Source organism: Longimonas haloalkaliphila, from assembly GCF_055379825.1.
In genome coordinates this window covers 600,001-1,061,373 of sequence record NZ_AP043948.1, presented here as the reverse complement: position 1 = coordinate 1,061,373, position 461,373 = coordinate 600,001, and the positions used below count along the sequence as shown (strand labels likewise).

Genomic DNA, 461,373 nt, shown 5'->3' with positions numbered 1-461,373 from the left:
CAGGCGGCCTACGGGCGCTACTACCAGTTCCTGACGCTCGAAACGAGCGAGCTCTTTACTGGCTTCGACTCGTGGCTCATGACCGACGACGGCGTGCCCCCTGCATTCGGCGACCAGTGGGCCGTGGGCGTACAGACGCAGTGGAATAGCGGCTGGGAGGTCGAATCGGAAGCCTACATCCGCACCATGCGCGACCTGTTCGAGCAAGATCCGTTTCTTCCAGACCTGTCAGGCCTCCCCTACAACGAAACCTTCCGGTTTGGGCGCGGCATCGCCTACGGCAACGAATGGATCATCCGCCGCAACGAAGGCCCCGTTACGGGCTTCGTCGCCTACACGCTGAGCCGCACCGAGCGGCAGTTCCCCGACGTAAACGTGAACCCGCAAGGACAACCGAACTTCTACGTACCGAAGTTCGACCGCACGCACGACCTGGATGTGGTGCTCAACTACAACCTGTCGGACCGCTGGCGCGCCACGGCAACCTTTAACTACGCCACCGGACAGCCCTATACCAACCCCCAGTTTCGATACAGCCTGCAAGACGACCCGCTGCAGTCCGACGTCTCGACACGCGACGTACTGGTTAGCCCCTTCAATAACGACCGGCTGCCCGCGTATCACCGCCTCGACCTCGGCGTACAGCGCACCGGACGCTTTTTTGGGGTGGCTGATATGGAGCTGCAGTTCCAGCTCATCAACGCCTATGGACGCGAGAACATCTGGTTTTATCTGTTTGAGTTCGAAGACGACGGATCTGTCACCCGCAACACTATCCCACAGATCCCCGTGCCGCTGCCTAACGTTGCTCTCACCCTCACGTTTTAACCCTCATGCGTACCGCTCCGATTCACTGGCTGGCTATTGCGTGCATCCACCTCTTGCTCGGTATTGGGCTGGGGGGATGCGATACGGTAGCAACCGACCCTGAGTCTGAGGTCGTCGTGGAGGCCTATCTAATCGCTGAAGAGCCCCTTCCACCCGTGCGGCTCACACAGTCCGTTGCCGCCACCGACCGCTTCGACCCGGAAGAGGCCGCCGTTCGCGGCGCTGACGTCGTGATTCAGCGACTCGCTTCCGATGGCACCACCGCCGCCACGTATCCCTATGAAGAAACTACCCCGGGCCTCTACCGCCCCGTCGACGATCCGCCGCCCGTAGTACCCCGGGCGCGCTACCGGCTCGACGTAACGACAACAGGTGGCCAGCAGGTACGTGCCGAGACTACCGTTCCGGACACGATCGAGGTGATTCGCATCGAAAACACTGACGTCGTGTACCAGGGCCCCGAGCAGCCGCAGTTTACGATTCGTCCTACCCAGGCCACAGAGCGGCAGAACGTCTACGCATTCTCTATAACGTCGCTGCTGGACTTCGATCAACGCAGTGATGACGAGCTCGCACAGGAGCTTACACCGTTCTATACCGACGTGTACGACCCTGACGAAGATAACATTGCCGAGTTCAGGCGTGGTGCTTCTCCGCTCATCAACGAGCGCACGTTTACCCGCAACAACGACGGCACCATTACACTCGATGTACCGTGGATCGGGTTTGCCTTCTACGGCGAGAACGATGTCGCCATCAACGCCCCTGATGAAAATTACTACGACCTGGTGCGCACGCAAGACGCGCAGCAGGGCGGCCTGTCGCCTGGAGAAATTCCGAATGTGATTGACCGCATCGAGGGCGGTACAGGTATCTTTGGCAGTCTGTCGCGAACGTCCGCAACAATCACGGTAGAACGTCCTCCCGGGCTATAGCTGCTGCCACACCCTGCATCCGCCTGCACAAAGCCATCCGCTGGTGCTGCCAGCTACCCGTTGTGGGCACCTACTCGGCAGCAGGGCCCGGCTGGTCGAGCCAGAACGTGACGGGCCCATCGTTAACGAGATGGACGTCCATCATAGCGCCAAATACCCCAGTAGGAACCGGGCGCTCCAGGGTAGCCGCAAGCTGATCTACAAACCGCTTGTAGAGCGCCCTGGCACGGTCGGGCGGGGCTGCATCCGTGAACGACGGGCGGTGCCCCTGGCTCGTGTCGCCGCAGAGCGTAAACTGCGGGACAACAAGCGCCTCGCTTCCCATATCCAGGAGCGAATGGTTCATGCGCCCTTCCGTGTCTGGAAAAATACGCAGGTGGGCGCACTGGTGGGCAAGCGCATCAGCCTGCGTCTCTGTGTCGTTCTGGTGCACGCCCAGCAGGATGAGTAGTCCAGAATCGATGGCGCCAACCGTGTCGCCCTCTACCGTGACCGACGATTCAGAAACGCGTTGTACAAGTGCAATCATAAACGTGAGAAACTGGGCTATGGATGAACGTAAATAGTCGATGCAAGGGCTGCTGCGCAACTCCACACAACTCTGCCTCTCGTCAGGCAAAGAGCGTGTCAAACTGGCGGTCGAGCACCAACCGTAGCGCATCAAGTGCACGCCGCCGGTGGCTGACTGCATTTTTTTCTTCGGCCGTCATCTCAGCGAAGGTCTTTGTATGCCCTTCGGGAATAAACACCGGGTCATACCCAAACCCTGCCTGCCCACGCGGTTCGTGAGCAATGGCACCCCGGCAGATACCCTCAACGGATTTCGTCGCCGCCGGTGTTACGATGGAAATGACAGTCCGAAACTGAGCGCTCCGCGTTGTTGCACCTGCGAGGTCGTCGAGCAGATGAGCGATGTTATCCGCATCGGTGGCATCCGGCCCTGCATAACGAGCCGTGTGCACACCCGGACGCCCGTCAAGCGCGTCTACTTCAAGTCCGGTATCATCGGCCATGGCGGGCTGCCTGGTATAGGCATGTATCGATTTTGCTTTCTTGCGTGCATTCCCTTTCAGGGTGGGAGCGTCTTCATCAACATGCGGCGCGCTGGGCCACTCGTCGAGCGTATGCAATGTAAGCGGTAGATCGCCAATCAGCGTGCGAAACTCCGCGACCTTGCCTGGATTTCGTGTAGCCAAAACCAGCGAGGGGGAAGAAGCCATGATGAATGCAGAGATAGGAAAAGAGGACAGAACGTAAATGCAGAAACACCGATATACAACTCTCGTAACGAATGAATGCCCGGGCTAAACAGGTCCGCGCACCCAATCAAGCGTCGCATAATGAAACAGATTACAATAACGAGGGATCTACTTTGGCTGTAGGTGTAAAAGTTCGGAATAACGAGTCGATTGATCGTGCACTTAAGCGGTTTCGCCGCCAGGTAAACCGGAGCCGTGTGCTTCGGGAGTATCGGCAGAATATGTCGTACCTGAAACCGTCTGAAGAGAAGCGGTTGAAGGAGAAGAAGGCGCGTCGCCGTCGACACCGCAACCGTGGCAATCGCAGAAAACGATTGTAAATGTTGTAACAGTAGGGTCTGGCAGGTAGCCGGGTTGGCAAGCATCTATAGAAAGGGGCTTCGCTGCTGCGTATCGGCATACGGATGCGCCTCCGTACGACTACATACCGAAATGTAGTATTCGAAAGCGCGCAGCCTGCCCAAAGATTTCAGGCGCTACTGTATAGCACACTTCTCCGTTAGCCTGTTGAAGGCTGACGAAACCAGTAGGGCAGTCCTCACTATGTGGAGGCTGCCCTTTCCGTGCGTATGGGTGGTACGTTTTCGTCTTGTGCAAATTGAGCAGCGGCTTCCACTCGACGCGCACCTGCACGCTCGCTTTCAGACACTACCTAAAAAGACTGGCTGCACGCCTACACCGGCATTCTTTCGGACACCTGCTTCTGTTACTATTTTTCTGTGGCTATTTTAGAGACCAGATATAAAAAAGCCCGGTCCCCCACCAGAGACCGGGCTTTGAGAGAAGTGATTGCATTTCCTGAACTGCATCTAAAGGACACGCGCTAAGCGCCAGCGTAACGCCGTCTCGGACATCGTTACAGGGTACCGGCTCAGCGCCATTAAACGTCTATTTGGGGGAGTATACCCGTACAATCAGGTGCGCCTGATGGCTTCAAAAGCTGTTTTCGCAAAATGTGGCAATAACTATACTCAACGGCAAGATAGCCCCGGGCCTCCCTTTTGTTAAATGAACGTTAACACCAGATCTGTGTTGTATCGACATCGCTAGCATCTGCTGGCATCTGTCTACTCTATGTCTTATCGACCGGCCGCACCGACTCGAAGTGCCCCCTTTCGTTCCCGACCCATCCGGTTCGCCTGATGCACCAGCATCCTCTTTCGAGGCGCTGTTTCGCACGCACTACAGCGACTTGCGTAACTATGGGATGCGTCTGGTTCATCAGCATCAATGGGTTGAGGATGCCATCCAAGACGTCTTCCTATCGCTTTGGCGGAGCGACACACAGCTGTCTGAGATCAATCATCCGCGCAGCTATCTCCTTTCGGCACTCCGGCGGCGTCTTCTAAAACGCATGCAGTCTGAGCGCGAACGCCATTCTCAGCGCGAGTCGCTTGCGCTTCACTTCGATACCTTTATCCTTTCTAAGGAGGAGTTGATCACAGCCCACGAGCACAGAACCGAGCAGCAGGCCAACGTGCAAGAGGCGATACAAACCCTCTCAGAACGGCGACGGGAAGCCCTTTACCTCCGATTTAACCACGGACTTACGCATCCCGAAATTGCTGATGTTATGGCGGTTGCCCATCAAACAGCTCGAAACTACGTATCAGAAGCACTTTCACATATTCGTAAATATATCAAGACCGTCGACGCGTCATGATTGAGGCCCTGGCCGTGTCTTGTGTGGTGCGTGTTCCGTCCTGACATGTGATGCATATGGTAAGCAGACACGGAACAATAGAGGACAATTCTTTACGGCATCCACCCTGTTACATTTTCGTTTCAATTCAGAAGCGTACACCTGCTCTTTTAGCGTCTCTTACACAGTGAACAGAGCACACACATAGCAGGGATGCTTCTGTGTTTCCCGTATTAGCTATCATCCTCCTTTATATGAACGACCGCCACGAGGCACTTGTCGAACATCTGCTCGGTGAGCCGTCGTTTCAGCGATGGGCGCATCCCGAGATGTTGCACAATGCCGAGGATGACGCTCGATGGCGCGCCTGGGCGCAGCAGAGCGACGCGCACGCTCGTGCCGTTCGCGAAGCGAAGCGCTCGGTGCAGTCCGTAGAGTTTAGCGACGTAATGCAAGACCCCGAGGTCGTCGACGCCGCCTGGGAACGACTTGAACAGGTACGCACGGCCACTTCGGTAGCAGACGCCGATACGGCGCCCGCGCGTGCCCCCAACCGTCGCCCCCGACGCATGCAGCGATCATCATCGCGGCAATATGCTTGGACATGGGGCGCCACAGCCCTGGTCGTCCTTTTCGCTGTCGGCATTGTGCTGGTCCAGCAGCCAAGTTCCATATGGCCTCCCTTTCAGGAGGCAGAACGGACGGTGCAGACCGCGTATGGCGAACGCGCAACAGTCAGTGTGAGCAACGGGATCGTCGCTACGCTTAGCGGCAACTCCACGCTCACCTATCAAGATGACCAACCGCACCGGCTTACGCTACGTGGGGAGGCTCGTTTTGAGGTTGTCCCCCGCAGCGAGTCTCGCCCCCCCGTGGAAGTGCATACGCCCGATGGCACCGTCCGTGTTACAGGCACCACGTTTACCGTGACTCACTGGGATGCCCACACGGATGTCGTGCTTGCTACCGGAGCCGTTTCCGTCGAACCGAATACCGAAGCGAGTGCTTCGCACACGCTCGTCCCCGGCGACTGGGTTACGTTCAACCGCACCAGGGGCATCCAACAGACGCAAAAAACGAATCCGCAGGCTTATCAGTCATGGACGACCGACACGATCGTCTTTGACGATACGCCAGTGAGCGCCATCGCAGCGCGCATTGAGCGCACCTACGGATATTCTGTTGCGATAACCGAATCTTCAGTGCGCAATATGAAGATATCAGGCGCGATTGAGAACGACCTCGACGTGCTTGTTGAGGGCCTTCGTGGCATTCTCGACCGCCCCATAGAGCGCGATGCGCAGGGCATCACCATCCGGTAGTTTGTCCGACCCGATAGCTACTCAAGCCTCACATGCATCCCGTAGTGGTCTGTTCACCAACGTGTTCACTCACTTTGTTTCTCGCAAACGCCTACGAGGTGCTATCATGAGGCCATCCACTACGATACCCTTTCAATCTCTTATCGCCTTCACCGTTCTGTTGATGCTGGGATGGAGCACGCCGCTCGCCAGCGCGCAGTCGCCCACCGTACTCGCCGACCAGTCGGCTGTTGCTGCGGATGAAGACCCTGTCTTTATCTCGCTTGAGGAAGCGCTTTCACGCGTGGCAGAAGAACACAACGTGACCTTTCTCTATCAACGTGAGGCACTGGACGATTTTCGCGTACGCAGCCGAAAAGCGCTTACGGCCCGGCTCACCGGACAGCTTGATCGCCTGCTCCACCCGCATGAACTATCGTACCAGCAAGTAGGCGAACGCTCGTACGCCATCGTCCCTCAGTCGGAACGCCCGGCTCCGGTGCAGTCTCCTGCCCCGCAACAGCAGACAGGCGCGATTGAAGGTACCGTGACGGAGACCGACGGCTCGCCCCTGCCCGGCGTGCAGGTCGTGCTTCGTGGCACCCCGCGCGGCACAACTACCGATGTCGATGGCGCCTACCGCATTGAGGGCATCGATCCGGGCACGTACACCGTACGGGCCACATTTGTCGGGTTTGCGCCGGCACAGGCCGAGGTGACTGTTGCTGCCGACGAGACCATTGAGCAAAACTTCGAGCTCCGCGAGGATGTGATGCAGATGGAGGGTGCCGTCGTAACCGGTACCCGACAGGAACGCACCCAGCGCGAAACAACCAGCTCGATCTCCGTCATTCAGGGCGATGACATTCAACGCATTGAGCCGAACAGTCAGGCCGATATTCTTCGCTCTGTACCCGGCGTACATACCGAGGGCGGCGGCGGTGAGGTTGCGGCCAACGTGTTTGTTCGCGGATTACCTGCGCCAGGGCAGTTCAAGTACAACCCGATCCAGGAAGACGGCATGCCCGTCATCTCTGAAACGCGTACCACAACCAGCTCGCAGGATATCTACTTCCGCAACGACTTGAACGTGCAGCAGCTTGAATTTGTGCGTGGTGGAAGCGCCGCTCTCTTCGGCGTGGGTTCACCCGCTGGCTTGATCAACTACATCAGCAAAACGGGCGGCAGCTCACAGGAAACCACGCTTCGCACACAGGTCGGCCAGGACAATCTCTATCGCCTCGACTTCAACACAAACGGCCCGCTGGGTGAAAACCTGCGTTATAACATTGGCGGCTTCTACCGCTACGACGAAGGCCCCGTCGTTTCGGGACTGCCTACGCAAGGCCTTCAGTTGAAAGGCAATCTCACCTACCTGCAAGACAACGGCTACATCCGCATCTACGCGAAGTACATCGACGACAGTAGCCAGTTCTTCCTCCCTTTCCCGCACGACCGTGATACAGGCGAAGCTGCAGCGGGCAACGACGGGCGCGAGATCACCACAGTGAATGCGCGCGGCGCTGCCGACTTCAGCTTCCGCTCACCCGATGGCGTCTTTCAGTCCCAGATGGACCGTGGCATCGTTACAAACGGTGCATCAGTAACGTTTGAATTCGTTCAAGAGCTGGGCGACGGATACGACCTGGAAAGCCGCGTGCGGTGGACAGACATGCAGCACCAGTTCAATATCTTCATTCCGTTTCCAGCCTTCCAAAATCCGTTTGAGTATGCCGATCAGTTTATTACTGCTCCCACGCAGCAAGCGGTCTGGCGCTACGCGAACAGCACCGAGTCGTTTAACCCCGGTACGCCTGGGAACCCGAACTTTGTGATCGACCAGGGCGCCTGGAACTGGGAGCGTCCGTACACCGACTTCTCGACCGATGTGCAGCTCTCGCGTACGTTCAGCTCAGGCAACACAACCCAGAACATAACCGTGGGTGGATTCCTCTCGCGTACCGAGGTTACCCAGCGGGATACGCACAGCAGCGTGCTGAACGAGTTTGCGGATCAGCCCCGCCTGATCGACCTCTTTATTGAGGATACGGCGACTGGCGAGGAAACGCGTGTCACCCAGAACGGCCTCAGCAACGCGGCCAGCGTGTACGTAAACAACGAGTTCGCCAGCAACAAAGCCGCTGTCTATGCCGGTAACGAAATTACCGTTGGCGACGACCTGCGCATCGACATCGGCGCACGGTACGAGCTGCGTCAGGCAGAGATCGTTTCCGAGGGAAGCGAAGCGGTTGGCAACGATGGTGCGTTCGGCGATGCGCTCGCCGTGCAGGGCTTCCAGTGGGGCAACAGCCAGTTCACCCGCCGGTCTGTTCGCTCAACTGACGCGGCCTTTTCGCTCGGACTCAACTATGCCCTGAGCGATGTCTTCAACCTGTACGGCGTAGGCTCGCGCGGATACTTTTTCCCCGAGCTTGCCTCGCTGGCCCCACTCGTCGCCCCAGATGCCGAGATTGGCGATCTGGATAACGAGGAGTTCTGGCAAGGAGAGTTCGGCGTAAAAGCGGGCTCTCCGAATGTATCAGGAACGCTGGCCCTCTACTACACCGAGCTGAACAATCGTTTCTCAGCTGATCCACGCCTCAACCCCAACACCGGCGTCGTTGAGATCGTCCCGGAACAGATTGGCGGAAGCCGTACGCTCGGCGTTGAGCTTACAGGCGCTATCGTTCCCTCAGACGGCTTCCAGATTAACGGCATGGTGACCGTGCAAGACCACGAGTTCACCGATTTCGATGATAACACCGGCAACTGGATCCAGCGTCAGCCCAAGTTCATGACGCAGGGCGAACTCGTCTATGACCGTGCAGGCTTCGACGCGAGCGTGAGCGCCAAGTACACAGGCAAGCGCTTCGCCGATGAAGGCAACTTCCAGGAGCTCGATGGCTACACGATCGTCAATGCCGGTCTTGGCTACACGGTTGGCTTTGCCGACTCGCAGTCGCTTCGTATTGGCTTACGTGCCTTCAACGCGCTCAACAGCCGGGGACTCACTGAGGGCGACCCCCGCCTGCCCGCTGGCGTCGACCCAAGCGAGTCGCCGTTCTTCAACGCGCGGCCTATCCTGCCGCGTCGCATTACGGCTTCGCTCACCTACCGGCTGTAGCGGATACGGCCCCGCGTAGCGCGCTTCCTTACCCGAAGGCGGTGCGTTCTCTGTCAGCATGCCTTCGAGCGCGCATAAAAAGGCCCGGCCGCCTGTAAGGCCGGGCCTTTTTAACGGGCTTAATAGAGGGAGGCGATGTTCTCTGCCTCTCCACGCCCGCTGCAGCAGATGACCGGGCTTGACCACTACCCTTCTGTTCGGTAGACTGCAACGCTGCTTCTTGTGCGTTCCTGGCTTTCGCGCCAGGGTAGCGCCCACAATCCATCATACCGGTGCGAACCAACCTTATCTCGCATGACTGATTTCCCGATTAGCACCCTCGACCTGTTTATCATCGGGGGCTACTTTATTATCGTGTTCGGAATCGGCTACTACATCGCCAAGCGCATCGATACCGGCGAAGACCTTTTTCTCGCTGGGCGCTCGCTCATGTGGGGCACCATCGGACTCTCGCTCTTTGCCTCCAACATCTCCAGTACGACGCTGATCGGACTGGCAGGGGATGCCTACAGCACCGGCATCGCCGTCTCAAACTACGAGTGGATGGCCGGGCTCGTGCTCGTATTCATGGCGTTCTTCTTCATCCCGTTCTTTATCCGGTCGCGCCTCACTACCATTCCAGAGTACCTGGAAAAGCGCTTCGACGTGCGCTCGCGAAAGTACTTCTCCGGACTCACCGTTGTTACCAGCATCCTGATCGATGCTGCCGGGGGCATCTATGCCGGCACGCTGGTGCTTCAGATGTTCTTTCCTGAACTGCCGTTCCTATGGACAGCCTTCGGGCTCGCGCTCGTAGCCGGACTCTACACCGCAGCAGGCGGACTTGCTGCGGTCGTGTACACCGACGTAATCCAGGCTGTCATTCTTTTTGTGGGGTCTTGCATTATCGCCGTACTCACGTTTGCGCAGTTCGACTTCTCGTGGGCCCAGGCTACGGCGGCCCTTCCTGATGGTCACCTTTCCATGATCCATCCGGTCGATGACCCCGAAGGCCGATTGCCCTGGCTGGGCACGCTGATTGGCGTACCAGTTCTCGGATTCTACTACTGGGGACTGAATCAGTATATCGTGCAGCGCGTCCTGGGCGCGAAAGATCTCAAACAGGCCCGCTGGGGTGCCCTCCTGGGCGGACTCCTCAAGCTGGCACCGCTCTTCATTATGGTACTGCCTGGCGCCTGGGCGCTCACGCTCTACCCCGATCTCCCCGAAGCTGACCTCGTCTTCCCCACGCTCGTTACCGAGTTGCTTCCCGTTGGCGTTGTCGGACTCGTGCTGGCTGGCCTCATCGCAGCCATTATGTCAACGATCGACTCGACCCTGAACGCCGCCTCCACACTGATCACCGTTGACTTCATAAAACCCAGCAAGCCCGATCTGACTGCCGAGCAAGTCGGCACGCTCGGACGCTGGATCACGATTGTCCTGATGATTGCAGCTGCGCTCTGGGCGCCGATGATTCTGAACTTCGAGGGCCTCTGGAACTACATCCAGCAGATGCTCTCTTTCCTCGTTCCGCCCGTTGTTGCTGTCTTCCTGCTCGGCGTGTTCTGGGATCGCATGGGGGGGCACAGTGCCTTCATCACACTGGTGGGCGGCCATGCCCTCTCCCTCGCGATCTTTCTTTTCTGGGTCAACGACATTATCAATATCCACTTTACGATCATCGCAGGTATCCTTACCGTGCTTTGCCTGCTGCTTGCCACAGGAGTAGCCATCGCATTCGACGAGCAGCCCGAGGCCAAAAAGGTGGACGGCCTCACTTGGTCGAACCGTAGCCTTGAGCCCGAAGAGCCCATGCCGTGGTACAAGGACTATCGCTGGCAGTCGGTTGCGATCGTTGCGGTTACCGTCGTCATGGTTATTGCCTTCTGGTAGGCCCCACCGCTGCACGCTGCAACAGCAACACGCTGCAACAGAAAAGGGCCAGAGGGATGCGTAGCGTATGCATCCCCCTGGCCCTTCTTTGCTGAACCGTGCGCCGCTCTGTTGCAGATAGCGGTCTGTGTCAGCTAAGCACACAAGCTAAGCACACAAGCTAAGCACACAAGCTAAGTACACAGCTTAACCAACGCACATCACGATACCGGTTCGAGGCGAAACAGCCCCCCGTTCGACTCATCGGTCAGCAGGTAGACAAACCCGTCAGGCCCAACGCGCACATCGCGGATGCGGCCCAGCTCGTCGCGAAGCAGCTCCTCCTGGTGTACCACCTCATCGCCATCGAGCACAACGCGGCGCACATGCTGATGCGCCAGCGCTCCGACAAAGATGTTGTTCTCCCAGCCTGCGAATGCATCACCGGTGTAAAACGCCATGCCCGAAGGCGCAATGGAAGGCGTCCAGTGGATGACGGGGTGTACAAATTCGTCGGTCTCATCCGGATCGATGCCAATGGGCGAGTTGTCGCGGTACTCGTTGCCATATGTGGCTTCGGGCCAGCCGTAATTCTCGCCAGCCTGTACGATATTCAGCTCATCGCCGCCCCGGGGCCCGTGCTCGTGCGACCACGGCACGCGTGTCTCCGGATGCAGGTCGATGCCCTGCTGATTGCGGTGGCCATACGAGAAGTGGGAGTCGCGCACGCTGTCGTCTCCCACAAACGGATTGTCAGCGGGGATACTTCCGTCGTCATTCAAGCGAAGCGTACCCCCCGCGTCGTCCTGCGTATCCTGTGCCGGATCGCGCAGTCCGCGGTCGCCAATCGTCACGAGCATGGTCCCATCGTCCACAAAGAGGATGCGCGATCCGTAGTGGCGCCCGGGCTCGTGCGCAGGCTCTTGCGTGTACAGCACCTCGAAGTTCGCAAGCGCATCATCCTCAACCTGAGCGCGTGCTACCGTAGTCGACGTCACGTCGTCGCCCTGCGGCGATGAGTAAGTGAAATAGACCCATCCGTTCTCTTCGTATTCCGGATGCAGCACCACATCAAGCAGCCCGCCCTGATTTACCGAACGGATTTCAGGGAGCCCGGTAATCGGCGTAACCGTACCATCCGGCGATACCCGGTTCAGGCGCCCCGGGCGCTCTGTAACCAGCATATCGCCCTCTGGCAAGAACGCAACAGCCCACGGATGCTCCAGATTGTCGGCCAGTTGCACGACCTGAAACGTTTCCTCTTCGCTCTCCACACGGTCCATCACGACCTCGCCCACGACATCCCCTTCAGACGCCGCATCATTTTCAGGATTAACCTCAGAGGAGGCGTTTCCGCATCCCACCAGGGCCAGCCCGAGGAGAGCGACGACGCTATACGATAAAAGTCGGTGCATATCTTTAAAGTCAGCTATGATAAAAAACACGGTGCATTGCAATTAGTAGGTACGACACGCACAGGCTACCTGCCCGTTTCTTGTACGCTATACAATGTTACGGTTTGTACTCCGATTCTCATGATTGGCTCTGTGTATCCTTATAGGGTACTTGTGCCGTTCACCTTCTGCTGTCTTCCCCAATACGCGTCTGCTCCCTGTGCTCTCGCCTCCATACGCTCCTCTCGTCCACATCGGACCGGCTTATCCCTATCGTGGGGGCATTGCTCACTTTACCGAATGCACTGCTCGATCCTTGAAAGAGATCGGGTACCCTCCCGTACTGTGTACCTTCCAGCGTCAGTATCCTGAATGGCTCTTTCCCGGTCGCACACAGACCGTTACCGATACACCGCCCCCCCCCGACCTTCCCATCCCCCACCGGCGCATCGACACGCTGAATCCACTTACGTGGCACCGCACCGCCCGGTGGATGCGAAACGGACCCTTCGGAGGCGCCGTCATCCAGTACTGGATGCCGTTCATGGCGCCCCCATTTGGCTGGTTGGCCTGGCGGATGCGTAGCGCCGGGCGCCCTGTCGTCGCTGTGGTGCATAATGCCCTGCCGCATGAGCGCCATATGGGCGACCAGTGGCTCACCAAAGGATTCCTTCACCAGATAGACGGAGCCGTTGCGCTCTCGGACACGGTAGCTCGCGACGTACGTGCACTTGCGAGCGACCTTCCCGTCCTTCAAGTTGACCACCCTACCTATACCCGATTTGGACCTGCACCTGACCGCGCTGCTTCCCGTGCTCAGCTTAACTTACCCGCTGAAGGTCCCGTTGTCCTTTTCTTCGGGTTCGTGCGCCAATACAAGGGACTCGACCTCTTGCTCGACGCCTGGCCTAACGTACAGGCTGTTCACCCCGAGGCCTGGCTCTGTATAGCGGGCGAAGCGTATGATGCCCCTGCCCCGTATCAGGCTCAGATCGACGCGCTCCCACAGCCGGACCAGGTGCGGTGGGATGACCGCTACATTCCAGAGCGCGAGGTCGCCCGCTACTTTGCTGCAGCCGACCTCGTCGTGCAGCCGTACCGCCACGCCACCCAGAGCGGCGTTGTGCGCGTGGCCGCCCACTTCGACCGGCCCGTTGTCGTTACCGATGTCGGCAACCTGCCAAATGCTATCGACGAGGGGCGCACCGGCTTCGTCGTTCCGCCCGAATCTCCAGGTCAGTTAGGGGCTACCGTGGCACGCGCATTGCAGCCTGAAACGCTGATCACGCTTTCGGGGCCAGATACCGACGAGGGGGCATCCGGCGCGCTTGCACGTGCTCTGCACGAACTGCTACGTAACGCCCGTCTGTGAACTGCATACCGGCCGGTTCGTACCGGTTCGTGGCGTAAGGGCATTCTGGACTTACGCTTCGCTTCTTGCCTTTGGGCATGTCCACCATCTGTACTTTCGACGCTTTCCCGTTTCCAAACATGAGCAGTACCCGCATCTCGCACAACGACGTGGCCGGACTGAAGTCCGGGCGCTGGCCGATCGGGCTCAACACAAGCAGCGTATGTTACCGCATTGGACATACGTTGATCGACACCGGCCCACCCAATCAGTGGAAGGCCGTGCGCCGCTTCGTGGAAGACGAGCACGAAGCGCATGGCATTGAGCGTGTCGTCTGCACGCACCACCATGAAGACCATGCCGGAAATGCGGCGCGTATCCAGGAGCTTCTGGATGTACCGGTGTATGCTCCCAAAGCCAGCCTAGCACGACTACAAGAAGGCTTTCCGATCGAATGGTACCGCCGTGTAGTGTGGGGCACGCCCCCTCTACTTGATGCAGAAGCCCTTCCCGAGCAGCTTCCCCTGTCGATTGGGGCTACGCTACACGCCCACCCGGCGCCCGGCCACTCCGATGACATGGTGTGTCTGCACGTGCCCGAACACCGCTGGCTCTTCACCGCTGACCTCTTCTTGTCGCCTCGCGTCGCGTATTTGCGCTTCGACGAAGATGTGTACGCCCTCGCCCAATCGCTGCACGCCATGGCGCAGCTCCCCGCTGATGTCCTCTTCTGCGGACATCGCGGCGTGGTGGATGAAGGCGCTACAGCCCTCAAGCAGAAAGCACGCTACCTCGAAGCACTCTGCGGACAAGTGAAACGCCGGTATCACCGCGAGGGGCAATCACTGGATGCCATCCAGCGCGAATTGCTTGGGCGCGAGGGCATCCTGCGCTGGTTCACCGGAGGCGACTTCTCAAAGTCGAATCTCATTGCTGCCTGTATCCGCTCCAAAAACGACAATGCCGACGGCCTGCCCGATATGATCAGTACGCCGACGCCAATGCGGTAGCACAGCAGTAGGGTGGTTGGGGCTTGAGGAGGGGGCAAGTTTCGTGCGATTGCTTCCCCATTAGAAAGACACGGCTCTATCTCTTCCCCCGAACGCCCTCTTTTCAAACGCATAAACGCATCGCTGTAGTGAACGAGGCGAGAGCCTCCTCGGTTGGTAGACAGACACTGAGCGGAACAGATGGGGCCGCTAACGTCTGCTACCGTTATCGTTAACCGAGCACGACCGCTCCTTACTACAGCCCCTTCACCGCCTCCGTTGTCTCACTAACGGCCTCTTTGGCATCCGCAAAGAGCATGCGGGTATTATCCTGATAGAACAGGCTGTTGGGCACGCCCGAGTAGCCGGGACTCAAACTGCGTTTGATGACGACGACCGTCTCGGCCTCATCCACGTTCAAGATAGGCATTCCGGCAATGGGACTGCCCGAGGCTTCGCGCGCAGCCGGGTTCACCACGTCGTTGGCGCCGATGACCAGCGCCACATCGGTTGAGGAGAACGAACTGTTGATCTCGTCCATCTCGTAGAGCTGTTCGTACGGCACATCAGCTTCAGCCAGCAGCACATTCATGTGGCCCGGCATGCGCCCGGCTACCGGGTGAATCGCGTAGCGCACGTCTACGCCCTTCGACTGGAGCCGGTCGGCCAGTTCGCGTACGGCATGCTGTGCCTGCGCTACAGCGAGTCCGTAGCCCGGCACGATGATGACGCGCTCGGCATAGGTAGCAAGAATCGCCAGGTCTTGCGGACTCGTCTCTTGCACGCTCTTGCCTTCGGGAATGTCGAGCTCGCTGCTCGTGGCGCCGTCGCCTCCGAATCCACCCAGCATAACGTTAGCCAGCGAACGGTTCATCGCATCGCACATCTGCATGGTAAGCATGAATCCGGCAGCGCCCACCAGCGTGCCGCTTACAATGAGCGCGGTGTTATCGAGAACGAACCCGGTAGCAGCGGCTGCGAGTCCGGAGTATGAGTTGAGCAGCGCCACCACCACGGGCATGTCAGCCCCTCCGATCGGAAAGACGAGGAAGAGCCCCATGAGAGCCGCTGCTACAGCGATTCCGATGCCTGCATACAGCGTGATATCGGGGTCGGTGGCAAGTTCGGGCGCTCCGATGAGCAAGAAGGCAACGCCCGCTATGCCGCCCAGGAGCAGCAATCCGGTTACGACCTGTACCCCCGGGAAGGTGATGGGATTGCCCGACAGAATGCCCTGCAGCTTCCCAAACGCAACCAGACTGCCGGTAAACGTGACCATACCGATGAGCAGGCTAAGCCCGATGACCAGCGCCAACGTAGGCGAGTAGGCGCTCGTATCCACCAGACGGCTCCCCTGCAGGTACTGCGCAAGCTCAGCGCCCGCCACAAATGCAGACGCCGCCCCTCCGAATCCGTTAAACACCGCCACCAGCTCAGGCATCGAGGTCATGGGCGTGCGGAACGCAAGGAGCGCTCCGATAGCGCCCCCGATCACGACACCGGCCAGCAGAAGCGGCCACGACAGAACATCGTGAATGAAGAGCGTGGCCACCACCGCGGTGAACATGCCCAGTGCAGCCAGCGCGTTTCCGCTGCGGGCCGTGGGCGGCGTCTGCATGCGCTTCAGTCCAAGCACAAACAGCACAGCCGAAAGCAAGTACGCAAGTTCAAGAATAGGCATTTTCAGGTGGGGACGTTATGAAGATGTGGAGGCATCGGCGGAAGAGGGAGGCGTTTTCTTGCGGCCAAACATGCGCAGCATGCGGTCGGTAACGAGAAAGCCTCCGACCACGTTAATCGTAGCTACAACCAGCGCGCCGAAGCCGAGAGCGGTAGCCCACCAGGCATCGCTCATTCCAGCAGCAATGATGGCCCCTACAATGGTAATGCCGCTGATCGCGTTGGCGCCCGACATAAGCGGCGTGTGAAGGGTCTGCGGCACCTTAGTCAGTACCTCAGTGCCAAGCAGAGCGGCCAGCACGAAGATGATCAGGTTTTCTATCATAGCGGATATGGGGGTTAGCAGAGCATCAGCAGCGCGTTAACAGCGCGTTAGCAGGATGTCAGCAGTATATCAAGCATCAGGCGAGTCGGAGAGCATGGTACGCACGCGCTCGTTTCGGATCGTACCCTGGTATACGGCACACATTGCATCGGTCACTTCGTCGTCGAAGTCGAGCGCAAGGCCGCCTTCTTCGTTGAGCAGGTAGTCGAGCAGCGCTCGCACGGTGTTTGCGAACAGGTCGCTGGCATGCACGGGCATCGTAGCAGGTAGATTGGTTGGACCCATGATGTGCACGCTATGCTTGGTGACCGTGGTGCCGGGCTCGGTGAGCGCGCAGTTGCCCCCGTTGGGCGCGGCCAGGTCCACAATGACGGATCCGGGCGCCATGTCTTCTACAGCCGCTTCGTTGATCACGAGCGGCGCGGGGCGTCCCGGAATGAGTGCGGTCGTAATCACAACGTCCGATTTGGCGATGTGTGGACGTAATAGTTCAGGCTGGCGTTCTTGTTTGGCCTGTTCAAGCTCCTTCGCGTAGCCGTCGTCTCCTTCAGAGAGCGACGTGTCGAGCTCCAGCTCCACGAACGAGGCGCCAAGGCTTTCGATTTCCTCACGCGTGGCGTCGCGAATGTCATAGCCCCGCACTTTCGCACCCAGGCGCTTTGCCGTAGCGATAGCCTGCAGTCCGGCCACCCCGGCCCCAACTACCAGCACGCTAGCTGGACGAATGGTACCAGCTGCAGTACTCATGAGGGGGAAGAACTTGGGAAGGCGCAGCGCAGCCTCCAGCGTGGAACGGTAGCCCGCCAGCGAGCTCATTGCAGAGAGCACATCCATCGACTGGGCCCGCGAGATGCGAGGCACCAGTTCCATGGGCAGTGCGGTAGCGCCCTGGTCGGCGATATCACCGAGTGCGTCGGGGCTATCGAGGGGCTGTAGCAGACCAAGAATGGTCTGGTCGCTGCCGATACGGCGGCGGCGTTCAGGAAGGGGTGGAGACAGCACCAACACGAGATCAGCAGCAAACGCCTTGTCGTCGTCGCCAACCGTGGCACCAGCCGATGCATATGCATCATCGGAATAGTGCGCATGCGAGCCCAGTCCCGATGCCACAATTACCTCTACCCCGTGCGCATCTACCAGCTGCTCCACAACCTGCGGAGTGAGAGCCGCACGGGTTTCATCGTCGGCAAATGGGCGCGGAACGCCTATTGTGCATGACATAAGCGAGCAATGTTGGTGGGTAGAGGCTATACATAAGTCGCTATGAGTGGACGTACAGCGCAGTTGATCGTTTACGACCCACCAACATCGTTACGGGTATGCTACTCGTTTTTAAGTGCTTGAATCGCTTCGCGGGCCGCACGCTGCTCGGCTTCTTTCTTGGCCGGTGCGGTGCCCCGCCCGAGGGCCTCTCCTTCAACAAGGGCCTCGACAACAAACGTGTAATCGTGATCGGGCCCGGTGCGGTCAACAACCGTGTACGTAGGCAGCGGGCGCCCTTCGCCCTGCAGATGCTCTTGCAGCAGACTCTTATAGTTGCGATTCCTGTGTACAAGCGAATCGAGATCGACCACATCCAACAAGTAGCAACGGGCAAACCAGGCCGCAGCCTCGTGGCCCCGGTCCAGGTAGAGCGCGCCCGTGATTGCTTCAAAGGCATCGGCCAGAATGCTCGGGTTAGATCGTCCGTTGTTGCGCTCGGCGTTGCGGCTAAGTAGCAAGTAGCGTCCCAGATCGCAGCGGCGCGCGGCTTCTGCAAGCGACCGGCCGCTCACCAGCCGCGCACGCATCTGCGACAGGAAGCCCTCGTCCTGGTCCGGAAAGTGCGTATAGAGTGCTACGCCAACTAACAGATCGAGGAAGGCATCGCCCACGTACTCCAACCGCTCGTTCGATACCTCAAACGGGTTGTCTGCCTCGCGCAGACACGACCGGTGCGTGAGCGCGCGGTGATACAGCGAAAGATTGTCAATATCAGTCCCGAGAAGCGAAGCCAGATCGGACGCTGAGGGACCGTGCGAGGCTGTGTTCATGAGCACGCGTGCTGTGTGTAGAGGGATGCAGACGGATCATCACCCATTCAATGCCGCCACCCAACACAGCGATCCACAGCCCGTCGCCCCGCCTCCCTCCTGGACTTACACCTACAGATACAACGTAGGCTGCGACCTTATTCGCAGGGTTTCTTGCAACACAGGAATCCTACAAAGCTGTCTTTAGAAACCGCCCGGTATGGCTGGTGGGATGCGCGGCTACATCTTCGGGCGTGCCGGTTACGACAACTTCGCCCCCGCCCGTGCCCCCGTCAGGACCCAGGTCGATGATGTGATCGGCGTACTTGATGACATCCAGGTTGTGCTCGACGATGACCACCGAGTGCCCGTGCTCGACCAGCTGATCGAAGGCGTTCAGCAGCTTACGAATGTCGTCGAAGTGGAGTCCGGTCGTGGGCTCGTCGAAGATGTAGAGCATGCGATCGGTGTGGCGCCCGCTCAGGTGCGAGGCCAGCTTGATGCGCTGCGCCTCGCCGCCGGAGAGCGTGGTAGAGGGCTGCCCGAGCGACAGATAGCCGAGCCCAATGTCTTGCAGCACCTCCAGCTTGTTCGTCACTGCGCGCTCTCCTTCAAAAAAGTCGGCGGCCTCGTCAACGGTCATCTCCAGCACCTCGGCGATGTTCTTGCCGTTGTACGTCACGTTCAGCACCTCCTGCTTGTAGCGCCGCCCGTTACACGCCTCACACTCCAGGTAGATATCGGCCAGAAACTGCATCTCCACTTTAACGACGCCCTCGCCCTTGCATGCCTCACAGCGCCCACCCGCTACGTTAAAGCTAAAGAAGCCCGGCTCATAGCCGTGGATCTGCGACTGCCGCGTTTCGGAAAACAGCTTGCGGATGCCATCGAACGCTTTCGTGTACGTGGCCGGATTCGACCGCGGGGTACGCCCGATAGGCTGTTGGTCGACCATCTCAACACCATCGACAAACGTATGGCCACGAATGTCGTCGTGCGCGCCGACCGTACCATCGCCACTCCCTCCTTTGAGGCGGTGCAGTCCCTCGTAGAGCGTCTGCTGTATAAGCGTCGACTTGCCCGAGCCCGACACGCCCGTTACGCACACGATACTGTCGAGCGGGATCTCAACATCGATGTGGTTCAGGTTGTGCTGCCGCGCGTTCGTCACAACCAGCTTTCGGTCGGATGCGGGGGTGCGCCGCGCTTCAGGCACCGGGATAGCGGTGCGCCCGCTTAGGTACTTGCCAGTAAGCGAGTCCTCATCGTCGAGCACCTCATCGTACGTCCCCTGAAACACCACCTCCCCGCCAAACTGTCCGGAGGCGGGGCCCATATCGATGAGATGATCGGCCGCCTCCATCGTAACCGGATCGTGTTCGACCACCAGTACGGTGTTGCCAAGGTCGCGCAGGCGCTGCAAGATGCCCACAAGCCGGTCGTTATCACGCGGATGCAACCCGATCGTCGGTTCGTCGAGCACGTAGAGCGAGCCCACAAGCGAGGACCCGAGCGAGGTGGATAGGTTGATGCGCTGGCTTTCGCCCCCGCTGAGCGTTTGGGCCAGCCGGTCGAACGTGAGGTAGTCGAGTCCTACATCGACCAGGTACTCTGTACGGGTACGCAACTCTTCAAGCACGCGCCCGGCTACCTCCTCTTGATAGCCAGAAAGCTCGATATCTTGAAAGAAGTCGAGCGCCTCGCGGGTCGTCATGGCACATACCTCTCCGATGTGCCGGTCGTTGATCTTGACGTAGTACGCATCCTTGCGCAGGCGGTAGCCGTTGCACTCGGGGCATGTGGAGTAACCCCGAAAGCGCGCCCGAAAGATGCGGTAGTGCGTCTTGTACGAGCGCTCATCCAGGAACTCAAAGAAGCCGTTCAGCCCGATGTACTGGTCTTTACCCCCCCAGATAATGTCGAGCTCCCAGTCGTCAAGCTCGCGGTACGGGCAGTCGATGTCGAGCCCTGTTTCCGCGGCTACCCGAATGAGCTTACGGAAGTGCTTGCTCCACTTATCGGTGCGAAACGGCGCCAGCGCGCCTTCGCGAATCGAGAGTCCTTTGTTGGGGACGATCAGATCCGGGTCGAGTCCGGGCACGCGTCCGAAGCCTTGACACTCCGGGCACGCCCCGACCGGACTGTTAAAGCTGAACATGAGCGGCGTGGGCTCTTCGAACTCCATCCCATCGCGCTCAAAGCGGGCGCTGAAATGAAGTTGCGGGGCCGGGCCGCTGGCGTCATCGCCACGGCGGCGGGCCACCTGTACGACGCAGCGACCCTCGCCTACAGTGAAGGCCTGCTCGACGGATTCGGCCACCCGGGTGCGGGTAGCGGCATCGCCCCGCTTCACTTTAAGCCGGTCAATGAGCACCAGCAGCCGCTTGCTGCCGTAGTTGTTGACTTTGCTCGGGGGCGTGTCGTTCAAGTCGAGCACATCGGGGCGCTCGCCACGCTCGGCCTGTTTTTCGGTAGGCAGCAGCAAAATGCGGAAGAACCCACGCTCACGCAGGCTCTTGAGCTCGTCGCGCAGCGCACGGTTGCGGTCGGGCACCGGACAGCACAGGTAGTAGCGCGCGCCGTCGTCCAGCTCCTCTTCGATTGAGAGCGCCACGCTCCGCGGCGTATCTTTGGTGACGGGCCGGCCGCTCACCGGTGAAATGGTCGTGCCGATGCGCGCGTACAGCAGCCGGAGGTGATCATATACCTCGGTCTGGGTAGCAACGGTGGAGCGGGGGTTATTCGCCGTGGTCTTCTGCTCAATCGCAATGGCCGGCGCGAGTCCTGTGATCAGGTCGGCATCCGGCTTATCCATGCGCTCCAGGAACTGCCGGGCGTAGGCGCTGAGGCTCTCTACGTAACGCCGCTGGCCCTCGGCATAGATCGTATCGAAGGCGAGGCTCGACTTTCCGGATCCCGACGGCCCCGTAATTACCGTAAGGGTTTCGCGCGGCACATCCAAATCGATATCCTTCAGGTTATGCTGCCGCGCGCCGCGTACTACGATGTGGGTGCGTGCTTTCTCGCGGGCCTCGGGCGAAGCATTGGCGATGACAGGATCTTGCGGGGGCGCCGTATCGAGCGTTTTGGTCATAAGAGACGCGCAGGCGTCAGAGGAACGAAACAAACGAACATCACAAAAACGAGGACCGCTCCATTATGATGCTCCCAATACCCTGTTAAGAGTTGACAGTGTGGTAATGAGTCGCCTCCAAAACGCCTTTAGCACGTTGCAGTGCTAATTTACGCGCCGGCAAGAGCGGCGTGCGTAACTTTCACAGGTAGCCCTTTGTGGGTAATGCTATGTGGGCAGTTATTCAGTGTCACGCGCTCGACTCAAGTATCACGCGCTCGACTCGTCGGGGTCTGAGGATTCCGGGGAGTCACTGTCTGGCTCAATGGCTGGTTCTGGATGGGGCATATCAGCGTCCATGTACCCATCAGACATCGGCGAAAAACTGCTCTCGTAGCCTTCTCGGGTAGGCGACGGCGTAGCCGCTTCACGGTCTCCGGCGGATTTGCTACCGTCAGGGCGTGCAGTCTCATGCTCGTTCGCATCGGAGGATTTTGTGCCGGGGGCTTCCGTGTCATCGACACCGGCTTTTCCATTGTCATCTGTTGGGCCAGATGCTCCGTCTCTGTTGCCTTCCTCCCGCATTGCAGGCTCAGGCTTGGGCGCCTCTGCCTCTGTAGGCAGCGCACCAGCCAGACGCTCTGAGAGCTGTGTGATTGCCTGAATCAGCGCCTCTTCGTTCTGTGCGTGCACTTCTCGCTCGCGTGCGTGAGCTTGCTCTTGCTGTTCAAGTTCGCGCTCGCGCGCTGCAAGTGCCGACCGGAGATCGTTTAGCTCTTCGGCCATTGCAAGAGCGGTAATGACCGACGTTGTAAACTCGGCCTGCTCCGGGTGCTCCTTCTGGAACGCCTTCATACGGGCGTTCACCTGAGAAGCCAAGTTACGTGTCGTTTCTTCTTCGCCCTCTCGCACGCGCAGGGCATACTCTCGGCCCAGGATGTGCACGCGAATCGGTTTCATATCGTTGGTAGCCATAACCAGAGGGGGCTATGCAAGAGACGTGTCGCCGACATCTGAATCGGGCGGAGGCGGAAGATCGTCCAGCAGCGTGTCTATCGTCTGAATGTAGCGTTCCAGCTCCTGCTTGAGTGCATCCGCATCCGCATCTTCCAGCGCAAGCACAAGGCTGTTGGCAGGCACGTCAGGCTGTTTGGCAATTTTATCTTCAAGCGCCTGTACCCGAGTGCGGAGCTGTTCGTTTTCGGATTCAAGGGCCGCTATATGCTCAGTAGCCGCATCTATCTGCGCAACAAGCATCTCTATTGAGGGGCGCACCGCATCCGACAGCTCATTCAGCATCGCCGTAGAATCGGCAGGCCACGCTTTATTCTGTTCAGATGAGTCAGCGTCGGCAGCCATAAAGATAGGATGCACTTAGCAAAGAGGTACGCTATATTATTTTCTTATCTTTCTACCATAGCAAATGATCGCCGCATGTGCAAGTAACGTTTACATGCGCGGACCTATTGCCTCGTGCGACATAATTGGGTAATAACACGAACCACAAAGGGTACGCCCGGCGCTCGTGGATGTGCCGACGCTTTTATTGCTCTCGTAACGTAGCACCATGTTCGTTGCTTAGCATCTCCCGAATGCGGCGCATGCACGTGTCAATTTCGGCGTCGGTGAGCGTCCGATCCGATGCCAACTGCATCGACAGGGCCACACTCTGCTTGTCGTCCGGAATCCCCTCTCCCTGGTACAGGTCGAACAGGTCGACGTGCTTCACGAGCGGTGCACCCGCTTCACGGGCCGTATCGAGGAGAGGCCCAACGGAAGCGTCGGCATCCACCAGCACGGCGAGATCGCGCTCTACCACGGGTACACGGGGCATTGGCGTGTAGCCTGTGCGCTCGGCAAGCGCACTCACGACCGCAGGCCACTGCAGTTCAGCCACAAGCACCGCGTCGGTCAGGTCGTAGTGGTCGGCGGTGTCGGGGTGGATGCAGGCGAGCGTGCCCAGCGGAGCGCCGTCAGCAACAATGTCGAGCGCGTAAGCCACGTAGCTTGGCGTGTCTGTAGCCGGCGCGAACTGCACAGCCGGAACGTTGAGCGCGTCGAGCAGATCGGCTACGGTTCCTTTCAGGTCGTACACATCGGTGTTGCGCGTGGCGCGATCCCAGTGCAGCGGAGCTTGCGCTCCGGTCGCGGCAATCAGGAGCGACTCGTGTTCGCGCACGCCAGGCACCATCGGGGTTTCATCGGCTGTAACGCGACGCATCACACGGCCAAACTCAAACAGGCGTATGGCGTCTTGCCCGTGGTTACGGTTGTGCTGAAGCACGCTGAGCGCGCCGGGAAGCAGCCGCGGACGCAGCGCAGCCATCTCTCGCGAGATGGGATTGCGTGTCTCTACGACGGGCGTGTCGTTGGGGTTGAACTGCTCAGCCACATCAAGCGGGAGCATGCTGTTGGTGTAGATCTCGCGGAACCCGTATCCGCGCAGCAGGCGGCGGACCTCTACGCGACGGGTTCGCTCGGCGCTGTCTTCTGCAACCGTGGCAGGTATCTGGATGTGTTCGGGGCGCGGGATGCGGTCGTAGCCATGCAGGCGCGCAATCTCTTCGATCAGGTCTTCCTCTATCGCAAGATCCGGGCGCCACGTGGGAAGTGTGCACCGGAGCGCATCGCCCTTCGCATCTACCGAAATACCGATTGATTCGAGATGACGACGCATGTCACCACGCGTAAGGGCCGTGCCCAGCAGCGCGTTGGCCCGCTCCGGACGCAATGCAGCCGTACGCGGCTCGGGCAGACGCGGATGCGCGTCGATCATGCCGCTAACGCGCGTACCGCCGGCAAGCCGCACCATGAGCTCTGCAGCACGAGCCGCCGCCCATACCTGTCCGTCGCGGTCTACGCCACGCTCGAAGCGATATGACGAGTCGGTCTGCAGCGCCAGCGCTTTGGCCGTGCGCCGGATCTGCGAGGGATCGAAGTACGCGCTCTCAATAAGCACCGTGGTCGTCTCCTCGGTCACTTCGGTGTCAGCCCCGCCCATAACGCCTGCGATAGCTACCGGACGCTCCGCATCCCGAATAAAGAGCGTTCCTGCCGGACAGGTGCGCTCCTGGTCGTCGAGCGTGGTGAATGTAGTTTCGGCATCAGCGGTATCTACACGGATGGTCTTACCGCGCAGCGTGTCAGCATCGAACGCATGGAGCGGCTGGCCGCACTCGTGCAGCACGAAGTTCGTGATGTCTACGATCACGTTGCGCGGGCGAAGCCCGATGCGCTCCAGGCGCTGCTGTAGCCAGAGCGGCGAGGGACCTACCGTAACGTCCTCTACGCACAGCGCTACGTAGCGCGGGCATGCTTCGGCGTCGTCTATCGACACACTGAACCGCTCGGAAACGGTACCGCCCTCTTCGGGCGCTTCCACAGCCGGCCGATGCAGCGGCGCACCTGTCAGCGCCGACAGATCGCGGGCAATGCCCAGATGACTGGCCGCGTCGGACCGGTTCGGAGTCAGGTCAATGTCGAGCACCATGTCGGTAGGGGTTGCCTTGTGCGCACGCAGGTAATCCACGAACGGCATCCCAACAGGCGCATCGTCATCCAGCACCATGATACCGGCTGCATCGCTGGTCAGCCCCAGCTCGTGCGCGGAGCAGATCATGCCGTTAGACTGCTGGCCGCGAATTTTTCGGGCGTCGAGCGTAATGGGCTGGCGCTCGTCGCTTCCTTTTCCAGCAGGCAGCTCCAGGGTAGTACCAGCGGGTGCGACCGGCACGCGCTGACCGGTTTCCACGTTGGGCGCACCACAGACGATCTGCACCGGCTCCTCAGCGCCCATGTTCACGTCACAGAGCACGAGCCGGTCGGCATTCGGATGCGAGCGCACCGCCTCAATGAGGCCAACCACGACCCCGTCGAGCGGCTGTCCGTGATGCGTGATGCCATCTACCTCGAGCCCGGCCATGGTGAGCAGGTCGGCAATGGCATTAGCGTCGGCTTGTGGAGCGGCATACGAGCGCAGCCACTGAATGGAGCAATCCATGAAGCGAGAAAGCGTTGTGCGGAAAAAGAGTCAGGGGGGCGAGGCGCAGACTGCTGGCGTGCTAAAACTGCTGCAGGAAGCGCAGATCGTTCTCATAGAACACCCGGATGTCGTCGATCCCATGCTTAAGCATCGTCATGCGTTCTACGCCCATACCGACGGCATAGCCGCTATACTGCTCGGGATCGACGTCAACTGCACGCAGCACATTGGGGTGCACCATGCCACAGCCAAGGATCTCAAGCCAGCGCCCGCCATCCTCATGGCTGGGGTCGGCCCACCAGATATCGACCTCGGCGCTGGGCTCGGTAAACGGGAAGTAGCTTGGGCGGAAGCGCAGGCGTACATCGTCGCCGAAGAGCGCCTGGGCCAACTGGTAGAGCACCTGCTTCAGGTCGGCCATTGAGACGCCCGTATCCACATAAAGCAGCTCAACCTGATGGAACAGGCAGAACGACTTGTACGAAATCGCCTCGTTGCGGTAGACGCGGCCCGGCACCATAACGCGCACCGGTGGCTCGGTAGCCTGCAGCACACGAATCTGCCCGGGCGAGGTATGCGTCCGCAGCAGCGTCGGGGTGTCGACCGGCGCATCCTTCACGAAGAAGGTGTCTTGCATGTCGCGCGCTGGGTGATCAGGCGGAAAGTTAAGCGCGGCGAAGTTATGCCAGTCGGTTTCGACCTCGGGCCCCTCATAGGTGGCAAAGCCCATCCGCTCCAGGATATGGAGGATCTCTTCGAGCGTCTGTGTAAGCGGATGCAGCGAGCCCTGATGCTGACGGCGACCGGGCAGTGTAAGATCAAGGTCGGTGCCGGTGTCGCCCGAAGCTTCTTGAGCCAGGCGTTCATGCGCCGCATCGAGCTTCGCCTGCGCATCCGTCTTAAGCGCGTTGAGGCGTCGCCCAAAGTCGGGGCGCTCCTCAGGAGGCTGCTCGCCAATCTGACCGAACAGGTCGGGGATACGCCCCTGGTTGCGCCCTAAGTACTTGATGCGAAAGGCTTCGGCTTCCTCCTCGCTGGTAATGGTTTCAGCTTCAAGCTCAGCGCGGAGGGCGGCGATCGGGTCAGCCATAAGAAACGGAGCGGCAAGAGTAGGTCTACGCGGATGCTACCTGCAGGAGCAGCATTAAGGAGAGTACGCCGTGCAGCTTTGTTTGAAGATCCCAGAAGAGACAAGCACGGCAACATAGAAAATCCCGCCGGGCCTGCTGAGAGCAGCAGCGGCGGGATTTTCGTCATGTCATGGAGCACAGGGGCTGCGGGCAGTGCCCCTTCAGCAGTTATGCCTGCTCCATCACATGATCAACGACCTGCGAAAAGGCCTCGGGATCGTGCACGGCCAGGTCGGCAAGCACCTTACGGTTCATATCGAGATCGGCCTTGCGGTAGGCCCCCATGAACCGCGAGTAGCTCACGCCTTGCTTACGGGCAGCGGCATTGATGCGCGTGATCCAGAGCTTGCGGAAGTTGCGCTTGCGCTGCCGACGATCGCGATAGGCATACTGCAGTGCCTTTTCTACCGAGTGCTTGGCGGAGCTATACGTTTTGCTCCGGCGGCCCCAGTAGCCTTTGGCCATGTTCAAAATTTTCTTGCGACGGCGCCGGGTCTGCGGCTTGTTTGTTGCGCGTGGCATGGTGGAAGGTCGTTAGCGGATAGAAGGTAGAAACAACGACAGGACCTGCGCCTCACGGAGTCCACGAGGCATACCTGACTGAAAACGCTCATCAGGTAGAGCGTCTGTTGTGGAGAGCAACTGCGGGATGCAGTGTGCTGCGGTTACGAGTTAATCATCTGCTTGATGCGCTTCTCTTGCGTTTCGTCGACAATCGTGTCTTTACGCAGCTGACGCTTGGTCTTCGGCGACTTTTTCGTCAGGATGTGACGGCGGCCTGCTTTCTTGCGCTTTACTTTGCCGCTGCCAGTTTTCTTGAAGCGCTTGCGTGCGCCACTGTGCGATTTCATCTTAGGCATAATATCAAAAACTATCGATTCTAAAGAGGGCGTATCGTGTAGATCACCGCGTGGCGGAGATACGAGCCCCGCACAGAACGGACATGCATCAATGGAGACACCCCGACGTGCGTTCCACGCCAGGGTGCTCATTTGGGTTGGGCTTCCGCAAAAATGATGGAGTCTCCACATCCAGCGCATGCACCGCGTCAACTTATGCGAACTATGCAGCAGTATTGCGGTGCGATCCGCGGCGCTACGGCGTGGGGCGTGTGTACAGCGGAGCTGTGCGTGAGCCCCGTGTGGGGAGACCGATTACTTTTTCTTCTTGTGGGGAGCGAGAATCGTGGTCATGCGCCGCCCTTCCATTTGGGGCGCCTGATCGATCCGTGCCAGGTCTTGCACATCTTCAATGAGACGGCGAAGCAGATCCATTCCCTGATCTTTGTAGATAATGTCTCGGCCTCGGAACTGCACGTAGGCCTTCACCTTGTTACCATCGTTCAGGAAATCACGGGCATGGTTTTTCTTGAACTCATAGTCGTGATCGTCGGTGCGTGGTCGGAACCGAAGCTCCTTCATCTGCATCGACTTCGACCGCTTTCGCTGCCGCTTTTCTTGCTTCTGCTGCTTGTAGCGATACTTACCGTAGTCAATGATTTTGCATACGGGTGGCTCGGCATCCGGAGCAATTTCGACGAGATCAAGGTCATGGTCGCGGGCGCGATCCAGGGCGTCTTCGAGATCCATGATCTCGTGGTCGCCTTCTGGTTCAACGACGCGTACAGTGCCGGCGCGGATCTCTCCGTTTACGCGAACTTTATCAGCTTTAGCGATAGTAAATCGGGAGGTTTGTTGAGGAATATAAGTACGATTCGTTGATATATCTGCACGCACCGTAGCGACGGTGGGTTCCGTCGCAGCTTCCATGTATCGGTTTTTACCAGGTGTGCTTTCCGACCCAGCTTCATGATCATTTTATGACCATGCCGCCCGCATTTCAGCGTCCATCTGCTCGATGAACGCATCTACAGAGATAACCTCTTGCTGCCCGTCGCCATGAGCACGCACGGCGACCGTTCCTGCTTCTTCTTCGCGCCCTCCTACGACGAGCATATATGGAATTTTCTGCGTTTCGGCTTCGCGGATTTTGTACCCAACGGTATCGTCGCTGTCGTCAACATCGACGCGCAGATCCGCTTCTCGAAGCTGTGTCGCTACCTGGTCGGCATAGTCGTTGAAGTCAGCTCCAACGGGGATGACGACGGCTTGCACCGGTGCAAGCCACGCAGGGAAGTTACCACCGCAGTGTTCGATTAACACGCCGATGAAGCGCTCCAGTGATCCAAACGGAGCGCGGTGAATCATGACCGGGCGTTTACGCTCATCGTTGGCATCAACGTAGGTAAGGTCGAACCGCTCTGGCAGGTTGTAGTCGACCTGGATCGTACCCAGCTGCCATTCACGCCCGAGGGCGTCTTCTACCATGAAGTCAAGCTTGGGGCCGTAGAACGCGGCCTCCCCGGTTTTTTCGATCGTGTCGAGGTTCATTTCTTCGGCTGCTTCACGGATGGCCTGTTCGGCTTGCGACCAGAGCGCATCGTCGCCCACATACTTGTCGGTATTCTCGGGGTCACGCAATGAGATCTGCGCGGTAAACTCGGTAAAGTCGAGCGCGCCGAGCACCTTGAGCGTAAGGTCGATCACATCTTTGAACTCAGCCTTTACCTGCTCGGGCGTACAGAAGATGTGCGCATCGTCCTGCGTGAATCCGCGCACGCGCGTAAGTCCTCCAAGCTCGCCGCTCTGTTCGTTGCGGTACACCGTGCCAAACTCCGCAAATCGCACCGGCAGGTCGCGGTACGAGTGCATGTCGTGCTTGTACATCATAACATGATGCGGACAGTTCATCGGCTTAAGCAGGTAGCCATCTTCTTCGTCGCCCTCTTCGTTGAAGATCATCGGCGGAAACTGGCTCTCTTTGTAGTACGGGTAGTGCCCGCTCGTACGGTAGAGCTTCAGTCGCCCGATGTGTGGCGACACAACTGGCTCATACCCGCGATCCAGCTGTTCTTCCTTCAACAGATTGGAGAGCGTCTCACGAAGCGTGGCTCCCTTAGGCAGCCACATGGGCAGCCCGGGGCCGACCACATCCGCATTGAAGGTGAACAGTCCCAGTTCTTTGCCAAGCTTACGATGGTCGCGTTCTTTGGCCAGACGGCGCTGCTCCAGAAACTCATCGAGCATCTTTTTCTTCGGGAAGCTGATGCCGTAGATGCGCGTAAGCTGTGGGTTCGACTCGTCGCCCCGCCAGTACGCCCCGGCCACGGAAAGCAGCTTCGGGTACTTAATCCGCTCTGTAGAAGGAATGTGCGGCCCGCGGCACAGATCGGTGAAGTTGCCCTGCTCGTAAAACGTGATCTCGCCATCATTGAGCTCTTCAATGAGCTCTACCTTATACTCGTTGCCCTGCTCCTTGTAGTAACTGAGCGCTTCCTCCTTAGACACTTCGCGGCGCTCATACATGGCATCGCGCTTGGCAAGCTCTCTCATCTTCGCCTCGACCGCCTCCAGATCGTCAGCCGACAGGGTTTCGTCGCCCAGGTCCACGTCGTAGTAAAAGCCTCGCTCAATGGGCGGCCCAATCGTAAACTTTACGCCCGGGTACAGCTCCTGAAGTGCCTCGGCCATGAGGTGCGCCGACGAATGCCAGAACGTTTCTTTGCCCTGCTCGTCGTCCCAGGTCAGGATAGCAATCTCGGCAGACTCCGTAATGGGCCGGTCTAAGTCTCGCACCTCGCCGTTTACCGTAATGGCCAGTGCCGCACGGGCAAGCCCCGCCCCTATGCTTTCCGCAATCTCACGCCCGGTGACACCTGAATCGTACGTACGTGTCGACCCGTCGGGCAGTGTGATGGTGATGGTGTCTCGGTCGGTAGAGATGTCAGCCATAAGAGCGAACAGATTCAGGGGGTATACAAGAAAAGCGCTCCGCCGATAAGGGACAAAGCGCTTGAAAGACAACGAGCACATTCGATATATGCCAGTGTCCCTTCATGGTACAAGGGCACACGTTTCTACCAGATGGCTCGTGGTGTACAGATGGGAGACGGTGGGTCTAAGTGGATTCGAACCACTGACCTCTACGATGTCAACGTAGCGCTCTAACCAACTGAGCTATAGACCCGACTACTTTTGTGACGTACAGCATACGTCTGCTCGGCACCTAAAGTCAATGCCCGAAAGCCAAAAGGGATTCCCGCACCATCCAATTCACGGAAAGTTTCGGCGCTGCAGAAGGGCACCTCATCAGCTATCACCGACTGGCTATGCCTCATGGCACAACCGGAACGGGTCGCCACTATGCCGCGACTTCGGTAGTCAGCCGCTTGTGCAGATCCATGACTTGATCCTTAAGGGCTTTTCGGTCCGCATCGTTTTGAATTACAAAGTCGGCACGTTCGCACAGCTCATCTTGCGGGAGCTGGTGCTGCATGCGATCGCGAACGGCCTGCTCAGTGGTCTCGTCGCGGTTGACGACGCGCGCGATACGCAGTTCACTGGGCGCGGCAACCACGACCGTGTGGTCTACATGAGCATCGGCACCGGCTTCGAAAAGAAGCGCAGCTTCGTGCACAAGCAGCTCTACATCGTCGGCACGCGCCTGTTCTTTGGCCTCCTTAAAGGCGTCAAATACCAGCGGGTGCACGATAGCATTTAGCTTCTCCAGCTTATCGGGGTCGCTGAACACCTGTGCAGCCAGATACGAACGGTTTAGCTGCCCCTTTTCATCGTAGCTGGTGCTGCCAAACGTATCTCGAATTAGTGCTCGGGCATCGGCGTCTTCTCGCATGATGGACTTCGCCACCTCATCTGCATAAAAGACGCGGGCGCCAAGGTCGTCAAGCATTTTGCAGACGGTGGTCTTTCCACTGCCGATGCCACCGGTTACTCCTAAGGTGATCACGGATACTTGGGTATCTTGGTTGAGAGAAATCCCGTCGCACCCTCTGCTGAAAAGCCCTCTTGGGCCCGCAGCATCAAGACACAACGCTCACGGTTTGCTTACAGTGCAAATTGTTTGCAGTGTAAAGCGTGACGTGAGTCACACGCCTCACACAGAGGGAATCATCGAATCATCCGGGAGGCCACTGGAGCTCGCGCCCCCCAAGCACATGTACGTGCAGGTGGTAGACGGTCTGCTGGCCGTCGTCGCCGCAGTTGATGACAGTGCGATATCCATTATCAAGGCCCTGGTCGTGCGCCACCTTGCTCGCCACGCGGAACAGATGCCCAATAAGCGCCTCATCGTCTGGCTCAATATCATCAACGGTAGGTATGGGCTTGCGCGGAATCACAAGAATGTGCGTCGGCGCCTGCGGATTGACATCGTGGAAGGCGATGCATTGCTCATCCTCATAAACGATGTCTGCAGGTACCTCGCCCTCTATGATTTTCTGGAAGATGGTTGGCTCGTCGCTCATACGATGACTCTCTGAATTAAAGGCTATTGGATGCAAGGCGCACCGTCCTTAGGCGGTTGTGACCGCATGGAGCCTGCACATTTGGTCATCAGCACGCCGCATAATTTGTCGTACAGAATGTTTGTTTTACACGTTACAACATAGCCCGCCGACACGCACGTGTCAAAAATAACGGATCTGTGATAATGTCTACTTTATCTCTTGCGCACCAGCCAACAAGCACACCGCCATGAAGAACTGTAACGCTTCGGTGGTCTAATGAACATGCTCTTTCCTATCCGGTCTGATTGGATCCTTAATGCTCTTTGTGAGAGCAAAACTTGGTCGGCTTCCCAACTCATAACGCATCCATGCGTCTGATCAATACGCGGATTGCTTCCTTTTGCTTTTTCCGGACTTCTGTCTCACTATAGTTCACTGGGGTTTATGCCTACAGTCTATGTAACGCGAAAAACACACTTTAATGCTGCCCATCGCCTCCATAATCCCGATAAGTCGGAGGCCTGGAATGAGGAGATGTATGGCCCGTGCAACCACCCTAACTGGCATGGTCACAACTACGAAATGGAAGTGACGGTTGCGGGCGAACCGGACCCGGAGACAGGATACCTGATTGATCTCGGCGTGCTGAAGTCCATCATTCACAAACGGGTGGTCGATAAGGTAGACCACAAAAACCTTAACCTCGATGTCGACTTTATGGACGGTGTCATTCCGTCGACCGAAAACTTCGTAATTGCTATCTGGAATGAGCTTGCCGACGCTCTGCCGAGCGGACGGCTGCACTGCGTGCGTCTGTATGAAACGCCGCGCAACTATGCTGAATATCGGGGGGAATAGGCTTCCTGCCGTCGCTTTTTTTGTCCGTTTTGCTGTCTACCCATGGCTGAAAAGAAGATACTTTCCGACACCTTTGCTGAGAACGGGTCCCCTGATTCCGATTACCCCACCCATTATGAGCGCCGCGATCTGTACGACGCGCAAACCACGCAGTCCGTTGCCGGTCATATAGAGAATATCATCGAGCAGCTGGGAGAGGACGCAGACCGTGAGGGGCTTGTCAAGACCCCCGAGCGGGTCGCCAAGGCGTATCAGTTCCTGATGCAAGGCTACGCGCAGGATCCAAAGGCGATCTTACGCCAGGCAATGTTTGAGGAGTCGTACAACGAAATCATCCTCGTAAAAGACATTGAGCTCTATTCGCTCTGCGAGCACCACATGCTTCCTTTCTTTGGGAAGGCTCACGTCGCATACATCCCGGATGGGCACATCGTTGGGCTCAGCAAGATTCCGCGCACGGTGGAGGTCTTTGCGCGACGCTTGCAGGTGCAGGAACGCCTTACACTGCAGATTCGTGACGCCATTGATGAGGTCCTCCAGCCGAAGGGTACCGCCGTGGTCATTGAAGCGCAACACCTGTGCATGATGATGCGGGGCGTGGAGAAGCAGAACTCTTCAACCAAGACCAGCGCCGTAAGCGGTGCCTTCCGCAACCACAGCACGCGCGACGAACTCATGCGGCTCATACGCGACTAACACAGTAACGCAACGTTCTTCCCAGAACATCGATACCCGTTGATTAAGGCAGCGTGGGCTCTCAGTACGCTGCCCCACACGAATTATCTTTCGTAGCTTCCCTTCTACCTGCATGACTGTCGTTATTACAGGAGCCAGCCAGGGCATCGGGCGTGCTATTGCACTTGCTTTTTCGGATGCATACGACAATGCTAAGGTCGTACTGGTTGCGCGTACAGTCGACAAGCTTGAAGCCGTAGCCGATGCCTGCCAAGAGCGCGGCGCATCCACAATGGTCTGTCCTGCCGACGTGACCGACGACGACGCCGTCTCTATAACGGCTGAGCGCGTAGTCGACATGTGGGGAACTCCCGACGTGCTTATCAACAACGCAGGGGCTTTCACCCACGCTCCACTCGACGAACTGACGGCGGACGGCTTTCGTGCGCAGATCGACGTGAACCTGACGTCTTCTTTTGTGGTCACAAAGGCATTCCTCCCACTCATGCGCGACGCAGGTGCCGGACATGTCTTCTATACTGCGTCTGTCGCATCTATCCAGGCCTATCCGGGCAATGCCGGCTACTGCGCAGGAAAGCACGGACTCCGTGGGCTGGCGCGTGTAGTCCGCGAAGAGACCAAAGACGAAGGGATTCGCGTTACAACGGTCATTCCCGGTGCTACGCTCACTCCTACCTGGGATGGTGCTGACATCGAGGCGGAGCGTCTGATGCCTGCTTCTGACATTGCTGACACGGTCGTGCAGGCATACAAACTCTCTGATCGCACCGTCATGGAAGAGGTGCTGCTTCGTCCGCAAAAAGGAGATGTATAACATGGTTCACTACCGCACAGCCTAACGGGCCAGGTTGCTGCGTTCACTACCGCACAGCCTAACGGGCCAGGTTGCTGCAGCGTGGTTCCTGTGCTGAAGTATAGCTCCTTACACGGAATGCACCACTGTTTTCGGCGTGTATGCATTCGGTCTTGTTACAAGTTAGACTGATGCTACAACATCTCATTTCTTTCTTCGTGCAAAGAACGCGTGATCAACTAAGGCGTATGGATGTTCTGTTGCAACTATATATCTGGATATTGTATCACGCAAGTTAACGACCCCCGTACCACATTATGTCGCGTACCTCTATGACTGAACAGGCGCTGGAGCACCTGGAGCAGCTCATTGTGCAGGAGATGCCAATTACGGAGCACCTGCATTTCTCTCTCAAGCCCGAAGAAGACGGGCGACTGTGCGCGTCGGCCCCGCTTAAGCCGAATGCCAACCACATGGGCACAGCTTTCGGCGGAAGCCTAAGCATGCTAGCCACTCTGACCGGCTGGGCCATGATGCACCAGCTCGTCGATAACATGAAGCAACAGGTTGAGGTGATCATTCAGGAGAGCGACATCGAGTACCTGAAACCAGTCTGTGAGAACATCTCGGTCGTCTGTGAACGCCCAGACGAAGATGCCCTCGATCGCTTTCAGAACATGCTCGATCGCTGGGGACGTGCTCGCCTCGACCTGAAGTGCAAGATCGAAGCGGCCGGCGAATGCGCGTTCACGTTCATGGGCCGGTACGTGGCCCTGGCAAATGACGAGTCTCAGCCTGTACCGGATGAGCATTCCACATCTCCTTTAGAGGTTTCGTCTGAGGCGGCCAGACAGGCATAAGCACAGTGATGAGCGCAGCGAAGTCTTTGTGGGAAAGGGTACTTCATCTCGGACACCCCTCTTCAAATAGAATCTCAAACAGGGTTCTTTTTTTGAGAGCCTGTCTGGGGCCTGGTTTGCACCAGGGGCATGACCTTCGGCCCCAGTCCAGCGCCGCCACTCGGAGCCCAAATTAAGAAATCAAAACAGGTTCTTAGGCCCCAGTCCAACAGAGCAGCGCAGAACCCAGATCAAGAAGTCAAAACAGGCTTTAGTGCAAGGTCAACCAGTCTATTTAGGTGCCGTCTATAGGCTTCACGCCTCCTCGTGGTGTGGAGCCGTGCGTGAGGCCCGTTCAGCCTCGAAGAAGTGGACTGCCTCCCGCGTTCACCCTGTACATCACACCCCCACCTCGTACATATCGTATGCAGTGGGATGCATCCCCAGATGCCTGTAGGTCTGTTGGGCACCCGTGTTCTCCTTTTCGACATAGAGCCGCAGCCCGCATACGCCAGCATCTTGCTTGGCTGCCGTGTACACGTTCCGGTATAGCGCTGTAAATACGCCCTGCCGCCGGTGTCTTGGGCGTACATACACGCTTTGGATCCACCAGAACATACCGCATCGCCAGTCGCTCCACTCTGTAGTACACATAAGTGCACCGGCTACCTCGTTGTTGCGCATCGCAACCCAGTAGCGTCCCTTCTGCCCATCATGCAATGCCCTCCGCACCCCCCGTCGCAGTGTATCTTCATCGAGTGGTTTGTCTTCGGTCTCGCGCGCCATCGCTACGTTGAAGCTGACAATTGTGTCGAGATCGGCAAGAGTGGCACGGCGCACGACGATATCGGGCATAACAGGTTTGGTCGAATGAGGAAGACGTACGAGGTGGATGGACGTCCGTTTACGCAGCGACCGGCTCGGCGGCCTTCTCCCGCTCCAGCTTCTGCTCCCACTGCTCCTGGTTTTCTTTTGCGTTCTGCACAAACGGCGACTTGCTGATCAAGTTAATGATCGACCGGTTGATGCGGTCGAGCGGCGGGTCGAGCGGACGCACCACATCCAGAAAAAGGACGACACGCTCGCCGTCGGTGTCATTCCACACCTCATGGTCGTGCGTGTCGTCGAAGAGCATTACCTCCCCCTCTTCCCAGTGGCGGTAGTCGTTGCCCACGCGGATCCGGCACTGCTCTTTCGGACCGGGCACTTTCAGGCCCAGATGGGCGCGGATTACCCCTTTGTATGGACCGCGGTGTGCGGGGATATGTTTGCCGGGCGACAGAATCGAGAAGAAGGCCGTTTTCATTCCTGGGATCTGCTCGATGATCTCCGTGGTCTTCGGGCAACGGGCCGCGTTCTTCTCTGCTTTGTGCCCAAACCCATACAGGAAGAAGGTCTTCCAATCATCGTCGTTGGTAATCGCGGTCTGATCTTCTGAGATCTCCTGAAAGTTCGGAAGCTGCTCGCGGTTTTTCAGGACAACCGCGTCCAGTTCCTCGCGGATGGTTTCCCAGTTCTCCGAAAGCGTCTCGGTCCAGCCAAAATCTTCGTTATCAAAGAACGTAGGATTACCATGAGGCGAGTACCGAACTACAATACGCTCAATAAGCTGCAGAATCGAAAACCCTACTTTCTTAATGACAAGGTCTGCCGTCTTTTTAATTGAGTTGGCCATAGTATTGGTTTTTGAGGCGTATGTGGATAAACGAATACGGCGCTACATATTACCGAAATACAGTATACCTGTTCAGCTCGTCACCAGATAGCAACGTTCAAGACCATCACGTAAAGACTTATCTGCCCATGGCGTAATTCATAAGTGGATCCACAAAAGAACCTTTGATTACGTCATTGCGAGGAGCGCCAGCGACGTGGCAATCTTGTGCCTTCCAAGTAGGGTAAACCGCTCTAACTAGCGCATGAACTAGCGCGTGAGATCGCCGCGTCGGTCGCAAGCTCCCTCCTCGCGATGACAAGGTGTAAATGTATTTTTGCTGACCTACTTATGCACTCAGGCTGTACGCTGCGCCGCACCCACGTTTGTCTTTATACGTGCTGCTTCACGCTATATGTTACAGCGTGTTAGACTTGCTCGGTTGTGGCCCGGTCAACACCGAAGCAAGCAGACGACCCGCCACGCTGTGCTCTACGTTGTGCTCCACGCGGGGGCAAATGCCGGGTCTATGCGTCGTTCTCCGCGCCCCAGGTTGTGTATCGCTGTCATCTCGTCGTTGGAAAGCGCAAAGTCAAACACGCCGAGATTCGCAATTCGATGCGATGCGCTTCCTGCTTTGGGGATAGCCGAAACCTGGGGCTGCTGAAGCAGCCACCGAAGCGTAACCTGAGCCGCCGTCTTCCCGTGGCGGTCTCCGATGGATTGCAGCGTATCGTTGCGTAGCGCGTCTCCCTGCGCGAGCGGACTGTATGCCGTAAACAGGTAGTCGTGCTCGCGTGCATGGCGCAGCACCGCTTCTTGCGACAGAAACGGATGGTACTCTGCCTGATGGGCAAACAGCGGCGCCTGCGCAGGCAAATGATCAAGGGTCTGATTAAGCAACCGAATCGAAAAGTTGCTCACCCCGATGTGGCGCGCATGCCCCGCCTCGTGTAGCGCTACAAACGCATCCAGGGTGCTTCGCAACGCATCATGATCGCCGTCAAGATGCGCTGGCCAATGAATCAGTAGCAGATCCACGTAATCGGTGTCGAGCCGCTGGAGACTCTCTTCGGTCGAGCGGCGCACATCCTCGGGCGACAGGTTTGTGTGCCACACCTTTGTCGTCAGGAAGACATCCTCGCGTGCAACGGGGGCGTCTGCAATACCTGCCCCGACGTCGGCTTCGTTCTTGTACATCTGCGCTGTGTCGATGTGACGGTATCCCATCATGAGCGCGTGTGCTACCCCCTCGCGACAGGCTGGCCCGGTCAGCTTGTACGTGCCCAGTCCGAGCATTGGCACGGCGCGTCCACGGATGTTTTGAATCGTATCAGTCATTGTTGGCAGCTGTTGTGTGTCGTATCAGAAGTATCTGTTCAGGGGATGCGGAGCGTTCGCCTCCCGCTGAAAAAATCAGTAGTGCCACGGGAAATCGCTGTAATCCTGCTCGCGCTTTTCCAGAAAGGCATCGCGCCCCTCCTGGGCCTCGTCGGTGCCGTATGCAAGGCGCGTGGCCTCGCCGGCGAAGAGCTGCTGGCCTACCATGCCATCGTCGATCGAGTTGAATGCATATTTCAGCATTCGGATAGCTGTCGGACTTTTGGTATTGATCTCCTCGGCCCATTCCAGCGCGGTCGCCTCCAGTTCGCCATGCGAAATAGCGGCGTTGGCCATTCCCATCTCTACAGCCTCTTCAGCCGAGTAATTGCGGCCTAAAAAGAAGATCTCACGGGCCCGCTTCTGCCCGACCTGCCGTGCCAGGTAGGCCGACCCGAACCCTCCGTCGAAGCTGGCAACGTCGGCATCCGTCTGCTTGAAGATCGCGTGCTCGGTGCTGGCCAGCGTGAGGTCGCACACCACGTGCAAACTGTGCCCCCCACCCACGGCCCATCCCGGCACAACCGCAATAACGACTTTTGGCATGAAGCGAATAAGCCGCTGCACCTCCAGAATGTGTAGCCGCCCCAGCCGCGCCGGGTCGGCCTCGCCTTCATCGTCAGCGTACTGGTAGCCGTCTTTCCCCCGAATCCGCTGGTCGCCGCCCGAAGAGAACGCCCACTTGCCGTGCTTTTTCGAGGGTCCGTTGCCCGTGATCAGGACGGTACCGACGTCTGATGTCTGACGGGCGTGGTCGAGCGTGCGGTAGAGTTCGTCGACCGTTTTCGGGCGAAATGCGTTGAGCGATTCGGGACGGTCAAATGCGATGCGTACCGTTCCCTGATTGCGAGCACGATGGTACGTTACGTCGGTCAAGTCGAACCCTTCAACGGGCTTCCAGGCGCTGGCATCAAATAGTTCAGAAACCATGAGACACGGGTAAAAGAGTGAGTAGAAACAGAGGGATGCGGGTGCTGGCTCCTACGGTGCGTCGCGCAGATGCGATTCGAGGGCTTCGGCAGCTGCAAATAGCGCGGCCTCGCTGCCCGGTGCCGCAATGAGTTGAACCCCCGGCACCAGCCCCGTACGCGGATCTTGATGCGTCCATGCCGGCACGGTAATCGCGGGCAAGTTGAGCACGTTCGGATAGATGGTCGGCGTAAAGAGTCCGCGTATGCCCGGGCGCGACATGTACGTTGCTGCATCGCCGGGTTTCATAGCAAGCGTACCGTTGGTCGGAAGTAGCACAATTCCGTTGTCGCCCAGCTGATCGCGGATGGTGCGCCGGGCCTGCTGAATCTCGGCCTCTGCCGCCCAGCCGGCTTGCGCATCCGGGCGCAGCGCATGCATAGCTGCAAGCAGCCGAAACAGGTACCAGTGCACGGTAGGCCGGTTGCGTAGCTGCCGCCACGACTCACGGGCCCACGACAGGGCCTTCCCGTCGCGCGTTGTGAGCGAGTCATATAGAAAAGTAGCGTAGTCGCGCACCACCACGGTGAGGTACGCCTGGTAGAGCGCACCGGCGTCGGGCAGTCGCATCGGAGCGCTGCGCAGGCCTACCTGCTCTAACTGCCGGCGGCTATAGTCAACCGCCGCCGGGATGAGGCGCTCGCGGGCGGTCATCGTGAAGTCGGCCGGTTTTACCAGACGCAACGTATCGAGCGGAGGCGCTTCGGGTAGCGATTCTCCGCGTGCCCACTCGTAGGCCTGCCTGGCATCGCGCACCGATCGCGTTAGCGGCCCGAGCGCAAGCATGCTATCGGCGAGGAGGGGCTCGGGGGGCTCTTCATCAAGAAGTGGCCAGGTGCCCGTATCGTCAATATCACCCGAGGCGGGCTTGAATCCCACGATGCCGCAACAGTGCGCCGGATGCCGCACCGACCCGCCAAGATCCGATCCGAACCCGACTGCCACGGCCCCCGAAGCCACCAGCGCAGCATCGCCCCCGCTCGACCCGCCCGGACTCCGGTCTGGGTTCAGCGGGTTGTGTGTTCGTCCGTAAAGCAGATTTTCGGTTTCGTGCGTCATCGCAAGCTCCGGAATGTTACCGCGCGCACAGACCACCCCCCCTACGCCGGTAATCTGCTTCACGAGCGCAGCGTCTTCGTCTGGATGCAGCGTGGGCGCTCGTTTCGACCCGGCTGTGAGCGGCTCTCCCTTGAGCCCGTAGGTCTCTTTCACGCTTACCGGGACTCCGGCCCACGGGCCTTCGGGAGGCGTTTCAATGGCCCGCTGGATGCGATCCGTTAAGCAGTCGGTGGCTGCGTTCAGCGCAGGCTGCACCGCCTTCAGGCGCTCTACATGAGTCTGTAATAGTTCAGGCACGGTGGTTCTACCTGTCTGAACGCGTTCAGCAAGCTCAGTAGCGTCGGGAAACATGCGCGGATCTGCAAGCGGGGAAGCCATACGGCAACAGAGTAATCGGTGGGGAGGAGTCGGAGAGAACGTGCAGCAGGAGAACGTGGGGTAGGTTCTGCTGACTACGAAGCCGCTTCGTCGCGAACCGTTTCAGACGCCTCAGCGGCGAGGCCGCAGGCACGCCTGGCCTGGCGCAGGTGACGGCGCCCGTGGTTGAGCGTGGCCTCAAACCAGGCTCCGATACTCAGATACAGGACGGGCAATGCCGGCGACGCTACACGGGCACGCTCCCAATCGACCCCTTGGCTGCGTGCCACGCATACAGACAGCCGCTGCTGATAGTCGCAGAACGTATCCAGCACCTTTTCTGGATCGGGCTCGGGCGGTGGGTAGAACACAGGAGGTGCTGGAATAGGAATGCGCCCTACAGGAGCTACCGAAGCAATAAAGAGACGCTCATACCAACGGTAGTGAAACGGCGGGTCGCCGTATGGCCCGTAGCGCTGCGCCTTGAAGACGCGTGCCTCCAGCGCAGGGACAAGCGGACGTGCAGCTGCGTTCAGGTGCGCCAGGCACTGTGCGGCCGACCATGCTCCCGGCTCAGGCGACGTAAGCAACACGCCCGGTGCTACCAATGCCCACAGCGTACGAGCATCGCTGCAGAGAGACACAAAGCCAGCACGGTACGATTCGTAAGGGGCAGGGAGCGGTTGCATAGCACGGCCAGTCATGTATTTGACAGAAACAGATCAGGCATCACCAAGCTCTTCGTCCAGCTCAAGCACACCCTCGTTCACCAGCTGTACAAGCAGCTTCTGGACCGGTGCCCGGTCCAAGAGGTCCACCAGGTCTCCTGCTGGGATGCGGGCCCGCCCGGCGATGCGTGGCGCAACAGGCGCTGTCGCTTCCGCCAGTTCGCGTGCGCTGCCATTCACGTAAAGCGTGGCTGTACGATCGTCATTCGGCACATACGCAAGGTGCGCAACCGGTCCGCGACGTAGTCCCGTACCGTTGTTTAGCGCAGCGCGCAGCGCCTCTGGCGAAAGAGACTCCGAGCGGGGCGGGGCATCGCGTCCGGGCGCAGGCGTCGTGATGGTGCGGGCAAACCAGTCGTCGAGTGCTGCGTCATCGGACAGAAGCGACCGCACGCGCGTCCGAATGATCTTCCGGGCTCGTTCGCGATCATAGACCGGCAGCTCTCCAGGAGCCTCTGGGAGGGGGCGGTCGGGATCGCTGTAGCGCGCCTTCTCTGGGATCTGCTGGATCGCATCTTGCACGAAGCTATGCACCAGCGACCGGTGGCTGGGCGCGCGAAACCCAACCGATATGGTGAGGCAGTCGTCACTCTGCGAGATGCCATGATGGGCTACACGCGGCGGCAGATACAGTAGATCGCCGGGGCGGGCAGTGAGCGTTTCGTCGGGGGTGAAGTCGGCCAGCATGCGCACATCGAGGTCGGGCACGATCTGCTCGTCTTGTATTGGCGCGTGCCCGATTCCCCACTCTCGCACGCCCGCAGCCTGCAGCAGAAAAACGTCGTAGTTGTCGATGTGAGCTCCCACGTTGCCTCCTTTCGGGGCATAGCTGACCATGATGTCGTCGAGCCGCCACGACGGTACGAAGTCAAAGTGGTCGAGCAGCGCGGCGGCGCCAGGAAGCAGGCGATCCACCTCCTGCACGAGGAGCGTCCAGTGCGTCTCCGGAAGCGTCTGAAACACTGAGGGATCGAACGGTCCATGGCGCAACTCCCACGGGTGCGTGCCCCCCTCCTCAATGATGATACGGCTCTCCACGTCCGGCTCGCAGGCGAGTCCGGCCAGCTCGTTGGCATCGACCGGAGACACAAAATCGGGAAAGGCATCTCGGATGAAGAGCGGCTTCGACTGCCAGTACGTGTCGAGGAAATCGCGGGGCGCGAGCGTGCCAAGTGGAGAGTCAGGCATATAGATGAGCGGGGATAGCAGTAAAAAGTAAGCGTATGGAGGGCTCGGCGTGACAGTCGTATCCACAATGTTGTATCCATTGTACCCACAATAGAGCAACAGACATTCGGCGGCAGCTCCCACAGCGCACTTACAGCTACGACTTACAGCACTGCCTGCATCATATTGCTTAAAACACACTGCCTAAAAGCGCACTGCCTAAAACGTAGACAGCGCGAACAGAATCATCAGTGCCAGGAAGAGCAGGGCCGCCCAGATAGTTGACTTCTTGCGCTGCGGAAACTCATACCCGCAGTACGGACACACCTCTACGTCGCCGGTGTCTTCGTATTCCAACGCGCACGACGGGCATTCGCGGGGTTCAGACATATGTGGAGCGAAGCGAGTAAACGATCAAGACGTGCATCTACAGACCCAGCTGCGAGGCCAGCTCGCGCATGAGCAGCTCGACATCTTCCTCCGGCATGGCATCCGGATCCATACCTGAAAACGGATCGTCGAGCTCAGGAGATGGTGTGTTTTCGAGGTCGAGCTGGCGCAAAACCAGCGCCGCCACTCCTGTTGCAGCAGCAGAAATAAGAAGGGCTTTCAAAACACGCGACATAGGTAGAACCGGGAATCAGTCAACAGAAGTAAAGGCTTGAGGACCAGAGGCATCCACTCATAACATGAGGCATGCTTCTATGGTTCGGCACATGCGCCCGTGCCCAACGTATAGCGTATTGATTTTTCACTCGACTTAGCCTCATTCGGTTGTGCATCCGCACGCTCACGCTATGAAACGCTCGTTTTGTGCCGGCTTCCATACAGCGTGGGGGCGCATTCTTGGAATGCTGAGCGTCTGCCTCCTCGTTGTGCCCGCATTTGTTGTGCCCGCGTTTGCTGCGCCGACGGCGCCACCCGACGCGAGCGATTCCGCAGATCGTAACGCAGCAGACCGTGACGCAACGGTGGCGGAGCGTGCCGACGATCCGCATGTGACCATTGCAGCTGTGAAATACGGAGGCGGTGGCGACTGGTACCAGGCCCAGACGCCCCTGCCCACGTTTCTGTCATTTGTGCGTGAGCACACGGCTATCGATGTCGCCCCCGAGGGCGAGGTGGTAGAACTCGGCACCGACCGGCTGTACGCCTACCCGTTTCTGGTGCTGAGCGGACATGGAAATGTTGACTTCACCGAGCAAGAAGCGGAGCGCCTGCGGCACTACCTCGAAGAAGGCGGGTTTCTTTTCATTGACGACGATTACGGCCTCGACCCGTACATTCGTCCGGAAATGGAAAAAGTTTTCCCTGAACAGGAGTTTGTGGAACTGCCGTACAGCCATCCGATCTATCATCATCCGTACGACTTCTCGGACGGCCCGCCAAAGATTCACGAGCATGACGGAAGGCCGCCCCAGGGCTTCGGGCTCTTTCACGAAGGCCGCCTGGTCGCCTACTACCTCTACGAGTCCAACATTACGGATGGCTGGGAACCGCCTTCCGTGCACGACACTCCTCCAGAGCTGCGGCGTACAGCCATGCAGATGGGCGTGAACATCCTGACGTATGCGCTGACACACTGACGTTCCGCTCCCTTCCTGTTTTCTCACCTTTACCTGGACCATGCGCATTATCACGTTCATCCTGCTGGCTCTCATCGTGGCGCTCGCGCTCACCAATCCCGATATGTCGGCGTTCGAGAAGCACGTAGAGGATGAGGCCGCGCAGCTCATCCGTAACGAGATCGGCGACGAATCGTGGCTGGGCAATGCCGTCGGCAGCCTTGCCGGAAGCGCGCTTGCTTCGCAGGCCCCCGAGTTCACGACACGCACCAACTACGTTGTAGCCAGCACGTACGCAATCGATATCGACGAAAACGGCGAGCCCGACCTGAAGTGGATTGGCCTCGGCAACCGCTTCTTTCAGCTCGACACCAGCGACTGATACGGGGTTAGGGCGTTCTGCGCCTCCTTCCTTTTACACCCTCCCTCCAACACGTACCGCTTGATATGTCTACCCTCCCCTCGCACTCCCTTTCGACGCAAGACCCCGATGTATACGCGGCCATCCAAGACGAGGTGGCGCGCCAGAACGACGGGCTCGAGATGATTGCCTCTGAGAACTTCGTGTCGCGTGCTGTGCTCGAAGCCATGGGCACGCCCCTCACCAACAAATACGCCGAGGGGCTTCCCGGCAAGCGCTATTATGGCGGATGCGAACATGTTGATGTCGTAGAAAACCTGGCGCGCGACCGCGCCAAAAGGCTCTTCAATGCCGACTGGGCTAACGTGCAGCCGCACTCTGGTGCACAGGCCAACGCTGCGCTCTACCTCAAAGCACTGCAACCGGGCGATACGCTACTCGGCCTCGACCTGGCCCACGGCGGCCACCTCACCCACGGCAGTCCGGTTAACTTCTCGGGCATCCTCTACGAGGCAGCGTTTTATGGCGTTGAAGAGGATACGGGACGCATCGACATGAACAAGGTGCGCGACCGGGCGCTGGAGGTGCAACCCAAAATGCTCTCGATTGGAGCGAGCGCCTATCCGCGCGACTTCGACTACGAGGCGTTTCGCGACATCGCCGATGAGGTAGGGGCGCTGCTGTGGATGGATATGGCGCACACCGCCGGCCTCATCGCCGCCGGTGTGGTGAACGACCCGATGCCTCATGCCCATGTCGTAACCACGACTACCCACAAAACCCTGCGCGGACCGCGAGGCGGTATGATGCTCGTTGGCAACGACATTGAGAATCCGTTCGGCATTACCGCCCGCAAGAGTGGACGCACCAAAATGCTCGGCGAAGTGCTCGACTCGGGCGTCTTTCCCGGCACCCAGGGCGGCCCCCTCATGCACGTGATCGCCGCAAAAGCTGTTGCGTTCGGCGAAGCGCTCCAAGACGACTTTGCTACCTATGCGCAGCAGATCATTGACAACGCCCAGGCGCTGGCTGAAGGGCTCATCGAACGCGGCTACGATCTCGTATCCGGCGGTACCGACAACCACCTGGTGCTGATTGACCTACGCAATAAGGACCTCACCGGCAAGGATGCAGAGCATGCGCTTGAGGATGCGGGCATTACGGCCAACAAGAATATGGTCCCCTACGACGCCAAAAGCCCGTTTGTAACAAGCGGAATCCGCCTCGGCACGCCAGCACTTACGACACGCGGCTTTGAGCCCGAGGATCTGCGCTACGTCGCCGAACTGATTGACCAGGTGCTTTCTGCTCCTGCAGATGAAAGCATCCGGCAGACGGTTCGTCGAGAGGTGCGCGCGCTGTGCGACGCCCACCCGCTGTACGACTTCGCGACTGTATAATTTTCGTGGCCGCACCGCCGTGTGGCTGTCCCTACGTGCCTGTTTGGCACTGCATGTGCCGAAGAAAATCGTCTCCGACTCGATCCCATGCGATAGCCGTGGTATCCCTCCGCAGCCGGGTGCAAACCCGTATCTGCGGGGGGAACGCACGGGCGCGTCGAGCGGTTGACATCACACGATAGCGTACGCTGCCTGCCCCGCCCTACCTGCCCGTCTGCTTTACATGCCTTCGATGGAACACAACGCGCTCTCTCCAACTGCCTACGATGAGCTGGTGGATCTTGGGCGTCGCCTGTACGACAAAGCGCTTATCCGACGCGAGGACGAGTTGATCACCGACCCGCGCGGACAGCCCATCGGATGGCTGTTGGATACGCGTGTGCCCATGCTCGAAGGCACGCTGTTTCGCGAAGTAGGAACTGTTCTTGCCAAGCGATTGCAGGCAAAAGGCATCCGGCAGGTGGTTGGATATGGCTTTGGGGCTCATCCCCTCGTATGTGCTGTGGTCGGAGCTTCTGGCAACACCGTCTTTCGAGGCGGCCTGATTCGTGATGAACGGAAACCACACGGGCGACGTCGCATCGTTGAAGGCCCCGTAGACCCTTCCGAACCGGTGGTCTTGCTCGATGACATTATCAACAGCGGCCGTAGCGCAGCCGATGCACTGGAGCGCCTGCACGCAGCCAACTACACCGTAGATGGTTTGCTTACGCTCTTCAACTTCACCTGGAGCCGCGGACGTTCTCGCATCGAAAAGGAGGGCCTCTGGGTCGACTCATTGCTCGACCTGAACCTACGCGACAAGGCAACCGGCAGCTCTGATTCGGCTTAACGCTCTGTACTTATGTCTACCCGCCCTTCGCCTTCTTCCTCAACTGAAGCCTCCTCGTCTTTTCAGGGCGACGGAGCCCCCGGTGCTTCCTCCTCGTCCGATGACCAAGAGGTCATGCCGTTCCTTGACCACCTGGAAGAGCTGCGCTGGTCGCTTCTCAAAGGAGGGATTGGGGTTCTTATCACGACAATCCTGACTGCCATCTACAGCCGGTGGATTGTCGATCAGGTACTGATCGGCCCCACGCGGCCTGACTTCTTCATGTACGGCGTACTCGGCTACGATGCACGCGAACTGGAACTGCTGAACCGTACCATCACCGGGCAATTTTTTGCCGACATCGGTACTATTCTCATCGTAGGTATGGTCGCAGGGTCGCCAATCATTGTTTACTACATGTGGAAGTTCATTGAACCGGCGCTCTATCCGGAAGAGCGTCAGGGTATGAAATTTGCGTCTTGGGCTGCTACGTTCTTTTTCTTAACGGGTATTGCCTTCGGCTATCTGATACTGACGCCAATTGCGCTGCAGTTTTTTGCGGGATACGAGATCTCGCCTCAGATTACCAACCAGTTCGACATCATCACATACTTCAGCATGATCTCGTTCTGGGCACTCGGAACGGGACTGCTGTTTGAGCTTCCCGTAGTCGTCTATTTCCTGTCGAAGGTTGGCCTCCTTACTCCCGACCTGATGCGTACATATCGGAAGTACGCGCTTCTGGTGGTGCTCGTACTCGGGGCGTTGCTGACGCCCCCTGACCCGTTCACCCAGATCCTGCTTGCCGTGCCGCTGCTTCTGCTGTATGAGCTCTCGATCCTTGTATCTGTGTATGTAAACAAGCGCCGGAGGCGAGCCGCATCGGTCTAAAGTATGTGAGCGGTCGATACTCTGTAAAGGGGTAAAGGGGGCCACACGCAATGCAGAAGCGCGTTGTCCATGCCCTTTTTGCCCTCTACCTACCTGTTGCGTGCAGGGCTCAGGCTTCTTCGGTTGCCGAAGCCTGAGCCCCGTATCCCTATTCTGGTTCTCTTTCTTCCGTATGTTGAACACTCCTACCCGACTCCGACATGCCGCGATCGGATGGACGATCGCTGCCCTAATTGGGCTGGTCGTTGGGTTCAGCATGGCACGCTCCGAGACCGATGCCGAAGTCCGCAAAAGCATTCAGATCTGGTCGGCTGCCTTTGAGGAGGTCGTGAACACCTACGTCGACTCTGTATCGCCAAGCGACCTCATGGAAACAGGCATGCAGGCAATGCTGAGCGATCTGGATCCGTACACCACATACATCAGCCCGGACGATCGCGCTACTGTAGACGTGCTCACACGCGGTCGCTATATCGGCATCGGCATTCAGGTTGACCGCCGAGGCCAGTATGTGGCGGTTACCTCTGTGGTAGAGGGGAGCAGCGCCGACCATCGTGCAATTTCCATTGGCGATATCATTACACATATTGATGGCGAAGAGATTGCTTCATGGTCGTTAAACCAGGTACGGGCAGCGCTGCGTGGGACACAAGGATCAACAGTTGAGCTTTCGCTCTTGCGACTGGGCGAAACCCCTGCAACGCTCACCCTGCGCCGTGAACCGGTCGAACTGGCCACGGTGCCCTACTCCGGATTCATCGGCGGGTCGCGGCATGGAATGGGATACGTGCGCGTGGAGCGATTCACTCATCAGGCCGGACTCGAAGTGAAGCAAGCCATCGGCGACTTGCAGCGCCGCGCCTCCCTTAACGGGCTTGTGCTCGACCTCCGCGATAACCCGGGCGGCCTCCTCAACGCTGCCGTTGACGTGAGCTCTCTTTTCCTGGATCGCGGACGGGTCGTCGTATCAACCAAAGGACGCGACGGCCTTGATCGCTCGTATCGCAATACCAACCGGCCCCTCTATGGAGATGTCCCGCTGGTGCTACTCGTCAATGGACGAAGCGCATCGGCCACCGAAATTGTAGCGGGCGCCATCCAGGATCATGACCGCGGTATCGTACTCGGGCAAACAACATTTGGAAAGGGGCTTGTACAGGTTATCCGCTCCCTTCCTCACGGCGGATCGCTGAAGATGACGACCGCACGCTACTACACGCCAAGCGGACGCAGCATTCAGTCGGCACCGGATGTAGCAGATGCACGCCCTCCTGCCTCTCGTCAGATCTTTGAAACCACAACCGGACGCCCCGTGCAAGAAAGCCAGGGCATCCGGCCCGACGTTCCAATCGACGACACGTTTTCCAGCCCGCTGGAGCGTGCGCTCCTCCAGGAAGGGGCCTTCTTTCGCTTCGCCAGCCACGTTGCACGCACGTACGAGCGTCCGCCACGCAACGGGTGGGAGCGCGACTCTCTCATAGCCTCATTTCGCGATTGGATTGAGGCCGAAGGCATATCATATCAGACGCAGACGCAAGATGCTGCAAGTCGCATCGACTCGCTCGTAACGACCGACCACCCCGACGCTTCGGATGCGCTGAGCAATCTGCAAAGCACCCTCCAACGCTCCGTCGACCGGCAGTTCGAGGCGCATTCCGATATCCTGATGGCCCGTCTTCTTTCTGAGATCCGGACCCGCTATCTCACGGAACGGGGCTATTACGCCTCATCGCTGGCAGAGGACGAAATGGTGCGCGAGGCTGTAAGCCTTCTAAATGACGAGCGTCGCTATGTCACCGTGCTCAATCCGTAGCGTCCCTGTAGCGTCCCTGTAGCATCCCCCACAAGCTGCGCGCCGTACTCCCTGCGCCCCCTTTTCTTATGTCGCTCTCTTCATATCTCTTTGCGCGCGGTTTGCACTCAATTGATACCGCGCAGCACCGCGTGTACGCCGATCGCAAAACGCGCCTGCTGGGCGGCCTGCATGGCACCGTCGTTGAAATAGGCCCAGGCACCGGGCTCAACCTGGCATACCTGAACCGCGACATAACCTACATCGGACTGGAGCCCAATCCGCACCTGCATACGGCGATCCGCACTCAGATGCGCACCCAGGGGATCTCTGGGCACGTATTGGAGCGTCCGGTGGAGGCCAACGCGCTGCCCCCTCGCAGTGCCGATGTCGTGATTAGTACACTCGTACTGTGCTCGGTGCCCGACGTGCACGCTGCGCTCGCATCCATTCGGCGCCTCCTACGTCCGGGCGGACAGTTCGTATTTATTGAGCATATCGCTGACACCCCCGGCAGCTGCCACCATGCAATGCAGGAAGGGATTACGCCGTTCTGGAAACGATGCTTTGATGGCTGCCATCCAAACCGGCGTACCGACCATGCTATCTCACAGGCCGGGTTCAAACGTGTGGCGAAGGATTACTTTACCGTTGGCGTTCCGATCGTCCGCCCGCACTGCGCGGGGTATGCTGTTGGATAGGATTCCGCTGAGGATATTCGCCAGGCTCTCCCGTCGGAAGGCTTTCTTCTCTGCCAGCTCTGCTTGCCTACGCAGACCCTCCTTACGCAGCATCCTCAATCAGCAGGGCGAGCACGCTCATCCGAACAGGCACTCCATTGGCCACCTGATCCAGGATCATTGTCCGCTCGTGGTCAACGACCGCCGCTTCAAGCTCTATCCCCCGATTCACCGGACCCGGGTGCATAATGCGCAGATCCGGGTGCGCATGCAGGTGTGCAGTGGTGATCCCGAATTGCGCATGATACTCCTGCAGACTCGGAAAAAGCCCGGCTCGCTGACGCTCCAGTTGTAGCCGTAGCGTCATAGCCACATCGCAGGCTTCAAGGGCTGCTTCAAGGCGGTGTGTAACGTGCACGCCCATCTCTGCTAGCCCAGCCGGAAGCAGGGTAGGCGGGCCGCATACTGTAACCTCAGCGCCCAGCGTACGGAGCAGGCGAATATTTGAGCGCGCCACGCGACTGTGCGTGATGTCGCCAATGATCGCAACGTGGAGCCCGCTCACGTCAGCATAATGGTCGGCGAGCGTGCACGCGTCCAGAAGGGCCTGCGTGGGATGCGCACGGGCTCCGTCGCCCGCGTTTACCACCACGCCGCCGGTGTGCCGTGCTACAAAGTGAGCCGCGCCGGCTGATGCATGGCGGATCACAAACACGTCGGCCTCCAGCGCCTCTATCGTCTGTGCTGTATCTTTCAGCGACTCCCCCTTTACCACCGACGACCCCGAAGTCCCCACGCTTATCGTGCGTGCAGCGAGCCGCTGTGCCGCCTGCTGAAACGACGTCTTGGTTCGCGTTGAGGGCTCAAAGAAAAGCGTCGCTACCGTCGTATCTGGATATGCCGGGATGGCGCCGCCTTTGCGGTAGTCCTGTGCTGTTGCGATGATAAGTCGCAGCTCCGCGTCCGTATAGCCTGATACGTCCAGCAGATGCCGATGCGCGAGCGACGTTGATTCAGCAGACAACGGGGTAGACATATGTAGAAGTAGGCTGGCGTTGAATAGGGATAGGCGAAGGGCGCCGCTTTATGTGCCGGCATTGCGCTATATGCTGAACCTGGTTTTCAACATTGTAGGCAGCACCTGGCAATTTTTCCAGTTTCTCTCTCGTTTCTTACAGAGGTGCTGTTCGTAAGCAACTTCTTCTGCAAACCGCAACACAGCATGTGCTCAGCGTGCTATGCGCGCGAAAAATGTGCTAACTTGTGCAGCTGTTTTCCGGTATAGTTCGCGTTTCATGGTGATGAGTTGTATTTCTGATATAGGATTACCTACCCTCTTTGATGTTTTCAGTAGACGCCTCTCTACGTTACGTACGGCCAATCTCCGTGCCCCCTGGCATACTCTTCGCTCTGCTACTCTCACGAGCTAATGCACCGTACCTCCGAGCACGTCTCCCCATTTCGTAGAGAAGCCGTCTTCGTTATATGAGCGGGTGCCTCATCCTCCTATTTGGTTCAACTTAGCCACCATGACACGTACTTCCTTCTTCCTGGCTCTTGCGCTGCTGCTCATCATGGCAGCTGTGCCCGAAATGTCGACCGCACAAGACGTACCTCCTGAGGTCCAACGCGAACTTGACCAGCGTGGTATGTCGGAAGCCGATGCACGGCGCCAGGCTCGTGAACTGGGCATCGACCTCTCGAATCCCGACCAGGCCACACGTCGCGCGCGCGAACTGGGGATTCCCGAGTCGCGCATCAATGCGCTCCTACAAGCCGTCGACGATGACCGGCGTGGCGAACGCCGTACCGATCGCGAGGCCATGACCACGCCCCCCTACCCCGTGCTCAACGGGCGCGTACAGGTCGACCCCGAACGCATTTTTGTAGGCGACCTACCCGCCGACGTAGCTATCGAGATTCCCTTGCGTAGCGAGCAGCCGATTCGCGAGGTCGATCCGTTCTTTATCACGGCAAACGGAGATACCGCCCGTGTAGAAGACGTCCGGCGCATCTCCGGATCGGTACTGGAGGGCCGCTGGGAAGGGGCGCTTACCGTCCCCGAAGACAGTGCAGCAGGTACCTGGTCGTTCTTCACACGCGCGGCCACCGAGGATACCACCGTGGTAATCTCGACCGGGCGCCGCCTTCAGCTCACCGACGAGCCCATCGAAGATGAACCCGATGTCGAAGACCCCGACCCGGAACCGCTTGAACACTTCGGATACGACCTGTTTGACTCTATCCCCGAAGCGTTTCAGCCCCAGGCTGTAGGTCCCGTTGACGACAGCTACATCGTAAGCCCCAACGACGAGCTTCGTCTGACAGTGTGGGGCGCTGCCGACTTCCAGTACGACCTCACGGTAGACCGAGAGGGACGTGTTAATATTCCGGAGGTCGGTCAGATCACCGTTGCTGGTAAACGCCTCTCCGAACTTCGCGAAGACATGAAGCAACAGCTCTCGCGAAGCTATGCCCAGTTGACGACCGATCCGCCAAGTGCGTACATGGACCTTACTGTGACGCGCTTGCGCCCTGTACAGGTCTTTGTGCTCGGCGAGGTACCCCAGCCCGGCGGGTACACCATGAGCAGCTTCTCCACTGCGTTCAACGCGCTCTACAGCGTTGGCGGCCCGCTTACCCGGGGAAGCCTGCGTAACGTGCAGGTGATTCGAAATGGAGAGGTCATCTCGACAGTCGACTTCTACCAGTATCTGCTGCGCGGTTTTGCCGATGACCCCGTTCGCCTCCAGAATAACGATATCGTATTTGTGCCCCCGCGCGGAATCACCGTTTCGCTGGAGGGCGCTGTGAAACGCCCCGCCATCTATGAGCTCCGTGAAGATGAGGAGCTCGCTGACCTGATTGAGTACGCGGGCGGACTCGAAGCTGAGGCGTACACCGATCGCTTCACAATCAACCGTATTCTGCCTTTTGAGGACCGCGACGACCCTTCCGTAGCACGCGAAGTGCTTACAATGAACCTTAATGAGGCACGCTCAGGAAACGTGCAGGTGCGCATGAACGATGGCGACTTTGTGCGCGTGCGCTCCATCCGCGACATTGATGACCGCGCCATTGCGACGCGTGTTAACAGGGTCGAGGTCACCGGAGCCGTATTCCAACCCGGCGAGTACCAGTTGGGAGATGGAATCCGCACGGTCAGCGACCTGATTGAGGCAGCCGACGGGCTCACCGGCGATGCCTTTATGCCCCGCGCCGAGCTCTCGCGAGTCGATGACGACCTGGAATCGGTTGTACGCAGCCTTAACCTTGACGCTGTGCAGGCCGATGATCCTACCCAGAATGTCGTGCTCCGCGCTGGCGACAGCCTGCACGTTGCGCTGCGCGATTCCGTACGTGAAGAGCGCACCGTTCGCATCTCGGGCCAGGTGCGCAGCCCCGACGTATACCGCTTTCAGCGCGACATGACCGTCCGCGACCTGCTTTCTCGGGGCGGAGGGCTGTTCGACGAGGAGTACCGCAAGCAAGTGTTTATGGGACGTGCCGATCTCTTCCGGGAATCGCCCGACGGCAGCCGCACCGAGGTCATTCCTTTTCATCTGGGCGACGCCATTCGGGGCAATGGGGATGCGAATATGGCTCTGCAACCCGGTGATGAGATTCGCATCTACCAGGCCACGGTCGAGCGCTTGGAAGAACGGTTCGTGGAGGTGCGCGGCCGCGTGAAAGATGGAGGACGGCTGGTCTACCGCGACAACATGACGCTCGAAGATGCCCTGCTGCAGGCAGGTGGCTTTGATGAAGGCGCCTCGCTCAGACAGGTCGAAGTAACGCGGCTTCGTCCCGACCAGGATGGCACGGCCCGCGCCACGCCCATTACGATTCCACTGGGCGGCACCCTCTACACCGATCCGGTTAGCTTTGCCGCGGATGACTCGCTACGCGTGCTTCAGGCTGCGCGCCAGTTTGACCTTCAACACCGCGATCGTGTTTTCGTACGCCAAGATCCGGCGTTCCGCCCCCAGGAGTCTATCACTGTGGAAGGCGAGGTTCGTTTTCCAGGTGAGTACACGATCCTTGAAGACAATGAGCGCCTGAGCGATATCCTGGAGCGTGCTGGCGGCATTGCTCCCACGGGCTATGCCCAGGGCGGACGCCTGATACGCGACGAAGAGCAGGTGATCAGCGACATCCGGCGCGCCCTCGAAGGCCGAAGCGCCAGCGACGTTATCGTACAGCCGGGCGATCGCATCGTTATTCCTACACGCCCGAATACGGTTGCCGTGCGCGGTAACGTAGCGAATGAGGGGCTCATCAAGCACGAACCCGGTAAGCGCGTAGAGTATTACCTCGACCGTGCCGGGGGCGTCCGCGAAAACACCGAATCGATTCTGCTTACACAGGCATCGGGGGCTACCTTCCTCGTACGCACAGGTTGGTTTCGGCGCACGCCACGCGTTCAAGATGGCGCGACCATTCGGGTGACAGAGGAGCCTGAAAGAGAGCGTGAGGAAGAACGCTTTGACCTTGCCGGTACGCTCACCGAAGTTACAGGCATCCTGTCAAGCGCGCTCACGATTATCGTGCTCGCAGGGCGCGCGTTTGACTGACGTTTGGCTGATTCGACCACGGTGAAACGGGCCTGGCCCTCCCTGGCCGGCACGTTCGACGTTTCTCTGCGCAGCATTCCTTCTACGGTTCTCGTTTATGCCCGACCAGCCTTCTAATTCGACATCGCACGAGCGCTCAGCCCATCCGGAGCGCCCATATGCCGAGGAGGAGATCTCGCTCCTCGATATACTGGTCGTTCTGGCACGTAGCCGCCGATTTATCATCGGGTGCGTCATTGCGTTTGCGCTCTTCGGCGTGGTGTATGCCCTCGCAGCTTCCGAAGAATACACCTCCACCGCCGAGGTCGTCCGCGAGGTTGACGGCGCCGCATCAGGAGGCGTGCCCGGAGGACTCTCCGCACTGCGCGGGCTGGGTATCAGCGTTGGGGGCGGCGCAAGTGGCCTTACCCCCGAGGCCTACCCGCGTATTCTCACCAGCCGTGAGGTTCGGCTGGCGGTAGCCCGCGACACGTTCTACTTTGCCGACATCGATGCCGAAATAACCTATGTCGCGTATTTTGAGCAAGAAGAAGATGGAGGAATTGGCGATGCTATAAAGCGTTACACGATTGGCCTGCCCGCCCAGATCATGCGTGCGTTCCGTTCTGAACCCTCAGGGCGGCCGGTAGAGGTAGACCCTGAAAGCGGCCGCACGATCTACCCGAGCGAAGCCGAGGAAGAGGCCATGAAAGCCGTTGGCGATATGGTTTCGTCTTCTGTCGATGTGGAGAGCGGGGTCATGACACTTTCGGTAACGGATGGCGACCCGGTGCGTGCCGCGGAGATCGCCGAGAGCTTTCTGACGCACCTTTCTGATCGCGTGCGTGCTATTCGGACCGAGAAATCGCGGCGTAACCTCGAGTTTATCGAAGACCGATTTGCCAGCGCCCGCGAAGACCTCCAGGAAGCCGAGGAACGCCTCGCAGCGTTTAACGACCGGAACCGCGAGATCCGTTCGGCGCGCCTACGTACCGAGCAAGATCGTCTGCAACGGCAAGTCCGGTTCGCATCCGACCTTTATAGTGAGCTGCAAGCCCAGCTTACACAGGCCGAGATTGAGCTGCAGCGCAGCGAGCCTGTTCTCACTGTTATCGAAGCCCCCGCCCCTCCCACACAGCGCAGCGCGCCACGGCGCACACTCATCGTGCTGCTCAGCCTTATTTTAGGCGGCATGGTCGGCGTAGGTGGGGCCTTCGTCAGAACGTTTCTTGGCGAGCAGGAAGACGAGGAAGAGCGCGAGAAGCTCGAAGAGATCAAGCAAGCGTTCCGCAATCCCCTCGGCGGCAACGGACGTCGCTCAGCCTCCTCCGCATCAGAGTCTGCTTCCTCTCGGCCATAAAGCTTTCGCCGCGTCTGTGACCCGTCCGCACGCTGCGCTCTCCCTCTTAGAGCCTCTCTCTACTTACATACTGCTTCCAAACTCTCGTTGCGCTATGATGCACACCTCCAACCTTCGATCGTTTGTCCTTGTCTTTCTTATTGGGTGCGGGGCGCTGAGCCTTGTTGTACCCCCCACCGCTGAAGCACAGTCAACGCCGACATTGGATGAGGAGCCTGAGCGCGTACAGGCCTATCAGGCGCTTATCGACCCCGAGCAGCTGGCTGCACAGCTCTACTTTTTTGCGTCCGATCGCTTTATGGGACGCGAAACGGGTATGCCCGGTCAGCGACTCGCTGCTGAATACCTCGCCGCACAGTACCGCCAGATGGGGCTCGCCCCCAAAGGTACACAGGAAACCGATGACCCACGCGCGCTCGAACGCTACTTCCAGCCGTTCCCTCTGTACGGCACGCGTACTACGCAGGCGACCCTCACAGCAGCCCGTAACGATGCTACGATTGCAACGGGCACCTACAACACAGAGCACCCGGTGGACAGCAATACTTTTCTTGCATTTGGCAACGTCCCCAACCGAGAGGGCGGACTGGTCTTCGGTGGGCACGGCATTGCACACCACAGCTATGACGACTACGCGGCTCTTGACGGAGCCGGCCTCGACGTGACGGGCAACTGGCTTCTCATGCTGCGTAGCGACCCGGTCGACGAAGCAGGCACGCACCTCCTCACCGGCTCCAGCGAACCCTCGGAGTGGACCGACAGCATCGGCCAGAAGCTACAGCGCGCTTTCAGTGCCGGTACGCCCGCAGGCGTGCTCATTGTTGCTGATATTGGTCCTATGGCGATCGATGTCTCTGAACGGGCGCGCATCCTGGCCGAGTTTAACGGTCCAGGGAGCATGTCGCTCACCGACGACCGGGGCTCCCAACAGATTCCACCGGTGTACATGATCTCAACTGATTTCGCTAACCAGCTGATGGCGGACGCCGACCGCAGCGTGGCGTCGGTGCAGCGCGAGATTTCCGAAACGGAAGCACCCGTTGTGTTCGACGTACCTGACGTAACGCTTACCAGTGGACTCGATCAGGAGCCCTACACGAAGACGTCAGAGAATGTGCTTGCGTACATTGAGGGTACAGATCCGAACCTGCGCGATGAAGTCATCGTCATCACGTCGCACTACGACCACATCGGACTGGAGCCGACAAGTCCGCAAGGCAACTACATCAACAACGGGGCCGACGACAACGGATCCGGTACGGTAGCCACCCTGGCGCTGGCTCAGGCGTTCAAGCAAGCTAAGTCCGATGGATATGGACCGCGCCGTTCGATCCTGTTTCTGAACGTAACCGCCGAGGAGAAGGGCCTGCTGGGATCGGCCTACTACGCAGATGAGGAGCCGGTCTTTCCGCTGGAACAGACCGTTGCAAATCTGAACCTGGATATGATCGGACGTGTGGATCCGTCGTATCCCGAGCTGCCCGATAGCAACTACGTCTACATCATCGGTGGCGATCTGATCTCGGATGATCTGGACGCGATCAACCGCCGCGCGAACGAGCGTACGGGAATCAACTACACGCTGCACGAACGCTACAACGATCCGAACGACCCCCAGGCGCTCTACCGCCGCTCCGATCAGTGGAACTTTGGGAAGCACAACATCCCGTTTATCTTCTATTTCTCGGGACTGCACGACGACTATCACGATGTGGGCGACGAAGCCCACAAGGTTGACTATCAGCGGCTCGCTGAGCGTACGCGCCTGGTCTTTGCCACCACCTGGCAGCTCGCTAACCAGGACGCCCGCCCCGCAGTATCAGGTGAAGGCTTTAACTGATACCAAATTCGGCTGCAGCATGGCGGCATCCCAGCGTGGCAGTATCGCCTCTTTATGAGGCCCCGGACTTCAGGGGGGGCGCATGAAGAGATGCGAGGAGGAGCGTTGTACTCGTTTGGACGTGCCTACCTCACACGTCCATCTTTCTCCTCCAACAAACCCTTCAACGCGCCCTCAAAGCATGCGGCGTTGGCATCATGGGAAGCGACGGACCACTGTAGTACGCAGCAGAGCGTGTACCAGCACAAGAAGCAGTGCTGGAATAGCAAACCGAGCAAACCGCTCACTCACGTCGGTGTACGTATGTGTCTCGATCTCGCCTTGCTCCAATGCGCTGATGTCATCGTAGATAGACTGAAGCGCCGCCGCATCGGAGGCTCGAAAGTACCGTCCGCCCGTGGCCTCGGCCATCGTTGTTAGCACGTCCTCGTCAACCTCATCGTTTCCTTCCTCTTCCAGCTCAAACGGTGCATCCCCAAATGCCCCTACGCCAATTGTGTAGACCCGTACGTTCATGACACGAGCAATTTCGGCGGCGGTGAGCGGATCGATCTCGCCCCGGTTATTCTGCCCATCGGTCAGTAAGATAACCACCTGACTCGGCGACGCCCCGCTACGCAGACGACTGGTTGAGGCTGTGAGCGCCGACCCAATCGCTGTGCCGGGCTCAAACTGCCCGAGACGCAGCTGCTCAATCGCATCCACCAGAAAGTCTTGGTCGGTGGTAAGGGGCGCCTGCGTAAATGCGCGCCCTGCAAACACGACCAGTCCGATGCGGTCGTTAGGGCGCTCCTCCACAAAATCGATTGCCACCGAGCGCGCAGCCTCGAACCGGCTGGGAGGAAAGTCGGTCGCACGCATTGAAGTGGAAACGTCGAGGGCAAGCACAATATCGATGCCCTCCGTCGTTTCGACCTGCACCACGTCGTGCTGCTGCGGGCGGGCCAGCGCTACAATGAGCAGCCCCATAGCGCTCAGGCGGAGCACCGGCAGGGCACGGCGCATCCACACGCGCCACGACACACGAAGGGGCACATCGGCCACGCGCGGAAAGCCCACCCCTTCGGCATGGTAACGCGCACGCCACCACATCCATCCTCCCAGCAGGGGCACCGCCGTGAGCATCCACAAGACGCCAGGATACGCAAAGGTCATGATGCCGATTGGGCTTGCATGCGTTCGGCAACGGCCTCCATGAGCCGAGGAAGCGCCTCACCAGCCGGCGCTTGCAGATGCTCGTGTGCCTTGCCCGAAACGGCACTGGTATCCGGGTTCACATCGGCCACGTAGGCACCATGGTCAAGCGCGATGACCGGAAGGTCGGCGGCCGGAAAAACGACGGCACTGGTGCCAACCGCCAGAAACACGTCGGCGGCCCGGGCCCAGTCCTGCGCCGCTTCGATAGCATCACGCGGTAGCATCTCCCCAAACCAGACAACATCCGGGCGGATGAGCCCGCCACATTCGTCACAGCGAACCGGCTCATCGGCATCAGCCACGTCCGCATCGATCTTATGCGACGCGCTGCACTCAATGCAGTAGCTACGAATGATGTTGCCGTGCAGCTCAATGACTCGCTTGGTGCCGGCCTCCTGGTGCAGGTTGTCTACGTTCTGCGTGATGCATGCAAACTCCGGCACGAGCGCTTCAAGACGAGCCAGGGCCCGGTGTCCGGCATTGGGCTCAGCCTCTTCAATGGCTTCTTGGCGGTAGCGGTACCATCCCTGCACCAACGTGGGATTGTCCAGAAACGCCTCGACGTTGGCCAGCTCTTGCGGACTGAACTGCTCCCACAGTCCATCGGGGTCACGAAACGTAGCGATGCCGCTTTCGGCGCTTGCGCCTGCACCCGTCAGCACCGCTACGGTGCTCGCCTGTGCCAGCGCGTCGACGAGCGCGTCGGAAAAAAGACTCATGGTACTGCTGTGTTGGTTGGCGTAGTTTCGTTTGGTATAATGTCGTTTGGCGTATTCAGGGGGATGCGAACGACTCGGCTTCGGGTGGACCGTTCTCGCCAGCCTCGGCCGTGTTTGTCTCGTCTGCGACCGCAGTTTCGTCGAGCGACTGTTCGATCTCTTCAAGCGCTTGTTTTGTTTCGCGCAGGGCCGTTCGGTTAGCGGCTGCATCGGGGCGTGTATCGGCGAACTTGGCCAGGTCGGCCAGCTCCAACACCGCCTGAATGCGCCCGGCAGCCTGTTGAGGGACGCGGGGGTGCTGCTTCAGCGCACGCACCACTTCCGCCGAGGTGCGCTCATGCGCTGGCATGTGCAGCCGGTTGCGCAGGTACGTGCGCACCGCATCCGTCAGGTCGATGTAGAACGCTTTAGAGGGTTCGCCGTCGGCAGGCGCCGCAAGTGCATCGAGCGCGGCCTGCGCATGGCTGTATGGCGTTGTATGGGCGTCAGCGTCTGTGGATGCGCCGGAGGGCACCCACCTGTCGCGGCGTTTGTATCCCCACAGCCCCAGTGCCAGCAGCAGCGCCACAAGAGCGCTGGCAGCTGCCCACATGCGCCAGCCATACGGGAAGTCAACCGGCGGCATCAGCGGCTGCATGGCCGTTGTCGTGTCGGAGGGCAGCACGCTGGGCACCGGCACCGCGAACGCACGCGAGCCGGCTATCGTGGTGTCCTCCCCCGTAACGACCCATGCCGGCAGCGGCGGCACCCGGGCCTCGTCGAGCACGAATGTGGTAACGGCATACCCCACGCTGTCGACCCGCCCGCCCGGACGCGCCGTTCCCGCGTAGCGGTGTCCGGACGCGGCCTGCCCGAGCACTTCCAGATCTCCAAACAGCGTAGGCCCGGCATCGGGCGGTGGAAACGATACCTGCGACTGAAACGAGTGCTCGACCACCATCCACAGCGTAGCGCGCTCTCCAACGCGAAGGCTGTCCGCATCCAGATAGGCCTCTACCTGAACCGGCTGTGCCCAAACCGCCGCCGGCATGCCTACGAGCAGGGCACCAAGCAAGACAGCGGAAAACAGCAGTCCGGTGCGCAAACAGATTCGCAAGCAGAAACGAAGCATACAGTGATAGAATTCGTGGACTCAGTCGTTGGCGGCCCGGCGGCGGAAAAACTGGATGAGTGTCTCGGCCACGTCGCCCGTGGTAGGTAGCGAGAGGTAGTCGGCCTGTGCGCTGCGGAGCGTCTGTGCAACCTGTGTTTGCCGGATCGCAGCTTTTTCCTCGAAGGCCTGCCGGGTTGCAGGATCGCTTGCGTCTACCGTACGCGTAGCGCCTGTTTCTGGATCGGTAAGCGTGACCAGCCCGTGTGGCGGCAGCGTCTGCTCGCCGGGATCATAGATGTGCGCCCCAATCAAGTCATGCCGCCGGGCCGCTGCACGCAGCATAGAGGCATACCCGTCGTCGATGAAGTCGCTGATGAGCAAAACCGTTGCCCGGCGGTTGAGTCCGTTTAGCAGGTAGCGCAGGGCAACGCACAGGTCGGTGCCACGCGAGCGCGGCTCATAGCTTAGCAGCGCGCGCAGGCTGTGCAAAACGTGGCGCCGCGTATTGCGTGGCGGGCGCAGCATCTCGATCTCGTCGCTGAACAGCAGCAGCCCCACAGCATCTTGGTGATGCAGCGCGCTGAACGCCAAGAGCGCCGCAGTCTCAGCGGCTACGCTGCGCTTGGTGCCCTGCGCAGTGCCAAAAGCATGCGAGGCCGACACGTCGACGGCCAGCATCACCGTTTGCTCGCGCTCCTCCTCGAACACCTTCACGTACGTCTCCCCCGTTCGTGCCGACACGTTCCAATCGATCGCCCGCACGTCGTCGCCCCGCTGGTACGGACGCACCTCAGCGAACTCAAGCCCTCGGCCCTTAAACGCCGATCGGTAAGCTCCCCCAAAAAGCGCCTCCACCTTGTCGCGCGACCGAATCTCAAGGCGCTGTACCGCCTGCATCAGCGCGTCGTCAACACCATTCATAATACAGCATTTGGTAGTGGATAGACGCTAAACAACAAGGCGGTTGGCCACCACGGCCCTGTCTTTTCGAATTCCCTCTCTCTTATCCCGCTTCGCTCCATCAGTCGCCCTACGGGCTCGTGTCGGGTTTCTTCCCCTTTTCCAAGGGGGAGATGTCGGCAGACAAAGGGGGTTTGAGCGGATTGCGATGATGTAAACCACATGTCACTCACTTAATATTGAACCGCTACCCAGCATTTTACTGAGGCACAGTTGAGTCACGTACTACATCGGTTGAATCCGGCACAACAGGCGCTGTTCTGCAGAAGACGTCAACGTACAGTGGCTCTGCGGCCCGAATTGGCGTGGCGGATGCGGCGCCCTCTGCTCTTTTCGTAGGATGTGCACGGATCAGAACTAACCTGCCTTGCGCCTGATTGGCACAGTGGCTACACTACACGATGGCAGCGCCTGCTGTTTACTGGATTGCTCATGAACTCCCTGCATTAATGGCTACCACTCCCGCTACAGATGCGATCGTTGTTACCGGGCTGGGTGCAATTACACCCATCGGAAATTCGGTGGATGCGTTCTGGTCGAACCTTCTTGCTGGAACGAGCGGCGCCGGACGCATCACCAAGTTCGATCCCTCCGACTTCCGTACCAAGATTGCGTGCGAGGTCGATGACTTCGATCCGGCCGCTTACGGAATCGATCCCAAATCCGCACGGCGCCAGGACGTGTTTAGCCAGTTCGCGCTGGCAGTAGCACACCAGGCGCTTCACGATGCCGGACTTGTGACAAAGGAGCTGGCCGAGGCAGAGCGGAATCGCTTTGGCGTTGTGTTTGGCACAGGAATCGGCGGAGGCACCATGTTCATGAACCAGGCCGAGGTCAACTACGAGCGCGGTCCGCGCCGCATCTCGCCCTTCTTTGTGCCCATGATGATCAGCAACATGGCAGCCGGACTCATCGCGATGGAGCATGGGCTGGGCGGGCCCAATCACTGCACGGTGTCGGCATGTGCCAGCGGCAACGATGCCATTGCCGACGGCCTCATGCTCATGCAGCAGGGCCAGGCCGATCGCATGCTCGTAGGCGGCACCGAGGCGTCGCTCAACGAACTGTGCCTGGGCGGATTTGGCGCGATGCGGGCCCTATCTACCCGTAACGAGGATCCCCAGACCGCAAGCCGCCCGTTCGACAAAGACCGCGACGGATTCGTGGCTGGCGAGGGCGCCGGGGCGCTTGTGCTGGAGCGCCGCGACGCTGCCGAAGCACGAGGGGCTCGCATCTACGCTGAGCTTTGTGGCTTCGGGAAGTCGAACGATGCCCATCACTTCGCTGCTCCCGATCCCGAAGGCAACGGCGCAATGCGCGCCATGGAGCAGGCCTTGCAATCCTCCAACCTGGACCTGGAGTCAGTCGATCATATCAACATGCACGCCACGTCTACACCGGCGGGCGACCCGGTCGAGTCGAACGCGATCAAGAAGCTCTTCGGCGATCATGCATACGACATTAGCTGCTCAGCTACCAAGAGCATGACCGGTCATCTGCTTGGCGCAGCAGGGGCCATCGAAGCGGTCGCCACCGTGCTCGCTGTCGTTGATGACCAGGTGCCTCCCACCATCAACACGCAGAACCTCGACGAAGGCTGCGACCTTGACTACACGCTCCACGAGTCTGCTTCACGGCCGGTGAATGTAGCGCTGGCCAATGCCTTTGGGTTTGGAGGCCACAACACCACCCTGGCATTCCGCAAAGCGTAATCTTCTATCATCCCACGCAGCGTTCAGCAGCACGCACCTCTTCCCGTACAAAGGGGCCAACGAGGCGCTGCACCAAACACGCTGCCCCCGTTCGCAAACACGTGAGCGGGGGCAGTCTCCTAGCATATAGCTTTACGCAGCCGTCTCATAAGGGGCAGCCTACGAGGACCAACCCTGCAGTCACCAACTCTGCAGTCATGATGGAGACGTTACGCGGCTTGACGCGAGGGCGACGTGGATCGCGTGCCCCGCTTGCCCGGACGCTCTGGATCGGTAGGAGCAGCCGTATTTCGTTCAGCCTCTGACCGAACTGCTTCCTGAGATGCTTCCTGAGGTACATCCGGTGTTTCCATTGGGTTTTTTCCGCACTCCAGGCAGGAGTAATGCCCGCTCGCGCTACGTGTCATCCACGGCGTCTGCGTTTCGCAGTGCGGGCAGTACGACCACACCTTCATGTAGTGGGCCGTCGCTTCGACCGAGGCGTTCAGGTAGCGAGAGATTTTCAACCACGTCATAGCAGGACGTCTTTTGGCAGGGAGTCCAGTGAAATGAGGGCGTGCAGCCACTCATCAGGGCGTCTCTACCTGCAGACGGACCGTCCGTTCAGCGCAAACACCCCTGAAAGGGCTTTCCGTTGCACCCTTTTAACACCGAAAGCCCTTTCACTGTCAACACGCAGATAAACTCCACAATCTGGAAGCGCTCTCAGAAAATCCGATGCCGGAGTTGTTGTGCTCATCGTTTCTGAGTATGCTACCACGGCTTTAATCCGATCGCTGCCCGCATCTTGTCGAGCGTGTCCAGCACCGCTACCGTATCGGCAAGCGGAAGAACCGGACTCTCGCCACGCCCCTCGTGCAGGCATTCGTGCACGTGCCGGGCCTCAAAGTGATAGCCATGCCCGGCAAAGGAATGGTCGTACGTCTCCGTGTCTACGCTTCGCCCGGTAAGCGACAGCGCTTGCCCGTGCCACCAGGGCGCATGCAGACGAAGCGTGCCGTCGGTGCCTGTAGCGTGGGCCAGTTGCGTACCCTGCTCCCGGAACGAAGTCGTCAGCACGGCCTCACGCCCCTCGCTGTACGAGAGCGTCGCGGTTACGTCTTCCTCAACCCCTGTAGCACCGCATGTCGCATCTACCGTACACGACGCCGGCGTACCCAGCAAGCGATGCGCCCACCACACCGCGTACACCCCCAGGTCGAGCAGCACGCCGCCCCCCAGATCCGGATCGTACAGCCGGTGCGAGGCGTCAAACGGGCGCCGCACGCTCAGATCCGCACGCACCGTCTGCAACGCCCCCAGCGTCTGCTGCTCAACCAGCACAAGCGCGCGCTGCACCGCCGGAATGAACGCTGTCCACATGGCCTCCATAGCAAACACCCCGGCGCGTTGGGCAGCACGGCGCACCTTTTCGGCCTCGGCAGCGCTCATCGCGAAAGGCTTCTCGACCAGCACCGGCTTACCCGCTTCTATGCACTGAAGGGCCTGCGTCGCATGAAAGGGATGCGGCGTGCCAATGTAGACAACATCGACAGCGTCCGATGCAATAAGCGCATCGTACGACGCAAATGCATGTTCGATGCGATGCGCCTCAGCGAACGCCTCAGCGCGCTCGGACGACCGCGAAGCCACCGCCGCACAGGTGCCCTCATCGCAGTGCGCAAGATCCTCGGCAAAAAGCGAGGCTATCGTACCGGTCCCCAGAAGTCCCCAGCGCAGCGGTCTTGACATATCAGCAGTAGGTTAGTAGTGTCTGAAAAGTAAGCGTGCAGGCGAGCGTCGAGCCGGGCGCGCTGGCGCACTGCAAGCCATCGTATACTTGCTATAAGGAAAGGTTATGCAGGGAGATGCGCACGCTGTGCCCTTACGACAGATCGTGTGCGGCCTTGAGCGCAGCCTCTGTTTCGGATGCCCGGTCTTCCAGCGCCTGTGATACGTCAACCGGATAGGCGTCGGCTTTGTCGAGAGTATGCAGCGCCTCAGGGAGCGTGGCGAGGGCGTCGTGCGCATGGGTCCGGCTCTGCGCAAGCGACGGCGCTGCTCCGGTGCGCTCCCCGTTGCGCATCACGCACTGCAGCAGCGGCTCACCGCCGTGCGACGCGTCGGCTGTCGTGATGATGTCTCCCGTTGCTGTACCGTCATCATCAAACGAACGATACACCTGCTTGCGCCCCGGCAGGTTCTTCTTGTTGGGCGCCAGCTTCATACGCGGCGTACCATCGTATCCGACCAGCTTGTACGCGCTGTCCAGGTAGGGCTGATCTTCCATCGTCCCAAGCTTGGTCCCCACGCCGAAGCCGTCAATGGGAGCCCCGTTCTGCACAAGCTCTGCAATGCGATGCTCGTCGAGCCCACCACTGGCCAGGATGTTCACATCTTCGAGTCCAGCCTCGTCGAGGATAGCGCGGGATCTGCGGGCCAGCTCGCCGAGGTCGCCCGAATCCAGCCGAATGCCGCGCACCTGAAAGTCATCGCCACGGACCTCAGCCATCTTCACGACGCGGCGCACGCCGTCGAGCGTGTCGTACGTATCCACCAGAAGCACGGTGCGGGGATAGAGATCAGCAAACGCGTCAAACGCCTCCTGCTCATGCGCGTGCGCCTCGATGTAGCTATGTGCCATGGTACCCGTCACTGGCAGGCCGTAGGTCTGCCCGGCTGCTACGTTCGAGGTCGCGTCGATCCCGGCGATATAGCCGGCGCGTGCCGCTTTGAGCGTCGCATCGACGCCGTGCATGCGCCGCATCCCGAAATCGGCGACGGTTCGGTCGGTGCCGTCTATGGTGGCAGCCTGCTTCACGCGCGCCGCCTTCGACGCATATCCCGTCTGGTACGTGATCTGATTCAGCAGAAACGTCTCTACCAGCTGCGCCTCCCCGATGGGAGCAACCACTTCGAGGAGAGGCTCGTTCGCAAAGACCGGCGTACCCTCGGGCACCGCGTAGACGTTGCCGGTAAAGCGGAAGTCGGCCAGACGATCCACAAAATCGTCGTCGAAGTCGTCGAGCGAGCGCAGGTAGTCGCGATCTGACGCCGTGAACTGAAGCCCTTCCAGATACGAGAGCACCGTATCGAGCCCGCATGCGAGCAGGTAGTTACGCTGCTTCAGGCGACGCACAAACAGCGAGAAAACGGCTGCCGCGTCCATGTTCTCGCGCTGATAGGCCTGCAGCATAGTAAGCTGGTAGAGATCCGTATGCAGGGCAGGCGAAGCGTTCGAATCAAACGAAAGAGCCATAGCAACGTGAGGATGGTGAGTAAACTGGGCAATGTGTCGTACCGCGTTGCCTTGTATGGAGTTTACAGGTTCACTCGTTTGTTGCGAAGGTGCCCGAATGCGACGCCTGCGTCGGAACGCAATTGGTGGCATTCGTTCAACATAATCTGTCTCTTTTATTCTATGCTGTCTGTTCTTCGCTGTCGCTATGCTTGTTGCTATTGTCGGGCGCCCCAACGTAGGCAAATCGACCCTCTTCAATCGCCTTACCGGACGCAAACGCGCGATCGTTGATGACCAGCCCGGTGTAACACGCGACCGCGTTTACGGTGAGGTCGACTGGGGCGGGCGCACCATTCCCATTGTGGATACGGGGGGCTACGTGCCGCACTCGGCTGAGCGCTTCGAAACCGCCATTCGCGAGCAGGTCGACATCGCGCTCTCGGATGCAGATGTCGTGCTGTTTGTAACGGATGTGACGACGGGCATCACCGATATTGACCAGGAGATGGCGCAGCGCTTTCGCCGGTCCGACACGCCGGTGCTGCTTGTCGCCAACAAAGCCGACAACGACGAACGTCGCTGGGCCGCCAACGAAATGTATGGCCTGGGTTTCGACGAGATCTACCCGGTGAGCGCATCCAACGGGATCGGCACCGGCGAGCTGCTCGATGCACTTCTGGAGGCGCTCCCCGAGAGCGACGAGGATACGCCCAGCGAGCGCACCGGCATTGCCGTGATCGGGCGGCCCAACGTAGGCAAGTCCTCGTTCATCAACGCCCTGCTCGGATTCGACCGCTCCATCGTAACCGAGGTTAGCGGCACCACCCGCGACGCCGTGCACTCGCAGGTGGAGTACGAGGGCCGCGAGCTCACCCTCATCGACACCGCCGGACTGCGAAAAAAAGCCAAAGTTAAGGAAAATATCGAGTTCTACAGCGCGCTGCGTAGCGAGCGCGCGGTGCGTGAAGCGGATGTATGCATCCTTATGGTGGATGCGACCGTAGGACTTGAAAATCAGGATGTACGTGTCTTTCGCGAGGCCGAGAAACACAAGAAGGGCATGGTGCTGGCCGTGAATAAGTGGGACCTGGTCGAGAAAGATACCAATACAGCCAAACGATACGAGGAATACTTCCACCGCATTCTGGACCGGCAGTCGCACGTACCCATTGTATTTACCTCAGCGGTTACGCGAAAGCGCGTGTACAAGGTGCTCGACACCGCGCTCCAGGTTGCCGACGAACGCGCCAAACGCATTCAGACGAGCACGCTCAACGACATGGTGCAGGCAGCGGTTGAAGCGCACCACCCGCCGACCTATCGCGGCAACTACGTGAAGATCAAGTATGCCACCCAGGTGCGTTCGAATCCGCCGGTGTTTGCGTTCTTTTGCAACCATCCCGATGGAATCAAAGAATCATATCGCCGTTACCTCGAAGGCAAGTTGCGTGAGGCTTTCGGATTCGACGGAATTCCGTTGACCCTGGTATTCAAACAAAAGTAGCGCCTTTTTCCTGACTGTGCCTGCCTCAGACGGACAGTACCTATGGCCACCGAATCATCGCCTCCACTTGTTGCCCGTCGCCTGCGCGCCTACGGCGTGCATGTGCTTACGGCCAGTGGGGTCGTGCTGGCGCTGCTTAGCCTGGGTGAACTGTTCAGCACAGAGCCTGACCTGCGCTGGGTGTTTGGCTACCTGGGCGCGGCCATCGTCATTGATGCGGTCGATGGCTCGTTGGCCCGTGAATGGGACGTGCTTACCTACGCCGCCAACACCGAAGGCCATACCCTTGACGATCTGGTCGATTATCTTACGTTTGTGTTCATCCCACTCGTGGTGGTGTGGCAGATGGACTGGCTCGTGGGTCCTGCCACGCTCTGGGTAGCTGCTGCGCTCGTGGCGAGTCTGTTCGGGTTCTCGCATGCCGAAGCCAAGCAGACCGAAACGGGCTTCTTCCGCGGCTTCCCATCCTACTGGAACTTGGTGGCGTACTATATCGGACTCATTGTGGTGGCCTACCCGGTCGTGGGGCCGTGGCTCATGACAGGGCTGGTGATCGTGCTCACCATTCTCACGCTGGTGCCCATTCAGGTAATCTATCCTACCCGTGCCCCTCAGCCATGGCGCATGCCCGTGCTCATCGGCGCGGTGGCCTGGGCCGGTCTGCTTCTGGCTATGCTCCCCACCTATCCCAATCTTCCCGCATGGGGGGATCCGTGGCTCTTCTACCTCTCGCTCATTTACCCGCTCTTCTACGGTGTTCTCTCGTACGTGGTAGCGTATCAGTGAGAAACGGTCAGTCGCCACGGTATGCTACCCCTCCACATGACCTCTTCACATAATACATATCCCCGTGTAGCAACGATGCGCATCATTGACAATTTATCGGGGTGGCGTACATAATATCAATATGTATTAACACACATAATAACACACATGGTCGTGTCCGGGTATTGGCGTACGATGCTGATTGTCTTGGGGGCAGCCGTTTTCACGAGTGCTCTCATACAGCCGGGGAGCGCATGGGGGATGCAAGCGTCCAGCTCATCTGCAATGACACATACGGCATCCGAATATACGGCATCTGACAAACCCGAGCGCATCACGCTCAACGAGGCGTTGCATCAGTTTCAGCAGCATAGCCTGGGACTTCAGCGCAGCCGGGCCGAAGCGGCTGAGCAGTCGGCCCGAGGTGCTCAGGATCTTGCATACCCTAATCCTGAGCTGGAGGTATCGCATGAGCCGCTATTTCGCGGCAGCGACCGTGCGTGGGAGGCGTACGCTGTGATCCATCAGCCGATCGAGTGGCCGGGGCATCGAAGCACCGAGCGCGAGATGGCGGCCCACACGCGAGAGGCTGCCCAGGCCGGGGCGCAGGTTGATAGCTTGCGGCTCGTGCATGAAGCGGCTCAAGCTTACATTGCCGCGGCCGCTGCCGAAGCGAAGCTGGCCTCGATCGAAGCAACCCTTCGCCTCTTCGAGCAGGCAGACTCAACCTATCAGCGGCGGTACGCAGAAGGCGATGTGTCGGGCTATGCCATCGAGCGTTTTCGGGTGGCGCACGCACGCATCATCAACCGTCAGGCGGATGCCGAACTGGAGGTAGGCGACACTCGCCGCACGCTGAACCGCCTCATCCAGGCCGACACCAACGGGGCCGCGTTGGCTCCCGCCGAGCTGCCTGATCTCGACGCTGAGCTTCCCGCCGTCCAGGAAGCCCAGACGCGGGCGGAGCAGCAGCGTCCAGCGCTCAGGCGCATCGAAGCGGAGCGCGCCACGGCAGAGGCGGCGCAGCGCGTAGCGAAACAGGATCGCATCCCCAGCCCTACCCTCATGGCCGGGTACAAACGACAATCCGACGGATTTGAGGGGGTGTTTTTTGGAGCGGAGATTCCCATCCCGGCGTTTGACCGCAACGCGCCACAGATACGCGCCGAGCAGGCGCGGCTAGAGGGCGCCGAAACCACGCGCCGCCTCCTGCAACGCCAAATCGAGGACGAGGTCCGCACCGCCCACGCAGCCTACACATCGGTGACCGAACGCCGCGCCCGGCTCAACACCGCAGGCGCCTCGCCCAACGCGCTTCTTGCCCGAGCCGAATCGCGCTATGCCGAAGGCGAGATGGAACTCTCCGATCTGCTTGATGCGGCGGAGACGTACGCCGAAGCCCGGTCGATCGCCATCGACCTGAAGACCGACCAGTGGATGCGCTATCTCGACCTGCTTCGCGCCATGGGGGAGACCCCGTAACCTCTCTTTTCTTTGCAACCACTCTGCTGCCAAACTCGGCCTGCCATGTTTGCTACACGCACGTTTTTCGTCTGCCTTCTCGGTCTGCTCCTCGTTGGGGGCTGCGGATCCGATCATACCCATGACCACGACCCCCCCGGCCACGACGACACGCATGCCCACAATGGCCAGGAGCACACGCATGACGATCATGCAGATGAGGAGCACACGCACGCCCATGACGAGCCACACCATGGGGATGATGACCATGCGCACGACGAACACGAGGATCATTCGCACGGAGACCATACTCACGACCATGACGACGAGTATGTAGATCACGAACATGAGGAGCATGCCCATGATGACGAACATGCGTCGGGCATTCACCTTCCGGTAGCGGACCAGCAAGCCATTGGCCTTGCCGTTGATACAGCACGCACGGGCGAGGTCTCGGCGACCGTATCCGCAAGCGGCACCATTGAGCCGGTCGCCGGACAGCACGCCGTGGTGGCGGCGCCCGCGACGGGGCTGATCCGGGCCGATCGTAATCTGGAGGCGCCGGTGCCAGGCGACCGGGTGCGCGCAGGCGACGTGCTTGCGGTGCTTGCCCCCACCGATGATGGATCATATGCGGCCCTCAAGGCGCGGGTAGAGCGGCTGCAGCGAGAAGTGGAACGGGCCGAACGGCTGTACGCCGATGATGCCATCCCTGAGCGCCGTCTCGTTGAAGCGCGCCATGACCTGGAGGTGGCCGCGGCATCGCTCGAATCCATCGGCGGCTCCACCGAGGACGAGGGCTACAATATGACGCTACGTGCGCCGCTTGACGGATGGGTGCAGCAACGCATGCTCACGCCGGGCACCCACGTGGCCACCGGCGACCGGCTCTTCACGGTCGCCAACACCGAACGCGTGTGGCTCCGTGTTCATGTACCGGCTGCCTCCGCTGCACAGATCCGCAATGAGGGGCAGCAGGCCACCTTCACCGTTGAGGGACATGCGGAATCCTTTGCAACGGACCAAATCGTTTCTGTGGGCTCGGCTATCGACCCAGACGAGCGCACGTTGCCGGTGGTGTTTCGGGTAGATAACAGCGATGAACGCTTCAAGATCGGCATGCTCGCTGAAGCACGCCTACCCGTCGCCAGGGCCACGCGTGGCGTAACCATCCCGTCTACGGCAATCCGTGCGGAAGACGGCATCCCCGTCGCCTACGTCCAGACCCACGCGGACACGTTCGAGCGTCGCATCCTTCAGACCGGCCCGAGCGACGGGGTGCATACGATTGTTGAGGCCGGTATCGAGTCCGGAGAGGTGGTGGTGACGCAGGGGGCGTACCAAGTCTACCTTGCCTCAGTGGATACCGAGACCGGCGGTCATCATCACCATCATTGATCGAGACGTGCCCCGTCTACCTGATCTCGTCTGACGACATCGTCCTTTTTCACGATTCTGCCTTCTTATGCTACGCGCCATCGTTCGCTGGTGCCTGAGCAACCGCGTGGTCTCGCTCCTTACGGCGGGCCTTCTGCTCATTGCGGGCATCTACGCTGCTGTAACCATGCCCGTGGATGTTTTTCCGGACCTCTCAGCGCCCACCGTAACGGTACTCACCGAAACGCGCGACATGGCAACCGAAGAGGTCGAAACGCTCGTCACCCGCCCGATTGAAACGAGCGTACACGGCGCCACCGATGTCCGCCGCATTCGCTCAAATTCAATGCAGGGTATCTCGGTCGTGTACGTCGAGTTTGACTGGGGGACCGACGTGTTTGGGGCGCGTCAGATTGTGAATGAGCGCCTGCAGCAGGTGCAGGGCGACCTCCCCGACGGTATCGATGCGCCCGCACTTGCCCCGGTGGCCTCCATCATGGGCGAGATTCTGATCGTGGGGCTTACGAGCAGGGAGCACGAGGAGACCGATCTGCGCTCCGTAGCGGACTGGGACATCCGTCCGCGGCTGCTTGCACTGGAGGGCGTCGCTCAGGTCGTGACGCACGGCGGGGCCGTCAAAGAATACCAGGTGCAGCCTGACCTCAACGCCATGCAGGCCGCGGGGGTTACGCTTAGCGATGTGCTTGCGGCTACCGCTGGAGCCAACCGCAACACCTCGGGGGGCATCTATCAGGAAGATGGTGAGGAGGTGCAGATTCGCGGGCTCGGGCGTGCTTACGACCTGGAATCCATCGGCGAAACCGTGGTGAACAGTCGAAGCGAAGCAGCGCCCACCCGCCTGCGCGACATTGCTGCGGTCGAGATTGGAGCCAAACCGCGGCTCGGCACCGGATCGGTCAACGCCGAGTCGGCCGTTATCTTCTCCATTCAAAAACAGCCCGGGGTAAATACGCTCGCGCTCACCGACGCTGTCGATGCCGAACTCGACCGTATCCAGGCCGACCTGCCAGGCAGCATGACCGTTGAGCGCGACCTGTTTCGGCAGTCCGACTTCATCACGCTCGCGGTGGACAACGTCATTACGGCGCTTCAGTACGGAGCGCTGCTGGTGGTGCTTATCCTGTTTCTGTTCCTGTGGAACGTACGCACCACGGGCATCTCGCTCGTGGCGCTTCCTCTGGCGCTTGCGTTCACCTTCCTGGCGATGTACAGCTTCGGCATCACCATCAACACCATGACCCTGGGCGGCCTGGCTATTGCTATCGGGGCGCTGGTGGATGATGCGATTATCGATGTCGAGAACGCCTTTCAGCGGCTGAAGGAGAACGCCGCACGGCCACCGGACGAGCAGGCCTCTATCTGGAATGTCGTCTTCGAGTCGTCGATGGAGGTGCGGCGTCCGATCGTGATTACCACGGTGGCTATCGTCGTCATCTTCGTGCCGCTGTTCTTTCTTACCGGCATCGAAGGGCGTCTGCTGCGCCCGCTTGGGTTTGCCTACATCGTGGCGATCATTGCGTCGCTGCTCGTGGCAATTACGGTTACGCCCGTGCTCTGCTACTACCTGCTGCCCAACGCCCCCACCGTACAGCAAGCTGAAGATCCATGGCTGATCCGACGGTTGAAGGCCGGATATGAGCCCCTGTTGGACGCATCACTCCGGCATCGCCGTGCGGTAGCGATTGGGGCCGGCGTGTTGGTGGTGGCTACGCTGGTCGCGATGCCCTTTCTGGGGCGCGGCTTCCTGCCCGATTTTCAGGAGGAAACGCTTGTCGTAACGGTCGCGGCCCCTCCCGGAACGGGATTGGATGTGTCGGATGAGATCGGGCAGCGCGTGGAATCCGAAATGCTCACGCATCCAGCCGTTACCTCCACGTCGCGGCGCACCGGACGCGCAGCGATGGATGAGCATATCCAGGGCGCACATTCCAGCGAGATCGATGTGCAGCTTGACCTGTCTACCCACACAGTCAGCGAGGTCATGACAGACGTGCGGGCCACCCTCAGCGAGTTATCGGTTGGGGCGAATACATCGCTTGGGCAGCCCATTGGGCACCGCATTGACCACATGTTGGCGGGAACCGAGGCCGCCATTGCAATCAAGGTCTTCGGCCCTGACCTGATTCAGCTTCGCACGCTGGGCGAATCGATAGAGGCAGCGATCACCGATGTTGAAGGAGCGGTGGATGTGAACGTGGCCCAGCAAACACATGTGCCGCAGCTGCACATCGACGCCAATCGAAGCGCCATGGCACGCTACGGCGTAACACCCGGCCACCTGGCCGACTACATCGACGTTGGCCTACGGGGGACAGCGGTGTCGGAGGTGCTGGAGGGCGAGGCGCGCTACGACCTAACGGTGCGCCTGCCCGAAGACCAGCGCGGCACGGAGGCGGCCATCCGGTCGGTTCGGATGGATACGCCAAACGGGCCCCGCGTGGCCCTGAACGACCTGGCCGACGTACGCCGCGAAGCCGGTCCAAACGCTGTAAGTCGCGAAAATGCCCGTCGTGTGCTTACCGTATCCGCCAACGCAGCCGGTCGTGACGTGGGGAGCGTGGTGCAAGACATCCAGCAGCAGGTGGATGCGGCGATCGACCTGCCGGATGGCTATTTCGTGCAGATTGGCGGGCAGTACGCCCAGGCGCAACAGGCCGCACAGACCATCACCGCCCTCACGATTCTCGCCCTGCTCGTTGTGCTGATGGTACTGATTCAGGCGCTGGGAAGCACGCGCGGCGCTGTCCTTATTCTCGCAAACCTGCCGCTGGCCCTCACCGGCGGCGTGGCCATCCTGTGGCTGCTTGGAGAGCCCCTCACAATTGCCGCACTTGTCGGATTCATCACGCTCTTTGGCATCGCCATCCGCAATGGCATCCTGCTGGTTGATCGCTACCTCGACAACCTGCAAGCCGGGCAGTCTTTGCGCACAGCCATTGTAGAAGGCTCCATGCGCCGGCTGAGCCCAATTCTGATGACCGCACTGACCGCGGGACTCGCTCTCATCCCCCTGGCGCTTAGCGGCGGACAGCCCGGCAATGAGATCCAGGCGCCCCTGGCCATGGTCGTGCTGGGTGGCCTCCTTACCGCTACTGCGCTAAACATGATTGTTCTCCCCGCCCTGTTTCTGCTCTTCGGGCGACGCAGTTGATCGGTAGAGCTGCCCTATCTCGTGCTTTGAAAGGGCTTCTTCGTTTAGTGGGAATAGTTTGTAGCAGAGTACCCCGGCTCAATCCCGGTAATCCTCGTAGTAGAGTTTGAACTCACCATCGGTGACATGTACCGTGTCGGGGAGTCGATACAGGTGTTCAAACTCATCGCGTTCGTAGTCGCGCCGGGCAAAACTCCCCTGCCAGGTGCCCTCAACGACTTTACGCGCGTCGTCGTACCGGGTGATGGTAACCGTATTGGTAGAGTCGGGAATAGGATCATGGAAAGAAATCTGTACATCATAGTCCAGACCAGTAATTCGGCCACCGTAGTTGCGGAGGAACCCCTTAACGTCCTCACGTTGATGTGTGTCAAGAGAGTAGGTGCCCTCACCATCAAAGGGTATTGTGAGACCAAACTGTTGAATATAGTAGATTTCTGCAAGCTCTTCCTGGCGAAACAGGATGTCGAGGTGGTTTTCAAAGGGAAACCCACCTCGTATCATTTTCTCTGCCTCGGCAGACACCGCAGGCCATTCCTCGCCGTTGACTTTGAAGGAGTACTCGTTTTCAGGTTCGTCCTCTTCGGGTTCATCGTCATCGCTTAATCCAAGCACATTGCACCCGGCTAACAATATGAGGCATAAAGGCAGGATTAGTGCAACGATTCGTTTGCTTGATCGCTCATTACGTCGCATCATGATCATTGGTCACTTTAGAGGGGGAGACTGAATATCAAAAATAAAGGGAAGGCGGTTACTGCAGCGGTTATTGCATGAGTAGTCCGCCTTCCCTCTTGGCGTTGCGATTATTTGACCACGGTTATCGTTGTGGTCTCTTGTTGCCCTTCAGCATCAAGATGGACGATATAGGTTCCGCTTGATAAAGACGTAGCATCCAGCATCACGCTATGCTGCCCGGGTTGATACCGACCCTCAGCAATTGTCGTGATACGACGACCCGTTATATCAAACAGGGTTAGTGTAGCATCTGTCTGTTGAGGCACAGAAAAACCAATGGTGGTTGAAGTCCCAAACGGGTTTGGATAATTACCATCCAGCGTATATGCCATAATAGTTGAGGCATAACGTCTGAAAGGTAACCATGATGTTGGTCGATATGAGAACCGATGACCGAATGCATAGCTGTAGGCTCCAACACCTGTTGGGTCATTCGGATGGTGCTATCCTGCCTGTAAATGGCCTACCTCATGAGCGAATGTGTAAGACCCTCCAGTTGCTGCATCGGCCTGGACAATAGCATATGCACGATTGGATTCAAGCGTAATCGTACCGGCAATACCAAGTATTCCACCATACGGGCCGTCAGTCATCAGAACAACGACGTCAGCATCGTGAGTATCTCGGAGTTGCTGAACGTTAAAGTTGGATATAAGTCTCTCAAGATCACCTTGCGCATCAAAAGGGGTTTCTGCGAAGTCAAACTCTTGCATATGGGCAATCGAGAGATCGATGTTGTTCACCAGGCTGCTTGTATACGCCTGATTCGTCTCTGACACAGCAAGCGTGATAATGTCTTCAATATCACGTCCTTGAGCAGCGCTTGGTGTATACAGAGCCAGAACACTTGCATCTTGTACAGAACACGATTTCTGTGCTGAAGCATCTTGCTGGTTCAGGTTTATAGAAGGATCTGTTGCCGCATCTGCGTCTACAGCAATACCCTCTTCATTCTGTTGCGGTGTTTCTTCTCCAGTTCTACTACTGGCGTGAAAGAGGGGGGTACTCTGCTTCTTCATCTACCTGAAAGGAAATTCCCAGCACAGGATGATTGTGAAGAGCCGGGTTAGTAGAAACCAGATCCACCTCTGCAGAATGGGGAGACTCTTCTATCGCACTGAGACGCTCTGTCGACGATGAAGATAACTGTTGTTCAATGTCCTCTTCCAAACTAAATAACTGATGCACCGAAGTCTGGGCCTGCAGACATACAGGAACCAATAGAAAAGCAATAATAGCACAAAAGATACTATATGTTTGTTAGATAGGAGGGAGTAGCAAACGCATAACGAATTTGATTTGATAAGTTTGGTAGCGGCTCAATGGTAAGTGATTGCCATGTTAGGTTACTTCATCACGGTTCGCTGAAACCCCCTCTGTCTTCGAGCTTCGCCGCAGGCGTGATCCTGTGGACATCTCCCCCTTGGATAAGGGGGAGAAACCCGTAGGGAGAGGGGGTTCGACTGATAGGCGACTCCGGTGGCCAATTGCTTGATCACTTAGCGTCTATCCACTGCCATAAGTTTTAAGTGATAATGCAAAACTGAAAAGAGAGTGAATATTGACTTACGCAACAAATTAATGTGTAATTGGGGTTAATCAATTGATTTTAGCCCCAAGATTCTGGGCTTCAAGCCACATTCTAACCTGGGGCGCCCCTTGGCTGCTTTATCCGCTCTTCTACGCCGTGCTGTCGTACGTAGCGGCGTATCGATAGGAAGCGGACGTTCGTGCGTAGTTGCTCACGTTTTACCGGTTACCCGCACCTCTCTCTGAGCGGCCTCAAACACAGATATCTATGCGCACGTACGCAGTTGCAGTTGACATCCGTCACCTCGTCGCGAAGCTCTGCCTCGTGACGTAGCTGTTCAGGGGCACTACAAGCATGCCCCTCCAGATGCCTCTGCCCCGTTCTATACATAGGAGATAGCGAACGCGTGGATCAAATGGGTAACTCCGATTTGCATGAAACCTGCTCCGCGAAACTGTCACGATATCGCAGACTGCCATGAACACCCGCGCGCTGTCGATTGCCTTTCTCGTTTTCGTATTCCTTGCGGGATGCAACGCCCCCGGCTCTGCTATGGAGGACGACCCGTCCTCCGACGATCCTACGCCCGATGACGACCGCTACGAATTGGCCGCGTCGTACTCTGCCGAGAAAGCGGGCGATGCAATTGTCATCTACGAGGCCGGCGACGTCAACCGCGCTGAGGGACAGAATGGCTTCGACCTTGATGCCCCGCACTTTCTCGCCAGCGGCACCAAATCGTTTGCCGGCGTAATAGCTTGGGCCGCCGCTGAAGATGGGCTGCTGAACATAGACGCGCCCGTATCCGATGTCGTCCCCGAATGGAACAACGACGAGGCGAAAGCCTCCATCACCCTATACCAGCTGCTCACTCTGACGTCTGGACTGGACGCCGGCTCTCCAGGTCAGGCTCCGAATTTTGAAGAAGCGCTGGCGGCTGATCTCGTCCATGCACCGGGCGAGGGCTTTCGGTACGGGCCAGGTGCCTTTCAAGCGTTTGGAGGTGTCCTGACGCAGGTCCTCGACGGCGAAGGACCGACCGACTACCTGCAGCGCCGCATTCTCGACCCGATCGGAGCCTCGTTCGACCACTGGAACCGCGTAGACGGCGATCCGCAGTTGGCCGGGGGCGCTCACATGACAGCCGATGACTGGCTCCGCTTTGGCCAACTGATTCTGCAGGATGGCTCCTGGAACGGCACGCAGGTTGTACCATCTGGTCTACAGGATGCGCTACTTCAAGCACCTGAAGCAGCCCCCGCCTATGGCCTGTCGTTCTGGCTGAACGCTCCGGTGTCAGAAAACGCCTCCTTTCTCGATGAAACGCCAATCCGTGCAGATCGCGACGGTGCGGATGGCTTTATCTACGCCGACGGTCCCAACGATGTCTTGATGGCTGCCGGACTGTTCAACCAGCGGCTGTACGTCATTCCCTCTCGCGAGATGGTTATCGTGCGTTTTGGTCGGGCCGATCCGTCCTGGAACGACGCCGAGTTCCTGGCCCGGGTATTGGACGGTGAGGCAATTGAGCGTCCATCGGTCCGCACCGGCAACCAACGAACTGAGAATCCAGATCTAATCGCCCGTCTGCGGTTGGCGCAGCTGACGAACGAACTTGACCTGACGCCCGATCAACGGGCCACCCTGCGACCTGTTATCGAGGATCACATAGACGCGATGAGCGAACTCCTTGGCCCCTTTCGCTCAGATGAACGCCTGCGCTCCGGGCAGCGAATTCGGCTGCTGCGGCAGATCCGAACCCAGCAAGAAGCCACTGACGAGGCCATCGAAGCTGTCCTGACAGAGGGACAGGTGGAGCGCTACCGCATGCTCCGCAACGAGGAGCGCGAGACGTGGTGGGAGCAGCGGTAAGCGTCTCAGGCGCTTTCTACCTTTATCTGAAATGGCTACTCATACCGCAGTACCTGTACCGGGTCGCGGGTGGCGATGCGGTAGCTATGCAGCCCAACCGTGAGCAGCAGCACGAGCAGGATAGCCGCCAGGCCAACCAAGAACACACCCACGCCCATATCGATGCGGTACGCGAGAAAGCCGAGCCACCACCGGTTCAGCAGCCATGCCAACGGTATGGCAAGTCCTACCGAGGCCCCGGCAACCCACGCAAACTCCTTGGAGAGCACGCCCGTGAGCTGTGGCACCGACGCCCCCATGACTTTACGAATGCCAATTTCTTTCGTCCGGGCCTGCGTGGCATAGGCGGCCATCCCAAAAAGCCCGAGTCCGGCAATCAGTAGCGCAAACAGCGCGGTTAGGCCGATGAGTGTGAGTGGGTCCTCGACCGCAAGCACCTGGTCCAGCGCTGCGTTGTAGGGCGAAGCCTCCAGTTCATTCACCGGGTCGAGGGAGGGCCAGAGCCCTTCGATACGTGAGAGAATAGCGTCATGAGCGTCAGGGTTAGCACGGATGAGTGCGTAGTCGATGCGATCTGCATCAGAGGTAAGCACGGCCGGTTCGATGGCTGAATGAAACACGTCGTGGTGAAAATCGCGCATCACGCCGACGACCTCGTAGGAGGTATCCTCTCCACGAGTTACCTGCGCACCCACTGCGTCAGCCGGATCGCTAAAGCCCAGCGCCCGTGCGCCGGTTTCGTTGACGACCGCCTCGCCCGAACCCCCTGTACGTGTCAGCGAGCGTCCGGCAACGAGATCAACTCCCAGGGTGGCGAGCACGTCCGCATCCCCGGAAAGCCGGTAGAAGGTTGGATACTCTTCCTGGCCAGTCAGGCGAAAGGTTTGAAAGTAGCGTGCCCCTACAACCGGTAGCGTTGAGATTCCCGATATGCGCTCCACACCGGGATGCTGCTCCATTTCCTGTCGCAGTACGTCCAACGAGGCATCCTGGAGCTCGACCTGCACGAGATGATCGCGGTCGAAGCCGTAGTCGGCCTCCATCATGAAGGTGGCCTGCCGGTAGAGGAGCAGCGTCGACACGATGAGCACGAACGAGATCACAAGTTGTATGCCCAGCAGCGTGCGTCGCAGGCGCGAACGGCCCACGGGAGCGGATCGCTGGCTCGTAGCGTTTCCCGTCAGAACGCTCAACGGTGAGGGCCTCGAGAGCGTCCACGCCGGGTATGCTCCGGCGATGATTCCGAGTATCAGAGCGGTGAGCACCATCGGAAGGAGCACAACCGGGTCCTGCAGCGGCGCGAAGGTCAGGCGTAGTCCAACGAGTTCAGTAAAGAACAGGCTGTTGAAGAACGACACCAGGGCAGGCAATAGCAGGAGCGCAAGGCCCAGCGCGAGGAAGCTCAGCACAACGGCTTCCACCACAAACTGAGCCGCCACCTGCCAGCGCTGCGCCCCAATGGTTTTACGTACGCCCACCTCACGCGTCCGCTCGGAGGCCCGGGCGAGCGACAAATTGGTGAACGTGAAGGCGGCGGCAATCAAAATAAGCAAGGCCAATCCACCGAGAAAATAGGCCACCACGGCGGGCACGGCACCGCGTGCAACTTCGTTATTCAGGTAGGGCCCAAGCGCGATGTTTGTTACAGCCTGCAGCCGAAAGCTATAACGCGTGTCGCCTTGTTCAGCGGCTTCTGGGAAGTGTTCAGCTCGAATGGAGGCCAGTGCATTGTCAAACTGATTTGGCGTTATGCCTGGCGCCAGCAGCAGATAATTGTGGTATGACCAGAAGGTACGTTGCCAATCGTCAAGGTAGGTGGCGCGTTCGGCTTCTTGCGTGGCGAAGGAGAGCAGCAGATCGAACGAAAGATGCGACCGCCCGGGCGTCTCGCCCACGATTCCGGCAACGGTGAACGTTCCGATGCCGTCCAGTTCAAGCACTTCGCCCATCGGATCCGTATCACCGAAGGCCCGCTCGGCCCACGCCGCAGACACCAGCGCCTGGCCCGGCTCATCAAGCGCCTCTGTCCGGCCTCGCAACAGCGGCCAATCGAACAGATCAAAGAAATTGGACTCGGCATAGAAGCCCTCAAACGACACGCTGCCCACCTCAAACACGGCGTACCCGGATGTGTAATCGAGCCGGGTCATCGCCTCCACGCCCGGATACTGGTCCTGTAGGGTGGGGCCAAGGCGCGCGGGCGAGGAGGCAAACTCGGCAGAGCCGGAGTGGGACACCACGCGGTAGAGCCGGTCGGCGTGCTCGTGGTGCCGGTCGTGCTGCCACTGATCGAACAGGAAGAGCACCAGCAGCAGGCAGACGGCCAGGCTCACCGTAAGGCTCAGCACGTTAATCAGCGAAAACTGCCGGTGCCGCCAGATATTCCGCCAGGCAATCTTCAGGTAATTACGAAGCATGGGGCGTCAGTGGGGTATGTTCAATTAGGAATGAGGAATAGCGGGCTCAGGCGTCCTGTTTGGCGCTCTTGACGATGGTGTAGGGCAGCTTGAGCAGCTCCTCGCCATCATCGTGGATCGAGGCAAACGCGAAGGATTTCTCCTGCACCGCATTCCGTCGTTTCGGCGCTCCCGTCTTGTTCACAGAATCACTCATTGTCCATTACTCATTGCCATTTGAACCGAGTAATCGGCATTGATCCACCCATCGGACAACTCCACGATGCGGTCGCCGTATTGCGCTTGCTTTTCGGAGTGTGTGACCTGCACGATGGTGACGCCGTCCTCGCGGTTCAGGCGCTGCAGTGTCTCCATGATGGCCTCGCTCTGCTGCGACTGCAGATTGCCCGTCGGTTCGTCGGCCAGAATCGCGCGGGGCTTGATAATGAGCGCCCGCGCTACGCCCACAAGCTGCTGCTGTCCGCCTGAAAGCTGATGCGGAAAGAGATCCTTCTTGGCCACGATGCCAAAGCGGTCGAGCATGTCGGCGACCCGGCTTTTCCGCTCCGACCGCGACAGCCCCTGATAGAGCAGCGGTGTTTCCAGATTCTCGTAGACCGTCAGATCATCGATCAGATGGTAGGCTTGAAAGACAAAGCCGATCTGGGTGCGATGAAGCTCCGTCTTCTGATCTGCACGCATCGCATCCACAGGCGTCCCCGCAAAGCGATAGCTGCCCTTCGACGGCTCCTCAAGCAGCCCCATAATGTGGAGCAGCGTTGACTTCCCGGCGCCCGAGGGCCCCATGACGGTCACAAACGCGCCTTCGTCAATCGTCAGGTCAATCTGACGCAGGACAAAGGCCCGCGAACGCCCGTTGCGGTACCACTTTGTGATAGACTCCAGTTCAATCATCGCGATGGGCAGGTTTGGTTGGTGAGTTGGTAATCAGGCATGGAGCGGCCCGTCTTAGCAGAGTGCGTCTCTGGCAAGACGGGCTGCATCGAGTTGGGAACGTCAGCGACAAGGCTCAGCGTCCACGGCAGTCCAGGCAGGTGGATGCGAAGGCCCACACGGTCATCGTAGCGGTCGATCGCAATCACCTCTGTATGGCTCATCTGTGCGGTATGGGGCACAGGGGATGCGGAGGAATCGTCCCACTGCAGAGCTACTCCCATCGTAGACGCACCAAAAAGCCAGAGCAGCATCAGTCCCGTCATCGAGTCGGCATTCATGGTGGATACGGAACACAGGAGCACAACAGCGGACGGTAGCAAATTTGAATGGGTGATCTGAGATATTATGGGACAAGGCATGTGCCAATGGTGCGCGAGGCCGTTTAACGCCCGTAGATAAATGATGGACGGCCTCGAGTGTGCGAAATCGCACAGCCCGGTGTGCGTCTTCGCGCATCGCGATCGCGCTACGTCCCTGGCTTGCAGGCATCCGACACTGCCCACAGATCGCACACGTAGCCGTTGGATGTGATCAGCCTTGGTTGATGCGATGCGTAACAGAACCTGTCAGCTTCACTCATAGCAAATCATCGAACCATGATTCATGGCGACTCGTGGCCTCCATTTGTGCAGTCGCTCTTCTGGGGGTATGACCATGCCGACCTGTGTTGGGAGGACGACCGCGACCTGATCATCCGACGCGTCTTGACGGAGGGGAATCACCACGCGATCCGGTGGCTGCGAAAACATGTATTCGACATTCAGCTTCGTGCGTGGCTCCTGCAACGATCGGGGGATCAACTGTCCCCAAAGCAACTCCGATTCTGGGAACTCATCCTGGATCTCCCCTCAGACCAGGTTGATGCATGGGCTGACACGCGGCGACATGGTATCTGGCATTCACGCCGCGCTGAGAGTCAGTAGGAAGCAGATGCTCCAACAGCAAGAAGAACTTTGGTACAGAAGTGCGAGTTACTTTTGTACATTCCTGTGAACGGACCTCCTTGAACTCATGGATTTAAGTAGGCCCACAAAAGAATCTTCGAATATGTCATTGCGAGGAGCGCCAGCGACGCGGCAATCTTGTGCCTTCTAAGCAGAATAAACCGCTCTAACGGGCGCCTGAGATCGCCGCGTCGGTCGCACGCTCCCTCCTCGCGATGACAAGGTGTAAATGTATTTTTGCTGACTTACTTAATTATTTCGGAGGAGACTCTCCGCTCCGCACACACGACGGCTGAGGAGTTGAAAAAAGAGATCGCGATATTGCTTTTTCAACAGAATCGCCTCACGCTTTCGCAGGCAGCCCAGATGGCCGAGATGAGCCCTTTTACGATGCAACACCTTCTGGCGAGCCGGGAAATTGGACCGCACTATGATGTTGAAGAGTTCGAGGAAGACTTAGAGGTAATTCGGAATCGAACAGGCAAATGATGGTTGTCAGTAACACATCCCCGATCATCAATCTTGCCTCCATCGGTCGATTAAGCCTTCTTCAAGCACTCTACGACAACGTCTATATTCCAAGGGCGGTCTATGTGGAAATAACCCGATTTCCGAACCAACCGGGTGCCAAGGAGGTGGCGGCATACGACTGGATCACCGTGCAATCGTGTCTCCATTCAGAAGTAGCGGTTGCGCTGCAGGGTGAACTCGACGCAGGAGAAGCAGAAGCCATCGCACTTGCTCCCGAGAGGGAAGCTCTTTTGCTTATTGACGAGAGGCTCGGGCGTCGAGCCGCATCACGGCTCGGAGTTCGCAAGATGGGACTTCTCGGTGTACTGGTTGAGGCCAAACAGAAAGGACAAGTACAAACAGTTCGGCCTTTGCTGCAGGAATTACGCCAAGATGCAGGGTTTTGGGTTAGCAATGCCCTGTATAATCGTATCCTGAAACATGTGAATGAAGACTAAGCCATGTGCTTTTGTCAATGCTCACTCATCTCGCAGCGCCACGGCCGGGTCCGTCCAGGCGGCGCGGAGGGCGTGGTAGCTTACGGTGGCGGCGGCGATGAGCGTCACGAGCACGGCGGTCAGCAGGAACGGCACCACGCCGATGTCAATGCGGTAGGCGAAGTCCTGCAGCCAGCGATGCATGGCGAGATACGCCACAGGGACGGCGATCGCGAAGCCAAGCAGCACCAGCGTCAGGAAGTCCTTTGATAGGAGCGCCACCACCGACTGTGCCGTGGCCCCCAGGACCTTGCGGATGCCGATTTCTTTGGTGCGGCGCTGGACGGCGTAGGCGGCAAGCGCGAATAAGCCCAGGCAGCCAATAAGTATGGCCAGCAGTGCAAAGATGGCAAAGAGTTGGGCGGTCCGCTCATCGCTTCGATACTGTGCTTCGATGCGATCATCCAGGAAGCGATACGTAAAGGGCCGTTCGGGGAGCACCGTGCTCCAGGCGGATTCCAGCGCTGCCAGCCCCTCTGATGTACGTCCGAGGGATAGGCGGGCCATCCCTGTCCAATTATTGCCAGGCCGGAGCATAATGGCCACCGGCTCAATTTCGGAACGAAACGACGCGTTGTGAAAGTCCTCTACCACCCCAATAACACGATGTGTTTCATCGGCCAAGGGGACAGTTTCTCCTGTCGGATCCGAAGGCAGATCAAGCAACGCAACAGCCGACTCCGTGAGAAGCACCTCATTCTCGGTCCCCCGGTCCTGTGAAAATGACTGCCCGGCACGAACCGAAAGGCCTATGGTTTCAGGGTAGTCGTAATCTGCAAACAGGATGTTGAGCCGGTTGGTGTCCCCTGATTCAGGGTCTTCTATAGTAGTGGTCATATTTCTGCGTGAGAGACCAGGAGGTGGCCCGGAGGTTACTGCCTGCACCCGCGTGTCATCATCCAATTGCGTTTTGAATGCAGTGTAGTTGGCCTCCATCGGCCCGGTAGAAAACGTAACGACCTGCTCGTGGTCGAAGCCCAGATGCTGATCGGTCACATACTGCATCTGCTGGTACAACAGGATCGTGCTGACCATCAGCACGATGGACGCCGCAAACTGAAAGACCACCAGTCCCTGCCGCAATCGGAGTCCCTTAACGGACGAACCGCTGGATCCTCCAAGCGCATGGATCGGGTTCGCACGCGAGAACGACCATGCCGGATACATACCAGCGAGCATGCCCACACACAGCACGCTGGCTGTTAGAATCAATCCGCCCGTGGGCGTCCACGCCGGCTCCAGCGTAAGCGTCTCGCCCGTAAGGTGTTCAATGAGAGGGAGTGCGCCTTGTGCGACGAGCACCGTAAGCGGCAGAGCACACGCAGCCATCAGCACCGCCTCAACCAGAACCTGCCCGCCGATCTGCGTGCGATGCGCACCCATGCTTTTTCGCACGCCTACCTCGCGGGTCCGACGGGTCGAGCGGGCAGTAGACAGATTCACGTAGTTAACGATAGCAATCAGCAACAGAAAGAGCCCGATAGCTCCAAAGAGATAGATCCGCTGTGTGCTGGCCGTGGGTGCGATTTCGTTTCCAAGATTTGAACGGAGGCGCAGGTCCGCGAGGGCATGAAGAGCCAGATGCTGCCCTTCCCCTGCATTGCCAATATCGGTCAGGGTGCGCTGCACCGTGGATGGATCAACGTTGTCCGCGAGTTGCACAAAGACGTAGCCTCCCCCAATAAAGAAGTCCCAGTCAATCGTTGAACGGAGCCGCTGATCGCGCTGCGAGGGGGAGAGCGATAACACGGCCCGCGGTTGGATGGACGAGTTGGATGGCGCATCTTCCATCACGCCCGATACCGTGTAGTTGGTGCGCATATCCTGCCGTTCAGAAACATAGGTCAGCGTCTTTCCGACGGGCTCTGCATCCCCAAACAACTGCCCGGCAAGCGATTCTGTCAGGACGATTTGTCCGGGACTGGCCAGGACAGTTTCGGGGTCGCCCTTCAGCAGATCAAAGGAGAACACCTGGAAAAAGGTGCTATCTGCTTGATAGATGTTGCTCAAGAGATGTGACGCATCGTCCATGACAAAAAGTTCATCACTACTACGCCTAAACACATTGGTGACCTGTGCAATGCCTGGTACATGCTGATCCACAGCATGCGCTACACCTGGAGGCAGGCTGGCTACCCCTTCCACAGCAGAATCGACGGCTGGCCCCGGCGCGTCGGACGCGCGCACCACGCGGTAGAGGTCGTCCGCGTTATCATGGAAGCGATCGTAGGACCACTCATGGTGGATAAACAGCCCGATCAGCAGGCATGCGGCAAGGCCAACCGCCAGCCCAATGAGGTTGATGGCTGCATATCCCTTTTCACGGCGCAGGGTGCGCCAGGCGATCGTGAGGTAGTTGCGAAGCATGGGGGGCAGTGTCTAATTAGCAATTAGGAATGAGGAATAGGGCTCACTCATCCCGCAGCGCCACGGCCGGGTCGGTCCAGGCAGCGCGAAGGGCGTGGTAGCTGACGGTAGCGGCGGCGATGAGCGTCACGAGCAGGGCCGTCACCACGAAAGGCAGCACGCCAATGTCGATGCGGTAGGCGAAGTCCTGCAGCCAGCGTTGCATGAGGAGATACGCCACGGGGACGGCAATCACGAAGCCGATCAGCACAAGCCTCAGGAAATCCTTCGACAGCAGCGCCACTACCGACTGCGCCGTGGCGCCCAGCACCTTGCGGATGCCGATCTCTTTGGTGCGCCGCTGGGCAGCGTAGGCGGCCAGGGCAAAGAGGCCCATGCAGGCGATGAGCATCGCAAGCAGGGCAAACAACGAGAAGGCGCGGCTGAGGCGCTCTTCGGTTGCATACATAGCCGCAAAGTCGTCATCAAGGAAAGATATCTCCACCGGCTCGTCCGAGAACTGGGCCCACTGTGCTTCAATATGAGCGCGGGCTGGTTCTATTTGGTCGGGCCCAACGCGTATCACTAATCGTTCGGAAGCACTGATCGGTGTAGGGTATAGTGAAAGTGCGATCGGGGCTATTTCCTCTCGGAAGGATCCGGTGTGGAAGTCACGCACGATGCCAATGACTTCTCCTTCCTTGTTCTCATCCCGATGAAGCGAGAATGACTTTCCAACAGCTTCCTCCGACGTCCAGCCCATTTCGCGGGCGGTGGTTTCGTTGATGATGACCGCCTCACGTGCGTCGGAGGGAAACTCGCGCGAGAAGTCACGCCCTGTTACCAACTCCAGGCCCAGCGTCTCCAGATAGGCGTGGTCAACGGTTGCAGGCCAGAGTGTGACCGTGGCGTCCTCCTCCACCACAGCTTCTGCTGAAAAATCGGTCGCCTCCAGACTAACACGCCCACGGAAAGCACCGGGTAGCGTCTGGGTAATCGATGACCCGACGATACTGCTATGCCCATCCACGGCCTCCTGATAGGCTTGCCCGCTACCTGAAGGAACAGCGGTATACATCACCTGCTCATCTTCAAACCCGAGATCGGCGGTCAGCGCAAAGTTGAGTTGCTGGTACACGATGGCCGTGCAGATCATAAGAACAATAGCCAGCCCAAACTGAAACGAGACCAGTCCCTTGCGAAAGAGCCCACGCGAGCGCCCCGACTCATGCCCCCCACGCAGCGCCGTCGAGGGATTGAGCGCCGACAGGTAGAACGCCGGATAGCTCCCCGAAAGGATTCCCGTCAGAATGGCGGCGACTGCAAGCCCCCGATTACAGGTACGGCAGCAGAAGCAAGGACGATTTCTGTGTCGAACAGGCGGTTGAATCCAGGAAGGCTAAGCTGCGTGAGTCCGAGCGCCACCCCGAACGCGACTGCAGCCAGTAGTGCAGACTCAAAAAGGAATTGCCCGGCTACCTGTGTGCGTGCGGCGCCGATGGTTCGGCGAACCCCCACCTCTTTCGATCGCCCTGCTGCCCGAGCGGTCATCAGGTTGGTGTAGTTGACACAGGCCAGCAGCAGAATGATGAGCGCCACCGTCCCAAAGATATAGATATACCGCCACTCGCCCCGAAAGCCATCGACGTTTACCATGTCGGACAGGTACAGCTCTGCGATGGGCATAGCGAAGTATTCCATTTCGGTATCATCGCCATAATATCGCTGCACAAGATCGGGCATCGACTGATGCACATCGGCCGGGGTGGCCCCTTCCTGAAGCAGTGCAAACGTCTGAAACATGCGTCCGCCCCACAAATCACCATGACTTTCGGCATAGCTCGTTGAGGCAAGCGACAAGAGGAGGTTGAAGTCGAGGTAGGAATTGTGCTGGCTTTCGGCGATCCCCGTAATCTCATATTCGCGCTCGCCGTAGCGGCGCGCGTAGATCGTCTTCCCGATGGGGTCCACATCGCCAAAGTACTGCTCGGCGAATTCCCGCGAGATCACCGCCGTATTCGGACGTTCAAGAGCAGTTTCTGGATCGCCCCGTAGCATCGGGAAGTCAAACAGCTCAAAGAACGCGGCCCCGACGTGGAATACACCCTCCACCTCACGAAACGCGCGGCCGTCGTCGCTGACATCCCCACTTCCGGGCCAGAGGACGCGCACCGTTTTTTCCACAAAAGGAAGGTCAGATACGAGGGCATCTCCCAGCGGGTACGATGTGGGCATGTTCATTTGCGATGCACTTGCTGCACTTCCGGACGCCATGAGCACGATCCGCTCTCCTTTCTCGTGGAAAGTATCGTATGAAAGTTCGTCTTGAACGTAGAGCGCAATCAAGATGCAACACAGAAATCCGATAGCCAACCCGCTCAAATTGATGACCGTGTAGGTGGCATCGCGCGTCAGATTCCGCCAGGCAATTTTCAGGTAGTTACGAAGCATGGGGCGTCAGTGGGGAATGTTCAATTAGGAATGGGGCTTCACTGGTTGCGTATGGCGCTTTTGATGATGGTGTAGTGGCATGGCAATCCTGAATGGCCGGGTTTAGACGAGCGTTTTCCCCTCCATCCTACCCTTCCTCCCCAGGGAGGAAGGCACCAGAGCGCCGCTCTTATGAAGTCCCCCTCGGAGGAGGGGGATTTAGGGGGAGGGATTCCATACCTACTGTACTGTCAGGCGTGAATCTGTGATCTCTGTTTAGTATATTGTTGAGAGTCGCTCTTTGAACGCTTGTCGCCCAATGCCATGCCCACCAAGAAATACCGAGTCGAACTCACTGAAGAGCAGCGGTCCCATCTCCTCGAACGCCTCGGGCGCGGGGAGCGTCCAGCAGCTGAGCAGGCGCGCGTTCGTGTTTTACTGAAGGTGGACGAAGGTCCAGACGGGCCGGCTTGGACAGACGATCGCACGGCCGAAGCGCTGGAAGTGGCCTCCAGCACGGTTGCGGGGATCCGGCAACGCTTCAGCGAGCGCGGCCTTACCGGCTGCGTTGAGCGAAAGTCCCCAGACCGCGAATACGACCGCAAGCTCGACGGGGAGCAGGAAGCAGAGCTGATCCGTCTGGCCTGTTCTGAAGCCCCCGACGGCCGCAGCCAGTGGAGCCTGCGCCTTCTGGCAGACCGGATGGTTGAACTGAACGTCGTGGAAGACCTGTCCCACGAAACGGTCCGACAAACGCTAAAAAAAACCAGCTCAAGCCTCACCAGAACCAGCAATGGGTGATCCCACCGGAGCAAAACGCAAACTTCGTGGCGAAGATGGAAGACGTGCTTTCCGTCTACAAGCGCCCCTACGACCCGGAAAGGCCGGTGGTCTGCATGGACGAGATGCCGCGCCAGTTGATCAAAGAGGTCCGGAAGCCGCTCCCGATGGAATCCGGCAAGCCGAAGCGCCACGACTACCACTACGAGCGAAATGGAGTGGTGAACCTGTTTATGTTCTTTGAACCGCTGGCAGGGTGGCGCACGGTGATGATTCGAGAACGGCGGACCAAAATAGACTGGGCCCACTGCATGAAACGCCTCCTCGAACAGCACTACCCCGATGTCGACCGAGTTGTCTTGGTCATGGACAATTTGAACACGCATGGCTTATCGAGCTTCTATGAGGCGTTTCCTCCAGAAGAGGCTCGCTCGTTAGCCCAGCAACTCGAACTTCACTACACGCCGGAGCACGGAAGTTGGCTGAACATGGCGGAGATCGAAAACAGCGCAATGGCCCGACAGTGCCTCTCGCGCCGCATTCCGGAAAAGAAAGCCATGAAGGAAGAAGCATTGGCTTGGTCAAAGCGACGCAACGAAAACGGCACGGTGGCAAACTGGCACTTCCGGACCGAAGATGCACGCATCAAACTACGACGACTTTACCCACACATTGACGGCTGACACTACACTACACAAATCTCGAAAAATTATCCTTGACACAGCAGTAGCGCAGCTTGAGCAATTCTGCGCATCCATCCTGTTCATCGAATTACTCATTGCTAATTGCTCGGAATCGCCGCGTACGCCTGCTCGATGAAGTGCTCGGAGACAACTTTGCCATCGAACAGGTGGATGGTGCGGTTGCTGTATTCGGCATCGGCGGGGGAGTGGGTGACCATCACGATGGTCGTGCCCGCCTCGTGGAGTTCGGCCAGCAGGTCCATGATCTGCGCGCCGTTCGTGGAGTCGAGGTTGCCAGTGGGCTCATCCGCCAGAATGAGGCGGGGGCGCGCCACCACAGCGCGGGCCACAGCCACGCGCTGCTGCTGTCCGCCCGAGAGTTGTTGCGGAAAGTGGTCGCGCCGGTGCGCAATCTGCACGCGGTCGAGCGCCTGCTCCACCAGGTTGTGCCGCTCGCCCGACGGGGTATTCAGGTAGAGCAGCGGCAGCTCCACGTTTTCGTAGACCGTGAGCTCGTCAATCAGATTGAAGCTCTGAAAAACAAAGCCAATGGCCCCTTTCCGGCGCTTGGCGCGCTTCCGTTCGGAGAGATCGCTGACATCCTCGCCATCGAACTGATAGCTGCCGTCGGTCGGGGTGTCGAGCAGGCCCAGCAGGTTGAGCAGTGTAGACTTGCCACATCCGGAGGGCCCCATTACGGATACAAACTCGCCGTTCTCGATCGACAGGTCGACGCCCGCGAGGGCGATGGTTTCGACTTCGTCGGTGCGGTAGGCTTTCTGGAGGTTTTCGGTTTGGATCATGGGTTCGAAGCGTGTGTGAGGATTAAGTAAGTCGGCTAAAATACATTTACACCTTGTCATCGCGAGGAGGGAGCCTGCGACCGACGCGGCGATCTCATGCGTCATTTGGAGCGGTTTATCCTGGATATAAGGCACAAGATTGCACCCTAAAGGCACTTCCTCGCCACGCTCACAGCGCCGCATCGCTGGGGCTCCTCGCAATGACATACGCAAAGATTCTTTTGTCGGCTATTTAATAAGTAATCAGAGAAGAGCGCTACTCCTGTCGGATCGCCTGCGTTGGGTCCATCCAGGCAGCGCGTAGTGTGTGATACGAGGCTGTGGCGAAAGCGACAAGAAGCGCGACGCCCCCGGCAGCCACGAACATCCACCAGGCCGGCTCGATGCGGTAAGCGAAATGCTCTAACCAGCGATTCATGGCCATGTAGGCCAGCGGCACGGCCAGCAATGCACCGAGCGCAACAAGTTGCACGAGGTCTTTTGAGAGATGCGCCACAAGCGAAGTCGCCGATGCTCCGAGCACCTTGCGAATGCCAATTTCACTCCGGCGACGCGCCACTTCCAAGGCTGCAATGCCGAAGACGCCAAAGCAGGCAATCACAAGCGCAAGCAGGGCCGCGTATCCAACCAGCGCCCGCCATCGGGCCTCCTCTTCATACTGCTCTGCGATGCGGTCTTGAAGGAAGGTGTAGTCAAACGGCTGATCGGGAAAGACCTCTGCCCATACCGCATTCAGAGCAGCAAGCCCTCCCTGCGTGTCGTCGGAATACAACTGGGCGGTGTAGTTCTGAAGGCCAAACGGAATCGCTTCGTGCGGTACGAGGATCAATGGCGGAATCGCTTCATCCAGTCCTGTAACATGAAAATCGGCCAGCACCCCGAGGATCGGCATTTCGCCAAGGGGGGCGGTCATCGGATTGGCGTCGTGCACCGTCAGGGTTTCTCCAACGGGGGTATCGAGGCCCAACGCACGAACGAGTTGTTCATTCACCAGCAGGCCCCGCGAGGTGCCGTTCTCGTCGAACAACCGCCCCTCAACCACATCGAGCCCCAGTACGGTGGCATAGTTCGGCGTCACCTGGTTGTAGTGACCAGTGACGACATCTCCGGTGCGTCGCTCAAGCTCCACCCGATTGCCCGGCACACCAAACGTAACCCACGATCCCGCTACAGAATGAATCGCCGGATGGCGCGTGGCTTCGCTCTGGAAGGCGTCGAAACGCGTGTCGCCAAGGTCGGCATCTACCTGGGCTGTAACGAGTGGCGCATCCGCATAGCCAAGATCGGAGTCCATCATGTGCTGCAACTGCTGCGACATAATGAAGGCACAGGCCACGAATCCGACCGACACGGCAAACTGCACAACGATGAGCCCGCGCGACCAGAGGCCGCGGGTTCGGACGCGATGCTTGCCGCGCAGCACCTCGGCAGCTTCCATGCGAGCGAGGATCCACGCGGGGTAGCCGCCCGCCAGCAGCCCCACACCCAGTACAAGCGCCAGGGCGCTGATCCAGAAGATGGGGTAGTCGACAATGCCAAACTGAATGGGGATGTCTATTAGATTGGCTACGGCGGGACGGAACAGGTGGGCCGCCCCGAGTCCAACCAGAAGCGCCAGCACACAGACCAGCACGGCCTCCCACCAGAATTGCTGACCCAGTTGTAGTTGCGTAGCACCGAGTGATTTACGCACCCCGACTTCCCGCCCTCGTCGCGCCGATTGGCCCACGGTGAGCGTTACAAAGTTGATCGCTGCAATCAGTAAGATGAGGACGGCCATTCCACCCAGGATGTACATGATCTGGGGATTGTTTGTGGGGGCCAGGTTTCCTGAGATGTGTGGGGAGTGGCGCACCTCCGTGAGCGGCTGGGCCCACAGCGTGCGCGATTCTGTCTCCTCAACGTGATCCTCCGCAATTCGATGAAGCGGTTCGGCTAACGACTCGGCCTTGTAGCCTGCTTCCAGCCGGGCAAATGTATGTGTCATACCTATTCGCCACGACTCCATGAGTTGGTCTGCAAAGCCTTCAGGCATAGTGAGGCGGGCTTGCTCTATGGAGGCGAGCATGGTAAACGGCACACTCGTCGTGGCGGGTAGGTCTTCCACGACCGCGCCGACCATCCTCTCGCGGGTGCCCTGATCGAAGGTCATCGTGAGGGTCTGCCCCAATGCTTCCGAATTGCCAAACAGCCGCCTGGCTTCGGATTCCGTAAGAACCAGACGGTCGGGCACTCGAAGGGCCGCCACAGGGTCGCCAGCTATTGTGGGTGCGGTAAACACGTCGAAGAACGTGGAGTCGGCAAAAAGCACGCGCTGCTCTTCGGTGCGGGTTTCGTGCGTGATCTCTACCGAGCTCCGCATCAACCGGACCACAGAAGCCACTTCCGGCACGGTGGCTTCAACGACGGGACCGAGCGGCGGCGGCACCAGCGCGCTCTGCTCGACCGAGCCATCGCCCCGCATGGTTTCCTGATTGATGCGCACGATCTGGCTGACGTCCTCGTGGAAGCGGTCGTACGACCACTCGTGCTGCACTACGAGCAGCAGCCACAGGCAACACGCCATGCCGACGGCGAGTCCCGTTACGTTAATGATGGTAGCCGTTTTCTGGCGCCGCAATGTGCGCCAGGCGACTTTCAGATAGTTGAAAAGCATTTATGGACACAGGGAGCAGTGATTAGCAGAAAAACTGAAGCATGGGTGGTTAGGATATCCGTCGAGCGAAACAAGGCAACCAGAAACAGTCCAGATTCGTAGCCATGACGATAGGATTGGTCATTGCATATCACATTGCATTTTTCAGACATGGCACTCAGTATCAAGAACAAAGAGGCCGATAAGCTGGCGCGGGAGCTGGCTTCGCTCACGGGGGAGACCGTGACAGAGGCCGTCGTGCAGTCGTTGCGCGAAAGACTGCAGCGCGAGCAAAAACAAATGCGTGGAGCAGACCTGTTCGAGAACGTGCGGCATATTCAGAAGCGTGTCGCGCGTCTCCCGGTGCAGGATACACGCGCGCCGGACGAAATCATCGGCTACGACGATCACGGCCTGCCCCGATGATCTATAGATGTTGCGGAGTATTGCTGATGAGCACATGACATTATCCCTGCGCACTGATTCGTGGTGATTGTCTGTCGTTCGTTGTGGATTGTTAGTTGTTAAACTGCTCTTGTATTTTGGACCTTGCCGATGGGTATCTTCCAATCCAATTGCTGTCGAGGCCATGGCGCGAACGAATTTCGAGAAACTGGAGGTGTATCAACTTTCGGAAACCATTGCAGATGAGGTGTGGGACCTCGTGCACCAATGGCCGCGCTTTGCCCGGTCAACGATTGGACAACAGCTTGTGCGCTCGGCAGACAGTATCGGGGCCAATATCGCCGAAGGCGTAGGACGCGGGACAACCGGTGACAATAAGCGATTTGTGCGGATCGCCCGTGGATCTCTGTACGAAACCAAACACGGGCTCCGTCGCGCCTGCCGCCGCGATCTGATTTCACAGGAACAGGTCGATTCTCTCCGCCCCCTCGTTGCAGAACTCGCTCCTCGCTTAAATGCATATCTCAATTCTATTGGTCGGTTTGAGTAACTGACGGCCGTTTACAATCGACCACAAACAACGAACTACGAACAACCAACAACGCCCTACCGCAGCACCAGCCGGTCCGCCTCCCCAAATGTGCCGTACCCGGAGGTGATGACCCGGTCACCAGGGGCGAGGCCGTCGAGCACTTCAAAGTGGTTCGGGTTCTGGCGGCCAAGCTGGATGGGCTGCCGCACAGCGGTATCGTCGTCGGTAAGGACGTACGCCCAGCGCCCGCCTGTATCCTGGTAGAAGCCGCCCCGGGCCAGCAGGATCGCAGATTCGGATTGGCCCAGCTCCAGTTGCACACGCACCGACTGTCCGCGACGCAACTGCTCGGACGGATCGCCGGCAAACGCCAGGTCAATCTCAAAGCGCCCATCACGCACCTCGGGATACACGCGGGCCACCTCCAGCTCATGCGATCCTCCCGCAAGTCCCTGGGCCGTCGCCGCCTGCCCGAGCACCACCCGGGCGATGTAAAACTCGTCGATCTGCGCCCGTAGCCGGAAGCCATCCGTGGCATCCACCTGTCCGAAGCGCGTCCCGGCGGACTGGATGGCGCCGACATCCGCATCCAGCGCCGTCAGTTGCCCGCTGATAGGCGCGCGAATCGTGAGGTTCGAAAGCGCCTCTTGCAAGACCTGGAAGTTCTGCCGGATACTGGCGACCGACTGCTCCATCTGCTCGATGCGTGTGCGTTGTGCCAGTGAATCCTGCACAAACGCATCCCGCGTTAGCTCGCGGCGACGCTCCTGATAAGCCAGTTCCTCCTTCGTATCCATAAACTCCTGCCGGGCAATCAGATCGCGCTCATGCAGGCGTTCATTTCGGGCGTGCTCGCGTTCAAGGCGGCCAATCTCAAAGTCCATTTGGGCAATCTGCTGGCGGAGGCTAAGGCGGTTTTGCTCCATCTGAAAGCGGAGCTCCTCCATCCGGCTCTGCTGCTCACCCAGCTGGGCCTCACTGTTTAGCAGCCGCAAGCGCAAGTCGTTGTTCGACAGGCGAAGCAACGGATCGCCCTCCTCCACCTCAGCCCCCTCCTCTACATAAATCTCTTCCACGCGTCCGCCCTCCATCGCATCGATATACACCGTACGCTCCGGCACCACATTCGCGGTGATGCTGATAAACTCCTGAAACGGCCCCTGCTCGACCGCAGCAATCGTGAGCCGGTCGCGATCCACAGTCAGCGTCTGCCCGTCGGTCCAGGCCGTCCACGCCGCGTATCCGACCAACCCAACCAGCGCCAGCAGCCCGAGCGCCCACGCCACGCGGCGCGGCGTGATCCAGCGCTTTTCGATCTTGCGATCTACCCCCTCGCCCCGACTCTGCGGCGCAAACGGCGACGGCGCATCGGATCCGTTTGTCGTTGTAGAGGAAGGCGACGAATTAGGTGGCATAAAGGAGCGCAGGGGAAGGTACAGGGGGATGCAAAAGCACGCGGTAAACAACGTCAGCGTACAACACTGCAATGGATGTACCATAGCCCGCCATCCCCCTTCTGCCGTGCAAAACCCCGGTTTCCCCCATGCACCGTGCGGTTCCGCACAGTCTGATGTGCGAAAGCGCGCAGCCCCGGTGCATGCATCGCTTCGTACGCTCGCGAGGTGCATCTTGGAAGATGCGGAATGCTTTTGGTGCGTATGATTTGTACCCTGACACCATGCGCCCGCATCCTTCTGCAACCACCTGTTTTCCTGCCCCGTGACCGACAGCACCATCCTCGCCGTCGACGACAAGCGCGATGTGCTTACGGCGCTGCGCCTCCTGCTGAAAGACCACGTCGGCACCGTGCACACCGCCTGCGACCCGTCGGCGCTGCCGGCGTTGCTGCGCGACAACACGTACGACGTGGTGCTGCTCGACATGAACTTCCGCCAGGACGCCTCCAGCGGACGCGAGGGCTTTGCGTGGCTCGACCGCATCCAACAGATCGACCCCCGGGCGGCCGTCATCATGATCACGGCCTATGGCGATGTCGAAAAGGCGGTCCGCTCCATGAAAATGGGCGCGGCGGACTTCATCGTGAAGCCGTGGAACGACGCCGACCTGGTGGCCTCGGTGCGCGCGGCGATCAAGCTACGGCGGTACCCGGGCGGATGCGAACGCCTCGGATACGGATGACAATCCTGTTCCCAACTCCGGAACGGCTCCGTCCGAACAGGGCTTTGACGACATCATCGGAACGAGCCCGCCGATGCAGCAGGTCTTTCGCACCATCGAAAAGGTCGCGGCCACCGACGCCAGCGTGCTCATCCGCGGTGAGAACGGCACGGGCAAAGAACTGGTGGCGCGCGCCTTGCACCGCCGATCCAACCGGTCTGACACGCCCTTCGTAACTGCCGACCTGGGCGCACTCAGTGAATCTCTTTTTGAAAGCGAGCTCTTCGGACACGTAAAAGGGGCCTTCACCGGGGCCGAGGCCGACCGGGCCGGGCGCTTTGAGGCGGCGCATGGCGGCACACTCTTCCTCGACGAGATCGGCAACATCCCGCCGCCCCTGCAGGCCAAGCTCCTGACCGTGCTACAACGGCGGGAGGTGACGCGCGTCGGCGACACCACACCACGACCTGTCGACATTCGTCTGCTATCCGCTACGAATCAGCCGGTGTACGAGATGGTGGATGCGGGCGACTTCCGACAAGATCTGCTCTACCGCATCAACACGGTCGAGATCGAATGCCCGCCGCTGCGTGAGCGCGGTGAGGATATCCTGATACTCGCGGAGCACTTTCGGGCGACCTTCGCGGCAAAGTACACAACCAACGCAACCGCCATCCCCCCCAATGCGGAACAGAAACTACGCGCTTACCACTGGCCCGGCAACGTGCGCGAGCTGCGCCATACCCTCGAGCGCGCAGTGATTATGAGCGAGGGCGATCTCCTGACTCCCGACGACCTGACGTTCTCTGCTCCCATGGAAGCACCCAACGATGATCTCACCACGGATACCTTGAACCTCGACCTTATCGAACAGGCCGCCGTGCGCAAAGCGCTAAGCAAACACGGTGGCAACATCAGCCGGGCCGCCCAGGAGCTGGGCATCTCCCGCAAAGCACTCTACCGCCGCATCGAAAAATACGGGTTGTAAGCGCCTTCGCTACCATCTTTCCATGGATGATGAAAGGTTACTTACTCCACGCGATACGGTGTGACCTCTTCACGGACCCGTTCGAGCCGGTCTTCGGCCCGGTCGGTCTCATACCGGGCCTGCATGTTCAACCAGAATCCGACAGACGTCTCGAAAAATGTGGCAAGGCGCGCAGCGGTGTCTGCTGTAATGGACCGACGCCCGTGTACAATTTCATGCACACGACGCTTGTCAACACCGAGTCCACGGGCCAGCGCACTTTGCGAAATATCCAACGGATCCATAAACTCCTCTTTCAAGAGCGTACCCGGATGCGTGGGTGGGATTTTTTTACGGTCGGCCATATCCATAGCGTGCACGTGGGTTACGTCCAAGGTTTCGGCGGCATCGATCAAAATCAGCTTCTTTCGTGCTCTCTCCTGAATATCGTCTGGTATTTTCTTCGTGTACGTTCGTTGCCAGATCCTTTGCGTCGTTTTTGAACCAAAGCTTTTGATCATTGGGAAACCCCTTTAGAAGAGCACGCACGTAAATTATAAGAGGCGTTGTGTTTAGGACAACGAACGTCAAAGTTCCCCGTTCCGGGTGCCCCCAACCCTCCAAACCTCTCCCCTTCCATACCTAAAAACCCATGCACAGACGCTACCGCATCCAGATTGCTTTTCGCGTTGCAGCGCTTGTTGCAACCGCCCTGGGCGGCGTGTATCTGGTGCTCGGACCCGGATGGATCGGCATTGCGGTCGTGCTCGGACTGGCGCTCGTCGTGCAGGGTGTGTGGTTGGTGCAGTACCACGAGAAGATCACGCGCGACCTCACACGCTTCCTCGAGTCCGTACGCTACGCCGACTTCTCGCAAGGCTACATCAGCGAAGGCCGGGGGCCGCTTTTCGATGAACTGCGCGACGCGTTTACGGAGGTCACTGATGCGTTTCGGAGCATCCGCGCTGAGAAAGAGAAGCAGGTGCAGTACCTGGAGCGCGTGGTGCGCCATGTGGACGTCGCGCTTATCGCCTATCGCGCCGATGGAGGCATCGACCTTATCAACCGCGCTGCCCGGCGACTGTTGGAGACCGGCCTGGTGCGCAACGTCGATACGCTCCGCAACATAAGCACCGACCTGGTCGATGCGCTATACACGCTCGGCTCCGGCGAAACGAAAATGATCGAGATTGCCTTATCCAATCAGCCTCCCTTGCAGGTAGCGGTGTCGGTGAGCCGCTTCCAGTTGCAGGGCACGGCGCATGCCATCGCCTCCCTTCACGACCTGCGTAACGAATTGGAGGAGAAGGAGATGGAGGCGTGGCAGCAGCTCACCCGCGTGCTTACCCACAAAATCATGAACTCCGTGGCTCCGATTGCATCGCTGGCGGGCACCGTACAACGGCGGATGGAGGCGAACGAAGCCTCGCTCTCCGAGAACGACGAAGCCGCTGCCGATGTGCGGGAGGCCGCCCAAACCATTGAGCGTCGCAGCCGCGGGCTGATCCATTTTGTGGATGCCTATCGCAGCTTCACCGACATCCGCTCGCCCGCGCTGGAGCTACTCTCAGTGCGCGATCTGTTAGCCTCCGTGAAGCGCCTGCTCCGCACCGCCATCGACGAGCGCGGACTCGATCTGACGATTGATGTGCACCCCGACACGCTATCCGTCACCGCCGACCCCGAACTGATCGAGCAGGTGCTCATCAACCTAATCCTGAATGCAATCCAGGCCGTGGAGGAGCAGCCCACCCCGCGCATCCACCTGAGTGCTTACATCGACCGCCGCAGCCGCCCGGTGCTGCAGGTCTCCGACAACGGACCCGGCATGCCTCCCGATGTGCAGGAGAAGATCTTTGTGCCGTTCTTTACAACGAAAGAGAACGGCTCGGGCATCGGGCTCAGCCTGGCGCGCCAGATTATGCGTGTGCATGGCGGCACCGTCAGCGTGCAGTCTAAGCCCGGCGAAACGACGGTTACGCTGCGGTTCTGAGGGCTTGGTATGTTTATTATAAGCTGTTATCCTATTTCCACTGCCAGCCTTCGCTCTGGAATCCCTCTCTCTATCCAGATTCTCCCTTACGCCTTGCTCTCTCCTCCTGCAAAAAGGTCGGAGGAGGCGTATCGACAATCGTGGCAAGTCCTTGTATTAAAAACGACGCGTGGATCTCCTTCACGGCAATGGGTGAGGTCCCCAAAGCGGCAGCAATTTCGCGGTATCGCACCTCTGGACGTCCGCCAGGCATTGCGTGGCATTTTAGAAGTACGGCTGCCTGCTTCTTGACCGCCTCTGGCATCGAATCATGATTGGCTACTTGATACAGCGCATCCCGCTCGTCGGCACGGAGCGGAAGAAAAGACGTGTCTTTCATAATATTGAACGGCATCGCAATCATAGATAAGTGGTTCATGTAGGCTGACATCCTACTCAACCGAATGCAATCGCAATGCCAGGGCAGACTCGACCGAGCATGTCCGATAGAAATGCCCGCTCAGCGCGCGCTATGCCGTTCTCAACTTATGTGTGACTTAACTATCCATGTTGCTTTTTTTGCGATACACCACGTTTGGCACAGCTTGGCGTCTCGGCTGTGTATCGTAGCTGTTTCAGGTGAGACACAGGTGCTCTCAGGGCCCACCAATGCAGCCGCCTATCCACTTATTCTATACTGTACTCATCAAGACGCCGGTATAAAGTGGCTCGGCTCATTCCCAACAGTTTCGCGGCTTCTTTGCGATTATTGTTGGTGTGCTCAAGAGCAGCTCGGATGCGGCCCTCTTCGTCGTCTGGAAAGGCGTCCAGGGGGGCCTCTTGTTGTTCTACTTGTTGAACCTCGGGTGGTAGATCATCAACACGAATAACGGCGTGCCGTGCTCGAATGATGGCATAGTCGATTGCATTTCTCAACTCGCGCACGTTACCCGGCCAGTTGTATGTAATTAGGTAGCGCATAGCCTCTGAGTGTACCCCCTCTATGTCTTTACCCATTCGAGCACGCGCATCCTGTAAAAAAGAGCGAATCAGTAATGGAATATCAGAACGGCGCTTCCGCAGCGGTGGCAGTTCCACGCGGGCTACCCGGATACGGTAGAGCATGTCTTCTCGAAAGCGGCCCGCGTCAACCTCAGCGCGAAGGTCGCGGTGTGTGGCTGCCAGGATGCGGACATCGACAGGGCGCTCTTTCGTTTCACCGATGCGCGTGATCTTTCCTTCTTCCAGCACACGCAGAAGCTGCCGTTGCACATCAGAAGGAATATCGCCGATCTCATCCAAGAAGAGAGTCCCACCGTCTGCTTCCTCGAAAAATCCTGCTCGGTCTTCTGTTGCCCCTGTGAAGGCTCCCTTTGTGTGGCCGAAAAGCTGACTTCCTGCGAGTTCTTTGTTTAGGGCCGCGCAGTTAACGGGCACGAAGGGACCATCGGCACGATCGCTTGACGTGTGGATAGCACGGGCAGCCAGCTCTTTTCCAGTACCTGTTTCCCCATGAATCAGGACTGTGGCATGCACCTGAGCCACCTGCTCGATCTGTTGAAATGCCGTTTGCATTGCCTCGCTGGTTCCAATCATGTCATGATAGGACGCCTTCTGATCGAGCATGCGCCGCAGGTCGTGGACTTCCGTAACGTCGTACATCACAAAGATGTAGCGCTCGGAAGTACGCGGGTCATCTTGCACCTCAATTTCCATCCGGTACGATGTATCTCCAGTGTTGTCTAACGCTACCGGTACGGTCTCACGGTCTTCTGGAGGGTGCTTCATCATGTCTCGGAGTGCGTCGCAGGTAGCATCAGGAAACGGAAACACCGTATCCCAAAGCTGTCCTTGAGCCTTTTCTGGGCGGGTCCCGATGAGCCGGCTGGCTGATTGGCTGAGAAACGTGATACGACCCTTTGTATCTGTCATCGCTGTGCCTTGCCGCAGCCCGTCAAGAATTTGATGGAGGTCGTCATGCTGTTGGCGTAGCTCTTTTCGCAGTTCGTGCGTATTCAGGGCGACCTCTATTGCGGCATGCAGGTCGCGCTCTTCGAATGGTTTCACGATGTAGCCGTATGGCGCTGCCCCTTTAGCACGTTCAAGCGTCTTGTCGTCGCTGTAAGCTGTCAGAAAGACGATGGGGAGATCGTTGGTCGTTCGAACGTGTTCTGCCGTTTCAATCCCATCCAGGTCGCCGTTCAGCATGATGTCCATGAGAATAAGATCCGGTGCGATCTCTTCGATCTGGTCGAGCACCGCCTCGCCTCTTGCAAGGGTACCGGCCACGCTATATCCCAGTGCTTCGAGACGGTCCTGGATTTCCATGGCAACGATGGCCTCATCTTCCACGATGAGGATACGAGGAGACGTATGCATTATGCTTCCGGGAACGTGATGATGAAACGAAGACCTGTGGTGCTCTCCGTATTGAGCGTGCCATTAAGTTGTTGCACGAGACCGCGCACGAGCCGGAGGCCCAGTGAATCGGTGTTAGAGGCTGCAAATCCTTCAGGAAGTCCTACCCCATTGTCTTCAACGACAAGCTGAACGTTCTCTTCTACTGTTTTGAGCGCAAGACGCACCGTTCCGCCCTGTTTGTCTGGGAATGCATGTTCAAGAGCATTCGAGACAAGTTCATTCACGATAAGCCCACACGGAATCGCCTGGTCAATGGTCAGCGTGGTTGAATCTACATCGATATCGCGCTGAATGACGGCATTGTTCACGCCGTACGTACGGAAAAGGTGCTGGGTCAGCTCGTCGAAATAGGACGCCATATCCATCTGTGTGAACGTCTCAGACTGGTAAAGCCGCTCGTGCAAAAGGGCCATTGATCGAATGCGCCTTTGGCTATCTTTAAAAAGATCGCGCACCGCTTCATTCTCCACGTTCGATCCTTGCAGGTGTAGTAGACTGGAAATAACCTGCAAGTTGTTTTTCACGCGGTGATGGACCTCTTGCAACAGCACCGTTTTTTCTTCCAGCGAGGCACGCAAGCGCTCCTCAACCTGTTTCTGTTTCGCAATGTCCTGTGCGACGCATACAAATCTGTTCTGCGAATCCCGCATCTCGTCATGCACCATTGAGCGTGAAAAGAGCACCGGAACGGTTCCCCCCTCTTTCGTCTGCACGATACGTTCCTGAAGACCGCTGAACGCTTCAGGAGAATCGTCAGGAGCATTAGTCCGCTCCTCGTCGTCCTCAAAAAGAGCATTGATATTCATGGACTTCAGCTCCTGACTGGTATATCCCAAGCGTTGCTTGGCTGCACGATTCACCCGACGAATGTCGCCCTTTTCATCTACCACGAAGAGCATCTCGGCCATAGAATCCAAGATGTTGTTGAGATACGATCGGGAGACTGTGCGCTGGCTCACGGTGTCCGTCATCCGGTTTAATGAACGTGCAAGCCCCTCAACCTCAGTTGGCCCCGATATGTCGATGCGTTTGTCAAGAGGTCCAGTACGAAAGCCCTCTACTGCTTCTGTCAATCGGTCTAACGGACGCGCAACGAGGCGGACGGCGTAGCTCCCCAGCCCGATCACAGCCCCGATACCTATAACCGTTGCGATACCAATAATCTTGTTTGCTCGTCCCAACACAGAGCGTACAGGTTCTGACGCACTTCCTACCTCTATCAGAACACGACGGAGTTCATACTGCGTTAAGAGCGCCATTCCACCGACGAAGAGCATGGCTAAAGCCAACGCTCCATAGCTTGCATATAGAAGATATCGAATACGCATCGTACCGACTTCGCTGTGATTGGAATAGGGGAGCTCAGTATGTACCTTGAGAACTTATTTTGACTTTTAGCAGAGCCGATTAAGAGCTGTTTTCATTTCTGGCAGTCGGTAGATCCTAAGGGATCGCTTTCCTGGTAAAGCCTTCTCCTGGAGCAAACGGTCCCTCGTTCTCCCTCGGCGGTCCTTCCGTCACGCTTGCATCCTCGCTTTAAACTGAGCCGCTATTTGGTTTCTTGATTCGGGCACTTGAGCGCACCTTGGCCCCTCTTTTTTATGTCTCAAGTGAGACACTTCTGGAACACTGCTGACACATGCACGCTGCTATCACAGACCATTTCTCGACCTTGCCAGATCGTTTATGTTTTATTTAAATTGCTGTTTGAAAGTAACTTAAGCAAGAAGCAAAAAGCCTGGCATGAATGTTGGCTTTGTATATCATGCATCGAGCCGCATGATGCGGATCTCGACTATCAAGGTACCCTCATAAGCATTCGGTAAACACTTACTATGCGCTACATGATTTTACGATCAACAGCATCGATAGCGTCAATCTGTATCGGCGTTCTCCTCCTCTTTGCTGCTTGTGACAGCAGTAGCATTACGTCGGATGACGGTGCTGAAAACGAGACCCCACTTACGCTGGCCTTTACGACGACTATGACGGGGTCAAGTACAGCTGCCACAATGTCGCGTTCTGGGACTGCGTCGATTTCAGATAGAACCGGAAATGTGCTCACGATAGAGCGCGCCGAAATTGCCATCAGTAAAATCGAGTTCGAAAGCGATAGTGGTAGCCGCGAGGATGTAGAACAAGGGCCCATTCTCGTCGATCTCCCGCTTGGTGGGGGCGTGCCAGAAACCATTACGGAAGCTTCACTTCCCGAAGGAGTATGGGAAGAAGTAGAGTTTGAAGTCGACAAGCTCGAACGCGACGACCCCGACGCTGCTGAACTGCTCGACCAAACTGGTTTCCCGGAAGGGTTTAGCATACGTGTTCAAGGCGTGTGGACCCCAGATGGAGGTCCTGAACGGGACTTCACGTTCCTGAGCGATATTGACGAAGAACAGGAGCTTGAATTCAAGCCCTCGCTTGTCGTATCAGTGGATCAGCCGAAAACGGTTAACTTCCGTGTTGACTTGGACTCGTGGTTTCGCACCGAAGACGGCACCCTTGTGAATCCAGAAGAAGGAAACAGCGGGGGGCGTTTTGAAGATCTCATTGAAGAGAATATCGAGAGATCTATCGAAGCAGAAGATGCTGACGCTGAAGAAATAGAGGTCGAAGGGCGCATTGAGTCGCTGAGTGACAACCAGATTACCGTACGCGGAACGACGTTCCGGGTTAATAGCCAGACAGAAATCGAGGGCGATAAAGGTATTCGCTTGGCGTTTTCTGACCTCCGCCCCGGTGATAAAGTTGAAGTTGAAGGATACCGTGATCGAAGCGACAACTTGATTGCTAAAGAGATCGAATGGGAGGCCGACGACATTGAGGTTGAAGGTCAGATTGACTCGATCTCACAGAGTAGCCTCACGGTCAATGGCATTACCTTCCAGATTACATCTCGCACTGAGTTTGAGGACGACCTTCGTTTCAGTGACCTTGAAGAAGGCGACACAGTCGAGGTTGACGGATTTCGCAACCGGTCGGGTGAGCTGGTCGCAGATGAAATCGAACGGGAAGATGATGAGGAAGGTGAAAACGAAGTAGAAGTGGAAGGCGTCATCGAAGCCCTCACAGGTGATAGCATTACGGTGAATGGCTTTACGTTCCTTGTAACCTCCAACACCGAAATTGAAGATGACGATCGCACACTTTCGCTTTCTGACCTGCAGGAAGGCGATGGCGTTGAAGTAGAGGGATACCGAAACGCCAGCGGCGACCTGGTTGCAGAAGAAATTGAACTCGAGTAGCCTGGTCATGCAGGAAGGGGATTTGCTTCCCTTCGTGCATACCCGATAAAGCACCAACGTGCAACGGAAGAGGAGGTCCTCACAACAGGGGATCTCCTCTTCTTTTTGTACCGTGTCAATTGTCGATGCACCGGTTGGATATCCTGATCTACCGCACACGTGTCATTCGTCCGGTGTGCACTGTTGTCCCGGCTTCCAGCCGATAGAAATATGTGCCACTTGACAGAGCACTTCCTCCTTCATCCGCATCCCAAACAACGGTGTGATACCCTTTTTGTAGTGTATTGCCTGAAAGTAGCGTCGCGACACGGCGCCCCAGGATGTCGTATACGTGAATCGAAACAGGCATAGGTGCAGGTAGCCCGAAACGGATCGTTGTCGCTGTGCGAAATGGATTTGGAAAGTTTGGACCGAGTTCGACCTCACCCGGACGATCACCAAGCTCGTCTGTTGCCTCCTCAAGATCTGCAGGCGTTCCTACCAAAAGATGAAACCGCTTGGAGAGGTCTGGACCCGGAGCTGTAAATCGATATTCAGGATGCGTGCGTACGTTTTGCTCAACGCCGAGCGTCTCGTCTACCAGTAAGATGTCATAGGCAGCCGGGACGGTATCCATACCTGAGAATGTAAGCGTTACCTTGTCGCGGATGGGCGTTTGCACATCGAAGTCCCATCTGAACGGATCCTGCCCTACCGGCCGCACATCACGGCGATACCGCTCCTGATCCTTACCCGCCCTGTTCCTGTCATGCGTGAAGTAAAGAGTCACGTACTCGCCGATCGGCGGCGGATTGAAGCGGTCCAGCATGTCATACCCTTGACGCGCCTCCGGAGCAGTGCCCGCCACATTGTACGCGTCACGTGCGTCTTGAACTTGCGCGTCTATATTGATCTCCCACGCGAGCGATTCTGGACCTGACTTCTGGGCACGAGCTTCTTCAGACGATGAACGATCGGGGTCAATCACCAGTGTCCCTGTTCCGCCATCAGACAAGCGAACCAGATACCCCTGAAAGGACCGAATCAGGTCACCGCTTTCTACAGGCACAAACTCACCAGAGTACGCGAGCACATCGTTGAGCGTAGCCGACGTATTGGTTACTGATAGATTTGCACGGGGCAATGCGAATGCATATGGCATCCCAACAAGATTCCATCCTTCTTGCAACGGAACCTCAAGGACCTCATCGGTCCGTACAGAAACACCCTCACCGGTCCCGATCGTAGCTGAAGATCGGCTGATAAGCCAGAAAGCATCGGTAGGTGCGAAGGGGTACGCCGGGTCTTCTATCTCTTGATAGTCGCCGCTCGCGTCAAGCTGCGTATTTCCTACCGTAAAGAGCCGCCACTCGCTCGAATCGAAAGGGCCGATATTGTCTCGGAATACACTGCCTACGTTGTTCTCTTCCAGATTTAGCGGAGGGCTAATTATTCGAAAGGCCGTCTGTGATGTCCCTCCGCCCTGCGTTGTTGAGAGGCCGGTTGTTGCAACGGGCACGGAGATATAGCCGGCTCGGGGGACGCGGGCCGATACACCTGCTGTGTCAACAGCCGTGATGAAGTACTCAATGCCCCGTGCGCTCACGCGGTCTGGGGCAATTGGTCCTTCGAAGATTCCGTTTGCGCGTGCCATGGAGCTTCGGATAAAATCGGCCTCGCCGCCCTGACGGTGATGCAGTGTGGTCGCCCCAAGCTCTAAGTCATCTGTGATGTCCGCTTCAATAGTCAGCATTTCCTGCTCTGGGATCGGGTCGGGCCGAAGTGTAGGGGTGGGCGCCTCAATGATTATTGCAGGAGGCGATGAGGGCGTAGCGAAGTCAATGCCACTTTCTCCTCCCGAAAGATCAAACTCCTCGGCCGGGTCTCCGTCTTCGCTGATGAGGGCCGAGACACGGTAGAAGTAAGTGATCCCATTAGACACACTGTTGTCGGTGTATAGCCGGTTGGTCACCGGACTTGAGTTGATTCGCTCTGCATCGACTCTGTCTGGGGCATCGCTTTCAAAGTATCTTGTGTTGCGGTATATATTGTACCCTTCAATCTCTTCATCGGCATCCAAGTTGGGGGCTTCCCATGTAACAGATACAGCATTATCGCCAGGCGATGCAGATATATCCGTGGGTCGTTCCTGTGCGGAAAGGGGAGTTGCAGCCCAAAATCCAATAAAGAGGCTGAAAAAGAGCCCTATGATTCCCTGTTGCAACATAAGTACGTGTCGTAGCAAAAAGTACGGATGTCTGATGCATGAGCTCTCTTCACTCATGGGCCCGATCGGTGCCTGCTATTACGAGCGTTGGGGCGAGGACTTACAAACCAGTCCTCCTACCTCAATTTTTGTGCTCACAGCGTTTAGCTTCCTTCTCAGAAAGATGACTCAGTTATTCGGAACGGGAGGAGCAGGGAGCGGCTGCGAAGTGCCATTCCCGTCCCCACCGTTGCCTCCCCCCGTGAGAACCGCAACGGCAATACCAGCAACTGCCGTTGCAGCACCTCCTGCTACCCATCGCCACCATCTACGGCCGTCGTCTTCCTCAACTGCACGCGAGTCTTTTACTTCTTGCACCAACTCGATGAAATCCGGACGGTCTTCGGCAGGCGACGGAGCATACGTTTCATCGGCGTCGAGGAGGCTTTCCACCACTAAACGGGCTTCTCTACGATCCGCCTGTGCCAGATACGCAAATGCAAGAAGTCGGTGGAATTGGACGCGCGTGTCAGTTTCAAGATCAACCTCTTCAAGACAGGTCTCAAGGAGGCGGATTGCTTTGTCGAAGTCTGCCGAGAAGTAGGCATCTTCAGCCTGTCTGTACTCTGTATCACACGATTTCACCTCCGGATCTACCTGTGCTGCTGCATCAGTCGGATACACCGCACCGAGGACAGACAATACCATGCTACACCAGAGAAGCATTCGCATAAAGGATCGGAAGGCTATGGGAGCGTGCTTTAAGGGGGATGAGCAGACGTAAAGAGAGAGACAAGTGACCGGGCTACTCCACACGATCCAGTTGAATCGTCAGTGGTGTATCGAGTGCAGGATCAACAAGGATTTCCTGTTCTACCGTTTGATACCCCTCTTTTTGTACAGCAATGGTGTAGCGTCCCGTTCGCAATGAGAGGCGCTGTGGCGTATATCCTACTGCTTTGCCATCCACGAGCACCTCTGCGTTGGCCAGGCGCTCTCCGCGAGCGGTTTCGGTTGTAATCGCAACATCAAACTGGCGGGTGAAATCAACGCTGTGCTCCCAGCTCTCACCTGCCGTAAGCGTGACGGTCTGCTCCCACTCGCGATCGCGGTACGTAGCCGCTATGGTGTAGGTGCCCGGAGAGCGTGTATCCACAAATGAGCCGTTATTAGCCACAGACTGAACCACGCCGTTGACACGCACCTCTCCCGACGGAATTATCTGTAGAGAGAGGGTGGCAGGCGTTGTTTCGGATTCAACACCTGATTCCGCACCCGGTTCAGCATCTGGTTCAGCATCCGACTCCGAAAACGATGGTGAGGATTGCGACCCTTCATCTGTAAAATCGGTGCCTGCTTCTGAAGGCTGGAGCGGCTCCTGGCGTTCTGCTGTTACTTGAGGATCAACACGCTCGTCTGTGGTGGAACGTCGGTCGAGCGTGAGTTCTACAGTCTGGCTGGAGGTGAGGCTCAGGGTTGTATCTAACTGCTCGTATCCCTCTTGAACGACGCGGAGCGATGCAGGACCGGGGGAAACATTCAGTTCCTGAAGAGGCGATCGTCCTACGTTTTCCCCATTAACGAATATGGCGGCACTGTCAGGCGTTGTTGCTATTGAGAGCGAAACCGGAGTACTGGATTCTTGAAACGCCTCTTCCTGCAATGGCGCTTCTGAAGACGGGGAGAGAACGGTGCGCACGACCAAGAAACCAGTGATTGCCAGGAAAATGCCGATTGCCACAATGACACTGCTTATCCCCGCCAGCGACCACTTATTTGATGAGTCGGGCTCTGCAAAAGAAAGCGTTCCAGTAATAGCAGAGGGCTCTTCAAGTGCCTGTAGGGCTTCAAGCACGAGAGTAGCACTCTGAGGCCGCTCTGACGGATTTTTTGTAATGAGCCGTTGTACAAAACGGTCTAAACCTGGCGAGATCTCATTCCGAAAGTCAGATGGGGGTGGGAAGGATTCCTCGACGATCGCTCGCTGGATCGTGTAGTTGCCGGACGTACGATCGAAGGGCAATCGTCCGGTAAGCATCTCGTAGAGCACCAGACCCAGCGAAAACAAGTCGCTCTGCTCGTTCACGTTGCGTAGCCCCTCCACCTGTTCTGGAGACATGTAGCAGAGCGTTCCTGCTGTTTCATGGGTTGAGGTCAAGTTCACGTCCTCATCCCGAATTTTGGCGAGACCAAAGTCAGTTATTTTTACTGTGCCTTCATCACTGACGAGAATGTTGCTGGGCTTGAGGTCACGATGCAGCACATCCGCTGCATGGGCATGCTCTATAGCCCTGACCATCTGTGTAAACAGGGCGAGTGTTTCATCTACGGGTAACGGGGCATGGGCTTCTAAAACGGAGCTTAGCGTTTGCCCTTCTACATACTCCATCACCAGGAAGGTGCCATGGTCGGTATCGCGAAGCGCATGCACTCGAACGATGTTCTTCGCATCCAACTTGGCCAGCGCACGCGCCTCTGAGCGGAACCGCTTTGAGAACGTAGGGTCTTCGAGCAGACTCGGCAGCATTACTTTAAGCGCCACTGTCTTGTTTAGCGCCTCATCGACTGCCTTGTACACCGTGCCCATGCCCCCCTGACCGATCTTCTCAACAACACGGTAGCCCGCTATCGTCTCGCCAACCATAGACTTGAGTATGAGGTAAGTGCATGTTGCAAAGAGCCGTTCGTGCGTTTTACCCCGACATGCACATGTATTTTGATAATTAGGTTAGAGGTTAGGCTTTTATCTGTTGAGTGCAGATGGGGATCCTTTACACGTAACTCCTCTGAGGCTCTAAGCCTTGCTCACATATCAGGCCTGCTCACATATCCACAATGGCCTGTACCTCTCACGTTTCACCGGTTTGGGTGACCTCCAGACTGTGATAGGTGACAGGCTTGATTCCGGTGTAAAGAGCGTGGCAATCTTGTTCGCAGGGTTTGCCACGTACGGTCGTTCTGGGCGCAGTAGGCGTAAGGTGGGATATCTCAAACGACGAGAATAACACCTGCTACGCTTTCACACGTTCACGAGTCGCACAGAATCTGCACACCGCCCACCCTGACTGATACGGACTGATGTTCGAACGACTTCCGATTGACGCCGACGGGACTCCAGCCAGCCACGACGTATATTGCTGTACGTCGTGCGGCTTGCCGCTTTTTCGTGCGGATGTGAAGTTTGAATCAGGGACTGGTTATCCCAGCTTCTGTAGCGCTATTCAGGCGCATGTGGAAGAGCGCTTCTTGACGACACATGGGCGTGAGCGCACGCAGGTTGTTTGCGGTTCATGTGGCGCGCATCTCGGGCACGTGTTTGCCGATGAACGGACGCCCACCGGCGTTCGATATTGCATTCGCCATGACGCGATTCTCCGGTAGCTGTTTGCGATTAGCTACAGGCTCTCAGGCTTCTCATATTTGAATAGCACAGGCTCCTCATCCATCGTGAACAGGTACACATGCGAATCGGTCACCACCAGGTCGCGGGCTGGATGGGGCAAGTCGACACTGCGCAAGTATGTGCCAGTTTCTTTGTCGTAGAGATCAACCTGCTCGGCCTCCTCAATGCGCTTCAAGTCATCGCGCGTCTCCACAACGACACCCGAGTGCAGGGCATACACGTAATTAACATCGGTAGTAAGCCCAAGTGCCATTGTTGGGTACTGGTTTACAGGCGGTGCCATCATATCAACACCTTCATGCGCTCCGAGAAAGTCAGGCGGATTCACATTGTGGGGTTCAGCTGTTACAAACAGCACCTCACCGGTCTCTACCGACAATCCAACCAGGTGACCGGCATTTAGGAAACCAATGTAGGCAATGTCACCATCAACGATGACTGGACCTTGTTTCAGAAGCGAGTTGGTACGTAGCGGCGCAAAGTCCTCTCCAACTTCATCGAGCGCAACCTCCCAACGCACGTCGCCAAGCGCAACACGCCCCTCGGCGGTAGTCGTCACTTCATAGGCACGTGCAAATACGTTGCGGTCATCCATGCTGGAAGGCTTGTGAACCATGACATCTTCGCCAAACCCAACAGCAAAGGTGAGTTGCTCCTCCAATTGATACTCGAAGGAGCCTTCATCAGTATCAAATAAAGAAATAGCCTGGCTGCGCGGGTCCTGAACAGTGAGGTGTTCGTCATTCACTATATCAATTGCTCCAACAATTCGAATCTCCCCAGGCCCCTCACCCAGCGCACCAATGTAGTCTTGTACAGAGCCATCATGGGCATCAAACACCCAGACCGGTCGCTCCCCGTTAGAATCAGTTACGAATAGCTGATCATTGTGCAAGATCATACGCTGTGGATCAGTGAACAGGTACTCGGCATCGGTCGGCGAGGAGCGCCACATCTCAGTCCAATCAGGGTTGGAAGGTGTACGCGGGTGATCGTTAAAAGACAGGGCATCTGGTTGAGCGAGAGCATTTCCGCACAGAAGAATCCCCGCGGTAGCAAGTGTTAAAGCACGGACGAAGTGGGTGTAAAAAGTCATAATGAAAGGATTGGATAGCACGAGAAGTGAAGAAAAATCTGTCTATACCACAAACAGGTTGATCTGTACTACACGTGAATCATACCCCCCCTACGAAAAAAACAAGTCACATCAGCGCCCGTTACATTTTTGTTATACTTGAGCGAAATGAGTCATCGCTGTTTCCACTACCCGCTCTTCTGCGCCGTGCTGTCGTACGTGGCGGCGTATCGGTAGCCGTCAGCTTGTGTGCCGGATGCGGAAGATTCCGATGTAGAAGATGGGCTATGCATCCCCCAAACGAAACGCCCCGTCCTCACATCACGTGGGAACGGGGCTTTTTTGATAGCGGCACGAGGTCGTTCTGCTCTATCTGGTAATGGTGCCTGGTAATGCTACTCATGCCAAATCCGGTTGCACCGTTGTAGGATCGCTTCTCTGCACGATGCCAGATGTGCGTCGTAATTCGGCCTTCGGTCTCGTTTGGGGATGGACGATGTACTCCTCGAACCGTCCAACCTTCCATACATCAACGACGCGTGCGGAGTTGGTGTCACTCGTCTGGGTTACGCGATGCAAGCGTGCGCAGCGTATGATCGCGCACCCCGTCTGGCAGCTCGGTGTCCAGTCGCTGAGCCAGGCGCCGCATGTGGGCATCGGTGCCAATGGCGTCAATGGCACGCAGCGCAAGGAGCCGTCATCAGTACGTGACAGCTTCGTTTACACTCATAAAATAAATCCGATACGTCAGGTCGCCGTCTTCTTGCTCGGTCTCAAGAACAATGAATCCGCTGTCAGTATATCCGATAATGGGATCATCGCCCGTGCGTTCAAAATCGAGTTCGATCTGCTCACATCCTTTAGCCTGCCCCTCTTCGTCTACATGATGGATATTTAGCGTACGGTCGAAGTCCGACAGTCCGTCATCGCCGTAGGTGATGTTACCGTGTTGGAGCACAGCTAAAAATGATTGGTCGGGCAGCACACTCAGCTTGTAAAAGCGGCTGTTCTCTGTCACATAGTCTATGATGGATTCCCGATCGGTAAGGTTTTGGGCAAACTCATTGACCGAGAAGTCGCCATCTTCTATATGGTACGTCTGGGTCTGTCCCAACTCTCGGTCGTATGCATAAATGGATGCGCGTGCTGGGGAGGCATAATAGACATGCTCTTGCGAAGCCCGAAGGGTTCCTGAACCATCCAGAAATGAAAGCACAACATGCTCATCGGTCGCCTCTCCCGTCGCAAATATCTCTTCCCCATCTTCTATCGTTTGTCCAGTAACGGACGCTCCCGAACGTATCCCACTCCGATACCCAAGTAGGGTCTCATCCTCCACATCAAAGTCAGCAAGGGCTTGTGAGAAGTGTGTCCATTCGTCTATTTCACGCCCTTCTTCGTCAAACGCGAGGAGTCGCAGTTGCTCGCTATCCCACACATATATTGTGCTTCCGTCTGTGCGAACGATCGACGGATTCTGGTACTCGAATGGGCCCGATCCCTGGTCGCCAATTTGCTGGACGTACCGCCCCCTATCGTCAAACAAATGCACAGCACCCGGACTTGACGTAGCAACTGCCATGTGGCCATTTGCAAGAACCGCCGCGCTTTCAGGATTTCCGAGTGGCGCATCAGGTTCGTCCAGTGTTATCGTCCGAAAGGAAAGGAACGCATCTGTGCACTGTGCCTCTGCAATATTGGGGATTGTGGCAAAAAAGCTTAGCGCAACCATCAATATAAAGCAAGAAACGATTTTATACTTTGTCATTTGTTTTTCTATCTACGAGAGAAAGAACTACAAAAGCCCCCTTTCCTCAAGCATTATTGAGAAAAGGAGGCCTTGCCCAATTTTACAACGACTAACACGCTTCACATTGGAAATCTCCTCCAGTTGTGCAAGTAACAGAAGGCATAAAGCCTATTTCGACGGACACAGACCAGTAGGAGCAACATTTATTGGGGAGACCACCTGTCTCGCAATCGCCACTTACAACTTCAGCAAAATCGCTGTTCACTTGCACAGTGTAATTGCAAATCCGTTCGGCAGCTCTATCATTCTGGACCTCAGTTTCCGGTACAGTAAATCCAAGAAGAGTGAAAAGAAGTATTGCAGTTCCTACGCTCTTAATGAGAGTCATTGAGAGAATAAATTATCAAGGCAAAACACCCCACTCACTAGCCATTCATAAAAGTTAAACAAAGACGGGTCACAAATAAAAGGCCCCCTCTTCCGAGAGCGCCCCTTGGGTGAACTCAATGGCATTGAATGATATTCACTCCACTACTTTTCTCTCTTCCTCTAAGCTGCACCCAGCGCTTCACAAGCACGAATTTCGGCGACTACTAGGTTACTCGGGCATCGGCGCTACGGTGGGGGAATGAAGGCGCAGGGTGTGGGCGGTGTCCACAGACGCATCGTTGATCTGGATGTGCAGGCGCTCGGCTTCGGCGTCATGGTAGACGCCCCCATCCGCCTTCCAATCAGACATCGATGTCTGCATAGCCAGTTCGGCGCCGTTGTGCGTTACGGATGCGGGAGCTTCGGCGATGTGATGCACAGTCGCCTCAATCGTGCGGGCCTCGGGCTGTTCGGCATAGGTGCCGGCTGCCGCTCCCACAGTCAGATCAAACACGTGCTCTTCCCCAATCATGTGCTGTTTCTGATGGAGCGACGTGACAGCGTAGGCCCCGGTTTCGTAGTTTCGGGTCTGCCCATCGTCTTCGTAGAGGGTCGCGCTGTGGCAGTTGCTATCGGAGGCCGGGTATACGTCAAGCTGCAGCACATCCTGCGGCTGCTCTTCTACGTTAGAGGCCACCGGACGCATGGGGATGATGCTGCCTGCTCGCACAAAAAGCGGCATCTCGCTAAGCGGCGCATCAACCGTGACTGACTGTCCGCCCGCGTAGGCATCGCCGCTCCAGTAGTCGATCCAGGTGCTGCCCTCCGGCAAGGGCACAGTCCGCTCGCGCTGCCCTTGCTCCCAGACCGGGGCAACCAGAAACGCATCCCCAAAGAGGTACGTCTCGTCTTCGTTGTAGAGCGACTCGTCTTCAAACATCAGTGGACGCACGAGCGGCATGCCGGTGCTGTAGTTTTCGTACGCCAGCGTGTAGATGTACGGCATAATCCGGTAGCGCAGCTCCACATACTCGCGCAATGTCTGCTCTTTAGACGTACCGAAGTCGGTCGGCTCGGTCGGCTGGGTGTCGTTGCCATGCGGGCGCATGGTGGGGGTGAAGGTGCCATGCTGGAACCAGCGCGTGTACAGCTCATCGGGCAGTTCGCCTGTGAAGCCGCCCAGATCAGAGCTGTAGTAGGCGAGGCCGGACAGGCTCATGTTGAGCAGCATGGGGGGCTGCGCCTGATATCCGGTGAAGGAGCGGGATACGTCGCCCGACCAGAGAATCGGACTGTAGCGCTGAATCCCGGCGGATCCGGCGCGCGTCAGGTTTACAAAGCGGTCATTCGGACGCCACTCGCGGTAGCCTTCCGCAAGGGTCTGTGCCCAGAGCAGGCTGTATACGTTGTGCACCTCGCGGGCGGTGCCCCAGCGATGGCGCATTCTCTCGGGGTGGTTCTCCGGCTCGCCCAGGTCGGTCCACAGTGCAGCCATCTCATCTCCCATAAAGACCGGATGCTGCCCCCACCACCAGTCGCGCGCGGCTGGGTTCGTAAAGTCAATCAGCGCAGCCCGGCAGCCTTCCTCGCTCTCTGTGATCTCGTCATCGCACGACCACCAATCGTCGATCAGATAGGTGTCGCCTTCGTCGTCGGTAGCCAAATAGCCGCCCTGGTCGGCGTTGTCGAAGAGGCGTGCGTTGGTGACCATATACGGCTCGGTGATCGCAAGCGTCTTCACGCCCTCATCGCGGAAGTCACGCATCATCTGAAACGGATCGGGGAAGGCCTCGCGGTCCCAGTCCATATCGCCCATGTGCTCGAACCAGTCGAGGTCAAGAATAATGGCATCGAGCGGAAAGTCACGATCGAGCAGGGTATCGACGACTTCACGAGTTTCGGCTTCGGTGCGGTAGCCAAAGCGCGACTGGATATAGCCCATGGCCCACTTCGGCGGCATCGGCTGGCGTCCGGTGAGGCCGGTGTAGTGCTCAAGCTGCGTGGGGATGTCCTCGCCCTGAATCACGTAGTATGTGATCTCGCCGCCCTCCGCCTCGATGTCGAACAGTGCTTCATCGGTGGCGCCAATATCGAACGTCGCGGGGCTAATGGTATCCACAAAGAGGGCGTACGCGCTGTTGGTAACCACCAGCGGTACGTTGATCTTCATGGTGGAGGGCGCCTCGTCGTAGCCATAGTGCTGCGTGTTGTACAGGTCAAACGCCTGTCCGCGCAGGTTGAAGGTCGGCGCGCGCTCGCCTGTGCCGTAGACGTTCGTGGCCTCGTCGAGGTGCATTTGCAGCATCCGATCATTGTCTTCATATCCGAAGCCCGTGTCTTGCTCGCGGGTGAGCTCGTTGCCGTTCGCATCTACAAACTGAAGGTGCATCGGGGCTTTGTGCACCTTTACATCGATGCCCGGACCGCGCACCCAGAGCGCGGTGCCGTGCTCGTTTACGGAGGGCACGTCGGCTTCCGGCTCTTGCACCACGGCAAACGAGGAGTCGGGACGCGGCGTGCCGGGGGGCGTCCAGTCAACGCGGACGATGCTGTCGCTGTAGAATGTGATGTGCGCGGTTGCACGGTCGGCGTCGACTTCGACAGTCGATCCGCGCACATCGTAGTCCACATATGTGCCTGGCGATGTCTGTGCCCAGGTAGGCACGGGCGTAACCATCAGTGCGGCACCAACAAAAAGGCCGATCCAACGGGAGAGCGTACGAGGCAAAGCAATCAGGTATAGAATGAGTGGGGGTGCGTTGCAAACCTGACCGGTCTCGAAAAGACGTGTCAGGTTTTCAGGGTAGCGTTACTCTGTTCCAAGAATCACCGTGCTGGCGGGCGGCAGGGTGGTGCCGTCATCGGCCAGCTCGATGCTATCGTCCGACGCGTAGGCGAGGGTGGTGTACGTATCGCGCAGGTCGTCGGGGAGCAACAGGGTGTGCGCATCCGTGTCCAGGTTGTGGGCTACCAGCAGCGTCTGGGTATCGCTGGTGCGCTCGTAGACCACGAGTCCGGTCGCATCCGCAACAGATACGGCTGCGATCTCACCGCGCGCAAGGGCCTCATGCTCGCTGCGCAGTGCGATTAGATCACGGTAGAGGTTGAGCAGCGAGCCTTCATCGTCGAGCTGCTCGGAGACGGGTGTTACGGTTTCATCGGTCGAGAACTCGGGCTCCATCCACGTGGTGCGCAGGTCGTCTTCGTCTTCAGGCGCCCACAGCATCGGTTCGCGGATGTTCGGATCGGGCTTTTCGCCATACATGCCGATCTCCTCGCCGTAGTAGACGTAGGGCGCGCCGGGCAGCGTAAAGAGCAGGTGCGCGGCGGTGCGCATATCGTCCATGTCATCGAGCTCGCTCATGATGCGCGGCTGGTCGTGATTGGTGAGGAACGTGGCATCCACAAAATCGGGATTCACGTCGGTGTACATGGCGCGCATATCCACAAGCCGCTCTGCGATGGCCGCGCCTTCACGGGTCTCAAACGCGTCGAAGATCTCCTCGGAGAGGTGAAAGTTAAACAGGCTGTGGAGCCCGCTAAAGAACGGAGCAATAACTTCGGGGCCGTCCCATACCTCGCCAACGAGCAGGACATCTTCGCGAACGGTCTCCATCTCGGCGCGAAACTCCTGCCACCAGGCGTGGGCATCGTCGGCACGCTCATCAGGATAGATGTGCTTGGCGGCATCGAGGCGGAAGCCGTCTACGCCTTTCTCAAGCCAGTACTCGCCAATGGCAATGACCGAGTCGCGCACGGCCGGGTTATCGAAGTTGAGATCGGGCATGCCGCCCCAGAAGTAGCCAAAGTAGCGCTTATCGAGTCCGTCTTGTATCTCATCAACATCTTGCACCTCATGCCAGAAGTCAATATTGTCGGTATCGGGCCCGGCTTCTTCGTCGGCAAACGAGGCGACGGTTTCCTCATCCTCCCAGATGTAGAAGTCGAAGAAGTCGCTGGTTGTATCGGCTACAGCTTGCTGAAACCAGGGGTGATCGCGGGCGGTGTGGTTGATCACGAGGTCAAGTACCACACGAATATCGCGGTCGTGCGCCTCATCCAACAGGCGCTCAAAGTCGTCCATCGTGCCGTAGTCGGGGTGCACCTCCCAGTAGTTGGTCACGTCGTACTTGTGGTAGGAGGGCGACGGGTGAATAGGAAGCAGCCAGATGGATTCGAACCCCATGTCATCGATGTAGTCGAGCTTCTGGATCAGCCCGTCAAAGTCGCCAATGCCGTCGCCTGATCCATCCGCAAACGGATGCACAAACACTTGGTAGGTAACGCCATGGTGCCAGTCGGGCGCCTCTGACGTGTCGGGCTCGGGCGCAGGATCGTCGCACCCGCTCCACACAAGTACGGCACCAAGCAACAGCGGGAGCACCATCCGCGAGATACGAGACAAGTCAACCATGGTCGTTTTCATAGGGCTGTCGGGAAGTTATCGGTGGGATGCGTCGGTGTGGTGTAGCACGAGTCCGGCATGGGCGTCGACCTCAAGGTGCAGCGCCTCGGCATCTTGCTGCAGGCGGTCCGTTTCCGAGGAGGTCCATGCAACGTCATAGATCCCGCGCAGCAGTTCAGGCAGGGGGATGCGGGCGCTGTGCGCTTCGTTGCTCCGGTTCAGCACAACCACGATGGATTCGCGATCGTGCGTGCGGCTAGGGCCGGTCAGAGGGCGGGGGGGAGAAGGGAGTTACGTCAACTTGGTTCGACCCGTTGCTTTCCAGCTCGTTGGCGGTGGCCGTTACGCGGTAGTAGTAAAGCGTTCCGTTCTCCACGCTTGTGTCGGTGAAGTCGGCAGCGCTCAGCCCGCTTTCGACGGCAGTAGCGTTGGACACGTCGCGAGAGATGGGCTCGGTGGCGCGGTACACCGTGTACGCGTCTACGTCGCTCACGCTGCTCCAGCTAAGCGCAACCTGCGAATCTCCCGAGGCGGCCTCCAACCCCGAAGGGGCCACAGGCGGGCGTGGGTCAGGGTCGTCTCCGGGATCGGTCGAGGAGTCGCATCCTACTGCGACCACGCAGAGCAAAAGAACAAACATGCTCATACTGAGGCGATGCAGGAAGCGAGGCTGTGTGGTAGGCGTTATTGTATGCATTGACATGTAAGGGGGAGCGTCTTGGAGTCCATTAACGAATCGCAGCAGGCGCGGGCATTGAGGCCTGCGCCCTGCTACCTGCTTTATCGCACCACGGTGATTTTCTGCGTGAGCGTTTCGCCTCCCACATGCAGGCGGCCAAAGTAGACCCCGCTGGCCAGCCCATCGGCGCTGAACTGCGCCTCGTGAGTCCCTGCCTGCTGCGCCCGATCTTCGATCACCTTAACGCGGCGCCCGAGCATATCGAAAAGCTCAACGCGCACATCATCGGCCTCGGTCAGGGTATAGGCAATGGTCGCCTGGTCGCGTACCGGATTCGGGTAGGCGCGCAAGCTCACCTCGGTGGGAAGCGCCTCGTGGGCTTGCTCCTCAATGTACGCCTGCGTTCCAATGGCTACGCGCAACGGCGTCGCGTCGGCGCCCGCATCGACCGTCACCGGCTCGCCCGGACGCATGTCATGAACGGTTCCTTTGGCCGCGTCAATCAGGGCAACCTGGTAACCTCCCACAGCCTCCCACTGACCGGCTGTCAGCGAAACCACCATCGACTCTGCAGCGGAGAGCGTGAGCGCAAACGACTCGCCCTCGCCGTTCATTGCACGGTATTCGCGCGTTGACAAGCGGGCGCGCTCCGAAGCAGCTTCTTCGGTTTCAGGTTGGATGCGCAGGCTAAGCGCTTCGAACGATTGGGGCGGCGCTATTACGCTTGCCTGCTCGCCATCTACGCCCAGATAGACGGCCGAAGCGGTACGCTGGTCGTCTTCAGCGTGTGCCGGTCGCGCGGTGAGAGATAGCGCAGCCGGACGTTCACTCGTCGCGGCGGATGATGTTGTCGCAGCGCTCGACGAGGACAGCGGGATGTTCAGCGCGTCGCGGCCTGAGTCGTCATTGAAGAAGTAGTACGCCACGCCTTCCGTAGCCGACGTGAACGTGGATGACTCGCTGAACGCCCCGTCGAAGCCATGGATGGGCTGTAGTTCACCCGCGTTGGCCGCATCAACGGCCTCCCAGTCTACGGACTGCCCGAGCGGATTCGAGATGATATTCCACCCCTCCTGCAGATCGATTGTCACCGTCCCGGTTTCAGAATCGACGGGTACCTGCTCGACTGTATCGCTGAAGGTCCAGTTTGCCCGGCTTGTAAGCCAGAAACCATTTCCAGGACGCAGGTCAAACGCATCGGAGCCGTCGAACGCGATGAGGAAGTCCTCGTCGGACCCATCGTCGAGGTAGGCCTGCCAGTCGCGCTCTGCACGGCCCGACACTGCCTGTGCAAGCGACAGATTTACGTCGCCAGGCAGGGCCACAAGGCGATAATTCGCCGCGTCAACGGGGGTGCCTCCAAAGCCCCGGTCGATGGCTACTTCGAGCGTCTGAGACTGTAGCAGCCCGTAGCCGAGCCAGTCTTCTTCGGGAAAGGCGACCGGCTCGTTGACCAACACATGAAACTGACTCGGCTGCATGGTGACCGGGTCATTGCGATTTTCGTCGTCGACCTCAAACGCTTCGCCGGGGAAGAAGTCGTACCAGGTGCCGTTTTCAAGAAAGCTGAGATCCGTTTCCGCTTCCGCCAGCCCGAAGTTTCCAACGATATGCACCTGCTGACTGCCTTCAGTCAGCGTGATGTGACGGATGGGATCGTTGCCCGGTCCCACATCAAGACGCTCTACACTGGCGAGCGAGCGCATCGGCTCAAATTCCTGGCGCAGGTTTAGCAGTGCGCCCCAGGTTTCATAGACGGCCCGACGGTCGGGATCGTTGAAGTACTCTTCGGTGCGCACCGGCTTCGGATCGGTACGTCCCGGATCGTTAGCTGCGCAGTCGCCATCGTCGCCAAACCCGCCCGGCTTCAGGCATTCGTTGTCCCCCCATCCGTAGCCCAGTTCGCCGAGCTGCCAGAGCATACGCGGGCCAGGAACCGTCAGGAAGAAGCCACCCATCAGCTTCTGGCGTTCCAGGGCCACCTCCAGATCGGTGGTATCGTACGAACCATCGTCGCTGGCATTGCCGAACTGTTGCATACGGCGCATGAGCCACTGCTCATCGTGGCTCTCCATGTACGTGATTGCGTTGCCCACCTCGATATCCAGTCCGATGTTAGGATGATAGGTCGCAGCAAGGTTCGAGGTGTTATTGAGGAAGCCCATGGCGGCTTCCGAGTAATTTCCGTTCATGCCTTGCCAGAACATCATGCCCTGGCGGCCTTCGCCACGCTGGTAATCGGCCATCTGCAGCTCCTCGTCGCGCTGGAAGTGCTCCAGAATGATGTAGGACGAGTTATCCACATCCCACATGGCATCGGCCATACGCTGCAAGTTATCGATGCGCCGCTGATCGAACGTGTTCGGATTGAATCCGCCCACCTCAAAATCATTGTCGGGCTCTTTTGTGACAAACCCTTTCGTGAGGTCGAAGCGGTAGCCGTCTACGTTATATTTCTCCAGCCAGTGCGCATTGGCGCGATCCACCCAGTACTGGATGTACTTGTGGTCGTGGTTCAGGTGATTGAAGACGTTGAAGTCGTGCCCGGGCCCCACGAAGCGGCTCTGTCCGGGGTCGTTTCCTTCAAGTTGGATGAGCGGCGACGGGTCGGTAGCGTGGTTATACACCACATCCAGAATCACCGCTATGCCGCGCTGATGGGCCTCTTCTACAAACTGCTTGAAGTCCTCAGCCGGACCGTACGACTTCTCAAGGGCAAGGTGGAAGTTCGGATTGTACCCCCAGCTGATGTTACCGTCGAAGTTCGATACCGGCATCAGTTCGATCGCGTTGATGCCGAGTCCCTCCAGGTAGTCAAGCTCATCGATGATGGAGGCGTACGTTTTTTCGTCGTTGAAATCGCGAATCAGATACTCATAGATAACGAGCTCGTCGGCGGGCGGACGCTCAAAGTCGGAGAAGTTAAACGCGCTCTGTCCGGTCTGCAGAACTGAGACAAACCCCTCTGTCTCGTCTTCCGGATATGGGATCAGGTTCGGGTATGTGCTTTCGTCAATGAACCGGTCTTGTGGTGTGAGCACCTTCTCAGAGAACAGATCGCCCATGCGGATTTCCCCATCGACCAGGTACTGGAAGCGGTACTCTTCGCCTGGGGTGAGTCCGTCGATCGTAGTCCACCAGTGTGCGCCGTCGTTATCGCCAAATGCATTGGTTGACTCGCGATACATGAAGTAGTCGTTGTCGACCTCCCAGTTGCTGAAGTCGCCAATCGCATAAGCAAAGTCCTTACCCGGACCGTAGAACGAGAGGGTGACCGATCCGTCGCTGTTGTACGTAATGCCGTCTTCGACACCTGCCGGACGGGCCCGTTCTTCAACCGGGGGCGACACCAGAATCGTAAGCCTGTCGCTCACTTCACTCCCCTGGTCGCCAGTCGCGGTAACCTCAACCTCGCGATTCCCGGTGTCTGTGAAGGTGGTGGACACGGAAAGCGTCGTCTCGGTTGTAGACGCTTCTTGCTGGCCATCGATGGTGAGCACCATTTCCTCGAGATTCTCGCCAGACTCGATGGCCTCGGCTTCGATCTCTATCGTTTCGCCATCCTCGATAATGAATGGATTGATACCCGATACCGATGGCTGCGTGATGGTGACGAAAAGCGGCGCATCCGAATCGCCGAGTGCGACAAACTTATCGTCAGTCTGGGTGTCACCGTCCGTATCCCGAAAAACGAAGTTCATCGTCTGGATGACCTCACTCTGCCCGAGCGTGCACCCGGTTTCATTGTCGCTGTAGTACGCGCGGATGTCGCTGATTTCGAGCTCATATAGATCTGTGTCTACCTGTGTAAGACGCGTGTCAGCGCGCTCGCCGGAGAACTCATTTTGCGTAGGCCAGAAATTTTTGACGCAGGTCCACTCCGGGTCGCTCTGGTCAGTGGTTACGCCCGTGTGAGCATACACGTCTTCACCGAGCCCTTCCAGCGGCGTACCCGACGCATCGAAGGTGATCGTAACCGGCTGATTGACCGTCGGCACCGTTGGGTTGGTGCTGATGGCGTCGTCTTGCGATTGGGCCTGCACGTTAAGCGCGCCTGTTAAAGCAAGCACGAACGCCAGGACGAAGGAAGTAGCACGATGCATCATGACCTTGGTGGCTCTTGGGAGCAGGTGGAGGGGAGAGATCATCCAGAGACAGGTCGAGCTCACAAGAGCCCACCTTGAACGCAGATCGGCTCTCCTAAAACACAGCGCACGTAGACGCTGCTTCTTAGAACCTGTTTTGATTTCTTAATTTGGGCTCCGAGCGGCGGCGCTGGACTGCAAATTGCCCCCAATGTCGGCCCGTAGCCCCGGCTACGAACCTCCATCGTGGCCCAATTTTCGCCTCAGCGGCGCTCGCTCTCGCCTGCAAACCAAAACCCAAACAGGCTCTTAGGAGAAACGATCGAGCGCGTACACGAAGGCAGCGTACCTACACAGGCAGGGGCCGCATAATTTCCTTTTTAAATTTCCCCATCGTAGAGGAGGCCCGCACAGGGGACCTCCTCCGTAGGGGGAATATGCCGTCCGGTTCGCGAGAGCAAACCGCGGCCAACGGGTTGGTTAGTTACCGTGATTAGTTACCGGTAGCATCCAGACGGAGGTCGTCAATAAGAAAGCTGCTGGATCCAGACACGAAATTGAATCCAACGTTGCTGATTCCACTTGCGAGTGCTGATGGGTTTTCAGCTAACTCGCTGATCGGCACCGAGATGTCTTGCCATTCACTGCCGGCTTCGATCGTGATATTGGTAGCTGTTCCACCTCCCTCATTCAGTTCAAGGAAGACTTCCAGTTCTGTGTCTTCTGCAACAGCACCGATCCGAAACTTCAGTTCACCGTTTGCAGCATCCTGAATGCGAATGCCTCCCTGGTTATACCCGAAGAAGCTTACGTCTTGGAGGTCGCGAGCACGCGTGCCAAACGCACTTTCTGCAACCTGGTCCGTGAACCCAAAGGAGGCCCCACTGAAGGTAATGTACGCATTCGTAGTGGCTTCGAAGTCATTGATCTCAGCAATGGATCCTTGTTCGGTACCCAGCATGAGCTCATCCACCTGGAAGGTAACGTCTGCATCTGCTGAGAGGCGCACGCTTTTCAACGGACCGTTTCCGCCTGCTCGAACAGCCACCGGGTTGAAGTCAACGTCAATCTGGGAGAAGCCAATACCGTACTGACGCCAGCCGGCGCCTTCGGTGATAGGTACGACGATCTCATGCTCCACCTCTGCCCCGTTCGCCTCTTCGACGAAGGTCAGTGTCAGGTCAAACGCAGCATCCGGAGAGCGAACGAGGAACGTAAAGAGATTGGCTCCTGGCGCACTTACCGTGCTTTCAAAGGCAACGGGATCTCCTGCAGCGGCATTGATTTCGAGCGCGTTGGGCCCGTTGCTGTTTGGCGAAGACGCTTCCGACTGGATGGCCGCCGTGGTTGCTCCAGTCGTCGTTATGGGGCGCTGGTCCGCCGGGTTGTCGGCTCCCTGATTGTCTGGAAAGTCAGTTTCAAAGTCTTCAACCACAATGAAGCGGCTGGCAAAGTCGGTTGAGATCACGAACGGGCTGACTGTTACGTTGATTTCCCGCTCTATCGACTCTCCCTCGCTTGATGTTTGAATGGTGATGGTTTCTTCCTGAACGCCGCTCACAGTGCCGTCGTATCCGACGCTCCACTGCTGCGATCCGCCTTGCGCGGCGCTGCCCGACTCGCTGACGGGTTCTACGACCAGATTGCCAGATCCCGACACGTTAGGCGCCTGGTCGAGTCCCTGGTAGGTGGTGCTAAACTCGGTACGGCTTTCCGCGTCGAGGAGTGCAAGGCTTAGACTACTCGGAAGGTCGATACTGGGTTGAATGTCGAGATCTTCGACACTGCTGATGTCGTCGTCACACCCAACGAGCGCCAAGCTCCAGAAGAGCAGCAGCACAACGCCAAGTGTTCGTGTGGCTATTCGATACATATTTGGCAGTAGATAACATGGAAGCAAATTCGAAAAGGGGGTGGCAGCATCCTGCCGTGCTATAACGTCAGCCTCCGTACCGGGCGCGGCATGCATTATATGCGCCACGCCCGGATCGGCGAAGGACTGTGGTTACCCTTAGTAGCCCGGGTTCTGCTGGAGCGTAGGATTAGCGTTCAGTTCCGTGAAGGGGAACGGATACAGATCGCGGAATCCTTCTGTGGTTCGCCCCTCTGCAACGCCCCCTTTCCACGGCCATACGCCCTGGTCGGTAAACTGCTCAAAGCGAATCAGGTCGGTGCGGCGATGGCCTTCCCAGAGGAGCTCGCGGCTCCGCTCGTCGAGAATGAAGTCGAGGTCGAGTTCGGCCTGCGTGATGTTGCCGCTGCTTCCGCCAAAGGCGCGCTCGCGGAGATCATTCACGAGATCGAGCGCGCGGGCTTCACTTCCGCCGCCGCCACGCAGCACAGCCTCAGCATACATCAAGTGCACGTCAGCCAACCGGAACATGGGGTAGTCCACATCTGAGTGTATATTGTTTACCCCGGGCTCCCCCGCAGACGTCACGTTCTGGTACTTCGGCACAAGAAAACCGCCTCCGTTCGCGAAATCAGTTATGCTCGTAATCTCTTTCGAGCGGCCTTCCTGAATGAACTGGTCGCCGGCTGTATTTGGAAATACCGGGCGCTGGTCGTTTCCGTCGTAGCGATCAACTACAGCGCTGGTCGTGCGCAGCCCAAACCATCCCTGCAGACCAAACTGGTCGGCCTGTCCGCCGAGCGACGCGTTGCCCAGGAACGTCGTGCCCCCAAAGTGACGCGTGTTATCGCCGTCGTGCGGAATCGCAAAGATGAACTCGGGCGACATGGCATTGTCGGCCAGGAACTGGTTGTGGTAGGTGTCTTCAAGACGATACGCACCTGAATCGAGAATGCGTTCCGTGTACTGTACAACATCGCTGGAGCGATCCTGACCGGTGTACGTCGGTGCATTCTGGTAGAGCTTGGCGAGTAGCATGTAGGCGGCACCCTGGTCGGCCCGTCCGTATTCGGCGTCGCCGATAGGCGGCAGGATCTCCTCGCCATTGCCGCTCTCTCCAGTAATGGCGAGCAGCTCAGACTCGATGAAGCTGAAGATCTCTTCTTGCGTGCTCTGTGGCGGCGCTTCCGCTCCACGCACAAAATCCTCCGTTACGAGCGGCGTAGGACCGAAGATGTCAAGCCCGTGCCAGTAGCTGAGCGCACGCAGGAAACGCGCCTCAGCGCGGAACTGAGGGATGCGCTCACGAATCTGCTGACCATTGCCCCGGTCTTCCAGAAGATCTTCAGTCGACTGGCGGAGAAACTCGTTTGACTGCGAGACCTGGAAAAACACGCGGTCGTACATCCCGCGTGTGAACTGGTTATCCGGTCCCCAGCTATGATCGCTGAGCTCTTCAATGCCTTCATCTTCCCAGGCAATGATCGCCTCGTCGGTTGGCAGTTGCTGCATGCTCCAGTACAGGCGTATGTACTGCGAGAAGCCTTCGTCGATGCCGCCGATGTCACCGTCGCCTGCTTCCCCTTCCTGGCCGGTTACGTTCAAGCCCGCGTAGAGCTTAGCAAGAAACTGCTCGTAGGAGTCGTCCTCCGTAAAGACGCGCTCCTCCGTCGCCGTCCCAATCGGGTCGACCGACACGTCGCAGGCTGTCAGGTACGCGATGCCTGTGATGAGCATTACTGTGAGAAGTAATCGTCGCGTTAATGTAGGTATAGCGTGGTTCATCGCAATATGGGGTTGGTTTGCAAGGGGTCGTGTGATGCAAACGGAACGCCGTATGTACAGGCCCGAAGCATCCTCCTCCAGACCTGCACGGGACGCTACCAGCATTCGTTAGAACTGGATGTTTACACCTGCAGTGAAGGTTTGGGAGCGTGGGTAGAGGTTGTTGTCGATGCCGAACGGCACCTCAGGATCCGGGCCGCTGTATCCGGTGATCGTGAAGAGATTCCGGGCCGTTCCGTATACGCGAAGCTGACTCACCCCCGGAAGCGTTCGTACCGTGTACCCGGCCGACACGTTGTCGAGGCGCAGGAATGATGCATCCTCAAGGTAGATGTCAGAGAAGTAGCGCGGCTGGTCGAATCCGGTCTCGAAGTAGGAGGTGTGCAGGTTCGACGGCACAACATCCGTGAGACGCTGCAGGTGACCAAAGTTCGAGGCGTTGTTGTTATACACCTTGTTGCCAACGTGTGCCCGCAGCGTGAAGCTGAGGTCAATGTTCTGGTAGGCAAACTGCGAGGTGTGCCCGAAAATCCAGTCCGGATCAGGGGTGCCCGCAATGCGACGCTCCGTCAGTGGATTCCCGTCTTCATCTTCGAAGATGGGGTTGCCATCTGCATCGAACTGCTGCTCGAAGAGGAAGAACGAGTTTAGCGATTCGCCTTCACGCAGGAGTTGAACAGTATTTCCTGTACCTCCTTCGATACCGCCCACCTCAATGTCAGTGCCTTCTGCGACGCCGCCACCGATGCTGAGAATCTCATTCCGGTTTGTCGACGCATTGAACTGGGCATCCCACGTGAAGTCACCTTCACGGAAGATCGCGCCGCTCAGGCTAATCTCAAGCCCTTCGTTGCGCAGCTCACCCACGTTGGTCAGCACCTGATTGCTCAGATTGGCTCCGGCAGCGACAGGCACCACGCGAAGCAGGTTGTCTACGTCTTCACGGTACACCTCAACGGCTCCTGTAACGCGTTCGTCGAAGAGTCCGAAGTTGACTCCGATGTTGTAGTTGGTGGTCTCTTCCCACTGCAGCGCTTCATCGGCCGCGTTCGGACGCAGCGTTGACACGAAGCGATTGCCGAAACGGGCACGTGCTTGCGGCCCGCCCGGTACATAGACAGGCAGGTAGAGGAAGTCTCCGATCTCCTGGTTACCAACGACACCCGCTGACACCCGCAAGCGCAGGCTGGAAACCACGTCAACGTCGTCCATGAAGGGTTCTTCGTTAACGCGCCACCCAAGAGCAACCGAGGGGAAGGTCCCGAACTGGTTCTCGGGGCCAAAGCGTGAAGAGCCATCACGGCGCACTGTAGTGGTGAGCAGGTAGCGGTCCGCAAAGGTGTAGTTGACACGCGCGAAGCCTGAGATCAGGCGGTTCGGGACTTCTGTAACGCTCGCTTCAAACTCGCTGGCAGGCGATACCGTGCCCGACCCGAAGATATTGCTGTCGAGGCCCAGCCCTACCAGTTCGGGAAACTCGCCCTTGAAATCCTGGAAGGAGTATCCAGCCGTAACGTCGAAGCGGCTGTCGATCGACTCAAACTCGTTGTCGTACGACATGTATGCATCGAGCGTCCGGTTGATGCGCGTGAAGTTAGCGCGCGCTACAACGCCCGGGTCCGATGCATCAGCCTGGGCTTTCAGGTTGGTAGGCGCAAAGAAGACTTCTTCGCCGCTCTGCACATCGTATCCCAGATTCAGGCGCGTCGAGAGTCCTTCAACAAATGGGACGCGGTACTCAGCCTCTACGTTACCAAGGCTACGCAGAGCACGTCCGCTCGACTCCTGAAGAAGCAGCTCAGCCAGTGGATTCTTCTCAGCAAGCGCTTCGCCCCACTCGGTGAATCCGCCAAACGGACTGTTCACGTCGCGGACTGGGAGCGTCGGGTTAAAGCTCGCAGCGTTTCCGACCATGCCTCCGGGCTCAAACTGCTCTTGTGTCTGCGAACCGCGTAGGTTGGCCCGAATGGTGAGGTCGTCGTCGAGCAGCTGCTGGTTATAGTTGAACGAGAGACCGAGCCGCTCAAAGGAAGAGCCGCGCAGCGTTCCTTCCTCGTCGAGATAGTTCAGCGAGAGGCGAAAGTCGGCATCTTCGTAGCCGCGTGCGAAGCTTATTGAGTGCTCCTGGCGGAACGACTGGCGCTCAACGAGGTCCTGCCAGTCTGTATTCGCAATGCCCAACTGGCCTGCTGCTGAGCCGAAGCGATCCGGATTGTCAGCAGCCAGGTCTTGGACCACACCGCGGTACTGGTCCGAGCTCATCATCGAGACGCGCTCGTTGATAACGGAGGTTGACACCGACCCGTCGTAGGTGATGCGTCCTTCGTCGCCATCAGCGCGGCGCGTTTCAATCAGAATCACGCCATTGGCGCCACGCGACCCGTAGATCGCCGTTGCGGAGGCGTCTTTCAGCACTGTCATGCTCTCGATGTCGCTGGAGCTAAGAAAGCTGAGCGGGTTGCGCTGCGCATTGTTGCCCGAATTATCAATCGGTACACCATCAATCACGTAGAGCGGATCGTTGCCTGCGCTAAACGAGTTGTCGCCTCGGATGCGCACGAGGTTGCCGCCTCCTGGAGAGCCGTCGCCTGCGCTAATCTGCACACCAGCCACCTTCCCTGAAATCAACTGCTCCGGGCTCGATACCGGTGCGCGGTTGAAGTCTTCGGAGCGCACGCTCGACACCGACCCGGTCACGTCGCGCTCTTCTTGCACGCCGTACCCGATCACGACAAGCTCCTGGAGCTCAGCGTCGGCGGGTACGAGCGCTACGTCGAGGGTTGACTGCCCTTCGTACGGGATTTCTTGCGCGTCATATCCCAGGAATGAGAAGCGAAGTGCTTCCGCATCAACAGGGACTTGCAGCGAGTATTCGCCGTCTACGTTGGTGGAGGTACCGATGGGTTCGTCAACAACCGTGATGTTGGCGCCCGGCAGGGGCTCGCCTGTTTCGGCGTCGGTTACGGTACCCGACACCTCTTGCCGATCTTGGCCGAAAGCGGTTCCAACCCAGAGCATCAGGCAGGCGACCACAAGCACGGGCCGCAGGTAGTTGTATCGTCTACTTTGCATGAGACCGTCTGTGTTATGGGACATATATAAACGTGAAAGTTCGTGGGTATCTGCTTCGCAGCGCTACTGCGAGCTGTCCTGCTGTTCTGTGGATATTCCGTTCTGCAGAGCCCCCCTGGGGACTGCGTCGGCCAGCCTGCCCGCTTCGTTGGGGCCTTGCTGACGAGCGCCGCAGGTGTCGCGTACGATGAGCTGCGGGGCCAGCACCGTGCTCGACACAGGCGGATTAGCCCCCTGAATGTGCCGCAAGAGCGCTTCAGCCCCTCGGCGCCCCATTGCTTCCGCCGGCTGGCGTAGCGTAGTGAGACCCGCGAAGCGACTGATGTCTGTATCGTCAAACCCGACAATAGCCAGGTCGCCCGGCACCGAGAGGCCAGCTTCGCGCGCTGCTTCAAGTGCCCCTACGGCCTGCATATCAGACGCAGCAAATACTGCGTCGGGGCGCTGACGCTGGTCCAGCAGCTGTTTCATGGCGCGGTATCCCCCCTCTTCCGAAAAGGCAAAGGGGAGCGCCTCTGAGGCAGCAATGAGCCGGCCGTCAACTTCGCGCCCGGCTTTTTTCAGGGCTCGTTCGTAGCCGACCCGGCGCTGCACGGCCGGCGGTGGCTCGGGCGTGGCCGTAATGTGGGCGATGCGCTCGTATCCCAGATCAATAAGGTGTTTCGTGGCCTTGTATCCGCCCCGTTCGTTGTCCACCGCTATAGACTCGATGTCGGGGTGGTGCGCATCCAGCAGAATAATGGGGCGCCCTACTTCGATGATGCGTTGTGCCCAGGATTCGTTGGGCGGCGTCGACAGGAGCAGGATGCCGTCGCTTCGGCCGGGCTGCGTGGCGCGTTGTAAGCGCTTTTCAATGTCTTCTGGATGCGAAGGTACGTGAATCATCAGGTCGTACTCGCGGTCGGCGAGCACCTCTTGGATGCCGCGCATCACGTGCATGTAGAAGTAGTTGGCTACAACCGGAGCGACCACAGCAATATAGTTGGTGCGCTGCCGCGCCAGGTTCTGGGCCGAGGCGTGCGGCTGGTAGTTCAACTCCTGCGCTGCATCCAGCACGCGCTGGCGGGTCGTCTCACTCACCTCGGCGGGCTTGTTCAACACGCGAGATACCGTCGCTGTGGAGACGTCGGCTCGTTCCGCAATGTCATAGATCGTAGTAGCCACGAGACGAGGGAGGCCCGGTTCGTAATAGTTCAATCATGTAAGCGGTTACATGGTAGGAAGCGCTTACAACGATGTCAAGTCCAATCAGACTCTCAGGGTCTCTTTCTATCTTTTCCAGACTTGCACCGGCACCCGCATAGGTTGCACTTCAATCTGACAGCCTGCCACGCCGCTGACCTTCTGCTTTTTCGTATACCTTAAATACACCCTCAGTGCGCACAAACGCACTTTTGAGCACAAAAAGGCTATATATGTGCATTTCATAACGGCTTATCCAGGGGCATATACCCCTTCGCTTTTTGTCGCCACCTGCACGTCTCCCCCACATTGCAGCATCGTGCACAACGCAGTGCAATCACACAATTTTCATGTAATCGCTTACAAACAAACGAGAGATATGTGTCTGGGGGAGAGGCCGTTGGTTTCATTGGTTACATGCCGATGGCAGCTACGTAGCCTCCACTCGGCCGACGCGTGCAGGCTAAGCAGGCCCGCGAAAACACGCGTACGTTTTTGTCATCATGCGGAAGAGAAGCGAATGACGTGGCGATCTGTGCCTCTGGCGGAGGCAGTCTGCTTCAGAGTCCGTTTTGATTTCTTATTTTGGCCCTGAGTACTTTCTTCCTGCGGTCGGGGCGCTGCGAGCGGCTTCAATGGGCTGCAAACCAAAACCCAAACAGGCTCTCAGGCAGGACCAGACGGGATGACCGCATCGCTGGCACCGCTTGCAATGTCGTATGCTAAAACGCTTTTGTGGCCGTTCTTAGCACTCCGTTACGTTCACGGGGATCTGCGCGGCGAGGCCGCCCTCAGAAGTTTCTTTGTACTTGCTGTTCATGTCACGCGCAGTCTCCCACATCGACTGGATTACGGTGTCGAGCGAGATCTTTGCATGCGCCGGGTCGCTCTCCTGAGCGATGTTGCTGGCGGTGATAGCCTTTATTGCTCCCATGGAGTTGCGCTCAATGCAAGGCACCTGCACGAGTCCCCCGACCGGGTCGCAGGTCATGCCCAGGTGGTGCTCCATCGCGATCTCCGCTGCCATGAGAGTCTGCTCCACATCGCCACCGAGGCACTCGGTAAGCGCCGCGCTGGCCATTGCCGACGATACGCCGATCTCGGCCTGGCACCCCCCCATCGCAGCGGAGATGGTAGCCCGCTGCTTGAATAGACTCCCGATCTGCGCTGCGGTCAGCAGAAAGCGGGGCACATCGTCTTCCGTGCCTCCACTGAAGCAGAGGTAGTACATAAGCACTGCCGGAATAACACCGGCCGCTCCGTTAGTGGGAGCCGTCACCACGCGCCCAAATGAGGCGTTCTCTTCATTGACCGCAATCGCAAAGGCGCTGACCCACTTCAAGATTGTCTGGAAGCGATCGTCGGCGGTACGAATGGAGGCCATCCAGCTACTGGGATCGCTGTACTCGGGCAGGTTGTGCGTACCCATTAGCGCCTTGTGCATGCGCTCAGCACGTCGCGTCACCTGCAGTCCCCCAGGCAGCTCGCCGCCGGTATGACAGCCCCGGTACATGCATCGTTTCATAACGCCCCAGATCTGCATGAGGCGCGCGTCGATTGACTCGTTTGTTCGCCAGACGCGCTCGTTGCGGCGCACCAGCTCCGATACGCTGCCCCCGGTCTGCGCGCAGTGCCGGAGCAAGTCGTCGCCCGTGCCGCACGGATAGGGCAGCGTCACATCGTCGTTCATGCCGTGGGCCTCGTCGGTCTCCGACTCATGCACGACGAAGCCCCCTCCGACCGAATAGTAGGTGTCATCGGTAGTTGAGTCGTCGGCAAACGTGGTATGGATGGTGAGCGCGTTGGCATGGTACGGCTTGGTCTCATCGCGCCGAAAGACAAGATCGTCGTTCGGCTGAAAGGGAACCGTGTGGGTGCCGTTCAGCGTGATGCATCCCAACTCCTTAATCGCATCGACCCGCTCTTGCACCTGGTTTACGGGGATCTGCTCGGGATCGTCGCCGCGCAGTCCCAGCAGCAGCGCTTTATCGGTGCCGTGGCCTTTGCCGGTCTTTGCCAGCGATCCGTACAGCGTTACGGAGACGGTTTCAACCTGCTCCAGCCGCCCCGACTCTGCCAACTTCCGTACATGCGTAGCGCACGCCACCCAGGGGCCCATTGTATGTGAACTGGAGGGGCCAATGCCAATTTTGAAGATGTCGAACGCGCTAATCGGCTCGGCGCGCTGTTCATCGATTGGCGAGGCTGCCGATGATTCCGGAGTAAGTGTAGTGCCCTTCATGATAGTACAGATGGTTGATGCAAGAGACTCACGCCAGAAAAGACAGCGCGCTTCACGTAATCATCGAAAGCGCTTCCATTCGTGGTAGGGTATCAACGCACGGACGGCCCCGGGTTCCGGTTTCGTTGCGTTTGTGCGGGCTGTAGCCACATGCGTTTCAGGCGTAGCAGATGGGGCACAGACGGGATCAGTAACGCAGGCTCTGAAACGGGAGTCCCCAGCGCACAGCCAGGTACGGATGCACGTAGCGATCGCGGGGGCGCTCGGCATCGGTGATCTGCTCGGCACGCACCGCAGCTTCAACGATGAGCTGCGGAAGCACCTCGACCCCGACGTGGCCCTCGAGCATGAGAATACTCTGGCGCACCCCCTGCAGCATAGTAACTCCACGGTCGCGCTCACGGGTCTGATTCGTGCGTGTGGCATCGCTCCCGAAGTTCTGCGTTTCGGTGTTGCGCCCCCGCTGCGTGTAGGCCACGTTGAGCCCGGCCTGCCATGCCCCCGCCGGCTGGTACTCGGCTCGCAGGGCCATGTCGATGCTGTTAGGCCCCGTAGGATAGCCGAGTCCGTCATCCCAGTGCGCATAGGAGTTGGGTACGTAGGTATGGGCGTAGATGTGCGGACGCAGCCGTGCAAACTCGGCGCGAAGCGACAGGTCGGGCTGCGCCGGAAGCACGACGTGTGCACCGAGCGTCCAGGCCCACTTGTTCCCCCACCACTGCTGACCGATCTCGTTGGCTACAAACTCGTCGAGCACGAACTGTCCGTACAGGCGCAGGCCGGGCGTTGCGGTCCAGGCGCCGTCGATGCCCACGAGCGCGCGGTCGGGGCTGCCCAGCTCGCGCTCCACGGCGCGCAGGAAGATGATCGGGTTCAAGAACGCGACGTCGTACCCACGGCGGTTGACGGTAGAGTCGCGTTCCGGCGCAAACACGATCGTCTCGAACAGTCCGATTTCGACGTTCTCGGTCAGGTCGATGGCGAGTCGGTGCGAGGCGCCGTAGCTGCGGGGCCGGCGCGTAACGTCGGGCGTTTCGTCGGGTGCAGACGGACCCGCAGGTGCGGCGTAGCGGGTGTACAGATTGGTGTACTGCACGCGCCACACGGTGGTGCGCAGCTGCAGCTGGTTGTAGGCCGGGCCGAAGTTAGAGAGCATAACCGAGCCCGCACCGGGTCCCCAGCGGTTCTGGTCGCGTCCGGCCCGCACCTCAAAGAAGCGGGTACGCAGCCCCACCGTACCACGCACCGACGTGTACCCGTAGGTATCGCCACGCAGCGTTACCTTACCGAGGCGCGGCGCGGTAGAGCGGCCCTCGTCTGGCACCTGCACGCGAGGCGGACGCGCGCGGCTTGCGTCGGCTTGCACGTTGAAGAAGACGTAGCGGCCCAGGCGCCCCTGCACGCGCGCCCCGATTGAGCTGCGCCAGGCGGCTGTCGTGCTGCTTCGCGATGGGATGTCGGTTTCGTGCACCGACCCGGCCGTACCGTATAGCACCGGATTGGCCTGCACCGCATACCCTGCCCCCGACGCACTCAGCAAGTCGTGTCCGTTTGCAAAGCCCCCGTGCCGCTGCCCCCACGCGGCCCCGGGGCGGCCTGTGCGGCGCTGGTACCGATCGAGCATTGCTTGCTCGGCCTCAGAGAGTTGGCTGCGACGGACCTGCAGGCTGTCGAGGTGACGGTGCGCCTCGCCTACAGATAGCGGCTGGTGGGTGAGCACCGCACGAGGCAGGCGCCCGAGCGTCTGCTGGCGCTCCAGAAAGCGATGCAGCGGGTCGTTGATGCGCAGCACGCCGTCGTGGTCGACCGTGCGCGGTGGCGATTCAGCGACCGTCGTATCAGGAAGAGCGGTCCCCGCGACGTCGTGTACGGCTTTTGGTGAAGCAGCATACGATGCGCCTGCAAGACCGTGTCCGCCAACGAGGCTGACCACCAGACCGGCGCAGAGCATCATCCAGAAAGGCTGACGCCATCGCTTTCTCCAGAAACGAAGAGAGGTACGGCGGCAGGAGAGAGCAGGGCAGACGGACACAGCAGAACGTATACGTGAGGGGGGCAGCTATTGACACTGTAATGAATGGATTTTGCCGGTCAGATACAACCCGGATCGCCCGGAATGCGACCATACACGAACAGCGAGCGTGCTGCACGCAACAAGCTGCACATAACAAAAGGCACATAACAAAAGGATTGTCTGTGCCACGAAGCAAAACAGACTGCTGTACGTAGACCCGGTCCATTGCTTACACGAGTTTGATCTTTTTTGCCTATGCCCAACGGAACGCGCGGCTTGTTCTGCAACCGCACCCTGAACCTGCGCGGGATTCGCGCTATCGGCTACGACATGGACTACACGCTGGTGCACTACCACATGCGCGCGTGGGAGGAGCGGGCCTATTCGTATCTGAAGCAGGGGCTAAGCGCCCGTGGATGGCCGGTCGACGACCTCACGTTTCAGCCCGACATGGTGATTCGCGGCCTCATTCTGGACACGAAGCGCGGCAACGTGGTGAAGGCCAATCGCTTTGGCTACGTAAAGCGTGCGTTCCACGGCACCGACCCGCTCGACTACGACACGCAGAAGCAGACCTACCAGCGCATCCTGGTCGACCTGGCCGACGACCGCTGGCAGTTTCTGAACACGCTGTTCTCCATTTCGGCGGCCTGCATGTACATGCAGCTGGTAGACCTGATGGACGAAGGGAAGCTGTCGGGGTCGATGAGCTATCATACGCTCTACGAAGAGGTGCAGTCGACCCTCGACACCGCGCACATGGAGGGGCGCTTGAAGAAGGAGATTATCGCCTCGCCCGAGCAGTTTGTAGACGTGGATGAAGAGATGCCGCTTGCGCTGCTTGACCAGAAGGCTGCAGGGCGCAAGTTGCTTTTGATTACAAACTCGGAGTGGTCGTACGCCCAGCCGATGCTCGACTACGTCTTCAACCCCTACCTGCCGGGCGAGATGACGTGGAGCGACCTGTTTGATATCTCGATCGTAGGTGCGCGCAAGCCCGACTTCTTTTCGGTACGGATGCCGGCGTTCCGCGTCGTCTCGGAAGACGGGATGCTGCGCGAGCATGCGGGCGGTCCGCTCGCTGAAGACGCGGTCTATGTAGGCGCAAACGCATCGCTGGTTGAGGAGACACTCGGTCTTTCGGGCGAGGAGATTCTCTACGTGGGCGACCACCTGTTTGTGGACGTAAACATCACGAAGAAGGTGCTGCGCTGGCGCACGGCGCTGGTCGTGCGCGAGTTGGAGGAGGAGATCCTGGCCTTCCAGATGTTTCATGAGAAGCAGCGCGAACTCACCCAGCTGATGCAGAAAAAGAACAAGCTAGAGGAGAAGTACTCTCGGATGCGCCTGGAAGTGCAGCGCCTTCGCAAGGGCTATGGTCCAACCGATCACGACGGACCCAAGCAGCTGGAGCGCGAGATGGTAAACTTGCGCGAGGATCTTGTCGCTATTGATAAGAAGATTGCGCCACTGGCACGGGCCGCAGGGCAACTGGGCAACGACAACTGGGGGCCTATCATGCGCACAGGCAAAGACAAGAGCCTCTTTGCACGGCAGGTGGAGCGCTATGCCGACGTGTACACCGGGCGCGTATCCAATTTCCTGCACCACACGCCATTCGTGTACCTGCGCTCCTACCGGGGCAACCTGCCGCACGACGCGGTGTCGCTGCCCGAAACAGAGCTCATCGCGCCATAATGTCGCGCCCTGCAGTGTCGCGCCCTGCAATGTCGCGCCCTGCCGGAGCCCGGTTGCATCGGTACAGAGTCGCTTCTCTGCGAGACACCGGGCTCAGGAGCGGGGGGAGGGATAGACGTTCTGCTCGTTCAGCTGTCCATGCTCTATCTTCCACCCACCCGCCGAACATGCATTTAAACATGCGTGGGTATGTTACGCCCGTTCGGCCATGAGAATGAGGCGGGGACTCTCGTCGGAGTGGGGGCGTCCGTCGTAGTGCCCAAAGGCCTGCGTGGGCACAAGCCCGACGGATTCGTACATCGCCTCCAGGTCGTTTCGGGTAAAGAGGCGCACCGACTCCCGGTGCGTTTCGGTGTGTTCGTCGGTTTCGAGGGTAATGGTTTTGTGGATGCGCCCGTCCTCGATCCACCGCTGCTGATGAATGTGGACCCCGTTGCGCACCTGCTCATCCTCAGGCACCAGGGTGGCACGCACCTGTGGAGCGTTCAGGAAGTCCTGCACGAACCAGCCGCCGGGATGCAGGGCGGTGCGCATGGCGCGGAGAGCGGCCTCGTTTTCGGCATCTTCGGCAAAGTAGCCGAACGTAGTAAACAGGTTGACCACGCCCTCAAAGCAGCCGTCGCAGACCGCATCGCGCATATCGCGCACCTTGAACACAGCCGGCAGGTTACGCTCGGCGCCGCGCCTGCGCGCCTCCTGGATTGCCGCTTCCGACAGATCGATGCCGGTAACGCGATAGCCCCGCTCCGCCAGATTCAGCGCATGGCGTCCGCGCCCGCACCCTACGTCCAGGATGCGCGCGTTGGCCTCGGGCGCGTGCACCGACTCGATCAGGTCGAGACACTGCCGGGCCTCGTCGGCGTCGCGGTGTGCGTAAACAAGCGTGTAGGCATCGCTGTCGAACCAGCTGTCGTACCAGGGCATGCGGCGGTAAAGGAATTAGGAGAGGAATGCACGCGCCTCAGCCGAACGCAAGGTCGGGCCCTGGGTTCGTGGGGCCTCTTGAGCGTGTTCTACATCGACAGAGAGGCGGCACAGTTCACGACAGCAGCTCTTTTTGCGGACCGTCTGGATGCAGCCGGTCTATCGTCCATTGTATCGGGTTGTCGCGAATGTACCGGCGGATGGTGCGCAATTTGCATTTGTGCATACGGATGCAATCATGATACCGGGATTGCTATGCGAAGTTGGCGCACATGTCTCGCCGGATGCGTTTGATGCAGACAGATTTTATCCGTCCAGTGATCGCGCCTAACGAATGGGCACGCACGGGCGCTTTCCCCTCTGCCCCGTGTGTCGTATATTGGGCCGTATGTTACACACCCACGCCTCTTTCTCGCACGTACCGCCCCCCCTATGCGCACGCTATCGATATGCATTTTCACGCTGGCTCTGCTCGTGGCGCCGGCGCTGGCTGATGACCTGCCTACCATCGCGGAGAAAACGGACGGATTTGAGCAGATGGACGGCTTTGTGCCGCTCTACTGGGATGAGGCCACCGGGTCGCTCTGGATGGAGATTCCGGCGTTCGATACAGACCTGCTCTACGTGAACTACCTCACGGGCGGGCTCGGATCGAACGATGTAGGGCTCGATCGCGGACAGCTGGGCGATACGCGGGTGGTGCGCTTTGAGCGCGTGGGGCCGAAGGTGCTGCTCATGCAGCCGAACCAGACCTACCGCGCCCATACCGACAATCCGGCGGAGCAGCAGGCCGTGGCCGATGCGTTTGCCGATGGGGTGCTTTGGGGATTCGAGGCCGCCGCACAGACCGGCAACCGGGTGCTGGTCGAGGCCACCGACTTCGTCGTGCGCGATGTGCATGGGGCCACGCAGCGCCTGCAGCAGCGCGGGCAGGGCAGCTTCCGCCTGGAGCCAGGCCGCAGCATGCCCGACATGGAGCGCACCGGGGCGTTTCCACAAAACACCGAAATCGAGGCGCGCCTTACGTTTGTGACCGACGGCTCGCCGGGCGCTGAGGTGCGTACCACCGCCGAGGAGCCCACTTCGTTCGGACTCCGCGTGCGGCATTCGCTGGTGGCGTTGCCAGACCCCGACGGCTTTGAACAGCGGGCCCATCATCCGCGCTCGGGCTACTACAGCTTTAGCTACGAGGACTACGCCGCGCCCATCACCGAGGATATGACGCAGCGCTATATCCCGCGGCAGCGCTTGGCGTGCGCCGACGAGCCCGGCGATGACGGTCTCTGTACCCCCGAAGAGCCGATCGTCTATTACCTCGATCCGGGCACGCCCGAGCCGGTGCGCACGGCCTTGCTCGACGGCGCCCGCTGGTGGAACGAGGCCTTTGAGGCGGCTGGCTACCGCGATGCCTTCCAGGTCGAGATGCTGCCCGACGGGGCCGACCCGATGGACATCCGCTATAACGTGATTCAGTGGGTGCACCGCTCCACCCGCGGGTGGAGCTACGGCCCCTCGGTCACCGATCCGCGCACCGGCGAGATCCTGAAAGGTCACATCGTGCTGGGCTCGCTGCGCGTGCGGCAGGATCTGCGCTTAGCCAAAGGGCTCACTGCTCCCTATACGGAGGACCACGCCACCGGACTGCCGGCTGATGACAACCCGCTGCTCGACATGGCGCTCGACCGCATCCGGCAGCTCTCGGCCCACGAAATCGGCCACACACTCGGACTCCGGCACAACTTTGCGGCCTCCACCCACGACCGCGCTTCGGTGATGGACTACCCCGCCCCGTATGCAAAATTAGACGACAATGGCGCGGTTACGCTCGACGATGCGTACGCCACCGGCATGGGCGCGTGGGATAACACAGCGATCCGCTACGGCTATGCGTATCCGCAAGACGGCGAAACCGAAGACGAGCTGCTTACGCGCATCATGCAGGAGTTTGATGAGCAGGAACTCACCTACATCAGCGACAACGATGCGCGTCCAGCAGGCGGCGCGCACCCAACCGCGCACCTGTGGGATAACGGTGACGACATGGTCGAAGCGCTCCAACACGAAATGGCAGTGCGTGAGGCGGCACTGGACACCTTTGGCGAGGCCGTGATCCGCACCGGCGAGCCCTACGCACTCATGGAGGAGGTGCTCGTGCCGCTCTATCTGCGCCACCGGTACCAGGTCGAGGCTACATCGAAGCTCGTAGGCGGCGTGTCGTACAGTTATTCGGTTCGGGGGGATGCGCACGCCCCGCCGGCTCCGGTATCGGCTACCGAACAGGAGGCTGCGCTCGATGCCCTGCTTGCAACCCTTGCGCCCGAGGCTCTGCGCCTACCGGAAGCGGCTCGCGCGCAGATCGCCCCACGTCCGCCGGGCTACCCCGCCAACCGCGAACTCTTCTCCGGCCACACTGGGCTCACCTTCGACGATCATGCCCCCGCCGCAGTGGTTGCCACGATGGTGTTCGACCAGCTCCTGCATCCAGAGCGGGCCGCGCGCCTGGTGCAGCAGCCCACTCACAGCAGCGACCTGCCCGCGCTCCATGACGTGCTCGAACGCGTGACCGAGGCGGTGTGGTATGCTGACATCCCAAGCGATGCCTACAACGCCGCGCTGCAACGCATCGTGCAGCAGGGCTGGACCGACGCGCTGCTTGAGCACGCCACCCACCCCAACGCCGCCCCCATGGTACGCGCCCACCTGACCCATCACCTGCGCACGCTCCACAGCTGGCTCAACGAAAACGCGACGGGCAATCCTGACACCGAGGCGCACCGGGCTCATCTGCACGAACAGATCGAGCGCTTCCTGAACCGGACGCACGACGCCTCCACGCCCGCCCCGGATATGCGCATCCCCCCAGGCTCGCCGATCGGACAGGCGGCCCCAGCGTATCACCACCTTCAGCAGCAGCGCCGTGCGTGGCTGGAGGCTGCTCTGCCCGAACGGGCTGCGTGCCACACCCCGTGGTAGGTGGATGGTTGATGCATCGGTATGCCGGGGATGCAAGCGATCCGCGGCTATGGGCATTCACCAACACCACACCTTCTCCTTAGCACAGGATCAGAAGCAAAGCGGATATCCCGGGCGGACTGACTACCGACTGCTACTCAACCGCCCGGCTTCGTCAGGCATGGCGAGGTGGCGACCCAGGCGCTCCAGTTCGGCATCCGTCCAGCCCGACGGCTCGCTGAGCGCGTGCCAGGCCTCGATGTAATCGACAGTTGCGTATTCGTGTCCGTAGCCACGGGGCGCACTCGTGCCCGCCAGCATATCCACGGCAACCTGCAGCATCGTGACTACCGGATACCACTGCAGGTCGTCGGAGACGTCAGGTCCACGGGGCGGCTGCATCCAGTCCGGCTCCTGCCTGAGCATGCGCGGCTCAAAGAAGGTTATCGGATCGCTGGCATACTGTAGAAAGGCGATGCGAAAGTCGCCCCACGGAGCGCGGCCATCATGCAGTCCACCCTCCTGGTTCATGAAGCGCACCACCGCCCCATCGCGGAAGCGGGGGCGCCAGGCCGGCGATCCGGGCTCGCGCTGATCGGTTACGGTGCGCCAGGTGCTCTGCCGAAACGGCGGCCCCACCCACAGCGCTCCGTCAAACGGGTCGTTGATGATATCATAGAAATCGAACGACCGGTCGGAGTTGAGCGCGCCCAGACTGAGTCCGTTCAAGTAAAGTTCTGGACGCTCATCAGCCGGCAGCGTAGTCCAGTGTCCGTACACCGCCCGAAAAAGCGCCTGTGCCATCTCGGCGCCGTAGGTTTCTTTTGTTATGAGCACAAGTGGGCTTGGAAGGTACGAGTACTGCACGGCCACCGAGGCCACGTCGCCGCGATGCAGATATTCGAGCGTTTCAATAGACGGCGGATCCACCCATCCGGTACCCGTGGGCGTGATAAGCACCAGCACCGAGCGGTCGAATGCGTTCACCCGGCGTAGTTCGTCAAGGGCAAGGCGCGCCCGGGTTTCCACATCTTCGGCAGCATGCATGCCTACATAGACACGTCGGGGTTGCGTGGCAGGCTCGCCAACAACCGTCGCTATAGCGTCGGCCTGCGGCTCCCCCGCCAGAAAGCGGCGCCCTTCTCGGCCCATGTCTTCCCATTCAAGTAGCGAGGCCGGGCTGCCTGCTCGCATGTTGTCTGTAGGCTGTGGGGTGTCGTCTTCAATGAGCGCATCAACCTGCTCGTACGAGGTGTCGGCGGAGCGCATCAAGCCGGAAACGAGCACTCCGTCGACAACCAGCCAGAACAGATAGAACGATAGGAGCAGCCCCAGTACAACCGACACCCGGTGCGGTACGTACTTCTCCAGTCTGTCAGAGAGCCGGCTCCGAAGCGCTTTGAACTTCCAGCCCAGTGTCCAGCACACGAGAAAGATAGCCAGCGTAAGCATCCCGACGGTCAGCGGCTGGAACCCATCGGCGGGTGGCATCTCCACGAGTGCCCGCACCGAGGTCTGCCAAGTGCTCCACTGCCACATGAAAAAGAGCGTGACGAGCAGCCCAATAAGGATCGCACCCCCCTTGATCCGGAGCCGCACGGTACGGCCAGGCGCAGGCAACTGCAGATACCGCCATAACGCCTGGCCCAACACGCCCAGTCCATACCCTGCAGCCAGCGCGCCGCCCGACACGATGCCCTGCAGCACAGCGGTTCGCGGAACGAGTGTGGGGGTCAGCGACACAGCCAGGAAGAAGGTCCCGACCATTAGGCCTGCGGCTGAGAAGTAAGACAGGAGCTTCATCCGCTCAGCGCGTTAAGAGCAATTCTGCGAATTTCGGTTCTTTCAGGACGGTCCTACAGGCGCTGCGTCTCGGTGCTCTGCCGCCGCACGCTGCCCCCAACGACCAATCCGGCACTGATCAACACCAGGTTCTTGATGATGTACTGCCCTTCGATCGTGAGCCCAAACGGAATGCTGGTAAAGCAGACATCCGGCAGCAACACGAGTGGGAGCATCGTGCCCGGCATCTGCAGGAAGAGAAGCAAGATCGCTACGCGGTTCAGGGGGCGCCACAGAAGCGTTACCCCGATAAGCACCTCCCACCACGCCAGAATCGGGTAGAACAGGTCGGCAGGCAGAAAGTAGATCGTGCTCTTCACCAGCTCCTCGGCCGGACTCATCCCGACTACTTTGAGCCCACCAAACCAGATGAAGACGATCGCGATGGAGATACGAAGCAGCCAGCGTCCGTAGCGATCCATCCAGGCGGCGATGCGGCGGTCGGTTTCTTCAAGGCCGAGCCGACGAATCAGTGCATCTATCTGCTGTTGCATAGCTATGGTTCGGGTTTGTGAAAGGGTATCTCGCCATGCATATGCGTGCGTATCCACACAAGATGGCGTGGACGTACCAAAAAAACACGATTCCCGCGTACAATGTCCCCCGCCGCGGAAAGTCTCGTCAAAGAACGAGCTGGTGTTACGGGTTATGCACAAGCGCTGCCGCATCCCACCGGCGCCACTCGGCCCAGCAGGCAGCGAGCCCCACCACCACTGCGAGCGGGGCACTCGCCCACAACACTGGCGTGAATGACGACAGAAAGTCGGGACCCAGCGCCAGTAGTACGGGGCCGAGCGCGGTGCCCGCTACAAAGATCGTCGCGGCGAACCCGCGCACGCTGCCGTGGTGTGCGCGGCCAAAGTAATACGCAAACGCACTGCCCAGAAGTGCATTCTGCGTTCCCTGAGCCACCCCGAACAGAAATCCATAGGCCCATACGAGCGTCGGGGTTGATGCAAACGGGGCACCTCCCATAAGCATAGCGTAGGCGGCCATAAGCACCCCGAGCAGGTAACGCGGCGAGGTGCGGTCGATGAGCGCCCCCATGAGCAGCGTAAAGACGGCCGTGAGTATGCCATACGGCACAAAGAACTGCGCCGCAAGCGCCCGGTCGGTCCCCGCTTCAGCGAGAATGGCAAAGTGATGAAAGAGCAGCCCGGTGCCGAGTCCACCACTGCATACGCCCCCAGCGATGAACAGCCAGAACGTACGCGTGCGCCGCGCCTCGGGCAGCGTAAGTCCGCGCACAGTAGACGCTTCGTTTGAGGCGGATGCACCGCCGGTCTTGGTGTGGGCGTCTGCGTCGGGAGTCAGTCCGAAGCGCTCGGGCTCGGGGCGATAGATGGCCACGAGGAGCGGCAGCACCAGCACAGCAAGCAGTGCCCCGATGATGAGATACGACGTGGCCCAGCCGTACGCCTGCAGGAGCTGCTCGATGAGCGGCGGAAAGACCGCGGTGGCCCCTGCCATGCCCAGCCCGAGCACGCCCACTGCAAATCCGCGCCGCTTCTCAAACCAGAGGTTCACCACATGGTTGTTGATCAACCCGAGCGCCCCCTGCCCGAGTCCACGTAGCATCAGAAACCCGAGGAAGAGCGTAATCCAGCCGCGTACCTGGCTCATGGCCATGCAGGCAAGCGCAAAGCCTCCGCCGACCAGCAGTACCATCCGGCGCGGCCCGATGTAATCCATCTTCCGCCCGATCCACGGAAGGGCGAGCGATCCCGTAACGGTAGCCACCGTATAGAGCCACGACACCACCGTTCGAGAGAGCGAGAGGTCGTCCACAAACGCATCGATGAAGAGCGACACCCCGGCGGTCTGTCCGGGTAGCGTAGCCGCCATGCCGAGCGTAGCCGCCGCCAGAACGGTCCACCCGTAGAAGCCGGGCATGCGTTGCATCAGCGGGGTAGGAGACGGTGTAGAGTCAGGCATAGGGTAGGCACATGGGATAGAAAAGCACATCCACATAGCGCCCGGCCTCCGGTAGGTTTCGGCAGTGCCATCCCCTCTCGATCTCTTCGCCGACGCCTCACGACCATCGCACTACGCCGTACCCGGCGCGCCGCATCATGCCCTATATCGCATCGTGCATTGTACCCGGCATTATTTTGCGGCGTACTATGGTAACCGGCACTGTCGCGATCATATCCGCTGCGTAATCTGCGGCAGAATGGCGTCTTTCCACGCCATGAACCGATTCTCCAGGATGGCCTTCCGCGCCTCCCGCATCAGCCAGCAGTAGAACGCCAGGTTCTGCTGCGAGGCGATCTGCAAGCCCAGAATCTCGTTCGACTTCTGCAGGTGACGCAGGTACGCCTTCGTGAACGTCTGCGACACGTACGCCTCCAGCCCCGGATCGATCGGCGTGTGGTCGTTGGTGAACTGCGCGTTTTTGATGTTCATGCGCCCCTGCGTCGTAAAGAGCGTGCCGTTGCGACCGTTGCGCGTCGGCATTACGCAGTCAAACATGTCCACGCCACGTGCGATGTTTTCGAGCAGATTCTCGGGCGTGCCCACGCCCATCAGGTAGCGCGGTTTGCGCTCCGGCAACAGCGGAGCCACGACCTCTACCATCTCGTACATGTCTTTGTGCGATTCGCCCACCGAGAGGCCGCCAATCGCATAGCCCGGAAAGTCCAGGTCCACCAGCGCATGGGCCGATTCGCGGCGCACCTCCGGATACGTCACGCCCTGCACAATGCCAAAGAGCGCCTGCTCGTGGCCATGGGGCGAGGTCGTGTTCTCGTAGTGAGTGCGCGCCCGCTCGGCCCAGCGCAGCGTCAGCTCGTTCGACTCCCGCGCATACGCCTTTGACACATCCGCCGCCGGACACTCATCCAGCACCATCATAATATCCGAACCCAGCGCGCGCTGCGTATCCACCACCGATTCGGGCGTAAACATGTGCTTCGAGCCGTCAATGTGGCTCCGGAACTCCGCGCCTTCTTCGCTGAGGGTGCACCGGTCGGCCAGCGAAAAGACCTGGTATCCCCCCGAATCGGTCAAGATTGGACCGTTCCACTGTGAAAACCGCTGCAACCCGCCGGCCGCCTCGACCACGTCGGTGCCCGGACGCAGGTACAGGTGGTAGGTGTTGCCCAGAATAATCTCCGCTTTCACATCCTCATGCAGCGCCCGTGGCGGCACGCCCTTCACGCTCCCCAGCGTGCCCACAGGCATAAACACAGGCGTCTGCACTGTGCCATGTGCGGTTTCAAACGAACCCGCACGGGCATCGCTTTTCGGGTCGGCGTGAACAAGCGTAAACTCCATAACAGAATGAGGATAGCAGTACAAAGGTGCAGTACGAAGGGGGATGCGAAACGCCGGGCAGTTTCCTGGCAGGCCCGGCGCGGCTACGCAGGGCAAATCGCTCTCTGTAGGCTCTTTATCTCGCGCAGGCGCAGCCTCTCGCCTTGGAGTGCCGGTACGGATGCGCACCCGGAGCGCTCTTTCCGTATCTGCGCTGCGTTCGTAGAGACAGATATGGGGCAGAGGGCCCGCGTTATTCTTTTGGCGTAAGCGTAGCCACCGGCAGGATCATCTCTTCGAGCGAAGCACCGCCATGCTGAAACGTATCGCGGTAAAGCCTCTCGTAGTGGTGGAAGTTCGTCGGGTACACGAAGTAGAAGTCCTCTTTTGCGAGGATGTAATTCGTGTTCATCGCCGGTGCGGGCAGACCGTAGGTCTCCGGGTCGCGCACATAGATCGCTTCCTCCTCGTTGCATTGCAGGTTGCGCCCATGCTTGTACCGCAGCGCCGTCGACGTCTCCCGGTCGCCGATCACCTTTGAAGAACGCAGGCTAAGCACCGCGCCATGGTCGCTGGTAAGCACCACCGTGCAGTCGCGCTCAGACAGCGTTTTCAGCGCATCCAGGAGCCACGAGTGCTCGAACCAGGTGCGCGTGAGCGAGCGATAGGCCGCCACGTCGGGCGCCAGTTCCTTGAGCACATCCGAATCAGAGCGGCTATGCGCAAGGATGTCCACAAAGTTGACGACAACGGCGCTCAGGTCGTGCTGCGTCAGGTTCTGCGCCTGGTCAGCAAAGCTGCGCCCGTCCTCGGTAGCGATGAGCTTGTCGTAGCGCATGCGCATGTCGTCGACGCCTCGCCGCTCCATAAAGTCATGCAGCAGCGCCTCCTCGTACTGGTTGCGGCTGTGCTCCTCCTCTTCGGCTTTGGACTGAAGGTTCGGAAAGCGCTCGTCGAGGTCGAGTGGAAGCATCCCGCTAAAGATGGCGTTGCGCGAATAGGGTGTTGCCGTTGGTAGAATGCTGTAGTGGAAGTCGGTTTCCACCTGAAAGTGCGGGCGCAACAGGTCTTCAAATGCAAGCCACTGGTCGTAGCGCATGCAGTCAATCACAAAGAACACAACTGGGCGCTCTCCGAGCCGAGGAAAGACGTGCTTGGGTAGCACTTCGTGCGAAAGCAGCGGGCGCCCGGTGTGCTCGGGGGCACGGCCTGCGTTCGCGATCCATTCGGGGTACTGTTCCTCCACAAAGCTGCCGAAGCGCCGATTGGCTTTCTTGAACTGGTCGTCGAAGATCTGCCGGGCGCCCTCGTCGCCCGTGAGCGACAGGTCGTAGTTTACCAGGCGCTGATACAGCGTGCGCCACTCCTCAGCCGTCGTCGTTTCGCTGATGGTACGATCGATTTTCCCAAACGACTGCAGATACTGCTCCGACTGCGACTCCTGCTGCAGCCGCGTGCGCTCCAGCACACGCTTGCACGTCAACAGAATCTGGCTGGGGTTAACCGGCTTGGTAAGATAGTCGCTGATCTGACGGCCCAGCGCCTTTTCCATCAGATCCTCCTCCTCGCTTTTCGTGACCATAACGACGGGTACCTCAGGACGCACCTCTTTCAGCTCGACCAGCGTGTCGAGCCCGCCCATCCCCGGCATCTGCTCATCCAGGAAGATGAGCGAAAACGGCTTTTCCCGGACCAGACTCACTGCATCGGCTCCGTTCGAAACGGTCTCGACCGTGTAGCCTTTGTCTTCCAAAAACATAACGTGAGGGCGGAGCAGGTCGACTTCGTCGTCGACCCAGAGCAAGCGCGGTGCATCAGCCATAAAGCGGGAACGTCGGTACATGCCAGGAAACGTGGACGGGCGCTCCTACCTTGAGGGCCGGGGTTTTGATTCGGAATGGTCGCTACGGAGACACGAAGCGCTGTCGTACGTATCGGAGAGTGAATTGCCTGCCTACATCGATCACATACCGAATCTCCTTATGTCAAACCAGTCGATTGGACTTACCGATGCGTTGCACGACTACCTGCTGGACGCATCGCTGCGCGAGACCGAGGTTCAGCGTCAGCTACGCGCCGAAACGATGAACGATCCGGAGCACGACATGCAGATTGCCCCCGAGCAGGGGCAGTTCATGCAGCTGATAACCCGGCTCATGGGCGCGACGAAGGCCCTTGAGGTTGGCGTCTTCACCGGCTACAGCGCACTTTCTGTTGCGTACGCGCTCCCCGACGACGGTACGCTGGTCGCGTGCGACGTCAGCCGCGAGTACACGGCTGTTGCGGAGCGCTACTGGGCCGAAGCCGACGTGGCCGATCGCATCGACCTGCGCATCGCTCCGGCGCTCGATACGCTGCAGGCCCTTCGCGACGACGGCGCCGAAGGCACGTTCGACCTCGCATTTATCGATGCCGACAAGACCGAATACGACGCCTACTACGAGCACGCGCTGGCGCTGCTGCGCTCCGGCGGCCTGATTCTGCTCGATAACATGCTACAGGAGGGCCGGGTGACCGACCCAAACGCCACCGATGCGAACACGCAGGCGATTCAGCAGCTCAATGCCAAGATGCATAACGACGAACGCATCCACCTGAGCCTGCTACCTGTGGCCGACGGACTCACGCTGGCGCTAAAACGATAGCTGCGTTCCGATTGGGCAGAAGACACTTGCCTCACCTATTCTTCTGTACGTTCTGCGCGCAGGGTGCGCAGGTATTCGGGCGCGTGGAGCAGGCGCGGCCCATACCAAGAAAAAAGCTGTCCGTCAACGACCTGTACGGTGGCCTTAGGGCACGCATCGCGGATCTCGCTGATGAACCGGTCTTTCTGTCCGAATGGAAACGGCTCGGTGCTGCACAGGATTGCGTCGAGGTCGGCGGCGACAAGGGCATCGAGCGAGACCTCGGGGTAGCGAGTGGCATCTTCCCACGGCGAGGCAAATCCGCCATAGCGCATCACGTCGTAAATAAAAGTGTCGCCGCCCACCGTCATGTACGGGTCGCGCCAGATGAGATAGGCGGCGCGCCGGGGCGGCCATTCGGGAAGTGCCGCAAAGCGCTCGGGGATGCGGAGCGCCATCTGCTGGGCAGCAAGCGCGCGGTCGACCAGCGCGCCTACGCGACGTATCATCTGGGTCGCCTCGTTGACTGTGGCCACATCGGTGACATACACCGGGGCCTGGGTGCTCAGGGCCTCGACATCGGACTGCGTGTTCTCTTCCTGATTTGCAAGGATAAGATCAGGCTCCAGTGCTGCTATGCGTTCCGCATCCACCTGCTTGGTGCCGCCTACAATCGACTTTTCGTTGCGCCAGCCCGCGGGCCGCTCGCAGAAGCGGGTAAGGCCCACGACTTCGTCGTTGAGGCCGAGCCCGTGAAGCAGGTCGGTGAGGCTGGGCACCAGCGAGACGATACGCTTCGGCGGCGCGCTGAGGCGGACGGGACGGCCGAGGGCGTCGGTTGTGTCGGCAAACGGAGCAGGCATAGGCAGGCATGCACATCCAGCAGAAACAAAGTGGGCGGCGTTTGCTGGGCAGGCGCCTACTGGAAGAAGGTAGCGCCGAAGAGCACGATACCTGTAAGCGCACACACAATCGCCGCGGTGTTAAGAATGGGGACCGGGCGCTGCAAGGAGTGCTGCACGGGATTACGCATGCCCATGAGCACGCCCGCAATGCCGAGCAACAAGTCGGCCCCGGCGCCGAGCGTATCGCCTTCTGCGTAGCTGCCAACCGCCATATACATTAGGAAAAGTCCAAAGCCAATCAGCAGGATGTCGATGAGCGAGATTGCAGATTCGGTGTCTTTTTGTGACTTCTTGGATTCAGCCATAGGTAGGTGGGGATAGAAAAACTCAGTCGGTATGGGCGAGTGCCTCCAGCAAGCGAGCCGGCAGGTATCCGAACGAGCCGTTGCTCATCGTCACGACAACGTCGCCCGGCGTGAGGAGGCGTTTCAAGCACTGCAGTGCGTCGTCGGGGTCGTCGGCGACGGTGGCCGGCACCCCGCGCTCTCGCAGTGTGGTAGCCACGGCCGCTATATCGAGCCGGTCGCCCGGATCGTCGTTGTGGCGAAAGGGTGGGGTGCTGAGAACGACCTGGTCGGCGGCGTCGAAGGCGGTGGCGTAGTCGTGCGTAAAGCGAGCACGGCGGCTGGTATTCGAGCGGGGCTCGAACGCTGCAACCAGACGGCGCTCGGGATAGGCGGTGCGCAGTCCCTTCAGGGTCGTCTCTACAGCGGTAGGATGATGGGCAAAGTCGTCGATCACCGTGATGTCGCGAACCACGCCCCGAATCTCTTGGCGGCGGGCAACGCCTTCGAACGACTCGAACCCGCGAGCTACCTGTCGGCTATTGCAGCCCTCGCTGAATGCGATGAGGGCTACGGCAAGCGCGTTCTGCAGGTTGTGGGTACCGTGCAACGGAAGCCGGTAAGTCCCCCGCTCCAGCCCTCCCATCGTGATCGTGAAGCGCTGTCCGTCGGGGCCCGCTTCGTGGTCGGTTACCGTTACGTCGTTGCTCGGGTCGATGCCATAGGTGCGCACACGCCCGTCCGTATGGGCCGCCAGACGCGCCACCGCCGGATCATCACCGCAGAGCACAAGCAGTCCGTCACGGGCCCCCAGCGTACCCACAAACGCCTCGAAGGCCTCGCGGTAGACTGCTTCGTCCTCAAACACATCGGCGTGGTCGAACTCAAGCGACGTTACGATTGCCTTGTCGGGCCGGTAGTGCATGAACTTAGGACGCGCATCAAAATAGGCGCTGTCGTACTCGTCGCCCTCGACAACAAACGGCTGGTCGGTGCCCAGGTGGGCGCTCTTTCCGGTATTAGCAAGCACGCCCCCGATCAGGTACCCGGGGTCGGCCTCGGCTGCACGCAGCGTGTGCACGAGCAGCGCAGTGGTGGTGGTCTTTCCGTGTGTACCGGCTACAACGATAGAGCGACGATCGTCGGTCAAAAACGTGTGCCCAAGCGCCTCCGGAAAGGACTGCTGTACGAGGTTGTTCTCGCGGGCGTGTGTAGCTTCGGGGTGGGTGGGCGTACAGGCATTGCCGACCACGGTGAGATCGGGCGCCGGACTGAGGTGCGCCGGGTCGTATCCCTCAAGCACCTCGATACCGCGAGTTTCAAGCTGCGTACTCATTGGCGGATATGCCGCCTCGTCGCTTCCCCGCACCGTGTATCCGGCCTCGTCGAAGAGCTGCGCGAGCGAGCCCATACCCGTACCGCATATGCCAATCAGATAGATATCCTCAATGTCTTCCGGGGCAGGGACCGGCGGGCGCTCGAACGTACGCAGCGAGTCGGTATCAGACATAGTGCAGCGATCAGACGGAGAAAGCAGAGGGATGCGGAAAACATAGGCCGTACAGGGGCCCCACAATAGGTACCCCGACCGACCCGGCCATTCCCATTAAACAGAACCGGCTACTCAGACGAAGGGGTAGATACATCCGGCGCGTTTGACGAGCCATCGGCTGGGGGCGACACGGCTGGCGCCACGATGTCAGCCTCGGTAGCTGCATCGTCAGACACCATCCCCAGCTTCTGAGCCCGCCGAAACCACTGCTGGCGCGCCAGGTCTTGCATGTCTTCGACCGAGTCGGCCTCGTCGACAATCTCCATACCAAGCAGCGTCTCAACCACATCTTCCATCGTGACGATGCCTGCAACGCCGCCATACTCGTCGACGACCAGCGCAATATGCTCCAGGCGGTCGAGCATGCGTTCGAGCAAGTCAGGCAGGGGCAGCGTTTCCTGGACCACGATCATCTCGCGAGCCAGACTGGAGAGCGGAGCGTCGAGATCTTCCTGCGCGGCGCGCAGCAAGATCTCATCCTTGAGCACGTACCCGGCTACGTCGTCACGGTTTTTGCCATAGACCGGGATGCGGGAGAACTGAAACTCGTCATACTTCGTCACCACATCGCCGATGGTCTCTGTCTTGGGCAAGTCGAACACCACGGTGCGGGGCGTCATGACATCCTTCACGCGCAGCGAATTAAATCGAAACAGGTTGCGCAGGATGTGCGACTCTTTCTCCTCGAAGACGCCCTCTTCCTCGCCCAGCTCGGCGAGTGCAGTGAACTCCTCGCGGCTGAACGACACCTGCTCTTCGCCGCTGGCCAGCAAGTACGACAGGCCTTTCGACAGCTTTACGAAGGGCCACATCAGTACAATGGTCGGCCCCAGCACGCGCACGACAAACGGCGCCAGCGACCGCCAGTAGACCGCACCAAGCGTTTTGGGAATGATCTCTGAGAAGACCAGAATGAGCAAGGTCAGCACCGCCGATATAACGCCGATGTACGCCTCCCCAAATACGATCGTAGCCTGCGCCCCCGCCCCAGCAGCACCCACCGTGTGGGCAATGGTGTTGAAGCTCAGTATCGCCGCCAACGGCTGATCGATGTCTTCCTTGTACTGCTGTAGACGCTCGCCAACAGGGTTGTCGTCTCGTTCCAGCGCAGCCACGTATGACGGGGTCGTGCTGAGCAGCACCGCTTCCATGATCGAACATAGAAACGATACCCCGATCGCCAGCGCAACGTATAAAAGTAATAGACCCATGCAGCGAGTACAGCACCCTGGAAGTCACGCGCCATAAGGCACGATTACACCGACGGGCTGCGACACACAGTTATGACAGAGTAAACGACAGTGGATACCAAGAATGCATAGCCTCCGGTGCAGTTTCTATACGGCCCCGTCAAGCAGGAGATCTTTGAGGGGTTGACAGCAATGGCGTCAGACACGTTATTGGAGCTACCCGCTGTTTTCTGCTCGTCTCCCCCACCCTATGCGCTCGTTTTCGCTCCATATCGCCTTGCTGAGCACCGTATGTACGCTGTGTGCTCTGCTACTCCGCCCCCTGCCCGCCTCAGCCCAGACGGGTCCTCCATCTAACCTGCCAATCGTGGAGACCGGGCATCCTGATGCCAGGCATGTGGTGCTGCGTGGCGGACAGATGATCGATGTGTCGGAAGGCATAGCCGTTGCGCATCAGGCCACCCTCATTGCAAACGGACGCCTGCTGCGCGTCAACGACGACCTCGGCGACGCTATTCCAGCGGATGCGTATGTTGTCGATCTCGACGACGATCAGTATCTGCTACCCGGCCTGGTTGATCTGCACGCGCACTACAACATGGACCTGCTGGGCGAGGGGCGCGTCGATGAAGCGGTGTATAACCCGCTTGTCTACCTGGCAAACGGCGTTACGACCACGTTTACCGGAGGCGAATACGACCCGTCCGTCATGGAAGCAGCCCGCGACCGCATCAACCGGGGCGAGCAGGTCGGGCCCCGCATCCTGACTGCAGGCCCTTACATCGGAGGCTCCAACCCGGACTGGAACCCCGACTACACAGCCGATGATATACGCGCGCTGGTTGATGAATGGGCCGCGCGGGGCGTGGCTGGATTCAAGGCTAAGGGCGCTTCGCCCGAGCATCTCGAACCTGCTATCGAACGCGCGCATCAGCACGGACTCACCGTAACCGGCCACCTCGATTCCGGATGGCGCGGAAGTACCAACTCGCAAGATGCTATTCGCATGGGCATCGACCGCGTAGAGCACATTCTGGGCGGACACGTGCTCGACCGTGAGCGGCCTGCATATCCCGTCTGGAATGAAGTCGACACGACCTCAACAGCGTTCCGAGCCATCGTTCAGACCTTCCTGGACCACCGCGTGCACTTCAGCTCGACGATGACGGCCCCGGTCTATTTTGCGGGTACTGAGGGGTTCGAGGGCTTCGACTACTGGGTTGACGAGCAGCGTTTCTTTACGCCCTACGTACAGCAGGTATGGGCCGAACGCGCCGAGAAGGTTACAGGCAGCGAACTGATGGAGGGGCTCTACGCCGCCATGCAGCGCTCGACGAAGGCTTTTTACGATGCCGGCGGGGGCGACCTTATCGTACTGGGCACCGATAAGCCGGCCTGGGGCGACTACCTGCCGGGCTTCGCCGCTCATCGCGAAATGCATGCGATGGTAATGGCCGGCATCCCGGAAGCTGCAGTGCTACGCATCGCTACAACAAACGGCGCTGAGGCGATCGGCAAGGGGGGCCTGTTGGGCACGCTCGCCCCCGGAGCCCTGGCTGACCTGTTCGTAGTTGAAGGCAACCCGCTCAGCGACATCACAAAAACCCGCAATGTGCAGCTCGTCATGAAAGGCGGACGCCTCTACGATCCGGCCCTGCTTCTGGAGCCGGCCTATGAGCAGATCGGCCCTGCCGGCCCCGACGACCACGACGGCTGGACCCGCTGACGATGCACCTTTTTGCGTTTGCTCTCTCCCTACATCTGTTGCAGATTCGCATGCTACTTGCTGTTGACTTAGGGCTCCGTGCCGGGTTTGCACTGTACGACTCCGACGGGCGTCTGCAGTCGTATCGCTCTACCAACTTCGGGTCGAACGCACGCCTGAAGCAGGGCGCCTACCGGATGATGCAGGAGCACGACGCCCTTGCGTGGGTCGTGCTTGAGGGCGACCGGGGCCTCGCCGAGCCCTGGATGCGGCAGGCCAAGAAGCAGAATGCCTCTACCGCATGCATCTCGGCTGAACGGTGGCGCAAGAAGCTGCTGAATCCGAGTCAGCGCCGTACCGGAAGCGACGCCAAGGAGGCCGCTGACACCCTCGCCCGATCGGTCATCGAGTGGTCGGGGGCGCCGCGTCCCACTTCACTCCGCCACGACGCCGCCGAGGCGATCTGCATCGGGCTGTGGAGCGTGCTCAACCTGGGCTGGCTGAAGCATATGCCGCCTGAGCTGTGAGGCCGGACGAGCCGCCTACTTAACGTTTTCCATTATCCTTTTGGGCGCATATCCCCCTTTGTGGCTACGCGACATTTCCCCCTTCGCGAAGGGGGAAATCCCGAACAGCGTGAGGGAATGGGGGATGTGAGAACCGCGCATTCTGCGACAAGGCGGCGATCAACAAAGGAGGAAGGAAACCTGCACATGCCGTTACTTATGCAGGGCGCGGTATTTGTGTACGATGCTGAAGGCGATCTCAAGCGACTGCTCGTAGTTGAGGCGCGGGTCGACGAGCGACTTGTAGGCACGCTCCAAGTCGTTTGCCTTGAGGCCACGTGCGCCGCCAATGCATTCCGTCACGTTCTCGCCGGTCAGCTCAAAGTGTACGCCTCCAAGCCGCGACCCTTCGGCGGCATGGATTTCAAAGGCCTGCTCCAGCTCGCCCAGAATATTTTTAAAGCGCCGGGTCTTGATGCCTCCGTTGGTACGCTCCGTGTTTCCATGCATCGGGTCGCAGCACCAGAGCACCGAGTGCCCCATGCCCTGCACCATGTTAATCAGCGGCGGCAGCCGATCTGCGATCTTGTTAGCCCCGAAGCGTGTGATGAGCGTCAGGCGTCCGGGTTCGTCGTCAGGGTCGAGATGATTGATAAGCGTGCGCAGCTTCGAGGGCGTCATATCAGGCCCCACCTTCAGTCCAACCGGGTTGGCAATGCCCCGCATGTACTCCATGTGCGCCTCGTCGGGAGCATTGGTGCGCTTGCCGATCCACGGCAGGTGCGTACCCAGGTTGTATATGCCCTCTTTGTGCGGCACCGAACGCGTCAGGGCCTCCTCGTATGGAAGCAGAAGCGCCTCATGGCTTGTGTAGAACGTAACCCGCTCCATGGCATTGAGCGCATGCTCGGCCACCGTATCGATAAACTGCATCGCCGTACCGATGTCGTCAACCAGCCGCTGGTACTCATTAGCGAGTGGCGAGTGCGCCATGAAGTCCACGTTCCAGTACTCGGGGTGGCGCAGATCAGCAAACCCACCTTCTGAGAGCGCGCGCACCAGGTTTAGCGTGAGTCCGGAGTGCGTGTATGCCTTCAAGAGGCGATCGGGATCAGGCGTACGTGCCGCCTCGGTGAACTCCGGACTGTTGATGATCTCACCGCGGTAGCTGGGCAGCGTGGTATCGCCCTGCGTTTCGGTATCCGAGGAACGTGGTTTTGCGTACTGCCCCGCAAAGCGCCCAACGCGTACAATTTTCGTGTTAAGCCCGTAGGTGAGCACCAGACTCATCTGCAGAAGAATCTTGAGGCGGCTGGTGACCACGTCGGCGGTGCAGTCGCCAAACGATTCGGCACAGTCGCCCCCTTGTAGCAGAAACCGATTGCCCGCCTCCGCCTGAGCCAGATCTTCCTTCAGGTTGTCCACCTCCCACGACGTAACCAGCGGCGGCAGATGGTCGATCTGCGACAGCGTCGCCTGCAAGGCATCGGGATCTGGGTACGTAGGCTGCTGACGGACAGGGCGTTCGCGCCACGAAGAGGGACTCCAGCGGTCGACGGTATTGGTGGGCATAGAAACAGGAGGAAGCGTATGTAATGAACTAAGGAGGGCGTAACGAGACGCGGCGTGCAGCGTTTCCCGGCGCTGGTATGATGCACAGATTCTACAAGCCCACAGCGTCGGAGAACCCGGCCGCCATGAATCTTACAGCACGCGCTGGGCCTGCAGATCGGGGTAGATGGCGCTGTACTTTTTCTGGATGTAGTCGAGCCAGGGCTCAGCGTCGAGCGACTGTCCGGTAGCCTGTTTCAAGAGCTCAGGGGCGTCGAGGCGGCGTCCGTACCGGTGGATGCGCTCGCGTAGCCACTTGAGCAACGCATCAAACTGCCCCGATGCCATCTGCGCGTCAAGACCGGGCAGGTCTTCGCGCAGCGCGTCATCGATCTGGGCGGACATGAGGGTGCCGAGCGCGTAGGTGGGGAAGTACCCGATTGCGCCAAACGACCAGTGCACGTCTTGCAGCGCCCCGTTGGCATCTGAGTCCGGCGTAACGCCAAGGTACGATGCCATCCGGTCGTTCCAGGCGGCAGGTAGATCATCCACTGCCAGGTCTTCCTGCACCAGCGCGCGTTCCAGTTCAAAACGCAGCATAATATGCAGGTTGTACGTCACCTCATCGGCCTCTACCCGAATGAGCGACGGCTCTACCCGATTGATGGCACGGTAGAAGTCGGCGCGTGGCACCCCGGCAAGCGCCTCCGGGAAGACTTCTTGCAGGTCGCCGTAATAGCACTGCCAGAAGGGGCGACTGCGCCCGACCATGTTTTCGTAGAGGCGCGACTGCGATTCGTGGATGCCGAGCGAAGCGCCTTCGGACAGCGGCGTGCGAGCCAGTTCGGGGGCAATGCCTTGTTCGTAGAGACCATGGCCCGCCTCATGCAGCGTCGAGAAGAGCCCAGACGGCAAGAACGCCTCATCGAAGCGCGTGGTCAAGCGCACGTCGCGCATCCCGAATGACGTAGTGAACGGATGCGCAGAGAGGTCCTGGCGTCCGCAGTCGAAGTCGTAGCCAAAATCGGCGATGACCTGCTCGCCGAAAGCGCGCTGTGCATCTGCCGGAAAGGGGCCGTGCAGCATGGCATCGTTCGGAGCGGGCTGGTCGGCAATGGCCTCCACGATAGGCACAAGCTCCTCACGGAGATCCGCAAAGGTGTCGACCACGGTGGAGGTAGGCATGCCGGGCTCGTATTCATCGAGCAGCACATCGTAGCGCTCCGTGTCGTATCCGAGCGCCTCTGCCTTCTGGATTGTCAGATCGACGAGTTCTTCGAGATGCGGAGCGAAATGGTCGAAATCGTCGTTCGCTCGCGCCTGCTTCCACGCCGTCTGTCCGCGCGAGGCCGCCTGCGAGAGCGCGCTCACCAGCGATGCAGGAAGCTTGCGGGCCCGGTCGTACTCGCGCCGGGTTAGGCGCACGAGGTCGGCCTCTACAGCAGGGGCATTACCGGCCTCAACCATGGTTTCTGCCCTGTCGAGCAGCGCGCCAACCTCGTCGGTTACAAACCGCTCGTGTGCCATCGTTTTGAGTGTCGCAATCTGCCGGGCCCGTGCCTTAGCGCCGCCCTCAGGCATGTAGGTCTCCTGGTCCCAAGACAGCACTGCTGCTGCTGACTTCAGGTCTTCGATGGGGGCAAGCGCGTCTTTTAGATCGCCGAGGGGGGTGGGCATGAGAGGTCGTGGTTGGTTACCGTAGCATGGCTCTGTTTGTGGTCGATGTGCTGTTACCATCACGCTGCTACGAACGATCCGGCGTGATACCGTCTGGTATGAGGTCGTGACGGATTGCACCGCGAGCAGAGCCTCGCATCCGTATGCACAAACCGTTTACCCTGCGTTTAAGGGCGTTTGACAGAGCGTTTGAAAAGGACATTTGACAGGACGCGCCGCTTTCACAGAAAGTAGAACACGGCACGCAACACAGACGGGCCGTATCGCATTGTACACGCGTTATGACTCGATGTTAATACTCGCATTCATCCAGAAGGGCGTAGGGATCAGGCCCTATGACGCCCTGGCAACCGCCACCGGCCTTTGAGCAGGATCTCTGCTGAAGCCCCGTGGAGCGGTGCCCCGTCCTGCCTTGTGGTCGATCGTATCTTGTACACGGCTGTGAGGACTGATGAGTGACGCGTGCTGTCTGTTATGCATATTGTTATGCATAGGCCGCGCTTCGCTTTTCTGCACGGCCTGCACGTGCGCTTCTGGATCTCAGCGCATTCTGTCTTCAGTGCATTCTTTCTTATGTTCACCCTGTTGCTTCAACGACAGCTGCACGTGTACAGCGGTCGATGTTCAGGAATACGCGCCATCTACGTTTCTACTCCCTGAGTCGACCTTTAGCTGATACTCCTGTATGTCTGACACAAATCCATCCCCTACCGCCCCTGCGTCGCAGCCCGAATCGGCCACGGCGCCGTCGTTCCTTGCCCTTACCCCTCTGTTTCTGTTTCTTGCGCTGTTTTTTGGCGTAGGGCTCTATTACAGCGCGATCGGTGTGGAACGCCCGTTCTACCAGATTCACCCCTCTGTGGCCACGCTTCCAGCACTCGTGCTGGCCGTCGTGCTGGGCGCAGAAACCATCAAGAAGAACCTGCGCACACTGCTGCGCGGCATCGGCGACGAAACGATCATGACGATGTGCGTGGTGTTTCTACTTGCCGGTGCGTTTGCTGGTGTCATGGAGGCAATCGGTGGCGTGGAAGCAACCGTCGACCTGGGGCTGGCGCTGCTGCCCGATCAGTTTATCTTGCCGGGCCTCTTTCTCATCTCCGCGTTTATCTCGCTATCGATGGGTACCTCTATGGGCACGCTCGCGGCGGTTGCTCCGATTGCTGTAGGCGTAAGCGGCTCGACCGACCTGGCTGTAACCACCACACTGGGAGCTGTTGTTGGAGGCGCTATGTTTGGCGATAACCTGTCGATTATTTCGGATACGACTATTGCCGCAACCCGCACGCAGGGCTGCAGCATGACTGATAAGTTTCGGGCCAATCTATGGATTGCCGTGCCGGCCGCTCTCGTCACGACCGTGGCGCTCTTTTTCATGAGCGCAGGCGCGCCAGATGCCGCCGAAGGTACCGTTAACATCTGGCTGGTGCTTCCCTACCTGATTGTGCTCGGCCTGGCAGTGGCCGGACTCGATGTGTTTGTGGTGCTTGGCGCCGGGATTGTACTGGCAGGCGCTACGGGCATTGCGGCCAGCGACTATGGCATGGCGCCTTTCGCCGGCGACATCTATGAGGGCTTTGAGAGCATGTTCGGCATTATGCTGCTGGCCATGTTCATTGGCGGACTCGGCGAGCTGATTCGTCGGCAGGGCGGGCTGGCATGGCTGGCGATGGCGATTCGGCGCACAACGGCCTTCCTGCGCCTGAAAGGGCGCCGCGCTGGGGAGTCGGGTATCGCGGCAATGGCTGCGCTGAGCGACGTGCTCATTGCGAACAACACGGTCGCGATCTTGCTCTCGGGCACTGTAGCGCGCGATCTCGCCACGCAGTACGACATCGACGCCCCTCGTAGCGCCAGCCTGCTTGACATCTTTGCGTGCATCGTGCAGGGGGTGCTGCCGTATGGCGGACAGATTCTGCTGGCCGCGTCGCTTGCCGGGCTTTCACCGACCGCCCTGGTTGGAGCAATCCACTACTGCTGGGCGCTGCTCGTCATGGCCGTCATTAGCATTACGTTCCAGATCGGACGCGGGCCAGGCGTTACGACCAAAACAGCCTCTGTGAATCCGTACCAGGCAGCCGAATCGCCCTCAACAGCGTAGCGTATGCGCAGCGCATGGAGAGCCGCGCGCAGAAGCAGTTGACGCTGCCAAACTACGCGCGGCCCCCGGTGCTCTCTTCTGCGCGGACCCCTGCGCTCCCCCTTTCGTCGGCATCCGTGTTATCGGAGCCGTTATCGGTATCTGCTTCGTTGCGCACCTCAATCGTGGACGCTTCGCTGCTGGAGTCACTGTCAGACGCCTCGCTCTCAGACGCCTCGCTCTCAGGTATTTCGAAGAAGCCTGCCTGTCGCTTACGCTCGTAGCTGTATACGATACCGGCGCCCGTGAGGGCGGCTATGGCGGCGGTTACCGCTGCGGGGAGGGTGGGCGTGCCCTGCAGCAAGAGCGCTGCCCCCTGGATTACGACGAAGCCCAATGCAAAGAAAAGGGCTGCCTGGGCAAGGGGGTGGGCATCCGAATCGTGATCGGTATTGGACATGGCGTGGGCGGTGCGCAGATGAATACGGGCGGTTGCTGTGGGCGCGCTCGTGCTATGCCGCAGCCCGGCGTCTGTTCAACGCGCTGCCGTGCGCATCCCTCTGTGCCCCTTCCTGAATGACATGCCACCTGCTGGCATGATGCTGCAGGCTGTGGAGCGAAGGTTACGGAGCGGGGCGCCATACCGTACGGAAGCCCAGCGCGGCTTCGCGCTCGATGCCAAGGAGCGCGGCGGTTGCCGCCGATATTTCGGGACCGTCTACGCTGCGATCTATGATGCGCACAAAGACGTGGTTGACGTCGGCGTCGGCATTGCTTTCAAGGGAATGCGAGAGCAGCACGACCGACCCAAACGGCAGTTCGGGATGACTGGCTACCAGCTCATCGGGGTCGTATGTGGCTCCGCTGGCGGTAAGGCGCCCCGCAAAAGCCGCTGGAAACGTCGTTGCGCGGATGGTGTCGGGCGCTGCCCAGGTATCAGCGATTTCAGGCTGACGGCCGGGAATGCGCAGGCGTTGGTCGATGCGCAGTTCGGTGCTCTCAAGGTCGTTCGTCGCCTGCAAGGCACGCACGCTCACGCCATAGGTCCCGGCGATGCTGTAGAGGGTCTCCCCCTCGTCAACGACGTGGGTTTGCTGAGACGCCGCTGCGCCAGGAATGCGCACGCGGTCGGGCAGCGCCTCGGGGCGGTCGTTGAGGCGCCACAGCGAATCGGCTGTAACGCCGGTACGCAGCGCCAGCTCCATCCAGGTAGCATGCTCGGGGCGGTCAACGAGCTGGGCATCCGGTGTGTCTTGCGTGGCGGGCTCTGGGTCGGTTGGAATCGTGTCGGACGATATGGTATCGGGCGCCTCTTCATCGGAAGCAGGGTCGACTGGGGGCAGCTCATCGGCCAGGGTGCGTCCGGGCGTGCCGTCTTCAGCATGAGCGTTCTCTTCAGGAGTGTCTTCCGGAGACGCCTGGACTGCGGAGCGGCGTGGGGGGCGGATGCGCAGCGTATCGCCAATAGCGATGGTAGCATCTTCGAGGTCGTTCCACGTCTGCAGCGCTCGAATAGACACCCCGGCTTCCTGGGCAATGCGGAAGAGGGTGTCGCCTTCCTGTACCGCGTAGGTGGTATCAGAAACGGCCTGTGCATGCGCGGGGGAGAGGCCCGGAAGCAGTAACGCTGTGGCAATCGTAGCCGCTGCTCCAAGATGTTTAATGGCCGGCATCATAGCTGATAACGAGGCGTAAAGTGGCTGATAGAATGCATTCGAACCGTGCTGGCCGTATCTGGAAGGGGAGCGCCTGCCCGGTGACAGCCGCTTACAGCCCGACTTCAAAAACCCAGCCGCACGCTAAAATCCGATTCCTTTCGCTTTCATAAGAGCATCTTGCAGCTCCGACAGGTTTTTCTGATCGTGCTGCGTACGGGCTATCTCGATCCCCTGCTCATAGGTGTCGATGGCTGTATCGGTCTGGCCCAGGCGCTCATACAGCTTCCCGAGGTGATAATAGGTGCCTACGTAATCGGGATGCTCTTCGACAAGCCCCTCAAAGTACTGCTGTGCCACATCGATATCATCTTGTTTCAGGTGCTCCTGCGCAAGCGCAAATTGCGTAAAGGGATCATCAGGGTCTTCTTCAAGAAAGGACTCAAGTTGGGCAATGCGGTCCATAAAGTGCGAGGGTAGAGAAGGTATTAAGAGAGCGTAGTGCGTCTGTCCGTGAGGGCTGTACGGCAACCGGTACCGGATGTGCCTTGCTCAGGTGCCTTGCTCAGGCGCCTTGCTGCGCCGACTCCGAGGCCCCTTCGTGCGAAACGACGAGATGGACGTCCGTTTTTCGGATTGAGCTTATATACGACGGGTTGTCAATGCCCAGAATGGCAGGATGCGGATAGGACTCAACACGCTGCAAGAAGTACTCGACTGTCGATGGGATGGCGTCGTCAGGTAGATCATCCATATCGTTCGCGTGCTTCCACGTGAAGAGCGGATCGAGCGGGTCAATGAAGAGCAGCGCATGTTCTTCGGTTGCGCTATCAAATGCCTTGCGGAGACTGTTTTGCGTATGCTCGCGCCGTTCTCCAAGCAACGATTGCGCACGGAACTGGAGCGCATTCTGGCTTGAAGCGTCTAAAATACGGGCGAAGGTAGCCTGCCGGGCACCTCGCGTTCCTCCGGCGAGCACAATACAGGGCCGGGGTTTGTTCAGTGCAGTACGCAGATGCGTATCAACCTGAGCCCCGGTGTGCGCCACCTGTGGGATAGGCGCGATGTCAGATTCTGAACTGGAGGTTGCCATGGAACCACATGCACCTTTTATGCAAGAATTGTGAACATGTTACTAAGTCAAAAACGGAAGGGGGTTCCTCCCGTTCCGTATGTAGCGCGGCACATCGTGACGCGCTAACCCGCTGCTTCTATCGGGTACCGGCCTGCTGCCTTACCGGTTTAGCATCTTACCTCTTCCTCGATACACACCCTGCTTTTTCTTATGCACGACGCCCCGGTGTATGCCACAGTACGCACCGACCGCATACGCCACAACGTGTCGGTGCTGCGAAGCAAGGCCCAGCCTGCCAAACTCATGGCGGTGCTGAAGGCGGATGCGTATGGGCATGGCCTGCACAAAGTTGCTTCGCTGCTTCAAGACCTGGATGTACAGGCTTTCGCTGTGGCACGTGTACACGAAGCCGTGGCTCTACGTAAAGCAGGAGTTCACGGGCTGATTCTGGTGCTTGCCCCCCCCACGGCAGACCAGCTCCACACGTATGTTCGCTACGACTTGCACATTTCGGTAACCAGTACGGCCGTTGCGCAGCTCATCTGTGCCGCTTCAGAGGCCCCGGTACGTGCACACATGAAAGTAGACACGGGTATGCACCGGCTCGGCATATCGTGGACGGAGGCTCCTTCATGGTGGAGGCGCCTGCACAACGCGCCTCATGTAGATACAGAGGGGATCTATACCCACCTCGCAACAGCGAACGACCCGGACCACCCGCTCAACAGCAGCCAACTGGACCGCTTCGCGTCGGTTGTTGGGAAGCTCGATCCCGCTCCTTCTGTAGTGCATGTAGCCAACACCGATGCATTGTTTCAGCTTACAGATACGCTGCCTCATACAGCCCGGTATGCCCGTACCGGGCTGGGCCTGTACGGGCTCACGTCAACACCCGCACCTGATGCACGTAACGTATCTCCCAAATATTCAAAATCTTTCGATACACTGGCACCTGCTCTGTCGCTTGAAGCGCGGGTTGTGCACATGCACACCGTTCCGAAAGGAGAGACCGTATCGTATGGGGCACGCTGGACCGCCCCCGCTGATACATGCGTTGCCACAATCGGGGTTGGATACGGTGATGGCTACCCACGCGCAGCTTCTGGACAGGCCTATGTGCGCATTCATGGCCAGAAACGGCCCATTGTGGGCACTGTGTGCATGGATCTATCCATGGTAGACCTCGGTTCACCTGGTAACACCCTTGCGCAGGATACCCAGGTGGGAGACCCTGTCGTCTTATTTGATGCGCACGGTCCCACACTTCACGATGTGGCTCGTTGGAGTGGCACGATTCCGTACGAAGTAGCGTGCCAACTTGCTACACGCGTTCCACGCCACTATCGCGTTGCGCCGTCTCTCACAGCCAATAATGGAACAATATAGAGAGACTATCATCCGTAATTCTACTGCATTGATACTGAAAAATCTATGCCGTGCGCTCTGCTGTACTGCACGGCTTCCTTTTGACTGAGATAGCGTACATCTGTAGATTTTTCTATGTAGCAGTTTGCTTAAATATCTTTTGACCCTGTAGCATCCCACCTGCCTTGCAGACTGCTACTACATATACACTTTTGCCCTTTTAACTTTTAGTGAGACCTATGCCAATTACCGTAAATCCCAGCGACGTTAACATTCTTGTCGTTGACGACGAGCGTAGCATTGTCGAGATCGTGAGTGACTTTCTCAGCAACGAAGGTTACAACGTCAACCAAGCCTACAATGGTGAGGAGGCCCTTGAAAAGGTAAACCCTGATACCGACCTCATCATTCTGGATGTAATGATGCCAGAGATGGATGGCTTTGAGACCTGTAAGAAGCTGCGCTCCCGCGTCGAAACGGAGATGATCCCGATCATCTTCCTGAGCGCGAAGTCCGAAGTAGAAGACCAAATCGAAGGTCTTACGATCGGTGCTGATGACTACCTTACCAAGGAATCGGGCTGGAAAGATCTGCTTGTTGCCCGTGTGAAGGCGGTGCTGCGTCGTGCCGGACTGGAAGAGAGCAGCGTCATTGAAGAAGGAGATCTTACTATCTACGAGGATGAGTACAAAGCACACCTTCGTGGCGAAGATCTGGAGCTGACGCTCACCGAGTTTGAGCTGCTCCGCTACCTTGTGCGCCATCCCAAGAAGGCGTTCACGCGTCAGCAGCTGCTCGAAACGATCTGGCGCGACCACATGATGGTGACCGAGCGCACGGTAGACGCTCACATCAAGAACCTGCGTGAGAAGCTGGGAGACTTTGCTGAGCACATTCAAACGGTACGTGGCGTAGGCTACCGCTTCGTAAAGGAAGCGTCGGCTGAAGCGTAACAGCTACGCAGCATGCCAGATACGCAACAAAGGGGTGGTGCGTTTGCATCCTCCCGCTTCAGGGCCTGGATGTACAGTATTGTACCTCCAGGCCTTTTTTTGCGTACCTTGTATCTCCGTTGCCCTGCATAGGCTATGCGTCTATTTATAGATCCACCATCTATCTCCTATACGTACTATCTCCTATGCGTAGCATCCGCGACGCGCCTTCGTTCACGATGGGGCTGTGGGCTCTTCCCTTGAACAACCAGACCAGACAGACCGGGGCCCCACGTGTGCCTGTGCATTCGTTTTCTGTATAACCATAGTTTACTACATCGCCTTGTTTGAATCGCTCTGGAGTCGCTTAATCCCGGAACGCAAGGAGACCCAGTTCTGGATGGTCTCTACTTTTACTCTATTTGTGGGTACAGCGGTTGTACTCGTTGCCCTTTACGTTTTCCTTGTTTTCAAGAGCGACGTAGACAACGCGATGGAGCGCACCCTGCAGAACCAGGCCGAGCGCGTGGCTATGCAGATGGAAGCCACGGGCACCCTGGTTGAACGCGAAGCCGCCCTTACGCACCTACAGGGCATGACGGAGTGGTCGGTGACTGTGGCAACGCCTGACACCATGATCGGCAGCGCGCCCTTCGACCCGGCTCCCGTGCGAGATGCTGAGCGTTTTTTTGATCCCGGTGCCCTCAACCAGATGAGTGCACCTACCATCCGCTACCAGAATCGGATGAACACGAGCGAGCCCCGTGTCTTTTACGCGACGCTCTACCAGCCCGATGCAAACCTCGTTATCCAGGTTGGCCAACCTTCTTCGCCGCTCTACAGCCTTCTGGAACGAAGCCAGATCATCATCCTGTCGGGGATGATCCTGGCCTTGATTCTCACCGTGATCGGCAGTTGGATCGCTGCCTCGAAGATTACCACACCGCTTAAGCGGATCCGCAATACCGCGCAGCGGGTCAGCCGGGGCGAAACAACCAGTCGCATTCGCATCGACAGCCGTGCGGCCGAGTTTCAAGATCTCGCCGAGAGCCTCAACCGCGCATCCGATAGCTTTCGCGAGAAGATCAATGACCTGGAGCGGATGGCTCGGCTGCAGAGTGAGTTTATTGGCAACGTATCGCATGAAGTACGTAATCCCATCTTTGCCATAAGCGGCTATCTGGAGGCCCTGGGCACCTCGCGCCTTTCTAAAGAGCAACGTACTCGCTACTCCGAAAAGGCGCTGAACAACCTGCAACGCCTTCAAAACCTGTTCAATGACCTTATTGAGATCGCACGACTCGAATACCGCGAAGATCTTATTGATCGCCGCGTCTTTAACCTGAAAGATCTGGTCGATGAGGTCGTGGAGATGCTTCGCCCGAAAGCAGCCAAGAAGGGACTGGAGTTGGAGGTCGATATCCCCAGTTTCGAGGTTAATGCCGACCGTTCGCGCATCCGACAGGTCCTGCTCAATCTGATTGAGAATGCCATCGCGTATACCGACGAAGGGACCGTGCGATGCCGCATATCGCGGCGCCTGAACAAGGTGCGCATTGAGGTGGTCGATACTGGAAAAGGGATTCCTGAAGACCACTTAGAGCGCATCTTTGAACGTTTCTACCGGGTCGATCCCGATCGCTCGCGCGAGAGCGGCGGCACGGGCCTCGGGCTCAGCATCGTAAAGCAGATCCTGCAGGCCCACGGCGAGCCCATTCAGGTCGAGAGCACCGAGGGACGCGGAACGCGTTTCCAGTTTGAGCTTCCACATGCGGAGTCTGCAAACGGGTCAGCGTAAGCTGGGAGTGTAGGTCACAGGTTCGGGGATGAGAAACATTTATATGGTACGAGGCCCTATACTCATGCAGGCTTACATGCTCTCCATCCTGCTACACAAGCCTTACTTCCACGATGCGCTCTCTCACATACAACGCTGTGGCTCTGCTGCTCCTGGTGCTCTTCTGGAGCGGCACGGCCTGTGACTTCCTTGGTGGTAGCAACGACACTGAAGAGGTCATCGGATTTGTCACGGAAGATATCACGGCGACATCTCCCCTTGTAGCGCCTGATACTGTACAGGCAGGCAATCCGTTTGAGATCACCGTTACTACGTTTGGGCCCAACCTGTGCTGGCAGGCGGCTCGCGAGGCGATCATGCGCGAGCCGATGCGCGTCACCATTACCCCCTACGATCGGGCACCCGCTGGCAACACCGCCTGTGCCGATGCAATCGCGGAGATGGAGCGCACGCTCTCGGCGCAGTTTGATGCTCCCGGCGAGGCGACCGTAGCCGTAAACGGACGTACTGGATGGGTGAACGATCCGGAGCCTGCAACGCTCACGCACACCGTAGTTGTAGAATGATAAATGATACCAACCCTTCATGCGTCGTTGGTATGTGGCAGTAGACCGTGGGAAGGTCATCGTGGGTCGGTAGACCGTGATCACGCCGCTGCCACGTTCTTTAGGCGCGGGATGACCTCATGCCCGATGCGCTCCACCTCTTCGAGCATCGGACTACATTGCACCAGTACCAGGTCAAGACCGACATCGGCATAGGCGTTCAGGCGCTCTACAATCTGGTCTGGGGTTCCCACCAGATTGGGACGCAGCCCCCGATTTGACACGGAGTAATCTTTCAGGTCGACCTCGGAGTCCAGCTCGGAGTTTTCCACAAAGTCGTCGTAGCTATCGAAGCCCTCCGCTTCGTAGTTGATCGTGGTGATGCGCTCCAGCTCTTCCTGGGCTTCCGCTTCTGTGTCACGGCAGATCATGTAGGCCGCCATACCGAACTGCATATCGTCGGGGTTGTGCCCTGCCTGAGCACGGCGCTCACGCAGGTCTGCGATGTTGCCAGCGATCTTATCGACCGAGCCGCCATGCATCAGGTAGTGATCGCACTGCTCAGCGATGAACGTACGCCCTGCCTCCGAACCGCCGCCCGCATACAGGGGGATGCCGCCGTCTTGCACGGGTTTGGGTGCAAGCACGGTATTCTGAATCGTGTAAAAGTCGCCATCGTACGAGAAGCGATCTTCGGTCCAGACGCCGCGCATGATGTCCACAAACTCGCGGGAGCGTTCGTATCGAGAGTCGTGCTCAATCCATTCGCCCGCGTACATCTTCATCTCCTCCTCCCACCAGCCCGAAACCAGGTTGATCTCGAATCGACCGTCTGACATGTGGTCGATGTTAGCTGCCATCTTGGCTGCTACCGCCGGCGTGCGAAAGCCCGGACGCAGCGCCGCCATGAGGCGTATGTTCTCGGTAACGGACGCCAGCCCGGCCGTCGTCGTCCAACATTCCAGGCTCGGCGCCTCAATGCCCTTTATGTCGTTCAGGTTCAGTTCCGCAATCAGAATAGTCGAGAACCCAGCCTGGTCGGCCGCTTGAGCCACCTGCTTGTTGTATTCAAACGTGGGCGGCATGCCCTCATCTTCGACATTGCGGAGCCATCCGCCAAAAATGGGAAGCCAGATGCCAAGATCGATCATGAGTACAGAGGGATTCAGAGGGTAAGTCAAATAAAAAAAGAGCGCACCGACGCAACGCCGATGCGCTCCATGAAACGGTCACTTCCGTATATGGTAAGTTAATCTACCGTTGGAATAATTCCGCGTGCTTCAAGCACATCGACAATCTGATCCACGCAGGATTGCACATCGTGTTCGTCGGTGCGAACGACAATTTCAGGATCTTCCGGTTCTTCGTAGGGTGCGGAGACGCCGGTGAAGTTCGATATCTCCCCCTTCTCGGCTTTCTCGTAGAGCCCTTTCGGATCTCGCTCTTTGCAGACCTCAAGCGAGCAGTCTACATGCACTTCCAAGAAGCGCCCTTCAGGAAGCAACTCGCGCACACGGGTACGGTCTTCGCGGTACGGGGAGACAAACGTGCAAAGCGTGAGCGTGCCCTGCTCAAAGAAGAGACGCGATACCTCGCCTACACGGCGCACATTTTCCTCACGATCGTTGGCTGAGAAGCCCAGGTCGCCCGAGAGTCCATGGCGCACATTGTCGCCATCAAGATGCATTGTCTGCACGTTCCGGTCGAAGAGGCGCTCTTCGACCGCTTTGGCAACCGTCGACTTGCCTGCCCCCGACAGCCCGGTGAACCACATCACTGCAGCCTTGTGGCCGTTGCGCTCTTCGCGCTTCTCGCGTGGAATGGCCAGGCCTTCCCACGTTACGTTCGGACTTGTTTGCTGCTCTTTGCGCGTGATGCTTTCTTCGCCAACAGGGGCCACGTCTTGCCCCACTCCACGGATCATACCCGCAGCTACCGTGGCGTTGGTGTCAGGATCGATCAGAATGAAGCGCCCGGTGTGGCGATTCACACGATACGCGTCGATAAACAGCGGATCTGCTGTTTCGAGTTCAACGCGGCCGATCTCGTTGAGCGTGAGCGTGTCGGCCTCCTCACGGTGAAGCGTCTTTACGTTAATGCGATAGACCAGGTTGGATACGTACGCCTGGGTCTCCCGAGTTGTATGCTGTACGATATACGGACGGTCAGTTCGCAGCTTCTCTTCGTCCATCCAGCATAGGTCCGCATCCACCTGACGTGTAACTTCGGGGCGGTTGCGGCTGCGAACGATCATGGATCCGCGGCTTACGTCGATCTCGTCAGCGAGTGAGATTACGACCGACTCGCCCGGACTCGCTTTGTCTTGCTCGCCATCGAGCGTTACGACGCTTTCCACCTCGGTGGTCAGATTTGAGGGAAGCACGACGACCTCCTCGCCGGGACGTACGCTTCCTGAAGCAACCTGCCCGGCGAATCCCCGAAAGTCCTGGTGCGGGCGGATCACGTTTTGTACAGGGAAGCGAAAGTCAACCTGGTTACGATCGGTCTGCGTTTTGACCGTTTCGAGGCGATGCAGGAGCGTACTGCCCTGGTACCAGGGCATATTGTCGCCCTTCATGACGACGTTATCACCCTTCAGAGCCGAGATCGGAATGAAGGTCACGTCGTTGATGTCAAGCTTATCGGCGAAGTCGCGAAACTCGTCTACAATCTCGCGAAAACGGTCCTCGTCGTAATCGATGAGGTCCATCTTATTTACCGCAACGATCATATGCGGGATCTGAAGCAGCGAGGAGATGAACCCGTGCCGATGCGACTGTTCGAGCACGCCCTTACGCGCATCGAGAAGCACAACGGCAAGCTCGGCGGTCGACGCGCCGGTGACCATGTTGCGGGTGTACTGCTCATGGCCGGGCGTATCCGCAATGATGAACTTGCGCTTCGGCGTAGCAAAGTAGCGATAGGCGACATCGATCGTGATGCCCTGCTCGCGCTCGGCGCGCAGGCCGTCCGTCAGGAGTGCCAGCTCCAGGTCGTCGTCGTCGCGCTGCGTATTGCGCTTGATTTCAGACATCTTCTCTTCGAAGATCGTCTGCGTGTCATAGAAGAGCCGTCCGATGAGCGTGCTTTTACCGTCGTCAACGCTTCCGGCAGTGGTAAATCGAAGTAGATCCATAGGGGGGTTAGGGTAAGCCAGAAAAAGAAAGAGATGGTGGCTTTCTATTAAAAGTAGCCTTTGCGCTTACGGTCTTCCATCGCAGCCTCTGAGCGCTGATCATCGGTACGTCCGCCGCGTTCGGAGTGCGTGGCAGTTGCTACTTCCTCGATCACCTCGGGTATAGTCGTAGCCGTTGATTCGAAGGCACCGGTACAGGTCATATCTCCGATGGTGCGGAAGCGGACCATCTTCTCGGCGTAGTGCTCGCCGTCGCGCAGCGTGATGTAATCGGACTTGGCCAGAAGCGAACCGTCGCGTTCAACGACATCACGCTTATGCGCCAGATAGAGGTTCGGGATCTCGAGATCTTCGCGCTCGATGTACTGCCACACGTCGAGCTCGGTCCAGTTGCTGAGCGGGAAGACGCGGAAGTGTTCGTTCGGATTCCGTCGCCCGTTGTACTGATTCCAGAGCTCGGGACGCTGCTTCTTGGGGTCCCACTGCCCAAAGCGGTCGCGGTGCGAGAAAAAGCGTTCTTTAGCACGCGCTTTCTCTTCATCGCGGCGCGCACCGCCAAGCGCTGCATCTACGTCGAGCTCGTCCAGCGCGTCGAGGAGCGTTACAATCTGCAGCTTGTTACGGCTTGCGTTGGGCCCTTGCTCTTCTTTGACGCGCCCCTTGTCGATCGACTCTTGCACCGTGCGCACAATCAGGTTGGCGCCGATGCGCTCCATGAGGTCGTCACGGAAGCGGAGGGTTTCCGGGAAGTTATGTCCGGTATCCACATGCAAAAGTGGAAACGGGATCGTTGCTGGGTAGAAGGCTTTCCGCGCCAGGTGCGTCATAACCAGCGAGTCTTTGCCCCCTGAAAACATGAGCACGGGGCGCTCAAACTGGGCTTCGGTTTCGCGAATTACGTGTATCGCCTCGGACTCCAGGGTATCGAGGTGCCGGGCGGTATCTGAAGATACGCTCATATAGGTGTTTGGCGTTACGAAAACGCTATCGAGTTCGGTAATGGGGGAGTGGTAAAAGCAGGATGCTTACGCATCAGCCGGGGCCGATGCATCGATGGCCTCGCGGAAGTAAGCAAGCGTTTTGCGAAGCCCATCACGTCGGTCAATGGTTGGGCTCCACCCCAGTGTTTCACGGGCCTTCGTGATGTCGGGCTCGCGCACCTGCGGGTCGTCTTTCGGAAGCTCCTCGTACGTGATGGTGCTCTCCGAATCCGTCAGATCGATAATCTCTTCGGCAAATTCCTTAATTGTAATCTCCTGCGTGTTGCCAATGTTGACCGGCTCATTTTCATCGCTTAGCAGCAGGCGATAGATGCCTTCGACAAGGTCATCGACGTAGCAGAAGGAGCGGGTCTGGCTGCCGTCGCCGTACACAGTGAGCGGCTCGCCCCGCAGTGCCTGACTCATAAACGTAGGCAGAGCGCGGCCGTCGTCGATGCGCATGCGCGGCCCGTACGTATTGAAGATGCGCACGATGCGCGTTTCAACGCCGTGATAGCGCTGATACGCCATCGTGATCGCTTCGGCAAACCGTTTGGCCTCGTCGTAGACGCCCCGCATCCCAATGGGGTTAACGTTGCCCCAGTAGTCTTCGGGCTGCGGATGCACAAGTGGGTCGCCGTAGACCTCGCTGGTCGAGGCGAGTAGCAGGCGAGCGCCCTTTGCTTTGGCCAGGCCGAGCGCCTTGTGCGTACCCAGTGCACCTACTTTGAGCGTCTGGATCGGCAGGCGCAGGTAATCGGCTGGCGAGGCCGGGCTTGCAAAGTGGAGCACGTAGTCAAGATCGCCACTCACGTGGATGAAGTTCGTCACGTCGTGCTGGATGAACTTGAACCGTTCGTCGTCGCGCTCGAACAGATGAGCGACATTGTCGGTCGATCCGGTGATGAGATTATCCATGCAGAGGACCTCGTGGCCCTCTGCAATAAGACGATCGCACAGGTGCGATCCAAGAAATCCGGCACCACCGGTAATGAGTGTACGGGGCATGGGAGGGCGGGGCGTCGTGAGACAAAGGGGGCGAGTCGCAATGCCCGCCCCCAGAAACGTGTAGTAGGGACTTGGCCTGATTAGGCAGGCTGCCCGTTTTCGGCGAGGGCTTCCTCGATGGCGTCTTCATCGCTCTCTGGCGGCAGGCTTGGCCGCCCAATGCTGGAGTAGATAAAGCCCATCTCGGCCATGTGCTTCGGATAGAAGACATTGCGTCCGTCGAAGATAACCGGCTGGGCGAGACGGTCGCGCACATCGGCCAGGTTGGGACGACGGAAGGCATTCCACTCGGTGCACACAACGAGCGTGTCGGCGTCGTTGAGCGCGCTGTACATGTCGGCGGCATAGTCAATCGCATCGCCAAAGACCTCGCGGGTGGTTTCGATAGCCTCGGGGTCGTAGCCCACGATCTCGGCACCGGCTTCCAGCAGCGTGCGAATAATGACGTGCGACGGCGCTTCGCGGATGTCGTCGGTGTTGGGCTTGAACGAGAGTCCCCAGATGGCAATTTTCTTGTCGGAGACGTCGCCATCGAAGTATTCGATGACCCGTTCGGCAAGCACCTGACGCTGCCGGTCGTTCACCTCCAGCACCGAATCCAGAATCTTGAAGTCGTAGCCGTGCTTGCGTCCGGTGCGATGCAGGGCCTGTACGTCTTTCGGGAAGCAGCTGCCGCCAAACCCGATGCCTGCATACAGGAAGTGCCGCCCAATGCGGTGGTCTTTGCTAATCCCGAGCCGCACCTTGTCGACGTTCGCTCCTACTTTTTCGCAGAGGTTAGCAATCTCGTTCATAAACGAGATGCGTGTGGCGAGAATGGAGTTCGCTGCGTACTTGATCATCTCAGCAGAGCGCTCGTCGACCACGACAATCGGGTTGCCCTGGCGCACGAACGGCTCGTACAGCCGCGTCATCATATCGGCTGCTTTGTCGCTGGAGGTGCCAATCACAACGCGATCGGGCTTCAGGAAGTCGTCAACAGCCACGCCCTCACGGAGAAACTCAGGGTTTGACACCACGTCGAACTGCTCGCCTGCTTGCAGACCGGCATTTTCAAGCACGCCCCGCACCTGGTCGGCGGTGCCAACGGGAACGGTACTCTTGTTGATGATGAGACGATAGCGCTCTTCGTCTTCGCTGTTGATGAACTCGGCGATGTCGCCGGTGGCTTGAAGCACGTAAGAGAGGTCAGCTGACCCATCTTCGCCGGGAGGGGTGGGCAGCGCAAGAAAGATCAAGTCAGCGTGAGAGACACCGTCGGCCAGATCGGTGCTAAAAGTGAGGCGTCCTTCGCTGGTGTTGCGGTTAAAGTAGTGCTCCAGATCGGGCTCGTAGATCGGAAGCTGCCCGTTACGCAGCTGGTCGATCTTGTTTTCATCGATGTCGATGCATACGACACGATTGCCCATCTCGGCAAAGCATGTTCCAGACACCAGGCCAACATAGCCAGTGCCTATAATTGCGATGTTCATAAGTCGGGGTGTGTAAATAAGGTGGAAGAGGCCAGGTCGTACGGGGCCCCGCCCAAGTGATTTCGGTTATGCCTGCAGTGTAAGAAGGGCATACGCTCAAATCATGCGTTCTCAGGAGACACGCACAGGGGAGCATTGGTGCATGAGCATGCCGACATACGGCGCATCATGCAAAGATGTAGATCACTTGAGGAGGAGACGCTGCCCATGGGGCTGTATCGGACCTGCTTCAGAGGGTTTAGCTGGGCAACAGCATTAAACAAATTGCTTGTATATTTTTCATATGCGTAATCTGCACAATACAAAGCACGGATGCAACGAGAAAGCCTGCGGAAGGTGCAGCGTCCGGTCTTCTTTTTGACAAAACACACACCTCTTCCGCGAATATTCTCAAACCGCGCAACGACGTCGTTAAAAACCACCCTTTCTCTCGGGGTGCTGTTGGTTCTTTTAGGACAGTACTTGTATGTTGCATGTATTACGTGCCAAACGTTCTCCCACCTACTGTTTATCCCTTGTGTCCATCCCACTGGCCCGGCCCAGCATAACAGATCATGAGCGCGCGGCCGTTGCATCGGTCATGCAGTCGACCCGCCTCTCGATGGGTCCTGCCCTTGAGCGCTTTGAAGCGCAGATGGCGGCGCGCTGTAAGACCGCGCATGCAGTAGCCGTGAGTAGCGGGACAGCCGCGCTTCACTGCATCGTTCGGGCACTCGACCTGCCTGAAGGTGAAACGGTTGTCACTACGCCATACAGCTTCGTGGCCTCCTCAAACGTGCTACTCTTCGAGAACCTCGTGCCTCGCCTGGTCGACGTCGACCCTCAAACGTACAATATCGACCCCGCAGAAGCCGAGGCAGCGATCACCTCGGATACCTGCGCCATTCTTGCCGTAGATGTGTTTGGATGCCCCGCCGACTGGACGCGCCTTCGCGCTATCGCGGACGCCCACAGCCTGGCTCTTATTGCCGACTCGTGCGAGGCACTCGGCGCTTCGATCGGTGGGCAGCCGGTTGGAGCATGGGGCGATGCCGCCGCGTTCGGGTTCTATCCGAACAAGCAGATTACCACCGGCGAGGGTGGGTGCATCACGACGGATGACGACGCGCTCGCATCCACCTGCCGGTCGCTGCGTAATCAGGGGCGTGCATCGCGCGAGCAGATGCGCCATGTACGCCTCGGCTACAATTACCGGTTGAGCGAGCTTAACGCCGCGCTCGGCGCAGCCCAGCTGGACCGGCTGGACGACATATTAGCAGCCCGGCGCTCGGTCGCAGCGCAGTACCATGCGGCCCTTGCTCCGCTGACAGACCACCTGAAACGTCCCCAGCCGGCCGCCCAAGGCACGCGCAGCTGGTTTGTATACGTAATAGAGCTGCGCAAACGCTACCAGCGCGCCGATCGCGACGCGCTGTGCAAGGCGCTCCGGCATGCGGGCATCGGATGCGCACCGTACTTCCCAGCGATTCACCTACAGCCCTATTACCGCGACCGGTTTGGCTTCGAGCGAGGCGACTTTCCACGTTGTGAGTATGCCTCCGATCGTACGCTGGCACTGCCGTTTTTTGACGGACTCACCGAGGCAGAGATGTACCAGGTCGTGGAGACATTACGTGCGCATCTCTCTAAACCTATCTCGATCTCAGTTCCCTCATGAGCTACTCGCACTGGAAGGGCTTATTAGACTGTATAGGGGCAGCAGTACTACTTCTGCTGCTCAGTCCGATCTTGCTCGCCGTTGCCGCAGCAATCTTGCTGATTGACGGGCGCCCCATTTTTTTTACGCAGCAGCGCGCGGGAAAGCAGGGAGAGCCGTTTCGCATCTACAAATTTCGGACGCTCCGCCTCGGCCCCAAAGACCCGCTGCGTCCCGGCGCACACTGCACCCGAACCGGTGCTTTCTTGCGACGCTGGGCACTCGACGAGCTGCCGCAGCTGTGGAATATTGTGATGGGCGAGATGAGCGTTGTGGGCCCACGCCCAACTCTGCTCGATCAGGCCTACCGCTACAATGCTTTTGAGAAGCAGCGCTTGCGCGTGCGCCCTGGACTGACTGGTTGGGCGCAGGTCAACGGGCGCAATGCGCTCTCGTGGCCTGAGCGCATTGAACTCGATGTGTGGTATGTGGAGAAGCGGTCGTTTTGGCTTGACCTGGGCATTATGTTGCGTACTCCGTTTGTACTCATGCGGGGCAAAGGTGTGTATGGCCCTATGGGCCGCAACGACACGGTATCCCGCCCCCCTGTACCAGACTCCTTATCGTAATGACGCCGCTCGTTATCATCGGAGCAGGCGACCTGGGACGTGAAACGGTTGCTCTTGTTGAACGCATCAATGCCCATCGTGCCCGCTGGCGGTTACGAGGACTGCTGGACAGCGACTCCAGCCGGCATGGCACCTCAGTGCTGGGACACCCTGTGCTGGGACCGCCCTCCTGGCTTAGCCGTCACCCGCGCGTCGCCTACGTCGTTGCTATTGGTGACGGTAGTGCCCGAAAACGGGTGGCTGACCAGCTTGTCTCTCATCCTGCCGCTGCGGCTACCCTGATAGACCCAAGCGTTTCCGTGCACGAAAGCATCCGATTTGGAGCGGGATGTATTGTGTATGCCGGCGTTGTATGTATGGTCGCCGTTACTGCGCACCGTCATGTGATTGTCGATGCGCACTGCACGCTCGGCCACGATGCTGTGCTACATTCATTTGCAACGTTGCACCCGGGGGTCCGCGTGTCCGGACATGTTACGATAGGAGACAGAGCCCGACTGGGTGCCGGGGCGGTTGTACTTCCCGACCGATGTGTTAACGAAGGAGCAACCGTCGGTGCCGGGGCGGTTGTGACGCGTGATGTACCTGCTCACACTACTGTTGTGGGCGTACCTGCACGCGCCGCCCATCTTTGATCGCTCTAAGCACCCCGTACCCGTGCACATCGCTGTCTTCCTTCAGCACTACCACACGCCCGACTGCCCTACCGCAGGGCGTCCGTATGCGCTGGTCTGTGCACTTGCCGCGCATCATGACGTCACGCTGATAACAGCGAATATGGGGCGCAAACGCCGGATCACCAATGACTACAGCTGGGTGCCGCCTGGTGTGGCACTTCATGAAGTATCCGTATCGTACCAAAACGAAATGAACGCAGCTCGACGGCTGCTTTCATTTGGGCGCTACGCGGCTCAGGCTGCCTTAAAGGGACTGGCGGCCGGCGCGCCTGATATCGTATTAGCTTCTTCAACCCCGCTCACCGTTCCAATGGTTGGCGCGCTTGTGGCACGCTGGTATGGAGTACCCTGGTTGTTTGAGGTGCGCGACCTCTGGCCCGACTTTCCCATTCAGATGGGGGCGGTGCCCGCGGCAGGGGCGCAGCGGGCGCTTTACGCACTGGAGCGGTATCTCTACTGCAACGCCCGTCACGTCGTAGCGCTCTCGCCCGATATGGCGCGCCATGTGCGCCGCCGTTCGGGACATAATCGGGTCAGCATGAATCCATACGGCACCGACCTATCGCTGCTGCGTCATGCGCCGATCCGCGAGGCCGAAGCGCTCTGTCCGCTGAAGGACGAGCAGCGCCTCGTCCTGTATGCCGGGTCGTTTGGCCGCGCCAATGCCCTTCCTACGCTCCTCGATGCAGCGCACCGCCTGCGCCACCGCTCCGATATCGTGTGGGCATTCGTAGGCAGCGGGTACCATCAGCCGGACATAGAGGCTGCGGCGCGGCGCCTCTCCAACGTGCGCCTGCTGCCTCCGCAGCCGTACCCTCGTACCCTCGCGCTTTTCAAGCATGCGACGCTCTCAGTTACCTCGTTTATTGACCGCCCTGTGCTGAGGGCCAATGCTCCTTCCAAGTTAATGGACAGCCTGGCAGCCGGTACCCCCGTGATCGTCACCAATCCGGGCTGGACCAAAGAGCTCGTTGCGTCAGGGCGATGCGGGTGGTACGTTCCCCCTCAAACCCCTGAGAACCTGGCAGCGTGTGTCTGCCAGTATATGGAGCAGCCTTCTCATATTCGAGCACGCTGGTCGCGCAACGCTATCCATCTGGCGCATACCCGGTTTGATCGGGCCGGCCACATGCAAGCGTACCGACAGCTCATTGAGAACCTCGTTTAGGCTGCGCCTGCGGCCTGTAAGCAGATCAAACAGGATCAGATACAACCAGAAACACAACCAGACGTGTATCTCTCCAAAGGGTTCTCTGAGCACTGCCTTGAAGCACTACGTCGTACTATTACTCCTCTCGTATGCGCAACATAATCGTAAAGTGGTATTTTCGCACGTATTGCGTATACTATGTTATGCTGACCTTATTGACCTACGCTCTGGCTGCGTCGTAACAGGCTATAGCTGACCCTGACCTACGAACAGTCCGTATCTCCCACCCACCCTGCTAAACTTACGCCAGTTCGTGCAAGCGATCCGCTCCCATATTTTCCCTCTTGCCAATGGACCCCGTTGGGTTTACCGTAGCGCGTGGATGTGCCTCGACCTTGCCATCGTATACCTTGGCCTGTGGGCTGCAGCTTACCTGTTTTACGCCTCCGCTTCTGACGCAGCTGCACTGGCTGCTTCCCCTACGGCCCTCGTCATCACCGCTGCGTTTGCCGCCGCCCTTTTCGGAGCAGGCGCCTACCAACATGAGGCCTCACCGATTCGGCTGTCTGTGCTGATGCGTATGGGCATTGCCATCGCAGGGGCAGGTCTTGCTGCTCCTGCTATCCTTTACCTGTGGGACCCGGGTCTCCTACTCCCGCGAGGAGTTGTCGCCCTGCATGTGCTTATCGTTGGGATGGGCGTTCTCGGCAGCCGGGCGCTTGTCCCCCTTGCGCCCCCAAAAGACACGCCCCCCGACCCGCCGGCTCATGCCCCCAGTCCGCTCACACTCTACGACCTGGTCGAGCGCCCGCGCCCCACAATCAACGCCGATCGCCTTCGCAACGCACTTACCGATCGCACCGTTCTGGTTACCGGTGCAGGGGGATCGATCGGAAGCGAACTGATGCAGCAACTGGCTGCCCTCGCGCCCTTTCAGCTGGTAGGCGTTGACATGAGCGAGTATAACCTCTACCGGCTTCAACACGTCCTCCGCGATGCATCGCTCATCCAGAACGTTGACCTCCGGCTGGCAGATGTACGTAACACCCGCTCCATACACCGGCTTTTTCAGACGGTTTGCCCTGACATCGTCATCCACACAGCGGCCTACAAGCACGTTCCGATTATGGAGGAGCAGCCGGCTGAGGCCTTCCAGAACAATACGAAGGCAACGATGCAGCTCCTTCAGCTGAGCGAAGAATACCAGGCGGAGCAGTTTATCTTTGTATCAACCGATAAGGCCGTACAGCCTACCAGCGTGCTCGGCGCTACCAAACGCCTGGCGGAGTGGTACGTGCGCGCATCTACCTCTACGGTAGAGCACAAAATCGTGCGTTTCGGCAATGTGTTTGGAAGCCGCGGCAGCGTCGTGCCCCGCTTTGAGCGCCGGCTCGCGCAGGGGCGCCCGATCCCGGTCACGCATCCTGATATGGAGCGCTACTTCATGAGCGCAGAGGAGGCGTGCAGTCTCATCATGCATACGCTGCTTCTCGACAGCCACCCGGTATACCTCTTTCGCATGGGCGAGCCGCTACGAATCATCGACCTGGCGCGGCAGCTGGCCACGCGCTGGTATCCCCATTGCGACCCCCAAGAGCTCATTGAACAGATCGGGCGCCGCCCCGGCGAAAAGATGACGGAGTCGCTCGCGATGCCGGATGAAACCACCGAAGCTACCACCCATCCAGCTATTATCGGGGTGCGCGGAAGCCTTCCGTACAGCCGGGCCGAACTCGACGTGCACATTCAGCATCTCGAATCGCACTGCCGCCGAACCGATATCTCTCCCGCACACATGCGCCGCCTCATCATAGCCGCCCCCTCTGCTTCGCTGCGCAGTGCTCCCTGAATCTCTTATCATGTTGCGTAGTGGGTAGACGCTAAGTGATAAAGCTATTAGACACTGTAGGTTTGTCTTGTTCGAACCCGCTCTCCCTTATTCCGCTTCGCTCCATCAGTCGCCCTACGGGCTCGTGTCGGGTTTCTCCCCTTATCCAAGGGGGAGATGTCGGTAGACAGAGGGGGTTGAGCCGCCCCCGATGGTGTTGCTACATGACAATCACTTACCATTGAACCGCTTCCCCATGTTGTAGGATGCACGTTCTCGTTCTGCCCTCCTGGTTTCCAACCGACCTCAGCGCTGCAGGAACGTACTTCTATGACCAGCTCAACGCGCTCCAACACGCCGGGTGCACCGTCGGCGTTATCTACCCTGAGCACCATAGCCTGCGCCGCCTCACCACCGCGGCCCTTGCAACCCATCGCTTTCAAACCCGGTGGCACGTCGAGCACGGCGTCCCTGTACTGCGCCGCCACAGCTGGAACGTCCGCTCTCGCCTCAACGGTACCTTCGCTACGCGCATTCGTGATGCCGAGCAGCTTGCACAGCGGTATGCAGCGGCCTACGGCGTGCCTAATATCGTGCATGCTATGAGCGCGCAATGGGCCGGCGCCGCCGCTGCCCGCATCGCCTCTACCTGGAACCGCCCCATGGCGCTCACCGAGCACTTCAGCGGTTTCATGCGCAACACCCTGCTCCCCGAGCAGCACGCGCTTCTCCCCGAAGCATTTAGCCACGCCCATGCGGTGGCCGCCGTCAGCCCCGCCCTGCGCGACACGCTAATCCGCCAGGGGTGGGGCACGTCTCCCATCCGCCTGATTCCCAACCCGGTCGATTGCTCGTTCTTTACGCGGCCCAACACGCGCCCCGCCGCGCCTCCGCTTCGCATCGCAACCATAGGGCGCCTGGTCCCAGAAAAGGGCATCGATCTCCTGCTACATGCTTTCCAACAGGTGGTACTGGCGGATGCGAACGTCGCACTTCATATCGCCGGTACGGGCCCCGAGCACAAAACGCTTCGCCTCCTCGCATCGGACCTCGGTATCGATCAGTACGTGACGTTTCACGGACATCTGTCGCGTGCTGCGGTACGTGATCTTCTGCACCGGTCTCATCTGTTTGTGTTGCCGAGCCGCTACGAGACGTTTGGAATTGCTGTCGCGGAGGCGCTCGCCACCGGATGTCCGGTGCTCGCCACGCGGTGCGGGGGACCCGAGCACATCCTCACGCCATCGACAGGCTACCTCGTGGCATCCCATTCTGTGTCGGCTCTTGCTGCCGGGTTACGTGCCGTAATGCCAGCGCTGCACCAATACGATGCCGCTGCCCTGCGCGCCTCAGCATGCAACCGTTTTGGCGTTGTTACATTTACAGAGCGTACGTTGGCGCTCTATCGTGAAGCGCTTGCGTCGTTTTCGTGATCTCAATATCATAACCTCACTCAGCGGCGCATAGCTTCCTGCGCATGGCTTCGCGCACACAGCTTCGCACGCTTCGTTGTACCCACTCTCTGCCCCCGCGATTCCCCCGCACGGCCCCTATGTCTCGTCCGTATCGCCTGATCATTGCAGCACTCTGGCTCTGGATCTTCATTCCTGTGGATGCCAGTGCCCAGCATGGCGGACTCGACTACGAGGCATCGTGGTACGCCGAAGATGCACCGTACATCAAGATCAATGTTGTCCAAGATGGCATCTACCGCGTGAGCGGAAGCGATATTGCGACCGCTCTTCCTGCAGGTACCACGCTTTCCGATATCGACCCGGTAACGCTACAGCTATTTGAACGGGGCACAGAAGTCCCTATCGATCTGGATACTACCGGCTCGCTCCAGTCTGGCGATGAGATGATCTTTGTCGGCCTGCGCAACCGGGGGGATGATGAAACCTGGGCCTACAACGATGACGCCTCGCTGCAGAGCAGCGCCCACCGCAGCCTCTACACCGACACCACCACCTACTGGCTCACCTGGGGGCAGACCAACGAGGGGCTGCGCTACGCATCCTCCGATGCTACAGCAACCCTGCCAACAACTGCACTCCGCGATACTGCCTGGGCCGAGCGCGACACGCGTTACTACTTTGGGCGTCCCACTCAGAGCAACACGCCCCTCTACAGCGAGTCGGAGGGGTACTACTGGCACCGGTTCACCCACAACAACACCGCGCCACGCACCTTTTCGTATACGCTCTCGGTAGACCGGCGCAACGCCACAGCGAGCACACCGATGGATCTGCGCATCCGCTTCGACGCCGAAACCAACTCGTGCCATCGGGTCGAGGTGGAGGCGCAGCTTACGTCGAGTGGAGGAACCGCATATGAATCGCTCGGCACCACCTCGTGGCAGGGAACGGCCCGCCGCACCTTCGAAGCCAGCGTAGACGCCGATCGCATTCCCGACGACGGACTGCCCCTACGCATCACCTCGTACAACGACGGTTTCGACAGCGGATGCCCGTCGCCGGCCAGCACTCCCAACTATGTGCTGCTCGACTGGATCGCTGCCGAGTACGACCGGACCCTGCAGGCGCGTGCCGACGACTGGCAGCGCATTGTCTTGCCCAACGCTCAGACGTACACGCTCGACCTGAGCGGCCATACGGGCACGCCGGTCGCCTACAGCCCCGAAACAGCGCTCATGGCTACCGCTGAGGGAGGCGCATTGTTTTCGGTGGACAATCCCTCAGCCGGCGCTGCCTACTGGGCCGTCGGCTCCAGCGGCTACAAGACCCCTGCCACGATGCAGGCTCACACAGGTACCAACTGGGCCAACCCCGACGCGCACGCTGCCGACTACCTGCTCATCGCGCCCCCTGCACTTGAAGAGAGCGCGCAGTCCATGGCCGACTATCGACGCGTACAGGGGGGCTACGATGTTGCCATGGTACCACTACAGGCCATCTTCGATGCGTTCGACTACGGGCGCCCCAGCCCCATTGCAATTCGGCGCTTTGTGCATCAGTCGCAGCAGTGGAGCACAGCCCCACGCTTCCTCGCTATATGGGGAGATGCCCAGCATCCTATCTACACGAATGGCGTCGACGACCGCACCCCCCCCTGGAGCGTACCCTCGTTTGGGTACTCGCCTTCGGATGGCTGGTATGGCATGCAGCAGAACGGCCCCACCGACTGGAGCGAGCTGCTTGCCATCGGACGCATTCCGGTGCGCAACAATGCACAGGGCGAGCTCTTCCTCGACAAGCTCTCAACGTATGAGTCGGCCCCGCTCGACCTGTGGCAGCAGCGCATGACGATGCTCGCAGGCGGAACGACATCCTCTGAGCAACAATCCCTGCAGTTCTACTCTAATCGCTGGGCCGAATGGGCTACAGGCACCGAAGATACCCTCTACACCGCCGGAATGGACGTAACCCGGTACTACAAACGGGCCGACGATGCCCTCGACTCGTCGTTTCGCGATGCGCTTTCCGACGACCTCGCACGCGGCGCCGGATGGGTCAACTACTTCGGACACTCCGCTGCGCAGACGTGGGAGATTGTGACCGATCCGCCCGAGGAGTTCGGTAACGCCGGGCGGCTCCCTATCGTCGTTTCGCTTGGGTGCCGTACCGGCTCGTTTGCCGGCGGACGCTTCGAGGTGCTCAGTGCTCCTTCTCTCGGCGAGCAGCTGGTCGTTGGTAGCCTGCGCAGCGACGGCACCCCCACACCCGGCTCTGAGAACGGGGGCATCGCCCACTGGGGCACGTCGGCCCTCGGCAATCGCATCCCCTCTGCCCGGCTCAACGACGGACTCATCAGCCAGGTCTTCCGGGATACGGTGCGGGTGCTTGGCACAGCTACACAGCATGCGAAAGCAGAGGTGGCCGACCGGTTTGGAAGCAGCCTCACCTACCGCGACCACCTGATGCAGTACGGACTGCTGGGCGACCCGGCGACTGAAATTGCTATCGCCGGCAAACCCGACTTCCACATCACGCGCGATGCCATCCGGATCCGTCCCAATACGCCCACGCCGGCAGACGATCTTACCGTAGAGCTGCGTCTTCGGAACCGCGGGCTCGTCGCTCACGACAGCGTCACCGTCGTACTGGAGTGGACACGCCCCAATGGCGCGTCGGATGTGCGCGAGCGCCGCGTGCCTCGGTTCGCCGTTGAACGCGTTGAAACGTTCACCTTCCCCCTCGACCCCTCGGCTATTGGCACCAACCAGTTCCGTGCCTCGATCGACCCCGAGAATGCCTACGACGAGGTCGTAACTACCAATAACACCGCAACGCGCGAGCAGACTGTCTTTGACACGGGCATTGCACTCATTTCTCCGATTGATCAGCACACGGTCGATACCCTCACTCCCGAGCTACGCCTCAACCTCGTTCGTCAGGGTAACTTCGCCGAGTCGCTTCCCGTCGAGATCGAAGTGGATACGACCGAGGCATTTAACTCGCCTGTCCTTCAACGCCACACGCAAACCGTTGACGGCGCCCTCATCGCGTGGACGCCTACGCAGGCGCTCACCGATAACACAGTGTACTCCTGGCGTGCCCGGCTGGCAAACGATGCCTCGACAGACTGGTCAGAAGGGCGATTCGTTGTCGACCGGTCCACTGCACCGGCCCACTGGCAGCAGCGGAGCACGCTCTTCGGCACGAATGCAACCGAGCAGGTCGCATATAACCGTGCCACCGACCAGTGGCAGTTCGACACGTTTACCAACAACGTGAGCATCTACTCCGAGCGAGGACGTGGCGAGAATGTCCACGGGTTCGTGGTTAACGGCGCTTCCAATTACGTGTATCTTGCCTTCGGATTTGGCGTGCTGGTCATGGACGGCACCACCGGCGAGGTGCGCGATGCACAATCATTCCCAACCTACGACCTGAGCGATCAGTTTGTAGGCGACAACGGGGATCAGGAGGAGGCTATTGAGGCGCTTGGCAATTTTCTGGATACGACCGTGGAAGACGGCGACTACGTCTTTGTGCGTACACGCCACCTGGCCCGTCAAAGCGGCGCGACGATTCCGGATACAGTCAAAGAGCTGTTCCGTAACATGGGAACGTCCCGTTCTGGAACGCCCTACTCGGCGACCATAGACACGCTCGACTACCGCCACGTATGGGCGCTCAAAACGCAGAAGGGCAGCCCAGAAGCCACTGAAGAGCTCGTTACCGATCCAAGCGCTCCCCCAGAAGAGCGTAACATCAATGGCTATGATCACGATGTCGCTTTTTTTCGCCCCGAAGGCACTGTGCGCACGCCCTCTATCGGTCCGGCCTCGACCTGGAACAAGCTGACCTGGCAGGCGGATAGCGAGCATGAACACCCTGAGATGGCAATCGCTGTTCGCTCGGCGCAAGACTCTACCGTGCTCATCAGCGACCTGACCGGACTCGATGGCGCCGCTTCGCTACAGTCCATCGATGCCGACGCGCATCCCACTCTATTTCTGGAGGCTACGCTGCGCAACGATACCGAGCGCGTTCCCCCACAGCTGCGCTCGTGGACGGTCGACTACACCGGCGTCCCCGAACTTATCCTGGATCCAACTCTCTTGAGTCAGGCCTCCGATACCCTGCAAGAGGGCGCCCCGCTTTCTGTTGCAACACGTGTCGTGAACTGGGGCGCAATCCCTGCGCCGGAAACGCGTGTCGTCTATGACATCAATGATGCCGACAACATATCAACGACGGCGGCGGTCGATACGGTGGGCGCGTTGGCGCCAGACGCTTCATATGAAAGCAGCGTAGAGCTGTCTACGATCGGGCGCCTTGGCGCCAACCTACTGAGCGTGCAGACTCGCCAAGACGGGGCTCCGGAGCGGATTAGCGTAAATAACACGGCATCATGGCCATTTGCCGTAACGCGCGACGCGTCGATTCCTTCTGTGCGCGTGCTCGTTGAAGGACGTGAGCTACCCCCGAACCCCGATCCGCTCGTAAACCTAACCGACCCGGCTCTGCCGTACGTATCCACCCAGCCCCGCTTTGAGATTCTGGTCGAAGACGAAAATGCCCTGCGCCCCATTGCCGACACCACGCTCGTGGACGTCTACTTAGACGACGAGCGCATCCAGCACGCCGATCCGGCACTGACGTTCGAGCCGGCGACCGGCGATCGCGATGCGCGGGTGCTGTACGAGCCCGACCTGTCGGGGCGCGACAGCACGTACACGCTCCGTGTAGAAGCCGAAGACGCCAGCGGCAACGAGCTCAGCGAACCGTACCAGGTGCACGTGCGGGTTGAAACCGACCAGCGGATTATGGCGATGTATCCGTACCCCAACCCAATGGTCGATCATACCAACTTTGCGTTTCGCGTGCGGGGCGGCGCAGCCGGGCCCGGTAGCGTACGCATACGCATCTACACCGTATCGGGGCGGCTGGTGCGCGAGCTGCATCACACGGAAGGAACGCTCGACTGGAATACCATTCGCTGGGATGGCCGCGATGCCGATGGCGACCGCGTAGCCACTGGCGTCTACCTGTACCACGTACGCATGAATCAGCGCGTAGACGGGGAAACGAAAACGCACGATGGCAATGTAGGGCGGGTCGTCGTGATTCGGTAGCTTTGCGGCGCTGATGGCCGTCGTTTGCCGTTACATGGACTCACATGGGGCCACATGTAAAGCTGTGATCTCAGACGCAAATTTATCTGTGCCTTACCAGATCAAAGCTGCATCTCTTCGTCTTCTTTCCTACATTGATGTTCCTGTGCAGCTTACTTGGTAACGTCTTCGTTAGTGACAGATAGATAACAGATAGATGGTTAGCCGGTAGATCCTTCGCAACCTATTTGTCACCTGGCTCTCGTATCAAAGATGCTAGACTGCATGACTCGTTGCTAACACGCCGCCTGCCCAACCCGACACCTGCCCTGTACCAGTCGTCTGGTGCACTCGCAGTGGTATCATTCCGCCCGTTACCCTTTGTCTTTTTTATATTGACTGGCTTCTACTCCGTTTATGACCTACGCTGTGATCATGGCCGGTGGCATCGGCAGCCGCTTCTGGCCTGAAAGTCGCCAAGCACGCCCCAAGCAATTTCTCAATGTGTTTGGGGATGCTACACTTATTCAAAATACGGTAGCGCGTCTCAACGGTATTATCCCCCCTGAGCGCTGCCTCGTGGTTACCCACGAGCGATACGTGTCTCAGGTAAAGCAGCAGCTTCCCGCTGTGCCGACCGAGAACATCCTGGCTGAGCCTATGAGCCGCAATACGGCTCCGTGCATCACCTACGCGGCCCACGTCGTCAAGGCGAGAGATCCAGATGCAACGATGGTCGTGCTGCCCGCCGACCATATCATTCGTGACGTGCGCGGCTTCCACACGGTCCTCAGAACGGCAATTGATGACGCGCAGCAGCCCGGCACGCTCGTTACGATCGGCATTCAACCTACGCATCCTGAAACGGGGTACGGCTACATTCAATACGACGGCCCGACCGACCTTCCTGCCGTGAGCGAAGAGAATCCGCCCGAGGCCTACCCGGTACGCACGTTTGCGGAGAAGCCCGACCTGTCGACAGCGGAGCGCTTTCTGGATTCAGGCGACTTTCTCTGGAACAGCGGCATGTTCATCTGGCGCGCCGATACCATCCTCAACGAAATCGCTACCCACCTCCCTGATCTCCACGACGCGTTCACCCCGGTTGAGGAAGCACTCGCCACTAAGAGCAATGCCACGCCGCTTGAAGACGCATTTCAGGACTCCCCGAGCGTATCCATCGACTATGGCGTGATGGAGCAGGCCGAGACGGTAAAGGTCGTGCCGGGCTCGTTCGGGTGGAGCGACGTAGGCGACTGGCGCGCCGTGTACGAGCTTAGCGAGAAAGATGAACACGGCAATGCCCTGCAGGGCGAAGTCATCATGCATGACTCCAGCCGCTGCTACGTGCAGGCCGACGACCGCCTCGTTGTACTGGTTGGGATTCACGATGCTGTCGTGGTAGACAGCGGCGACGCCGTGCTCGTGAGCCATCGCGAAAGCACGCAGCAAGTCAAGAACGTGGTGCAGTACCTGCACGCACATCAGCTGGATGAGTATGTATAAGTCTTCGTAGCCCGTCTACACCGGTCGGTGTCCGCCTACATACACAGGCGGCATCGGTCCGGGCTGCGTAGCTTACAGCGCGAGCGTAAGTCCCGCCTTAAACGCGCGCCCCATGCCCGGCTCGAAGTAGTTGTCGTTGGCATTGATCGAGACGGAGCCGTTATAGGTGGTGTCGAATACGTTGCTGACTTCCAGATACGGACGCAGCGTGCTCCCGGCGATGCCAACACCCGTATGTCCGAGGCGCGTGTCGAGGAGGGCGTAGCCGTCGGAGACCGCCGTGTTCTGGTTGTCGGCAAAGTAGTCGTCGATTGCGTCGTACGAGAGGCGTAGCCACACGTTGTGTGCCTGTGCCGTCGCGGTCGCCGAGAATCGCTGATCGGGCACACCCGGAACGCGGTTGCCCTGCAGCGCATCGTCTTCGAAGACAATGCGGTTGGCGGTGTACGACGTTTCGAGCGTGAGCCAGGACTGCGCATCCCACTGTACCGCCAGTTCTACCCCCCGGTGCGTGTTCTCACCAACATTCTGGAAGAACGCGCGTCCGCCGCTGTCGGGAATCTCAAACTGCACGAGCCGCTCATCCACCCAGAGCTGATAGACCGCCAGGTCAAAGCGCAGGCTGGCCTCTGGCCATACCCCGCGCGTGCCCAGTTCCATGCCCTGCGTGCGCTGCGGATTAAGCTCGGGGTTGAAGCCCCCAGGATTGCCGGGCCGGTTGACTAACTCGGTCGTGGTTGGGGTTTCGAAGGCTGTGCTGTAATTGGCAAACAGAAGGGCAGGCCCCGTGTCGTAGGCCAGTCCGGCGCCTGGACTGAACGCCGAGAAGGTGCGCTCGCCCGATTCGTCGATGCCGTCGACCTGAAGACGATCGTCCAGCTCAAAGTCAACCACGTCGAGGCGACCGCCCAGCGTAAGGCGCAGGCGGTCGGTAAGCGGGATCCGCGTGTAGCCGAAGGCCGAGCGGCTCACCACCGTTTCGAGCTGGTCGAGCACCACCTCATCGGTAAACGCACGCCCGGGGATGTTCGTGTCAAAGTTGATGCGATCGTCGCGCTGGATGTTCGCGTCAGCGCCTACGTTCCACTCCACCCCACTCAGCGTACCACTCAAAGCAGTGCGCACACCGCCGTAGAGACGGTCGAACTCGACCAGGTTAAACGGGAGCGGGTTTGCCAGATCCCGGAATCCGCCGTACACGGTCGCATCCAGCTGCATCTCGCCTTCAGCGTGGGTCAGGCGGGCGCCAAGGTGCCCCTGTGTGCTCTGCTTGCCCGCATCGAATCCATCAAAGAGCCCATTGGCCTGCGTGCGATCTTCAGCCACCTGCTCGGCAGTAAGCGAGCCCGGGTTACGCGCATCCTGATCGACAAACGCGCCGACCAGATTAAGCTGCGTGCTCGACGCAAGCCCGATGCGTCCGGTGAGCAGGGCGCGGGTGAAGCGGCCATCGCTGTTATCCCGAAAGCCGTCGCGCCGCATATCCGACACCGCCACGCGCCACAGATCTCCGTTCGGACGCACCACGGCCTCGGCGGCAAACTGCTGCAGGCCATGACTCCCCGCCCCCGCACGAAACTGTGCTGTTGGCGCATCGGGGCCGGGGGTGGAGTCGAGGAAGAGCGTGCCCCCGCTTCCGTTGCCCCAGAAGAGCGACGACGGCCCGCGCACCGCTTCAGTGCGACGCACAAACATCGGATCCACAATGTCCAGGAAGGCCTGTCCGTCGGGCATCGTAAGCGGCACGCCGTCGAGGAGCGCCTGCACGCCCCGCACGCCAAAAGGAGAGCGCCAGCCCATGCCGCGCACCACGAGGCGTTCGCCCAGCGCAAAGTGCCCGCGGTCGTTCAGCCACACGCCGGGAATGCCGCGCAGCGCCTCGCCCAGAAAGACCGGCGCCTCCAGCGTCTGCGCCTCCAGCGTGCGCTCGGTTACCGACACCGTAAAGGGCGCACTGCCCTCCGTTTCAAGGGAGCGGGTCGCCTCAACCGTTACCTCTGGGAGCTCCACGACGGTTGTATCTGCCTGCCCGAAGAGGGGCAGCACCAGACCAAATGCAAGAAAACAAGCGATAACAGCAGAGCGATACATACAGTCGGAAGAAAAATGGACAGCAAAACACGTGTAACGCAACGCCTTCCTTCAGTGACCGATTCGCGCCGCTCGCTACGATTCCGCAATAGTGCATAACCCGTATAGGTTTGGGGGATGCGGAGCGCGGTGCACTACACCTATCCTGATGCGACTACGCAGACTCGCTCCATTCGGGCGGACGAAGGCGGCGCAGGCGGAACGAGTTCGCTGTAACGAGGGCACTGCTGCCGGCCATAATAATAACTGCTGCGATAGGGTGAAGCAGTCCCGCCAGGGCCATGCCTACTCCTACACCATTGTATGCGAACGTCCACACCAGATTCTGTTTCACGATGCGCGTAGTCTGCGCCGACAGGTCGGCCAGCCACGGCAACATGCGCAGGTCGTCGCGATAGAGTGTAATGTCGGCGGCCTGCAGTGTGACCGGCGCCCCTTGCACCACAGCGATGCCCACATCGGCCTCGGCCAGCGCAGCAGCGTCGTTGATGCCGTCGCCCACCATGGCAACCGGTCCGTCGGCCTCACGCCAGCGCGCCAGGGCTTCGATCTTTGCTTCGGGAGTCTGCCCCGCTGTTACAGGCAGATTGAGCGCGTCGCCCAGCCGCTGCGCCGCCTCGGGCTGGTCGCCGGTAAGCAACTGCAGCGCATAGCCGTGGTTGCGGAGCGCGTCGAGTGCGGGTGCGGCGTCAGCGCGAGGCTGCTCCGTCAGCAGAAGTACCCCGGCCACCACGTTATCGTACGTCACAAACAGGCGAATGCGCCCTGCCGCTGATGGCACGGCTCCGGGAGGCGGCGCCTCAATTCCGAGGCGGTCAAGCAGCGCAGGGCTCCCCACCCCGATGCGCCGGGGTCCGGTGGGTGTATCCACCCGTCCTACAACACCTGCTCCGGGCACGGTGCGCACATTGCGAGCGGCAGGCGGTTGATCTGCTTCAAGGGCCTGCTGAGCCGCCGCTTGAATGGCTCGCCCCAGCACGTGGTGCGTGTTGGCCTCAACGGCCGCAGCATATTGGAGAAGCGCTTCTGGGTCTGGAACGGATTCTTGAGCGGATGCGAGGGCCACCGCCTCAACCTGCACCTCGGCTGCTTCAAGGCGGCTGAGCGTTCCTGTCTTGTCGAACGCGATGGTGCGTACGCGATGCAGGTCGAGCAGCGTCTGCCCGTCGCGGATGAGCACGCCATGCTTCGACGCCCGTCCGTGTGCCAGCACCCGTGCAAGGGGCACCGCAAGTCCGAGCGCACACGGGCACGTGATGAGCACCACGCTCAGGGCCACGTAGAGCGCTTTTTCAGCGCCGGCGGCCACCCACCAGCCTGCGAAGGCCCCCAGCGCGAGCACGATCACGCCCGGAATTAGCACACGCATGATCTGCTCGCTGCGCCGCGCCAGGCGGCTGGGCCGCGCCAGCGCCTCCTGCATGGCCGATTCTATGTGCTCCAGCCGCCGGTCTGCGCCGGTAGCTGTAATCCGTAGCGTGAGCGTACCGTCTACGACGTGCGTACCCGCAAAGCAGCGGCTCCCTTCCGAGACGGCTTCAGGCGTTGACTCACCGGTGAGCTGCCGCGCATCCACAAAACTCTGCCCGGCTTCTACGACGCCATCGGCCGGCACCACGTCGCCAGCATGCAGGCGGATGCGGTCGTCGGGCTGCAACGCATCGGGAGGCACGGTGTCGTTCGTGGGGGCTACGCGCTCGTAGGTCGTATCGGGCACCGAGAGCAATGCACCCAGCACGCGGCGCGCCCGGTGCTTGCTGCGTGCCGTGAGATAGCGCCCCAGCGTGTAGAGCGCCAGCAGCATGACAGCCGTTTCGAGGTAGACCGGTCCGGTGCCCCGTAGATACGACAGTACGCTTACAGCAACGGCTGCAGAGGTACCCAGCGCAAACAGGAGATGCAGCGACAGTTGGCCCTGACGAAGCGTGTGCCAGGCGGCTCGAAGCACGGGCACACCCAGCAGGATGAGGGCCGGTAGCGCCGCCAGCACCAGCACGAGGTGAGCAGTACCTACGGCGTGCTCCAGATTACGAAGCGCCTCGAGCCCGTATTCTGAGCTGATAGCCAGGCTCAGCACCATCGTGAACCCGGCAAGCAGCAGCCCGATGATCGTGCGACGTAGCAGGGGGGCGAGCGTCGCGTCACTCTCGTCAACGGCTTCGCTGCCGACCGTCTCATCGAGCATCTGGCAGCCGTAGCAGCAGTATCGACCGTCTCCGTCAGCACCCGAGATGGGCGCATCGATCAGTGGAAGATCGCAATGGTCGCAGCGCTGCATAGAGGTATGGGTGTACAGTGAGCCTCTGTTGGGCCGCTGCTTGCGCGATCCAGAGTAAATTACTCCTCAGCAGCAGCTACTTCTTCTGGCTCGTCGCCTTCTGGGAAGCCCTGATTATCGGGTTCGTTGAGCTCGTCGGCCGTCCAGGCGGCCGTTCGATCGGATTCGTACTCGCGCAGGATGTTCACCTGCTCAGCGGTGATCTCGGAGGCGTCGTTGCCCCATTCGCCCCGGATGTGCGTGAGCACGGCTGCGATCTCCGCATCGTCGAGCTGGCGCTGCCAGCCCGGCATCACGCCATTGTACTCTTCGCCCAAGACCTCCATCGGCCCTTCCATGCCATGCAGCAGGATGCGAATGAGGCGCCCTTCATCGCCAATGACCCAGTCGGTTTCGACGAGCGGCGGAAACTGCCCAGCCACCCCCATGCCGTCGGACTGGTGGCAGGTCTGGCAGCGGTTGTTGTAGATGCGTGACCCGTCGACGACCCGCTCGACGGCTTCGTCTTCAACTGTTGCCACCACGTCACGCCCTTGGAGCCAGGGGTCGGCGCTAAAGTCACCAACGTAGCTTCCCAGGTAATACACGTTGAACAAGATAACGCCGAAGATAATCATCCATAGCCACATGGGCGGCGCTTCGCCGCCTTCTGGGCGGAGCGGCTCCTCGCGGAACAGCGGCGCGAGCATGTCGATCGGCTCGGGCGTCTCATCAGGGTTGTTCGACGATGTAGGTTGACGCTCGCGCGCATCGCCCCCGTTAGCAGAGGAGGTATCGTCAGAGCTTGATGCGTCGGGGCGGTTCGAGTCGTCGGGCATAGCAGGTCGGGCGTTCGTGCAAGCAGCGGGTAGGCAAGCAGCAGACGGGCAGGTAACTTATTCCTCCTGTTCGCGAAGCTCCAGCGTCATGAGGTACTCGTAAAGCCAGAGGGCTTCCTCGGTTGCCACAACAACCTGGCCTTCAGGCGGGGCATACTCACCGCCAATAGGAACGGTTACTTCCGAGGCCAGCACCTCATCCTCGCTCTTGACTTCGAACAGGTACGGATAGGCGGGCATCACCGAGCCCGGGCTTACGGAGCGCGGCTGGTACAGGTGAGCCAGCTGCCAGTCGCGGCTGGGCTGACGCGTAGCAATGTCGTGCAGGTCGGGTCCGGTACGCATTGTGCCCAGCTGATGCGTATCGTCGTACACGTAATCGCCGGGAAGCGAGCCGCGAGGACCCCATCCGCGATCCATGTCGCTTCCAAATCCATCGGGGCGCACTTGCTGTGTATGGCAGTACATGCACCCGTCGCGCATGTAAATCTGTTTGCCCATGTGCTCTTCGAACGTATAGTTGCGCGTTCCTTCGGTTGGCTCGATGGCTGCAAGCTGCAGGCTGGGTACCAGCGCCAGCGCTGTGAAGCTCATAAGGATCGCAGCGAAGGCCCCCATGAAGATGAGCAGTGCTCGTGTCATAACAGGTTAGCAGTTGTGGTGAACAGAACGGAGCATAGCGCCTCTTAGAGGCCGGGGCGCTCTTCAAGGGAGGCCTTCACATCCGTGGCGCGTGACCCAAACATGCCGTCGGGTGCCGGACGGAAGTACGTAGGCCCGGTCTGCGCAACGCCGCTGCGGCGGATAATCCGGTACAGTAGATAGGCAAACACGAAGTGGCCAATGACCATGAGCGTGCCGCCTACCGAACGGGCCCAGAACCACGGCTTCAGATCCTCAACAATCTGCAGAAAGGCGATATCCGCATCCAGCAACTGGAATCCCTGGATAACACCACCAATGAACAGGGCGGTCACGTACATACCGATGCCCAGCCCGACGGTCCAAAAGTGCGTGCTAATGAGACGTGGACTCTCCCATTCCCAATCCATAATACGAGGCATGATATAGTAGACTGCCCCGAATAAAATCATAGTCGCGAAGGCATATACGCCGAGATGCGCATGGGCAATAGTGTAATGCGTAAAGTGCGTAACCTCTTGCCAAAAGCGGAGCGACTGAAACGACCCCTGGAGGCTGACAGCCGTGTAGCTCATGGCGCCAAACACCACAAAGCGCAGCGTAGGGCTGTAGATAAGCTTTTTGAAGTGCCCGACCACCGTGAGGTGATGGTTTACCGCCACCACCACAACGGGGATGATCATCATCATGCTGAAGACAATAGAGACGGTTTCGCTCCACTGTGGTACAGGCCCTCCCACCAGGTGGTGAACCCCTGCCCAGTTGTAGAAGAGCGCGAGCGTCCAGAAGCCCAGGTATGACAGGTGATAGCTGTACACCGGGCGCCCAAGTACTTTGGGGATGAGGTAGTACGCAGCGGCAATCCCAATAGGCGTAATCCAGAGCCCGAGGATATTATGCGCAAACCACCAGTTGGCCATAGACTCAGGCACTCCGCTGTATATAGGCAGTAGAAACGCGATGACGAGGAACGGTCCCCAGATCATAGCCGCACCGGTGTACCACACCGAAATAAACAAGTGGTGGACACGGCGGTGCTGAAGTGTGATCAGGAAGGCTGCCGTGACCATCGCCATGGCCGGCACGATAAAAGCGAACGCAGCGAGCGGCATCTCAACCCACTCAATGGAGCGCGAGTACCCGGCTAAGATACCGATTGTGCCGATGACCATCCCGATATTCCAGAGCACGACGCTGCCCATCAGCAGCCACCGGCCGCGAAGCTCTGTTTTCAGGAGACGCGCCCATAGCCAGGTTGCCACTCCCACACCAGTCATGGAAATCCACCCATAGATCACGGTGTTCAAGTGCGCCGGACGCACCCGCCCAAATGTGAGCCAGCCCTGCTGTACAAGCCAGTCGGGCATGTTGAACTTGAGGCTGGCAATGATTGCAAACACCGACCCAACGAGCAACCAGAATGTGCCGCTGGCGATGAAGGCAACGACAGGCCACTTGGTGGAACGGTCGACTTTGCGGCGCCAGTTGGCCTCAAGCACCTCGGTCTCGGAAGCTTGGGACTCGGGCATCGATATCGACCCCGACGAAGAGGAATCAGCCATGGTAGAGGGGGAAAACCCGGATTGTAAAAAGCGGCGTGCAGCGTCAGCTACGATGCAGAAGAGGACGATCCGTTGACAGACAGGTCGGCCGACAGATCATTTTCAGGGGGGCGGTCGGGGGATGCATGGTCAGAGGATGCGTCGTCGGCATCCGAGTCTTGCCAGAACAACTGGTCCTGAGGGACACCAACGGGCTCATCCTCGTCGAAGATAACATACGCTCCCGATTCAAGATTCGAGAACTGCCCGTCCTGTATAGACCGGAAGAGCACTGTCAATGTGATGGCAGCTCCCGTAATGAGTATCACGAAGATCGTAAGAAGCGGTACGTACGTCATGAGTACAAAGAGGAGATAGACGAGAAGGACTGAGTCTGTTTATCTGCTACAAGCTCTGGAGGGCTTTCGATATGCAGCATACCCGACTGACCATCGGTGTTCGACGCATCGTCGGGCGTTTCCATATTCTGGAGCACCATCCAGACGATCACAACGAGAAAAATAGCAGCCCCGATGTAGAGCGAGAGTACCAACCCACCAGTTGCCCGTTCAATGTTGAACTGGGAATTGTCGTACGATGAATCACTCATAGCAGAGACTCAGCCAAGGACTACTTGTAGTTACAACTACAGATAAAAACACAATTGCAACTGGAAAGTTGCATATTGAGTGTGTAAACAAGGTGAGCACTGCTCTGGTGAGCGTCAAGCGTTCTGCACGCTCAAATGAAACGAATTGCACACGAGAGCATCTTCTTTACAAATAGCTGTCTTAGCTCACGCGGCTATCAAACTGCCATGTTCTGAAAGACAATACCTCGCCTTGCGCTGTGCACGTCCGCGTTTAGTAGACAATATGGTAGTGGATTGCAGTAGTGGATCGCAATGCTGTAAGCTCGCGTGAGTAACCCACGTGGCAATCACTTGCTATTGAACACTTGCTATTGAAACGCTACCAGACAATCTGCATCAGCGTAGGGCGCAAATTAAACGATTCCGCGACCGGTGTCGAAGACACACAAACTTATGAAGAGCGTGTGGGCACATGCTCGATCATGGGGCTTGTTTGGTTCACGCGTCAGACCTTAACCGTTCCTCGTACAACTTTGCTGCATCGCTTCACGTATGTGTTCTATCATAGACAGACACATGCCAGACAGGCTACGTACATGAGTTAACCGTGGGTACTCACTGTGCAGCTTTCTCCTTGTTTAAGCATCATATGTACACTATGGCAAATGAACTCATTCCAAGCGATCATCTGGAACAGGCGGCAAATCGCTTCAAGATTTTGAGCGAGACCGTTCGCCTCGAACTGCTCAACCAGCTCCAGTTGGAGGGCGAAATGACAGTGAGCGAACTGGTCGAAGCCACCGGGCACCGCCAGGCTAACGTGAGCAAACATCTGGGCATGATGGCGCGTGAAGGGCTGCTTTCGCGTCGTAAAGAAGGACTCTACGTCTATTACGAAATTAACGACCCCACGCTCTCAGCGCTCTGTATGCTGGTATGCGGACGTATCCGCGAAGAGGAGATGTCGTAGCTGTCTTTTCAAGTCATGTAGCATCACTTCTTGCCAGAGAACTGCGTAGCCCTTATATTTTATTGCCCCGCGTATTTCTTGCTAAGTAAAGTCAACACGCCTGATGCGATGGCTTGGGTATTGGAGCGCAGTGCTGGTTGTATTTATTGGTGGATGCGCCGCTGATCGGACGGAGAGCGACCCGTTTTCCAACCTCCCGCAGGTGGAGATAACCCCAACGGTCGAGATCACTGACGACCCAGCGCACGACCTGTATTTTAAGTCCAACTCTTTTCGCGATGTAGCGGTTGGTTCTGGTGGCGCGGTGTTCGCAAGTAATTTCATGCAGGCGTCCATCTTTCGGTTTGACGCTGAGGGCACCTATCAAGAAACAATCGGAGGGGGAGGCGCAGGTCCGGGTGAATTCGAGATGTCTCCCGTCTTTACGCTCTCGACGAATAACGACACGCTTTATGCACTCGGACGCTTCAACGAGCACGCCATGAGTGTCTTTGCACGTCTCGAAGGCGAGTTTGAATATGTGCGCACCGTGCTGCTGCCCGAGAACAAGCGGCATCGCCCTCATGCACTTCACGCGATGAGTGAAGACAAGCTTGCTGTAGAGTACCGCCCGCGCATCCAACGAAATCGTAGCGATTCAGGATTCGTTTCAATCGTAACGCCAGCGGGTGTCGTTGAGAACGATACGCTCCGGACATTCCCCTCAGATGCGATGTGGCAGTCTGATCCAGAAGAGGGCGCAGGCTCAATGGCACGGGTTCCGATTCCGTATGGCGGTACGTCTATAGTTCGGTCCCATCCCAACGGATCGATCTATCATCTGTGGACGCGCAACGGAGAAATCACGGTACTTGATGCATCTGATGGTGCAGTACAGCAACGCATTTCTCATCCTCAAGGGCCTATGCCACTTAGTGACACAGATGTTGACTCGATCCTGACGGAGCAGGTCAACGTAGCCATCGACGAGCGCGGCCCTGAATATGTTCGGGAACGAGTTCGTGCCGTTATGCCTGAGGCAGCACCGCCATTGCTCAATATGTGGGTTGATCCTGATACAGGTAGTATTCTGGTTCAGCGTCCGCACCACAGCCATACTAATCTATTGCTGTTGGACGATGCCGGAATCCCGCAGTACACAGGTAGGCTTCCTGCGACGCTAAGCGTTGTTGCTTTTCGGAGAGGGCGGATATATGCGATACATACCGATGAATCCATGCCACCAGCTATTCACGTCTTGGAGACCGATGCCAACTAAGAGCTTGGTTGAGCTTTGGTTTGCCTACGAGAGCGAGCGCTGCTGACGCGAAAACTGTGCACCTCGATGAGGGTTCGTAACACCAGAAGCAGGACCAAAAGCCCCCCGGGCTACAGGCCAATATCGGGGACAATTTGCCCCAGAGGCATGACCTTCGCCCCCAGCCCCGTGGAGACGCTCGGAGCCCAAATTAAGAAATCAAAACAGGTTCTCAGTACTATAGTCCCACAGGCGTTCTGGGATCGCTTCACTACGCTAAAGAGTCGCTTTCCACTTGAAGCGCCTTCCGCCTCGAAGAAGTGAGCCGTCCGGACGTAGCCCGCCGAGATCGTCTGCATCCAGGCAAAAATGAACATTTCCGTTGCATGACGAGCCTGCGAAACGAGTCCTCGTAAAGACAGAAGCTCGCAAGCCCCGTAGCAGAGGGGGCTAAAACCAGCCGGTATTCCCAACACAAAAGCGTTGCTGGACGTACTTACTGCTGTGTCAATTCTCATTTTGATAATCGTCCTGTAATCATCCTCCCACGAAGCCTGTTATGGTGAGCAGAGGCTGATGAAGGAGGCCAGCGGCGCGCCCCGACCGCAGGAAGGACGTATCCATGCGAAACCTGCGCCCTGCCACGTTACTTACTTCCGTAGCAAGGCGGCTATGGGTACACAGTTAGGGGTTGCTCCCTCATTCCGTTGTTTGCTCTCTTGCCTCCACTTGCCATGTACCGCATCTGCTCTTCCCTTCTGGCGCTTGGTTTCTTTCTCAGCGTTGCGTGGTCGCCCGGGGTTTCCGCTCAGACCCTTGACGACGTACTCCGCTACAGCGAGCGTTCTCCGGCTACCGGTGCACACGATCTCGGATGGGTCGGTGCCAACGCGACCGCCGGCACCGCTACATACACGGCGCTCTCCAGCAATCCGGCCGGACTGGGATGGGCAACCACTTCCTCTGTCGCCGGCGGGCTTGCTGCTGATTTCACGACGAACGAAGGGGACTTCCTTTCCCCTGATGGCACGTTCTCGGGTCCTTTCGAACGTACGCAGACGGAGTATCGCATCGGAAATATTGCCTTCACGTATCGCGTTCCTACAGACCAGGGCGCTTTAACCGTTGGTGGTGCCATCAATCGCACGCGGAGCTTCGACCGCACCCTCGTTGCCTCAGGGCTGAACGCCCAGAGCTCGATCACCGATACGTTCTTGCCTCCGGCCAATGCCGCAGATCTTACACGTATCGAGCAACTGGCCTTCGATGCCGGCGCCATTGAGCTCATCGACGGCGAATACATACAAGCCGTTGCGCCCGGTCCGATCTTCGATACGAACGTTGAGCAGCGCGAAGACCTTATCGAGACCGGTGGACTCTACGATGCCAGTTTTGGAGGCGCTGTTGAGGTAGCTCCCAATGTCATGCTCGGCGGCTCGCTAATCATTACGTTTGGGTCATACACGTTCGATCGCATCTACGAAGAGGTCGACGTCAACAACACGCACACAAACGATCTATACGATGTGCTGCTCGACGATGGCACGCTGCTTCAGGGATTCGATGCGCTCACCTTTGAACAGGCGATTGATGCCGACCTTGCTGGCGTTGGCGGACGCTTCGGGGCGTCTGTCGCTCCAGTCTCCAACCTGAAACTCGGCGTCTCTTTCGCCACGCCCGTGTACTACACGATTACCGAGACCTTTGGCACGCGCATCGAAACCTTCTTCAACGAGGGCAGCCCCCTTTCGGCCGGACGCCTCGATGATTTTGAATTTGAGTACGAGGTCCGTACGCCCTGGCGCGTGTCGTTAGGAGGCGAGCTGTCTACGGGTCCGCTCACGCTGGCTGGCGACCTCGAAGTTGTTGACTGGTCGACACTCGACATCCGTGCAAGCGGAGAGCGGTTCACCACCCTTAACCGGGCCATTCGCGATCTTGACGTCACGGTCAATTCTCGCTTCGGCGCTGCCTTCGACGTCAACGACCTTACGCTACGTGCTGGCCTCGCCTACCAGCCCGAGCCAGACCCCAACGGCACACGCGGCGATCGCACCTTCTTGTCTGGTGGGCTCAGCTATCAGTTTGGGCCGCAGCTTATGCTGGACTTTGGATGGATGCAGGAGCGCTTCAACGATGCCTTTCGCCCTTACGGCGATGTCGAAGTATCCGATGAGCGCAATATTGCACAGGCCCCGCAGATCAGCGAAGACGTGATACGCAACGTGTTCAAGCTGGGCATGCGCTATCGGTTTTAGAACCTGTTTTTATTTCTCAATTTGGGCTCCGAGCGGCGGCGCTGGACTGCAAACCAAAGCCCAAACAGGCTCTTAGCGCCGGTCAACGTTTTACGTGGCTGCGCGCTGCCAGATAGTGCACAGCTCAGCGGCTTTGCTGTGCGCGGCGCTCACGCATGATGCGGTAGTATTCTTGAGCAGCCCGGTTGTGCTCCCGTAGCGTACGGCTGAACGTGTGTCCGCCCGTACCATCAGCTACGAAGTAGAGGTAGCTGTGTGACTCAGGATAGGCGACCGCGCGCAGCGATGCAGGCGAGGGGTTGGTGAGCGGACCCGGAGGCAGACCGCGAAACTGGTATGTGTTGTAAGCGTGTTCGATCTCGTAGTCTGCAAAAAAGAGGCGGCGCTTCGATCCTTCCTGTTCGAGCACGGCATACTGCACCGTGGGGTCGGCCTGTAACGGCATGCCCCGGTCTACACGATTAAGGTAGACCCCAGCCACGCGGGGCTTTTCATCTTCGATTCCCGTTTCCCATTCAACAATTGAAGCGAGAATAGCAGCCTCTCGTGTTGTAAGACCCTGCTCGTGGAGTCCCTCACTCAACTCGCGCTCCGCGAACGAATCAAACGATTCTTTGACACGCCGCACGACCGTTTCAACGGGCGTCTGCCAGTAAAAGTGATAAGTCTCTGGTAGCATGTACCCGAATAGGTCTTCCGGGGCAACTCCCAGCTCAGCAGCAAGCGTCGTATCACGCAGTGCAGCCTCAAAGGCCGCTGCCTCAAAGTCCATGTGCCGGGCCGCGACCCGAGCCACCACTTCAGGACGCATGCCCGGTGGGATGGTAACGCGCACCGGCTCTTGCAGTCCCTTTCGGATGCGATCCAGAATCTCCCAGTTTGATGCGCCCGACTCAAACGCGTAATGACCGGCTTTTACCTGGTTGCGCCATCCAGTTGCAGTGCCGAACCATTTGAATGTCGTGGTAGACCGGATGACCCCAGCCTGCTCCAGGCTATCGACAGCTGCATCGAACGTCGTTCCGCTGGGCAGCTTTACGGTCCGCTCGCCCTCAAATACGGGTGTGTTGCCCGAAAAAGAGACGACTCCAACCAGCGCAGCCGCGGCTACGGCTATGCACAGGACGCCACCAAGCGCCCACGGCATCCATCTACTCATACTTCTGTGTATCTCGTGTTACGACAGTAGGCAGGCGTATCAGTCCGTCTTTCCTTCGTATGTCCGCTGCTCAAGCGCACGCGTCTCTTCGACGATTTTCTCAAAGATCCGGCGGATGGCGTTATCAGTGAAAGGGCCGGTGTTGACTTCAATCACGTTCTCCATGACCTCGGCTTCGCGTGTGGGCACATAGGCGCGCATCCCGATTTCGTTCTTGATCGCTCCGATAACGTGAGCATACGCGGTTCGCTCGTTCAATAACCGGACCAGCTGGCTGTCGATTGCGTCAATGCGGTCGCGCCATGGAGCCAGGTCGCTGGCTCCCAGCTCGTCAGGAAGGGGGGGAAGGGCATCAGAGAACTGTGCAGCGTGCTCCAGGCTTTCGCTGAGCGACGGTTTATCGTTTTGGGAAGTCATTGGTGGTACAAAAGAAAATTAGGATAACGAAAGACGAGGATCGATGTCGAGGTTCGGCTCCGAAGGCGTGCTTCCCCAACTGGCACGGGCTGCAGCTGCGATCATGGCCGCATTGTCCATGCAGAAGCGACGCTCTGGCAGGTGGATACGTACGTTTGCATCCTCCTGAAACCGGTTGAGCGCGGCCCGCAGCCCACTATTGGCTGACACGCCCCCCACGACTATAGCGTGGCGCACGCCCGTCTGTGCAACGGCCTGGCGTACCGCATCCACCAACACATCGACAACGGCCTGCTGGAATGAGGCACAGATGTCGGCCCGATGCCGTTCTATGAATGCTGCTCTCTCGTCTTTGGGGATGTCGCGCAGAAAGTAGAGAACCGATGTTTTGAGCCCGCTAAACGAGAACGACAGGTCGTCAAACCTGGAGCGGGGGAATGCATGGAAAGCGGGGTCGCCTTGTTGTGCCAGGCGGTCTACCTCGGGGCCACCCGGGTACCCCAGATCGAGGAGTTGTGCCACCTTATCGAAGGCTTCCCCAGCAGCATCGTCTCGGGTTTGTCCCAGCACCGTGTATGTGTGGTCGGGCTCCACATGAACGAGCTGCGTGTGCCCCCCAGACACAATGAGGCTCACAAAGGGTGCTTCAGGACCCGACGCTGTGACATGGGTTGAGTATAGGTGTCCTTTAAGATGGTTGACACCAACGACGGGGCACGCGCAAGCACTCGCGAAGGCCTTGGCAAAGCTAAGTCCGACAAGCAATGCCCCTGGTAGTCCGGGCCCTCGTGTCACAGCAACTCCATCTATGTCGACCGGTGAAGCCCCCGCATCTTCCAGTGCCTGCCGGACTACGGGTCCGATGTAGCGTTCGTGGTTACGTGAAGCCAGCTCCGGCACGATGCCTCCATACTGGGCGTGCACGTCGTGCTGAGACGACACCACGTTTGAGTGCAGGTTGTGCCCTTGCAGCACGGCAGCGGCGGTATCATCGCACGAGGTTTCAATCCCTAACAAAAGGGGCGGGGCGGTCATAGGAGCGTAATGGGAAGCACGAGGTAGTACATGCCTGCGCACAAATGCACGGTGTACGTGCGGGTTTCCGCTCACGTGATGCGTGCAGCAGAGTCACAGCGACAGGCCTTCTGGATATGAACGGCGAACGCCCCATCTGCGCATTACAGATGGGGCGCTGTGCCAAGATGCTACGTGAAAGAAGGAGAACTTCGTTATATCCGATGTCTCCGTTACGCGGTGACTGCCGAGCGGCGCTTTAGGGCAGAGAGCCAGCGTGTAATGTCGATATCTTTCGGGCAGGCTTCGTTGCAGTTAAAGATGGTGTAGCATTTCCAGAGCCCGTTTTCCGAGTCAACGACATCAAGGCGCTCACCGGTACCATCGTCACGTGTATCGAACGTGTACCGATAGGCTTTGAGCATGGCAGCGGGACCAAGGTAATCTGGGCTGGCCCAGGTGCTCGGACAGGCGTGTGTACACGCACCGCACATGATGCACTTGGTTGCCTCCTCAATGATTTCGTGTTCGGCGGGCGACTGCTTACGTTCACGCTCGGGCGCCGGGTTATCATTGATAAGCCAGGGCTTGACCTCCCGATACTTCTCAAAGAAGCGGCTCTGGTCAATCACAAGGTCTTTGATGACCGGCGCTGCAGGAAGCGGGGCAAAGCGCACTGTCTCGCCATCGCTGCTCACGAGGTCTTGCACGAGCACCGAGCATGCCAGCTTGTTTTCACCGTTGATCTGCATCGCATCAGAGCCGCAGATACCGTGTGCACAGCTTTTTCGGAGCGAGAGCGTGCCATCGATGTGCCACTTCACATGGAGTAGCAGCGACAACGCACTGTCAAGCGGATCGGCCGGAACCTCATACGATTCCCAGTGCGGTGCATCATCGACCTCAGGGTTGTAGCGTTTTATCTCTACGTTGAGCGTCATATCAGAACCGCCCGTACTGGTGCCCTTATCGTCAGAGGCTTTTGCTGCAGTGTCCCGGCTTTTTGCTTTGGTGGTCGCCATAAATAGGTCTGGATGTGTTGTAGGGAACAGAGAGACCGGCCTGGGGCCCGTCTCGCTTGTGCTTCTTCCCGGTGAATGGGTTTAATACTTACGCTCTTTGGGCTCGAACCGAGTGATAACCACATCTTTGTCGGCAAACTCGTACTCGCCGTTGCAGTCGCTGTAGAACAGCGTATGCTCAAGCCAGTCGTCGTCGTTTCGGTTCTGGAAGTCCTCACGCGAGTGGGCCCCCCGGCTTTCAGTGCGATGGTGTGCACTGGCTGCAATGGCCTCGGCATAGTCAACCATGAACGCAATCTCGACAGCATCCATCAGGTCAGTGTTGAACTTCTTGCCCTTATCCTCTACGACCACGTTTTGGGCACGTTTACGTAGCTGCTCCAAGTCGCCGAGGGCTTCTGAGAGCGTTTCGTCAGTGCGAAAGACGCTGACGTTTGCCATCATGGTCTCCTGTAGGTCTGTACGCACGTTAACCGTTGGCTCACCGTCGCTTGTCGTATTTGCAAGCAGGCTATCCAACAGGTCGCGCGTCTCTTTCTCCGGGTTGTCGGGCAGCGCGGCGAAGGATTTACCACCACGCACCTCTTCGGCCATCTGCATGCCTGCACGACGACCGAAGACGACGAGTTCAAGCAGTGAGTTGGTTCCGAGGCGGTTGGCCCCGTGTACGCTTACGCAAGCGCATTCGCCCACTGCATACAATCCGGGTACGGAAGAGCCTCGCTCTTTCGTTTCAACGCGCCCTTCCGCATCTGTTGGAATGCCCCCCATCGCATAGTGGCACGTTGGGGCAACCGGGATTGGTTGTTGTTTGGGATTTACCCCCATGTAGGTACGCGAGAACTCAGAGATCTCGGGCAGTTTCTTGTCGAGCACCTCATCGGCTACGTGCGTGAGGTCGAGATTGACGTAGTCTTTTCCATTTACGCCACGGCCCTCGCGAATCTCTTTATAGATACACTGCGACACCATGTCGCGCGGCGCCAGGTCTTTCACGGTTGGCGCATAACGCTCCATGAACCGCTCGCCTTCTGAATTCCGCAAGATACCGCCTTCGCCGCGTGCCCCCTCGGTAATCAGAATGCCGAGCCGGTAGAGCCCAGTTGGATGGAACTGCACGAACTCCATATCTTCAAGCGGAACACCGGCGCGCAGCATCATGGACATGCCGTCGCCTGTGCCAGCGTGCGCATTCGACGTGGTTTTGAAGGCACGTCCGTATCCACCTGTGGCGAAGCAGACGACTTTAGCGTGGAACGTGTGTACTTCACCGGTCAGAATTTCATAAGCAACAACACCTGAGCATTCCCCATCGGGGTTCATGATCAGGTCGAGCACTTGAAACTCATCATAGAACCGCACGCCCTGCTTTGTGCACTGATCGTAGAGCGTATGCAGAATGGTGTGGCCTGTACGATCAGCCGCGTGGCAGGCCCGGCGTACGGGCGACTCGCCGAAATTGCGCGTGTGTCCGCCAAAGCGACGCTGCGAGATGGTACCTTCTGAGTTACGGCTAAAGGGTACGCCGTAGTGCTCAAGTTCAACAATCGTGCGGGGCGCATCTTTGCAGAGCGCTTCGATTGCGTCTTGGTCGCCCAGGTAATCGCTCCCTTTCACCGTGTCGAAGGCGTGCCACAACCAGTGGTCTTCCTCTTCGTTACCGAGCGAAGCGCTGATGCCACCTTGGGCAGCACCTGTGTGCGAGCGAAGGGGATGGAGCTTTGAGACAACGGCGACGTCGGCACCGCCTTCTTTAGCGTAGAGCGCGGCCATGAGGCCCGCTCCGCCGGCACCAACAATAACGACATCGTGGGTAAATGTCATGGTTTACAAGGGACAAATGAGCGGAAACAGTCAAAGAAATAGGAGGCCCAGGCAGCGGCGTATACTACCACCCAGCGGTGATCACAGAGTACATGCCAATGACCAGTAGAACAAGTGCTAATGACCACGAAAGCACCTTAGCTGTCTTACGAGCCATCGGGTTTCGTATGTAGTCGGCCATCACGTTATTGAGTCCGTAAAAGCCGTGATGCAAGGCAACAATTAGAAACAGAATGTTGAATGCCTTCCAGAGCACCGCGTATACCGGATCGGCCAGGCGCAGCATCACGACATCGTACGGTGTTACTTCAGCGTCTTCGCCAAAGCGTTCCTTTACAGCCAGAGCAGCAGCTTCCTCATATTCGGGGAGGTCACCTTGTTCAATTTGCTCCGTCGTAAGCACACTGTGCGATATACTGGCTGTCTGCTGATCGTAGTGCTGCACCCAGAAGTGCGTGATCAGCATGAAGATCAGGAAGGTACCAGTAATGCGATGCAGAAACCAGTTTTGAGCGTTTGATTTTGAAGCAGCACGTGCCATAACAGATCGTCGAGTCGGAAGAAGGGGCTGAGAGAGTGCAGGGCAGGTATCGAGGTATTCCCGACACCGATCATCCCGCCAGGAAGAAAAAGTCAAGCAGCGAGTAGATCGTAGGATAGCCACCTACGCCAATGAGGACGACGGCGACGGCGCCCAGCGACCAGAAGAGTTTTTTCTGGTTGGGGCTCCACCCCAGGAAGTCAATGAGCACAATGCGGAGGCCGTTTAACGCATGGTACACCACAGCCGCGAGCAGCAGAAACTCCCCGATCTTGAAGATCGGAGCGTGATAGCCCGCAATGAGCTCGTTAAAGGCAGCCCGGTCGGTGAGCGCACGCAGTCCCCAGACGTGTACCACAAGGTACACAACCAGAGCGACGCCGCTTAGCCGGTGCGCCATCCAGGCAAACATGCCTGTGCGAATGCGGTAGCGTTGAAAGCGACTGTCTTGAGAGACGGCTTGGGCGGATGCGGAGTCCGCCGCTTTTTCTAAGGTGTCAACAGCCATAAGGCAAGAGAGAGAACGATGCTAAGGGTAATGGTGCAGCGTGTCTTGAACTTCTTCTTCGATTGGGACGCATGCGACGCGCTGTATCTGAACAAGCATGCTGTACAGGATGCGGCGACGTGAACGTGCCAAGAGAAACGTGCCGAACGCAGTCAGCGGGCCCTGTAATGTACATCACACTAATACATATGAAGTCGCAACTGTAAAGGTTTCGTGACCGAAGCACTGCATGTAAAGATTATAACCACTACCAGATGCTCTGCAGAATAGACCTACAGAGCACCTGATGTGAACAGCTTGGTTGTGCATGTTCGCTTACGAGCTTGTTCGTGTACGAACATCGGCACTTATCGCCTATGCGCGCTCACCGATTGGCGTTACCGTACGCCCCATCTTTCCGACGTAGGCAGCACGCGGACGAATAAGCCGGTTGTCTGTCCACTGTTCAAGCAGGTGGGCTGTCCACCCGGCGGAGCGACTTAGTGCAAAAATCGGAGTGAAGAGATCGGGATCTAATCCCATCATATAGTATGTCGAAGCGCTGAAGAAGTCGACATTGGGGTCCAATCCTTTTTCGGATTTCACTGTATTCAGGATGGCCATGCTGTAGTCGTACCACTTCGTAGCACCACGCTCTTCGCTGAGTGCCTTCACCCGATCACGCAAGATCGCGGCACGGGGGTCCATCGTGCGATATACGCGATGCCCGAAGCCCATCACACGTTCTTTGTTCTTGAGCTTATCCTTTACGTAATCGACCGGGTCAGCACCTTTCTCATCGATATCGAGTAGCATCCGCATCACTTCGCGGTTTGCCCCGCCATGAAGCGGTCCTTTCAGAGCGCCAATAGCTCCTGAGACGGCCGAGTACATGTCTGAAAGCGTTGACCCAATCACCCGGCTGGTGAAGGTCGATGCGTTCAAGCCGTGATCGGCATGCAGCACGAGACAGGTATCGAAGGTGTCCTCTGCTGCTGTTCCCGGCTCCTCCCCATTGAGCATGTAGAGGAAGTTAAACGCCATCGACGCTTCGTTGAGCGGCGCCACAGGCTCTTTCCCGTCGCGCAGGCGAGCATACGCAGCGATAATTGCCGGCGTGCGAGCCATCAGACGCGTTGCCTTACGGCGGTTCGCCTCAGGCGTGTCGGCGTCGGCTTCATCGTCGTATAGTCCAAGCGCCGATACTGCGGTACGGAGCACCGCCATGGGATGGGCGGCATCTGGCACCTTGCGCAGAATATCGATAACCGGCTCGGGAAGCTCACGCGCTGCGCGAAGGTCGCGCTTCAGGGAGTCGAGTTCGCCTTGACTCGGAAGATCACCGTTCCATAGCAGATAGACGACCTCTTCAAATGAGGCGTTTTCTGCCAGGTCATAAATGTCGTATCCCCGGTAAACCAGCTTACCTTTTTCGCCATCAATCGACGAGAGCTCCGAGGATAGCGCAATGACGCCCTCTAATCCACGGACTTTTTCGGATCCATTTTTGTTAGCCATATGTGCAATGCTGTTATCGTTAGAAGGAATTGGCGATGCGCAGCGTGTTCAGCAACGCATGCGGGGCGCCATCCGGGGCGTCCCTTCAACGTGGACACAGAATCCAGAATGACGTTTTCGTTGCTGCATCCATCAGTTTGCGTCTATCAGTTTGTAGTCATCGCGCACCATGCTGTGCGTATCGGTCACGTCGTGTTACGCGCACCGTGACCGAACTACAAGCGCTTCCAAGCCACATAAACGCTGCGTTCGTACATTTTGCTGTGAAAGAACTTACTCGCTGCGCAAGTCGCGGACATATGTGCTGCTCTACAGAAGACCGCTCTACAAGAGGCTGTCACGCTACGTCCGTTGCTTTGCTGCGCCCGGAGCAGTAATCTTGGAAACGAAGACACCGCGCTTGTGCCCTGGCGGTACCGTCGTCATAATCGTTGTTGTGCAGGCGCATCGCTTTTTAGAATCCTCCGTATCGTTTGCGCAGAAACTGCAGAAACTACAGACACACATTGACTTTGCAGCTACGCCGTATACGACGACTTTCGCACTGTGCCGTTGTGTGCTACACTAATGCATATGCATACTATGGAAGAAAGAACTGCTATGTGAAAGAATTTCTATTTAAAGACAATACATAGCGTCCAATTCGCACCTCAAACGCAGCACTTTGCGACATACTGGTGCTCGGAAACCGCGAAGGGATCATTTTGCGGGGGAGATCGATACGCAATCACGTCGTAATTTATCATTACCAACCGTTACGGCGCCCATATACTGCACTGATATGTACTGACTGCTGTACTGCACGCGTCTGTACTGCACGCATCGTACATATCTCAGATAACTTCCGGCCGGTGCCTGCCCGCAGCCGTGGATTGCGTTGCGGACCGCTCTTTAGCAAAAGGCCTGCCGAGGTTCTCTTAGAAATACAGCGGCACATGCTTTGTGCCACGCCCTTACAAGCTGCGATGCAGCTTCCCCATACTTCGTTATCCCTCGCTCATTAGCTGTCCGTGTACACGCGCACTGCGCGCTCAATCGGATGGTCACGGATTCTTTCTGTCTATACAACTTGAACATGGAGCGTCTTTCTGTCTTTCCGTTCACGCGGCGTGCCACGGGCACCCGCCTACCCGGTCGATAGCTTAGCACTGCACGATTAACTTGCATGAGATCCCTCTTACACGCTCCATGTTTTTCCCGTTGCCTATACCTCACACGGTTTCCCACTCCCTGACCCCGAGAGCGCATAGCGCGGCGCGGCCCACACCGCCCTATGTCCAAAGAAATAGTAGTCAATGTATCCGATAATCGAACCCGCATTGCGATTGTAGAAAGCGGCAAACTCGCCGAACTCTACATTGAAAATGCCGAACACAAGCGCACGATCGGCAATCTCTACCTGGGGATTGTCCGCCGCGTTATGCCCAGTATACGCGCTGCGTTCGTCGATATCGGGCAAGAACAGGATGCGTTCCTCCACTTCTCAGATCTGTCGGAGAATCTACCGCAGTTGAAAAACTTTCTCAACCAGAACACCCCCAAGGTCGAGACGGTCAGCCTGCCCGACAACCTGCACGACCAGAACCCTGACCCAACTAAACACCTGAGCCGCAATCAGCGACTGCTGGTGCAGGTTAAGAAGGAACCAATCTCGAACAAAGGCAGCCGCATCTCAACCGACCTGTCAATGGCCGGTCGCTTTCTGGTGCTGGTGCCGCTCTCGAAGGTGGTCGCTGTATCTCGCAAAATCGAGAAGGAAAAGGAACGCAATCGCCTGAAAGCGCTTGCCGGAAGCCTCGTGCCTGATGGGTTTGGGGTGATCGTACGCACCGTCGCAGAAGGACGCGATGCGAAGTCGCTCGACAAAGACCTGCGCCTGCTCTTGGAACGCTGGCGCCGCGTTGAAAATCGTCTCGCACAGGCGTCAAACGCCCCCACCCTCATCCATGAGGATGTGGACATGGCATCTTCCATCATACGTGACCAGTTTTCGGACGACTACGACCGCATTCTCATTGACCACAAAGCGCTTTTCCACAGCGTACGAAGCTACGTTCGCGCCGTAGCCCCGTCTATGGTGTCGCGCGTTGAGTACCATAGTGGCAACAACCCGGTGTTCGAAGCCGCTGGCATCCAACAGGGAGCCGACCGCGCCTTCAAAGATCGCGTTGAACTGCCTTCAGGGGGCTACCTCTTCATTGAAAAGACCGAAGCCATGCACGTGGTCGACGTCAACTCAGGGCGCTCTGGACGGGGGAAGTCGCAGGCGGAAAACTCGCTTGCCGTTAACCTTGAGGCAGCGCGCGTCATCGCCCGGCAGGTGCGCCTACGCGACATCGGGGGCATCATCGTCGTTGACTTCATTGACCTGCGGGATGAGGGGGCCCGAAAAAAGGTCTACGATGAACTAAAAAACCGCTTCGACGACGACCGCGCAGTCACGAAAGTCTTGCCCATGAGCGACTTCGGACTGGTCGAGATTACACGTCAGCGCTTGCGGCCCAGCCTTACATCGTCTTTCGCTTCTTCAAGCGGAGCCGCGTTGAGCGACGACTCCGATGTCAGCAAGTACCGCCAGCAGCTGCGCGAAGCCGATTCGCGCATGCAGCGGCTCGAAAACCGGCTCCAGAAAACCCGGGAGCGGCTCGAAGAGCGCGAATCTAAACTGGAAACGCTCAAAGAAGACGCCGATACCTCTTCATCGCGCTCTGAGGCTCGCACGGATAAGCAGGCTCAGGAGCAGATTGCTTCGCTGCAAGAAGAGCTTGCTGAAATTCGAAAAACGCTCAATGTGGAGCGGTCGGCGCATGAGCAGGCCAGGCAAGCGCGCGATAAGGCGAAGCGCGAAGCCGAGTCGGCTCGTGAGGCGGCGCGTTCAGCCCAGGACGAACGCGACAAGCAAGCCGAAGAAGCCAAACGGCTCCGCCGCAAGGTCGAACAGGCCGAACGTGAGCGCGTACAGCACGGCGCTGAGGCAACACGCCCGGCCGATGAGGTTGTCGATGCCCTCGGTACCTGGGTGGCCGAACACGCAGCCCAGCATCGCGCCGTTACGCTTCGGGTGCATCCGTTTCTCGCAGCCTACCTGAATCGCGCCATCCCCAGCTATCCAACACGCTGGTTCATGGAGCATTTCGTGCGTGTGCATCTCGAATCAGATGATGCCGTATCACCGCTCTCGTTCGCCATCGAAGAGGCCGATACCGGCACCACCCTCGTAGAGGCCTGATGCGTTCGCATCCCGCTGTACCCGCATGATTCACACTCCCGCATGCATACCATGCCTCCTCAAAACGGCAGCACTGCGGGAGTCTGTATCGCTGCCGGAGCATCAGGTCTACCCGTGCATTAGGTCTACAGTCTCTCATGAAAACGGCGACCATCATCAATGAACTTATCGACGCCGCCGAGCAAATGGGGATGGAGGTGCGCGTAGAGAAGGGCAATTTCAAGGGCGGACGCTGCCAGGTGGGTAACCAAACTGTCATTATGCTGAACAAACGCCACCCCGAGGAAGTGCGCCTGGCCGTACTGGCCCGTAGCCTCCGCGACGCGCCCCTCGACACCATCTACCTGAAGCCCGCCGTACGCGACGCCCTGCACGATGCCTGGCGCGATGCCGCCCCCGACAGTCCCTTGCCTGCCTCCACCGAACTGCCCGATGCCGATGCCTCCTGACGCGTCTCTGCCTGACCTTCGTATCACGCTACTGGGCACAGGCACGTCAACAGGTGTTCCGGTTCTCGGGTGCGACTGCGACGTGTGTACCTCAACCGACCCGCGCGACGACCGGCTGCGCTGCGCCTGCTACATCGAGGCGGGTCCGCTGGGCATTCTTGTGGATGCGGGCCCGGACTTCCGCCAGCAGGCGCGCCAGCACAATATCGACCGTATCGATGCGGTGTGTTTCACCCACCACCACTTTGACCATACCGCCGGCATTGATGACCTGCGGCCGTACTTCTACCGTAACCGGCGCCCCATGCCGTGCTACTGCAATGCCAATACAGCGCGCTCCCTGCAACGCAAGTACGACTACATCTTTGGCGATGACCCGTACCCCGGTGCAGCCCGTGTAGACCTGCATTCGGTAGATGCCTCGTTCACCATAAGTAGCCGGGACAGCGACGCATGCGCCGTGCCTGTGCAGCCCGTTCCCATGAAGCACGGCTCCACCCCTACTACCGGCTGGCGCATCGGCTCCTTTGCCTACCTGACCGATGCAAACTCCATCCCCGAATCCAGCCTGGCCCTCCTCGACGGCGTTGAAACTGTGGTACTGGATGCGCTGCGTCCGCGTCCCCATCCTACGCACTTCTCGTTTGAGGAAGGCATTGCCATGGCGGAACGGATTGACGCACGCGATACGTACTTCATCCACATGACGCACGACGTGCTTCACGCGGAGCAGAATAACCAGCTTCCTGACGGTATTCATCTGGGCTACGATGGACTCACGCTCTGCGTGCCGGCCCCCTCGTGAACAGCCTCACGGCCCCGCCTTCCCTGGGCCTGCTATCTTGCTGTACGCTTCCCCATTCTACTGATTACTTGCTACTGATTACCTGCCACTGGCTGTATGATTCTTGTCTTGAATGGCCCGAACCTGAACCTGTTGGGCACCCGCAACCCCGAACATTACGGCACCGAAACGCTCAATTCGCTTGAGCAGAAGATCTCAGCGACCTTCCCGGATATCGCGTTTCAGTGGACGCAGAGCAATCACGAGGGGGTGCTCATCGATACCCTGCATCAGGCCCATGCAGAAGATTTTTCCGGAGTCATCTTTAATCCCGGCGGCTATACCCATACGTCGGTTGCACTGCACGATGCGGTCGAGGCGATTGTCCCCCCGGTAGTGGAGGTGCATCTCTCGAACATTCATGCCCGCGAAGACTTTCGCCGCACGTCGCGCATCGCACCGGCGTGCATGGGACAGATCAGTGGCCTCGGTCCGGCAGGCTATCTGCTGGCCGTGCAGTACCTGCAGATGCACGGCGCCGTCGCAGAGCATGCAGACGCGTCGAGCAGTTCCTAAGCCTGTTTCCGCTTGTGCGGAACGCCGCGTGCCCGGCAGAACGTTCGCCTGAGTGCTGGTTTTGTTTATGCAGTAGCCTCCCCATTCCTATGCCTGGATACAAAGGCCACATTACAGGCGCGCTGGTCGCATTTGCTGTCTATGCGGCTGTCCTTGCCTATGTCGTGCTGGTCGAGCTCATTCCTGTTCCCCTCGACCCAGCGGGCGCTCCCGTCCGCACCCTGATGTACAGCATCGCTTTGCTCGTACTGGCTGTGCTCTTCGGACTCTGGCCCGACGTAGACATCGACTCGAAGGGACGACGTATCTTCTACGGGCTGTTTCTGATCGTAGACGTCTACCTGATTATCACCGGACGCTTCGAGGCGGCTGCCTATCTTGGGCTCTTCGCGATTCTACCTGCTGTAGGCAAACACCGGGGCTGGACGCACACCTGGTGGGCTATGCTGCTGGTGCCTTCTCCCCTTCTCATCGTCCCCTACCTGAATCTGCCCGAAACGCCCTGGATTGGTCTCCCCTTCTACCTGGCGGCGGTCGTGGGCTACTTCAGCCACCTGCTGCTTGATGGCGAACTCGCGCCCAAGAAGCTGTTCGCCTGGAAGTAAATCGCTTAAACGTAATGCGCCTGCACACACCCGGCCCGCTTCTGCTCGCTCTAAACACCCTGTTTCATGTCTGCTGACGAGGCCCCACCGTCTGCCCCTGATGGGTCTCCAGGGGAGGCTCCCGATGCCGACGACCAGTCCAGCGACGCGTCGCCATCGTCCAGCGCAGCGGGGGTAGTCGCGCTGGGCATCTTCGTGAGCAAGATCCTGGGCCTGCTGCGTGAGCGCGCCGTAGCATTCTACTTTGGCGTGGGTGCCCATGCCGATGTGTGGCAGGTGGCCTTTCGCGCGCCCAACCTGCTGCAGAACCTGCTGGGCGAGGGCACCATCTCGGCGGCGTTTATTCCTGTCTACAGCCGCCTGATCGACGAAGACCGCCCCGAAGCCGCCGCCCGCTTTGCCGGGGCCATCTTCGGACTCCTCTGTGTGGTGGTCGGGCTCGTTGTGCTGGCAGGCATTGCATTGGCTGAACCAGTCGTGGCCGTGCTCGCTCCTGGCTATCTGGGGGATGCGGAGCGCGTGGCAGCAGGCACCCTCAGCATCAACCGGTTCGAGTTGGCCGTGCAGGCCGTGCGCATCATCTTCCCGATGGCGGGCATTCTGGTGCTCTCGGCGTGGGCCCTTGGCATCCTCAACAGCCACCGCCAGTTCTTCGTGCCGTACGTGGCCCCAGCGCTCTGGAACGTCGCCATCATCGGTGCGCTCATCGGCGGTGCCTACGCCCTCAGTGGCATGCCCGGCGCCCCCGACGGACTCACCAGCGACGCGCTCTCGCAGCTTTTGCTTATCGCCTGCTTCGGGGCCATAGGAGGCGGACTCCTCCAGTTTGGCATCCAGCTGCCGTTTGTATGGCAGCACCTCGACCGGCTCTACCTCTCGATCTCGACCCGCGTTGAGGGCGTACGCGAGGCCATCCGGGCGTTTGGGCCGGTCGTGGCCGGACGTGGCGTAGCGCAGATCTCGGGCTACATCGATCTGTTTCTGGCCTCGCTCCTCGCTGTGGGCGCGCAGAGCGCCGTGCGATACGCCCAGATCTTCTACCTGCTGCCCGTCAGCCTCTTCGGCATCTCCGTAGCCGCCTCTGAGCTGCCCGAGCTCTCACGCCTCACCGTCGAGCGCGCCAAGACCTTCGGCACGCGCATGCGCCGCTCGATCCACCAGATCGCTTTTCTCACCATCCCCACCGTCGTGGGCTATCTCTGCTTCGGGTTTCTGGTAGTGGGCCTGCTCCTGCGCACCGGTCAGTTCGATGCGCAGAGCAACTGGCTTGTTTACATCGTGCTGGGGGGATACGCACTGGGCATTCTGGCGACCACCGTGTCGCGCCTCTTGCAAAACGCCTTCTACGCCCTGGGCGATGCCACAACCCCCGCCCGGCTGGCGGTGGTGCGCGTGGTGATCTCAACCGCGATCGCGGTGCCGCTTATGCTCTGGCTGGATACAACCGCCGTGCCCGACCTGATACCCGTCGCGACCGACAACCCGCTCTTTCTGGGCGCGCTTGGACTCAGCGTGGGGGCCAGCGTGGGCGCCTGGGTTGAGTTTATCCTGCTTCGCCGCACGCTTCGCGCTCACCTGCCCGCCCTTTCGCTCGTGGACGGGCGCACTATGGCGACGCTCACCGGACTCGCGATCGCGTCGGCACTTCCGGCACTTGGCGTATGGGGACTCCTCGCCGGCGCGTCCATCTGGGCCGTGGCTCCCCTCGTAGGAGGCACGTACATCGTGGTGTACCTGGGCAGCGCATGGCTCCTGGGCCGCCCGGAACTGATGGCATGGGTCGACCGGTTTGTGGGGTGATGTGCGAAGGGCTGTTTGGGAGACGCAGCGGTGGAGACGCAGCGGCACTGCGTCTCCACGTCAACAAATACGCTAACCTTTGAATCTGATTTGCATTTTTATGTCTGATGCGTTGCTTGTAACAGGCGGATGCGGGTTTATCGGGTCGGCGCTGGTGCGCCACCTGCTGGATGCCACCGACCATTCCCTCGTTACGGTGGATGCCCTCACATACGCGGGCGACCCGCGCAACCTGGGCCCCGCCCGTTCGCATCCCCGACATACGCTCGTCGAGGCCGACATCGCCGACACCGAAGCGATGCAGGCGGTGTTCGAAACGCACCAGCCTGCAGGGGTGCTCCACCTGGCCGCCGAATCGCACGTCGACCGCTCCATCGACGGACCCGCTCCGTTCGTAACAACCAACGTGCAAGGCACAGTAAGCCTGCTCGAAGCCGCTCTCGCACACTACGAGTCGCTCGACGCCGAGGCGCAATCGCGCTTCCGGTTTGTGCATATCTCCACCGATGAGGTGTTCGGACAGTTGGGCGATGCAGGACGCTTCCAACCAGACTCGCCCTACGCACCGCGCTCGCCCTATGCCGCCAGCAAGGCCGCCTCCGACCACTTCGTGCGCGCCTGGCACCACACCTACGGACTCCCCACCCTCATCACTAACGGTTCTAACACCTACGGCCCCCGCCAGTACCCCGAAAAGCTGATTCCGGTGGTGCTGCGCAGCGCGCTGAACGGCGACCCCATTCCCGTCTATGGCGACGGCACCAACGTGCGCGACTGGATCTACGTGGACGACCATGCGCGGGCTCTGCATCACGCCTATGCCCATGGCACGCCCGGCGAAACGTACCTGGTAGGCGGCGGACGCGAACTGCGCAACATCGAACTGGTGCACATGCTCTGCGGCCTGTTGGATGCGAAACACCCGCGCTCCGGCGATGGCTCCTACGCCGACCTCATCACGTTCGTCGACGACCGGGCGGGACACGACTACCGCTACGCGCTCGACGCCTCGGCCACCCGCGAGGGGCTCGACTGGCAACCCACTACCGATTTCCACACCGGACTTACGCAGACGGTGCAGTGGTATCTGGACCACCCCGAACGGTTGGAGCCCGAGGTACATCCCGCATAGTAAGCAAAAACAGCTGTAGACAGTCTAACAGAGCGCCCTGACCGCAGGGAAAAAGTGCTTTTAGAGTGCACGCGACGGGCATAGCCTGGAGCACGCCGAACCATCTCCTCGGCGCTCAGCAGCTACAGTCGAGTGGGCAGCCTCCTTTATCTCGCTGTCATCCCGACGTCCCCGGCGGAGGGATCGCAACGCCTGCCGCCAGCCCATCTGACACCGCGCACAAGAACCCCCCCCCGCTCTCCTTCAAAGAGAACACGCGGAAACAGAAGGACGCGGAGCATCGCGACGAGGACGCAAGGAAGGGGTGCGTTCAGTATGGAAGGCCTCGTACCGTCACAGCGTACCGTCACAGCGTGCTGTGGCAAACCAGCACCACTACGGCAGGTAAATATTTAGCCGGATGTACGTATCGTACTGGGTGCGGCGCTGCACGGCCCCCACCTGCTGCCAGCGCTCCTGGCGCAGGCGCAGTCGCACGTCGAACCGAAAGTTTTCGTGGAAGCGCCAGTAGTAGCGAGCCTCCGTCATCCAGTCGTTCGGGCGGAAGTCGGTCGAGATGAGCCAGTGCGGACTGTTCAGGCCGCCTTGCACTGCAAACGAGTGGGCCCCGCCTACGTCGAGCAGATTGAGCGAGGCCTGCAGTCCGATCGGGTCCAGCGTAGCATTCGGATCCAGACCGAGCACCTCATTCGAAAGCGGCGTCGGCACCCACCCCACCTCGGCCGCTACGGCGACACGCGCCTCGTCTCCGATGGCCCGCTCGGCCATGCTGTGAAGCGACACCGCCACGTACGTCTTCTCGCGATCCGGCCCCGTGGGCGCGGCCGCCGGAAGCACGCTCACATGCAGTCCGTGATGCACGAGCGGACCGACCGGGCGCGTGCTCTCGACCAGCCCAAACCCCCCGATGCTGCTCCCTGACGCGGTGAACCGTAGCGGACTTCGGAAGGCCGTGGTGGGCGGACTTGGCGTGTGAAAGGCTGCCACGTGTGCGGTTTCGTGCGATGTGAAGCGGTGCTGCACATGCACGCCGTCGGTCCACTGCACAGCAATGTTCGACCCGTCGTTGCGATGCAGTGCGCGCCCCATCAGATCGGGCAGGCCCAGCCCCAGGCGCAGGCGCCCCGCATCCACCTGCCACTGCTTGTTAGGCTGCCAGCGCGCAAACAGCCCGTCGATCCCAATGTCGCCCGCCGTATAGCCCCCGCTTCCCGGATAGTAGCCGGGTCCACGCACGATCCACCCGGACTGCGTGGAGGCAAAGCGGATGGCCCCCGAGCCGTGTAGGCTCCCCCATGGTACCGGCTGCCAGGACGTGCGCACACGGAACCGTCCCGACAGCGAATGATCGTCGATGTCCGCGCCGTCGCGCGCCTCTCCCCAGGTGCCGTAATAGCCGGTGCGCAGATGCGAACTTACGCTCCAATCGCTCTGTGCCCACACGGCTTGCGTCCCACTGCTTGCAAGCAGAGCCCCGACACACACAATGAGAACGATGAAGTAGCGCCAGAAGAGACGATAGGGTGCAGCGACTGTCATGTGCTACCAATTATTTGTCAACATGGAGAGCTACATGGCAGTGTGCAGAAATAGCGCATGAAAGAAAAGTCGCATCCCACAAAGCCTTTATGTATTTTCGAGAGGTGTATTTTTGAGCACATGCTCTTCTCGTGACCCTCTTGCTACCATGGTGCCCACGCTCGTATTCGACGTCAACGAAACGCTGCTCGACCTTAGTGCCCTCGACGCGCCGTTCGACGCTGCCTTTGACACGCCCAACGTACGCACCGAATGGTTTGCTCAGGTACTGCAGTCTGCGCTGGTTACAACCGTGCTGGATACGTATGCCGACTTCAGTCAGATTGGCAATGCCGCACTCACAATGGTAGCCGCCCGCCACGACAGAGCGCTCTCGGAGGCGGAGCGTCGTGCCATTCTCGACACCGTGCGCCGGCTCCCTCCGCACCCAGATGTCCCCGACGCCCTGGAACGCCTGGCCGCTGCCGACCTGCGGCTGGCGGCCCTCAGCAACGGAGCCCCCGATGTACTTCACGTTCAGCTCGACCACGCCAGACTCACCCCGTTCTTCGACGAGATCCTCTCTGCACATGCCGTCCGCCGCCTGAAGCCCGCCCCCGACCCATACCACATGGCCATGGATGTGCTGGGGGTGTCCGCCTGCGACATGGGGTTTGTGGCCGCCCACACGTGGGATGTGGCCGGCGCTATGCGCGCAGGCTGCCCGGCTACGCTCCTCCTTCGCAGCGGCGTCGTCCCCGACCCGCTCTCCGCCCCCCCCGACTACACTGCAACCGACCTGCACGACCTGGCCGATCGGCTGCTTGCAGTATAGCAGCTACCGGTCTGTTGTAGAACAGGTGGATGCGATCCGGCTTCCTTTTCACACCAATCATAGCCAGATCCGGCAACTTATATGCAGGCATAGGAATAGAATACTTGTAACTACAAGCATTCTTCCTCAGCTTATCCTGCCCCCCATGCGATATTTTGCTTTCTGCGCAACTCTTGTTGCCGGTCTCTTCCTCGGATCGATGACCACAGCCCAGGCCAACGACCCCGACGAGCTGTTCGTGGTTGTCACCTCCGACGACGCCCAGACCCAGATGATGGCGATGGTGCTCGCCAACCAATCCCTCAACCAGGGTGCCTCGGTGCGCGTGCTTCTCTGCGGCGACGGCGGACGCCTCGCCCTGGCTAACGAGGAGTTCCCGGTCTTTCAGCCTGCCGACCGCACCCCACAGCAGCTCTTGCAGCGCCTGCTCAACGAGGGCAGCACCGTTGAGGTCTGCGCGATCTACCTGCCTAACACCGATGCCGACGCGTCGGACCTGATCGAAGGCATCGGCACCGCCCAGCCGCCCGCCATCGCTGAGCACATGATGAAGCCCTCCGTACGGTACTTCACGTTTTAGCAAACCGCTTTGATAGAAGCGGATTACTGGGATCTGTCTCTGTATCTCAGCTACCAATTCCGTGCCGATGTGTAGCATGCCTGCACATCGGCACGTTTGGTTGTAGGCGTGCAATAGTTCGGAGAGGAGGCGAAACGTGTGTGGCCCCCGCGAATCCTTTGCGGCGTCCGGCCGGTTTTTGTAGCAACGGCGACGATCTGTTAGACAGTGCAACACACGCATTATGGCTACGCACAGAGCACCATCAATCACGTCTGTTTCGTGGGGCAGCGTTACCGTTGAGGGCTTCCCCGAACCGTTCAAAGATGCAAAGCTGTATCCGGGCGGCGCGCGGGGGTGGGACTGGAACGAGACGGGCACTTCGCATTCGCCCGGCATTCAGCCCGCCGATGTGCGCGAACTCCTCGACCACGGCGCCGAAGCGGTCGTTCTCGCGCAGGGCTTCCACGAGCGTCTGCAAGTGAAAGACGAGACGCTCGCTTTTCTTGAAGAAGAAGGCATCAATGTGCACGTTTTAGACACCGAACTGGCCGTGCAGCGCTACAACGAACTGTGCACCGAACAGCCCACCGGCGCGCTGATTCATTCGACGTGTTGAAGGGGGGCTTCTTGGCATGCAGGATGTTTATCTACTGATATGTTCTAACGCGTTACCCTGGAGCAAAACCAGCACGCTGGAAACTACTAACCATGACATGAGTGGATTTGACCTGACCCTACAGGGCATCTTTTAACGATGGCTTACTCCGAACTGGACGGACATCATGCGTCTTGACACACTCCGCGTTCGAAACTTTCGCTGTTTTGCCGATCATGAATTTGATATCAGTCCGTACTTCAATGTGCTGATTGGTGAAAATGGAACCGGGAAAAGTGCGTTGCTCAAAGCCGCACGTATTGCGATCGCGAGTTGGTTTTTGGGGATCAAGGATCGTCATGCCGTTGGAATCCGAAACGACGACGTACGTATGGTGGGGCGCGCCTTCGATGCCGGAGAGTTTACTTTCGAAGAGCAGTGGCCAGTTACTGTTGAAGCACGCGGAACGGTTTCCACTGACGGATCGAATGGAACCGAATACCCACTTGTATGGAGCCGCTCGCTAAATGGCCCCCATGGAAAAACAACGCGGAAAGATGCAGCGCCTATTCGGGAATGCGCTGAAGAAGCGGACCGACGCGTGCGGGAAGGAGATAACGTAACACTTCCTGTATTAGCCTACTATAGCACATCCCGGTTGTACCTTGAGCCGCGTCGTACGCAACGCCGCAAGACAACGCCTGACAAAAAGCATCTGTCGCGCTTTGTAGGATACCGCGATTGTATCGATAAGCGGCTCGATACAAAAGCATTGGAGGCTTGGATGAAACGCCAAAGCCTCATCGCGTGGGAAGAGGGCAGTTCCTCTACCTTATATCGCCTTGTGCGCGCAGCAATCACTCAAATGGTGGAGGATGCAACCGACCTCCGCTATTCTCCCCAGCGCGAAGAAGTGGTAGTCGTATTTGGCGGAACCGAGGTCTATCCGCTGGACTACTTGAGTGATGGACAACGCACGACTCTTACTCTCGTTGGCGACCTGGCTACGCGGATGGCGCGCTTAAACCCTCATCTGGGAGAGAAGGCGCTTTCTGAAACGCCCGGCGTTGTGCTCATCGACGAGCTCGATCTGCACTTGCATCCAACGTGGCAGCGCCATATCGTTCGAGACTTCCGGCGCACATTTCCGCAAGTCCAGTTCATTACGACAACGCACTCCCCCCAAATCATCAGTGAAGTGGATCCCTCTGCACTTACCCATCTGAAGCGGACGTCACAGGGAATTGAGGTGCATCGCCCCGAGCAGGCATATGGACTGGATAGTAACTGGATTCTGGAGTCGCTCATGGATACGACAGAGCGCCCTGCCGATGCAAAAGATCAAATAAAGCGCGTTGAAAATGCACTTCATGTAGGCGATCTTGAGACTGCGCGTCAGCAGTTGAAAAAACTCCGCACCCTACTCCACGGCGACGATCCCGACGTCGTACGTCTTGAATCGAGCATTATGAACCTCCGTTCTCTGGCCGATGAAGCAGATCCAGAAAGCCCCTGAGCCGACTGACCTTACTGAATGGCGCAATCAGTACAGCAACGACCCCAACTTCGGATACGATCTCATTGACTCGGGGCTTCGCGCTACAATACAGCAGGCACTTCTCGATGAACAAGGCCGCATTGATGCATACACCGAACAGCGCATCTGGGAAGATTCTAGCCACATCGAGCACCTGAAAGCGCAAACGCATTGCACGCCTGATGAAGAGGTCAGTTACACCAATATGGTGGCGTGCTATCCGGAACCCAACACGAAATCAGAAACACTTTATGGGGCGGTCTACAAAGAGACATGGCCTCCTCCCAGAGACAAAGCTCTGTTTGTATCTCCGCTTTCAAACCATTGTGAACAGCGGCTTTGCTATAATGAAGACGGATCCGTTGAGGCTACATCTGACGACGACATAGCGGCTCAAACAACGATTCGACAACTCAACCTAAATCACAAAACTCTTTGCTCATACCGGCGCAGCGCTGTGCGAGGCACTCTCGGACCAAACTACTCGCTCTCGTATCGCAAAGCTAAGATTCGGCTTCGACGCTTGAAACGGGAAAGCGGTTCTGAAATCACACCGTTCTATTCAGCGATCAAACAAGCTCTTGAGGATCACATTCAGAGATTAGAGTACATTCGACAGCAAAATAGCTGATATGCTCTTGCGTATTTCTTAAACGGAGATGCGCAATCGAGCCCCCCTCCCCAACAGATAAGCCTGCAGCCGTCCGGGAGTAATTCCCCGATGGCTGCAGGCCCTGCTGCCGAAATGCGATCTCTCGACCCGAAGGCGGGAGCCGTGCGCATCCCCTAAACTATGTCCCAATCAGATCGCCTACTACTCCGCCAGCCAGTGGTCGAACCAGCTGCGCAGGCGCTCCATGCGGTCGACTAAGAGCCATGGTTCGCCGGTGCGCGAGAGGCCATGCGAGGAGCGCGGGTAGCGCACAAACTCCACCGGCACCTCTTGCTTGATGAGCGACATAAACCACTGTTCGCCCTCGGGCATCGGTGTGCGGTAGTCCTCTTCGCTATGGATGATCAGCGTGGGCGCTTCGACGTTCTCGACGTAGCTGAGCGGCGAGATCTCGCGGTACAGGTCGCGCTCTTCCCACGGGTAGCCGAAGAACTCCCACTCCATCAGGCCCTGCGCGTCGGAGGTGCCGTACATGCTCTCCCAGTTAGAGATCGAGCGGCTCGTAACGGCTGCGGCAAAGCGGTCGGGGAAGCGGGCGGTGAGCCAGTTGGTCATGTAGCCGCCGTAGCTGCCGCCGGATACGCCAATGCGCTCCGGATCGATGGCGTCGTACTCGTCAAGCACCGCATCGATGCCCGTCATGAAATCCTCCTCATCCATCAGGCCCCATTCGCCCTGGGTCGCGTACATGAAGTCATGTCCGTAGGCCGAGGAGCCGCGCGGGTTTGGGTAGAAGACGAACATGCCGGAGCCCGACAGCGCGTGGAACGTCTGGAACCAGGTGTTGCCGTACGCCGCGTGCGGACCGCCGTGGATCTTGAGCACCATCGGGTATGATTCATCGGGATCGTAGTTGGCAGGTTTGATGACCCAGCCCTCGATTTCGGTACCGTCTTCGACGGTCCATGTGATCGGTTCGGCGGGCTGTACGGTGCGATCGGCCATCCACTCTTCGTTGAAGGCGGTAAGCTGCGTTTCATCGGAGCCGTCGGGACGGGCGATGAACACTTCGGCAGGCGTCACCGCATCGGTAGCGGTGTAGGCCATCCAGTTGTCTGCATCGTCGGGGGAGATGCTACCGAGGCGGCGCGCCCCGTCGGTAACCTGCTCTACCGATCCGCCGGTGGCGTTTACAGCAAAGAGATGCGCGTCGCCCCGGGTCTGCGCGGAAAAGCGCACCTGCGTGCCGTCAGCACTCCAGTGCGGGCTGCCGGGGCGCAGGTCCCACGCGGGTGTCAGGTTCTGCGGTTCGCTGCTGGCAGTCCCGTTGCCGTTTAGCGCCACGCGGTGGATGTTCGTTGGGGCGCCGCGCTCCGCCGTGTGCTGAAACGCCAGGTGCGCGCCGTCGGGAGCAACGGCGGGACTGCTCTGTCCGCCTTCCATCTCCAGCAGCAGTTCGGGCGTGTCGCTGTCGGCGTGCAGCACGTAGAGGTTGGCGGTCGGCTCCATGCTAAACGGGTCGTCTTCATCCGGGTCGCCCACGAAGTAGATGGTTTCGCCGTCGGGGTGCCACGTTACGTTGCGCACGTGGTAGGGCAGGTCGGTGCGCACGACCGGGTCGCCGCCCTCGGCATCCACCACATGCAGCTGTCGCTTGTCGCGGTGCTCGGGGTGGGGAAGCCAGTCGGAGGTGCCGTCGCGCTTGTAGTTCATGTAGGTGATGACGTGTCCGTCGAAGCGCGTGGTGTCGAGGGTGGATGTGATAGCATCCGGCGCGATGTGTTCGGCCTCGTCGCCATTCAGGCCATTCTCTTCCTCAGCCTCCAGATCATCGTCGGGGGCACGCACGAACGCGATCTGGCTGCCGTCGGGGCTCCACACGGGCGGACGATCGACGCCTTCAATCTGAAAGGCCTCGCCCCCGGGGGCGGTTACCCGCAGAAAGCGAATGGTGTTGGGGTCGTCGCCCCGCTGCGACTGAATCGCCAGCACGTCGCCATCGGGCGACCAGCGCGGATTAAAGGACTGCACGCTCGCATCCGTAAACCGAAATGGTTCACCATCGGGCGTGCCGTCTACGAGTTCCTGCATCCAGACGGTGCGGTGGCGGGTGTTATCGGCCTCCTTGCGATCGGTGCGGGTGAAGGCGAGCAGCGAGCCATCGGGCGAGAGCGCCACCTGGCTAACGCCAACGGTGTGGTAGTAGTCGGCGGGCTGAATACCGTCTTGGGCCCACGCGTGCGGCGCGAGGAGCACCCAGGCACCCAGTATAGCGGCGAGGGCACAGTAGCGAAGTAAGGACATACGTGGCGTCGAAGGCTTATTAGCGAAGGACAAGCAAGTATATGTAAATAAACGAAGCCTCGTGGCAAACTGCGAACCCGTGTTACGAAGCCAGGCTGCGCTGTTATCGGTGAACGGGCTTTATTTACTGGCTGGAGCCGGCCGTATCGTCGACCTGGGTGGCATCACTATCGTCAGCCTTTACATCGGAGGGCAGTTCCTCGGCCATGCGTATCCCCTCGTCCTCATCGACGCGGAGCAGCAGCGTGCCCCCCACGATGAAGAAGAATAGCACCGTGGTGATGCCGATCCGCTGACTCGCAAAGACCGAGGTAAACCACCCCAGCAAGAGCGGGCCCATAAACGCGGTCAACTTGCCCGAGAAGGCGAAGAACCCGAAGAACTCGTTCTCTTTCGTAGGCGGCGTAAAGCGTGCCATCAGCGAACGGCTTGAGGCCTGATTGGGACCTACGAGCAGCCCGAGCAGGATGCCTGCCACCCAGAACCACGTCTCGGTCGGAGCCAGGGCCGCCAGGATCACCGCCCCTGAAATCCCCACAATGCTGATGAGGATTGTCGGCTTGGCCCCGATCCAGTCGTCGATGTAGCCAAACGCAAACGCGCCCAGTCCCGCTGCCACATTGAGCGCAATGCCAAAGATAATGATCTCCTCGGTGGTGAATCCGAAGGTGCCAGCGGCGTAGATGCCGCCAAACGCGAAGATCGTCACGATCCCGTCGTTATAGAAGAAGCGCGCCGCCAGCAGCCAGAACGTATTCTTGTAGCGCCGAATCGACTGAAAGGTAGACTTCAGCTGTCTGTTGGTAGCACGGATCAGTCCATCGTTGTCGTCACCGTCGAACAGGCCTCGCTTCGGCTCGGGCACGACCAGAAAGAGTGGAATTGCAAACACGGCATACCACACCGCCACCAGCAGATTCGTAGCGCGGATGTGCTGTCCGGTGTCGGGGTTCATCCCGAAGAGCGGCGGCTCTGGAAACACAAACACAAACAGCGCCACGATCAATCCGAGTAGCCCGCCGATGTAGCCCACAAACCAGCCGATCCCCGATACGCGCCCCATATTTTTCGACGAGGCGATCTCCGGCAGAAAGGCGTTGTAGAAGACATACGAGATCTCAAACGCCACGTTGGCCACCACGAACACCGAAAGCGCAAAGAGCACCTCGCCCTCGGTCGGAAAGTAGAGCGCCACCGATCCGGCGATGCAGACCACGGTCGCCACAAACAGAAACCGCTTGCGATAGCCCCCGCGATCGGCCATAGCCCCGAGATAGGGCGACAGTCCGGCCACCAGGATCGCCGAAATGGCCACCGCCCACGACCATTGCGTGGTGCCTGTTACCGAGTCGGTCGCAATCACCTCGGTGAAGAACGTGGCATAGACGAACGTAACAACCAGTGTGGTAAAGGTCTGGTTCGCAAAGTCATAGAGCGACCAGGCCCCCACCACGCGGCGATCTAACGAGGAATCGGACACAGGCAGATAATGCGCTTAAACAGGTAGCGTACGGGATGCGGAGCGGCGTGCCTGTATGATAGGGCACACGCGGCCCCCGAACAACCCACTTCTCAGCCACCAAGGCCGTGTAGGCGCGCCGCAGGCGCCCCAGGCAGAACCTGGATGCTATCTCGCCCGCGAAATCGCATCCAGGTGTTGATGCGAAGACGAGAGGCTGCACCTGCGCGAGTTCTAAGAGCCTGATACGGACAGATCGCTCCCGTAGGCGCCCCTATACCCTACAGCACTGGCTTTTGCGCCCCGCATCCCCCTGACTCTTGCTCATTCCTCCATCAGATCGGCCAGCACCTCGCGTGCCTCGTCTTCAAACCCGGCAGGCACCTGCACTTTCACGCCGCCGGCTTTCCGCGAAAAGAACATCGTGAGGCCGGTCATGTCTTCGTGGATGATGCGGCACGGGATGTCTGCGTCTTCGAGCTGCATCCGGGCAAAGTGGGCGTTGTGCGGGGCGTTGAACTGCGCGATGGTAACGAGGTCGGCCATGGACGGCGGGACGGCAAATTGCGTGGCAGGCGGCGCTGCGCTATACTTGGCAGCGTCTTGATGCTTGCATACGTCCGATCTGCAATGCCCGTTCGCTGCATGCTGCTGTCAACCCAGAAACCATTCAGCCAGAAACTATTCAGGGGGAGGCGCAGCCCTCTCCTTTGCCTCGTGCTCGGCCTCGTACTTGGCGGCTGCGCGCTTTCGGAGCCCACCAGCGAGCAGCTCATGATGCGCACCGCGCCCGTCAACCCGGAGGAGCGTCGCGCGCAGCGCCGTCTGCTGCACCCTTCGGCGGACCACGGGTGGGGCATGAGCCTGGGCACCTACTGGCAGCGGCTGCGGCTGCAGCTCGGCGAGTATGTAGGCGATGCCGACGCCGCATCGTTTCGGCAGCGCACCGCAGGCGGACGCCTCTTCGTGCGTACGCCCGCTCTCAGCCGGGGGGAGAACAGTCAGCTGCACGTTACGCTCATCAGCCGGGTGGGCGTTGAAACGGAGTTTAACACAATGGTTGTTGGCATCGGCGCCCGGCTCACCGTGCATGTGCCGTAGGGGACAAAGCCCCCACAGGCCGACTCATGCTCCAAATACAAAATGCGGTTGTTTAGACCGGTGTTCTGGCGCCCTACTGGTTACTACGGGGGGCACGTACAGGCGGGGCCGGCTCTTCGATGATCGGATCGTCTTCTGGCAGAAGCATCATGGCTTCCTCAATCGCCCGATCGAGCTGCGGGTCGCCGCCCTCGATGACCTCACGCGGGGTCTGCACCACCGGGATGTCAGGCGCAACGCCCTCGTTCTCGACGGCCCAGTTGCCATCCAGATCCAGAAAGCCGCCGCGTGGCACGGTAAAGAACCCGCCATCGATGAGGGGCGGCGTATCCCAGATGCCTACGAGTCCGCCCCAGGTGCGACGCCCTACGATGGGCCCGACCTCCATGCGCCGAAACATGTAGGGCAGCAGGTCGCCACCCGAGCCTGCGGCTTCGTTAGCGATCATCACCTTCGGCCCCCACACGCCAGCGCCCGGCGTGGTGAAGGGCGTGCGGTCGCCAATGGGATTGTTAAAGAAGCCATGCAGCTCACGGGCCATGATGTCGACCATGTAGTCGGCAGCCGATCCCCCTCCGTTGAAGCGCTCGTCAATCACCATGCCGCTACGATCTTGCTGCGCAAAGTAGTAGCGGTTGAACGACTCGTAACCAGCCTGAGCGGTGTTGGGCACATACACGTAGCCAAGCGCTCCGTCGGACTGCTCTTCGACGTAGCGGCGGTTGTCTTCCACCCAGGCACGGGTGCGCAATCCGGCTTCGCTTGCCACGGGCTCTACGGTGATTTCGCGGGCGCCCTCTGTAGTGGGCTCGTCATTGATAAGCAGCGCAATAGGGCGGCCTACGGTGCCCTCAAAGGGTGCGTACGGATTCATGTCGGTGGTCAGCGCTCGGCCTTCCACAGCAAGGATGTAGTCGCCCGCCCCCACGTCTATTCCAGGGGTGCGCAGCGGCGCATTCAGTCCCGGATTCCACTGCTCGCCGTCGTAGATGCGTTCGATGCGGTAGCGGTCGCCATCGGCCACGAGGTCAGCGCCCAGCAGTCCGGTGCCAGGGCCATCGCCGTCGGGAATGTCGCCGCCGCCGACGTAGGTGTGGCCGAGTGAGAGCTCACCGATCATGAGCGCCAGCACGTAGTTGAGGTCGGCGCGGTGGTGCACGTGGTCGAGCCACGGCTCGTACAAGGCGCGCACCTCGTCCCAGTCGGCGCCGTGATAGTTATCCACGTAGAGATAGTCGCGGTTGAAGCGCCAGGCATCGTCGAAGAGCTGCTGCCACTCAGCCCGCGGGTTGACCTGCATCTGCAGGCCCGACAGGTCGATCGCCCCGTCGCCCGGCGAAGGCGGCTGTGCAGTGGGCACAATGCCCCACTGTCCCATGGCCTGGTAGAGCACCTGCTCGCCCGAGTGCGACACGTCAAACTGCGTTACCCCTTCCAGGAAGGGCTGCGCCTCGCGCGCATCCAACTGGTACTGGTGGATGCGCAGGCCAGGCTGGTTCGGCACCGCCTCGCCAATGAAGAGCGTCCCGGCCGATCCTGCAGCAAGGCTCATATACGGACGCTCGGGCAGGTCGAGCGCAAGGGTCCGCTGGCCGAGCCCCTCTGGGTCGATGCGGACGTCGACTTCGTCGTCGTTTCCTGCCTCGGCATCGGCGGCGGCTTCTTCGTCGCTGCGGGGCTGAAGCGGCGAGGGTTCATCGCGTGCAAGCACGGTCACGTACACGCCCCGGTCGAGCGGGTCGTCGTAGGCGCTCATGTCGAGCCAGCCGGTGCTGAGTCCGTAGTTGGTGCTGGCCATGAAGTAGAGATACTTGCCGCTCGCATCCCACACCGGATGTACCGCATCGGCCATGCCGTCGCTCATCGCGATGCGCTCATCGTCGTTCAGCGAGTAGGCGTATACGGTGCGGAACTGGCTATCGAGGCGCTTCGCGTAGGCGATCCATTCGCCATCGGGCGACCACGACGGGTTGAGCGAGCGTTCGGGATGCGCGTAGAGGTCGTTATCGACACGCGTCAGGTCTTCGGATTCGACGTTGAGAAGCCAGAGGGTACGGTCGGCATCGGTGAAGAGCAGGTGCTCGCTGTTGGGTGACCACTGCGGATGGTAGTAGAACGACGCCTCAGGCAGGTCGATGGTGCGCAGATCCCCGCGTCCGTCTTGCGGAGCAATCTTGAGCGCGTACTCGCCATTGCGATCCGAGAACCACGCGATCTGGCTGCCGTCGGGCGACCAGGCGGGGTAGCGGTCGGCTGCGCCCGAGGCGTTCGAGATGTTGCGCCACGAGCCGTGCTCGGCCGGCACCGTAAAGATTTCGCCGCGTGCCTCAAACACCGCCCGTACGCCGTTGGGCGAAATGCCTGCGTTCATCACGTTTGCCTGCACGCCCGTCCAGTGCGGCTGTGTCCACGGCAGGTCGCCGCGTACCGTCACCGTAAGCGGCGTATGCGCGTCGCGCTCCAGGTCGTAGCGATGCAGGTAGCCGCCCTGCTCGTAGACGAGCGTGGTGCCGTCTACATCAAGCGCTTTCACGTCGAAGTCGCTGTGCGTGGTGAGCTGCGTGAGGGTTTCGGTGTTCAGGTCATATGCATACACGTTCATGACCATGTCGTCGGCCCGGTCTGAAAGGAAGTAGACCGTGTCGCCTGCCCAGACCGGGGCGGTGTCGACCGTTTCCTCATACGGCAGCTCGGTATGCTCATAGGTATCCATATCCAGAATCCAGATCGGATGCACCTGCCCGCCCCGGTAGCCGCGCCAGTGGTCTTGCCAGCGCGAGATGGGCTGATAGACAAAGCGTTCGCCGTCGGGACTGAACCCGCCCACGTCGCCCCGCGGAATGGGGAGCGGTTCGGGAGTAGCTTCTTCGGTATCGATCGTCCAGAAGCGCTGGTACGACGATGGCGCGGCGTCGCGTCCCGAGGCAAACACGACGCGGGTGCCGTCGGGCGCCCAGCCCTGCACGGCGTCGGTGCCCGGGTGGTAGGTCAGGCGCTCGGGTGTACCTCCGGCGAGCGGCACCACGTAGACATCCGTCTGGCCATTATAGCGCCCTGAGAACGCGACATGCTCGCCATCGGGTGACAGGTGCGGGTGAGACGCCACGCCCTGGAAGCTGGTGATGCGCTCTGCGTCGCCGCCATTCGTGGTGGTGCGCCAGATCTCACCGGCATGGGCAAAGACAACGGTCTCGCCATGCACGCTGGGCGCCTGCAGCAGGCGGGTGCCGCGGTCGTCGGGCGACTGGGCCGTGGCGACCCATGGCAGGACAAGCAGGAGGAGCGCGCCGACAAGCAGGCCGCGGGGCGCGGTCCAGGTCGGAGATCCGGTCGAAGATGAGGCGGTTCGCATAGAGGGATACAGCGGTTAGTTGGTCGACGATGAGGAGTGAGCAACGTGGAAAGCTGGGTGGCGGCTTGGGTGGCAGGGCTCGGGTGGCGGGGGCCAAATGGCAGAGACCGGTCGAAAGAGCAGAGGACGTTGCTCCATACCGTGCGTATACCATACACACTACAGCGCACTTTTTCAACTGTTGGGATGCGGCGACCCGGCTCTTACGCGAGCATACGCTTTTCTCTGAGGCAAGGATTTCCTATTTGCAACATCCACGTGTCATTCATAGCAGCGCGTGTGCATCCGCCTGCCTATTTTATATATTGTATAGCTACCGATTCTTTTGTTACAGCCTCACAGACCTGCTCGCCTTATGCCTGCTGCTTCCCGTTTTATTTCCATGGTAGCGCTTCTCGCGCTGCTGATGGCCGGATGTGCGCCACGTGGCGTGACGACCAACGACACGCCCGACGCCCCCTCCGAGCCCACCTCCGACATTGACGAAGCCGTGGAAGCGGCGGAGGAGTTGGAGGGCCTCTTCACGCTCTATCGCGACACGACCGATGGCTCGCTGCAGATGCTGATCCGCGAAGATCAGCTCGACCAGGAGTATATCTACTTCACGTTCACGCAAGACGGAGCCCCCGTAGCGGGGCACTTTCGCGGTCAGTTTCGCGACAACGAAGTGTTCGCTATCAAGCGGTACTACGACCGTATCGAGTTTGAGAAGGTAAACACCTCGTTCTTCTTCGATCCGGATAATGCGCTGAGCCGTGCCTCCGAGGCGAACATCACGCCGGCGCGCCTGGCCTCGCAGGAGATCGTGGCTCAAGACACGACCGGTGGCGGACGCTATCTCATCAGCGCAGATGAGCTTTTCTTGAGCGAGGCGCTGCATCAGGTAAAGCCAACGCCCTCGCCGCTGCAGCGTCCGGGTAGCTTTTCGCTGGGCAGTCTGAACGGCAGCAAAACGCGCTACCAGAGCGTCAAGAACTTCCCCGAGAATACCGACCTTACGGTAGAGTACGTGTACGACAACCCGCTCCCGCAGTCCGGTGGCGGAAGCGCCGTGACCGACGCCCGGTCGGTCGGCATTATCGTGCAGCACAGCCTCATCGAGATGCCCGACAACGACTACACGCCGCGCTTCGACGATCCGCGGGTGGGCTACTTCATGCAGCAGGTCGATGACCAGACCTCGACAAGCGCTACGCCCTACCGTGACATGATCAACCGATGGCACCTGGTGAAGGAAGATCCGGAGGCGGAGCGCTCGGCGCCGGTTGAGCCTATCGTGTGGTGGATTGAAAACACCACGCCCGAGGAGATCCGCCCGATCATTCGAGACGCAACCCTCGCCTGGAACCAGGCTTTCGAAGCCGCCGGGTTTGAGAACGCGATCGAGGTGAAGGTGCAGCCTGATAGCGCGGACTGGGAAGCGGGCGACATTCGCTACAACGTGCTGCGGTGGACGTCTTCGCCCACGCCGCCCTTTGGCGGCTACGGCCCGAGCTTTGTGAACCCCCGCACCGGGCAGATCATCGGCTCCGACGTCATGCTTGAGTTCGTCTACCTCACCAACCGGATCCGTCAGCAGGATCTCTTCGACGCGGCTGCCCTGCCCGACTGGGCGCAGCAGTCGCTCACCGAGCTTCACGCGCACGATGCCGAAGCGGGCCACACGCCGCACGACGGCTGCACGCTGGGCACCACCATGCAGCAGAATCTGCTTACCGGACTGCAGGTGCTGCACGCGCAGGATGCGTCGGAGCTGCAGATCACCGATTACTTTGAGCAAGCGCTCTACTACCTGATTCTCCACGAAGTGGGCCACACGCTTGGCCTTAACCACAACATGCAGGCGCACAACCTGCTCTCGCCCGAGGAGCTGAAAGACCCGCAGGCGATCGCCGAGAACGGCCTCATCGGGTCGGTAATGGACTACCCTGCCGTGCACCTGACCGATAACATCGATGCGCAAGAGACCTACTACATCGACCATCCGGGTCCGTACGACACGTGGGCTATTCAGTTTGGATACGACCCGTCGCTCGATGACGACGACCGGATGACCGCACACCTGAACCGCTCCACCGAGCCGGAGCTGGCCTTCGGCAACGACGCCGACGACATGCGCAGTCCGGGCAAGGCGATCGACCCGCGCGTTATGATCAATACCATATCGAGCGACCCGGTCGCGTATGCCGAGGAGCGCTTCGGAATTCTGTCGGAGACGATGGCCTCGCTGCTCGACAAGTACGACGAGCCCGGCGGCTCGTACGAGCCGCTCCGCAACGCCTACCTGATCCTGACGGGTGAGATGGGCAGCGCCGTGAACGCGGCCTCGCGCTTCATCGGCGGCGTCTATCGCGAACGCGCCATGATCGGACAGCCCGGCGCTACGCAGCCGTTTACGCCGGTGCCACGCGCCGAGCAAGAGGCGGCGCTCGACCTGCTGCGCACGCACCTGTTTGCTCCCGATGCGTTCGATATTCCGAACGAGATCTATAATCATCTGCAGCAGCAGCGGCGCGGGTTCAACTTCTTTGGTAGCTCCGAAGACCCGAAGATCCACGCCCGCGCGCTCAGCATGCAGCGCATGGTCCTCGCGCACATTCTGCACCCCGATGTGCTCACTCGCATGACGGATGCTCGCCTCTACGGCAATACCTATCCGCTGGCCGAGTATATGGATGATCTTACGATGGCGATCTTCGAAGACGACGCCCCAGGGAACGTGAACACGTTCCGCCAGAACCTGCAGGTAGAGTACGTGCGCGGCCTCTCGGCGGTGCTCGACGAAGACACCAACACGTCGTACGACTATGTAGCCCGCTCTGCGGCGCTACGTAGCCTGCAGCAGGTCGACGACCTCATTGCAGGCAAGTCGGACGTGAACGCAGAAACGCAGGCCCACACCGCCCACCTGCGTCATCTGATCGAGAAGGCGCTTGACTAAGAACCTGTTTGGGTTTTGGTTTGCAGGCGAGAGCGAACGCCGCTGCAGCGAAAATTGGACCTCGATGGAGGTTCGTAGTGAGACTACGGGCCAACATCGGGGCCCAATTTGCACCAGGGGCATGACCTTCGGCCCCAGCCCAGCGGAGCCGATCGCAGCGCCCCGACCACAGGGAGGAAGTACTCCTGGGGTGCCCAAATTAAGAAATCAAAACAGGTTCTAAGCCTGACGCTGCTTTTAGGCAGCCCACGCCGTTACAGCTCATGCTGCTTAAGCATCCGCCCGCTTCCTCACTGAGAGGGGGCGGGCGTTTTTTTGTGGTGTGTCTTTTCGGAGAGAGGCAGCTCCCAGCCCTGTACGCTTCGTTGACGGGTGGGGAGATAGACGGGTGGGCGATTTAACGAGCATAGTACCCCTCTCGCCTGCCCCCGAACTCGGGGTCTGTCGAATGCACAGGCTACAGCGCCTCTACCGTTTCCGGCTCCACCCATTGCGCGGATCGCCACCCACGCACGGCATTGCAGCAGTAGATCGCGTCGGCCCTGCGCAGATCTTCGACGGTAAGCGGTTGGATCCGCACGTCGGTACGGGTGTCGATCACGTGGGCCCGGTAGACGCCCCCCAGCAGCCCGCTCGACCGCGGGGGCGTGTAAAGCGTGCCCTCGCGTTCGATGAAGACGTTGCTGCGCACGCCCTCGGTGATGTATCCTTCGGTGGACTGTAGCAGCGCTTCATCGCAGTTGTGGGCCCGTGCGAAGGCAGCAGCCTCGTCGTATGGCGTGCGGGCCGTCGTTTTGTGATGCAGCCGTATGTCGCCGGGAGCAACCCGAACAGGACTCAGCGTAAGCCGCCACGGACGATCGGGCGCCGGGTCGAGCGGGCGGGTGGTGCTCTGCCATGTGCCCTGGGGGCCGAGGGTGCCACGTACCATGTGAGGCGCGTCGGGCAGCGCCGCGCAGGTAGCGGCAATCGCTTCGCGCACCGCATCAAGGTCGACGGGAATCTCGAAGTAGCGCGACGACGCCGCAAGCCGGTGCAAATGGCGGTCGAGCAGCGAGATGTCTGCTCCGTCGTAGCGCATCGTTTCGATGAGCGTGGGGCGCGTCAGCGGGGCAGGGTCGCCCGCATCCACCAGAAACCGGGCCTTGAGCTTGCACTCTGCGTACTCGGCGTCGGCATCGGAATCCCACACGAGCCCGCCCCCGGTGCCCATACGGGCGCCCTGCGGACCGATCTCGACGGTTCGGATGGCAACGCTAAATGCTGCATTCTCGTTGGGTCCGGCCCACCCGATGGCGCCGCAGTACACCCCGCGCGGAGCCGGCTCCAGCGTGCGGATGATGCGCATGGCACGCAGCTTCGGCGCGCCCACGACCGACCCGCACGGAAAGAGCGCCCCAAACAGATCGGGAAGCGCGATGCCGGCCTGCAAGCGCCCCTCGATCGTAGAGGTCATCTGCAACACCGTCGGATGCCGCTCTACCGCAAACAGCTCGGGCACGCGCACCGACCCCGGCGTACAGCATACCGACAGGTCGTTACGGAGCAGATCCACAATCATCAGGTTTTCGGCCTGCGTTTTAGCATCGGCCTTCAGTGCCGAGATGGCTTGCTCGTCGGCCTCGGCGGTGGGCGGGCGCGCGGCGGTCCCTTTCATAGGGCGCGTTATCACACGCTCGCCCGTGCGGCGAATAAAGAGTTCGGGGGAGGCGGAGAGCACGGTTCGCGTGCCGGTTTCGATGTATGCCGCGTACGGCACGGGCTGCTGGCGGCGCATGTGTGCGTAGAGCGCCACCGGATCGTCTGGCACGTCGAGATCGACCGGTCCGGTAAGGTTGATCTGGTAGACATCGCCCGCGTGGATGTGCTGCTTGACCGCCTGGAACGCCTCGCGGTAGTCTGCCTCCGGCCAGCCAAACCGGGCATGCTGGGGCGAACGCGGTGCTACGTCGTCCCACGCCGTATGCGCCGCCGCTGCGGGCCACACCTGGGGCGCATCGTATACCCCCAGCCACACCAGCGGCCCATCGTCTTCATCGTGCGGGGGCGCAGCCGCCCGGATCGACGGGTCGAGCGCGTAGCCTGCTTCGTACGCCACGTATCCGGCCACGTACTGCCCCTGGTCGAGCGCCTCTTGCGCACAACGTAGCGCCTGTGGCACTTCAGCATATGTCGATGCGTTACACACCGTCACCGGGTCGGTGAAGAGCCAGGTGTGCTCGTTTTCAGAATCGGAGCGGGCCGTGTCGAGCAGCACCGTACCCGGACGGCGCAGCACTGCCGGATCGAAGGGGGCCGTGTTTGGCATGTGATGGTAAGGGGGGTAACAGGACCTCTACGCGTTTTCTCTGTGTACCTGTGCCCACGCCGTGTGCTCCCTCTGGCTCTGGCGCTATGTGTAACTTGCTCCTCTGTTCTGGTGGATACGCACCTTATGTCTACTGCTGAACCGGCTTCCTCGTCTTCGCCCGAACCATCCCCCTCCGAATCGGAGTCTACCGATGACGGCGCGTCGTCTGGCACCTGGTTAAGTAATACCCGCACGCACGAGATCATCTTGCTGATTGGCGGGCTTGCACTCTTGCTCGTCATGCTCTACGAGATGGAGTTTCCGCGGCCCGGCTCATTCTTGAGCCCGCCACTGGTTGCACTGGCCGGTGCGCTTCTGCTGTGGCCCGTACGTCACAAGTCATCGGCCCGTGCGCTGCTGTTGTCCGGCGGCGTGCTGCTGCTGATCTGGGCGATCCTGCGTGCAAGCACCATCCTCATTCCGTTTGTAGCGGTCTACCTGTTGGCCTACCTGCTGCACCCCATCGTCACACGCATCGACCGTCGCTACCGGATTCCGCGCTGGGTCTCATCGATGGCGGTGACCACACTGGTCGTAGGGCTCTTCATCACCAGCATCGTGCTCATCGTACCCAACATTGTAGACCAGGTCGACCGGCTGTCGCGTCAGTCGCTGGGGGCGCTGGAGGCCCTGCGAACGTGGCTGGCGACCTCGCCGGTTGTGGGCGAACTGGAAGGCGCCGGAGTGATTGATCGGGAGGTTATCATCCGCGAGGTAACCGACTTTGTGCAGCGGCAGGCACGCCGCCTCCCCAGCGCGCTCGAAGAGGTGCTGGCTTCGCTCGGATCTGTGCTGGGGCTGGTTACAATACTGGCGCTGGTACCAGTTATCTTGTTTTACACGCTCAAGGACTACCCCTTCATCCGCGACGGACTGGTCAGCCTCTTTCCGACCGCTAACGGACGCCGCGACTATATTGTGGAGGCCGGTGGCATTGTCGGTACCTACCTGCGTGGACAGCTGATTATCAGCCTCATTGCAGCGGTTAACGTGTCGATTGCGCTGGTGCTTTTGGGCGTGCCGTTCTGGCTGTTGATTGGCTTGCTGACGGGCGTGCTCAATTTCATTCCCCGACTTGGCGCTATCGTGAGCATGGTGATTGGCGGACTCGTAGCGCTGACCTTCGGCGGGGTCATGGATATGGTAATCGTGCTGGTCGCCATCCTTCTGCAGCAACTGCTGGAGCAGTCGTTCCTGACGCCAAAAATCTTAAGCTACCAGATGGGCTTGCATCCAGTGCTCATCGTGTTTGCCCTGCTGGTGTTCGGTACGTTCATGGGGATATTCGGGCTGCTGATCGCCGTGCCGGCCACCGCTATCCTCGTCACCATCTACCGCGCCTGGCGCGAAGAGCTCACGCTTGAGCTGCGTGAGTATGGCAGCATGCGTGATGCGTCGTAAGCAGGGTGTGTCGTGGCACGATGCATCGTAGCGCGTTTTCTCTACTCGGAGTCTGAGAACGCACGGAGCACGTAGTCGATGTCGCCCTCGTTCATCCGCTGCTCAAGGTACAGGAAGCCCTGGGGCGTTGGCCCCACGATGGGAGCATCGGTCTGGGTTGCTTCCGGATCAATGTCGATGCGTTCGCATGCCTCCGCCTCGCCCGCATCTTCGAAACGATGCACATGCAGGTAGCGGTCAAAGGTATCCAGTTCGGCATTGGGATTCGGACGACCGTCCTGGACAAGGGGCGGGTCGTACGTGACACGCCCATGCTTGAGAATAGCAAGGATGGTGTTGTCGGTTGCAACGGTTCGATAGCTGCTACTACTTTCCATCCCAAACGCCAGCGCCGCGAACGGATCGGCATTTAGCCCGTCCTGACCATCCACATTGAGCGCGCCAAGTCGAAACGCTGGGTCGTCTATCGCAAGCCTGTCAGCCGTTTCTGAGGCAAGGTCGTATCGCTGCAGGGCAGACACGCTCGGATCCATGAACAGCAGGTGGTCGCCAGAGTGCGCAAGCGTTCCGCTTCCCGATTGCATATGCAGCGCCACACGCTCTATCGTCGCCGCCTCATTCATTCCCAGGTCAACCTCTTCGCGCAGCTCGGTATCCCAGGCGCGCACAAACGGCTTTCGCGCCCCGCTCTGATACGTATACACCACGCTATCACTGATCACGAAGTCCGACACCGACCATGTAATGCCGCTAAACTCGTCAACCGGCGCTCCATCGGTGCGATACACAATGATCTTCATACCACCAGCGCCTCCGCTGGCAACATCGCCGCCTCGCACCTGAACGGACTGCCCCCCGTCCCACACTGCAATGTTTTCCCCGTGGGCACGAACGATCGACGGGTTTCCGTACTCAAAGGGCCCCTGCCCCGGGTCTCCCAGCTGACGGATAAACGTACCGTCCTCCTCAAAAAGAAACACACCCGGATCTCCTGTCACAACGGCGAGCTGTCTGTTCGGCAACATCGTTGCGCTCTGGATTGGGCCGAGGAGCTGCTCCGATTGGTCGAGCACGATGTCTCGCGTATCCAGGAAGTGATCGGTGCACTGGGCGGATGCGACGAGCGGGCTCCCTGTCAATAATATTGCGATGAGCACGCCTTGTATGACAAGGGCATGGACGTACGACGTATATGATATGGACATGGAAGACTGTGTGCAGCGGAGAAATAGATAGAATAGCCTGTATCACACAAAGTATACACGGTCGCTCTCGCATGTGCAAGCAGGACTTCATGTGCAAGCAGTACTGATAGACATGACATACAAATCTAACGTTGCTACAGGACGCGGTTGGGCAGGAAGGCTTGCGCAATGCAGGAAACCCCTTTGTGGGCTACGCGGCCTGGCCTTGACATGCATGAGCACGAATGAACTTCTCATTGCCGCTATCCGTGTGCCGTTTCGCGACCTCATCGATCTCTCCTGAATCTACTTCGCCATGCCCGCCTCCAATAATTCCCCCCGTCTCATCCGAGCCATTGGCGTTCCCGGCGCCGTGCTCCTTGGACTTGGGTCCATGGTCGGCACCGGCGTGTTTGTCAGCATCGGCATTGCCGCGGGGATTACCGGGCCGGCGGTGATGCTGGCCATTGCGCTGGCGGCGTGTGTGGCCTCTTGCAACGCGTTTAGCAGCGCGCAGCTGGCCGCCAACCATCCGGTAAGTGGCGGCACGTACGAGTACGGATACAAATACCTTTCAGCCCCTTTCGGATTTACCGCAGGCTGGATGTACCTCGCGGCAAAGAGCGCCTCGGCAGCCACCGCGGCCCTCGGGTTTGCGGGGTACCTGCTCGGCGCGCTGGGGGGACCTACCGGGTGGCTGGTGCCGGTTGCCCTGGCGGCGATCGTCGTTCTTACTGGCGTGGTGCTCAGTGGCATCCGGCGCTCTAACTGGACGAACATGGCGATCGTATCGGTCACGCTGGCTACGCTTGCCTATTTCGTGATTGGCGGCACCACAACAACCGTTTCTACCGAGGGCACCGCGCAATTCTTCGATCCGTTTTTCGATCCGGCCGAAGACGAGGGCATGCTCGCCTCGCTGTTCCATGCAACAGCCCTGATGTTTGTGGCTTTTACGGGATACGGGCGCATTGCCACCCTGGGCGAGGAGGTACAGAATCCCCGCCGTACCATTCCCCGTGCTATTGTGATTACGATGGTGGTGGTCACGCTGCTGTACGTCGGCGTGGCCGCTACAGGCGTGGCTGCAATTGGAGCCAGTGGGCTCGGTGCTGCGACCGATGCCGCGTCTCCACTCGAAGCAGCCGTGCAGGCGCTGGCGCTGCCGGGCGGCACCGCAATTATCACCATTGGGGCTTGCACCGCCATGCTCGGCGTGCTCCTGAACCTGCTGCTGGGCCTCTCGCGCGTGCTCCTGGCGATGGGACGCCGTGGCGATATGCCCGAAGCCACTACCCGCCTCAACGCATCCCACACCACGCCTACCGTAGCCACACTCGCTATCGGAGCGCTCATCTTCGGACTGGCGCTGATTGGTGATGTGCGCACCACCTGGACGTTCAGCGCGTTCACTGTCCTTATCTACTACGCACTCACTAACCTGTCGGCGCTTCAACTCTCAGCGACAGACCGGCTCTACCCGCCGGTGGTGGCGTGGGGCGGCCTGCTTGGCTGTCTGGGACTGGCCTTCTGGGTCGAGCCTATCATCTGGGGGAGCGGCCTCGCACTGATCGCTGTAGGACTTGTATGGCATTACGTGGCGCAGCGGTGATCGGCAGCGGAAAGTCAGCGCAGATGGATAAGATAGCAATCTTCTGAGCGCAACGACTCCTCGTTGCACTTCGCTGGTTGCTCCGCCACCAGGAGTCCCTTGTCTCCTGACCGGTACGCGCGTGGTCAGGTCGTGTGGTACAGCATATCTTGACATATGTGACAACCTCCTGCGTTGACGGTGTTTTTGCACGCATGTAGGCACATGTAGAATGGATTTCAATTTTACTCTTGGATGTGATTCATTTTTCCATAGGATAACGCGCTGTCCCCTGCTCACTATCCGTCTTTGTGTCTATGTCTGCCCATCAGGTTGCTCCCACACAAGCACCATCCCGCATCCCCCGTAAATCGCCACAGGACCAACAGGTTAAGACGCAGCGTCAGGCAGCCAGCACGCTCCTCTGGGTGTCTCGTGGTTTGCTGATTGCTCTTGCTCTCACTTTTGCCGGGCTCAACCTGGCGGGAGTTCACTTCTCAATCGAAACGCAGAGCATTGTCTACCTGATCGGTATGGTAGCCATGAACTTGCCTCATGGCGGGTTTGAGCATGCCAATAACCTGTGGAACCGCCCGCTCTCGTTTGCAGCCCGGTATGTGGTACTCTTTACTGTGGCGATTGCGCTGTTCGTTGGGCTTCTCTTCTGGAATCCGGTTCTTGGGCTTGGGCTTGCCCTTACCGTAGCGATGGTTAAAGGTGGACAGGGAGGTGTTCATGTGTTGGATGCCACAACAGGCAGCACCCATCTTCGCCACTCCTTGCAACGGGCCCTGGCAGCAACGGTACGGGGCGGTGCGGTAATGATCGTACCCATGATCGCCTGGCCCGAGACGTTTCTCCTTTTCAGTCAGTACATGGTAAACATTTTTGAGCCTGGTGCTCTGGCCTCTGCAGGTGCTAACGTAGAAACAGTACGCACCACGCTGGCTCTCGGGTATGGCAGTGCCGTTCTCCTGCATCTCGGACTGGGCTATACCTACGCAAGCGACCTTTTTTCATGGGGCATCGATGCAGCAGAAACAGCACTTCTTGTCGCTTACTTCACCTTCGTCCCCGTCCTCATCGCCGTCGGGCTTTATTTTCCGTTCTGGTACTCTCTTCGCCAGGTTGCACGTGCTGTAGCGACAGGAGATGACGCATATGGGTCGGCAGACCGCGGTGAGCCTGCTCTCATGGCACGCTTTAAGTCGGGGGGAACTTTCATGATTGGAAGCCTGGGTACGTTTGGCCTGATGGCAGGGCTCTACGTGCTGTTTCCGTCTCCGCTCGGCGGCGCTCCGTTCTGGGCCGGACTGGTTGCGTTCTACAGCATCTTTGTCAGCATTATCGCGCTTCCCCACATTATTGTCGGCGCGTGGCTCGACCGCGAGCACGGAATCTGGTACGTTCCGTAAGCACCGCGCCCTGCAAGATGCATATGCGCGTTATCAAACCCAGCGAGACGTTCTCCTTGAGAAGGAGAACGTCTCGCTGAACGACTGGGTGCGGATATCGGGAAGAGGAGGCTGCCCTCTGAGCTGCCCAAGCAGCTCTGGCATTACACGGTTACGCTGGCCCGGTTGCGCGGCACCAACTCGCCCGGATCAGGCACTACGGTATCCAGCACGCGAGCCGATGAGATCACGCCTGGTAGCCCTGCGCCTGGATGCGTGCCGGCTCCTACAAAGTAGAGTCCTTCAACATCCTCGCTTTCGTTGTGCGGACGAAACCAGGCACTCTGCATCAGACGCGGCTCTACGGAGAAGGCCGCCCCCTTCAAGCTCTTATAGTCTGCCTTGAACTCGCGCGGCGTCATCATTCGGCTGGTCACCAGGTGCTCACCCAGATCGGGTAGCATTGTATCAGTCAAGTAGTCTTCAATTTTCTGCCGGTAGACCTCAGCTTCGTCTCTCCAGTCTGTCTTGCTATCCAGATGAGGCACCGGCGAGAGCACGTAGAACGCGTCATGCCCATCGGGAGCCATCGAGGCGTCCGTCTTCGTCGGGCGGTGGAGGTAGAGGCTGAAGTCGTCTGCCAGATCTTTCCGGTCAAAGATGTCTCTGAGGAGCTCCCGGTAGCGCGGCCCCATCAGAATGGTGTGATGCTCGATATCGTCATAGACCCGGTCGGTGCCGAAGTACCAGACAAACAGGCTCATCGAATAATCCATAGTCTCGACGCGCCGATTCGTCCAGGTCGAACGATCAGCCTCGTCGATCAAGTGGCGATACGTCCACCCAACATCAGCATTGGACACGACCAGATCGGCTTCGATTGTTTCACCGGAGGTTAGCTCAACGCCTTCCGTTCGCCCAGATCCGTCTACCAAAATCTGGTTGACCTCTGCGCCGTAGCGCTGCGTTCCTCCCAAATCATCGATGAGGCTGGAGAGTCCATGAACGATCGTGTTCGTGCCCCCCATCGCATACCACACGCCCCAGTGGCGCTCAAGGTAGGCGATCATAGCGTAGATAGCCGAGGTGGCAAAGGGGTTGCCGCCGACCAATAGGGTGTGAAAAGAGAGCACCTGCCGCAGCTTTTCATGCTCGACAAATTTCGATACAAAGCCATACACGGATCGGTAGCTCTCCAGCTTAGTCATTGCCGGAATAAGCTTCAGCATATCCGAAAGCCTCCCAAACGGAACGTGTCCCAGCTTCTCGAAGCCGATCTCGAAAATCTCTTTTGCTCGATCCAGGAGCTGCTCATAGCCTTCGACATCTGGCGGATGCAGGTCCCGAATCTGCTCAATCATCCGCTCTTTGTCTCCGGTGTAGTCGAAAAGGTATCCATCGTCAAAGCGGATCTGGTAGAACGGGTCGATCGGAGCAAGCGTGACATCGTCTTCAAAGGTGCGTCCAGCAAGATCCCATAGCTCTTTTAGAAGAAACGGCGCCGTCACAACGGTGGGACCAGCATCGAAGGTGAATCCGTCTTGCTCAAAGACGCGGGCACGGCCACCGGGCTGGTTGAGACGTTCAACGAGCGTTACGCGGTAGCCGCGTGCTCCCAGCCGAACGGCTGCTGCGAGCCCCCCAAAACCTGCTCCAATAACAATGGCGTGGGGACTATCGGGGCCCCGGTCAACGGGATAGTCCGATGGATCGAGAAGACGGGCATCGGGGCGATCTGCAAGGCGGTGAGTCCAATTCATAGCTTTAAGGGGATCTGTGATACAACCAGTGTGCATGTCAGACACCGAAGATGCCTTCTTGGCATCTGATTGCGCGAACAATTTGGCTGAAAGACAGATCCGCTTTCTGCTTCTTCAAAAGAGACGGCGCATCCCAAATTTACCACTCATGTAGACCTCTCAATGGCGTTCAGACGCGTATACAGCGTACAGGTGGGGGCGCCCCTTACACGGTGAGAGGGTACTTCTGACTTAGCATCAGTGAGATGTGCTTACGCGGTTTTAGCAGCCTGCATGATGAAGCCGTTCGGACCGTACGTGCGCCGCATTCCCACACGTACAACACATTGCACATGGGCCATTACAGTCGCATGATGCAGGGGGCCCTGTGCCGCACTTTTGCTGCATGTTGATATTACGTGCTGACGCAGGACCGCCAACGACAGGGTGAAGAGTTGGTTGGGGCGGGCGCCTCCTCAAACAAAACAACCCGAGCTCAACGGGGGACCGTTGAGCCCGTGGTCGTGGAGCGAGCAGTTTTCCGTTCGCGGTGTCTGTGCCTGCCTTACGCCTTGTCGTCTGGCACCACCGTGTCGATGTGCAGCGCGTCGAGCTGCTCGTCGTCGACGGTGTCGGGGGAGTCGACCATAGGCTCTTTGGCGCTCTGTGTCTTCGGGAAGGCAATGACTTCGCGTAGCGACGAGGCGCCGGCGATGAGCATGATCAGACGGTCAAGTCCCAGCGCGATGCCGCCGTGGGGCGGGGCGCCGTAGCGGAACGCATCCAGCAGGAACCCAAATCGCTGCTCCGCCTCTTCCGCATCGATGCCGAGCACGTCGAACATGCGCGCCTGCATTTCGCGGTTGTGGATACGAATGGAGCCGCCGCCGATCTCATGACCGTTCAGCACGAGGTCGTAGGCACGGGCTTCCACCGCGCCGGGATCGTCGTCGAGGCGGTCGAGATGCTCGTCTTTGGGCGCGGTAAACGGGTGATGCATTGGTGCATAGCGCTGTCCCTCTTCATCCCACTCAAGCAGCGGGAAGTCGGTGACCCACAGAAAGCGATCCGGGCCTTCGCCGGGTTCCGGTCGCAGCCCGAGGTCGTCGGCCATGTAGAGGCGCAGGGCGCCGGCCTGCTCGTACACCGTGGGTGTGGGGCCGGCCATAAGCAGCACGAGGTCGCCCGCTGCGGCGCCTGCAGCGGTGAAGGCCGCTTCCACGTTCTCTTGCGGGATGGCATTGGTGCTTACGTTGCACGAAGGCGCCTCCTCATCTTCGCCCTGCTGAATATAGATGAGCCCGGCTGCACCAATCGTACCCGTCACGTAGTCCGTGAGGCGGTCCATTGCTCCGCGTCCACGATCCCCCTCGCCGGGCACGGGAAGTGCCATGATGCGTCCATCGTCGTCGAGGATCGACTCGAATACGCGGAATCCACACCCTGCAAACGAGTCGCTCACGTCCTGCAGCTTCAGGTCGAATCGCACGTCGGGCTTGTCGGAGCCGTAGGTGCGCATCGCTTCGTCGTACGTCATGCGCGGGAACGGCGTGTCGATCTCCGTGTCCTTCAGGTCGGCCCAGAGGTCGGTCATGAGGCCCTCCATCAGGTCGTACACCTGCTCCTCAGTGGCAAAGGTCATCTCCACATCCACCTGCGTAAACTCGGGCTGGCGGTCGGCGCGCAGGTCTTCATCGCGGAAGCACTTCACGATCTGCACGTAGCGATCAAAGCCCGAGACCATCAGGACCTGCTTGTACGTCTGCGGACTCTGCGGCAGCGCGTAGAAGTGGCCGGGGTGCAGGCGGCTCGGCACGAGAAAGTCGCGCGCGCCCTCGGGGGTCGACTTCATGAGGACGGGCGTTTCAACCTCCAGAAAGTCGTGCTGGTCGAAGAAGCGCCGGGTGGTCTGATAGAAGCGGTGGCGCAGCTCCAGGTTGCGCTGTAGATGGGGACGGCGCAAGTCGAGGTAGCGGTACTTCAGGCGCAGGTCTTCGTTGGCGTCGACCCGGGTTTCGTCCTGGGTAGATACAACAAAGGGCGGTGTATCGCTCACATTGAGCACATCGAGCGCATCCCCCTGTACCTCAATGTGACCGGTGGCCATGTTGGGATTTATCGACCGCTCGTCGCGCACCGATACGGTTCCGCGTACGGAGATGACGTCTTCGCTGCGAAGCTCTTGCGCGGTTTCGTAGGCCGCTTCGTTGACCTGCGGATTGAAGATGATCTGTGTGATGCCGTAACGGTCGCGCAGATCGATAAATACAAGGCCGCCCAGGTCGCGGCGGGTGTCGACCCAGCCTTTTAAGACAACGGTGTTGCCTTCGTGGTTCGGGCGGAGATCTCCGCAGGTATGGGTGCGGGCCCCATGGGTATCAGCAGTGATAAGGGCAGAACGATCGGCATCAGCCATAAGCTCGCAGAAGGTACAGTGAGACGGTAGCACAACATGTTAACATAGGAAGACACGACGAAAGTTGGTACGATCTTCGTGTGAAGGCATTTCTATGTGGGATGCGAAGCGCTTCCTTTTGTTGGATTTTGCGTTTACCGCACCCAGATGTGATTCTTCAGCCCGGTATGACATTGATTGCCACCGGATGTTGCACTCTGCCTGTGCCGAAATATCTCGCGCTGGCCCTGTTCCTCATCCAAAGGCGCACCCCTAAGTAGCCAAAGTGGATTCATCCGGTTAAAGATCGCCGCGTAGATTAGTTGTTATTCTTTTACATACATATTGTAAAGATACCCGGCCCGCTATAGCACTGCTCTTAGCGATGGCCTTCCCCACCACAAACGGACACTGCTATGCTTTTTTCTTCCCCCCCTCGATCACTCTTTATTCAACTTGGAACTGTGGGGGCGCTGCTCCTGCTGTCTACGGCCACGCTGCATGCGCAAGATATGCCTAACTGGATGGGCGTTCCCATGTACGGGACGGTCACGTTAAACGCCGGGTTTTCACCGGACCCGTCTACGCACCCCGTGCGGGCTGGTGGTCCGTTTCGCGTATCTCAGAGTGGTTGCAATGGGTATGTATCTCCTGACGCTCCCGACCTGGACCTGAACTATACCAGCGGGTCGCTGCCGCTGTACATCGAGGCCGTCTCTGATTCTGACGTAACGCTTCTCGTTTATACGCCCAATGGAGAGTGGGTATGCGACGACGATGGCGGCGCGGGTACCAATGCCCGGCTGACGTTTGACAATCCTCAGAATGGAAACTACAATATCTGGGTCGGCACCTACAGCAGCAGTGCCGGCACACCGGAAGCTACCATCTCGATAACCGAGCTCAGTTCGCGGCTGGTAACCGATGCCAGACAGGGCGCCACCACGCAGAACAACCCGGTTTCGACATCTCGCAATACAGCATCTTCGTCTCCGCTCAACTGGCAGACCAGCCCGACGTATGAGGCGGTCTCGCTTGATGCAGGGTTCTGGCCCGATCCATACAGCGTTGGTATCGTGATGGGTGGAAACACCAGCAATCCGGTGTCGGGCACCGCATGTCGCGGATACGTCGCCTCGCAGGGTCCTGACGTAACGCTGACCTACCGTGCCGGCTCGTCCTCGCTATACCTGTACACCGATGAGGATATTGATACCACGATGGTGGTGCGCACACCGGGTGGATCCTGGGTCTGTGATGATGACGGTGGACGCGGAACCAACGCGCTCGTTTCGTTTCCCTCGCCCGAAAGCGGAACGTACGCTGTATGGGTGGGCACTTACAGCGAAAACGACAACTACAGCTCCGGACAGCTACGTATCTCTGAAATCAATCCACAATGATACCGCAAGAGCCTGTTTGGGTTTTGGTTTGCAGGCGAGAGCGAGCGCCGCTGCGGCGAAAATTGGACTACGATGGCGGTTCGTAGCGGCATTGATGGAAATGAAGGATGACTGTGCGTTATTTTTATCTTCACACGCCCATCTCCCAGTCTTATTGCAGAAGGTGTCTCCCCGTTTACGGTGTCAAGCGGCCCCGTACTTCAGCGTCAGGTGCGCCTGCCCGGCATGGTAGGCCGTGTGCGTGATGATGCGGGCGAGCGCCTCCTGCAGGGGCAGCGTGCCAAACTGCTTTCAGCTTCATGCGTTCAGGTTTATCGTCTGCCTCAGGCATGCAAGTGTATAGTCTGCGAGATGTATAGTCAGTTAGATCCCTGCTGCTCTTCTTTATCCCACATGCCAGCATGATATGTCGCTAAGGCAGCGCCATATCCTATCAAGACCCCGACGACACCTGAGACGCCTTCAGTAGGACCGGGAAGAAACGCATAGGTCCCAACTGCTACGGGTATTGCAGTGAACGTAAACATGAGGAAGACAAAGATACCCCTGAGAAACGGGTTGTTGATTTTGTTAATCGTTGTTTTCAGAATAGCCATGGCTAATCGTATGTTTTTTCAATCCGATTGTAGAGAACGTCACAACGGTTATCAACATTATCAGAGACTCCAGTGTACAGATAAGGGCTCTCTGCTTTCAACCTGAGCTGGTCTTTTGTTTTGTCAGGGAGCCCTTATCCATCACACTTTTCTTACCTCAGAATTGAAAGGATAGATCACCAGATCATATCCAGAACTTGCATCGCCGCACTCGTGGCTGAGCCGCCAGCACCAACCGCAACACAGCCTGTTGCTGCTCCTGCCCCTCCACCGACTATTCCTCCTCCAACAGCACCCCCAACGCAGCCTGCAACATCAGACTTCCCAACGTCGCTGGTACTAAATCCGTCTCCCTCATCTTTAGATATGATTGCAGAGTTCTCTGCTGTATTATTTTCACTAAAGGCTTCTATCCCACAGTACATGACAAAACTCAGACGAGCTTTCACAAAGAGAACGGGCCTATTCTCCAGCAGTACAGATCGTGAGATCAACCGCGATCTATGCTGAAGAATAAACCCGCCTTATGCCTTACGTGCAGTCGATCACCGACGTTCTCACAACCTACTTGGGTTGGCACCGCGCCCGGCTGAAGTTCATTGCTCGTTTTCAAGCGGCCTTGCTCATGCGACAGACCACCAACCTTGCAAAGCTTGCCGCATCCTTGAAAGGAGGCGTGCAGATTGCATCGAATTACCGCCGGATTCAGCGGTTTCTTTCGGGCTACGATATCGATTTTACGGCGCTGGGCCGCCTTTTAGTACATCTTTTGCCGCAAAACGGGCCGTATGTGGCCGTGCTTGACCGGACCGAGTGGTACTTCGGGAGCAAGCCCGTCAACATTCTTATGATCGGGATCGCGCACAAAGGCGTGGCCTTTCCCGTCGCCTGGAAGGTATTGCCGAATGTATTGCCGAATGGAGGAGGCTCAGGCTCAGATGCCCACATTGATGTGTTGGAGCGCTTTTTGAGGATTGTCGATCCGAAGTTGATCAAAGCGGTGGTGGCCGATCGCGAGTTTATCTCGGCCGACTGGCTGGCCCATCTTCAACAGCGGGGCCTTCCGTTTGCGATTCGCCTGCGCTCGAATCGGGGCCTCGGGGAAGCAGAAGAAGGGCCCGCACTGCCCGTTCGGATGTTCGCCCGGACCGTTGCCCTCGGCACCGAAGAGGTCCTGGAAGATCGCTATCTTTTGGGGGCGGATGGAACGAGAGTCAAGACCAACGTGGTCGTCCGGCGAATTGCTTCCGACGAGGCGGAAGATCCGTTTCTTATTTTAGCCACCTGGAATCTTGATCCAACGCGTGCTTCTGCGCTCTACCGAACGCGATGGGAGGTTGAAACGCTGTTTGCAGCGCTTAAATCCCGGGGCTACGATCTTGAGGCGACCCACTTGACCAAGCCCGACCGCGTGCAGCGGCTGATTGGCCTGTTGGCCCTGACGTTTGCCTGGACTCATCTCGTTGGAGAACAACGAGCCGGGCGCGAAGGGCCTCCGCCAACAAAGTGCCATGGACGCCGGGAGCAGAGCCTCTTTCGGTACGGGTTGGATTGGCTTCAAAGCGTGCTGACCACCCCTGAAGGACAGGCCGCAGCCTTCTTCCGCTGTCTGAGCGCACTTCGAAGTCCCACGGCTCATTTAGCCTACGCGTAGAACGTGAAGACACACTCAGCTTTTGTCGTGTACCATGCTTCTATCCAGTCATCTTTGTTTTCTATCCAGTATTCCTTTGAGTGTAGAGCAGTAGAAGACGCCATGAGTACAACATCAGCGTCACTTTCATCTAATTCACGCGTTGCTGATTCTTCCACGTGAGATAGACGACTACCTAACTCCTCAACCGAGTCGGTTTCATCCAATGCTGTCATGACCTGACTAATTAGATCAACTTGCTTTTCTGACAGCTTTTCAGATAAAGAGTCGGGCAACGCACTGACCCAACTACCTGCAGACTTCGGGGATGTATTCATCCTCTCCCCTGAGAGACTAATATCAACTCCAATTCTCACACTTGGAGAAGGGGCTGATCCAATCTGTCCCGAAAATTCCTGGGCGCTTTCTTCTATGATTTGATATACCTCACTGCGGCTTTTATCTCTAATTCGCTCATATCTTTTTACATCCGACAGTATTTTTTCTAATCCTTCGTTGTGCTCGATTCCTACGTCTTCAAACTGATTTTCGAATCCTGGATTTTCGGATTCAATGTTGTCACATCCGCTAAAAACCGCTAAGGATAGTATCAGCGATACAGTAACAATTGTTGCTAAGTGATAGTATGGCTTGCTAAGTAGTTTGTTAAACACTATTGCGTTGATCAAACAGAAATACTTTATTAGTATCTAATGACAATTTCAAGTTACGTAACCATATCTTCAAAACCTATCGAATCAGTAGCCTGATCGCAGTGCCAGTAGTCGAGTTATTGGAAAGAAAATGAGACGTTGAATCGTCAGCAACATCCACCACCAGGCGTGCAGCGCGGCGCGCCATCGCCGGAGGACCCGCTGGAGATCATGACGGATCCGATGCGGCGCTGCACCTCGTCTGAGCCGCACTTCGGGCATGTGGCATCAAGGCCCTCGTCGTATTCGGCGATCGTGGCTTTCAGTGCAAAGTCGTGCTCGCAGTTCGTGCAGCGGTACTGGTAGTTAGGCATAGTGTGTGCTATGTGTCAGAAGATTCGAATGGTGCGTTTCAACAAAACCTGGTGCCGAGAGATACCCGAACACGTAGGGACGCAGTGCGCCGTGTCCCTACGTGATTCGTATGCTGCGGCGATTTGATCAGGTTAGGCATGGGCCCGCTCTACGCCGATGCGTCCGGCGGCCAGGTCGCGCAGGCGCTCAGGTCCAGTGGGCTCTTTCGGCATCCACGGCGCCAGTGCAATGCGTTCGGCGTAGTTGTTCTGCACCACCTCAATCTGCGGCATCTCCGAATGCGCCCGCTCCACGAGGAGCGGATCTGTCGGACCGGCAGCGGCCATGCTCTGGTTTACCACCCACGCGTAGGGCGTAATACCGGCGCGCTCCAGGTCGTCTTGCAGCTGCTTCGCTTCGAGCACCGGCGTCGTCTCCGGCAGCGTTACGAGCAGCATCTTCGTGTAGTCCGGGTCTTGCAAGCGCATCAGCGGCGTGGTGATCTGACTCTCGTCCACGCTTGAGGTGCGCAGCACTTCGCGGTGATAGGAGCCGGTCGTATCCAGCAGGAGCAGCGTGTGGCCGGTCGGGGCCGTATCCACCACGACAAACTGCCGCTTGGCCTTGCTCACCACCCGCGAGAAGGCGCGGAAGACCGCCACTTCTTGCGTGCAGGGCGAGCGCAGATCTTCTTCCAGCAACTCGCGCTCTTCGTCGTCAAGGTTCTTGCCCTTCGTTTCGAGCACGCGCTGACGGTACTGCTCCGTCGCTTCTTTCGGATCGATCGCTTCGACCGTTAGAGTCGGCAGGCTGTCGCCAATCGCGTCGTGGATATGGGCGGCCGGGTCGGTCGTGGTCAGCAGCACCTCTTCGCCACGCCGGGCCAGCTCCGTCGCTACGGCAGCAGCAATCGTGGTCTTGCCCACGCCCCCCTTGCCCATCGTCATGATGAGTCCGTGACCATCGTCGGCAAACCCGTCCACAAGATCGCTCACCGTCGGCAGGTCAACCTGCGGGGCATGGTCAGGACCTTCAGTGGTAGCAGCCGGAGCGGTGTCTTCATCAAGCAAGGTACGTAGCGCGTTGAGTCCGACCAGGTTGTGGCCCTTCAGCGGCACGATGTCGCGGGGCAGGTCGGCGAGCACATCAGGGATCTGCGCGAACGCCTCATCGGCACGCTTCTGCATGGCAGCCGCCAGCGGATCGCTGGGGTCCTGCGCCTGAAAGACGCCGTTCACCACCAGCTGCTGGTTCGCAATGCCCAGGTCGCGCAGCTCGCTACTGGAGCGGGCCGCCTCCTTCAGCGCGGCATGCTCGGGGCGGCTCACCATCACGAGCGTAGTGCGGTCGCCGTCGTTGAGCGCATCCACCGCTTCGGTGTAGCGATCTTGCTGCGCCTCCAGCCCGGACACCGGACCCAGGCACGACGCCCCCTCGGGGTTGTCCTCGATGAAGTCGCTCCACGCCGCCGGGAGTTCCAACAGGCGCAGCGTGTGGCCCGTGGGCGCGGTGTCGAACACGATATGATCGTACGGAGCCGTGGCCTCCGAATCCGCCAGAAACTGCGTAAACTTGTCGAACGCCGCAATCTCGGTAGTGCAGGCGCCGGAGAGCTGCTCCTCGACCTGCGCGACCGTTTCGTCGGGCAGCACGCCCATCATCGGTTCGATGACGCGCTCGCGGTAGGCCTTGGCAGCTGCTTCCGGATCGATGTTGATGGCCGACAGATTCGGCACGGTATCTACAGACCCCACGTCGCTTCCGACCGGTGCTTCAAGCACCTGTTCGAGGTTTGACGCCGGGTCGGTACTAATGAGGAGCACGTTATGGCCTTCATCGGCCAGCTTCACGGCCGAGGCGCACGCCAGCGACGTTTTGCCCACGCCGCCTTTGCCGGTAAAGAAGAGATGGCGCGTGGGAGCGTTCAGGTAGGATAGCATAGCTATGGAATATAAATGTTTAGGAGGATGCGGAGCGATGTGGCAGGCAGCATCAAGTATACCGCGCTACGCGGGTTCGAGGCCCACGAGTTGGGTCAGTTCGTCGCGTGAAGGGTAATCGCCCTTATGGACAATCGTCCCATCTATGAGTATCAGCGGCAGCACATCTTGTCCCTCATTCATGAGCGCCTTGTAGACAACCTCCGTATCCATAAACGCTTCGGGCTTTGTGCTCGGGTTATAACGAGTGACCTCTGCGCCGTGGCGGCGAAGCCAGCGCAGCGCACCCGAAAAGTTGACGAGCGTGTCGTCAGCCTCGGGACCGCAGACGCCGGTGGAGCAGCACATCGGGGGATCAAAAACCTGAATCGTAGGCATGGGCACAAGCGGGTTGAAGGTTATAAACTTGTTTATCGTCGATATACGATACAATGGATGTAGACAACTGTTCGACGTCAATGCATATCTCCATCATTCTTTCATCGTGCTTGAGCGATAAAGAGGTGTAGACAATGGGGCGACGGGTGGAAGGGTGGATGTGTGGAGGGCCTCGTGCATCCGTTACCCTCTGCTGAGCGCCGGGACGAGCCTGGATTTACACTCCGCTTTGGCTGTCCCGGACTCAATTCAGGATCTGGATGACTTCATCGAAGGATACACATGGTGTGATCTTACTGACCTTTGCAGAACTGCTGTCCAGACTATTCAAAGCAGACCAACAAAAGTATCTTTAAGTAGACCCATAGAAGTTCCCTAACGGAGATGTCATTGCGAGGAGCGATAGCGACGACGCAATCTCATGCCGTTTGGTAGGGCAGAACCGCTCAAACAGCAGCGTGAGATCGCCGCGTCGGTCGCAGGCTCCCTCCTCGCGATGACAAGGTGCACGCGTATTTTTGATGAGCCCCACACATACCCACACCGGATTATGTGCCGAATGAGACTACACTGCCCACAAAGACAACAACACACAGTAGACAGCCTATGGCGCGGATTGCGGTATGCATACAACGCCACTCACTTCCAGATCAATCTCGCTCCCCACGCACGGTAATACTCCACAGACGCGCGCCGCCCATTACCGCGTTTGCCAGTGTGTCTACGCCTGCAGGCAGCACCGCTTCAGGGATCTCGATTTCGCGACGGGTCCGGACCTCAACCTCTGTAAAGCCCGCCGCCTCAATCTGATGCAGATAGTCCGTCTCTTCCAGCGCTCCTGCCACGCATCCCGCATACAGTTCTGCCGAACGCTGAATGGGATCCGGGAGCCTGCCCTCCGACACGATATCAGACACCGTGAAGTGGCCGCCGGGACGCAGAATGCGGTGCATTTCGGAGAAGGCGCGCGCCTTGTCGGGGACCAGGTTCAGCACGCAGTTGGAGAGCACCACATCGGCGGTGTTGGCCTCCAACGGGATGTCCTCGATGTCGCCTTCGATGAACGAGACGTTGTCGAACCCAAGCTGCTCAGCGTTTGCCGTGGCTTTGGCAACCATCTCGGGCGCAAAGTCAACGCCAATCACGCGTCCCGTATCGCCGAGGATGCGGCGCGCCACAAACGCATCGAGTCCGGCCCCCGAGCCCAGATCCACGACGGTTTGCCCGGTCTCCAGTCCCGCGTGTTCGGTCGGCACGCCGCAGCCGAGTTGGAGGTCGGCCTCGGCTACATAGCCCTCGACGGTGTCGTAGGCATTGCCAATCATGTCGGTTATGTCGCTATCGGAATCGCAGCACGAGGTGCAGCATCCGCTGCTGGTCCCCTCGGCAAGCGACCCGTATTTAGCGCGCACGGCTTCACGGATCTCGTCGTTGGAGGTATTCATGGCTTGAGCGCATTAAATTTCGTTAATCGACGATATGCGATATTATAAAATTAGGAAGTTGGTTTCCCGAAGCAGATACATTCGTGGGCGATTCATCGTTTTTGTACGATAAAGGACTTAAATAGGGCCACAAAAGAACCTTGAGTATGTCATTGCGAGGAGCGCCAGCGACGTGGCGCTGTGAGCGCAGCGAGGAAGTGCTCTTGGAGTGCAATCTTGTGCCTTATAAGCAGTATAAACCGCTTCAACTGACGCATGCGATCGCCGCGTCGGTCGCAGGCTCCCTCCTCGCGATGACAAGGTGTAAACGTATTTTCGCCGACTTACTTAATATCCTGAGCGGAGTCAAAACACGAGCGCAGCGACTGACGAACGAAGTGAGTAAATCTCCTACGGCGCTCAGCAGGATGCTGTCGACCGAAAAGCTTCCCGCTGCAATCCGCAGGAGATGCTTCGACGCCCTCCGGGCAGAGCCCGTCGCTTGCTCAGCATGACATTATGGTGTGAGGGAGCATCGTGCGTGTAGGGTTTCGTTGATCATGACGCGCTTCCACCACTTGTCATCCTGACGCCGATAGGCGGAAGGATCTCAACGCCAGCCGCTCATGCCCAGCATCGCCCCTCTGCGTCATGGCGTTCCCCGTGAGTCTGTAACGCGGGGCCCCTCCGTAGCCTCGTGTTGAGATGCTTCACTGCGTTCAGCATGACAACCGAGAAAAACGCGGGGAAGACAGCCTTTGGGTAGGGATGATCTCACACGGAGCCCCATCGTAATCGTTTGCGCGCAAGGGAGCAAAGCACCGAATGGTGTGGCAGTACGGGTTTGAGACCTTGCCCAATTGCTATCCACTGAAGATCGAGTCGTGGGTTGAGCACACCGGTCAACGCCCATGGATGAACACTCGTGGCATAGGGTAGGGCTGCTGTATCCCAATCCACAGATCATCGGTATAGTAGGCAAACTCACGATCGCCAACTCCGAGGCGCGTTTTGCTCCCTGTTTCGATATCAACGCGGTAACTGATTACACCTTCTCGTTCCTCGGTGGGCCCCCCACTGTCATAGGCCCGGAGCTGCACCAGATAGGTATCGCCCTCGATATGCGTAACCTGGTGGATTCGGTACGTGTCTTTCATATCCCAGCTGTACCATTGCTGCCCGTCCATCATCCGCGTATTGACAGTGGGCGCAGGGTACTCGTCAAACGAAATAGTTTGCACCGTTTCGCCCGTACGCGAGAACACCGACAGTATGTTGTGATTCGCCTCGTACGTAGCGGCAATTCGTTCATTATCGAGACAGTAGACTGATCCTGCATCTTTTGGATACAAGTCAGTCTCTTCATAGTACGATGGTGGCAGCGAACCGATGGATTTTTTGTACGCGAACGATGCGTCAAACAGGTGGATAAACCCCTCACGCTCCGTGAAACGGCCATCAAACGCCGCCATCGTGTTTCGGGCATCACCTACGAAACAGGCGTCAGCAATGCGGAGATCAGCGATTCGATATGAAGTAGCAAACTCAACTTCGTCGCAGGAACCGTCTTCAGGAACATCAAAGACGGAAATTCTACCCAACGATTCCACAACAACAAGCATTCCTTCACGAAACAGTACCTGTAGAGGGCTGCGAAAGTCACCTGGACCCGGACCAAAGGAACCAAAATCGCATGTGGTCTCCGTCTCAAGATTATGGATCAGAACACGCACGTCTTGGTCGAAGCGGTTAAGAATGTATACTGACTTTCTTTCTTCATCAACCGAGATACTAAGTGCCCGAGATAGCAACGGCCCGTCCATCTCTTCGTCTCCAACTACAGTACGCATATCGTCATGAAGCATGTCGAACCATGCTTCGGATCCGGTTTGAGCCTGAATTTCATTCGAAGTAGTTCCTATTGTGCAGAATGCAACGAGCAAAAGAATCTGCTTAATCCCGGTCAGATAACGCATTCTCGATTTCAGATACACCAACGTAGCGAGCATATAGTTCTGGATTGCCATAATGACGAGCCTCGTTTATTATAACGTTTCTCCTTAAAACAAGGACCTGAGGGGTATTAGGAGCAGCAAGCTCGTTGCTCCAAATGTACTGTATAGCAAACTCATTCCCCCAATTTCTACCAGCGGATATCTCATCAAAATCTAAAATTTTATTAAGATGGTCTACACCTTTTTCAACACTCCAATCCAATGATATTCCTTTAGTCCAAAACTGAGTATTATTTCTTGTTTCTATATGATTTTCATAATGACGGGCCAAGTTTTGTATATGCTGTATAGTCTCGTCATTATCAGAAATTGTTACTATTAGCAAAGAATTGTTTCAATAGTACCCCCCCCCCCCAAAAAACGGAAAATCAACTCATTCATGTCATTAAATCGTAACGACATGAATGACACTCGGCGTTCTCCCTTAAAAACTCGAGGGGTAAAGAATGTGCCTTTCCAAATACTATAAAGGGAACTCCCGACTATTTTGCTCACTAACGCCCCACACCGCCCATGCACTCCGACGAGAAGCTCTCCAAGAAACGATACAAGAAGGAACTCAAGCGTCTTCGGATTGAGTTGCGACGGCTGCAGAAGTGGGTCAAGATGCAGGGGATGCGCGTCGTGCTCGTGTTCGAGGGGCGCGATGCGGCGGGCAAAGGCGGCGCGATCAAGCGGCTCATCAAACCGCTCAACCCGCGTTTCTGCCGCGTGGTGGCGCTCGACAAGCCGACGGAGCGCGAGCAGACGCAGTGGTACTTTCAACGCTACGTGGAGCACCTGCCATCAGCCGGCGAGATTGTCATTTTCGACCGGAGCTGGTACAATCGGGCGGGCGTGGAGCGCGTGATGGGGTTCTGCACGGATGAAGAGTATCAGCGCTTCTTGCGAGACGCCCCCAAGTTTGAACACCTGCTCATTTCCTCGGGCATCCTGCTGATCAAGTACTGGTTCTCCGTCAGCGCTGAAGAGCAGAAGAAGCGATTTAAGAAGCGCATCAACAGCGATACCAAACGGTGGAAGCTCAGCGCGATTGACCTGGAGTCGCGCGCTCGCTGGCAGGAGTACTCGCGCGCCAAAGACACGATGTTCAAGCACACCGACACCGAGGAGGCGCCCTGGTACGTGGTGCCGTCGAATATCAAGCGCAAGGCCCGACTCAACTGCATCCACCACTTCTTAAGTATGGTGGACTATGAGGAGGTGGAGTTTGTGATGCCCACAGAGATCACGCTGCCGCCCAAACAGGACGAACTCGACTACAAACGCCCGCCGATCGATTCGCAGCGAATTGTGCCGCAGGTGTATTAGGGCGTGCGTTGAGGAGAGCGTCGTGTTGAGCGGATGCCATAGCATTCAGCCCAGAGATCGCCGGGGACGCAAGCGGTACCGACAGTGGTCGGCACAGGTTACCCGGCTATGGGTTGCCTTAGCCCGGGATCAGGAGCGGAGCGCTGGGAGCACCGCGACCGAGTACTCCTGGGGTGCGGATATCCCGGGCGTTCATTGAAACCCGCCAAACACGTACGCGAAGGGGAGACACGAACGCCAACGACTGACGAAGCGAAGCGGAGTACATGTCGCGCAGCGACAAAGGGGGATGCCCGCCCCGAAAGAACAATGGGTAGTAGTCAGATGCTAAGTGATACGATGCATACGGAAGGAGCCTATGTTGCCGCTATCTGTCATGCTGAACGCAGTGAAGCATCTCAGGTCACGCGGACAGAGCACCTGCTTCGGGGGGCACGGTGCTCCGGTGCGGGGCACGATTTCAATCGTGCGAGGTCGGCGTTGGGATCCTTCCCCCGACGGCAGTCGGGGGGCAGGATGACCTGCGGATGAGGTCTGCAGCGATCACTAACCTTCTATCCACTACCGAACAATGGAAAAACTTGCACAACGCGTCATTTATGATCCTTTAATCGCTTTTGTGCAATGAAGGGGTACAGGCTGTTCGACGTGGGGCTTACAGGTTGCCGGTCAGGTACATAATCAGAATGACGACGATCACCAGCCCAATGAGGCCGCCTCCTCCGGCAATGCCACCGCTTCCTCGCCGGTAGCCAATACCGCCTCCAATTACTACGAGAACCAGAAAAACGACGAGAATCAACACGAGCGGACTCATAGCCGTCTGCGTTTAGTGAAAGGGGATGTGAACGAGAACCGCTCCCCCGGTTGCAAGGCCGGGGGAGCCTTTCGTCAGGCACGGGGCCATCTGTTACAAGGTGTAGTCCGCCTTCTCGGCAAGCTCGTCCAGCTGTTTCTGGATTGCTTCTCGCTTCTCTCCTGTTTGCTTTTGGAGGTACCCTTCGAGGCGTTCGCGTTTGCCCTCGAACTGATCCATCTCATCCCCGGTCAGGTCCCCCCATTTTTCCTGGACGCGTCCCTTGAACTGTTTCCAGTTCCCTTTTGCCTGCTGCATCTGGGGGCTGTCTTTTCCTTTTGAGTGAGCCATGATATAATTCGTTGGTTGGTGCGTGGACTGTGTAGTGCAATCAGAGGCAAGAATCCGCCTAAGCGGCCCTTCTCTTCTTCGATTCCTCCGACAGGGCGTGTTGAATCTGAATAGCTGTCGTTCGGATGCAACCACGTGTCGGCTCTTTTAATGTGCATCAGACAGCACGTAGATGCCTCCCATGTATAGTGCGTCTGGTGGTAAGGGATTGGTGGGATGTGGGGTACGCAATGGAGGAGACGTGCTCAGTTCGGGACGGTCTCTCCCCGCAAATAGGGCGACAGATGGGACAGCCTCCTCTCATCCCACAAACGCGCCATCATCGGTTGGGGTGAGGTGCCCCAGGGTGGCGAGAGTGTCGAGCAGGTCGCGGACCTTGGCGCGCGGGGCGCGGTGGAAGTGCCGGGCCACTTGCTCGGGCGTGAGCGGGTCGCCGGTCTGCTCGACGACCTGACGCACCAGCTGCGCCCGCTCGGCCAGCGTGCCGGGCCACGGGAGCGGCTCTACGGGCGCGCCGTCGCCGCTGAGGTCGATCTCCAGATCCAGCGCGGCCTGGGTGCTGGCGTCGGGGTCCTGGTAGGCGGGGCGCAGGTAGCGGATGTGCCCTTGCTCTTCTTCAGCACGCCGCTCGGCGTTTAGGTCCACCAGGCGCTGCAGGATCGCGTCATCCGGCAGGTCGGCAGGCCAGCCGTACGCAGCGGCCACGGCGGCGTCGAGGTCGTCGTGCAGTTCCTTGAGCAGGCCCACCAGCCCTTGTTCGTGGATCTGCCGCTCGTCGTCGGTCAGCGATTCGCCGGCGCGCTCTTTGTCGAGCACGTTGTAGAGCCCGGTCATGGTGAGGCCGTCGTGCGCCGCCAGCCGCTCTTTGCGATGCCGATCCAGTTGATCGCCCAACTCGCGGATGCGCGCTTTCTGCGCCTCGCTCGCTGCCGGAAAGGGGAAGGGGTCGAAGCATTGCGAATTGTTGTAGACCAAATCGTTTCCGACTCCGTGTCGGCTACCTGCAGCTGAAGCCCAGATCTCATGGATACGACTCGATAGAATGCCGATACCGTATCCATCATCGATCGCGACGTTAACCAGCTTATCGTCTGGCATGATCTCGTTGCTCAGAAAAACGAAGACACGGTGCTTTGAGACGTAAGGTGTAGCAATGAACCGTTTTAATCCTTGCAGAGCTTCTCGCAAGTTAGTTCCAGGACGCCCGAAAAGCCACCAGTTTTCTCTTCTGTACCTCTCCTTATTCTGATCTCGTTCAGGTTTGACATGTTCTCGTACGTGCTGGTACACAGCGGGAAACTGCTGCCGTACTTCCTCTGCACTCATGCCATCCAGATCGATTACCATTAAATCGCGTGAGTGCTGCATAATATCACGACCATTGAGATAAGGGTTTATGTGTTCTCTGAGGCCCTCCACCTTTCCCAATCCAAGTTCTTTCGCCTTCTGTGGATCTATGACAAAACCTCTTCCAACGGGATTAAAGCCCCGGTAACAGAGTTCGGAATTCGCCTCCAACGCCTCCGCCCCGGCAACATCCGCCCCAATTGTCAAGTCCGGCAGGATGTTGCCGATGCGTTCGTCCAGCTCCACATCCCAATGAATGCCGGTGGACTGCTCCTCGCGCGTTACGGTCTGCAGCGTGCCTTTCTGGTCGGTGACCGCGCCCACGGTCATCGCAATGCGCACGTCCGAGCCATCGGCAGAGGCGACCCACGGATGATCGGGAATCGCGAAGGTCAGGCTCACCGGCGGGCTTGTTTTGATCTGCTTCTCCATCACCCTCCGATTAAAGGTCTGCCGGATGCTGTTGGTCGTAATCAGCCCAAAGCGCTCCGCATGGGCATCCCACCCATCCAGTTTGCCGCGCACGGCTTTGGCGGCTTTGTACCACCAGAACATCACGAAGTCCGCGCTCTTGGGCACTTTGTAGAGATACGCATCGCGCAGCGCCTCCGTGTAGCCCTCGCCGAGTGCATCGCGCATCCGCTTGTTACCGACGAACGGTGGGTTGCCCACGATGAAATCGGCTTCGGGCCATTCGGCGGGATGCGGGTTGGTGTAGTCGTAGACCGGCTCCTGCGCGTCGGGATCGGGCACCATCTCGCCGGTGGTGGGGTCTTCCTTGTAGGTGCGGCGGTCCCACCGCGTCACGGGCGTGCCGTCGTCGGCGGTGCGGGGCTCCTTTTCGTCGTAGGCGAGCACCGCATCCTGGTGCCGGATGTTGTTGTAGCTTTTCAGGATGGGCGCGTCGAGGCGCTCGGCATCGCCGTAGGTGCGAAAGTGCCACTGCAGATAGCCAATCCAGAGCACCACATCGGCAATGGCGGCAGCGCGGGGATTCACCTCCAGCCCCAAGAGCTGCTCGGGCGAGACGCGGTAGCCGCCCGTCATATCGAGCGACTGCTGTCCGGCGTAGTCGTGCAGGGCATCGAGCACCTCGGCTTCGAGGCGTTTCAGGTGCTCCAGCGTCACGTACAAGAAGTTGCCCGATCCGCACGCGGGGTCCAGGATGCGCACCGAGCAGAGGCGGCGGTGAAACTGCACGATCTGTTCGCGGGCTTTGGCCTCGTTGCCGTTGGCCTCCAGCGCCACGGCGGCGGCCTGCGCAGCCTCGAACTCCGATCGCAGCGGGGCGATGACGGTGGGCACCACCAGGCGCTCCACGTAGGCGCGCGGCGTGAAGTGCGCGCCCAGCTTGTGGCGCTCACGCGGATCGAGGGCGCGTTCGAGGAGGGTGCCAAAGATAGCGGGCTCGACCTCGGACCAGTCGGCGAGGGCAGCGTCAATCAGGAGCTCGAGCTGGGCTTCGGAGACGGGCAGCGCCTCCGCCTCCGCAAACAGCTGGCCGTTAAAGCGCCGGATGGTGGCCTGGAAGCTGGGTTCGAATCCGCCCTCGTCCATGGTCGTCCACAGATGCTCCAGCGCCTGCGGGAAGGTGTCGAGGTGGCCGCGGTACTGGTTCAGCATGTCGTAGAAGCGGCGCTCGGGCAAGAGCCCCACGTCTTCAGCGAACATGGTAAAGAGGCAGCGCATCAGGAAGCCGGAGACGCGGTCGGCGGCGTAGCCATCGGCTTCGAGCGAGGCGGCGACTTTGGCCAGGTTCTGCGCCAGGTTGACGGTGACTTCGGTGGCGCGGCGCGTGGGATCGAGCGTGAGCGGCTCGGTAAAGATGCGCCGCAGCCGCTCCTGAATGTCGGGATCGGCCAGATCTTGCAGGTGGATGCGGTAGCGCTGCTGATCTGGAAACGGGACGTAGTTCTTGCCCTGGCGGGCGAAGTCGGAATAGACATCGATGCAGTGGCCCACGTCTACCGCCAGCAGAAACGGCGGCCAGCCGTCGCGGTCGGGCAGGGCACGGGCGTAGCGGGAGGCCTGGTTTTTGGCGCGGGTCATGGCCTGCTCCCAGTGGCGGGTGCCGCGGCGGGCGGTGCCCAGCTTGCGGATGGGCTCGCGCACGCCCAGCTGCTCGGCCTCGGTGGGCGCGGGGGCGTCGCTCCCCTGCTTGGCTTCGCACACAAAGCAGCCGCGCTTGTACAGATCGATGAAGCCGTGCGAGCGGCTGGTGTCGTAGGCGTACTGCACGCGCCGCTCAAAGACGTAGTCGTTGGTGCGCGTGGTGTCGGAGGCGGGGTCGGGGCGCGGCACCTCCAGCACATCGCACAGCTCGCTCAGGAACAGCTGGTAGTTGGCGCGCTCAGAGCCGCCAGAGGATGACCAGCGCTCGATGAATTGGGAAATGGTCATACAGAAAAGAGGCGACAGACAACAACGGAGTGGATAGTTCTCCTATTCGATCAGGAAGCAGGAGTTCGCCTGTGGACCTCCGCACGCCCACATTCCTCACGCCGCAGGCTTCGCATCCGGCGCAAACGTATCCACAATCCAATCGTCGATCTCATCGCGCACGCGGCGGAAGACCGCCAGTTGCTCGTCGTCAGAGCCCGTGGCCGCCGAGGGGTCATCAAACGACTTAGAATCTGTTTTGATATGCCGTTAGAGGCGGCTGAGGGCCAATCGTAGCGACGCGAGCCGGACCATGGCGGCACTCGTCTCGGCCAGGCGCTCGTACTCCTTCGCAAGTCGCCGCCAGCCCCCCAACCAGCCGAGTGTTCGTTCGACAATCCAGCGCTTCGGCTCGACGGAGAAGCCCGGCTCTTCGGAGTCGGATTCGGTGATCTCAAGCCGAAGCCCAAGCGCTTCCTCAAGGTCGTCTTCGAGATCGCCGCGGTAGGCCTTGTCAGCGAAGACCGCTTCAAGACGTTCGCTTCGCTGTTCAGCCCGTTCAATGAGCTTGAAGGCGTGCTGGCTTTCGTGCTCATTGGCGGCGTGAATGCCGACGGCCCACGTCCAGCCCTGCGTGTCCGTGAGTATGTGCCGTTTGCGCCCTTTGACTTTTTTATTGCCGTCAAAGCCGCACAGACCGCCTGAGCGGGTGATCGAAACCGATTGGCAGTCAATAATTACCACGCTGGGCTCGGGTTCGCGCCCGGCTTCTCGCCGTGCGCCTCGCCGGGCTATGCTGAGCAGACGTGCGATTACGCCGCGCTGTTTCCACGTTCGGAAGTAGTAGTACACCGTCTGCCACGGCGCAAATCCACCAGGCAACATTCGCCACTGACATCCCGTTTTGACCACGTAGAAAATCGCATCCAGAATGTCGCGGCGCAGGTCATGTTGGCGGTGGCGCGAGGTATTGAGAACCGCTTTAATGTTGTGCCATTGGGAGTCCGTCAAATCGGAGCTATAGTCTTTGCGCATAGCTTCGGTGTCGCTTTCGGTGAAACGTCTGTTCACCACCGAAAACGAGGCGGACTCCCGTTCGTTTTCACTCGCGACGTGTGAAATCAAAACAGGTTCTGATGCATGTTCTGTTTGGTGGCAGGCAGGTACGGACAGTTCTCGCGCGCCGAGTTGCACACGGTTACCACATGGTCGAACGTACGGCCCTCCGCTACGTCGTCGATTGTCTTCGAGGTGTGCCCCGAGATGTCGATGCCAAGGTCGTTCATGGCTTTAATCGCAAGCGGACGCACATGCGTTTTTTCGGTCCCGGCGCTGTAGACGTCGTACGTGTCGCCATAGCGATCGCGCAGCAGCCCTTCGGCCATCTGGGAGCGCGCCGAGTTGTGAGTACAGATGAAGAGCACGGAGGGCTTTGACATAATAGGTGCAGGTTAGGTTAGCAGGGGTACGTGAGGTTAGCACGCGGTATTAGACGATTCGTCGATCAGGTTACCCAGAAACCCATCAAACCGGTCGTGTAACAGGCGCAGGGCCATCGTATCCAGACAGTAGCACACGCTGGGGCCATCGACAGTGCCCTGAATGAGACCGGCTTCTTTTAGCACCTTCAGGTGCTGCGACACGGTGGACTGCGCCAGCGGCACGTCGTCCACAATCTCGCCGCAGATGCAGCTTTCCTTCTCAGCAATCACCTGCAGGATCTGTAAGCGGGCCGGATGCGAAAGCGCCTTGGCCTGCGTAGCCAGCTCGTTCAGGTCCGTAGCGAATTGGTCGGCTTTGGTAAGCATAAGGAAGCACGTATTAGCATTATGTATCGCATTAATACGATCAAAAAGCCCCATGTGCGGTTCCATGTTCTGCGGTTTCATATGCAGCCTGAGGCTGTGCCGGTAGCATCATTGGATCTGCCGTACGATTGCTTTTTCGGCTTCCACTGCCAGGAAGACTGCAAGGCCGATCCCGACGATGAAGGCCCAGTCGACCAGCGCAATCGGGCCGGTGCCAAACGCTACCTGCATAAAGGGGAGGTACGTGAGCCCGAGCTGCAGCAGCACCAGCACGCCCACCACGCCCCAGGCAACCGGGTTGCCCAGCAGGCGACGCACCGAGAGCGACGACTGCCAGATGAAGCGGGTGTTGAAGAGGTACGCAATCTGCCCCATCACAAGCGTGTTTACGGCGATCGTCTGCGCCACTTCGAGGGATACGCCGTGCTCAATCTCGTAAAAGAAAAGCCAGAGCGCGCCCGCAGCAATAAGCACCGACACGTAGCCGATGCGCCAGAGCAGATAGCCCGATAGGATCGGAGCGTCGGGGTCGCGTGGGGAACGCTTCATGATCCCTGGCTCACTCGGTTCAAACGCCAGCGCCAGCGCCAGCGTCACCGCCGTCACCATGTTCACCCACAGAATCTGCAGCGGTGTAATGGGAATGTGCTGGAACGCGAAAAGCATGGTCGCAATGAGCATAAGCGACTCCGCCCCGTTCGTTGGCAGGATGAACAGAATCGCCTTCTTCAGGTTGTCGTAGATAGTACGCCCCTCACGCACAGCGGCTACGATCGTGGCGAAGTTATCGTCGGCCAGCACCATGTCAGCAGCCTGCTTGGTCGCCTCCGCACCTTTCTGTCCCATCGCGATGCCCACGTCGGCCCGTTTCAGCGCAGGCGCATCGTTCACGCCGTCGCCCGTCATCGCCACAATGCGTCCGTGCGACTGCAGCGCTTCCATGATGCGCAGCTTGTGCTCGGGGCTCGTACGCGCAAAGACCGAGCGCGTCGGCACCAGCTCAGCAAGCTGCTCGCTATCCATCGATTCAAGGTCAGCGCCGGTCACCGCCCCGACGTCTGCATCCCCAATACCCAGCTGCTCCCCGATGCTCTGCGCCGTCTGGGCATGGTCGCCCGTAATCATCTTCACCTGAATGCCGGCCTCCTCGCATTCGCGCACCGCTTCAATCGCCTCGTCGCGCGGCGGATCCATCAGTCCCACAATGCCAAGCAGCGTAAAGCCGCCCTCGTTCACATCGTCCTCGCTAAGGGTTTCGGTGGATGCGGAGCGCTCCGCAACGGCCAGCAGCCGATGCCCGGACCCCGCAAATGCATCCATAACCCGGTCCCAGTGGTCGCCGTCGACAGCAGCGGTGTCGCCCGCCTGCGTGCGCTGATGCGCGCAGAGGGATAGCACGCGCTCGGGAGCGCCTTTCAAGTAGATGCGCATCCCTGCGCCGGTGTCGTGGAGCGTGGCCATCCACTGCCGGTCGGATTCAAACGGCACCTCGTCGCGCCGCGGCTCCTCGTTGACCAGCGTCTTGCGCGTGTAGCCCAGTTTGGCCGCCAGCACGACCAGTCCACCCTCTGTCGGATCGCCTTCAATCCTCCACTGGTCATCGTCTTGCTTAAGAGTGGCGTCGCTGCAGAGCGCAGCGGCGCGCGCCAGCGCCGTAACGGATGCCTCTGAACCGGCGTCGACGGCCTCGCCATCGCGCTCCAGAGTGCCTTCGGGGATGTAGCCCGACCCGGTCACGTCGTACCGCGCATCCGCCGTGGCGATGCGGCGAACGGTCATTTCGTTACGGGTCAGCGTACCAGTTTTGTCGGAACAGATAACCGATACGGAGCCCAGCGTCTCAACAGCGGGCAGCTTACGCAAGATGGCATTCCGCCCCGCCATGCGCTGCACGCCCAGCGCAAGCGTAATGGTGAGAATCGCGGGCAGCCCCTCCGGGATGGCCGCCACCGCAATGCCAACCACGAACATGAAGAGCTCCTCGACGGTGTACGGACGAAAGGCGTATCCGAACGCAAACGTCGCTGCACAGAGCAGCAAGATAAGCAGCGACAGGACTTTCCCGAACTGGTTGATCTGCTGGATGAGCGGCGTGGTAAGCTGCTCGACCTGCGTCATCATCTTGCCGATCTGTCCTACCTCGGTGGCCATACCGGTAGCCACAACGACGCCGCGTCCACGTCCGCGCCGCACCACCGTGCCCGAGAAGCCCATGCTCGCCCGGTCGCCGATCGCCGCGTCATCAGCGACCGCCGCAGCCCGTTTGTCAACCGGCACCGACTCGCCGGTCAGGATCGCCTCTTCAACGCTCAAATTGTTCGCATCCAGCCAGCGCACATCGGCAGGAATCTGATCTCCGGATTCTACGAGCACGATATCGCCCGGCACCACTGCTTTCGCATCCACCTCTACCCGTTCGCCGCCGCGCTCTACCAGGGCGCTTGGCGAGAGCATGTCACGAATGGATTCGAGCGCCTCCTCGGCTTTGCCCTCCTGCACAAACCCGATGATGGCGTTAACGAGCACGACCCCGGCAATGACCGCCGTGTCGATCCACTCGCCGAGTCCGGCCGTAACGACCGCTGCCACGATGAGGGCGTAGATCAGCACGTCGTTAAACTGGCGCAGGAAGCGCCACAGCGCCGACTCTTTCTCTTCGACCTCAAGCTCGTTGGCCCCGTATCGCTCAAGCCGCGCGTGGACCTCGTCCGGCGAAAGGCCATCGGCAGGGGTGTCGAGGCGCTGCCGCACATCGTCGGGGGCCTGCGCGTGCCAGTTTGGGGCTTTGTCGGATGCGATCAGTTCAGTTTGATCGGCTGGCAGAACGGCGTCAGGCATACGTAACAAGACATTGATCGCAGGAGTGAGATGTCATAATGTACATTTCTCCACACAACCAGTCTACAGTACGGGTTTCTTGATTTTCGGAGACGGGGTGTCGCTGATTGCAACGTTTTCCTGTACCGCATGGCGCATAGCGCCTCTGGTGCAGGGTCCAACGCGGTATCTTGGGCCGATGCGCTGCTTTCATACGAAGTACGGACTGCCCCGTGTATTTCCCTGTGTTAAGTAAGCCGGCAGAAATACGTTTACACCTTGTCATCGCGAGGAGGGAGCCTGCGACCGACGTAGCGATCTCATGCCTTTCGATTGGGCAGTGCCGCCCATTTTTAAGGCACAAGATCGCCCTCTAAAGGCACTCCCTCGCTGCGCTCACAGCGCCGCCGCGGCCCCTCCTCGCAATGACGTGCTTCAAGATTCTTTTGTGGGCCCACGTAACAGGCCACGAAACGAAGTTCGGTCATGCACGATACGACAGATATTACTTGCTATCTTTTTTCCCTGCGCTGTCTCCTTTGCTGCTTATGTCCTCCTCTCGATCGCTCTGCCTGCTTCTATTCGCTGCACTTCTGTTTACGGGGGTGTTTACGGGGGTGTTTACGGGATGCAGCACAGGCCCTGCCTCCGACGACACACCTGCCCCAGCTCCCAGCTACCCCGCCGCCATTCAGGTTGACGGAGCCGACCCGGACTGGAGCGAGGTGCCTGTACGCCACACCGATCCTACCGGCGACGGCGACGCGCTTGACTTTGAGCGCCTCTGGATGGCTCACGACAGCGAGCGGCTGTACCTGCGGCTGGAGGTCGGCGCCGAGATCAACCTGCAAGAGGGCAACGACCTGACGCTTTACCTCGACGCCGACTATGACGCCACCACCGGCACCGACGTCGACGATATGGGGGCCGACCTGGTGTGGACCTTCGGCGAGCGGGACGGACGCGTGTATGCGAATGGGGACGACGTTCAGATACGGCATGCCGACATCGGGCTCGCTACGCTTCCCACCGCAACCTCGTCGGTGTTCGAGATATCGATCGACCGCAGCGCTGCCCCGGCCGATACGCCACTTTTTCGAGCAGATTCGCTTCGCCTCGTCCTTTCGGGCGGAGGCGACCGCATTCCCAACAGCGGGAGCCTGTCTTACGCGTTCTCTGAGACCGACCTGCCCAACTGGCCCCCCCCCAACTGGAGCGCCTCACCGACGACGGCGTGCGTGTGCTTTCGTACAATGCCGAACGCGACGGTTTCTTTGAGAGCGGCCGGGCCGCCAGCTACACGCAGATCTTGAACGCCGTACAGCCCGACATTATCGGGTTCAATGAGCTGTACGAAAACGACGCCGACGCCACCCGCGAGCGGGTCGAATCCCTCTACGGCACACCCGATACCGGGCAGTGGCACGCAGACAAGCAAGGCATCGACCTGATCATGGTAAGCAAGTACCCCATCCTCGACACCCACGCCATCACGGGCTACCGCAACTACACCAGCGGCGCTTACTTGCTGGATGCCGAAGCGGACTTTGGCTCCCCGCTGCTCGTGATTCTGACGCATCTTCCCTGCTGCAACTACGAAGATGCAACCCCCTCGCGCGATGTGCGCCGCCAGCTTGGCGTCGACTCTATCGTCGCGTTTCTCCGAGACGCACAAGACGGCAACGCCCCGATCGATGTGCCTCCCAACACGCCTGTACTCGTTACCGGCGACATGAACTTCGTGGGGGACTCGCAGCAGCCCAACACCCTGGAGACCGGCACGATCGTGAACACAGACGAGTTCGGTCCGTCGAGCGCTCCCGACTGGGACGGCACCGGTCTGTTCGACATCAACCCGCGCCAGACCGGCACCTCGCTGCATAGCACCTGGATGGGCATGGGCAGTTCATATCCACCCGGACGCCTCGACTATGCGTACATTACCGACAGCGTACTCGACGTTCCTAACGCCTATACGCTCTACACGCCCGGCCTGCCCGACAGCGTGCGTCAGGCGTACAACCTCGACGCCGATGCCACCACCATGGCCTCCGACCACCTGCCCCTCGTGATCGACCTCGTGCAGCGGTAGGTACCCACAGCCGGTTGCAACCAGCACCGGGCGGACCGATGCCTCGCAACGCTTTCTCATTCAGCATCCCGGATCTCGCATGACCCGCTTTTCGCTCGACACCCTCCGCACTTTTTCGGAAGCGGTTTTTCGGCACTACGGCGTGCCCGAGGCCGATGCCGCCCAGGCAGCCGACGTGCTTGCTGCCGCCGATCGGCGCGGTATTGACTCGCACGGGGTAGCACGGCTCATCACCTATGCCGACATGCTGGACGCGGGGCGCATCAACCCGACGCCCGATATTCAGGTGGTGCGCGAAACGCAGAGCACCGCGACCGTAGATGGCGACAACGGACTCGGGCTGGTCGTTGGGCCGGCTGCCAACCGGATTGCTCTCGACAAGGCGGAAGCGGTGGGCACCGGCGCGGTGAGCGTACGCAACACCAATCACTTTGGCATCGCCGGGTACTACGTGCTGGAGGCGCTTGAACGCGACTGCATTGGCATGGCAATGACCAACTCAACCAAGCTGGTGGCACCGCTCTGGGGGGCTGAGCGGATGCTGGGCACCAATCCCATCGCGATGGCCTTTCCCGGACAGGATGAACCGCCCGTTGTGATCGATATGGCCACCAGCACGGTAGCCTACGGCAAGGTGGAGATTGCAAAGCGCGAAGGCACGCCGATGCCGCACGGGTGGGCAATCGATGCGGAGGGCCAACCGACTACCGATCCAGACGCAATGATGGATGGCGGTGCGCAGCTTCCGCTTGGCTCTACGTACGAGCAGGGCGGACACAAGGGCTACTGCCTGGCTACCATGGTAGATGTGCTGACGAGCGTGATGAGCGGGGCCAACTGGGGCCCTTTTGCGCCGCCGTTTGCGCTGCAGCAGGCACAGCCTGAGCGTCAGGTGGGCAAGGGCATCGGCCACTTTTTCAATGCGTGGCGCATCGACGGCTTCATGGAGCCAGACCGCTTCAAGGCACGCATCGACGACTGGGTGCACACGTTTCGCAATACCGACCCGGCCCCCGGTACGGATGGCCCGCTCATTCCGGGCGACCCGGAACGCGAGGCTGCTCGCATCCGCGCCGAGCAAGGGGCGCCGTTGCTTGCTCCCGTGGTAGCAGACCTGCGCACCATCAGCGAGCGTACGGGCGTATCGCTTACGTAGCAGCGGCGATGCGCTATACGCTGCCTGCAGTGGCTGCCTGCAGTGCTACCCGACCCGAAGAAAGCCCATGGAACGGTCGGCGTAGTAGCGCTCGAAGTACGATGCGAGCTCGGCATGGGCCTCTTCGCTGAGCGTAGGGTCGCGGTTGATAACGGCCGTGGCGGCGTTACGCGCCGTTTCGAGAATGTCGGTGTCTTCGGTGATGTCGGCCAGCTTTAGCTCGGGCATGCCACTCTGGCGCGTGCCGAAGAAATCGCCCGCCCCGCGAATTCTCAGGTCTTCCTCGCTGATCTCAAATCCATCGGTGGTGCGGGTCATGGCCGCCAGGCGCTGCTTGGCCTCGGCCGACTGCTTGTATCCCGCCATCAGGATGCAGTAGCTCTGCGTGTCGCTTCGTCCCACACGCCCGCGCAGCTGGTGCAGCTGGCTGAGCCCGAACCGTTCAGCATGCTCGATCAGCATGACCGTCGCGCCCGGCACGTCGACCCCCACCTCGATGACAGTTGTCGACACGAGCACGTCGATGTCGCCTGCCTTAAAGGCACGCATGGTCTCATCTTTGGTATTGGCGTTCATCCGGCCATGTACGAGCCCGACCGTTGCCTCCGGGAAGGTGGCCTGCAGGGTTTCGTAGCCGCTCTCGGCATCTTTAAGGTCGAGCTTCTCGCTCTGCTCAACCAGCGGATACACCACGTACGCCTGCTCGCCCTGCGCAATGCGCTCCCGGATGAACGCGTACACGTCGGCACGCTGCTTTTCGTGGCGCTGCACCGTCGTAACCGGCTTGCGCCCTGCCGGCATCTCGTCGATCTTCGACACGTCGAGGTCGCCGTAGAGCGTAAGCGCCAGCGAACGCGGGATAGGCGTAGCCGTCATGAGCAGCATGTGTGGACGCTCGCCCTTGGCGAACATTTCAGCGCGCTGCATGACCCCGAAGCGGTGCTGCTCGTCGACAACAGCCAGGCCCAGCCGGTCGAATGTCACGGTCTCCTGAATAAGCGCGTGGGTGCCTACGGCAATGGGGGATGCGCCACGGGCTACGGCGTCGAGGGCCGCCTCGCGCTCGGTAGCCGACTGGCTTCCGGTAAGCAGCGTCGGGTGCAAATCGAGCGGCTCAAGGTACTCGGCGAGGCTGGCCGCGTGCTGCTCGGCCAGGATCTCGGTGGGCGCCATAAACGCGCTCTGATAGCCGCTGTCGTAGGCCTGCAGCATCGCCAGCACCGCCACGACCGTTTTGCCGCTTCCCACATCGCCCTGCACCAGCCGGTTCATCTGGATGCCCGTCTGGGTGTCGCGCACGATGTGGCGCGTGGCACGGCGCTGCGCATCCGTAAGTTCGAACGGAAGCACCTCGTCGACGAAGCGGCGCGTGTGCGTGCCCGGCGCGTCGAAGGCCGGACCGGCCACGTCTTGCCGTTCATGGCGCGTGGTGGCCAGGAGGAGTTGGATGTAGAACAGCTCTTCAAACTTGAGGCGGCGGGTGGCCTGCTCGAGTTCGTCGTGGCTTTTGGGGAAGTGGATCGCCCGCAGCGCTACGCGGCCCTCCATCAGGTCGTGCTGCGCAATGAGCCAGCCGGGCAGCTGCTCGCGTAGCTCCAGGCCATGCTCCTTAAAGAACCGGTAGATGATGCGCCGCACCGACCGCGAAGTAAGCCCCACCGCCTCCATCGCCTGTCCGCCCGGGTAGAGCGCCACAATGCGCCCGGTATCGAGCGCGGCGGCATCGTCGTTGAGGCGGTCGAAGTCAGGATGCGTGATCGAGAACCAGCGTCCGTATTTCTGCACCGTACCGTGAAGCGCCACCCGCTCGCCAACGCTAAAGGCCTTCCGGATCCACCAGAGCCCTTGAAACCAGGTGCCCTTCATGGTCTGCCCGGTGTCGTCCTCCAGAATCAGCTCGAAGCGTTTACTCCGCTTGCCCGGAACCACATCGTAGGTGCGCACGGTGCCCATTACGGTGACGGTGTCGCCCTCTTGCAGGTCGCGCACGCGGGTCGTGGTGGAGCGGTCGAGGTATCGGCGGGGGTAGAAGCGCAGCATGTCGCGTACGGTGCGCACGCCGTGGCTCTCGGTCCAGGCGTCGGCGCGCTTTTCACCTACGCCGCTCAGGTAGCGGACCGAGCGCTCCAGAATGTCGTCGGTGCTCATGGCAGATACGAATGGTGAGGCAGACTGGGAAGCGCCCAAACTGAGAGCTCCGGCCTCAGGTTCGGCAGAGGGCGCCTCGGCCCGTGTAGCGAGCTGCGCGAAGGCCCTTCCGTGTACCTTCCACTGGTCATCCCAACCAGTAGATAACGATTTCCTTTTCTCGTTTTGCTGTGCTATAAAACTGCCGGAGAGCAGGCAGCAGTTTCACGGCCACTGTTTCGCGCATCCAGTTCTGGGTCTATTCACTGGCGTAGCGGTCTGACTCCGTCTTCAGGACCTGTTCAATGCGATCTCGTAATTGTTCTTGGGTCATGGAAGCCAACTGTTCGTTGATGGCTGCAATGTCTTCCGGGAGGCTATAGCGCAAAGGAAACACATAGCCATATGAAAGCGCAGGTTCCTCCATAACGTCGTTCCACCCAACCAGGCGTGCACCGTACACCATCCAGAAACACGGATTCTTAGGCTCCTCGTCTACAAAAAACGCACGGGCAAACCGGTCGTGTACTTTTCCTGTTAGTGCGTCTAATGCCCGTACATATCGTCTGTCAAAGTACAAATGGTATGGATCCTGTTCGGGCTGTTCTTCCATCCAGAGTTCGTATGAACGGCTCCTTCCATTGATGCGCTCGGTGTTGACAGCAGAGGCAGGACGGCAATCATCCCCAGTATGGTTCGCAGGTCTACTGTCATCCTGAATAGCCTTTGATGAAGTTCAAGTCGCTGTCCAAAATGTAGATAAACGAGAGGCCTACAACAACCTCATTAACACGGTGTGCGAGTTTTCCATTATCCTTGTGGACGCCCATCCCCCTTTGTCGCTACGCGACATTTCCCCCTTCGCGAAGGGGGAAACCCCAAACAGCGTAAGAGAATGGGGGATGTTATGACGGCGTATTCTGCCACAAGGCCATCAGCAACGGAAAAAAGAAACCTGCACATGCCGTTACTTAAAACATGACCATGCTCACTACATCCATATTATCGTTAAATGTTATAATCCCTGGACGTACACCTGGAATGCCTCTTTCTGGCCATTCCTCTCGCGGCCGAAAATATGACACATTGAAATAGTAATTTCCAGCTTTATAAAGGGCATGCTGAAGATAGGTCGTTTCTTCAAAGCGTGGTCCAAGCACCACACACACATCTATGTCGTTTTCCTCAGTCAATGGGTGTACATCCTGCGGGGATGCTTGTATGTCGTGTTTGGCACGATCCTGACCCCAGCGATCTTCGGTAAGGTATGAAATCACCATATCTTTGGCCTCTTTATCAGAAGGAGGGCAACCGTTCTCAGGCTGCGCAATGCTCAAATCAGGAACTGCAACAAAAAGCACCAGAATCAAAAATGGTGACATAATATTTTTCATATCGACAAATGGATTTAAATTCAAAAAAGTTAATTTACTGATAAAGATCAGTAACCGCATCTATTGTATAGCTTCTCATAAGTTTTGATAATTTCGTCCTCTCCAGCTTCATTTTCCCTTACTGATGCCCCGAAAGCCATAATGCGCTCTCCATCAAAGAAGTAACTACGCATTTGTAGACTGGCCGCCGATGCCCAGTCTCGTGGGCTGGCTTCTGAATTGTAATCTAATGCTTCATTTGAGGCTATACCTTCAATGTCGAAATCGTCTAAATCACCACCCCGGTCTGAGATATAAGCTCGAATGGCGTAGCGTCTCATAGTCGTTGTGCATGGGTGCTCGTAAAGTACGTAGAGGCCTTAACGTAGAGGCCTTAACGTAGAGGCCTTAAAAAGTCATCAAGTATCCGACACTACACCGAGATTGTCAATACGACCTAACACTTGCCTCGAAGTAGCTGCTTTTATCGACGGGAAGTGACTGTCCTTGGCGCTCTTGTTCTATCAACTCTTCAACCTCGTCTTTCGACGCGGGATCATCTGCCGTGTCACACCCCTCATTCATCAACGCATGCTGAACGGAATCGTAGGGCGCGGCAACCAATCCGCTGCTCGTAACTACCTGCCATGTAGATCCTCCCATGAAGGCCGGTGGTGTCATCGGGTCGTCACCGTCGTCCGGCGGGTCCCAGCAGTCGAGGTCGCAGGGCTCATCGCCGCCTTCCGGGGGCACATGTGCAACACGTGCTACAAACACGGAGGCGTGGCCGTGCCACCATACTTCATGCAGTTATCCTTTGTCATGGCCCCTTACGGGCGCTCCTACTTCTACCGTGGTAATGGACGGAAGACCGTCCACGTGTGTGCGCCGACGCAGAGCATCGGCGGGAGAACCCTTACAGCAGTGTTCGCTCGACGACAGTAAACAGCAATTGCAGCAGAAACTTAGTCACGACGATGTACCAGGTCACTCTTACCCAGTACATTGTGGCGTCAGATAGCGTGTTTGGCCACCAATAGCCGTAGACAACAAAAAGTGCTCCGGCGACCACTAACGAAAATATACTCGCGGGCATAAATGAATACACCCAGTAAAGAACTGGTGCATATGTTCCAAGGCCGAATAAGTATGAATGGCCCATTAATACCACGTCGAAGGTAGACACGGCAAAAACTGTGACTACTAATCCTGCCGCAAGATAATCGCTCATATTCCCGAGCATTGATCTAATTCTGAAATGTCCATGTCGCCATTTAGAACATCTTGAATATCACTATAGCGCGGTCTCCACGTAACAGGGGCTTTTATTTCAGCACTATCACCAAGGAAATTTCTAACGTTATCCTGAAAGCTCTCCCATACACTGTCGGCCTGATTGAAGCCATAACCACCAGTATTCGCGATAGAGTACAGAGCTATCGACGTACGATCTACGCCACGTGAAAAGAATTTTATCTCCTGACCGTCTTGATGAAACCCGAATCGACGGTTTCCGCTCACGGGATGGTACCCATCGTTAGAGGTATACACCGTTGAAAAGGTCCAGCTTGTCTGGGAGTAGTCAGTAGCCACAACGGAGCCGTTTGCAGGAATCCACTGATCTGGAGCAAGGTTTATCGTGAATACTGTTCCAAGAGGATCAGTCATCCATTTTACGTCCTCATCTACAGTTCCAGGATAAAATTGGAAGTCGGCCCCTTCGGCATAATCGTTAAAATTCAGTCTAATCTGATCAAGTGCCGCCTCCGGTGATAATCCTGTCGGAAGATCGGATTCATCTATAGCGACTTCGAATAGGTCGAGGTTCACCTTTCTGCCCCGGGCCTCTTGAATTGCTTGTATTTCACCGGGACCGAAAAGCTTTTCGTTTTCCAGGCGATCGGTGACAGAGACGGGCACGTCCAAGTTTATGACATCCTGCCAGAATGAAATCTGGTCGCACGGAATGTCAAGTAAGGCGAAGGGATTCTCTTCGAGAAGATCTTCGAGCTGCTCTTCAAGGGAAGGTTCTTCTACAGGCAGGTCGCCTCCTGTGGGCGGACATAGCTCCCCCTCGGAGCCACCTGGCATGGTTTCTGCTTCCTCAAGGCATTCGGTTGGCGTGTACACGTCTTCATCTTCGCCTGGCCAATAGCCCCCGTTTTCTCCTCCTGATCCGCCACTTCCCGGGTCCGGCTCGTCGGCTGACACTGCCAGAACAGGAAGCGAAAGCATTCCCATGCTGTTAATGCATGTCGTCATGTCGATGGTTTGCCAGTTGAATCCCGGAGGACACACATAACCGCTTTCGTTTTCAAGATAGCCCGGAAGTTAACCGTTTGCCCGCACGGGTGGAGGCGCAGGTGACGAGACACTTGGGAGCGCTCCTAAGCGAGGTTCGAAATCAGATTCTGACTTGATCTCTTCGATTTTCAACTGCTCAGCTAGCAATTCCCGCGCTGCTTTGGTCTGTGGAATGCGGCAGACGGCTTTTCGCATGATGGGCGGGGTGTCGCCGAATCCGCTCAGCGCTTCTGGATTCGCTGCGTAGGTCACATACGAAACAGTGGCATCGTGGCCCGCCGATGCAGCAACCATCGCGGCAGGAAAGTCCAGGCCTACAAATGTGTGGCGGTATCCATCTTCGATATCTGGGCCAGCGTGGTAGCGGGCCAGGTAGCAACCATGTTGGGGAACGGGGCCAAGATTCGCCTTGCGCTCAGGGTGGATGGCCGACGGGTCTCGCACGCGCCATTCCAAAGCTTTGGCGTCTCGCAACCCGGTCAGAGCCATCCCACCTGGAAGGGGGTGCACAGCAAGCTGGTCTGAGTCAAGATTGGTTGACGGCGTCGCATCGCCCAGGTCATCGCCTGGCACATCTACCGCCGCATCACATCCGGTCAAGATCAACGTGCCAGCAAGGACCAGAAAAACAATTGCTGTGATACGCCCGTCCCACCATGCTGCCCGGGAATAAACCCTGGGTTTATCCGATGTATGGGGAGACGTAGACGAGCGAGACGAGGACGATGTAGAATAGCGTAGCACAAGCACAGAAGCGTCGATCTAGCGGATAGGCGAGAGGGGCGTCTGGCGAACATGCCACCGATGCGGCAGGCGTGTCGTACCTCTGTGCTACGCGATCTCGTACAGGCCACCTCGTACAGACGACAACGCAGAAATGAACAGATGTAGAAGGGGTATGTCCAAACGCACTCTGATAATACCCCCCCCCCCGCAGACGCGCAAGCTACAACCGTAACGAAAATGTAAATCGGGCCCGTAGATATGCAGTGGAGTAGCCAGATAGCAACGCTTCCCAAACAGAAAAACGCCGAGCCATGCCCGCAGGCATCGCTCGGCGCTTCCAGGGTACCGAATGGGCGTCACGGGCTTACACATCAACCACGTCCGCGATGAAGTTTTCCTGTTCGCGCCTGTGGACCTTGGCCGAGCCCGTAGCCGGGCTCGCGCTGGCTGGGCGCCCGATATAGCGGATGCGCTCTTCGCAGGTGCCGTGCAGCGCCTCCAGAAGCTCGTTGAAGCGTGGCTGCAAGAACGACCACGCACCCATGTTGGCGGGCTCTTCCTGAAGCCACACTACGTCTTGCGCCGACTGGTAGCGCTTGAGCTCGTCGCGCACTTCTTCTTTCGGGAACGGGTAGAACTGCTCCACGCGCGAGATTGCGATCTGATCGCGCAGCGCGTCGTTCCCCTCCAGCTCGCGCACAAGGTCGTAGTAAACCTTGCCGCTGCAGAAGACGTGGCGCTTCACGCCGAGCGGATCCGCCGTGGCGGGAATGACTTCCTGCACGCTTCCGCTCATAAGCTCATCGGGGGTAGACACGCAGAGCGGGTGCCGCAGCAGGCTCTTCGGTGTCATCACAATGAGCGGCTTCCGCGCGTCGCGCTTGATCTGTCGGCGCAGCGCATGGAAGTAGTTTGCGGGCGTCGAAAAGTTGGCCACGATCATGTTCTGCTCGGCACACATCTGCAGGAACCGTTCCAGGCGGGCCGACGAGTGCTCGGGCCCCTGCCCTTCGTAGCCATGCGGCAGCAGCGCCACGAGTCCGGAGGTCTGCCCCCACTTCTGTTCCGCAGAAGAGACAAACTGGTCCCACACGACCTGCGCGCCGTTCGCGAAGTCGCCAAACTGCGCCTCCCATACCACGAGTGCGTCAGGCGCCTCAACCGAGTAGCCGTACTCGAAGCCGCCTACAGCATACTCAGAGAGCAGGCTGTCATAGATGAGCAGGTTGGCCTGATCGTCGGAGAGGTTGTTGAGCGGCGTGTACTCGCTTCCGTCTTCCTGGTCGATCAGCACAGCGTGGCGCTGGCTGAAGGTAGCGCGGCGCGTATCCTGTCCGCTCATGCGAACCGGCGTGCCTTCCTGCAGAAGCGACCCCAGAGCAAGCGACTCCGAGAACGCCCAGTCGATGCGTTCCTTCTCATGGAAGAACTCCGATCGCTTGCCGAACTGACGGCGCAGCTTGCGGTGTACGTTGAAGTCGTCGGGCAGGTCGGTGAGCGCCTCAACGACCCGCTCCAGGTGAGCACGGTCGGCGCCTGTTTCCACGCGCGGAAGGAGATCGTCGCCTTTGCGCTGCGTGCGCTGCTCGATAATCTTCTCGGCGTCTTTCTCTTCAAGATCTTTGGTGCGCTCGAAGGCTTCCTGCAGGCGACCGCGATAGTCATCGAGGAGCTGCTCGGCCTCGTCGGGTTCGACCTCACCGCGGCGCAGCAGCTGTTCGGTGTGGATCTTACGCGGCGAGCGCTTCTCTTCGATCTTCTCGTAGAGCAGCGGCTGCGTAAAGGTCGGCTCGTCGCCTTCGTTGTGGCCGTGCACGCGGTAGCACATCATGTCGATGACCACATCTTTGTTGAAGCGCTGGCGGTACTGTAGCGCCAGGCGGGCGATGCGCACGCAGGCTTCGGGGTCGTCGCCATTTACGTGAAAGATAGGCGCTTCAATGGCCCGGGCAATATCGGTCGCGTAGGTCGAGCTGCGCGCATCCTCAGGCACGGTCGTGAAACCAATTTGGTTGTTGATAACCAGATGCACGGTGCCGCCCGTCTTGTATCCGGGCAGCTGACTCAGGTTGAGCGTCTCAGCCACCACGCCCTGCCCGGCGAAGGCGGCATCGCCATGCACGAGAAGCGGAAATGCTGCGTTGAGCACGTCCCGCTCTGCGTCGGCCTCCTGGTTGCGCAGGTGGTCCTGCTTGGCGCGTATCATGCCCTGCACGACCGGGTTCACCGCCTCCAGGTGGCTCGGGTTGGAAGCCAGCGTCACGTGAATCTCGTCGCCCGACGTGTTCTTGAACACGCTTTCCGACCCCAGGTGGTACTTCACGTCGCCCGAGCCCTGCGTGGTGCTCGGATCGATGTTGCCCTCAAACTCGGAGAAGATCTGCTCATAGGGCTTATCGAGGATGTTCGCCAGCACGTTTAGACGCCCGCGGTGGGCCATCCCGATAACGGCTTCTTCCATGCCCGCTTCTGCGGCGTCGGAGAGCAGCGTGTCGATGATCGGAATCATCGTTTCGCTGCCTTCGAGCGAGAAGCGCTTGTGGCCGATGTACTTCGTATGCAGGAAGCGCTCAAACGCCTCAGCCGCGTTCAGCTTCTTCATGATGTGCCGGCGCTCTTCGTTCGAGAGCGGGTCGGCGTTGCGCATCGGCTCAACGCGATTCTGGATCCAGTCTTTCTCCTCCGGATCCGAGATGTGCATAAACGAGGACCCGACCTTTCGGGTGTAGGCTTCGCGCAGAATCTTCAGGATGTCGCGCAGCGGAAGCACGTCCTCGCCACCAAGCCCGCCCGTAATGAACTCGCGGTCGAGATCCCACACCGTAAGTCCGTAGGTCGCCGGGTCGAGCTCCGGGTGGTAGCGCCACTGATAGCCCAGCGGGTTCACGTCGGCCTGCAGGTGCCCCCGCACGCGGTACGCGCGAATCAGCTGCAGCACCGCGGCCTGCTTCTCCGTCATGTCGAGATCGTCGCCCGAACGCCGTGCCAGCTGGGGCGTGGTGTCGGCCGACATTTCGAACGGCTGGTACGGTACGCTCAGGTCAGAGAAGAGGGTACGGTAGAATTCGTCTTCGCCTGCAAGCAGCTGCTCGATGTGGTTCAGGAACTTGCCGCTTGTGGCACCCTGAATGACGCGGTGGTCATAGGTCGACGTGAGCGTCATAACGGGAGATACGCCCGCCTTGCTCACCACGTCGCCCGGATAGCCGCGGTACTCGGGCGGGTAGCCAATGGCCCCGGCGCCCACAATCACGCCCTGTCCCGGCATCAGGCGCGCCACGCTCATCGAGGTCCCAATCATACCCGGGTTCGTTAGCGTGGCTGTCGTATTCTGGAAGTCCGACAGCTGCAGATTGCCGTTGCGAGCACGGTCGATCAGGTCGTTGTACGTGCCCAGAAACTCGGCAAACGTCATGTTACCGGCGTCTTTCACGTTGGGCACCAGCAGCGTACGCTTTCCGCGCCGCTCAATGTCGATCGCGAGCCCCAGGTTAATCTGCCCAGGCACGATGTGCTGCGGCGTGCCCTCCTCATCGCGCTGGAAGGTGCTGTACATGTCGGGGTATTTCTTCATCGACCGCACCAGCGCATACGCAATGATATGCGTAAACGACACCTTCTCGCCCCCTACGCGCCGCTGGTAGTCGTTCAGGAGCTTCCGGTTTTCGAGGAGCAGCTTCACCGGCATGGTGCGCGCCGACGTGGCAGTAGGCACCCCCAGGCTGTTCTCCATGTTCTCCACGATCTTTGCCGAGGCGCCTCGCATGGCGTGCACCTCTACGTCGTCGGCCACCGTCGGGGCCGATGCCGGACGAACGGGCTGCACCGCCCCATCGCCCGCAGGCGCAGGCTTCTTCTTGGGTACGTCTACGTCGGGGGCTTTCGGAGCGGGCGCCTCAGAGGCAGGCGCTTCCGCTGGTGCGCCGTCGGAAGCAGAAGCATCAACCGTTTCGGAGGGCGGCGGGGAAGCGGTTACAAACGAAGCGTCTGGCTCGTAATCCGCGAAGAAGTCGCGCCAGCTCTCGCTCACGCTCTGCGGATCGTCCAGATACTGCTTATAGATTTCTTCGATGTAGCCCGTATTAAAACCAAGAGAGCTCACAGGCGGCCCGGTAGATTTGTGGTGAAGATGGTGCACTCAGATCGTATTGCTCCCCTACGATATTGAGCCTCACAGGGTTCACGATATCGTTGCTTCTATGCCATGTTCACCGGGTGTTGAAGACCCAGTGCATTTCCTTGCATATGGCCCCTATCATTCGGCTAAGTAGCAGCAAACGACCGGAGAACCCTGCCGACACGGCCGTACGGTGGATTCTGTGCACGGACTTTTGTTTTATGGAGTACGCCCCGCATCCCCAAACCAGATTGCTTTATATGCTCCGTTCGCTCTCGGCCGCTCGCCTTGCCCTCCTGCTCGTGGTGCCGCTTCTCGCACTCACTGCGTGCGACACCAACGCCCCCGCGCCCGCATCTGAAATCGAAGACGCAGCCGCGCACTGGATCGATGGCGAACACATGCTCTGGGTGGATGCGCCCGATGCTGCTCGCTATGAAATCCGCTACAGCTCCGATGCCTCGGTCGCTATAAACAACGGCACGGCTGCCGCAGGCGAACCCATCGCGCTCGAATCGAATGTCCGTCTCGACCTCGATGCGCCCTTCCGTCACATCGCCGATGCGCCGGCCTTCACGCTCGACATTACCCCTGCAACCGCTGCCGAAGCGCTTCAGGGGCAGCTCGTAGCGCTTGCCTACGACGAAAACGACACGGTCGTCGATGCCACACTCGTGCAGCGGCACGGCGCCATCGACCACTACTTCACCTACGACGGGCCCCTTGGTCCGCAGTATGCCAGCGACGGCTCGGTGGCGGTGCACCTGTGGGCGCCTACCGCACAGTCGGTTGAGCTGGACCTGTTCGACGCCGACAAAAACACCGTTGCCACCATCGCGCCCGTCGACACCGCTCCGGATGACGGCGTCTGGCACTTCCGCGGCGATACCGACTGGGATCGCGCGTTCTATCGCTTTCACGTCGAGGTGTACCATCCCGCAACCAACGCGATGCACACCTTCGAAGTCACCGACCCGTATTCGGTGAGCCTTGCTACCGACAGCGAGTACAGCCAGTTTGTCGACCTGAAAAATGACGATGCCCTCAAACCCGACGGTTGGGATACGATCCAGAAAGAGCAGCCGCATCCCACCAGCATCACCGCGTACGAAGGACACATGCGCGACTTTAGCATGCACGACGATACGGTACCTGCCTCCCACCGGGGCACCTATCGCGCCTTCACCCACGGCGGCTCCGATGGCATGCAGCACCTGCAGCGGCTGAGCGAGGCGGGGCTTACGCACTTCCACCTGCTCCCCTTTAACGATATTGCGACCGTCAACGAGGCCGCCGACAACCGGGTCGATATCACCGATCCGTATGAGCGCATCTGCGAGCTAATCGACTACGACGGACTCAGCGATGCCTGCGAGACGCACGGCGATCGCATCATCGAAAATGTGTTTGCCGACCTCGCAGCCGACGATCCGGCCACCGAAGCGATTCAATCGCCGTACAGTGCGCCCGGTCGCATGAGCGGCATGGCCACCCACGACGGATTCAACTGGGGGTACGACCCGTTCCACTTCAACGCGCCCCAGGGCAGCTATGCCACCGACCCGGATGGCGCCCAGCGCGTGCTGGAACTGCGCGAGATGGTCAGCGCGCTTAACGACATCGGCCTGCATGTGGTGCAGGATGTCGTGTACAACCACACCTTTGCCTCTGCCGACAACCGCGAGTCGGTCCTCGACAAGGTCGTGCCGGGCTACTACCATCGCTATCATCCGGTAACCGGCACGATCGAAACCTCGACCTGCTGCGACAACACCGCAGCCGAGTTTGCGATGATGGAGCGTCTCATCATCGACTCGGTGGTGCTGTGGGCCACCCACTACAAAATCGACGCGTTCCGCTTCGACCTGATGGGGCACCATCCCCGCTCTACCATGGAAAACGTGACCGATGCGCTGGCCGAGCTTACGCTCAACGAGGACGGCGTAGACGGCGAAAACATCTACATCTACGGCGAAGGGTGGAACTTCGGTGAGGTGGCCGACGACCGCATTTTCGACCAGGCTACCCAGTTTAACATGGGCACCACCGGCATCGGCAATTTCAACGACCGGATCCGAGATGCCATCCGCGGAGGCAACTTCACAGACACTGGGCGCCAGCAGGGCTTCGCGAACGGACTCCACCTCTTCCCCAACGAAGCGGCCGACGAAGCGGGCCGTGAGAATTCGCTCGACGCGCTGTTTGATGCAGCCGACCGCATTCGCGTGGGCATGACCGGCAACCTGGCCACGTACACGTACGAAAACCGGGAAGGGCAGACCGTGCAGGGCAGCTACGAGATGATTGGCTATGCTGAAGAGCCGCAAGAATCGGTAAACTACGTCGACAAGCACGACAACGAAACGCTGTGGGACAATACGCAGCCCAAGCTTCCCCGCGATTTCTCGATGGATGACCGCGTGCGCGTGCACATGCTCAGCAATGCGTTCATCAACTACGGACAGGGCGTGCCCTTCTACCAGATGGGCAGCGACATCCTCCGCTCGAAATCGCTCGACCGCAACAGCTTCGACTCGGGCGACTGGTTCAATCTCGTTGACTTCAGCCTCGCCGAGCATGGGTGGGCGCGCGGCCTGCCGCCGGCCTGGGACAACGAGGACCGCTGGGATGACATGCGCGACCTCTTGCGTGATGAGCGTCTCATTGTAGAGACCGAGCATATGCAGACGGCCCACGAGCTCTTTCTTGAGCAGCTGCAGATGCGCTACAGCAGCCCGCTCTTCCGGCTCCCCACTGCGAGCGACGTGCAGCGGCGGGTTGCCTTTCACAACACCGGCCCCGACCAGGTGCCCGGTATCATTGCCATGACAATCTCGGATGGCACCTGCGCCGGCCCCGCTCTCGACGACGACTGGGACGGCCTCGCCGTGGTGTTCAATGCCGCCAACGAAACGCAAACCCTCAGCCTCGACGCACTGCCTGCCGTAACGGTCCACCCGCTGCATGCCAACAGCACGGACGAAACGGTGCGCACTGCCTCGGTTGAGGAACGCACGCTAACGGTACCTGCTCTCAGCGCCGTGGTGTTCAGCGCACCTGCTGAGGACGAGCAAGGCACTTTTCCCTGCAACACCCTGAGCGAGCTATAGCGTCCATTCATGCTCGACTTTATCTTTTACATGTACATGCAAAAATAGCCAGGGGGATACGGAGCACTCGCATCCCCCTGGCTGTTTTGTTCCGTCGTGTGTAGCCCGCGAAGAGCTTTCAGGGGCTGATTAGAGCCGCAAGCCGATGCCCGTTGTAAGCACGTTGTTCTCTGCGAGGGCATAGTCGACGTTGATCTCCAGAAACGCAAGCCGTATAGCCAGTCCTGCAAGTGCACGCGTGCGGTTCGATGCCGACTGGTCGAGGCTAAGGCGAAGCGGATCGACTGATGTGCCGACCGGGTTGAAGACGTAATTGTAATTCACGCTGAAGGTCTCGTACTGTAGCCCGCCGTAGAGCGTAACAGGCAGGAGCGGGATGCCGCGGCTGGCCTGCACGTTGAAAGCCCATCCCGATGCGCTGATGACTTCGTCCCGCTCAATACGGTTGTCTTGAGACACGTCGTTTTCAAGTGAGAACTGATTGTAGCTCCCCTGAACGGCCAGCTTAAGCGGCAGCGGTGCCGGAATCCAGCGGTTTACATCCTGGCGAAGCGCGATCCCAAATAGCCCGACCCGGCCGTAGCTGCCCCCACCTGCCGAGAGCGTCGACGTCGGCAGATAGCGAACCTGGGCATCGGTACCGAACAGCGTACCGAGCCCCACCTGCGGTATTGCAAGCGGAGCAATGGGCGTGTCGAGCAGTCCGGGTGGCGCAGCGATTGTCTCTTCGGTGCCATCAGGCGATCGGACCGTCAGGGTTGCGTCGTCGGGCGTGTTCGTCGACCCAAACGCTGTTGGAACGGCATCGCCATCAAATGTAATGACCGTGCCGTCTGAGAGCGTCTCCTCGGCCGGGGGCGTGAACGTCTTATCCAACGATCCGGTGGGCACCCCCGACACGGTGAGGCCTACGTAGACCTTGATCGGCACAAACGGCAAGAACCCGGCATCGACATCGGCATTTCGGAAGAGGCCCGCGTTCATGTTGGCCCCGAAGGCATCGGTCACCGGCTGCACGTATCCATCGGCGTACCCCGATCCCATAACGTCAAGCACCCGGCGCAAGTCGCTTAAGTCCGATACGTCTTCGTACTGCGCCTGAGAGGTGTGGGGCACGGTGGCAATGCATAAGACGGCAAAGAGGAGGGCGAAGCAGTAGACACGCATTATCGGAGTAAGCTGGGAGGATTCAGGAAATCGAAGGAGGGTTCTACGAGCGCACATCCGATGAACCGCGCCTCATATGCTGCAAAACAGCGATGAGATCGATGTCTTTTCGCCAGCCCCCGCCCAAAGAAGCGGGCCCGACGCTTGCTTCATCGACCGGCAATCGGGGTCCAGTGCGTTTCGGCACGGGCGAGGGTAGTGTCGGCATCTGCGTCGGCAAGGTGATGCACCACACGCACCCTGTCTGTGTCGGGCACAGCGCAGCAGGTTGCAGTCGCCGCTACCTGCATATTGGCAGTCGTCTCCGACTTGAAGTCGAGTGTGATCCCCTCTGCCCTGTACGCCTGCAGCCAGTCGAGCGGGAGCGTTTCAAGCGCCCACGCTACATAGCGTGCATTGTTGACATGCGCGTTCAGATCCAGGTCGTGGAAGCGTACACGGAAGCGCCGCCGGTGATCGGCCCGGTCTGGTACGGTTATCTCTTCCTCGCGTGGCGCAAGCGCAACGGGCCGGTCAGGCAGGGTAAGATCCTGCAGGATGCGAGGCGGTCGGGCCGGGCGCCGCCGCTTCTGGTCAAACACAACCCAGGTACTGGTTGCCCGCCCTATGAGCGCATCGTCGACGTGGAGCAGAAACTCGCGCTGCGCAAAAGGCCCTTGCAGTCCAGATGGCCACGTTTCTATGCCAAGCGTGTCGGTCCACCGAGGCAGACGGGTCGCCTCCACCTGAAACTGCACCAGCACCCAGGATTGATGCCGGTCGAGCAGGTCGGTCTGCGCTACCCCCAACTCCGCAGCGTGGCCACCGGCGGCATCTTGAAGATAGGCACAGAGTGCCGGAAGCGATATCGTGCCATGCAGCGTTGCGTCGCGAGGCTGCAGCGCGGCCTGTGTTGTGTATGCAGCGACAGGAGTGCCCATACCAGGTGGAAGCGTAAAGGACAGAACGGACTACGGCCGTACCGTCATGTTCAACATGTGTAGCATGTTTAGCCGGCCGGTGCCTGGTGGATGGGCCGCTATACCAGTGGATCTTCGTTCAGATCCGAGAGCATGTCTTCGAAGATGGTATAGGTTTCTTCGTTGAACAGTACGAAGCGTATGTGTTCTACATGCGTGAGCATGGGTTCGTTGATAAGTACGGTCCCGAGTGCAGCGTGCGCAGCAGGCCGCACGGGGTATCCAAATGCGCCCGTCGAGATTGCCGGAAAGGCCACCGACGCTATCTCGTGCTCCTCGGCCAGGTCGAGCGCGTTTTCGTAGGCCGACCGCAGGAGCGCAGCCGCAGGCTCGTCGCGCCCGTACACCGGCCCCAGCACATGAATAACGTAGTCGTTGGGCAGGTTGAACGCCTCCGTACAGACCGCTTCACCGGGCTGGATGGGTGCATGAGGGCGACAGGCTTCGGCTAACTCAGGCCCTGCAGCCCGATGCAGCGCACCGGCCACTCCGCCACCGGTTTGCAGTTGCGCGTTAGCAGCATTCACGACCGCCCCCATATCGGGCTGGTTGGCAATGTCGCCTTGAGCAAGCTCAATCCGCGTCGTATCCCGTGTAACTTCCATAAGCAGCATGGCATGGATTCGACAATCACGTACAGAGGCGAATAAAGCCTATGGGCGTTGGTTCCTTGCATTGCCCAGAAGGGCGCGATTCGGCTGTCTTAATGTTGCTTCTGTTGAACTTTGACGGTACCCTCCGATTGGCACAAAGCGCCAGGCCTTTCGTAGAGCCTCTGCCTTAGAGCCTTCGAAATTATTTTCTACGTGCGCTCCGTATCGTATGCATTACGACCCGATTAAAGATCGCCTTGGCCAGTGGATGAGCCGCCATCCCTGGCTACAGCGGGCCTTCTACGGCCTGCTGAACCTGCTTTTCTTGCGCGCATGGTACGTGCGCCGTACAGTGCGGCGCCTGCTGGCCTCCTTCCCCGACACCCGTCCGGTACGTGTGCTGGATGCAGGTACCGGATTCGGACAGTACGCCTATTTCATGGCGCGCACGTTCCGCAACGTGCACGTCGACGCTATCGACGTAAAGCGCGACTACCTGCGCCGCGCCCAGCACTTCGCCGACCAGACCCGTGTAGGCCCGCAGATCAGCTGGATCGAAGACGACCTCACGCAGCTCCAGGCGGAAGGCCCCTACGACCTGATTCTATCGGTCGATGTCATGGAGCATATTAAAGACGACGAGCGCGTATTTCAGCATTTCGAGCGGGTGCTCCGTCCAGGCGGGTACGTTGTCATCAACACCCCGTCGGATCAGGGCGGGTCTGACGTTGGTGGGGAGACGGACGAAGGGTTCATCGGTGAACACGTGCGCGACGGATACAACATGGATGCGCTTGCGGAAAAGCTCCGGCGAGCCGGACTCGTTCCCGTAGAACAGACGTACACCTATGGGCCCTACGGATCGGCCGCATGGTCATGGCTCATCAAGCGTCCCATGCAGATGCTCGGCACGACGTGGGCGGCACTGCTCATCCTTCCGCTTTACTACCTCATGGTGCTGCCTGTAGGTCTTTTTCTAAATGCAAAGGATGTTGCGCATCCCAATGAAACCGGGACGGGTCTGCTCATGGTGGCCCAGAAACCTTCTGTGTAGCCCCGCGAACCTGTGAGCACTGCGCTGCGAGAGCTATGCGGCAAGGCCTATGTGGGGAAAACGCGCACACGCATCCCCACTATACCCTGAGGACGGGTTCATGCAAATGACTGGACAGCCTATGTTGTGCTGTGTATGTTTACGAACGGACAGCACGCCGTCGTGGCGTGCCTTCGTGGATCCGCTCACCGACACGGCCCTTTCTTATGATCAACGACATCCTCGTAGCACGCGACTTCTCAACGTCTTCTGACCGCGCGCTGCAGAGCGCACTGCAGTGGGCCGAGTTGCTTGACGCCACCGTTCACCTTCTGGCTGTGCAAGTGACGAACGACAATCCTTTTGCTCCCGCCGAGCAGCGTTCAGGACCGCTTGAGCGCCTGCGTACCCGTCTTAAGAGCCGTACGCAGAGCGACATGGCCGAGTCGGGCTATGACCCAGGCAGCGTTGCCGTTAAGCACGAGGTGCAGCGCGGCGAAGCAGCCGGGCCAGCGATCGTACGGTATGCAAAACGGGCTGGCATCGACCTGATTATGATGGGCACAACCGGGCGCCGCGGCATGACCCGCGCCTTCATGGGAAGCGTTGCCGAAGAGGTTGTGCGCACCGCTCCGTGTCCGGTGTGCACCGTGCGCGCCGGGAACGACATGCCTGCCCCAGAGCGCCCGCGCCGCCTGGTCATTCCAGTCGACTTTTCGGAGCCCTCCCGTATGGCACTGGCATACGGCGTTCGCCTGGCCAAGCGCTTCAACACATCCATCGCGCTCCTGCATGCCATTGAGAACCCGTCGGTTCCGCTTGTCTACGGCAGCAGCACCCCGGTCGACCCGCCCGCGGGCCTTGGCGAACGCGTCGAAGCCGGGCTCCTGAACTGGTTTCAGGAAGTCACCCCCGAGGGCATCGAGACACCGGCTCACGAAGTGCTTATACGAACCTCAGCACCAGGGAAAGCCATCCGGCAAGAGGCCTCGCGCAAAGGCGATGTCGTGCTCATGGCCACGGAAGGGCGTACCGGCATGGAGCGCATGGTGCTGGGCAGCGTTGCCGAATCGGTGTTGCGGCGCACCGAAGGGCCGGTGGTCACCGCGCGGTCGTTCGAGGCCGCCCTCCTCCCGAAGTAGCCTGCAGGGGGCTCAACGCCGACCTTCCCCTGGCGCGCCGGGAGCTCGTACGGCATAGATTGCTGCACAAATGTGCTTTTCAATGCCAACTGTACCCGTCATAACCATAACGAATCTATGCCTTCTGAGACGCTCAACCGGAACCTTCGCCTGTACAGGCAGCTTTCGCGTCTGCCTCGCCCTTCGTCGTATACCGGCAAAATTTTTCTCGTCGCGTTTCTCGGCACCCATGTTCCACTGCTGGGGTCAGTTGGGTACGTCACCCTATCGCACCTCCCAATGACCCAGGCGCTGCCGGTGCTCAAGGCGGTGCTCGCAGCTACGCTTATCGGTACGGCAGGCACGCTGTGGGCGCTTTACCGGCTGCTCGCCCCAATTCGGTGTACGGCAGACGCGCTCCAGGAATACGTCGACAGCAGCACCGCCCCCCACCTCCCAACTACGTTTTCCGATCGGGCCGGACAGCTGATGCGCAACACGCAACGCACCATCACCAAACTCGACACCCTGCTCCGGTTCAAAAACCGTATGCTTGGCGTGGTGTCGCACGATGCACGCGGCCCAGCTTCAGCGGTGCTCATGGCCGTAGACGCTATTGAGAAGCAGTTGGATGCGCCCGCCCCCAATATGGACTACGTGCGCTCTCTGACCCAGCAGATGGAGCATACCGTCGAATACCAGCTTGACGTCTTCCATTCGATGCTCACCGTAGCACGCTATGGCGAAGGCCAGGTAACCCTGAACCCCGATACCAGCACCGCGCAGGCCGTTTTTGAGCGCGTGCGAGGGAATCTGAAGATTCTGGCCGATAAGCGCAACCATGACCTGCAGCTTGACCTGGATGCTCCTGAACTGATGCTACACACCGATATCGGTAAGCTGGAACAGGTGCTCAATAACCTGGGCAGCAATGCGCTTAAGTACACCCCTGAAGGAGGTACCGTTACGCTCGGCATGACCACCTCGTCCGAAGAAGATACCGTCTCGTTCTGGGTTGAAGACACTGGGCCTGGCATCCCTGAATCGGTACGTGGTGAGCTGTTTGAAGCCTACAACGCTGACGCCGACCCCGACACTGATTCAGTGGGGCTGGGTCTGTGGATATGCAAAACGTTTACTGAGGTGCTTGGCGGCACTATTGCGCTCGCGAGCACTGATGACGGATCCACCTTCACGATACGATTCGACCGAACTGCCATCGAGGCAGCCCCCGAATCCGTATAGCACGCCTCTGCACAGCATGGAGCTCTCGCCTGCCCGAAGACGAAGAAGTTGTTCTCGTTGCCAGCTTCTCATTGGCGACTGTACTCCCGCACTAAAGTATAGGGAGTACCCGAGTACGGGGAGTACCCGCTCGCATTTAGCAACCGATTCGTCATAGTGTAGCATTGAAGCTCATTCCGGTCTCGTTCTGCCCCGCGTACCGACCCTGCACCGCTGCCATGCCTGAAACGCCTTCTGACGCTCCTTCCGAGACGGGTTCCTCTGAACCGGCTGCGCCCGGCTCAAACCGTCATAGCGATGACAGCGACAACCGCTCCCACCCGATTGGGGACTTTGCAGCTGACACGGTAGACTCTATCAAGGAGGTCGTAGCAGATCCGGCCGCTGAGCTACTGCGGCGCACCGACCGGCGACTTCGCCATCTGTGGAGCCGCTCCTCTCTCAAAGCCGAGATTGCACGCGACCGTGCAGTCCGCGTCATCCTCTCGATACGCCGTCCGCTACAATCACGCAACGTCGTGATCGGGATTCTGGCGCTGCTGGCTGCCCTGCTCGTCGTCTACCTCACCGCCGACACCCTGCCCCGCGAAACGGCACTGATGGCCGGTATCTTTGTGGCTGCAGCGCTCCTGTGGGCGACCGAGGCCCTGCCTCTTTTTGCAACCGCTCTGCTCATCATTGGACTCGAGATCATCCTGCTGGCCAATCCGGGCAACTGGCCCGGTCTCGGGTTTTCCGAGGGCCCGACGCCCTCTTATGAAACCTTCTTGGCCCCCATCGCCGACCCCATTATCATTCTTTTTCTCGGGGGGTTTATTATTGCACGGGCCGCTGTTAAAGAAGGCGTAGACCGCACATTGGCAAAGCTCGTCTTGCGTGGCTTCGGCACCCGTCCCGGCAACGTCATGCTTGGCCTCATGGTGATCACTGCAGTGTTCTCAATGTGGATGAGCAACACCGCAGCCACCGCCATGATGATCACCCTCGTTACGCCCATGATTGCCGGGATCGACAAAGCCGATCCGCTACGGGTAGGACTCGTGCTCTCCGTTCCCTTCGCTGCAAATATCGGCGGTATGGGTACGCCGATCTCTTCGCCCCCCAATGCGGTTGCAGTCGGCTTCTTGAATAGCGCTGGCTATCCCGTTTCGTTCTTAGAATGGATGGTTGTTGCCGTACCGCTGGCTACCGGACTGCTGCTGCTTTCGTGGGTCGTGCTGCGGTGGATGTATCCACCCGAGCGTAGCTCTGTAACGATGAACGCCAACGACTCCTCGCTTGATGCCCGCAGCATCTTTGTACTCACCGTCATGGTAGTCACCATTGTGCTGTGGTGCACCGACCGCTGGCACGGGCTGCCTACCGCGGTTGTAGCTCTCTTGCCCGTGGTCGCATTCACCGCTACCGGACTCCTCACTCAGGCCGACTTCGACAGCCTGGAATGGAATATCCTGATTCTCATTGCAGGCGGTATTGCTCTTGGCACCGGCATGCAGAGCACCGGACTCGACGAGGTGATCGTCGGCTTTGTACCGGCCGGGGGACCGTTTGTCATTCTTGCGCTGGCGGCAACCACCGTGGTGGTAAGTACGCTCATGTCGAACACCGCCGCGGCTAACCTGCTGGTTCCTATTGGCGTAGCGCTCGCTATGGGAGCAGCGAGCAGTCTCGATCCGGTACACGTAGCCATCAGCATCGCACTCGCCGCCTCGGTATCAATGGCCCTGCCGGTAAGCACGCCCCCGAACGCAATCGCCTATGCCAGCGGCGTGTGCAGTACCAACGACTTCGTGCGCGCTGGCTCTCTTATCGGACTTGTAGCGCTGGTGCTCATTGTTACCCTTGGGGGGCCTATCATCGCCTTTTGGATTCCGATGTAGATTCTGGCGTAAAAGCGTACGATCTGTGCGTTTTACGCCCTCCTCCTATTGCAGCACTCGCCATCAGACAATAGCTTTAGACAATAGCTTTCGTATAGTTCAACCGTATACGTTTTCGTCCCGAAGGCCATGCTGGCCGCATGGCTTTTCGCATCCTCCTAATTTTTAAACGCCGCCGTTTATGGATACCGTAGAAGCAATTATGACCCGCGATGTCGTGAGTGTATTGCCCGAAACGCCCCTCCTCGAAGTGCAGAAGCTTCTCAAGCAGCACGGATTTCGCCATCTCGTGGTGGTCAAAGATGGGATGCTCAAGGGCGTGCTCTCTAACCGAGACGTACTTCAGGCGCTGAGTCCGTTCCTGAACACCAACGCAGAAACACAGCGCGACGTGCGCACACTGGCCTACCCGACCCGTAAACTGATGAACAAGAATCCCAAGACAATAACACCCGATACCTCTCCCGAAAAAGCAGCCCACCTGCTCCTCACGGAGGCTATCTCAGCCCTCCCGGTCGTAAAGGACAAAAAGCTGGTTGGTATCATTACGACCAAAGACCTGCTGCGCCACTACACAGCCGCATAGCCTCTCTGATGCCGCTCGTTCGCATGGTCTATTGTCCGTCCTGTGTTTCTCTCCCCTGCTCAACCGCATGAATCCTTCTTCAGCACCAGCAGCTTCCAACCGGTGGATCCGCTGGTCTCATTACCTGGAGCGGAATCGTTACTATCGCTGGACGCGCCGCCTGTATACGCGTTATGCCGACATCGCACCGGCGGTGTTCTTCGGAGGTGGGGTGCTGTGGGATGTGCTTACGCTGCGCCAGATTGACCATGCCGTCGATAATCTTATCCTGGCGGCCTACATCGTGCTGTTGGGGGGATGCATTGTGCTGGCGGCCCTGCGGGTGGTACACCGCTTACCCGCCCGCCCCTTCCTAACAACGATTGAGCCGTTCTCCAATGCCGGCGTTCAGTTTTTCATGGGCGGGCTTTTCAGCGCATACGTGGTCTACTTTACCCGTAGCGCCTCCCTGACCGCATCCGCCGTTTTCCTGGTGGTGCTCGTTGCCGTCCTCGTTGCTAACGAGTTTCTCTGGCGCGACTCCATCAACCTGTACTTGATGCTCGGGCTCTATTTCCTGGCGCTCTTCTGCTTCTTCACCTTCTTCCTGCCCATTCTGGTAGGCAGCATGGGCTATGGGCTGTTTGTGGCAGGTGGACTGCTCAGTATGGCCCTCGTGGGCGGGTTGGCCCTGCTTCTCGAACGGTGGAACGTGTTCGAATCGATGCAGCAAGTAGGGGGCGTAGCCGCCGTAATGCTGGCCCTGTTTATCGGTATGAATATCGCCTACACCAAGAACTGGATTCCACCGGTTCCGCTCTCTATGCAGGCAGGCAACATCTACCATGAGGTAAAGGTGACCTCTGAAGGGTATGCACTTACCTACGAAACGCCGCCCTGGACGCGCTTCTGGCGACGCAGCAGTACGCCCTTCACATATGCAGAAGGCGACCGCGTCTACTTCTTTGCCGCTATCTTTGCCCCAACCACGTTACAAACAGGCGTCGTGCATCGCTGGCAGCAGCGTCGCGAAACCGATGAGGGCATCGTGTGGCAGACGACCGATCGCATCCCCTATACCGTGCGCGGCGGGCGCATCGAAGGGTTTCGTGGCTACACGTTCAAAAGCAATATTCAACCGGGCACTTGGCGCGTCGATGTTGAAACTGAGGACGGGCGCACGCTCGGGCGTGTAAAGTTCGATGTGCTTGATGCGCCCGATGGTGCCGAGCGATCGTTCCGTACACGCATCTACGAATAACCATCTACCCTCACCGGGCGCCGGGGCATGTCAGGGGGATGCCGTGCGCGCATGCTCTTACGCCGGTGTCCCTCCGCCAGTGTCCGTTGCGCCGATGTCCGTTGCGCACCGGTTAGCACATATGGCTTAGCTTGTTGATTCTTCTACCGCCTGGTTCTGTGCGTCAGCGTCGGCAAGGCGTGCCTGCTTCACTTCCTCCCACCGCTTTGAAAAGTCCTGGTAGAACGACTCCATAAGCTGGTAGAAGGCGTGCATGTGCTCCAAATTCTTGACAGTCTCGCTGTTGGTCACCTTGCTGCTTCGTATGCGGTTTAAGTATCGCTCGGCCAGCGACCGGTTGCGGCGCACCGTGGCCATATTAAACTTGAAGTTGTTATAGAAGATGTCGGGATGCGCCACGTAGTAGTTGCGCCGGTTCACCGGGCCGTCGACCTTGCGCACTACGCCTATATCAGCCAGACGGCGTACCGATATAGAGATCGGTCCTTTCGAATGCCCGAGCAGGTCAACCATATCGTCGAGCGACGCAGGATCGCGCTGCGTAAGCAGCAGGCCAACGATCAATCCCTGAAGCCGCTTTAGTCCGTGCGACTCATAGATGTTGCCAAATTCCTGAATGAGTTCCTCCTCTACCGGAGATGGGGCGTGGGCCATAAATCAGAGTGGTACGAGACAGGTACAATGCTTGCTCCTTCCTTTAGTACAGTCTTCGATGCTCTCCCTATTCGACATTACCCTGGTTCAGGGCACCGTCGTAATTCAGAACATCGTTAGAGCAGGAGCGGTCTGGATCTATTCCGGGCAAGACTGAACAAGCCAGTCGAGATTTAGGTTCGCCGGCGGATGCTGCCAGCATGCACCTGGATCACACCGCCCGGCCATGCGTCTTACGTTCCCCCTGTGGTGACGCAGTGCGTTATGCATTGGTTGTACGATCTGGGAGACCCTACCATCTTCATGCAGCGTGCCGGCTCGGGTCGTACAGCCCGTTGCGCCAACACGCAACGCAGCCACGTGCATGCGTGCACCTTAAGAGCCTGTTTGGGTTTTGGTTTGTAGGCGAGAGCGAGCGCCGCTGAGGCGAAAATTGGACCCCGATGGAGGTTCGTAGCCGGGGCTACGGGCCGACATCGGGGGCAATTTGCAGTCCAGCGCCGCCGCTCGGAGCCCAAATTAAGAAATCAAAACAGGTTCTAAAGCTCCTTCTGCATGTACGTAGGGCCAAAAAGTGCGCGCCCTCCGCAAGCTGCACTGCAACAACGAAGCAATAGCACAACGCAGCACGCCACAACTGAACAGGTCACCGCACAATCACAATTGTTTAGTCATTTGTCTTTAGTTGCTCTCTTATGGCTCGCTTGATCAAACGCTATGAGAATCGCAAGCTCTATGACACAGAGGCCAGCGCATATGTGTCGCTGAGCGACATCGCCGAGCTGGTGCGGGCGGGCGAAACGGTTGAGGTCGTTGATCAGTCGACCGGGCAAGACCTCACGGCGCAGACCCTCACCCAGATCATTCTGGCAGAGGGCAAGCAGGGCCATCAGCCTATACCCGCCGAGGTGCTGCATAAGCTGCTCCGCCAGAGCGGCGCCGCACTTGACGCAGGGTTCGACCAGATTCGGGTTCGCGTAGACGACCTCGTTGAGCACTCTCTCGACCGCCTCGGTCGGCTGCTGCATGGCCCACGCGCCGACGAGCTCGATACGCTACGCAATCAGCTGCACGAAGCCGAACAGAAGCTCGCTACTCTGTTGGATGCGATCGACCGTCCCTCTCCCCAGAACGGGGCGGTCTCTGAAGAAAGCAACTCTTCGGCATCCGAGAGCACACCTCCTTCACCATAGCCTGCCACCACACAGGCACATCCTTCCAGCCCCCTTCCTGGCTTCCCCCACAAGGTGCACCATGGGAGACACGTAACAAGCGCGATAAATACACCTTGTCCAATCCACCATAGCGCTTGTCCGCTGGAACCGCTTTCACAATAGATCCATAGGCTCATTGTCTATTTACTATCCTGGGGTTTCCATGACTACTGCTGCTACGTCTTCGGTTGGACTCGCCTGTGCAGGTGGGGTAGTCGAAGGAGCCATCTACGAAGTTGGGGCGCTGTGCGCGCTCGACGAGGCCATCGACGGACTCTCACTGCACGAGTTGGATACCTACGTGGGGGTCAGTTCGGGGGCTCTGATTAGTTCGTTGCTCGCTAACGGCGTACCTGCTCGCACCTTAAGCCGCGCCATTGTATCGGAAGTGGACGAAGATCCGCGGCTGAATGTGAACCCCGAGGTGATGTTCAGCCCGGCACTGCGCGAGTATGCCCAACGCCTCTTGCGCTTCCCGGGTGCCCTCTGGCGCACGCTGCGCTACTTCGTCACGCACCCAACCGACCTCTCAGTTGTCGGACTACTCTCAACGTTTGGCTCGGTGGTCCCCACGGGACTCTTTGAGAACGAGCCGCTGCATCACTTCTTAGCGCAGGCCTTTACACCTCCTGAACGCACCAACGACTTCCGCGAGCTGCGCACGAAGCTCCGCATCGTGACCATGCATCTCGATTCGTCGGAGATTGCCGTGTTCGGGGAGCCCGGGCGCGACCATGTGCCGATATCGAAGGCCGTACAGGCCAGCACTGCACTGCCCGGACTCTACTGCCCGGTGGAAATCGATGGGGGGTATTACATTGACGGGGTAGCACGTCGCACCGTGCATGCCAGCGTGGCCCTCGATGAGGGGGCCGACCTGCTGTTCTGCATCAACCCGATCGTGCCTGTTAACATTCAGCTGAAAGAGCATGCCAACCGCCTGCTCAACGAGCACGGGCTGGTCGACCACGGGCTGCCGGCTGTGCTCTCACAGACCTTTCGCGCTATTGTCGACTCGCGCAAAACAACCGGATTCAAAAAGTACGCGCACACGCATCCCGATGCCGACCTGGTGCTCATCGAGCCAGAGTACGACGACACGCGCATGTTCTTCTCGAACATCTTCAGCTTTCGCAACCGCCACGAGGTGTGTGAGCACGCCTACCAGGCCACACGGCGCTACCTGCGCAACCAGGCGCCTGCCCTTCAAAAGAAACTCCAGCGCCACGGACTCCGCCTGCGACTTGACGTGCTTACGGATACGCGGCGCACGCTCTTCAGCGAATTCGTGCCGCGCTCTACCGCACAGTCGGTCATGCATGAAACCAATCAGGTGCTCGACCGGCTCGACCTGGTGCTCGAACAGCTACGTATGCAGCAGCCGGCTTCGTAACTGCAGAATCAACGCATCGTAGCGCGGCATGGCAGCGCAAAAAGACCAGCGTTTCGCGCGTCTGGCCATCTCTACACGTTCACGTTCATGCCTTCACGCACCAACGAGCCGTATGAGAGTGGCATTATGCCTCTATCATACCTCTGTCACGCCTCTGTCGAATCATTGCGGTCCGCCCCGTCGTCGGGCGCCGGGTGCTCTTTCGGGGTTATCCCCATAGCCGGGCGCGGCGGAAGCGAACGATCTTCGAGTGACCACCGGTACGATCCCTGGCGGCGGCGCTTCTCTTTTTTGCTGAGCCCGCGATAGCCATAGGGTGGCTTACGGAGCTTACGGATGAGCGCAATCAGGAACCACCCAAACGGCATATACCACGCTGCAATGTCGAGGTCACGCAGGATCTTATGCAGCCAGCTCCGTGCTGCCGGACGCTCCCGGTCGCGCTCGTGTGTAACAAAGGAGATTGGCCAGCCGAGTGGGGTTGTGCGCAGACGGCGCCCCTTCACTTTATTCATCTCGCGCCTGAGTCCCTCCCAGTCGTACGGCTTATCACCGTACGTATCAACCGCTTCGTCGAGGTGTTGCTGCGAGCGCTCTTGGATCCGCCTGGCTACACGGAGCACCGTGTCACGACTTGGCGCCGTTACGTCTTCGCATCCCTCTTCGCGCAGCATCTGCCGCACGTTGACTGGCTTCTGTACGACGAACGTCATCTGGCACGGGAACGCCAGGTAGAATATGAACGGGAAAAGCAGGGCCAGCGGGGCAATGGGGAGGGGCAGAAAGGGGATACCGAGCACTTTCTGAACGATGCGGTCGAGCGTCTCAAACGTAACACTGGTCGGGTTTACCCACTCCGCATTCACAACGCTAACCGGATAGACCGGGGCATCGTGCTTTGCAGCGAGTACGACGAAGCTGGAGTGGAAGTGCTGCAGCTGATAGCGTCGCGTAAACCCCTTTCCGATGCCGGGAACTCCTTCCGGATAATAGATCACCCGGTCGCCACGCGCCAGAAGCTTGTCGTAATTAGTAAACGTCATGTCTACTCCCCCACCCCGCCGCCACCAGTCGTCGAGGTCGTAAGGGCGCATCCACCAGGTTGCAGCAAGCTGTGGTGTATACACGCTGCGAAACTTACCGGCCTTGGTGTAGCCAGATGCGCGCCACAGAGCGGCATCGAGCACAATTGCATCGTGCGGGAACGCATTACCGCTGTGGTTGGGCGCCAGGATGAGCGGGCCTTCGTCAGGAATCTTATCGTGTCCAACGAGCTTCGCCCGAAAGTAGCGGTCGATCACGTCGCCCATGAACCCGTCAATCAGGCTGTAGAGATATCCCCAGTCGGTTGGATCGTGGGGCACGTCGGTCCGCTCCAGATCGGGCGCCGGCCCGGAGGGCATGTGCGCCTCGTGCCGCCACGGATCGAACGGCTCAAACAGCTCCTCCAGGTCCTTGGGGTCGAGCGTAATGTCGATCGTAAAGTCAGAATCATTAGCCATGCAGCAACCGGTAGACCGAGCGTTGAATGAACAGGGGGCGAAAGCGAGGCATCACGTCTTAAACAGTGCAAGCGCAAATCCAATAATGAAGAGCGAGAGCCACAGCCAGACAGGGCCGCCTTGCACCACACCCAGTGCCCCTCCGATAATACAGGCGCCCCCAAGAATGCTACCACGCAAGCCCGGGAACGGATCGGACGTAGGCGTGCGGTCGTCGAGGCGCTCCTCTACATACGCCACGCTCGACGTCATCAGACGGGGCATCTGTACGATTGCGTCAATCAGTTCAGGGGCGTTGCTGAAGAACTCGCGTCCCAGCGTGCGCGGATCGAACCGTTCGCGGAAGATAGAACGCACATGGCGCTGCGACACCGCCACCACGTCGAGGTCGGGCTTCATGGTGCGCCCTACGCCCTCAAACGTAACGAGCGCTTTCACCATGAGCGTCATCTCTACCGGAAAGAAGACGCGGTAGCGTCCCCCCAGACTGAGCGACTCCAGGATGAGCTGGGCGATGCTGATGTTGCCTGTCTGCCCCTGGCTCGCGAAGTAGCGCGAGAGGTCAGATACCGCCCGCCGAAACCCCTGCGGGTCGCCGCCCTCACCGATGCGCGCGATGTCGAGCAGGTAACGCGCTACGTTCTCGACATCGCCCCGTACCAGGGCGTAGTAGTAGTACAGCAGGCGCCGCTTCACCTGCGGACTGAACCGCCCGACCATGCCCATGTCGATGAATCCGACCTTAACCGGATCGTCGGGGCCGCCTTCGATGATCTTCAGGTTACCCGCATGCAGATCGGCATGAAAGAACCCGTCTTTGTAGAGCATACGGATGATCGCTGCCGACCCGAGGTCGATGACGCGCTCGCGCTCCTCAGGCGAAAGCTGGAGCGACTCGGGCGATCCCGGACGGATGCCATCGATAAACTGCATGGTGAGCACATCGTCGGAGCTCAGCTCACGGTAGATCGTGGGAAAGACCACGTCGGGCATATCGCTGAAGTTAGCGGCAAACACCTCCGCGTTGGTCGCCTCGAACGAGTAATCGACCTCACGCTCGGTGTACGCACTGAACTCTTCAATAATCTGTCGCGGGCGGTACTGTGGGATGATCCAGTTCAGAAAGATCCCGAAAAACTCCAGCAGCTTCAGATCTGACTTTATGATTTCGCGGATGCCGGGCTTAATCACCTTGATAACCACGTCGTCGCCTTCGATGGTTGTAGCCCGATGCGCCTGTGCGATAGAGGCTGAGCCAAGCGGCTTGTTGCTAAGCTCTGCAAACAGCTCGTCAACAGGCGCCCCCAGGTCGCGCTCAATGATGTCGCGCACCTGCACAAATGGAATGGGCGGCAGGTGGTCCATCAGGCTCTCCAGCTCACGCGTGATGGACGGAGGGAGCAGGTCCTCGCGAATCGCCAGAATCTGCCCCAGCTTGGTAAACGTGGGCCCGAGCATCTCCAGGCGCTTCCGCAGCTGCACCGGAAACGGCAGGTCAACCAGCGAGCGGTTCACAAGCGGACGCAGGACCCACGACAGCATGCGCTTTCCGAGCGACCGCATCCCTCGCTTTTGCACCTTAGGAAGCGATCGCACGTAGGCAATGTGCCCGCCCATGAGCAGCCCGACCACATGGCGGTACACCACAAAAAAGCGGCGCACAGCGCCTCTGTAAGGAGCCAGCGGATCAAAGTCTGCAAGTGGTGAGCGCTGCTCTTCACCCGGTTCAGGGGAGGCTTTATTCTCCTTCTCATTGTGCGCAGCGTGCGCCGCATCGGTCGGGCCACTCCCCTCCGAAGATTCTGAAGAGGCCTGGGCATGCTCTCCCCGTGCCTGCCCATTCAGCGAAGAACGCGCATCTGCGTCCAACCGAGCAGATTCGGCTGACCCAGTCGATGATGATGTCTGTGAGGGAGAAGGCATAAGGGAGCCCTTAGGAAATCAGGTGCACTTGCTTGCGCGCAGTGCACAACTACGTGGATAAAAGGTGAACCGAAAATGCGGGAGCGGGTTCAACGGTTACGAAAAGCGCTTACAGCACGAAGCAGCGCTTGAAGATGCTCTGCGAACCACATGCCTGAAGTTTCAGGTGCTGGTGACGCGAGTACCTCTGTACTCTCTGTTCGTACGTCCATTCCAAACGCCACTCTTTTCATGCTCTTTCTTACGGGATTTCCGGGGTTTCTGGGCACGCGCCTGGTCGAAACCATGGCCGCGCAAGACCCTTCGCTGCAGTTTGCTCTGCTGGTACAGCCCAAGTTTGAAGCCAAAGCGCACGAGGTGCTACAGCGCATCGACCTGACCGACCGGGCTACAGTCTACCCTGGCGACATCACAAAACCGGATCTCGGGCTTGGAGATGACTATGGTCCAATTGTTCGCTCCATAACACACGCTGTTCATCTCGCCGCCGTCTATGACCTCACGATCCCGCGCGATATTGGCTGGCGGGTTAACGTAACGGGCACGCAACATGTGCTTGATTGTATGGCTTCCGCGCCGCAGTTGCAAACGTTTGGATATGTAAGCACCGCCTATGTGTCTGGAAAACGCAAAGGACGCGTCCTCGAAGACGAGCTGACACACAACACCAGCTTTAAAAATTTCTATGAGGAAACGAAGTACCATGCCGAGGTGCTCGTGCGCGAACACATGGATACTGTGCCAACCATGGTTTTTCGTCCAGGCATCGTGGTGGGCGATTCGCAGACCGGCGAGACCGACAAGTTCGACGGACCGTACTTCATTTTGCGTGCCCTGCAGCGCCTCCCGCAATATACCGTGATGGCGCGCGTAGGCGACGGCACCGCCCCGGTTCACCTTACGCCCGTCGATTACGTGATTAACGCCATGGCACATTTAATGCGTACTCCGGCACATAACGGCACTACGTTTCACCTGACCGATCCAGACGCGCTGTCCACACAGCAGATTATGGAGACGTTTGTGGATCAGCTCGATATGCATGTGGCCTACCTCCCCGTTGGCCCTTCGGTCGCACGGGCGGTAATGGGCACGGCAGCTGGACGCTACCTGGGCATCGCGCCAGAGCTTATCGACTACTTCGACCACGAAGTGCATTACGACACACGCCGTATTGATGAGGCGCTTGCAGGCACCGGAATCACGTGTCCGTCGCTGACGGAGTACGCCCCCCGCATGGTCGCGTTCATGAACGCCCACCGCGACCAGGCTCGGTCGGAGGCGATGTATTAGGCTCCGCCTGAAAACGATTTGCGGGCTATGCGCGGTACGCTTCTGCATCGATGCCCAGGCGCTTCATGCGCGAGAGCAGCGTCGTGCGCTTTATGTCCAGAAGCGCGGCGGCGCCGTTTTCGCCCCCGACAGTGCCGCCGGTCGTTTGCAGTGCCTGAATAATGTGGTTGCGCTGCGCCTCCTGCAGGGTTGGAAATGCCGCATCGCCCGGCACCGGCTGCGGCGCCTGCGAAATCGAGAGGTTGTCGGCGCGGACCATCGGGCCCTGTGCCAGAATCACCGCACGCTCCATGATGTTTGCCAACTCGCGCACATTGCCGGGCCAATCGTATGTTTTGAGCACGGCCATTGCGCTAGGGCTAACCCCTTCGATGGACTTCCCCATACGCTGGGAGAAAAGCTGCCGAAAGTGATCGACCAGCAGTGGGATGTCTCCTCCACGCTCGCTCAGCGGGGGGAGCGTGATCGGGAAGATGTTGAGCCGGAAGTAGAGATCCGACCGGAACCGCCCCTCCTCAACAGCCTGTTCGAGGTCGACATTGGTAGCCGCGATAATCCGCGTATCCACCTGGATTGTGCGGCTTCCCCCCACGCGCTCGAACTCCTGCTCTTGCAGCGCACGGAGCAGCTTAGACTGCGTAGACATCGCCAGCTCTCCGATCTCATCAAGGAAGAGCGTGCCCCCATCGGCCAGCTCGAAGCGTCCGATGCGCTGCTCCGACGCTCCGGTGAACGCCCCCTTCTCGTGCCCGAATAGCTCGCTCTCGATTAGGTCGCTGGAGAGCGCAGAGCAGTTCACCTTCACCAGCACATTGCCGGCACGTGGACTACGATCGTGGACGGCACGGGCAACCAGCTCTTTGCCGGTTCCGGTTTCGCCACAGACGAGCACGGTGGTGTCGGTTGCAGCCACCTGGTCGATGGCCGTAAACACCTCTTGCATAGGAGGCGACGTGCCAACGATTGTCTCAAATCCCCGCTCGCTACGGATCTCCTCTTGCAGGTAGGCTTTCTCGGAAGCAAGCTGCGAGACAGCGGCTTCGGCACGCGCCCGGGCATCGATATCACGCAGGATGAGCAGGTGCTGCATGGCTCCACTGGGGAGCGGGAGCGGGCTCAGCGTCGCTTCGACCGGAAATGTCGCACCGGTAGCACGGCGTGCCTGAATGCCTTCGGATGCGGCCAGGTATCGCCCATCTGCATCTGGCTGCTGATCCAGATAGTCGTCGAGCAGTGCTGCAAAGTCTTGCGTCAGGAAGCGGGTGAGCGGGGCACCCACGGCCGCTTCAGTGCTGCATGCAAAGATAGACTCAGCAGCCGGATTGAAAAGCGTAATCGTGCGCTCGCTGTCGATATTTATGATAGCGTCGATGGCCGAGTCGACGATCGTTGACAGGCGCTGCTGGCTCTCGCGCAGCGCGGCGGTGCGCTCTTGCACGGTCTGCTCCAGCCTGTCGTGAGCCTGCTGAAGCGCGGCCTCGGCCTGCTGACGTGCTCGCCGCTCCTCAGCCTCGCGCAGCGCGCGATGCACCGCCGGCCCCAACCGCGAAAGCGTATCTTTGAGGACGTAATCGGTGGCGCCCTGTTTGAGCGTTTCGATGGCCCGCTCCTCTCCAATGGCCCCCGACACGAACACAACCGGCACATCGGGGCAGCACGCCTGCACGAAACGAAGCGCAGCCAGCCCGTCAAAAGCCGGCAGCGAGTAGTCGGACAGCACAATATCGGGAACAGCCGCCCTCAGCTCAGCGATGAACGCCGGCTTTGAGTCGGCGCGGCGCACCGTGCCAGACAGGCCGTCGGACTGCAACTGGTGGCGGATGAGTGCGGCATCGGTGTCTACGTCTTCCAACAGCAGCACATCGAGCGCATCCCAGGAAGCAAGCGGGTCAGACATACCGAACAAGGGCTCTGCGTGTAGACAAGTTCTATTTAAAAACGTGTTACTCAACAGACCGTTTGATTCATCGTCGTCCAGTAACGGCCAATCTGTTGCACCGTCTCGGTAAACTCTGCGAAGTCCACCGGCTTCACCACGTAGCTGTTCACGCCTAGGTCGTAACAGCGATGCACGTCTTGCTGCTCCTGCGACGAGGTGAGCGCAATGACAGGGATGCACTGCGTACGCTCATCCTCTTTGAGCGCTGCCAGCAGTTCCAGTCCGCTTACCCTGGGCAGTTTGAGATCGAGCAGGATGAGCTTAGGCGGCATGGTACTGTGCGGATGCTCTTCTTTAAAGAGGTAGTGGAGGGCCTCCGCCCCATCGCGCAGATGATGCACCTGCTCATCGAGCCCAAGCCCGCGCAGGGCCCGCAAGGTGAGTTCGGCATCGTGTGGCTGGTCTTCAACCAGCAATATAGAACGGCTCATAGCATTCAGTAAGATACTTCTAACAACATAGGAGGCATACAGGAAGCGCATGTCAGGGAAAAACTTGTCAGGTCGCGAGCTTCGTTTCTGTAGGGAGTGAAAAGGAGAATGTAGCGCCTTTTCCCACATGCCCCTTGGCCCATACGCGACCGCCGTGGCGATGCACAACGCGCTCTACAATAGCAAGGCCCACCCCGGTCCCCTCAAAGCTATCTTCGTCGTGCAGGCGCTGAAACACCCCGAATAGCTTGTCGGCGTAGTTCATGTCGAATCCGGCTCCGTTATCTTCAATTATATAGGTGGGGTCGGCGGCGTCCGGGTCATGCGTAATGTGGATGCGTGCTGGCGTCTCTCCACGTGTAAACTTGACCGCGTTCGAAAGCAGGTTCGTGAGCGCCTGTCGCACCATCGACCGGTCGCCACAGGTATCAGGCAAGGGGGTACGCTCAAACACGATGTTGCGGTCGGGATGGGCCCGTTTAAGCTCGCCGACTACGTCGTCGACCAGTATCTCCATATCGATTGATCCGGCACGCATCTCGCGGCTTCCGAGGCGCGAGAGCGCAAGCAGGTCATCGATGAGCTGTCCCATGCGATGGGCGCTTTCCACGACAATTCCGAGCAGGCGCTGCCCTTCCTCGTCGAGCTGGTCGCCGTGCGCCTCCAGCAGCATGCGCGAGAATCCATCTACCGCCCGCAGTGGCGTGCGCAGATCATGCGATACCGAATAGGTAAACGACTCCAGCTCCTTGGTGCGCTCTTCGACGCGTTGCTCCAAGCGCTCGGTCTGCTGTTGCACCTGATCCAATAATTGCGCCTGCCGCAGGGCGATAGTCAGCTGGTCGGTAACCTCTTTGGCGATGCGTTGCTCTTGCTCGCTGAAACAGCGCGGCGATTCGGCGCCCAGGTTCACCGTACCCAGTACCGTCGCGTCGATCTGCATCGGCAGGGTCATGAATGAGCGAATGCCTTCGTGCTGGAGGCGCTCGATGAGGGGGGGTCTGTGTCACGGTACGAATGTCTTCGATCAGGTGCGGCCCCTCCTGCAACTGCTCTCCGGAGAAATGCAGGTCGCTAAGCGGATACGTCGTTCCGCTATCGAGCTCGGTAGCTGCCGTGCTGTGGCGTGCCAGCACCGTTGCCTCGTTGGCCTCTGTGTCAACAAGCATAACGCTTGAGCGGCTGCATGGAATGAGATGCTGCAGGCGCTCCATTGCAGCCTGCGCGATTTCTTCCTGCGACTGCGCCTGCAAGATGGCCTGATCGATATCACGCAGCACCTCCAGGCGCCGTGTGTAAAGCTCCAGGCGCTGCTCACGCTCCTTGCGGTCGGTGATGTCTTCACAGATGCACGTTAGCCCTCCATCGTCAAGCGGCGTAAGCGTCAGGTAGACAGGAAACGTGCTTCCATCGCGGCGCAGTCCGGTTAACTCGCCGCTCCACTTGTTGCCCTGCTCAAGAACCGGAAAGACCGCATTTTCAATGTAGGCTTGTTCACTTTCCTCGTAGAGGATGCGCCACGACCGTCCGACAAGCTCGTCGGGGGCGTCATAGCCATAAATGGTAGCATGCGCCTGATTGGCATACCGAAACGTGCCATCGGGTTCGTGGATCGACATGCCTGCCATGGCGGCATCCATCGCAGCCAGCTGACGCTGTTGCTGCTCCTGGATGGCGCGCCGCTCAGCCACTTCAGATCGCAGCTCTTCGTTGACACGCCGCAGTTCGGCCGTTCGGCTTTCAACCCGCTCCTCAAGCGCACTCTGTGCAGCGTGCAGCTTTTCTCGGGCGTTTTTTCGCTCCGTAATATCTGTTACAATCGACTGGAAGCGCTGGATACGTCCCGCTTCGTCTTTTACCGGGCGGACGGTTAGCTGTACCCATAGCAGGGTGCCATCTGAACGCCTCATGCGCAGTTCTTCTTTTTCAACGGCTGTGCCAGCCTGCGCGTTAGCGAGCACCGCTTTGGCCTTCTCGCGCCCGTTCGGCGTATCCGCATACAGGATGAGGGGCGATATCCCGATGAGCGCGTCGCGTTCATAGCCCAGCAACTCGGACGCGTACTGGTTCAGCATCTGAATGTATCCGCCGGGCGATACGGAGAAGTATGCAACGGGCGCGGTGTCATACAGCGCCTGGTAATCGGGCGTGGTTGCCGACTTCTCGCTAAGAGTAGCGTCACGACCAGCCATTGTTTGTATACAGGTGTGAAGTTAACAGGCGGAGGATGATAGAGCGGTGCGCACATTGCATGCGTGTTGCCGCTAAGGATGGCGTTACACTGGCTCTTTTATATATTCACATACACTCACATACAACATATCGTACGACAGCAGAGAGCGTCGGGTTGTCTTTTTGTAAGACTTGCAAGACGCCTGCGACCCGCGGCGATACCACGGGCGTGCAGTGTATAGCTCCTTGCATGCCTCTGGGTAGGTACGCCTCTGGTTGGACCTATTGGCTGGACGTACCCGTCGGCCTTTGGCCGTGTTTGAGCATCAGCGCAGCTATGGAGGCAGCTATGGAGATTGTTAGCGCGTGCGCGCCGACCCCGTCAACTGAAAACGTAGCGGTACGCCTTCGAGACCCGTGCCTCTGAACGTGTCGACATGCTGACACAGGCGTCGATATATCGACAAATTGCAGACCTCTCGCATCCCCACTTTACAAAATATTATTATATTTAAGATAAATATAAACAGTACTATACCTGGCCAAATGGCGCGTCATGACTGGTTTGGCACGAAGTTGTTCTATTAGAGGAGTGACGCACGCAAGTGCTTTTTTCGTCTATCCCTGATTTTGGTTATGGATATGCTTTCCTCAGCCTCAAACGTTTCGTCTTCCAACACGTCGCAGCGCCTGTCTGCAGAGCAGCTCTCTGCATTTCGTGACCGGGCACCTTCTTCAGTTGAGCGGTGGATTTACGGCAACCGGCAGTATATTCTGGGGGTGCTGCAGCGCTACTCTCGCAACACAGAAACGGCTCAGGACCTGCTTCAGGAGACGTTTTTCCAGGCGATTCGGAGCGCCCCCCGGTTCAAAGGAGCTTCAAAGGTCACGACCTGGCTTTACAGTATTGCGAAAAATGTAGCCCTGCAGCGCGGGCGCACCGATGACCACTACGCTCACGTTGAAGACGGCACGCTGAACCGCATGGTATCAGACACGCACGGATCGGCATTTGGCACGTCCTCATACGCATCGCCCGTCGGAGATGCGGTGCACAGCGAGGAGAAGGAACTGCTTTACGAGGCGCTGTCGGAGCTTCCCCGCTCGTATCGCGAGATCATTGCAATGCGTGATCTCGACGAACTGTCTACTGAAGAGGTCGCCCGTGAGTTAGATATCACACCGGGCAATGCGCGTGTGCGTCTGCACCGTGCCCGTAAGCGGCTGCGCAGCGTACTCGCCCCGCATGTAGAGGCCTCGTACCGGTGGGCCGTGTAACGAACCGAGAACAAAGCGCGTCTACATAGTGACGGCAAGCCGGCATAAACGGTGTGGCACGGTTACTGCCCAATATGCTAATTGAATCTACACAAACCAACAAGAGGCTCGAACTATGGATTGTCCATCTGAACCAATTCGCGTGGCAGAAGACGGCGAGATCATGGGGCAGCTTTGCCAGTTTGCCCGTTCTTTCAACATGACGCGCAAAGCCGTACTGAAATGCTTGAGCGACCATGCTCCTGAGGCGGTAATCTTACGTGCCGGCAAGGGCTTAGACCAGCTGCTTATTCTGGATGCGGAGGCCCTGCGTGCCCTGCAGTCGTATGCGCAGCAGCAGACGGCTCCGCTACGCACATCAGCTGCTTCAGCGCTTATGGCATAGCGCTCGCACCGGTTACCGCGCGCACCCAGGCTTCGTGATGCCGGGAATAACAGAGGTGCGGGAATGCAGTGCGGGAATGCAGACTGGCAATGCAGACTGATCGTGAAGCCTGAAAGTGCGGCTGTTTTGCATGGTGAACTCTCTCCGAAAACACCGATTTTAGCTGTGCAGCGGCTCCATGAGCAGCGCATCATGTTTGCACGCAGCCTATACGGCTTGTAGGTTAGTGATCTACGTCCAGCCTGTTCGCAGCCCTCCTGCGGACTCTGTTGAACCAACCTTGCCGTTATGGAATACCCGCTGCTCTCCACCTTTATATTTGCATTCCTGGTAGTGAATGCGATGCTGCTTTCGGCGTCGGTGCTTGTGTATGCCGAGCGTCGTGTATCCGGATTCATGCAGAACCGGCCCGGTCCGAACCGGGTGGGTCCGTTCGGCATCCTGCAGCCGTTCGCAGACGTGCTGAAGTTCGTGATGAAGGAGGACATCCGTCCCGCAGCGTCAAACACGTTCATCCATGCGCTGGCTCCTGTGCTGATGGTTGTCATTGCTATGAGCGTAGCAGCACTGATCCCGTTCGCCGAGGGCGTTGTGCTTCTGGATGTGGAAGTCGGTGTGCTGCTTGTGCTGGCACTCACCTCAATCACCGTATATGGTATTACGCTCGGGGGCTGGAGCTCAAACAGCAAGTACTCGCTTCTTGGCGGCCTGCGTTCTGCCGCGCAGATGATCTCGTACGAGCTGTCGATGGGCCTGGCCGTGATATCGGTTGTGATCATTGCCGGTACGATGAGCCTGTCGGGCATCGTAGAAGATCAGGCCAGCGGATGGGCCCTGCTTGGGTGGAACGTGTTTCGCAATCCCATCGGGTGTATCATCTTTATCGTGACGGCTTTTGCCGAGACGAACCGCGCCCCGTTTGACCTGCCCGAAGCCGAGCAGGAGCTGGTTGGCGGCTACCACACCGAGTACAGCGGTATGAAGTTCGGCATGTTCTTCCTTGCTGAGTACGTGAACTGGTTTGTGGCGTCGTTCATTATCGTGACGCTCTTCTTTGGCGGCTATCTCATTCCGTTTCAGCCTCTGCTCCTTGAAGCGATTCCAGCACTCGAAGGCAGCGTCTGGCTTGCCCTCCTGCAGTTTGCATCGCTGATGGCGAAAGTAGCCTTCTTTGCGTTCCTCTTCATCTGGGTACGGTGGACGTTCCCCCGCTTCAAGTACAATCAGCTTATGGAGCTCGGCTGGAAGAAGCTGCTGCCTATTGCGCTGGCCAATGCCATCGTTATCGCTATTGGCGTTGCAATCTTCCGCTCCATCTTTTAGAGCCTGACGGGGCATGCCCTTCGGCCCCAGCCCAGCAGGGCCCAAATGAAGAAGTCAAAACAGGTTTTAAGCTCTCCTACCAACGCAAGCGCCCCGCTGCGGATAAACCCGAGCGGGGCGCTTCTGCGTTTGCCTGTTTGTTTCGAAGCTCGTCTGTTTAGAGGCCTATCTGAGTTTTGGTAGACCCGGCGACAGGGTAGCGGGCTATGCCAGCCCAACACGCTCAAAGATAAGATCTACGTTGCGCACGTGATAGCTGGGGTCGAAGACCTCGTCGATGGCATCCACCGACAGATATTCCGTGACGGCATCGGCACTACGCACGATCTCCTGAAAGGCGCGCTTCTCTTCCCACGCCTGCATGGCCAGCGGCTGCACGCGGTCGTAGGCCTCCTCGCGCGAGAGTCCGGCGTCGATGAGACGCAGCATAAGGCGCTGGCTGTTATAGAGTCCATACGTGGCCTCCATATTTTCGCGCATGCGCTCGGGATAGACCGTCAGGTTTTTGATGATGCGCTTCAGGCGGCGTAGCGCATAATGGGTGATCGTCGTAGCGTCTGGCAGCACCACGCGCTCAACTGAGGAGTGCGAGATGTCGCGTTCGTGCCAGAGTGCCACGTTCTCGTGCTCGCTCACCATGTAGCCGCGAAGAAGCCGCGCACAGCCCGTCAGGTTTTCGGATCCGACCGGATTGCGCTTGTGCGGCATCGCAGACGACCCTTTCTGGCCGGATCCGAACGACTCCTCTACCTCACGTACTTCGCTGCGCTGCAAGTGTCGAATCTCCACGGCGATCTTCTCAATGGAGGCCCCAATGCCGGCGAGCACGCTCAGGTAGTTAGCATGCCGGTCGCGCGAGAGCACCTGCGTAGAGATCGGAGCCGGGCGCAGGCCGAGCCGCTCGCATGTGAGCCGCTCCACCTCGGGCGGAATGTGCGCGAACGTGCCCACAGCCCCCGACAGCTTACCCACGCGCATCTCTTCGGATGCCCGCCTGAGCCGCTCGCGGTGCCGGTTCATCTCGTCATAGAACCGGGCTAACTTCAGTCCAAAGGTCGTTGGCTCAGCATGCACGCCGTGCGTACGCCCCATCGTGAGCGTATCTTTGTGCTCATGCGCCCGGTCGGCAAGCTGCTCAATGAGTCCGTCAAGCTGCGACCGGATGAGCCCATTCGCCTTTCGCATCCGCACCATGTAGGCGGTATCCACTACGTCGGTCGAGGTAAGGCCGTAGTGCACCCATTTCTTCTCGGGACCGAGCGTCTCGCTCACGGCCCGGGTGAACGCGACTACATCGTGCTTGGTCTCTTTCTCTATTTCGCGAATGCGTTCAACATCGAACGATGCATTTTCGTAGAGCCTCTCGACATCCTCGGGTGGAATGGCTCCAACCTCACTCCACGCCCAACAGGCGGCGAGTTCCACGTCGAGCCACGACTGAAACTGCTGTTCGATGCTCCAGAGGCGGTCCATTTCAGGACGAGTATAACGGTCGATCATAGCAAATAAGCGGCATAAGGGAGGCGAAGCGATGCCCTCTAATATACAAGGCGTATCGGGTCGAATGCTACCGGCAGGCAGCTATTGGACCCGGTTGATGCGTAGCTTCACACAGGACGCATCATTTCAAGACATCTGCCATATTTTTCTGACTCACCATTTTTCTGCACCACCGCAGACAAGGCATCAGACATCGCATCCTCTGGAATAGCTCATCTGCAGATAGCCCCATCTGAATCATGCCTCCACTGATTACACGCAGCATCGTCAGCTTTTTGGCTCACTCAAACACAATCGGATAGGAGTGTGAATTGTCACATGTGCTACCAGACTACGACTCTTGTGGAATCGGAGGTTGAGCTTCATTTCCCCCCAACCGGACAACCCTCCCTACTCCACGATTATGATGATTTAAGTAATCCTGTATGAATGGTTTACATAGTGTAACGTAATAGTTAACGTAGTGCGAACATTTGTTGATGAAAGCGAGGCCCCCCACCGGATTACTGCTTCGCATGTCGTTTTCGTCTCCGAGTGTTGTCGTTATTCTTTTGCGTAAAGCAATCCCTTTTATGAACTCCCCACCCCTACTCCGTTCTTTTTTATTTGGAGCCCTGCTTGCAGCGTCTCTGGTATGGGCCGGATGCGATGATTCGTCATCTGTTGTGACCGATGATGCTGACGAGGAAGCATCGCCCATCACAATGAGTGCCACCCCACCGGCGGACGCTCCATCTGACACTGAGCTTCCGGGCGTGAACCAGCCTGGCACGCCCATTGACGGCGAGTACATTGTCGTCTATGAGCAAGGACAGGTAACTGCCAAGAGCACAGCCGAGCGCATCGGATATGCCGAAACGGTGCTGCAATCCGTGCAATCGACCGAAGCACGTGTGCTGAACACGTACGGCCACGCCCTTGAAGGCTTTGCTGCTGCCGAGCTTACCGAGGAGGCCGCTCAGGCGCTTGAGGCGCGCGACGATGTTGCTTTTGTCGAACAGAACCAGACTGTGCATGCGATAAACGATACGCAGACGAATGCCCCGTGGGGACTCGACCGCGTAGACCAGCGCACGCTTCCGCTGAATGATACCTACTCGTACAGCGCTACCGGTGCCGGAGTCAACGTCTACGTCCTTGACACCGGCATTCGGACCAGTCACAACGACTTTGGCGGACGGGCTGTGGCTGGCGCCGATGCCTTTAACGATGGCCAGAACGCGCAAGACTGCAACGGCCACGGCACACACGTTGCCGGTACCTCAGGCGGTACCGTGTATGGCGTCGCGAAAGGGTCAACGCTCCACGCAGTGCGCGTGCTCGACTGTGACGGCGGCGGCACCATGGACGGCGTTATTGCCGGCGTCGACTGGGTTGCTGCGAATCATCAGCCTCCTGCTGTGGCGAACATGAGCCTTGGCGGCGGAGCCAGCACAGCGCTTGACAACGCAGTAACGAATGCGGTAAACGACGGCATTCTCGTCGTAGCCGCTGCAGGAAACAGCAACACCGACGCTTGCACCGCCTCACCGGCTCGCGTTGATGCAGCCCTCACGGTCGGCTCCACCACGTCGTCAGACCAACGCTCGGGCTTTTCGAACTTTGGCTCGTGCGTAGACATCTGGGCCCCGGGGTCAAACATTGCTTCGGCCTGGTATACCAGCGACACCGCTGTCAACACCATCAGCGGTACGTCGATGGCAGCGCCGCACGCAGCAGGGGTAGCCGCGCTCTACCTGGAAGAAAATCCGAGTGCTACGCCGCAGCAGGTCTTTTCGGACCTCACAAACACTGCAACCGGAGGCGTGCTTTCCGGAATCGGATCGACATCTCCAAACCTGATGCTGTATAGCCTGCTTGGCGACGACAGCAGCGGTGGCGGAGGCGGCAGTGCACCGAGCGCTCCCTGCTCTTCGTGCTCAGCCTACACCGGCACCCTGACCGGCACCGGCGACGATGCGTACGAGCCGGATGGCTCGTACTACGCTGGCAATGGAAGTGAAGTCGGCTACCTGCAGGGTCCGAGCGATGCAGACTTCGACCTGTATCTCTACCGTTGGAACGGATGGAACTGGAGCCAGGTCGCCTCTTCGACCACGCCTGACTCAAACGAGGAGATTTCCTACAGCGGATCCTCAGGCTACTACCTGTGGGTTGTAGAATCGTATAGCGGAAGCGGCGACTACACGTTCTACCTCGAAGACTAAATCACACGCTCTGGCGATATGCTCCTGATCCTGCCATGCATGGCATCAGAGCACATCCGCTCAGGAATGTGACCCAATCTGCGCCGGACGCTCCATAAGGAGGGTCCGGCGCAGTGTTGTTTGGGGGAAGCATTTGTTTAGAGCCTCCCAACTTCACGTATCGGCTTCTCCAACAGCTATGCAATAACTGTCCAGTACACCCAGGCCATCAGCACAAACTGAAGGGGGAGTCGAAACCACAGCACCCATGTCGGGATGTCGTCAAACTTTTCAGGCGCATTCACCATGTAGACGTGCACTGGAAATACAGCTACGAGCAGTGCGATCAGTCCCCACGCGGCATAGACCTGTACGTCCGGAACGAGAACCCCCACGCCTCCCGCAACTTCAAATGCTCCGCTCACATACACAAGTAGTTTGGGCGCTGGCAGGTAAGGGGGCATAATACGCGTGAAGAGGCCAGGCTTCACGAAATGAGCGATTCCCGTCGCAATAAACATGACCGCGATAGCGTAGAGCGAAAGCGTTTGCATCCGATGTGCTGTGTCAAGCAAGAACGTATGATACGATATAAATGCGTAACGCGGCACAACTTTCCCCGCTACCTTCGTTAAAATGATACTCTCTTGCTTGTTACAACAAATGGATCTACCTGATTATGAATACGAACATGGGAACGATAGATCGTGCGCTGCGCATCGTGATTGCTGTGTCAATTGGCGTGATGTACGCAACAGGCGTGATCGGCGGTACCTGGGCAGCAGTCCTGGGCATCGTAGCAGTTGCATTCATTTTCACCGGTGCTGTTAGCTTTTGCCCCCTGTATCGGATCGTCGGACTCTCAACGTGTCCAGTAGAGCCCTCAAAGTAGAACTTCGCTTCTCCCCATCCCCGTTCATCTGATCCCCAGTTACGCCGTGGAGCTTCTCATTGTCGGTGGCGGACACGCCAGTGTAGCCCTGTTTGAACGTGCCCGCGCGTGGCAGCAGCGCGGTGTGTCCGTCACGCTGCTGTCTGACCATCCCTACCTGTATTATTCAGGTATGGTACCCGAGTACCTTGGTGGCGTATATTCCAGAGACGAAGTGCGCATCGACCTGAAGGGCTGGTGCCAGCAGACGGGTGTAACGTGGCACCAGGGACGTGCCGTACGGATGGACCCGACTGCTCGCACCGTAACCACTGCCTATGGTTCGACGCTTTCATACGACGTGGCCGTAATCGATATCGGTGCGTCAAACCCGGCTCCTCCACCTGGAGCCGAAGAGGCGCTCGTATCCACCAAGCCCATGCACAAAATTGAGCGGCTGGAGGCGTGGCTGCGTACGCTTCCCGAGCGCACGTCACCACAGCACCTGGTCGTTGCGGGGGGCGGTGCTGCGGGAACCGAGCTGAGCCTGAACATTCAGGCGCGCATTCAGCGCACCGCGCCGCGCTGGTGCACCGTGTCTGTAGTAGAGCCAGCCGATCGGCTGATTCCGTCCTTTCCTGAGGGCGCCAGCCAGCAAGTGGCGAACCTCTTTGCCGAGGCAGGCGGACGCCTTTACACCGGACGCCGGGTGCTGCATCGCACGCCCACGCATGCGGTGCTCAATGACGGCACGCGTCTGCCTTGTACGCAGCTTGTGTGGGCAACAGGCTCAGTAGGGGCGCCGTTCTGGAAGCGTACGCCCTTCTCATGCACCGACAGCGGCTTTGTGAAGGTAATCGACTCGCTGCAGATTCCATCGGCCCCGCGCGTGTTTGCAGCAGGCGACTGCGCAGCGGTTGACGGGTACACCGACCTGCCCCGCATCGGTGTTCATGCTGTAAAGCAAGGGCCTCTCCTCGCCGATAATGTAGACCGCATGCTGCAGCACTTGCACGACGGCAGACCGCCCGAGCGTGCATATCACAGTGCCGGACTGCGCGCTTTTAAGCCGTACTCTGTGGCGCCCCTTATCTTATCCACCGGCACCGCCAGCGGACTGTGGCGCGCCGGGTCAATCTGGTGGATGCGTCCGGCTGCGCTTCGCATGAAGCACCTCATCGACCTCCGCTGGATGAACCGATACCGTTTACCAGATGAAAACACCTGGCCAACATGGCAAGCTGCCCATGCACGGTGTGCACAAGATTCCGCTCAGTAGGCTTCCTGTCCAGCAATGCTACAACGCGTCTCTAATATTAAGCAAGTCCGCGAAAGTACGTTTACACCTTGTCATCGCGAGGAGGGAGCCCGCGACCAACGCAGCGCTGACACTCCTCGCAGTGACAGACTCGAAGATCCTTTTGTGGGCCTACTTAATCTAACGTTGAACCATAGCTAAGCGGAAAAGACATATCAGCAGAAGAAATAACTCTACCTTTGGAGACCGCTTTACTGTGGTATATAACTACCATCTGATCATTATTCAGAACCTGTTTGGGTTTTGGTTTGCAGGCGAGAGCGAGGGCCGGTGAGGCGAAAATTGGACCACAATCGAGGTTCGTAGCCGGGGTTACGGGCCGAGATTGGGGACAATTTGCAGCCCAGCGGAACCGCTCGCAGCCCAAAGTAAGAAATCAAAACAGGTTCTCAATCATGTCTTATAACGCCCCCAACATGAAGTAATGAGTAATATATGGTGAAACCACCACATGTCGGTAATAACTTCCACGTGATCCTTGTTTGTTTCTTGATGTTAAGAAACTATAGCGTTACAATTGGCATCCAGAGCGGCGTAGGTTTCCCAGCACCATGCCAGTCTTAACATTCTGGATCTTATTTATCTATCAATTGACAACGCTCTGTCATGACTCGCTACATACCCTTCATCGCACTGGCCCTGGTGCTGGTTTTTGCTGGATGTGATGATACCCCGCTATCTTCTGAACAAGCAACAGCCCCTGATACCCAACCTCAAAACCTTTCGAATGCCCAGGCCCCAAGTGCTGCTGGCGAAACGATTCCCGATCAGTACATTGTGGTCTTTAACCGTGATGTCAGCGATGTCCCCGGGCTCGCAAACCGACTGGCTGCTTCCCAGAATGGCGAAATTGGCTACACATACGAGCACGCCGTAAAAGGCTTCTCAATTAAGGCGTCCCCTCAGGCTGCTGAGGCGCTTGAACGCAACCCGAACGTTGCTTATGTCGAAGCCGACCAGAAAATGTTTGCTGTTGGCACAACGCAAGAAGGCGCCACATGGGGCCTCGACCGTGTTGACCAGCGCGACCTCCCTCTAGATGGCACGTACACGTACACCGCCACCGGTGAAGGCGTAGACTCTTATGTAATCGACACCGGCATTCGCACAGACCACGTTGATTTCGGCGGACAGGCCGTTAATGGGTTTGATGCGTTCGATGATGGGCAGGATGGCGAAGATTGCAATGGCCACGGTACCCATGTAGCTGGTACGGTTGGAGGCGCTGAGTGGGGTGTTGCCAAAGGAACGAACCTCATCGGCGTGCGCGTGCTCGACTGCAACGGCGGAGGCTCTGTAAGTAGTGTTGTTGCCGGTGTAGACTGGGTAACAGCCAATGCGAGTGGTCCCTCGGTCGCTAACATGAGCCTTGGCGGCGGTGCCAGCGATACGATCGACGACGCTGTTCGCGAATCGGTTGCAGCAGGCATTACCTACACCATCGCAGCCGGAAACGGCGACCGCCTCGGACGCGCTCAGGACGCATGCAACTATTCACCTGCACGTGTCGGAGAGGCTGTCACCGTAAGTGCGACGGATGACACCGACACAAAAGCGTCGTTTGCGAACTTCGGCGACTGCGTTGAGATCTTCGCTCCGGGCGTAGATATCACTGCACCATGGATCGGTAGCAGCACCGACACCCGCACTATCAGCGGCACATCAATGGCGGCACCGCACGTAGCCGGAGCTGCTGCACTGCACCTGGAAAACAACCCGACTGATGGTCCAGATGCAGTCTACGCTGCTCTCGCCGCTGCCTCCACCAAAGGCATTGTGGCGAGCTCCAATACCGCCAATAACGACCTGCTGTACACGCTCCTCGACGGCCCCGATGACGGAACCGATGACGGCTCTGACGACGGGAGTGACGACGGGAGTGACGACGGGGGCGACGACGGCTCCGATGATGGAGACGATAGCACGGCTTCCGCACCCTCCATTGACACGTTCGACGTGAGCACCCGTAATACGGGCCCGTGGTCGCGCGCTACGGTGCAGTGGACTGTTTCTGACGCGGATGGCGATCTCCAGAATGTAACCACCGAGTTGCTGAGTGGAGGATCTGTCGTCGACTCCTCTTCCTCTTCCGTAAGCGGGTCGTCTGCGAGCGGAGAGCATGAGCTGCGTACACGAGGCGGTGCTGACGAGGTACGTCTTACGGTTACCGATAGCGAAGGCAACGAGACCTCGCAGACGCAAGCGCTGTAGACGCTCGTTTTTTTGCTATGAGAGCCTGGCTCAACGTCCTGATTTGAGCAGGTTCTGACGCTCTTGACCTGCTTCGGCTGACACAGCCGGAGCAGGTCTTTTTTGTTTGCTCCCAATAGCCCCAAGACCGAGAGAGGCTCTCGCGTAAAGGCTAAGAACAGACCAGGCAGCGACGGTCTCCTCATCCAGTAGGTTGCTCCTTCACGCTCTTCTTAGAGCCCAATGTGTCATGAACCTCCTTGCCGGGCATTCGATTGCGCTTCCCGGCGCTAAGCACTATCATGCACTCTCCACACTCCCCTGACTGTGCTTACTTCCTGCTATGACTGTCTCTGAGCCCGCTCTGTCGCCGTGGTGGCAGGACTACACTGTTCCCCTTGGCCATATGGCGCACTGGGCTATCGGCTCGCTTTCGTTTTGGGCAATGCGTACAGAGCGAGAGTGGCGCGTGGCGCAGCATGCCGGCCAGGACCCGCTGGCCGACGCTAACACATACGAGTCGCTTGCACCGGATGCCGAGAACGCCTTTAACTGGGACGAACCGGAGAAGCATACCGTGCAACGCTTTAGTATGAAAGAGACAAGCGAGCGCTGCGCCTTACACCCTCAACTGGCTGACCGCCCAGTGGTCATTCGTCCTGAACACCCCATCTCTATCGTCGCAGGCGAGACCATTACTCTGTTTGTGAGCACGCCCCTCTGGGTACAATGCACCGTGCATGCTCCTGCCGTTAAGCTGCTACAGATGCCAACTATGCGTCCGTCTGACACGTGGTTCGGCACCAACACGCGTCAGGGCGAGCTGTGCTACGCCTCGCGCACAACAGGGCGACTGCAGTTGAGCGAGGTACCCATGCGTCCCCATCGCGCCATCACGCCGCTGCGCATTCGCAACCGGGCCCCCGACACCCTGCTGCTTGAACGCGTGCAGGTGCCCACCGCATACCTCGCTCTGTATGAGAACGAAGCCCATGCGCTGTGGACCCAGGCCCTTCGGCTTGACCGCGGTCCAGACAACATCAGCAGCAGTACGCCTGCCGCGCAGGTTCATGTGGAACCCGGTACCCCCGACGAAGCAGGCTCCTGTACGCGTATCGCCGAACCGCGCGAGACGTCAAAGCGCAACCTGTTCATCAGTACGTTTAGTGCTGTAGGGTCGCTCTTCGGCTCGTAGCCGCGCATCCCTTCCTCATTCTCTCTTTCCTCTATAGCTCTCTGCTGCGCATGGATATCGATGCTCTCTGGTCCACCTTCACGGCACTGCTCGACGACCCGCGCATCGTAGGCGTCTTCTGGGCCGCGGTGAAGGTTGTCGTTGGGTTGGTGCTGGCTCGCCTTGCCAGCAGCGGCCTGGTGCGCTTCATCGCCGACGAAAGCGACGCGCATCAGACGATGCTTATCAAACGCATCGCGTTCTACGTGATCTTCGGGCTGTTCATCGCCTCCGCACTGTCTGACCTGGGTATGAACCTGGGCATCCTGCTTGGCGCGGCGGGTATCCTGACTGTGGCCATCGGTTTTGCATCGCAGACGTCGGCCTCCAACGTCATTAGCGGACTCTTCTTGCTTGGCGAGAAGCCTTTCGCAGTGGGCGATGTCGTAAAGGTGGGAGGCACTACCGGCGAGGTTGTGTCGATCGACCTGCTCTCGGTAAAGCTGCGCACGTTCGACAACCTGTTCGTGCGTATCCCGAACGAAACCATGATCAAGTCAGAGATCACAAATCTGCGTCGTTTCCCCATTCGCCGGTTTGACTTGCAGGTCGGCGTCGCATATAAAGAAGACCTGGAGCGCGTCCGAAAGGTGCTGCTTAAGGTCGCCGAAAATCACCCGCTGTGCCTGGAGGAGCCCAATCCTATCGTTATGTTTGCCGGTTTTGGGGATTCGTCGATTAACTTCCAGTTTTCGGTATGGGCCGTCTCGGATAGCTTTCTGCACGTGCGCACCCAGGTCCCCATGGCAGTAAAGGCGGCCTTCGATGAGCACGATATCGAGATCCCGTTCCCGCATCGCACGCTTTACACTGGCAGCGTAACCGACCCGATGCCACTGCGCCTGAGCGAGAGCCGCGGCGATGGAAGCCGGCGCGCAGCTCCCGGCCCTTCAGCAGCCGACGCCTCCTGACGGCCTCGACGCCCCGTGACAGACAACCACGACAGGAGACTTAGGCCAAACTACCACGACATTACGGGCTGGTATCCTGGGCGCACACTCTGTTCCAACAGCACGCTACATTGATTCGGGCGCGCTGATGCCGAGTACGGTAAGTCCGTTCTGCAGTACCGTGCGGGTGGCACGGGCCAGCTGCAGGCGCGCGGCGCCGAGCGCTTCGTCTTCGCCGATGATGTGACACGAGCCGTAGAACTGCGAAAACGCTGTAGCCACTTCGCGCAGGTACGTAGCTACATGGTGCGGGGCCCGCTGCGCAGCAGCCCGGTCGATCACCTCGGGGAAACGCAGAAGCGCTTTAATGAGCGCCGTTTCGTCGTCGTGTGTAAGCAGCGTCAGGTCAACGTCGCCGCTTGCATCCAGCCCGACCTCTACGGCCTTGTCGCGAATGGAGCAGATGCGTGCATGGGCATACTGCAGGTAGAAAACCGGGTTTTTGTCGCTGGCCTCCTTCGCAAGATCAAGATCGAAGTCCAGGTGCGTCGATGCACTTCGCATCAGAAAGAAGAAGCGCGTCACGTCGGGGGTAACCTCGTCGATCAGGTCGCTGAGGGTCACATAGTTGGCGCGGCGCGTGCTCATCTTGACAGGTTCGCCGCCGCGAATCAGTGTCACAAACTGATAGAGCAGTACTTCAACGCGGTTGGTGTCGTAGCCGAGCACGTCGAGCGCGCTGATCACGTCGGGGTAGGTGGCTACGTGATCGGCCCCAAGTACATCAATGATCGTGTCGTAGCCCCGCTCAAACTTATCGGCATGGTAGGCGATGTCGGGTGTACGATACGTAGGCTCACCGGTCTGCTTGATGAGCACCGTATCTTTGTCTTTGCCAAAGTCGGTCGTCTTGAACCAGAGCGCGCCATCCTTTTCGTAGGTGACGCCTGCTTCGCGCAGGCGCTCTACGGTCTCGTTGACGCGCTCGTCTTCATAGAGACGGCGCTCGTTGAAGTAGTCATCCATTTCGATACCAAGGCGCTGCAGCGTGCCCTCAATCTCTTCGAAGATGACCTCTTCGGCCTGGTCTTGAAACGGGCGTAGCGAATCGGTCGTGAGGAGCGCGGCGCCATGCTCATCGACCAGCATCTGGGCGATGTCGGTAATATATGCCCCCTGGTAGCCATCGTCAGGAAACGAGACGGGCACGTCGACGGTCGTGCCGTCGTCGTGGGTCAGCGTTTTCATCTCGACATCCGACACGATCTCTTCGTAGCGAGCCCGCACCGACTGTGCCAGCACGCGCATCTGCCGACCGGCGTCGTTGTAGTAGTACTCGCGGGTAACGCGATGGCCTGCCCATTCGAGCAGGTTCGCCACGGTATCCCCAAGAACCGCATTGCGACCGTGTCCCACGGTCAGGGGGCCAGTGGGATTCGCGCTGACGTACTCAACGATAGCGGTTTCGCCCGCCCCGGTATCGGTGTGCCCATAGCGAGACCCGGCTTTGAGAAGTGCCTGCAGGGCGTCGGTGAGGTAGGTGTCGGCCAGCCGGATGTTGATGAAGCCGGGCCCGGCCACTTCGACCGCTGCGACACGCGCCGGGTCGACGCGCTCACGCAGCATCGCGGCCAGCTCCTCTGCGATAGCGCGCGGGTTGTTTTTGAGGACGCTGGCCAGCCGCATTGCCGTGTTGGTCGCCCAGTCGCCATGTTCAGGTTGGGCCGGACGCTCCAGCTCGACCTCAAAGTCGTCGGGTACGGCGTCGTAGGTGGCAAGGATGGCGCGCAGGTGCTGGCGGAGTTGGTCTTGCATAGCAGCGGGCAGTCATACAAAAGGGCGATGCACGTGCAGGCAGGCACGCACACCGCCCAACGTAGGCAGTGCAGCCGTATCCCGAAAGACACGACGGCGGGTTTGCCGAAAAATTAGACAGGCTATTCAGTTCGAACGGAAGTCGAACACAATGCGGGGCTTTTCCATGCGACTGTGCATTACATCGTCGAACGACTCGTTGACCGTGTCGAGGGTGCGAGTTTCACGGAGCACAGTCGTATGCCCATCGGCATGAAGCTGAAAGACCTCGTCAAGATCGCGCCGGGTACCAACGATCGAGCCTTTGATCGTAAGCCCCTGCAGCACGGTTTCAAAGATCGGCAGCTGAATGTGGTTTTCAGCGGGAAGCCCGACAAACACGAGGCGTCCGCCCCGACGCAGCGACTGATAGGCCTGCTCGAATGCTTTGGGTGAAACGGCTGTGCTGATGGCCGCATGTGCGCCTCCCATCTTCTGCAGCTCTTCGACGACGTCGTCGTGTTTCGGGTTGAAGGTGTAGGTCGCGCCCAGCTCTTTGGCCAGTTCCAGCTTCCTGTCGACCAGATCCACCGCAGCCACGGTAGCCCCTGCAATGCGTGCATACTGCACAGCCAGATGGCCAAGCCCGCCGATCCCGAAGACGACAACGAGTTCAGATGAACGAGCTTCCGACTCTTTGACGGCTTTGTACGTGGTAACGCCTGCACAGGTGAGCGGAGCGGCATCGATCGGATCGACACCATCAGGGACCTTGTTGACGTACTTGCCGAATCCGAGAGCGTACTCCGCATACGAGCCGTCGATAGTATATCCAGCGTTTTCCTGCTGGAGGCAGAGCGTTTCGCGTCCAGAAATGCAGTGCTCACACGAGCCACAGGCGTAGGCAAGCCACGGCAGCGCTACGCGGTCGCCTTCCTTCACATTGGTGACGCTGCTGCCGGCACGCTCCACAATACCGACCCCTTCGTGACCGGGAATGAGCGGCATTTTGGGCTTGACCGGCCAGTCGCCATGCACGGCGTGGATGTCGGTATGACAGAGCCCAGCGGTTTCGATCTGGATGGAGACCTCATCATGTCCGGGATCAGGCTTCTCCACTTCGTCAATGGATAGCGGCCCGCCAAACTCATAAGCGACCGCAGCTTTCATGGTCGTACACATAGCAGAACAGGGGATAAAACGGGGAAAATAGAGAAGGGGATGAGCCTCTTGCCTGCACACCCACGGATACGTTACTCCGCAGGAACGGCATCTTCCACATCCACGACCTGGTCGAGCTCATCGTCTTCAAACATGCGCGACCTGGTGATAAAGCGCACGCCGAGTGGAATCTCTATCGAGAAGCTGGCCCCCCGGCCGGGCTTCACGTCGATGATAAGCTGCATATATTGCCAGTACTCGTACTGATCGCGCGCAATGTAGAATGGACAGCCATGGATGTCGCCGAGCTTGATGTCGCTCGTGCCGACTTTGAACTCGTTGGCCGGATAGCACATCGGCTGCGAGCCGTCGCAGCATCCCCCGCTCTGGTGAAACATGAGCGGTCCGTGATCGTCGCGCAGCTCATCGATCACCTCTCTGGCTTCGTCGGTGACGGTGACGCGTGGAATAGGCATAACAGGTCGTACAGAGATTGGAGAGAACGTATCAAAGAACCGTGTTGCATCTTGCATATTGCATCTTGCATCTTGCATTCTGCATATTGCATCCTGCATATGCCGCCGCCAGACCACGCACGGGGCGGGTCTGGCGTGCAGCACCTACAGCAGAACAGGGCCGCTTAGTGCGGCACAAGAATCAAAGCTTTAGAAAAAGCCCATCGCGTTCTTGTCGTAGGAGATCAGCATGTTCTTTGTCTGGCGGTAGTGGTCGAGCGCCATCTTGTGCGTTTCGCGCCCGAAGCCCGACTTCTTGTAGCCGCCGAACGGCGCGTGCGCCGGGTAGGTGTGATAGCAGTTCACCCATACACGGCCTGCCTTGATGGCGCGAGGCACGCGGTACATCTCATGCGCGTCGCGCGTCCACACGCCGGCTCCGAGTCCGTAGAGCGTGTCGTTCGAGATCTCGATGGCCTCGTCCATGTCTTTGAACGTCGTAGCCGACGTGACCGGCCCGAAGATCTCCTCCTGGAAGACCCGCATCTTGTTGTGCCCCCTGAAGATGGTGGGCTCAATGTAGTAGCCTTCGCCCGGCATACCGTCGCCCCCCATGTTGTAGGCATTGCCTCCCGCAAGCACCTCAGCCCCTTCGTCTTTGCCGATCTGCAGGTAGTTCAGGATCTTCTCGTACTGGTCGCTGGACGCCTGCGCACCGACCATGGTGTCAGGATGCAGCGGATCACCAACCTTGATGTTCTTGGTGCGCTCTACCACGCGCGCAAGGAAGTCATCAGCAATCGACTCCTGCACCAGAATACGGCTTGGGCAGGTGCAGACCTCCCCCTGATTGAGTGCAAACATAGCGGCGCCTTCGAGGCATTTGTCGAAGAACGCATCGTCGGCATCCATGACGCTCTCAAAGAACACATTCGGGCTCTTGCCGCCCAGCTCCATCGTAGAGCGGGTGATGTTCTCGGAGGCGTACTGCAGAATGAGACGACCGGTGGTTGTTTCACCTGTAAACGCAATCTTGGCGATGCGGGGCGACTGTGCCAGCGGCTTGCCGGCTTCGACGCCGAACCCTTGCACAATGTTGACCACCCCCGGAGGCAGAATGTCTTTCACGAGGTCGGCCCAGACCATAATACCGACAGGTGTCTGCTCGGCAGGCTTCAGCACGACCGTGTTGCCAGCAGCCAGTGCCGGACCCAGCTTCCATGCTGCCATAAGCAGCGGGAAGTTCCACGGAATGATCTGCCCGACCACGCCGAGCGGCTCACGAATCTGCATGCTTACGGTGTCTCGGTCCAGTTCCGACACCGTTCCCTCTTCCGACCGCACGACCCCCGCAAAGTAGCGGAAGTGGTCGATAGCCAGTGGCAAGTCAGCGTTCAACGTTTCACGAATAGGCTTTCCATTGTCGACAGTCTCGACCCGTGCCAGCAGTTCGAGATTGTCTTCCATCACGTCAGCGATCTTGAGCATGATGTTGCTGCGCTCAGCAGCCGACACATGGTTCCACGTCTTGGCTGCTTCGTGTGCAGCATCAAGCGCTTTATCGATGTCAGCCTTCCGGGAACGAGCTACGCGACAGAAGGGCTTGCCATCAATCGGAGATACGTTGTCGAAGTACTCCCCCCCTTCAGGCTCGACAAACTCTCCCCCAATAAAGTTTAGATACGTATCCTTAAATGCAGGACGGTCGTAGGCTTTTTTTTCCTGTACAGTTTCCATGGTAACTGGCGTTAGGTATGAGTAAAAATATACAGCTTACGATACAACACGCAGAGCGCATATCCGTAGGATGCAGCACGTACAATACGGTGGAACCGCTTCCACCACATGCGCAGCAAGGCGCTGCATGCGGTGCGCTGTTGGATGAACCTTAACATAGCCTTCTTTCTTTACACTTTACTTGTTAAATTTTCCCAAACTGTTGTATATTACTCCCAATCCGCTTCGTACAGGTTCTTTGAGGTGTTGTCATGGATTTTTCTGAGCAGTTAGATGAGATACGAGCGGCGCATCCGCCTGTAGATCTGATCGAAAACCGTACGACCTTCGGCGGCCCCGATGCTGAGTTGTCAATCTACGATACGTATAACAAGGCATCGCTTGTGCGGCTTAAGCGTCCGCATCCACTCATCTGTGGCATGATTCGTGGCAAGAAGGTTGTACATGTACCTGACGATAGATCCGCGCACCAGACTGATCGCTCTGCATCGGCACCTTCCTCTGACTTTCCCAATGCCATGCAGAAAGGGGCCTCGCAGAAGGGGGCCTCGCAAGAAGAGGCCTCGCAGGACCCGTTCGATTTTATGCCGCATGAAACGCTCATTTTACCATCGGGCCAACCGGTCTACATTGACTTTCCCGAAGCAGCTCCCAATGCCCCTACAACCTGTCTCACTGTTGAGATCGATCACGATCGTATTCAACAGGTTGTCGACCGTATGAATCAGCACATGCCCCGTGCGCCTGAATCGGAACCGTGGAGCTACAGCGATGCCCGGCCGCTGCACTACCGCCACCTCTCCGATGTCGACGAAACAGCGCGGCGCCTCGTGCAGGTGTTTACCGAAGACCGGCCGTACAACGATACGCTTATCGACCTGGGCATCACCGAACTGGTCGTGCGCCTGCTGCGCACGGAAGCGCGCGCGCTGCTGCTTTCACATAGCACCGAGCAGTCACACTCTAATGGAATGGCTGCAGCCGTGGAGTACGTGAAGCGCAACCTGCACCGGCGCATTACCATCGATGAGGTCGCTGAGGCGGCATGCATGAGCACGTCGAGCCTGTATCGCTACTTTCGCAACGAAATGGGCTGCACGCCCCTTCAATTTATTACAACGTGCCGCATCCAACAGGCCAAGTCGATGCTGCGTGAACCCGGACAGTCGGTCACCGGTGTGGCGTACGATCTCGGTTTTTCGGATGTGAGCCATTTCATTCGTACATTCCGGGAGGCCGAAGCCTGCACCCCCGGTGCCTACCAGCAACGCTTCGCGTCAACAGGCTCGCCCTCTTCGCAAGACATGTAGCGCGCTTCTGCGAGACACGCCTTCCTGCGTTATCGCTACCAGTTGCCACCGGTTGTCTGCACCACGCTCCCTACCCGTTTTTTGCATATGCCTTCCACATCTGAGATGCCCCGTACCGCGCTGCTCTCTGTTGTGCTTGGCTTACTCATTGGAGGGGCAGTGGCCTCGCACCAGGCGCAGTCGCCTGATTCGCCCGTGCACACCTGGTTAACAGACGCCGCGTCGCCCATCCCGTCGGCCAACGCACCTGTCGCTGCCGATTCGGTATCGGATGCGGAGGCGCAGGCAGTTATGGCCCGGCTCTACCAGCTGCAGTCGGAGCGCATGGCAGCGCTGCAACGAAACGACACGCAGGCGACAACGCGCCTGCTCGAGGCATCGCTTCACACAGCAGCCCCATATGTGGAACGTCCCGGCTTTACAGCGCGCCGCGATGCCGGTGCGCTTGTGCGTACGCTCAGGCACGCCTACGAAATGCATCATGGCGTACCCGATACGCTCGGCCTGCCCAAAGGCGATATCTACCCCCTGCGTACCGCGCTCTTCGATACGCTCAACCAGCAGGCCCCCAGCCCTATGCCGCACGTCGACGAGGCCCTGCCAGCAGGCATAGAAGAGACGCGCACCGAGGTACCCATCGTGGTTAACGACAGGGTGCGTCAGAGCATCGCGTTCCTGCTACGCAACGCACGCCTTCATCTCTATCCATGGATGCGGCGCAGCGACACGTATTTTCCAATGATCGAGCAGATCTTTGCCGAGGAGGGTGTGCCCGATGAGTTGAAGTACCTGGCGCTTGTAGAGAGCGGCATGAACCCGTTTGCCTACAGCCATGCTCGTGCTGCCGGCCTCTGGCAGTTTGTGCCTGCCACTGCACGACAGTACGGACTCACCATTGACCCGTGGGTCGACGAACGCCGCGACCCGGAGAAGTCGACCCGGGCAGCCGCCCGCCTGCTGCGCGACCTGTACGCTTTTTTCGGTGACTGGCATCTGGCACTGGCCGGATACAACTTCCGTCCCTCCCGGGTGAAGCAGGCAGTGCGTCGCGCCGAGCAACGCCTGAACCGTCCGGCCACATTCTGGGATATCTACGACGATCTACCGGATGAGACCCGGAACTACGTGCCATCGTTCATGGCAACCGCCCTGATTCTATCGGATCCAGGGGCCTTCGACCTGGCACGCGTTCCCACCGGCCCCCGATATGCGTTCGACCATGCGCCGGTGCGCCATGTGCTCACGCTGGATCAGATTGCATCATGGGTGGGAGAGCCCAGCGACCAGATTAAAGCGCTCAACCCCGAACTGCGAAGCGATCGCTTACCTGCTTCCACCACGCCCTATTACGTGCGCATCCCGTACGGCTCATTCTCGGCCTTTGCGGAGGCGTACGATGCCTATGCTGAAGATGCGGCCCGCCTGGGCTCCCGGTCGTCTGTTGCCGTACAGGCTGGCGATACGGTTGGACGGCTCGCCCGCCGCCACCAGGTTTCGCCAGAGGCCCTTCCGTTTCGGCTGATGTCGGCAGTGCAGGTAGGCACGCCGGTGCCAGTACCGCCAAACACGTACACTGGGAACGTGGCACTTCTGGCAGAGGCCGGTATGCAGCCGGTGCGTGTGCAGTACAGCGCACGGGCAACCCGCGGACTGCTGGCGGAGGATGCTCCGTCGCGCTTTGAAACGGACCTTCCGGGCACCGACGCAGCTCCCCCGCCTGACTTGCAGTAAGCGTAGCCAACACCGCATGCATAGGGGCCCGCACCAAGGCGGTAATACTACAACACAGCGCAAGCGACACGCTACTCGACACGCTACTGCACGTGGCGGCGCCGACGTCGCCACGGACGTCCATTGGAAGACGATGTCGCCATTGGCTTTGAGTCTGTTTCCTGACTGCGCGTGTGTGCCTCAGTCACGGCAGCCAGCGCTGCGTACAGGTCGAACGTAGCATCGCTCGGGTGGAGCGCTGCCGGATCGAAATGCTCGTCTACGAAGTGCGTCGAAAACTGGCCCGAGCAGAACGCGTCGTGCTGCATCGCAAACTGACAGAACGGGATGGTGGTGTGCATCCCGGCTATTTCGTATTCGCGCAAGGCACGCTGCATTCGCCGGATGGCATGATCGCGGTCGCTTCCCCACGTAATGAGCTTGCTGATCATGGGATCGTAGTGGATGAGCACCTCGCCGCCCTCTTCAACCCCCGCGTCTACGCGGACACCCACGCCTGAGGGCGCGGCATGACGCAGCAGGGGGCCCGGGTCGGGCAGGAAGTTTTCCGCCGGATTCTCAGCGTAGACGCGGCACTCGACCGAATGTCCGTCGATTGTGAGATCATCTTGCGTGTATCCGAGTGCCTCCCCATTGGCCACCCGAATCTGCTCAGCCACCAGGTCGATCCCCGTAATTGCCTCCGTAACGGGATGCTCGACCTGCAGGCGCGTGTTCATCTCCATAAAGTAGAAGTTCAGGTCGGCATCCACCAGAAACTCTACCGTTCCAGCGTTTACATAACCACAGGCTTTGGCGGCAGCTACCGCGGCCTGGCCCATCTCTTCGCGCTTCTCCGGCGTAAGAATTGACGAGGGCGCTTCCTCGATGACCTTCTGATGACGGCGCTGGATAGAGCACTCGCGCTCGAACAGATGCACCGTGTTACCGTGAGCATCGGCCAGAATCTGAAACTCGATATGACGCGGCTGGTCGATGTACTTCTCGACGAAGACGCGTCCGTCTCCGAATGCGTTCTTCGCCTCGCTCTGCGCCATCTCCATCGCACGCGCGAAGTTCTCCGGGTCGCGCACAATGCGCATGCCTTTGCCGCCCCCGCCTGCGGCTGCTTTAATAAGCACCGGGTAGCCAATTTCTTCGGCCTTCTGTGCCGCGGTCTCGACGTGCTCAACCGCATTGGGCGTTCCCGGCGCCATAGGTACGCCGGCTTTCTGCATAAGCGTACGGGCTGCCGTTTTGTCGCCCATTGCGCGAATAGCGCGGGGAGGCGGACCGATGAATGCCAGGCCGGCATCGGCACACGCATCGGCAAAATCAGCATTTTCTGACAGAAAGCCATAGCCCGGATGTACCGCGTCGGCCCCGCTTCGAGCCGCTACGTCAAGCAGGGTCTCCATGTCGAGATACGATTCGCTGGCTGCCGCCGGGCCAATAGCGTAGGCTTCGTCGGCAAGACGTACATGAGGAGCGGGGCGATCGGGCGTGCTGTACACAGCGACCGTGCGCAGTCCCAGCTCTTGGCAGGTACGAATAACGCGCATCGCGATCTCGCCGCGATTGGCAACAAGAACGGTTTGGATCGAGCGAGAGTCCGTCATTTCGTCGGGGCGTATAGGAATGGCATGGATTATGTGATTTAACCATTGTTGCAAACTGCAACATAATACGCGCCCACTGCACAACAGGCAAGAGCCGACATCATGCCGAATACCACGTACTACGACACACTCGGCGTCGAGGAAGATGCTTCGGCGCGTGAGATAAAGAAAGCATACCGCCGCCTCGCACGCAAGCACCATCCCGATCGCAACCCCGACGATCCGGAGGCTGAAGAGCGATTCAAGGAAATTCAAGAAGCCTACTCGGTGCTCTCCGATAAAGAGAAGCGGCAGCAGTACGATGCACAGCGCCGCTTTGGCGGATTCGGAGGACAGGGCGCCTCACGCGGCTTTGGCCAGGGCAACGGACAGCGCCAGCGCGTCAATATAAACCAGGGCTTTGGCCAGGGAGGACTCGGCGACATCTTCGAAAGCTTTTTTGGAGGCGGGGGGTTCCGCGGCGGCTCCGGACAATCTGCGGACCCCTTCACCCAGTCGCAGCAGCGGCAACGACGTCCGCAACAGCCGCGTGATGCCGAAACGCGCTTACACCTCTCGTTTCAGGAAGCGCTTGAAGGAGGCCGCCAGACCGTAGAACTTCCTTCAGGCGAGTCGATACGGCTCCGCATCCCGAAGGGCGTGAAATCCGGGTACAAGGTCAGGCTTCGCGGGCGCGGGCCTGCCGGCCCTGATGGCAAGCGTGGCAATCTGTACGTAACGTTTGAGGTAGCCAGCCATCCGCGCTACCGGCGCGAGGGCAACGACCTGCATCTCACCGAAACGGTGTCCGCACTCGATGCGATGTTGGGCACATCCCGGCGGATCCCCACGCCGTACGGTCAGAACATTAAGGTAACCATTCCGACAGGTACCCAGCCGGGCGAGCGACTGCGCCTGAAAGGACAGGGCGTGCAGACGGAGAAAGAGACGGGCGACCTCTACGTGCATGTGGAGGTGCACATCCCTGAAAATCTGACCGACGCGCAGCGCGAAGCACTCGAAGCTGCAGCAGAAAAGGCCGGGCTACGGTAGCGAGACACCTGCTTCTTGCTCTCGGTATGACATGCAATATGGCGTGCAATATTACACCAGTTGGAGCCTCTATTGGGAGCACAGCTTGGCGCTTTCCGACCTTGCCACGTGGTTTTGCCCGGCTGAACGTTGATCGCGTTGGATCATGTACCGCTGGCGAACAATTGCGCATGTAGCACTACGCTGTAAGTGGCATCACGCTATAACATGCTACAGCAGAGCATCCCAGTTAGACGCTTCCTGCCTATTAGTTGCTCGCCTGTATGATTAAACGCGTCGCATCAGCAGTTGTCGTTGCACTTGTCGTTGTTGCAGGGGTCGTACTTTTCCGAACGGTCCAGCTCTCCCACGACGTGCCCGACATCGGTCCTGTTGCGCAGCATGACTTTGATGACGATGCTGCTGTAGAACGTCTGTCACGGGCACTCCAGTTTCGAACCGTATCGCCTCAGGATCCGGCTGACATGGAGGCCGAGGAGTTTGAGGGGTGGATCTCTTTTACCGAGTCGGCCTACCCGGCTCTGCACGAAACGCTGGAACGTGAACGCATCAACGAGTACACCCTGCTCTACCGCTGGGAGGGAACCAATCCCAGCCTGAAGCCAGGAATGATGATGGGCCACTACGATGTGGTGCCCGTCGAAGAGAACACGGCAACTGAGTGGACCTACCCGCCTTACTCCGGAGCGATTGCTGACGGATACATATGGGGACGCGGGGCACTCGACGACAAAGGCGGCCTCATGTCTATCCTTGAAGCGGTTGAGTACCTGGCTGCATCCGGATTTGAACCGGAGCGCACCATATACTTTGCAGCGAACCACGACGAGGAGGTTGGGGGCCACGAAGGCGCCTCGATCGTAGCCGATACGCTGGAAGCGCGTGGCACCGGGCTCGCCTTTCTGGTCGATGAGGGCCTACCCGTCGCCGAAGAAATCATCGAAGGCATTGAGTCGCCCCTGGCGATGATTGGCGTAGCGGAGAAGGGCCAGGTCACCCTGGAGCTATCGATCGTTCGCGAGGGCGGCCATGCCTCAATGCCGCCCCAAGAAACCGCGATCGGCGAGCTGGCCCGCGCTGTCCGCTCGCTCAAGGACAACCCGATGCCCGGGCGTTTTGCCGATCTGGTGCAGAGCACGTTCGACCCGGTATCGCCCGAGTTGCCGTTTGTGTACCGGGCCGCGCTTGCAAACCTGTGGCTGGCTCGCCCGATCATTGAACGACAGCTGTCGCGCATCCCCCATACGAATGCTGCGCTGCGCACCACCATCGCTCCCACAATCTTCCGGGCAGGAATGAAAACAAACGTGTTGCCTGCACGGGCCGAAACGACCATTAACTTCCGCATCCACCCAAACGACACCGTTGAGTCGGTCATAGATCACGTGGAGTCGAACATCGACAATCCCAACATCAAGATTGAGAAGCTGGAAGGCGCGCGCAACGCGTCGGGCGTGTCGGATACCGAGGCAGTACACTATCAGCGCCTGAAGCAGTCCATCTGGGAAACCTTTGACGAGATTCCGATTGCCCCTTCCATCTTTGTGGCTGCAACAGACACGCGGCACTTTCTGGACCTGACCGACAACATCTATCGCTTTCGCCCTATCCGTGCTACCCCTGATGATCGCGGACGCATTCACGGGACCGACGAGCGCGTCGGCACCAGTAATTACGTGGAGATGGTGCAATTCCAGATCCGTGCAATCCGCAATATGACTGAAGCCAATCCGGCCGAGTAGCCGCATCGGCACCGCTTTTTCTTCTCGCCCCAAAACATCATGGACGAAGAACGCATCTCGCATCTGCACCCGTCAGACCTGCGAGCCCTTACCCGGCTGATTACCGATGCCGTTGTCGGTGGAACCGATGTAACCGAGGCTGTGCATGCTGCTATTGCGCGGCGTATCGGCATCCGGCGGCGGGGAGAGACAGAGCGCATGGGCGGCATCTCCGGGCTGGTCTACAAGTCGGTGCGCAGCGTCACGAACACGGTCGCCCGAATGTCGGACCGTGTGATTGACTGCACCGAACCCTTCCTGGATGAGCGTCCCACTTCAACGCAGCGCGACGCGGTTGTAGCTGCGCTGAATGGCATCCTGGGGGACTACCTGGTTGCCACGGGGAATCCGGTTGCAACCCCGATGGCGTTGCGGCGCAACGGCGCGACGCTTTCCGTGCAGCCCCACACCCTTCGCGACCAGCTTAACCAGCCGACAACGCGTCCGGTTGTGTGGATCCACGGGCTCTGCATGAGCGATGTGCAGTGGACACGCAACGGGCACAACCACGGGCACGCACTGGAACGTGACCTGCCCACCACCTCGATTTTTGCACGATACAACACCGGGTTGCACATCTCGACCAATGGCAAGACGCTGGCTACGCGCCTGGAGCGGCTCGTAGAAGCATGGCCAAAGCCCGTGGAGCGCCTGGCGCTGATCGGGCACAGCATGGGCGGGCTCGTAGCTCGGAGCGCAATCTACTACGCGGCCCGTGAAGGACATAACTGGCCCGAGAAGCTGGATCCGCTCATCTGTCTGGGGGCGCCCCATCACGGGGCCCCACTCGAACGCGGGGGCGGATGGATCGATTTTCTGTTGGAGCGCTCCCCCTACTCGGCTCCACTGGCCCGGCTCGGCCAGATTCGCAGCGATGGCATCACCGACCTGCGCTACGGCTACCTACGCGATGCCGACTGGCAGCACCCCGATGCTGGGGTCGTCGGAGTGGATACGCGCCGTCCGGTGCCGCTGCCCGAACAAACCTCTACGTACCTGATGGCAGCCAGTACAGGCACACGGCGAGGCGACATTAAAGATCGCGTGCTGGGCGACGGGCTCGTACCGCTCGACAGTGCACTGGGGCGGCACTCCGATCCCGACCTTGCTCTACGCGTACCGCCCGCGCATCAGCATATTATGTATGATACCAACCATTTCAACCTGTTGTACGACTACCCCGCTTATCGGCAGATTCGCACCTGGATGGCCCTTACGTAATGTGCTACGTAATGTGCTATCTGTTTTGGCTACCTGTGCCCGGCAGTCTCCTTCACCGGGTTACTTACACCAGACCAATCGTCTCGGTGTAGGTGCGCCCAAAGCGGTCGGTTGCTTCAACCGTGACTTCAGCTGCATCGGGCGACGGTGTGGCAGCGAACAGATGGGCCGTCGGTGTAGGTGCAACCCATGTGCGCCGCTCAGGCTTGTCGTCGCCGCCATGTAGCTCTTCAGAGAGGGGGTCGGTGCCCACGTACGGCTCCATCTCGCCCTGCTCGTTGCCATCTTCATACCAGACGATAGACCACGCGTCGTCGGCGTCCCATACGTTGGCGATTACCTGATCGGGACGTTCCGGGTCGGCCCCCGGAGCGTACACACGCATCTGGTAATCAGCGTCATGCTGCGATGGCTGGTAGCGCCACGAAATATCGGTACCGTCGACCTCGTACACTGCGTATCCGTTGGGCGTGCCATCACGCGTAATCGGGCCGGTCCACCACGCCCCGCACACCGTGCCTACGATGTGCTCGTGGATGTTGGCATGGCGCCGGTGCTCGTTCTCATGCGTGTGTCCGGCGATAATGTGTGCCTCTGGAAACGGGTCCAGCATCTCGTAGAGCACAGATCGGTTGATCGTCATGCCACGCGGGGAGGGCCGTTCTTCACCTCGGCGATCGTACAGCGTGCCAAGCATTGGGATGTGGGCAAACACAACAACCGGTTGGTTTGTGTAGACCGTGGCGAGATCATTGGCCAGCCAGTAGAGTTGGCGGTCATCTATGTGGCCGAAGTAGGAGTCGGTATCACGCCCGAATCCGTCTTTGCCAGGCCAGTACGAGTTGTTGAGCACCACGTAGTGCACGTCGCCCCGGTCGAACGAGTAGTAGGCGGGGCCGAAGTGGTCGCGAAAGGTTTCGTAAGAGCCACGGTGGGCGGGACTATCGAAGTTCAGATCGTGGTTACCAACAACCTGAAAGAACGGAACGCCCATTCGATCTACCGCACGCTCGTATTCCGGGAAGAGCTCCAGGTTGTCGAACATCAAATCGCCGTTGCCGATGCCAAACACAGGTGCTCCATTCAGCCCTTGCACAGTGTTCTGTACCGCCGGGATCGTTTCGCCGTGGAAGCGCTCCATCTCGTACGCATCTTCGGTCTGCGGATCGGCCAGTACCAGAAAAGCATGGCGGGTGTCAGACGTAGGCAGCGGATCGAGTTCAAACGAAACAGACTGCTCAGGATCGTCGCTCAGCGGCTCAAAGAAGCGCGCAGTGCCTGTGCCTGTCTGCGGGATTGCGTATCCTGCAGGAACCGAGATATAGACGTATGGCTGGCGCCGGTCGGCTGGCAGCGTGAACTGCCCCTCCGCATCCGTCTGGACCACCGCGAGGCCGTCGGTCACCCGCACGTTTGGGAGCCCACTGCCGTTACTTGTAACGCGGCCCGCAACGCGTACGCCCGCCGTTCCTGCACCAGAGGCTGATTCGGCACACCCGGCAGATGCGATGCCAAGGCCCAGCGCCCCCCCGGCAAGTCCGGCGCGCTTCAGAAACGATCGGCGATCAAGAGTCGAATCGCTCATGGATAAGAGGAGTCAGGTCCGAAAGAAAGACGACGCATGTATCAATATGCACAAGCGCACGCTCAGGTGCATAATCAAGTTGTTAAAATCGCTCTACACGCTTTGCCATTGGGCTCCTGAAGAGAAGCGTGACATTGTATCTGGGACCATATGGGGCTATCTGATGAGGAGTTATGGATATCCCGCGATGCAGAAACGGCCTGTCCGTCCCGTTTGGAATCCCGATTTCATGCGTAGGACAGCGATATTCGCACTCCGCAGCGGATCCCGGCCATAGGATAGAAGGTTCACACAAACAAGTTACCCCCCTTTATCAACTATGCTATCATGAGGTGACCCTATGCCAGAAGAGGTTCTTTTTAAGTCAGAGCATGCATCTACCCGCTCGGAGGCAGCCGCTTACCTGCGCACCCTGGCCGATAAGCTCGAAGCCGATGGCCTCGTGCAGCTGTCTACAGGGGGCGACTCGTTCGACATGACCATTCCGGAGCGGTTTGAGTTTGAGGTCAAAGCCGAACGCGAAACGTCGAAATCCGGTGGCACCCCGGAGCTCAGCCTGGAGTTGGAGTTTGAGTGGAAGGAAGGGGCCGAACATGAAGAAGGCGCCGGCACGCTCGACATCGGCTGAGTGCCTCCCCACAACATACCCTGTAACGCATAGAGCCCGCAGCAGGCATTGAGCCACTGCGGGCTATTTCTTTTTGGCTTCTTTTTCGGTGGGCTATCCAGAAACGATTCATGCCAGCTCCGCACGCTACCTTTACTTACGGAGATGACGCACGGTAACAAAAATTATGCTGTGATTGGGGAGGGAGTGGCTCGTCAGACAGATCGCCGACCAAAGATGAACGAAACGACTGCGAGAACCAAAAAGACGATGACCAGGATCCAGGCTATGTCCATGGACAGGCCGGCAATACCGCCGAACCCGAGGACGCCGGCAACAATGGCGATGATGAGAAACAGCAAAGCAGCACGTAACATGGCAGGAGGAGGTTATAAGAAAAAGGTAACGGAAAGAGGAGCATCACGCGTTATCGCGTCTCACAGAGCATCATTAGAGAGCCCTAAGGCTTCTTTTATGTAAGTCAGAACTTAATTTCAAAGATACATATTTTTAAGCTGCTACACTTTTATAAGAAAGTTTCTTATTATATTATAAGTATACTAAAAAGTTCTGTTGGCACCAAGAAATAGAGACTATTGCTACAACGCATGTGACCCGGTACTGCGGAGAAAAGCCGGATATACATTTATTTCTATCTCTGAAACCCGACGCAAGACTCATTTCGCGTTTCATCTTGTGACAGCGGACTGTGAAGCGGTCCGACATCGCAAGAGATAAGAGTCCTCTGCCTGTGGCCGACAGCGGATCTGCCAGAAGGAGCATTACAACTGCTCTTTTTTACGGGATGCATACCGCGTGCTTCTACTGCTCATTTGATACGAACGCAACAGGTAGCACCTCGCGAGCAAGCGCACGCACCTCAGGCGCCCCATCTTGTACCAAGGCCCGTTTGGCGAGTGCGGTCACATCGCTTAGGCTCAGGGCACGTATGAGCGCCTTTGTAGCGGGTAGCGCCTCTGCATTCACACTCAGGTTCCGGATGCCGAGTCCAACGAGTACCGGAATGGCCTCCGGGTCGGCGGCGGCTTCGCCACACACGCTTACGGGACGGTCGCCGGCCGCCTCTACGACCTGGCGGATGAGCTGCAGCACCGGTGGATGGAGCGCATCTGAGAGCGCAGCGAGATCGGCATGTTCGCGGTCGGCAGCCATCACATACTGCACCAGATCGTTCGTGCCGATGCTAAAGAAGTCGACATGGGGGGCCAGCTGGGCAACAGCCACCGCACTTGCAGGCGTTTCGACCATGATACCAACAGGTATGTTGGCCGCATACAGCGTGCCCACGTGGTTGAGCGCTGCACGCACGGACTGCAGCAAGCTGCGCGTCTTCCGTATCTCGCTTAGCGTAGCTACCATGGGAAGCATGAGCCGCAAGTTATGCGACGCGCTCGCACGGAGCACCGCGCGCAGCTGCGTCCGAAATAGATCGGGGTGGCGCAGGAGCACGCGAATGCCGCGCATCCCCAGAAACGGATTCGATTCATCTGGGAAGGAGAGGTAGGGAAGCGGCTTGTCGCCTCCGGCATCGAGGGCACGCACGGTAACCGGCGCCTTTTTGAACGGCGCCGCAACTTTTTTCAGGGCCTCCACCTGCTCCTCTTCAGAGGGCGGCTCGGGCGTGTCTCCGAACAAGAATTCGGTACGGAGCAGGCCCACGCCTTCAGCACCGCGCTCGGCGGCTGTTTCCGCCTCGCTGGGATGGCTGATGTTGGCAGATACTGTTACGACGGTGCCATCTGTGGTTGTTGCCGGGTCGTGCGCCTCAGCCAGATAGGCCGCCGCGCGCTCATCGGCCTGGCGTCGTTTCGACTCAAGCTGCTCCACGCGCTTCGGCGGCGGGTCTACCCATACGTGACCGGTGCCGCCGTCAAGCCCCAGCAGGGTGTCATTGTCGACGTGCTGCAACGCAGCGCCTACCCCAAACACCGAAGGGATACCGCGCCCACGCAGCAGGATCGCGTTGTGCCCGGTTGGGTTTCCGCTGGTGCATATCACTCCGCGTACCTGTTCAGGATTGAGGTGCGGCACGACAGACGGGGGGAGGTCGTCGGCAACAAGTATGAGTGGTCGGTCGGGCAGCGATACCACATCGGTCGCATCGTCAAGCAGTTCGAGTACGACCCGCCGGCCCACATCGCGCACGTCGTTGGCACGTGCCTGCATGTAGGCATCGCCGAGCGAGGCATACTCCTGGGCGAGCGCTTCGGTGGCTCGTGCCCAGGCAAGCGGCGCCGGTTCGTGCGACTCGGTGATGCGTGTGTGGGCGGTATCGAGCAAGGCAACGTCTTCAAGCAGCAAGGCCTGCGCCTCCAGAATGCCCTGTACGTTGCGCGTACCCCGGCGGGCTTGCATGCGCAGATCGCGCTGCACCAGCTTCAGCGCGTTCTGCAGCGCGGTCCACTCTGCTTCGGGCGCCCCATCTTGCGTGGTAGGCAGGTCGGGCAGGGCAGTGTGAAGCCGTGCCGCCGGTGCGACCGCCGTACCTGCATGCACAGGGAGACCCGCCACGGCACCGTCATCCGGCAACGTGGGCCGATCCGCAGGGGCTTCGTGCTGCGGCGCGGCCGCACCTGATTCCGTGGCGGGCGTATCGTCGTCAAAACCGTGTGTGATGAGATCGTTCAGGGCTTGCAGTGCTTCTTCGGCATCGGGGCCACGCGCCGTAATCTGCAGGCGGTTGCCACGGCGCGCCCCCAGCGTTGAGACCGATGAGATGCTTGTTGCCGAGACCGGCGCTTGGTCGTCTTCCAGCCGTTTGACTGTAACGACCGCGCTGAACTGACTCGCCGTGCGTACCAACTGGGCAGCCGGACGCGCATGCAGTCCATGAAGGTTTGTGAGCTCCACTTCGGTTGTGTGCTCGGGCGCATCGTCGTACGGATCGCCCGTGGCGGTATCCTCGCTGGCGGCGGGCGGTGCACCGGGCGCGCTGCCCCCTTCAGTGTCGGGCGCATCGTCAGAGTCGCCAACATGCTGCTGCTTTTGCGCAAGCGCCTGCCGCGCCTCACGGGCTACATCGTCAACCGAGTTTCCCATGCTGGCCTGAATGGCTGCAGCCAGGGCCCCCTCTACGAACGGCGCCGAAATCAGTCGCGTACGGCCCCGCAGGTCGTCAGGGAGCAGTTCAAGCGCCATGTCGGTGCTAAGCAGTGCACTCCCCATATCGCCCAGGACCAACACTCCGTCGCCTGTGTCGACCGACGCGATGGCTTGCATGATGTCGGTAGCGTCGGTGCCGAAGGCATCGCGGTTTTCTCCGGTGCCCGCGGCGATGGCAATGGCGACCTCATCGGTAGCCATTTCACGGATCAGAGGAACAAGAGCTTCGGCTAACGGGCGACTGTGTGATACGAGGACCAGGCTTACCATAGGAGGAGAACGGGGCGTATCCGAAAGTACATAATGAGGAAAGCGAGCGACACCGCTACTCGCGATGAAGAAGCGGATCAGGCAACGTCGGTCCATGCTTCTGAGGCTGCTGCAACCAGGTAGTAGGTCGACGTGGCCCCGGGGTCTTGGTGTCCTTTGCTGCGCTCCCCCAGGTAGCTCGCGCGTCCTTTTCGCGCTTCAAGAGGGATGGTTGCTTCCATACCCGCCTGTGCAGCGTCTGCGGCCTGCGTTATGGCTTCGGCGAGCGGCGTGTCAGCTTCGGCGGCTGATTCGAGTGTTTTGACAGCTGGCAGGAGCGCGTCGACCATTGTTTTGTCGTTGGGTTCGGCTTTTCCCCGCCGCTGCACGCCTTCAAGCCCGGCCCGAAACATAGCCGCAACGGCGTCAACGCCCAACTCTTCGTATCCCTTTGCTGCTTTTCCGGCGTCCATAAAGAACGTACCGTAGAGCGGTCCGCTGGCCCCCCCTGTTTTGGAGATGAGAGCCATCGCCACTGTACGGAAGACCGCACTGGCATCCCCGTTGGCGTCGTCGATCTGCTCAACGGCATGAGCAAGCCCGCGGTTTAGATTCTGCCCGTGGTCGCCATCGCCGATGGCTGAGTCGAGTTTAGTAAGGTACTGGCGCTGTTCAGATACACGCTCAGCAAAGGCGCGCACCCAGGCGCGCAGGTCGTTCGCCGTAAGAGACATAGGAAGGACAGCTGTTACACAACAGAAGGATACGAAGCAGGTGAACGCCATAGGCGGGCGAGGCGTGCCTACATGCCCCAGCGCAGACCCGGCGTGCAGACGGGAGCATCCCAGAGGTCGAGGATCTCCTCGTCGGCCCGCATCATGGTAATCGAGAGACCGGCCATTTCAAGGCTTGTGATGTAAGGCCCAACCAGGTTGCGCGCAACGGTGAGGCCGTGTGCTTCAGCGATCTCGGCTGCTTTACGGTACGCCAGATATACCTCAATGAGCGGCGTGCCCCCCATGCTATTCACAAACAGAATGACGTCGTCGCCCTTCTTGAAAGGAAGATCGCTCAGGATCGGCTCCATGAGGCGCTCAACGACCTCGTCGGCTGGCTCAATGTCCAGGCGTTTGCGCCCGGGCTCACCGTGAATACCAATCCCAATCTCCATTTCATCTTCGCCGAGGTCAAACGTTGGCTCCCCTGCTGTGGGTACGGTACAGGAGGTAAGCGCCATACCCATGCTACGGACTTCATCGTTGCAGTGGATGCACAGGTCCTCGACATCGTCGAGCGAGTAGCCGTCTTCGGCGGCGGCTCCGCATACCTTCTCGATGAGCACCGTTCCCCCCACGCCACGGCGTCCGGCGGTATAGGTGCTGTCTTCGACGGCCACGTCATCGTTGATCACGACGCTGCGTACGTCAATGCCGCTGTCTTCGGCCATCTCTTCGGCCATCTCGAAGTTCATCACATCGCCCGTGTAGTTTTTGACGATGTGCAGCACGCCTGCACCGGCATCGATGGCTTCGGTAGCGGCCTGCATCTGGTCAGGGGTAGGGCTGGTGAACACCTCACCGGGACACGCCCCATCGAGCATGCCGTGTCCGACAAAGCCGTTATGCATGGGTTCATGGCCGCTTCCCCCTCCGGACAGAAGGCCGACCTTCCCTTCGGGCACGCCGCCGGCGCGCATTACGTAGGTGGGGTCGAAGTGGACCTCAATCATATCGGGATGCGCCGCAGCCATCCCTTCAAGTGATTCACGAACAACGTCTTCGGGGTTGTTGATGAGCTTTTTCATAGCTGGTAGTTGGACTCGTTTGACAGGGAATGACTACGGATAAACAGCACCGCCACAGGCCCCTTCGAAGGAGCCTGTGGCGACTACTGGGCGGTAAGCGGGCGTGATTAGACGGTGCCCGGTACCCATACGCCTGTGCTGAAGGCACCGGCGAAGTAGAGCACTGCGATTAGGAGCGTGCCGAACACGATAGCCGCTGCAGGCGGATCCACGTGTGTATCGCCCTGCGCATAGAAGATGCGCTGGAAGAATTCACCGAACACAGCGCAGATCAGGCCGAACACGGACCCAACCACGAGCCCCATGAAGACGGTGCCATCAGCGAGATCGCCGAGCATACCGGCACTTTCAATCGGCGAACCGACTGTCGCCATGTATGCCAGCGCCGCTGTGCTTGCAGGCAGCGTAATGTGGTGTGTTACCGGAAAGTTGGCTACGCCCAGGTTCAGGAAAAACAGGCTGGCTGCGCTAATGCCGAATGCCAGGAACGGACTCCCCGTCGCAATCGCGATGAACGCTCCCAGGATACCCGCGATAAGACCGAGGAAGGCGACTGACCCCCAGGTGTACTGATGCGGAAGCCATGGCTCCACAGTGAAACGATCGGTTGCTTTTTTTACGTGGTCGTCAACCGTCCCCTCAGCGCTTGGCTTTTTCTCTTCGCGCTCAAAGGGCGTCATGTCGAGTACGCCGTTGCCGTGTACTTTACCGATGACACTGTACCCTAAGAATACCCGGTGCAGCAGTGCAGAGAGCACAACAGCAATCGCGATCGGATCCCACGGAAGGGCAAACCCGGCTGATACGGCTGTAATGACGAGTCCGAGGATTCCAAAGAGCCCTCCAACAACAAGCACATCGACTTTTGTGCCGAAGGCGTAGGTGATGTTTTTCGCTTCGTGGAAGTCGAATCCGGTATCCATGTAGCCTTGCTTTGCGGCATAGGCTGCAGCTGCAGCACCACCGGCAAAGGAAATATGCGGGCCAAAGACCGCGCCGAAGGCAATCTCGCCTGTCACGCCGCCGAGTCCGCCCGCTTCACCAGCGATAACCATGAACCCGGTAAAGATAAACGCAGGGAGTGCTCCGATAGACGCGCCGAAGGCCCCTCCGGCAAATGCCGCAAGGAGAAGATAAATCCAGCTTACTTCAAGTAATGCTTCCATAATAGTATTAGGTCGGATAACGGTGGATAGAGCGGGGGTAGCAGACCGATTCGCGAAAATCACAGTGCGCAAAAAGCTCTGCCGTACAACTGATGTGCTGCGAGAGAGCCGGAGCGGGCTGTCCCGTGCTTCGACTTCTGAAGCACGGTTGAGAGCGTGTTATCCGGCACCATCCCTCTCCGCCTCTCGCAACAACACATTACAGCGCTGGGAACGTTAGAACGTAAGCTGAGCACCCAGGATAAAGGCGTTGTAAGCAGGCTGTCCGTCATCATTAGAAGTCTGGAAGTCCTGGAACTCGGCCATCAGCGTAAGCTGGTCGGTTGCCATGTAGCGCGCAAAGCCCATGAGCAACTGATTGGTGTTCTCGGGAGAGATACCCAGTTCATCTTGTGAGCCTTCTCCATAGCTGGCTCCGAGAATGAAGCCTCCAAAGTCGTAGGCTCCTTCTACGTACCACTGCGTGCCGTCAACATTGGCCTGTGCGAGGCCACTGGGGCTGTCGATCGCAAGGCCGATGAGTCCGTCAGACCCAATGCCTTCCGTCTCAGAATACGCGCCGCTCAGCTGAAATCCTGAAGCATTGAGACGTGCGCCAACATCCCATCCGGTGATGTCATAGTCGTCCCCCCGCACAATTCCCACGTTCTGATAGAGGCCGCCAACCCACAGGTCAAGCGTGCCTCCGTCGAACCCAATCAGATAGTTAAGCTGCGACTCAACGCGGGGCGTGGTCGTCTCGAGTTCGTTTGTTGCCCCGCCGGGCTTCTCCGGATTGATGAGCCCGAGCTTAAACGTGAATCCGCTGAGGTCGGGGGTGGTGTACATCACGCGCGGATTGAAATTTGCGTATGTGTACCCCGTGCCAATGCGCCCAAGGGTAGCGTCGGCAGCATCGGGGCCGCCAAAGCGTCCTATGCCCATGGCACTTCCCATGTCAGCAATAGCGCTCCCGCCGAAGATGCCAAAGCCTTTTCCGACGTTGAACGTCCCGAAGTCGCCCGCGATGATAATATCAGCGACGCGGCCTTCAAACAGGCCGGCGTTCTGGACACTGGGGCCCTGCAGGTGGTGGTTAATCTGAAACTGCCCCGACACGGTGACACCGTTTTGCTCGGGCGCCGTTACCGTGAAGGTGATGTTGCCTGGATTGAAACCAGACATGACGCGGGTGGAGAACTGATCGTCCCCATCGGCACCAAAGTTTTCGTGGTTCGATGCATTCAAAAAGACTGGAATAGCGCCGGTTACGTCGAAGCTCCAGTCGTCGATGTCAGGAGATACCTGTGCTTGCGCCGGTGTGGCTGTAAGCGACACACCTACCAGGAGCATAAGCCCGAGCATCGCGTGCAGATAAAAATAAGGTTTAGTCGCATTCATGGCATTTACAAACAGATTGTGTATGAACGTAGTGGAGTCTCTCAGCCTCGTCTATCCGGACTCATATAAGCGGGTATTCGCGCGTCAAGCCGGGGCTACAGATTGTCTGAGGACTGCTCGGTTTGAGCTTGTTCGAGAAAAAGGCCACTAAAACTCTCGCAATCTCTGTCGCTGCGCGAGTCTGCCTATTTTGTCGTGCACATGTTTTGTTGTGCCAGAAAGGTCAGGCAAGAACACCCGTCGAGCCCCCAACCTGTATCGGGGGCTCGTGCGGATGGAGCGAACGCGCGTCCGCCAAGGCTCCTGATCAGGATGTTGGCATCAGGTAATTGCGTGCAACCTCGGTGAACGCCTCAACCTGTTCATCTTGCCAGGCCTGGTCGTGTCCCATTTCTTCGGCCATGTGCGCAGCCACCTGGGGCGCAATGTCGATGGAGGCCTGTGCATCTAACAGGAGGGAGCGCGTACGACGCGCCAGCACATCTTCGAGGGTGCGTGCCATTTCATGGCGGGTGCCCCACACAACCTGCACCGGCCGCACGGGCAGGCGCTCATCGTAGGCTTCTCCCCACTCGGGGTTATCGCGCGTGAGGCGCTGGAGTGCGGGAGCATCGGAGCCGTACTTCGAGAGGTCGCCAAACTTCTCGGCGTGCTCATGCCACCCATGAATGTGCAGGTTGGCCGTTACCGACGGTTTTTCTTCTACGTTTGCCAGCGTCGCGGCCTGGTCGATCGTGTCTTCGGCCATCTTGCGATAAGTGGTCCACTTGCCTCCGGAAATGGTAACGAGCCCATTATTGGAGATGTGAAGCACATGATCGCGTGAGATCTCAGAGGTGTCGGCATCGCCTCCTTTCGAGGGATCGGTGACCAGCGGTCGAATCCCTGCGAACACGCTAAGGACATCGTCGGGCGTGGGGTCTTTGACGAGATACCGCCCCGTGTGCTCGACCAAGAACTTGAGCTCTTTCTCCATTGGTACCGGTTCCATAGACGGCCCATCGACTTCTTCGTCGGTGGTGCCTACAACAACCCGGTCGTTCCACGGAATGGCGAAGAGCACGCGTCCGTCATCGGTTTTGGGGACCATGATAGCCGTATCGCCCGGCAAGAACTCGCGGGGCAGCACGATATGCGTGCCCTGGCTGGGGCGGAGCGTATCGTGGGCATCGGGGTCATCCATTTTTCGGATGCTGTCGGTAAAGATCCCCGTTGCGTTGATCACAGCTCGGGCTTTCAGGTCGAGCGTCGTGCCCGACTCCTGGCACTCGGCCTGCACGCCATTGACGTACCCGTCGTCGGCTTTGTGGAGGCCGGTTACCTTCATGTAGTTGAGCGCTACACCGCCCTGCTCCACGAAGGTCTGTGCCATATTCACCGCGAGGCGGGCATCGTCGAACTGCCCATCGTAGTAGATGACGCCCCCACGCAAGCCTTCGGGCTCGATTGTAGGCAGGTGTTCGAGCGTATCCGAAAGGCTGAGCTGCTTCGATCGTCCGAAGTTCTGCCGTCCGGCCAGCATGTCGTAGACTTTCATCCCGATGCCGTAGAACGGCCCTTCCCACCAGTCGTAGTTTGGCACGACAAAAGCCAGGTTGTGCACCAAGTGGGGCGCGTTTTTCTGGAGCAGGCCGCGCTCTTTGAGTGCTTCAAGCACCAGCGAGATGTTGCCCTGCTGCAGGTAGCGCACCCCGCCGTGCACGAGCTTTGTCGACTTACTCGACGTAGCCTTTGCAAAGTCGTGCTGCTCGAGCAGGAGCGTGTCGTATCCGCGTGAGGCGGCCTCGATACCTACCCCCAACCCGGTGGCTCCTCCACCGATGATGATGAAGTCCCACAACCCATCGTGAGCTTCTAATGCTTCAATTCCAGCGTCGCGTTGCATAATAGCGTGGCGTTTAAAAGTGAACGGAAAAGCGAAGGGGAAAACGAGGCCGCCAGAGCGCGGCACGCGGTTTATTCTTCTTTAGCCCAGTTCATAGACCGCTTGACAGCGCGTCCCCACTGCTTCATTTTGCGTTCGGCTTCGGAACGCTCCATGTCGGGCTCGAAGCGTGCATCGACTTTCCACTGCTTGGAGATGTCTTCCACGCTTTTGTAGAAGCCCACAGCGAGTCCGGCCAGGTAGGCAGCGCCGAGTGCCGTTGTTTCAGTGACTTCCGGGCGCACTACCGGGACGCCAAGCAGGTTTGCCTGCATCTGCATCAGCAGGTCGTTAGCCGTAGCGCCGCCATCTACCCGAAGCTCTTTCAGGGGGATGCCGGAGTCGGCTTCCTGAGCGCGGATTACGTCGACCGACTGCATGGCGATGCTTTCGAGCGCGGCGCGAGCGATGTGTGATTCGTTGGTGCCGCGCGTGATGCCTACGATCGTGCCTCGTGCGTACTGATCCCAGTGCGGGGCCCCGAGTCCGGCAAACGCAGGAACGAGGTAGACGCCGTCGGTTGAGTCAACCTTCTGAGCGAGATATTCGACGTCTTCGGCCGATCGGATCATGCGCATCTCGTCGCGCAGCCACTGCACGACCGCGCCGGCGATAAAGATACTGCCTTCAAGCGCATACTGCGTGGGCTCGTCGCCAAGCTTCCAGGCAATCGTTGTGAGCAGGTCGTTTTCTGACTTCACTGGCGTACTGCCCGTGTTCATCAGCATGAAGGCCCCGGTGCCATAGGTATTTTTACCCATGCCTTCTTGGGTACAGACCTGGCCGAAGAGCGCGCTCTGCTGGTCGCCTGCAATACCGGCAATAGGAACAGGCGTGCTGAAGATGTCGCCAGCCGTTTCTCCGTAGACTTCGCTTGAGGGACGCACGTCGGGAAGCACCGAACGGGGCACATCCAGAATATCGAGAAGCTCGTCATCCCATTTCTCTTCGCGGATGTTGTACATGAGCGTGCGAGATGCATTACTCACGTCGGTAATGTGCAGCTCGCCGTTGGTGAGCTTCCAGACCAGCCATGAGTCGACCGTCCCAAACGCGAGATGCCCGGCTTCTGCTTTTTCGCGAGCGCCTTCTACATTCTCAAGGATCCAGCGGACTTTCGTACCCGAGAAGTAGGAGTCGATAACCAGTCCGGTCTTCTCCTGGAAAAGATCGACATGACCTGCTTCTTTGAGCGAGTCGCAGAACTCGGCGGTACGGCGATCTTGCCACACAATGGCGTTGTAGATCGGCTCGCCAGTACGGCGATCCCACACGACGGTTGTTTCGCGCTGGTTTGTGATGCCGATACCCGCAATCTCTCGGGAGCTGGCCCCGACCTTACTGATCGCTTCCGCCGCTACACCGGCCTGCGTAGACCAGATTTCTCGGGGGTCGTGCTCCACCCAGCCAGGCTTGGGATAGAACTGCTGAAACTCGTTCTGGGCAATCGTCTCAATGAGCCCTTCTTCGTTGAAGATGATGGCACGCGAGCTGGTTGTGCCTTGATCGAGTGCAAGAATATATGACATCGCAGCTACGGGGATTGGTTAAGATCATTACCTTTCGTTTTCTTTCGAACCGATCACAGAATAGGTAGTGGAAGCGCTTCTGTCAACACTTTATTAACATTAGAATGTTATTTTTGTGTAACGAGGTTGCGTTGGATCTTCGATGGGTCCGAATTATAGGCACTACTTGGGCAGCCGCTAATTGGTGGTTGCTGTCGTTATGTTGCGTTCAATAGCTTGATATGTCGTATGTCCGATAAGTCTCGGGGGCCCGCTGAGCGGGAAGTGCTAATCTTGGAGCGCCTTAAGGAGCACGGATATGTAAACGTATCTGACTTGAGCGAGTGGCTGGACGTATCTGAGGTTACGATTCGAAAGGATCTGCAAAAACTCGAAGGCCGAAACTTACTTCATCGGACGTACGGTGGGGCAAATTTGCGCGACCCGTATGTTCGTGATCGTCCTCTGGATGAGAAAGTTACCCAGCATGCAGAAGAGAAACGCCGCATTGGGGAAGCTGCCGCCCAGTTGGTCGCCGACCGCGACTCGATCATTCTTGCTTCAGGTACGACGATGACGCAGGTGGCACGCCACCTGAGTGGTAAATCAGAGCTTACCGTGGTTACGAGCGCAATGAACGTGGCTCTTGAGGTAGCCCATCTCGAAGATGTGGAAGTGCTTATGCTCGGCGGAATGGTGCGCCGTACCTCCAAATCAGTTGTAGGGCCTTACGCGCAAGAGATGATCCGCGAGTATGCCTGCGACAAGCTTTTTCTTGGGGTCGATGGCTTCGATCTGGAGCATGGCCTTTCGACAGCCAATGCCCCCGAGGCTCACCTGAACCAGTTCATGATCCGCGCCGCGCAGCGCGTGATTATCGTAACCGACTCTAGCAAATTTGGCCGCCGTAGCCTGCGACGCATCTGCGGCATCGACGCCGTTCACCGTGTGATTACCGATAAAGCCGTTGACAACTGCGTCGTCTCTTATCTCGAAGAGCAGGGCGTTTACGTTGATGCTGTATAGCATCCGCATCCCCAACATGCCCCTATCAGCTTACCTAACTCGCCTAAGTGGCAGACTGAGCTGCGCATTTCTCTTCTTTTGGGTACGGCATCATAAAAATGTAGTGAATACAAGTCGGATCGCTGGGTACGCATCGCGGAGTAACCACCTTCTCTTTGACTTTAAACACTATGATCCTGTACTATGGTGGATACGTAAACTTTAAGGTAATATTGCCCACATTAGTACTTGAAGAGGCGTCTTGCTTTTCAAAGCATGATGCCAGCCATCCACTGTACGGAGTCTGACAACGTCTTACAGCCAGAAGGTTGGTCACAGAGGGGTTGTTTCATTTTTCGGTAGCGGTTCAATATTAAGTGATTGACATGTGGTTTACATCATCGCAACCTGCTCAAACCCCCTCTGTCTGCCGACATCTCCCCCTTGGAAAAGGGGGAGAAACCCGTAGGGAGAGGGGGTTCAAAAAAGACAAAGCCGTGATGGCCAATCGCCTTATCATTTAGCGTCTATCCACTACCCATTTTTCTACCGTGCAGGCGTGCAGTACGGATGCCAGAACGTATACGGAGTATAGCCTGCCACCTATTTTTGCCGCCCAACGGATCGTCATGAGTCGACCTTCTCTCTCTGCTTCTCCATCCACCCCAACTAAAGCGGTTGTTCGACAGCCGAACGAACGTTCTACTTCTCTCCCCGACGTGCAGCGGGCCCCCGACACCCAGGCGCTGGCTTCTCCCGATACGGCGCTGCGCTACCTCAACCGGGTGCCCGGACTGAGCGGCCGAAAGCGTACGCTGTACGGCACCTGGATCCACGGGTACCTGAGTTACCTGAAACGGGAACGGCTCGGAACGCCCCGAGCCGCGTACATGAAGCGTTTTCTGTCGAAGGTGCGCGACAGCCACTCGTCTGACGAAAGCATCTACCAGAGCGCGGCTGAGGCTCTGGTATTCTACCATGAGCGCCTGCTCCGCCAGACGGTCTGTGATGATGGCTACCGGCTCGCCACACTCACGGAGAAGGAAAAGCGCAAAATCATTGCACGCATTCAGGGGCCTGAGAAGGTGCTTGCGCTTGTCGTATGTTACACTGAACTGAACCTGAAAGAGGCTCTTCGTCTGCGCGTGGGCGATATAGAAGTTGAAAAGCGCAGCATCCTGGTATCGAGCTCCAGCGGCACCACCGACCGCGCCATCTCTTTCCCCGCATCTATTCAAGATGCACTTCGCAAGCAGCTCAAGCACGTTCGGCGCCTGCACGATCATGACCTTGAAGCCGGATACGGAACGGTAGACCTGCCCAACGAAGTCGCCCGCCAGTTTCCGTGGGCGTCAAAACAATTTGTCTGGCAGTACCTGTTCCCAAGCGAAAAGCGCACGCTCGACATCCGCGCAGGAACGAAGCGGCGTTACCCGATGACGCCCAAGCGCCTGTTCAACGCTATTGAGGCATCGGATGCGCCACTCACGCAGTCTTTTGATGCTGTGAAAGGGTAAAAGCTGCCTAACAGGCTGCCCAACAAGGCTTGCTCAACAGACTGGATGTGTCCTACAGCGTTGTGGATCTTGCTCGGGACACCTGCAGCCGCCTTAGCCATTCATTGCTTTTTTGAGTTGCTTTTGAGCATCCCTTCTCGTGTGCTTACCCTCGCGGACGAAGCGGGCGCAGCACAACTTCTGAGATAAGATGGTTCTCCGGAGCTTGTACAACATGCATTACGGTTGCAGCTACGTCCTCGGCACGCAGCGGGTTGTCGGTCATGTCAACACCCGCCCGATCGAAAAACTCAGTCTCAATAGAGCCCGGATACAGGCAGGAAACGCGAATTCCGGCATCGCGCACCTCTTTCATAAGCGCCTGGCTGAATCCGCGCACGCCAAATTTGGTGGCATTGTACGCTGAAATGTTCGGATTGCCAATGAGCCCGGCGATCGAAGCAACGTTCACGATGTGTCCGCCAAACCCAGTTTCTTCGTTCTGCGCACGCATGATGGGCACCGCCGTGCGCGTGCAGATGTACAGGCCGCGGAGATTTGTGTCGTGCTGCACATCCCAGTCGTCGACCGGCATCTCGTCGACGGGTCCAAAGCGCCCCAGTCCCGCATTATTCACTAGGATGTCGAGGCGCCCAGCATCTGCCTTGATCTGTTCAAAGACCGCTTCAACAGCCTCCTGGTCGCGTACGTCGGCTGGACACGGCACAAACGCAGCGCCGTACGCATCGCGCAGAGCCTGCAGGCGATCTTCGCTGCGTGCAAGGCCATACACCGTGGCTCCGGCTTCAATAAGCTGTTCAGAGATCTCCTGTCCAAGCCCGCTACTGGCTCCGGTAACGAGGGCTACACGATCGGTAAGCGTCATAAACGGTAAGCGTAATGTGCATAAATACAAAATAAGTGATGCGCAGCGCATACGAAGTATATGCTTCGCAGATCGCTGCGCATCACAAAAATGGAGTAACGGCTTATGCGTTAAGGCCGCCGTTTAGAGCCTGTTTTGATTTCTTAATTTGGGCTCCGAGCGGCGGCGCTGGACTGGGGCCGAAGGTCATGCCCCTGGTGCAAATTGCCCCCAATGTCGGCCCGTAGCCCCGGCTACGAACCGCCATCGGGGTCCAATTTTCGCCTCAGCGGCGCTCGCTCTCGCCTACAAACCACAACCCAAACAAGCTCTTAGTCGTTTACAGTCAGGCTTTTAACTTCTACACGCATCCCGGTGTCCCCATCCATCATAGCTTCCATCTGGGCCAACTGGTCGCCCATCTGCTCCTCCATCATGCGACGTTGCTCTGGGGGCATCTGCTCCATCTGCTGGCGAAACTGCTCGCGGGCCTGTTCCATCTGCTGGCGCTGCTCCGGAGGCATCTGATCCATCAGATCGTTCTTCATCTCGGTGATGAACGGGTAGGTGAGTCCGTCGACCGTGCGGTAATCGCTGAAGTCGACCTGGAAGGTAACCGGCCCGTCAAGCTGAAACGGAGCGCCTCGCATCTCTTCTTCGGGCATGCGCGCCATAAACACAAACCGGGCGGGCATCAGGTCGCTGGTACGGACGAAGAGACGCATAGACTCAAGGGCCTCAAAGTCTTGCGCATCAAGATCGGCAAATGCACTGAAGGCCTCGGTATCTGCAATGTGAAGCACGTGTGCCTGGTCTCCGTTGATCGATTCAACACCTTCATACTCGGCAGCCTCTTTCAGTGCTTGAATGTACGACACGTCCAGAAAGCCCACCATGGGCATCTCGTCAGCGCTCGCTCCATCGCCCGACCCGACCTCCCGAAACACGAACCGTCCGTCGACCTCCTGGCGCTCGTAGCGGTTCGTATCGTACTGCGTTTCTACGGTGAAGGATGTCACGTTCTGCGCCATTGCCTGGTGGGCGGCATCCATCTGGTCGATAATGTCGGCAGCCGACTGGGCAGCGACGGGTGTGCTCGACAGGCCGCCGAGAGCTATGGCCAAGAGGCCAATCCATATGTATTGTAGCGGGGCACGAAATAACGTAGTCATCGTGTAGAGGTATGATATGGTAGGGGATGCGAACGGATTGCGTTAAACCACACGTATTATACGAACAAGTGCGGACATATCGTACCGAGGAGACGTTGCAAATCCATGATGAGCCGCGTTTCCCTCTGATTCCCCGCTTTGAACGTCTCCATATGCCTGAGTCTACCCCGTCTGATGCGCAAAAAGCTATGTATCGGCTGATCGGGCCCGACGCTTCGCCCGACCACCCGCCTCGGCCCGGCGATCCACTGGCTCCCCTCAAGGTCGGCAACCGCGCCCTGTCTCCCGAGCGTGTTATCGAGCTGCTCACGCCCTTCATGAGCGATAACCGCCTACAGGGTATTCGTAATGTAGTAGCCGGACGCACGCGCACAGTGGTGCCGGTTATTGAGGGCATCGTAAACACCGGAAACGTAAGCGCTGTAATGCGATCGACCGAAGCGATGGGCTACCAGGACCTGCACGTCATTGCCACAGATGGGCGCTATAAGCATTCGGAGCGTACGGCGAAAGGAGCACAGCGCTGGCTCGACGTGCACCAGTGGGAGGACTCTGTGCCCTGCGTGGAGCACCTGCAAGACCGCGGCTACCGCGTGGCCGCCATGTACCTCGACGACAAGGCTGTGCCCATCGAATCTATCGACTTTACCACGCCTACCGCGCTGGTCTTCGGCAATGAACGCGACGGCGTCTCCGACAAACTGCGTGCAGCCGCCGACCTGTCGTGCATCATCCCGATGAGCGGATTCACCGAGAGCTTTAACATATCGGTGGCGGCCGCTATTGGGCTGTACCATGCACGACGGCATCGCATTGAGCGGCAGGGGCACCACGCTGATCTTTCAAAGGCCGAGCAGACCCGCCTGGTGGCGCGCCTGTGCATGCGGAGCGTTACGAAGGCAGAGTCGGTGCTGAAACGCGTGCTCAACGAGCGCAGCGACGTTTGCTGATGCACCAGAAAGTGCTTCGGCTACCACGTGACTTTCTCCTTATCTATCTTTGCTTGTATGGATCCTTCTTTCTGGAACAGCCGGTTTGACCGTGATCACTTCGTGTACGGCGCATCGCCGAACGCCTTTATTGCCGCCCAGATAGCGCACCTCCCCAAAGACGGCACGGTGCTCGACTTGGCCGGGGGCGAGGGGCGCAACGCAGTTCATCTGGCCCGTGAGGGCTACGACGTGACGCTACTCGACTACTCAGAGGTCGCGCTCAAGAAAGCTGCGGCCTGGGCCGCGCGTGAAGGCGTTGCACTCAGAACGCAACACGCAGACCTCACAACCTGGACGCCCGAACGCACCTACGACGCTGTGGTCGCTACGTTTGTGCATCTACCCGTGCAGTGGCAGCCGCAATTGTATGAAACGATGCAGGCCGCCCTTGCCCCCGGCGGCACGCTCATCGCAGAATGGTTCCGTCCGGAGCAGCGCACCGACGGCTACACCAGTGGCGGTCCGCCCAACGCCGACATGATGGTGACAGAAGACGAGCTGCGCGGCGCATTTCCACACGAAGGCATCGAGCTGCTTTCGGCGCCAATTGTCTCGCTCGACGAAGGCCCGGGCCATAGCGGACCCGCAGCGGTGGTGCGCCTGATCTGGACCCGGCCTCCTGAGAACCTGTGTTGATTTTTGGTAGCGGTTCAATAGTAAGTGATTGTCGTCTGGGCTACATCGTTGTGGTCCACTCCCCCTCTGTCTACCGAGCTTCACCGCAGGTGTGATCTTCTGGACATCTCCATCCTGGAAAAGGGGGAGAAACCCGACACGAGCCCGTAGGGCGACTGATGGAGCGAAGCGAAAATAAAGGAGAGGGGGTTCGAACAGGACGAAGCTACGGGGCCAATTGTCTTATCACTTAGCGTCTGCCCACTACCTAACTTTTTACTTTGGGCGCCGAGCGGCTTCCCTGAGGCGTAGATGCATCTTGATTCTGCTTCGGTGGCCGTCAGTTCAAGCGTTGCGCGTTGAGTGTCCAATCGTACGAGCGGTACGTCACCACATACGCCTCGGCCCGTAGCTGCTCGGCCGCGGCTTCGTCGCCGATATAGGCTGCAATGAACTGCTGGATCTCGGCATCGGAGCCTCCAAACTCATCACGGTACCACTCAAAGATCGATGAGAGGCGTGCGATTTCCTGGGGCCGGAGCAGAGCATTCTGCATCGGGTTCTGGACGAACCGGTGCGCCTGCGCTTCGAGCTGTGCATGCAGCTCGCTACCCGTGTACGCTTCCTGCCGCAACGGCGGACAGCTTACCGCAGCGCACACCAGGGCCATGTGGTAGCGGGGATCGTCGCGAAAGAGCGGGCGGATGCGCGTATACTGGATCGCATCCAGCGAAAGGGTGTCGCCCGCTACCACGCCTACCGGTCTCTCGAAAGGCCCCAGCGCCTCAGATCCCTCCTGCTGAATCTCCCAAACGGAGTTCACCGGGTAGTGGCGTGCAATGAGCGACAGGGTGAGTACGTTGTAGGCATTGAGCCAGAACGCACGCTGCGCATTAACATCGAGTGTATCAGGACGCGCCCCGGCAAGCGCCTCAACGTGCGGCGCCAGCGCATCGTCGTAGTCCGCATGCAGGGTCTCGTAATCGACGAAGCCGTCTGCATCCACATATGTCGCAAAGAGCGCGTCGAGTGACGGCGACGGCTGTGTCTGTGCCTGAGTGGAAAGGGCAAGCCCAGAAGCCATCAGCAGCGCGATAAGTAGCGAGAGGCGGCGCGTGGACACGAGTCTACGGAGGTATCCGTTCATAGGCTGGGGAGTTGTTCGTACACCAGCATGCGACGCAGGTTACACCGCGCGCTCCACATCCATTTGGAACGCGCGGATGGGATGGGCGGGGTCGTGGGTTGCATTGAAACCCGCAATCGCTTCCATGAATGCCTCAGCTTCCTGGTCGCTAACAAACGCCCACGTAAGCGTGGAGTAAGCCGAGCGGCTGGGGCGCCCAAACCATCCGATGTCGGATGTTGATGCAGCGTTTTCGTGATAGTGTCCTTGAATATCAATTTCGCTGAACACCCGGATTGCGTGCTCTTTGTAGAGCTCGTGCAGGGTGTCGCGGTTCGAGTCGATACTCATTACAGCTACAAGCTTCATGCCTTCAGTAACTTAGTGAGGGGATGCCGACGACGAGTCGTTGTCCGTATCGGGGTTATCGGATGCAGCGGGCGGGGCGTCCGATGCAGCGTCGCTCTCTGCAGACACATCGGCACCCGGTTCGCCTGTGCCCGGTTCGCCTGTATCCGGCACTTCAGGCGCATCCATCGCAGTACGGCCACCCTCTTCGGGAGATTTGCGGCGCTCCAGCATGTAATATATGAGCGGAACGATGAGTAGCGTGAGCGCGGTGGACGCCACCACCCCGCCAATCAGGGATATGGCCAGCCCCTGAAATACCGGATCGAGGATAATCACAAACGCCCCGATAGCGACCGTTCCGGCTGTGAGTAGAATGGGCCGTGTGCGTACGGCTCCTGCCTCGATAATGGCCTGTTTAAGCGGGATGCCATCGTCAAGCCGAATATCAATAAAGTCGATGAGCAGCACCGAGTTACGCACCATAATCCCCGCCAGTGCAATGAAGCCAATCATGGAGGTCGCCGTGAAGAACGCGCCCATGACCCAGTGCCCGACAACCACGCCGATGAGCGAAAGCGGGATAGCAACCATCATGACGATCGGTGCCGTAAGCGCTTGAAACCAGCCAACGATTAGCATATAAATGATGACCAGTACGACTGCGAAGGCAATCCCCAGATCACGAAACACCTTGTAGGTAATCGCCCACTCGCCATCCCATTTCAAGAAGTACTCGTCGTCTACCGTGGGTGGCCCGGTGTAGAGCGTAGCCAGTTCGTACCCGGTGGGCATGTCGACCTCGTTGAGCCGGTCTTCGACATCGAGCATGGAATAGACGGGACTCTCCACCTCGCCGGCTACATCGGCTGTCACGTAGATTACGCGCTGCTGGTTTTTGCGATTGATGGACTTGCGTCTGGTTGTTTCAACTACCTCAACCAGGTCGCCCACAGGAACGACTGTGCCAGCCTGGGTTTGCACGGGCATGGTTCCCAACGCATCCAGGTTTGAGCGATCGGCCTCGTGGAGGCGCAGCTCAATGCCTACCAGGTCGCGCGCGCCCTCCACACGGAGCGTCGACACATCGGCTCCCCCAAGTCCCATACGCATGGCTTCGGCGATTCGCTGCGCTGAAACGCCCATCTGCATGGCCTTCTCTTTGTCGATGCTAAACATATAGCGCGTCTGGTCGGCTTCTACCGTCCAGTCGACATCGACCACCTCGTCGGTCGCGGCGAACAGGTCTTTGACCTGATCAGCGATAGCACGCTGCTCGTCTGCATCGGGACCGTAGATTTCGGCTACGAGCGTAGCCATTACAGGCGGCCCCGGAGGCACCTCGGCTACCTTGATTGTAGCGCCGTGTCGTGCGCCAATCTCCTGCAGGGCCGGGCGCATCGATTTAGCGATAGGGTGGCTCTGCGTGCTTCTTTCTGACTTAGAGCGCAGGTTGACCTGAATATCGGCCTGATGCGGGGCCGAGCGCATGTCGTATTGCCGTACCAGTCCGTTCAGATTGATCGGCGATGCCTCGGCAACGAAGGTCTGGTAATCCACCACCTCAGGCTGCTGAGCAAGGTAGAGCCCCAACTCGCGTGTCACGGCAGCTGTGCGCTCCAGCGGCGTACCTTCGGGCATGTCGATAACGACCTGAAACTCGTCTTTGTCGTCATACGGCAGCATTTTTACCGTTACGGCCTGAAAGTAGAACAGCGATAGCGAAGCCAACAGCAGCACTGTGGTGCCACCGATAAAACTCCATCCCAGCGTGCGGTTTTCGAGGAGCGGACGAATAGCCGCTTCGTACCAGCGGTAGATGGTCGTATCTTCGAGGCTGTACTCGGGCGTGTCTTCGGTAGCCGGGGTGGTGTCGAGCAGCCGGTATGCCAGATATGGTGTGATGGTGAGCCCTACAAAGAGCGAGAACAACGCAGCCACCGAAGCACCGATAGGCATTGGACTCATATAGGGCCCCATCAACCCCGACACAAAGGCCATGGGAAGCACAGCAGCGATCACCGTGAAGGTAGCCAGAATCGTCGGGTTGCCGACCTCGTTGATAGCAGCCAGCGCAGCCTGAGCAAATGGGAGACGGCGCATCTTAAAGTGGCGCTCCATATTCTCCGCTACGATGATCGAGTCATCAACCACGATCCCGGTCACAAAGATGAGCGCAAACAGCGTAATCCGGTTGAGAGTGTACCCGAACATGTAGTACACGAAGAGCGTGAGCGCAAAGCTAATAGGCACAGACAGAAATACGACCAGTCCGCCCCGCCACCCCATCGACAGCCCTACGACGACCGTTACCGTAAGGATAGCAATGATCAAGTGTAGGAAAAGCTCGCTGACCTTGTCGGAGGCCGACTCGCCATAGTTTCGGGTCGTGCTCACCGTCACATCGGCAGGAAGCAGCGTAGGACGCGTCTGTTCGAGCGTTTGGATAACATTCTCTGCTACGGACATCGCGTCGGCACCGCCCCGTTTGGCTACAGCGAGCGTTACCGCCGGGTATGCAGCCAGGGCTTCTGCCCTTGCGTCTTCATCAGAGGCCCCCTGTTCGTCAGACGCTCCTGGGAGGTGATGTACGCCATATCCAAACTGAACGTACCGCTCGGTTTCGCTTGGTCCGTCGGTAATAGTTGCAACGTCGCTCAAATAGACGGGGGCCCCGTCGTGCACACCAACCACGAGATTGCGCACGTCCTCGGCATGTTCGAGGAAGGGGCCTGTTTCCACAAGATACGCTGCATCCCCCGCCCGAAACGACCCCGCCTCTACCTGCTGATTCGCTGCCTGCATCTGTTGTGCAATAGCCGGCAGGTCGAGTCCGTAGGCCGTAAGGCGGCTTGGGTCGGTGTGCACCTGCACCGTACGCGACCGCCCGCCGATCACGTCGATCGCAGCCACGCCGTCAGACCGTTTGAGCACCGTGGCCAGTTCGTTCCCCATCTGGCGCAAGTCATAATCGTCGTAGGTGTCGCTGTGTAGCGTAAGAGCCAGGATGGGTACGTCGTCCACATCACGCGTTTTGATGAGTGGCATCGATGCTCCGGGCGGCATCTGCTCCATTCGCTTCAGAATCTGCTCGTACAGCTTCACGAGGCTCCGCGGGATGTCTTCACCGACGTAATAGCGTACGCTCACCGACGCCTGCCCCGCCATCGCGGTTGAATAGATGTACTCAACGCCTTCGATATTGCTAAGCAGATGCTCCAGCGGCTCGATGATGCGGCTTTCTACCTCCTCAGGCGTCGCACCCGGCTGCTCCACAAAGATATCAACCATCGGGACCTCGATCTGCGGGTCCTCTTCCTTGGGCGTAAGCCAGATGCTGTAGATGCCGATGCCGAGAAACGCAGCCATCAACAGCGGGGTGATCTTCGAATTGATAAACGGCTGAGCAAGACGTCCGGCAAAGCCTGATGGAGTAGCCATAACAGTAGAGGGAAAGGCGGTGCGTGAGCGGGTAAGGCAGGGGGATGTGTTAGTCCTGCATAACGATAGGATGTCCGTCGCGAAGGCGATCCGCGGCGTGTGTTACGTAGCGCTCGCCTGGTTGCAGCCCTGAAAGCACCTCAACGCGATCGTCATGCATCACGCCTGTTCGAATCCACCGGAGGAGCGCGCGGTCGCCGTCCACAATCGTGTAAACGCCTGTTAGCTGGCCGCGCTCTACGAGACTTGAAACGGGAATGGTAAGCAGCGAACGCTCGCCCTTTTCGTGAGAGACCTGCGCGTACATTCCTGACTTAACGGAGGGGGGCGGATCGCTCAGGAGCACATGCACCTGGAACTGCCGACTGGCCGGATTGCCACTGGGGTTAACTTCAGTCACGCGTCCGGTTAGTGTCTGGTTAGCCGCCCCGATATCTACGCGCACCGTATCCCCCACGTCTACCTGACCGATGTGCTGCTCTGAAACGCGGGTACGCACCTCCAGCAGGCTGCTCACTTCAAGTGTCAGCAGCGGCTGTCCAGGTGCAGCCATTGCACCACGCTCGGTTCGTTGCTCGACGATCGTTCCGGATGCAGGCGCTGTGATAGTGGTATAGGTCAGCGACTCGTCGATCTCATCGAGACGGTTTTCGAGCGTCTCTACCTGGGCCCGGGCCCGTTCATACTGCGTTTGGGCATTGTCGTACGCCTGCTGTGTAGCGCTGCCCCGCTGCAGCAGCGTGTCGAAACGAGCAAACTGCGTGCGAGCGTTACGCAGGGCGGCCCGGGCTTCCTCTTGCTGGGCCTCTACCTGACGCCGCTGGGCCTGTAGATCGCGGTCGCCAATGCGGGCAAGCAGTTGCCCTTTTGAAACAGACGTGCCTTCACTGACGCGCACCTCTTCTACACGCCCCATAATGCGCGTGCTCAGCGGAATGCGTTCGGATCCCTCTACCGTACCCGTAAACTGCAACTGACGAGGGTAGCTCTGCTCGGCAAGTTCGGCTGTCTGCACCGGCACCGGCTCTCGGTCATCGGTCCACACATCCGACTCCCCACTTCCGCATGCCGTAACGCTGGCAACAAGAAGAGCCATGAGGACAAACGCACCGGCACGGGCCATGTAAAGATTCGTATTCATAGTCATAGCAGCGGGTATCATACGGTAGAGAAAGGGGAGCATAGTAGGCAGTGCCTGAAAACAACCGGTTGGGGACAGGAGTCGAGGCAGGACTACGGCTGAAGCGTCTGTTCGGTGAGCAGCTCAATCCGGAATCGGTTCATTGCATAGCTGTAGCGTGCCTGCAGGGCGGCCAGCTGACTATTTGCGCGCTGGGCCTCTGCGTTGAGCAGGTCGGTCGTGCTTTCAAGCCCCTGCTCAAACCGGTCGGAGCGCAGACGAAATGATTCGCGGGCCTGTTCTACCATGGCCCCGGTCTGTGCAACACGCTCCCTCGAGGTTCGCAGCGCTCGTAAAGCAGCGTTAATCTCGATCTCGTTTTGCAGAGCCTGGTCGCGCACTGCCAGCTCGGAAGCGCGCTGGTTGGCGCGGGCTCGCTGGATCCCTCCTACCTGCTCAAACCCACCGAACACATTCCACCGAAGCGATATGCCAACAGTCCAGCTCTGTCCTTTCGTGCCAAACGGAACGGTGTCGTTCCACTCGTACCCGCCCTGTGCATTTAGCGTGGGCAGGAAGGCCGCGCGAGCAGCCCGTACGCGTTGTTGCGCAGCATCGCGCTTCAGACGCAGCGCCTGCATGTCGGAGCGATCCGCATTTACCGCGCTCGCGTTGATCGAGGGCACTGCGTCAGAGCCGTTGTTCTGTGGACGTGGCAGGCTATCTGACGGCTCAATGATGGTCTGCTCATCAATGCCTAACAGATAGCGCAGCTGGTCGACAGCGTCGTCTACAGCTGCCTGGGCTTCGGTGCGGTCGGCCTCGAGCTCAAGCACACGAACGCGCGCTTCCAGGAGATCTGCCTGGTTGATCATGCCCTGATCAAGGAGGTCTTCAGCACGCGATGCGTTGCTCCGAGCAGCTTCCAAAGCTGTGTTGACTACTGCGCGCCGCTCACGCGCCAGCACCAGTCCATAGTACTGGCTGCGTACGCGAAACCGCACCATCTCGGCTGTACGATCAGTTTCTAACTGCGATGCCCGTGCCTGCCGTGTAGCAGCTCGCCGCTCATATATACCTCCTGCATTGAATATGGGCTGGCGCACTTCTACCCGCGTCGTGAAGTTTTCAATTCGATTGGGATCGTTCAGCACCTGCGGCGCAAAGTCGGCCTCGGTGACGGTAGATTGCTTGAGTTGAAAACCAAACGCATTGAGCGGGTCGGTGGTAGACGTAGCGTCTTCACCTACGGATACCCGTGGGAGAAATGTCGCCAGGGTCTGCCGAGCTTCAGCCCGGTCGGCATCGGACCCTGCTTGCACCTGCTGCAGCTGATAATTCTGCGCTTGCGCACGCGACACCGCGTCGTCGACCGATAGCGTGAGCGTCTGGGGCGCCTGGGCATAGGTTAGGCTGCTGCCCATCATCATCACAAGCGATGCAAGCAAAAAGTAAAAACGGTCCATAAAACGCAGAGCCAATGGTTAGATTCTGACTTTATATTACTATATAAGACTATAGTATAACATTGTTCCATGTGTAGAAGGCCCCCCTGGAAAAGAGACTCGGATGGGAGCATATATACCAGCGCCACTCTCCGCTCCGCCGGAAATGCCACAGAGTGGAGCATAGCATGTGTATGCTGCCGCGCATGTGCTGCCACGTATACACCAGAACGTTTGGTGGACTTCACGATTGCGCAACCCACGGAACCGGTGATGCCATCTGCATTGTAACGCGGTAGCCTGCCGGTCCATACTCGGTCTTGCGGGCTCTTATATGTACGTTATTGTTTTCTTGGCTAACTCTCTTTCGCTTTATGCTGCATGCTGCTCGGCACTTTACCTACCTGGCTATGGTACTCGTAGCCCCCCTGCTCGTCTTTACTGCCTGCGAAGCCCCCCCCGATGAACAAGACACCGAAGAGGGCGTGGTGCTGGCTCCCGGTGAGCGGGCACCTGCTATCGACGGCGCTACCGCACGATTCGTATCCCCCGAATCCGAAGAAGTGCTCGAACCCGGCGAAGTGGAGGTCCGCGTTGCTGTAGAGAACTTTATTCCCGGGTCACAGACCGAGGTACCACGCCTCGATCGGATTGCCAACTCGGAGCAGGGACAGCACACCCACATCATTCTGAATAACGACCCGTACTTCGCCAACTACAACATCGAAGCAGATCCGTTTAGCATTGGCGAACTGGAGCCCGGCGCCTACTCTGCCTTTGTATTTCCAAGCCGCTCTTTCCACGAGAGCGTGAAAAGCGATGATGCTGCCGACCTCGTTAACTTCTATGTGGGCGAAGACGCTGTTGGCGAACCCTTCCCGCTTGAGCACGGCGAACCCAGCATCATCTACAGCCGTCCGAAAGGCACCTATAGCGGCGAAGGAGCCGAGCGCATTATGCTCGACTTCTATCTCTACAACGTAATGCTCAGCGAAGATGGCTTCCGGGCCCACTATACCATCGAGCACGACGACCATGACGAGCCCCTCGCTGAACTCACCATGCACGAATGGACCCCCGCATTCGTAGAGGGCCTCGAAAGCGGCACCTACACGTTCACGCTTGCACTCCTCGATGAGAATGGCGAACAAGTGCCCGGCTCGTTCAACTACACCGAACGAGAAGTCGTGGTAGAGCGGTAGCATTCCGCCCTCTTTTTGGCATCATCCTGCTGTACAACAGCAAAAATCTGGAAAGGCCGTCTGCATCATTCTCCGTTCAGGAGGATGCAGACGGTCTTTTTTAATGGAAGCTGTAACGCACACCCGCCGCTGTAGCACAAACATAACGCCTTGTCCTCCCCCTGCATCTATCATGCTACCGGCTATGATACGCGCTCCTCGTACGCTTTTCGCTTCGACAGTTGGCCTCCTTCTCGGAGGAGGGCTGTATCTGGCGCTGCACCTGACTACCGCGTGGACAACGAGTTCACCGCTCGACCCGGCGCTGCCTACCGCCGATACGCCCTATATGCTCTCTGACGACATTACCGACTATAGCGGTTTCATGATGTCGGGCGGGCCGCCGCCCGATGGCATCCCTTCAATAGACGCCCCCAACTTCGTTGATGGCAGCAGCGCCCGTCTCGATGATGGCGATATGGTCATCGGGTTCGTACATGGGGGCGACGCACGCGCCTACCCGCAGAACATACTCGTGTACCATGAAATCGTGAACGATGAAGTGGGCGGACTGCCCGTAGCGATTACGTACTGTCCGCTCACGGCTACGTCGCAGGGGTTTAAGCGGGGCGATACCACACTCGGGGTGTCGGGCCAACTGCTGAACAGCAACCTGGTGATGTTCGACCGCGACACCGAAAGCTATTTCTCGCAGATCGCAGCAACCGGGCTCACCGGCGATCACGCCGGGAATGCTCTCGACGAGGTAAACTTGATCTGGACCACCTGGGGCGAGTGGCGCGTGCAGCACCCGGATACGAAGGTGCTGAGCGACGACACCGGTCATATGCGTAACTACAGTAGCGACCCATACGGACGCTACAATCCGCGTGGCGGCTACTACAGTGCACGTGAGGTCATCTTCCCGCTCATGCACGAATCCGATGCGCATCACCCGAAAGAAATGGTTGTGGGCGCACGCACCGCTGAAGCAAGCGTGCACGTTGTGCTTGACGATCTGAAGACCCATCGCGTGCAGCAGACCGGATCGTTTGTAGCCGTGTACGATGCCAGCTTTACCACCGGACACATCTACCGGGCCGACGTGCTCCCCGAGATTACACCGCTCGAAGATAATCGCTATGCAATCGACGGCGAAACGTATGCGCCCGACGCCCTTCCGCTCGATGCACTGGTGTCGATAGAGGCGTTCTTCTTCGCCTGGAACGCGTTCTACCCCAGCAGTGCCACGGTGTAGCGCTGCGTCACAGGTCGTTCCGAACCGTTCCCGCTGAACGCCGAGGAAGATGGTTCCACCGAATGCCGTTCGGCGGCTCCTCCGGCTTCGCTGTCCGTTCTGTTAGACGTTCTGTTAGACGTTCACCATGACAACCGGTCCGGAGAGCGCTCCAAAGGAGGCTTCAGCGCGAAGCCTCTCCACGCCACACGCTACAGATAAGATCGGGGATAATCTACAAAAGCGACCGGATGTGTTATGCAAAACGCCTTTAAGACGCTTATAGCAGTGCTGCGCTTGCCGCGTTATCGGCGCATCGCTGTAGGCATCGGCATTCTGTATCTGGTACTGTTTCTGATTGCCCTGCGCGACATTACGCTTGGCGGCAGCGGCCTGCAGTTTGCTTCTGTAGAATGGACGCGGATGTTCAGTGCCACAGGCCCGTTTACGTTTGAGGCCATCGCCCGGCTTACATTGCCCGGCGTTACGGTGCTCATTGCTCCGATGAACATCCTGGTTGGCAGCGCGCTCTCGCTGCTCGCTGCCCTCAACCTCATGGTGACGTATGTCGCCTACAACCAGCCAAGCGCGTGCCACTTCAACCGCTCTACCGGCGTGCTCGCAAGCCTGCCTGCTCTGCTGGCCGGCGGCGCCTGCTGCGCTCCGGCTATCGTGCTCATTCTCGGACTGCAGGTATCGTCGCTCTTCATCACCGCGTTTCAGGTGCTCATTCCTGTTGCGGCCCTTCTGCTGCTCGTGACTCTCAAGCTCATCCTGAACCGCACTGACCCCGAGCGACTGACTCTGGTGGATGCGTAGCGCTCCTGTTATCGGGCCGGAACCTCGTCGCATACCACCCACTGTCCCTCGCGGTAGATGCCGTGCGCTTTGCCGACAAGCTCCGCATCCACAAACGGCGTATTCCGGCTCTTCGAGCGGATGTGGCGCTCAGTAAAGGTCCACCGCGTGTCGGGGTCGAAAACAGTGAGGTTGGCTGCCGCTCCTGGTTCAAACGTAGGTGCAGGGAGACGCAAGATGCGCCGGGGGGCCACTGCCAGTGCCTGCACCGCCTGCATGAGCGAGCACACGCCCGGAGCCAATAGCTCGCGCCCAACAAGCCCCCAGGCCGTCTCCAGCCCCAGAATGCCGTTAGGCGCTTCCGGAAACGGCACATCTTTCTCATGGGGGGCATGCGGCGCGTGATCGGTGCAGATCGCGTCGATCGTGCCATCGGCCAGGCCCGCCTTCAGCGCGTCAACATCGGCGGCGCTACGGAGCGGGGGGTGCATCTTGGTGTGCGTGGAGAGCCCCGACGCCTCAACGGCCCCGTCGGTCAGCGCCAGATGGTGCGTGCAGACCTCAGCAGTAATCTCGACGCCGTCCGACTTGGCACGGCGTACCAGCTCCACGCCACGTGCCGTAGCGATGTGGGCCACATGAACGTGTCCGCCTGTGAGACGCGCCAGCTCAATGTCGCGTGTGATCATCACATCTTCAGAGCATGCCGGAATGCCCGGAATGCCCAACCGCGTGGCTACCGCCCCCTCGTGCATATGGCCGTTTGGGTTGAGCGAGGGCTCTTCCATGTGGTTGATGATGGGCGCATCAAGCATGGTGCTGTACTCGAGCGCACGGCGCATGAGCCCGGCGTTGTAGACCGGTGCGCCGTCGTCGCTGAACGCCACGGCTCCTTCTTCCATCATGCTCGCCATCTCGGCGAGCGTCTCGCCGGCGCGTTCCTCCGAGACGCACCCAATAGGGTGTACGGCCACCGGATGTCTTTCAGCGCGATGCGCCACGTATCCCACCGAAGCCCGTGTATCGAGCGGTGGATTTGTATTGGGCATGCAGGCGACCTCGGTGAACCCGCCAAACGCTGCGGCGCGTGTGCCGGAGGCAATCGTTTCCTTATGCTCGAAGCCCGGCTCGCGCAGATGCACATGCATATCCACCCAGCCGGGCGAGACGTACCGCCCCGAGCAGTCTACACGCGGCACCGCTGCCTCAACCTTCGCGTTCAGGTTAGGCGCCACCTCGGCAATGCATCCCTCGCGAATGAGCACATCGGCACGGGTTGTGGTCTCGGCATACGGGTCGAGCACCGTACCGCCGTGCATGAGCAGATCAGGGCGAGATCGAGCATAGTCGGTAGCCATGGCAGCGCGGAAGTAGATACGTAGGCAACAGATGAGTAGATGCAATATCTCTTCTCAAGATAGGTGGTGACCTGTTGAGATGCGATACGCAACGCACTGCGCAGAAATGATGCATCGGTGAAGATTTTGACGGGGCATAGGTATGCTGAGGTCTCTGTGTGACAGCCCCTTTTGGATAACGAAGAGACCTCTCATGTCAGGCTGTTCAGCACAAACACGGAGACACCCCTGCTTTTCGCTCTATGTGCCTGCTCTATGTGCCTGCTCTATGTGCCTGCTCTATGTGCCTGCTCTATGTGTTACCACATGCAGATAACAGACTCGTTGCATGAACCGACGTAACGCATCAGCACGGGATGGCACAAAGGGGTGCGCGTACGAGTGATTTTCGTAGCGCAGCACGTACTCTGCATCATCAACGCTGATTGACAATATGGCAACCTCGACTGTAGACCACGCCGACGCCGTCCGCGACGACGCCAAGGAAGCGTTTGGCTTCGTTCCAAACCTGATCGACGAACTGGCATCACAGAATCCGGCTGTCGCCGAAACCTACCTAAAGGCCAACGGTCACCTGAGCAACGGCGTGCTCAGTCCGGCCGAGCAACAGCTTGTCATCCTTACGATTTCGGGATACAACGACTGCCACTACTGCACCAAAGCCCACGGCGCCGCCGGAGCGCAAGCCGGGCTCGATATCGACGTGATCGAGGAGTTGGTCGATGGCGGACTGCCCAGCGAAGGACGGCAGCGCCTGCTGGCCCGCGCCACCAAGCGCCTCCTGGGCAAGCGCGGCTGGCTTAGCGACGAAGACCGCGCCGAGTTTGAAGAAGCCGGTCTTACTACCGCCGAACTGTACGAAATCGTGGGCCTGATCGGCGTAAAAACCATCAGCAACTACGTAAACCACCTGGCCGAAACGCCCGTGGATCCGCAGTTTCAGTAAGCTCGTCTCGGTAGGAGACGACATCCACCATGAAATAAGGGTTGCGTGGGTGAATGCTGCATCTCAAGTAGTATGTTGGCATCTGCCACGTATGCGCTCGCTATGGCACGCCTGTATGTGGTGCCGTGGCGGGCGCATTTTTTTGGATGTGTCTTTTGCCGGATGTGTATTGGTCGTCTGATTGCCCATATCTGATTGCCCATATCTGATTGCCCATATCTGATTACCCATATCTGATTACCCATATCTGATTACCCATATCTGATTACCCATATCTGCAATGTACCATAGTCAGCTTGCTATGGGCAGCTTGCTATGGGCGGTCTGACATGGCGCGATGCACATAACGTGAGGGGCGGCTACGAGCGAGTGATAGACGCGTCCGCAAGCATGGCGTCGAGTTCGATCATCGTGGAGGCGCCCTGTACCAGTTCGTTCAGAGAGCGCATCTCGTCGGTGCCAAGCACGAGCACTGGGTGCTGCGTGCAGGGCACGCGCAGCTGCCAGCGACAGCCCCGCGAGCAGTCGCACCCGCGGAACGAATCGCAGAGGCGACCCAGCTTTTTTTGCATAGCCGGCAGGTCGCTCGCGCTCACGGAGATCGCCAGGTCGTCGAGTTGGATATGTACTATCCCCTCCGAGGAGTGGGCAACCTGCCCCTCGTCTGTGGAATACACGACCGGAGCGTCAGGAGAAGCGATAGACATAGCAAGAAAAACAGGGACTACCGAGAGGAAACACCTATTAGTTTAGATTCAATCCAAACAAGTAAGGTTTCCGTTGGTCCCAACTCTGCAAGCCAAGGTTATGTGAACCTGCTTTTGAAAGGAGCTGTTGTGCCCCCAATAAAAAACGCGGCACACCCCGAGCCGAAGCTCGAAGCGTGCCGCTGTCAGACAGAGGATTAGGCCGTGTCTGAATACGGCCAGGTCTGAATATGCCCAGCAAGTTGCGCGTGGACTTAGTTTTCTTCAGCCAGTATCTCCACACCAATGGGATCGGTGTATGCGACATTTCGGCCTTCGCCTTCGCTGAAGAGGGCAAACTCTACTTCAAAGGTGCCTTCTTGCTCAGGATAGAAGTGAATGTGGTCGCAATGGAAGTTTGCAATCCACTCCTCTCCTTCTGCAGCCCACTGCGCAAAGTGCGTGGCTCCGAATCCGTCGGGATGCGCCTGGGAGGGCCATGGGATGAGGCTGGTGCCTCCTTCAATGGCAAAGCGCGAATTCAGGGGGCTACATGTGCGTTCGCGGCTCACGCCCGGTTCAGAGGTGGCGAAGTCTTCACGACCCTCTGTTTCGATCTGATATTCGTTGCCGTCAGCATCGAAAAATGCAACAGTAAGTGAGGCATTTACACCGCTACCTTCTCGCAGCGGGAAGCGATCGCCAGCGCCATCTTCAATAGGATCGGGCAGGGTATTGAGCGTGCTTCCTTCACCATCGGTCCACCCATCTTCAGGCGTCCAGACTGCAATCGTAGGACGGTCGAGTCCGCGCGTTGATATTTCCGCTCGGCCGATGGTCTCCTGGTTAGGTCCGACTGATACTGCAATGGGATCGGTGGTGATACTGCCATCTTGCGTGCCAAACTCCACCTCGAAGGTGCCTTCGTTTTCCGGATAGAAGTGTACGTGATCGCAGTGAAAAATGGCCGGGTATGTGCCGTCTTTTCCAAGGGCAAACTGCGCATCGCCAAATCCATCGGGATGAGCTACAGCAGGCCAACTGATGAGGTCTTCGCCATTTACGATGTTGAAGTCTGCGCCGACACCATCACCAAGCGCCGAGGTGCATTCGCGTTCACGATTGGCCCCGCCCAACAGCGTATCAAACTCGGTGCGGTCTTCCGTAGCGACTTCAATGTCATTACCGTCCTCGTCGAAGATCCGAACGGTCAGCGAAGCATTCTGGCCTCCTACCTGGAGCGCCTGACGTGTGCCATCGCTTGTTTCGATAGGATCTTCCAGTTCACTGGTAGCATTGCCGTCGGCATCTGCCCAGCCCGAAGGGGTCCATACGGCAATGGTCGGCGCATCAAGTCCGCGGGTCTCAATTTCTACGCGTGGGAACTCTTCTTCAGGAGGATCTACGGGTGGATCGGTGATACCGTTGTCGTCGCTGTCGCATGCAGCAACGAAAAAGAGCAACAGCACAACAGAAAAGGCTGTCAGTGATTGTCGAAAGAATCTCATGGTCAAGGTATGCGTGTTAGGTAAGAGCGTCTGTGATGACGTGCTGTCGCGTGCCTCGTTGCCACTTTTCAAGGGGGGCAACGGGGCGCGCTGATGGTTACTGTAACTGGGCTGCACGTCGCGCCCAACAAAAGTACGGTTTCGGGGGGATTCAATTCTGTCACCCAGGCTTACTGAGCCGGTTCAATGGTCATTCGAAGGTCATCTTCGGTGCGACCGTCGCTGTGGTCGACATGCCAGAGTAGGAAGGCAACATCGATCTCTCCTTCTTCCTCAGGAAAGATATTTACATGATCGCAGCCATATATCTGCACCCAATCCCCATTTTCACGTTCAGCAAACTGATCGTTTTGGGGATCGTCGGTAGCATTAGGGTGAACCTGGGGCGGGAATGCAACTCGATCACGCATGCCCTCTGCATTTGCAATGGCAAAACGCCCGGCAAACTCGGAGCAAAAGCGCTGCTCCAGGTCCTGTGTAATTGGTTCGGTGTCTTCGGTAAAGAAATCGTATGTGGTGCCCTGACCGTCATTGATTTTCACGTCGAACGAGGCAGGGGGACCTCCGGCACGTAGCGGCTGGCGCTCGCCATCGTCGGTGCGCACGGGATTATCGAGGCGATCGATCGAGTTATTGTCAGCATCGGTCCAACCGAGTTCATCTGACCAGATAGCAACGGGATCGTTGTCTCCTCGAAAGAAGATCTGAACCTGTCCTGCTTCGCCATGCACACCGACTTGGTCGTCTCCATCGTCATCATTTACGCCAACAGGATCGCTGTCGTCGCAGGCTACGAAAGAAACGGCAAATATAAGGGCCAGTGCGGCAATGGGTAGGTGCTTCAGTCGATACATAGAGCGTTAATGTTGTTATGAGCAGTTCGGCGTGTGAGTAGGTTGAGGCCCGCATCTTAAAACTGAAGGCTCAAAACTGAAGGCGATACGTGAGGCTCAGATTGCGTCCGGGCTGAGGCGCAACCTCTTTTACGCGTGACAGGTGGTCGCGCCATGTTGTGTCGGCAATATTTTCACTCTGTAGTACGATGCGGTGGCGCATATCCTGCATATCAAACTGAGCACCCCCCCCCGCCCGAAAGAGCGCATAGCCGTCGGTTGGCTGTTGAGGCCGCTCCAGTTCGCCGTCCCGTTCAATGGGATTTGGGACGCGGTTCTGAGCATCTGCCGTTCGAATACCCAGGTGACCGAAGAAACGACTCCCTTCATAGCGAACTTCAACATCCGCAGAGAGGGGCGGGATGAAGGGCAGGGGATTATCATCGGCGCGTCGCGTAGCACGCACGTAACTGGATGTTGCATCTACGATGACGCGGGGGGCGAGCTCGTACTGCGCCCGCACTTCTGCGCCCCAGAAATCTGCATCGGTATTACGGGCCTCAAAGACGGGTGTGACACGCCCAAAGTCGCCTCGGCGGTCAATCGTCACACTGAGGCCAGTGTTTTCGTAGAAAATGTAGTTGTCAATGCGGTTATAGAACCCGGCAACTTCCAGTTCAAAGCGGCTGCTGTTAGAACGCACGAACAGATCGACGCCCCGCCCGATCTCGGCATCCAGGTCAGGCGTACCGATGTCGAATGAGAAATCAGCCAGATGCGGCCCGTCGGAGTACATTTCCTCGATGGCCGGGCTACGGAATGACCGCGAAAGACTAACCCCTACCGTCCACGCCGGGGCGAAGTCATACAGCGCCGCTACCGACCCCGAGACATTGCTGAATGTGCGATTGGTGACTGGCTTAACAATCCGCTCGCGTTCGTCGCCGGAGGTCCGCGCAGTCACATCAATATCGCTTAGGTCGCTGGTAGACACGTCACGGTAGTCATAACGCGCCCCAAGCTGCAGGCGTACATCGCTATAGCCAAACTCCTCGTAGACAAATCCCGCAGCGGTCCACTCACTGCCTGAACGCGTACCTGGCGAGTTCCCCGCGGCCGTGAGATCGCGCCCCTTAAACGACACCCCAACGGCGCCTTCTGCCCGAACCCCATTGGGCTCGTGTTCGTGATGCGCAGTAAAGTTTGCTTCGCTCGAAGTCTGCTCAAAAATGGCTCCGACAAAGTCGCTCTGTCCTTCACGCCGGAGTTCGATTTCGGTGTGGTCGTAGCGTATTACGTTCGCATCCAGCTCTGCACTATTGAAAAAGTTCAGCACCGGTCGTTCGTAAGCAGCGCGAAAGCGTATTGTATGACGCGTCGATTCGATGTCGACGCCACCCGGATGCGCTCCGGGAATCAGTTCCCCATCAAACTCACCGGGCACGCCATACGTGTTGTCATAGAATCGGTATGCCGCCCCCACCACTCCCCAGCTGGGGATCCAGCTCATCCCGATACTTCCATTCAAGACGCGCATGTCAGTGGAAGGCAGGTCGCCCTGCGGCGTGCGTGTGTTACCGGCCGTGCGTGCGCTCAGCTCGCCACGCAGCGCAAGCGGCCCCAGTGGGGCATGCACCGTACCGCCTCCGGCAACACCATCGTTCACGGAAGCCGCCTGCGTGGTTATCGCACCTGTAGTGCGCTCGGGCTGCACACGCGGCACATCGTTGCGTATAACATTCACGACCCCACCCAGCGCCTGAGAGCCGTAAAGCATACCGGCGGGACCGCGAATTACCTCCATCTGCTCGGCGGTGATTGGCTCCATCATCACGCCATGGTCTGAGGCCGTCTGGTACAGATCGCCCGTACGCTGCCCGTCTTCCAACATCAACACGCGGTCGCCGCCCATGCCGCGAATGGATGGCCGCGCAGCCCCCGGACCGTTGTACTGCACCGTAAAGCCCGGCACGCGCTGTAGCGTTTCAGGAACGCTGCTGGAAAGCTGTTGCTGCAGCTCGTTGCCCGACAATGCCGTGATAGGACGGTAGACTTCGGCGGTCGTGCGCTCGCGTGCGGCGCCTGTAACAACGATGTCTGGAAGTCCAAGGCTCGCAGGGCGCAGGTCGACCTCTACGGACACGGTGGCGCCTGCACCGAGTTCAACCTCCGTGGTTTTGGAGGCGTATCCGACAAAGCTCACACTCACCTCGTACGTACCAGCAGGTACTTCCTCAAAAGCAAAGCGCCCCTCCGCATCGGTTGCCTGTCCGCGATCGGTGGGGTGCAGGCGTACGGTAGCTCCGGGTAGCGGAGTCGCATCTGTGCGGTCGACCACCTGGCCCATAATTGTACCATCGGACGAGCGGAGCCCATCCGCATCCGGTCCACCTGTTGTCGGGGTCGCATGAGATGCGGACACGAAAAGCCCAAAGGTGATGCCAGCACAGAGCAGACTGGCAACCAGGACGTAGACAAGGGGGCGTTGCATAAACGACTACACTTTCAGAGGACCAACAGCTACAGTTGCATCCGATACCGGACAAACTGTGTGAGACTGCTCCCATGTCCTCCTTTCGCATGCAGGTTGCCTGCCGCGAAGAAGGACATCGGGGAGTAACCTGCACGTACAGTGCAGGCTGTAGAGGACTATGCGTTGGGGGGTCCCCGGATATGCAGCGTATTGGCGCCGTAGGTGTACACGGCGGTGCTGTTCAGTGTGGCTTGCAGAGCGGGCACTGCGATAGGTACCGGCACGTCGAGCGTCGCGCCACCAAAGAATTGAGAGACAGCATCGCAGAGCTGACAGTCGTCTGCTTCATGGTCTACATCTACCACATACGTTACCCCCTGTGTCGTAGATGCATCATTTTTGGTATGATGCACGGCATGGGCGGCAGGAACCAACACACCTCCCACGACGAATGTCGTAAGGAGCACAAGGGCCGCAATGTGGCGCCATGTGTACATGTGCTACGCACGGGTGTGTACTTATTGACAGATTCATCTTGCACAATGACCGCTACCGGCTTCTGTTCCCTTGCAATACTGCATTCACTTTATACTTGTATACTTGTAGCAACATATGAATGGTAGCGAATTGCATGCAGATCACGTAAGGGTGGGCGCACGGGCCGTGGATGTATACGCCTATCGGATGCGGAGCTCGGCTCCAGAGGTGCTGCTCTTTCGCCGATCGCAGAACGTGTCGTATGCTGGCTCGTGGCGCATGGTAGGAGGTAAAATCGAGGATGGCGAATCAGCATGGGCAGCGGCGCTACGCGAGCTCGATGAGGAGACCAAGCTCACGCCTGAACGCTTCTGGACGGTTCCGTCGCTCAATCGCTTCTACGAGTGGCAGCATAACCGCATCAACCTGATTCCGGCCTTTGCCGCCCGGGTCAGCGGCGCACCGACGCTTAACGATGAGCACGATACCGCTGCGTGGTGGCCTATCGAGGAGGCAGCAGAGCAGCTGCAGTGGCCCGAACAGCAGCGCCTGGTACGCCTCGTTGGACAGATGCTGGCAGCGGGCATCCCTGCCTCGCTCATCATCCCACCCGAAGAATGGTAATCTCTTAGCGCCTGAACATGACCGGAACGGGTTCGCTGCTTATTCCTCAGGCGGTGCTACCACAACAGCCAGCCGGTTTTCGGTAGGTGAAGCGGCCAGGCGCGACGGGGTAGCGGGGTTCCAGTCGTACACCTCACGCCACGACTCGGCGTTTGGGTGCCACTGATAGAGCGACGTGCCCGAAGTCATAAGCAGGTGGCCTTCACGCGTCCAGGTGTGGTCGCCCTCGCCAGGTAGTGCGGGGGCGTACGCGTTCACCTCGTCGGGCCCATACGCCACGAGCACGGAGTCAGGTACGTTTTCGTAGCGCTGCACTGCGCTGATGCTCGCGTCTTGCGAGCGCGACTCAATCGAACGACCAATATCAACTCGCACGGTGTCGGCACGTCTGGTTAACACATTGCCCCACTGCAGGGTATGGGGCTCGCCCAGCACGAAGAGAGCCAGCTGCTCTGCGTTCGCCCAGGCAAAGTAGCCCACAGGCTCCACCTCGGGAAGCAGCAGGGCGCCCTCATCGGGAGTTACAGGGTCTGTTCTGGAGAGCGGAAACTCCCACAGCCGTTGTGCACCGGTATCTTCAACCTGCACGACGACAAATGTGGTGTCGGTGCGTGGCGTAGGGGAGTAGACGCTCGTTGGAAGGGCCGTAACGGGCCGTGTGGTATGGTCGCTAAGCGACATCCGGTAGATGTCGGTTGAGCTGCCGCGCTCGGAGGTGTAGAGGAGCGCCGTTCCGTCGCGGGTGAACTGAGGCTGGTTGTCGTATCCGGTGCGTTCGGTACGGTTAAGCGGGGTGTTTAGCGCAACACTGTCGCCCGAAACGACATATTCGCCCAGGTGGATGTCGGTCTGTGGCGGAGCAGTGGGCTCATCTGGAACACAGCCTCCGAGAATCGCAGCCAGCGCAGCAATGAGCACTCCGGTGCGCATACCCCGTGCCTCTCCCCACCGCGCGATGAGCTCTCGCGCCAGACGATGATCAAACAGACCCGCAGGCATGTGACTCATGAAGATGAGATGGCGTCAGACTGTAAAACGAAGGGAGGGATAGGGCAGGCCAGCGCTTCCGCTACGGCCATGAGCAAGTCGGCTTCTGCGTCGGTGACCGTGTCGTCGGACAGCACGCAGCGGGTGCAAGCGTCGATAACCTGCTCTTTGAGAGCCGGGTAGGTCTGTGCCAGGCGGTCGAGCGCTTCGTCGAGGCGCTCCGGACGCGCACTCACGCGGCGGTACTGGCTGGGGTCGGTGACGGCTTCGAACGCGCCAAGTCCGGCATGGAAGGCCGCTGCGGCATCCCGATTCTTGGAAGCGCCTGCCTGGGCAATCATCGAGAGCACTGCGATCGCGTCGTCCTGAATCTGGCTGAACCGCTTGAAGCGGGGGCGCTCGTCGGCCGGGTGCGCAATGTGGTCGAGGCGGTGCCGGATGATGGATTCGAGGGCATACTCAAACACAGTGAGCTGGTCGTCGGCCCGTACCAGCGCTTGCACGGTCTCATGGATGGTCGCATGCTGGTCGCTGCTTAGCTCGCGCAGCGCCGGCGCCGCGATGTTTACGATCGGAAGGCGTAGGCGGTGCGGAAGCGCATGCAGATCGTCCAGAAGCCGCTCGGTTTCTTCCCGCTCGGCTTTGGATACGTGCTCGCGGAGTACCTTCATCTGTGCAGCCCGTCCGTCTGATTTTGCATCGGGATCGAGAAGCAGGGCATAAATTATGGCTGTTGCGCTGAGCGGATCGTGCGCTGCGTCGAGCAGGTCGTCGGGGAGCGCGTTACGCAGCTTGGCCCCAAAGTCGACGTCGTCTGAGGTCAGTTCACCGGCGCGCGAAACGACCTCATCGGCGCTGGGCGAACTGCTGGAAGCAGAACGTGAAGCAGCGGCTCCAGCGGCAAACCCGGATGCGCCCGCAGCCTGTGCGGCTCCCGATGCGCGACTGCCAGCTGCGCCTTGCGATGATGAGGCGGAGGCGCGCTCTGCGTCAAACTCAGAGTCGATGCGGCGAATGCGCTCATCCAGCGGCGGGTGGGTCGCAAAGGCGCCCCCTCCGAATAACTTACTGGCAACGCCATCACTAAAGAAGAGGTGGCTCGATTCTTCAGCCTTCGGATGCTCGATCTTCGAGCCGGCGTCGTATCCTGCAATCTTCTTGAGCGCCCCTCCAATGCCTTTCGGGTTGCGCGTAAACTGCACGGCAGCGGCATCCGCGAGGAACTCGCGCTGGCGCGACACCGCACTCTTGATGAGGCGTCCGCACAGCAGCCCCACGCTCCCAACGACCAGCAGCCCTACGCCCGCTGCGATCATAACGAGCTGGCTTTTGTTGTCGTCGCTACGACGACGGCCCATGCTGCTGTAGAAGGTAGCGCGAAGCAGGGTGCGCCCCAGAATGGCGATGAGCAAGATCCCATTGAGCACGCCCATCAGGCGGATATTCAGGCGCATGTCGCCGTTCAAGATATGGCTGTACTCATGAGCAATTACGCCCTGCAGTTCGGCGCGGTTCAGCGCCTGCATGCAGCCCCGGGTTACGCCAATGACGGCGTCGTCGACCGTGTACCCGGCAGCGAAGGCGTTGATGCCCTCCTCTTCAAGGATGTACACTTGCGGCGCCGGCACGCCCGAGGCAATCGCCATCTCTTCGACGATATTGCGCAGCTGCTGCTCGTCGTAGTTTGACGGATGCGCACCGATCGGCTGCCCGCCGAGTGCCTCCGCGACCACATGCCCCCCCCGTTTAAGCTGCCTGATCTTGAACAGGCTACCGCCTCCCACAATGAGAGCTGTACCGGCCACAATCACGAAGAACAAGCCCGGATTCCAGAGCGACACGCCTCCCTCAGCTAAAAACAGCAGCGTGAGGAGGGCCACGCCGTATCCCGCAATGACCAGCCCGATTACGGCAACGACAAACAGGATGATGAGCCGCTTGGTGTTGCGCCGCGCCTCATCCTGGCGCTCAAAGAAGTTTCTCATAGGAGAACGAGGGGACTCTGTACGTCAGTGATCCGCATGCAGACATGTATTCTGCACGTGGGTCTACAGGCGGGTCTGCAGGCAAAAACGCCACGCTTAGTCGAACGATACTTCGGGCGCCTGGCGCACTTCGGGCGACTCGACCTCGAAGTACTCTGCTTCGCCATAGTCGAACATGTTGGCGATAATGACCGTCGGGAAGCTCTCGCGGGCGGTGTTGTACGCGCGCACGGCGTCGTTGTAGGCCTGGCGGGCAAACCCGACTTTATTTTCTGTGGTCTCCAGCTGCTCCTGCAGCTTCAGCATGTTTTCGTTGGCTTTCAGTTCAGGCGTATCTTCTACCTGAATCATAAACCCGCTGATCTGCTTGTTCAGCAGTTCTTCGGCTGCAGCCAGCTGCTTCATGGCTTCGGGGTCGCCCGGGTTGGCTTCCGCTTTCTGGCGTGCGTCTTCGGCCTGCCGGCGCGCATCGGTGATCGACTTGAAGATCCGCTCTTCGTGCTTCAGGTAGCCCTTGGCGGTGTTTACCAGCTGGGGGATAAGGTCATGCCGGCGCTGCAGCTGCACGTTGATGTCGGAATACAGGCTCTGGTAGCGCTGGTCGAGGCGAACGAGTTTGTTGTACTGACTTACAGCATACATCCCGATCAACACCACGGGAATGAGAAGGATCGCCAGCACAACGACGATGATCAGAAGGGTTGACATAGCGTATCGGGGGCGTTAAAACGAAGGTAAAGGGGCACGGTGCCTGTCTGTGTATGCGCAAAACACGTATGTAAACGGCCATCGGTGGTCCAGGTTGAGCACAGCGCGTGTGTTTTCATTAGGCGATTGCGCGTTGTAGCCGGGTAGCAGGCTCATAGCGTATAACGACAGGCACCTTACAAGTAGATACGGATGCTGACCACATTCATCAAGTCCGTCACATAGGGCTCGACGACAGCCGCGTAGTCGATGCGCAGATCTATCGTGCCGAGCGACTGGTGTAAGCCGAATCCAGCGCTCGGTTTCCACCCGTCGAAACCATCGCCCCCCAGGCGGTCGGCGCCGGCGCGCACGTCGAGCACGTCCGCCAGACGATAGCGCACGCCGATGCGCCCGAGCGATTCGTGGATGCGGAAGTCCTGCGTGTCAAATCGCTCGGTAGGCTGCAGCCCGTCTTCACGGGGGATGCGCCGCCGCTGCTCGCGGTCGGTGAAGCGCGCCTCGTACTCAGCCAGCAGCAGCAGGCGATCGTCATGCAGCTCTTGGGCCGCGCTGATGCGCACGCGTACCGGAAAGGCATCGCTGGCCGAGCGCCCGCCCGTGCCGCCTGTATCCCATTCGTACGATGCCAGTAGATCGCTCACCGACAGGCCAAGGCGTGTGCCTTCACGTACAGTGTAGACCATCCCGAGGTCAACGCCGAGGCTCTGCACCGTGCCAACCTCGTCGACCAGGTCGGCCAGGTAGAGCTTTAGCGTAGCGCCGGCAGCCAGGCGCTCTAAGAACTGATTGCCAAACGCAAGAAACAGCGCGTACTCGTCGGTTGAGAGCGTCTCGGTGGGACGCCCGTCGCGGTCGCGTCCGTCGATGTTGCTAACGCCGGCGCGCATCACGCCCGCACTGATGCCTGCAGTGGGGCCGAGGGGCGTGTTGAACGAGGCCATCTGCAGCTCGCGGTCGAATGTCATGAGCGCGGCGGAAAGCGAAAGGTACTGCGCGGTGGCCTGGTGGGCAAGCGCCGGGTTGTAGAGCGCGGCCACATCGCCCTCGGGACTGGCGCCAAGCGCATTGCCAAGCGCCATGCTCTGCGCATCCACCCCAATACGTGAGAACGCCCCCGCGGCTGTGTCTTGTGCCAGCAGCGTGGGACCCGTGCTCGTAAGCAGAGCGAGGATACATGCAGCCAGCATCAGCGCGCGTGCGCGTCGCATGAGGCGAGAAGGGAGCATTAGCAGCGTCATAGGGACCATCGGTGCCGTCAGTCTATCAACAGGATTTTGCCACGGGCCGGGCCCCGGTCGGTCTCTACCTCGTAGAAGTAGGTTCCGTTGGGCAGGCGCAGCCCGCCACTGTCGGTACCGTCCCAGGCGATCTCGTGCTCGCCGGGACCGTCGCCCTCGGCGCGCAAGGTGCGCACGTGGCGCATCTCAAAGTCGAGGATGCGGATGCGGGTTGCTCCGGTCGAGGCGCGCTCGTACCGGATGCGCACCACGCGGTCGCGCGAGGGGGTAAAGGGGTTCGGGTAGGCGTAGGTATCAACCGCACGGGCCTCGGACGCGCTGGGGCGGAGCGGAACGTTCGTCCGGAAGAGTTGCCAAGTTGCGCCGCCGTCGGTGCTGCGCAGGAGGCCATCGGTGGTGCCAGCCCACACGGCATCAGCGGTTGTTGCGACGGCGCGAACGCCCGCATCAGGGCGGTGGAAATGCCGGTCGCTGCGCAGTGCAAAACGCCGGATGGCCGTCCAGCTGCTGCCGTTGTTGTCAGAGACGAACAGGCCATTGTCGCCGGCAGCGTAGACACGGTCTTCGCTGAATGCAAGATCGAAGATGCGCTCGTCGATGAGCGTCTGCTCAAAGGTCGCGCCGCCGTCACGGGTAACGGTAACGCCAAAGCGCTGCCGGTCGCTCGCCGTCAGGTTTACGGGCCAGGTGGCCATCCAGAGCGCGTTTCGGGCGCCTGCGCGCACCTGCTCTGCGATGCGGACCACGTTGTTGCCCGTGAGTCCATCGGGGCGGCCGGTGTGCTGGAATCGCTGCCAGGCGCGATCGCCCTGTGGTCTCAGGTCGGCCGGTGTAGACCGGTTCAGCCCGCCCACCGTGCCAGCCCACACGGTGCCGGTGGCATCAACCAGCACGCTGCTGCCGATGTGGTTGAACGAGCCGTTCCCGTTACGGGCAGCAGCCAGTCGAAAGTCATATGCTGTAGCAGGATCGATAGCATCGAGATCGTCCGGCGGCAGCACTACGCGCGTCCACGAGGCGCCGTCGTCGGTGCTCTGCCGGATGCCGGCGTCGGCGCTTGCAAGCCAGAGCGTGTCGCCGGTGACCGAGGCGGCGAGGTCCTGGGGCGCGCTCCCGGTTTCTTGCACGACGGCGCGTGCTGAGAGGGTGCTTACGCCGTAGGTGATGGTGGTATCCTGAGGCGCGTCGAGGGCAGGAGGTTCAAATTGAAACGAGCGGCCGCCGTCGCGCGACAAGAGAAAGCCTCCTGCCGCCGTGCGCCCGCTGGCGTCGAAGGCAAGCCCCGCCGCCACGAGCGAGGATGCCGGCAGGTCGGTACGCACGTCCAGAGCAAAGAGCACGTTATCCTCGCCTTGCAGTGCCGGTGCGGTTGCCTCGCGGAAGGTTGCTCCGCCGTCGGTGGTAAGCGCAAGGTTCGGACCGGTCCAGAGCGAATCGCCCTGGGCAGCAAGCACCTGGATGAAGTTGCTGGCGGTGCCGTTCGTGGGCTGTAGCGCCATCGTCGGTGCATCTTGAGCCTGCCCAACGGGAACGCTCATACAGACCAACAGCAGCACGGCCGCACAAAGCCGCCCGAGTGCCGCATCCCTCTGAACACGGAAATGGATAAACCGGCGAGCAGATATCATGGCGTAGCGGTAGTGTCTGATACGATACGGACCTGGCCAAGGGCCACGTTGCTCTGCAGGCTGTCGGCGTCGGTCGCAAAGACGCGAATGGTGTACTGGTCGGGGTCGGCAGGCAGTTCGAACAGCGCGTTGAGTCCGTAGGCGGGGGCGCCGAGGCTATCGAGCGGACCGGTGGCGCCGAGTCCGGCTGTGCTGGCCAGGATCGAGAACGTGACGCGCTCGATGGGGGCATCGCCGGGCTCCACGTCGGCAACAAGCTGGAGTGGCACCTCGACAGTTTCGGCGTCGGGGTCGGCTACGACGACCTGCTCAGGCGCGTACGTCAGGTTAGACACACGAGGCGGCTCGCGGTCGAGCGCGATGGCTCCGGGCGCGTTGTCGCATCCGGTCACGAACAGCATGCCCATCAGCAGGCCAACGGCTGTGTAAAGAGGGAGGCGCATGAGGCTACAGGATAGAGAGGGGCTTGAGGCTGAACGACGAGATAAAGATCGCGATGCAGAGGTAGCCCACCCACCGGCGTCTACGCGAGAGCGGTTCTTGCTTGCGCACAGGCGGGTGTTCAACGCGAATGAGCCAGATAATCAGGAGCGTCCAGATGAGCCATCCGCTGTATCCGATGGTGTGCATCCCGAACCACTGCAGTTCAGCAAGGGCGGTTCCGACGAGCAAGCTACCCAGGCTGAGAAGCTGAAGCGCAGGATTGTTGCGGAAGATACTTCGTCCGTACAGATACAGGACCCCGGCAAGCAGTGCCCATGCCATGAGGTAGCCCCAGTCGCTATACTCCATCAAGGGAGGAGCGAGGCCATCCATGAAGCCGATGCTGCCCGAGAGCAGGAGCACCCATACAAAGATCCGGGCGAGGCGGCGATGCCATCGGGCCCCAAAGAGCGCATACAACACGTGTCCACCATCGAGCTGTCCAACCGGGAGCAGGTTTAGCGCGGTAAAGAAAAGCGCCAGCCACCCGGCAAACAGGACGGGATAGTGGTAGATTTCGTACATGGGGGGCACGTTATCGAACAGCTGCGAGAGCGCCCAGAAGAGCGGGGTCTGTCCGACTACGATAACGGCGGTCTCTTCGTCATCGGCGTCGAGGCTTGGCGGCTCATCGGGGAAGGTGCCGTGCTGCTCGATGTGTTGCTTCAGCGCCTCATGACCGGGCTGGTCGAGCAGGTACTCAGGAGGCGGCAGCGTTGCAAAGGCATACAGGAGGATACCGAGAGCGATCACAAACCCGGCTACCGGTCCTGAAGCTCCGATGTCAAACAGCTTACGCATCGACGGGATGGGCTCGCGAATCCGGATGACCGCACCAAAGTTTCCGATGCCGTTGAACGGGAACGGAATGTAGTACGGCAGCGAGGTGTTGATGCCGTGGTACCGGGCGGCGAAGTAGTGGCCGAACTCGTGTACGGTAAGGAAGGCGAGAAGCGGGAAGGCGTAGCGCAGCCCGTCGAGCCACATGTGCCAGTGGCCGGCTGTTTCGTAGTAGGGGGCCCGGTTCACCCATAGCGTGCCTGCGTAGATGGTTGAAGCGAGCGTAAGCAGAAACAGCAACAGGTGCAGCCAGACGCGGTCGTCGGAGGTCTGCGACGATGCACTGGGCGGCAGCGAGGAGCGGGGAGACGAGGAGTCGGGCATAGGGGAGCGTGCACGAAGAAGAAAAGCACGTGCGGCGTGGCGGACACACCGCACGCATGTAGCTTGCCCGGCGGCAGCGATTTACACGAGTGCTTCTACGCCGGTGGCAATACGATCGAGAGCCGTTTCGAGGTCCTCCATTGAGGATGCATACGAGATGCGCAGTCCGTTCGGATCGCCGAACGCTTCCCCAGGCACGAGCGCCACATGATGCTGCTCAAGCAGGTACATGCACAGGTCGTTGCTGCTCTCGATGGATGTACCGGTGGGGGCTGTTTGGCCAAAGAGCGCCGACACATCCGGAAAGAGATAGAAAGCCCCCTCGGGTGTTGGGCAGGTTATGCCATCCAGGTCGTTGAGGCGGCCCAGCACGTAATCGCGCCGTTCGTTGAACGCTGCGACCATATCGTACACCGGCTGCATATCCATAGTGAGCGCGGCCTGTCCGGCACGCTGAGAGATACTGCTGGGGGCGGAAGTCAGCTGGCCTTGCACCTTTGCCGCCGCCGACACGATGGGTTCGGGGCCGGCCATGTAGCCCAGACGCCAGCCCGTCATCGCAAATGCCTTTGAGAATCCGTTGATGGTAATAGTGCGGTCGTAGAGTCCAGGCAGACCGGCCACGGCGATGTGCTCAGCATCAAACACCACGTGCTCATAGATCTCGTCAGACAGCACGTAGACGTGGTCGTTTGCGCGCAGCACCTCGGCAAGTGCTTCAAGCTCCGCCCGGGTGTAGACCGACCCGGTCGGGTTCGAGGGCGAGCACAGAATGAGCAGCCGCGTGTCTTCGGTGATGGCGTTATCAAGCTGCTCGGGAGTGAGGCGGTACTGCTGCTCAGGGGTCGTGGATACGACACGCGGTGTGGCCCCAGCAAAGCGTGCCATCTCGGGGTAACTTACCCAGTACGGCGCCGGAATGAGCACCTCGTCGCCTGCGTCGCACAGTACATGAATCGCCAGAGCGATGGACTGCTTGGCCCCGTTGGAGCAGAGGATCTGCTCCGGGCTATACGACAGGCCGTTGTCACGCTCGAACTTGTCTGATATCGTTTCGCGGAGCGACTGCATGCCCGGGTTCTCCGTGTAGTTCGTGAACCCTTCTTCAATAGCCTGTATGCCGGCTTTGGAGATCGCGGCGGGGGTGTCGAAGTCAGGCTCGCCCGCGCTCAGCGCAACAACGGGGTGGCCTTCCCGGCGCAGCGCAGAGGCGCGCGACTTCATGGCGAGGGTTGCCGATGGTTGCATACGGTCGACGCGGGCGTTAAAGCGAGGAGTATCGGGCATGGGCCGGAAAACAGAGAGCGTAATGGAGGGAGGAAAGGAGCGGGCCTGTTGCGGGGCTGTGCCAGCCGTGGTGCCGGTCGGGGCACAATGAGGCCAGACTACAGGCTACGAGGCGGCCCCGTTTGAGGCCGTCTGGTGTTTGGCGGCAAGCGCCTCCACCACGGGAGGCGGCACGAACTTAGATACGTCGCCCTGCCAGCGGTGCACATCGCGCACAATTGAGGCGCTTACAAACGCGTGGGACTCAGATGTCATCAAGAAGATTGTTTCGAGGTCGGGCGCGAGTTTACGATTGGCAAAGGCCATCCGAAACTCATAGTCAAAGTCGCTAACCTGCCGCAGTCCGCGCACCAGCACCTTAGCCCCTGCCTCGGTGGCACGGTCAACGATCAACCCTTCGTGAGCGGCTACCTGCACCCCGGAAAGCGACGTGGTGCACTCCTTGATAAGCCGGATGCGCTCCTCTGTGCTAAAGAGCGTCTGCTTTTCCGCGTTCACCCCCACAGTAACCTCAACGGTGTCAAATAGGTCGAGCGCCCGGCGCAGAACGTCGAGATGTCCATATGTGAATGGATCGAAGGTGCCAGGGTACAGAGCAAGCACAGGCAGAGGAGAGGACTAAGTTCACAGGAAACGATACGACCTTGGCCCACAGGCTGTGGCAGCCGGTCAGGCTGTTGAGCCGGTAGCCTCGTTCGGAGTCGTGTTGGAGGCCGCGTCTGCACCTGCCGACGAAGGCGCCTCGTCGGATATCGCCGACGGATCTTCGGGGGGCAGGGGCGGGCGAAACAGGCTAACGATGGTACGCCCGTAGGCGCGATGCATCATCCGGTGCGGATGGTCGTCAAAAAAGTGGTGCGAACTGTGCTCCAGGGTAAAGACCCCGTCGGTTTTAAGATGCGGCACCGCCAGGTCGGGCATTTCGTTCATCTCATCCAGCTTGTAAGGCGGGTCGGCCATAATCAGGTCGAGCGGCGGCCCGCCGTAGCGACGCAGGTATGTAACCGCATCTCCCTGCACGAAGAGGCACTGATCGGCTACACCCAGTTGCTCCGCGTTCTCGCGGGCACAGTCAAGCACGTAGCCGTCTTGCTCGACAAACGTAACAAGCGCGGCCCCCCGGCTGATCGCTTCAAGTCCGAGCGCGCCGGTACCTGCAAACAGATCAAGCACTTCGGCATCTTGCAGATAGATGCGACTATTTATCAGGCTGAAGAGCGATTCGCGCGTGCGTGCCGTGGAAGGGCGGGTACGGTGGCCCTCTGGCGAATCAATCGTATGCCCACGGAATTTTCCAGCGATGATACGCATAGGAGTTGCGGTCCGTTAACAGGAAAGCATGTAACAGGCGAGCACAAAAGCGTACTGCACGCATGTTGTATCAGTCGGGACGCGTGCAGGTTCGCTTTTTGCGGAAATAGCGTGTGCCGTTCTGCACCGCGCAGATACCGAAAGGCAGTACACCGGGTGAGCCCCTGAGTGCCTATTATGCCGATCGGAGCGTCGCGCTGTGCAGAACCGAAAGAAGTGGAGCCCAGCGGAGCCGATGTCCGTGGGGTTCGCTCTCAGCAAACGATGCGGAGGCGGGCAGATCGGCGGCGTCTACCAGGCGCGCCTGTCGAGGCTGTATGCCTGCCAGTGATGGCATATCGGGGGCCGCTTCAGCCCCTGAGCCGTAGGTCCACATCCTTACAAGGTCGGTTTGTGCGACCTGCAGGCGGTTCAAGAGAAGCGTTGCAAAATAGATACGGTCGGCCGCGGTGCGTGCGAGCGGCGTGTAGTAAACGTAAGCACAGTTGGACGTGTGCCACAGCGCAATCTCAGTGTGCGTTCTATAACACCCGATGCCCATATGCCAGTCCTCCGGCGTTGGGGCCACCTCGCATGTATGTGATGCGCTGTGGACGATGGTTGTAGACCGGATATCAAGCGCATCTGCCCACTGCTGGATGCGTTGACGGGCGGCTTCAGACACGACCAGGGCGCGGTGCCACTGGTGATTTTCGGGGCCGGGAAGCGGGGCCGCAACGCGCGTATGCACCAGGCGCAGCGCGTCTTTCTGGCGCGCCCCGGTCAGCAGCGCAGCCTGTTGTACGAGCGCACGGTGCACCTCCACCTCTGATGCTGTGCGAACGAGGGGCGCCTGCACGACGAATCCTTCCGGGGCGTGCAGAAGCACGCAAAGCGACTGAAGCGTACCTGCAACCGCATTCTCTGCCGCCTGCAACGCGGTCCAGATTGCCGTCAAGGTCTGCGCCTGCGGACTCTCCTCCGGCGCGTCGGCACCTATCAGCGCAGCTCCCCCGTTTGAGGGCAGCGCGTGTTCGCTCTGATAATGCTCCCCTGCAGGGCCACGCACCGCCACGCGGCAAACCGATCCTGCCAGCTCAATGGCCGCATCATAGGCTGTATCCATAGCGGAGAGGCGCTGCGCGCGTGGGGGCGTTCCTCATGGAAGAAAGCACGTTCGATAGCAAAGAAAGCCGGGCAGACGTACAGCGAAGCCAGTCGGGGCTTCGCTACCGGGTCGGCGCCAGGCTGGCACGTTACTCCCAGCTGGCAACGTTGATACGTGTAGGATCGCCTTCGAGCGTACCAATCTGATCATCCGAGTCGGGCGACTCGAGCAGGTACGATACCACACGTCCGGTGTCGCTCAGGGTATATACGAACGGCTCGCCACTGCGCGGTGAGTAGAACATCGAATCCAGTTCGAACGACGTTAGGAAGAGGCTATCCCGGTTCTCTACCAGTTCCGTATCGCGTTCGATATGGGTCATGAGCATATTGAGGGAGTCGGGAAATGTCGTGCTGTCGCGCTCATAGCGGTTCAGCGCGGTGCGGATGTCGACCATGCGGTTACGCACCTCCTCTGTAAGCTGCTGCTCACGCTCGATGGCTTCGTACGGAGCGGTGATGGAATAATACAAAAGGTAGGCGAGCCCGGCAATGAGGATGGCGAGCACGACTTGCAAAATAGTTCGAGTACGATCGCTCTTTAGCGCCATAGAATGCAGCGGTGGGTGCAGACAATAGTGAGGGAAAGCAAGCGGATACGTACCGTACGCATCTGATGTGCACTATCTATGTGCACTGTATCTATATGCCGTTGGGTGCAGTTGTGTACGGCATGTACGGCACGGGAAGCTCATGAATCGCTTGCGTAGCGTGGTCGGAAAATATGTGCTACTCTATCGAAATGCAAGACGGAAGACCATAGCTTGTCATGAATTGATGGGGCGTCCCCCTTTGCCCGTGATTTCACCGCTATGCGCCGCGCCCTGCGTTAGGCCACTGAGGGCTTGGGCAGTCAATCAATTTCTGCTTCAAGAGGCATCATCGCGTGAGCATCTGGACAATCGTGGAGCGACGCGCCCCGCATCCCAAACAAAAAGGGAGAGGGCAAGGTATTGGGTATGGTCTGTAATTGCTTTTTTAGAAGCCTGTTTTGTCTATCTGTATAACCGAACATCTGTGCCCATGACGCCTCCGCGCCTTCTCATTAATATTGACCACGTAGCCACGCTGCGCAACGCCCGGCGCGAAGCATCGCCCGACCCGGTACATGCGGCGGCCCTCGCCATGCAGGCCAACGCGTATGGCATTGTCTTTCATTTACGTGAAGACCGCCGCCATATCACAGAACGTGACGTGCGCCTGCTGAAAGAAACCGTGCACGGGAAGCTCGACTTTGAGCTCTCGACAGATAGCGAGGTGGTCGACATCTGCTGTGATGTCCAACCAGCGCTGGCTACGCTCGTGCCGGAGCGGCGCGAAGAGGTGACCACCGAAGGGGGACTCGACGTACAGGCCAATGCTTCTCGCCTGAACACGGTGATTCCACGCCTCTACGAGGCAGGCGTGGAGCAGGTTGCGCTGTTTGTGGATCCGGTTACAGCTCAGATTGAGGCGGCCGCTGAGGCGGGCGCGAATGCGATTGAGCTCCACACCGGCGATTATGCCAACACGACCACCGAAGCCGGCCGCAAGCGCGAGCTGGAGCGGCTTGCCAATGCAGCATCTGTTGGACACGAGCACGGCCTGCGCATCCACGCCGGACACGGGCTCGACTATACAAACGTACAGCCATTTGTACGGGCCGTGCCTCATGTGTCGGAAGTCTCCATCGGGTTCGCCATTATCGGGCGGGCTGTGCTCAGTGGCCTTGAGCAGGCGGTACGAGACATGCACCACCTCATCCAAACGGCCTAACACGCAGACGGCCACACTCTTTTTACCAGGTTGTTTTTATATGTTTGACGATATCCCCGAAAACCATCGCAGCGGCTATGTGTCGCTGATTGGCAAGCCGAACGTGGGCAAGAGCACGCTCATGAACGCGCTGCTGGGCCAAAAGCTGTCTATCGTAACCCGAAAGCCCCAGACCACACGGCATCGCGTGGTTGGGATCCATTCCGGTCCCGAGCATCAGATCATCTTCCAGGATACACCCGGTATCATTGAACCCCGGTACGGACTTCACAACGCAATGATGGATCAGGTGAAGACCGCGATCCGCGATGCCGACTTGCTGCTTTTCCTTGCGGAGGCGACCGCTGAGGTGCCCGACACGCTCAGCCTCAAACAGATAAGCGACCGCCCCGCTCTGCTGGTTCTAACGAAGATGGACCTTATTCCGCAGGAACAGGCGCTTCCGCTCGTTGAGGCATATACCGACCTGCGTGCGTTTGAGGAGGTCATTCCCACATCGGCACTCAACGGGTTCAACCTTGACGTGCTGATGGACACGGTGCGCGAGCGCTTGCCTGAAGGGCCGCCTTTCTACCCGAAAGACCAAGTCAGCGAGCACCCGCAGCGCTTTTTTGTAGCCGAGCTCATCCGCGAGCAGATCCTGCAACGCTTTCACGAAGAGGTACCGTACTCTGTGCAGGTGAACGTTGTAGACTACAAGGAGCGCCCCACCAGCAAAGACTTTATCGACGCCGAGATCGTCGTGACCCGAAAGAGCCACAAGGGCATTCTCATCGGCAAAGGCGGGCAGGCGCTGAAGGCGCTTGGCAAAGCCGCCCGGCATACCATCGAATCGTTTCTGGGTACGTCGGTCTACCTGCAGCTCCACGTTAAAGTACGCAAGGACTGGCGCGACCGCGAGCAGTTCATCCGCTCATACGGCTATCGCGAGTGAGTGTCGTCTTTGCAATCCCGTTCAACAGGACGATACGGGGCACGCGTCTCGCGCGTGTCCCTGCGTTTTGCATGGAGACGCAGAAACCAGAGAACGCTCCCAGACGAGAGCTCATGGGAGCCTCCTGGGGCCTGGCAAGCACAAGAGAGGAGCCGTTGGATACAAGGGTTTAGAACCTGTTTTGATTTCTTAATTTGGGCTCCGAGCGGCGGCGCTGGACTGGGGCCGAAGGTCATGCCCCTGGTGCAAATTGCCCCCGATGTCGACCCGTAGCCCCGGCTACGAATCTCCATCGTGGTCCAATTTTCGCCTCAGCGGCGCTCGCTCTCGCCTGCAAACCAAAACCCAAACAGGCTCTTAGAGACGAGTGTTCAGGCAGCCGGTGAAATCTAAGTAGGCTCAAAGAATCTTCGAGTATGTCATTGCGCGGAGCGCCAGCGACGCGGCGCTGTGAGCGTAGCGAGGGAGTGCCTTTGGGGTGCAATCTTATGCCTCATAAGTAGGATAAACCGCCCCAACTGACGCATGAGATCGTCGCTTCGATCGCAGGCTTCCTCCTCGCGATGACAAGGTGTAAGTGTATTTTTGCTGACCTACTAAGTCGGCAAAGAAGAGGACGCCTTGCACGAAGAGGATATGCGTCAGCAGATGTGCAGGGCCTTACGCCCTGCACTAATCATCTTTTGAATGACAAGATTGAGGGTACGGCTACTCAATCATTGAGAGCATTTCTTCTTCGTTGTAATGGTCGTGGAGCTCGTGCGAGTTGGTCTGGGCAGCGAGGCTGATAAACGCTCGGGGCGTCATATCTGGCACGAAGAAATCGACAGGGTTAACGGTACCTCCATCTTCTGTTCGCACTTCGTAATGGAGATGCGGCCCTGTTGAGCGCCCGCTATTTCCGGTGTAGCCGATGACCTGTCCTCGCGTCACCTGTGTACCTCGGCGAATATCCTCGGCAGCTTCTGAGAGATGTGCGTATCGGGTGATGTATCCGGTTTCGGGATGCCGCAAATCGATGTAGTTGCCGTAGGAGGCCGAGTAGCGCGACCGGTGCACGACTCCGTCGGCTGGAGCGACGACGGGCGTGCCTATTCGGGCCACGAAGTCAACCCCCGCATGCATGCGGCGCACGCCCAGAATGGGGTCTGTGCGGTAGCCGTAGCTCGATACGATGTGCTCGTTCACAGGACGAAGTACGGGAAGCTGGGCAAGTTTCTTCTCGCGCTGTTCTGCGTAACGTACCAGTTCGCGATAGCTGGCCCCCTGCAACCCCACCTGTCGCTCCATCTTATCGAGTAGCGCTTCTGTTTCGCGCAGCAGCGATGCCGTACTGCCCTCAAAGCGGTCAAACGCCCGGTACTGGTCGGCGCCCCCAACGCCCACCTGGCGAATATCATCCGAGATCGGTTCTACCTGAAGAAGCGTGCGGTACAGCTCCTCATCCCGTGAGGCCAGCTCGTCGATCTCCTCAGAGAGAAGCTCAAGCTGGCTGCTTGCACGCTCCAGCTGACTCTGCAGGGCCTGGTTTTCAGTTTGCAGCGCTTGCTCTGTAGGGGTACGAATAAGTTCGGCGCCCATCGCCCAGGTTAGCGCTCCTGCAAGAAGCAACGCAACACCAATGACCCAAGCGTATCGTTTGACCTTATCTACCGGCCGCTCTTCAATTTCAATAAACGAACACGTTTCAGGATCATAGTAATATTGTTTCTCCTGATTCATACAGAGCCAACGGAAAGAGTGGGGGTGAAATACTCGGTGGGGACTTTTCGAGAGAGACGTCGCTAATATAGAATGCTGCTAACATCATGTCAAGCCACAGACAGGTAGCGTTACAGCCGCGTGTCGTAATCGTAAATATAGACTTCCATTTTCGATGTAACTACATAAATTGTAGTGCTTAGCACCCTATACGGTCGAAACGTCATCTCTTTGTTGTCACTTTCACCATTGTGGATCTGCAAGCACTGTACCAGATGCGGCATGGCACGTCCTTTCAACAGGAATGGCACATCTTGCTACTCATAGTCTTGCTCAAAGTACTGAATGCCCCGTCTGGGCCCTTTCCGACCGGATTGGATCTGGTCGCGGAGGCGTTGCTGAAAGACCTCTTTTGGGTCGTATCCGTAATGACGAAGTAAATAGTTCATGGCAATCACCTCGCAGATTACCGTAACGCTCTTGCCGGGCGTGATGGGCACGCGCACGCGCGGCAGTTCAACGCCCAGGATCTCGCGCGTGCCTTCAATCATGTCGATGCGTGTGTAAGAGGTGTTTTCGTTGGCCATCTCCATCTGAACCACGAGCTCGACCCGCTTCTGGAAGCGAATCGCCCGAATCCCAAACATAGCGCGGATGTCAACCAGACCGAGCCCGCGTACCTCCATAAAGTGCTGCACGAGGTCGGTGCCTGCCCCCATCAGGATTGACGAGTCGCGCCGGGTAACCATGACAACATCGTCGGCTACGAGACGGTGCCCTCGCTCGATCAGGTCGAGTGCAACCTCACTCTTTCCGATACCCGACGGCCCCGAAAGCAGGAGTCCAATGCCATACACGTCGACCAGCGAGCCGTGTACGGCTTGTTGCGGTGCAAACTGGTCGACGAGCATCGCACGCATGGTGCCCATGGCGTCAACGGTGGGCGTTGGCGTCTGAAAAACGGGAATCTGCGCTTCGGTAGCCATCGCGACCAGGTCTTCGCCGATGGTATTATCGGCCGTGCAGATAATGCAGGGAATGTCAAACTGCGTCAGGTTGCCGAAGGCCGCACGCCGCTCTTTCGGAGCAAGATGCTTCAGGTAGCGCGTTTCGGTGTTGCCCAGAACCTGCACCCGCTGGTACGTGAACAGATCAATGTATCCCGCAAGCGCCAATCCCGGACGATGCAGGTGGTCTTCGCTGATGGTCGCGCACGGCTCGTTGACCGTGTTAAGCGGCGTTAGCGCCATCTCAGTGCGATCGTGCAGACGCGCTATAAACGTGTCGATAGAGAGATCGGCATTGGCATCGTCAGATATGTCAGTCATAAAGGTACGTGAGCATGAGTACGGAGAGCACGGGCAATCTGAACAGCGATCCGGCTTTTGTAAAACGGCTTTCGGGAAAGCTGGCGGTCTCGTCGTATCTGCAACATCAATGGGTCGACCGGCATCTGTCGCGCCCGGCATCTGCCGAAAACCGGGCTATGGCTATGGGACTTCAACGACGTCGAGCACGTCTTGTACGACATCGGCAGGGGTAATGCCCTGCGCTTCAGCTTCGTACGTTACCACAACACGGTGCGGAAGCACGTCGAGCGCAATGGCGCGCACGTCGTCGGGCGTCACGTATGCACGGCGCTGCAGGAAGGCATGTCCGCGAGCAGCCAGGTTCAGGTTGATGGAGGCACGAGGCGAGGCGCCATGCTCAATAAGCATGCTGATGCGGTCGGCCTCATACGACGCTGGGGTGCGCGTGGCGATTACCAGATCTACGATGTACTGCTCCACCCGCTCATCCATATACAGATCGTTGAGCACACTGCGCGCCCGCAGGACCTGATCAGGCGTTGCAACAGGCTCTACGGATGGGCGCGCGTCGGTATGGGCCATGCGGCGCATGATCTCAAGCTCTTCGCTGTGCGACGGATAGGGCACTTGCACCTTCATCATGAAGCGGTCGACCTGGGCTTCCGGCAGGGGATACGTCCCTTGTTGCTCGATTGGGTTCTGCGTGGCCAGCACAAGAAAGGGGTCGTCGAGCGGAAAGGTCTGATCGCCGATCGTGACCTGCCGCTCCTGCATGCTCTCAAGCAGCGCGCTCTGCACCTTGGCCGGCGAGCGATTGATCTCATCCGCCAAAATAATATTGGAGAAGATGGGCCCCTTTTCGATGGTAAACGAGCCGGTGTGCTGGTTGTAGACGAGCGTTCCGAGCACATCGGCCGGCAACAGGTCAGGGGTGAACTGGATGCGTTGAAACGAGGTGCCGATGCACTGCGCCAGCATCCGTACGGTCAGGGTCTTAGCAAGCCCCGGCACCCCCTCCAGAAGCACATGGCCGTTTCCGATGAGTCCGATGAGCAGCCGCTCCACCATATGCGACTGCCCCACCACAACGCGCTGCATCTCCTCGGTCACCTCGCGCAAGAAGGCACCTTCGCGCATCACACGCTCTTTAATGGCAGTCAGGTCGGTATCAGGCATCGGGTATGGAGGGCAGCTACAGAGGAAGAAACGACACGGAGTGGTGAAACGCCGACTCGTAGCGTTCGGCCAGCGTTTCGATGTGATTGCGATACGTAGGCACTCGCCCAATTGTGAGCACGTAGCCGTTGCGCCCGGTCATGCCCGCCCCGTATAGACCTGCCTCGGTATACTGCTCGGCATGCTGCACCAGGAAATCGGCGGCAGCAGTCGTCCCCTGCCAGACAGTCTGAAGCGAGGTATGCGCCATGTGAAGGAGCGCCCCGGTCATCTGCCCGTCGCCATGACGCAGCGCTACGACATGCTTCTGCACCCGCCGATTCTCGGTAACGAGATGGCGCACGACCGCCTGATGCGGGGGCCCGACCAGGTTCAGCGCCCGGTCGAGCGAGCGGTGCTCCAGCGTGTTAAACGACGCCAGGTCAGCGAAATCCTCGGTCTGCTGCAGCGCGTCCAGCGCTGCCCGCACCTGCTGCTCACGCGTGTGATGCGTGTCTGAGGGCTCCTGGGTCGGAGGTCCGGCATCAAAAAAGCCCCATTGCAGCGAGGGGGCATGCGACGACGGAACCGGAATCACCTCGCGCGCTGGCGTATCAACGAGAAGAAACGGGGCGAGTCTCCCGTTCTGATGGGAGGCCGCGCTCACCGCCAGCGGGTACGCGGTGCTGTACGGCACGCCAAGCGCCTCGGGTAGCGCCGCACGTGCAACCTGCGTAAAAGACGCACCAGCAAACGGAGCAACCTGCTCGTCTTTGCGGGCAAAGTGGTTGAGCGCCAGGTAGACAGCACGTGCTAGCGCTACAGCATATGCATCCTGAAATGAGTCGGGCAGGCTGTCGACGATCGCCATGTTGAGAGACGGCGGCGGCTCCGTGCAGGCGTTCAGGATCGATCGAACAATGCGCACAGCGATCGAATCGTCTGAGCGTGGTGGGGTCTCGAACGGTACGGCCACACGGGCAGGAGCGTCTTCTTCGGCCACGCGCCCCACGCCTGACGCCCGGCGCGCCGCAATCGCCACACCGTAGGGCATCGCAGCGAAGAGCGCAAAGCCCTCACTGTAATGTGTGTGGTCGGCCTGAATCGCCATCGGGGCCTGCTGGTAGGTGGTCCACGCAGACGTAGCGCCTCCCTCAAAGTGCTCAGCGAACAGCGCGCGGGCATCTTCTGTAGCCGATCGCGCCACGTGGTCTACGTCGGGCGAGCGGATCTGCGAAGCGGTCGGACGCATAGCGGCGGGGGTCGGTCGGTGCGCGGAAGCAACGGGAAGGTCGAGAGGATTAAGTAGGTCTACAAAAGAATCTTCAAGTCTGTCACAGCGCGAAGCGCCGGCGACGCGGCCGCCTTGGGCCTTGTAAGCAGATAAACCGGGGCCAGCTGGTGCATGAGACCGCCACGTCGGTCGCAGGCTCCTTCCTCGCGATGACAAGGTGTAAACGTATTTTCACCGACTTACCTAACTCGTGAAACGGTCGCCCGAAGCCAGATCGTATCCATTTACGAAGGCCTCAGCAGGCAGGCGTTTCTTACCCGGCTGCTGAATGGTTTCAAGCGCAACGGCTCCGGTTCCGCAGGCCACATGCAAGACGCCATCGGTGGAGAGTACCGTACCCGGAGCCCTATTCGCGTTTACAGCCTGCTCGGCGAGCCGCGACGACCGGTACACCTTCAGGCGCACGTCGCCGTGAAGCGTCCACGCGCCGGGGATGGGCGAGAGGCCCCGGATGTGGTTATGCACGGCCTCTGCCGACTTATCCCATGGGATGCCGGCCTCCTCAGCGTGCACTTTCGGTGCCGGGCTCGCGTCTTCATTATTCTGGGGGATGCGGGGCGCAGTGCCGGCTTCGATAAGCTCTACCGTTTCGACAACAGCCTTAGCGCCCAGATGCATCATGCGGTCGTGCACGTCGCCCGTGGTCTCATCTGGCCCGATAGGCATCCGCTTCTTCAGGATAATATCGCCGGTGTCGACAGCCGGCTCCAGAAAGAAGGTCGTAACGCCCGTTTCTGTCTCTCCGTTCATCACCGCCCGGTGGATGGGCGCTGCCCCTCGGTACGCCGGGAGCAGCGACCCGTGCAGGTTAAAAGCCCCCTGCGACGGGATGGCAAGCAACGAAGACGGCAGGATCTTGAATGCAACGACTACAAAGCAGTCGGGCACCCGTGCCCGCATCGCTTCTTCGAACGAGGCGCTACGCACTGAATCAGGCTGCACAATGTCGTCGATACCGATACGCTGCGCCGCTTTCTTAACGGCGGTCGGGCGCAGCGACTGCCCCCGGCCCCGGCCCCGATCGGGACCCGTAACGACAGTCTCGGGCGTGTATCCGGCCTCCGAAAGCGCTTCGAGCGAGGGCACCGCAAATTCGGGGGTCCCCATAAAAACGATGTTCATGCGCAGTAGAAACAGTTAAGTATAACCAAAAAAGAATCTTTGAGTGTGTCATTGCGAGAAGCGCCAGCGACGTGGCCATCTTGTGCCTTGCAAGCAGGATAAATTCCTACAACTGACGCATGAGATCGCTGCGTCGGTCGCAAGCTCTCTTCTCGCGATGACAGGGTGTAAACGTATTTTCAGCGACCTACTTAAACCTACTTAATCGGTATGCAGAAGCGAACGGTGATTGCTCGGTGGTGCAGCAGCAGGCTAAGTAGGAGCGCACAGCATAGGTGGTACGAGAGGCTCGAAATAGTAGCGCCTCAAAGCAACTATTCGTCGCCGAACAGGGCCTCCACAAACCCTTTGCGGTCGAACACCTGCAGGTCGTCAATATCTTCGCCAACCCCGATGTACTTAACCGGCACCTGAAACTGATGCGACACGCCGATAACAACGCCTCCTTTGGCCGTGCCATCAAGCTTCGTAAGCGCCAGCCCCGTTACGTCCACGCTGTTAGTGAACTCCTCGGCCTGGCGGATCGCGTTTTGCCCGGTTGAGGCGTCGAGCACGAGGAGCACCTCGTGCGGAGCGTCGGGTATCTTGCGTCCCATAACGCGCTTCATCTTGCTCAGCTCGTCCATGAGTCCGCCTTTGGTGTGCAAGCGCCCGGCGGTGTCAATGAGTGCGACGTCGGCGTCGCGTGCAACAGCCGCCTCGATCGTGTCAAACGCGACAGCAGCTGGGTCGGAGCCATGCCTCTGTTTGATGATGGGTACATCAGCACGTTCCGACCAGATTTCGAGCTGCTCGATGGCTGCAGCGCGGAAGGTGTCTCCGGCTCCCATGATCACAGACTTTCCGGCTTGCTTGTACCGGTAGGCCATCTTGCCGATGGTCGTTGTCTTCCCAACGCCGTTTACCCCGACCACCATAATAACATGCGGCTTATTGGGGAGTTCAGCGTTGAAATCGGCTGGGCGCTCTTCCTCTTTCTCCAGCATGAGCTTCGCAATCTCCTCGCGGATCATGCTGTTGAGCTCATCGGTCGACACGTATTGGTCGCGCGCCACACGCGACTCAATGTGGTCGATGATGTCGAGCGTGGTGTCTACGCCCACATCGCTGGTAACGAGCATCTCCTCCAAGTCGTCCAACAGGGCGGCGTCTACCGTATCTTTGCCTCGGACGAGCCGGTTCAGCTTGCCCATGAAGCTGCTCCGGGTCTTGTCCATACCCTCATCCAGCTTTTCCTGCTCTTCTTCGGTGTTGCGATTCGTAAATCGGTCCAGAAAACCCATACGCGGCCAGCAATAGGCAAATCAATGAAAAGAGAAAACGGAGATATATGGTGCTATTTAGTCAGTATCTGCAACATGTACGCGCTCCCCCTACGAAGGGTTGGAGGACGGCCTACTGGGGGTGGTACTGCCCTCTGTAGAATCGCTTACGGTGGAGCTTTTGCCGGTGGACTCGCTGGGGCCGGGCCCTTTGTTCGCGCCGCGCGGCGGGGTGTCGGAGGGGGCTCGCCCCGAGCCTAAATCAAGCTGGTAGGCCTTCCGCTGCCCTTCAGGCATGCGAGCCGTGCGCACGAAGTGCCAGGTATACACAAGAAACGAGATCACAAGCAGCGCAGCCGTCATGTACACGCAGACCATGAGCACGGGCATGTCGGCCCGTAGTAGGGCAGCAAGCACGGTGATCGCCAGCCAGGTGGTGGCCGCCTTGCCCAGCCAGGCGCTCATCACGATCTTACCAACCCGGCGCGCCAGCAGGGCACTTCCTCCTACGATAGCGGCATCACGCGACACAACCAGCGCCAGAAACCAGACCGGCAGGTTCGGGTCCGACGCACGAAACGTAAGCGCAAGCACCGCGAGTCCGCCCGCTACCTTATCGGCGAGCGGGTCAAGCACCTTGCCCCACTCCGACACGGTACCGAGCCAGCGCGCCAGCCGCCCGTCAAACCAATCGGTCAGGATAGCAACGAGGACCAACCCCACGACCCATTCCAGCGGACCGTCTTGCCAGATCAACCAGGCAATCGGAAAGACCAACACCAGCCGAAGCAGGCTCAGTGTGTTGGGCACCGTCCAAAACCGTCCCATGTCTGGCCAGTCGTTGGCACGTGTGGTCATAGCGGGATCTTCTGTGAAACATGCAACCGGTAATATGCAACGCACTCTTCGTTATAGAAAGCACAAACAGGCGGCGCTTCCACAAATCCACTAAAACTTTCTCCCTTCAGAAGTGCCCGGTGTACACGCCTTCGTGAAAACTTTTGGGGATTGCCGCTCGAATAACGGCCTACGCTTGCACCCGGAGCGCCCGCTGGGTACGATATTCGCACCATGCATGCGCTCTCTTGTCTGGGCATCTTCTGTGCTGTCGTTTCATTCTGGCGTTTCGTTCTGTCGTTTCGTGCTATCTCTCTGGCGGTGCCGCCCTGCTCCCCATGTTGACCGCTCTGTGCATTATCGCTTTTCTCGCACAAGCAGGCTACCTGGGGTGGCTCCTTATGGGGACGCCCACACGCCCTTCCGCCGTGCTGTCCCTACCATCAAGCGAACCAGGCCCTCTGCCGACTCTCACCGTAATTATCGCCGTACGGAACGAACGCGCCCATCTACCTGCTCTGGCTCAGGCACTTCATAACCAAACGCACCAGGCCATGCACATCGTGTGGGTCAACGACCACTCCTCTGATGGGAGCGCTGCGTGGCTGGATGCGCACGCCGCCGATCACCCGAACGTGCAGGTCGTGCACCATACCGGCACGCCGGGCAAGAAGCATGCGCTCGACGCGGGCATTCAGGCTGCGCCTACGACGCATCTTGCATTCACCGATGCCGACTGCATCCCACCGCCTACCTGGCTCGAAACGCTCGCCCGCCTCCATCTTCAACACAACGCCGCACGACCTAACAACGCACAATTTTCGCCTGTGCTTGTCGGCCCCAGTCTGTTGGATACGCCACGTGGGCTGCTGCAGCGGCTGGCGGGATACGAAACATGGACGGCCCAGATCGCGATGCTGGCTGCGGCTCAGCACGGCCATCCGTACATGGCTGTCGGGCGCAACATCAGCTACGCCATCACTGCATACCACCGGGTGAGCGGCCACGACACACATAGCGTGCTGCTGAGTGGCGACGACGATCTGTTTGTGCAGGCAGCGCATGCGCAGGCGCTTCCCGTGCGTGCGGTGTGGCACTCAGACGCGCAGGTGCCAACGGCCCCGCCCACTTCGTGGCGCCGCTGGCTGCGTGCTCAGCGCCGCCATACCTCTGCCGGACGCGCATACGCCCGAGGGCCGGCCTTGCATCTGACGGCGTACTATGCGTCGGCGCTTCTGCTATGGCTCGCTCCGCTGCTTGCCGGGCCTGCCGGAGCCGGCCTGCTCGCACTTCGCCTCATTGGCATCAGTCACCTGTTGCATCGCGGCGCCGACGCCCTGCGCGCAGAGGCCCCCGTCGTGCTCTTCCCGCTGTGGGATGCTGCTCATACCGTGCTTCGCATCGGTACGTCGGCTGCCGGGTTGCTTGTGCCACCGACGAAGTGGTTTCCCCGTTGAGCACTCCGCTACGTACCCCCGGTGCAAGAACGCCCCCTATTCCTTAACGGCAGCTTCAGAACCTGTATGCTTCCGGTCGCCAACCGCCTCGCGCAGAAACCGCACGACGAAGCGATCGGTCCAGTGCCAGGTGTGGGCGGCCTCAGGGTGAAACACGGGGTCCGATCGATCGAACCCGATCGGCAGGTCGTTGGCGCGAAAGCGCTTTAGCAGAAAACGGCCGCGGTGCAGGTTGCCTTTGTTGCCATCGCTGGGAGCGCAGGCAATCCAGTAGGTGGTGCGGCGTAGCTTCTGAAGCATCGACGGCGAAGCCGCAGCAAGCATGTCGGTCGGATTCCACCGCTGCATGGCGTCTTGACTGCGCGGCTTCCCGAGTGCCGGATCGAAGATCGAAGCCTTGCCCCAGATGCGATCGGTGCAGGCGGTTGCAGTGCTTTCTGAGGCGCTTTTTGGGGCGCTTTTTGAGGCGTTCTTAGACGTGATGCGTGGATCGCGGTGCCCGGGCCACATGAAGAGGCTGTCGTACATCGCAGCATGTGCAAAGTAGCCAGGGCGCTTCATCGCCAGCAGATGCACGGTGTATCCCCCGAGCGAAAACCCGGCCATCAGACGCGGACTGTCAGCGAGATGCGGGTAGTCGGCATCTACAGACGGTAGCAGTTCCTCATTCAAGTAGGTCCAGAACTGTCCGCTCCCGAGGCCTTGCATCGAACGCTTCCACGTGCCGACCATGTTGATGCCAAGCGAGGGCACATGGTTGTTGGCGCTGTTCAGTCCGGGCATCACGACGATCATCGGTGGCAGCAGTCCTTCCGCGACGCAGGTGTCAATATCCTGGATGGCGGTAGCGTGGCTGCGCGAGTCGTCCTCCTGCATGTTGACCCATTCGCGCTCGTGGCCGCGAAAGGCATAGAGCACGGGCGGCGCCTCTGTATCCGCCAGACCGGGAGATTCATAGACATAGTAAGGTTTGGAGATGCCAAGCGCCCGAGAGCGCAACCGCCGCATGCGGAGGCGTCCGTGCAGGCGGTCTTCGTGCCATGACAGGATGCGAGACGGGGGGACAATAGGCATGGAGGGGGGCGTTCAGGAAGAAGAAGACGTGGCTGCGATGCTGTGCCGGTGCTATGCTACCGCTGCCGGGTATGTAGCCGCTACCGAGCGGCGCAAAAACGTCGGGATGATGGTCTCGTAGGCGGGTGTCAGGTACTGTTTGTCGTCGAGCCGGTCAATGAGGCGCTGGTACCGCGCTTCCGAGAACGCGCTGACAACCTTGCTACGCTGCTTGGGGCGGCGAAAATGGACCAGCATGCCTTCGGGGTCGGCTTCGGGATGAAACTGCAGGCCGACCATCTCGGGCGATAGGCGCACGCCCATGAGGGCCCGTTCGTATGGATACTCGGGGTAGGGCTGCTCGCGGGCCAGCAGTTTAGCCCCCAGTTGGGCCACGCGCTCATGATCCGGCTGTACGACCTGCCACCGCCGGAAGTCCGCCGCGTAGAACGGATCATCCAGTCCGTCAAAGAGGGGCTCGTCGAATCCCCCTGAAAGCCGGTGCACCTCAAAAATCCCGAACGACTGGGCCGGGCGCTCGGTGACCTCCCCGATGCCGAAGTGGCGGCAGAGCAGCTGAAACGAGTGGCAGATAAACAGCGCGTGCTTTTTCGGTGCCGCCGTCATGTTGTGGCGGCAGAGCGCATCCAGCCAGTTAAAATAGGCCGCCTCCCAGGGCTGGTTGAGTCCGTCCCACGGACTGCCCGGCCCGCCGGTAGAGATGTATGCATCGTAGCCCAGCCCTGGTACTTCGGCGTGCTGGCGCACGTCGAAGATGTCGTAGGTCATGGGGGTCGATAGCGCAGGATCGGCGTTGCTCTCCAGGAAGTCGCGGATACAGCGCATGCCCTGGTTGGGCTCGCCATCGTATAGATCGAGCACCGCCACGCGCAGGGGACGTGCATCAGGAGTTTGCATGATACGTATTGCGTAAAATGAACATAGGAAGCGTGCCGCCGCCCGCGGTCACGTTGGCCAGATCCGATCCTGAGATGCGGGTCAGGCAGCCGCCCATCAGCGGCCCGTTAATGTACGGATCAAGATCAATAATCGACGGCACCTTCTCCCAGCCGTTGTCGGTCTGCATGAGGAACGGCTCACGGTGAATGTCGACTGTTTCTTGGATGACATGCCCCGCTTCAACGCCTTCCTCGATAGCGGCGTCCCACTCCGAGGGCGTAGACGCGAAGCCGAGCGTCACGCCCGACCCGCCGTACGCGTCGTTGGGCTTAATCACAAAGTAGCGCTGGTTCTGACGCGCAAAGTCCAGCAGGTCGATCGTCAGCCCGCGAAACTCCGTGGTACGCGGGCGCAGCCGGCGCGTCCATGGAATGTGCTGCTGGATGGCCTGGCGCTGCGGTGCGTCGAGCACCTTGGTGTACTGCTCGTCGGTCAGGAAGGAAAAAATCGCCTTCTTGTGGACAAGCTTGGAGCGGAACGTGTTCAGGTAGCAGGTCTTCTGTGCGCGGTAGCCCTCCACATACGGCTGGCAGTCGTCTCGGATCTCGTAGAACTCGTTCATCAGGAGACGCCGGTACAGGATGTCAATCTTCGTGCCATTCGCGTAGATCCAGCCATCGCGGCAGTCTAATTCACGCGGATCGATTACCACGCAGCCATAACCAAGCCGCTCCAGGTACGTCTTGATCAGATCAAACTCGTGGGTCGTAGGCACGTCCTCCAGCCGGTCTACGATGGCAAACGTCGGCTGCAGCTTGTCGCCATCGAACTCGTCGTGGTAGATGCGCAGGAATGCCTGCACCGAGTGCTGAAGCGGCGACACGAAGCGCACCGGAAACTGCTCGGTGAACGTCTGAAAGATTGGCAAGTCGCGGTATATCTTCGCGAGCTCGTTCACGTAGGCCATTCCGGCCGGACTCTCGCCGTTGAACTCGACGAACTTAAACGAGCGCTCGGTCAGAAACGCGTCGAGGCGAGCGTTGGCCGCCAGGTGGATGACGCGGGTCGGGAGGGCAGCGAGCTCAATCTCCCACGGCTCCATGCCGAGCTCCTCGCGCAGCAGCGTTTCATCGTTGAAGAAGGTCGACGCGATGCGAAGGATAGCTTGACGGATCAGGTAGACCGTGTCTTGTACGTCGGCATACATCGCCTCCGTCAGAAACGTGGGGCGCAGGCTGTTGGCCATGGGCCGCCCTCCAAACAGCGCACGGCGCTCGTGCTGCTGCATGCGAAGCTGCTCCACCTGATTCTCGGCGGCAGTCAGGTCGCGCTCAATGAGTGCGTGGTAGTGGTCGATGGCGGGCTGCAGGTGCTGCCGCATGGGTAGGTGGAGCAACAGGAACGGACAACGAGTGGGAAGGGCGACGCATGAGGCACGCCCTACGATTCAGACACCCCCGGGTAGAGCGCGCCCTGCGTCGAAAACTGCTTGGGTGGACGGTCGTCGAGGGCCTTCTCTACGGCAAACTCGGCCATCGCATCTACCATCCAGGCGAAGTTCTCGGGGCCTACGGAGTGGTAGTCGGCGTCGGGGGCCGGATTCATGAAGTCGATAGCGTACGGCACGCCGTCTCGCACTGCCAGCTCAACGGTGTTCATGTCGTAGCCCAGCGTGCGGCAGATAGCCAGCACGTCGCGCTCCAGCTTTTTGCGAAGCCCCTCTTCGATTGGGTCTGACGATACCGCCGAGTACCGCTCGTGCATGGGTACCGACGGGTTGTACCGCATGATGTGCGCCTTCTTCTGTCCGATTCCGTAGCACCGGAAGTACGACTCAAACTCGATGCCCTCTTGCAGCATCATGCAGTCAACGCCCGACTGGTCGTACGCCGCGTGAAACTCGCCCGGCGTCGTCACGCGCGTTACGTCGCGCCAGCCGCCGCCGTCGAACGGCTTCAGAAACGCCGGAAAGCCGACGTATTCAAAGACATCGTCCCAGTTGATGGGGTGCTCCAGGTTGCGAAAGCTCTTACCTGACGTATTTGGCGGACGCTCTTTGTGAGGCAGAATGACGCTGCGCGGCACGGCTACGCCAACCGACTCGGCGATCACATTGTCGATGAACTTGTCGTCGGCGCTCCACCAGAACGGGTTGTTGATGATGTACGTGCCTTTCAGCGCGGCCCACTTCAGGTACGAGCGATAGAAGGGCACCTCGTGCGAGATGCGGTCGATGATAACGTCGTACTTGGGCGCGACATCCATCCGGACGGCCCCGACCTCTACGAACGACGCTTCCACGTTCTGGTCGCCGTAGTTTTCGTTGATGAACGGAATAAGCGCATCCGGAAAGGTGGTCTCCTCTCCGCGAAGAATGCCGATGTGATGGGTCGTGCTCATAGTGTGGCTAAGATACTCAATTCAAAAGATCGTGCAGTTGGCAAGCGATGTTACAGCCAGCGCTTCAACGCGGTACTGCTGCTAAGGGTAGATTTTCGGGCTGTGTGTGAGTACAGGTCTACCTTCCCTTTGCAATGATTCCCCGGCAATGATTCCCCGGCAATGATTCCCCTGCAATGGTTCCCCACACAGCTCGTTATGGTGAGCGCAGCAGAATCCTCTCTTTGACGTTCAGCAGGCATGATCCTGTGGACATCTCCCCCTTGGCCAAGGAGGAGAAACCCGACACGAGCCCGTAGGGCGACTGATGGAGCGAAGCGGAGTAAGGGAGAGGAGGGTCGAAAAAGAAAAAGTTGCAGCATCCAATCGCCTTATCATTTAGCGTCTACCCACTACCTGTAAGTGTATTTCTGCTGGCCGACTTACCACAGTGCGGCGTGGGGAGTGCGGCGTGAGAGGTCCAACCTACGCTACACGTGGCGCCGCATCTGGTCGTGCCACCACGGCCAGTCATGGCCAAACCCGTTGGCACGTTCGTAGTGGTGCCCGATATCCTTTGTGTGCAATATGTGGCTCATATGATCGTTCGCGCCACGACATGGATCGTGCTCACCCGCGGTCAGGATAATGTGCGTATTCCGAATGGCGTCGAGCGTCCCCCAGTCCTCCAGATTCGGCAGGTAATCAACTGGGTTGCTAAAATACACATTTTCATCATAAAAACCATCCATAAATGACCGGATGTCGAACGCGCCGCTCATCGCGATCAGTTTTCCGAACGACCAAGGCTGCTTCCACACCAGATTGGCCGCATGGTAAGCGCCAAAGCTGGCTCCGGCTGCAATCACAAAGTCGGAGGTTGCCCGGTCGTAGATGAAAGGCAGCACCTCGTGCAGCACATACTGCTCATACTGCTGATGCCGTTTGATGCGCACGTACGGGTCTACGCTCCGGTTGTAGAGGCTCTCTCCGTCGACCGCGTCTACGCAGAAGAGCTGGTTCTGGCCGTGCTGAAGCTGGTGGGCGAGCGCATCGACCATCCCGAAGTCGCGCCACTCGTAAAAGCGCCCCTGGCTTGACGGAAACGCCAGGATAGGCGCACCGGCGTGCCCGTACACCATGATCTCCATGGTTCGCTCCAGACGGGGACTCCACCAATGCACGTAGTCGGTGTACATAAATATTCGATTGTAATGTCAGATATTTTGAGAGCGGGCTCCTTCGCGCGTTCAGGGTTCGGCGTTCCAAAGAATAGCGAAAGATAGGCATCCCGCGCACAAATTTCTATCTCGGGGCCTGATCTGGTGAATACGCCGTTTCTTTTCTACTGCCGTAGCGCAGCCCCGAAACGGATAGGATGAGCAAAGGCCGCTCTCCATGTTTGTGTCTTATTTTGGTGTCTTATTTTGATTTCTTATTTTGGGCTCCGAGCGGCGGCGCTGGCACGTCTCCGGATGGAAAAATAGCTACGCGGCGACCCATTCCTCTTCGTGTTCGCGGTACCAGTCGTATGTTTTCTGGATGCCGTCGTGCAGATCTGTTTCCGCCGACCAGCCCAACGTGTCCATGCGCGTGGTGTCTACCAGCTTACGCGGCGTACCATCGGGCTTCGAGGGGTCGTGCTCGATAGGGCCGTCGTGGCCAACCACGTTCTGAATAGCCGCAGCCAACTCGTTGATTGAGAGGTCTTTTCCTACGCCGACGTTTAGCATGCCCTCGTAGGCCGCCTCGCGCAGGGCGCCTTCCGGCGTTTCCAGCACAAAGCGCACCGCATCCGCCAGGTCGTGGCTATACAGAAACTCGCGCTTGGGCGTGCCGCTGCCCCAGAGGGTTACCGGTGCGTCACTGCCGTCGGGGGCCGCGCCCCTGGCCTCGTGAAACTTACGGATGAGCGCCGGAAGCACATGGCTCGTCTCCAGGTCGAAGTTGTCGTTGGGCCCGTAGAGATTGGTCGGCATCAGCGTGACCATGTCGCTGTCGTGCTGCCGGTGAAAGGCCTGGCATAGCTTGTGTCCGGCGATCTTGGCGATGGCATACCACTGATTCGTCGGCTCGAGCGGCCCCGTCAGCAGGCTGTCTTCGGGCATCGGCTGGGGGGCGTGCTTGGGGTAGATGCAGGTGGATCCGAGGAATACGAGCCGCTCCACGCCCTGCTGCTGCGCCGCCCGAATCACGTTCGCCTCAATGGCGAGGTTGTCGTAGAGGAAGTCGGCGGGGTACTGGTCGTTGGCGAGGATACCACCCACGCGCGCCGCCGCCACGACGACGAAGTCGGGCGCATGTGTCTCAAAGAACGCGTTCGTATCCGCCTGATTGCGCAGGTCGAGTTCGCTGCTGGTGCGCCCGATCAGGTTGGTGTATCCAGCAGATTCGAGGGCCTCCCAGATGGCACTGCCGACCATGCCACGGTGTCCGGCAATGTAGATGGAGGCGTTGGGATCGGTGAGGTGCATGATACAAAGGCGGGTTGGTGATAATGGATGCGCGCAGAGACGGCGTGCCTACGAATGGACCGGGGGCGGTGTTGCGCTGGGGCTCTTGAACGGGATGGCGTGGTGGCGGGTGCCTCGGAGCATGAAACGCCACGCTGCGGAGTCCCCTCCTGCCGGCGCAGCCGGAAAGGAGGGGGGCCCGAAGGGCGGGGTGGTCCTGAGTCGGGCAGAGATCCCAGGTCTTCGCTCCGCTTCGCCCGGGATGACTTGTGGTGAGGGGAAGTAAGGTGAGCGGGCGGAGAAGCCGGGCGCCGAACCATCCCCTGCTTGGTGGACAGGGGCCCTGCGCGTACAAGGTCGTGTTGGGCCCGCATGCCTTTGTGAGGCAGCCTACCCCGAACAGCGACGCATGAGATTGCGTCGCCCTTCGTCCTCGCAATGACACGGTGGGGGCGGTTCTCTCAGGGTTGTCATCGCAAGGAGGGAGCTTGCGACCGACGTCGCGATCTTTACGTTTCGTCAAAGCAGCCCCCTACGCTATGCCTGCAGGTGTATGCCAGGCGTGTACGGGGCGTTGAGATCCTTCCGCCTGCGGCGTCAGGATGACGTGTAGCGGGGGAAGCGTTGCCTCGGAGCATGAAACGCCACGCTGCGGAGTCCCCTCCTGCCGGCGCAGCCAGAAAGGAGGGGGGTCCGAAGGGCGGGGTGGTCCTGAGTCGGGCAGAGATCCCGGGTCTTCGCTCCGCTTTGCCCGGGATGACTTGTGGTGGGGGGAAGTAAGATGAGCGGGCGGAGAAGCCGGGCGCCGAGCCATCCCCTGCTTGGTGGACAGGGGCCTGCGCGTGCAAGGTCGTGTTGGGCCCGCATGCCTTTGTGAGGCAGCCCGGTCCGAACAGGGCCGCATGAGATTGCGTCGTCCTTCGTCCTCGCAATGACACGGTGGGGACGGTTCTCTCAGGGTTGTCATCGCAAGGAGGGAGCTTGCGACCGACGTCGCGATCTTTACGTTTCGTCAAAGCAGCCCCCTACGCTATGCCTGCAGGTGTATGCCAGGCGTGTACGGGGCGTTGAGATCCTTCCGCCTGCGGCGTCAGGATGACGTGTAGCGGGGGAAGCGTTGCCTCGGAGCATGAAACGCCACGCTGCGGAGTCCCCTCCTACCGGCGCAGCCGGAAAGGAGGGGTGCCCGAAGGGCGGGGTGGTCCTGAGTCGGGCAGAGATCCCGGGTCTTCGCTCCGCTTTGCCCGGGATGACTTGTGGTGGGGGGAAGTAAGAGCCTGATTCCACTCCAAAACCACTTGACAATTACCACAGCATCTGTTTTGATTTCTTAATTTGGGCACGCCAAGAGCACGTCCTCCCTGCGGTCCTAAGTAAGTCAGCAAGGTAGCGGTTCAATGGTAAGTGATTGTCATAGGGCCGAGATCGTCGGAGCCAGACATCCCCCTTAATCCCCCTTCGGCGAAGGGGGAGATGAACGGAAGGTATCGCCTCTAATCGCTCCCCTGGAGAGGGGAGCGGTCGCGCCAGCGACTGAGGGGGGGGACCGGGTGGACCGCCTTGCTTTCTCATCGCATGGTACGCCGGGGACATGAGTGATCCCGAAAGTTTTCGGAGCAGGTTTGGCGTTACACGGCTATGGCTCCGCTTCGCCCGGGATGACTTGTGGTGGGGGGAGGGGCCGTGTTTAGCGATGGGTTTGCTTACATCGCGCGGTTCCACAGCCCGGAATCAGGAGCACAGCGCTACAATATCCGCTGTCGCTTATTGAGATACGCCAACAGCGCCTCGCGGTAGGAGGTCTGCGTGTCGAGCGTGGCGAAGTCGATGTTATGCTCCAGGCAGGCGCGACGGAAGCGCTCCATGAAGTGCGCGGCGGCCTCCGTGTAGTGCTCGCGCAGTTGCGCCGGATGCACCATCTGTTCGTTGCCTGTTTCCACGTCGCGGAAGACCATGGGGCGATCTGGAAACTGAAACTGGCGCTCGGTAGCGCCCTCCAGCACGTGAAAGACGATCACTTCGTGTCCCCGGTGCCGCAGCCGCCGCAGCGCCTGCAGCAGGTCGTCGTGCGCGCCTACGTTCTCAAACAGATCGGTGATAACCACCACCAGCGACCGCCGTCCGATGCGCTCGGCCACCTCGTTGAGCGCGCTGGCGGCATTGGTCTGGGTGCCCGCCGCATCGCGACGGGTGAGGGCGTCGAGCGTTTTGAGGAGCGTGCGCCGGTGGTTCGGCGCCGCGCTGGGCGGACGCACCGTATGCACGGTTTCGTCGAACGCCATGAGTCCAGTGGCGTCGCGCTGCTGCAGCATAAGATGATGCAGCCCGGCGGCCAGGTACGCGCCGTACTCCAGCTTGCTAAGCTCGGCCTGCCCCTTGTAATGCATGGAAGCGGAGGTGTCGAGCACTACGTAGTGGCGCAGGTTCGTCTCCTCCTCGTACTGCTTAATGTAGTAGCGGTCGGTCTTGGCATAGACCTTCCAATCCACATGGCGCAACTCGTCGCCGGGGTGATACGGACGGTGCTCGGCAAACTCGACCGAAAAGCCGTGATACGGACTGCGATGCAGCCCGGTCATGAACCCCTCCACAATGAACCGCGCACGCAGCTCCATGGTGCCCAACTGCGAAACGGCCACCGGATCCAGAAAGCGAAGGGCATCGGACGACGTAGCCATACTCAAACCGTTGTGTGGATAGAACCGGACGGAGTAGCTTCGTACCCGGTGGCTTGTGTGCGGGTTCAAAAGCGATCACGCTTCAAGCACCGTCACGGCCTCTCGCAGATCGGTTGCGGTAAAGGGATGCTGCAGCGCGGCCTCGGCCCAGGAGGGGACGCCGGATTTAGCTCTTAAAACAAGTGTTCGCGTTGCGTGCATAGACCGTAGGGCCTCTCCCAACACATCTGCTTCTGACTTGGGGAGCGTGCCTACAATCGCGATGTTGCGCTGTGGCATTTTCCGGAGCCACCGGAGCGCACTGCGGACCCCTGTGACTTCGTTCACGCGCCAGTGCTCGGTAAGACAGGCCCGCACGAATCCACGGAGCTCGTCGTTCTGGTCAATGAGCAGGATATGTGTCGACGAGGATGTTGCGCGCGAGCGATCGTGCGTGTTGGGTTCGTGGGCAATTTTGTTAGCGGAATAATGCATGGGACTGAAAACGGTGGGTGGGGATGTGAAGCACGCACGGGTGGGGACATGCGCGTGTCGTCTGAAACGGGTCGCGACAACTATAGGCCAGGGGTTACAGCCCACGCAACTTGTAGGCGCCATACGCAACGCCGATTATGACCAGATAGAGGAGAGCACCGTCAACGGGGACGACAGGTGTATCATCATCACAGTCTGCATCGTCATCCGGATTTGTGCATACTACGTTTCCATTATCATCAATTTCTTCGTCGTCTCCAATTGGGTCACTGTCACCACCACCACTAGATCTGCAAGCAGCCGTTGGATTGCCACCACTTTGACAAGTTTCAGTTCCTGTACAGCAGATTCCTGAATCGCAATCAGAGTTTCTTGAACAGTCCTCGTCATCTTCTGCCATGGTCGTCGGCCCATCCCCCACCCGGTCTGCCGAGCCGCCACTGCTGCCACTATTCTCATCATCAAAGTCGTAGAAGTCGCTTGACCAGTCGGAGCCGCCGGAACGATCGGACGAGGTGTCCCACGGATCATCGTAGCTGGTGTCCCACGGGTTGTAGCCCCAAGAGTTGTCGTCTGCCTCGTCGTTGGCCCACGGATTGCTGTAGGTAGGGTTTTCACCGGGTGCGCCCCAAGGGGTCGTTTCTTCCTGCTCTTCTTCGGGAGCCGGGTCAAAAGGGCTGGTCCAGGCGCTCTGGGCCAGGGCCATCTGCGGCATCGCCAGGAGTACGCCAGCAAGCAGGAGTACAAGGCGGAAGGTCCGTGCGCTTTGCGGGAACGTCGGGTTCATGTCAGTTTGCATAGGGTACAGGGGAAGCAGGCGGAGAAGAGCGAGCCGTGTATAGAGAGAGAATGGGTTATATTTACTCAATCATATGTAACAACGCTATACCGCCTGTATAGATTCGCCGTCTTCTTCGTAACTGATACGCCACAGTGCTATTTTCATCAAAACATGACACATATGCAGGCGGAAAGACGTGTGGCTCGTGGTGTATTTATCGAATAGCCCCAGCTCAGTTTCACAGAATAGCTGACATACGCCGCTGATCGGAGACAAAAAGCGCTGCTCAATATGGGCATCTCCGATGGGACAGGCAAGAGCCAACAAAGAACCGTTCGGTTTACGAATCGCGTGCTACTGCTCTGTCATCGGTCAATCGTTGAATTGCAGCGTACCCTTCTTAACGCTGTCGCCTAACAGGGCGCGCCGTACACGGGGACTGGTGGGTATGGCACGCAGCTTTACATTGCTATTCTGCAAGCGCACCGGCAGGATTGCTGCAGTACGTGCTCAGCGCCTCGACGTAACGCCCCACGTGCAGCCCGTCCATCAGTCCGTGGTGGGCCGTTACGGAGACGGGCATGACGAGGCGCTTGCCATCAGACCGGTACTGCCCGAATACGATCTTGGGGATAGCGTCTGAGGGGGCCCCACTGCGCGGGTTATGGATGCTCGTGAAGTGCAGCCACGGCAAGACCGAATAGTGGATCAGATCGTCGCGGTCGCTCTGGGGGGCGAGTCCGGTCGAAGCACGTGCGTCTTCAATAACAGATCGTCCGGCGCGCTGGAAATCGGCAAAGGTGGGGGCGTTGTCGAAGTAGGCGAAGGCAAAGGTATCGTCGTCGCGGAGCACGGTGGCGCCGGCCTGCACGGTGTCGTGCACCCAAACGCGGTCGGCGCGCAGCCGGTACCGAAACGGCTCAACGGCATGCACCGCTCGCTGCGAGAGGTAGAGCGTGGCCAGAAAAAAGGACGCCCCGTGCCGGTCGGTCCAGGCTTTGAGGGGGGCCACATCAACCTGCACATCGACCGTAAACATGGGCATGTCGAAGGCCCGGTAGAAGTCGAAGTGCGCCTGGCGCGGCCAGGCAGAGAGGTCAAGATAGGCCATTGAGGTAGACGAGGGGGGATGGGGGTGGGTAAGGGGGGAAATCGCGAGCATACGGCCAATCTGGAGGCACAGGCTACTCGGACGTGGCGCGCATTCAGATGGCGCGCATTCAGATGGCGCGCATTCAGATGGCGCGCATTCAGATGGCGCGCATTCAGGAAGCCGCCTCACCTTACCTGCTCACCCTGTCATTGGAGGCGGTGGCAACGCAATCTCACGCGTTGCTGTTCGGGGCAAGCACGTACCTATAGATGTTAAGTGGATCCACAAAAGGGTAGCGGTTCAATGTTAAATGATTGTCTGTGGTTTACATCATCGCAATCTGCTCAAACCCCCTCTGTCTGCCGACATCTCCCCCTTGGCCAAGGGGGAGAAACCCGACACGAGCCCGCAGGGCGACTGATGGAGCAAAGCGAAATAAGGGAGAGGGGGTTCGAAGAAGAGAGAGCTGCTGCATTCAATTGCTTTATCATTTAGCGTCTATCCACTACCGAACCACGTGCTGTTGAATCGCTACGCGCCAGTCTGCGTACGCGACGAGCGGGTGCCCGAGGCATCAGAGGAGCGCGACACGTCCTCATCCATCCAGGCGTCGATGTCATCGTCGAGCATTTCTTTCGAGTCGCTGAACACGTCTTCGATCTCCCGCACATGCTCCTGCGCCTGCTCCACTTCGTTGAAGAGCGCATCCAGCTGGTGGGTAATCTCGCTCGGATTTTGGAGCGTCCACGACTGCTCGTGGATATACTTCGTAACATCTTCGACGGTCTGCAGCTGCGCCTCGATCACCTCCAGATTTTCTCGTGCCTGCTGGAAGCGCGCAAGGCGGCGTTTCAGCACTTTGAGGCGGCGTTCCTTCACAGAGCGAACCCGGTCGGGCAGGTCGTCGAGTTTGTCTTTGAGCGTATCGATAGACGTGCGGATGCTATTTTCGGTGGCGCTGTCGAGGGTTTCGTGGTAGCGGTCGCGCTGGTAGAGCAGGTCGAGATACGAATCCAGAATGTTGTCGAGCTTCCGCATGGTGCGCTGTACCAGCTTCTGCGAGGCACTGTTGAGGCTCGCGTAGTTCGACTCGATCTCGGAGCAGAGCTTACGCAGCCGGGCGTACCGGCGCTGCTGCCGGCGCGTCAGGTTTTTGTATTTCTCTTCTTTCGTGGGCGGCTTCATCTTCTCGGCCCGGTGGTTGGCCCGCACCACACGCTGAAAGCGCTCGTTACGCGGAAACGCGCCCAGAATGATGAGCTCTGCGGCCAGCACGAACCCGACCAGCAGCCAGGCAGACAGGCCCGTAGCTATTCCTACTCCAACGGCAATGCTCAACCCCACCGTAAGAAAGATCAGATTCCACGGGTGCAGGAAGGCGGCTTGCGTGTAGTTGGGTTCGTCCATGGGGTACGGGGGCAGCAATCAAGAACGGGGGATGCGCCCGATGGTCTTGTCGGGAAGCGAATCGGCCGGCGTATCGTCTTCGGCGTCTTTTTTGGACGCTGGGTTGCCTGTTCGCGTTTCGGGGGATGCGGCGTCGTTTTGCGATGGAGGCGGGGCGTTCGCATCCAACTGCGCACGCATCTCATCGACCAGCTTCTCAGCCTGCAGGATGCGCCAGTCTACATCCGGGTCGGACGCAGACGCATCCGATTCGGCGGCTCGGTCAGCGGCTTCATCCTGGCGCGTGTCATCTTGCCGTGTGGTACGGTGCGCAGACACCGAGGCATCCCGACTGGCATCGGACGGCTGCGTGAGGGTGTCGCGAATCAAGTCCAGGCGTGCGCGGATGCGGGCGGTATCCCACTGCAGCTCGTGGAGGGCGTCGCGGTGCGCATCGAACAGCTGCTTTATGCGATCGGTCATGCGGTCTACCGTACCCTGCGCCCCGGCGCGCTGCTCGGCCAGAGCCTGCTTCAGCGCCTTTAGCGTGCGCCGGGCACGTAGGCGCTGCTTTTCCGCTTCCTTAATGCGCTGAAACTCATCGTCGGTCATAGAACGAACGGGTAGACAGTGTAAGCGGTAACGTTTGGTAGCCGTAGCCTGCCTCTTCCCAACAGATGCCACCTTCATCTCTGAGAGCCTTTACCTCTGAAAAAGCCCCCTACACCGGAGCGCGTCTCTTCCGGTGCAGCTACTCCGACTGCGTGCGCTGTTTCTTTCCGATGGTCTTCTGCGGCGCCTCTTCCTCGACCTCGTCGGGCAGGTCGATTGTCTCTTCCGACGTAGTTTCGGTGTCGCGCGCCGAAGAGCTTCCGCCGTCCATCTCCATCTTGAACTGGTTGACCAGCTCGGCGGCCCGGATTTCCTCGGCGTCTTCTTCGATCTGAAGCGCTTCGGAGTCGACCGAATCGAGCGCCAGCTCCATGCGAGCCTCGTTCTGGGCAGTTTCGCGGTTAAGCTTACGCACCATCTCATCGTGCGTCTGGTCGAGTCCCGTCACCTCAAACTGCTCCAGCGTATCGGCGATCTCGGACTGCCACTTGGCCTGTTCGTGGGCGCGCAGCGCGTCTTGTGCTTCCTGAATTTTCTTCTCCTTCTCGCGCATAAACGCTTTTTTGACCTTCAGCGCCTTTTCGTAGGCCTTTTCGGCATGCTGAAGCTGCTGATTCGTACGCTCCAGGCTCTCCTTCTCTTTTTCGAGGCGCATCGCATACTTCCGCGCGATGTCTTCCCGATCAGACTGAATGGCGCTTTTGATGCGTGCGGTAAGCTGGTCGATCTGGTCTTCCGACTTCTCCGCTTCCTTGCGAAGCATGATCATGTTCGCCTTGACTGTGGCGATGTTTTCGTTCATCTCGGGGACCTGGTCGTTCAGCTCCCGGATGTTCTGCTCCAGAATCATGCGCGGGTTTTCCATCGCGGAAACGGCCCCGCCGAAAAGGGATCGAAGCGCGCGCTTAAAACGCGCCCATATTGAGAGTATCATAGGTAACGCAGCCGGTTAGGATGTAACGTACGCGATCGCAGGACAGGGTAAAAGCGGCTGGGGTCGTATGCAAACCGTATACAGACCGCATACAAAGAGCCGTAAACGGGCCGGGCACGAGAGCCCTCGCAGCCTTTACCTCGTGGTTTTTGTTCGATTCATGCATGCAGTATACGTATGGATGACGCTACATGCATTCTTACTTACTATTGACCTGCATAAATTGTTACGCAGTGAAGCGCGCGGACCGGACATCCGGGCTACGCATTCTCCCAGCCAGACGCCGTGTAGCGGTTCCAGACTGCCGAGCGTTGTTCGGGAGGCGTGTCGCCTGCAGTGTATGCCTGGCGTACCGACGCTGAAAAGGCTTCTACCTGATCGGTGTGCGCCGTATGCAGGTGCGCGAGCACATCGCCCGGCTCCACCGCATCGCCCACATGCTTGTTGAGGGTCAGCCCCGCGGTCGGATCTACATCGTCTTCTTTGGTGCGTCGCCCGGCGCCCAGGTCCACCGCCAGATGTCCCAGCGCCAGCGCGTCGATCTCCGTCACGTACCCCTGCATGCCGTCGGGCGCTGTTACCGTTGCCACCGGAGCGGCCCCCAGACGTGTAGACGGGTCGTCGATGACGCCCGTATCGCCGTCCTGGGCGGCAACGAGCGTACGCAAGCAGTCGAGCGCATCGCCCGAGGCCACGGCCGCACGGGCCTGCTCGCGGCCTGCTTTGGGCGTATCGGCCACACCGCCCAGCGCAAGCATCTCGCCGGCAAGCGCGTAGGTCACCTCCATCAGCGCTGTATCGTCGTGCTCGCCACGCAGACAGGCGATGCTCTCCGCCACCTCCGGCCAGTTGCCGATGGTCCGCCCCAACGGAACGTTCATGTCCGTGAGCAGCGCTACCGTGGGAGTATCATGATCCTCGCCAATCGCGACCAGTGTTTCAGCAAGAGTGCGAGCGTCTTCCTCCGTCTTCATGAACGCCCCGCGTCCGCACTTCACGTCGAGCACCAGCGCGTCGATTCCCTCGGCCAGCTTCTTGCTCATAATGGAGGCCGCAATGAGCGGAATGGACTCTACCGTGCCGGTTACGTCGCGCAGGGCGTAGAGCTTGCGGTCGGCCGGTGCCATCTCCTCGGTCTGCCCGATCAGCACAATACCGATGTCTTCGAGCTGCTGCTTGTAGGCTTGCATCGACAGGTCGGTGCGAAAACCGGGAATGGACTCCAGCTTGTCGAGTGTGCCGCCGGTGTGACCGAGGCCGCGCCCCGACACCATGGGCACCGGAACGCCCTGCGAGGCCACAATCGGCGCCAGGATAAGCGACACCTTGTCGCCCACGCCGCCGGTCGAGTGCTTGTCGACTTTAACGCCGGGCGTATCGCTCAGGTCGAGGACCGTGCCGGAATGCAGCATCGCATCGGTCAGTGCGGCCGCCTCTACGTCGTTGAGCCCCTGCAGAAACGACGCCATCAGAAAGGCGCTCATTTGATAGTCCGGCACATCCTCGCGTGTGTATGCCGCCACAAGGCGTGCGATGTCGTCGGGGTCTACGGCGTGGCCATCACGCTTCCGGGTAATGATCGATACGGGGTTCAGCGGGGTCGACATACGGTATAACAGGTGGGTGATGGGGAAACAGAAGCAAAATCACGGAGCACAAACGGAGCACAAATAGAAAAGGGGCGCCCTGCAGTACAGGTCGCCCCTTCCGATATCGGGTAGCCCCAGATACGTTACGCCTCTTCTTCGTCGGCGTCCTCGGTGTCGGTATCTTTGTTAAGGCCGTAGCGACGGTTAAACTTCTCAACGCGTCCGGCGGTATCTACAAACTGACGGCGCCCCGTGTAGAACGGGTGGTTGGTCGAGTCGACATCCGACTCGTACGTTTCAGCGTCGAGCGTAGAACGCGTCTCGATGGTTGTGCCGTCTGATAGTTTGACGGTCAGCGACGTGTACTCGGGGTGCAGATCTTTTTTCATGGGTTTGAAACAGGCCCTTTAGCAATATCGGGGTGCGGCTACAGTGTTCAGATCAATGCACACGGTCTGTGCTACGTGAAAGTTTCGGGGCATAGAGCGTTTCCGCGCGAAGAGTGCGCTAAGGCCTCTGAAGAAGCGGTTGGAAAGCATGAATATCATCATGGCAACGCATATGGTAGATTGCTGACAGTATATACTGTCTCTTCAGTCTCACCTGTCATGAGTTGCACAATGTATTTTTCCGTGAGACTAACGATCTGACGTTCAAAGGTGTGTACACCTTGTTTTGCGCCGCCATGGTCATATACCTGTACACGCCATACTCCGTCAGGGCCCGTTCCACGCCGCGAAGCAACCACCACATGATCATCCGTGACGTGCAGGTGCTCAACGAACTCGATGTCGCTCTCTACCAGCGGCAATAAGTCTTCAGGGGCAAGTGATGCGACCTCATCGGCTGTTGGAAGTGCAAGGTTAACACCAAACGAAGAAAAGCGCTCAGTTTCGCGGTCATATCGAACAATCTTCGAAGATAACGGGAGCGCAAAATATACCGATGTCCCATGCGTTTCCACGGGCGTTCGCACACTGAGCGGAACAGGAAGCAAAACCGGATCAAGATCAGCCAGTGTGAACGACGCCTCTACCACAACGGTCCCCTCTGCAGGTCCATCCTCTACCGTCTGTTCGCGCTCAACACGAAAGAAAAGCGGGGTATCGGACTCGGTCTGCGATGTGTACTGCCCCCGCGTAAGAAACAGGTTCGACTCGGTGCTGGCAAGCCCCGTGGCACGCCGTAGGTCTGACGATTGTATCTGGCCGAGACAGGCGCCCGATGCCGCATCGTATGCCAAAAGCCGCTGCTGGCCACGATCAAGCCCAAAAAGCAGTGCCTCATAACGGTCGGTTGCCAGAATCGACTGGTGTTCGCAGGGACCCTGGCCTTGCTCGCCAAGATCGGTTGCATACGCACCATCGACAAAAAGCGCAAGACGCCCTGTGCCGTCAGCAATGACCAGCGAGTCCTCACCTATGGGCTCCACAAAATGAACGGCATCAAGGGGGACCTCCGCATCTTGAATAGGCACCTGCTGGGGGGCTCCCATTTCGATTGATTGTGCATACACGCTAAAGACCGAGGAGCCCAGCAGAAAAAGAACGATCAGTATGAAGTTTGATGCACGCATAGTCGCTATATGGCTTTTATAAAAATACTATGACAGTAGTATTTTAGATACGGACGTCACGTAATGCAACTCGTGCCGCGTCGTAAAAGTCTTGCGTTTCCAACGCATATCCCCGATCAACAAGCGCTTCCTCGGGAGGAGGTACACACCCACAAACGAAGGCAGCAGTTAGACCAATCGTTAAAACATAAACTATCAACCGCATGTCAACCATACTCAACGTCTCAAAAACTCGAATACTACTTTGGTAGTAATAGGTTAAAGTATTGCAGACTGACATGCAAGCACCCCCATTCGCTTCCTGCCGCAACGCTGTACCCGTTGCTTCGTACACGGGTTGACGGCATGTCGTGCAGCCCGTATATTGTACGTCCATGTCCGCCTTCGCTCCTTCTGTTTGCCGTCCCTGCCTACGCCATGGCCGACCGCTATCTCGTTACCGCCCGCAAGTACCGCCCGGCGGTGTTCTCCGACCTGGTAGCCCAGGACCACGTGGCCGACACGCTCAAAAATGCCATTCGGCTCGACCGCCTGGCTCACGCGTATCTCTTTAGCGGACCGCGCGGCGTGGGCAAGACCACCGCGGCGCGCATCCTGGCCAAAGCCATCAACTGTGAGACGCCGCTGGAGGAGCGCCCCGACAACGCCGAGCCATGCCGCACCTGCGACTCGTGCCAGTCGTTCGAGGAAGGCCGCAGCCTCAACATCTTCGAGATTGATGCCGCCTCCAACAACAAGGTCGACGATATCCGCGAACTGCGCGAGTCGGTGCGCATCCCGCCGCAGGGCAGCCAGAAGAAGGTGTACATCATCGACGAGGTGCACATGCTTTCGAATGCAGCCTTCAACGCGCTGCTGAAAACGCTTGAGGAGCCGCCGCCGCACGTGCTGTTCATCTTCGCCACCACCGAGCCGCACAAGGTGCTGCCTACCATCCTATCGCGCTGTCAGCGGTTCGACTTTCGGCGCATACCCGTGCCCCGCATCGTAACCCGGCTGCAGCACATCTGCGACAATGAAGGCATCACCGCCGACGAAGAATCGCTCATGCTCATTGCCCGCAAAGGCGATGGCGCCCTACGCGACGCCCTCTCGGCTTTCGACCAGGCCGTTTCGCTCTGTGGCGACACCCTCACCTACAGCGAACTCGCCCAGGCGCTCGGCGTGGTCGACCGCGACCTGTTCTTTCAACTGGTTGACCACGTGGCGAACAGCGACAGCGGCGGGGTGCTGCAGCTGGTGCAGCGCGTGATGAGCACGGGCTACGATCTACAAGAATTCCTGGCCGGACTCACCGAGCACCTCCGCCACCTGCTCGTGGCGCACACGCTGGGCCCCGACGCGCTCTCCGACATCGCCGCCTCCAGCCGCCCACGCTACGTCGAAAGCAGCAGCCGCTTCAGCGAAGCCGACCTGCTGCGCCTCCTCATGATCGTCGGCGAGGCCGAAACCGACGTCAAGCAGAGCAGCCAGCCGCGCCTCAAGCTCGAACTCGCCCTCCTCAACATGGCGCACCTCTCGCGCGCCGGCGACCTGCAAGAGGCCCTCAACCAGCTCAGCACGCTACAGGCCCACGCCGAAAACGGCACCCTGCCCACGGTCTCTGCCGATGCCGCTGCATCACAGCAATCATCACAGAGTGAGTCACAGGGGGATGCGCACGCCGTGCCCCCCTCATCGTCCGATACCAGCCCGGCTTCTCCGTCTGGCTCCGAAGCCCCGGCCTCGCAGGCGAAAGAAAACACCTCCACGCCGTCGAGCACAGGCCCACGCGCGTCGGACACGACCTCTACGGCTCCTCCGGCAGATGCGGACTCCGGTAACACATCCGGATCGTCTGGCACGGCTGGCGCGCCCGCTGCCGAATCGCTCACCGCACGCGCCGCCGACGCCCCATCAGAGCCCGCACTGTCTTCAGCGTCCGAACCGCCCGCTCCCCCGGCGGCGCTCGACGACGAGCCAGCCCCCCCGGCCGACAATGCCAGCAGCGATACCGACAGCGACGCTGATGACGAGTCTGGGTCGACTGTGGCCCCAGAGGACGCCCCAGAAGACGCCTCGGAGGATGCCCCACACGACACGCCAGCCGACGATCCTGCCTCCGAGCCCCGTTCCGCATCCGCCTCCGATGTCGATGCACCGCCATCAAGCGGCTCTGCAGGCCCTGCAGACGAAGCAGAAGACGACACGGGCTACCACGACCTGTTCAATCCGCCTGCCCTCTCCGACGACGACGGCAGCGCGCCTGCATCGGGCGACGGATCACCGGAGAGTGGATCGCCACGCAATGCAGACCCGGCTTCCTCATCCTCCCATTTCTCGGGTGGGGCTCCTACCAGCGTAGCCACGGAGCCGCGCGCCCAGACCGCCCAGCTTGCCGAACTGTCGCGGACCTGGGAAGACTACGTGGAGCGCGTCAAACAAGCACGTCGAAGCGTGGGGAGCCTGCTGGGCGAGGCCACTCCCGCCGCCCTCAACGATGGGACCATGCGCTTGAGCGTACCCAAGCGCCTGCATCGCGACAGCCTCATGGACCACCAGCGCACGCTCCTCTCGCACCTGCCCGACGCGCTGCACGACGAGATTGACCGCATCGAGATCGACGTACGCCGGCCCGACACCGAGACAGCCGCACAGACCGACACCGAAACCATGAGTCCGCGCGAGCAGATGAAGGCGCTACGGGCGAAATATGACGGACTCGATGACCTTTTCAAGATGTTTGGGGCTGAGCCGGTCTGGTAGCCGCCCTGCACTTGTGGATCGACAGCCTGCCTTGTACGTTGCATGGTTGCTGTTGCTTAAGCAGCGGCTTCCTTATTTTTCTTTACTCTCTTTGACGCAAAGCATCAGTATTATGGCTAATGGTGGACCCAACATGGGCGACATGTTCAAAAAGATGATGGACATGCAGCAGAAGATGTCACAGGCTCAGGAAGAGCTCGGCAAAAAGACAGTGACCGCCGAAGCAGGCGGTGGCATGGTCAAGGTAACGGCCAACGGCAACCAGAAAATCACAGCCATCGAAATCGAACCCGATGCTGTTGACCCCGACGACATTGAGCTTCTCGAAGACCTCGTCATTGCAGGTGTCAACAAGGCCCTTGAAGAAGCGTCTGAGATGGCCCAGCAGGAAATGAAAAGCTCGATGGGCGGCATGCTACCTCCTGGCATGGACCTCGGCCAGCTCGGGCTGTAAGCTTGCACTGTTAAGCACTGTAAGCGTCGTTTGTGCTACAGCGCACGCCCTGTGTCTCTTCTCTCTTGTGCCCCGGCTGCCTCATGCAGTTTACATCTGAATCGGTAGAAACGCTGGTAGAACAGTTTGCTACGCTGCCTACCATTGGCCGCAAAACCGCGCAGCGCCTTACCAACCACGTGCTTAAAATGCCGCGTGACGAGGTCGAGGCGCTTGCGCAGGCCCTCATTGACGTGAAAGAGCAGGTGATGCAATGCAGCACCTGCTTCGTGGTTACCGATCAAGACCCGTGCCCCATCTGTGCCTCGCACCGGCGCGACCGCTCTACCATCTGTGTGGTCGAGGAGTCGAGCGACCTGCTTGCCATTGAGCGCACCGGCGACTATAACGGACTCTACCACGTTCTGGGCGGTGTTATCTCTCCGCTCGACGGGGTAGGCCCCGACGACCTTCGCATTCGAGAGCTCGCGCAGCGTATCGACCCGTCGTTTCCGGGGTCGTCTAATGCGTCTGATGAAGACGCTGCTGCTTCCTCTAACGGCACCGCAGCCAGTGCGCCGTCTGATGCCGAACCATCCGGTTCAGAATCTGCCGACACAGCGTCATCCACCGAGACACCCGACACCTCAGATGACGAGACGCCAGTGAACGAAATCATTCTGGCGGTGAATCCTAACGTGGAAGGCGACACTACGGCGTATTACATTGCGCAGCTCCTGGAGCCGTTCGACGTGACGCTGACGCGCATCGCACGCGGGCTTCCTATCGGGGGCGACTTGGAGTATGCCGACGAGGCCACCCTTGCCCGGGCGCTTGAGGGACGGGGGGCGGTGTAACGCGGTGTAAGGGAAACAGCGCGCCTGCATCCCCCTGCCTAATACGTTTTTTACCACTCGACTTTCCGCATCATGACCATTACTGTCGTTGGGGCCGGTGCTATTGGAGCGGCCATCGTTCGCGAACTGTGTCGACACGACGATGTCGACCAGGTGCAGGTCTGTGATACGCGCTCTCGTGCCCTGCAAGATCTACACAGCTCGGTTGAGCACAATGGCATGCTCCGCTCGTTTCAGGTGGATGCCCGCGATCTTGGCGTGCTGTCTCAGATTCTTCGCGAAAGCGACTGCGTGGTGAGCAGCGCTCCTTCCGAGCTTAACCCCGATATGGCCGAGCTCTGCCTCGACCTGGGCGTTAACTTCTGCGACCTGGGCGGTAACGAGGACCTTGTGAGACAGGAGCTGGCCCTCGACGAACGAGCCCGCGAGAAAGCAGTCTGGATTGTGCCTAACTGCGGCCTCGCGCCCGGCCTGGTGAACGTGCTCACGATGCGTGGCATCGAGGAATTCGATGAAGCAACAACCGCTTCGATCCGGGTGGGCGACGTCCCCCTGCATCCCGAGCCGCCTTTCAACTTTCGCATCTCGTGGTCGGCCGAGCGCATCATTGACGACTACACGCGCCCCGCCCAACACATTGTGGATGGCGAGCTCGTTGAGGTGGACGCCCTCACAAACGACGAGACCATCCACTTTGATGGTCCGTTCGATAACATGGAGGCGTTCTGCACGCAAGGGGGCCTCTCTACGCTCACCGATACGCTCTCTGAGCACCTTACGTCGTTCGACCACAAGACCATTCGGTGGCCCGGCCATGTGCATCAGATGCGGTTTATGATTGGGCTCGGGTTTGGGCAAGACCGTAAAATTGGCGTACGCACCCATCTCACATACCGCGACCTGCTCGTGCGCCGCATGCGCGACCGCCTCAGTGGCGACTACGAAGATGCAGTGCTCATGCGGGTTATGGTGCAAGGGATCAAAGATGGCGATCCCAAAACGCTCATCTATGAGATGATAGAGCGCTATGACGAGGAGCATAACCTCACGGCAATGATGCGCTGTACCAGTCTGCCCATCGTGGTCGTTGCCAAGATGATTGCCGGACGCACCATCTCGGGGGGCGGCGCCGATGTGCCTGAAGCGATCGTACCGAAAGACAAGTACTGCGAGGCCCTGAAAACATACGGCCTGGAGATCAAAGAGTCGTGGCACGATGGCCATGTGCGCATCACCGACAAACAGGAGTCAAGCAAAGCACCCGCCCGCTAATCGATCAAGTCGCAGCTCGGCTCCCCAGACCTCTCCGGGAACCCGCACCGCTACGAAAAGCGTCAAGGGAGTACCGCGATAAAACCAGACGACCCGTACCGGTGCCTGAATCACATCCCGGTATTGCATATTCCGTCCTGCATTGCGTTCCTGCATTGCGTTCCGGGTGTATCCATGCATCGTGTTCTCCCTGAAAAGCATGAACCTTTCAGGATGGCATGCTCTCTCATCGCACGTACAAATGACGGTATTCACTTGCGATAAAGCACCGATTCGATTACGTTACATGTACGCAGGGTTTTGCCAGCGTACTTGTGGCGCGCTCACAGTGCGCTCACAGTAGATGCACGCATCCGCTGTGCACCACGCACTGATCCTGCTCGTCCTGTACCAACCTGTTGTATGCCTTGCCCTAACTTCGCACCATTTGTGTGCCCCGCGCTATCAGCCGCTGGAATCCTCTACAGGACATTCCATTCTTTACCGTTTCGAACTAAACCGCGCTCTGTATCGGCACGAACTGCTACTGTGTTTCTGAAACTGCTCGGCAAGCAGCAGTTTACCCGCCCCGTTTAGTCCGCTCTCTCTGCTACCTGGTAAAACGCATCTGCCCTCCCTTGTCTGTCTGCTGTGCCAGTATGCAGCATTCATGCAGGCGCGCAGATGAGTGGTAGCAGACGTGCATCGCTAAACAGGACTTCAACATTGCTTTTGCTGGATCTGGATCTGTGCCGTTGCGCCTCTCTGCGAACCCACGTACATACTCTCTCACCTGGAAGGCGACCTATCGCCTTGCCGGGCTCGTTGCTGCGTCGGTAGCGCTCTTCTGGGGCGACCTTGTGCCCGCATCTTCCACTGCCCCCCCCTCCTCTCCCTGCGATCACTTCCCCTACGGTCAACGAAGCATCTGGCGCGTCGAACTCCCCGGCCGTTCCCGCCTCATCCAGCGCAACGATCTCGCAGCTGTATTCGTCAGGCTGGAATCAGTCGGATGCATACGCAGCACGTTCCCATGCAGCGCCCCGCCCCGCCTCCGCTGTTATTCGCGATACCACCGAGCATGATGCTCCCTTGCTCGATGTAGGTATTTCTACGGGTGCGATCGCTGCAGACACCACCCATACCGATACGACCTACACGCGGGCTAAGCGCTTCCTGGCGCCCCCCTCGCAACGCGGACTGTTCGCACGTCCTCCCGCAGCATCGGGGCGTACCACGCCGAATATCCAGCCACGTATGCCCGCTCCCGAGGCGACGTTCGATACGCTCACCTTCGGCACGCCCAACGAATCCTACCGCCTTACGTCTCCCGACGGACGCAGCTGGCGCGTAGACGCCGACCGCTACCGGGCGCAGCGCTACCGGTCTGACCGCAACGATACCTGGAGCGACCTCTTCAGTGCGCGTCAGCAGCAGGCCGCACGCGCAGACCCACTGCTGGGACTCAGCGTTGTGGTGCCTGGTGGGCGCGGTAGCGCGTTCTCGACGATCTTTGGATCGCCAGAGGTCGACCTGCGTGTCGTTGGAAATGCCGATATCGATGCGGGCTTCAACTACCGAACCAGCGCCGAGCGCGCCGCTACCACCGGCCAGGCGGGCCAGATCGACCCGGACTTCAAGCAGGATCTTCAACTCGGCATTACCGGCACCATCGGCGACAAGCTGCAGATCGATGTCGACTGGGATACGAACAACCCGTTTGAGTACCAGAATCAGATCAGTATCCTCTACACCGGATACGAAGACGAGATCTTGCAGCGCGTTGAGGCAGGAAACGTCTTTCTGGATACGCCTTCATCACTTATTCGCGGCGGCCAGAGCCTGTTTGGGCTTAAGAGCCAACTGCAGTTTGGCAACTTGAACATTACCGCTGTAGCCAGCCAGCAAGACGGACAGAGCAATACGCTTTCGATTGAGGGCGGCGCCGAGCGCACCGAGTTCGACTTGCTCCCCACCGACTACGACGACAGCAAGCACTTCTTCCTGAGCTACTATTTTCGTAACCGCTGGAACGACGCCCTCGACGATCCCACAGCGATTACAACGTTCGACGGGTTCGACCGCATCACCGATGTTGAGGTGTGGCGCCTCGAGACTTCGCCTGACCCCGACGCGCAAGACGTACGGCGCGGCGTGGCCATGGTCGACGTAGGCGAGCCGGTCGACATCCTCACCGAAGCCGACGGCTTTACCACTCCCGTGTTGCCTCGTAGCGCCAACCACCAGTACACCGAGGGCAACCTGGATGCACTCCGCGATGGCGCCACGACCACCCCGTCGGCCATTCTGACGAGCGGACTGCAGCAGCCCCTTAGCGATCAGGATTTCCAGGTAGGCTCGTACCGTCGCCTTCAAGAAGGGCGCGACTACCGGCTGAACGACCGGCTGGGCTACATCTCGCTGCAGCAGCGTCTGCGCTCAAACGAAGCTATCGCCGTGTCTTTCCGATACCGACAAGGCGCCCAGTCGATACAGGTAGGCGATTTTGCAGCCGACGGGGGAGGGGCCAGCGGGGGCATCGACGACGACCGGCTCATCCTGAAAATGCTTCGCCCCTCAAATCCGGTGCAGCCGGGCACACAGACCAATCCGGCAGCATGGTACCTGGAGATGCGCCACCTCTACCCGCTGCGTGGACGCAACTTTACCGCCGACAACTTCGAGCTGGATATTGACTACGAGCCGTCGGGGCGGTCTGCCTCCAGCACGATTAACGAGGTTGCCGGACAAACGCCTCTGCTGCAGGTACTTGGCTTAGACCGGCTCGACCGCGACGGGGCGCCCCGCTCCAATAACGAGTTCGACTTCGTACCAGGCGTCACCATTATTCCCGACGAAGGCCTGCTGGTCTTCCCATACCTTGAGCCCTTCGGGCAGCGCATCGTAGACGTGGCGGAAGCCAGCGGAAGCGGCCCGGCGGTAGGCGAGGAGTTTGCGTTTCGCGATCTCTACCGCGAGAAAAAAGAGACAGCCCGCGACAACAGCGGAAAAAACGTTTTCCGGATTCGGGGCTCGTTCCAGAGCAGCGTGCAGGAGTTCTTTGATCTGGACGCTTTCGCAGGCATTGTTGAGGGCTCGGTCGACGTGCGCTCGGGCGGCACCTCGCTGCAAGAGGGTGTCGACTACGTGGTCGACTACCAGGGCGGAACGGTGAGCATCACCAACCCCACGTATCTTACATCGGGACGCGACATTGAGATCAACTACGAGCAGAACACGCTCGCCCAGATCCAGCAGAAAACGCTGCTGGGCGCTCGGGCCGACTACGCGCTGCGCGACCGGTTTTCACTGGGCGCAACCGTCATGCGGCTCAGCGAGCGCGCCCCGATCGACAAGTTTCGCATCGGCGAGGAGCCAATTCGCAACACTATCTGGGGTGTAGACGGCGCGGTTGACCTGGAGCCCAGCTGGCTTACACGCGGTGTAGATGCGCTTCCCTTCATTCAGACGCGCGCCGACAGCCGCATCTCCCTCTCCGGCGAGTTTGCCCAGCTGCGTCCGGGCCACGCACAGACCAATGCGTTTGAACGGGCCCGCGACGACCTCCGCGACTCCGGCTTCGACTTCGACGACGACGAGCTCGGAGGGATCTCGTTTATCGACGATTTTGAGGGCTTCCGAAATACCTTCTCGCTCCGCTCCCAGCCCGAGGCCTGGATCATCTCGTCGCCGCCGCACTTCCCCGGCGAAACGCCTGACTCCCCGACCATGACCGACGACTCGCTGCGTACCAACTGGCGCGGACTGCTCGGCTGGTATCAGCTCAACACCAGCAACCGCGATCGCGTAGCTGGGCGCTCCTCGGTGCGGGGCAATCCGGCCGCCTCCGACCTGGTAGATACGCGCGACGTCTTTCCCAACCGCGACCTGCGCGGCGAAGCCGATCGTACGCTGCGCACCTTCGACCTTTACTTCAGCCCCTGGGAGCGCGGCCCGTACAACTATACCCGTGCGCTCGACGACTTCGTGCGTGAGCCCGAACGAGCATGGGGCGGCATGACCCGGCGCTTGCCCGAGGGGTTCAACGACTTCTCGTTGCAGAACGTCGAGTTTGTCGAGTTTATATTCAAGCCTTATGCCGAGAACGACTTTGAGGATGCGGGTGATGATGCCCTTCTGTACCTGAACCTCGGCACGATCTCCGAAGACATCATCCCCGACGGTCGCCTGAATGCCGAAGACGGCCTTTCGTGCAATTTCGATGGCAGCTTCAGCTTCAACGAATGGGCCCGCCTGCCCACCGGACAGCAGAACGGTGCGCTTGATGTGCAGAGTAACTGCACGCAAGACCTGGGGCTCGACGGACTCGTGTCGTCGCATACCGGCGGCTATCCGCAGGAGTTGACCGAGCAGTTTCAGTTTCGCGACTTCCTGGATGCACTCGACGAGGTGAACCGGGCCGGGCTCAGCAGCGAGCAGCTGGCGCGCCTCGATGCCGAGATCGCTCGTGCGCAGCGTGACCCTTCGGGCGACGAGTATCACTTCTACACCAATCATCTTTTTTACGAAGACCCTGAGATCTTCCCTCCAAGCCTTTATCCAGACGGGGCGACCATCCAGCAGCGCTTTAGCCGCTACTTTTCAGGCATTGAGCTCAACAGCTTCGAGGGCCAGAGCCGGCTCGCCGAAAACGTATCTGAGGCTCGGGGCCGCTCGCGTAGTCCGGCAACAGAAGACCTTAGCTTCACCGGCAGCGTAAACCTGGAGAACAACTACTACGAGTACGAAATTCCCCTGAGCCGGTCTACACTCGACGAGCAAGCCCGCCCCGAAAACACCAACAACTACGTGGTGGGCGAGGTTGGCGACGGGTGGTACAAGGTGCGCGTGCCGGTGCGCGACTTTACGCGGCGCGTGGGCAATATCGAGGACTTCAGCAACATCGAATCCATGCGCCTCTGGACACGCGGCCACGAGGTGCCGATTACCGTCCGCATGGCGGCGTTTGAGCTGGTCGGCAGCCAGTGGCGCACCTCTGACCGCCTCGCTACCGAAGACTCGCTCATGGCGGGCCCCGGCGAGATGCTCGTTTCAAGCATCAACAACGAGGAGAACCCTACGTATCTGCCGCCCCTGGGCGCAATTATCGGACGCGATCGTAGCAGCCGGGGCGCCCAGCGGCAAGCCCGCGAGCAGTCGATGGTGCTCTCCGTTGATGAGATGATCTCGGAGACGCAGCGGGGTGTTTTCAAAACGTTCACGCAGGGGCTCGATCTGCTCAAGTACTCGAACATCCGCATGTACGCCCACGTGCACGGGGAGAACTCTTCGCAGGTGACGCGAAGTGCCCTCGAAGACAACCTGCGCCTCTTTATCCGCCTGGGCACCAACGAGGTCGGGGATTACTACGAGTACGAACAACCTCTCACTGCGAGTACCGTGCCTGATGGCACCGACACACGCCTCGACCTGTGGCCGCTTGAGAACGAGGTAAACGTCGCCGTTTCGGCCCTGAACCAGCTTAAGGTGGCGCGCGATACCGAAAACGCCCGCCTCGATTCGCTCTTTACAAATGTGGGTGCCGACGGAACGCTTCGCGTACCGACCCCCGACTCGCCCGAGGGCGCCCGCATCGGGATTAAAGGTACCCCCTCGCTCAGCTCGGTAAACAGCGTCGTTATTGGTGTACGCCACGTAGGCGACGACTCCGTTCCGCTTCGGGATGTCACGCTCTGGGTCGACGAGCTGCGGGTGGCCGGGTACGACGAAGAAGGCGGCTGGGCTGCAACGGCACGGGCCGACATCCAACTGGCTGACTTTGGCAACGTGCGCGCCAACTTCAACCGCAGCACCGACGGATTCGGAGCGCTGTCGAGCACGCTCACCGATCGCGACCAGAGCGACTCGGAGTCGTGGACCGTGCGCACCGACTTTAGCCTCGACCGCTTCTTGCCCGCCCGCCACAACTGGCGCATCCCGCTCACCATGGAAATGCGTTCAAACGCTTCTACCCCCCGGTTCGACCCCAACCGGGGCGACGTGCAGATCAGTGAGGTTGAAGCTCAGATCGATGACAACCCCGCACTCACCGACGCGCTTCGCACCCAGGCCCGCGACAGCCTGCGCACTGCCGTACAGACGGTTAGCTTCGACCGGTCGCTCACCTTTGGGCTCTCGAAGAGCAACTCGTCAAGCTGGCTCATGCGCTACACAGTCGACGCCCTTTCTCTGAACATGAGCTACAGCGACCGCGAAGGACGAAGTCCCCGACAGCGCCTCGACAACTCGTGGCAGTGGTCGGGCTCGTTCGACTATAACACGTCGTTCGGACGCCCGCGCACCCTGCAGCCGTTCTGGTTCCTGGAAGGCCTGCCCCTTTTAAGCCGGCTGGGCGGCCTGGAGTGGAACTACGTGCCCGACTCGTTTAGCTTCAACAGCAGCGCCCGCCGCTCTTTCGACCAGCGCCGCAACCGGGCGACCAACATCCGCAACGATGAGCAGGGCCTGCCCGACCGGATCGCCAACCCGTTCCGTGAAAACCAGCGGTTCACGCACAACCGCCAGGGCACCCTGCAGTACGCCCCCTTTTCGTTCCTGACTACCAGCTTTGGCACCACAACCGACCAGAGCCTGAACCAGATCGGCACGCGCTCCGATCTGGCTGTCCTGGTGGTGGATCCGGATCAGACCGCTATTGAGCGAGCCATTGGGGGCAAGACGCTTGAAGAAGCTCTCGCCGATGGCGATATCACAGAGGCCGAGGTCGACGCCAATCGTGTCTTTGAAGAAGAGCGCCTTCGCCCGGTCTCTGAGGGCGAGGTCTTCCGTTCGCTCTTCTTCGGCGATGGCAGCCCGCGCACGACCGACTATTCACAACGCTTCACGGCTACGCTGCGCCCCAGCCTGCTCGAAGGCGACGCCTTCGACTGGATTCGCCTGCAAGACATTTCGTACCGGGCCGACTACCAGTGGTCGAACGCCAATGAAGGCAGCCTGCAAGGCGCCACCGCGTCAAACAATGCCCAGATCAGGAGCGGGGTTACCCTTGAAACCGGCCGTGTATGGGACCGATTCGGCTTTGTGGATCGCCTCCGAGCAGCTGATCGCAACCGCCAGAGCGGCCAGCCTGCGCGCGGAAACGGGCGCTCTGAAGAGGACGCGTCTGAAAACGGGGACGATGAGGATGAAGAGGACAGTGGTCCCTCGTTCTCTGACCTTCCGATTCCGAATCCGGTGAACCTGGCGCGACGGCTTGCCCTTGCATTTATTGACCTGCGCCCCATATCCGTTAATTACACAGCGAGCCGCAACACCACCCTCAACAACCTGGGCTCGATTGGTGACGACGGCACCGTTAACACGTCGCACAGTTTTCTCGATGCCGCGCGTGGCGATGGCGCGCCCCTGAGCTACCGGTTTGGATTCAGCCGCTCTATCGACCCCAATCGCCGCCTTATCAGCGACTCGTTGCAGACCATTACCACCAATGTGCTTGGTAACGAAGATCGCCTCGAAGGGCGCACGGGCATCCCGCTCAGCCGCACGTTGCAGGTTGACCTGAACTGGAACGTACGATGGAACAGCAGCGAATCGATCGACCTGTTTCCTGCGCTTGACGAGCAAGGCCGTCCCACTGAAGGCACCGAACGGCGGCGTACCGAATCGGGAGGTAACACCGTGTCGGCCTGGGCCTTTGGTAGCTACGAAACCCTGGTACAGCGGCAGCTCGATCGCCTCCGGGAAGCGCAGACCGCGGATCCTGGCGAGGTGCGCGTTGCCGACGAGGTGGCGCTTACCAACAGCAGCGTAGGGCGCGACACCCGGCTCGCGTATCTGAGTAGCATCGGCACTATGGGCCAGGGCGGATTCCTACCGATCCCGCTCCCTAACTGGCGCATCTCCTATACAGGATTCGGGGAGTGGCCGCTGATCCGGTCGCTTGTGAACAGCGCTACGCTCGAGCACGCCTATGTGGGGTCGTACAACGCGCAGTTCCGATCGCTCGATGCAGCCGGCGACACCACGGCCGTATCGTTTGCCGGTGCAGCCATCAACTATGAGCGCCCTGATTTCGAGTTTGGACGTACAACCATTGAGCGGCGCTTCGAACCGCTAATCGGTGTGGATGTGCGCTGGTCTTCTACCTTCAGCACCAACGTATCGTGGAACGCCTCTACCGGAATCTTCCTGAGCACGTCGAATCTGAATATTGAGGAGAGCCGCTCCAACGAGATTGCCGTGCGGCTCAACTATAGCACACAGAACTTTCAGCTTCCATTCTTACCACGCCTCGAAAACCGCATCACGCTATCGCTGCGTGCGAGCCGACGCGCCGAAAACGATCAACGTTTCTTGCTCTCGCGCGCCCTCAGCGATGCCGCGTCAGACCCTGACTTCACTATCGAGGATGCTCTGGGCGGAGATAACGTATCGGTTCAGACCGAGGCGGTGCGCACAACCATTCAGCCAGAGCTCTCGTACCGGCTGAGCCAGCGCGTAAACGGAACGCTCTTCGTCTCGTACGAGCGCTTTGAGGGCGACAGCCGCCGTCCGTCGTTCACCAATGTCGACGGCGGGTTTAGCTTCCGGATTAGCCTGTCTGAAAATTGATACCGTGCGTATCTTAACAAGCCTACCTCTCTACCTTGGCCTCTACTTGCAGATGTGTTTAGATGTGTTAGGGCGACACGGCGCTACAGCTGTTGGGGCTACAGCTGTTCCATCTTGTCCTGGGGGATGCGGATGAGATACCGCTGGTCCATGATCTCCTCATGCACGTCGAACGTGCCGGTCCCCCGAAAGTCAACCGCTACATTCGGACCGTTTACGCGCTTCACTTCGCCAATCCCGTAAAACGTGGGATGCGGACCATAATAGACGAGTTGCCCTTTACGGAGCCGTTTGTCGCGCAACGCGCGGCGGTGAAAGGCGGGAACGGTAGGTAGCAATTCGAGCCGGTACGAGCTCGTGTACTCGCCTGACTGCGTACTCATAGCATTGCAGTGTTCTTAGTGGAGTGTTATTTACGTACGGGAGTAGAAAGGGGGAGATTCATTACCCGTTCTCTAATCCCTGAGCGTCTCAGCTTCGTTCAGATGCAACACGTAACGGGATGCATACGTAATCGAATATCTACCCACTACCCCGGCATGCTCGTTTCTCGGGCCTGCTGCACACATGACACGTCTACGACCCTTATTATTTCTATGCGTTATACTGAAAAGATGGTCGACCGTCAGGTTGGTCGCAATGCCGAGCTATTTTCCCAGGCGGTCGCCGAGCTCGATTCGCCCGCTGAGCGCTACCCCTATCTGCGTATCCTGGTAAGCCTTGTGGAGCAAGCCCACCCGGAATGGCGGCAGGCCCCCAACAAAGCCAGCCAGGTCGCCGCGTTGCTCGATCGCATGAGCGAAGGAACACTCGATAGCGACGAGGTGAAAGAAGTCGTGCGTGTGCGCGATGAGGAGCGGGGCTACTACCGGTAGTTTGTGGATAGTTTGCTCTGCCAGTGGCACCAGTAACGCGCTCAGTTGGCGCGAAACATCGCTGCAAAAAGCGGTGGTTTATGCTTCGCGCACCGCGCTATTGTACACGTAGCCACTGGCCAGTGCATGCGGGTCTGCACCGAGCATATACCGTGACCACAGTCTCATATTCTGGATCTGTTGGCGCATCATCCCTTCAGCACGAAACCGGCGGGCGGACGTCACGACCGGCGCATCCATAAACCGGAAACCTGGCTGCTGACAGAGCCGCCGGGCCATATCTAAATCTTCGAAGATCGGGAGCGGTGCGAATCCACCTACAGCCTGAAAGTAGCTTCGGCGAATAAATAGTCCGCGGTCGCCAAACGCAAGCCCCCACCAGTCTATACGAGTCCACCAGGCATAGAAACGGAGCAGGGGCGTGGACTGCCGAAATGCCAGTCGGAACGTGCCCGCCTGTACATCAGGCTCACGAAGGGCCCGGTGCATCGCGCGCCAGGAGGTTATCGGGATCTGCGTATCGGCATGCAGGAACAGCAGAACAGGCGCGGTTGCATGGCGCGCACCTGCATTCATCTGTTGCCCGCGTCCGCGCTCGCTCGTGCACACGGTGGCGTAGGGCGCTGCAACGCGGCGGGTGTTGTCGGTCGAGTGGCCGTCGGCTACGATGCATTCGATCGGACCCGGAAGCCGGCGCAGGGCACGGAGCGTGCCGCCAATCTGCGCAGACTCGTTCAGGGTCGGAATGACAACAGCAATACGCGGAGGGGTCATGCTAATGCCGAGTACCTAATGCCGAGTACCTAATGCAACGTCGAGATTAGACGCGTAGCGGGAACCGTTAGGCTGGCTTTTTCCTGATGTTGTGTGGCACGCCCCGGCGTATGCTACATCGTTTTTCTCTTGCCACGCCTTATCTGGATACCTGGCTGCACACCTGTATATCTACTTTTCTATATGCCGGGATGCAACCCATACAGCCCTATAGTCCGCTGTTGAATGTTGTGTCGTCTTCGAGTGCATTTACAAACGCAACGAGCCAGCTGATGCACTGCTCAATATCTTCGGTATCGACCACCTCGACGGTGGAGTGCATGTAGCGGAGCGGTACCGAAACGAGCGCGCTGGGCACCCCGGCACGTACGCGGAAGATACTGTCGGTATCGGTGCCCGTGCGGCGGCTCGACGGTTCGTGCTGGAGCGGAATATTGTTTTCCTCGGCGGCGTCCATGAGGCGCTGCACAACCTGCGGGTGGTTAGACGTGCCGTGTGTTACCGTAGGCCCTTTGCCCAGCTCGATTTTCCCGTGCTGCGTGGCGCTGATGCCCGGCGAGTCTGTCGCATGGGTCACATCGAACGCGATAGCGGCATCGGGCTGCAGGCGGTGTGTGATCATCTTCGCACCGTGTCCTCCGATCTCCTCTTGCACCGAATTCGTCGCGATGCACGTCCAGGCCGCCGGCTCGTCTTGTGCGGCCAGGCGACGCAGCACCTCGGCCATGATGAAGCCCCCGAGGCGGTTGTCGATAGCACGGGCCGTGATGCGTGTATCGGTAAGATGCTCAGGCGACATGTCCATCACCATCGGATGCCCAACGCGCACGCCCCGCTCGGCGACCTCGTCTGCACTATCGGCGCCGATATCGATAAAGAGCTCGTGCACCTTCGGGATCGACTCGTCACTGCGGTCGCGCAGATGGATGGCGGTGTTTCCCACGACACCGAGCACCTCGCCTGCATCCCCCAGTATGCGGACGCGCTGCCCACGTGCAATGGCACGGTCGGATCCGCCAATCCGATTCACATACAGAATACCGTCATCGGTTACGTGCCGCACCATGTATCCGATCTCGTCAACATGCGCGTCGAGCATAAGGCGCGGCGCATCGCTGCTGCGTCCGTGTACCGTAGCCCACGCCGTACCGTAGGCGTCAGAGTCAACATCGTCTGAGAATCCGTCTACGTACTGTGTCCAGACGCGCTGTCCGGCGGTTTCGAATCCGGTTGGGCTGGGGGTTTCGAGCAGGTCGAACAGGAAATCGTGGGAAGAGGCGTTCATAGAGGAGGCTCTGTATTTAATCCGTATTCAGGAGGATAACCGCAGTTGGTGATGTCTATCACGCGAGAGCAAAGGTTATGATGCGCCGCCCTTGATGGCTGCAGCGCAACAAGTTCGTAACGGGTCGTTATGAGAGGAAGAAAACGCGCCGGTTCTTTTGGAAGCGGGATCTGTGTTTGTATATTGGAATGCTACGTAGTGAGTAGACGCTAAGTGATAAAGCTATTAGACACTGTAGGTTTGTCTTGTTCGCCCCTCTCCCTTCGGGTTTCTCCTCCTTGTCCAAGGGGGAGATGTCGGTAGACAGAGGGGGGTAAGGCGACCCCGATGGTGTCACTATATGACAATCACTTACCATTGAACCGCTACCGAATGCTATACTTGCTCAAAACGAGCCTTTACACTACGCCCCTCTCGCTGATCACCTGCTGTTATGGCTAAAACGACCGAACGCACCTACAACATGCTCATTGTCGAGGATGACGACGACATCCTCATGGGCCTGCGTGACTATTTTGACATGCAGGAGTTTACCGTAGAAACGGCATCGACCGGCCAGGAAGCGCTGGAGCAGATGCGTGCCATGGGAGATGCGTGCGATGTCGTTCTGCTCGACGTTATGCTGCCCGAGAAAGATGGGTTTCAGGTTCTGGAAGCCTCGCAGGAGATGGGCTTGAAAGCACCCGTGATCATGATCACGGCTCGCGGTGAGCAAGAGTCCAAGTTGAAGGGCTTCGGGCTCGGCGCCGACGACTACGTGACGAAGCCGTTCAACGTCGAGGAATTGGCGGCTCGCGTCAAAGCCGTCATGCAGCGTACCATGCCGCCCTCGGAGGCCCCGATGGATGTCTACGAGATTGGGGATGTGGAGGTCAATTTCACAACGCACGAGGCGTATCGCGGCGAGGAAGAAATTAACTTCACTGCGCTGGAGTTCGATATCTTGCGCTACCTGATCCAGCATAAGGGCCGCACGGTAACACGGAAGCAGCTGCTGCGTGACGTCTGGAATATCGACGAGGATATCATCACGCGCACGATCGACCGTCACATGGCCTCGGTACGCAAGAAGATCGAGCCCGACCCGTCTTCGCCCAAGTACATTGAAACGGTGTACGGTATCGGCTACCGGTTCGACGACCCCGACGAAGACGACGAGTAGCTCAAACGGCAGGGCGCTCTGTAAGTGCTCCATGACTGTCTCACAGAGGCGACCGGTACCGGCTGGCCGTGAGATCGCGCAGGTCGCTGTGTGTGATGACGCGCCAGTACGGAGCGCTCAGCCGTCCGGTGCTGGTGCGCCGAAACGTCACGCGAATGAGCACATCCCGCGACGACGTGGCATCGTGTACGTATGAAAATGCCCCCCAGTGCACGACCCAGAACACACGAGCCGGGTCCATTCCAAACTCACGGCTCACCTGTTCGGCGACGTATCCAATGTCGTCGAGCGTGGAAGGCCCGTTGTTCTCTGCGAGCTCGCGCAGCACGACCGTATGGTCCCGGTTCTCGTCGCCCGGCGGACCGGGGTAGAGCTGCAGGTGGGCCTGGCTTACCTGGGTATAGCCCCGCCACGAAAACAGGGTATCGGCGATGGGCTGACTTGCGACGGGGGCCACCGCACCGCTGAAAAGCAGTGCGAGCAGGAAGAGAACGACGGCGCGCATGATACTCGGCTACGATTGCATCTCACAGACAGGGAGCACATGGGCAGGCAGAAAAGCCTGCTATGCTGTAGACCCACCGGGCACCGCCAGCGTAACGTCTCTTCGCATTATGAATTGTGTCATGCATTGTGTCATAAGCGTATGGCCGTCTGCACCAGCACCGGCTCATCTTCTGCCCGGTCTATGCCGCGCCATCTACGAAGCCATCGGTGTAGAGTCTCGATGGCGCGGTTCAGTGCTTGCTCGGTAATCCTGCAGCCGATTGCTGTCTTCGTCGTCCTCGTCCCATTTGCGAAGGATAGACACCACAGCGTCGTGTGGATCCATGTGGAAATGCGTCCCGCCCATCAGCATGTAGAGTCCCGAGCGCCGCACAACCTCGCGCACCGGCCCGATGAGTCCCGTAAAGTGAAGCTCAACATCAGACTCTTCCAGCGATTCCACCACGGCATTCAGAGCCTCAACGGCTGTGGTGTCCAGGTCGTTGATGCTGGTTCCGTCGATAACAACAATGCGAATGTCGCGTCCCTCGCGCTCACTCTTTTCGAGAATGTAGTCCTTGAAGAACTCCGCGTTAGCAAATGAGAAGGCCGCATCGACACGCAGCACCAGGATGTTATCGAGCGGCTCAGCCTGCTCGAAGCGCTCGATGTCGCGGAAGAGGCGGGTCCCCGGCACATGCCCCAATTCGGCTACGTTGGGTCGGCTGATGCGGTAGAGCACAGCCAGGAGCGTGGCTCCGATGCCGAACACAATGCCTTCCTGAATGCCTATGAACAGAGTGGCTGCAGCCGTGACGATGGCAATGAAAAAGTCGCGACGGCGCGTTTCAAAGAGGGCCTGCAGCTCTTTTCCATCGACCAGCGAAAGGGCAGCCATCATAATGAGCCCCGCCAGCGCAGGAAGCGGTAGGTAGTAGAACAGCGGCGTCAGAACAAGCAGCGTGAGCCCAATAATCACCGCTGCGAACAGGTTGTGCAGGGGCGTGCGCGCACCCAGGCGCTCGTTCAACGCTGAACGCGAGATGCTGCCTGATACGGGAATGCTGCGAAAGAAGCTACCGACGAGGTTGGCGGTGCCTACCGCCATAAGCTCGCGGTTCGCATCGATTGTGTACTTGTTGCGCGTCGCAAACAGGCGGCAGAGCGAAATGTCTTTCATAAACTGGACCAGCGCCAGCGTAACCGCCGCTGGAAGCAACGACTGCAGGTCGCCGAACGTCACATCAGGGATTGCAAGGCCGGGAAGTCCGCCGGGGATGCTCCCCACCACGGTTACACCTTGCCCCTCCCAGTCGAAGATCCAGCTGCCCAGGATGGTAACGATCATAAGCACCAGCGCCTGCGGAATGCGGGGCACAAAGCGCCGCAGGCTCCACAACAACGCGATGCTGCCCACCCCAATAGCCACCGTAAGTCCATGCATGGCATCAAGCTGGGTGGCTGCAGATGCGAGCAGCTCATGGACGTATTGCGACTGAGGCAGATCTATCCCCAGCAGGTTCTCCAGCTGACTGGCAGCGATGATAATAGCCGCTGCGGTGGTGAATCCGTCAATCACCGGGCGCGAGAGGAGGTTGGCGACAAACCCGAGCTTGGCCAGCCCCATCGCGATCTGCGTGATGCCCACCATCGCAGCCATTGCAATCGCAAGCGCAATGTACCGGTCAGTTCCGGCTTCGGCCATCGCTCCCACCGCTGCAGCCACAATCAGCATGTCGATAGCCACCGGTCCAATAACCAGATGACGCGACGTGGCCAGCCATGGGTACAGCAGCAGAGGGATGAGTCCCGCATAGAGCCCGTAGATAGGCGGTACGCCGGCAATGACTGCGTAGGCCATCCCTTGCGGTATGAGCATCATGCCCGTGGCCAGCCCGGCTGCGCCATCAAGGCGGAGCTCTTCTTTGCCGTACCGGGTAATCCAACGTCCTGCAGAGAGCTTATCGCGCATACGGCACTGAGGCCTTCGTTAACACTGAAAACATTCGGACGAGTCGGCGGGAGGCCCAATACAAAGCAGGATTACAGAGTAATTTTGCAGGATGTATCTTTGGGGCGTATCTTCGGGATACATCTTTCAGTGAGTATCTTTCAAGGAGGACCTGAGCACAGTTGAGGCATCAACCAGAAACATACCAGGGAAAATACGCCGTGTATCAGCATACGCACAAACATATGACCTATGCTTCGTATCAGATTGCAACGTAGAACGGATGTCTTTAGCATGCAAGGATATCATGCGTCTGTGCGGTGCGCCCTGGCTATATGCACGCCTCTTAATGAAACGTTACGTTTAAATAGAGCTTGTACTGTTAGCTGTACTGCGAAATCTATCAGCGCCTACTCCTACGCATCCCCAGGACTGCCCTATCTCTACCCAAGGATGGGCCTCGTTTCTCTGCGTTATCTTTTTTTGTTATGCTCGCTTACCATACTGTTGACTACGCCTCGTACAATCCCGAGCAGTGGGCTACTGAGGGGTTGCGCGATTCACGTGGGACCATGCTTCGCTGGCACCTTACACTCCCCGACACCAACGCTCCGGTTGTTGTTGTGGACACGAGCGTTTTGCCTTCGGAAGCGCAGGCGCGCGGTCAGGTTGCAGCGCTGCCGCCGGAGGCGCTCTGCAACGTAACTCCGTATCGCCAGCCCACGGCCATGCGCGCGGCGGGTGGATACGTGGTCCCGGCGTCTCCTCGTGTTCGCGTGCCCGTGGTTTTGGCTATTCACCGGCGCGGCGTATGGGATCTCCCTAAAGGCAAGCAAGATCCAGGCGAGTCGCTGAAGGCCTGTGCTGAGCGCGAGGTGCGCGAGGAGGTTGGCATTGAAACGGTGTATACACAGGCTCCGCTGGGGATAACGAGCCATGGCTATGAAACTTATAAGCGGTACGTTGTAAAAACCACCCATTGGTTTTTAATGAAGACGCCCGCTACAACGTTTGCTCCACAGGCCGATGAGCAGATTACACGGGTTGTCTGGGCTCGCTGGCCGGTACTCCTTCGGCATATTGGATACGAATCGCTCCGCACGCACATGAAAGCGATTGCTGCCCGTGTAGATCATCTGCATGCACGATAGCTCTCGCCTCCTCTCTCATACCCTGCCTGATACTATGTCTACCGCGATGCGCGACTCCTCCCTTTCTCTTCTGCGCTCTCTGACTTCCCCGCTGTGGACAGCTGCTTTCGTCGTGGGCGTTGTCATGCTTAGTGGATGCAGCCCCGATGCCGACGTGGAAGCCCTCGAAGAACGTATTCAGGCGTTAGAGGACCAGAACGTCGTCTTGGAAGAACGCCTGTCGGAAGCCCGCGACTCGCTGAATCGCCTGCAGCAGAGCGAGCCGTCTGCCATGACCCAGCTCGGTGACCCGGTTCGCTTCCCGTCGGGCAGCGCCTGGATTCCCGACGAAGGCCGCCGCACGCTCGATAGCCTGGCAACCATCTTGCAGAGCCAGTATGACAGCCGCGACTTTCGTATCAAGGGCTTTACCGATAGCATGCCCATCGGGGCGTCGCTCCGCAATACTTACCCCAGCAACTGGTACCTCTCCGCGCAGCGCGCCGCTGCCGTGGCTCACTATCTCGATGACGAGCATGGCGTACGCTCACGCACTCTGGAAGTCGGCGCGTTTGGACCGCAGAACCCGGTTGCTACCAATGAAACAGTGGAGGGCCGCCGCATGAACCGGCGTGTCGAAATTCAAGTGGCGGAATGACCATGACCCCGCACGCTTCAGACAAGCTTCTCGTCCTATCTATCAGCCCTATGCATTACGCCAGTTAGTAGGGGCAGTGGGCGCGTTGTCGAGTATGTCTTCAATCCGTGCCATGTGCCCGGGACTGAGGCGCTCAGCCACCTCCAGCGCTTCCATGTTTTCGTGGACCTGCTCGGGCCGCGAGGCGCCCGTAATCACGGTGCTTACGTGCTCGTTCTTCAGGCACCACGCCAGCGCGAGCTGCGCCATGGTGCAGTCCAGTTCGCTCTCAGCGATCGGCGTAAGTTGCCGCACCGCCTCCAACTGGCGCTGCCCCCCCTCGCTCTCCAGACGCTTGCGGAGTCCCGCGTACTTGTCGAGGTCGAGGCGGCTGCCTTCGGGGATGCCGTCATTGTACTTGCCGGTGAGGATGCCGCTGGCGAGCGGACTCCACGTGGTGAGCCCGAGATCAAAGTCGCGGTAGAGCGGCTGGTAGTCGTGCTCCACCTTCTGGCGATGCGTCATGTTGTACTGCGGCTGCTCCATGACGGGAGCAATAAGGTGCTCGCGCCGTGCCACCTCGTACGCCTGCCGAATCTGCTCGGCGGTCCACTCGCTGGTGCCCCAGTAAAACGCCCAGCCGCGGTCGATCACGTGGTTCATGGCGCGCACCGTCTCCTCAATCGGCGTTTCGGGGTCGGGGCGATGGCAGAAGATCAGATCCACATAGTCCATCTGCAAGCGTTGGAGAGAAGCCTGCGTGCCCTCTACGATATGCTTGCGCGAGAGGCCGCGGTCGTTGGGCCCGGAGCCGCCCCAGAAGATTTTCGTGGAGACAACCAGATCCGAGCGCGTCCACCCCTCCGAGCGAATAATGTTACCCATCATGACCTCGGCCTGCCCGCCGGCGTAGGCTTCCGCGTTGTCGAAGAAGTTGACGCCCGCGTCGTAGGCAGCTTTCATGCAGGCACGAGCGCGATCTTCGTCGATCTGCTCGCCGAAGGTGACCCACGATCCAAATGAGAGCGCCGATACCTTGAGTCCCGAGCGTCCAAGATGGCGATATTCCATAGAGGGTGCGATGTTTTGTCAAGAAGGCAGTACGTGTGTCTCCCTCATAACGCAAGAGCCGATGCGAGTTCAGAGCGTTGAGGACGTGTTACGTTGCCATAGAGGCATTTCGTCTCCCCAGCTTTCCTGACCAGATCTATACAAATTTGTGAAATTCATAAATTCAGTGACTATTGCTCTTGCATGTTCAGCGGGGGGGGGGGGGGGGTAGTCTGTAAATGCATATTCAATGAATGTAATCATTCACTCGTATCCGCTATGTTTACAAAAGTCCCAACCCTGCTCACTGTCGTTGCTGTACTCTTGCTTGCTACCGGTTTTGCAGGTAACGACCTTGATCCTGAAGATCCGGAGCTGCGCGCCTCGAGCTGTATTTCAGTGATCTCGGCTTCTGAGACCTCTGAGGGGCTTATGGATGTGAAGCAAGACATCGGAACAGTCTTCGGTGGAAGGGTTTGCTTTAGCTCTTGCAGCGAATTTCCATGCTGCTTCATTATCGACGACCCGTCTGACGGTTCTGACGGGCCGAGCGACCAGCCAATGGAAGCATGAGCAGTTTGACTAATTAGCAAACACGGAGCGCAGGAATGAAAGGAAACGGACGCAGTGCGCTGTCTTTCTTGTCATTCCTGTTTTTCTTTACACCGCGTCCGCATCAAAGACATTTGACTACGACATGTCTCCCTTTACCTTTCCTAATGGCTTCCGGGCCGTTCGATACGTTTTTCTTGTGCTTGCGGGACTCGTTCTCGTCTCTCCGTCTCTTGGGCAGGCCCAATCCTTCGAAGAGGTCTTCACCATTCAGGACTCGTTGGAGCTGGAGCAAGGCGACGATGCATTCCTTGCTGCTCCGTATGCATCCTTACTTGAAAACGGAGAGATACTTATCGCTGATGCTCGGGAGCGACATGTATTTCGATACAGCCGCGACGGGAGTTTACAAGCAGTCATTGGTGGTCCTGGACAAGGACCCGGCGAGTTTCAGTTACCAATTGCCACTGCTCAGCTTCCTGATGGCTCTCTCTTGGTCGGAGAACTCGGGGGACCTATATCTGTGTTTGACACTTCAAACACTTTTGTGAGACGAAATACCGGACTGCTCTGGCATGCCCTGCAGCTTCATGTGATGGACGAGAATCGCGTGCTCGCCGTTGGCCCGAAAGAGCGTAGTCTCGGATCCTCTCCACTGCTTCATATCTTTGATGCCAGCTCAGGCAAAATCGAATACAGCTTTTTCCCGCATCCTACTCCCATCGGAACGTATGGAAACATCCTAAATGGTGTTGCTGATATTGCCGCAGCCGATGTGAGAGGGGCCCAAGTCGTTGCTGCTTTCGCTCCTGAGCCACGCTTGCATTTTTTTTCGTTGGACGGCGATTCGCTTAGCTCTGCTGAATTATCACTCCAGCACTTTACTCCGATTGACCCGTCGTATCGTGAAGCCAGTCTTTCTAATCAGGAGGTGCAGGAAGCATATGATTCCTTTTCACGCGTCAACGATCTTTTTTGGATCTGTGACGACTTGGTTCTCGTGCAATATGTAGATATTTTGGATCGCGCAACTAATACGCTCCAAATCCATCTCGCAGGCGTGACCCGATCGGGCGATGTGCTTTTCGATATGGCCGACACACCGCGTTTGTATGCGGTGGATGCGTCTACAGGTGAGCTCTTTTTCAACGCGCCCGATACACTCGATCCGGGACAGTGGGTGGTGGCAACGCTCAAGGATTCTTTTCTCTCCTCGTCTGACTGACTTACAGAACGAACTGGCAGTAGCGGTGTCCTTCTCTGTTCCAAACGCCCGCGAATCCCAAACATACTGTTGCAAGTATGCCCATTCCACCAAGAGCACACTGTTGCCTGCTTACACATCCCAACCATGGGGTCGGATCTTTCCCTCATCGAATCGTTCACGCAGCATCCCGCCGCCCAGCGCGTGCTGGATTGGGGGCAGGCCGTAGCTGGATGGATACGAAACGCACCGCTGTGGGCACGGGCGCTGGTGCTCGTTCTTGTGCTGAGCGTGCCTCTCGTGCTGCTCATTCGCGCCGAACTGCGCACGTCGTACCTGCAGTCGACGCTGCTGTCGCGGTATGCATCGGGACTCACGTACCAGGTCGATGACGGCCCCAGCCCGTCCATTCGCTTTCCTACGAGCGGCCCGTTTAATGAGCGGTTGGGATACGTAGCGCTGCCTGCGTTCATCGACAGCCTAACGCAGCGCGGACGCTTCGCGATTGCCCGTCGGGCGCGGGTCTCCGACCGGTTTGCTACGCACATGGACATCGGGCTTGCTCCGCCCTATGTGCCAAAGCAGCAGACGGGCCTCGACGTGCTCGACCGCTCAGCAGTCCCGCTGGCTTCGGCCCGCTACCCGCAGCGCGTGTACGCCGCCCCCGACTCGATCCCTCGCCTGGTACGCGAAACGCTGCTCTTCATCGAAAACCGCGCGCTGCTTGATCCAGCGCACCCGCGTAACAACCCGGCGATTGAGTGGCGCCGCTTCGCCCATGCATCAGGGCGCCAACTGACTGATGCGCTGGGCTTTACCGAGGGCGGGCCTGGGGGCAGCACGCTGGCTACGCAGCTCGACAAGGTGCGCAACTCACCCGGCGGCCAAACGGCAGGCCCCGTCGACAAGCTGCGCCAGATGGCGTCGGCCTCAGTGCAGAGCTATCTGCATGGCCCCGAGACGGTTGAATCCCGGCGACGCCTGGTGGCCGAGTACCTGAACCTGCTTCCGCTGGCCGCCATTGCCGGACACGGCGAGGTGAACGGCCTGGGCGACGGGCTTTGGGCCTGGTACAACACCGACCTCGACACGGTAAATCGCCACCTGCGCGCCGCCGACACCACTTCGACGCCGTCGGAAGCCCAAGCGCTGGCCTACCGGCAGGTGCTGCAGCTTATTCTGTCGACGCGCAGTCCATCCCGGTTCTTGCGTTCAGCAGCTGGGCACGAGGCGCTCGCCAGCCTGGCCGACCGTCATCTGCCTGCGTTAGCAGAGGCCGGAATTATCTCACCTGCCCTGCGTGATGCCGCCCTGGCCAACCGTCCCGAACGCCGCACGCGAGCCGTGGCTCCGGCCACCGAGTCGTTCATTGCGCGGAAGGCGGCCAATGCTACACGCATCCAACTGCTGCGGGAACTGTCGGTCCCATCGCTTCCAGCGCTCGACCGCCTCGATCTGACGGCGCACACGCATTACGACGCTTCGGCACAGCGCGCGGTGGCGGGACTGCTGGAGCGGCTTCAGGACCCGGCGTTTGTCCGCGAGGCGGGCCTTGCAGGGCCGCGCATGCTCGACCGGGGCGATCCGTCACTGGTTGAGTATGCGGTGGTGCTGTACGAGCGCGACTCTACCGCCAACGTGGTGCGCCTACAAGCCGACACGTTCGACGGGCCGTTCGACATCAACCGGGGGTCGAAGCTCGAACTGGGGTCGACCGCCAAGCTGCGCACGCTGGTTACGTACCTGGAGTTGATCGACGAGCTCTACGACACCCACGCCGGACGGCCTGCCGACTCGCTTCGGGCGGTGCCGGTAGCTAATAACGACGCGCTCACGCGCTGGGCGCTGGGCGAACTGCAGCGCAATCCCGCGCTCTCGCGGCGCGACCTGCTGGAGGCCGCCATGAACCGCCGCTACTCGGCCAGTCCGTACGAACGGTTCTTTACCGGCGGCGGACAGCACCGCTTTAGCAACTTTAGCACAGCCAGCGACAGTCTTCGTCCGACCGTGACGACGGCCTTTCGGCAGTCGATCAACCTGCCGTTCATCCGCATGATGCGCGATATTGTGAACTACCACACGGCACGCCTGCCGGGCCAACCTGGGGCCATGATTGGCGACCCCAGCGACGAACGCCGCGAGGACTACCTGGCGCGCTTTGCGGATCAGGAAGGAAGCTACTTTCTAAATCGGTTCTACGCCGCGTATCCCGACACGCCCAACCGCGACGTGTTTACCGTGCTGGGTGAGCGCCACCCCGAACGTCCGGCGCAACGCCTGGCCTGGGCGTACCGCGCCATCGATCCGTCGGCCCCTGCAGACCAGGTCATCGACTTCCTGCGCCGCTATGCGCGCGACGGGGACGGGCTCTCTGACGACCAGCTCGCCGCGGCGGTACGCCGGGCGGAGACGACGGACCTGTCGTGGCAAGACCGGGGCTATCTGGCGGGCATCCATCCCCTGGAGCTGTGGCTCGCCCACTATCTGCGCCAGACCCCTGAATCCACCCGTACGGAGATGCTCCGTGCCAGCGCCGAGGTGCGGCAAGAGGTGTACCAGTGGCTCTTTCAGCGGCGGACCGGCGCGCAGGACACGCGCATCCGTACGATTCTGGAGCAGGAGGCGTTTGTCGGCATCCACAAGCGGTGGGCGCGGCTGGGGTATCCGTTTGAGCGGCTGATTCCGACGTATGCCACCTCGATTGGCAGCTCAGCCGACCGTCCTGATGCGCTCACTGAGCTGGTCGGTATTATCATGCGGGATGGCGTGCGCTATCCAACGCAGCGCATTGACCGGCTCCACTTCGCCGCAGGTACGCCCTTTGAGACGCTTCTTACAGCCACGCCTGCATCTCCAGATACGGTGCTTGCTGCAGATGTTGCTGCCGTTACGCGTGAGGCGATGGTCGATGTGGTGGAGCGGGGCACGGCCGTGCGCGCTCGTGGGGCGTTTGCCGATAGCACGGGCACCCCGCTCGTGATGGGCGGCAAAACCGGCACGGGCGACAACCGCATCCGAATCCCTCTACGAGGCGGAGGCCGCACGAACATTGCGCTGAACCGCACCTCTACGTTTGTCTTCTTTGCCGGCGACCGATTCTTCGGCACGGTTACGGCATACGCACCCGGCCCCGGAGCCGATGCCTTCCGGTTTACCAGTTCGCTCCCCGCGCAAGTGCTCACGCTCATGAGACCATTTCTGACAGAGCTCACCACCCATGAAGAGGCCCCTCATGGTATGGCTCTTGAAGAAAGCGAATTTACCGCTGATCACGGACTGAATTAGGCAGCGTCTGAAAACGCTCCGCGGGCTGCGTGTTCACCTTTCAGACACTACCTGGACGGTATCCAAAACCATCTACGTACTCCGCTTTGCCAGACAGCACCGACCACAAAGAGGCCCAGAATGAAGCATGTGTACTTCCTTCTGGGCCTTTTGCTGTTGGGCGGGCGTCTTATGTGGCCCAACTGCATGTCGCGTACACATATCGTGTATCACGTATGCATATTGCGTCTGCACAGAGCGGTTAACACTTTCTAAAAAACGAACCCAACCAAGATCGTGAAGGCTCCGTTTTGGGCGTTGCCTGAGCTGTTATCGAAGTCATCGAAGAAGTCATCGTCGAAATCGCTCGTATTCTCTTCAAAGATGTCTGTGAGACCGAGCGTATAGCGTACATCAACAACGAATTTGTTGCCCGTGCCGATCGAGAGATCGAACCCGCCGCCCAGTGCCAATCCAAAGTCGAAGTCCTTGACTTCGTCCTCCGACTCAGCGATATCTCCGTCGTCGATACCGCTTACGGAGATTGTCTCGTTAATTTTGAAAGCAAGCGCTGGCCCGGCGTAGATGGCTGGAGTGAAGTTGCCCGAGGGGAAGTCAAGGCGCGCCAGCACCGGGACTTCCAGATAGTCGATTTCGTACGTGAAAGTCTCAGAGAACGATTCTCCAAAGAAATCAAACGAAAAGTCGAGCTCTGCTCCTTTCTGCGTGTAGATCAGTTCAGGCTGTATCGACAGCGGGCCTGCAGGGATGCGTGCGAAGCCTCCGAGCATAAACCCGGTACGGCTATCGAAGTCAACCACGTCGGTATTTAGCGTGGCGATGTTTAAACCTCCTTTTACGCCAAACTCAGGCGACTGCGCGTACGCGTCTGTTGCCAGCAATGAGAGGCAAAGGGCGGTGATAATTGTAAGATGACGAGTCATAGGGGTCTTGTTGGTTGTGGATTGCAATCGGGTGTGTGCTCCATAAACAGAGCCGTTTTTAGGACTTAGAGCCTGTGTTTTTCTTTAAGCGCAAAAAAGTATCCATCCGGACGCCCCGTGGATGAACTTCTTTGATCGCTCATCGTGTTCGGCGTACGGTATCGTAGTGCCCGTAATAGGCAGCGTCTGAACATGCGTTTCAAACTGCTGGCTATCGGATAGCCTGCTCCAACCGGACACACACTTACACGCGTTCTTTCCTGCCACTACCCAAGCCACTCAACCAGGCTATGTCCCCCTCTGAATCAGCCCCCTCCCCAACCCAAGACGCTTCGGATAACGAACCGCATGCCCCAACTGAGTCTTCCGAGGGCAACGCTTCCAAGGTGCCTGAGTCGGATCGTTCGCCGGGACTGGGTACGTTTGCGGGGGTGTATCGCCCTACCGTGATGACCATTCTGGGGCTGATGATGTACGTTCGCGAGGGCTGGGTGGTGGGGCAGGCTGGCCTTCTGGGCACGCTGCTGATCATCGTAGGCATGTTCGTGATTACCGGTACGTCGGCGCTATCGCTAGCGTCTATCACAACAAACATCCATATTGGGGCGGGTGGTGTGTTCTCAGTGATCTCGAAGTCGCTCGGACTTGAGACAGGCGGGAGCATTGGCATCCCCCTCTACCTGGGACAGGCGCTGTCCGGCGCACTGTACATCTACGGGTTTACGGAGGGGTGGCTCTATCTCTTTCCTGAGCACTCGCCCTGGCTCGTGGCGTACAGCCTCTTTGTAGTCACGTTTGGGATTGCAGCGGCCTCCTCGAGCATTGCATTTAAGGTACAGGGGGTCGTCCTCATCATTATTCTGGTGTCGATGGGATCGATCGTACTGGGCGTAACGCAACTCGGCTCGGGGGAGCCGCTGCACACGCCACAGCTCTGGGGATCGTTTGAAGACGTATCGTTCTGGGTGCTCTTTGCGATCTTCTTCCCCGGCGCAACCGGGATAAAAGTGGGCGCGAGTATGTCAGGAGCGCTCGAATCACCGCGCAAGAGCATTCCGCGCGGTACGCTGGCGGCTGTCGGCACGGCGTTTCTGGTCTACGTGGGCATGGCCGTGTGGTACAGTGTAGTGGCCGATCCCGAAACGCTGCGTGCCGAACGGCTGATCGTCATTGACCGCGCAGCCGTAGGCGAACTGGTACTGGCAGGACTTCTCGCCTCAACCTTTACCGCTACGATCAGCACCATGGTAGCCGCGCCCCGTGTGCTGCAGGCCCTGGCAGAGCAGAAGATCACTCCGCAGCACACCTGGCTTGGCGCGCTTACCGAAAATGGGGAGCCACGTAACGCCACCATTGCAACCGGTGTGCTGGTGGCAGGCGCTCTGCTGCTGGGCAGCCTCGACAACGTGGCCATCCTCATCACAATGTTTTTCCTGGTCATCTATGTGATGATCAACGCGGTGGTAGCTATTGAGCAGAGCCTGGGACTGCTGTCGTTTCGGCCTACGTTTCGGATTCCGCGTGCTGTGCCTATCGTGGGCGTGGCGGCTTCTACACTGGCGCTCTTTGTGGTGAATGCGGTCTTTGCCCTCGTGGCGCTGCTGATTATCGTAGCACTCTATGCCTATCTGGTGCGCCGCCAGTTGACGACGCCGTGGCAGACCGTGCGTAGTGGCATCTTCGTGTCGCTGGCCAACTGGGCTTCGAAGCATGTGGCGCGCACGCTCGACGAACCCAACGAACGCGCCTGGAAGCCCGACCTGCTCGTTCCCGTGACCTCGCGCACCGAACTCGACGGCGCCTTCCGGTTCCTGCGCACGCTCGCTGAACCAAAGGGCTCACTGCGCATCATCGGCGTGCAGTGTACTGAGCAGGACGTGCCAACCGCCAATGGACTCGCCCGGCTGGAGGAGGTGACCCGTACGTTTCGCAATGAGGAGCTGCTGGCCACGTCGTCTGTGATCAAGGCACCGACTTTTATGGAGGGTGTGGAGATGAGTGCCTCGGTGCTTCGCGGCACAGCCTTTCGCCCGAACATCCTGTTCGGACTAGCCCACCGCCACGATGCCGACGCGATACAAGGCTTCGTTGACGTGGCAGACACGCACGGCCTGGGCACGGCCCTGCTCTATGAACATCCAGAGGCCGCTCTTAGTCAGGAGCGACGTGTGAACGTGTGGGTTACCGACCAGAGTCCCGAGTGGTCATTGGGGATGCGCATGCCAAACCTGGACCTGCCGTTGCTGCTGGCGCTTCAGATCCGCCACGAATGGAACTGTACGCTGCGCCTGGTTACGGTCTGCTCCGAATCCAGCGAGATGCCCAATGCGCGGCACTTCCATGCGCGCCTCATCGAAGATGCTCGCCTACCTGCAGATACCGAGTCGTTTGTGATGCAGGGGGATTTCTTTGACAAAGTAGAGAAAGCTCCCGAAGTCGACCTCAATATTTTCGGTATTGCCCGTACGGCGAACCCCGAAGCGATGCAACGCCTGGTGGAGGTCACGGGTACCTCATGCCTGTTCGTTCGCGACTCGGGCCGCGAGAGCGCACTGGCGTAGAGCCGTCGTCGCGAGCGCGTAGACGATTCGGGAAGCGATCGCGCCTCTGCGTATCGTTTGCGTATCGCGACGGGTACACTGCTACGCGTTACGCGTCGAAGACACCTGTTCGTCGAACCGGCGCAGCAGCGCAGGTAAATCGTCTGGGGAGTTTAGCACGGTGTGCGCGCCGGCCTCGTTCAAGACCTGCGTGTGGTTGGGGGTATCAAGATAGGGAGGCACCACGCCGAGCGCCCACATGTTGGCAGCCCGCGCTGCTTTCATATCGTCGACAGAGTCGCCTACGTAAGCGGCCTCTTCGGGCTTTACGTCGCGCCCAACGGCGGCCAGCATGGTAAGGATGTGCGTCAGCGGAAACGGATCGGGCTTGGTACGGTCGCCCTGTTTTTCTTTGCCCAGCACAATCGGGAAGTACGACGACCAGCCCATGTGGTTGATGGTCCACTCGGCCTCTTCCTGAGGGCGACCGGTTACTACGCCCATGAGAATGCCTGATTGTTGGATGGTGTCGAGCGTCTGGTCGTCGATCAGCGGCTCTTCATCACTGATGAAGCCGTCCCAGTCGTTGCCCCGATACCGGCGCTGAAACTCGTCGATGACGCGACTCAGCGGCACCTTCATGGCCGTATCCGTAATAATGGAATGCGTGAGCTTCCAGTCGTCGTTGAACCCCCCGTAGTTTTTGTAGCGCTGCACATCCTTCGGGCTGATCTGGCGCCCGGTGAAATGCTCAACGGTTTCCATAATGGCACGACGGTAGGAGGTAGACACGTCGACCAGAACGCCGTCCATGTCGAACAGCAGTACCTGAAGCGGCGAAGACGAAGGCATACAACAATGCGTTGATGAGCGGAGAGCGGTAGTTTTGGTGCGGCAACCGAGCCGCATCATCCGATATGCACACAAACAGCGATTAACGGTTCCCTAACGCCAGTAGGCTACTCCTCCCTTTCTTGCATCGAGTCAAGCATCGTTTCGACCATGCGGCGCAGCTGCGGGTCTTCACCCTGTGCCCGTGCATTCGGAGGGTTGTCGATGCGATGATCGGGCGTGGCCGGGCCCAGCTCCATGTTCTGCCCCGTTTCGCGCACATACCAGGCACGGAAGGGCATACGCACGAACGACCCATCGAGCAGGCTCACGCCTCCCGTAGAAATAACAGCGCCAAAGGTTGGCGTACCAACAAGCGGTCCCATGCCGAGCGACTGAAAGGCATGCGCAAAGATCTCAGCGTTGGAGTAGCTATTCTGGTTGATGAGCGTCCCCGCAGGCTTTGTCCAGGCTGCGTAGGGCAGGCGCTCTCCAAACGGGTAGTGATCGCGAAACTCGGGATGGCTGGCTTCCAGATTGTCGGTTGCGCCACGCGGCACGGTGTACGCGTGCTGCTGCACTTTAAGTGTCGTAAGCAGGTAGTCGGTGGTCCAGCCGCCCCCGTTGTAACGCACGTCGATGATCAGCCCGTCTTTATCGTGGCCACTGGCGAAGAGTTCGCGTTCAAAGCGCTCAAAACTCGGCCAGTTCATGCCTTGCACGTGTAGGTAACCCAGCTGCCCGTCGGAGTACTCGCGCGCCAGCTCGTCGCGCGTGGCGACCCACTCCTGATAGAGTTCGCTCCGCAGACTTCCGGTCGGGCGGATGCGAACGTTCCGTGTCTCTCCGTCGGCCCCTTCTATCGTGAGCAAAACGAGATCATGCACCGTGTCATTAAGCAGTTGATACGGATTTGTAGATCCGGTAAGTTCGGTGCCGTTGATTGCGGTAACGACGTCTCCGACGTGCAAGCGGCTCACCCCACGATCGGCGGGGCTATGCGGCACAACGCGTGTCACCTCCAGACCGGTTTCGGCCGGGGCCCACTCCACGCCCAGCAATCCGGTCTGCTCCGACTGCGTGTCGGACCGGTCGAGACCAAAGAAGCCCATGTGGCTGGCGTTGGTCTCACCAAGCATGAGATTCACCGCATCCTGAAAGTCGCGCGACGTAGAAGCACGCAGCGCCCACGGGCGGTACCTGTCGCGCAGGGCTTCCCAGTCGGCGCCATGGAAGCCGGGGTCGTAGAAGCCCTGGTCGATGACGCGCCATAGCTCATCAAAGATCTGTGCACGCTCGGCCGGATAGTCGACTTCCATACGCGCCTGAAATGACAACTGGTCTACACTGCCCTCAACGCCCACGCGGGCAACCTGTCCGCCCGAGTGGCGGAAGAAGAGATGCTGCTGGTCGGGCCCCAACTGCACGTCCGACGGAGCCAGCCCGCCCTGCGTGAGGGCTTCTTGCTCACTTCCATCCCACTGGATGCGATGCAGGTCTACGTCAGTCTGGTGCGTAGTGCCCCGTCCGCCACGCCCGGCCACGAAGAAGAAGGTGTTACCATCGGCTCCAATGATCGGATTGGCCTCGTTCGTGGGAAACGTCGTTACCCGCACAAGCCGCTCATGGATGCTGTCGAAGTCAATCTCGACCGGCTCCGGAGCAGCGTCGTTGGAATCGTCGTCTTCTGCTGCCTCCTCATCGCCCGTATTACGTTCGCCCGGACGCTGCGGCGCGTTCTCGTCCCAGTCGCGCTGTGTTTTCTGCCAGTCCTCTTCACGTAGCCAGACAAACCAGATGTCGTCGTTATTGCCGCTTCGCCCCGACACAAAGCCGAGCTTGGTGCCGTCGGGGCTCCATGTGGGACTGTGGTCGCGCTTGGGGTGCTGCGTTACGTTGACCGGGTCCTGGCTGTCGTCGGCAGCGTGGATGTAGACCTCGTAGTTATAGTCAAGGTCCGGCAGCGAATAGGCCAGCCACTGGCTATCGGGACTCCAGGCGACACCGCTGGCTTCGTTCCACCCTTCGTGAAGTACGCGTTCGTTGCCGAGCGTCTGGTCGTCGGTGATGTCTGCCACTACCAGCGATTTGGCCCCGTAGTGCGCTGCGCCTCGGTGAAACGCCAGCTGCGTTCCGTCGGGCGAGAGCATTAGGCTGCGCTCTTCCGCATCGGTAGCAGTGAGCGGCGTGATGTCGTAGGCGAGCGCATCGAACAGATCGTCGGTCTCTGCATCGCCAGAGCGGAGGCGGTGGATGTTGTATATTCCGGCCTGGTCAGAAACGAACAGCAGCGTCGCATCGTCGAGCCACTGCAGGTCGCGGGCGTGTGCGGCTTCGGTTGTCAGCTGTACGGTATGCGTACTCTCGTCGCTGTTGCGCATCAGAAAGATGCGTCCGCGCACAGCAAACGCAATGTACGCTTCATCGGGGGATACGGCTACGTCGGACGCCTGCCGGGTGAACGTTTCGCGCGCTACCGGATCGAAGCGCTTGTCGCGTGGCACGCGGATGTCGAGCCGCTCTGCCGATGTGCTTGCTTCGGTGTCGAACACATAGATGTCGGTATGCCGCTCAAACGCAAGCACCGATCCGTCGGCGCTGGCCGACAGGTGGCGCACGCCGTCGCCATCGTCGTACGTGGTTACTGCAGTGATGTCTTCCGGACGCCCGTTGTCGCTCAGCTCCATACGATGCACGTTGTACGTACCACCTCGCTCACTGATAAAATGCAGCGTGCGCGGGCCGGTCCACACTGCCCCATAGTCGTTACCGTCGAATGTGGTTAGCTGCGTGTAGGATTCAGCGTCGGCGTCGTAGAGCCAGAGTTGCTTGGCTGCGGGGCCGCGGTATCTTTTCCGAGAGGTGTTGTTGCTACCCCGTTCGAACACAACGAAGCGCTCATCGGGCGACATTGCTGGTGCGTATCCCAATGCGTCAAGATGCCGCACGGGCACACCGCCTTCAGCAGATATCCGGTAGATTTCGGATTCGCGCTCGACCTGCGCATAGGCACGCCGGGTTGTGAAAAGCAAATCGTCGGTGGGGGCCCACTGGCTGAGCGCGTCGGTCCCCGAGTAGAACGTGAGGCGCTCCAGACGCCCGTCTTCGGCATCCACCACGTACACATCGTCGCCGCCGTACCGATTGCTTGAAAAAGCAATCTGGGCTCCGTCGGGGCTCCAGGTAGGGTTTGAGGCATAGGCCTCGTGGACCGTCATGCGCAGCGCACGTCCCCCCGACGCCGCTACCGTCCATAGATCGCCCTGGAACGAGAACGCGACGGTTTCTCCGTCGGGATGCAGGGCCGGATGCCGAACAAACGGTGCATCCGCCTCTTCTTCAGATGGTAGAGGTGCATCCTGGGCGTAAGTTGTGCTCGTGGCGAGCCCAAGTGCGATGGTAAGAAGCAGAACAGATCGTATCCAGGCAGGCATACGCACATGCAGAAGCGGTTGGTGTATGAACAGCGTACACACATCATACACATAAAAAGGTGTCTTGCGCAAACGGCACGGCGTATGGTGCCACGAGTACACGGCTGTTGTTACGAGCTGAAAGGGTCAAGCCCATTGGGTGACCTGTTGGGCGCTACGACCGGTTTTGGTACCAGCGCCACGCTTTGCGCATCCATCTTTTTTTGGTGCGTGTGTTGGTGCGCGAACGGCGGCCACGCGGACCGCGTGGCGGACGCCCAACGCCCCAACTCATGCCGTTGGCGTCGATACAGATGTACACCGGGCCCAGTCGAATCGTCTTTCGGAGTGGCATATCGTGTGTCGGGAGTGGTATTCAGGAAGCATGCTTACAGGGATATGCGCATACTCCATGCAATTCCGGACACAACGAATGGGATTGTCGCAGGTAGAGTGCGTTACCCATGCATTTTGGGCCGCCATTCCTGACTGTTTTGGTCATGTTCGGTTGGATGCGTTCGTGATCGTGCCCAACCACATTTGCGGATTGTTGGGATTGATAACGTTTCCTGACAACCCAACGGTAGAGACGTTGGAATCCAGCGTCTCTACCGGCGACACATGAACGGCAACATATGAACGGCAACATGCCATTGCCGTGCACCTGGCCTGTTTCTTACGGCGCCAGGCGTTCGATTGTCCAGCGCCCGGTATCGGTGTGGCGATAGCGCAGGCGGTCGTGCAGGCGGCTCGGACGCCCCTGCCAGAACTCAACCGTGTGGGGCACAACCCGGATACCGCCCCAGTGGGACGGACGCGGCACCTCACCCTCTTCACCGAATCGCTCCTTGACCTGCTCCCAGTTATCGTTGAGCACCTCGCGGTCGTCGATAACGCTACTCTGCGGAGAGGTCCACGCCCCAAGCTGGCTGGTTCGTGGACGCCTGGCAAAGTACGCATCTGACTGCTCTGCAGCGATGCGTTCGGCACGTCCCTGAACGCGCACCTGCCGCTCCATCGGCTCCCACCAGAAAGTGAGTGCCGCATGCGGGTTAGCCTGAAGGGCCTGCCCTTTCTGACTGGTGTAGTTTGTGTAGAAGACAAACCCTTCGTCAAGCTCCTTTAGGAGCACGATGCGCGAGGCCGGGCGGCCCTGCTTGTCGGCCGTAGCCAGCGTCATGGCGTTGGGCTCAGGCAAATCGGCATCGATCGCGGCATCGAGCCAGCTGCGAAACTGGACGATGGGGTCGGCAGACACATCTTTTCGAGATAGTGTCGCCTTGGTGTAGTTCTCGCGCAGGTCAGCAATGGATGTGGACATTACGACGTTGGATTGATGCGTGCAGTTGGATGGATGGTGGTTCTTCGTATTGGTGCCTGGGAGGATGGGATTCCCCCGAATTGAAAAACTACCGCCAGATCTCCATGCGCAGTCCGGTAGCGTCGACGGGGACCGGTTCGGTTTCGGGGAGGCGCTCGGCCGTGCCTGCGTGCATGCGACGCGCCGTGTAGCAGGCCGCATGCGCATCCAGGATGTCGTCAGGGGTCGCGTTGGCGCGAGGGTAGTGCTTCAGGGCCGCATCGAGCGCCTCGAATCCCGCCTGGTGTAACAGGTGGATGCGAGAGCGCTGGCCTTCGTCAGTGTGTTTGGATGCAGCGACGGGGGTGCTATCGTTGAGCGCGTAAAAGCTGCACTCTGGATGGACCTCGCGTATCCGTTGCTGTCGTTTCGGCGTGAGAAGAGTATCGAGCCCGCGGATTTTAGGAAACAGGTTGTACGCTTGCTTGGTGAGCCCGACATGGTCAGGGTGGCTGGCGCGGCTCGCAGCATTGGCTTCGTCGTAGGTGGTCGCCTGCAGGGCGCTGCGGCAAGGCGGCGAGAACACACTGCTGGAGCGCGGCCACCCGAGCAGGTTGCGCGCCGCCCGGTCGCATGCACGTCCGCCCGAACGAGCGGCATCGGGCAGTCCGATAATCATATCGATGCCAAGGTACACAGGCTGTTCGGGGAGGCGAAGCAGCGCTGCCGCGTGGTCTACAATGCGATGGCGGTGCACACCGGTGTGGATCTCTTCAAGAACGACGAACCAGCCGGATGTACAGGCATCCACCCCGGCAATCCATGTAGGTGAGGCGTGAGACATACGCGTGGCCATGTGGCGTATCGATTGGACAGAAATCAGCGGCGGCAGAGACCATCGTACCGACGGACAACAGCCATTTGCATCCCCCTGTACTCGTAGCGTAACGATGCGAGTCGACCCTTACGCAACGATATGTGTATTTCGAACCGCTTTTTCAACGCACGGGTCAACTTGTCAGTGTGTTAGCGCCTATGTTTAGTGTGTTAGCAAAAGCGCTTTCAACTTCTTACCCAATGAGACTTCCCTTTTTCTTGGCCCGTCGCTTCGTAGCGGGTGAGACACTCGACAATGCACTCCCGGCGGTGCGCAGTTCAAATGATGACGGTTTGCATGTGGCGCTCGACTTACTCGGCGAGCACGTGCACGACCGTGATGTCGCCCTTCAGTCGCGCGATGCGTACATCGACCTGGTGCGTACGTTGGATGCCATTACGCCTGAAGATCGCCGCAACCGCATCTCGATTAAGCTGTCGATGCTGGGGCAACTCATCGACGAGGATTTCTGCCTGAAAAATCTGCGCGCGCTGATGGAGGTAGCCGTGAAGCATGACATGTTTGTGCGGCTGGACATGGAGGACAGCGACCTGACGGGTTCGACGCTGTCGATCTTTGAGACGATGCACGCGGACTTCCCAGATCATATTGGTCCGGTGTTGCAGGCAATGCTGAAGCGCACGGACCGCGACATCGACCGGATGTGTGAGTTGGGGGTGAGTGTCCGTCTATGCAAGGGCGCGTATGGCGAACCGGAAACGGTAGCGTACCAGGACATGGACGTGATTCGCGCGCGGTTTACGGATTACATGCAGCGCCTGCTGAAGCACACGCCGTACTCGGGCATTGCCACACACGACGACTCGCTCATCCGTGCTACGAAGGTGTTCGCTGCGGAGGAGGACATCTCACACGATCAGTTCGAGTTTCAGATGCTGTATGGGCTGCGCCCCGAGACCCAGCGTGCCATCGCCGCCGATGGATACAATATGATGGTGTACATACCGTACGGTACGGAGTGGTTTCCGTACTTCTACCGGCGCTTGCGCGAGCGCAAGGAGAATGTGTTTTTCCTGCTTCGGAATCTGTTTCGAGCGTGAGCGGGTCTGGTACAAGTCCTATTTCAGTTTAAGCACAACCACTGTCTCACTCCGCTGCACTCATCAACTCATCTATGGAGTATGACCGAAGCGTGGTGGACGCCTCATCTTCGTTTGCTTCCGCAGCGTAGAGCAAACCCTTATTATAGTCAGCATGCGCAACGAAACCCGGAAGGCGCAAGCTCCCCAATAGTTGTCCCGTATCAGCTTCGATAAGATCTATCATTGTGCTTTCTCCGGCAGACCGGTCTCCTTCTTGGATTGTGACAGCCAATATGTCAGGAGTTACCATGTAAATTGATCGCGGGGTGTCATATGTGTCCAGCCACTCTTGGAGTTCTTCCTGATTTTGACCATCGGGTTGCGGTTCATCAGGAAGATTGAGGTGCTCAGGAAGTGGGGATACGGGTATCTCGCGCTCTAATTCTCCGTCTGGTGAGAAGATGCTAATGCTGTAATATCCTGGCTGCAGTGCGTGCATCCGATTATCCGGTCCAATTGCGAAGGACGCATCAGCCCATACAGTTATATTAAGTTCTTGCGCTTGTTCATGCATCGGGAAAAACGATTTTACCTTTTCCCCATCCTTTGTAAAGTAATGCATGGTTTTGCCAGAAGAGAGCGTTTTTGGTTCAAAACTACCAAGGACCAGAAGCGAGTCATTTTTGAAGGCAATGTCTTTGGTCGGAACAAGTCCTGTCATGACAAAAGAACTTTCGTATTCGCCTTCACGCGTAAAAAAGCCTACCCTGTTTCGCCAGTCGCGAACGGCAAACTGTTGTTCGTCTGGAGCTATTACTGCGCGTAGGGGCTGCATGAACTCACCTGGCCCCTGACCCTGATCACCTATTGAACGAACGTGCGTCCCGTTCTTGTCGAAAATATGGATTTGGTGCGCTTCAATATCGTTTGCATAGATACGTCCTTCACTATCAATGTCGATAGCGGTGATGTAAAAGGTGTCGTTGAGTGTCCATTCTTGATCTGGGGTTTGGGCAACAGATACATTGATAAGAAACAGCGAACAAAGAAGTAGAGAGAGATAGCGCATAATAGTCTGGTTATAAGAACTGTGCGGCATATAGCGCTGCGATGCCATATGCTACATGTTTTTGATTCTACGGACACTCGAATTATGATTGAGAATTAAGTAGGATACGTACGTTGATAGCTACAATTGTAGGTTCTATAGTGACATGAGATTGATTGCTGCCAGTACCTTGACAGACGCACATATCTATTTTACATTTTCAACGATAACTGAAAACTGATACATATTGAGATGATAAGGGAGTGTGACTGTTTATGCAAGGCGCTTGAGGAATATAGTCTTGTGACAACAAAAAAAAGGACGCAGCATCGCTGCGTCCCTTGTTCATTTCTGGAGATCTGGTGTGAAGAGGTGGGCCCTATTACGGCGACGGAATTTCGATTTCTTGGCCGGGTTGCAGGCGTCCATCGGTCAAATTGTTGTGCTGACGGATATTGTCGATGGAGGATTGGTGGGAGCGGGCAATTCCCCAGAGCGTTTCACCGGATTGCACGACGTGGGTAGATCCGCTACCCGTGCGGCGGTTTTCTCCAGCCTCTGCAAGGACGGGCTGTCCAACAACGGTCACCGAATTCGTGACGGCCTCTACGGATTGCAGACTCGCCACGACCTCAGCAGCCCGCTCGTGCTCGTCTCTCGTACTCACATCCCCCTTTAGTAGTACAGTACCCCGCTCTACGGTCGGCTCAAAATTGTAGGCTCTCAGCTCTCGGTCGCGCGCCAGGGCCTTCTTGACCTCCGCAGCCAGTGAGAGGTCATACAGACGCTCATCAAGCGAGCGCTCGCCTGTAGGAGTCGACGTCGTTGCCGTGTCAGTGGTGATGGCAGAGTCAGGCGCCGAGGCGTGGTTTTCGGTAGCGGGCGGTGTGGGCGCGTCGGAATCAGAAGATTCACAGCCGGCCCAGACCAGAAGCAGGCTGCAGCAGACCATTACGCACAAAGCTCCAAAGGAGCGCGAATGAATCACAGGTCGTTATCTGGTTGATGAGTAAAAACGTGTAGCCCTACGTGGCTTGCGCAACTATAATACCATTGTCTTACTGTTCAGAGGTTGTGGCTGGAGCAGCATGGTATTCGGTCGCGGTACGGGGTTCGTCGATCACGCCGTGCTCAGAGAGCCACCGCTCCGCATCGATAGCCGCCATGCAGCCTGTGCCTGCAGCCGTGACGGCCTGGCGATAGACGTGGTCTTGCGCATCGCCGCAGGCAAATACGCCCGGAATGTTGGTGTAGGTAGAGTCGGGCTGTGTTTCGATGTAGTCGCTGTCGTCCATGTCGAGCCAGCCTTTAAACGGCTCCGTGTTGGGCGTATGGCCAATCGCCAGGAAAAGCCCCGTCACGTCGTCCATGATGTACGTTTCTTCGGTGTTGTTGTTAATGACCTCGATACCCGTTACCTGATCTTCGCCAAGCACATCGACGACTTCGGTATCCCACACGAAGGTGATCTTGTCGTTGTCGAAGGCACGTTCCTGCATAATCTGGGATGCACGCAGTTCATCACGGCGGTGGATGACGCGCACTTCCTTGGCAAACTTGGTGAGGAAGATTGCTTCTTCCATGGCGCTATCGCCACCACCGACTACCGCCACCGTTTCGTCGCGGAAGAAGGCCCCGTCGCACGTGGCGCACGCCGAGACGCCGTGTCCGAGCAAGCGCTGTTCGTTCTCCAGTCCAAGATAGCGGGCCGAAGCCCCTGTGGCGATAATAACCGTTTGCGCGTGGATAATCGTCTCCTCATCAATAAGGAGACGGTAGGGCCGCTCAGTGAAGTCAACGTCAGTTACCATCCCATAGCGCGATTCGGCCCCGAACTTCTCGGCCTGGGCCTGGAAATCCTGCATCATGTCGGGCCCCATGACGCCTTTGGGATAGCCCGGGTAGTTTTCGACGTCGGTTGTCGTGGTGAGCTGTCCTCCCGGCTCCGGTCCCATAAACACGAGAGGATTAAGGCTTGCTCGGGCCGTGTACAGCGCGGCTGTCCAGCCTGCCGGGCCAGTGCCAATAATTACCACATCGCGCATCTCTGCATCAGACGCGTTGATGCCTTCGAAAGCTGAGAGATCGGGCGTCTGTCCGTTGGAGGAAGGCATATCCATAGTCAAAGTAAAGCTGGAGCGTAAAATAGTACTGTACGGTAGAACGCAGGGGGAGCCGAACAGTTGTCGGCTTCATGCGCTTTGTAGAGGCCATGTGCATTGTATTACATCTACGGCCTTATTTGCATTTATAATATGCGCGGATGGTAGTACAGTTCGCAGTTCGTACTGTCTTTTCTGGTAGCTATGCAGACCGTCCGCAAAGGCAGGCTGGTTACTTTTCCAGGCTTATGCTGCAGCGCGCTGTTTAATACCCATATAGGAGGGGATTGTATTTTCGTATGCAGCGCGGAGCGTTGTGAGATCAGCTTCAATCCATGTTGTATCCCCCCATCCGATGCGAAGCTTCTCGCCCCCGACTGTTCCAATAGCCGTAGCGGCAATGCCTTCCTCGTCTTCAAGTAGAGTTCCCACTTCGTTTACCCGCTCTTGGGCGACTGAGAAGACAATACGCGATTGGGCTTCCCCGAACAGAACAGCATCGGCCCGGGCGGCTGATGGCACGTTTAGAGTCATGTCGATTCCGCAGTTTCCGTGTAGTGCAGACTCTGCGAGACAGACTGCGAGACCTCCATCAGATATATCGTGAGCGTGGCGTACGTGCCCGGTCCGGATTAGCGTCTGCATCGCGTGCTGCACGGCCACTTCTTCGTCAAGGACCAGTCGAGGCGCATCGCCAGCAATCGTGTCATGGATTGTTGCAAGATATTCTGATCCATCAATATCATTCGGAAATGCCTGTTCTTCCGGATGAAGCATGAACACCTGGTCGCCGGGTGCTCCAACCGCTGCGGTTGTCGGCTGTGTATGGAGGTCATCGACGCGTCCAACCATACCGATCGTCGGTGTTGGATAGACGGCCCCCTCAGGGTGTTCGTTGTAGAACGATACATTCCCACCTGTAACCGGCGTACCCAGCGCTGTGCAGGCGTCGCTCATACCAGCAATTGCTTCAGCGAACGTCCAGTATACATCCGGCTTGTAAGGATTTCCGAAGTTCAGGCAGTTCGTAATTGCAACGGGGCGGCCACCAGCACAGACGACGTTTCGAGCAGACTCGCACACAGCAATCTGCGCTCCTTTGCGCGGATTCAGATAAACATAGCGACCATTGCAATCGGTTTTCAGTGCCAGCCCCCGGTTCGTTCCTTTGATACGAACTACTGCGGCATCACTGGGTCCGGGTCCAATAACCGTGTTGGTGCGCACCATTGTATCATACTGCTCAAACACCCACTCTTTAGATGTGATATTGGGCGCAGCAAGCAGATCAGTGAGAGTCTTGGTTGCTGTATCCGGCGTGCAATCGGTAATCTCCTCAGCATCAAAGGCTTGGGTTGTCTCAAGGTATGCAGGCTGTTCAGTTTCTCGGTCGTACACTGGAGCGCCGCTTCCGGAATCGAGGTGGCTTGCATCAAGGTTTGCCACAAGTTCGTCATGCCAATAGAGTCGCACACTGGTACCTTCAGCAACTGTGCCAATTCGTTCCGCGTGAAGGTCCCACTTGTTGTAGATGCGGATGAGTTCGTCGGCATCGGTGGGATCACATACGACCAGCATGCGTTCCTGGCTTTCGGAGAGCATGATCTCGTAAGGTGTCATTTTTTCCTCGCGTACTGGTACGCGGTCGAGGTGCAATTCCATTCCACACTCGCCCGACGCACTCATCTCAAAAGATGAGCTTGTAATACCTGCTGCGCCCATATCTTGGATCGCCTCGACAACACCTGCTCCGATCGCTTCAAGAGTAGCTTCGAGCAGTAGTTTTTCTGTGAAAGGGTCGCCTACCTGAACGCTTGGACGTTTGTCTTCACTCTCTTCGGAGATCTCTTCTGATGCAAAGGTCGCTCCATGGATCCCGTCGCGCCCGGTTGAGGCCCCAACGATATAAACGGCACTGCCTTCATTTTTAGGGGATGCTGAGGCGATTGCATCTTCTTTAACGATACCGACGCTCATCGCATTAACCAGCGGGTTACCCTCGTAGGCATCGTCGAAGTACACATCGCCGGCTACGGTCGGCACCCCAAATGAATTTCCGTAATCACCGATGCCACGCACGACGCCATCGAGCAGGTAGCGCACGCGATCATTTTCGAGAGAGCCGAAGCGTAAGGAATTCAGTGCTGCGATCGGGCGTGCTCCCATCGTGAATATGTCGCGGTGAATCCCTCCGACGCCTGTTGCTGCTCCCTGGTAGGGAGCAACGGCGGAGGGGTGGTTATGACTTTCGACTTTGAAGGCCACTCCAATGCCATCACCGATATCGATTAGTCCCGCGTTCTCCTCTCCCGCAGCCACGAGGAGTTCTGGTCCTTCGTTAGGAAGCGTCTTAAGCAAAGCGAGCGAATTTTTATATGAGCAGTGTTCGCTCCACATAACGGAGTAGATTCCCAGTTCTACGAACGTCGGCGTACGTCCGAGATGGTCAATGATCCATCCGTACTCTTCTTCTGTTAGACCATGTTCGATAGCTAATTTGGAGGTCACCTGCGGAGAACTTGCAAGAGACGTAGGTGCCTGATCGTTGGGGATAGACATAGCGACACGTCAGATTGAAAAAGAGGCGTTTGCACTAATGTAAGAAAGGGAGAGCGCTTTTGAAATAGACGCTATCTGTTGTTTTGATTATTCGCACTGAGCGGTGATTATCTGAGTTGATCTTTGTAATGACAATGATTCAGAATGATATGTTTGCGTATAGTAATAGAGTTGAGGGATAAAACAAAAAAAGCCTCGCCACAAAAATGTGACGAGGCTTTTTGAAAGAGATCCTGGCAACGACCTACTCTTCCGCCTGAGGGCAGTACCATCGGCGCTGCAGGGCTTAACTTCTCTGTTCGGGATGGGAAGAGGTGTTTCACCTGCGCTGTAGTCACCAGGAAACCTGGGGCAATGCGTAACGCACTGCAATTAATATAATGTTTTTCGCGTATTGCCAGTAGAGCAATCACACAGACGATGGTGTGTGAAAAATAGCAAGGTCAAGCCTTATAGGTAATTAGTACAGCTCGGCTAAACATGTTGCCATGCGTACACCTGCTGCCTATCCACGTTCTAATCTCGAACGACCTATTGGGGAAACCTAATCTCACGGGGGGCTTAGTGCTTAGATGCTTTCAGCGCTTATCCCTTCCGAACATAGCTACCCAGCGATGCGCCTGGCGACGCAACTGGTACACCAGCGGTTCGTCCACTTCGGTCCTC

362 protein-coding genes, 1 tRNA gene, 2 rRNA genes, 2 pseudogenes and 1 riboswitch (2 of these 368 cut by a window edge) are annotated in these 461,373 nt (G+C 59.0%); of the genes and pseudogenes, 137 read left to right on the top strand and 230 right to left on the bottom strand.

Annotated features, from left to right (window positions below):
- Window positions 1–828: the final stretch of a TonB-dependent receptor gene (locus ACZ48V_RS04180; RefSeq protein ID WP_464541886.1), read on the top strand. 1,503 nt of this gene lie to the left of the window's left edge; the window shows 828 of its 2,331 coding nt (coding positions 1,504–2,331); its start codon lies beyond the left edge, outside the window; the stop codon is at window positions 826–828.
- A 5-nt stretch (window positions 829–833) separates the two neighbouring features.
- Window positions 834–1,763, top strand: a complete 930-nt coding sequence (locus ACZ48V_RS04175) for a DUF4249 family protein (RefSeq protein WP_464541884.1) — start codon at window positions 834–836, stop codon at window positions 1,761–1,763.
- Window positions 1,764–1,833: 70 nt separating this feature from the next.
- Here ACZ48V_RS04175 and dtd read toward each other — a convergent pair whose 3' ends face one another.
- Both dtd and rdgB read right to left on the bottom strand, forming a co-directional pair.
- Window positions 1,834–2,292, bottom strand: coding sequence for a D-aminoacyl-tRNA deacylase (gene dtd, locus ACZ48V_RS04170; RefSeq protein ID WP_464541882.1), 459 nt, complete (start codon window positions 2,290–2,292; stop codon window positions 1,834–1,836).
- An 82-nt stretch (window positions 2,293–2,374) separates the two neighbouring features.
- Complete coding sequence (rdgB, locus tag ACZ48V_RS04165) at window positions 2,375–2,983, bottom strand: RdgB/HAM1 family non-canonical purine NTP pyrophosphatase (protein WP_464541880.1); 609 nt, start codon at window positions 2,981–2,983, stop codon at window positions 2,375–2,377.
- A 152-nt stretch (window positions 2,984–3,135) separates the two neighbouring features.
- Here rdgB and rpsU point away from each other — a divergent pair, with 152 nt between their 5' ends.
- From rpsU to ACZ48V_RS04140, 5 genes are all read left to right on the top strand, one after another.
- A complete protein-coding gene (gene rpsU, locus ACZ48V_RS04160) occupies window positions 3,136–3,342 on the top strand; it encodes a 30S ribosomal protein S21 (protein WP_353562713.1) in 207 nt (68 codons plus the stop codon).
- 785 nt (window positions 3,343–4,127) lie between these two features.
- Window positions 4,128–4,685 (top strand): RNA polymerase sigma factor, encoded by a 558-nt coding sequence (locus ACZ48V_RS04155; RefSeq protein ID WP_464541878.1) that lies wholly within the window; start codon window positions 4,128–4,130, stop codon window positions 4,683–4,685.
- Window positions 4,686–4,918: 233 nt separating this feature from the next.
- Window positions 4,919–5,986: a FecR family protein gene (locus ACZ48V_RS04150; protein ID WP_464541876.1), complete on the top strand. Its 1,068-nt coding sequence runs from the start codon at window positions 4,919–4,921 to the stop codon at window positions 5,984–5,986.
- Window positions 5,987–6,092: 106 nt separating this feature from the next.
- Window positions 6,093–9,089, top strand: a complete 2,997-nt coding sequence (locus ACZ48V_RS04145) for a TonB-dependent receptor (protein ID WP_464541874.1) — start codon at window positions 6,093–6,095, stop codon at window positions 9,087–9,089.
- 294 nt (window positions 9,090–9,383) lie between these two features.
- Window positions 9,384–10,964 (top strand): sodium:solute symporter, encoded by a 1,581-nt coding sequence (locus ACZ48V_RS04140; protein WP_464541872.1) that lies wholly within the window; start codon window positions 9,384–9,386, stop codon window positions 10,962–10,964.
- 200 nt (window positions 10,965–11,164) lie between these two features.
- Here ACZ48V_RS04140 and ACZ48V_RS04135 read toward each other — a convergent pair whose 3' ends face one another.
- Window positions 11,165–12,358, bottom strand: coding sequence for a PQQ-dependent sugar dehydrogenase (locus tag ACZ48V_RS04135; protein WP_464541870.1), 1,194 nt, complete (start codon window positions 12,356–12,358; stop codon window positions 11,165–11,167).
- Between the two features lie 199 nt (window positions 12,359–12,557).
- On the opposite strand from ACZ48V_RS04135, the gene ACZ48V_RS04130 reads away from it, so the two are divergent.
- Complete coding sequence (locus ACZ48V_RS04130; RefSeq protein ID WP_464541868.1) at window positions 12,558–13,709, top strand: glycosyltransferase; 1,152 nt, start codon at window positions 12,558–12,560, stop codon at window positions 13,707–13,709.
- A 119-nt stretch (window positions 13,710–13,828) separates the two neighbouring features.
- Window positions 13,829–14,698, top strand: a complete 870-nt coding sequence (locus ACZ48V_RS04125) for an MBL fold metallo-hydrolase (protein ID WP_464541866.1) — start codon at window positions 13,829–13,831, stop codon at window positions 14,696–14,698.
- Window positions 14,699–14,933: 235 nt separating this feature from the next.
- On the opposite strand, the gene ACZ48V_RS04120 is transcribed toward ACZ48V_RS04125, so the two are convergent.
- The 16 genes from ACZ48V_RS04120 to ACZ48V_RS04045 form a co-directional block, all read right to left on the bottom strand.
- A complete protein-coding gene (locus ACZ48V_RS04120; RefSeq protein ID WP_464543096.1) occupies window positions 14,934–16,364 on the bottom strand; it encodes an NAD(P)(+) transhydrogenase (Re/Si-specific) subunit beta in 1,431 nt (476 codons plus the stop codon).
- 9 nt (window positions 16,365–16,373) lie between these two features.
- On the bottom strand, window positions 16,374–16,682 hold the full coding sequence (locus ACZ48V_RS04115; protein ID WP_464541864.1) for an NAD(P) transhydrogenase subunit alpha part 2: 309 nt from the start codon (window positions 16,680–16,682) through the stop codon (window positions 16,374–16,376).
- Between the two features lie 69 nt (window positions 16,683–16,751).
- Window positions 16,752–17,903, bottom strand: coding sequence for an NAD(P) transhydrogenase subunit alpha (locus ACZ48V_RS04110; RefSeq protein ID WP_464541862.1), 1,152 nt, complete (start codon window positions 17,901–17,903; stop codon window positions 16,752–16,754).
- A gap of 101 nt (window positions 17,904–18,004) precedes the next feature.
- Window positions 18,005–18,715, bottom strand: coding sequence for a ribonuclease III (gene rnc / locus ACZ48V_RS04105; protein ID WP_464541860.1), 711 nt, complete (start codon window positions 18,713–18,715; stop codon window positions 18,005–18,007).
- Window positions 18,716–18,884: 169 nt separating this feature from the next.
- A complete protein-coding gene (uvrA, locus tag ACZ48V_RS04100) occupies window positions 18,885–21,788 on the bottom strand; it encodes an excinuclease ABC subunit UvrA (protein WP_464541858.1) in 2,904 nt (967 codons plus the stop codon).
- Between the two features lie 249 nt (window positions 21,789–22,037).
- A complete protein-coding gene (locus tag ACZ48V_RS04095; protein WP_464541856.1) occupies window positions 22,038–22,742 on the bottom strand; it encodes a cell division protein ZapA in 705 nt (234 codons plus the stop codon).
- 12 nt (window positions 22,743–22,754) lie between these two features.
- Entirely contained in the window at window positions 22,755–23,126 is a 372-nt protein-coding gene (locus ACZ48V_RS04090; RefSeq protein WP_464541854.1) for a hypothetical protein, read from the bottom strand.
- 184 nt (window positions 23,127–23,310) lie between these two features.
- A complete protein-coding gene (gene pheT / locus ACZ48V_RS04085; protein WP_464541852.1) occupies window positions 23,311–25,767 on the bottom strand; it encodes a phenylalanine--tRNA ligase subunit beta in 2,457 nt (818 codons plus the stop codon).
- A gap of 61 nt (window positions 25,768–25,828) precedes the next feature.
- Window positions 25,829–26,839 (bottom strand): phenylalanine--tRNA ligase subunit alpha, encoded by a 1,011-nt coding sequence (gene pheS, locus ACZ48V_RS04080; protein WP_464541850.1) that lies wholly within the window; start codon window positions 26,837–26,839, stop codon window positions 25,829–25,831.
- A gap of 208 nt (window positions 26,840–27,047) precedes the next feature.
- On the bottom strand, window positions 27,048–27,401 hold the full coding sequence (gene rplT, locus ACZ48V_RS04075; RefSeq protein ID WP_353562697.1) for a 50S ribosomal protein L20: 354 nt from the start codon (window positions 27,399–27,401) through the stop codon (window positions 27,048–27,050).
- A gap of 143 nt (window positions 27,402–27,544) precedes the next feature.
- Window positions 27,545–27,739, bottom strand: coding sequence for a 50S ribosomal protein L35 (gene rpmI / locus ACZ48V_RS04070; RefSeq protein WP_464541848.1), 195 nt, complete (start codon window positions 27,737–27,739; stop codon window positions 27,545–27,547).
- Between the two features lie 294 nt (window positions 27,740–28,033).
- Window positions 28,034–28,648 (bottom strand): translation initiation factor IF-3, encoded by a 615-nt coding sequence (infC, locus tag ACZ48V_RS04065; protein ID WP_464541846.1) that lies wholly within the window; start codon window positions 28,646–28,648, stop codon window positions 28,034–28,036.
- A 48-nt stretch (window positions 28,649–28,696) separates the two neighbouring features.
- Window positions 28,697–30,670: a threonine--tRNA ligase gene (thrS, locus tag ACZ48V_RS04060; RefSeq protein ID WP_464541844.1), complete on the bottom strand. Its 1,974-nt coding sequence runs from the start codon at window positions 30,668–30,670 to the stop codon at window positions 28,697–28,699.
- A gap of 161 nt (window positions 30,671–30,831) precedes the next feature.
- Window positions 30,832–30,905: transfer RNA gene (locus ACZ48V_RS04055), tRNA-Val, on the bottom strand.
- Between the two features lie 174 nt (window positions 30,906–31,079).
- Window positions 31,080–31,685 (bottom strand): dephospho-CoA kinase, encoded by a 606-nt coding sequence (gene coaE, locus ACZ48V_RS04050; protein ID WP_464541842.1) that lies wholly within the window; start codon window positions 31,683–31,685, stop codon window positions 31,080–31,082.
- 169 nt (window positions 31,686–31,854) lie between these two features.
- On the bottom strand, window positions 31,855–32,202 hold the full coding sequence (locus tag ACZ48V_RS04045) for a histidine triad nucleotide-binding protein (protein ID WP_464541840.1): 348 nt from the start codon (window positions 32,200–32,202) through the stop codon (window positions 31,855–31,857).
- Window positions 32,203–32,628: 426 nt separating this feature from the next.
- Here ACZ48V_RS04045 and ACZ48V_RS04040 point away from each other — a divergent pair, with 426 nt between their 5' ends.
- The 4 genes from ACZ48V_RS04040 to ACZ48V_RS04025 all read left to right on the top strand — a co-directional run bounded on the left by ACZ48V_RS04040 (window position 32,629) and on the right by ACZ48V_RS04025 (window position 35,391).
- A complete protein-coding gene (locus ACZ48V_RS04040; protein WP_464541838.1) occupies window positions 32,629–33,042 on the top strand; it encodes a 6-pyruvoyl trahydropterin synthase family protein in 414 nt (137 codons plus the stop codon).
- 42 nt (window positions 33,043–33,084) lie between these two features.
- Window positions 33,085–33,738: a GTP cyclohydrolase I FolE gene (gene folE / locus ACZ48V_RS04035; RefSeq protein WP_464541836.1), complete on the top strand. Its 654-nt coding sequence runs from the start codon at window positions 33,085–33,087 to the stop codon at window positions 33,736–33,738.
- A 112-nt stretch (window positions 33,739–33,850) separates the two neighbouring features.
- Window positions 33,851–34,552, top strand: a complete 702-nt coding sequence (locus ACZ48V_RS04030) for an SDR family oxidoreductase (protein WP_464541834.1) — start codon at window positions 33,851–33,853, stop codon at window positions 34,550–34,552.
- 296 nt (window positions 34,553–34,848) lie between these two features.
- A complete protein-coding gene (locus tag ACZ48V_RS04025; protein WP_464541832.1) occupies window positions 34,849–35,391 on the top strand; it encodes a YiiD C-terminal domain-containing protein in 543 nt (180 codons plus the stop codon).
- 378 nt (window positions 35,392–35,769) lie between these two features.
- On the opposite strand, the gene ACZ48V_RS04020 is transcribed toward ACZ48V_RS04025, so the two are convergent.
- The 9 genes from ACZ48V_RS04020 to ACZ48V_RS03980 all read right to left on the bottom strand — a co-directional run bounded on the left by ACZ48V_RS04020 (window position 35,770) and on the right by ACZ48V_RS03980 (window position 43,309).
- Window positions 35,770–36,225, bottom strand: coding sequence for an N-acetyltransferase family protein (locus ACZ48V_RS04020; RefSeq protein WP_464541830.1), 456 nt, complete (start codon window positions 36,223–36,225; stop codon window positions 35,770–35,772).
- A gap of 49 nt (window positions 36,226–36,274) precedes the next feature.
- Entirely contained in the window at window positions 36,275–37,045 is a 771-nt protein-coding gene (locus ACZ48V_RS04015) for an aspartyl/asparaginyl beta-hydroxylase domain-containing protein (RefSeq protein ID WP_464541828.1), read from the bottom strand.
- 471 nt (window positions 37,046–37,516) lie between these two features.
- Window positions 37,517–38,365, bottom strand: a complete 849-nt coding sequence (locus ACZ48V_RS04010; protein WP_464541826.1) for an aldo/keto reductase — start codon at window positions 38,363–38,365, stop codon at window positions 37,517–37,519.
- Window positions 38,366–38,440: 75 nt separating this feature from the next.
- Complete coding sequence (locus tag ACZ48V_RS04005) at window positions 38,441–39,334, bottom strand: 1,4-dihydroxy-2-naphthoyl-CoA synthase (protein WP_464541824.1); 894 nt, start codon at window positions 39,332–39,334, stop codon at window positions 38,441–38,443.
- 51 nt (window positions 39,335–39,385) lie between these two features.
- Window positions 39,386–40,810: an amidase gene (locus tag ACZ48V_RS04000; RefSeq protein ID WP_464541822.1), complete on the bottom strand. Its 1,425-nt coding sequence runs from the start codon at window positions 40,808–40,810 to the stop codon at window positions 39,386–39,388.
- A gap of 74 nt (window positions 40,811–40,884) precedes the next feature.
- Window positions 40,885–41,493: a DinB family protein gene (locus tag ACZ48V_RS03995; protein ID WP_464541820.1), complete on the bottom strand. Its 609-nt coding sequence runs from the start codon at window positions 41,491–41,493 to the stop codon at window positions 40,885–40,887.
- A gap of 18 nt (window positions 41,494–41,511) precedes the next feature.
- Complete coding sequence (locus ACZ48V_RS03990; RefSeq protein WP_464541819.1) at window positions 41,512–42,705, bottom strand: ribosomal protein uL16 3-hydroxylase; 1,194 nt, start codon at window positions 42,703–42,705, stop codon at window positions 41,512–41,514.
- 198 nt (window positions 42,706–42,903) lie between these two features.
- The gene (locus tag ACZ48V_RS03985) at window positions 42,904–43,074 is read right to left on the bottom strand and encodes a zinc ribbon domain-containing protein (RefSeq protein WP_464541817.1); all 171 of its coding nucleotides are present in this window, start codon (window positions 43,072–43,074) and stop codon (window positions 42,904–42,906) included.
- A gap of 37 nt (window positions 43,075–43,111) precedes the next feature.
- A complete protein-coding gene (locus tag ACZ48V_RS03980) occupies window positions 43,112–43,309 on the bottom strand; it encodes a hypothetical protein (RefSeq protein WP_353564382.1) in 198 nt (65 codons plus the stop codon).
- 172 nt (window positions 43,310–43,481) lie between these two features.
- Here ACZ48V_RS03980 and ACZ48V_RS03975 point away from each other — a divergent pair, with 172 nt between their 5' ends.
- The 7 genes from ACZ48V_RS03975 (at window position 43,482) to ACZ48V_RS03945 (ending at window position 50,205) form a co-directional block, all read left to right on the top strand.
- Window positions 43,482–44,270, top strand: coding sequence for a DUF4159 domain-containing protein (locus tag ACZ48V_RS03975; RefSeq protein WP_464541815.1), 789 nt, complete (start codon window positions 43,482–43,484; stop codon window positions 44,268–44,270).
- 40 nt (window positions 44,271–44,310) lie between these two features.
- Window positions 44,311–44,631 carry a hypothetical protein gene (locus ACZ48V_RS03970; RefSeq protein ID WP_464541813.1) on the top strand — a complete coding sequence of 107 codons (321 nt, stop codon included), beginning with the start codon at window positions 44,311–44,313 and terminating at the stop codon, window positions 44,629–44,631.
- A gap of 65 nt (window positions 44,632–44,696) precedes the next feature.
- Window positions 44,697–46,010, top strand: coding sequence for a serine hydroxymethyltransferase (glyA, locus tag ACZ48V_RS03965; protein WP_464541811.1), 1,314 nt, complete (start codon window positions 44,697–44,699; stop codon window positions 46,008–46,010).
- Window positions 46,011–46,233: 223 nt separating this feature from the next.
- Window positions 46,234–46,842, top strand: a complete 609-nt coding sequence (locus ACZ48V_RS03960) for an orotate phosphoribosyltransferase (protein WP_464541809.1) — start codon at window positions 46,234–46,236, stop codon at window positions 46,840–46,842.
- A 12-nt stretch (window positions 46,843–46,854) separates the two neighbouring features.
- Window positions 46,855–47,712 carry a twin-arginine translocase subunit TatC gene (gene tatC, locus ACZ48V_RS03955; RefSeq protein ID WP_464541807.1) on the top strand — a complete coding sequence of 286 codons (858 nt, stop codon included), beginning with the start codon at window positions 46,855–46,857 and terminating at the stop codon, window positions 47,710–47,712.
- 172 nt (window positions 47,713–47,884) lie between these two features.
- Window positions 47,885–49,525, top strand: coding sequence for a S41 family peptidase (locus ACZ48V_RS03950; RefSeq protein WP_464541806.1), 1,641 nt, complete (start codon window positions 47,885–47,887; stop codon window positions 49,523–49,525).
- A gap of 68 nt (window positions 49,526–49,593) precedes the next feature.
- A complete protein-coding gene (locus ACZ48V_RS03945) occupies window positions 49,594–50,205 on the top strand; it encodes a class I SAM-dependent methyltransferase (protein WP_464541804.1) in 612 nt (203 codons plus the stop codon).
- 82 nt (window positions 50,206–50,287) lie between these two features.
- Here the strand turns inward: ACZ48V_RS03945 and ACZ48V_RS03940 are convergent, their stop codons facing one another.
- Entirely contained in the window at window positions 50,288–51,220 is a 933-nt protein-coding gene (locus ACZ48V_RS03940) for an aspartate carbamoyltransferase catalytic subunit (RefSeq protein ID WP_464541802.1), read from the bottom strand.
- A 493-nt stretch (window positions 51,221–51,713) separates the two neighbouring features.
- Between ACZ48V_RS03940 and ACZ48V_RS03935 the strand changes: the two genes are divergently transcribed.
- The 3 genes from ACZ48V_RS03935 (at window position 51,714) to ACZ48V_RS03925 (ending at window position 57,937) form a co-directional block, all read left to right on the top strand.
- Window positions 51,714–54,758: an SLBB domain-containing protein gene (locus ACZ48V_RS03935; protein ID WP_464541800.1), complete on the top strand. Its 3,045-nt coding sequence runs from the start codon at window positions 51,714–51,716 to the stop codon at window positions 54,756–54,758.
- A 97-nt stretch (window positions 54,759–54,855) separates the two neighbouring features.
- A complete protein-coding gene (locus ACZ48V_RS03930; protein WP_464541798.1) occupies window positions 54,856–56,097 on the top strand; it encodes a Wzz/FepE/Etk N-terminal domain-containing protein in 1,242 nt (413 codons plus the stop codon).
- A 94-nt stretch (window positions 56,098–56,191) separates the two neighbouring features.
- Entirely contained in the window at window positions 56,192–57,937 is a 1,746-nt protein-coding gene (locus tag ACZ48V_RS03925) for a M28 family peptidase (protein ID WP_464541797.1), read from the top strand.
- Window positions 57,938–58,132: 195 nt separating this feature from the next.
- Here the strand turns inward: ACZ48V_RS03925 and ACZ48V_RS03920 are convergent, their stop codons facing one another.
- The 4 genes from ACZ48V_RS03920 to ACZ48V_RS03905 are packed head-to-tail and all read right to left on the bottom strand — an operon-like array spanning window position 58,133 to window position 61,867.
- Complete coding sequence (locus ACZ48V_RS03920; RefSeq protein ID WP_464541795.1) at window positions 58,133–59,092, bottom strand: vWA domain-containing protein; 960 nt, start codon at window positions 59,090–59,092, stop codon at window positions 58,133–58,135.
- Window positions 59,089–59,853 carry an SIR2 family NAD-dependent protein deacylase gene (locus ACZ48V_RS03915; RefSeq protein ID WP_464541793.1) on the bottom strand — a complete coding sequence of 255 codons (765 nt, stop codon included), beginning with the start codon at window positions 59,851–59,853 and terminating at the stop codon, window positions 59,089–59,091. The genes ACZ48V_RS03920 and ACZ48V_RS03915 overlap by 4 nt, the downstream gene beginning before the upstream one ends.
- A gap of 55 nt (window positions 59,854–59,908) precedes the next feature.
- Window positions 59,909–60,964 (bottom strand): hypothetical protein, encoded by a 1,056-nt coding sequence (locus ACZ48V_RS03910; RefSeq protein ID WP_464541791.1) that lies wholly within the window; start codon window positions 60,962–60,964, stop codon window positions 59,909–59,911.
- Window positions 60,965–60,985: 21 nt separating this feature from the next.
- Window positions 60,986–61,867 (bottom strand): DUF58 domain-containing protein, encoded by an 882-nt coding sequence (locus ACZ48V_RS03905; protein WP_464541789.1) that lies wholly within the window; start codon window positions 61,865–61,867, stop codon window positions 60,986–60,988.
- Window positions 61,868–62,355: 488 nt separating this feature from the next.
- Between ACZ48V_RS03905 and fabF the strand changes: the two genes are divergently transcribed.
- On the top strand, window positions 62,356–63,618 hold the full coding sequence (fabF, locus tag ACZ48V_RS03900) for a beta-ketoacyl-ACP synthase II (RefSeq protein ID WP_464541787.1): 1,263 nt from the start codon (window positions 62,356–62,358) through the stop codon (window positions 63,616–63,618).
- A gap of 209 nt (window positions 63,619–63,827) precedes the next feature.
- Here the strand turns inward: fabF and ACZ48V_RS03895 are convergent, their stop codons facing one another.
- The 3 genes from ACZ48V_RS03895 to ACZ48V_RS03885 all read right to left on the bottom strand — a co-directional run bounded on the left by ACZ48V_RS03895 (window position 63,828) and on the right by ACZ48V_RS03885 (window position 66,856).
- Window positions 63,828–64,133 carry a hypothetical protein gene (locus ACZ48V_RS03895; protein ID WP_464541786.1) on the bottom strand — a complete coding sequence of 102 codons (306 nt, stop codon included), beginning with the start codon at window positions 64,131–64,133 and terminating at the stop codon, window positions 63,828–63,830.
- Window positions 64,134–64,371: 238 nt separating this feature from the next.
- Window positions 64,372–65,349: a Gfo/Idh/MocA family protein gene (locus ACZ48V_RS03890; RefSeq protein WP_464541784.1), complete on the bottom strand. Its 978-nt coding sequence runs from the start codon at window positions 65,347–65,349 to the stop codon at window positions 64,372–64,374.
- A 133-nt stretch (window positions 65,350–65,482) separates the two neighbouring features.
- Window positions 65,483–66,856, bottom strand: coding sequence for a nicotinate phosphoribosyltransferase (locus ACZ48V_RS03885; protein WP_464541782.1), 1,374 nt, complete (start codon window positions 66,854–66,856; stop codon window positions 65,483–65,485).
- 187 nt (window positions 66,857–67,043) lie between these two features.
- Here ACZ48V_RS03885 and der point away from each other — a divergent pair, with 187 nt between their 5' ends.
- The 5 genes from der to ACZ48V_RS03860 all read left to right on the top strand — a co-directional run bounded on the left by der (window position 67,044) and on the right by ACZ48V_RS03860 (window position 75,117).
- Complete coding sequence (gene der / locus ACZ48V_RS03880; RefSeq protein ID WP_464541780.1) at window positions 67,044–68,342, top strand: ribosome biogenesis GTPase Der; 1,299 nt, start codon at window positions 67,044–67,046, stop codon at window positions 68,340–68,342.
- Window positions 68,343–68,384: 42 nt separating this feature from the next.
- Entirely contained in the window at window positions 68,385–69,128 is a 744-nt protein-coding gene (locus ACZ48V_RS03875; protein WP_464541778.1) for a CDP-alcohol phosphatidyltransferase family protein, read from the top strand.
- A 264-nt stretch (window positions 69,129–69,392) separates the two neighbouring features.
- Entirely contained in the window at window positions 69,393–70,589 is a 1,197-nt protein-coding gene (locus tag ACZ48V_RS03870) for a TolC family protein (protein WP_464541776.1), read from the top strand.
- Between the two features lie 45 nt (window positions 70,590–70,634).
- Window positions 70,635–71,966 (top strand): efflux RND transporter periplasmic adaptor subunit, encoded by a 1,332-nt coding sequence (locus ACZ48V_RS03865; protein ID WP_464541774.1) that lies wholly within the window; start codon window positions 70,635–70,637, stop codon window positions 71,964–71,966.
- 67 nt (window positions 71,967–72,033) lie between these two features.
- Complete coding sequence (locus tag ACZ48V_RS03860; RefSeq protein WP_464541773.1) at window positions 72,034–75,117, top strand: efflux RND transporter permease subunit; 3,084 nt, start codon at window positions 72,034–72,036, stop codon at window positions 75,115–75,117.
- A 78-nt stretch (window positions 75,118–75,195) separates the two neighbouring features.
- On the opposite strand, the gene ACZ48V_RS03855 is transcribed toward ACZ48V_RS03860, so the two are convergent.
- From ACZ48V_RS03855 to ACZ48V_RS03845, 3 genes are all read right to left on the bottom strand, one after another.
- Complete coding sequence (locus ACZ48V_RS03855) at window positions 75,196–75,732, bottom strand: hypothetical protein (RefSeq protein WP_464541772.1); 537 nt, start codon at window positions 75,730–75,732, stop codon at window positions 75,196–75,198.
- Window positions 75,733–75,923: 191 nt separating this feature from the next.
- The gene (locus ACZ48V_RS03850; protein ID WP_464541770.1) at window positions 75,924–76,187 is read right to left on the bottom strand and encodes a T9SS type A sorting domain-containing protein; all 264 of its coding nucleotides are present in this window, start codon (window positions 76,185–76,187) and stop codon (window positions 75,924–75,926) included.
- 111 nt (window positions 76,188–76,298) lie between these two features.
- Complete coding sequence (locus tag ACZ48V_RS03845) at window positions 76,299–76,874, bottom strand: zinc-dependent metalloprotease family protein (protein WP_464541769.1); 576 nt, start codon at window positions 76,872–76,874, stop codon at window positions 76,299–76,301.
- 989 nt (window positions 76,875–77,863) lie between these two features.
- Here ACZ48V_RS03845 and ACZ48V_RS03840 point away from each other — a divergent pair.
- Window positions 77,864–79,258 (top strand): serine hydrolase, encoded by a 1,395-nt coding sequence (locus ACZ48V_RS03840; RefSeq protein WP_464541767.1) that lies wholly within the window; start codon window positions 77,864–77,866, stop codon window positions 79,256–79,258.
- Window positions 79,259–79,293: 35 nt separating this feature from the next.
- On the opposite strand, the gene ACZ48V_RS03835 is transcribed toward ACZ48V_RS03840, so the two are convergent.
- Genes ACZ48V_RS03835 through ACZ48V_RS03820 form a run of 4 tightly spaced genes read right to left on the bottom strand, consistent with a single transcriptional unit; the run spans window position 79,294 to window position 82,889 of the window.
- Window positions 79,294–81,675 (bottom strand): ABC transporter permease, encoded by a 2,382-nt coding sequence (locus ACZ48V_RS03835; protein ID WP_464541765.1) that lies wholly within the window; start codon window positions 81,673–81,675, stop codon window positions 79,294–79,296.
- Window positions 81,676–81,721: 46 nt separating this feature from the next.
- On the bottom strand, window positions 81,722–81,871 hold the full coding sequence (locus ACZ48V_RS03830) for a hypothetical protein (protein ID WP_464541763.1): 150 nt from the start codon (window positions 81,869–81,871) through the stop codon (window positions 81,722–81,724).
- A complete protein-coding gene (locus ACZ48V_RS03825) occupies window positions 81,868–82,569 on the bottom strand; it encodes an ABC transporter ATP-binding protein (RefSeq protein WP_464541761.1) in 702 nt (233 codons plus the stop codon). The genes ACZ48V_RS03830 and ACZ48V_RS03825 overlap by 4 nt, the downstream gene beginning before the upstream one ends.
- Window positions 82,566–82,889, bottom strand: coding sequence for a hypothetical protein (locus tag ACZ48V_RS03820; protein ID WP_464541759.1), 324 nt, complete (start codon window positions 82,887–82,889; stop codon window positions 82,566–82,568). Before ACZ48V_RS03820 ends, ACZ48V_RS03825 begins: the two co-directional genes overlap by 4 nt.
- A gap of 318 nt (window positions 82,890–83,207) precedes the next feature.
- Here ACZ48V_RS03820 and ACZ48V_RS03815 point away from each other — a divergent pair, with 318 nt between their 5' ends.
- The 3 genes from ACZ48V_RS03815 to ACZ48V_RS03805 all read left to right on the top strand — a co-directional run bounded on the left by ACZ48V_RS03815 (window position 83,208) and on the right by ACZ48V_RS03805 (window position 84,523).
- On the top strand, window positions 83,208–83,534 hold the full coding sequence (locus ACZ48V_RS03815; RefSeq protein ID WP_464541757.1) for a DUF6922 domain-containing protein: 327 nt from the start codon (window positions 83,208–83,210) through the stop codon (window positions 83,532–83,534).
- A gap of 258 nt (window positions 83,535–83,792) precedes the next feature.
- Window positions 83,793–84,044, top strand: a complete 252-nt coding sequence (locus tag ACZ48V_RS03810) for a UPF0175 family protein (protein ID WP_464541755.1) — start codon at window positions 83,793–83,795, stop codon at window positions 84,042–84,044.
- Window positions 84,041–84,523 carry a PIN domain-containing protein gene (locus ACZ48V_RS03805; RefSeq protein ID WP_464541753.1) on the top strand — a complete coding sequence of 161 codons (483 nt, stop codon included), beginning with the start codon at window positions 84,041–84,043 and terminating at the stop codon, window positions 84,521–84,523. Before ACZ48V_RS03810 ends, ACZ48V_RS03805 begins: the two co-directional genes overlap by 4 nt.
- A 21-nt stretch (window positions 84,524–84,544) precedes the next feature.
- On the opposite strand, the gene ACZ48V_RS03800 is transcribed toward ACZ48V_RS03805, so the two are convergent.
- The 3 genes from ACZ48V_RS03800 to ACZ48V_RS03790 all read right to left on the bottom strand — a co-directional run bounded on the left by ACZ48V_RS03800 (window position 84,545) and on the right by ACZ48V_RS03790 (window position 89,359).
- The gene (locus ACZ48V_RS03800) at window positions 84,545–86,929 is read right to left on the bottom strand and encodes an ABC transporter permease (RefSeq protein WP_464541751.1); all 2,385 of its coding nucleotides are present in this window, start codon (window positions 86,927–86,929) and stop codon (window positions 84,545–84,547) included.
- Window positions 86,930–86,972: 43 nt separating this feature from the next.
- Complete coding sequence (locus ACZ48V_RS03795) at window positions 86,973–88,064, bottom strand: ABC transporter permease (RefSeq protein ID WP_464541749.1); 1,092 nt, start codon at window positions 88,062–88,064, stop codon at window positions 86,973–86,975.
- A 149-nt stretch (window positions 88,065–88,213) separates the two neighbouring features.
- Window positions 88,214–89,359 (bottom strand): ABC transporter permease, encoded by a 1,146-nt coding sequence (locus tag ACZ48V_RS03790; RefSeq protein ID WP_464541747.1) that lies wholly within the window; start codon window positions 89,357–89,359, stop codon window positions 88,214–88,216.
- A gap of 303 nt (window positions 89,360–89,662) precedes the next feature.
- Between ACZ48V_RS03790 and ACZ48V_RS03785 the strand changes: the two genes are divergently transcribed.
- Window positions 89,663–90,801 (top strand): IS630 family transposase gene (locus ACZ48V_RS03785; RefSeq protein ID WP_464538641.1). Its coding sequence is split into 2 segments (ribosomal slippage): window positions 89,663–90,095 and window positions 90,095–90,801, totalling 1,140 coding nucleotides; the frame shifts between segments, so codons are not numbered across the junction.
- Window positions 90,802–90,899: 98 nt separating this feature from the next.
- On the opposite strand, the gene ACZ48V_RS03780 is transcribed toward ACZ48V_RS03785, so the two are convergent.
- Window positions 90,900–91,604: an ABC transporter ATP-binding protein gene (locus ACZ48V_RS03780; protein WP_464541745.1), complete on the bottom strand. Its 705-nt coding sequence runs from the start codon at window positions 91,602–91,604 to the stop codon at window positions 90,900–90,902.
- A 256-nt stretch (window positions 91,605–91,860) separates the two neighbouring features.
- Complete coding sequence (locus ACZ48V_RS03775; RefSeq protein WP_464541743.1) at window positions 91,861–94,260, bottom strand: FtsX-like permease family protein; 2,400 nt, start codon at window positions 94,258–94,260, stop codon at window positions 91,861–91,863.
- Window positions 94,261–94,410: 150 nt separating this feature from the next.
- Here ACZ48V_RS03775 and ACZ48V_RS03770 point away from each other — a divergent pair, with 150 nt between their 5' ends.
- Together ACZ48V_RS03770 and ACZ48V_RS03765 are read left to right on the top strand one after the other, a co-directional pair.
- On the top strand, window positions 94,411–94,665 hold the full coding sequence (locus ACZ48V_RS03770) for a type II toxin-antitoxin system VapB family antitoxin (RefSeq protein ID WP_464541741.1): 255 nt from the start codon (window positions 94,411–94,413) through the stop codon (window positions 94,663–94,665).
- A gap of 163 nt (window positions 94,666–94,828) precedes the next feature.
- Window positions 94,829–95,194 (top strand): four helix bundle protein, encoded by a 366-nt coding sequence (locus tag ACZ48V_RS03765; protein WP_464541739.1) that lies wholly within the window; start codon window positions 94,829–94,831, stop codon window positions 95,192–95,194.
- A 56-nt stretch (window positions 95,195–95,250) separates the two neighbouring features.
- On the opposite strand, the gene ACZ48V_RS03760 is transcribed toward ACZ48V_RS03765, so the two are convergent.
- On the bottom strand, window positions 95,251–96,591 hold the full coding sequence (locus ACZ48V_RS03760) for an efflux RND transporter periplasmic adaptor subunit (protein WP_464541737.1): 1,341 nt from the start codon (window positions 96,589–96,591) through the stop codon (window positions 95,251–95,253).
- 304 nt (window positions 96,592–96,895) lie between these two features.
- Between ACZ48V_RS03760 and ACZ48V_RS03755 the strand changes: the two genes are divergently transcribed.
- Together ACZ48V_RS03755 and ACZ48V_RS03750 are read left to right on the top strand one after the other, a co-directional pair.
- Complete coding sequence (locus ACZ48V_RS03755) at window positions 96,896–97,315, top strand: response regulator (protein ID WP_464541735.1); 420 nt, start codon at window positions 96,896–96,898, stop codon at window positions 97,313–97,315.
- Between the two features lie 73 nt (window positions 97,316–97,388).
- A complete protein-coding gene (locus ACZ48V_RS03750; RefSeq protein WP_464541733.1) occupies window positions 97,389–98,282 on the top strand; it encodes a sigma-54 interaction domain-containing protein in 894 nt (297 codons plus the stop codon).
- 41 nt (window positions 98,283–98,323) lie between these two features.
- Here ACZ48V_RS03750 and ACZ48V_RS03745 read toward each other — a convergent pair whose 3' ends face one another.
- A complete protein-coding gene (locus ACZ48V_RS03745) occupies window positions 98,324–98,626 on the bottom strand; it encodes a HigA family addiction module antitoxin (protein WP_464541731.1) in 303 nt (100 codons plus the stop codon).
- A gap of 287 nt (window positions 98,627–98,913) precedes the next feature.
- On the opposite strand from ACZ48V_RS03745, the gene ACZ48V_RS03740 reads away from it, so the two are divergent.
- Complete coding sequence (locus ACZ48V_RS03740) at window positions 98,914–100,254, top strand: sensor histidine kinase (protein ID WP_464541729.1); 1,341 nt, start codon at window positions 98,914–98,916, stop codon at window positions 100,252–100,254.
- A gap of 70 nt (window positions 100,255–100,324) precedes the next feature.
- On the opposite strand, the gene ACZ48V_RS03735 is transcribed toward ACZ48V_RS03740, so the two are convergent.
- The 3 genes from ACZ48V_RS03735 to ACZ48V_RS03725 all read right to left on the bottom strand — a co-directional run bounded on the left by ACZ48V_RS03735 (window position 100,325) and on the right by ACZ48V_RS03725 (window position 103,838).
- On the bottom strand, window positions 100,325–100,657 hold the full coding sequence (locus ACZ48V_RS03735; protein ID WP_464541727.1) for a hypothetical protein: 333 nt from the start codon (window positions 100,655–100,657) through the stop codon (window positions 100,325–100,327).
- 263 nt (window positions 100,658–100,920) lie between these two features.
- A complete protein-coding gene (locus ACZ48V_RS03730) occupies window positions 100,921–102,612 on the bottom strand; it encodes a sigma 54-interacting transcriptional regulator (protein ID WP_464541725.1) in 1,692 nt (563 codons plus the stop codon).
- A complete protein-coding gene (locus ACZ48V_RS03725; RefSeq protein ID WP_464541723.1) occupies window positions 102,612–103,838 on the bottom strand; it encodes a sensor histidine kinase in 1,227 nt (408 codons plus the stop codon). Before ACZ48V_RS03725 ends, ACZ48V_RS03730 begins: the two co-directional genes overlap by 1 nt.
- 828 nt (window positions 103,839–104,666) lie before the next feature.
- Between ACZ48V_RS03725 and ACZ48V_RS03720 the strand changes: the two genes are divergently transcribed.
- Window positions 104,667–105,896 carry a DUF5666 domain-containing protein gene (locus tag ACZ48V_RS03720; RefSeq protein ID WP_464541721.1) on the top strand — a complete coding sequence of 410 codons (1,230 nt, stop codon included), beginning with the start codon at window positions 104,667–104,669 and terminating at the stop codon, window positions 105,894–105,896.
- A gap of 148 nt (window positions 105,897–106,044) precedes the next feature.
- Here ACZ48V_RS03720 and ACZ48V_RS03715 read toward each other — a convergent pair whose 3' ends face one another.
- The 3 genes from ACZ48V_RS03715 to ACZ48V_RS03705 all read right to left on the bottom strand — a co-directional run bounded on the left by ACZ48V_RS03715 (window position 106,045) and on the right by ACZ48V_RS03705 (window position 110,725).
- On the bottom strand, window positions 106,045–108,102 hold the full coding sequence (locus ACZ48V_RS03715; protein ID WP_464541719.1) for a T9SS type A sorting domain-containing protein: 2,058 nt from the start codon (window positions 108,100–108,102) through the stop codon (window positions 106,045–106,047).
- 168 nt (window positions 108,103–108,270) lie between these two features.
- Window positions 108,271–108,789, bottom strand: coding sequence for a hypothetical protein (locus tag ACZ48V_RS03710; RefSeq protein ID WP_464541717.1), 519 nt, complete (start codon window positions 108,787–108,789; stop codon window positions 108,271–108,273).
- Between the two features lie 97 nt (window positions 108,790–108,886).
- Window positions 108,887–110,725, bottom strand: a complete 1,839-nt coding sequence (locus tag ACZ48V_RS03705; RefSeq protein WP_464541715.1) for a serine/threonine-protein kinase — start codon at window positions 110,723–110,725, stop codon at window positions 108,887–108,889.
- A gap of 434 nt (window positions 110,726–111,159) precedes the next feature.
- On the opposite strand from ACZ48V_RS03705, the gene ACZ48V_RS03700 reads away from it, so the two are divergent.
- Complete coding sequence (locus ACZ48V_RS03700) at window positions 111,160–111,462, top strand: peptide-methionine (R)-S-oxide reductase (protein ID WP_464541713.1); 303 nt, start codon at window positions 111,160–111,162, stop codon at window positions 111,460–111,462.
- 14 nt (window positions 111,463–111,476) lie between these two features.
- Here ACZ48V_RS03700 and ACZ48V_RS03695 read toward each other — a convergent pair whose 3' ends face one another.
- From ACZ48V_RS03695 to ACZ48V_RS03635, 13 genes are all read right to left on the bottom strand, one after another.
- On the bottom strand, window positions 111,477–112,580 hold the full coding sequence (locus tag ACZ48V_RS03695; RefSeq protein WP_464541711.1) for a 6-bladed beta-propeller: 1,104 nt from the start codon (window positions 112,578–112,580) through the stop codon (window positions 111,477–111,479).
- Between the two features lie 679 nt (window positions 112,581–113,259).
- A complete protein-coding gene (locus ACZ48V_RS03690; protein ID WP_464541709.1) occupies window positions 113,260–114,291 on the bottom strand; it encodes a 6-bladed beta-propeller in 1,032 nt (343 codons plus the stop codon).
- Between the two features lie 616 nt (window positions 114,292–114,907).
- A complete protein-coding gene (locus tag ACZ48V_RS03685; RefSeq protein ID WP_464541707.1) occupies window positions 114,908–117,406 on the bottom strand; it encodes a glycoside hydrolase family 31 protein in 2,499 nt (832 codons plus the stop codon).
- Window positions 117,407–117,487: 81 nt separating this feature from the next.
- Window positions 117,488–119,104 carry an alpha-amylase family glycosyl hydrolase gene (locus ACZ48V_RS03680; RefSeq protein ID WP_464541705.1) on the bottom strand — a complete coding sequence of 539 codons (1,617 nt, stop codon included), beginning with the start codon at window positions 119,102–119,104 and terminating at the stop codon, window positions 117,488–117,490.
- Between the two features lie 15 nt (window positions 119,105–119,119).
- Window positions 119,120–119,314 carry a hypothetical protein gene (locus ACZ48V_RS03675; protein WP_353562375.1) on the bottom strand — a complete coding sequence of 65 codons (195 nt, stop codon included), beginning with the start codon at window positions 119,312–119,314 and terminating at the stop codon, window positions 119,120–119,122.
- 25 nt (window positions 119,315–119,339) lie between these two features.
- Window positions 119,340–119,729: a hypothetical protein gene (locus tag ACZ48V_RS03670; RefSeq protein ID WP_464541703.1), complete on the bottom strand. Its 390-nt coding sequence runs from the start codon at window positions 119,727–119,729 to the stop codon at window positions 119,340–119,342.
- 134 nt (window positions 119,730–119,863) lie between these two features.
- The gene (locus ACZ48V_RS03665) at window positions 119,864–123,910 is read right to left on the bottom strand and encodes an alpha-amylase family glycosyl hydrolase (RefSeq protein WP_464541701.1); all 4,047 of its coding nucleotides are present in this window, start codon (window positions 123,908–123,910) and stop codon (window positions 119,864–119,866) included.
- Between the two features lie 430 nt (window positions 123,911–124,340).
- Window positions 124,341–125,720, bottom strand: coding sequence for a hypothetical protein (locus tag ACZ48V_RS03660; RefSeq protein WP_464541699.1), 1,380 nt, complete (start codon window positions 125,718–125,720; stop codon window positions 124,341–124,343).
- Between the two features lie 138 nt (window positions 125,721–125,858).
- A complete protein-coding gene (locus tag ACZ48V_RS03655) occupies window positions 125,859–127,436 on the bottom strand; it encodes a RagB/SusD family nutrient uptake outer membrane protein (RefSeq protein WP_464541697.1) in 1,578 nt (525 codons plus the stop codon).
- 156 nt (window positions 127,437–127,592) lie between these two features.
- A complete protein-coding gene (locus ACZ48V_RS03650) occupies window positions 127,593–130,580 on the bottom strand; it encodes a SusC/RagA family TonB-linked outer membrane protein (RefSeq protein WP_464541695.1) in 2,988 nt (995 codons plus the stop codon).
- Between the two features lie 39 nt (window positions 130,581–130,619).
- The gene (locus ACZ48V_RS03645; protein ID WP_464541693.1) at window positions 130,620–131,720 is read right to left on the bottom strand and encodes a LacI family DNA-binding transcriptional regulator; all 1,101 of its coding nucleotides are present in this window, start codon (window positions 131,718–131,720) and stop codon (window positions 130,620–130,622) included.
- Window positions 131,721–132,483: 763 nt separating this feature from the next.
- The gene (locus ACZ48V_RS03640) at window positions 132,484–133,980 is read right to left on the bottom strand and encodes an L-serine ammonia-lyase (protein ID WP_464541691.1); all 1,497 of its coding nucleotides are present in this window, start codon (window positions 133,978–133,980) and stop codon (window positions 132,484–132,486) included.
- Window positions 133,981–134,167: 187 nt separating this feature from the next.
- Window positions 134,168–135,934, bottom strand: a complete 1,767-nt coding sequence (locus ACZ48V_RS03635; protein WP_464541689.1) for a capsule assembly Wzi family protein — start codon at window positions 135,932–135,934, stop codon at window positions 134,168–134,170.
- 315 nt (window positions 135,935–136,249) lie between these two features.
- On the opposite strand from ACZ48V_RS03635, the gene ACZ48V_RS03630 reads away from it, so the two are divergent.
- Window positions 136,250–137,692, top strand: a complete 1,443-nt coding sequence (locus ACZ48V_RS03630; RefSeq protein WP_464541687.1) for an HAD-IG family 5'-nucleotidase — start codon at window positions 136,250–136,252, stop codon at window positions 137,690–137,692.
- Between the two features lie 192 nt (window positions 137,693–137,884).
- Here the strand turns inward: ACZ48V_RS03630 and ACZ48V_RS03625 are convergent, their stop codons facing one another.
- Window positions 137,885–138,616, bottom strand: a complete 732-nt coding sequence (locus ACZ48V_RS03625) for an SAM-dependent methyltransferase (RefSeq protein WP_464541685.1) — start codon at window positions 138,614–138,616, stop codon at window positions 137,885–137,887.
- A gap of 432 nt (window positions 138,617–139,048) precedes the next feature.
- Here ACZ48V_RS03625 and ACZ48V_RS03620 point away from each other — a divergent pair, with 432 nt between their 5' ends.
- A complete protein-coding gene (locus ACZ48V_RS03620; protein WP_464541683.1) occupies window positions 139,049–141,589 on the top strand; it encodes a zinc-dependent metalloprotease in 2,541 nt (846 codons plus the stop codon).
- 123 nt (window positions 141,590–141,712) lie between these two features.
- Here ACZ48V_RS03620 and ACZ48V_RS03615 read toward each other — a convergent pair whose 3' ends face one another.
- The 5 genes from ACZ48V_RS03615 to porX form a co-directional block, all read right to left on the bottom strand.
- Window positions 141,713–143,371 carry an alpha/beta hydrolase gene (locus ACZ48V_RS03615; RefSeq protein WP_464541681.1) on the bottom strand — a complete coding sequence of 553 codons (1,659 nt, stop codon included), beginning with the start codon at window positions 143,369–143,371 and terminating at the stop codon, window positions 141,713–141,715.
- Window positions 143,372–143,424: 53 nt separating this feature from the next.
- Window positions 143,425–143,904, bottom strand: coding sequence for a hypothetical protein (locus ACZ48V_RS03610; protein ID WP_464541679.1), 480 nt, complete (start codon window positions 143,902–143,904; stop codon window positions 143,425–143,427).
- A gap of 145 nt (window positions 143,905–144,049) precedes the next feature.
- Window positions 144,050–145,345 carry an MFS transporter gene (locus ACZ48V_RS03605; protein WP_464541677.1) on the bottom strand — a complete coding sequence of 432 codons (1,296 nt, stop codon included), beginning with the start codon at window positions 145,343–145,345 and terminating at the stop codon, window positions 144,050–144,052.
- A gap of 210 nt (window positions 145,346–145,555) precedes the next feature.
- The gene (gene tgt / locus ACZ48V_RS03600) at window positions 145,556–146,686 is read right to left on the bottom strand and encodes a tRNA guanosine(34) transglycosylase Tgt (RefSeq protein ID WP_464541675.1); all 1,131 of its coding nucleotides are present in this window, start codon (window positions 146,684–146,686) and stop codon (window positions 145,556–145,558) included.
- A 232-nt stretch (window positions 146,687–146,918) separates the two neighbouring features.
- Window positions 146,919–148,487, bottom strand: a complete 1,569-nt coding sequence (gene porX / locus ACZ48V_RS03595) for a T9SS response regulator signal transducer PorX (RefSeq protein ID WP_464541673.1) — start codon at window positions 148,485–148,487, stop codon at window positions 146,919–146,921.
- Window positions 148,488–148,647: 160 nt separating this feature from the next.
- Here porX and ACZ48V_RS03590 point away from each other — a divergent pair, with 160 nt between their 5' ends.
- A complete protein-coding gene (locus tag ACZ48V_RS03590; RefSeq protein WP_464541671.1) occupies window positions 148,648–149,310 on the top strand; it encodes an O-methyltransferase in 663 nt (220 codons plus the stop codon).
- A 35-nt stretch (window positions 149,311–149,345) separates the two neighbouring features.
- Here ACZ48V_RS03590 and ACZ48V_RS03585 read toward each other — a convergent pair whose 3' ends face one another.
- The 4 genes from ACZ48V_RS03585 to ACZ48V_RS03570 all read right to left on the bottom strand — a co-directional run bounded on the left by ACZ48V_RS03585 (window position 149,346) and on the right by ACZ48V_RS03570 (window position 153,241).
- Window positions 149,346–150,152 (bottom strand): helical backbone metal receptor, encoded by an 807-nt coding sequence (locus tag ACZ48V_RS03585; RefSeq protein ID WP_464541670.1) that lies wholly within the window; start codon window positions 150,150–150,152, stop codon window positions 149,346–149,348.
- A gap of 56 nt (window positions 150,153–150,208) precedes the next feature.
- Entirely contained in the window at window positions 150,209–150,499 is a 291-nt protein-coding gene (locus ACZ48V_RS03580; protein ID WP_464541668.1) for a hypothetical protein, read from the bottom strand.
- A 22-nt stretch (window positions 150,500–150,521) separates the two neighbouring features.
- Window positions 150,522–151,988: a UDP-N-acetylmuramate--L-alanine ligase gene (locus tag ACZ48V_RS03575; RefSeq protein ID WP_464541666.1), complete on the bottom strand. Its 1,467-nt coding sequence runs from the start codon at window positions 151,986–151,988 to the stop codon at window positions 150,522–150,524.
- Window positions 151,989–152,098: 110 nt separating this feature from the next.
- Window positions 152,099–153,241: a CNNM domain-containing protein gene (locus tag ACZ48V_RS03570; protein WP_464541664.1), complete on the bottom strand. Its 1,143-nt coding sequence runs from the start codon at window positions 153,239–153,241 to the stop codon at window positions 152,099–152,101.
- 229 nt (window positions 153,242–153,470) lie between these two features.
- On the opposite strand from ACZ48V_RS03570, the gene ACZ48V_RS03565 reads away from it, so the two are divergent.
- Window positions 153,471–154,946 (top strand): amidohydrolase family protein, encoded by a 1,476-nt coding sequence (locus tag ACZ48V_RS03565; protein ID WP_464541662.1) that lies wholly within the window; start codon window positions 153,471–153,473, stop codon window positions 154,944–154,946.
- A 50-nt stretch (window positions 154,947–154,996) separates the two neighbouring features.
- Complete coding sequence (locus tag ACZ48V_RS03560; protein ID WP_464541660.1) at window positions 154,997–155,452, top strand: hypothetical protein; 456 nt, start codon at window positions 154,997–154,999, stop codon at window positions 155,450–155,452.
- Between the two features lie 192 nt (window positions 155,453–155,644).
- Here the strand turns inward: ACZ48V_RS03560 and ACZ48V_RS03555 are convergent, their stop codons facing one another.
- Both ACZ48V_RS03555 and ACZ48V_RS03550 read right to left on the bottom strand, forming a co-directional pair.
- Window positions 155,645–157,003: a class II 3-deoxy-7-phosphoheptulonate synthase gene (locus tag ACZ48V_RS03555; RefSeq protein ID WP_464541658.1), complete on the bottom strand. Its 1,359-nt coding sequence runs from the start codon at window positions 157,001–157,003 to the stop codon at window positions 155,645–155,647.
- A 132-nt stretch (window positions 157,004–157,135) separates the two neighbouring features.
- On the bottom strand, window positions 157,136–158,659 hold the full coding sequence (locus tag ACZ48V_RS03550) for a carboxypeptidase M32 (RefSeq protein WP_464541656.1): 1,524 nt from the start codon (window positions 158,657–158,659) through the stop codon (window positions 157,136–157,138).
- Window positions 158,660–158,961: 302 nt separating this feature from the next.
- Window positions 158,962–159,117: riboswitch (SAM riboswitch) on the top strand.
- 227 nt (window positions 159,118–159,344) lie between these two features.
- On the opposite strand from ACZ48V_RS03550, the gene ACZ48V_RS03545 reads away from it, so the two are divergent.
- Window positions 159,345–160,760: a Na+/H+ antiporter NhaC family protein gene (locus ACZ48V_RS03545; RefSeq protein WP_464541654.1), complete on the top strand. Its 1,416-nt coding sequence runs from the start codon at window positions 159,345–159,347 to the stop codon at window positions 160,758–160,760.
- Window positions 160,761–160,812: 52 nt separating this feature from the next.
- Here ACZ48V_RS03545 and ACZ48V_RS03540 read toward each other — a convergent pair whose 3' ends face one another.
- The 4 genes from ACZ48V_RS03540 to ACZ48V_RS03525 all read right to left on the bottom strand — a co-directional run bounded on the left by ACZ48V_RS03540 (window position 160,813) and on the right by ACZ48V_RS03525 (window position 163,487).
- A complete protein-coding gene (locus tag ACZ48V_RS03540) occupies window positions 160,813–161,199 on the bottom strand; it encodes a hypothetical protein (protein ID WP_464541652.1) in 387 nt (128 codons plus the stop codon).
- A 163-nt stretch (window positions 161,200–161,362) separates the two neighbouring features.
- Window positions 161,363–162,415: a septal ring lytic transglycosylase RlpA family protein gene (locus ACZ48V_RS03535; RefSeq protein WP_464541650.1), complete on the bottom strand. Its 1,053-nt coding sequence runs from the start codon at window positions 162,413–162,415 to the stop codon at window positions 161,363–161,365.
- A gap of 123 nt (window positions 162,416–162,538) precedes the next feature.
- Window positions 162,539–162,859, bottom strand: a complete 321-nt coding sequence (locus ACZ48V_RS03530) for a heme biosynthesis protein HemY (RefSeq protein ID WP_353561569.1) — start codon at window positions 162,857–162,859, stop codon at window positions 162,539–162,541.
- A 100-nt stretch (window positions 162,860–162,959) separates the two neighbouring features.
- Window positions 162,960–163,487: a hypothetical protein gene (locus ACZ48V_RS03525; protein ID WP_464541648.1), complete on the bottom strand. Its 528-nt coding sequence runs from the start codon at window positions 163,485–163,487 to the stop codon at window positions 162,960–162,962.
- A 192-nt stretch (window positions 163,488–163,679) separates the two neighbouring features.
- On the opposite strand from ACZ48V_RS03525, the gene alr reads away from it, so the two are divergent.
- The 4 genes from alr to ACZ48V_RS03505 all read left to right on the top strand — a co-directional run bounded on the left by alr (window position 163,680) and on the right by ACZ48V_RS03505 (window position 168,130).
- The gene (gene alr, locus ACZ48V_RS03520; protein WP_464541646.1) at window positions 163,680–164,855 is read left to right on the top strand and encodes an alanine racemase; all 1,176 of its coding nucleotides are present in this window, start codon (window positions 163,680–163,682) and stop codon (window positions 164,853–164,855) included.
- A 218-nt stretch (window positions 164,856–165,073) separates the two neighbouring features.
- A complete protein-coding gene (locus ACZ48V_RS03515; protein WP_464541644.1) occupies window positions 165,074–165,787 on the top strand; it encodes a response regulator in 714 nt (237 codons plus the stop codon).
- Window positions 165,788–166,109: 322 nt separating this feature from the next.
- Window positions 166,110–167,564, top strand: a complete 1,455-nt coding sequence (locus ACZ48V_RS03510) for a sensor histidine kinase (protein WP_464541642.1) — start codon at window positions 166,110–166,112, stop codon at window positions 167,562–167,564.
- 113 nt (window positions 167,565–167,677) lie between these two features.
- The gene (locus tag ACZ48V_RS03505) at window positions 167,678–168,130 is read left to right on the top strand and encodes a hypothetical protein (RefSeq protein ID WP_464541640.1); all 453 of its coding nucleotides are present in this window, start codon (window positions 167,678–167,680) and stop codon (window positions 168,128–168,130) included.
- An 80-nt stretch (window positions 168,131–168,210) separates the two neighbouring features.
- On the opposite strand, the gene ACZ48V_RS03500 is transcribed toward ACZ48V_RS03505, so the two are convergent.
- The 5 genes from ACZ48V_RS03500 to ACZ48V_RS03480 form a co-directional block, all read right to left on the bottom strand.
- The gene (locus tag ACZ48V_RS03500; protein WP_464543094.1) at window positions 168,211–169,257 is read right to left on the bottom strand and encodes an LLM class flavin-dependent oxidoreductase; all 1,047 of its coding nucleotides are present in this window, start codon (window positions 169,255–169,257) and stop codon (window positions 168,211–168,213) included.
- 101 nt (window positions 169,258–169,358) lie between these two features.
- The gene (gene cysN / locus ACZ48V_RS03495) at window positions 169,359–171,245 is read right to left on the bottom strand and encodes a sulfate adenylyltransferase subunit CysN (protein ID WP_464541638.1); all 1,887 of its coding nucleotides are present in this window, start codon (window positions 171,243–171,245) and stop codon (window positions 169,359–169,361) included.
- Window positions 171,246–171,292: 47 nt separating this feature from the next.
- A complete protein-coding gene (cysD, locus tag ACZ48V_RS03490; protein ID WP_464541636.1) occupies window positions 171,293–172,204 on the bottom strand; it encodes a sulfate adenylyltransferase subunit CysD in 912 nt (303 codons plus the stop codon).
- 66 nt (window positions 172,205–172,270) lie between these two features.
- On the bottom strand, window positions 172,271–173,233 hold the full coding sequence (locus ACZ48V_RS03485) for a UDP-glucuronic acid decarboxylase family protein (RefSeq protein WP_464541634.1): 963 nt from the start codon (window positions 173,231–173,233) through the stop codon (window positions 172,271–172,273).
- 80 nt (window positions 173,234–173,313) lie between these two features.
- Window positions 173,314–174,705 carry a UDP-glucose dehydrogenase family protein gene (locus ACZ48V_RS03480; protein ID WP_464541632.1) on the bottom strand — a complete coding sequence of 464 codons (1,392 nt, stop codon included), beginning with the start codon at window positions 174,703–174,705 and terminating at the stop codon, window positions 173,314–173,316.
- Between the two features lie 517 nt (window positions 174,706–175,222).
- On the opposite strand from ACZ48V_RS03480, the gene ACZ48V_RS03475 reads away from it, so the two are divergent.
- The 8 genes from ACZ48V_RS03475 to ACZ48V_RS03440 all read left to right on the top strand — a co-directional run bounded on the left by ACZ48V_RS03475 (window position 175,223) and on the right by ACZ48V_RS03440 (window position 188,651).
- Window positions 175,223–176,362 (top strand): DegT/DnrJ/EryC1/StrS family aminotransferase, encoded by a 1,140-nt coding sequence (locus tag ACZ48V_RS03475; protein WP_464541630.1) that lies wholly within the window; start codon window positions 175,223–175,225, stop codon window positions 176,360–176,362.
- Window positions 176,359–176,970, top strand: coding sequence for a sugar transferase (locus ACZ48V_RS03470; protein ID WP_464541628.1), 612 nt, complete (start codon window positions 176,359–176,361; stop codon window positions 176,968–176,970). Before ACZ48V_RS03475 ends, ACZ48V_RS03470 begins: the two co-directional genes overlap by 4 nt.
- On the top strand, window positions 176,970–177,605 hold the full coding sequence (locus ACZ48V_RS03465; RefSeq protein WP_464541626.1) for a NeuD/PglB/VioB family sugar acetyltransferase: 636 nt from the start codon (window positions 176,970–176,972) through the stop codon (window positions 177,603–177,605). The genes ACZ48V_RS03470 and ACZ48V_RS03465 overlap by 1 nt, the downstream gene beginning before the upstream one ends.
- A gap of 22 nt (window positions 177,606–177,627) precedes the next feature.
- On the top strand, window positions 177,628–178,815 hold the full coding sequence (locus ACZ48V_RS03460; RefSeq protein ID WP_464541624.1) for a glycosyltransferase family 4 protein: 1,188 nt from the start codon (window positions 177,628–177,630) through the stop codon (window positions 178,813–178,815).
- A gap of 364 nt (window positions 178,816–179,179) precedes the next feature.
- Window positions 179,180–180,646 (top strand): polysaccharide biosynthesis protein, encoded by a 1,467-nt coding sequence (locus ACZ48V_RS03455; RefSeq protein WP_464541622.1) that lies wholly within the window; start codon window positions 179,180–179,182, stop codon window positions 180,644–180,646.
- Between the two features lie 245 nt (window positions 180,647–180,891).
- The gene (locus ACZ48V_RS03450; RefSeq protein ID WP_464541620.1) at window positions 180,892–182,058 is read left to right on the top strand and encodes a glycosyltransferase; all 1,167 of its coding nucleotides are present in this window, start codon (window positions 180,892–180,894) and stop codon (window positions 182,056–182,058) included.
- A 119-nt stretch (window positions 182,059–182,177) separates the two neighbouring features.
- On the top strand, window positions 182,178–187,166 hold the full coding sequence (locus tag ACZ48V_RS03445) for a C25 family cysteine peptidase (RefSeq protein ID WP_464541618.1): 4,989 nt from the start codon (window positions 182,178–182,180) through the stop codon (window positions 187,164–187,166).
- Window positions 187,167–187,562: 396 nt separating this feature from the next.
- Window positions 187,563–188,651, top strand: a complete 1,089-nt coding sequence (locus tag ACZ48V_RS03440) for a mannose-1-phosphate guanylyltransferase (protein WP_464541616.1) — start codon at window positions 187,563–187,565, stop codon at window positions 188,649–188,651.
- A gap of 72 nt (window positions 188,652–188,723) precedes the next feature.
- Here ACZ48V_RS03440 and ACZ48V_RS03435 read toward each other — a convergent pair whose 3' ends face one another.
- From ACZ48V_RS03435 to ACZ48V_RS03405, 7 genes are all read right to left on the bottom strand, one after another.
- On the bottom strand, window positions 188,724–190,742 hold the full coding sequence (locus tag ACZ48V_RS03435) for a TonB-dependent receptor family protein (protein WP_464541614.1): 2,019 nt from the start codon (window positions 190,740–190,742) through the stop codon (window positions 188,724–188,726).
- A gap of 154 nt (window positions 190,743–190,896) precedes the next feature.
- Window positions 190,897–193,020: a heavy metal translocating P-type ATPase gene (locus ACZ48V_RS03430; RefSeq protein ID WP_464541612.1), complete on the bottom strand. Its 2,124-nt coding sequence runs from the start codon at window positions 193,018–193,020 to the stop codon at window positions 190,897–190,899.
- 59 nt (window positions 193,021–193,079) lie between these two features.
- On the bottom strand, window positions 193,080–193,838 hold the full coding sequence (locus tag ACZ48V_RS03425; protein ID WP_464541610.1) for a c-type cytochrome: 759 nt from the start codon (window positions 193,836–193,838) through the stop codon (window positions 193,080–193,082).
- A 57-nt stretch (window positions 193,839–193,895) separates the two neighbouring features.
- Window positions 193,896–194,480 (bottom strand): cbb3-type cytochrome c oxidase subunit II, encoded by a 585-nt coding sequence (locus tag ACZ48V_RS03420; RefSeq protein ID WP_464541608.1) that lies wholly within the window; start codon window positions 194,478–194,480, stop codon window positions 193,896–193,898.
- 44 nt (window positions 194,481–194,524) lie between these two features.
- Complete coding sequence (locus ACZ48V_RS03415) at window positions 194,525–196,042, bottom strand: cbb3-type cytochrome c oxidase subunit I (RefSeq protein WP_464541606.1); 1,518 nt, start codon at window positions 196,040–196,042, stop codon at window positions 194,525–194,527.
- A 47-nt stretch (window positions 196,043–196,089) separates the two neighbouring features.
- Window positions 196,090–196,380 carry a hypothetical protein gene (locus ACZ48V_RS03410; RefSeq protein ID WP_464541604.1) on the bottom strand — a complete coding sequence of 97 codons (291 nt, stop codon included), beginning with the start codon at window positions 196,378–196,380 and terminating at the stop codon, window positions 196,090–196,092.
- Window positions 196,377–196,631: a hypothetical protein gene (locus ACZ48V_RS03405; RefSeq protein WP_464541602.1), complete on the bottom strand. Its 255-nt coding sequence runs from the start codon at window positions 196,629–196,631 to the stop codon at window positions 196,377–196,379. The genes ACZ48V_RS03410 and ACZ48V_RS03405 overlap by 4 nt, the downstream gene beginning before the upstream one ends.
- Before the next feature lie 640 nt (window positions 196,632–197,271).
- Here ACZ48V_RS03405 and ACZ48V_RS03400 point away from each other — a divergent pair.
- From ACZ48V_RS03400 to ACZ48V_RS03390, 3 genes are all read left to right on the top strand, one after another.
- Window positions 197,272–197,583: an ArsR/SmtB family transcription factor gene (locus ACZ48V_RS03400; RefSeq protein WP_464541600.1), complete on the top strand. Its 312-nt coding sequence runs from the start codon at window positions 197,272–197,274 to the stop codon at window positions 197,581–197,583.
- Between the two features lie 103 nt (window positions 197,584–197,686).
- Window positions 197,687–198,841, top strand: coding sequence for a 6-bladed beta-propeller (locus tag ACZ48V_RS03395; RefSeq protein ID WP_464541598.1), 1,155 nt, complete (start codon window positions 197,687–197,689; stop codon window positions 198,839–198,841).
- A gap of 698 nt (window positions 198,842–199,539) precedes the next feature.
- Window positions 199,540–201,078 (top strand): OmpP1/FadL family transporter, encoded by a 1,539-nt coding sequence (locus ACZ48V_RS03390; protein WP_464541596.1) that lies wholly within the window; start codon window positions 199,540–199,542, stop codon window positions 201,076–201,078.
- Window positions 201,079–201,202: 124 nt separating this feature from the next.
- Here ACZ48V_RS03390 and mltG read toward each other — a convergent pair whose 3' ends face one another.
- The 8 genes from mltG to ACZ48V_RS03350 all read right to left on the bottom strand — a co-directional run bounded on the left by mltG (window position 201,203) and on the right by ACZ48V_RS03350 (window position 209,060).
- Window positions 201,203–202,237, bottom strand: coding sequence for an endolytic transglycosylase MltG (gene mltG, locus ACZ48V_RS03385; protein WP_464541594.1), 1,035 nt, complete (start codon window positions 202,235–202,237; stop codon window positions 201,203–201,205).
- A gap of 39 nt (window positions 202,238–202,276) precedes the next feature.
- Window positions 202,277–202,654 carry a chorismate mutase gene (locus ACZ48V_RS03380; RefSeq protein ID WP_464541593.1) on the bottom strand — a complete coding sequence of 126 codons (378 nt, stop codon included), beginning with the start codon at window positions 202,652–202,654 and terminating at the stop codon, window positions 202,277–202,279.
- Between the two features lie 18 nt (window positions 202,655–202,672).
- The gene (gene tsaD / locus ACZ48V_RS03375; protein ID WP_464541591.1) at window positions 202,673–203,689 is read right to left on the bottom strand and encodes a tRNA (adenosine(37)-N6)-threonylcarbamoyltransferase complex transferase subunit TsaD; all 1,017 of its coding nucleotides are present in this window, start codon (window positions 203,687–203,689) and stop codon (window positions 202,673–202,675) included.
- Between the two features lie 212 nt (window positions 203,690–203,901).
- The gene (locus tag ACZ48V_RS03370; RefSeq protein WP_353563451.1) at window positions 203,902–204,609 is read right to left on the bottom strand and encodes a succinate dehydrogenase iron-sulfur subunit; all 708 of its coding nucleotides are present in this window, start codon (window positions 204,607–204,609) and stop codon (window positions 203,902–203,904) included.
- Window positions 204,610–204,771: 162 nt separating this feature from the next.
- Window positions 204,772–206,514, bottom strand: coding sequence for a succinate dehydrogenase flavoprotein subunit (gene sdhA, locus ACZ48V_RS03365; RefSeq protein WP_464541589.1), 1,743 nt, complete (start codon window positions 206,512–206,514; stop codon window positions 204,772–204,774).
- A 64-nt stretch (window positions 206,515–206,578) separates the two neighbouring features.
- The gene (locus ACZ48V_RS03360; RefSeq protein WP_464541588.1) at window positions 206,579–207,055 is read right to left on the bottom strand and encodes a succinate dehydrogenase hydrophobic membrane anchor subunit; all 477 of its coding nucleotides are present in this window, start codon (window positions 207,053–207,055) and stop codon (window positions 206,579–206,581) included.
- A gap of 70 nt (window positions 207,056–207,125) precedes the next feature.
- The gene (sdhC, locus tag ACZ48V_RS03355) at window positions 207,126–207,563 is read right to left on the bottom strand and encodes a succinate dehydrogenase, cytochrome b556 subunit (RefSeq protein WP_464541586.1); all 438 of its coding nucleotides are present in this window, start codon (window positions 207,561–207,563) and stop codon (window positions 207,126–207,128) included.
- Between the two features lie 354 nt (window positions 207,564–207,917).
- Window positions 207,918–209,060: a citrate synthase gene (locus tag ACZ48V_RS03350; RefSeq protein ID WP_464541584.1), complete on the bottom strand. Its 1,143-nt coding sequence runs from the start codon at window positions 209,058–209,060 to the stop codon at window positions 207,918–207,920.
- Between the two features lie 1,273 nt (window positions 209,061–210,333).
- On the opposite strand from ACZ48V_RS03350, the gene ACZ48V_RS03345 reads away from it, so the two are divergent.
- The 7 genes from ACZ48V_RS03345 (at window position 210,334) to rfbB (ending at window position 217,635) form a co-directional block, all read left to right on the top strand.
- Entirely contained in the window at window positions 210,334–212,289 is a 1,956-nt protein-coding gene (locus ACZ48V_RS03345) for an Rne/Rng family ribonuclease (protein WP_464541582.1), read from the top strand.
- A gap of 137 nt (window positions 212,290–212,426) precedes the next feature.
- On the top strand, window positions 212,427–212,738 hold the full coding sequence (locus tag ACZ48V_RS03340; RefSeq protein WP_464541580.1) for a hypothetical protein: 312 nt from the start codon (window positions 212,427–212,429) through the stop codon (window positions 212,736–212,738).
- Window positions 212,728–213,543 (top strand): MBL fold metallo-hydrolase, encoded by an 816-nt coding sequence (locus ACZ48V_RS03335; RefSeq protein WP_464541579.1) that lies wholly within the window; start codon window positions 212,728–212,730, stop codon window positions 213,541–213,543. Before ACZ48V_RS03340 ends, ACZ48V_RS03335 begins: the two co-directional genes overlap by 11 nt.
- Window positions 213,544–213,639: 96 nt before the next feature.
- Complete coding sequence (gene aroQ / locus ACZ48V_RS03330) at window positions 213,640–214,098, top strand: type II 3-dehydroquinate dehydratase (protein ID WP_464541577.1); 459 nt, start codon at window positions 213,640–213,642, stop codon at window positions 214,096–214,098.
- A gap of 89 nt (window positions 214,099–214,187) precedes the next feature.
- Window positions 214,188–214,703, top strand: a complete 516-nt coding sequence (locus ACZ48V_RS03325) for a metal-dependent hydrolase (protein ID WP_464541575.1) — start codon at window positions 214,188–214,190, stop codon at window positions 214,701–214,703.
- Window positions 214,704–214,769: 66 nt separating this feature from the next.
- The gene (murJ, locus tag ACZ48V_RS03320; protein WP_464541573.1) at window positions 214,770–216,503 is read left to right on the top strand and encodes a murein biosynthesis integral membrane protein MurJ; all 1,734 of its coding nucleotides are present in this window, start codon (window positions 214,770–214,772) and stop codon (window positions 216,501–216,503) included.
- A 100-nt stretch (window positions 216,504–216,603) separates the two neighbouring features.
- Window positions 216,604–217,635: a dTDP-glucose 4,6-dehydratase gene (gene rfbB / locus ACZ48V_RS03315; RefSeq protein WP_464541571.1), complete on the top strand. Its 1,032-nt coding sequence runs from the start codon at window positions 216,604–216,606 to the stop codon at window positions 217,633–217,635.
- 375 nt (window positions 217,636–218,010) lie between these two features.
- Here rfbB and ACZ48V_RS03310 read toward each other — a convergent pair whose 3' ends face one another.
- Complete coding sequence (locus tag ACZ48V_RS03310) at window positions 218,011–219,174, bottom strand: hypothetical protein (protein ID WP_464541569.1); 1,164 nt, start codon at window positions 219,172–219,174, stop codon at window positions 218,011–218,013.
- 148 nt (window positions 219,175–219,322) lie between these two features.
- On the opposite strand from ACZ48V_RS03310, the gene ACZ48V_RS03305 reads away from it, so the two are divergent.
- The 5 genes from ACZ48V_RS03305 (at window position 219,323) to ACZ48V_RS03285 (ending at window position 223,313) form a co-directional block, all read left to right on the top strand.
- Window positions 219,323–219,988, top strand: a complete 666-nt coding sequence (locus tag ACZ48V_RS03305; RefSeq protein ID WP_464541567.1) for a haloacid dehalogenase type II — start codon at window positions 219,323–219,325, stop codon at window positions 219,986–219,988.
- A gap of 145 nt (window positions 219,989–220,133) precedes the next feature.
- Window positions 220,134–220,568 (top strand): DsrE family protein, encoded by a 435-nt coding sequence (locus ACZ48V_RS03300; protein WP_464541565.1) that lies wholly within the window; start codon window positions 220,134–220,136, stop codon window positions 220,566–220,568.
- 223 nt (window positions 220,569–220,791) lie between these two features.
- On the top strand, window positions 220,792–221,166 hold the full coding sequence (locus ACZ48V_RS03295) for an Mth938-like domain-containing protein (RefSeq protein ID WP_464541563.1): 375 nt from the start codon (window positions 220,792–220,794) through the stop codon (window positions 221,164–221,166).
- A gap of 166 nt (window positions 221,167–221,332) precedes the next feature.
- Window positions 221,333–222,661 carry an AAA family ATPase gene (locus tag ACZ48V_RS03290; protein WP_464541561.1) on the top strand — a complete coding sequence of 443 codons (1,329 nt, stop codon included), beginning with the start codon at window positions 221,333–221,335 and terminating at the stop codon, window positions 222,659–222,661.
- Window positions 222,636–223,313, top strand: coding sequence for a retron system putative HNH endonuclease (locus ACZ48V_RS03285; protein ID WP_464541560.1), 678 nt, complete (start codon window positions 222,636–222,638; stop codon window positions 223,311–223,313). Before ACZ48V_RS03290 ends, ACZ48V_RS03285 begins: the two co-directional genes overlap by 26 nt.
- A gap of 183 nt (window positions 223,314–223,496) precedes the next feature.
- On the opposite strand, the gene ACZ48V_RS03280 is transcribed toward ACZ48V_RS03285, so the two are convergent.
- The 3 genes from ACZ48V_RS03280 to ACZ48V_RS03270 form a co-directional block, all read right to left on the bottom strand.
- Window positions 223,497–225,599: a S9 family peptidase gene (locus ACZ48V_RS03280; RefSeq protein WP_464541558.1), complete on the bottom strand. Its 2,103-nt coding sequence runs from the start codon at window positions 225,597–225,599 to the stop codon at window positions 223,497–223,499.
- 124 nt (window positions 225,600–225,723) lie between these two features.
- Complete coding sequence (locus tag ACZ48V_RS03275) at window positions 225,724–227,079, bottom strand: MFS transporter (protein WP_464541557.1); 1,356 nt, start codon at window positions 227,077–227,079, stop codon at window positions 225,724–225,726.
- 303 nt (window positions 227,080–227,382) lie between these two features.
- A complete protein-coding gene (locus ACZ48V_RS03270) occupies window positions 227,383–227,604 on the bottom strand; it encodes a putative signal transducing protein (RefSeq protein ID WP_464541556.1) in 222 nt (73 codons plus the stop codon).
- 171 nt (window positions 227,605–227,775) lie between these two features.
- Here ACZ48V_RS03270 and ACZ48V_RS03265 point away from each other — a divergent pair, with 171 nt between their 5' ends.
- The gene (locus tag ACZ48V_RS03265) at window positions 227,776–228,159 is read left to right on the top strand and encodes a hypothetical protein (protein ID WP_464541554.1); all 384 of its coding nucleotides are present in this window, start codon (window positions 227,776–227,778) and stop codon (window positions 228,157–228,159) included.
- 73 nt (window positions 228,160–228,232) lie between these two features.
- Here the strand turns inward: ACZ48V_RS03265 and ACZ48V_RS03260 are convergent, their stop codons facing one another.
- Window positions 228,233–231,511: a S41 family peptidase gene (locus ACZ48V_RS03260; protein ID WP_464541553.1), complete on the bottom strand. Its 3,279-nt coding sequence runs from the start codon at window positions 231,509–231,511 to the stop codon at window positions 228,233–228,235.
- Between the two features lie 355 nt (window positions 231,512–231,866).
- On the opposite strand from ACZ48V_RS03260, the gene ACZ48V_RS03255 reads away from it, so the two are divergent.
- Window positions 231,867–234,452 (top strand): zinc-dependent metalloprotease, encoded by a 2,586-nt coding sequence (locus tag ACZ48V_RS03255; RefSeq protein ID WP_464541551.1) that lies wholly within the window; start codon window positions 231,867–231,869, stop codon window positions 234,450–234,452.
- 457 nt (window positions 234,453–234,909) lie between these two features.
- Here ACZ48V_RS03255 and pabB read toward each other — a convergent pair whose 3' ends face one another.
- Window positions 234,910–236,760 carry an aminodeoxychorismate synthase component I gene (pabB, locus tag ACZ48V_RS03250; RefSeq protein ID WP_464541549.1) on the bottom strand — a complete coding sequence of 617 codons (1,851 nt, stop codon included), beginning with the start codon at window positions 236,758–236,760 and terminating at the stop codon, window positions 234,910–234,912.
- Window positions 236,761–236,886: 126 nt separating this feature from the next.
- On the opposite strand from pabB, the gene ACZ48V_RS03245 reads away from it, so the two are divergent.
- Window positions 236,887–238,203: an AI-2E family transporter gene (locus ACZ48V_RS03245; protein ID WP_464541547.1), complete on the top strand. Its 1,317-nt coding sequence runs from the start codon at window positions 236,887–236,889 to the stop codon at window positions 238,201–238,203.
- Window positions 238,204–238,244: 41 nt separating this feature from the next.
- Here the strand turns inward: ACZ48V_RS03245 and ACZ48V_RS03240 are convergent, their stop codons facing one another.
- Window positions 238,245–239,408: a hypothetical protein gene (locus tag ACZ48V_RS03240; protein ID WP_464541546.1), complete on the bottom strand. Its 1,164-nt coding sequence runs from the start codon at window positions 239,406–239,408 to the stop codon at window positions 238,245–238,247.
- Between the two features lie 295 nt (window positions 239,409–239,703).
- On the opposite strand from ACZ48V_RS03240, the gene ACZ48V_RS03235 reads away from it, so the two are divergent.
- Both ACZ48V_RS03235 and ACZ48V_RS03230 read left to right on the top strand, forming a co-directional pair.
- Window positions 239,704–240,999 (top strand): APC family permease, encoded by a 1,296-nt coding sequence (locus ACZ48V_RS03235; protein ID WP_464541544.1) that lies wholly within the window; start codon window positions 239,704–239,706, stop codon window positions 240,997–240,999.
- A gap of 296 nt (window positions 241,000–241,295) precedes the next feature.
- On the top strand, window positions 241,296–242,393 hold the full coding sequence (locus ACZ48V_RS03230) for a Brp/Blh family beta-carotene 15,15'-dioxygenase (protein WP_464541542.1): 1,098 nt from the start codon (window positions 241,296–241,298) through the stop codon (window positions 242,391–242,393).
- Window positions 242,394–242,536: 143 nt separating this feature from the next.
- Here the strand turns inward: ACZ48V_RS03230 and crtI are convergent, their stop codons facing one another.
- Window positions 242,537–244,132 carry a phytoene desaturase family protein gene (crtI, locus tag ACZ48V_RS03225; RefSeq protein WP_464541540.1) on the bottom strand — a complete coding sequence of 532 codons (1,596 nt, stop codon included), beginning with the start codon at window positions 244,130–244,132 and terminating at the stop codon, window positions 242,537–242,539.
- A gap of 544 nt (window positions 244,133–244,676) precedes the next feature.
- The gene (aspS, locus tag ACZ48V_RS03220) at window positions 244,677–246,527 is read right to left on the bottom strand and encodes an aspartate--tRNA ligase (RefSeq protein ID WP_464541539.1); all 1,851 of its coding nucleotides are present in this window, start codon (window positions 246,525–246,527) and stop codon (window positions 244,677–244,679) included.
- A 395-nt stretch (window positions 246,528–246,922) separates the two neighbouring features.
- Here aspS and ACZ48V_RS03215 point away from each other — a divergent pair, with 395 nt between their 5' ends.
- Entirely contained in the window at window positions 246,923–247,909 is a 987-nt protein-coding gene (locus ACZ48V_RS03215; protein WP_464541537.1) for a hypothetical protein, read from the top strand.
- Window positions 247,910–248,268: 359 nt separating this feature from the next.
- Here the strand turns inward: ACZ48V_RS03215 and ACZ48V_RS03210 are convergent, their stop codons facing one another.
- The gene (locus ACZ48V_RS03210; protein WP_464541535.1) at window positions 248,269–248,505 is read right to left on the bottom strand and encodes a hypothetical protein; all 237 of its coding nucleotides are present in this window, start codon (window positions 248,503–248,505) and stop codon (window positions 248,269–248,271) included.
- A 526-nt stretch (window positions 248,506–249,031) separates the two neighbouring features.
- On the opposite strand from ACZ48V_RS03210, the gene ACZ48V_RS03205 reads away from it, so the two are divergent.
- Window positions 249,032–250,159, top strand: coding sequence for an IS4 family transposase (locus ACZ48V_RS03205; RefSeq protein WP_464538812.1), 1,128 nt, complete (start codon window positions 249,032–249,034; stop codon window positions 250,157–250,159).
- Here the strand turns inward: ACZ48V_RS03205 and ACZ48V_RS03200 are convergent.
- The 7 genes from ACZ48V_RS03200 to ACZ48V_RS03170 all read right to left on the bottom strand — a co-directional run bounded on the left by ACZ48V_RS03200 (window position 250,150) and on the right by ACZ48V_RS03170 (window position 257,173).
- The gene (locus ACZ48V_RS03200; protein ID WP_464541533.1) at window positions 250,150–250,827 is read right to left on the bottom strand and encodes a hypothetical protein; all 678 of its coding nucleotides are present in this window, start codon (window positions 250,825–250,827) and stop codon (window positions 250,150–250,152) included. The two genes, ACZ48V_RS03205 and ACZ48V_RS03200, sit on opposite strands and share 10 nt — an antisense overlap.
- Window positions 250,828–250,958: 131 nt before the next feature.
- Entirely contained in the window at window positions 250,959–251,165 is a 207-nt protein-coding gene (locus ACZ48V_RS03195; protein WP_464541531.1) for an FmdB family zinc ribbon protein, read from the bottom strand.
- Between the two features lie 132 nt (window positions 251,166–251,297).
- Window positions 251,298–253,085 carry an arsenical pump-driving ATPase gene (arsA, locus tag ACZ48V_RS03190; protein WP_464541529.1) on the bottom strand — a complete coding sequence of 596 codons (1,788 nt, stop codon included), beginning with the start codon at window positions 253,083–253,085 and terminating at the stop codon, window positions 251,298–251,300.
- 66 nt (window positions 253,086–253,151) lie between these two features.
- Window positions 253,152–253,463 carry an arsenite efflux transporter metallochaperone ArsD gene (gene arsD, locus ACZ48V_RS03185; RefSeq protein ID WP_464541527.1) on the bottom strand — a complete coding sequence of 104 codons (312 nt, stop codon included), beginning with the start codon at window positions 253,461–253,463 and terminating at the stop codon, window positions 253,152–253,154.
- 650 nt (window positions 253,464–254,113) lie between these two features.
- On the bottom strand, window positions 254,114–254,908 hold the full coding sequence (arsM, locus tag ACZ48V_RS03180; protein ID WP_464541525.1) for an arsenite methyltransferase: 795 nt from the start codon (window positions 254,906–254,908) through the stop codon (window positions 254,114–254,116).
- 881 nt (window positions 254,909–255,789) lie between these two features.
- Complete coding sequence (locus ACZ48V_RS03175; protein ID WP_464541524.1) at window positions 255,790–256,914, bottom strand: hypothetical protein; 1,125 nt, start codon at window positions 256,912–256,914, stop codon at window positions 255,790–255,792.
- Window positions 256,841–257,173 (bottom strand): hypothetical protein, encoded by a 333-nt coding sequence (locus tag ACZ48V_RS03170; protein WP_464541522.1) that lies wholly within the window; start codon window positions 257,171–257,173, stop codon window positions 256,841–256,843. Before ACZ48V_RS03170 ends, ACZ48V_RS03175 begins: the two co-directional genes overlap by 74 nt.
- A 242-nt stretch (window positions 257,174–257,415) precedes the next feature.
- On the opposite strand from ACZ48V_RS03170, the gene ppk2 reads away from it, so the two are divergent.
- Entirely contained in the window at window positions 257,416–258,213 is a 798-nt protein-coding gene (ppk2, locus tag ACZ48V_RS03165) for a polyphosphate kinase 2 (protein WP_464541520.1), read from the top strand.
- 655 nt (window positions 258,214–258,868) lie between these two features.
- Here the strand turns inward: ppk2 and ACZ48V_RS03160 are convergent.
- The 7 genes from ACZ48V_RS03160 to ACZ48V_RS03130 form a co-directional block, all read right to left on the bottom strand.
- Window positions 258,869–259,030: a DUF3309 family protein gene (locus ACZ48V_RS03160; protein ID WP_464541518.1), complete on the bottom strand. Its 162-nt coding sequence runs from the start codon at window positions 259,028–259,030 to the stop codon at window positions 258,869–258,871.
- A 93-nt stretch (window positions 259,031–259,123) separates the two neighbouring features.
- Window positions 259,124–259,360, bottom strand: coding sequence for a CsbD family protein (locus ACZ48V_RS03155; protein WP_464541517.1), 237 nt, complete (start codon window positions 259,358–259,360; stop codon window positions 259,124–259,126).
- A gap of 300 nt (window positions 259,361–259,660) precedes the next feature.
- Window positions 259,661–263,107: a class I SAM-dependent DNA methyltransferase gene (locus ACZ48V_RS03150; protein WP_464541515.1), complete on the bottom strand. Its 3,447-nt coding sequence runs from the start codon at window positions 263,105–263,107 to the stop codon at window positions 259,661–259,663.
- Between the two features lie 249 nt (window positions 263,108–263,356).
- Window positions 263,357–264,211 (bottom strand): IS5 family transposase, encoded by an 855-nt coding sequence (locus tag ACZ48V_RS03145; RefSeq protein WP_464538143.1) that lies wholly within the window; start codon window positions 264,209–264,211, stop codon window positions 263,357–263,359.
- Complete coding sequence (locus ACZ48V_RS03140) at window positions 264,208–264,525, bottom strand: arsenate reductase ArsC (RefSeq protein ID WP_464541513.1); 318 nt, start codon at window positions 264,523–264,525, stop codon at window positions 264,208–264,210. Before ACZ48V_RS03140 ends, ACZ48V_RS03145 begins: the two co-directional genes overlap by 4 nt.
- 36 nt (window positions 264,526–264,561) lie before the next feature.
- Complete coding sequence (locus tag ACZ48V_RS03135) at window positions 264,562–264,894, bottom strand: ArsR/SmtB family transcription factor (RefSeq protein ID WP_464541511.1); 333 nt, start codon at window positions 264,892–264,894, stop codon at window positions 264,562–264,564.
- Window positions 264,895–265,002: 108 nt separating this feature from the next.
- Window positions 265,003–267,732: an HAD-IC family P-type ATPase gene (locus ACZ48V_RS03130; RefSeq protein WP_464541509.1), complete on the bottom strand. Its 2,730-nt coding sequence runs from the start codon at window positions 267,730–267,732 to the stop codon at window positions 265,003–265,005.
- Window positions 267,733–268,259: 527 nt separating this feature from the next.
- Here ACZ48V_RS03130 and ACZ48V_RS03125 point away from each other — a divergent pair.
- The 3 genes from ACZ48V_RS03125 (at window position 268,260) to ACZ48V_RS03115 (ending at window position 270,959) form a co-directional block, all read left to right on the top strand.
- A complete protein-coding gene (locus tag ACZ48V_RS03125; protein WP_464541507.1) occupies window positions 268,260–269,024 on the top strand; it encodes a hypothetical protein in 765 nt (254 codons plus the stop codon).
- Window positions 268,952–269,803 (top strand): endonuclease/exonuclease/phosphatase family protein, encoded by an 852-nt coding sequence (locus tag ACZ48V_RS03120; protein ID WP_464541505.1) that lies wholly within the window; start codon window positions 268,952–268,954, stop codon window positions 269,801–269,803. The genes ACZ48V_RS03125 and ACZ48V_RS03120 overlap by 73 nt, the downstream gene beginning before the upstream one ends.
- Window positions 269,804–269,882: 79 nt before the next feature.
- Window positions 269,883–270,959: an Ldh family oxidoreductase gene (locus ACZ48V_RS03115; protein WP_464541503.1), complete on the top strand. Its 1,077-nt coding sequence runs from the start codon at window positions 269,883–269,885 to the stop codon at window positions 270,957–270,959.
- 45 nt (window positions 270,960–271,004) lie between these two features.
- Here the strand turns inward: ACZ48V_RS03115 and recG are convergent, their stop codons facing one another.
- The 8 genes from recG to ACZ48V_RS03075 all read right to left on the bottom strand — a co-directional run bounded on the left by recG (window position 271,005) and on the right by ACZ48V_RS03075 (window position 281,591).
- Window positions 271,005–273,107 (bottom strand): ATP-dependent DNA helicase RecG, encoded by a 2,103-nt coding sequence (gene recG / locus ACZ48V_RS03110; protein ID WP_464541501.1) that lies wholly within the window; start codon window positions 273,105–273,107, stop codon window positions 271,005–271,007.
- Window positions 273,108–273,345: 238 nt separating this feature from the next.
- The gene (locus ACZ48V_RS03105) at window positions 273,346–273,699 is read right to left on the bottom strand and encodes a hypothetical protein (RefSeq protein ID WP_464541499.1); all 354 of its coding nucleotides are present in this window, start codon (window positions 273,697–273,699) and stop codon (window positions 273,346–273,348) included.
- A 358-nt stretch (window positions 273,700–274,057) separates the two neighbouring features.
- Window positions 274,058–274,540 carry a hypothetical protein gene (locus ACZ48V_RS03100; RefSeq protein WP_464541497.1) on the bottom strand — a complete coding sequence of 161 codons (483 nt, stop codon included), beginning with the start codon at window positions 274,538–274,540 and terminating at the stop codon, window positions 274,058–274,060.
- Window positions 274,528–274,800 carry a hypothetical protein gene (locus tag ACZ48V_RS03095; protein WP_464541495.1) on the bottom strand — a complete coding sequence of 91 codons (273 nt, stop codon included), beginning with the start codon at window positions 274,798–274,800 and terminating at the stop codon, window positions 274,528–274,530. Before ACZ48V_RS03095 ends, ACZ48V_RS03100 begins: the two co-directional genes overlap by 13 nt.
- A gap of 106 nt (window positions 274,801–274,906) precedes the next feature.
- On the bottom strand, window positions 274,907–275,236 hold the full coding sequence (locus ACZ48V_RS03090; RefSeq protein ID WP_464541493.1) for a hypothetical protein: 330 nt from the start codon (window positions 275,234–275,236) through the stop codon (window positions 274,907–274,909).
- A gap of 450 nt (window positions 275,237–275,686) precedes the next feature.
- On the bottom strand, window positions 275,687–276,694 hold the full coding sequence (locus ACZ48V_RS03085) for a hypothetical protein (RefSeq protein WP_464541491.1): 1,008 nt from the start codon (window positions 276,692–276,694) through the stop codon (window positions 275,687–275,689).
- 96 nt (window positions 276,695–276,790) lie between these two features.
- Window positions 276,791–277,363 (bottom strand): hypothetical protein, encoded by a 573-nt coding sequence (locus ACZ48V_RS03080; RefSeq protein ID WP_464541489.1) that lies wholly within the window; start codon window positions 277,361–277,363, stop codon window positions 276,791–276,793.
- Window positions 277,364–277,853: 490 nt separating this feature from the next.
- The gene (locus ACZ48V_RS03075; protein ID WP_464541487.1) at window positions 277,854–281,591 is read right to left on the bottom strand and encodes a multifunctional oxoglutarate decarboxylase/oxoglutarate dehydrogenase thiamine pyrophosphate-binding subunit/dihydrolipoyllysine-residue succinyltransferase subunit; all 3,738 of its coding nucleotides are present in this window, start codon (window positions 281,589–281,591) and stop codon (window positions 277,854–277,856) included.
- Window positions 281,592–281,866: 275 nt separating this feature from the next.
- Between ACZ48V_RS03075 and pulA the strand changes: the two genes are divergently transcribed.
- Window positions 281,867–284,716, top strand: coding sequence for a pullulanase-type alpha-1,6-glucosidase (gene pulA, locus ACZ48V_RS03070; protein ID WP_464541486.1), 2,850 nt, complete (start codon window positions 281,867–281,869; stop codon window positions 284,714–284,716).
- A 129-nt stretch (window positions 284,717–284,845) separates the two neighbouring features.
- On the opposite strand, the gene ACZ48V_RS03065 is transcribed toward pulA, so the two are convergent.
- The 3 genes from ACZ48V_RS03065 to ACZ48V_RS03055 form a co-directional block, all read right to left on the bottom strand.
- Complete coding sequence (locus tag ACZ48V_RS03065) at window positions 284,846–285,883, bottom strand: DUF6588 family protein (protein ID WP_464541485.1); 1,038 nt, start codon at window positions 285,881–285,883, stop codon at window positions 284,846–284,848.
- 149 nt (window positions 285,884–286,032) lie between these two features.
- Complete coding sequence (locus ACZ48V_RS03060; RefSeq protein ID WP_464541483.1) at window positions 286,033–286,803, bottom strand: acyl-[acyl-carrier-protein] thioesterase; 771 nt, start codon at window positions 286,801–286,803, stop codon at window positions 286,033–286,035.
- 98 nt (window positions 286,804–286,901) lie between these two features.
- Complete coding sequence (locus ACZ48V_RS03055) at window positions 286,902–287,447, bottom strand: macro domain-containing protein (RefSeq protein WP_464541481.1); 546 nt, start codon at window positions 287,445–287,447, stop codon at window positions 286,902–286,904.
- 217 nt (window positions 287,448–287,664) lie between these two features.
- Between ACZ48V_RS03055 and ACZ48V_RS03050 the strand changes: the two genes are divergently transcribed.
- The 6 genes from ACZ48V_RS03050 to ACZ48V_RS03025 all read left to right on the top strand — a co-directional run bounded on the left by ACZ48V_RS03050 (window position 287,665) and on the right by ACZ48V_RS03025 (window position 294,540).
- On the top strand, window positions 287,665–288,489 hold the full coding sequence (locus ACZ48V_RS03050; protein WP_464541479.1) for a class I SAM-dependent methyltransferase: 825 nt from the start codon (window positions 287,665–287,667) through the stop codon (window positions 288,487–288,489).
- Between the two features lie 206 nt (window positions 288,490–288,695).
- Window positions 288,696–289,610, top strand: coding sequence for a universal stress protein (locus tag ACZ48V_RS03045; protein ID WP_464541477.1), 915 nt, complete (start codon window positions 288,696–288,698; stop codon window positions 289,608–289,610).
- A 279-nt stretch (window positions 289,611–289,889) separates the two neighbouring features.
- Window positions 289,890–290,834: a sensor histidine kinase gene (locus ACZ48V_RS03040; protein WP_464541475.1), complete on the top strand. Its 945-nt coding sequence runs from the start codon at window positions 289,890–289,892 to the stop codon at window positions 290,832–290,834.
- Window positions 290,835–291,052: 218 nt separating this feature from the next.
- Window positions 291,053–292,714 (top strand): SLC13 family permease, encoded by a 1,662-nt coding sequence (locus ACZ48V_RS03035; RefSeq protein ID WP_464541473.1) that lies wholly within the window; start codon window positions 291,053–291,055, stop codon window positions 292,712–292,714.
- Window positions 292,715–292,895: 181 nt separating this feature from the next.
- The gene (locus ACZ48V_RS03030; RefSeq protein ID WP_464541471.1) at window positions 292,896–293,300 is read left to right on the top strand and encodes a CBS domain-containing protein; all 405 of its coding nucleotides are present in this window, start codon (window positions 292,896–292,898) and stop codon (window positions 293,298–293,300) included.
- Window positions 293,301–293,367: 67 nt separating this feature from the next.
- Window positions 293,368–294,540, top strand: a complete 1,173-nt coding sequence (locus ACZ48V_RS03025) for a DUF2914 domain-containing protein (protein ID WP_464541469.1) — start codon at window positions 293,368–293,370, stop codon at window positions 294,538–294,540.
- Window positions 294,541–294,666: 126 nt separating this feature from the next.
- Here the strand turns inward: ACZ48V_RS03025 and ACZ48V_RS03020 are convergent, their stop codons facing one another.
- Entirely contained in the window at window positions 294,667–295,194 is a 528-nt protein-coding gene (locus ACZ48V_RS03020) for a GbsR/MarR family transcriptional regulator (RefSeq protein WP_464541467.1), read from the bottom strand.
- Between the two features lie 695 nt (window positions 295,195–295,889).
- Between ACZ48V_RS03020 and ACZ48V_RS03015 the strand changes: the two genes are divergently transcribed.
- Window positions 295,890–296,387 (top strand): polyhydroxyalkanoate synthesis regulator DNA-binding domain-containing protein, encoded by a 498-nt coding sequence (locus ACZ48V_RS03015; protein ID WP_464541465.1) that lies wholly within the window; start codon window positions 295,890–295,892, stop codon window positions 296,385–296,387.
- A 184-nt stretch (window positions 296,388–296,571) separates the two neighbouring features.
- A complete protein-coding gene (locus ACZ48V_RS03010) occupies window positions 296,572–297,801 on the top strand; it encodes a patatin-like phospholipase family protein (protein ID WP_464541463.1) in 1,230 nt (409 codons plus the stop codon).
- A 146-nt stretch (window positions 297,802–297,947) separates the two neighbouring features.
- Here ACZ48V_RS03010 and ACZ48V_RS03005 read toward each other — a convergent pair whose 3' ends face one another.
- Window positions 297,948–299,303 carry a 1-acyl-sn-glycerol-3-phosphate acyltransferase gene (locus ACZ48V_RS03005; RefSeq protein ID WP_464541461.1) on the bottom strand — a complete coding sequence of 452 codons (1,356 nt, stop codon included), beginning with the start codon at window positions 299,301–299,303 and terminating at the stop codon, window positions 297,948–297,950.
- A gap of 51 nt (window positions 299,304–299,354) precedes the next feature.
- The gene (locus ACZ48V_RS03000) at window positions 299,355–301,226 is read right to left on the bottom strand and encodes an ABC1 kinase family protein (RefSeq protein ID WP_464541459.1); all 1,872 of its coding nucleotides are present in this window, start codon (window positions 301,224–301,226) and stop codon (window positions 299,355–299,357) included.
- Between the two features lie 231 nt (window positions 301,227–301,457).
- Between ACZ48V_RS03000 and ACZ48V_RS02995 the strand changes: the two genes are divergently transcribed.
- Complete coding sequence (locus tag ACZ48V_RS02995; RefSeq protein WP_464541457.1) at window positions 301,458–302,519, top strand: SDR family oxidoreductase; 1,062 nt, start codon at window positions 301,458–301,460, stop codon at window positions 302,517–302,519.
- Between the two features lie 25 nt (window positions 302,520–302,544).
- Here ACZ48V_RS02995 and ACZ48V_RS02990 read toward each other — a convergent pair whose 3' ends face one another.
- The 5 genes and pseudogenes from ACZ48V_RS02990 to ACZ48V_RS02970 form a co-directional block, all read right to left on the bottom strand.
- A complete protein-coding gene (locus tag ACZ48V_RS02990) occupies window positions 302,545–304,416 on the bottom strand; it encodes a sigma 54-interacting transcriptional regulator (RefSeq protein ID WP_464541455.1) in 1,872 nt (623 codons plus the stop codon).
- Window positions 304,417–304,466: 50 nt separating this feature from the next.
- Window positions 304,467–304,889 carry a response regulator gene (locus ACZ48V_RS02985; protein ID WP_464541453.1) on the bottom strand — a complete coding sequence of 141 codons (423 nt, stop codon included), beginning with the start codon at window positions 304,887–304,889 and terminating at the stop codon, window positions 304,467–304,469.
- 67 nt (window positions 304,890–304,956) lie between these two features.
- Window positions 304,957–305,667, bottom strand: a complete 711-nt coding sequence (locus tag ACZ48V_RS02980; RefSeq protein ID WP_464543092.1) for a sensor histidine kinase — start codon at window positions 305,665–305,667, stop codon at window positions 304,957–304,959.
- A gap of 105 nt (window positions 305,668–305,772) precedes the next feature.
- Window positions 305,773–305,832: pseudogene (locus tag ACZ48V_RS02975) on the bottom strand (hypothetical protein); the annotation flags it as partial.
- 373 nt (window positions 305,833–306,205) lie between these two features.
- A pseudogene (locus tag ACZ48V_RS02970) lies at window positions 306,206–307,081 on the bottom strand (PAS domain-containing protein); the annotation flags it as partial.
- A gap of 616 nt (window positions 307,082–307,697) precedes the next feature.
- Between ACZ48V_RS02970 and ACZ48V_RS02965 the strand changes: the two are divergent.
- The 3 genes from ACZ48V_RS02965 (at window position 307,698) to nuoH (ending at window position 310,047) form a co-directional block, all read left to right on the top strand.
- Entirely contained in the window at window positions 307,698–308,339 is a 642-nt protein-coding gene (locus ACZ48V_RS02965) for an RNA polymerase sigma factor (RefSeq protein ID WP_464541451.1), read from the top strand.
- A gap of 115 nt (window positions 308,340–308,454) precedes the next feature.
- A complete protein-coding gene (locus tag ACZ48V_RS02960; protein ID WP_464541449.1) occupies window positions 308,455–308,724 on the top strand; it encodes a hypothetical protein in 270 nt (89 codons plus the stop codon).
- A 288-nt stretch (window positions 308,725–309,012) separates the two neighbouring features.
- Entirely contained in the window at window positions 309,013–310,047 is a 1,035-nt protein-coding gene (nuoH, locus tag ACZ48V_RS02955; RefSeq protein ID WP_464541447.1) for an NADH-quinone oxidoreductase subunit NuoH, read from the top strand.
- Window positions 310,048–310,251: 204 nt separating this feature from the next.
- Here the strand turns inward: nuoH and purB are convergent, their stop codons facing one another.
- Window positions 310,252–311,547 carry an adenylosuccinate lyase gene (gene purB, locus ACZ48V_RS02950; protein WP_464541445.1) on the bottom strand — a complete coding sequence of 432 codons (1,296 nt, stop codon included), beginning with the start codon at window positions 311,545–311,547 and terminating at the stop codon, window positions 310,252–310,254.
- A gap of 572 nt (window positions 311,548–312,119) precedes the next feature.
- Here purB and ACZ48V_RS02945 point away from each other — a divergent pair.
- On the top strand, window positions 312,120–313,754 hold the full coding sequence (locus ACZ48V_RS02945; protein ID WP_464541443.1) for a S8 family peptidase: 1,635 nt from the start codon (window positions 312,120–312,122) through the stop codon (window positions 313,752–313,754).
- A gap of 176 nt (window positions 313,755–313,930) precedes the next feature.
- Here the strand turns inward: ACZ48V_RS02945 and ACZ48V_RS02940 are convergent, their stop codons facing one another.
- The gene (locus ACZ48V_RS02940) at window positions 313,931–314,287 is read right to left on the bottom strand and encodes a DoxX family protein (protein ID WP_464541441.1); all 357 of its coding nucleotides are present in this window, start codon (window positions 314,285–314,287) and stop codon (window positions 313,931–313,933) included.
- A 125-nt stretch (window positions 314,288–314,412) separates the two neighbouring features.
- Here ACZ48V_RS02940 and ACZ48V_RS02935 point away from each other — a divergent pair, with 125 nt between their 5' ends.
- From ACZ48V_RS02935 to ACZ48V_RS02915, 5 genes are all read left to right on the top strand, one after another.
- Window positions 314,413–314,625, top strand: a complete 213-nt coding sequence (locus ACZ48V_RS02935) for a YgaP family membrane protein (protein ID WP_464541439.1) — start codon at window positions 314,413–314,415, stop codon at window positions 314,623–314,625.
- Window positions 314,626–314,671: 46 nt separating this feature from the next.
- The gene (locus ACZ48V_RS02930) at window positions 314,672–315,883 is read left to right on the top strand and encodes an NAD(P)/FAD-dependent oxidoreductase (RefSeq protein WP_464541437.1); all 1,212 of its coding nucleotides are present in this window, start codon (window positions 314,672–314,674) and stop codon (window positions 315,881–315,883) included.
- A 645-nt stretch (window positions 315,884–316,528) separates the two neighbouring features.
- Window positions 316,529–318,133: a S8 family peptidase gene (locus ACZ48V_RS02925; RefSeq protein ID WP_464541435.1), complete on the top strand. Its 1,605-nt coding sequence runs from the start codon at window positions 316,529–316,531 to the stop codon at window positions 318,131–318,133.
- Window positions 318,134–318,455: 322 nt separating this feature from the next.
- Window positions 318,456–319,307: a hypothetical protein gene (locus ACZ48V_RS02920; protein ID WP_464541433.1), complete on the top strand. Its 852-nt coding sequence runs from the start codon at window positions 318,456–318,458 to the stop codon at window positions 319,305–319,307.
- 50 nt (window positions 319,308–319,357) lie between these two features.
- Window positions 319,358–320,257, top strand: coding sequence for a mechanosensitive ion channel family protein (locus tag ACZ48V_RS02915; RefSeq protein ID WP_464541431.1), 900 nt, complete (start codon window positions 319,358–319,360; stop codon window positions 320,255–320,257).
- 105 nt (window positions 320,258–320,362) lie between these two features.
- On the opposite strand, the gene argS is transcribed toward ACZ48V_RS02915, so the two are convergent.
- From argS to ACZ48V_RS02895, 4 genes are all read right to left on the bottom strand, one after another.
- Window positions 320,363–322,051 carry an arginine--tRNA ligase gene (gene argS / locus ACZ48V_RS02910; RefSeq protein ID WP_464541429.1) on the bottom strand — a complete coding sequence of 563 codons (1,689 nt, stop codon included), beginning with the start codon at window positions 322,049–322,051 and terminating at the stop codon, window positions 320,363–320,365.
- A gap of 126 nt (window positions 322,052–322,177) precedes the next feature.
- Window positions 322,178–323,200 (bottom strand): alcohol dehydrogenase AdhP, encoded by a 1,023-nt coding sequence (gene adhP / locus ACZ48V_RS02905; RefSeq protein WP_464543090.1) that lies wholly within the window; start codon window positions 323,198–323,200, stop codon window positions 322,178–322,180.
- Window positions 323,201–323,283: 83 nt separating this feature from the next.
- A complete protein-coding gene (locus tag ACZ48V_RS02900) occupies window positions 323,284–323,667 on the bottom strand; it encodes a DUF779 domain-containing protein (RefSeq protein WP_464541427.1) in 384 nt (127 codons plus the stop codon).
- A 189-nt stretch (window positions 323,668–323,856) separates the two neighbouring features.
- A complete protein-coding gene (locus ACZ48V_RS02895; RefSeq protein ID WP_464541425.1) occupies window positions 323,857–325,383 on the bottom strand; it encodes an aldehyde dehydrogenase family protein in 1,527 nt (508 codons plus the stop codon).
- Between the two features lie 251 nt (window positions 325,384–325,634).
- Here ACZ48V_RS02895 and ACZ48V_RS02890 point away from each other — a divergent pair, with 251 nt between their 5' ends.
- Both ACZ48V_RS02890 and ACZ48V_RS02885 read left to right on the top strand, forming a co-directional pair.
- Window positions 325,635–326,693 (top strand): helix-turn-helix domain-containing protein, encoded by a 1,059-nt coding sequence (locus ACZ48V_RS02890; protein ID WP_464541423.1) that lies wholly within the window; start codon window positions 325,635–325,637, stop codon window positions 326,691–326,693.
- Between the two features lie 87 nt (window positions 326,694–326,780).
- On the top strand, window positions 326,781–328,424 hold the full coding sequence (locus ACZ48V_RS02885) for a lytic transglycosylase domain-containing protein (RefSeq protein ID WP_464541421.1): 1,644 nt from the start codon (window positions 326,781–326,783) through the stop codon (window positions 328,422–328,424).
- Window positions 328,425–328,507: 83 nt separating this feature from the next.
- On the opposite strand, the gene accC is transcribed toward ACZ48V_RS02885, so the two are convergent.
- Complete coding sequence (gene accC / locus ACZ48V_RS02880) at window positions 328,508–330,022, bottom strand: acetyl-CoA carboxylase biotin carboxylase subunit (protein WP_464541420.1); 1,515 nt, start codon at window positions 330,020–330,022, stop codon at window positions 328,508–328,510.
- Window positions 330,023–330,124: 102 nt separating this feature from the next.
- Here accC and ACZ48V_RS02875 point away from each other — a divergent pair, with 102 nt between their 5' ends.
- The 3 genes from ACZ48V_RS02875 to ACZ48V_RS02865 all read left to right on the top strand — a co-directional run bounded on the left by ACZ48V_RS02875 (window position 330,125) and on the right by ACZ48V_RS02865 (window position 334,056).
- On the top strand, window positions 330,125–331,054 hold the full coding sequence (locus ACZ48V_RS02875; RefSeq protein ID WP_464541418.1) for a DnaJ C-terminal domain-containing protein: 930 nt from the start codon (window positions 330,125–330,127) through the stop codon (window positions 331,052–331,054).
- Between the two features lie 263 nt (window positions 331,055–331,317).
- Window positions 331,318–332,796: a M20 family peptidase gene (locus ACZ48V_RS02870; RefSeq protein WP_464541416.1), complete on the top strand. Its 1,479-nt coding sequence runs from the start codon at window positions 331,318–331,320 to the stop codon at window positions 332,794–332,796.
- Window positions 332,797–332,835: 39 nt separating this feature from the next.
- On the top strand, window positions 332,836–334,056 hold the full coding sequence (locus ACZ48V_RS02865) for a PGAP1-like alpha/beta domain-containing protein (RefSeq protein ID WP_464541414.1): 1,221 nt from the start codon (window positions 332,836–332,838) through the stop codon (window positions 334,054–334,056).
- A 64-nt stretch (window positions 334,057–334,120) separates the two neighbouring features.
- On the opposite strand, the gene ACZ48V_RS02860 is transcribed toward ACZ48V_RS02865, so the two are convergent.
- Window positions 334,121–335,641, bottom strand: coding sequence for a calcineurin-like phosphoesterase C-terminal domain-containing protein (locus ACZ48V_RS02860; protein ID WP_464541412.1), 1,521 nt, complete (start codon window positions 335,639–335,641; stop codon window positions 334,121–334,123).
- Between the two features lie 340 nt (window positions 335,642–335,981).
- On the opposite strand from ACZ48V_RS02860, the gene ACZ48V_RS02855 reads away from it, so the two are divergent.
- Complete coding sequence (locus tag ACZ48V_RS02855; RefSeq protein ID WP_464541410.1) at window positions 335,982–336,269, top strand: amphi-Trp domain-containing protein; 288 nt, start codon at window positions 335,982–335,984, stop codon at window positions 336,267–336,269.
- Between the two features lie 194 nt (window positions 336,270–336,463).
- On the opposite strand, the gene ACZ48V_RS02850 is transcribed toward ACZ48V_RS02855, so the two are convergent.
- The 8 genes from ACZ48V_RS02850 to glpK all read right to left on the bottom strand — a co-directional run bounded on the left by ACZ48V_RS02850 (window position 336,464) and on the right by glpK (window position 347,423).
- Complete coding sequence (locus ACZ48V_RS02850) at window positions 336,464–336,625, bottom strand: DUF1328 domain-containing protein (RefSeq protein WP_464541408.1); 162 nt, start codon at window positions 336,623–336,625, stop codon at window positions 336,464–336,466.
- 445 nt (window positions 336,626–337,070) lie between these two features.
- The gene (ptsP, locus tag ACZ48V_RS02845; RefSeq protein ID WP_464543088.1) at window positions 337,071–339,641 is read right to left on the bottom strand and encodes a phosphoenolpyruvate--protein phosphotransferase; all 2,571 of its coding nucleotides are present in this window, start codon (window positions 339,639–339,641) and stop codon (window positions 337,071–337,073) included.
- A 77-nt stretch (window positions 339,642–339,718) separates the two neighbouring features.
- Window positions 339,719–340,354: a dihydroxyacetone kinase subunit DhaL gene (gene dhaL, locus ACZ48V_RS02840; RefSeq protein WP_464541406.1), complete on the bottom strand. Its 636-nt coding sequence runs from the start codon at window positions 340,352–340,354 to the stop codon at window positions 339,719–339,721.
- Between the two features lie 68 nt (window positions 340,355–340,422).
- The gene (dhaK, locus tag ACZ48V_RS02835; RefSeq protein WP_464541404.1) at window positions 340,423–341,424 is read right to left on the bottom strand and encodes a dihydroxyacetone kinase subunit DhaK; all 1,002 of its coding nucleotides are present in this window, start codon (window positions 341,422–341,424) and stop codon (window positions 340,423–340,425) included.
- 107 nt (window positions 341,425–341,531) lie between these two features.
- Window positions 341,532–342,590: a DUF7973 family transport facilitator gene (locus ACZ48V_RS02830; protein ID WP_464541402.1), complete on the bottom strand. Its 1,059-nt coding sequence runs from the start codon at window positions 342,588–342,590 to the stop codon at window positions 341,532–341,534.
- Between the two features lie 216 nt (window positions 342,591–342,806).
- Window positions 342,807–343,970: a porin gene (locus ACZ48V_RS02825; protein ID WP_464541400.1), complete on the bottom strand. Its 1,164-nt coding sequence runs from the start codon at window positions 343,968–343,970 to the stop codon at window positions 342,807–342,809.
- Window positions 343,971–344,277: 307 nt separating this feature from the next.
- A complete protein-coding gene (locus tag ACZ48V_RS02820; RefSeq protein WP_464541398.1) occupies window positions 344,278–345,855 on the bottom strand; it encodes a glycerol-3-phosphate dehydrogenase/oxidase in 1,578 nt (525 codons plus the stop codon).
- Window positions 345,856–345,926: 71 nt separating this feature from the next.
- The gene (gene glpK, locus ACZ48V_RS02815; RefSeq protein WP_464541396.1) at window positions 345,927–347,423 is read right to left on the bottom strand and encodes a glycerol kinase GlpK; all 1,497 of its coding nucleotides are present in this window, start codon (window positions 347,421–347,423) and stop codon (window positions 345,927–345,929) included.
- A gap of 228 nt (window positions 347,424–347,651) precedes the next feature.
- Here glpK and ACZ48V_RS02810 point away from each other — a divergent pair, with 228 nt between their 5' ends.
- Together ACZ48V_RS02810 and ACZ48V_RS02805 are read left to right on the top strand one after the other, a co-directional pair.
- Window positions 347,652–348,428, top strand: coding sequence for a DeoR/GlpR family DNA-binding transcription regulator (locus ACZ48V_RS02810; protein ID WP_464541394.1), 777 nt, complete (start codon window positions 347,652–347,654; stop codon window positions 348,426–348,428).
- A gap of 608 nt (window positions 348,429–349,036) precedes the next feature.
- Window positions 349,037–349,924: a site-specific integrase gene (locus ACZ48V_RS02805; RefSeq protein ID WP_464541392.1), complete on the top strand. Its 888-nt coding sequence runs from the start codon at window positions 349,037–349,039 to the stop codon at window positions 349,922–349,924.
- Between the two features lie 145 nt (window positions 349,925–350,069).
- On the opposite strand, the gene ACZ48V_RS02800 is transcribed toward ACZ48V_RS02805, so the two are convergent.
- Window positions 350,070–350,789, bottom strand: a complete 720-nt coding sequence (locus ACZ48V_RS02800) for an SDR family oxidoreductase (protein WP_464541390.1) — start codon at window positions 350,787–350,789, stop codon at window positions 350,070–350,072.
- Between the two features lie 311 nt (window positions 350,790–351,100).
- Entirely contained in the window at window positions 351,101–351,940 is an 840-nt protein-coding gene (locus ACZ48V_RS02795) for a hypothetical protein (RefSeq protein ID WP_464541388.1), read from the bottom strand.
- A 152-nt stretch (window positions 351,941–352,092) separates the two neighbouring features.
- Here ACZ48V_RS02795 and ACZ48V_RS02790 point away from each other — a divergent pair, with 152 nt between their 5' ends.
- Both ACZ48V_RS02790 and ACZ48V_RS02785 read left to right on the top strand, forming a co-directional pair.
- Window positions 352,093–352,890 (top strand): TrmH family RNA methyltransferase, encoded by a 798-nt coding sequence (locus tag ACZ48V_RS02790; RefSeq protein ID WP_464541386.1) that lies wholly within the window; start codon window positions 352,093–352,095, stop codon window positions 352,888–352,890.
- Between the two features lie 57 nt (window positions 352,891–352,947).
- Window positions 352,948–353,568 carry a class I SAM-dependent methyltransferase gene (locus tag ACZ48V_RS02785; RefSeq protein WP_464541384.1) on the top strand — a complete coding sequence of 207 codons (621 nt, stop codon included), beginning with the start codon at window positions 352,948–352,950 and terminating at the stop codon, window positions 353,566–353,568.
- Window positions 353,569–353,887: 319 nt separating this feature from the next.
- Here the strand turns inward: ACZ48V_RS02785 and ACZ48V_RS02780 are convergent, their stop codons facing one another.
- The 5 genes from ACZ48V_RS02780 to ACZ48V_RS02760 all read right to left on the bottom strand — a co-directional run bounded on the left by ACZ48V_RS02780 (window position 353,888) and on the right by ACZ48V_RS02760 (window position 361,048).
- Window positions 353,888–354,694 carry a DUF547 domain-containing protein gene (locus ACZ48V_RS02780; protein ID WP_464541382.1) on the bottom strand — a complete coding sequence of 269 codons (807 nt, stop codon included), beginning with the start codon at window positions 354,692–354,694 and terminating at the stop codon, window positions 353,888–353,890.
- A gap of 39 nt (window positions 354,695–354,733) precedes the next feature.
- A complete protein-coding gene (locus tag ACZ48V_RS02775) occupies window positions 354,734–355,042 on the bottom strand; it encodes a hypothetical protein (RefSeq protein WP_464541380.1) in 309 nt (102 codons plus the stop codon).
- A gap of 12 nt (window positions 355,043–355,054) precedes the next feature.
- A complete protein-coding gene (locus tag ACZ48V_RS02770; protein WP_464541378.1) occupies window positions 355,055–358,462 on the bottom strand; it encodes an efflux RND transporter permease subunit in 3,408 nt (1,135 codons plus the stop codon).
- 49 nt (window positions 358,463–358,511) lie between these two features.
- The gene (locus tag ACZ48V_RS02765) at window positions 358,512–359,603 is read right to left on the bottom strand and encodes an efflux RND transporter periplasmic adaptor subunit (RefSeq protein ID WP_464541376.1); all 1,092 of its coding nucleotides are present in this window, start codon (window positions 359,601–359,603) and stop codon (window positions 358,512–358,514) included.
- 92 nt (window positions 359,604–359,695) lie between these two features.
- On the bottom strand, window positions 359,696–361,048 hold the full coding sequence (locus tag ACZ48V_RS02760) for a TolC family protein (protein ID WP_464541374.1): 1,353 nt from the start codon (window positions 361,046–361,048) through the stop codon (window positions 359,696–359,698).
- 353 nt (window positions 361,049–361,401) lie between these two features.
- Here ACZ48V_RS02760 and ACZ48V_RS02755 point away from each other — a divergent pair, with 353 nt between their 5' ends.
- The 3 genes from ACZ48V_RS02755 to ACZ48V_RS02745 all read left to right on the top strand — a co-directional run bounded on the left by ACZ48V_RS02755 (window position 361,402) and on the right by ACZ48V_RS02745 (window position 364,264).
- A complete protein-coding gene (locus tag ACZ48V_RS02755; RefSeq protein WP_464541372.1) occupies window positions 361,402–362,229 on the top strand; it encodes a hypothetical protein in 828 nt (275 codons plus the stop codon).
- A gap of 184 nt (window positions 362,230–362,413) precedes the next feature.
- Window positions 362,414–363,466, top strand: coding sequence for a DUF3179 domain-containing protein (locus tag ACZ48V_RS02750; RefSeq protein WP_464541370.1), 1,053 nt, complete (start codon window positions 362,414–362,416; stop codon window positions 363,464–363,466).
- 237 nt (window positions 363,467–363,703) lie between these two features.
- On the top strand, window positions 363,704–364,264 hold the full coding sequence (locus ACZ48V_RS02745) for a hypothetical protein (RefSeq protein ID WP_464541368.1): 561 nt from the start codon (window positions 363,704–363,706) through the stop codon (window positions 364,262–364,264).
- Between the two features lie 8 nt (window positions 364,265–364,272).
- On the opposite strand, the gene ACZ48V_RS02740 is transcribed toward ACZ48V_RS02745, so the two are convergent.
- Window positions 364,273–365,601, bottom strand: coding sequence for a dihydroorotase (locus ACZ48V_RS02740; RefSeq protein ID WP_464541366.1), 1,329 nt, complete (start codon window positions 365,599–365,601; stop codon window positions 364,273–364,275).
- Window positions 365,602–366,034: 433 nt separating this feature from the next.
- Between ACZ48V_RS02740 and ACZ48V_RS02735 the strand changes: the two genes are divergently transcribed.
- Entirely contained in the window at window positions 366,035–366,547 is a 513-nt protein-coding gene (locus ACZ48V_RS02735; RefSeq protein WP_464541364.1) for a carboxymuconolactone decarboxylase family protein, read from the top strand.
- Between the two features lie 359 nt (window positions 366,548–366,906).
- On the opposite strand, the gene ACZ48V_RS02730 is transcribed toward ACZ48V_RS02735, so the two are convergent.
- The 5 genes from ACZ48V_RS02730 to ACZ48V_RS02710 form a co-directional block, all read right to left on the bottom strand.
- Complete coding sequence (locus tag ACZ48V_RS02730) at window positions 366,907–367,254, bottom strand: hypothetical protein (protein WP_464541362.1); 348 nt, start codon at window positions 367,252–367,254, stop codon at window positions 366,907–366,909.
- A gap of 254 nt (window positions 367,255–367,508) precedes the next feature.
- Window positions 367,509–368,702 carry a hypothetical protein gene (locus tag ACZ48V_RS02725; protein WP_464541360.1) on the bottom strand — a complete coding sequence of 398 codons (1,194 nt, stop codon included), beginning with the start codon at window positions 368,700–368,702 and terminating at the stop codon, window positions 367,509–367,511.
- 209 nt (window positions 368,703–368,911) lie between these two features.
- Window positions 368,912–369,595: a hypothetical protein gene (locus ACZ48V_RS02720; protein ID WP_464541358.1), complete on the bottom strand. Its 684-nt coding sequence runs from the start codon at window positions 369,593–369,595 to the stop codon at window positions 368,912–368,914.
- Between the two features lie 70 nt (window positions 369,596–369,665).
- Window positions 369,666–372,065, bottom strand: a complete 2,400-nt coding sequence (locus ACZ48V_RS02715; RefSeq protein ID WP_464541356.1) for a TonB-dependent receptor — start codon at window positions 372,063–372,065, stop codon at window positions 369,666–369,668.
- Window positions 372,066–372,223: 158 nt separating this feature from the next.
- Complete coding sequence (locus ACZ48V_RS02710; protein ID WP_464541354.1) at window positions 372,224–372,544, bottom strand: hypothetical protein; 321 nt, start codon at window positions 372,542–372,544, stop codon at window positions 372,224–372,226.
- A 115-nt stretch (window positions 372,545–372,659) separates the two neighbouring features.
- Between ACZ48V_RS02710 and ACZ48V_RS02705 the strand changes: the two genes are divergently transcribed.
- Entirely contained in the window at window positions 372,660–373,148 is a 489-nt protein-coding gene (locus tag ACZ48V_RS02705; protein WP_464541352.1) for an NUDIX domain-containing protein, read from the top strand.
- 39 nt (window positions 373,149–373,187) lie between these two features.
- Here ACZ48V_RS02705 and ACZ48V_RS02700 read toward each other — a convergent pair whose 3' ends face one another.
- The 12 genes from ACZ48V_RS02700 to ACZ48V_RS02645 form a co-directional block, all read right to left on the bottom strand.
- Window positions 373,188–374,156 (bottom strand): TolB family protein, encoded by a 969-nt coding sequence (locus tag ACZ48V_RS02700; RefSeq protein ID WP_464541350.1) that lies wholly within the window; start codon window positions 374,154–374,156, stop codon window positions 373,188–373,190.
- Entirely contained in the window at window positions 374,153–376,120 is a 1,968-nt protein-coding gene (locus tag ACZ48V_RS02695; RefSeq protein ID WP_464541348.1) for a M48 family metalloprotease, read from the bottom strand. Before ACZ48V_RS02695 ends, ACZ48V_RS02700 begins: the two co-directional genes overlap by 4 nt.
- A gap of 96 nt (window positions 376,121–376,216) precedes the next feature.
- Window positions 376,217–376,828 carry a LemA family protein gene (locus ACZ48V_RS02690; protein ID WP_464541346.1) on the bottom strand — a complete coding sequence of 204 codons (612 nt, stop codon included), beginning with the start codon at window positions 376,826–376,828 and terminating at the stop codon, window positions 376,217–376,219.
- 176 nt (window positions 376,829–377,004) lie between these two features.
- On the bottom strand, window positions 377,005–378,039 hold the full coding sequence (locus tag ACZ48V_RS02685) for a PorV/PorQ family protein (RefSeq protein ID WP_464541345.1): 1,035 nt from the start codon (window positions 378,037–378,039) through the stop codon (window positions 377,005–377,007).
- Between the two features lie 47 nt (window positions 378,040–378,086).
- Window positions 378,087–379,697, bottom strand: coding sequence for a sialidase family protein (locus ACZ48V_RS02680; RefSeq protein WP_464541343.1), 1,611 nt, complete (start codon window positions 379,695–379,697; stop codon window positions 378,087–378,089).
- Complete coding sequence (locus tag ACZ48V_RS02675) at window positions 379,694–380,140, bottom strand: hypothetical protein (RefSeq protein WP_464541341.1); 447 nt, start codon at window positions 380,138–380,140, stop codon at window positions 379,694–379,696. The genes ACZ48V_RS02680 and ACZ48V_RS02675 overlap by 4 nt, the downstream gene beginning before the upstream one ends.
- Before the next feature lie 4 nt (window positions 380,141–380,144).
- Window positions 380,145–381,344, bottom strand: coding sequence for a site-2 protease family protein (locus ACZ48V_RS02670; protein WP_464541339.1), 1,200 nt, complete (start codon window positions 381,342–381,344; stop codon window positions 380,145–380,147).
- 81 nt (window positions 381,345–381,425) lie between these two features.
- Entirely contained in the window at window positions 381,426–382,631 is a 1,206-nt protein-coding gene (locus tag ACZ48V_RS02665) for a pyridoxal phosphate-dependent aminotransferase (RefSeq protein WP_464541338.1), read from the bottom strand.
- Window positions 382,632–382,736: 105 nt separating this feature from the next.
- The gene (gene coaD / locus ACZ48V_RS02660) at window positions 382,737–383,240 is read right to left on the bottom strand and encodes a pantetheine-phosphate adenylyltransferase (RefSeq protein ID WP_464543086.1); all 504 of its coding nucleotides are present in this window, start codon (window positions 383,238–383,240) and stop codon (window positions 382,737–382,739) included.
- Between the two features lie 60 nt (window positions 383,241–383,300).
- A complete protein-coding gene (locus ACZ48V_RS02655; RefSeq protein WP_464541336.1) occupies window positions 383,301–383,942 on the bottom strand; it encodes an RsmD family RNA methyltransferase in 642 nt (213 codons plus the stop codon).
- 175 nt (window positions 383,943–384,117) lie between these two features.
- Window positions 384,118–385,047 (bottom strand): hypothetical protein, encoded by a 930-nt coding sequence (locus ACZ48V_RS02650; RefSeq protein WP_464541335.1) that lies wholly within the window; start codon window positions 385,045–385,047, stop codon window positions 384,118–384,120.
- 130 nt (window positions 385,048–385,177) lie between these two features.
- Window positions 385,178–385,639, bottom strand: coding sequence for a hypothetical protein (locus ACZ48V_RS02645; protein ID WP_464541333.1), 462 nt, complete (start codon window positions 385,637–385,639; stop codon window positions 385,178–385,180).
- Window positions 385,640–386,111: 472 nt separating this feature from the next.
- On the opposite strand from ACZ48V_RS02645, the gene ACZ48V_RS02640 reads away from it, so the two are divergent.
- Together ACZ48V_RS02640 and era are read left to right on the top strand one after the other, a co-directional pair.
- Entirely contained in the window at window positions 386,112–386,843 is a 732-nt protein-coding gene (locus tag ACZ48V_RS02640; protein ID WP_464541331.1) for a pyridoxine 5'-phosphate synthase, read from the top strand.
- 40 nt (window positions 386,844–386,883) lie between these two features.
- The gene (gene era, locus ACZ48V_RS02635; RefSeq protein WP_464541329.1) at window positions 386,884–387,777 is read left to right on the top strand and encodes a GTPase Era; all 894 of its coding nucleotides are present in this window, start codon (window positions 386,884–386,886) and stop codon (window positions 387,775–387,777) included.
- A 708-nt stretch (window positions 387,778–388,485) separates the two neighbouring features.
- Here era and ACZ48V_RS02630 read toward each other — a convergent pair.
- The 7 genes from ACZ48V_RS02630 to ACZ48V_RS02600 form a co-directional block, all read right to left on the bottom strand.
- Window positions 388,486–389,499, bottom strand: coding sequence for a peptidoglycan DD-metalloendopeptidase family protein (locus ACZ48V_RS02630; RefSeq protein ID WP_464541327.1), 1,014 nt, complete (start codon window positions 389,497–389,499; stop codon window positions 388,486–388,488).
- 296 nt (window positions 389,500–389,795) lie between these two features.
- Entirely contained in the window at window positions 389,796–390,806 is a 1,011-nt protein-coding gene (gene hprK, locus ACZ48V_RS02625; protein ID WP_464541325.1) for an HPr(Ser) kinase/phosphatase, read from the bottom strand.
- Between the two features lie 162 nt (window positions 390,807–390,968).
- Entirely contained in the window at window positions 390,969–391,964 is a 996-nt protein-coding gene (locus ACZ48V_RS02620; protein ID WP_464541324.1) for an AAA family ATPase, read from the bottom strand.
- 16 nt (window positions 391,965–391,980) lie between these two features.
- Window positions 391,981–393,195 (bottom strand): hypothetical protein, encoded by a 1,215-nt coding sequence (locus ACZ48V_RS02615; protein ID WP_464541322.1) that lies wholly within the window; start codon window positions 393,193–393,195, stop codon window positions 391,981–391,983.
- 225 nt (window positions 393,196–393,420) lie between these two features.
- Entirely contained in the window at window positions 393,421–394,359 is a 939-nt protein-coding gene (fmt, locus tag ACZ48V_RS02610) for a methionyl-tRNA formyltransferase (RefSeq protein ID WP_464541321.1), read from the bottom strand.
- Window positions 394,360–394,673: 314 nt separating this feature from the next.
- Window positions 394,674–395,642, bottom strand: coding sequence for a signal recognition particle-docking protein FtsY (gene ftsY / locus ACZ48V_RS02605; protein WP_464541319.1), 969 nt, complete (start codon window positions 395,640–395,642; stop codon window positions 394,674–394,676).
- Window positions 395,643–395,732: 90 nt separating this feature from the next.
- Window positions 395,733–396,479, bottom strand: a complete 747-nt coding sequence (locus ACZ48V_RS02600; protein WP_464541317.1) for a CDP-alcohol phosphatidyltransferase family protein — start codon at window positions 396,477–396,479, stop codon at window positions 395,733–395,735.
- Window positions 396,480–396,796: 317 nt separating this feature from the next.
- Here ACZ48V_RS02600 and ACZ48V_RS02595 point away from each other — a divergent pair, with 317 nt between their 5' ends.
- On the top strand, window positions 396,797–397,915 hold the full coding sequence (locus ACZ48V_RS02595; RefSeq protein ID WP_464541315.1) for a glycosyltransferase: 1,119 nt from the start codon (window positions 396,797–396,799) through the stop codon (window positions 397,913–397,915).
- A gap of 36 nt (window positions 397,916–397,951) precedes the next feature.
- On the opposite strand, the gene ACZ48V_RS02590 is transcribed toward ACZ48V_RS02595, so the two are convergent.
- The 10 genes from ACZ48V_RS02590 to ACZ48V_RS02545 form a co-directional block, all read right to left on the bottom strand.
- The gene (locus ACZ48V_RS02590) at window positions 397,952–398,989 is read right to left on the bottom strand and encodes an alpha/beta hydrolase (RefSeq protein WP_464541313.1); all 1,038 of its coding nucleotides are present in this window, start codon (window positions 398,987–398,989) and stop codon (window positions 397,952–397,954) included.
- A gap of 51 nt (window positions 398,990–399,040) precedes the next feature.
- A complete protein-coding gene (locus ACZ48V_RS02585; RefSeq protein ID WP_464541311.1) occupies window positions 399,041–399,886 on the bottom strand; it encodes a type 1 glutamine amidotransferase in 846 nt (281 codons plus the stop codon).
- Entirely contained in the window at window positions 399,873–401,249 is a 1,377-nt protein-coding gene (locus tag ACZ48V_RS02580) for a hypothetical protein (protein WP_464541309.1), read from the bottom strand. Before ACZ48V_RS02580 ends, ACZ48V_RS02585 begins: the two co-directional genes overlap by 14 nt.
- 59 nt (window positions 401,250–401,308) lie before the next feature.
- Window positions 401,309–402,268 (bottom strand): ATP-grasp domain-containing protein, encoded by a 960-nt coding sequence (locus ACZ48V_RS02575; RefSeq protein WP_464541307.1) that lies wholly within the window; start codon window positions 402,266–402,268, stop codon window positions 401,309–401,311.
- Between the two features lie 470 nt (window positions 402,269–402,738).
- Entirely contained in the window at window positions 402,739–403,446 is a 708-nt protein-coding gene (locus ACZ48V_RS02570) for an esterase family protein (RefSeq protein WP_464541305.1), read from the bottom strand.
- A 288-nt stretch (window positions 403,447–403,734) separates the two neighbouring features.
- The gene (locus ACZ48V_RS02565; RefSeq protein WP_464541303.1) at window positions 403,735–404,721 is read right to left on the bottom strand and encodes a GDP-L-fucose synthase family protein; all 987 of its coding nucleotides are present in this window, start codon (window positions 404,719–404,721) and stop codon (window positions 403,735–403,737) included.
- 1,724 nt (window positions 404,722–406,445) lie between these two features.
- Window positions 406,446–407,378 (bottom strand): DUF58 domain-containing protein, encoded by a 933-nt coding sequence (locus tag ACZ48V_RS02560; protein ID WP_464541301.1) that lies wholly within the window; start codon window positions 407,376–407,378, stop codon window positions 406,446–406,448.
- Window positions 407,379–407,453: 75 nt separating this feature from the next.
- On the bottom strand, window positions 407,454–407,852 hold the full coding sequence (locus tag ACZ48V_RS02555; protein WP_464541299.1) for a hypothetical protein: 399 nt from the start codon (window positions 407,850–407,852) through the stop codon (window positions 407,454–407,456).
- A gap of 94 nt (window positions 407,853–407,946) precedes the next feature.
- Window positions 407,947–408,651 carry a hypothetical protein gene (locus tag ACZ48V_RS02550; RefSeq protein ID WP_464541297.1) on the bottom strand — a complete coding sequence of 235 codons (705 nt, stop codon included), beginning with the start codon at window positions 408,649–408,651 and terminating at the stop codon, window positions 407,947–407,949.
- A 451-nt stretch (window positions 408,652–409,102) separates the two neighbouring features.
- On the bottom strand, window positions 409,103–409,795 hold the full coding sequence (locus ACZ48V_RS02545; RefSeq protein ID WP_464541295.1) for a CatA-like O-acetyltransferase: 693 nt from the start codon (window positions 409,793–409,795) through the stop codon (window positions 409,103–409,105).
- A 32-nt stretch (window positions 409,796–409,827) separates the two neighbouring features.
- Here ACZ48V_RS02545 and ACZ48V_RS02540 point away from each other — a divergent pair, with 32 nt between their 5' ends.
- On the top strand, window positions 409,828–409,995 hold the full coding sequence (locus ACZ48V_RS02540; protein WP_464541293.1) for a hypothetical protein: 168 nt from the start codon (window positions 409,828–409,830) through the stop codon (window positions 409,993–409,995).
- Between the two features lie 262 nt (window positions 409,996–410,257).
- Here the strand turns inward: ACZ48V_RS02540 and ACZ48V_RS02535 are convergent, their stop codons facing one another.
- The 6 genes from ACZ48V_RS02535 to ACZ48V_RS02510 all read right to left on the bottom strand — a co-directional run bounded on the left by ACZ48V_RS02535 (window position 410,258) and on the right by ACZ48V_RS02510 (window position 415,823).
- Window positions 410,258–411,133, bottom strand: coding sequence for a hypothetical protein (locus tag ACZ48V_RS02535; protein WP_464541291.1), 876 nt, complete (start codon window positions 411,131–411,133; stop codon window positions 410,258–410,260).
- 18 nt (window positions 411,134–411,151) lie between these two features.
- Complete coding sequence (locus tag ACZ48V_RS02530; protein WP_464541290.1) at window positions 411,152–411,724, bottom strand: hypothetical protein; 573 nt, start codon at window positions 411,722–411,724, stop codon at window positions 411,152–411,154.
- A gap of 139 nt (window positions 411,725–411,863) precedes the next feature.
- Window positions 411,864–412,658, bottom strand: a complete 795-nt coding sequence (locus ACZ48V_RS02525) for a PspA/IM30 family protein (RefSeq protein WP_464541288.1) — start codon at window positions 412,656–412,658, stop codon at window positions 411,864–411,866.
- Between the two features lie 260 nt (window positions 412,659–412,918).
- The gene (locus ACZ48V_RS02520; RefSeq protein WP_464541286.1) at window positions 412,919–414,265 is read right to left on the bottom strand and encodes a thymidine phosphorylase; all 1,347 of its coding nucleotides are present in this window, start codon (window positions 414,263–414,265) and stop codon (window positions 412,919–412,921) included.
- 125 nt (window positions 414,266–414,390) lie between these two features.
- On the bottom strand, window positions 414,391–414,636 hold the full coding sequence (gene rpmE, locus ACZ48V_RS02515; RefSeq protein ID WP_464541284.1) for a 50S ribosomal protein L31: 246 nt from the start codon (window positions 414,634–414,636) through the stop codon (window positions 414,391–414,393).
- Between the two features lie 158 nt (window positions 414,637–414,794).
- On the bottom strand, window positions 414,795–415,823 hold the full coding sequence (locus ACZ48V_RS02510; RefSeq protein ID WP_464541282.1) for a hypothetical protein: 1,029 nt from the start codon (window positions 415,821–415,823) through the stop codon (window positions 414,795–414,797).
- A 417-nt stretch (window positions 415,824–416,240) separates the two neighbouring features.
- Between ACZ48V_RS02510 and dnaX the strand changes: the two genes are divergently transcribed.
- The 5 genes from dnaX (at window position 416,241) to sov (ending at window position 429,680) form a co-directional block, all read left to right on the top strand.
- The gene (gene dnaX / locus ACZ48V_RS02505) at window positions 416,241–418,568 is read left to right on the top strand and encodes a DNA polymerase III subunit gamma/tau (protein WP_464541280.1); all 2,328 of its coding nucleotides are present in this window, start codon (window positions 416,241–416,243) and stop codon (window positions 418,566–418,568) included.
- Window positions 418,569–418,581: 13 nt separating this feature from the next.
- Complete coding sequence (locus ACZ48V_RS02500) at window positions 418,582–419,022, top strand: YbaB/EbfC family nucleoid-associated protein (RefSeq protein ID WP_464541278.1); 441 nt, start codon at window positions 418,582–418,584, stop codon at window positions 419,020–419,022.
- Window positions 419,023–419,105: 83 nt separating this feature from the next.
- Window positions 419,106–419,858 (top strand): recombination mediator RecR, encoded by a 753-nt coding sequence (locus ACZ48V_RS02495; RefSeq protein ID WP_464541276.1) that lies wholly within the window; start codon window positions 419,106–419,108, stop codon window positions 419,856–419,858.
- A 72-nt stretch (window positions 419,859–419,930) separates the two neighbouring features.
- Complete coding sequence (locus tag ACZ48V_RS02490; RefSeq protein ID WP_464541274.1) at window positions 419,931–421,130, top strand: saccharopine dehydrogenase family protein; 1,200 nt, start codon at window positions 419,931–419,933, stop codon at window positions 421,128–421,130.
- Between the two features lie 1,071 nt (window positions 421,131–422,201).
- Window positions 422,202–429,680 carry a T9SS outer membrane translocon Sov/SprA gene (gene sov, locus ACZ48V_RS02485; RefSeq protein ID WP_464541272.1) on the top strand — a complete coding sequence of 2,493 codons (7,479 nt, stop codon included), beginning with the start codon at window positions 422,202–422,204 and terminating at the stop codon, window positions 429,678–429,680.
- 98 nt (window positions 429,681–429,778) lie between these two features.
- Here sov and ACZ48V_RS02480 read toward each other — a convergent pair whose 3' ends face one another.
- Window positions 429,779–430,063, bottom strand: coding sequence for a hypothetical protein (locus ACZ48V_RS02480; RefSeq protein ID WP_353561694.1), 285 nt, complete (start codon window positions 430,061–430,063; stop codon window positions 429,779–429,781).
- A 213-nt stretch (window positions 430,064–430,276) separates the two neighbouring features.
- Between ACZ48V_RS02480 and ACZ48V_RS02475 the strand changes: the two genes are divergently transcribed.
- Window positions 430,277–430,555 carry a DUF4290 domain-containing protein gene (locus tag ACZ48V_RS02475; protein WP_464541271.1) on the top strand — a complete coding sequence of 93 codons (279 nt, stop codon included), beginning with the start codon at window positions 430,277–430,279 and terminating at the stop codon, window positions 430,553–430,555.
- A gap of 78 nt (window positions 430,556–430,633) precedes the next feature.
- On the opposite strand, the gene ACZ48V_RS02470 is transcribed toward ACZ48V_RS02475, so the two are convergent.
- Both ACZ48V_RS02470 and ACZ48V_RS02465 read right to left on the bottom strand, forming a co-directional pair.
- Window positions 430,634–431,329: a TIGR04283 family arsenosugar biosynthesis glycosyltransferase gene (locus ACZ48V_RS02470; RefSeq protein ID WP_464541269.1), complete on the bottom strand. Its 696-nt coding sequence runs from the start codon at window positions 431,327–431,329 to the stop codon at window positions 430,634–430,636.
- 208 nt (window positions 431,330–431,537) lie between these two features.
- Window positions 431,538–432,614 (bottom strand): M42 family metallopeptidase, encoded by a 1,077-nt coding sequence (locus ACZ48V_RS02465; RefSeq protein ID WP_464541267.1) that lies wholly within the window; start codon window positions 432,612–432,614, stop codon window positions 431,538–431,540.
- Between the two features lie 433 nt (window positions 432,615–433,047).
- Here ACZ48V_RS02465 and ACZ48V_RS02460 point away from each other — a divergent pair, with 433 nt between their 5' ends.
- On the top strand, window positions 433,048–433,776 hold the full coding sequence (locus tag ACZ48V_RS02460) for a response regulator transcription factor (protein WP_464541265.1): 729 nt from the start codon (window positions 433,048–433,050) through the stop codon (window positions 433,774–433,776).
- A 40-nt stretch (window positions 433,777–433,816) separates the two neighbouring features.
- Here ACZ48V_RS02460 and ACZ48V_RS02455 read toward each other — a convergent pair whose 3' ends face one another.
- Window positions 433,817–434,281, bottom strand: coding sequence for a hypothetical protein (locus tag ACZ48V_RS02455; RefSeq protein ID WP_464541263.1), 465 nt, complete (start codon window positions 434,279–434,281; stop codon window positions 433,817–433,819).
- Window positions 434,282–434,476: 195 nt separating this feature from the next.
- Window positions 434,477–436,234, bottom strand: coding sequence for a SulP family inorganic anion transporter (locus tag ACZ48V_RS02450; RefSeq protein ID WP_464541261.1), 1,758 nt, complete (start codon window positions 436,232–436,234; stop codon window positions 434,477–434,479).
- A gap of 467 nt (window positions 436,235–436,701) precedes the next feature.
- Here ACZ48V_RS02450 and ACZ48V_RS02445 point away from each other — a divergent pair, with 467 nt between their 5' ends.
- Both ACZ48V_RS02445 and ACZ48V_RS02440 read left to right on the top strand, forming a co-directional pair.
- On the top strand, window positions 436,702–437,364 hold the full coding sequence (locus tag ACZ48V_RS02445) for an NUDIX hydrolase (RefSeq protein ID WP_464541259.1): 663 nt from the start codon (window positions 436,702–436,704) through the stop codon (window positions 437,362–437,364).
- 34 nt (window positions 437,365–437,398) lie between these two features.
- Complete coding sequence (locus tag ACZ48V_RS02440; protein ID WP_464541257.1) at window positions 437,399–438,001, top strand: OmpA family protein; 603 nt, start codon at window positions 437,399–437,401, stop codon at window positions 437,999–438,001.
- Window positions 438,002–438,049: 48 nt separating this feature from the next.
- Here ACZ48V_RS02440 and ACZ48V_RS02435 read toward each other — a convergent pair whose 3' ends face one another.
- Window positions 438,050–439,051 (bottom strand): potassium channel beta subunit family protein, encoded by a 1,002-nt coding sequence (locus tag ACZ48V_RS02435; protein ID WP_464541255.1) that lies wholly within the window; start codon window positions 439,049–439,051, stop codon window positions 438,050–438,052.
- 258 nt (window positions 439,052–439,309) lie between these two features.
- Here ACZ48V_RS02435 and ACZ48V_RS02430 point away from each other — a divergent pair, with 258 nt between their 5' ends.
- The 3 genes from ACZ48V_RS02430 (at window position 439,310) to ACZ48V_RS02420 (ending at window position 444,071) form a co-directional block, all read left to right on the top strand.
- Window positions 439,310–439,603 (top strand): hypothetical protein, encoded by a 294-nt coding sequence (locus tag ACZ48V_RS02430; RefSeq protein ID WP_464541253.1) that lies wholly within the window; start codon window positions 439,310–439,312, stop codon window positions 439,601–439,603.
- A gap of 124 nt (window positions 439,604–439,727) precedes the next feature.
- On the top strand, window positions 439,728–440,807 hold the full coding sequence (locus tag ACZ48V_RS02425; protein WP_464541251.1) for a hypothetical protein: 1,080 nt from the start codon (window positions 439,728–439,730) through the stop codon (window positions 440,805–440,807).
- A 126-nt stretch (window positions 440,808–440,933) separates the two neighbouring features.
- Window positions 440,934–444,071, top strand: coding sequence for a transglycosylase domain-containing protein (locus ACZ48V_RS02420; protein ID WP_464541250.1), 3,138 nt, complete (start codon window positions 440,934–440,936; stop codon window positions 444,069–444,071).
- Between the two features lie 251 nt (window positions 444,072–444,322).
- On the opposite strand, the gene ACZ48V_RS02415 is transcribed toward ACZ48V_RS02420, so the two are convergent.
- Window positions 444,323–444,994, bottom strand: coding sequence for a porin family protein (locus tag ACZ48V_RS02415; protein ID WP_464541248.1), 672 nt, complete (start codon window positions 444,992–444,994; stop codon window positions 444,323–444,325).
- Window positions 444,995–445,284: 290 nt separating this feature from the next.
- Between ACZ48V_RS02415 and ACZ48V_RS02410 the strand changes: the two genes are divergently transcribed.
- Window positions 445,285–447,555, top strand: coding sequence for an amino acid permease (locus tag ACZ48V_RS02410; RefSeq protein ID WP_464541246.1), 2,271 nt, complete (start codon window positions 445,285–445,287; stop codon window positions 447,553–447,555).
- Window positions 447,556–447,636: 81 nt separating this feature from the next.
- Here the strand turns inward: ACZ48V_RS02410 and ACZ48V_RS02405 are convergent, their stop codons facing one another.
- The 5 genes from ACZ48V_RS02405 to ACZ48V_RS02385 form a co-directional block, all read right to left on the bottom strand.
- On the bottom strand, window positions 447,637–448,386 hold the full coding sequence (locus tag ACZ48V_RS02405) for a TIGR01548 family HAD-type hydrolase (protein WP_464541244.1): 750 nt from the start codon (window positions 448,384–448,386) through the stop codon (window positions 447,637–447,639).
- Between the two features lie 107 nt (window positions 448,387–448,493).
- Window positions 448,494–451,799, bottom strand: a complete 3,306-nt coding sequence (locus tag ACZ48V_RS02400; RefSeq protein ID WP_464541242.1) for a S41 family peptidase — start codon at window positions 451,797–451,799, stop codon at window positions 448,494–448,496.
- Between the two features lie 154 nt (window positions 451,800–451,953).
- On the bottom strand, window positions 451,954–452,133 hold the full coding sequence (locus ACZ48V_RS02395) for a hypothetical protein (protein ID WP_464541240.1): 180 nt from the start codon (window positions 452,131–452,133) through the stop codon (window positions 451,954–451,956).
- A gap of 321 nt (window positions 452,134–452,454) precedes the next feature.
- Window positions 452,455–453,099, bottom strand: coding sequence for a pyridoxamine 5'-phosphate oxidase (gene pdxH, locus ACZ48V_RS02390; RefSeq protein ID WP_464541238.1), 645 nt, complete (start codon window positions 453,097–453,099; stop codon window positions 452,455–452,457).
- 88 nt (window positions 453,100–453,187) lie between these two features.
- Window positions 453,188–453,922 (bottom strand): DUF429 domain-containing protein, encoded by a 735-nt coding sequence (locus tag ACZ48V_RS02385; RefSeq protein ID WP_464541236.1) that lies wholly within the window; start codon window positions 453,920–453,922, stop codon window positions 453,188–453,190.
- Between the two features lie 233 nt (window positions 453,923–454,155).
- On the opposite strand from ACZ48V_RS02385, the gene ACZ48V_RS02380 reads away from it, so the two are divergent.
- Complete coding sequence (locus ACZ48V_RS02380; protein ID WP_464541234.1) at window positions 454,156–455,016, top strand: proline dehydrogenase family protein; 861 nt, start codon at window positions 454,156–454,158, stop codon at window positions 455,014–455,016.
- A gap of 46 nt (window positions 455,017–455,062) precedes the next feature.
- Here ACZ48V_RS02380 and ACZ48V_RS02375 read toward each other — a convergent pair whose 3' ends face one another.
- The 6 genes from ACZ48V_RS02375 to ACZ48V_RS02350 form a co-directional block, all read right to left on the bottom strand.
- The gene (locus tag ACZ48V_RS02375) at window positions 455,063–456,067 is read right to left on the bottom strand and encodes a 6-bladed beta-propeller (protein ID WP_464541232.1); all 1,005 of its coding nucleotides are present in this window, start codon (window positions 456,065–456,067) and stop codon (window positions 455,063–455,065) included.
- A gap of 361 nt (window positions 456,068–456,428) precedes the next feature.
- Window positions 456,429–457,034: a LysM peptidoglycan-binding domain-containing protein gene (locus tag ACZ48V_RS02370; RefSeq protein ID WP_464541230.1), complete on the bottom strand. Its 606-nt coding sequence runs from the start codon at window positions 457,032–457,034 to the stop codon at window positions 456,429–456,431.
- Between the two features lie 70 nt (window positions 457,035–457,104).
- A complete protein-coding gene (gene trxB / locus ACZ48V_RS02365) occupies window positions 457,105–458,160 on the bottom strand; it encodes a thioredoxin-disulfide reductase (RefSeq protein ID WP_464543085.1) in 1,056 nt (351 codons plus the stop codon).
- 234 nt (window positions 458,161–458,394) lie between these two features.
- Entirely contained in the window at window positions 458,395–460,707 is a 2,313-nt protein-coding gene (gene purL, locus ACZ48V_RS02360) for a phosphoribosylformylglycinamidine synthase subunit PurL (RefSeq protein ID WP_464541228.1), read from the bottom strand.
- A 231-nt stretch (window positions 460,708–460,938) separates the two neighbouring features.
- Window positions 460,939–461,049, bottom strand: a 5S ribosomal RNA gene (rrf, locus tag ACZ48V_RS02355).
- Window positions 461,050–461,146: 97 nt separating this feature from the next.
- Window positions 461,147–461,373 (bottom strand): 23S ribosomal RNA (locus ACZ48V_RS02350) (it continues 2,716 nt past the right edge of the window).

Bases quoted from the DNA above. Each gene is read 5' to 3' on its own strand.
- ACZ48V_RS04175 (WP_464541884.1), top strand. From the start codon at position 834: ATGCGTACCGCTCCGATTCACTGGCTGGCTATTGCGTGCATCCACCTC.
- dtd (WP_464541882.1), bottom strand. From the start codon at position 2,292: ATGATTGCACTTGTACAACGCGTTTCTGAATCGTCGGTCACGGTAGAG.
- rdgB (WP_464541880.1), bottom strand. From the start codon at position 2,983: ATGGCTTCTTCCCCCTCGCTGGTTTTGGCTACACGAAATCCAGGCAAG.
- ACZ48V_RS04150 (WP_464541876.1), top strand. From the start codon at position 4,919: ATGAACGACCGCCACGAGGCACTTGTCGAACATCTGCTCGGTGAGCCG.
- ACZ48V_RS04145 (WP_464541874.1), top strand. From the start codon at position 6,093: ATGAGGCCATCCACTACGATACCCTTTCAATCTCTTATCGCCTTCACC.
- ACZ48V_RS04140 (WP_464541872.1), top strand. From the start codon at position 9,384: ATGACTGATTTCCCGATTAGCACCCTCGACCTGTTTATCATCGGGGGC.
- ACZ48V_RS04135 (WP_464541870.1), bottom strand. From the start codon at position 12,358: ATGCACCGACTTTTATCGTATAGCGTCGTCGCTCTCCTCGGGCTGGCC.
- ACZ48V_RS04125 (WP_464541866.1), top strand. From the start codon at position 13,829: ATGAGCAGTACCCGCATCTCGCACAACGACGTGGCCGGACTGAAGTCC.
- ACZ48V_RS04115 (WP_464541864.1), bottom strand. From the start codon at position 16,682: ATGATAGAAAACCTGATCATCTTCGTGCTGGCCGCTCTGCTTGGCACT.
- ACZ48V_RS04110 (WP_464541862.1), bottom strand. From the start codon at position 17,903: ATGTCATGCACAATAGGCGTTCCGCGCCCATTTGCCGACGATGAAACC.
- rnc (WP_464541860.1), bottom strand. From the start codon at position 18,715: ATGAACACAGCCTCGCACGGTCCCTCAGCGTCCGATCTGGCTTCGCTT.
- uvrA (WP_464541858.1), bottom strand. From the start codon at position 21,788: ATGACCAAAACGCTCGATACGGCGCCCCCGCAAGATCCTGTCATCGCC.
- ACZ48V_RS04095 (WP_464541856.1), bottom strand. From the start codon at position 22,742: ATGGCTACCAACGATATGAAACCGATTCGCGTGCACATCCTGGGCCGA.
- ACZ48V_RS04090 (WP_464541854.1), bottom strand. From the start codon at position 23,126: ATGGCTGCCGACGCTGACTCATCTGAACAGAATAAAGCGTGGCCTGCC.
- pheT (WP_464541852.1), bottom strand. From the start codon at position 25,767: ATGGATTGCTCCATTCAGTGGCTGCGCTCGTATGCCGCTCCACAAGCC.
- pheS (WP_464541850.1), bottom strand. From the start codon at position 26,839: ATGGCTGACCCGATCGCCGCCCTCCGCGCTGAGCTTGAAGCTGAAACC.
- rplT (WP_353562697.1), bottom strand. From the start codon at position 27,401: ATGCCACGCGCAACAAACAAGCCGCAGACCCGGCGCCGTCGCAAGAAA.
- rpmI (WP_464541848.1), bottom strand. From the start codon at position 27,739: ATGCCTAAGATGAAATCGCACAGTGGCGCACGCAAGCGCTTCAAGAAA.
- infC (WP_464541846.1), bottom strand. From the start codon at position 28,648: ATGGAAGCTGCGACGGAACCCACCGTCGCTACGGTGCGTGCAGATATA.
- thrS (WP_464541844.1), bottom strand. From the start codon at position 30,670: ATGGCTGACATCTCTACCGACCGAGACACCATCACCATCACACTGCCC.
- ACZ48V_RS04045 (WP_464541840.1), bottom strand. From the start codon at position 32,202: ATGAGCGACGAGCCAACCATCTTCCAGAAAATCATAGAGGGCGAGGTA.
- ACZ48V_RS04040 (WP_464541838.1), top strand. From the start codon at position 32,629: ATGCCTACAGTCTATGTAACGCGAAAAACACACTTTAATGCTGCCCAT.
- folE (WP_464541836.1), top strand. From the start codon at position 33,085: ATGGCTGAAAAGAAGATACTTTCCGACACCTTTGCTGAGAACGGGTCC.
- ACZ48V_RS04030 (WP_464541834.1), top strand. From the start codon at position 33,851: ATGACTGTCGTTATTACAGGAGCCAGCCAGGGCATCGGGCGTGCTATT.
- ACZ48V_RS04025 (WP_464541832.1), top strand. From the start codon at position 34,849: ATGTCGCGTACCTCTATGACTGAACAGGCGCTGGAGCACCTGGAGCAG.
- ACZ48V_RS04020 (WP_464541830.1), bottom strand. From the start codon at position 36,225: ATGCCCGATATCGTCGTGCGCCGTGCCACTCTTGCCGATCTCGACACA.
- ACZ48V_RS04015 (WP_464541828.1), bottom strand. From the start codon at position 37,045: ATGGCCAACTCAATTAAAAAGACGGCAGACCTTGTCATTAAGAAAGTA.
- ACZ48V_RS04010 (WP_464541826.1), bottom strand. From the start codon at position 38,365: ATGACTGATACGATTCAAAACATCCGTGGACGCGCCGTGCCAATGCTC.
- ACZ48V_RS04005 (WP_464541824.1), bottom strand. From the start codon at position 39,334: ATGGTTTCTGAACTATTTGATGCCAGCGCCTGGAAGCCCGTTGAAGGG.
- ACZ48V_RS04000 (WP_464541822.1), bottom strand. From the start codon at position 40,810: ATGGCTTCCCCGCTTGCAGATCCGCGCATGTTTCCCGACGCTACTGAG.
- ACZ48V_RS03995 (WP_464541820.1), bottom strand. From the start codon at position 41,493: ATGACTGGCCGTGCTATGCAACCGCTCCCTGCCCCTTACGAATCGTAC.
- ACZ48V_RS03990 (WP_464541819.1), bottom strand. From the start codon at position 42,705: ATGCCTGACTCTCCACTTGGCACGCTCGCGCCCCGCGATTTCCTCGAC.
- ACZ48V_RS03985 (WP_464541817.1), bottom strand. From the start codon at position 43,074: ATGTCTGAACCCCGCGAATGCCCGTCGTGCGCGTTGGAATACGAAGAC.
- ACZ48V_RS03980 (WP_353564382.1), bottom strand. From the start codon at position 43,309: ATGTCGCGTGTTTTGAAAGCCCTTCTTATTTCTGCTGCTGCAACAGGA.
- ACZ48V_RS03975 (WP_464541815.1), top strand. From the start codon at position 43,482: ATGAAACGCTCGTTTTGTGCCGGCTTCCATACAGCGTGGGGGCGCATT.
- ACZ48V_RS03970 (WP_464541813.1), top strand. From the start codon at position 44,311: ATGCGCATTATCACGTTCATCCTGCTGGCTCTCATCGTGGCGCTCGCG.
- glyA (WP_464541811.1), top strand. From the start codon at position 44,697: ATGTCTACCCTCCCCTCGCACTCCCTTTCGACGCAAGACCCCGATGTA.
- ACZ48V_RS03960 (WP_464541809.1), top strand. From the start codon at position 46,234: ATGCCTTCGATGGAACACAACGCGCTCTCTCCAACTGCCTACGATGAG.
- tatC (WP_464541807.1), top strand. From the start codon at position 46,855: ATGTCTACCCGCCCTTCGCCTTCTTCCTCAACTGAAGCCTCCTCGTCT.
- ACZ48V_RS03950 (WP_464541806.1), top strand. From the start codon at position 47,885: ATGTTGAACACTCCTACCCGACTCCGACATGCCGCGATCGGATGGACG.
- ACZ48V_RS03945 (WP_464541804.1), top strand. From the start codon at position 49,594: ATGTCGCTCTCTTCATATCTCTTTGCGCGCGGTTTGCACTCAATTGAT.
- ACZ48V_RS03940 (WP_464541802.1), bottom strand. From the start codon at position 51,220: ATGTCTACCCCGTTGTCTGCTGAATCAACGTCGCTCGCGCATCGGCAT.
- ACZ48V_RS03935 (WP_464541800.1), top strand. From the start codon at position 51,714: ATGACACGTACTTCCTTCTTCCTGGCTCTTGCGCTGCTGCTCATCATG.
- ACZ48V_RS03930 (WP_464541798.1), top strand. From the start codon at position 54,856: ATGCCCGACCAGCCTTCTAATTCGACATCGCACGAGCGCTCAGCCCAT.
- ACZ48V_RS03925 (WP_464541797.1), top strand. From the start codon at position 56,192: ATGATGCACACCTCCAACCTTCGATCGTTTGTCCTTGTCTTTCTTATT.
- ACZ48V_RS03920 (WP_464541795.1), bottom strand. From the start codon at position 59,092: ATGACCTTTGCGTATCCTGGCGTCTTGTGGATGCTCACGGCGGTGCCC.
- ACZ48V_RS03915 (WP_464541793.1), bottom strand. From the start codon at position 59,853: ATGAGTCTTTTTTCCGACGCGCTCGTCGACGCGCTGGCACAGGCGAGC.
- ACZ48V_RS03910 (WP_464541791.1), bottom strand. From the start codon at position 60,964: ATGCTTCGTTTCTGCTTGCGAATCTGTTTGCGCACCGGACTGCTGTTT.
- ACZ48V_RS03905 (WP_464541789.1), bottom strand. From the start codon at position 61,867: ATGAATGGTGTTGACGACGCGCTGATGCAGGCGGTACAGCGCCTTGAG.
- fabF (WP_464541787.1), top strand. From the start codon at position 62,356: ATGGCTACCACTCCCGCTACAGATGCGATCGTTGTTACCGGGCTGGGT.
- ACZ48V_RS03895 (WP_464541786.1), bottom strand. From the start codon at position 64,133: ATGACGTGGTTGAAAATCTCTCGCTACCTGAACGCCTCGGTCGAAGCG.
- ACZ48V_RS03890 (WP_464541784.1), bottom strand. From the start codon at position 65,349: ATGTCAAGACCGCTGCGCTGGGGACTTCTGGGGACCGGTACGATAGCC.
- ACZ48V_RS03885 (WP_464541782.1), bottom strand. From the start codon at position 66,856: ATGGCTCTTTCGTTTGATTCGAACGCTTCGCCTGCCCTGCATACGGAT.
- der (WP_464541780.1), top strand. From the start codon at position 67,044: ATGCTTGTTGCTATTGTCGGGCGCCCCAACGTAGGCAAATCGACCCTC.
- ACZ48V_RS03875 (WP_464541778.1), top strand. From the start codon at position 68,385: ATGGCCACCGAATCATCGCCTCCACTTGTTGCCCGTCGCCTGCGCGCC.
- ACZ48V_RS03870 (WP_464541776.1), top strand. From the start codon at position 69,393: ATGACACATACGGCATCCGAATATACGGCATCTGACAAACCCGAGCGC.
- ACZ48V_RS03865 (WP_464541774.1), top strand. From the start codon at position 70,635: ATGTTTGCTACACGCACGTTTTTCGTCTGCCTTCTCGGTCTGCTCCTC.
- ACZ48V_RS03860 (WP_464541773.1), top strand. From the start codon at position 72,034: ATGCTACGCGCCATCGTTCGCTGGTGCCTGAGCAACCGCGTGGTCTCG.
- ACZ48V_RS03850 (WP_464541770.1), bottom strand. From the start codon at position 76,187: ATGGCATATACGCTGGATGGTAATTATCCAAACCCGTTTGGGACTTCA.
- ACZ48V_RS03845 (WP_464541769.1), bottom strand. From the start codon at position 76,874: ATGAAGAAGCAGAGTACCCCCCTCTTTCACGCCAGTAGTAGAACTGGA.
- ACZ48V_RS03840 (WP_464541767.1), top strand. From the start codon at position 77,864: ATGAACACCCGCGCGCTGTCGATTGCCTTTCTCGTTTTCGTATTCCTT.
- ACZ48V_RS03835 (WP_464541765.1), bottom strand. From the start codon at position 81,675: ATGCTTCGTAATTACCTGAAGATTGCCTGGCGGAATATCTGGCGGCAC.
- ACZ48V_RS03830 (WP_464541763.1), bottom strand. From the start codon at position 81,871: ATGAGTGATTCTGTGAACAAGACGGGAGCGCCGAAACGACGGAATGCG.
- ACZ48V_RS03825 (WP_464541761.1), bottom strand. From the start codon at position 82,569: ATGATTGAACTGGAGTCTATCACAAAGTGGTACCGCAACGGGCGTTCG.
- ACZ48V_RS03820 (WP_464541759.1), bottom strand. From the start codon at position 82,889: ATGAATGCCGACTCGATGACGGGACTGATGCTGCTCTGGCTTTTTGGT.
- ACZ48V_RS03815 (WP_464541757.1), top strand. From the start codon at position 83,208: ATGATTCATGGCGACTCGTGGCCTCCATTTGTGCAGTCGCTCTTCTGG.
- ACZ48V_RS03805 (WP_464541753.1), top strand. From the start codon at position 84,041: ATGATGGTTGTCAGTAACACATCCCCGATCATCAATCTTGCCTCCATC.
- ACZ48V_RS03800 (WP_464541751.1), bottom strand. From the start codon at position 86,929: ATGCTTCGCAACTACCTCACGATCGCCTGGCGCACCCTGCGCCGTGAA.
- ACZ48V_RS03795 (WP_464541749.1), bottom strand. From the start codon at position 88,064: ATGATCTGCACGGCCATCGTGTACCAGCAACTCAACTTTGCGCTGACC.
- ACZ48V_RS03790 (WP_464541747.1), bottom strand. From the start codon at position 89,359: ATGCTTCGTAACTACCTGAAAATTGCCTGGCGGAATCTGACGCGCGAT.
- ACZ48V_RS03780 (WP_464541745.1), bottom strand. From the start codon at position 91,604: ATGATCCAAACCGAAAACCTCCAGAAAGCCTACCGCACCGACGAAGTC.
- ACZ48V_RS03775 (WP_464541743.1), bottom strand. From the start codon at position 94,260: ATGCTTTTCAACTATCTGAAAGTCGCCTGGCGCACATTGCGGCGCCAG.
- ACZ48V_RS03770 (WP_464541741.1), top strand. From the start codon at position 94,411: ATGGCACTCAGTATCAAGAACAAAGAGGCCGATAAGCTGGCGCGGGAG.
- ACZ48V_RS03765 (WP_464541739.1), top strand. From the start codon at position 94,829: ATGGCGCGAACGAATTTCGAGAAACTGGAGGTGTATCAACTTTCGGAA.
- ACZ48V_RS03760 (WP_464541737.1), bottom strand. From the start codon at position 96,591: ATGCCACCTAATTCGTCGCCTTCCTCTACAACGACAAACGGATCCGAT.
- ACZ48V_RS03750 (WP_464541733.1), top strand. From the start codon at position 97,389: ATGCAGCAGGTCTTTCGCACCATCGAAAAGGTCGCGGCCACCGACGCC.
- ACZ48V_RS03745 (WP_464541731.1), bottom strand. From the start codon at position 98,626: ATGGCCGACCGTAAAAAAATCCCACCCACGCATCCGGGTACGCTCTTG.
- ACZ48V_RS03740 (WP_464541729.1), top strand. From the start codon at position 98,914: ATGCACAGACGCTACCGCATCCAGATTGCTTTTCGCGTTGCAGCGCTT.
- ACZ48V_RS03735 (WP_464541727.1), bottom strand. From the start codon at position 100,657: ATGATTGCGATGCCGTTCAATATTATGAAAGACACGTCTTTTCTTCCG.
- ACZ48V_RS03730 (WP_464541725.1), bottom strand. From the start codon at position 102,612: ATGCATACGTCTCCTCGTATCCTCATCGTGGAAGATGAGGCCATCGTT.
- ACZ48V_RS03720 (WP_464541721.1), top strand. From the start codon at position 104,667: ATGTCGCGTTCTGGGACTGCGTCGATTTCAGATAGAACCGGAAATGTG.
- ACZ48V_RS03715 (WP_464541719.1), bottom strand. From the start codon at position 108,102: ATGTTGCAACAGGGAATCATAGGGCTCTTTTTCAGCCTCTTTATTGGA.
- ACZ48V_RS03710 (WP_464541717.1), bottom strand. From the start codon at position 108,789: ATGGTATTGTCTGTCCTCGGTGCGGTGTATCCGACTGATGCAGCAGCA.
- ACZ48V_RS03705 (WP_464541715.1), bottom strand. From the start codon at position 110,725: ATGGTTGGCGAGACGATAGCGGGCTACCGTGTTGTTGAGAAGATCGGT.
- ACZ48V_RS03700 (WP_464541713.1), top strand. From the start codon at position 111,160: ATGTTCGAACGACTTCCGATTGACGCCGACGGGACTCCAGCCAGCCAC.
- ACZ48V_RS03695 (WP_464541711.1), bottom strand. From the start codon at position 112,580: ATGACTTTTTACACCCACTTCGTCCGTGCTTTAACACTTGCTACCGCG.
- ACZ48V_RS03690 (WP_464541709.1), bottom strand. From the start codon at position 114,291: ATGGTTGCGCTAAGCTTTTTTGCCACAATCCCCAATATTGCAGAGGCA.
- ACZ48V_RS03680 (WP_464541705.1), bottom strand. From the start codon at position 119,104: ATGAAAACGACCATGGTTGACTTGTCTCGTATCTCGCGGATGGTGCTC.
- ACZ48V_RS03670 (WP_464541703.1), bottom strand. From the start codon at position 119,729: ATGAGCATGTTTGTTCTTTTGCTCTGCGTGGTCGCAGTAGGATGCGAC.
- ACZ48V_RS03665 (WP_464541701.1), bottom strand. From the start codon at position 123,910: ATGATCTCTCCCCTCCACCTGCTCCCAAGAGCCACCAAGGTCATGATG.
- ACZ48V_RS03660 (WP_464541699.1), bottom strand. From the start codon at position 125,720: ATGTATCGAATAGCCACACGAACACTTGGCGTTGTGCTGCTGCTCTTC.
- ACZ48V_RS03655 (WP_464541697.1), bottom strand. From the start codon at position 127,436: ATGCTCATCACAGGCATCGCGTACCTGACAGCCTGCGACGTGTCGGTC.
- ACZ48V_RS03650 (WP_464541695.1), bottom strand. From the start codon at position 130,580: ATGTCCCATAACACAGACGGTCTCATGCAAAGTAGACGATACAACTAC.
- ACZ48V_RS03640 (WP_464541691.1), bottom strand. From the start codon at position 133,980: ATGAAGGGCACTACACTTACTCCGGAATCATCGGCAGCCTCGCCAATC.
- ACZ48V_RS03635 (WP_464541689.1), bottom strand. From the start codon at position 135,934: ATGATGCTCTGCGCCGGTCTGGTGGTCAGCCTCGTTGGCGGACACGGT.
- ACZ48V_RS03630 (WP_464541687.1), top strand. From the start codon at position 136,250: ATGCCCAACGGAACGCGCGGCTTGTTCTGCAACCGCACCCTGAACCTG.
- ACZ48V_RS03625 (WP_464541685.1), bottom strand. From the start codon at position 138,616: ATGCCCTGGTACGACAGCTGGTTCGACAGCGATGCCTACACGCTTGTT.
- ACZ48V_RS03620 (WP_464541683.1), top strand. From the start codon at position 139,049: ATGCGCACGCTATCGATATGCATTTTCACGCTGGCTCTGCTCGTGGCG.
- ACZ48V_RS03615 (WP_464541681.1), bottom strand. From the start codon at position 143,371: ATGAAGCTCCTGTCTTACTTCTCAGCCGCAGGCCTAATGGTCGGGACC.
- ACZ48V_RS03610 (WP_464541679.1), bottom strand. From the start codon at position 143,904: ATGCAACAGCAGATAGATGCACTGATTCGTCGGCTCGGCCTTGAAGAA.
- ACZ48V_RS03605 (WP_464541677.1), bottom strand. From the start codon at position 145,345: ATGCCTGACTCTACACCGTCTCCTACCCCGCTGATGCAACGCATGCCC.
- tgt (WP_464541675.1), bottom strand. From the start codon at position 146,686: ATGGAGTTTACGCTTGTTCACGCCGACCCGAAAAGCGATGCCCGTGCG.
- porX (WP_464541673.1), bottom strand. From the start codon at position 148,487: ATGGCTGATGCACCGCGCTTGCTCTGGGTCGACGACGAAGTCGACCTG.
- ACZ48V_RS03590 (WP_464541671.1), top strand. From the start codon at position 148,648: ATGTCAAACCAGTCGATTGGACTTACCGATGCGTTGCACGACTACCTG.
- ACZ48V_RS03585 (WP_464541670.1), bottom strand. From the start codon at position 150,152: ATGCCTGCTCCGTTTGCCGACACAACCGACGCCCTCGGCCGTCCCGTC.
- ACZ48V_RS03580 (WP_464541668.1), bottom strand. From the start codon at position 150,499: ATGGCTGAATCCAAGAAGTCACAAAAAGACACCGAATCTGCAATCTCG.
- ACZ48V_RS03575 (WP_464541666.1), bottom strand. From the start codon at position 151,988: ATGTCTGATACCGACTCGCTGCGTACGTTCGAGCGCCCGCCGGTCCCT.
- ACZ48V_RS03570 (WP_464541664.1), bottom strand. From the start codon at position 153,241: ATGGGTCTATTACTTTTATACGTTGCGCTGGCGATCGGGGTATCGTTT.
- ACZ48V_RS03565 (WP_464541662.1), top strand. From the start codon at position 153,471: ATGCGCTCGTTTTCGCTCCATATCGCCTTGCTGAGCACCGTATGTACG.
- ACZ48V_RS03560 (WP_464541660.1), top strand. From the start codon at position 154,997: ATGCTACTTGCTGTTGACTTAGGGCTCCGTGCCGGGTTTGCACTGTAC.
- ACZ48V_RS03555 (WP_464541658.1), bottom strand. From the start codon at position 157,003: ATGCCCACCAATACCGTCGACCGCTGGAGTCCCTCTTCGTGGCGCGAA.
- ACZ48V_RS03550 (WP_464541656.1), bottom strand. From the start codon at position 158,659: ATGCCCACCCCCCTCGGCGATCTAAAAGACGCGCTTGCCCCCATCGAA.
- ACZ48V_RS03545 (WP_464541654.1), top strand. From the start codon at position 159,345: ATGTCTGACACAAATCCATCCCCTACCGCCCCTGCGTCGCAGCCCGAA.
- ACZ48V_RS03540 (WP_464541652.1), bottom strand. From the start codon at position 161,199: ATGTCCAATACCGATCACGATTCGGATGCCCACCCCCTTGCCCAGGCA.
- ACZ48V_RS03535 (WP_464541650.1), bottom strand. From the start codon at position 162,415: ATGATGCCGGCCATTAAACATCTTGGAGCAGCGGCTACGATTGCCACA.
- ACZ48V_RS03530 (WP_353561569.1), bottom strand. From the start codon at position 162,859: ATGGACCGCATTGCCCAACTTGAGTCCTTTCTTGAAGAAGACCCTGAT.
- ACZ48V_RS03525 (WP_464541648.1), bottom strand. From the start codon at position 163,487: ATGGCAACCTCCAGTTCAGAATCTGACATCGCGCCTATCCCACAGGTG.
- alr (WP_464541646.1), top strand. From the start codon at position 163,680: ATGCACGACGCCCCGGTGTATGCCACAGTACGCACCGACCGCATACGC.
- ACZ48V_RS03515 (WP_464541644.1), top strand. From the start codon at position 165,074: ATGCCAATTACCGTAAATCCCAGCGACGTTAACATTCTTGTCGTTGAC.
- ACZ48V_RS03505 (WP_464541640.1), top strand. From the start codon at position 167,678: ATGCGCTCTCTCACATACAACGCTGTGGCTCTGCTGCTCCTGGTGCTC.
- cysN (WP_464541638.1), bottom strand. From the start codon at position 171,245: ATGGATCTACTTCGATTTACCACTGCCGGAAGCGTTGACGACGGTAAA.
- cysD (WP_464541636.1), bottom strand. From the start codon at position 172,204: ATGAGCGTATCTTCAGATACCGCCCGGCACCTCGATACCCTGGAGTCC.
- ACZ48V_RS03485 (WP_464541634.1), bottom strand. From the start codon at position 173,233: ATGCCCCGTACACTCATTACCGGTGGTGCCGGATTTCTTGGATCGCAC.
- ACZ48V_RS03480 (WP_464541632.1), bottom strand. From the start codon at position 174,705: ATGAACATCGCAATTATAGGCACTGGCTATGTTGGCCTGGTGTCTGGA.
- ACZ48V_RS03470 (WP_464541628.1), top strand. From the start codon at position 176,359: ATGAGCTACTCGCACTGGAAGGGCTTATTAGACTGTATAGGGGCAGCA.
- ACZ48V_RS03465 (WP_464541626.1), top strand. From the start codon at position 176,970: ATGACGCCGCTCGTTATCATCGGAGCAGGCGACCTGGGACGTGAAACG.
- ACZ48V_RS03455 (WP_464541622.1), top strand. From the start codon at position 179,180: ATGTGCCTCGACCTTGCCATCGTATACCTTGGCCTGTGGGCTGCAGCT.
- ACZ48V_RS03450 (WP_464541620.1), top strand. From the start codon at position 180,892: ATGCACGTTCTCGTTCTGCCCTCCTGGTTTCCAACCGACCTCAGCGCT.
- ACZ48V_RS03445 (WP_464541618.1), top strand. From the start codon at position 182,178: ATGTCTCGTCCGTATCGCCTGATCATTGCAGCACTCTGGCTCTGGATC.
- ACZ48V_RS03440 (WP_464541616.1), top strand. From the start codon at position 187,563: ATGACCTACGCTGTGATCATGGCCGGTGGCATCGGCAGCCGCTTCTGG.
- ACZ48V_RS03435 (WP_464541614.1), bottom strand. From the start codon at position 190,742: ATGTATCGCTCTGCTGTTATCGCTTGTTTTCTTGCATTTGGTCTGGTG.
- ACZ48V_RS03430 (WP_464541612.1), bottom strand. From the start codon at position 193,020: ATGCAGCGCTGCGACCATTGCGATCTTCCACTGATCGATGCGCCCATC.
- ACZ48V_RS03425 (WP_464541610.1), bottom strand. From the start codon at position 193,838: ATGCCCGACGACTCGAACCGCCCCGACGCATCAAGCTCTGACGATACC.
- ACZ48V_RS03420 (WP_464541608.1), bottom strand. From the start codon at position 194,480: ATGACACGAGCACTGCTCATCTTCATGGGGGCCTTCGCTGCGATCCTT.
- ACZ48V_RS03415 (WP_464541606.1), bottom strand. From the start codon at position 196,042: ATGGCTGATTCCTCTTCGTCGGGGTCGATATCGATGCCCGAGTCCCAA.
- ACZ48V_RS03410 (WP_464541604.1), bottom strand. From the start codon at position 196,380: ATGACGTACGTACCGCTTCTTACGATCTTCGTGATACTCATTACGGGA.
- ACZ48V_RS03405 (WP_464541602.1), bottom strand. From the start codon at position 196,631: ATGAGTGATTCATCGTACGACAATTCCCAGTTCAACATTGAACGGGCA.
- ACZ48V_RS03400 (WP_464541600.1), top strand. From the start codon at position 197,272: ATGGCAAATGAACTCATTCCAAGCGATCATCTGGAACAGGCGGCAAAT.
- ACZ48V_RS03395 (WP_464541598.1), top strand. From the start codon at position 197,687: ATGCGATGGCTTGGGTATTGGAGCGCAGTGCTGGTTGTATTTATTGGT.
- mltG (WP_464541594.1), bottom strand. From the start codon at position 202,237: ATGAGTAGATGGATGCCGTGGGCGCTTGGTGGCGTCCTGTGCATAGCC.
- ACZ48V_RS03380 (WP_464541593.1), bottom strand. From the start codon at position 202,654: ATGACTTCCCAAAACGATAAACCGTCGCTCAGCGAAAGCCTGGAGCAC.
- tsaD (WP_464541591.1), bottom strand. From the start codon at position 203,689: ATGACCGCCCCGCCCCTTTTGTTAGGGATTGAAACCTCGTGCGATGAT.
- ACZ48V_RS03370 (WP_353563451.1), bottom strand. From the start codon at position 204,609: ATGACGCTCAACGTAGAGATAAAACGCTACAACCCTGAGGTCGATGAT.
- sdhA (WP_464541589.1), bottom strand. From the start codon at position 206,514: ATGACATTTACCCACGATGTCGTTATTGTTGGTGCCGGCGGAGCGGGC.
- ACZ48V_RS03360 (WP_464541588.1), bottom strand. From the start codon at position 207,055: ATGGCACGTGCTGCTTCAAAATCAAACGCTCAAAACTGGTTTCTGCAT.
- sdhC (WP_464541586.1), bottom strand. From the start codon at position 207,563: ATGGCTGTTGACACCTTAGAAAAAGCGGCGGACTCCGCATCCGCCCAA.
- ACZ48V_RS03350 (WP_464541584.1), bottom strand. From the start codon at position 209,060: ATGGCTAACAAAAATGGATCCGAAAAAGTCCGTGGATTAGAGGGCGTC.
- ACZ48V_RS03345 (WP_464541582.1), top strand. From the start codon at position 210,334: ATGTCCAAAGAAATAGTAGTCAATGTATCCGATAATCGAACCCGCATT.
- ACZ48V_RS03340 (WP_464541580.1), top strand. From the start codon at position 212,427: ATGAAAACGGCGACCATCATCAATGAACTTATCGACGCCGCCGAGCAA.
- ACZ48V_RS03335 (WP_464541579.1), top strand. From the start codon at position 212,728: ATGCCTCCTGACGCGTCTCTGCCTGACCTTCGTATCACGCTACTGGGC.
- aroQ (WP_464541577.1), top strand. From the start codon at position 213,640: ATGATTCTTGTCTTGAATGGCCCGAACCTGAACCTGTTGGGCACCCGC.
- ACZ48V_RS03325 (WP_464541575.1), top strand. From the start codon at position 214,188: ATGCCTGGATACAAAGGCCACATTACAGGCGCGCTGGTCGCATTTGCT.
- murJ (WP_464541573.1), top strand. From the start codon at position 214,770: ATGTCTGCTGACGAGGCCCCACCGTCTGCCCCTGATGGGTCTCCAGGG.
- rfbB (WP_464541571.1), top strand. From the start codon at position 216,604: ATGTCTGATGCGTTGCTTGTAACAGGCGGATGCGGGTTTATCGGGTCG.
- ACZ48V_RS03310 (WP_464541569.1), bottom strand. From the start codon at position 219,174: ATGACAGTCGCTGCACCCTATCGTCTCTTCTGGCGCTACTTCATCGTT.
- ACZ48V_RS03305 (WP_464541567.1), top strand. From the start codon at position 219,323: ATGGTGCCCACGCTCGTATTCGACGTCAACGAAACGCTGCTCGACCTT.
- ACZ48V_RS03300 (WP_464541565.1), top strand. From the start codon at position 220,134: ATGCGATATTTTGCTTTCTGCGCAACTCTTGTTGCCGGTCTCTTCCTC.
- ACZ48V_RS03295 (WP_464541563.1), top strand. From the start codon at position 220,792: ATGGCTACGCACAGAGCACCATCAATCACGTCTGTTTCGTGGGGCAGC.
- ACZ48V_RS03290 (WP_464541561.1), top strand. From the start codon at position 221,333: ATGCGTCTTGACACACTCCGCGTTCGAAACTTTCGCTGTTTTGCCGAT.
- ACZ48V_RS03285 (WP_464541560.1), top strand. From the start codon at position 222,636: ATGAAGCAGATCCAGAAAGCCCCTGAGCCGACTGACCTTACTGAATGG.
- ACZ48V_RS03280 (WP_464541558.1), bottom strand. From the start codon at position 225,599: ATGTCCTTACTTCGCTACTGTGCCCTCGCCGCTATACTGGGTGCCTGG.
- ACZ48V_RS03270 (WP_464541556.1), bottom strand. From the start codon at position 227,604: ATGGCCGACCTCGTTACCATCGCGCAGTTCAACGCCCCGCACAACGCC.
- ACZ48V_RS03260 (WP_464541553.1), bottom strand. From the start codon at position 231,511: ATGCGAACCGCCTCATCTTCGACCGGATCTCCGACCTGGACCGCGCCC.
- ACZ48V_RS03255 (WP_464541551.1), top strand. From the start codon at position 231,867: ATGCCTGCTGCTTCCCGTTTTATTTCCATGGTAGCGCTTCTCGCGCTG.
- pabB (WP_464541549.1), bottom strand. From the start codon at position 236,760: ATGCCAAACACGGCCCCCTTCGATCCGGCAGTGCTGCGCCGTCCGGGT.
- ACZ48V_RS03245 (WP_464541547.1), top strand. From the start codon at position 236,887: ATGTCTACTGCTGAACCGGCTTCCTCGTCTTCGCCCGAACCATCCCCC.
- ACZ48V_RS03240 (WP_464541546.1), bottom strand. From the start codon at position 239,408: ATGTCCATATCATATACGTCGTACGTCCATGCCCTTGTCATACAAGGC.
- ACZ48V_RS03235 (WP_464541544.1), top strand. From the start codon at position 239,704: ATGCCCGCCTCCAATAATTCCCCCCGTCTCATCCGAGCCATTGGCGTT.
- ACZ48V_RS03230 (WP_464541542.1), top strand. From the start codon at position 241,296: ATGTCTGCCCATCAGGTTGCTCCCACACAAGCACCATCCCGCATCCCC.
- crtI (WP_464541540.1), bottom strand. From the start codon at position 244,132: ATGAATTGGACTCACCGCCTTGCAGATCGCCCCGATGCCCGTCTTCTC.
- aspS (WP_464541539.1), bottom strand. From the start codon at position 246,527: ATGGCTGATGCCGATCGTTCTGCCCTTATCACTGCTGATACCCATGGG.
- ACZ48V_RS03215 (WP_464541537.1), top strand. From the start codon at position 246,923: ATGCTTTTTTCTTCCCCCCCTCGATCACTCTTTATTCAACTTGGAACT.
- ACZ48V_RS03210 (WP_464541535.1), bottom strand. From the start codon at position 248,505: ATGGCTATTCTGAAAACAACGATTAACAAAATCAACAACCCGTTTCTC.
- ACZ48V_RS03205 (WP_464538812.1), top strand. From the start codon at position 249,032: ATGCCTTACGTGCAGTCGATCACCGACGTTCTCACAACCTACTTGGGT.
- ACZ48V_RS03195 (WP_464541531.1), bottom strand. From the start codon at position 251,165: ATGCCTAACTACCAGTACCGCTGCACGAACTGCGAGCACGACTTTGCA.
- arsA (WP_464541529.1), bottom strand. From the start codon at position 253,085: ATGCTATCCTACCTGAACGCTCCCACGCGCCATCTCTTCTTTACCGGC.
- arsD (WP_464541527.1), bottom strand. From the start codon at position 253,463: ATGCCTACGATTCAGGTTTTTGATCCCCCGATGTGCTGCTCCACCGGC.
- arsM (WP_464541525.1), bottom strand. From the start codon at position 254,908: ATGAATACCTCCAACGACGAGATCCGTGAAGCCGTGCGCGCTAAATAC.
- ACZ48V_RS03175 (WP_464541524.1), bottom strand. From the start codon at position 256,914: ATGGCAATCCAGAACTATATGCTCGCTACGTTGGTGTATCTGAAATCG.
- ppk2 (WP_464541520.1), top strand. From the start codon at position 257,416: ATGCACTCCGACGAGAAGCTCTCCAAGAAACGATACAAGAAGGAACTC.
- ACZ48V_RS03160 (WP_464541518.1), bottom strand. From the start codon at position 259,030: ATGAGTCCGCTCGTGTTGATTCTCGTCGTTTTTCTGGTTCTCGTAGTA.
- ACZ48V_RS03155 (WP_464541517.1), bottom strand. From the start codon at position 259,360: ATGGCTCACTCAAAAGGAAAAGACAGCCCCCAGATGCAGCAGGCAAAA.
- ACZ48V_RS03150 (WP_464541515.1), bottom strand. From the start codon at position 263,107: ATGACCATTTCCCAATTCATCGAGCGCTGGTCATCCTCTGGCGGCTCT.
- ACZ48V_RS03140 (WP_464541513.1), bottom strand. From the start codon at position 264,525: ATGTCAAAGCCCTCCGTGCTCTTCATCTGTACTCACAACTCGGCGCGC.
- ACZ48V_RS03135 (WP_464541511.1), bottom strand. From the start codon at position 264,894: ATGCTTACCAAAGCCGACCAATTCGCTACGGACCTGAACGAGCTGGCT.
- ACZ48V_RS03130 (WP_464541509.1), bottom strand. From the start codon at position 267,732: ATGCCTGACGCCGTTCTGCCAGCCGATCAAACTGAACTGATCGCATCC.
- ACZ48V_RS03125 (WP_464541507.1), top strand. From the start codon at position 268,260: ATGTCCTCCTCTCGATCGCTCTGCCTGCTTCTATTCGCTGCACTTCTG.
- ACZ48V_RS03115 (WP_464541503.1), top strand. From the start codon at position 269,883: ATGACCCGCTTTTCGCTCGACACCCTCCGCACTTTTTCGGAAGCGGTT.
- recG (WP_464541501.1), bottom strand. From the start codon at position 273,107: ATGAGCACCGACGACATTCTGGAGCGCTCGGTCCGCTACCTGAGCGGC.
- ACZ48V_RS03105 (WP_464541499.1), bottom strand. From the start codon at position 273,699: ATGGAAGAACAGCCCGAACAGGATCCATACCATTTGTACTTTGACAGA.
- ACZ48V_RS03100 (WP_464541497.1), bottom strand. From the start codon at position 274,540: ATGCGGTTACTGATCTTTATCAGTAAATTAACTTTTTTGAATTTAAAT.
- ACZ48V_RS03095 (WP_464541495.1), bottom strand. From the start codon at position 274,800: ATGAGACGCTACGCCATTCGAGCTTATATCTCAGACCGGGGTGGTGAT.
- ACZ48V_RS03085 (WP_464541491.1), bottom strand. From the start codon at position 276,694: ATGCTTTCGCTTCCTGTTCTGGCAGTGTCAGCCGACGAGCCGGACCCG.
- pulA (WP_464541486.1), top strand. From the start codon at position 281,867: ATGCTCCGTTCGCTCTCGGCCGCTCGCCTTGCCCTCCTGCTCGTGGTG.
- ACZ48V_RS03065 (WP_464541485.1), bottom strand. From the start codon at position 285,883: ATGCGTGTCTACTGCTTCGCCCTCCTCTTTGCCGTCTTATGCATTGCC.
- ACZ48V_RS03060 (WP_464541483.1), bottom strand. From the start codon at position 286,803: ATGGGCACTCCTGTCGCTGCATACACAACACAGGCCGCGCTGCAGCCT.
- ACZ48V_RS03055 (WP_464541481.1), bottom strand. From the start codon at position 287,447: ATGGAAGTTACACGGGATACGACGCGGATTGAGCTTGCTCAAGGCGAC.
- ACZ48V_RS03050 (WP_464541479.1), top strand. From the start codon at position 287,665: ATGCATTACGACCCGATTAAAGATCGCCTTGGCCAGTGGATGAGCCGC.
- ACZ48V_RS03045 (WP_464541477.1), top strand. From the start codon at position 288,696: ATGATCAACGACATCCTCGTAGCACGCGACTTCTCAACGTCTTCTGAC.
- ACZ48V_RS03040 (WP_464541475.1), top strand. From the start codon at position 289,890: ATGACCCAGGCGCTGCCGGTGCTCAAGGCGGTGCTCGCAGCTACGCTT.
- ACZ48V_RS03035 (WP_464541473.1), top strand. From the start codon at position 291,053: ATGCCTGAAACGCCTTCTGACGCTCCTTCCGAGACGGGTTCCTCTGAA.
- ACZ48V_RS03030 (WP_464541471.1), top strand. From the start codon at position 292,896: ATGGATACCGTAGAAGCAATTATGACCCGCGATGTCGTGAGTGTATTG.
- ACZ48V_RS03025 (WP_464541469.1), top strand. From the start codon at position 293,368: ATGAATCCTTCTTCAGCACCAGCAGCTTCCAACCGGTGGATCCGCTGG.
- ACZ48V_RS03020 (WP_464541467.1), bottom strand. From the start codon at position 295,194: ATGGCCCACGCCCCATCTCCGGTAGAGGAGGAACTCATTCAGGAATTT.
- ACZ48V_RS03015 (WP_464541465.1), top strand. From the start codon at position 295,890: ATGGCTCGCTTGATCAAACGCTATGAGAATCGCAAGCTCTATGACACA.
- ACZ48V_RS03010 (WP_464541463.1), top strand. From the start codon at position 296,572: ATGACTACTGCTGCTACGTCTTCGGTTGGACTCGCCTGTGCAGGTGGG.
- ACZ48V_RS03005 (WP_464541461.1), bottom strand. From the start codon at position 299,303: ATGGCTAATGATTCTGACTTTACGATCGACATTACGCTCGACCCCAAG.
- ACZ48V_RS03000 (WP_464541459.1), bottom strand. From the start codon at position 301,226: ATGCCTTCTCCCTCACAGACATCATCATCGACTGGGTCAGCCGAATCT.
- ACZ48V_RS02995 (WP_464541457.1), top strand. From the start codon at position 301,458: ATGCTCTTTCTTACGGGATTTCCGGGGTTTCTGGGCACGCGCCTGGTC.
- ACZ48V_RS02990 (WP_464541455.1), bottom strand. From the start codon at position 304,416: ATGTCTGACCCGCTTGCTTCCTGGGATGCGCTCGATGTGCTGCTGTTG.
- ACZ48V_RS02985 (WP_464541453.1), bottom strand. From the start codon at position 304,889: ATGAGCCGTTCTATATTGCTGGTTGAAGACCAGCCACACGATGCCGAA.
- ACZ48V_RS02965 (WP_464541451.1), top strand. From the start codon at position 307,698: ATGGATATGCTTTCCTCAGCCTCAAACGTTTCGTCTTCCAACACGTCG.
- ACZ48V_RS02960 (WP_464541449.1), top strand. From the start codon at position 308,455: ATGGATTGTCCATCTGAACCAATTCGCGTGGCAGAAGACGGCGAGATC.
- nuoH (WP_464541447.1), top strand. From the start codon at position 309,013: ATGGAATACCCGCTGCTCTCCACCTTTATATTTGCATTCCTGGTAGTG.
- purB (WP_464541445.1), bottom strand. From the start codon at position 311,547: ATGATCGACCGTTATACTCGTCCTGAAATGGACCGCCTCTGGAGCATC.
- ACZ48V_RS02945 (WP_464541443.1), top strand. From the start codon at position 312,120: ATGAACTCCCCACCCCTACTCCGTTCTTTTTTATTTGGAGCCCTGCTT.
- ACZ48V_RS02940 (WP_464541441.1), bottom strand. From the start codon at position 314,287: ATGCAAACGCTTTCGCTCTACGCTATCGCGGTCATGTTTATTGCGACG.
- ACZ48V_RS02935 (WP_464541439.1), top strand. From the start codon at position 314,413: ATGAATACGAACATGGGAACGATAGATCGTGCGCTGCGCATCGTGATT.
- ACZ48V_RS02925 (WP_464541435.1), top strand. From the start codon at position 316,529: ATGACTCGCTACATACCCTTCATCGCACTGGCCCTGGTGCTGGTTTTT.
- ACZ48V_RS02920 (WP_464541433.1), top strand. From the start codon at position 318,456: ATGACTGTCTCTGAGCCCGCTCTGTCGCCGTGGTGGCAGGACTACACT.
- ACZ48V_RS02915 (WP_464541431.1), top strand. From the start codon at position 319,358: ATGGATATCGATGCTCTCTGGTCCACCTTCACGGCACTGCTCGACGAC.
- argS (WP_464541429.1), bottom strand. From the start codon at position 322,051: ATGCAAGACCAACTCCGCCAGCACCTGCGCGCCATCCTTGCCACCTAC.
- adhP (WP_464543090.1), bottom strand. From the start codon at position 323,200: ATGAAAGCTGCGGTCGCTTATGAGTTTGGCGGGCCGCTATCCATTGAC.
- ACZ48V_RS02900 (WP_464541427.1), bottom strand. From the start codon at position 323,667: ATGCCTATTCCACGCGTCACCGTCACCGACGAAGCCAGAGAGGTGATC.
- ACZ48V_RS02895 (WP_464541425.1), bottom strand. From the start codon at position 325,383: ATGGAAACTGTACAGGAAAAAAAAGCCTACGACCGTCCTGCATTTAAG.
- ACZ48V_RS02890 (WP_464541423.1), top strand. From the start codon at position 325,635: ATGGATTTTTCTGAGCAGTTAGATGAGATACGAGCGGCGCATCCGCCT.
- ACZ48V_RS02885 (WP_464541421.1), top strand. From the start codon at position 326,781: ATGCCTTCCACATCTGAGATGCCCCGTACCGCGCTGCTCTCTGTTGTG.
- accC (WP_464541420.1), bottom strand. From the start codon at position 330,022: ATGACGGACTCTCGCTCGATCCAAACCGTTCTTGTTGCCAATCGCGGC.
- ACZ48V_RS02875 (WP_464541418.1), top strand. From the start codon at position 330,125: ATGCCGAATACCACGTACTACGACACACTCGGCGTCGAGGAAGATGCT.
- ACZ48V_RS02870 (WP_464541416.1), top strand. From the start codon at position 331,318: ATGATTAAACGCGTCGCATCAGCAGTTGTCGTTGCACTTGTCGTTGTT.
- ACZ48V_RS02865 (WP_464541414.1), top strand. From the start codon at position 332,836: ATGGACGAAGAACGCATCTCGCATCTGCACCCGTCAGACCTGCGAGCC.
- ACZ48V_RS02860 (WP_464541412.1), bottom strand. From the start codon at position 335,641: ATGAGCGATTCGACTCTTGATCGCCGATCGTTTCTGAAGCGCGCCGGA.
- ACZ48V_RS02855 (WP_464541410.1), top strand. From the start codon at position 335,982: ATGCCAGAAGAGGTTCTTTTTAAGTCAGAGCATGCATCTACCCGCTCG.
- ACZ48V_RS02850 (WP_464541408.1), bottom strand. From the start codon at position 336,625: ATGTTACGTGCTGCTTTGCTGTTTCTCATCATCGCCATTGTTGCCGGC.
- ptsP (WP_464543088.1), bottom strand. From the start codon at position 339,641: ATGGTAAGCCTGGTCCTCGTATCACACAGTCGCCCGTTAGCCGAAGCT.
- dhaL (WP_464541406.1), bottom strand. From the start codon at position 340,354: ATGTCTCTTACGGCGAACGACCTGCGCGCCTGGGTGCGCGCCTTTGCT.
- dhaK (WP_464541404.1), bottom strand. From the start codon at position 341,424: ATGAAAAAGCTCATCAACAACCCCGAAGACGTTGTTCGTGAATCACTT.
- ACZ48V_RS02830 (WP_464541402.1), bottom strand. From the start codon at position 342,590: ATGGAAGCATTACTTGAAGTAAGCTGGATTTATCTTCTCCTTGCGGCA.
- ACZ48V_RS02825 (WP_464541400.1), bottom strand. From the start codon at position 343,970: ATGAATGCGACTAAACCTTATTTTTATCTGCACGCGATGCTCGGGCTT.
- ACZ48V_RS02820 (WP_464541398.1), bottom strand. From the start codon at position 345,855: ATGCAACGCGACGCTGGAATTGAAGCATTAGAAGCTCACGATGGGTTG.
- glpK (WP_464541396.1), bottom strand. From the start codon at position 347,423: ATGTCATATATTCTTGCACTCGATCAAGGCACAACCAGCTCGCGTGCC.
- ACZ48V_RS02810 (WP_464541394.1), top strand. From the start codon at position 347,652: ATGTCCGATAAGTCTCGGGGGCCCGCTGAGCGGGAAGTGCTAATCTTG.
- ACZ48V_RS02805 (WP_464541392.1), top strand. From the start codon at position 349,037: ATGAGTCGACCTTCTCTCTCTGCTTCTCCATCCACCCCAACTAAAGCG.
- ACZ48V_RS02800 (WP_464541390.1), bottom strand. From the start codon at position 350,789: ATGACGCTTACCGATCGTGTAGCCCTCGTTACCGGAGCCAGTAGCGGG.
- ACZ48V_RS02795 (WP_464541388.1), bottom strand. From the start codon at position 351,940: ATGACTACGTTATTTCGTGCCCCGCTACAATACATATGGATTGGCCTC.
- ACZ48V_RS02790 (WP_464541386.1), top strand. From the start codon at position 352,093: ATGCCTGAGTCTACCCCGTCTGATGCGCAAAAAGCTATGTATCGGCTG.
- ACZ48V_RS02785 (WP_464541384.1), top strand. From the start codon at position 352,948: ATGGATCCTTCTTTCTGGAACAGCCGGTTTGACCGTGATCACTTCGTG.
- ACZ48V_RS02780 (WP_464541382.1), bottom strand. From the start codon at position 354,694: ATGAACGGATACCTCCGTAGACTCGTGTCCACGCGCCGCCTCTCGCTA.
- ACZ48V_RS02775 (WP_464541380.1), bottom strand. From the start codon at position 355,042: ATGAAGCTTGTAGCTGTAATGAGTATCGACTCGAACCGCGACACCCTG.
- ACZ48V_RS02770 (WP_464541378.1), bottom strand. From the start codon at position 358,462: ATGGCTACTCCATCAGGCTTTGCCGGACGTCTTGCTCAGCCGTTTATC.
- ACZ48V_RS02765 (WP_464541376.1), bottom strand. From the start codon at position 359,603: ATGAATACGAATCTTTACATGGCCCGTGCCGGTGCGTTTGTCCTCATG.
- ACZ48V_RS02760 (WP_464541374.1), bottom strand. From the start codon at position 361,048: ATGGACCGTTTTTACTTTTTGCTTGCATCGCTTGTGATGATGATGGGC.
- ACZ48V_RS02755 (WP_464541372.1), top strand. From the start codon at position 361,402: ATGCTGCATGCTGCTCGGCACTTTACCTACCTGGCTATGGTACTCGTA.
- ACZ48V_RS02750 (WP_464541370.1), top strand. From the start codon at position 362,414: ATGATACGCGCTCCTCGTACGCTTTTCGCTTCGACAGTTGGCCTCCTT.
- ACZ48V_RS02745 (WP_464541368.1), top strand. From the start codon at position 363,704: ATGCAAAACGCCTTTAAGACGCTTATAGCAGTGCTGCGCTTGCCGCGT.
- ACZ48V_RS02740 (WP_464541366.1), bottom strand. From the start codon at position 365,601: ATGGCTACCGACTATGCTCGATCTCGCCCTGATCTGCTCATGCACGGC.
- ACZ48V_RS02735 (WP_464541364.1), top strand. From the start codon at position 366,035: ATGGCAACCTCGACTGTAGACCACGCCGACGCCGTCCGCGACGACGCC.
- ACZ48V_RS02730 (WP_464541362.1), bottom strand. From the start codon at position 367,254: ATGTCTATCGCTTCTCCTGACGCTCCGGTCGTGTATTCCACAGACGAG.
- ACZ48V_RS02720 (WP_464541358.1), bottom strand. From the start codon at position 369,595: ATGTATCGACTGAAGCACCTACCCATTGCCGCACTGGCCCTTATATTT.
- ACZ48V_RS02715 (WP_464541356.1), bottom strand. From the start codon at position 372,065: ATGCAACGCCCCCTTGTCTACGTCCTGGTTGCCAGTCTGCTCTGTGCT.
- ACZ48V_RS02710 (WP_464541354.1), bottom strand. From the start codon at position 372,544: ATGTACACATGGCGCCACATTGCGGCCCTTGTGCTCCTTACGACATTC.
- ACZ48V_RS02705 (WP_464541352.1), top strand. From the start codon at position 372,660: ATGAATGGTAGCGAATTGCATGCAGATCACGTAAGGGTGGGCGCACGG.
- ACZ48V_RS02700 (WP_464541350.1), bottom strand. From the start codon at position 374,156: ATGAGTCACATGCCTGCGGGTCTGTTTGATCATCGTCTGGCGCGAGAG.
- ACZ48V_RS02695 (WP_464541348.1), bottom strand. From the start codon at position 376,120: ATGAGAAACTTCTTTGAGCGCCAGGATGAGGCGCGGCGCAACACCAAG.
- ACZ48V_RS02690 (WP_464541346.1), bottom strand. From the start codon at position 376,828: ATGTCAACCCTTCTGATCATCGTCGTTGTGCTGGCGATCCTTCTCATT.
- ACZ48V_RS02685 (WP_464541345.1), bottom strand. From the start codon at position 378,039: ATGCGACGCGCACGCGCGCTGATGCTGGCTGCATGTATCCTCGCTCTG.
- ACZ48V_RS02680 (WP_464541343.1), bottom strand. From the start codon at position 379,697: ATGATATCTGCTCGCCGGTTTATCCATTTCCGTGTTCAGAGGGATGCG.
- ACZ48V_RS02675 (WP_464541341.1), bottom strand. From the start codon at position 380,140: ATGCGCCTCCCTCTTTACACAGCCGTTGGCCTGCTGATGGGCATGCTG.
- ACZ48V_RS02670 (WP_464541339.1), bottom strand. From the start codon at position 381,344: ATGCCCGACTCCTCGTCTCCCCGCTCCTCGCTGCCGCCCAGTGCATCG.
- ACZ48V_RS02665 (WP_464541338.1), bottom strand. From the start codon at position 382,631: ATGCCCGATACTCCTCGCTTTAACGCCCGCGTCGACCGTATGCAACCA.
- ACZ48V_RS02655 (WP_464541336.1), bottom strand. From the start codon at position 383,942: ATGCGTATCATCGCTGGAAAATTCCGTGGGCATACGATTGATTCGCCA.
- ACZ48V_RS02650 (WP_464541335.1), bottom strand. From the start codon at position 385,047: ATGGATACAGCCTATGATGCGGCCATTGAGCTGGCAGGATCGGTTTGC.
- ACZ48V_RS02645 (WP_464541333.1), bottom strand. From the start codon at position 385,639: ATGGCGCTAAAGAGCGATCGTACTCGAACTATTTTGCAAGTCGTGCTC.
- ACZ48V_RS02640 (WP_464541331.1), top strand. From the start codon at position 386,112: ATGACGCCTCCGCGCCTTCTCATTAATATTGACCACGTAGCCACGCTG.
- era (WP_464541329.1), top strand. From the start codon at position 386,884: ATGTTTGACGATATCCCCGAAAACCATCGCAGCGGCTATGTGTCGCTG.
- ACZ48V_RS02630 (WP_464541327.1), bottom strand. From the start codon at position 389,499: ATGAATCAGGAGAAACAATATTACTATGATCCTGAAACGTGTTCGTTT.
- hprK (WP_464541325.1), bottom strand. From the start codon at position 390,806: ATGACTGACATATCTGACGATGCCAATGCCGATCTCTCTATCGACACG.
- ACZ48V_RS02620 (WP_464541324.1), bottom strand. From the start codon at position 391,964: ATGCCTGATACCGACCTGACTGCCATTAAAGAGCGTGTGATGCGCGAA.
- ACZ48V_RS02615 (WP_464541322.1), bottom strand. From the start codon at position 393,195: ATGCGTCCGACCGCTTCGCAGATCCGCTCGCCCGACGTAGACCACGTG.
- fmt (WP_464541321.1), bottom strand. From the start codon at position 394,359: ATGAACATCGTTTTTATGGGGACCCCCGAATTTGCGGTGCCCTCGCTC.
- ftsY (WP_464541319.1), bottom strand. From the start codon at position 395,642: ATGGGTTTTCTGGACCGATTTACGAATCGCAACACCGAAGAAGAGCAG.
- ACZ48V_RS02600 (WP_464541317.1), bottom strand. From the start codon at position 396,479: ATGACCACACGTGCCAACGACTGGCCAGACATGGGACGGTTTTGGACG.
- ACZ48V_RS02595 (WP_464541315.1), top strand. From the start codon at position 396,797: ATGTTGACCGCTCTGTGCATTATCGCTTTTCTCGCACAAGCAGGCTAC.
- ACZ48V_RS02590 (WP_464541313.1), bottom strand. From the start codon at position 398,989: ATGCCTATTGTCCCCCCGTCTCGCATCCTGTCATGGCACGAAGACCGC.
- ACZ48V_RS02585 (WP_464541311.1), bottom strand. From the start codon at position 399,886: ATGCAAACTCCTGATGCACGTCCCCTGCGCGTGGCGGTGCTCGATCTA.
- ACZ48V_RS02580 (WP_464541309.1), bottom strand. From the start codon at position 401,249: ATGCGGCAGCACCTGCAGCCCGCCATCGACCACTACCACGCACTCATT.
- ACZ48V_RS02575 (WP_464541307.1), bottom strand. From the start codon at position 402,268: ATGAGCACGACCCATCACATCGGCATTCTTCGCGGAGAGGAGACCACC.
- ACZ48V_RS02570 (WP_464541305.1), bottom strand. From the start codon at position 403,446: ATGTACACCGACTACGTGCATTGGTGGAGTCCCCGTCTGGAGCGAACC.
- ACZ48V_RS02565 (WP_464541303.1), bottom strand. From the start codon at position 404,721: ATGCACCTCACCGATCCCAACGCCTCCATCTACATTGCCGGACACCGT.
- ACZ48V_RS02560 (WP_464541301.1), bottom strand. From the start codon at position 407,378: ATGGCTACGTCGTCCGATGCCCTTCGCTTTCTGGATCCGGTGGCCGTT.
- ACZ48V_RS02555 (WP_464541299.1), bottom strand. From the start codon at position 407,852: ATGCATTATTCCGCTAACAAAATTGCCCACGAACCCAACACGCACGAT.
- ACZ48V_RS02550 (WP_464541297.1), bottom strand. From the start codon at position 408,651: ATGCAAACTGACATGAACCCGACGTTCCCGCAAAGCGCACGGACCTTC.
- ACZ48V_RS02545 (WP_464541295.1), bottom strand. From the start codon at position 409,795: ATGCTCGCGATTTCCCCCCTTACCCACCCCCATCCCCCCTCGTCTACC.
- ACZ48V_RS02535 (WP_464541291.1), bottom strand. From the start codon at position 411,133: ATGGACGAACCCAACTACACGCAAGCCGCCTTCCTGCACCCGTGGAAT.
- ACZ48V_RS02530 (WP_464541290.1), bottom strand. From the start codon at position 411,724: ATGACCGACGATGAGTTTCAGCGCATTAAGGAAGCGGAAAAGCAGCGC.
- ACZ48V_RS02525 (WP_464541288.1), bottom strand. From the start codon at position 412,658: ATGATACTCTCAATATGGGCGCGTTTTAAGCGCGCGCTTCGATCCCTT.
- ACZ48V_RS02520 (WP_464541286.1), bottom strand. From the start codon at position 414,265: ATGTCGACCCCGCTGAACCCCGTATCGATCATTACCCGGAAGCGTGAT.
- rpmE (WP_464541284.1), bottom strand. From the start codon at position 414,636: ATGAAAAAAGATCTGCACCCCGAGTACACGTCGCTGACCGTCAAACTA.
- ACZ48V_RS02510 (WP_464541282.1), bottom strand. From the start codon at position 415,823: ATGCGTGCATCAAACTTCATACTGATCGTTCTTTTTCTGCTGGGCTCC.
- dnaX (WP_464541280.1), top strand. From the start codon at position 416,241: ATGGCCGACCGCTATCTCGTTACCGCCCGCAAGTACCGCCCGGCGGTG.
- ACZ48V_RS02495 (WP_464541276.1), top strand. From the start codon at position 419,106: ATGCAGTTTACATCTGAATCGGTAGAAACGCTGGTAGAACAGTTTGCT.
- ACZ48V_RS02490 (WP_464541274.1), top strand. From the start codon at position 419,931: ATGACCATTACTGTCGTTGGGGCCGGTGCTATTGGAGCGGCCATCGTT.
- ACZ48V_RS02480 (WP_353561694.1), bottom strand. From the start codon at position 430,063: ATGAGTACGCAGTCAGGCGAGTACACGAGCTCGTACCGGCTCGAATTG.
- ACZ48V_RS02475 (WP_464541271.1), top strand. From the start codon at position 430,277: ATGCGTTATACTGAAAAGATGGTCGACCGTCAGGTTGGTCGCAATGCC.
- ACZ48V_RS02470 (WP_464541269.1), bottom strand. From the start codon at position 431,329: ATGACCCCTCCGCGTATTGCTGTTGTCATTCCGACCCTGAACGAGTCT.
- ACZ48V_RS02465 (WP_464541267.1), bottom strand. From the start codon at position 432,614: ATGAACGCCTCTTCCCACGATTTCCTGTTCGACCTGCTCGAAACCCCC.
- ACZ48V_RS02460 (WP_464541265.1), top strand. From the start codon at position 433,048: ATGGCTAAAACGACCGAACGCACCTACAACATGCTCATTGTCGAGGAT.
- ACZ48V_RS02455 (WP_464541263.1), bottom strand. From the start codon at position 434,281: ATGCGCGCCGTCGTTCTCTTCCTGCTCGCACTGCTTTTCAGCGGTGCG.
- ACZ48V_RS02450 (WP_464541261.1), bottom strand. From the start codon at position 436,234: ATGCGCGATAAGCTCTCTGCAGGACGTTGGATTACCCGGTACGGCAAA.
- ACZ48V_RS02445 (WP_464541259.1), top strand. From the start codon at position 436,702: ATGCTCGCTTACCATACTGTTGACTACGCCTCGTACAATCCCGAGCAG.
- ACZ48V_RS02440 (WP_464541257.1), top strand. From the start codon at position 437,399: ATGTCTACCGCGATGCGCGACTCCTCCCTTTCTCTTCTGCGCTCTCTG.
- ACZ48V_RS02435 (WP_464541255.1), bottom strand. From the start codon at position 439,051: ATGGAATATCGCCATCTTGGACGCTCGGGACTCAAGGTATCGGCGCTC.
- ACZ48V_RS02430 (WP_464541253.1), top strand. From the start codon at position 439,310: ATGTTTACAAAAGTCCCAACCCTGCTCACTGTCGTTGCTGTACTCTTG.
- ACZ48V_RS02425 (WP_464541251.1), top strand. From the start codon at position 439,728: ATGTCTCCCTTTACCTTTCCTAATGGCTTCCGGGCCGTTCGATACGTT.
- ACZ48V_RS02420 (WP_464541250.1), top strand. From the start codon at position 440,934: ATGGGGTCGGATCTTTCCCTCATCGAATCGTTCACGCAGCATCCCGCC.
- ACZ48V_RS02415 (WP_464541248.1), bottom strand. From the start codon at position 444,994: ATGACTCGTCATCTTACAATTATCACCGCCCTTTGCCTCTCATTGCTG.
- ACZ48V_RS02410 (WP_464541246.1), top strand. From the start codon at position 445,285: ATGTCCCCCTCTGAATCAGCCCCCTCCCCAACCCAAGACGCTTCGGAT.
- ACZ48V_RS02405 (WP_464541244.1), bottom strand. From the start codon at position 448,386: ATGCCTTCGTCTTCGCCGCTTCAGGTACTGCTGTTCGACATGGACGGC.
- ACZ48V_RS02400 (WP_464541242.1), bottom strand. From the start codon at position 451,799: ATGCCTGCCTGGATACGATCTGTTCTGCTTCTTACCATCGCACTTGGG.
- ACZ48V_RS02395 (WP_464541240.1), bottom strand. From the start codon at position 452,133: ATGCCACTCCGAAAGACGATTCGACTGGGCCCGGTGTACATCTGTATC.
- pdxH (WP_464541238.1), bottom strand. From the start codon at position 453,099: ATGTCCACATCCATTGCTGACCTGCGCGAGAACTACACCAAGGCGACA.
- ACZ48V_RS02385 (WP_464541236.1), bottom strand. From the start codon at position 453,922: ATGTCTCACGCCTCACCTACATGGATTGCCGGGGTGGATGCCTGTACA.
- ACZ48V_RS02380 (WP_464541234.1), top strand. From the start codon at position 454,156: ATGAGACTTCCCTTTTTCTTGGCCCGTCGCTTCGTAGCGGGTGAGACA.
- ACZ48V_RS02375 (WP_464541232.1), bottom strand. From the start codon at position 456,067: ATGCGCTATCTCTCTCTACTTCTTTGTTCGCTGTTTCTTATCAATGTA.
- trxB (WP_464543085.1), bottom strand. From the start codon at position 458,160: ATGCCTTCCTCCAACGGACAGACGCCCGATCTCTCAGCTTTCGAAGGC.
- purL (WP_464541228.1), bottom strand. From the start codon at position 460,707: ATGTCTATCCCCAACGATCAGGCACCTACGTCTCTTGCAAGTTCTCCG.